The organism is Synechocystis sp. PCC 7339 (genome assembly GCF_019924095.1).
Taxonomy (GTDB): domain Bacteria; phylum Cyanobacteriota; class Cyanobacteriia; order Cyanobacteriales; family Microcystaceae; genus Synechocystis.
Genome location: NZ_CP063659.1, coordinates 2932222 through 3393594 on the forward strand (window position 1 = coordinate 2932222; position 461373 = coordinate 3393594).

The window sequence follows — 461373 nt, forward strand, 5'->3', positions numbered from 1 at the left end:
CGGACTGTCTTGCAATAAATTAGCCAAGGTATTTAGATTTGCTGTGGGGGAAGCCACATTATCTAAAACCGAAGCATCGATGCCCATTTCCAACTGCTCCGGAGAAAGTACCCCGGCATGGTTACTAAAAAATTGCCGTAAACAGCTCTTGATTTTTGATGGCACCGCCGCTAAAAACTCCAACTCCGTTTGCCCTACTCCAGGATGACTCACGTTGCCATGGCGATCCTGCCACTGCACTCCCCCGGCCGCCAAACCAGGCAAATATAGCCCTTCCTGTTGCACAAAAGGTACATCCCCAAAGGCCCGTTCCGCAATGCCCTGTACTCCTCTTTTCCCAACATGCTCCCCATTGGTCAATACATAAAAATGGTCAGCGAAGAGGGTGGTGGCCCGGACATAATCAGCATCAAGGCGACGGCTGAGGGGATTCTGCACTAGCTCCATGCAAACCCCATCCAGGTCTTGGATAATGAGTAAATTTTCAGTTTGGGCTAAGGTTTGACAAAAAGCTCCATGGTCGAGGGAGAAACGTTGTTGGTGTAATACCATTATTGATTTGATTAATTTTTCGCATCTTGACTGGACTATCAGCGGCGTAGGGGCAAAATAGGACTGTCTGTGCCCTGGCTTAACAACTCGTTGAAATCCGCCACTGGTAGAGGACGACTAAAAAGATAGCCTTGCAACTCGTCACACCTCATGTCCGCAATGGTATCGTATTCTGCCCAGGTTTCAACCCCTTCAGCCACTACCCGCAAATCCAGTTCGTGGGCCAGGTTGATAATCGAGGCGGTGATAGTTTTATTTTTGGCGTTTTTGTCAATGTGACGAACAAAGCTTTGATCTATTTTCAGAACGTCAAAGGGGAACTGTTGTAGATAACTCAGGGAAGAGTAACCAGTGCCAAAGTCGTCGATCGCCACGCTGAAGCCCTCGGCCCGGAGTTCATTTAACTGGTCAATAGAATCCTGGACATTTTTCACCAACAGGGTTTCCGTTAATTCCACTTCCAATTGTTGGGGACTAACATCATACTTTTGGGTGCCGAGCCGCAAAATGCAAATTAGATCTTCTCCATGGAATTGTTGGGCAGAAATATTGATCGCCACTTTCAGCGGATCCAGCCCTAGGTATTGCCATTGCTGGCACTGACGTAACGCTGTTTCAATCACCCATTCCCCCACCACGCTGATAAAGCCTGTTTTTTCGGCGATCGGGATGAAAATTCCTGGAGAAACAAAACCTTTACGGGGATGATGCCAACGGATGAGCGCTTCACAGCCGATCAAACAATGGTTGTGAATGGCTACTTTCGGTTGGTAAAAGAGACAAACTTGTCCGGTGTTTAAACCTACTTCCAAATCCCGCCAAATTTCTGCCTCATCGGGGGTTAGGGTCGGTGTGCCTGTGCTACTGGAGCGGCGACGCCTATCGCTGGACGAAAGGAGCAGATTTCTCTGGTAAAAGGCTGACAACTTGGCTTGTTTTTGCAAACGGCTATTAACCGCATTCAGCAAATCTTCTTGTTTAAAGGGCTTAATCAGATAATCATCCGCTCCGGAATTCATCCCCTTGCGAAAATCTTGCATAGTTCCCAGGGCCGTGAGAAAAATGAAGGGAATGGCCGCTGTTTTAGGGTCTTGCTGTAGAGCCGTAATCAAGCCGTGGCCGTCCATTTCCGGCATCATCACATCACAGATGATTAAATCGGGCATCACCTCCAGAGAGTTGAGTAGCCCCAAGGCCACAACCCCATTTTCCGCTTCTAGAATCCCGTAGTTTTCCAAACTCAGAGTCTCCCCAATCAACTCCCGGATAATACTTTCATCCTCGACAACTAAAATAGTACTCATAGGGATTAATCAATCAAATCTTTGTCGGGGGTGCCAGGGCAGTTTCTCAAGCTGGCTCTGACTGTCATCCTAGCCTAATTTCCCCGATTTCAAGACCAAATTAACTTGATTTTTCTCCTTTACTGTCCCTAGGTGCAGGTTGTCAGGTCAGGCTAAGATGGTGATAGTTACTACGACTACCTATCCTCCATTCATTTTCCCTCGGCGATCGCCCTGTCTAGACTTCCACTATGAGCGCAAGAACCTTATTTGATAAAGTTTGGGATCTCCACACCATCAGTGTTTTGCCATCGGGTCAAACCCAACTCTTCATCGGGTTGCACCTGATCCACGAAGTCACCAGTCCCCAGGCCTTTGCCATGCTGAAGGAGCGGGGGTTGCGGGTTATGTATCCAGAAAGAACAGTGGCCACAGTGGACCACATTGTACCAACGGAAAATCAACAACGGCCTTTTCAGGATTCCCTAGCCGAAGAAATGATGCAGGCTTTGGAGGTCAATACTAAGGCCCATAATATTCGCTTCCATCCCATTGGCTCCGGCAATCAAGGCATTGTCCACGTCATTGCCCCGGAACAGGGCCTAACTCAACCGGGTATGACCATTGCCTGTGGCGACTCCCACACTTCAACCCACGGAGCCTTCGGAGCGATCGCCTTTGGCATTGGCACTTCCCAAGTACGGGACGTGTTAGCGGCCCAGAGTTTGAGCTTAAACAAGTTAAAGGTGAGAAAAATTGAGGTTGACGGTGATTTGGCGCCTGGGGTCTACGCCAAGGATGTTATTCTCCACATTATCCGCAAATTGGGCGTTAAGGGTGGTGTGGGCTATGCCTACGAATATGCTGGGTCAACCTTTGCCAACCTGGACATGGAAGAACGCATGACCGTTTGCAATATGTCCATTGAGGGGGGAGCCCGCTGTGGTTATATCAACCCAGATGAAGTGACCTTTGCATACCTGAAGGGGCGGGAGTTTGCTCCCCAAGGGGAAGATTGGGACAAGGCCTTGCAATGGTGGCGCAGTATCGCTAGTGACCCCGATGCAGTGTATGACGATGTGGTTTCCTTCCGGGCAGAGGACATTGAGCCCACCGTTACCTGGGGTATCACCCCCGGCCAAGGCATTGGTATTAGTGAACCTGTTCCCACCCTCGACAGCCTCGACCCCGATGACCAGGCGATCGCCAGCGAAGCCTACAAATATATGCAATTCCAGCCGGGACAGCCACTAAAGGGTACCAAGGTTGATGTTTGTTTCATTGGTAGTTGCACCAACGGCCGTTTGAGTGACCTGGAAGAAGCAGCTAAAGTAGCCAAGGGACATCAGGTGGCGGCAGGGGTAAAAGCCTTTGTGGTACCTGGTTCCGAACGGGTGAAGCAACAGGCCGAAGCAGCGGGATTAGATCAAATTTTTCAAGCGGCGGGCTTTGAATGGCGGGAAGCAGGCTGTTCCATGTGTTTGGCCATGAACCCAGATAAACTCCAGGGCGATCAACTGAGTGCTTCTTCCTCCAACCGCAATTTTAAGGGGCGTCAGGGTTCTGCCTCTGGTCGCACCTTGTTAATGAGTCCAGCTATGGTGGCAGCGGCGGCCATTACGGGGCAAGTGTCAGATGTGCGGGAACTAGTCGGCTAAGTGGATTAGTTGATTGCCTACCCAGGTTTAATCTGTATCCAAATACTCCTGCTCTACCATGAATATATTCTGTTATAGAGCAGGCACTTCTTGAATTTCTTCTCCAGAAAAGTTACCAAACCTTTGCCAAGAAAGATTAATTTTTGTATTCGTGATTAATCAGCCCAAACCTATCGTTTTGAGACAGGGTTAAAGGTGCGACAGACATGGCTTTTTCAGACCACGTCTTTTGTCACAATTATCTTTACTCTACCAACTAGACTCATAAAAGAGCGATAGCTAAATTAAGAGATCAATCGGTCAATTTGCCTGGGTTGAGTAAATTAAAAGGATCTACTTGCCGTTTAAAAATTAATTGGGATTCTGGCAGGGGTTGTACTGAACCTCCGGCCAAACTGTAGGTGTGGGGATTGGCAATTCTGGCCCCTAGATTTTGGTGAGCCGTCATAATCTCTTCTAGGAGATCGCCGTTGGTAAATTTAACCAAAGGAAAACCAGCCAAACACATTACCCCTTGGATACGCATCATTTCAATGTGGAACATAATCTCATCTTGAAAGAGTTTTTCTAGGGTAAGAATTTGTTCTAAATCTTGATAGAAAAATACCTGGAGATAGGTGAGATTGGAATCCATGGCCCTAGCCAACAGGGTGGTGTGGTTCCAATTAAATTCAATTAAACTAACTTTTTTGCCAAGGGCTTGGGGATTTTGCTCAAAAATAATTTGCCCTTTATTTGCTTTGGCTAATTCCGTAAAAGCTAGCCAGTCTAAGGCGGAAACAATCACCATTACCCAGTGGTCACCGGGCCGATAATAATTTTTTAAACCACTGAAATATTGCGGAATGGGATGGCCTTGAATGGAAATTTCCTTGCTAACAATGCCGTCCTGGTTGGCTAAATTTTGGGCAAAGGCGATCGCCGCTGATAGATCTGCAAAACTGACAATGGCTTCCTGCCAGGGTAAAGCCGGGGCCAGGGGTAAAGTAATTTCAGTGATAATGCCATTGGTGCCATAGCCGTGGATGACCGGTTGGGCCGCTTCACCAGCTAAAACCAGACGCTGGGGTTCCGCCTCCATGGTTAATACCGTTAGGCTCTGGACATTGCCGGGGTCAAATAGGGTGCCATAGTTGACTGCGCCGATGCCGGTACTGCCGCCACTGACAAAGCCCCCCACCGTAGCTGTTTGATAGGTAGAAGGTAACAACCGCAATTCCCAGCCCATTTGTTTAGCCTGCTGTTCTAGCTTGCCTAACTTTACTCCCGGCTCCACCACCGCTCGCCCTGGTTCCAGGCTAATAATCCTTTGCATAGGGGACAAATCCAACACAATGCCCCCCTGGAGGGGAACACATTGACCATAATTGCCCGTGCCTGCCCCCCGTACTGTGAGGGGAATTTGATTTGCCACACAGCAACGGATCACGGCGATCGCCTCTGGTTCTGATCGAGCCAACACCACCAGGTCTGCCTGTTTACCATGTAACTGCTCCACCAAAATAGGGCTGAAATGGGCGTAATCGCTGGATAGTTTTTGTCTTTGTTGGGGGTCTTGGATCACCTCCAAGCCCTGGGCCGTCAACGATGTCGCAATTGCTGACCAATCCATTTTTGTGATCCTTTACTAACTGTGGATTTGTGGATTAGTCGCAGGCTCCCATATTGTTAATTTGCACCACTAACTGGTCAATGGCCCGCACGAGGTTATCTCCGGAGCGGCTCCAATCGTTGGCCAAAATGCTGAAAACAACAGTGCCGTGGGCCGGGGTGTTAGCATAACCGGACAGAGCCCGTACCCCCCGCAGGGTGCCTGTTTTGGCGAAAACATTATTATGGGCCGTGGTGGCTTTCATCCGTCGGGCTAAAGTACCGTCCTGACCAGCGATCGGCATGGAAGAAACGAACAAACTACTATTGCTGCTGCGGTACATGGCCTGGAGGGTATCCACTAGGGAACGGGGCGTAGCCGCATTATTGCGGGACAAACCAGAACCGTCCGCCACCCGAAAACCCTGGGGATTAACCCCCAATTCTGCCACCGCTGCTTTAACGGCCCCTGGTCCGCCGACGGTGTTGAGCAACAGTTCTGCATAGCTGTTGTTGGAGCGTTTATTGGTGGTCATTACCCAGTTGCGGAGGGGCTGGGAACGCACTGTGGCATTGGGACCCAACCGTTGTAGAGCCGCCGCTGTGGTGAAAATCTTCGCGTTGGAAGCGGGAATAAAGAACTTATTTTCGTTATGGCTATATAGCACCCGGCGATCATCCAGCCTTTCCACCAACACGCCCCAATTAGGCATGGCCTTGGCTCCCACAACACGCTGCACAATGGGCTCAAAAGTAGCAGGGCAAGCCCCTTGGTAAATAGGGGAACCGATATTACCAAATCCCCCCGTTGGCATTTCCACTTCGATGGGAACGGACTGCCTACCCTGAAAATAGTCAACGCTGGCAAAGGTTTCTGGCTGGTCGGCTAAGGCTGGGGTGATGCTTAACAAGGCAGCGCTGGTGGCAAGGGCGCCAACTTTTAACCAGGGAAAACAATTCTTGATCATGGGCTTCCAATAAAGTTCAGAACCGCGAACCATGGAGGCGCAGATTACTTCGGGTCTGACCTTGGTCTAACCGCACAGGTAGTGCTACCTTCCATCTCTAGGTTTGGGCTTTTTTGTGACGCACCATTTTTGATGCAGCAAAGTCAGGATTATACCACCATTACCGACAACCATTGGCAGGCGATCGACGAAACCATCGTTCAGGACGAAATGAAAACTTCTTGGGCTGACCCTACTGGGGGAAATATCAGGAAATATTCAGTAGATCTCCTAACGGCGCTGGCGGGAGATGATTTTTTCTACCATGGCTTGGCTTTCATGCACGAGGCTATGGCATGGCCCAGGGGTTTGGGTTAGGGTAGGCACCAGGTTACGGGCCTGGAGAGTCATGTGCAGTTGCAGTTCCGCCACGTAATCACTGATGGCTTCTTGGGGCTGGGGAAGATCTACCGGGGTCGCTGACACTGTCCTTTTTCCTCCTTGAGCAATGCTGTTAACTAAAAAATAACTGAAAAGTATCCAATCGAGGGACTTGGGATTCCTATAAAAACTACCATGGCATTAGCGGAGACGCACACTTCTGCAACAGTCTTTAACATTTAGCTGTCTGTGGCCCTGGGACGTTTCCCTTTGGATTGGGCCATAGGTGCCCTAGTTTACTTCGCCAATTCTCTTATCAATCAGTTATTCAGTTTTTCCATTTTTCCATGTCAGAGCTTCAAACCCTGATCCGTAGTATTCGCCAAGAAGCAGAACGGGAGCCTTTTCCCCTGGATTCTCCCATTTACCAACAGGCCAGCAAGGATGCCCTGGAGCCGATTTTGTTCGGAGGGAATCTGGGTAGTCAGCTTTGTTTTTTTGGTCGAGATCTGGGAGCAGATGAGGTACGCCAAGGTCAACCCTTGATCGGAGCGGCGGGCCGCTTAGTGAGGAAGGGCTTTTTTGAAGCTTGGCAGGGTCGGGCGCCCAAAGGTCAAGACGATCTACAAACTGTTTGCCAAAGGATTTTGCTCACCAATACAGTGCCCTATAAGCCCCCGGAGAATAAGGCCTATTCCGTTAAGGTAAAGGAGCGGTTTCGTCCTTTTGTGGAGCAATTATTGGTGTTCCATTGGCAAGGCAAACAAATTATCACCCTGGGAACGGAAGCTTTTAAATGGTTTGCACCCTATGCTGCTAAGGGACAGTTGGATGAATTTTTTCGGGGTGGCGATCGCTATGAATCGTCCTTAGATGTGTTGATCAAAGCCAGCACAGGGACGGGCAAAACTAGTCAAAAAATTGTTAAATTAATGCCTTTACCCCATCCTTCACCGTTAAATAAGCGGTACTACGGGCAGTTTCCCAAAATGTTGCAACGGCGCTTGGCAGAAATTGCTTTCTAGGTTTAGGTTGAGGGCGGTTACATTACTCCAGAATCCATCAAATTTACCTATGAAAGTTTTAATTATCGGTGCCACCGGAGAAACGGGCAAACGGGTTGTCCATACCCTAATTGATCGCCAAATTGCAGTGCGGGCTTTGGTGCGGAACTATGACAGTGCCAAGGCGGTGTTACCCCTAGGAACGGAAATTATGGTGGGGGATTTGCTGGAACCGGAAACCATCAAGGCAGCGATCGCCGGTTGCACTGCGGTGATTAGTGCGGCCGGAGCCAGGCCCAGCGTGGATTTAACTGGGCCGTTTAAAGTGGACTATTTAGGCACCCGTAACCTAGTGGATGTGGCCAAAGCCAGTGACATTGAACAGTTGGTGCTGGTATCTTCTCTCTGTGTATCCAATTTCTTCCATCCCCTCAACCTGTTTGGTCTGATTTTGGTATGGAAACAGTGGGGCGAAAATTACCTCCGTCAGAGCGGCGTGCCCTACACCATTGTGCGGCCAGGGGGACTAAAAAATGAGGATAACGACAACGCTATCGTCATGGCTGGGGCAGATACATTATTTGAAGGCAGTATTCCCAGGCAAAAAGTAGCAGAGGTTTGTGTGGAATCTCTCCTTTGTCCTAGTGCCAAAAATAAAATTGTTGAAATTATCAGTAAGCCCGATATCCCAGTGCAATCCTTTGAGGAATTATTTGCAGTGGTGGCATAATCTCAACTTTAAAAATCAGAACTCACGTAATTTTAGGCTTTCAGCAGGATGAGGGGAATTTGGCCTTTGCCAGTGCGGAAAATCGAGATAATCTTAAGGGGCTATTTTGGCGATCGCCCTAAAATTTTATGGTTTTCCCTTCCCCCAACGGTGGCTCTAATGACGGTAATTCCAATCTGGATGAATATGATGATATCACTGGGGCCCGACGGGAGGAAGCCCTACGCAAAGCCCGCAATTGGTTTGTAATCCTAGTGGTGGGAGGGCTAATCCTGGGGGTCTTGGTGGCCTTTGGCGTGGTGCAAGTGCTCAATAGCCTCGGTCTAACGGAAAAACCCGATGCCCCCCTCCGCATTCAGATAGAACAAAACAATCAAAACCAGCCCCAGCAATAAATATTGCCCAATCCGTCGGGAAAAATTTACCGGGAGGTAGTCATGACTCTAGGAGCGTCATTATACCGAGGATCCGCTACCCCAACAGCGGTCTCCACCAAGCTTCATTGTCCAAATACCATTGCACAGTCTGTCTTAACCCCTGTTCCACTGTTACCTTGGGCTCCCAGCCCAATTCCCGCTTAATTTTGCTGGCATCAATGGCGTAACGGCGATCGTGCCCTAGGCGATCGGTGACATAGCTAATCAATTGTCGGGCCGGCCTAACTGGTAAATGAGGAGCTAATTCGTCCATTAGGTCACATAAAAGTTCAACCAATTCAATATTTTTAACCTCATTGTTGCCGCCAATGTTATAGGTTTGTCCCGGCAAAGCTTTAGTTAAAACCAGGTCTAAAGCCTGGCAATGATCCTGGACGTAAAGCCAATCCCGCACATTTTGCCCATCTCCATACACCGGCAACTTTTCTCCGCGCAAAATGTTAAGACACATTAGGGGAATAAGCTTTTCGGGAAACTGATAGGGGCCGTAGTTATTAGAACAATTAGTAATTAAGGTGGGCAAGCCGTAGGTGTGAAAATAAGCCCGCACTAAATGGTCACTGCCGGCCTTGGAAGCGGAATAGGGACTATTGGGGGCGTAGGGGGTGGTTTCTGAAAAACCCGGTTCTTCAGGAGCTAAACTGCCATAAACTTCATCGGTGGAAACATGGAGAAAACGAAACTGGGTAGGTTTACTTTGATTTTGCCAATGTTCCCGAAAGGAGTCCAACAAGGTAAAAGTCCCCACCACATTGGTTTGCACAAAGGCCCCAGGGCCAAGGATGGAGCGGTCCACATGGGATTCCGCCGCAAAATGGGCGATGGTTTCAATCTTTTCTTCCTTCAACAATTTATCCAACAAATGGCGATCACCAATATCCCCCTGAACAAAACGGAAATTAGCTAATTTTTCCAAAGGGGCCAGGGTTGCTCGGTTACCAGCATAGGTAAGGGCGTCTAAAACGACAATGGGGCGATCGTCATAGGCTTGAACGCAATGGTAAACAAAATTAGCACCAATAAAACCGGCCCCACCGGTAATCAGAATGGGAGTTTTGGCCATAGGAAAGAACGATTAAAAACGCTTAAATCAAATGGGGACGCTGTCCAAAAGTCTTTGCAAAATTGCCTTGGGATCTTTACCGCTCGCAGGAATTAAACGGTGGGCCAAAACATGGGGAGCAACAAACTTTACATCATCATCAATGGCATAATCCCGTTCTTCCAAAAAGGCATAAGCTTGGGTGGCCCGTTGCAGAGCTGTAGTACCCCGCGGACTGACCCCCAAAGTTACATCTTTATCCGTTCGGGAAGCCCGCACTAAGCGCAGGAGATACTGTTGCAAATCCTCCGTCAGTTTCACCTGCCGCACCGTCTTTTGCAATGCCTCCACTTCCTCTAGGGAAATACAAGACTGTAAGTCCCCTACGGCGATCGCCTCTGGATTTTGTTGCCGCTGGAGCATTTTCAACTCCTCAGCTTCCGAGGGGTAACCCAAACTCAGGGAAAGGGCAAAACGATCCAACTGGGCTTCCGGTAGGGGAAAAGTGCCCTGGTACTCAATGGGATTTTGGGTAGCAATGACAAAAAAGGGATGGGGCACCAATCGGGTCTCACCATCTACCGTGACTTGTTTTTCTTCCATCACCTCCAACAAAGCTGCCTGGGTGCGGGGGGTAGCTCGGTTAATTTCATCGGCCAGGAGAATATTGGCAAAGGCCGGGCCAGGCAAAAACTCAAACTCACGACTGCTGGGATTCCAAATGTTAGTGCCAGTAATATCGGTAGGCAATAAGTCGGGGGTACACTGCACCCGCTGAAATTTACCGTTAATGGAACGGGCCAGGGACTTGGCCAAGAGGGTTTTGCCCACACCGGGCACATCTTCCAACAGAGCATGGCCTCCACTCAACAGGGCCACCAACACTAAACGAATGGCCTCATCCTTGCCCACAATAGTTTGACTAAGATTTTGGGTAAGGACAGAAATCTGTTCTCGCATAGGGGAAGCATAGCAGCGAAGGCTAGGGTGGTTTGGATAACAAATTAACAGCTTTTACTGTACCGTACCTGATGTGCCCAAGGTAACGGTGTATTTGTAAAGCCTGCTCACGGATAAATTTGGGAAATCTAGTAATCCCGACTCTGTTGCAAATTTAAAAATTGAGTAAATTCCGGTTTAAATAGCAGTTTAACTACGCCGGTAGGTCCATTTCTATGTTTAACAATTAACAATTCTGCTACCCCTGGATCTGGGGTGTCAGGATTATAATATTCATCTCGATAAATCATCATAATCAAATCTGCGTCTTGTTCGATACTGTTATGGACAATAATGTCATTGGCGACAAAGTTATGTGGTCCTGGCACAGTTAAATCAAAAACCTCTTCGACTCCAGCTTCGGTGATAGAGGTAATGGTATCCCAGTAAATATCACCCTGAGACAATTTGTTTACCTCAGCTAATTCTATTTTATTACTTGTATATTGAATTGCATGGCGAGGCAAAGTACAGCCATCACCAATCAAGTGCCCTAGTAGTCCCAGTTCTTCATCACTCATTAACTGTAAAGCATGACTTTCTAGTTTACGGGGCAGGGCAATATGCTCCTGTAAAGATAACTCATCTAATCTCTTCCAACCATCAATAGTTAAAAATTTATGATTTGCCGTTGCTTTAATAGTTCTACCTAGCCGAGTTTTCAAAATGTAAACTAGCTTTTTTCCAGTGCAAAATACACGACTAACTTTAGCTGATTCTAGTTTCATTGTCTGTTCATTAATTGCCCATACTTCAAAATTTTTTTGATCTACTAGATCTCTAATAGAGGCTCTTTTACCTGTAACTAAGTTAACTAAACTATCTCCACTAATACAACCACTTTCTCTCAAATCTGACATCATTGGTCGCTTATTAGTTCTCGATTCTACAGCTCGACTCAGCTGAGATAACGCAATTACCGGCGCATTAATTTCCCTAGCTAAACCTTTGAGGGAACGGGTAATTTTTGATAACTCCTGCACCCGATTATCACTGCCCCCCTCCATTAGTTGTAAATAATCAATTAAAACCATGCCCAAGGGACCTTTTTGCTCACTTTGCAGACGTCGCACTTGGGAACGCATTTGGGTCACGGAAATACTTGCCGTATCATCAATGTAGATGGGCAAACTAGAAAGGGTGCCCATGGCCGCCGTTAACGGTTCAAATTCTGCTTGGCTAAAATGCCCCGTCCGCAAACGATTACTATCAATTAAAGATTCACTGGCCAAAAGTCTTAATGCCAACTGTTCCTTAGACATTTCTAGGCTAAAAATAGCCACTGGCAAATTTTGATTTTTGGCAATATTTGCGGCAATTCCTAAGCCAAAAGCTGTATTGTGCACACAGATATCATTGGCAATGAAGTTATGGGTTTCTGGCACTGTCAAATCATAGACTTGTTTTAAGCCAACGGATTCAATGGAAACAATTTCATCCCAATAAATATCACCAGTCGCCAATTGCTGAAGGGGAACATTTGCCAGGGAGTTTGATAGCTTTAGTAAGCGACCTCTTGTCAAAGATCTTTTGCCTACATGAAGATTACTGCAATTAATAATGCCGGAACGTTTAGCTAAAGAAGACCAAGATTCATTTTCTTTAGCTAATTTTAATTGTTCCCAAACCTCTATAGGAATAAGATCACAGTTAGTTTGATGGTTTTTATTGATTAGTAAAGATTGAATAGCGATAAGTTGTTCTTCCTTATCAAAAATTCCAATTTGCTCAATAAAATTTTTAATTGAATAAGCATCAGTAATATCCAATTGCCAAGCATTTCTTAATTGATTATTATATTTAATTGCTTTTCTTTTGAGTTTTGCAATAATACTAAATCTCAAAAGAAGATGCTGAACTTGTCGAGCTAATTTTTCACTGACACTACAATAACCTAGCTGAATTTGCTGACTTTTAAGAATGCTAGCCCAACCGTCCGTGGCAAACAAGCGATTTAGAAATAGAGCCAGTAAAGATTTTTCCAATCGAAAAACTAGATCAGGAATAATTTTGGTATGGGCGGTTTTACCATCTACCCCCAGTTCTTCTAGCCAAATTTTTATACTACTAGCTCCATTTTTCATCAGTTCCGTTTCCTGAGCTCCTGGAGGCAACAATAGACTGGGCTCAACTCCTAAAGCTTGGCAAAGTAATTTGAATTTATTTTTCTCTGGAAAACAATAACCTTTTTTCCAATTATCAATGCTGGCAATGCTGACTTTTACTTTACTAGCTAATTCTTTGGTTTTTAAAGATTTAATTTTAATTATGTTATTAAGATTCTCACCAAAAATTTCTCTTTTCCGAGCGATTACTTTTACATTCTTAGAAATTCTTAAGGTTGGAGTGCGGGTGTTGTTAGAAGTTTCAACAGTAAGTTCAATACCTGGAAAATCCCTAGTTGCCTCCTCAAAATCTGCCCTAATTCTAGGGTTAATGTTAGTAAATCGAGGGCAGGATCCGGTAACATCTCCATCACCAATCAAATATGCCAATAATTTGACCTTACCAGAATTTAAAATTTTGTTGCCAAAACAAGGTAAATGACGGGGCACAGCAATTTTATCCCCTACTTTTAAATTGGCAAGGGTCTGCCAACCCATTATTGTTAGATAGGGATGGGCCAATGTAGTTTCCAGGGAACGCCCCAATCTTGTAGTGACACGAAAAACTGGTTTAATGCCATCGTCAATGAAGTCTGAAGGCTTAGTCCAATCGAGTTTCCAATCTTGGTTAAGGGTTAATAACTCTGCTTTCTTTTGCTTATAAATTTCGGCGATTGTACAAATACGTCCATTTGCTAAAACAATTTCTGCATTGGCCGCACAGCACTTACCCATTGACGGCCGACCAGCCAAGATAATTAAATCTGCCCGCTGTAATCCCCCTGTCATCGCATCGAGGTCATAGAACTGAGTTTCTACCCCCGGACTGGAAAGTTTTTCGTGTAATTTATCTAGTTCAATGAAAGTGTTAACTAAGGTTTCCGACAGGGGGACTAGTCCTGCCTGGGGACGGGATTGGGTCAATCGAAAGATTTTCTGTTCCGATTCGTCAAAAATTACTTCTAATTCTTTGCTGGTTTCGTAACCTAAATCAACTATGTCATGCCCCGCTGCAATCAATTGGCGGCGCAAATATTTATCCATTACTAGGACGGCAAAACGGTCAATGTTCGCCGCTGAAATGGTGCGATCTAACAATTGGGTTAATTTGATCATGCCCCCGATCGCCTCTAGGTGATGGTGGTCCTGGAGCCAACTACTGACGGACATTAAATCCGTGGGTTGACTTTGGCCATGGAGGCTGAGCATGGACTCATAGATCAAACGGTGGGCTTTGACATAGAAAGCATCCACTACTAGGAGGTCAATGATGCGACCGATCGCCTCTGGATCAAGCAGAATACCCCCGAGGATATATTCTTCAGCTTCAATGTTTTGGGGGGGCAGAGCGGGGTTAGCAACCATCAAATTGAGAGCAGTGGGGGCAATGGAATCTAGGCAATGTAGGAAGAAACCATGGCGGGTCGTCGTTCCGGAGTTCCATACCGACCGGCATAGAAGGCCAAAATTTCCTCAATAATTTGGCGATCGCCAGGGGAAAGATCATCCTGTAGAGTCAGCTCAAGGCCGCCCACCTGACTGTTGTAATAGTCAAATTGGGTAAAAGTGGGAGTTAGAAGGGTAGCGGTCACACCGGCAAGCTGTTGCACATGGGCCGCGATTTCCCGGTAAACGGCGAGGGGCAGTTGAGGAAAACAAATAACTTCGCTATGCAAGGCAGTGGCAACCAACAAAAACGTCTGATATGCCTATGATATACTCAACGGTCTTTTCTCTCTATCAGACCCTCCACCGACTGCCTAGGGAAAAGTTGACTTTCAACCCCAGTCAGGAAGTTTTGCCAAAATTCTCCTTTGCAAAGGAATTTCGATAGATTTTTCAATGGTAGGGCGCTTTTCCAAAGATTTTCTCAGACTAGGTTACAGACCCAGTTTTTTGATGACAGTCTTAACCATTACCATGGGACGTTGGCTCAATGAAAAATAGTGAAAAATTTGGCAAATTATATGAATTATTTAGGATTTGACCCTGGTAGGGATAAATGTGGAGTGGCGGTGATGACTGGCGATCGCCAGATTTTATATCACGAAACGATAGCAGCGCAGGAAGTATCCCAGCGGTTACCGGTCCTATGTGAGCAATATCAAGTAGGGCAAGTGGTAATGGGCAATCAAACCACCGCTAAACAATGGCAAAAAGAACTGCAAAGTTATCTGCCTCCAGCCATGGCCCTAGCGTTGGTGAACGAAAAAAATAGTACTGTGGAAGCTAGACAGAGATATTGGCAAATGTATCCCCCCCAAGGATTGGGACGTTTGGTGCCCTTGGGTTTAAGGACTCCCCCCCGCCCGGTGGATGATATTGTTGCTATTTTGTTGATTGAGCGTTATCTGGATTCAGATAGCGGCCGTTGCTAGGGGACAGATCTTTATGGATTGGTGGAAAAAACTGCGGCGCAATAGCCTAGCCCGTTGGGGTGCCATCCTGCTGTTGTTGTTTTATGTTCTTGTCATTGGAGCGGATATTTTTGCCCCCTACAATCCCTACAATGCCCAAGTGGATGGTTCCCTGTTGCCCCCTACCCAAATCCATTGGCGATCACCTGAGGGGCAATGGATCGGGCCCACCGTCTATCCCACCCGCCAGTTGCCCACGGATTTAGAAACGGGACTAAGACCCCTGGAAGTGGATTTCAGCCAACCCTCCCCAGTCCGCCTTTGGGTCAAAGGAGATGGTTACGTTTGGGGACAGATTAAATTACCCTTGCCGCCCAGTTTCACCCCAGTGGAAATTTTTCCAGGCATCCGAGGCGATCGCCATTTAATTGGCACCCTAGGGCCCGGTAAACTCAACCTGTTGGGTACAGATGAACAGGGAAGGGATCAATTTAGCCGTCTGCTGTTTGGTGGCCGCATCAGTTTATTCATTGGCCTGATTGGTATTACCATTTCCTTCCCCCTGGGTATGGTGGTGGGAGGCGTGGCTGGTTACTTTGGTGGTTGGCTGGATGTCGTTTTAATGCGCTTGGTGGAAGTGCTGATGACCATCCCCGGCATTTACCTCTTGGTGGCCCTAGCGGCGGTACTGCCCCCTGGTTTGAGCAGCGCCCAACGATTTTTGCTCATTGTAGTAATTACCTCTTTTATTAGTTGGTCTGGGTTGGCTAGGGTAATCCGAGGCCAAGTCCTTTCCCTCAAACAACAGGAATATGTCCAAGCGGCCAAAGCCATGGGGGCCGGGGCGGCAAGGATTATTGTGCGCCACATTCTGCCCCAAACCGCCAGTTACATTATCATTTCCGCCACCCTGGCAGTGCCTGGATTCATTGTGGCTGAATCGGTGCTGAGCTTGATCGGCCTGGGCATTCAACAACCAGATCCCAGTTGGGGCAATTTACTTTCCATTGCTACTAATGCTTCTATTCTGGTATTGCAACCTTGGTTGGTGTGGCCCCCGGCAGTACTAATTATTTTGACTGTGTTGGCCTTTAATCTATTGGGGGACGGGCTACGGGATGCCCTAGATCCCCGCAGTTTAGGGAAATAACCAGTTACAAACCGGCCCAACCAGAGGTGAGGGAGATTGACCAGTGCCAAGCTCGGCGGCGGGACATCGATGAAGCCCATCATCAAAGGAGCCAAGAACAGGATCTCATATAGATTTCATCTATCTGTATTATTGCCTGAAACAAAAATGAGTCCTAGAATATTCTCTATGGAAATCTGTTTTGAATAGACTAAAGACTATGATTAACCCATTTTTGGGGAATTAAATAATGGAAATAACTAACAAAATTAATTTTAGGAACCTGCAGGGGGACATTTTTGGCGGGGTAACAGCGGCGGTTATTGCTCTCCCCATGGCCCTAGCCTTCGGGATTGCTTCCGGAGCGGGGGCAACGGCCGGACTTTGGGGGGCGGTGATTGTCGGCTTCTTTGCGGCCTTATTTGGCGGCACCCCCACCTTGATTTCGGAACCCACCGGGCCCATGACTGTGGTACAAACGGCAGTTATTGCCAGTTTAGTGGCGGCGGATCCTGACAACGGCCTAGCCATGGCCTTCACCGTGGTGATGATGGCGGGGCTGTTCCAGATTGCTTTTGGTCTGCTTAAATTGGGCAAATACGTCACCATGATGCCCTACACGGTCATTTCCGGCTTTATGTCCGGCATTGGCATTATTTTGGTGATTTTACAGTTGGCCCCCTTCCTTGGCCAGGCCAGTCCCAAGGGGGGAGTGATCGGTACCCTCCAGGCCTTACCCAACCTAGTTAGCAATGTCAGACCAGTGGAGACTCTATTGGCACTGATGACGGTGGGCATTATTTGGTTTATGCCTTCCCGTTGGAAAAAATTTGCTCCGCCCCAATTGGTGGCTTTGGTGTTGGGCACCATTATTTCTATCATTTTATTTGGAGATCTAGATATCCGTCGCATTGGTGAGATTCAGGCCGGTTTGCCCGCTCTACAGCTACCAGTGTTTCAGGCTGATCAATTACAGAGAATGCTGATCGATGCCGCCGTTCTGGGGATGTTGGGCTGTATTGATGCTCTCCTGACTTCGGTGGTGGCTGATAGCTTGACCCGCACAGAACATAACTCCAATAAAGAATTAGTCGGCCAGGGCATCGGCAACGTAATGTCTGGTTTATTTGGTGGCTTGGGGGGAGCTGGGGCCACCATGGGGACGGTGGTGAATATTCAATCCGGGGGACGCACAGCCCTGTCTGGCTTGATCCGGGCAATGGTGTTATTGGTGGTCATTCTTGGGGCGGCTAAATTAGCGGCCACTATCCCCCTAGCCGTATTAGCAGGTATTGCTTTCAAAGTTGGGGTGGACATTATTGATTGGGGCTTCCTCAAACGAGCCCACCATGTCTCCATTAAAGGGGCATTGATCATGTATGCGGTCATTGCCCTGACAGTGTTGGTCGATTTGATCGCCGCAGTAGGTATTGGTGTATTTATTGCCAATATTCTCACCATTGAACGTATGAGTGCGTTGCAATCCAAATCGGTGAAAAGTATTAGCGACGCTGACGATAAAATTCTTCTTTCTGCCACTGAAAAACGTTGGTTAGATGAAGGCAATGGTAGGGTGTTGCTTTTCCAACTCAGTGGGCCGATGATTTTTGGGGTGGCTAAGGCGATCGCCAGGGAGCACAATGCCATTCAAGAATGTGACGCCATTGTTTTCGATGTCAATGATGTGCCCCATTTGGGAGTAACCGCTTCCCTGGCCCTGGAAAATGCCATTGAGGAGGCAGCGGAAAAAGGTCGGGCAGTTTACATTGTGGGAGCAACGGGCCAAACCAAACGACGCCTGGAAAAATTAGAAGTGTTCCGCTTTGTACCCGAAAGTAATTGCTATAACGACCGTTCTGAAGCTCTCAAGGATGCTGTCCTAGCTTTGGAACCTCATGAAAGTGAGGGCTCCTCTTCCAGTTCCTCCGTCCAGACCACATATTGATTTCTCCCCCGGCGTTTTGCTTTATACAGGGCTCGATCTGCTTGCTCAATGAGGGTCCTGGGGGAATTTTCCTTAGAAGGAAACTGGGTGCTGATGCCTAAGCTAATGGTGATTTGCCCACCGATGGGGGAAGCTGCATGGGCGATCGCCAATTGGGTAATGGCTCCACTAATCTTTTGAGTAACGAGAATAGCGCCATCAACATCCGTGTCCGGCAGAATGACTGCAAATTCTTCCCCCCCAAAACGGGCCACTAAATCCGCTGGGCGAACGGCGGCTTTTCTCGCAGTCTGGGCTACCTTAATTAGGCAGATATCTCCCTCCGGGTGACCATAGTAATCGTTGTAACTTTTAAAAAAATCTATATCAAATAAAAGTAAAGATATGGGGCCTCGATCCCTCGACAACCTACGCCATTCCTGTTTAATACGGACATTAAAGCAACGACGGTTAGCGATCTTTGTCAACCCATCGATATCTATTAATTGACTTAGTTTTTTATTAAATCTTTCCAGACGGACTTGAGCTTTTTGGAGAATTTGTTCAGCATTTTCTGCCCTTTCTTTTTCGGCAATTAGCAGATATTCTCTTTCCTTTTGTTCTGTGATGTCTCTAATATAACCATGCCAAATAGTACTTCCATCACTTTCTCGCTGAGGCGTAGCATAACCCAGTACCCAAATGATCCGCCCATTGGGAAGACAGACTCGATATTCGTAATACCAGGGGGTCAAATTTGCCGCTGATTTGTAAACTGATTCGAAAATGCCCTCCAAATCATCCGGATGGAGCACATTTAAAAGCACATCGGAATTTTCCTGCACTTCCTTGGGACTAACCCCGTAAATATCACGGATACCCTCACTGGCATAGGGAAAATGAAAAGTTCCATCCGGACGCATTCTAAATTGATAAATTACTCCGGGAATATGGCGGGCGACTTCCCGTAAACGCTGCTCTGATTCCAGTAGATCGGTAATATCGGCGGAAATTCCCAATAGGTATTTTGCCCGACCTAGTTCGTCTGCAATCGGAATTTTCTTGGTGTGTAAAATACGTATTCCCTGGTGGGCAGTTTGAATAGATTCCTGAGGCACATCTTGAACTTCCCCCGCCAATAAAGCCTTTTGGTCCTGTTGGGTAAACCATTCCGCTTGCTCTTGAGGAAATAGATCATAGTCACTTTTTCCTAATACCTCATCCTTGGTATAACCGATTAAATTTTCACCAGCTTTATTTAGTTCTAGATATTTTAGGGTTTTTGCATCTTTAACAAAGACTACATCGGGAATATTTTCCACGATGGAAGCAAGAAAGCTTTTAATTTTTTGCAACTCAATTTCTGCCTCTTTGCGTTGGGTAATGTCCTGGGATGTACCTAAAGTTTGCCAGACTTCACCTGATTTTGTCCGACTGAAAACTAGATCCCGACTCAGGAGCCATCGCCAGTTATTATTTGAGTCTTTAACTCGATACTCAATTTCAACTATTTCTCGATCTTTTAAATTCTTGCATTCTTTCACTGCGGTTAAAACTCGGGATAAATCCTCTGGATGGCAGATATTTGCAAACAAACTAGCGCCCATAGCTTGAATTTCTTCAGGAGAATAGCCCAAAAATTCAGCAACGGAACGATTGCTATAGGCATTACCTGGTTTAACGTGGTCATATATGTATAGAAGACTGGGGGTGGCTTCGGCGATGCTTTGAATAAATTTCTGACTTTGTCTTAATTCTAGTTGGGTTTCTTTAAGGGTCGAGATGTCCCGACCAACGGACTGAATTTCAATTAATTCATCCTTGTCATTGAAAATTCCCCGGTTAATCCATTGGGTGTAGCCCACTACGCCTCCCGCCCTTTGATCCTGATTTTCATTGATAAATTGTGGCTCTTCTGGAGTTAAGCCGGCTATTTTGTCTAGTACTATTTTTAAATCTTCTTTGCTAATAAAATCCAGCCATTGCAAACCGATTACCTGCGGTAAAGAAAGTCCTAAAGCTTGACAAAGGGGGTCATTGGCAAAAGTGATGGTAGTATCTGGTTGGGAGCGCAAAATAAAATCTGTTTGATTTTGTACTACTTGTTGATACAATTCCCTTGACTCCTGGAGTTCTTCCTTGTCCTGTTCTAGGGTTTGCTGCAGCTGCAGGGCCATGGCATTGATAGCGTTGGCTAGTTGTTGAATTTCTACAAAGGCCATTGGTTCAGATATTGGCCTGTGCCAACGACCTGCGGCCAGACTCTGACTTGCAGTGACTAGTTTCTTTAGCGGTTTGATAATCGACCAAGCAATGTAGAAGCTAGCGAGGGTAGGAATTAAGAAAATGACAATGCCCAAAATGAAGAAAAGAGGGACATTGTTGTTAAGTTGGTCAAAAAAATCCAATTGTGGCGCTAACAAGAGCAAGGCCCCCCCAGCCAGCAAAACTTGGAGTACTGAGGGAAAAATTAGTACCCAATGTAAATAAATTGGTCTTTTTGATGAAAAATCACCCAATGCTAGTCAAGAAAAATTTTATATCAATGTAAAGGTAAACATACTGAGGATTTAACAGTAGCCACTCACGGCCATGATAATTTGTTTTCTTGGTGATCGTCTGTTCGTGAGAGATCAATTAGCGGAAGTGATAGGCTCTAGGTTTTGGGAGCTTAGGAACTGGGCAGTTTTTCCGGTCAGAAACGATAGCTCAATAAAGATTAACCACGCCTAATTAAACAAGAATGCGGGGTAGGCGATGTTTGAAGCCGCAGAGAATTTCCCAGGAGATGGTGCCTAAAGTAGAGGCCCAATGGTCTGCTGTGATTTGACGATCGCCGTCTTGGCCGATGAGAGTAACCACTTCCCCCACTTGGGGGTTATCAACGCCCCGTAAATCTACCATCATTTGATCCATGGTGATGGCCCCAATTTGTCGCACTGGTTGGCCCCGCAGAAGTACTTTTAATTGATTGGAAAGATTACGGGGGACACCATCCGCATAGCCAATGCCCACCACCCCCATGGGCATGGTTTCTTCACTGACAAATTGGTGACCGTAACTAACGCCAGTACCGGGGGGAATGGTTCTGATCTGGGTGATTTTAGCCCGTACCGTTAATACAGGCTTTAAATCTAGGCGATCGCCTAAATGGAGAGCGGGATACAGACCATACAAACCTAAACCTACCCGGACCATGTCGTAGTGCCAAGCGGGGCCATGGAGGGTGGCCGCAGAGTTGGCTAAATGTAATTTGGGTATGGGTAAATGGGCTTGGCGTAAACTGGCGATCGCCGTGGTAAAACGTTGCTGTTGCTGGAGCATGGTGGTGTTGTTGGGGTCGTCCGCCGTGGCCAGATGGGAATATAAACTGGCTAGCTGTAGTTGAGGTAAAGATTGCACCAAACCAACAAAGCTCACCGCTTGGGGCCAAGGGGTACCGAGCCGAGTCATACCCGTATCTAACTTGAGATGTACTGGTAAAACCTTGCCCAACTTAGCCAAAATATCGTTAAACAGTTGGGCCTGTTCCGGGGAACAGAGGGTAGGTTGCAGTTGCCAATGGGCAATGGCTTCAATTTCTTCTGGGCTATTAATACCCCCCAGGATCAAAATGGGGGCAGTGATGCCCGCTTCCCTCAGTTCGATGCCCTCTCCTAAAGTGGCGATCGCCAACCAATCGGCCCCGGCCTGTAACGCAGTTTGGGCCACTCGAATTGCTCCATGGCCATAGGCATCAGCTTTGACCACCGCCATCAAATTGGTTTTCGGCCCCACATACTGCCGGAACTGCTGGACGTTATGCACCAACGCCGCCTGGTCAATCTCCACCCAAGCCCGCTGACGAATCAATTCCGCCAAACGGTAGCCGGATAACGTTGACGAAACCCTAGAACTTTGTTCCGGGGAAGATTTAACGTCTCGACTCAAGACCATAAAGTTTACTCCTCTGCACCCAAATTCCCCAAGGGGATACGCCTAGGATAGGGGCAAAGTTGGAAAAGTTCCAGTTCCCCAGGATAGAAATTGGTTTACCCCAACCACAATTTCTGTGGCGAATGAATTTCACGGGTAAAGAAAAATGCAGCAACCACAAAAGCTACTGCATTTCCCTGTATTTTCTACCCGGAGGTAGAACGACGAATAATCGCCGTTTGAATAACCGGTCTAGAATTCACAGAATTATTCTTACCCTTGGATCAATAACAGCTATACTGACAGAGGATTAACCATGGGACTCAACTCTATTCTAACGAAACGGTGGATTTTCGGCAAATTCGACAACAGGAACTAAGGAAAGCCCTGTCATATTGAAGACTGGTTTCCTACCGTATTTCCAACAAAGAGAGTCACGCTGATATATTTGGGAATTATCTCTGGAATATTGCGTTGAGTGAGTGCTTTTATCCACTGCTACAAAGCTATGAAATAACTTTAAGAAACCACTTTGACCATGCAATTTATTGTCTTTATGGTGAAGATTGGCTTCTTCCAACTACAAAAGCCCATTCATTTCTTTGTGATAAAGATAGGGAAAAAATTCAAAAGATCATCCAACGCCAAGGTAGAGAACTAAGGCATAATCAAATTCTTAGCTCTTTGACTCTGGGATTCTGGACAGCATTGTCCTACAGGGAATATGAACATAAGCAAAAACTTTATCCTGTCCTGTTTAAAAACAAAGACTTTATGCCCCAGTTACCCAGATCTTGGAGATATAGAGAAAAATTGTCCAAGGAATTGGGAAATATCAATCAATTCAGGAACAAAATATTCCATCATGAACCAATTTGTAATAACTCCAAAATTAAGCAACAACACGACAGAATTCTTGAAGTAATTGGCTGGATGAGTCCAATAGTAGCGGAAATTACAAGAAACCTATCTCGGTTTGATGGAGTTCAAAAAAATAGAGATAGGTATCTACAAATAGCTAGGGAACTACTAAAAGAGGAAAAATAGGGCCCAAAACGAAAAGATTTTCTCGACCCTAATTCACAGACATTGGAGTGTATTTAATTTTCTACGGAAAAAACTAAATTTCTTTGTTGACGAAAGGTAACAAAGCTACCAAACGGGAGCGCTTCACCGCAGTAGTTAAATCCCGTTGTTGTTTAGCGGTCAAACCAGTGATGCGCCGGGGGAGAATCTTGCCTCGTTCAGTGATGAATTTACGCAATAATTCCGTGTCTTTATAATCAATCGGTTGATTGGGGGGTAGGGGAGAAAGGCGTTTACGGTAGTAGTTCATGGAGATTAGCGAAAATAACTTGATAGGGTGCTAGTTTGGGCATCTCGGTTACAAAGCGGATACCGAACTAAAGAAAATAATCACAGACCAGGGAAATTATTTGGTTTCCTTGTGGATGGTGTGTTTGTTGCAATGGGTGCAGAATTTTTTCAGTTCCAACCGGGCGGTGGTGTTACGACGATTTTTCATCGTGGTGTAACGATTAACGCCATTAGAACGTTTGTCGGGGTTACTGCGGCACTCGGTGCATTCTAGGGTGATGACGAGGCGTGCCCCCTTACCTTTTTTAGCCATAACTGTTGCAGGAAGGAATACGGTAATTTATACGCAAACTCTGATTATTGCACAAATTAGTCTTGTGGCAAAATCCGCCCCCTGGTCATTAGTCGTCAATCTGCGGCGGGGGTAAAGCCGAACACTTCGCCGTAGAAAGCAAGTTCTGACTCCAGGGCTTTTTTAATGTTGGCGGCGATGCGGAAGCCATGTTGTTCTTCGGGAAAAGCCACATATTCCACCTTAATGCCCTTGGCTTTGAGGGCTGCCACCATCATTTCCGTTTGGTTGGGGGGCACCACCCTATCCTCTAAACCTTGGAAGAAAATCACTGGGCAAGTAAGTTGATTCGCATGGTTTACTGGCGATCGCCGTTCGTATAGATCTTCTCTTTCCGGATAGGGACCAATGAGACCATCTAGATAACGGGCCTCAAATTTGTGGGTATCGGTGGCCAGAGCAGTCAGATCACTGACCCCGTAATAGCTAGCCCCAGCTTTAAAAGTATTGTGGAAAGTTAGGGCCGCCAGAGTAGTATAACCCCCCGCACTACCGCCAGAAATGGCCAGTTGCTCCCCATCAACTAGACCTTGGTCTGCTAGGTAACGGGCCGCATTGACACAATCCGCCACATCGACAATGCCCCACTGCCCATTCAATCGTTGACGATAATCCCGGCCATAGCCCGTACTGCCTCCGTAATTGACATCCACATAGGCAAAACCTCGACTAGTCCAATACTGAATTTTTAAACTTAGGGAATTGCCGGCCGCGGCGGTGGGGCCACCATGGCTTTTGACCAATAGGGGAGGAAGGGCATCGGAAGGGCCTTGGAAATCACCGTTGGTGGGGGGGTAATACCAGGCGTGGGCGATTTGTCCATCATTACTGGAAAAATTGATTGCTTGGGGCCGGGCCAGGTAGGCCGGGTCAAGGTCAAAATCGCTGGCTACTTTGAGAATTTCCGTTTCCTGGGCTTCCACAGCCAGGGCAACTACCGCCGAGGGGGTGGTGGGGCCACTGCCGATGAACCAGACGGTTTTGCCGTCACTGCATAGGGAAGAGTAGTTGCTGTAGGGCAGTCCCAAAATGCTTAACTGTTTACGGGAGGGTTTCAGTTTGCCCAACTGCCAAGCACCATCCTGGGTGAAGGTACAAATAATGGTGTCAACATCAACAAAGGTATAACTCCGCAGACCGAATACCCAATGGGGATAGGCAAATTCCGCATCGAGGGGAAAAACGTTATCCACTTCCCCTTTGTGATAGCGATACAAATTCCACCAATCGGATCGATCGCCAACAAAATATAAACTGCCGTCGGGGCACCATTGGGGTTCATGGATGGATTCATTACCTGCCTGCCCAGCAGTGATTTTAAGATTACTGAGGTTGCCTGCTTGGTCAATGTCGGCCAACCACAGTTGGGTCGCATCCCAGGGCATATTCGGGTGGTCCCAGGTAATCCAAGCCAATTTTTGCCCGTCAGGACTGAGGCGGGGGGAAGAATAAAAATCATGGCCCGTGGCGATCGCCGTTACTTCTCCGTTTTCTAGACTAATGGCGGCGAGAAAATTTTCCGGTTCTTTTTCCTCTGCATTGTGACGTTCACCAACGGCAATTAACCTTTGTCTGGGTTGATCCAAGACAAAATCAGCAAAACGGCAGTCCGGTGTGTGGGTCAACTGTTGCGGTTCCTGCTCAACACTTTGGACGTAAACTTGTTGGTCGCTGAAATTACTGAAATAAACTACCCTATCTACCGTGACCAAAAAGGCTCCACCACCATATTCATGCACCCTGGTGCGGACATTAAAGGGGGCCGGGGTGACATCCCGCACAGTGCCATCGGGTCGGCGTTGCACCAAGACGTTGCGCCCTTTTTCCGCCGGTCTTGCTTCTAACCAAAAGACATCTTCGCCGCTGTTTTGCACCGCTCCCAAACCGATACTCCCCGCCAACAGAGCATCGGCCGTAATTGGCGATCGCCAGGAACCATAGTCAGAAGTCTTTGGGGTTTTCATAAATCGCAAGGAGAAGAGATGCGTATCTTAATACAAAAAAGTGAAGCTATTAAGATTTGGATGTGGCAATAAGAATAATACCACTCAAAAATACAAAACCACCTATGGTGTTTTGATTGTTTATTTTGTTGAAATTAGATGAACGACCAAATGTCGAACCAGCGGAGGTATTCATATTGACTCCAACTAAGGATATAGCTAAACCTGCTAACAATAAAATAGCCCCAAATGATTGTTGTTTTAACGAGTAGTCTGACTTGTCAGTGTTACCTTGGCTTTTTTTGATGAAATCTTCATACTCCTCAAAATTTATTCTAACAATTTTGTCAGAGTCCCATAGGTGAATAATAATTTCATTATTTACTTTTTTTGTCTTCCTAATATTGCTAGGTTTTGTTCCAATTATTTTAGACAAATGAACTCTACTAATAAACATTTTTTACGAAGGTTATAAATTACTTTGTTTTTCGAGTACGGTTAATGGTAATTTTGGCTTTGTGTAGAGATGTTTGCTAAGTTGATTTTCATTTCCCTTTCAGTATACAGAAATAGGCAACTGGGCGATCGTTTTAATTGACTTCATCGTGAGCTCCGATATCAATTAGAACTATTTCTTCCTGTAGCCTAGCTTCCGCACATAGTACACTTTTGTTTGAAATCGAGTACGACAGCAAGCCTATTTCAGGGTTTGCCTCTTCACTCCCAAGTAAGTCGTACAAGAAGACTGCTCTATATTTAGTGTTTTCATCTAAACTTCTTAACTATTGGTAGAGCCTGCGGAATGTAGGCTGTGGGGTTTTATGATTTTTCTCAAAGTTAAAAACGATACGACAATCGTATTCAATTTAAGCAACAGTTTCAGGCACTAACTTTTCCTGTTCTGTCCAGAACCATTTAATCGTTTTTGCCAAGCCTTGATCCAAGCTGGTTAGCTGCAAATCCGGCATGAGACCCTGGAGTTTTTTCACCCCTAAGCATTTAGACTTAGCCCCCACATAACGGCTGGTGTCAAATTCAATCAAATTGAAGTCGTAGCCCACTTCCTGGCAAATTAACTCCGCAAAACGACGAATGGTAAACTCTTCCCCGGCACCAATATTAACCAAATCATTATCCACAGTGGCCGCCAGTTCCAGGGCAATACGGGCAAAATCCTCCACAAAGACCAGTTCCCGCCGCTGATAACCATCTCCCCAGAGAGTAACCGTTTCGCCGTAGAGCTTACCCCGAATAATTTTGCGAATCAGGTCAAAAATGAAATGCATTTGCCGTCCGTCGGTGTGGTAGCCGGGGCCATATAATGTTGAAGGCACTAGGCAGAGATATTTCAGTCCATATTGTTTTTGTAATGCCAATGCTCCCGCATAGAGCATCCTTTTGGTCATGGCGTAGGTGAACAAACTATCAATGGGTAAACCGGTGAGGTAATATTCCTCCTCCAGAGGCAAATTGGGGTCATAGGCGCAACTGGTACCCATGAAAATCAACTTTGCCTGGGGTTGTTGGCCATGCCACCAATCTAGAACGTTAGTGTTTAATTTTTGGTTGATCAACCACTGTTCCCCCGGATGGAATAAACAAAAATCTCCGGCTTGAGTCCAGGCCGCCAGGTGATAAATTTGGTCGAAACTGCCCTTGGTAAACTGATGTAGGGAATTAGGTTGGGTCAGGTCGCAGTTGCGGGAATTGATTTTGGTTAATTCGTGGCCCTGGGCCTCGAGTTGATTGCAGAGGGTTGTGCCCAAAAAGCCTGTGCCGCCGGTGACCAAAATTTTCATTCGTTTACCTTTCTAGAATCTCAAAATTATTCTGTTTCACCATCATACAAGGGCAGGTGGAGATAGTTCTATTTTGATTTTTGCCAAGTAGTTGACACCAAAGTGAGGAAAAAATTAGAAGAAAAAAATATCATCCAAATTGTGCGCAAGAGCTTCAGGATTGATAACAAAATTTTGAAAATTATTGAAGTAATCACTACACAAAAATCATTTCAGTGGTTGATAAATTTCAGCATATAAGTTAGGAAAGAAAGGAAAAATATGGTGATTAAATCGGAAAAATTCTTTTTAGAGACAGGGTGAATCCCGGCAAAACTGCTTCCCCCGATAATGTGTCTGGATTTTGTAAAACTTCGACAGCTTGCCTGGGGCGATAAATTTCTACCCGTCTATTTTGGGGATCGATCAACCAACCTAATTTGGCACCATTTTCCATATATTCTTCCATCTTTTCCCGCAAGTCCTTGATGGTGTCAGTGGCAGAACTTAATTCCACTACGAAATCGGGACAAAGGGGAGCAAAAGTTTTTCTTTCTGCTGGGGTTAGGGCATCCCAACGTTGCCTAGCAACCCAGGAGGCATCTGGCGATCGATTAGCCCCATTGGGAAGTTTAAAGCCGGCGGAGGAATCGAAAATTTCACCCAGGTTTTCATTTGCTTCACTCCACACCCCAAGTTGAGTGATAATTCTCGCGTTACGATTACCAGATTCGCTACCAGTGGGAGGGTTCACAATCAAAGCTCCTGTGGCGGTACGTTCTAGTCTTAGATCCCGATTGGCGATCGCCAACTGGGCAAATTGCTCTGGGGTGACCTGGAGTGACACTTGGTCGGGAAGATTGAGGGAAACTAATTGTTGGCGATCTAGGGTTGGCACCATGACGATTAACCTAACAGGGGAAATCTGTTTCAATTTTAAAGTCCATATGCAGACAAAAGGGGCTAGGCAGAATTACCCCAAGATTAAATAAAGGTTAACAAAAACTAAATGGGCTATGATCTTCGCACTTCAATGGCATAGATTTGGGAGCAATGACCCATGGGGCAAAAAAATGAAGCAGTTATCTTAATCGGCGCTTTAGCCATTACTGGAATGGTGGTGGCGGGGGGCGGTTGGTGGCTATGGCAACGGTTCCAAGCTGGCGGTGAAAACCCAGGGCCGGTGGCGGGTGAACCGAGCAAATTACCTCCTCCCCCAGAATTGCAAGCCTCCGATGCGTTTCTCGCTCCAGCCCAAGTTCCAGCAGGCACCAAGGTGATAATTGATGGTTCCACCACCATGGTCAATATCAATGAGCCATTAAAAAATCAATTCCAGCAAACTTTCCCCGGCACAGTGGTGCAAACCGATGCCCAGGGCACCGATAAGGGCGTTGTTAGCCTAATTCTGGGCAAGGTGGATGTGGCGGCCAGTTCCCGCCCCCTCACTCCCCAGGAACAGTCCCAAGGCTTAGCGGCGGTGCCGGTGGCCAGTGACACGATCGCCGTTATGGTAGGCAGGGAAAATCCTTTCAACCAGGGTCTAACATTGGCCCAACTGCGGGATATTTTTACGGGAAAAATTAGCAATTGGTCTGAGGTGGGGGGACCCAAAAGTACCATTCAGGTGATCAATCGACCTTCTGAAAGCGGTACCCAACAAACCTTCGCCGCCCAAGTATTGCAAGGACAAGCTTTTGGTCAGGGCGCAAATTTTCAAACCATGCCCAGGGATGCCACCACACCGATCATTCGGGCTTTGGGTAGCAATGGTATCAGTTACGCCACCTATGGACAGGTAGAAAACCAGCAAACTGCCAAGATTGTCCCCATTGACAGCCTCAGCCCCAACCAGGAAAACTATCCCCTGCGACGGCAACTATTTTATTTCTACAAAACGCCCCCCTCACCCCAGGTGGAAGCATTTTTGGGTTTTGCCACCAGTCCCCAGGGCCAACAGGCGATCGCCAGCGTTGTTGAATAGGTTTAATTAGTTCATGTTGCGATACTTCACATCATCTTGATTTTCATATTCATACTGGTTGTCATTCTCATACTGATTGTCTTGTTCGTAATCTAGGCTATTGTCATTGACGGATTTTTCGTCGGTTAAATCCTGATAATCTTCCTGGTTCATATTTTCGTAATCTCTTTGATCGGCATCTTCATAACCAAAGGGATTATTCGGACTTTCCACTTCTCCAGCCTGGGCAGGGGCAAACACCAACGCCACAGCCCAAAAACTTAGTAGGGTTGCCAATAAAGCGACGGGCGATCGCCGGGGGTGAGCAGGAAAATTATTGACCATGACATTGATGTCCTATGAAGGGATGAAGATGAAGGTGACTAGATTTTGACGCAATCCTGCCATTTAACGGTGCCGCCTTCCTCCACTAGGGCGGTATTACCCTTAGACCAAACCGTCAGGGAACCATTACTGTACTTAGTGCCAGAGGCTGATTCTGCTTGGGGGAGCACCATTGTCCGCCCATCCGGTAGGGTAACTTCAATGGCAGGGCCTGCCACCATTTTAATCAACAGCGTTTCGGTCGGAGAGCAGTAGTAGGTCTGGGTTTCCTGGCCGTAGCTGGGCATCGCTAGGCCCAATCCACCGAAAATTAGGGCAACTAGGGCAACTTTAGCGGGGCGACCCAAAAGGGCAGAATAATAATTTTTCATAACCAATCGTGTCAATCACGCCTCCAAATACTGTGGCTGTTTTGACCAGCTAACCCGATTCTAGGCTCAGCAACTGCGTTCTTGGGGTGTCCACAGACCACTTCCCTAAACGGCTGACGTCCTGATAATTCAATATTTTTCGTCCTTTTCCAGCGCTTCAAAGGCGGTCAAGATTTCCTCCAGGGCGATCGCCATGTGGGTCCAGTGGGTACCTCCCTGGCAAAAAACGGTGTAGGGTTCCCGCAATGGGCCGTCAGCGGACAACTCGGAGGTACTGCCGTCAATAAATGTGCCCCCCGCCATCACCACCTCACTGGCGTAACCAGGCATGGCGGCCGGCACTGGCTGGAGATAGGAACTGATGGGGGAAGCCCCTTGGAGTGCCCGGCAAAAAGCAATTAATTTTTCTGGGCTGCCCAACTGAATCGCTTGGATTACATCCCGGCGGGGGGCCAGCGGGGCCGGGTTAACCGGGTAGCCCAATTGGTCAAACACATAGGCCAATAAATGATTACATTTCATCGCTTCCCCCACCATTTGGGGCGCAAGGAAAAGGCCTTGGTATAGGAGACGATTTTGGTCAAAAGTGGCTCCCCCTTCCAAACCAATGCCTGGAGCGGTCAATCTATAGGCCCCCGCTTCTACCCACTCGGCTTTCCCGACCAGATACCCCCCAGCGGTGACAATGGTGCCCCCAGGATTTTTGATCAAAGAGCCTGCCATCAAATCTGCCCCGATCGCCGTAGGTTCTTGTAATTCGATAAATTCCCCATAGCAGTTGTCCACAAAACAAAGGGTGTGGGGATTTTGGGCTTTGACAATTTTAATAATTCTGGCAATGTCGGCGATCGCCAAACTGGGGCGCCAACTGTAACCACAGGAACGTTGGATTAAAACTAAGCGAGTTTCTGGACGCACTGCCGTTTCCAGCCCTTGCCAATCCACTGTGCCGGCCGCCGCAAGGGGCAATTGACGATAAGAAATGTTAAAGTCAGCGAGGGAGCCTTGACAACTTCCCCTAAGACCAATCACTTCTTCGAGGGTGTCGTAGGGAGAGCCCACCGCCGACAGTAGTTCATCCCCTGGTCGCAAAATGCCGTACAACGCACAGGCGATCGCATGGGTTCCGGACACAAACTGTACCCGTACAGCGGCCGACTCTGCCCCCATCACTTGAGCAAAAACCCCATCCAGGGTATCTCTGCCCAGGTCATCGTGGCCATAACCACTCACCCCGGCAAAATGTTGTACCCCTACCCGATGGTGGCGAAAAGCCTCTATGACTTTGTACAGATTTTGCTTGACCTTTGTGTCGATTTCCGAAAAGATTGGGACTAGGTTTTCTTCTGCTTGTTTAAGGAAGCTGGAATATTTCATTAAGACATTATTTAACTTTTGAGCTTGTTTGGGAATTCCCCTTAAACTATCTTCCAATCTCTGAGATCATCACCGATTCGATTTTCTTTGCTGATTGGTAAATCCCGGCGATGTTAAACCCATTAAACATTGAATACCTATATTTAAGCAAACTTTTCCACAATAGTTTAATCGTTTTTAGCAAGCGCCAATTATTACGTTTTTTCGTTAGGTTTTTTTCATGACTGCTGCTCTTCCCAACGATTCCAAGCCTAAGCTAACTCCTGCTTGGACTGTGATCTTCTTTTTTACCTCCATTCACTTGGTGGCCTTGTTGGCTTTCCTCCCCCAGTTTTTTAGTTGGAAAGCAGTGGGGGTGGCTTTCTTACTCTATGTGATTACCGGCGGTGTTGGCATTACCCTGGGTTTCCACCGTTGCATTTCCCACCGTAGTTTTAACGTCCCTAAGTGGTTGGAATATGTTTTCGTAGTCTGTGGCACCCTAGCCTGTCAGGGGGGCGTATTCGAGTGGGTTGGTTTACACCGCATGCACCACAAATTTTCCGATACTAATCCCGATCCCCACGACTCCAATAAAGGGTTTTGGTGGAGCCACATGGGCTGGATGATGTTTGAAATTCCTGCCAAACAGGATATTCCCCGTTACACCAAAGATATTCAAGACGATAAATTTTATCAATTTTGCCAGAATAATTTAGTTCCTATTCAAGTGGTCCTGGGCTTAATTTTGTTTGCTTTAGGGGGCTGGCCCTTTGTTATTTGGGGCATTTTTGTCCGCCTCGTGTTTGTTTTCCACTTCACTTGGTTTGTCAATAGTGCTACCCATAAATTCGGCTACGTTAGCCACGAATCCAATGATTATTCCCGTAATTGTTGGTGGGTGGCTTTGTTAACTTTTGGGGAAGGCTGGCACAATAATCACCACGCTTACCAATACTCCGCTCGCCATGGTTTGCAGTGGTGGGAAGTGGATTTAACGTGGATGACCATCAAAGTCCTATCTTTCCTCGGCTTAGCTAAGGACATTAAGCTCCCCCCAGAAACGGCGTTGCCTAATAAAGCCTAGGCAATGATTTGACGGTGTTAAGCTATTTTTCAACCAGCGTCAAATTTTCCCCAAAACAATCATCTCCCTGTTGACTTAATTGAGGTTAAACAGGGATTTTTTATGGCCGTCAACCAAGGGGAAATATTAGTAATAAAAATACTCTTTGCGATGGCGTCGATGGTGCCAATTATTATTATCCCGACGCTCCCAACCATTCACCCGGCAGTTGACACAATTATTACCACCATTGATGATGGTTAATTCTTCCTTACCCCGATAATTGCGGTTGTAGTTGTAGCCTCTGTAGTAACCGTTGGGATAGGTATTATAGGTATTGCCGCGATTAGGCATAAAAATCGGCTGGCTAAAGCCTGGGGTGCCAATCCGATCGCCAGGGTTGTTGTTGTTGTTGTAATTGCCGTAACGATTATAGTTACGAAATTGGGCGTCGGCGCCGGGGGTAAAGCTGGTCAAAATACCAAGGGTGGCGATCGCCGTGAGTAGATAGTTGAGTTTCATGGTGTAAATCTCCGAGTAAGGGGTTATGGCTGGAATCCCATCAAGGGTGTAATTTCTCTTGCTCCCCACTGCCAAACGAACTGCAATCAATACTGGCTTCCTTCTTCTATCCTAGGCCGCCCCCAGGGTAAACAGCAGAGGCAAAGAAATACAAAAAGTTACAAATTCGGGGAAAGGGCAAAAAATTTTGCGACAATCGTCAACGTTGGGCCCAGGGCCATTGACGACCAAGACGGAGAACCATGTCAGATACCATTGAATCCATCCTCCAGGAAGAGCGACTTTTTAATCCCCCCACGGAGTTTAGTGAACAGGCCTATGTGCGCAGTGGGCGGGAGTATGAGCAACTGTACAGCCGGGCGGCGAACAATCCAGAGAAGTTCTGGGGGGAACTGGCGGAGCAGGAATTGCATTGGTTTAAAAAATGGGACCGGGTGCTGGACTGGCAACCTCCCTTTGCCCGATGGTTTGTCGGTGGCCAGTTGAATATTTCCCATAACTGTTTAGACCGACATTTGCATAGTTGGCGGCGCAATAAGGCGGCCATTATCTGGGAGGGGGAACCGGGGGATTCCCGGGTAATTACCTATGGGGAACTGCATCGGGAAGTTTGTCAGTTTGCCAATGCCCTGAAAGGTTTGGGCGTACAAAAAGGAGATCGGGTGGCCATTTATTTACCCATGATCCCCGAAGCGGCGATCGCCATGTTGGCCTGTGCCCGTATCGGTGCGCCCCATAGCGTTGTGTTTGGTGGGTTTAGTGCGGAAGCCCTGCGGGATCGGTTAGTGGATGCTGAAGCGAAATTGGTCATCACTGCCGACGGCGGTTTTCGTAAAGATAAGGCGATCGCCCTCAAACAGGAAGTGGACAAGGCCCTGGAACACGGTGCCCCCAGCGTGGAAAACGTCATCGTGGTGCAAAGAACCAAAGCTGATGTGACCATGACGGCGGGGCGGGACCACTGGTGGCATGAACTCCAACCCCAACAATCGGCCCATTGCCCAGCGGAACCCATGGACAGTGAGGATATGCTGTTCATTCTCTACACTTCCGGCAGTACGGGTAAACCGAAGGGCGTGGTCCACACCACCGGAGGTTATAACCTTTACACCCACATGACCACCAAATGGATTTTTGACCTCAAAGACACGGACGTTTATTGGTGTACCGCCGACGTGGGCTGGATTACTGGGCACAGTTACATTGTTTACGGCCCCCTGTCCAACGGGGCTACCACGGTAATGTATGAAGGGGTGCCCCGTCCCTCCAATCCTGGGTGTTTTTGGGACGTGATTGAAAAATATGGGGTGAATATTTTCTACACTGCCCCCACCGCTATCCGTGCCTTTATTCGCATGGGGGAAGCTGTGCCCAACGCCAGGGATTTATCTTCCCTTCGTTTACTGGGCACCGTGGGAGAACCCATTAACCCGGAAGCCTGGATGTGGTATCACCGGGTCATTGGCGGCGGCAAATGTCCCATTGTAGATACCTGGTGGCAAACGGAAACCGGCGGCATTATGCTCACTCCTTTACCCGGAGCCATCCCTACCAAACCGGGCTCCTGCACTCGACCTTTTCCAGGCATTGTGGCGGACATCGTTGATCTAGATGGCAACCCCGTAGAGTCTGGTCAGGGTGGCTTTTTAGTGATCAAACAACCCTGGCCTAGTATGATTCGGGACGTGTACGGCGACACCGATCGTTTTCGCTCCACCTATTGGGAACATATCCAACCCCAGGGGGAACAACATTTTTACTTTGCCGGAGATGGAGCCCGCCGGGACAAGGATGGTTATTTTTGGGTGATGGGTCGGGTGGACGATGTCATCAACGTTTCTGGCCACCGTTTGGGCACCATGGAAATTGAATCCGCTTTGGTTTCCCATCCCCTAGTGGCGGAAGCGGCGGTGGTGGCCCGTCCCGATGAATTGACTGGGGAAGCCATTTTTGCCTTTGTTTCCCTAGATGGTAGCCAGGAACCCAACGATGACCTCAAAAAAGAATTAATCCAACATGTTACGGAGGAAATTGGGGCGATCGCCAGGCCGGCGGAAATCCGTTTCACTGATGTGTTGCCCAAAACCCGTTCCGGTAAAATTATGCGCCGTCTCTTGCGGAGTTTGGCCTCAGGGCAAGAAATTTCTGGGGATACTTCTACCTTGGAGGATCGTTCGGTGCTGGATAAATTACGGGAGGGCTAATTGGGAAATTAAGTTCACCGTCACTACTTTTTCTTCCGGTTTGGCGATGGTAACCTCCAGGTCTGGGCCGAAGAATTTAGCAATTTTTTCCTGCCTTTCTTGCCAAGTTTCTAGACTAATAAAGGGGGAGGTGAAGGTTAGGGTGAGCACGTATTTTCCTTCCCAGTCCTGTTCCAAAAGGCTAGTCAGTACTGGTCTTTCTTCATCGGTGGGGCTCAAACCTAGGCGCTCCAGGGATTCATCCAAGTGGGCTTCCTGCCCGTAACGATAACGGGTCACATCCTTACGAATTTGGTTTTGGGTGGGTGTGGCCAGTTGATTCCGTAAGGCGATGATTTTTTCCGGGGTCGGCTGACTAAACGGGATGGGTTTCAACTCCGCTGCCTTCAGGGCCAATCCCCCCAATACCAGGGGAATGCCATAGAAAAAACCAGCCAAATTGAGAGTGGCATAGTCCAGAGCATAGGCCACAAAACCTGTGACGGTGAGGATTCCCCCCACCGTTAAGCCCACCGCGGCCAAAGAAATTTTAGGAAGCATTTAAGTCGATACCCTTACCAAGGAAAAACAGCGGGCAAATTGTCCCACGGCAATAGTATCCAACAAAATTGAGATCCCTAGCCACTGGGATTAGCGATCGCCAGTCAGTCAATTTTGAGGCAGTGCTCGGAAATAAGACGAGGCTTTGGGGGGTGCTGTCTTGGTGGCCGCAACTTGCCAAGTTACCCAAATTATCTTGCCGGAGAATAGCTAGTAAGGGTTAAAACCGTTTTTGAAATTCCACTATGCCCCGGCTGTCGTCTTGGAAATTGCTGGAACCCCGGATCACAGTGCTGTCGTTAACCCGGTATTCTAAGCCCCACTGGGGTAGGCGATCGGAGTTGATGATTTTTTGCACCGAAACTCCCAATTGGGGGGTAAGGTCAATGCCTGCCTCTGCTGCAACCCCGATTTGATTGCCCTGGAGGCGATCGCCTTCGTTCATTAAGGGGGTGGAAAAAATGCGAAATTCACTTAGCCCCAGGGCCTCACCAATGCGTCCCTGGACTGGGCCCAACACTGCCGATCCAGCCAAATTAGCTAGCCCAACCGTGGTTTGGGTACTATCCTGACCAAGGGTACTGAGCACACCACCTCCCAACAGGGTAATGATTTCCTGGGACGATCGCCGGGGTGTACTGGTTAACTGGATATTTTGGTTGATTTCACTGGCGTAGCCATTGATGTGGGCTTGGATGCGCACCGTTTGCAGGCTGTCCTGGGTGGCACTGAAGGGTTCTGGCACCTCCGAGGAAAGAGGACTGCGGTTGGTGATGTTGCGGCTTGTTTCACTGACGGAACTGAGCAAATATAAATCTAGATAGGGGTCAAGACCCCGCTGGGGCAGAAAATAAACGCTGTTATTTTGGTTATTATCCAATCTTAATTGGCTGGCAAACAAATTCACCTGGCCTCCTTTGAGCTTAATTTCCCCCTCAGGACGCAAATTTTGCGGTGTACCATTCAGGGTCACTTGGCCGCCGGCAGCAAAATCAAGAAAGGGTAAATTTTGCACCCGGACATTTTCCGCCAACACTAAGTTTAAATTATTGAACCTCAGGCCCCGATGGGAAGGAGCACCAGAACCCAGAGCGGGCAGAGTTTGTCCTACGGAAATATTGCCATTGCCCAGGGCTAACTGACCTCCCACTTGGGGGGCGATCGCCGTGCCAGTAATTTGCACCAATCCCCCCAGGGCTCCTTGGTACAGATTGGGCACATCCACCGCCAAATTATTCAAGCTCAGTCGTAAACCTTGGTCTAGATTGGGTAAGGGATTTTGCAGGGGTAGACTGCCCACCATGGCTAAGCTGCCGCCACTGATTTGCCCGGTTAAATTGGTCACCTGGAGCGTATTTAAGTCCGCCACAATGTTGGCATTGACCTGGGTTAGGGGCTTATTCGGTAACATCTCAGCGGCGATCGCCCCATTTTGAATGGTGATTTCCCCTAGCCCCTGGAGTTGGTACAGAGTTTGATTATAGGGATCAAGGCGGCCCAACAAAGCTAAATCCACTTCCCCCTGACCGCTTAGCCAACTTAATTGCCCATGGCTGAAGAGGTTAATCAACTTCAGGCTGTCATTTTTTAACTTTAATGCCAGGGAAAAATGATTACTGTTGGGGGCTTGGCTGGCAAAGGGAAAGACATAGGGAACACTACCCTGTAGTTGCAACGGTTCCGTGAGGGAATTAACCAGACTTTGTAATTGAAAATCTAAACGACCGGCTTGGTAACTAAAATCTCCCTCGGTTTTTTCCAGGGCCAAGGGGCCAAAACGATTATCTTTAATCTGCACTTTGCCCTGAAACTGCGGATTCTGCCGGCTACCCTGGAGGCGAAAATCAGCAAATACATCTCCTTCTGGAGCGAGGTGGGCAGGGAAATGCAAAATTTTGGCCAAGGGGCCAAGGGGTAGTTGATGGAGTTGAATTTGTCCCTGTTGGCCCTGCGGTCCCAGTGACCCAGTGACCCGCAAAAATCGATCGCCACTGCGTAATTCTAGGGGAGCAAGGCTGAGATTATCCTCCTGCCAGCGCCCGGCCAATTGTAATTGCTCCAGGCCATGGTCCCCCCATTGCCACTGTTGACCCAACAAACTAAAGTCGGCCGCCAGGGGAGAGTCTCCCCGTTTCTCCACGGTGATTTTGCCTTGCAATTGTCCCCGCAGTTGCTCTAAATCTGGTAAAGAGTCCTGGTTTGTCTCCGTTGACGTCAAGCTAGTTTCACTCAGGGCCAGTTGCTTAAATTGAGTCGCTAGGTCATCCAGGGCATTGCCCACACTAACCAACGGCGGCAAATTTTCTTGGTCCAAATCTTGCCCCATGGCACCGTACAGATCCTTCGCTGTGCCGTAGGAGGGGGGCTGAAAACCCCGGCCAAAATCTTCCCAGGTGAACAGTTGCAGAGCCGTTAAAACATCTTCAATCCGGCTTTGACGGAAACTAATTTCCCCGCCCCACCGGGGTTGATCGCCTTGGAAATCAGCTTGTCCCTGAATCAAAACCGTACTCTGGCCATGGCGTAAACGACCACTGTCCACCGTTAACTGCCCCTGGCCGTAGCGGAAATTACCGGCCAAATTCTGGGCACTAAAATTGCCCCACCGGGGTTGCTGGATATTAACCCTAGTGGCGATCGCCGTTTTTTTGGCCAGGTCAAGTTGAAAATGCCCCGACAATTCCCCTCCCCAAGGTTGACTCTGGAGTTTTGCCAAGGAATCGGTTAAAGAGTTGTCCCCATGGGACACAAGGGTTAGAGCTAAGGGCAAACTATTTTGTAAAGCCTCCAGGGGTAAGGAACGGGCCGTTAAAGACCACTGGTTTGTTTGTTTTTGCCCCGCTAGTTGCCATGGCCCCCGCTCCCATAACACCGCTGTGGGTTGTTGCTTCGGGTCTAAACTGAGGCGAATTTGCTCCCCTTCTCCCTGGAGAGCTAATTGTATGCCTTCCAGATCTTTTTTTACCTCGCCGCTTAAATGGGGCACAAATTTGAACTTCCCTAACTGCAAACGATGCACCGCCAATTGTCCTTGCCATTGGGGTTGGGAGCCGGAGCCCGTCACCTGTCCCTTAAAATCTAAATTTCCCGCCCAGGGGGCCGCCTGGGGAGTGGAAATAATTTTGGCCAGGGGTAAACGATTTGCCTCCATCTGGAGGTCCATAGCTTTTATTCCCGCTTGAAAATCAAAACCTGGTTTAAGCTTGGCAATGGGAATTTGGATATTTCCCTGGGCATTTAAACCATTGCTACGGAGTTGGCTCAATTTAAGTTGGGAGCCCTGCCAGTCCAAGGCCACAGTGACGGGATCCGATAATAATTGCCACCCCTGGGAGCTGGTCAAATTTCCTTTTAAGTTTTTTAACTGAGCCGTTTCCCCAGTCCATTCCCCCGTTAGGTTTAATCGCCCCGCTACCTGTCCCGGTTGACTAATGCGTAAAGCCTGCCAATCTATACCCTCTGTACTCAGTTGGGCGCTGAAGTTTTCCTCCTCTACCCTGAATTGTTGAATGTCCACCGTTCCCTGGGGAGAGTGCCATTGCCCAGAACCAACCAAATTCCATTGGTGCATGGGTTGATCCAGGTGCCCTTGGCCAGTCCAGTTGCCAGTTAAAGTTCCTGACCAGGATCTATCCATACCAGGCAAGGTTGCCAAGGCAATATTTTTCGCCGCAAACACCCCTTGCCATTGTTTCCCCTGGAGTTGAAATTGGTCGATCGCCACAGCGCCCTGGGGTAAAGTCACTTGCCCTTGACCCTGTAATTGCAACGGCGACTGATATTTTTGATTTCCCTGGGCCCACACCTGGGCTTGGAGTTTACCCTGCTTCAAACTGTCTGGGATTGATGCTGTGTCTAAATTCCCTAGGGATAAATTTTGCAGTTGAAAATGGCCTTGCCATTGGCCCCCTTGGTAAACAAAGTCTTCGGTTTTAAGTAATCCCCCTGCTAAGGAAACATTGGCTTGGGCCTGGGCCTCCCAAGTACGAGGTTCGGATAGTTTTCCTGTGATTTGAGCTTGCCCTGATAGGGGTAACACTGAGGGCAATGGGGTGCTTAAATCCCCCTCTAACCAGGGTTTCACATCAACTTTATTTGCCTGAATTTGCAGTTGGAACGGTTGCCAATCCAAGTTATTCCCCTTCCTTCGGACTTGAATTTGCCCTGAGCCGCTTAAGTTGCCGCCGCTGCGAGGTAGGGCCTGAAAATTTTTCACCACCACCCGATCGCCTTCTAGGTCGAGGTGAGCTTGGAGATCCTGTAGGGCGAGGTTTTCAATCTGGAGGGGATTTTTGCCTGCCTTTTGCAGGTCAACTTTAATTTGCGGGTTTTCCAGCGGCCCCTGAATGGCTACCGTGGAACTTAATTGACCACTAATGGGGACAGTGGCGGGGGGAAACTGTAACCCCTGGAAAATTTTGTTGACTGCCAACGGTGCGGTGGCGATCGCCAGGTTGAAGCCATCTTGCCAATCTATGTAACCCTGGCTTTTGGCTTTAATCTCCCCCAATTGCCCTTGCACTTGTCCCAGTTGAATTTTACGACCTTGGAAAATCAGGGGGCCATTAATGGCGGTGAGGGGGCGGGCCAGTTGGGGCAATTTCAAACTAGCTTGGTGTAAATCCACTTCCCCATCCAGGGAAACTAGTTGTTGATCCTCAACGGCGATCGCCAGTTCACTATCCAGACTACCCCCTTGAAAATCCAGGGGCAGGGGCAAAATTTCCTTGAGGGGAGTGAGGGGTAAATGGCGACTTTTGACCTGGAGTTGCAGATTTTCCTGGGCTGCATCAATACGGCCCTGCAAATTTAGGTAACTACGGCGCTCCACCAGGGGTAATAGTTGACCTTGGAGGCGAAAGTGGAAAATATCTTGGCTCGATTCTTGCCAAAATTGGGCATTGTTTAACCGCAATTGAATGGGTTGATTGAAGGCTTGGCGAGCATTGCGACTAACCACAGTACCCCGACCCCGACGGACAATTAATTTTTCCAATTGGAAGGGAAAATCATCTGCCAGTTGCCCTATGGCGGTGTGCCACCACTGGCCCGATCGCCCCTGTTCAAAATAAGCCTGGGGTTCCATGGCGGTAATGGTCAACCCAAGATGTTCATCTTGGAGATATTGCCAGGGGTTATAGCTAATTTTTAAACCCTGGAGTTGCACCCAGTTGGGGTCGCTAGGGGTGGCCGGAATGCTAGTGGCACCAAATTCTAGATGGGTGAGGGAAACACTGGTCAATGGCCCCAATTCCACCGGGCGATTTAAAAAATGTTCCACCGCTTGCCCCACCAAGGGGGAGACGTTTCGCTGTACCCAATAATGGCCGTAGGTTGCGGTCCCGGCGATCGCCACCACTACACCACTGCCCAAGCCCACCACCATTGGCCAGGAAAAAAATGCCCTGGAATGCTTAGCCAACCGGGGCAACCCCAAGGGGGATTCAGACTTTTGGCGATCGGTGACCATAATTTCAGGTGCTATTTACTCCCCACAACCACCCTGCTAGGCTAACACTAGCCAACGAAACCCCGAGCAAACTAGATTAATCCCAGCACTACCACATACCCCAGGGAGACGGAATAGCACCTTGCCCTGGTTCCCCTGGCCCTGAGCTTTCCGCTGTTGAAATTGGCCGGAGAAAATTAACCAAGCCGGTGGCTCAACTAATGCCTAATGTCTCCAGGCATAAACGGCCCAGGGGCTAAATTTGCAAAATTCCCTCGGGCATCACCGTCAACAATTCCCGCCGTTGCAAACCCTCCCGATGACAGATGGCGTTGGCCGATAATAATCCACTGCTGATGGCCCGCTCCATCAAACCGCAGGGAAAGGGCATTTTCACCCAATCTCCAGCAAACAAAAGATTGGGCACCACAGTTTCCGTCTCCGGGCGATCGCCGTAGCTGTTGGGGGGAAACCCGGAGAAATTTTTTTGGTTGACCAATTCCCGATGTAGTAGGTTGGCAGTGGCTAGGGAGGGGACAATTTCGTACAATTCCCGCTCAAAGGTAGTTAGTAAATCCCCTTGGGTAGGAAACTCTTTCTCTTTGTAACAATAGGCATGTAACTCCACCACACTGCCCCCGGTGCGTTCTGCCCAGGCAATAAATTGATTTTGGATGCGGTGATAGAGGGTAATGCTATCGGTCAAACGATAACCGGACAGGGAGGCAAAATTGCTATGGGGCCATTCAAAATCTTGGTCAAACCAAAACCGGGCCACCGCAAAGGGATCCGCCACGGCTAATTGTTTCACTTGTTGCACCAATTGAAAACTAACATCTCCCCCCAGGCGATCGGCCAGGTTTTTCATGCCCACCACGTCCGCTGCTAGCACATAATAATCCGCCTTGAGGGTTTGCTCCGTTGGTTTGCCCTTGGTGCGGGAAACTAACTGTACTTCCTTGGCACTGCTCCCCGGTTTAACGGCAAACTTAGCTAAGTTACGCTTGGCTGGCCCCTGGATCACTTGACCATCGGCATCATACACAGCTCCATGACAAGGACAGATAAATTGGCCGTTTTCCTGTTTGGCAACGGTACAACCCTGGTGACTACAGGTGAGGGATAGAGCTTCTTTTCCTTCTGGCTTAGCCCAATAAACCCGATCGCCAGCGCCGTAATAAACATCCTCCCCTGGGCTTGCCTGGGAGAGCAACTCATTGCGGGGCACAGTAAAGGGCACATCGCTGACGGGATCATCCCCCTGCACATATTGGAGGGATTGGATTAAACCCTGGTCACAATTAATTGCACTGACGGTGGCTTCGGTGATGATTTTCCCCCCATGGGCTTTGATGGACTGCACCATGGGCATGACTAAACTGGTCACCATATCGTCCTTGGTACCGTTGAAAGCTAGGCCCTCAGGATTACCGAAAAAGTAAAAGTGGAAAAACTGCATCAACTCCCCCGCACTCAACACGTCGGGGGCATTCAAGCTAGATTTGGCAAAGGGGAGAAAATAAAGATCGTACAAACCCTGGGGAAATCCCTTTGCCACCCAATCACTGACGGTGATGCCATCCAGTTGGTCATAGCTTTTGGGAATTTGGAAACCCGTAATGGCCCGAAAAACTTGCCAATGGGAAGGCTTGGTTAAGTTAATGCCCCAACGCAACCGATTGGGAGAAGAAATGGTCAGATCAACAATATTCCAGGGAAAGGCGGAATGGCTCGGACGAAATACCTCCGGCTCATAGCCTTCCTTAAACACCAGGGAATAGAAATCTAGGGAACGAAAATTGTCGGCGATCGCCAACTCGTTAACAATGCCTTTGAGGTTGTAATACTGGGGAAAAAAGCCGTGGAAACCGTGTTCCATCTGAAAGGTTTCTTCCCCCACTTGGATGGGCCAGCCTGCTACCTTACCGCCCAAATTGGGTGATTTCTCCAACAGGGTAACCTTAAAGCCCCGCTTGCTCAGTTCATAGGCTGAAGCTAAACCAGCCAAACCGGCCCCCACCACCACCACGGACTTGGGTTGGGATAAATATTGCGGTAAATCTAGGCGATCGCTATGGTATCGAGCGGGTTGGGGCTTAGCTAAGCGGGAATAACCAATGGCCCCCCCCAGGGTACCCACCCCCAAAAGTTTGAGCGCAGTGCGACGGGAAACAACGGTGGAATTAGGATTGGGGGGTAATTCAGTCATGCAAAAGGCAGACGCTAAAAATCACAGCTACCGGAGCGGTAAATAGTTCAGCCCTGATTCTAATCGCTCTACCTCAAAACTTTCTACCCAAAACTTGAATTTAAATTCAGTCTTCGTCCTGGGGATTTTGATGATCTTCAGCGGAATCGGGATCCAGTTCCCAACGACGTTGATCCCTAGCCCCAAAGTTTCTCACCGTGGCCACCGGGCGACCGTCCACACTGGCAATGCCCATGGATTGCAGTAATCCTTCCGTCACATTCTGATCGGGGGTAGGATTGTCGCCGCCCACTGCTTCTTCCCCCACAACTTCTGCTTGATACCAATTGTCATCGGGATCACCACCGCTGAGGTTGCCATTGTCCAGGTGGGGCATTCTCATCAGTCTGACCACATGACCAAAACCCGTATCCCGGTCAATTAAGCCATCAAAAAAAATGTCATCATCCTCTGATCCCGTTAGATCTGAGAATAAAAATTGCTCAGAGGTATTCTGTTCAGAATCGAGATAATCGTCGCTACAATTGGCAAAATATTGATTGATATCCATTTTTATACCCCCTCTATTGCTAGAGATTTTTCTAAAAAATTAGGTTTTTAATCTATTATTATCGTAAATAAAAATGGGGATCATCGCAGTTTTCACAACAAACTCTTAACATTTGTCCCCCGCAAGAGTTACAATTTTTGCAGAAATTCTTAACAGTTATCATGGCCAATTCCCTGTCCGATGAGCAGTACAAAATTAAGATGCAAAAGCGCAAAGCTTTACAGGATGAGCGCATTGCGGCGGCCAAGGCGGAGAAGGGTCTGGTAATTGTTCACACTGGCAACGGCAAGGGCAAAACCACCGCCGCCCTAGGGATGGTGTTGCGGTCCCTGGGCCATGGTTATCAGGTGGCCATTATTCAATTCATCAAAGGGGCTTGGGAACCGGCGGAAAAGGCGGCCTTTGCTCCTTGGCAAGATCAATTAACTTTTTTAGCTCTAGGGGAAGGTTTTACATGGGAAACCCAAGACCGGCAGCGGGACCAGGCGATCGCCCATGCAGCATGGCAAAAGGCCCTGGAGTATATCCGCAATCCCGATTACCAACTGCTCCTATTAGATGAAGTAAATGTGGCGTTAAAGCTTGGCTATCTGGACGTAGAAACGGTACTGGCGGGCCTAGAAGAAAAGCCGGAATCTAATCACGTTATTTTGACGGGCCGGGGAGCGCCCCAGCCATTAATCGACCGGGCCGATTTGGTCACAGAAATGACCCTGGTCAAGCACCCCTTCCGAGAACAAAATGTTAAGGCCCAACCAGGGATTGAGTTTTAGAGATTGTTTTAAACGCCCCCGGTTCCCCCAAGTTTTGGGGTAAACGCAAAGTTCCCCGGAATTGCCAGCGCTTTAGCGGGGAGATTTAGGTCGCCAACTGAAACCCTGAAAACAAGCTTTTGGGCCATGGTTTCTGAAAACCATTTGGTCTCACTAACTCAATTCCTCGGTGGAACGGCTGAGCATGGTTTCTTCCACGTGCTTTTCCTGTTGCCGTTCTTCGGTTAACAACTCTCTGGCTTTCTCATCCAAATCTTCCGCTACGGTCAGTTCTGTTTCCGTCGCCCGAGCCACCATATTTTCCTGCAATTGACTTTCGTTCTGACGATCCTTGGCCAGCAATTCCCTGGCTTTATCTTGGGTGCTCATGGTTTTATTTCCGATGAAAAGAAGTTTGCTTTAGTTAACCGGTAACTTCCTATACTTTATCGAAAAACCGGGGAAGGCTGGGTAAGCAATCAGCCAAAAAGGGAATCAATTTTTTAACACTACCCGGGCCACTTCCACCCCAGGATAGTAACGGTTGAGAATTTGCTGATAGTTATAACCCTGGCGGGCCAAGTCGTAGGCGCCATACTGACTCATGCCCTTACCTTTGTGTACCCGGGCGACAATTTCGTCTGTGGACGCGTAGAGGGATTCCACCACTCCCCCGTTATGGCTCAACACCTGGCCCAGGGTGGCAGTAACGGCATTATGGGAAGGGCCCTGCTCACTACCGATGCCTTTGTACACTTGCCACCGTTGGGTGTCCCCCAGGTCAAACCATTGGCTGGCAGGCCGCACCATATGGACTAGGGCATAGGAACGGGCGGCGATCGCCTGGGCTTTGAGGGCTTCGGTGGGGGCGGTGGAATGCATTTCGCTGCCAACCACACTGGTTAGATAATGCTCCAAGTTGACATAGTTAACCGCCAAAACCTTATCTCCCCGGGGCACTAACAACACCCTTCCCCGGTACCAACGATCGCCTACGGCCAAATAGCCATTGGCGTCGGCCGTAAACCAGACTACGCCGGAAACCGAGCGACCGTTGATCAGCAGACTATTGCCCTGGGCGGTGACGTTAAGACTTTGTCCCGGACTGAGGCTCATCAGCCCTTGCCCTTGACGATTCTGTAGATATCCCTGGCTAGAAACGGCGATCGCCACGCTGGGCACATCCCGTTGAATACCCACCCGAATTTCTAACGGCGGGGGAGTGTAGTCCACCGGGGTAGCCAGGTTAGGAGGAGCCGCCGCGGTCTGGGGAGTAGTGGGCACTGGGGCTGGGCGAGCTGACGGGGACGGAGCACTGGGAGCACTATTTTGAACAGAGGAATTATTGCCGTTACTGGACTGCACAGTGGCACTGGGGGCATTATCTGTTGCCTCCGTGGTTGTCCCTGGAGAGCCTTTTCCCAGGTTTGCCGCTGTGATGGGGCGGGGACTCTTTAAGCCAGAAGCTGAATCCTGGGGAGGAGCGGGAATTTGACTCAGAGGCGGCAGGGTTTTAATTAGTTCTTCCCCGGCCATGTCGGCCATTACTTCGGTGCCATTATTCGTTTTGCCATTGGCGATCGCATTGGCGTCTTCACCATAGCCACTCCAGGCCAATAACAGCGGAATACTACCAATAGAAGCAAGGGGAATTAACATCAAGGCCCATTTACGGGAAACCCGCCAACGACTGGCGATCGCCGGTCGGGAAGAACGTTCAGAAGACTTGAGGGGTTTGAAGGAAGGGAAAGGAAAGGACGTTAATTTTTTCATGCCACCGGAAAAATTTTTCAAACCACACCCCGCTCCAGCACATTGGAAGCAAAACAACAAAACTTTGAATATTGTAGGCCGGTTTCCCCCAAAAGGCCGTTGGGGATCATTCAACCCTGGTAATGCCTTGCCTCCCCAAGGGCCATGCCATATCATTTGCTAAAGAGATTTTTTCATTCAACCACACCACATCCCTGCCGATAGCAGTTTACCGGGTATGACCAAGATTGAAACCAGAACTGAACCAATGGTGCTCAACATGGGGCCCCATCACCCTTCGATGCATGGGGTGTTACGTCTGATTGTGACCCTAGATGGGGAAGACGTGGTGGACTGTGAACCGGTGATTGGTTACTTGCACCGAGGCATGGAAAAAATTGCTGAGAGTCGTACCAACATTATGTATGTTCCCTACGTTAGTCGTTGGGACTACGCCGCCGGTATGTTCAACGAAGCCATCACTGTCAATGCTCCGGAAAAGCTAGCCGACATTGAAGTGCCCAAGCGGGCCCAGTATATCCGGGTGATTATGCTGGAACTGAACCGCATTGCCAACCATTTACTCTGGCTTGGTCCCTTTATGGCAGATGTGGGAGCCCAAACGCCGTTCTTTTATATTTTCCGGGAACGGGAAATGATCTATGACCTGTGGGAAGCCGCTTCTGGTATGCGGTTGATCAACAATAACTATTTCCGCGTCGGTGGGGTTGCTGTGGATCTACCCTACGGTTGGAATGACAAATGCGAGGACTTTTGTGACTACTTTTTGCCCAAGGTTGACGAGTACGAAAAATTAATTACCAACAACCCTATTTTCCGTCGCCGGGTAGAAGGGGTGGGCACTGTGACCAGGGAAGAAGCCATTAATTGGGGGTTATCGGGGCCCATGCTCCGGGGTTCCGGGGTGAAATGGGATCTGCGTAAGGTAGACCATTACGAATGCTACGACGAGCTTGATTGGGAAGTACAGTACGAAACCGCTGGGGATTGTTTTGCCCGTTACTTGGTGCGTATCCGGGAAATGCGGGAATCAGTCAAAATCATTCGTCAGGCCCTCAAAGCCATGCCCGGTGGCCCCTACGAAAATCTGGAAGCCAAGCGACTCCAGGAAGGCAAAAAGTCCGAGTGGAATGATTTCCAATACCAGTACATCGCCAAGAAAGTTGCCCCCACTTTCAAAATTCCGGCTGGCGAACACTACGTACGCTTGGAGAGCGGGAAGGGAGAGTTGGGCATTTTCATCCAAGGCAATGATGACGTGTTTCCGTGGCGTTGGAAAATCCGTTCTGCGGACTTCAACAACCTGCAAATTTTGCCCCACATTCTTAAGGGGGTAAAGGTGGCGGACATCATGGCAATCCTCGGTAGCATCGACATTATCATGGGATCGGTGGACCGCTAGATGGTGTTGCCCAGTTCTAATTAAGTTTCTCTACCTTTTTCCATGGCTAATAAGGTCGTTAAAGCGAAGCATCGCTCTAAATCCAATTTTGGTAATTTGGTCTTTAGTCCCCCAGCCCTATTCGTTGCGGTGGTGGCTTGTATAGGGGGCACGGCTTTTATTAGCTATAAATTGGGGGATGCGGCTCTGGAGGGAGTTGTGCAACCGCCCAGCAATCCCATAGAGCAGTTTATTATCCCGCCCACGGATGAGGAAAAGGCCAAAGATGGGTCGGATTCCGGTGCGGGGTTCAAACCAGTGAATATTCAACAGGTGGCCAAGGAAACTAGGGAATATATCAAAAAACAACAGAAAATGCCTAAGGGGGACGCTAACTCCACTAATGCTAACCAGGCAGATCCGGAGCAAGAAAAATCCCAGGCGGAGACGGATACGGAAAAAAAGTCCTAGATTCTAATGCTTCAGAGCCCCTAGTTAGTCAAGAAAATCAAGGGGTGTTGATGCGGGTAGAGAATGTTATTCACGATCGCCGTAGGCTCAAATTGGCGGTGAGTTTGCAGAACAATGGCACGGAAGAGGTGGAGTTTTTGTACAGTTTTTTGGAAGTCAGGGATCAGGATAATAATTTGTTGAGCTCCTTTGCCGATTCTTTTCCCTCTGCTTTACCCGGCGATCGCCAGGTTTATAACGGCACCATTGAACTATTCGGGCCGCTGCCGGATTCGGTGCGTAGTGTGTCAATTCGTTTAGCGAGCTATCCCGATGAAAAGATTAAATTGCAGATTGATGCCATTCCCATTCCTTAGCTCGACTTTATCCATTGGAATTATTCAGGAAACAGCAGCAGACTGATTGGTATGGTCATACGTAGGCGATCGCCAACTTAGAACGTTATGAATAATTGCGTAATTTCCTTCCCTGAAAGTAATTTTTTACCCCTATCATTACAATTTAATGCTCGCCTAGGGGAATATTTAACCCCGGAGAATTCGCCAATTTTATTCGGTTGTCGCACAGGATTATGTGGTACCTGTCTGGTGAAAGTCTTAGGAGAAGTCCCTGCTCCAGAGGCCGAAGAAAGGGAGCTGTTGGCTATTCTGGCCCCCGATAATGCCCAGGCTAGGTTGGCTTGTCAAATTAAATTAACAGGAAATATTGCGATTACAACCTATCAAAGCGATGAAATTTGAAAATTTTTGGTATGTGGTGGCAGAAAGTAGGCATTTAAAGCCCGGTCAAGTTTTGGCTCGGCAAATTTTGGGACAATGGTTAGCAATTTTTCGAAATCGGCATGGCATGGCGATCGCCTTGGAAGATCGTTGTGTCCATCGCCATAGTCGCCTTTCCTGCGGTTCTTTAAAGCAAGGAAATCTTCACTGTCCTTACCACGGTTGGATTTATGATCATCGAGGCCAAGTCATTGGTGTGCCAGCGGAAGGTCAGCAGTTTAAACCAAGGGAAAATTTGCAGACAAAATGTTATCAAACTATGGAACAGGAAGGCTTTATTTATGTCTGTTTAGGAAACCCTATTCAACCCCCTTTTGCTCTACCCCAGTATGGCGAAAAAGGTTGGCAGAGGATAAGGCTAATCCACCAATTTGCCAATAATGTAACTAACTGCGTTGAGAATTTCATTGACATTCCCCACACCGCTTCGGTGCATCCAGGTATTTTTCGCACCGCCCAACGGCAAGCTATACAAATGACTGTGCATCGCCATCAAGGACAAGTCAAAGCTGAGTACCATAACGAAAATAATAATTTGGGATGGTGGAGCAAATTTCTCAATTCCCAGGGCAATGAGATTAGTCATACTGATCGGTTTATGATGCCGAATATCACTTCTGTGGAATATAAATTTAATTCCCAACGCCATTTGTTTATTACTAGCCAATCGGTGCCCGAAACGGAACAATCTACCCTAGTTTATACAGACGTTGCTTTCAGTTATGGAATTTGGAATTTATTTGCCATTCCCTTGGTTTGGTGGACTGCGAAACGGATTATCGCCCAGGACTTAAAAATTCTTGCTATCCAACAGGAAGTAATCGCAAAATACGGCTCCAATTTTAATCACACCCCCGCCGATACCATCCATATTTTTGTAGAATCAATTCGCACGGCGATCGCCAAGGGGGAAGATCCGCGACAGTTGCCAGATAAAACTGTGGAGGTAACTTTCTCCGTTTGATGGGTGGGGAATTATGGATCGTTGGGCTTGGGGCGACGCATTCCTTTGCCCAGATAGGCAATGCAAAAAGTAGTCAGGGCCATCATGGTTAAATTGAAGTTCTGGGTGGTTCCCCAGAGGGTGAGGGGACAGAGAAGAAACACCGCCAAACTGAGATAAATTTTTACTCTGCCTGAACCGGACTTTTGTCTAATTTGCTTAGGTCTATTGCTAATCTTGGTAGAGAAAAATAATTGCTTCAACAGCCGGTAACTCTTCATAGTTTCTGTTGTATTGCTCGTGGAATTTATCTTTAAAATTCTGGTCACCCTAAGTCCAGAGACGGGTCTTGAAAACATCCCCCGGTTAAAAGGCAAACCTCAGCCAGAGTGTAACCAAAATGCAGATGGGTATGGAAGGGATAATTCTGAACTTTTATCCACTTTTCTAGGCCGGCAAAAGCATACAAACAACGTGGGCAACCTGGCCATGGGTATCTAAAATGGGGGAAAACCAAGCATCATAAAACCAAGTGCCATGGTCAACTCGTTCCAATTGCACACTGACGGACTCAATCACGTTGTTAGCGAGGGCATGGCTGATCAAACTTTTTAATTCATTAGCTTCTGGTAACAAATAATAAATTGATTTACCAATGCTTTTTTTTGGGTCAAGGCCAATTTGTGCCAAATATTTACCCCCACATTTTAGCAATACCCCCTGGTTGTCTAAAATGAAAATCACACTGGGAAACCATAAAATAGCCTGGTTTAAGAGGTCATCTTCCTGTTGGATTAGGGTCTCATTTTGCTTATTTTTGGTTTGAATGCGGGCATTGTTCAAGACTAGGGCAATTAACTCCGCCGTTTTTTCCATGGCGGTGGCACAGTCCGGGGTGAAATGGTCTGCTTGGGAATGCATCAGGGTCAAAATCCCTAACAATTCGTCCCCCCAAACAATGGGAACCCCTAGGGCCGACAGCGCATTGTAGGGTTCGTCGGGCAGTTTCAACCAACGGTAATCCTTAGTGGTGTCGTTAATTAACCCCGTTCTTTTATTTTCCCTGACCCAACCCGCCAGTCCTTTATCCAGCACTTGGCCAACAAGATTCTTTTTCTGATTTTGGTCGGTGGCTCCCCGGGCCAAAATACTCTCTGTGACCCGACCATCGCTATCTAGTAAAAAAAGACTACCCAACTGGGCCCCCGTTTGGTAAATGGAGGCTTCCATGGTTTTTTGCAACGTGGCCTTAACTAACATCCGCCCTGCCGAGACGTTGGTGAGGGAAATAAAGCCTTTAAGAATTTTATTTTGGATATCCAGGACGTTGTTACTGGCTTTGATGCTGGCCAATTCCCGCTCTAGGGCTTCGATTCTGGCTAGAGACTGATCTGGATTGGGATCGTAGATGCTCATACACGGAAGACGATGAAAATTGGCCTAGATGCTTTTATCCTAATCTTGTTGGGGGTTTTCCGGTTGTTAAAGGGAAGACTTTTCCTCGATCTGCTGGGTGAGTTGGCGTAAATTATGGCTATATTGACAGCATTCTACCCCTTGCCGACCAAAGTTTTGGCAGTTTCGGCAACATAGTTGGCGATCGCCAGGGAACCGCCGGGGGGGCCAATGCGTTCTTGTCCGTTCTGCTGACAGCGTTGTTGATAATGCTGGTCTGCCAAAATTTCCAGAGCTTTCTGACTAGCTTGATTGATTAAATTGGCTTCCTGGGGATTTTTGCCAATGGTGGTGACGGAACAGCCCAACAATCGCATTTGAGCTTCCGCAAAACCATAGGTAAATTGGGGGCCGTGACCAGGAATTTGTAACACTGGCTTACCCAAACCCACGGCCTGTTCCACCGCAGTACCAGCCATGCCTAACACTAAATCCGCCTGCTGTAAAATGTCGGCAAATTGCTGCCAGGAAAGATTAATGGTGCAGTTACCTCGTTCCAGGCGATCGCCGTGGTATTGCCAACCATGCTCCCTCGCCAGGGTTTGTAAATGCTCCACCGTAACTGCGGGCACGAGGGCGGCCCAAAAATCCACTACTTTTTCCTGGGCAATGGCTCCACAGAGGGGTAATAGTTGACCCAAATTATGTAGCGCTTCTGGCACCCGGCTACCGGGCAAAAGGGCAATGAGAGTGTTGCTTTGCCGTTGTAATGGCTGGCCCGTTGGTTGGAGAGCGTCCATGATCGGATAGCCCAAACAACGAATATTAATACCCCGTTGTCCCAAATCCGCCGCTGTTAAATGGTCTTTGGCGATCGCCCCGAGGCAATGGCGAGATTTTAAACACCAGGCCACAGTAAAGGGCAAGGGTAACCGGCCCTCGTAATAACTGGAATTAGCCACCAAAAAACTTAGGTAGGGCTTACCACTAAGACAGGCAAAAGCCAGGGGCACAATGTCGCCGATCGCCACAATGAGGTCAAATTGATGTTTTTGTTTGAGTAGGGCTTTAATTTGCTTAATGGTCAGGCCCACTAAACCACCAAGAAGGTCTCGCCACCAAGTCAGAAAGCCCGTGTAAATTAACCCCCCGGAGGGCAGAGGTTGGGTTGGGGCAATGATGCTAATCCCCCTCTGTTGATAAGCTTTGCCTTCCCCCACTAAGGGCAGAGCAAACAGAACAAATTCCGGCGATCGCCGTTGCAGGGCATCGATAATCAAGCCGGCGTTGAGGTCTTCTCCGTGGCCGTTGCTAATGAAAAGGATCTTCACTGGAGTATTTGGAACCGAGCCGCTTTAGTCATCTTTATCGTTGTCATCGTTGTCATCGTCGTCATCACCGCCGTCGTTATTGTCATCATCACCATTCTGGTTGTCATTGGTATCATTGTTTTCATTTCCAGTTCTGTTTTCTTGCTGTTCCATGTTCTGTTGATTTTGTCTATCTTCCTCTTCCCGATTGCTACCACCGCAACCGCTGACCACTAACAAACAACCCACAACAAGCAAAGACAAAAGTAAACCAGGTTTAAACATTGTTCTCAATTCCCTTAGATTGCAAAAAAAATGATCGTGGTTATCCTTAAGTAACAATAGTTACAGTCTGCGATTTTAACGTTTTTCCTGGCGTTGGCGGATAATGTTTTCCACCTGGGAGCCCAAATCCAGCAGGCGTAAATTTCCCCCATTGCCCTGCCACGTAGCAAACAAGCAGAGATAACGACCCATGGGGGCGATCGCCGTGATGGTTTCCCCTAGGGAAAAATTGCCAAATAAAAAACCTTCATAGTCCAACAACGCCACCTCCCCATAGCGATCGGCCAACAAATAGCCCCAGGGAAAAGGCTGAATGAATTGGGGTTGGACATTTAAAGCAATGTGATTAACTTTTAGGGGTTGCAGGCGAATCAAAATCCCAGTTTGAGGGGCATTATCAGCCAAGCCAAACAGATGGTTGCGGGAGTAGCGGTTAACCACCAATTGAGAGACTAAAAAAGAAAGGCGAAAGGCCGGAAATACAGACCCCCGCCGGTTAAAGAGGAAAAAAACAGTCTGGCGGCGACTCGAAGTTAATTGTGACTGCACCAACAGGCCATGGTTTTGATCTAGGGTGAGCAATTGGGAAGGACATCGAGTTGGCACCGCCGGGGCCATCGGTAGGCTAGGGTCAGTCCGCCATACCTGAAAGTAACCTTTAGCAGTGCTTTGATCGCCCACCACCACTGCTAGGGTTTTACCACCGGGGCCGAGGTTGGCTAACAGGTGATCTGCTTGCAAGGTGATGCAGGGTTTGGGTAAGCAAAGATTGCTAAACCGGGTTTCCCGCCATTGGTAAAATTGCCATTCTCTCGATTCGCCCCCCTGGATTAAGATGCTAATTTGATCTTGGTTAACCTCCAGACTAGCCATGGTTCCCGGCAACCCCAACGACCACCGGGGCAAGGGATGGTGATCGAAATTGCCGTCGCCATATTCCCATAGGTATAGTTCAGATCCATTGCCCAGATATAACCACAGTCCTGTCCTGGCTAGATGGCTCACGGGAAATAGTAAAGGAGTACTGTGTTTCGCTGTGGCCGTAAAAGCTAGCGGGGCCGGGGCAAGGTAATGGTAAAGATGGCCACTACCCTGGGGTAAATTCTGTTCCAATGCTTGTTTTTGAGCCGTCGCCAAAGCATTGGCCATGGCTGTGGCACTGGGAAACCGTCGTTGGGGTAATTTCTCCAAAGCTTGTTGGACAATGGAGCGAAGCAAGGGGGGAAATTCCGGCGGTAAAGTTAAGCGGGTATTGAGATGGGCCGCCTGCAACGCTTTAGGAAATCCCGAAAACGGGCGATCGCCGACAATGAGTTCGTACAGCAAAATGCCTACCGCATAGATGTCGGAAGCTATGGAAAACTTGCCGTAGAAGCGTTCCGGGGCCATATAGGCGGGGGAACCAGTATAACCTTTGCCGAAATTGGGATTACTTGTTTTTGCCGTCAGGCGAGCAATGCCAAAATCTGATACTTTCACCTGCCATCCCTCTCGCCCGGGAATTAACAGGATATTTTCCGGTTTGAGGTCACAGTGGACAATGTCATGCTGATGGGCCTGGGCCAAACCCAGTAACATCTGTCGTACTAGGTCTATTTTTCCTGCTACACATAGATCTCCATCCCCATCGATAATGTCCCGTAGAGTTCCCCCCTCACAGTAATCCATCACCAAATAGCGCCCCCCGGGATGGTATTCCAAGCCATGGCAAGCCACAATGTTGGGATGGCGCAGAGTCAGCAGATAGGACAGTTCCCGCAGAAATTTATTAGTGGGAAATACCCGGTGTTCCAAATCCTTGAGGGCAAACATTCTCCCCGTGAGCCGGTGGATAGCACAGTAAACCCGTCCGAACTGTCCCTGTCCAATTTGTCCAATAATTCTATATTGGGAGCGGGGAAACAGTGGCATAACCGCCACATTGGCAGTCTCGACCATAAAAAACACGCCTAGGACAGGGGGTGATTCTATCTTACCTTTGTCCCAGGCGATTATCGCTGTTGTTGTTGTCTTGGAGGCAATGGGAGAAATCCTAGCCGAGGGGCGGAAACAGGAGCCTTAACTGATACGAGCGGGAATTTCCCTTCCTCGCTTTAGCAGGGAGGAGTGGTTCACCCAAACAGGTTGGCCGCTGTGGTGTCACTTTCTTCCGCCAACAGGGGTTTAATTTCCCGGTCTGGATCGGCAATGTAAGCTTCATGGCCAACAGCATCCGTTGGGGTCATTACTGGGGGGGCTTCTAGCTCCAGGTCTGCCACTGGCCCTTCATAGTACTGCTTATGGAGAGCCCGGGCTATTTCATAGTTTTCCAAATCCCCTTGGTCAAAATAGAGCTTGTAGGCCTGACGTAGATCGTCCGTGGCTTGCTTGCGGTTATCTAGGCGGGCGTAGGCCATGCCCCGATGGTGGAAAGCCCCGGCCAAATCTCCCCTGAGGCGGATAGCTTCCGTACAGTCCCGCACCGCTTCGGTCCAATCTTCCAAACGGTAATGGCTCAAGCCCCTTTGGTAATAGGCCTCGGCATGGGGATAGCCAGCAATACTTTGGGTACAACCCTCCATGGTGCGCAACTCCGAAACCAAAGCAACTAGGTCTTGATGTTGGTGCTCTAGGCTTTCATTGGTCTGTGCGGCGGTTGCCTGGAAAGCTTGCAATTCCCCTTGGAGGGCAACGGACTGTTCCTGTAAAGTCTTGGTCAAATTTGCTTGGTTAGCGGCGATCGCCTGTTGCTGTTGACCCAGGGAAGTTTGAATATCCCCTTGGAATTTTTGTAGATATTCCTGCAGATGGGCTTGGTTTTGGTTCACCAACTGGACAACCTGGGCCGCTGTGGCCTGTTGATTGGCCAGTAAATGCTGTTCCAATTGCTTACGGTTAAACAAATGGAGTCCGACTCCGGCCGCCACTGGAATGACCCCAGCCGCTGGGTTAGCAGGCAAAACCACACTGGCGATCGCCCCACCAATTAAAGCCACCACCGACAAACCGTCCCAAATTCCGGATTTATAACCCGTAGTCGGGGCCCCATTTCCTTGGGAAGTTACCGTTTGTTCATTAACTTGATTTTCCATCATAATCCTGATTCCTTTGCCAACAATGGATAGAACACAGATTGCTAGAGCTCAGAAGGGCTCATCAACAGAGTTTGAACGTGCTGGGCATCCTACTGGAAGATGGGAGAACCCCGCTGGAGATTTAACCAAATAAAGCTTCCTCTTGGTGAGTAAGAATTTTGCAATTGGCGGTGGCATAGGCCGCACAGAGCAACACACAACCCGCCGCCAATTCCTCCGGCTTAAGGAAATCAGACCCCTTATCCGTATGCTCAATGGTTCCTGGTTCCCTCCAGCAATTGACCTGGACAGGCCACACAGGACGCCGCCCGACAGGGATAGGGCAAATCCAATCCTTGATCTTCTGCCGCTTCAAGAATCAACCCATCTGCCGCCACCTGAATGGTGACATCATTGCCTGTGGCCGGATTGACTAAATTAACGGAATAAAATGTGCCCATGAATGATCCAAACAATTAATTGAGGACTAGCCCATTAGCTACTGAGAATGGTGTGGTCCAGCTTCAGCGCTGGTAATACCATGGCTACTTCATCGGGTTCCAGAAACTCCTTAATGGTTTCCTGGATCACCTGATAGCTAATCTTGGCGTATTCAGTATAATTGTAAGCCCGCACAATGGTTTGATACCAAATTAACAAACCCTCCCGCAGGCGATCTAAATCCCCAAACAAAATGGCCGTAATTGAACAACGGAATATATTGGTCATGTCCCGCCGACAAATTTCCGTTACATCCCGATCGCCCATGTGGAAAGTATCCTGGGGTAGATTGCGCTTTTCCGCTTCCCAGCGGTGAATAATTTGTTCTTCGTTGTCCCGGACTTTTTCATAGGCACTAATACGGATTTCCGCCGTATCCAACAAATCCTGCAAAAACTGTAATTCTTGATCCGTGGCATAGCGGCCATCGGCATCAATGGTCAGACGAGTTAGGGATTTAAACATCAATCACATACCTCATAAAAATAAAGATCAAACCGCCCAGCGGGGCCAATGCCTACCCATCCACATCCTTGGCAATTTGGATTTTGGCTGCCTGTAACTGATCTGCTAATTGACTAATCATCGAACGGGTAATTAATTTCCCCTTTTCGACCAGGATGCCCCCATCCCGAGGATTCAAAATGTTTTCCTCTGCTCGACGGCCAATCAGTTCCTCGATGTCCTCGATTTCACTGACGTACATCCCAGCAGGTAATTCCACCACCACCCCTTCGTCCAACACCCGAGCCTGGCAGGCCAAGCGAGAATAACGATTATGGGTAGTAATCACCTCCAAGGTGCGCTGTTCCCGACGGTTGAGGGGGGAAAGACTTTCCATCCCGGCGGTGATGTAAACGTGACAAGTGGCACACATCCCTCGACCACCACACTCCCTCATAATCCGCAAATCCTGACTGAGTAATCCCGAGAGCAGATTATCGTTAGTCTGAATAGCGACTTTTAAATCAATGGGGTCGAGCTTAATGGTTTTAGCCACACAATCCTCCTTGGTGCTGTAGTACTGTCATTAACTCTGTTGGCGACAGAGCAATTCCATAATGGTGGCATGGTCATGGCCTTCTGTTAACCAAGCAGAAACTGGTTTCAGGCGCTCCTTTAGGCCAAGAATGAAAAGATTTTTTTCTGCCCCCAGGGACTCACAGACGATTTGCTCACAGTGGAGCTTCTCACCGGTTAGCTGAGAGAAAAAGGCGGCCAGTATGCCCGCTTCCAGGAAACCCATGGGGCTTTTGCCCTGGGGAGCACAGGCCACAAAGGGAGAATTAATCACCTCCGCCACAATGAAACCGTTTTGGTAGTATTTCAGGTCGATATCTACCAGGCCGTAACCGTGAGATTTCCAACATTGTTTAAACGTTTGCAGAAATTCCACCATGGCCATGGCCTGGATTGGCTTGCCATAGTATTCCTGCAGTTCGTCGGCAAAGCGCTTATAGAAAGCATTGCCCCAGGTTTTGCCGCAGGCGGTGAGGGCCACCCCAGCCCCAATGCCTAGTTCGGAATCTAGGGCAGTAAATAGACCTTTGATGAGGGTATCGGGCAGGGCAATCAGACGGGCTCCACTGCGATTTTCCAACAGGCCAAACTCGTTATCCCCTTGGAGATAAACGTCCGGGGCAAAGTAGTTCCCTTTGGGGGGTTGGGCATTAATCAGAGCATTTACGTCAATCATCGTTACTCTCCTAGGGTCATCAATTCTGCTTCTTCCTCGGGGGCGGACGCGGGGGCCTGGCCGAGGATGGTTTGGTCTGCCTGGGCTAAAAAGGGTTCTAGGAGGTGGTATTGGGGGGGATCCAACAGTGCCTTGAGTTGTTCTTTGAGCAATTCCGATACCCTGGTTTCCATCGCCACCATTTCATGGGCTTGTACCACTCCCTCCAACCACTCCAACAAACGGTATTGTAGGTATTCGGGATTACTCAGGAGCATGGCCATGGCTCCGTAGCGCAAAACGCTAATCCAATGCAGGAGAGCTTGCTGCAGTTGGTTCACCGGTGCATCGTTAAATTCCATTTCCAATCGGTCGGCGATCGCCTGGAAAATAACGGTTTCCCCATCCCGCAAGAGACGGTACGCATTTAACCGTTCTTGCATTAAATCTAAATTTTTGCGGAAGGAAATAATTTCCAGAGGATGGAGGTAATGGTCTTCGGCCCGATGAAAGAGCCGCTCAAAATCCTTTTGCATAGTTTTATGGACCCCTAAAATAAATCGGAAAGATCTTCCAAACCAATGGCCGGTTCTAGCTTGGTCACCGGCGCTTTTTGTTCTAATTGTTCTAGCTTGGTCACCGGCGCTTTTTGTTCTAATTGTTCTAGCTTGGTCGGGCTGGAATTGGCGATCGCCAATGGTTGAGACAATGGCCGACCTTGCCACTGGAAGCCCCGACAAAAATCCGCCACCGAAGCCGTTATGGAAAGCGGTTGGGGAGGCGCCTTGGGACGATGCAACGTTGGTAAGTTTTCCCCCCCAGGACGGGATTGTTGTCCAGTCCAATTTCCCTGGGAAAAGAAATCCGCCACTGATAGACAAACCAAAGAAGGTAAGTTATCTAGACTTTCCTCTGTCACCGAACACTCCAGCACCGGGGGAGAGCCTTGCCAGTTGTAACCCCGAAAAAAATCCCCCACTTTCATTTGGGCCCATTGGGCTGGATGGATCATTTGAGGTACTCCCCTTTAACTAGCTTGGTGGCAATGTCGTTGGCATTGGCCCCTTCGTTTTGCCAGAAGGTTGCCGCATCAATGCGGTCCTGTTTGCCAATTAGAAACTTGCAATAGGTTTCCCCCATGGCGTAGCACTGGATTTCAATGCAGTTGAGGGATTTTTTCACCAGGCGACTGAAGAATCCCGCCAAGAGGCCAGCGTAAATATGACAGACCGGTTTCCCCACATCCCCCAAAGTGCGAGCCACGGCGGAGTCGAAAATGTCCACAAACAGAAAACCGTTTTTTTGCTCACTGAGGTCAATGGCCCAGTTACCCCAACCTTGGGCAGTGAATGGCCACCACCAACCTTCCAGCACATAGTTGAGGTTGAGCTCGCTCAAAGAACTGGTGTAGCCAAATTCCGTTAAGAACCATTGGTTAAAAAACTCAGCATCGTAATGGCCCCATTCTTTCCCAATGTTATACATCACCACACTAGAAGCGTTGCCAACTTCCTCTTGTAAACCGTCAATTAAGCCAACAATAAAATCTTCGCTGGTAAGAACGTTACGGCAATTATTCCAGTCCACAATGGAACCAGAATTCATTTGAAAACAAAAGAAGTCCTCCACTTGATAGTGGTGGTGTTTGTTGGGATGAACCTTTCTTAAACTATGTTCCAATAAATTAGATCCTTTGACCTGGGCCGGAGTGTTTGATGTACTAATGGAGGTTAAAACCATGGACGACATCCCCTTGGGTATGGTAAAAAAATCAGTTTGGCTTGGCAGGCAACCTATCTATAGGTTAGCAAAGGATTCAGGATAAAACGGGTAAATGCTGTGAAAAATTAGAGCTTTTCCTGGGGCTGAGGTGTCGGTTGCCTTTGATAATCACCGACTGCCCGCCCTAAATGAGGAAAATTTGACTAATGACCCGCCAATGGCAGATCCGATTTGTGATCAGTACAAACCTCGATCAAAGACACTCTTGAAATCTCAACTAACCTTAATCTTTACATAGCTTTTGTAGGCGAGAGAAATCTCCGTTACAAAACGTTGTCAAAACAGTAAAACCAGCTAAACATTTCTCCATTAATTATTGTTAAGTTTGGCTTTTTTCTGTTGACAAAACTTCCTATTAATTTTCCATGGACTGACAAAATTCCAGGGAATGGGACTGGGCAGGTTGTTTCTCGGTGGCCAGGTAATCCCTTAACCAGCTACAACCCTGTTCCACTAGTTGACGGAGCCGCTCCTTTTCCGGAGTTACGGGCCAACTTTGCAGATCACCGTTTTGGGATACAGCCAATAGCCATTGCCCCTCTCGATTAAAGCCTAGCCCTAATAGAGAGCCTGACGTACTAGTAAATTCTCCCCGGAGGTTACCCTGTTGATCCCAAAGTCTGACCATGCCATCACTGGCGGCGGTGGCGATCCATTGGCTGTCAGGACTAATAGCAATCTGATCGATGGGTAGGGGGTCACTTTTTAGGGTATGCAACAGTTGTCCCTCCACGCTCCAAATTTTGGCGGTGCCTTCCCGGCCAGCACTTAATAGGTATTTACCGTTGGGGCTGTATTGCAATTGATTGAGGCGATCGCCGTGGGCCACAATGCTCCGAATCAGGGTGCCATCAAAATTCCAGAGGGTGAGATTACCCTGTTCATCTCCGGCGGCTAGTTGGGGTAAGGTCGGATGGAGGCTCACACTGCGGATGGGTTCTTTCCTTTGCATGGGGTTGCCCAGGGCCAGGGGCATGGGGCCATGCAATTCGATGGCATTGCCGGTGTTGTTATTGTTATCCCCTTGGGGGGGTTCCCACTGGTATGGTTATTTTTTGTGCCCTGCCAGAGTTGTACTTCTCCGCCACTGGTGGCCATGGCGATCGCCCATTGGGGGGATGTGGGAGGAGTGCGTAGGTCCACATCGTAAACACGGCCAATATCCGCCGTCCAGGCTTTGATTAATTCAGGCTTGGTCTGGAGTTGCCACAGTTGCCATTGCCGACCCCGTTGCCCCAGCAACCATTGGCCATCGACACTGAACTGGAGGCGATCGAGATTTTGACTAGTGTTTGGTAAGGTACGGCGGCTCTGATCTTCCGTATCGAACAAAATTAAAGGCTCATTTTCCATTGCCAACACAATAGTATTGGTAGTGGCATTTTCCGCTACGGCTCCAAGTACACCAGGCAAATTGAGGCTAACCAAATTGGGTTTTGGGGTCATGTCCCAGACCTTGACTAAATTATTTTCCGAGCCGATCGCCAATAGGGCTCCATTGGTGGCTAGGGCTAAACCAAAAATTGCCTCTGGGTAACCCTGGTACTTTTTCAGCATTTTGCCGCTGGTGGACCAGTGAATGATACTGCCATTACTGCTACTAGAAAATAACTGTTTACCATCGGGGGTAAAGACTACCCTGGTAACAAATTCATCGTGGCCCAATAGGGTGGCTTTAATTTCCCCCTGGGCAGTCCAAAGCCTCACCGTGCCATCGTCCGCCGCTACGGCCAGTAGGTTGCCATTGGGATGCCAATTAACCCCAAAAAAGGCCACTTCCGGCAAGCCAAACTGACGGATGAGCTTACCCTGCAAATCCCAGAGGCGAATTTGCCCATCCCGACAGACGCTGACTAGGGTTTGGCCATCGGGACTAAATTGGGCATCATCCACGGATTTTGTATGACCCTCCAACACGGCTAGGGTTTTACCCGATCGCCAATGCCAAATACGCACAGTGCGGTCTCGGGAGGTGGACGCAAGGATTTCCCCATCGGGGCTGAAGCTAACGCTGTAGACAGAATCCTGATGGCCCTTTAGGGTTTGGAGCAAATTACCGTCTAGGTCCCAAATTTTGACTGTTTGGTCTTGCCCTGCGGTGGCGAAAATTTTGCCATTGGGGGAGAAATCCACCCGGTATATACTGTCTGTGTGACCAGTGAACTCCCGTAAAAATTCCCCCTGGGGAGTCCAAAGGCGCACTGTCCCATCTCGAGAAGCGGAGGCAATCAAATTCTGATAGGGACTGATGGCAACACTGGTAACTCCGTCCCGATGCCCTGTCAAAACATTTTTTTCGACAATTTGGCTGAGAATTTGTTGCAAACTTACCAATGGACTGGTGGCGGGGTATTGACTGAGGGTTTCATTGGCTTTGACTAGGTGATGAAGTTGATTTCCTGCCTCCAAAGCGGTGACCAAACCAGGAATTTGATCAAAGGTGAATTGCCGTTGGGCGCTAGTGCCTAAGCGTTGCAGTTCTGTGCCTTGTTGACTCCGTTGTTGCTTGAGGGTGGCAAAGTAAGCCTGGCTTAAGGCGATCGCCGATCCCCCCAGGGACATCATCAGCACCACAATGCCGAAGCTGATCATCCGTTTAGCTTTGACATTGGCTTGGGTCAAAATTTGGTTGGCGGCCAGGGAGGCTTCCTGTTCCTGATTTTGGCTAGCGTTAAGGTAACGGTAATCCACTCCACTGAGATTTTTACTACTGGCCCAGGCCAAGGCTTCCCGCAGAGCTTCCCCCCGCAATAATCGGGAAGAGTCTTGGTAATTGGAATTGATCCAAGCCTGGAGGTTAGTGCTGTAGGGTCGGAGTTTATTGAGTTCTTTACAGACCCATTGGGCATTAAAAATTGCTTGGTAAATGGGATTATAGGGACGCAATTGCCCTTCCACTTTCACCACCAGACCCGTGAGCCGCAACACCGTTTGTTCGACGCTATCGTCCGCCGGAATGGCTCCTTTATGCAAAATTTCTTGGTACAGCCCCAACAGTTGTCCACTGCGGGCCTCGTCCTTCAAAAGGCGATCGCCAATGGTGCGAAAATGCACCGGTTCGTCATTGGATTCCCAGTGGTGAATAATTTTATCTTCGATTACCTGGGCAATGGCGCTGGGAATGGTGTCAGCTTGGTAATTTAGCTGCCTCCCTTGCAGAGCCTGGGCCACTAATTCGCACACCTTCTGGGTTAAAAAAGGTTGTCCCCCTGTCCAGACCAAAATTTCCCTAAGAATTGCCTGGGCGCTCACTTCATCCACCGCAAAACCAGCGCTGAGAGGGAGGGCTTCCGTTAGGGTAAACCCAGTCAGGGCAATGGCTTGGCCGATGTTAAAGGGCGTTTGAGTTTTGTTATCAATTAAGTCTGAGGGGGTAGCTACCCCAAATAGAGCAAAGCTGAGGCGATTATATTCGTGGTCATCAGCCCGTTGGTTATAGCAAAAACGAATATAGGAAAAAAAGTCATCCAGGGAAAATGGCAGGCTCAACACCTTATCAATTTCATCAATAAAAATGACAATTTGGCGATCGCCAATGGCCGTTAAAATTATCTGCTCAACAAATTCCCGTAACTTTTGAATGGGACTGAGTTGTTCCCGCTCCCGTAACCAGGGTTTAAGGGCCACTTTGCCCGCCAGGGATAAACCAAGGTAAAGCTGGGTAATAATGCCGTTATACCATTTCTGGGGATCAGCTTCGGTGCCCAAACTGGTGATGTCAATGGAAACGCACACCACCCCATCTTGCTGTAGTTGGTGCATAGTTCGTACCCGCAGGCTAGATTTGCCCATCTGCCGGCAGTTAAACACATAGCAAAACTCCCCCCTCCGCAACTGGGCCAACAATTCCCTGTCTGCCTCCCGTTGGCTATAACTGGGATGGTTAGCGGCCAAACTTCCTCCCACCTGGTAGGGACTCGATTGCAGTAAATTTAGGGACATGGAGGACATTATTATTGAGTTATGTCTTTGACTATTCCGCCAAAGGGAATTAACAGTTTGCAATAGTGCATGGACTCTTTTGAAGTGGCGATGGTTTCCGCCTCTGACCTTCATTATACGCAGATAGCAAATTACCTTAAAACTAAGACAAAACTTTATTTACAAGACTGCTATCAACATCTGAATTTGGCAATCAAATAAATAAAAAATTAGCCGCCGTAAATCTTAATTGACCTGACTTAAAGGGCAAGATTAGATCGCAAAAAAATTGGAAAAGATTTATTAAAAATTTTGATAACGCTTAGAGCCTATTTGTAAAGTCTTATTTTAGCCGGTTTAATCAGATTTTATTTTAACCCAGGATTCATATCAGTATGGTGGAAAATCAGTTCAGATCTTAATGAAAGCCATAGCATCAATGCCAAAGGTAAGCATAATGAAGATAAACCCAATTTAGCCGTCAAAACTCCACCGAAAATAGCACCGACACTAAATCCTAGCAATGCACTGCCAAATTTTATTAGTCTTGTGCGGCAAGCATCGAGATCCTGGCCAGATACCCTTGAGCGAAGGGTGCCATGTAGTCCACTAATTAATGCTAGGTCCATGGTGAATTGGGTCAAATTATTGGTCATAGCAGTCGTGGGGGCAATATGTCCGAGGGATTCCCGCATTAACGCATTTTGTATTCCCATGGAAAATACTCCTAGAGAACCAGTCAAAAACAACGGCAAATTATTAGCTGATTTGTGGTGGGCTGGAGCCAAAATAATTGCAGTTATGGTAAATAACAGTAAAACTAAAGTTTCCATACTAATTAAATGGCTTAGCTTTAGTTGATGGCGGCGAGCCAGCACAGTGGTAAGGGTAACGGCAAACATAAAAACGGGAATCACCGCAAGTCTGACCCACAGAGCTTGTCCACCCACGCCAATTATTTCCGTTGCTGCTATGACCAGATTGCCAGTAATGTGGGAAGTGAATAAACCATTCAGTCCCAAAAAGCTAGCTGCATCGACGAAACCGGCTACCCAACTGAACAAAACACCGACAATAAACCGTTCATTTGATAATAGTTTCATCGTCTATGGTTACATGACAAAGTTATGTTAGAGCTTGTTTTTAAAGTCTGATAACTGTGGTTAATCACCCCTCCATAACTTCCCTTGACAATGCTAGTTAGTCTCCCCCTAGCCCTACTGAATCAAGGGGAAGAAAACTTGGATAAGTCCCTCGTTTTAGTAAAGATTATTTACTGACAAGGAAACTTTTCAAATCCATTCTTCGCTTGACCATACTTGTAAAGTAACACCGAAATAATTCCCCCTGGATAAATCCTAATTTACGGCGTTAGAAGTTGGAAAACTAAATTGTAAAATTACATCGTTGTAATCCTGATCGCCGCCTCCGACGATATCTTCAAAGCCAAAAAGGTTACTACCAAGGCGGGACATTTGACTAATGCCACCGGGATTAGCCTCATTAAAAGAGAAAAGAGCAACGGGGCCAAGATTGGGATCATTACCGGGATTTTGATTAAGCACCTCTGCAATGGTGGCGTTGGGAATAATCACCATGCCATACATATTGTTGCCTAATAGATTAATGGTTTGTTTTGTTGTGCCAAAGAAACTATCCGGTGCAGTTAAACTTACTCCGGTGAGGGGATTCTGGGCCCGACTTAAAGCGGCCTGGAGGTAACCCATGTCACCTGGTTTGAGATCAATTTGGCGATCGCCGTTTACATCTAACCCTCCGGTTAAGCTATCAACTTGGTACAGGACAATGGCATTGTCATAGGCTCCAGCACGACTAATGGAGGCTTCCACGGTAACGGTTTGATTTAAAATTCCTGGTACAACCAAAGTTTTGGAGCTAATTTCAGCAGTGACGCCCCCAAAATTGAATTGATGATAACCCCGACTATCGGTTTCCACGGTGGGAGGAGTATTAATAGAAAAAGTTGTCTTTTCTCCCTGTTGGCTGTAGAGCATATAGTAGCGATTAGCCTCTAAATTAGAAGCACTCAAATCACCAAAGAACTGAGATTCCGTTTCAATTAATTCATTAATATTAGTGAAACTTTGTTGGGCTAAGTCACGGGTTAAAGCTTGGGGAGAGGCATCAACTGAATTATTGAAAATGATTTGTTTACTAGCTAAGGCAACCGCTTCATAGCCAGGATCATCGGGTTGCAAACCATTAATTAAACCATCGAGGCCGTCCACCGCAATCCAACCTATTTCATAGTTTTGATCAAGACTGTTAATCAACCTTAGTTGCACCTGGCCATCGGCATTGGTGGGAGCCCAAAAAACTCCATTATCGTTGGTAATTAAACCTGGAATTGTACGACCCAAATAACCTTTGGTTTCCACCAGGCCATTGCTTACGCCATCGGCATCGCCCCGATCGCCATCTAAAAGAGTAAACTTGACTCCATCAAGATTATTTTCACCATCTAGATAACTAAATTTAGCCCCAGTGACATTATCGAACATTAGAGATTCATAGCTTCCCGTGAGGGGGTTATAGCTAAAAAAGTCATTAAATTCCCCAATGCCACCGACATTTATTTCAGTTTGGCTGTGGCCGCCCTTAGTGGTGGTGGAAAAGTTGACTATGCCTCCCATCGAGTTATTTTCCAATTCCCCTGGCAAATAATTCCAACGGCGGATCTGGGAACCATTACCATCACCAACTAAGGAAAACTCTTGGCTCCAGTTCCCTAACCCTAACCCTTCGTCCAACAAAGAAACTAATAACCCAAATTGGCGATCGCCGGTATAAATACCATCATTGGGAATTTCGACTGTGACTGTCTTTTTAGTCTCCCCTGGCTTAAATACTAACTGTCCCGCCACTGGCAAATAGCGATTACCGGCTTTACCATCACCATCTTGGGTCAGATAACTCACTAAAACGTATTTGTCTAAATTGCCTGTTCGTTCAATGGTGAAATCAACCGCCCCGGTACGTTCTAAACCCTTGGGACTATTAACAAATAATTGCGTGGGAGCCGTGGGATCTGAAAACAGGGTCTGGGTTTGGGATTTGGGGGTTAAATCATTAAATGGGTTTAAACTAATATCTCCATTGGCAGTTGGCAAAATTGGCGCTGGACTATTGGTGCTTGGGGCTGTGTAAGTGGGGGCTTTGGCTTGGTTAACCAAAACCGTCGCCGCCGATAGGTCAGACGTGTATTGATAATATTTATCTCCATATTGATAGGTGGTTCCTGCGGCTTTGAAATCGGAACTCAACACGAGACTATCGACACTATCCATCAAGACAACAACGGTGTTGTTACTCGACAAGTTGGTAACGGTTAAAGCATTGAAGGTTAAGGTGTTAGCACCATAATCGAGAATACTAACCACTTCAAAATCCTGGAGCCTTACCCCTGGGGCCAGGGTGGTTAAATCCCAATCCTGTCCGTTATAGCCATGTAATTCCAACACATCTAACCCTGCCCCTCCATCTAGGCGACGGAAGTAGGTATCAGCGACGGAAACAAAGTCATCCCCTGGCCCCGCATAAACCACATCAAGACCGCCATTAGTATAAATTTGGTCATCACCTTGCCCGGCCACAAAGCTTTCCCCCGTCGGCGTGCCGACCATGACATCATTGCCGATGGTGCCGGTTTGATTAACCGTCTGATTAAAGTCACTGCCAAAGAGAACATAGCTTAGCTCATCGTTGTTACCGGGAGCCCCAATCATGAAGTCATCAAAGCCGTCTCCATTTACATCGCCCCCCCCACTAATCGAGGTTCCTGCTTCAGAATTTGGGAGTCCTTCAACAACAAAACCATAGGAACCGCTGAGACTATTGAGAGGAAAAGGAATATCTCGGATCGGAACCCAAATACTACTACCCCCCCGAAAACAACAAAAACACTGCCCTGATTATTATTGGAGTTAGAAGAGCTTACTAATAAATCATCAAAGCCATCGCCATTGACATCTCCAGCTTTTGCTAGTGTCGAAAGTTGAATAGAAGGATCGTCCTCCACAGCAAAAAACAAAGTTGGTTGTGATGAATTAGTCAATCCATTAGCATCACCATAATAAATCAAGACTGCTTGAGGATATTTGCCGCTAACCCCATCAACGTAATCATTGACAAGAACGGCTAAATCTTCAATTCCATCCCCATTAAAATCACCAATATTTTCTAGTTTTGTTATTCCATCTATATCAGAAATAGTGATTTCTACGTCTTCAGGGACAACCAGAAAGCTCTTTCCGCCAACACTCCAAATCAAATTATCTTGACCACTTCCATTAATATCAATGCCTGCAAAAGTTGCGGAAATCACTGACGGAATCTCCAGCTCAGTCGATGAACTTAGATTACTATTTGGATTACCTAAGTAAATAGCATAACTTTGGTTTGGCAAATCATCTAAAACCAGATCATCATAGCCGTCGCCGTTGTAATCGCCGATTGCAAATTGAGACTTAATATTACGCAAAGAAATATTAGATTGATTTAATTGTATTTGCCCTTCCGAACTTAAGCTTTGACTCCCTAACACTAAATAAAAGTTTTGATTACTGTCGATAACGGCAAAATCTTGTAAGCCATCGCCGTTATAGTCGCCAATACCAATCACGTCTTGAATGTCGGCATCTTGGACGGTGATGATTAGGTCATCACTGCCACTCGCTTCAGTTAACAGATCTTTGGTGCTATCCCCAAAAATAATCACCCCAGCATTGCTTCCCCCCGAAAATACATCGGCAAACCCATCCCCATTGACATCCCCCAACATTCGGACAATACTGCCGTTATTGGTGATCGAGCCAAGAGGAGGCAGGGAAGACTCTAAAACTTGGTAGCCTGAGTTGACGATAGAACCCACTAGGTAAAGTTGATTGTCAATAATCGCTGGAGGCGGAGCGTAGTTGCTAGTCCCTGGAATTTCGCTAGTCGTCCAATTTGTGCCATTAGTGGAAGTACTTAAATAAATAATTCGGGCTTCGTCTACACGACTTTGTGTGCTCGTCAAATATACGGTGCTGCCATCCGTGGTTAGTCCCGGAGTTTGTTGAGAGATAACGTCCGGTACAGAAGAGAGCGTCCACGATAAATTGTCTAGATCTGTACCATTGGTTGAGGTGATGTCAATGGTGTTACCAGGGGTGGTTTGGGTTCCTGTTTGATAGGCAAGATAAAGTGTGTCATTTAAAACTGTGGCGCTGACAGCATTGGCACTGGTTTGATTACCCCCAGTGAATGGTACGGCAAAGTCTGAAGACCAAGAATTACTCGCTTGGGGATTATCAGAATAGATATAGAGAATATTGTCGGCTTGATCATTAGAAGTAAAGAAAGTGAACAGCTTGTCTTGATAAACCACTAAGGTGGGAGCATTGCTGGAGGCTTGCCCAATGACATACTGCGGACTCCAGCTTTGTCCTCCATCTGTGCTGTAAAGAACATTCAGTTGGGGAGCTAAGCCTGTGTAGGCTAAATAGAGTACATCGTTATAGACGGCTAGGGATGGTGAAAGGTTAGTGGCATTGGCGATCGCCACGATTGCATCGCTCCAAGTTTTTCCGCCGTCTGAACTGCTCGTAAAATAGATATCTTGACTGCTTCCCTCTCCTTTGATTGCCATGTATAACGTTCCTTTATAGCTCACCAAGGATGGCATTAAATCAGTTCCTTGGTCGGGAATCGCCGGATTGACGACATTGAAAGTGCTAAAGCTATTGCCATCAATCGCAAAACCGTTGTCAGAGGAAATATTCGCTAATTTGATACTGCCATCGTCCTCCAAATAGGGTTGCCCATAAACTGCATAGGCTTGCTGGGCATTGGGAGCGGTTAATAGCAAGCTGTCAACTTTTCCATTGCTTCCTATCTTTCCGGTAATGTTTCCCAACCCAGTGGCCGCCGCTCCCGCCAGTTGATAGGGCAGACTACCATTCAGTAGAAAAGTTTTATCCTGACTGGTGACACCGAGGTTGAATAAGGTTCCAACAGCATCTAAATTTAAGGGGCCAAATAACAAATAACTTTGACCTGCCCCATTGCCGGCCTGGGGAGCAGTAATTAAAAAATCTTGATACCCATCCCCATTTAGATCACCGGGAGTGGTGATAACGGTGCCGGCCTGGCCGTTGGAGATCGAACCATTAATGATTAAATTACTGACTTCGTTTAATGCTTGCAGTGATGTGGTGGGGGCCGCTTTGTCGCCACTGATGGCATAGACCGCCCCCGCATTGGCATTAAGTCCTGTTGCTGAAATGGCTAAATCCTGACGTCCATCTCCATCCAGATCTCCAGAGGCGATCGCCGCTCCGGCTAGATAGTTGGTGGCAACTCCATTAGGGGCAGGAATAATTGGCCCAGTATAGGTTCCCCAGGGAGTTAATCCTTGGTTACTACTGGAAAAAACATGGACTGCCCCCACTGCAATTTGTGCTGAGTCCGAGTACAGCGATTGATTGCCGGAGGGTAGACCCCCTTTACCCTTCCATTGATTAGCAACGTTCACTTGGTATGCGGGCGCACCAATGAAAAGGTCATCGCTGGTAGTACTGTTGGTAAATGTGGTGGGATTCCCGGGCGAATAATGGGAAACCCCTAAAGTAAATCCCGCCCGCTCGCCCACCTGATTCAACGAAGTCCCTTGGTAAACTTGTGTGGATGATGTACTGCCGTTGTAAGCAATATAGACAGCCCCGCCGTTACCGACTCCAGGGGCACCGAAGGCAATGTCATTACGGGTGTATTTTGATTTTGAATCTCCATCGAAATTACCCACAACTACGGAAAATCCGGCTTGGGCAGAGGAAATTGCCGGGTTAATTACATAGCCCATGGCAGAAGTTAAATTACCAACATCCATGGTGCTTCCAGGGTTACCGGTTAAATAACTGCCATAAATGACATAAATTACGCCATCCCCACCATTGGCATTGGCATCCCCAATCACCAAATCGTCTATGCCATCACCATCAATATCCCCTGTGGCCAGGCTCACAGAGACACCACCGTTTATGACGCCACCATCAGCAATGCCTGTGATTAAAACTCCCCCCGGATTGCCTGACAAATCCGTTGTCGTTAGGGGATTACTCTCTATCCCGTTTAAAACACTGCCACCGGCAAGTAGGATCTGAATGGTGCCACTACTGACTAGATTACCGGCGCTGTCCGTATAACCCCGATTACCCACCGCCACATAGGCTAAACCGCCATCTGCTTTAAAGCCACTGGCCAGCTCAACGGCGATCGCCGAATTATTGGTATTAATGACAAAGCCGCTGTCAATATTGGCTAAGGATGCATCATTAGCTTCGGTTATGGTGGCAATACCCAACACCTTTGTCCCTAAATCATTGGTGCCCTGGGCAGGAACCGTCCCCCCTTGATTACGAATAGAGCTAACCTGGGGCGTAACGCTACCACCATCCTTGAAATAGACTGTCACCGTCGGCGTTGCGGAAAAGGTATTGCCGGTTTCATCAATAAACAAATTGAGGGTCTCTGTTTCCCCCATCACTCGATGGTTTAATCCCGAAAGGGCCGGGTTGAGACTATTGAGCAGAATCGTTCCATCAGCAAAGGTGAGTTGACCATTATTGGGGACGGTTTCGCCCAAAATAACCCCGATTTGGAAGCCACCAATGGCATTGCCATCACTATTTTGACCAACCCCCCACAAAAGATTTGTTCCGGGAACTGTAACTGCTATCCCTGTAATTTCTCGCCCTTGTTCGCCGGTCAGATTAATTTGGAAAATGCTATCGGCTTTACCATTGGGGAAAATTTCTGTGCCCGCTGGGGAACCCGTGGCCGCAACAATATCCCAAACCGGGAAATTGGCATCGCTCAAGATGGTGGGGGTAATGGTGGGAATCGGCTCAATCTGACTATTTAGCTGCCAACTATTGGCAGTAGGATTCCAAACACTGTAATAGGCCTCTGGTCCAGGCGGTACTGGATCAACATATTGAGCATTGAAACGATCGCCAATTTCGTTAGTACCTAAAGCTCCATCCAGAAATTGGTTGCCAGTGAATTCGGTGACGTTAGAGGCGGTTAAACCAGTACTACCAGGAACATAGGAAAGGACGGAATTATAAAAAGCGACTTCATCAACATAAACCGATCCCCCCTGGCCCACAACTGCTAGGGTGCCGGATTGGGGTAAATTGCTAAAATCGACATTGTCCAAACTCCCTACTAACTCACCATTTAGGTATAGGGAGAGAATATCTTGGGAACCGTCATAGGTGCCGACCACGTAGTACCAAGCATCGGTATCTAGGGGTTGGGTGGTAGCAATAGTTGAATTGCCAGTGTTGTCCAAACTGAACCTTAACTGCGTATCGTTGACGGTAACAAGAAAAACATTCGCCATGGACACCAAGTTGGGAATGGCGTTGATGCTCGGCAACTTAAACCAAAATTCCACCGAAAATCCCTGAATGGAAACCGGGATAGCTGTGTCAAGGGTTACCCCGCCGCCATTAAACAAGACCGCTGGGTTGGGATCGCCAGAATTGTTTGTGGTATCTTCTAATGCCCCAATTTGGTTGAGGGTAAAATTACCACTGTAGTTACCGTTAATGGTTGGCCCAGATTGCCCTTCATTAATTGCCGTTGTGCCACTCAGTTCCCCTAGGCGTAGATAAACGATGGGATCTTGCTCCACTACAAGATTGCTGTAAGAGGCTGGCTGGCTTTCTGTCCAAAAAATAGCGGGCTGACCATTAATAGTGCTGATATTCAGTTCCGTAAAGGCATTGGGGGAAATTTCCGAGAGGAGTGTTTGGGGCGTAGTCCAGGTGCTGCCGTTAAAGCTTGACCAGTAAATGGTGGTTGATGTGTCCCCATTACTCCCCTGTTGGGTATTTAACCAAGCGGCTAGCAACTCTCCATTGGGCCCTGCCCCCAAAGTCACTTTTTGATCTTGGCCAGTTTGCACTGTGGCGATCGGCTGCGCCAAACTCCACTGATTATTGGGACCTAAAACCGAATAGTAAATATCAGATTGGCTAACCGCCGTGTTAATCTTCTCTACCTGGTCACTGCTATAGATTTGTCCCGGTATTTGTTGAATAGTTAAATCATCGTTGTCAACCTGAACCCAAGCCAAAACATTAATTTGTTTAGTCTGCTTCGTGTTGGGATCGGTGTAGGTGTAGAGGGTGGAAGCTACATCAAAATTCAAGCCACTGGTACCGGGAATTGCGGTGATTTCCGAAATACCGCTATCCCCAAAGGGGGAAAAAGCTGTTTTGATTACCGTACCGGAATTGGTGGGAGTAGTGAGAATATTACTGGTGGAAAAAGAGGCAACAACTTGATTATTAGTCCCCTTTAATGGGTTATCAGGATCCGATGTGTAAGTTACTGAAACAATATTGCCTTGACCAATTTGAACGGAATTATCTAACGTCAGCACAACCGATGTTTCATTAATAATTGCCTGAACAACACCAACACCCTTGCCATTGATTAATACGCTAAAATCATCACTGGGGAGTTGATCATTTTCCGAAGTAAACGACAATTCTTGATCAAAGGCAATAACAACGGTTTGATTAGAGCCGTAGCCATTATAAGTATTACCATTAACGTCTAAATCTAATACGGTTGGTGCGCTGGTATTATTAATCAAGTCAACTGATAAATCAGTAAATTTCTCCAACCAAAATGTTGTTCCAGTTGGATCAATATAAACTAAATTGCTACTATTACTTCCGTCCGATGCCACCAAGTTATAGCTAACAGAAATGGTTGTTGCGTTACTTGAAATTGGCTGGGCCAAGGTTAAAACCAGGGTGTTACCTTCCACGTTTGGAAGTTTGTTCTGATTTAATGATTGAGTAACACCGTCAATGGTGATCACAAACTGATCCGCCTCAGGATTGGCATAATTTCCTTGATTGTTGGCTAAGTTTTCGCCAAAGGTCAGATAAATATTCGTGCCTTCTGCTAGGGCGGAAATGGGTAATAAATTGGGGGCATCGCTACTCCAACTGAGCAGAATATCTCCTTCACTGGTGAGGGCTAAGGCCGGAGAACTATCTTGGCTAAAGTCATTATCTATCTTGCTCAGAACCTGATTAATACTTCCTGCACTAATAAAGGTGTTGCTGACATCTCCTGCCGTTGTCGAAGGACTGGAATTACTAATGCTAAAGGAAGCAATATCTTGATTAACGGTACTTTGTAAATTACTGCTTCCTCCCTGGGTTTCAGTATATTTAACGGTATAAATTTCTCCCTGGGGAATTGTCTGGGATAAGGTTAGAATAACACTATTTTTATTAACGTAAATAGGTTGTTGTCCGTTTTGGTTAGGCGAAATTAAATTGATGGTGGTTCCATCGCTAGTAGTTATGACAAATTGGCTGGCATCCGGAACAACATTGATATCTAAAGGGGTATTAAAGGCGATGGTTATTTGTTGATTGGTATTAGTATAATTATTACCAGTGCCACTGGTGGGGTTATAGGTATAAACCAGGGTTTGGGCGGAATTATTAATAACTGTACTTTTTGTAAAGTCATTGAGCTGATTACCGCTGTAGCTCACGGTAATATTGTCCGTTAAGGGTTGATCATTCAAAGTGGCATAGGGAATTGAACGTTCTAAACGCAGAATAACTGCATTCCCTTGGACAATGACACCAAAAACTGGAATAGTTGAGACGCTCTTATCAGCATTAGTTACCTGAACGGTAAAGTCTTCAGGATTTAGACTTAAATCTGGGCTTAAGGGCGTGGCAAAGGGAATAGTTAGTAAAGATCCCTGAACACTGGGTTCTGTTTCGGAGGCCGATGGCGTTAATGAAGGATTGATGGTTAGAGTTTGAGACGAAGACTCTGGCCAAGTCCAGGTGGGAAAACCGCTGATTTTAGCATTGAGCAATCCCAGAGCCTGAACTTCGAGACTATAGGGAAGTCCGAGGGTAAAAGTATCTTTGGGAAAATCAGATGATCCTTTGATCAGGAACGTTCCATCTAGAAATATTCCCACCGAACCAGTTAATTTAAAAATAAATGGAATATCAACGATTACTTCAACCCCCCCTTCTATGGGGATGGCAATGAGCAATGATTCCAAAGATAGTGGGCCTTTGTCATCAATTGACTCAAAAGCAGAAATTAAATTGGAGAGAATGGCCTCAAGTGCAACAACTTGAGAAAACCCAGGCACAGCAGTTCCAAATGAATCGGCAATCAATAATCCTTTTTCATTTGAATTAGAATCAATAAAGGGAAATAAAATATTTCGATAGGTATCGGGATCTTTAGGTTTCAACTGCCACTGAAGGGCAACTCCGGCATCTAAAAAAGCATTAAGATTAAAAAGATTTATTTTATCTTTACCAAAATTTGCACCCACAATTGGGAAAGTAAAACCAAAAGATAGGGCGAATCCCCCCGTTTCAAGTTCGAGGGGGTACTGTCCGCTTGAACCTTGTGTATTGCCAAAACTATACAAAGAAGAAAAGACAATCGAAAAATCAAATTCATTGTTTTGCGCCTCTGTCGTCTTCTTTTGTTGCAATGAGGTTTTCTTTTTGGTAGCTTTAGCAAAGCTAACAGCCGCAACTGCATTGAGCAAGAGCTTACCATCGGTGGAGACACCGCCTCCAAATAGAGACCAGGTAGGGTTATCACCGCTTGATCCTTGTAAGGCAATATTGATTGATACCCCACTAAATCCATTTTCAACCGCCTTTTTCACCTTGGCATTTTCACTCTTGGCAATAATAAATTTCAATAGGCTGTCGCTAAAGCCACTTGATGCGTTCCAATTTAAGCCTTGTCCTTGAAAGGCTTTTTGCGCTAAAGCAATGGCTTCTCCATCACTTAAAACAGAGTAGGAAGCGGCAACGGGAGAATTTTGACCAGAATAGCCAGATACATTCCTTGGTAACGTTCCAGTGACTGAAGGAGGAGGAGAACTGGATGTCGTCGTTGTAAATTGACTACGATTGACCCGAAAGGATTGGTAGTATAAGTCCGTATCTTCCCGAATACCTTGGTTTTGGGCATTTTCGGTATTAACTTTTTGCCCCACCACAAAGACGGTGCCATCCTCGGTGGCGATCGCCCTAGGTTCCAAGTCTCCTACTTGGTCGGCGGTTAGGGCTTGGGGTTTATCCAACCATTGCGTTTTACCACTGGCATTGTATTGAGCCGCGCTGTAGAAAATATTGCTTTCATTCTCACTGCCTTGCTGATAAACTACCGCTAACCCCGGCAACCCAGTGCCGGAATCATCAACAAGTTTATCGTTGGCAATTAAATTTAAACTGACAACTTTTTGAGAGCCGACATTGGCGATCGCCGTTTCATTGATCCAGGTTGCGGAATTATCGTTGTAGGTGGCATGAAAGAGCGTCGAATCTTCTACCCAGACAATGTGGGTTACCCCCGCCGAGTCTGTAGTGATGGCAGAAAGGCGATTTGAGAAGTTAATAGACATAGGAGAAAAAGACGAAGTTAAACAGAATACTTGCCGAACACCACGCTGGTGTTTTGCGGCATTAATGGCTGAAAAACCTAAGCCCCCACCTGATTGGGTTGAAAACCCCGCTTAAGTAATAATTCAGTTTTTTAGTTTAAGTTTGCTCTCGTCTTGGCCAGGGTCTTAGATGGCGACATAAACTGCCCGAATCCCTAACATTGCGGAATTTAAAGGGAAATTGCCTAATTTTCAGACGCCGTTCCACCTGCCCAACAAGCAGAATCAAAAGCCGTTTTCGCCTAGCATAATTCTAGCACCAACACTTCAGGATAATTACCTAGGCTAATTCGCTGAGTTGGATTGTTTCTTTTTCTTCTGATATCTTTGCTTCAGGTTGATGCCAGCCAGGTGATTTCTTCCCCCGCCCGTAACGGCACCAGCCCAGATTCGGGAAAGGGCAATTCAGCGGGAATGCGCCAAGTTGTTTTGGTCAATGTAATTTGTTCTGTATTGCGGGGCAGTTGATAAAAGTCTGGACCATAAAAGCTGGCAAAGGCTTCCAGTTTATCCAGGGCATTAACACTCTCAAAAGCTTCGGCGTATAACTCCATGGCATGGAGGGCAGAATAGCAACCAGCACAACCACAGAAACTTTCTTTGCTATTACGGGCGTGGGGAGCACTATCGGTACCCAGAAAAAACTTGGGGTTACCAGATGTGGCCGCTTGTAGCAATGACAAACGATGTTCTTCTCGTTTCAAAATTGGCAGGCAATAAAAATGGGGACAAATACCACCTTGAAACAAAATATTACGGCTAAATAATAAATGTTGGGGCGTAATGGTAGCGGCAATATTATTGGTGGAAAAAACGAATTCTACCGCATCGCTGGTAGTGATATGTTCCAGCACAATCCGCAGTTGGGGAAATTTTTCTCTAAGGGGAATTAAATATTTTTCAATGAATACTTTTTCTCGGTCGAAAATATCAATATGGCTGTCCGTTACTTCGCCGTGGAGTAATAGAGGTAAGTCCACCCGTTCCATTGCTTCTAGCACTGCATCACAGCAACTGATATCCGTGACGCCAAAGTCAGAATTCGTGGTAGCTCCAGCGGGATAATATTTCACGGCTTTGACAAATTCGGATGCTTTAGCCGCAATAATTTCTTCGGGGCTAGTATTATCCGTCAAATAAAGAGTCATCAACGGTTCAAACTGCCCCCCCGCAGGTATGGCGGCGAGAATCCTTTCCCGATAGGCGGCCGCATCAGCCACGGAACGCACCGGAGGCTTTAAATTGGGCATGACGATCGCCCTGGCAAATTGACGGACAGTGTGGGGCAGAACCGCTTTTAGGGCCTCTCCATCCCGTAGGTGCAGGTGCCAGTCGTCGGGTCGAGTAATGGTAAGCTTTTCCATGGCTTAATCATAAGCTGGTTTAGGTTTAGTTAAAAGCCTTTTTCCCCTTCCTTAAACTTCAAGATTTAAGGGGCTTGGAGACGGCGATCGGGTAATTACTTCATACAGCACATCGGGGTCTAAATCTGCTCCATTGAGCCATTGAATAGTTCCAAGTTCCGAATTGATTTTGACTTGAGCAAAATATTCAAGGTCTTTAAGTGGCTCGAATACACCTGTAAATTCAATGTGTTTTTGAATGTCAACTATTCCATCTTGATTGTCTTCAAATCGTAAATAAAGCTTGTAGTTTTTGAGAGGGTTAACAGCGACAATATCTTGTAGCATGGCTTATTCCAATGGTTGAATTTTTCGTAAAGGTTGTTGTTGTTTGGCTAGCTCCCAGTTGCCCTGTAATTCTGCCTGATGAAGAGCACCCCACTCAACAACTAAAGCAAGAGCCTTTGGTGTTAATTTTCCTTAGATAAGACTCAGTTTTTCAATGCTAATTAAGGCTTTCTGATTACCGTAACGGACGTGAAAATGGGGAGGGTTATGATCGTTGTAATTAATAGTGATAATCATTCCGAAAAAACGACTTATTTCTCGCATAGAATCAGACCACTAATTGCTCACACCATCCTACACTCTCCAAAGTCTTGGAGATGGTCATCATCATCAGCGTTGATTATGATCATACCTTTGCACAATCCAGGGCCAGGGCGTTTACGTGTAACTGGCATTTGTGGAATAATTTTTGCTAGAGGAATGTTATTTTCGGTAATTATCAATTCCTCTCCTGGTTCTAAATTATGGATTAAATCGGCTAGGGTTGCTTGGGCTTCTTCGATGGTAATTGTTGCCATGGCGATATCCGAAAAGGAAATCTTTGATTTTTTATTTTAACTCGCTTTTTTTCTAGGCAACAGAATTTAACAAATGCTTAACTGTTACCTTAGGCGATCGCCTGCCCAGCATGATTCTGTAAATTCTTTTATACTCTAAATTGTTCTATCGAGTTGTGGGTAAGCAACTGTTATTGAAAATGGCTACTGAACTACTTTTTAATCTCAGCAATCTGTTTGTGTTGCCGTTTTGGGGCTTGATGATTCTACTGCCACGGTGGCAATGGACGGAAAAGGTGATGAAGTCCCTGGTCCCGATCGCCATTTTAGCTGCGGTTTATCTATTTTTATTTATCGGTTCCTTGGGTTCCGAATCGGCGGCGGCGTTGGCCAGTCCAGAGTTATCGGTTATTGCCCAAGCTTTTGCTGACGAAAAAATTATGGCTGTGGGTTGGGTCCACTATCTAGTGATGGATTTGTTTGTGGGTCGCTGGATTTATTGGCAGGGACGGGAAACTGGTGTTTGGACGGTACATTCCCTAGTTTTATGTCTATTCGCTGGGCCCATTGGTCTGCTGTCCCATCTGCTCACGGGGGGTATTACCAAACAGTGGGGCAAGGGGAATGACTCGACAACGGAAACGCCCCAAACGGAGATTGGCTAATCGCTTCAAGTAACAGATAGGGGTATTAAGTCTGCCCCTTTTTGCTACAAATTATTCCAAGTGATGATCAATATTAAGGTTGATTTCATCTCTTGTTAGATTACGCCATCCTTCAACAGAAACTGGATTTTCTGCGAGTCGATCCATTAAACGTTTTTTTCGTTTGGGTTTAACAATAACTTTTACTTCTAATTCTTCTTGAAGTTCTTGATCATATTCTTTTGAAATGTCGATCATTCCTTGACTGATTTTAGCCGTGAATTCAATAGCGTTCATTATTATTATTTCTGGATAAATTTATTTATTTAATGAGAATAATTTACGCTTAGTTTAACATAATTGACTCCATAAAAATATTTAGCGATTCCATTCAATATTTACTAAGTCGCTGAATTGATCACGCAAATCAAGTAATAGCTGGCTAGGATTTTTGTTGTCTAGGAATAAATTAAATTCGTCTACCTGTAGCTCGTCTCTAATCGCTAAAATGATTTCTTCAATCTGGTCAATTAAATCATCTGAATTTATATCCACTGTTTGATATTGACTATTGATTAATGCTTGAAGTTGAGGTTTAATTTCTGCAGGAATAGATTGGAGAAATCGCCTTTTGAAACGCTTTAGTAATTTTATTTCACTAGTAATTGAGTTTAAATTTTCAGTTTTGATTGAGAGGAAAAAAGATTGATTTGAGACTTGTCGATTTAGATATTGACGATCTGGTAATTGATCGGAAAATCTATAATTAAACCATCGCTTATGAAATTCTGAGTAATTGATTCTATTTGCAAAATAATCAACTATTTTAACGGGGAGATAATAATCACCATTAAAACTAAATGATTTTAATAACATCTCATCCATAAGTCTATAACTTATCAAATAGTCGTAGTATTTTGTTAAATCCACTATAAAATCAAAAATAGCCAAAAATATATTAATATTTGTCGTTTTTATCCCAATTTTAAATATATTTCCTGGAACTTCTCCATATTCTTTTTTGATTATTGACTGTCTTAATTTGTCATAATATAAATCCATAGAAAGTGTAGATTCAGGATTTTTATAACGGAAGTAGTCATATTCAAGTGTTTGGTTGATCAAATCATTGGCTGTATCACAAGAAAGTACATAATCCATCCAATTGATTATATTATCTAAGCATTGTAGAAAAGCATTTTCAATGTTAAAAGCATAACTTTGGTCTGAATCAAAATCAGTAATATTGTTTTCTATAATATTAATTAACAAGCCATTTTTCTCGACTATTGCATTATCCAAAAATAAGACTAGTCCACTAGATGAAAATAGATAGCTAGGATTATCGACAAATAAATCAATCACAAATTGATTATCAAGACTATTTTTATTTAGCCATACCCATTCATAATCGCCAACTAATTCAGTTATGTCTTTAGCTTCATTATTATCTTGAAAAATATTCTTGTTATTGTCTGTGAAAACAAAATTTAAACTATTTTTCAAAAAGCCTTTTATATTATTGGAATCTTCAAACTTAGTTACCTTAAGTTTATTCTTGTTTTGTTCATAGCATTGCCAAAATAAATCAGATCCATAATCACCCTCATACATTCGGCTTAAAATGTTAACAAAGCCTTCATAATTTTTAAACCCTAAATGTCTGTAATAGTCATCAATTGTATAGTTACGATCAGGAAAACGTGTTGAATAATGATTAACAATTTTTTGTGCTATGGTATTGTCAGGATTTTTATCTAAAATAATTGCAGCAAGATCAAATAAGCTACAATTAGGCACATTTTCCGACAAAAGTACCAATTTATCTTCTATTTTTTTGAGGAGCTTTGGATGTGAACAAGCTTTTATTTTATTCCTAAAATTTTGATTTTTGGGATACTCTATTAACTCTTGATTTTTTTGATCCCAATCTCCAAATGCGTAACTAATCGCACAGTCAAGAATTGTATCAACTATTTCACAATCATGAAACTCAGAAATGAGCTCAGTAGCAATTATTAATGCCCTTATTTGATAAATGTAGGCAGATTTTGGCTCATAATTAAAATAAACTAATTGATTGATTAATTTGTTTTTTTGATCATCATTCACACTAGGTAAACCAATCCAAAGTAAAGTAACTTCAATCCATTGTGATTCAAAAATCCTATAAACTCCTTTTTGTGGATTATCAGGAATATGATTCAGTAAAAATTCAGATTTATCTATTGCTAATGCTGCGAAATATTCTTGAAAGCTAGGATGAAAGAAAGCATAAATTTTTTGATAATTTTCCTTTGCTTTACCAATTTCATTTAGCCAACCTACATCTAGAGCTAGTTTAAATAAACCCTCGTCTGATTCTCCTAAAACTTCAGTTATTTGCGCTTCAGTCAAACGAAACCTAAAATCATCCCGGTCTAAAGCTTGTTTGGCTAATTCTCCTAAAGCTTTATTTAACTTCTTTCGTTGAGCTTTTGTAGTTTTGGGTTCCTCTTTCCAATCGTAATAAGCATCAACACATTCTTGGTAAAGTCCCGCTTTAGTATCAGGTAATTTACCTTGTCGTTTTTGCCATGAACGACAAATAAGCGTTAGTCGTAGGGGATTTTTGGCTAAATCACTAATTCTTTCTTTTCCTGGCTTGCCCAATTCATCAATTAAACCACCAGATAATTCGGGATTATCTAAAAACTTAACAATAAATAGATTACGTTGATCATCAAAAAAATCTAAATTGCGATAAACATCAAACTGATTTAAGGCTTGACGGTTACCATCCCAGACATTAATGCGACACGTTACTATGATTTTTGCTTGATCTATCCAACCTCGAATTTGATTATTAACCCAGGCTAAAGGATTTCCTGATAATCCCATTTCATCAATGCCATCAAGCAATAGCCAGACATTCCCCTGATTAAATATTTTGACTAACTTATCTTGAGCATCTTCGCTGGTGTCTCGTTGATTTAAAGTTTCTTTCAGCCATTTATTCAATAAATAATCTTCTAAGGAATAACCACGAAGATCAGCTAATGAAATCCAGATAACATAATTTTCTGATGATTGCTCCATAAGCCACATCGAAATTTGTCGTAAGCGAGTTGATTTACCAGATCCCGGTTCACCAATAATAGCTATTCTACGACCTGAGCTTTTCGGACTATTCCCTTGTAGCAAGACTTCAGTCAAAAATTGATCATTTTCAAATTCACGGGAAATTTCGTATTCATTCGCCCGATATAAAACTGATCCGTGTTCAGGCTTAACCTCTCCATGTCTTGATTTTTCTTTTCGTTCAATTAGTCCTAGTGGCACATATAGCTTTGCACTTTTTAAATTGCCACTTAAAAATATATTAGCTGTTGACTCTCGTATCTTTTTATCAAGCATTCTTTGAAAAGTAGAGGGATCTATGGTGATTGCTGAAGTGTTTAGTGAGGCCGCTTTGGAAACTGTCGATGTAGCCCATCCCTCGACTAAGTCCTCTGGCATCAATCCAAGAGTTGTTGCCAGAGCTTGAATAGTATTTCTTTGTGGGTGACGACCAAATTGTGGGTTGAAAAAATTTTTTACTGTATCAATACTTATCGTTCTTCCTGTCCTTTCCCATAATTCTTCATACATTTGCTCTTGAGTCGAGTAAGTGAACCCTTTCTCTCTCATGGTTTTTTCCAAAAGAAGTAATGCTTGGGGCTTAACGGGGAAACTGCGCTTGCGACTCTGTTTGGGTTTCTCGCTCATTTTTTTGTTAAAAATCCCGTATGCTTTTCAATCTACCAAGAGGTTCTGGGATCTGACCAGTGACGTTTAGTGAAAATAAGTGAAGTTAAGACTGCGCTTAAGTTCATTTAACAACACTGGTTTCTAGGCGTTGCAATATCTAATCTGGAATTGTCGAGGGCAGACAACTGAAGACCGAGAGGGCATACCCCCAAGACCCCTGAGAGAAGGTTCCCAACCTGGTGATGGGCCAGTCAAAGAAAAGCCATAACCACCATTAACCTGCCTGATTCCCAACTCCAATTTAACTCCTGACTTTAATCCTATGGGCAAACAATCCACTCTGAACCAACTAATCCAACAGGATGCCAACATCATCCCCAGTGAAACCATCACATCATTTAACTCCTACAAAGATGACAATCATCTCCAACGTCGCCAGCAACAACGGGCCATTAATACCGCCATGATTCAGGTTGCCCTAACCTATGGGCAGCAAGACTATAGCCACGGATCAGTGCGCTTCACCCTGACCGATCGCCTTCTTCGCCAAAGCCCTTACGCAAAAATGACTGATGCTTTGCGGGGATTGCGGGTAATCTGTCAGCCAACAATCACCAATACGCAAATTGTCACCGCTTACTGGCATCACCAAACCAAACAGCGGGCCCGCTAAATCCCATCATCAACTGTCAACTTTTATCCCAATTTTTTTACTTTACCAATTATGGTTCAATCCTTCCTTCCCCAAATCAAGCAACGCTTTCGTCCCTATGCCTGGGTTACAACCCTTGCCAAACTCATGGCTGAAGAAGATCCCTGCTTCTTCGCCGCTTGGCTAAAAACCCAGCATCAACTAACTTTGCCTCCCAGTGATTTCGACTGCACAATCCACGATCAGATGGTGATTGAACGGGCAGAATCTCTGCGTCAACAGGGATACGATGTCGCCATCGAAGAAGAAAATTCCCAAAAGGTAGTCGGCAAATCTTTTGACATTTGCATTGCTGGTCGTCCTGACATTGTTGCCTACAACGACGACGAAATTATTGTCGAAGATTGCAAAAGTGGGCGCAAACGACCCTTTCATTACTACCAAGTTCTGCTTTATATGATGTTGATTCCCCACGCCGATACCACGAAAGAAAAGTGCCAAGGACGGAAATTAAATGGCCGCTTAATTTACTCTGATTCTATTGAGGATGTTCCCCACTCCATGATTGATCAGGATTTTATCGGCGAACTCCATGCTATTCTTCAAATCTTGACTAGTAAGGATATTCCCAAGCCTAATGCCTCGGCGGCAAATTGCCGTTATTGCCCTTTGGCTGGTAATTATTGCTCTATCAAACGCTGTGATTAATAGCTTAAAACTGAAGGCGATTTGCTGTCTCGGATGGCGATCGCCTTGGGAAATTTCATTCCAAAGACTGACTACTTCTGGCTAAACAAGCAGAACCATAAGCCGCTTCCGACTGAACGGATTTCTGTACCGGCACCTGGAGCAAATTTTGCCGAATAGTTTGCCAAGTTAAATTCTGTGCTCCTCCCCCAGCAGTAAACACTTTTGTTAAGGTTGTTGCTCCCAACTTTTGTAACTTTTCATAACCCTGGGCTTCAATGCGGGCTAAACCTTCCAATAAACCTTGTAAAAATGCGACATCATCCCCTGGTCTGGGTTCCAATCGGGGTAATAAATTGGGGTCATTAATGGGAAACCTTTCCCCCGGTTGCAAAAGGGGATAGTAATCTAAATCACTAGTTTGATCGGGATTAATCTGGGCACTTAATGCAGTTAACTGTGCTGACGAAAAATAATGTTGCAATACCGCTCCCCCAGCATTGGAAGCTCCCCCTGTTAACCATAAATCGCCCAAACGATGGCTATAAATGCCGCTGGCTAAATCCGTTAGTGGTTTTTCACTTAGTAACTTCAGCACCAAAGTAGAACCCAAAGAAGTAACTGCTTCCCCCGGTTGCGTTGCGCCACTGGCCAGAAAAGCAGCAATGCTGTCCGTAGTACCGGCACAAACTAAACAATTTTTTGGGAATTTTTCTGCGTTGGCGATGCTGGAAGATAGGCAAGAAATTGCTTTACCGGGGGCAACTACTGGGGGTAAAAGGTCAAACCAAGGGGAGCTTTTTAACCAATCAGGATAGGTTAAATTTTCGGGGTCATAACCCAGCTTGAGGGCATTGTGATAGTCACTAACGGGTCTGCCACCATGGAGCAAACTTGCTAACCAATCCGCTTGATGGCAAAAGTAACGAGCTTGCTGAAATTCCGATTGTTGGGAGTACCAAAGCAATTTAGCCAGGCTAGAAGTAGCACTCTGTACTAAATGATCCGGCGGAGCTACTTCTGACAACAAATGTTTAACTTCCTTGCCCCGGTCATCGTTATACAAAAGAGGCTCCATTAAAACATTGCCCTGGCTATCCAACAACAAAACAGTGGAGGAAGTGCCATCAATGGCGATCGCCTGAATCTGGCTACTTAGTTCAACGGGAATTTGATCCAAAAGATGAAATAAACTTTCCCGCCAAATGCCGGCTAATTGCAGACTAGGAACTTGCTGGAACTGGATTTTGTTCTGCCAAATTAATTGTTTGTGCTGATCAATAATTGTCGCCCTGGCCCCGGATGTACCAAAGTCTAAACCAAGGAAAAATTTAGACTTCTCAACTTTCCCCATAGGACTGGCCCAACTGAAAGGCGATCGCCTTGGTCTGCATCATCTTAAAAATGTTGTAAAAACCATTGGCCCGACTGGGGGTCAAGCTAACCTGTAAACCCGTCGCTTCAATGAAATCCGGTGTTAACTCGACAATTTCCTGGGGGGTTAAACCGTTCAAACCTTGAATTAACAAAGCCACCAAACCTTTAACTAATTGGGCATCGGAATCCCCCTGGTAGATGACTTTGCCATCTTCGAGATCGGCGGTGATAAAAACCTGGGAAACACAGCCCTGCACCTTATTGGCGGGAATTTTCCCCTCCTCCGGCATCGGCTCTAGCTTTTTGCCGTACCACAGCAACTGCTCATAACGTTTTTTGGGGTCAGTGTGCCGTTGAAAGCGTTCGACAATCTTCGCGAGGTTAGGGGGTAGAGTAGCGTTGGCCATGGAAAAGTTAGGAAAAATAATTGAGAACCGGTTGGCAAAGTCTGATTCTGGCTCCCAGGTCAACCCACCAAAGCTCCGACAATAATGGGCGTTATCCAGCTTTCCTCCAGGGTTGGGGGAACCAAGAACCAGTCAAACCCACTCTGGGCTCGTATCCATTGTATCTATTGCTGAGCAAGGCTCGATCAAGCGGCTTCTCTCTCCCCTTTGATAGACAAAGAACAATTTTATTGACTATTAAATCCCCTCTTTTTTCCATGGCATAATCAGACTTAACCTTGAGCCGGGTTGATTAACTATGCATTTCTACACCCCAGAGTCTTGGCAACATTCCCATAACTTTGCCAACCAACACCAAAGCCACGCCGAGAAAAATACCAAAATTGTTATAGTGCTCACCGCTGTCACCATGGTGGCAGAAATCGTTGCGGGCACTGTGTTTGGCTCCATGGCCCTATTGGCAGACGGTTGGCACATGGCCACCCATGTTGCGGCCTTTGGTATCACTTTGTTCGCCTATCAGTATGCCCGTCGCCATGCCAGCAATCCCCAATATACCTATGGCACAGGGAAAGTTAGTGTCTTAGGAGGATTTGCCAGTGCAGTGGCCCTAGGGGTAGTTGCCTTTATGATGGCGTTTGAGTCCGTTGGTCGTTTTTTTCACCCCCATGGCATTCAATTTTCCGAGGCGATCGCCGTTGCCATTTTGGGACTATTGGTTAATCTTGCTAGCGCCTGGCTGTTACAAGATCATGACGACCATCACCACCATGCTCATGACCATGACCATGACCATGGCCATCAAGACCATAATCTCCGGGCAGCCTATTTCCATGTGTTGGCCGATGCCCTAACTTCTATCCTCGCCATCATTGCCCTAGTGGCCGGTAAATTTTGGGGCTGGATTTGGCTAGATGCGGCCATGGGGCTAGTGGGAGCGGCGGTGATTATCCGATGGGCCTATGGCTTAGTGAATGACACCAGTGCCATTCTCCTCGATGGTTCGGTGGACAAAAAAATTCAATTAGAAATTCTCACCGCTCTGGAAACTGATAGCGATAACCGCATCACGGATCTCCATGTTTGGTATCTCAATGAGAATTATCTGGCCGCCACCATTGCTTTGGTCACCCACTTTCCCCAAAGCCCGGAATACTATAAACAACAACTGAGCCATATTTCTTCTTTGGCCCATGTGATTGTGGAAGTGAATCCCTGTGCTGGGGAGCCTTGTTCAACCGAGGCATCTACCATTGGCACAACAGCATCTGGCCCACTGGCGCCATAAAGGTTAGGGCAAAAAGCGCTCTTAAACGGGTATACGTTACCCTAAGTCGGGTGTGCCTAATTTTGCTCCAACCAGTGACCATCTGCCCCGCCGCAGAAGATTGCGCCTTAGATGGTTTCCCCGTCTATGGTCAAATCCCAAAATTAGGTTAAATTTGCTTTCGCGGTAATGAATGTCACAAAACACTTCTCTATCCAGTTCCAGCGTCGATAACAAATCCAGTGTTGCCAAAACTGGATTGGGTACTTTTGGTGGGGTTTTTACCCCGTCGATTTTGACCATCCTCGGCGTGATCATGTATTTACGCTTTGGTTGGGTACTGGGCCAGGTGGGTCTATGGCAAACTTTGCTAATTGTGACCCTGTCCACCGCCATTACCTTTTTGACCGGACTGTCCATTGCGGCGATCGCCACCGATCAAGTGGTTAAGGCCGGGGGAGCTTACTACATGATTAGTCGTTCCCTGGGTATTGAAACCGGCGGTGCAGTGGGGGTTCCCCTGTATTTTGCCCAAGCTTTTTCCGTGGCTTTATACACCCTAGGCTTTGCGGAAAGTGTGGTGCGGGTGATGCCGGGTTGGAATTTGACGTTAGTGGCCGCCGTTACCACCGTCGGGGTGACCCTACTAGCTTTAAAATCTGCTCAGATTGCCATCCGGGCCCAATATGTAATCATGGCGGCGATCGCCGTATCGCTACTGTGTTTAGTGTTTGGCCATGCGGCGGGCCCCTATACAGGCACCGTAGAAGTTCAACCCCACAGTGCTGGATTTTGGGCCGTATTAGCGGTATTTTTTCCAGCGGTCACCGGCATCATGGCGGGGGTCAATATGTCGGGAGACTTGCGGGATCCCCAAAGATCCATTCCCTGGGGCACCTTAGCGGCGATTGTCACGGGGTACGGCATTTATTTAATCATTCCTGTCATTCTTTATTTCCGGGCTGATCCGATTACGTTATTGAACGATCCCTTAGTGATGCGGCGCATTGCCCTCTGGGGAGACAGTGTTTTACTGGGGGTTTGGGGCGCAACCCTCTCCAGTGCCATCGGTAGCATCATGGGGGCCCCCCGCATTCTCCAAGCCTTGGCCCGGGACAATATTCTTCCCTCTCCCCTACGGTGGTTAGGCCGGGGGGAAGGGGCAGAGGATGAACCCCGCCTAGGAACCCTATTTACGTTGGGCATTGCTTTGGCCGCCGTGGGCATTGGGGATTTGAATCTCTTGGCCCCCATTCTGACCATGTTTTTCTTGACCACTTACATGGTGTTAAATATTGCCGCCGGGGTGGAAGGTTTTTTGCAAAGTCCCTCTTTTCGCCCTAGTTTTAAAGTTCATTGGGGTTTTTCCCTGGCAGGAGCAGTGGGCTGTATTGGGGTCATGTTTTTGATTAATGTCACCGCCACCATTTTGGCCGCAGTGGTTGTCCTGGGAGTTTATTTATGGCTAGAACGGCAGGAATTGGCCTGCACCTGGGGGGATGTACGCCAAGGTATGTGGATGACCTTGGTGCGGAGTGGGCTGATGAATATGACCACCATCCCGGACCCCAAAAATTGGCGACCCCACCTGTTGGTATTTGCCGGTAATCATCTTAAACGCTGGCATTTAGTCGAACTAGCGGCGGCATTGACCCATAACCGGGGCTTGGTCTCAATTTTTAATATTTTGCCCCTTGATGTTAGCAATCCCCAACGACAAGATAACCTGACGGCGATCGCCCAGGAAGACCTAGACCAGGCTAATATCCAAGCTTTTTTTCGGGTGAAAACTGCCCCCGACCTCTATGAAGGTATGGAACAATTGGTGGAAACCTATGGCCTTGGCCCCCTGATTCCTAATACCGTACTAATTGGCCATCCCGATGAATTACAAATAGACCGCTATTGTCAATTTTTAACCTTCTGTCACCACAGTCAACGCAACGTTATCATTTTGCGGGATGGAACCAACCATCGGCGATCGGAAAAATTTCCCCTAGAAAGTGTCCTAGTACCCCCTGACAAACGTCACGCGCGCAAACGGATCGATGTCTGGTGGGGGGGACTACAGTCCAATGGTGGCTTAATGCTGATTTTGGCCTATCTCCTCCGCAATAGTTGGCAGTGGCACAACACAGAAATTTGCCTGAAGCTAGTCGTACCGGATCTCAACGCCATGCAATCAGCTCAGTCCAACTTGGTTGCCTTGGTTCAACGTTTACGCATCGGAGCCACACCTCAAATCATCAACGCTGAGGGTAAGCCCTTTGCCGACATTCTCTTGGCATCGTCCCAGGATGCAGACTTTGTTTTACTTGGGCTAGCCAGACCCGATGACCCAATGTTTGCTAATTCCTCTGATATTTCTTCCCCGGAGCGTTCCTATGCAAACTATTATCAACAACTCCATGGGCGTACCCAGCATCTTCCCCCTACTCTCTTTGTTCTCGCATCAGAGGATTTGAACTTTGCTCAGTTACTCGAAAAAACTTAAGTTCGATAGCTAAAATTTAGACTCTGTAGCTGGTGCAACGAAGACGATTTGATGATTGACTGCGCCATGAATGCCAATGCGGCGATCGTAGCCTCGAATATCAAAGACTTTCAAGACTAACCATCAAATATACACTCATCACTATTTCTCTCCATTTCTCTATTCTCGAATAGTCCATTATTCTAAAATCTGCCCATCCCAATTCATTCTTGATGTGCTTTAATCCATTGTGCGTTACTAGAGGTTTTGGACACTGCTAATCTTGCTTGGCGATCGGTGTAATTTTTGTCTCCCTGTTGGTTATTTGCTTGGTATCCAATGTGACAGCAGAGATCCTGGGAGGTAAACCCATTTATGCCGTGTTATTGGAGATAACTTTGGCAAAGTGGCAATGATCTCAATCTAAAGTCTTTTATTAGAGTAGTAATAATAAACGATATAAATTTGAGTAACACTACTTTTGCCCAAGACTACCATCCTCTTGATGCCATGAATCAGAGTCAATGTTTAAATCCCAATTGTCTGGCTATTAACCTCGCAAACCACCGATTTTGTCAAAAGTGCGGGCAAAAGCTTTGGCTTAAGGATCGCTACCAGGCATTGAAATTGATTGGCCAAGGGGGATTTGGCACAACTTTCTTGGCGGTAGATTTGGATAAGCCATCCCAGCCCCGTTGTGTAATTAAGCAGTTTTTTCCCCAGGGTCAGGAAACGGGTTCTCTGGGCAAGGCAGCGGAGTTATTCAAAGAGGAGGCAAAACGCCTGGACAATTTAGGTAACCATAACCAAATACCAGAATTATTCGCCTATTTTATTGCTGATGACCAACGCCAATATTTAGTGCAGGAATACGTAGAAGGGGAAAATTTAGCCCAAGAGCTGGAAAATCAGGGAGTTTTTAATGAAGCAAAAATCCAGGCATTGAAAGTATCTTTTCATATTACGATGGCCGTTATGCCCAAATAAATCTAGCTGGATAATTACAAAGCAATTTCTGTTAGGAATAAACCAAAAATATGTGGGATAACCAGGTATATAACCATCAGGTATTTCAGTTAAATTAATATCAGAATCTCCGACTTATCCTTGCCCATTAATTGATGCTATATTACCGTTTGTTGTAGTGTAAGTGTTTTATCATGTCACTAAAATATAATCTTCATTTGAATCATTTCTTTACAGATCACAACAGTATATCGCATCAATATCGCTAAAGCGAGATTCGTCAAAAGTTCTGGTATGAGCTAAAAACACACTATCATTATGAGCAAAACTATAAATATCATCTAAAATAGTATGTATATCACCAAACTTTAGACTTTCATCTCCAGCATAATAACCACAATTTATGATTTCATAAAAAGTTATTTTTACATTTCTTCTCATTATAAAAAACCTCCAAAAATGCTATGAGTTGTAATAGCACCAAAACTTGATGGAGTACATATAGGGATGTTGACACAAACAAGTTCGACCATAAAAGGCTGTAATGCTTAATTTTTAAATCTCTTGATGTACTTTATTTGACTGAAAACTGCTATCTTTTTTTACCAAATAGATTATAAGAATTAGTTTGATCGCCGATCTCGTAGTAGCGTAGCCCATCTTCAAAATATCCCTTCCAAAATCCCAATAATCAATAGAGGGATGGGATGGTGATCGCCAGTTGCGTTAGCCAAAGCAAGCGGTAACTTTCATAATGAGACAACGGCAATCTTCAGTGAAAGGACATTATGGGCTTACTCGTCAACGGCATTTGGCAGGATCAGTGGTACGATACCGAAAGTACAGGGGGCCGATTTGTGCGGCAAGACTCCCAATTTCGCCATTGGATTACCCTCGATGGATCGCCTGGCCCCACAGGTAATGCTGGTTTCAAAGCAGAAGCAGGACGCTATCATCTTTATGTTTCCCTAGCCTGTCCTTGGGCCCACCGTACCCTAATTTTCCGTAAATTAAAGGGATTGGATGGAATAATCGATGTTTCCATTGTCCATTGGTTGATGAAAGAAAAAGGATGGACGTTTGCCTCTGGCCCTGGGGTAGTGTCCGATCCATTATTTAATGCAGAGTATCTTTACCAAATCTATACCCAGGCAGATGCTCAATATAGTGGTCGGGTGACAGTGCCAATCCTGTGGGATAAAGAGACTCAGACCATTGTTAATAACGAATCGTCGGAAATTATCAGGATTTTTAACAGCGCCTTTGATGAGCTGGGGGCAAAGCCTGGGGATTATTATCCCGAAGCTCTCCGTGCCGAAATTGATGCCCTCAATGACCGGATTTATCACACTGTTAACAATGGCGTTTATAAATGTGGGTTTGCCACCACCCAAACCGCCTATGAAGAGGCGATCGCCCCGTTATTTGAAAGCTTGGATTGGTTAGAAGGAATTTTAAAGGGGCATCAATATTTAACAGGGGACGAAATTACGGAAGCAGATTGGCGTTTATTTACCACTTTGATTCGTTTTGATGTGGCCTATGTGGGGCATTTCAAATGCAACTTGCGGCGGATTCAGGACTATCCTAATCTGTGGCGTTATCTACGGGATTTATACCAGCAACCGGGCATCGCTGAGACGGTTAATTTTCAACATATCAAGGGCCATTACTACGAAAGTCATCTAACCATTAACCCCACAGGAATTGTCCCAATGGGGCCAGCGTTGAACCTATCGATCGCCTAAATACTGCCTGTGTCCCCAGACCAACCCCACCATCCCAATATTATTCCCAACATGCTCACTGCCATAGGGGCCTAGTATGCCCTTCTGGTATCAGTCGTAGGGTCGGAACGTGAACTGCGGCGGGCATAGGCGTTTGATCATCCAGAGAAAATCATCGCCATGGAAGTTTTACGGCAAGGGAGAGCTCTCCTTGTTAATTGTCATAGATATTGCTGACATTGGTGGGGCTGGGATTGGCAAAAAAGTTGCTATAGTGAATCTGATTAAAACGCCCTTTGCTGCTGTTTCAGCTTTTGAATAATGCGCATCCTAGCCCTTGTCCCCGGTGGAATCTCTGAGCAAATTCTGTTTTTCCCGACCCTTGCCACCCTCAAGGCGCAGTATCCCCAGGCGACGATTGACGTAATTGTGGAACCTAGGGCCAAGTCGGCCTACAGGGTATGCGCTCAGGTTAATGAGGTGTTGGCCTTCGACTATCGGGACCGTAATGGCCTAGCGGACTTTTTAAATTTGTTGGGCGTTATTCGTGACCGGGAGTACGAGGCAGTAGTAACGGTGGCCCGACAATGGACAATCGAGTTACTTCTTTGGCTGAATGGCATTCCCCAGCGGGTGGGTTATCAGGGCAGTGCAAGTTTCTTTTTGTCATCGACAGTCCCTTTTAAGCCGGATCAATATGTTCCTTTCCTTTTCCATGATTTGACCCAAGGCTTTGGTATCAATCGACCCTGTCCTCCTTTACAGATTACTCTGCCCAAGGCGGACATTGAGTGGATGGAAGCAACCCAGAAAAAGTTAGATCTGGGAAATGGGGGCTATGTGGTGCTTAATGGCGGGGCCATACGTCAACCGGACACGGGGGATTTTCCTTATCCCATTGCCCAGTGGCATGAAATCATCGAAGACATTAAGCAAAAACAACCGGGATTAAAAATTGTGCTGATCCCTCCAGCGGAGGATACGGGCTGGGTGCAGGCCATGCAGAATCACAATCCGGGGGCAATCGCCGTACGTCCAGGGGATGTGGGTAAAATGGCGGCTCTACTGGCGGGGGCTAACTTGGTGGTTTGCACGGAAGGAATTCCCATGCATTTGGCGATCGCCGTGGGAACTTACACCGTTGCGATTTTGGGTAAAACCCCGGCGGCCCGCATTATTCCCCCGAACCAAGAAAAATTCATTGGCTTACAGGTGCCCAGCGGCAAGGAAGCGGATGTGAAACCGGCCCTAGTATTGAAGAAAATTTGGCGCTAAACAACTAGTTTCGGAATATTTTAAGAAAACTTTAAAGAAGCATTAACGGCTACCATTGTCTCTTTCATTGATAGGATAGGTGAAAAGCTCGATAGCCTAATTTATTGGGACAGAGTCAATCTTCTTTAACCTTTTCTTAACTTTGGAAGAAATTTGTTATGACTAGCATTATGTTAAGAACTGTACAAACATACGGAGAAACGGTCAAAAAAAACTACAAGGCCGGGGAAGTAATTTTCCGGGAGGGGGCGATGGAGTTGTGTATGTTCGGGGTGTTGGAAGGGACGGTGGAGATGACATTGCAAGGCACGTTTATTGAAAATATTGAGGCTGGAGGAATTTTTGGCATAGGAGCCATTGTCCACAGTGATCATCAAAGGACTTCTACGGCGATCGCCAAAACCGATTGCGTGTTGGTGGCCATGGATCGGGAGCATTTTCTCTTTGCGGTGCAACAAACCCCCATGTTTGCCCTGGAAGTAATTCAGAGCTATTCAGACCGCTACCGGAGTCTCAAAGCAGTGTACGAAAAGGCGATCGCCGAATAAAACTAAGTCGATTTAGGTTGATAAAAGCCAGAGGACAGGACGGGGAAAATGCATTTGTCCAACTTCCTGCGGGAATACGGCCAATGATAGGCTAGAGAAAGAAATGTCAAGCCGTTCTGCGGGGCGGAATTCCCCCATCCTTCCTTTGATGAGCCACTCTGATTTACCTTTGGCCAACGCTGTCCCCCTCGACGAAATTCGCTACAACGACCAGGGATTGGTGCCGGCGATCGCCCAAGATTATTTGGACGGCACGGTGTTAATGTTGGCCTGGATGAACCAAGAAGCCCTGGCTAAAACCCTGGCCACGGGGCAGGTGTGGTATTGGAGTCGTTCCCGCCAAGAACTATGGCATAAGGGCGCTACTTCTGGCCACTTTCAAAAACTTTTGGGCATCCGCTACGACTGTGACAGCGACGCTTTATTGCTGACCATTGAGCAAAAAGGGGACATTGCCTGCCACACCGGGGAACGGAGTTGTTTCCATCAACTGGACGGGCATAAATCTGCTCCCCCAGCGGATATATTGACGGAATTGGCCCGGGTCATTGGTGATCGCCGGGACCATCCCACCCCCGAATCCTACACCTGTAAATTGTTGGCAGGGGGAGATAATAAAATCCTCAAAAAAATTGGCGAAGAAAGCGCGGAAGTGGTCATGGCCTGCAAGGATGACGATCCAGAGGCGATCGCTGGGGAAGTAGCTGATTTGTTCTACCACACTCTGGTGGCCCTGGCCCATCACAACGTTGATCTGCGGGCCGTTTATCGCAAACTTGGCGATCGTCGCCGTTAACGGTGCCCAGCCCAAGTCCTCCCAAAAAGCCGTGGTACCATTAAAAAGCCGTGGGAAGAACCAGAGCTTTTCCCGTCACTTTTTTTCCTCAACATTTCTCCGTTTTTAGCAACCAATATGTCCACCGTTGACCATGCTCCCCAGACCTCAGAAGCGATGGCCATTCCCAAACAGGGATTGCCGGTAACCATTATCACGGGCTTTTTAGGCAGTGGTAAAACCACTCTGTTGAACTATATTCTGAGCAATCAACAGGGACTTAAAACTGCCGTTTTGGTGAATGAATTTGGTGAAATTGGCATTGACAATGAACTAGTCATTGCCAGTGACGAAAACATGGTGGAACTAAGCAATGGTTGTGTCTGTTGCACCATTAACGAAGATTTAATTGAAGCGGTTTATAAAGTTCTGGAGCGGGAACAAAAAATTGATTATTTAGTGGTGGAAACCACCGGATTAGCGGATCCATTACCCGTAGCTTTGACCTTTTTGGGCACCGAACTGCGGGATATGACCAGACTGGATTCCATTGTCACCATGGTGGACTGTGAAAATTTCAGCTTAGATCTGTTCAACAGCCAGGCGGCCCAAAGTCAGATTACCTACGGGGACATTATTGTCATCAATAAAACCGACTTAGTGGATGAGGCGGAGGTGGATGCCCTGGAAGTGCGCCTGCGGGATCTAAAAACCGGGGCGAGAATTTTACGGAGCAAAAAAGCGGAAGTCCCCTTACCCCTTATTCTCAGTGTGGGTCTGTTTGAATCGGACAAGTATGCTCCTGAGGGCCACGACCACCAAGGCCATAGCCACGCCCATGACCACGACTGTGCCCCCGATTGTCAGGATCCCAGCCATGACCATAGCCATCACGGCCACGATCACCATGACCACGACCATGGGAAAAAATACAGCAGTGATCACTTAGAAATGGATGGTTTTACCTCCCTTTCTTTCCGCAGTGAACAACCATTTTCCATCCGGAAGTTCCAGTATTTTCTCGATAACCAATTGACCCCCAACATTTTCCGCGCTAAGGGAATTCTTTGGTTTAACGAAAGTCCGAAACGACATATTTTTCACCTCAGTGGCAAACGTTTTAGCCTCGAAGATGACCAATGGACCGGGGAAAAGTCCAATCAATTGGTGCTGATTGGCCAAAACCTAGACCACGACAAAATCCGCGAACAACTTAACCATTGTTTAAGTTTACCGGCGGAGAATAAGGGCAAAGGTTTTGGCAAGGGTTAACCACGACCCTAGAATGATTCTTCTATTTTGTGACCCTTGATCAATTTTTCTACCTACCGCCGCGTTTTAGGTCTATTTTGGCAAACGGCGATCGCCACTGAGTTGGAGTATCGCCTTAACTTTGTCATTGCCAGCGTGGGCAGTGTGGTGAATTTGGGGGGCAGTTTATTCAGCCTGTTCTTGTTTTATCGCACTGGTTATAGCTTTGCGGGCTGGAATTGGCAATCGGCCCTGGTGGTGCTGGGAATGTTTACGATTCTTCAGGGGTTGGCGGCCACCCTATTCATTCCCAACTTGAACCGCATTGTCCGTTACGTGGAGCAAGGCACCCTGGATTTTGTGCTGTTGAAACCAATCAGCAGTCAATTTTGGCTTTCCCTGCGGCAACTGTCTCCCTGGGGTGTACCGGATATTTGTTTTGGACTGGGGCTAATTATCTATGCGGGGGTGACTTTAAAACTCCAAGCCGGGGATTTACTGTTGGGGGCTATGCTCCTTGGGTTGGGGTGCATTATCCTCTACAGCATTTGGTTTATGTTGGGGGCCACTAGCATTTGGTTTGTCAAAATTTATAACGTCACTGAAGTGCTGAAGGGATTTCTCGAAGCTGGGCGTTATCCCATGGTGGCCTATCCCGCCATTTACAGGATCTTTTTTACTTTTGTTATTCCCATCGCCTTTTTGACCACTGTGCCCGCAGAGGCCATGTTGGGTCGCCTAGAACCGATTTGGCTATTGGCAACAACCGGATTGGCGATCGCCCTGTTGGCCCTTTCTCACTATTTTTGGCAGTTTGCCCTGCGGTTTTACACCAGTGCTTCCAGTTAATGCCCCTATGAGTTCAAATAAACTTATTGTGATGACTGACGGAGCAAAGTTTCAATTCCCCCGCAGAGGAGAAAACAAAACCTTTGCCCCGACCAGAACAATTACCACCACCCCTAAGGCAACCTAGGATTAAACCTAAAATTAGACTAGGGTTGTAGCTTGTTAGTCTGGTGATCAATGACATATTTAAGGAGCAATAAACCCCCGTAAATTGTCAGAATATACGCCGATGCCACTAACAATATCTTCAAAACCATAATGTCCCTCAAAAACATTAACTACTGTGATTAATTTGGTTGTCATGATCTGCCATCCCACCCAAGACCAACTCCGAGGGAAGCACATTTCTTTGGTCCCTGACCCGGGGGCAATGTTCCGAGGACTCCGTAATCCTTATCCCTTGCTCAACGCCCTGGAATCAATGTTATTTTTCTCTAGAATCTCCACTGTCCCGATCGCCAGGGGCGCAGATGTAGTACTAATAAGTACGATTCTGCACATAAAAACCGGGGATCAGACAAAACCTAGACCCTGGAGAGCTCTCTGTAATTGATTGCAAATCCTTACCCTTAGCCTAACACAGCCAGCCCGAGTCCGGGAATCTTTTTTTGCTCCGGCATCAACGCAAAAGTAGAACAAAATTCAGTCAAGGGCGGCGATCGCCCCAAAAACCCAGAATCGACATTTTTAGTTCACGAGAGGTTATCTTAAAATAAGCATCAAGATATGTAAACTTTCGTAAACACATCTGCCAAGTTTGGCCAGCCGATGATCTCCACTACCTCCCTGTTTGCCCCCGTTGACCAAGACCTCCGTTTGTTGACGGATAATCTCAAGCGGCTTGTCGGTGCTCGGCATCCTATTCTGGGGGCGGCGGCGGAACATTTATTTGAGGCTGGGGGCAAGCGGGTGCGGCCGGCGATCGTGTTGTTGGTATCCAGGGCAACCCTGTTGGACCAAGAATTAACGTCGCGCCATCGACGGCTGGCGGAAATTACCGAGATGATCCACACCGCTAGTCTGGTCCACGATGACGTGGTGGATGAAGCGGATCTGCGGCGTAACGTGCCCACGGTGAATAGTTTATTCGACAATCGGGTGGCGGTGCTGGCCGGTGATTTTCTCTTTGCCCAATCTTCTTGGTATTTGGCTAATTTGGATAATTTGGAAGTGGTGAAATTATTATCAGAGGTAATTCGGGATTTTGCGGAAGGGGAAATTCTCCAAAGTATTAATCGTTTTGACATCGATACTAACTTAGAAACTTATTTGGAAAAAAGCTATTTTAAAACCGCTTCCCTAATTGCCAACAGTGCCAAGGCGGCAGGGGTACTTAGTGATGCTCCCCGGGAAGTATGCGATCATCTTTACGAATATGGCAAGCATTTGGGCTTAGCGTTCCAGATTGTGGACGATATTTTAGATTTCACTTCCCCCACTGAAGTTTTGGGGAAACCGGCAGGGTCGGATTTAATTAGCGGCAACATCACGGCCCCGGCTTTATTTGCCATGGAAAAATATCCCCTACTTGGTAAATTAATTGAACGGGAATTTGCCCAGGCGGGGGATTTAGAGCAGGCTCTGACATTGGTGGAACAGGGCGACGGCATCCGGCGATCGAGGGAATTGGCCGCCAACCAAGCGCAACTGGCCCGGCAACATTTGAGTGTGTTGGAAATGTCCGCTCCGAGGGAATCCCTGTTGGAATTGGTGGACTATGTCCTTGGTCGTCTACATTAGGGCTTGCCCTTGGGGGAACTAATTTTCCCGTAAACTAGCCTATTCAATCAATTATTTAAGACTTTGGCAGTGCCAGCAACGATAGTTTTTCATAAACCCTATGGGGTTCTGTGCCAATTTACCGATAACTCCGACAATCCCCGGCCGACCCTGAAGGACTATATTAAATTGCCGGATTTGTATCCAGTGGGCAGGCTAGACCGGGACAGTGAGGGACTATTACTGCTGACTAGCAATGGCAAACTGCAGCATCGTTTGGCCCACCGGGAGTTTGCCCACCAACGTACCTACTTTGTCCAGGTGGAAGGAGCGCCAACGGCCGCAGATCTAGAACCCCTGCGGCGGGGCATAACCCTGGGGGATTACCGTACCCGACCGGCGATCGCCGAAATTATCGCGGAACCAGATTTTCCCCCTAGAAATCCCCCCATTCGTTACCGGGCCACTATTTCCACCAGTTGGTTGAGCATTACCTTAACGGAAGGTCGCAATCGTCAGGTGCGGCGGATGACGGCGGCAGTGGGCTTCCCTACCCTGCGACTGATACGGGTGCAAATGACAGTAACAGGCCGATCGCTCCAACGGGGTAAAGGTAAATCAGCGGCATCTTGGCACCTAGCCCTAGAAGATTTGAGTCCGGGACAATGGCGACCCCTGACCCCCTGGGAAGAAAATTTTTGTCAGCAACTTTTGGCCGGCCCATCCACCCCCACTCGGCCCAGGAAAACTGGCGATCGCCATTGAGGAGAACTATCTCCACCGCTGGGGCATTAAAATGGGGAATATAGCCAACCCCATATCCAGCTAAATATTCCGTTTATGTCCTATCTGATCGCCGTGGTGGCCAACCGTATTGCCGCCGAAGAAGCTTATACAGCCCTGGAACAGGCCGGATTTGCCCAAAAGAATTTGACCATCATTGGCACAGGTTATAAAACTGCTGACGAATTTGGCCTAGTAGACCCGAAAAAACAAGCTATCAAAAGGGCAAAGCTGATGGCCATTTGGTTAGTGCCCTTTGGTTTCGCCGCAGGTTACTGTTTTAACCTCATCACCGGTTTGAGCACTTTAGATTGGGCCGGAGACCCCGGTAACCACATTGTGGGAGGAATATTAGGGGCGATCGGTGGAGCCATGGGGAGCTTCTTTGTTGGCGGTGGCGTGGGCTTAAGCTTTGGTAGTGGGGATAGCCTGCCCTATCGCAATCTACTCCAAGCAGGGAAGTATTTGGTAGTGGTGGCCGGTGGTGAACTGCAAAAACAGCGGGCAACCAATTTACTCCGACCCCTTAATCCCGAATATCTCCAGGGCTATACCGCCCCCGATGAAGTGCTGGTGTAGAAAAAACCCAGAGAGTTGGTCTGACTAAGGCAAAGATCCGTTGGCATTCAATGCTGATGATGGAGCGCCAAGCCGTTGCAACTAGAGATTTATCCTCCCTAAGGGCAAGAGGTTCCCCAGAGTAACTCTTTTGCGGCCGAGGTAATAGTGCTCAAGATAAACGGTTCAACAGAAAGGATTACCAACCGTATTGAGACCAAACTGGATGACTGTAAAGGGATTCCGCTACCCTTACTCCCCGCAACTGATTTAACAGAGGTAAATGACCCTGGGGTGCTGATAAATCCCAGGTAAAGCCCTTCGGCCAGCGAGTCCAAACATTGCCGCTTTTCCAGCCAATTTTGGGCCAAAGCTTGGTGAATTCTTTGCCAGAAGCTAGCCACAGTCGTCGTTGCACCGAAAAGCCGAAATTACCGTTGGAGTGGAGCCACCAAAGGGCGTTGATGGTGTGGAGGTCTAGGGCAGGGAATTTTTCCACTTCGGTGAAATATAGCCATTGCCGTTGACTGGCTCCGGGCCCCGCTAGTTCACAGAGCTTGTCCCTGGTGATTTCATCAGCGCTTTCAAAATCTTGACGTCCTAGGGCCTCATGGAGCGGTTGATAGTCTATACCTTGGGCTGATTGTAATGGGAAAATGCCCGTGGGGTAATCCTGCTGAAGTTGGGCCGTAATGGCTTCCTGTCCTAAATCCCTGAGGGTCTGGTAGGTAGTTCCCACCACTAAGAGTGGTTTTTCTAGGGGGGTATTTTTGGCCAAATAATCGAGCAGTATTCCCTGGCCTTCTTCTCCCATTGCTGCCAAAGCGGCGATCGCCGTTAACTGTTTTTTTTCTGAAGCATCATGGAGTTGTTGGGAGAGTTCGGTCAAATTATCAGACATAGAAACAGCGGGATTAATCAGCCTTCAAACCCCATTATCCGCCATGATTGCGGCGAACACACCGCCAAAAAATTTTCGGCCAGGAAAAATGCCCCAAAAACTTTACCTAAACCTGGCAAAATTCCTGGGGCGCTTTTACTTCATTCACTCACAAACCAGATTGAGCTAACTCAAACCGGCTTCAGATATATCCAGCGGAGGATAGCCCTAGCGCACAGCGCCGGCATACTGTTCCACGGAGATGGGCTTCATGAAATAGAGTTTGATAAATTGCCAGCCGTTGGAAGCAAAGATGGGCAACTTGCGTAGAGCTTTAACTACTCCGGGGGCACCGGAAGCATCGATCGCCCTTAATTGCTCGTTATTGCTAACACAGGTTTCTAGGCGATCGTAAAATTCAGGATTGTTGACATCGAGAATAATGGGGAATACCCGCCCAGCGGTTTCGTTGGTTTTCTCAATGACTTCCTTATCGTAACTCCGGGCTTCCAAACCTAAACAGGCATAAAAATCAGCCCGTTGGGTATCGTTGAGATACATGGTGGCGAAGACAGAGAGCAGGAAGAAACGACACCAAAGCTTAGCTTTCCAATCGTTGAGGGTGTGGGGTTGGGCCCGCATAATCGCATCAAAGAAATCCCCGTGGCGATTTTCGTCCTGGCACCAGTTTTCAAAAAATTCAAAAATGGGATAGATGCAGTCGTTGGGATTCTTCTCCAAATGACGATAGATGGTGATGTAACGCCAGTAGCCAATTTTCTCGGAAAGATAGGTGGCGTAGAAAATAAACTTAGGTTTAAAGAAGGTATATTTACGGCTCTTGGTCAAAAAGCCCAAATCCAGGGACAGATTAAAGTCTGACATGGCTTTGTTGAGGAATCCAGCGTGGCGAGCCTCATCCCGAGACATGAGGTTAAAGCATTCCGCCAACAGGGGATTTTTATTTTTGAGGCGCCGGCCCAATTCTTTATAGAGCAGAAAGCCAGAAAATTCTGCGGTGCAGGAACGTTCCAGGAATTCCACAAACAATTGACGTTTTTCACCGTCGATGTGATCCCAAGACTTATCAAAGGACTCATTGCGAACAAAGTGATGGCGATTGTAGTCCACCCGAAATTCTTCAAGGATGGCCCGTAACTCGTCTTCGTTGGGAGAAATATCCATTTTTGCCACCTCGTCGAAGTCGGTGGTGTAAAAACGGGGGGTGAGGATGGTTTCCTTGGCCGGAGTCTTAACACCGGGACGGATTTCATCAAATCCAGGCTTTTCGAGGGTATTAACCATAGAGTTGTTTAAAATAGTTTCCTTAACAAAGTTTGCTCGCCATCAAACCAATGGGCAGACCGTGATCGTTAGTTTAACAAGGGTTGAAACGGGGTTTCTAGAAAGATGGGCCAACTGTTACAAACTGTTACGTGTTCTGCCCCAAAGGGGAACTTTTGCGGTAGTTAGCCCCGATTTTGTCGATACCAAGCAATGGTGTTTTTCAATCCTTCCCGCAGGGACACCTGGGCTTCAAAGCCAAATTCCGCTTTAGCCTTAGTGGTATCCAAACAACGGCGGGGTTGACCGTTGGGTTGGTCCGTTTGCCAAATGATTTCGCCATCAAATTCCATCAGTTCACAGATGAGTTCGGTTAAATCCTTGATGGAAATTTCAAAATTGGTGCCCAGGTTAACGGGGTCTGGTTTGTCGTAGGCTTGGGTGCCCATAACAATGCCCCGGGCGGCATCGGTGGAGTAAAGAAATTCCCTGGTGGGACTGCCATCGCCCCAGACGGGTAACTTTTTATCGCCCCTTTGCTGAGCTTCGTAAACCTTATGAATTAGGGCTGGAATCACGTGGGAACTGCGAGGGTCAAAATTATCCTCTGGGCCGTAAAGATTCACTGGTAATAGGTAAATGCCGTTAAAGCCATACTGCAAACGGTAGGATTCTAACTGTACTAACAAAGCTTTCTTGGCCACACCATAGGGGGCGTTGGTTTCTTCCGGGTAACCGTTCCACAAATCCTCTTCTTTGAAGGGGACGGGGGTAAATTTGGGATAGGCGCAGATGGTGCCCACGCAAACGAATTTTCTCACTCCGGCTTCATGGGCGGCGTGGATTAACTGCACCCCCATCATCAAGTTGTCGTAGAACAGTTCGGCGGGTTTTTCCCGGTTCAAGCCAATGCCCCCCACGTGGGCTGCCAAGTGAATAACAATGTCCTGATTTTTCACTGCCTGTTCACAGGCTGACGCTTGCCGCAAATCAAAATCCTTGGAGCGGGGAATGGTAATTTTTTGGCGATCGCCGCCGGCTGCAATTAGTTGGGCAACGACCTGTTTACCTAGAAAGCCGGCCCCACCGGTGACCAAAATACGCTGATTTTCTAAAGAAAGCATGGTTGGTTAAGGAAATATTGAGTTAAGGAAAGGGTTTACCTTGGTTTAGCCTGCTCCCTAAATGCCCACAAATTGGGGGATTTTTCCCTCTGTTCTCCCAAAATTTGGAGGCTAGGGAGAGTTGCTAAATACCTTTTTGGGGTAGCAGTTGGCATAGTCAACGAATATTAATCGACGGCATGGCCGTTCTGGTTCCGAATAAAGGCCATATCCTGGGTCATTAATTCCTTGATCCGATCCGACTGGTTGGGGGAAGTTAAACCGAGAACAGCTAAATCAGCCTGCACCATTAAATGCACCAGTTCGGTAAAAGTTACAGAGGGTTTCCATCCCAGTTGGGTAATGGCTTTAGTCGGATCACCAATCAATAGATCCACTTCGGCGGGGCGCAAATAGCGTTCATCAAAGGCGACATAGTCCTGCCAGTTGAGGTTAACGTAACCAAAGGCAATTTCTAAAAATTCCTTTACCTCATGGGTTTCCCCTGTGGCCACCACATAGTCATCGGGTTGTTCCTGTTGCAACATGGCCCACATGGCCCGCACATAATCCTTGGCGTAGCCCCAATCCCGTTTGGAATCGATATTGCCCAAATACAATTTCTTTTGGGTGCCGGCCACAATTCTGGCGATCGCCCTGGTAATTTTGCGGGTTACAAAGGTTTCTCCCCTGCGGGGGGACTCGTGGTTGAACAAAATGCCGTTACAGGCAAATAAATCATAGGATTCCCGATAGTTTACCGTTTGCCAATGGCCGTAAACCTTGGCACAGGCGTAGGGACTGCGGGGATAAAAAGGGGTGGTTTCCTTTTGGGGAATTTCCTGCACTTTGCCAAACATTTCCGAAGAACCGGCTTGGTAGAACCTCACCTGGATGCCGGTGCGTTGTTGGTAATCCCGAATCGCTTCCAAGAGACGTAGCGTTCCCATGGCCACCGAATCCACCGTATATTCCGGGGAATCAAAGCTCACCCGCACGTGGGACTGGGCTCCCAGATTGTAAATCTCCGTCGGTTTGACATCTTCTAAAATACGACGCAGGGTAGTGCCGTCGGTCAAATCACCATAATGGAGTCGGAGTTTTGCCTCAGGGTCATGGGGATCAACATAAAGATGATCGATGCGGTCGGTATTAAAGGTAGAAGTACGACGGATGATGCCATGGACTTGGTAGCCCTTTTCCAACAACAATTCACTCAGATAGGAGCCATCTTGCCCCGTGATGCCTGTCAGCAAAGCAACTTTAGACTTTGACATTAGTTAATTTTTCCCATTACCCCAAAATACATCCCCCTAAAAATATCAGAATCTTTGCCCAGATGCCGACCTTCTGGCGATCACTGTGGTGACCAATGATTCTGGCTTTGGCGTTCTGGCCCCCATTGGCCAAATGTTAATGGAGTACTGTGGCGGGAACCAGGGGCAATATGATGAAAAAAGTTTGGCAACGGGTCAACTAAATGCGGGGGTCTGAGCTCAGTCGCCGCTTCCAAATTAAAAAGATCATAATGGCTTCTTCCTCCACCTCCCTGACTATTCTTGAAAAACGCTCCCTCAAAATAGCCCGTTTCGGCAATGTGATCATGGCGATCGCCGGCATTTTAACGGCCTGGATGGCCAATGCCGATGCATTACTGGTGGATGGTTTATATTCTGGTATTAACTTTTTATCATCTCTGGTTGCTGCAAGGGTAGGGGAATCGGTCATGCGACCCTGGGATAAAACTCGGCCCTTTGGCTACTACGCCGACGAAGCCATTTATATTACATTTCGTTCGGTGATTTTGCTAGGCATCCTTGCCTTTGCCGTATTTTCAGCCATCACAAAGATCATTGCCTATGCCTCTGGCCATGAGTTTTCAGAGATCGTCCTCGGTCTAATCGTGATTTACTCGGTGGGGATGACAGTCATCTGTGGTGGGCTATATTACGTCCACCGTTACTATTGGCTCAAAACAGGCAAAAGAAGCGATATTCTCAAGACCGAACAGCAATCGGCATTAATTGATGGCATCATCAGTGCCGCAGTGGGTCTTGCCTTTGGGCTAGCGCCCCTGTTAAAAAACACTCCCCTGCACTTCATCCTACCGGTAATTGATTCGATCATTGTACTAGTACTAGTGGCTTTGATAATTAATCAACCCATCCGATCATTTTTAAATGCCTTAGCTGAAATTGCGGGAGAATCATCCTCCCCCAGGGTTATTGCCAGTATCCATGAAGCTGTATCTGAAGCTATTCCCGCAGCAATGGACTATACGTTAATCGACGTAGCTTCGTCAAAATTAGGAAGATTTCATGTGGTCATGATTTATCTGAATGTTCATCATCCTATCCAGAGTGAATTGGTAGATGAATTACGCCTCAGCATTAAGTCCGCCTGTGAGAAGCGCATTGGTTTGGTAGAAGTGGAAGTTGTTCTAACCGCCACGCCCCGTCTTTTGGCTAGATAACCATCCCAAGTTCTAGTCTGCCCCCTGAATCGACTTCTAACAGTGTGTTTTAAACGTCTAAAAATGCCCACTAATCCCCCTTGGTTCACCTTGGGAGGGGGTATATGGTCAAAAATCTCCCTTTTTAAGCCGAAGCTTTAGTGAGGAGATTCAGGAGCATTTTTTACCAACAATGCAACTTTTCAAACGCTTTCTAAGTTTTATCAATACTTTTGCGGCACAAAGAATTGTTCATTGAGGGGGGGACGAACATAACTATGGGGGGCGATCGTTCGAGGGGGTAGCTCCAGCGGCTCTGGAGTCATATCGACGTAGGGAATTTTAGCCAAAACATGGTTAATACAGTTAAGACGAGCCCGTTTTTTGTCGTCAGCTTCCACCGTGAACCAGGGAGCTTCCGGGATATTAGTGTGAGCAAACATATTATCTTTAGCCTGGGAATATTCTACCCAGCGGTCCCTTGACTCCAAATCCATGGGACTAAGTTTCCAGCGACGGGCAGGATCCGTGGTACGGGACTGAAAACGCCGTTCTTGCTCTTCATCGCTGACCGAAAACCAATACTTCAGTAAAATAATGCCAGAACGAACTAACATCCGTTCAAATTCCGGACATGTATGCATAAATTCTTGATACTGCGCCTCAGTGCAAAATCCCATCACCCGTTCTACACCAGCGCGATTGTACCAACTACGATCAAAACAAACAATTTCCCCCCCGGCGGGTAAATGGGGAACGTAACGCTGAAAATACCATTCTGTCTTTTCTCGGTCACTAGGGGTCCCCAAGGCAACAACCCTACAGCCCCGGGGATTTAAGGGTTCGGTGATGCGCTTAATTGTACCTCCTTTGCCAGCGGCGTCCCGTCCTTCAAACAAGATGACAATGCGAGTACCGGTGTGTTTCACCCAATACTGCATCTTCACCAATTCAAGTTGTAACCGAACTAGTTCATTTTCATACTCTTTCTTGGGCAGCTTGGAACTCCCTTCTCCCTCCGACAGACGGGGAACTTGATCAGTGGCTAAATTTTGTTTATCTTGCTTAGTTTTTTTAGATTTTTTTGCCATTCTAATTCCCGTAATTTCCTAAGTTTGTGGTCTATAAAGATTTACGAAAATCAATACAAACACTCAGCTATCCTCCTCTCCCGCATCTCAAGCAGAGGTGTCCCTACCAAATTTATTTTAGGGATAAATAATAATTGATTAGTATTTAATGCTACGAAACATCAAATTATTTGAGGATGTTTTGCCCTAGAAGCTGAACTTGAGCTACCAGAGAAAAGCATCACCTAATTAATTTCTTAGACAATGAAAAATTTACGAAACTTAATAGATAGAGGCATTAATGGATGGTGAAATTTAGTGGTCAGGAGCAAAAATTTCCCGCCAGTTAAATACCAAAAATAGCCGAGTCCGGCGGTGGAAAATACAATCTAGGTGATGTGGGAAAACTTGAGGGTGAACATGGATGGTGTTAGCCCTCCTTCCGTTGGATGAGGTTTTTCCGGTTTTTGCTGTCCCTACTTATCTAGCGGAAAATCCATCCTCGCGGACACAAACAAAAGAAAAACTCATTCCATTGATAAGTTTTGCCTATATTAATTTTCCGTTACAAAGCTTTACAAAAGCCCCAGTAATCCTTTAAAGTGTTAACAGTCAGTTCTAATCTGAACCTTGACAAATACATAAGGAATTATAACCAAATGACAACGACTCTCCAACAGCGCGAAAGCGCTTCCTTGTGGGAACAGTTTTGTCAGTGGGTAACATCTACCAACAACCGGATTTATGTCGGTTGGTTCGGTACTCTGATGATCCCCACCCTCTTAACTGCCACCACCTGCTTCATCATTGCCTTCATCGCCGCTCCTCCCGTTGACATCGACGGTATCCGTGAGCCCGTTGCTGGTTCTTTGCTCTACGGTAACAACATCATTTCTGGTGCTGTTGTACCTTCTTCCAACGCCATTGGTCTGCACTTCTACCCCATCTGGGAAGCTGCTTCCCTAGATGAGTGGTTGTACAACGGTGGTCCTTACCAGTTGGTAGTATTCCACTTCCTCATCGGCATTTTCTGCTACATGGGTCGTCAGTGGGAACTTTCCTACCGCTTGGGTATGCGTCCTTGGATTTGTGTGGCTTACTCTGCCCCCGTATCCGCTGCCACCGCTGTATTCTTGATTTACCCCATTGGTCAAGGCTCCTTCTCTGATGGTATGCCCTTGGGTATTTCTGGTACCTTCAACTTCATGATCGTGTTCCAAGCTGAGCACAACATCTTGATGCACCCCTTCCACATGTTAGGTGTGGCTGGTGTGTTCGGTGGTTCTTTGTTCTCCGCCATGCACGGTTCCTTGGTAACCTCCTCCTTGGTGCGTGAAACCACCGAAGTTGAATCCCAAAACTACGGTTACAAATTCGGCCAAGAAGAAGAAACCTACAACATCGTTGCCGCCCACGGCTACTTTGGTCGGTTGATCTTCCAATATGCTTCTTTCAACAACAGCCGTTCCTTGCACTTCTTCTTGGGTGCTTGGCCTGTTATCGGCATCTGGTTCACTGCGATGGGTGTAAGCACCATGGCGTTCAACCTGAACGGTTTCAACTTCAACCAGTCCATCTTGGATAGCCAAGGTCGGGTAATCGGCACCTGGGCTGATGTGTTGAACCGTGCCAACATCGGTTTTGAAGTAATGCACGAACGCAATGCCCACAACTTCCCCCTCGACTTAGCTTCTGGGGAGCAAGCTCCTGTGGCTTTGACCGCTCCTGCTATCAATGGTTAATTCCTTGGTGTAATGCCAATTGAATAATCAGCGAATTGCACTCTCCTTTCCGGGGGGTGCTTTTTGCTTGGTCAGCAATCAGGCGATCGCCAGGGAGTCTGGGGCAGTTACCATGGGAAAACGGATTAATCTTAAACAGAGGGATTATGGGGGAAGAACCTTTGCCGGGGGAAAAACAATTGGGCAAGAAATCAAAGAAAAAAAACACTGCCTGGAGCATTGAGCAAAGCGAGGCCCTGTACCGAGTCGAGGCTTGGGGAGCGCCCTATTTTGCCATCAACGCCGCCGGCAACGTGACAGTTTCCCCCAACGGCGATCGGGGCGGTTCCTTGGACTTACTTGAACTGGTGGAAGCCCTACGACAGAGAAAATTGGGGTTGCCCCTATTAATTCGTTTTTCTGATATTTTGGCCGATCGCCTAGAGCGTTTGAATAGTTGTTTTGCCAAGGCGATCGCCCGTTACAATTACCCCAATACCTATCAGGCGGTTTATCCGGTCAAATGCAACCAGCAACGGCATTTGGTGGAGGCCCTGGTGCGCTTTGGCCAAACGTCCCAATGTGGACTGGAAGCAGGTTCCAAGCCGGAATTGATGATTGCCCTGGCCACCCTGCCGCCTCCCTTAGACCGTCAGGATAAACATGCCAAACCCCTAATTATCTGCAATGGCTATAAAGACCAGGATTATCTAGAAACAGCCCTGTTGGCCAAGCGTTTGGGCCATCGTCCCATCATCATCATCGAACAACTGCGAGAACTGGAATGGGTACTACACATCTCCCAGCAGTTAAATATTAAACCCATGTTGGGGGTGCGGGCCCGGTTGAGTTGTCAGTCGTCCAAATCCTCGGAAACTTCCTCCAGCAAGGGCGATCGGGCCAAGCTAGGGCTGACCATGCCGGATATTGTGAAGATGATTCATCGGCTGGAGCAAAATAACTGCCTTGATTGCCTGAAAATGCTCCATTTCCATCTGGGAACCCAGGTTTCAGACATTGCCCTGATTAAAGAAGCCATGCGGGAAGCCAGCCAACTCTATGTGGAACTGGTCAAGTTGGGAGCAAAAATGCGCTACCTGAATGTGGGAGGCGGTTTGGCGGTGGACTATGACGGTTCCAAAACTAATTATCCCGCCTCGAAAAATTACAATATGCAAAACTATGCCAACGATATTGTGGCGGCCATTCAAGATGCCTGTGAGTTTGGGCACATTGCCCCTCCCATCCTCGTGAGCGAAAGTGGCCGGGCGATTATGGCCCACCAGTCGGTGCTAGTTTTTGATGTGCTGGGCAGTAACCACGCGGGCTTTAATGAACCCCATCCTCCTGACCAAAATGCCCATCCCCTGCTGAAAAACCTGTGGGAATGTTACGAAACTATCACAACGGCACAATACCAGGAGCAATACCATGATGCTCTGCAGTTAAAGGCGGAGGCCAGTAGTCTCTTTAACTTTGGCTATTTGAGTCTGACAGAACGGGGGCAAGCAGAACAAATTCACTGGGCTTGTTGCCGTAAAATTTTTGAAATCACCAGACAACTGGAGTATATTTCCGAAGATTTTCAAGCGCTGGATAAAATAATGACCGATATTTACTACGTTAACTTATCGGTTTTCCAGTCAGCACCGGAATCCTGGTCTTTGGATCAACTTTTTCCCATTTTGCCCATTCACCATCTCAATGAGAAACCTAGTCAAAGGGTGATCTTAGCCGATTTAACCTGTGACAGTGATGGTAAAATTGACCGTTTTATTGACCTGTGGGATGTCAAGTCCTACCTAGAAGTTCACCCCCTAGAAAATGATGACAATCCTTACTATTTAGGTATGTTTTTAGTCGGTGCTTACCAAGAAATTATGGGCAATTTACATAATTTATTTGGTGACATTAATGTGGTTCACATTGCTACCACTCCCCAGGGTTATCAGATTGAATCGGTGGTGCGGGGGGATACCATGACGGAGGTTTTGAGTTATGTTCAGTACGATTCCGATGATTTACTCGAAGGTCTGCGGCGTCATACAGAGTTAGCTTTGAGCAATGGACAAATTACCCTAGAGGAATCCCGGCGGTTGTTGGAAGATTATGAGCAAAGTTTACGACGCTACACCTATTTGAGTTGACCTAGTAGAAAAAAATAACGGTCTTGTTCTAGTCTCTGAAATGGACTGGAATGGTGGTGAAATTAGAGCAATCTCGCTTGCTGTCCCATCACAATTTGGTTTAAATTCGACTATTTTTATTTATTTTCATTACACTACACAATCAATTTGGTTGCCTACGACTCCAACAATTGTAAAAATTCTATCTCCGATAGTAACTTAACCCCCAAACTCTCCGCCTTGGCGGCCTTACTGCCGGGCTTATCCCCCAATAGAACATAATCGGTTTTGGCACTCACACTGCTAGTTACTTTACCGCCGCTCTGCTCAATTAATTCCTGAGCTTTTGTACGACTGAGATTGGGTAAAGTCCCTGTTAACACAAAAGTTTTGCCCCTTAACTTGCCGCTGTCAGTTCTAGTTTGATCAATGCCATGGTCTGCCAATATCAAGCCCAACTCCTGCAAATGCTGAATCAATTGTTGATTACCAGAGTTGCGGAACCAATTAACCACTGCTTCGGCAATTTCTGGGCCAATGCCATAGACTCCTTCCAGGTCAGGGATGCTGGCTTGGCTTAGTTTTTCCACGGTGGGAAACTGTTGGCTGAGTAATTTGGCATTTACCTGTCCCACATGGCGGATACCTAGACCAAATAAAATGCGGCTCCAGGGTTGGCTTTTGCTAACTTCAATGGCGGCAATCAATTTTTCGGCGGATTTTTGGGCAAAGCGTTCTAATGCCAATAATTGCTCTACCTGTAAATGGTACAAATCAGCGATGGAGTTGACTAAATGATTTTCCAAGAGCGTAATCACAACCTTTTCCCCCAAACCTTGAATATCCAACGCATTACGGCTAGCCCAATGGATTAAACTGCCTTGCAAAATAGCGGAGCAGGAACTATTAACACAACGGATGACGGCTTCTTCCAATGGTCTTACTAAAATTGAACCACAGGCGGGGCAACGGGAAGGAAAAACATAGGCAGTGGTGTTTTCCGGGCGCAATTCCGGCATTACCCGCACCACTTCGGGGATAATTTCCCCCGCTTTACGAATAATTACTGTGTCCCCCACTCGGATGTCCAATTCTTGGATGCGGTCTTGGTTATGCAGGGTAGCCCGTTGTACCGTTGTGCCCGCTAATTGTACTGGCTCCATCACGGCTAGGGGGGTAACTGCGCCGGTGCGACCGACATTGACTTCAATGGCTTTGACTACGGTGGGAGCTTCTTCGGCGGGGTATTTTAAGGCAATCGCCCAGCGGGGAAATTTTTGGGTAAAGCCCAACTCGCTTTGTAGTGGATACTGATTAATTTTCACCACTACCCCGTCAGTCATATAGGGTAAGCGCTGGCGGGTCCCTTCCCAGTCTTCAAAGTATTCCACCACTCCATCTAAATCTTCACAAAGCTGACAATGGGGATTAACCATAAAGCCAGCTTTTTTGAGATATTCCAAGGCCTGCCATTGACTTTGGATTTGGTCTTCTTGCCCTGGTAAATGGAGAGTGTAGGCAAAAAATTGTAAGCGTCTTTGGTGGACAATTTTGGAATCCAATTGGCGGAGGGTACCGGCGGCGGCGTTGCGGGGATTGGCAAATAAGCTTTCTCCTTGGGCTTCCCGCTCTTGATTGATGCGATTAAATTCCTCCAGAGGCAAAAAGGCTTCCCCTCGCACTTCCACCGTTGCAGGCGGATTATCTAAATTCAACTTCAGGGGAATGGAACGAATGGTTTTAATGTTCTGGCTAATTTCTTCCCCGGTGGTGCCGTCCCCCCTGGTGACTCCCCGCATCAACAAACCATTTTCATAGGTCAGGGCGATCGCCGAGCCGTCAATTTTTAGTTCACAGACGTATTCAGCTTTTTCAATGGTTGGGGTAATGCGTTGCCACCGTTCCTGCCACTGTTGTAATTCCTGGACGTTAAAGGCATTTTCCAGACTGTAAAGGGGAATATTGTGGGCAACGGCGGAGAATTGGCTAGCGGGCTGTTCCCCCACCCGTTGGGTTGGACTGTCGGGGGTAATGAGCTCCGGGTTTTCTGCCTCTAGTCTTTGTAGTTCCCGGTAAAGCTGGTCGTAAACGCTATCCTCCATAATCGGTGCATCTAGCACATAGTAGGCGTAGCTAGCTTTTTGGAGTTGTTGGCGCAGTTGCAAAAGGCGATCGGCGGTGGTCATAGCTTATGTCTATTGTCCAAAAGGCTTGCTCTAGCAGAAATTGGCCTCCTTCTAGAGGGTTACAGAAGAGATAATGGGACGATTTCCCAGGGACATGTTACGGGGTAAGCCTTTCACTCCAAGGGCGATTAACATAGAGACTGTAGCATTTGTGCAACCCAAGTAGAGGGCTGTTCCCATGACCGTTGCCACTTCTCCTTTAACTCTCAGTGAAAGTCAAAATTTTATCCTACCCGGTCGTCACAGTTGGGAAGATTTTAAGACGATTCAAGCGGTGATGGAACAGCGCTCAGGGCTGCGTATTACCTATTTTGACGGAGTAATTGAGTTCATGACCTTGGGAGGATACCACGAATCCATCAAAACCATAATCGGATTTTTGATTGAATATTATTTGTTCTCCCAGGGTATTGAATTTTTCCCAGCCGGTAGTGCAACCCGTGAATCAAGGGAGAAATCGGTATCGTTTGAGCCGGATGAATCCTATTACCTTGGCGAAAAAAAGGAACATCCTGATTTGGCAATTGAGGTGAATGTCACCAGTGGTACTCCGAAAAAGCTTGAAAAGTATCAACGGTTGGGTATTCAGGAAGTTTGGATGTGGCAGGATAAAAAGTTCTCCATTTACTCCCTAGAAGGCGAGCATTACCAGGAAGCCTCAACCAGCAAATTACTTCCAGGTTTAGATTTTGCGCTGCTAGAGGAATGCATATTGATGCCCTCCCGCCTGGAAGCAATCCAAAAGTTCACGGCTCAATCAAAATAAACGGCGATTGCCGTAGGCAAGGCTCTATTCCCATTGTCCTCTTTTATTGATAATCTTTCTTAGTAACTTTACTAAGTAAAGGACGGAGTCGGGCAATTAGGCTAATGCCCACCTAAGATACTTGCCCCTTCTCCAATGCATTATGCGATCGCCGTCATTTTTTCAGCTTAAATCCCCCGTTTATCTCTCCTTCGGTCTTATGTTGGGGGGGGCAGTTCTGTTGGGATGCCTAGTCGCAAGCATACTTCTAGGAGCCGCTGATATAGACCCAAAGACCGTCTGGCAAGCCATCTTCCAGTTTGACGGTTCCACTAACCATTTAATTATTCGCACGGTGCGCTTACCCAGGGCCATTTTGGCGATCGTGGTGGGAGCCTCCTTGGCTGTGGCCGGGGCCATTACCCAAGGTTTAACCCGCAATCCTTTGGCGGCCCCCGATATTCTGGGGGTTAATGTTGGCGCATCCTTAGCGGTGGTTTTGGCCACATTTATCGGTGGCGATCGTGGTAACCAATGGGAATTTGCTTTTGTTGGGGCGGCGATCGCCGCTATGGTTGTCTATGTCTTAGGAACTCTTGGTCGCAGTGGTCTCACCCCAATTAAATTGGTCATTGCGGGGGCGGCGCTATCCTATTTTTTAGGCTCCTTGACCACGGGTATTCTCTTGCTTAACCAACGTACCCTAGACGATATTCGCTTTTGGTTAGCTGGTTCCCTGGCGGGGCAAGATTGGGCTGGTTTGACGGCGGTTTTGCCCTACATTGTGGTCGGTTTAGCTAGTTCCCTCACCCTAGGACGGCAATTAACGCTACTGACCTTTGGGGAGGAAGTGGCCCGGGGATTAGGCCTAAGAACAGCCTGGGTAAAATTGGGAGCGGCAACGGTTTTGGTGTTACTGGCGGGCAGCGCTGTCGCCCTAGCGGGGCCCATTGGCTTTGTGGGTTTGATTGTGCCCCATGTTGTTCGTTTTGGGGTCGGGGCTGATTATCGATGGATTTTGCCCTACGCCATGGTGATGGGGGGGATTTTTCTTTCTGTAGCTGATATGGCCGCCCGGTTAGTTATCAGTCCTCAAGAATTACCGGTGGGCATTATGACGGCTTTGGTGGGGGCGCCTTTTTTTATTTATCTTGCCCGCTCCCAAATTAAATAATCGACCCCAATTGGGCCGACCCCACGGAGAATTCAAGGCCATTCAAGGCTAATTGATTGAATCGAATTTTATTAACTGTTTGTCCCATGCCTGCTCCTCGACCTTGGATTTTTGTCCGTTTCCGGTCTTTGCCCCTGCCCCTATCTTTTCGTCTGGGGCGCCATGTCCCTCTGGTAATCGGATTGCTTACTGCCCTGGCATTATTGCTATTTATCCTCAATATCAGTTGGGGAGAATATCCTGTCCCCCCCTTGGCGGTGCTGCAGGCGATATTTGGGCTATCTGCCGATGCTGACCATGAATTTGTGATCCGCACTCTGCGATTACCCCGGTCTTTAGCGGCGTTGTTGGTGGGTATGGGTTTGGCGATCGCCGGGGGCATTTTGCAAGGTATTACGCGTAATCCTTTGGCCGCCCCTGAAATTATTGGTGTTAATGCGGGGGCCAGTTTGGTGGCCGTTACCCTAATTGTTTTACTACCAGGTATTTCTCCTTTATTTCTGCCGGCGGCCGCTTTTGGTGGTGGGTTGGCGGTGGCGATCGCCATTTATGTTCTGGCCTGGAATCGGGGTAGTGCTCCCGTCCGGCTAATTTTGGTTGGTATTGGCCTGGCCGCCTTAGCTAGCTCCCTCACTAGTTTGATGATCACCTTTGGAGAAATTAATGCGGTCAGTCAAGCCCTAGTCTGGCTCACCGGCAGTGTCCATGGCCGGGGCTGGGAACATTTGTTACCCTTGCTGCCTTGGTTGGCCCTGTTTATTCCCCTCTCGTTGACATTAGCTCGGGAGTTGGACACCCTTAACCTAGGGGACAATCTCGCCCGAGGACTGGGTAGCCGAGTGGAGTTGGTGCGGGGTCTTTTGCTGATTTGTACCGTGGCCCTAGCGGGTTCCTGTGTGGCCACCGCCGGCAACGTTGGTTTTGTCGGCTTGATGGCTCCCCACCTGGCCCGTCATTTAGTGGGCCCTGCCCATGGAGGAATGATTCCCGTTGCGGCCCTCACCGGAGCTTGCATTACAGAACTGGCTGATTTAATCGGCAGAACCGTTTTTGCCCCCATTGAAATTCCCTGCGGAGTAATTACGGCGATCGTGGGCGCTCCCTATTTTCTCTGGCTCCTCTATCGCAATCGCCATCAATAGCTCTATTACCGCATTTACTTTTTTTGGGGTAACGCTTTTTCCCTGGTGAACCCCAATGTTCAGTTAACTAGAAGGCAAAATTCCCTACTATTCCTAATAATTCTTAATAATTAATAGCTGTTATAGTAACTTCTGTAAGGAAAAGGGGACCATCCAGCCTTGCAAACCAAGCATTTAAAATGAATTATTCGGCACAAAACCCCATTTTCCTGTCCCCCAGTCTCCTACAATAATCCCTAGCTTTATTAATAGTTAATCCTAATAACTATGTTGGATGTTACCATTCCCATTGCCCTCACCACCCGTAAGCTCAGCCTGGCCTACGACACTCACCTAATTATTCAAGGGCTCGACTTAGCAATTGGCCAGGGGGAAATCACCACACTGGTGGGACCAAATGGCTGTGGAAAATCCACTCTCTTACGGGGCATGGCACGGCTACTCAAACCTCAAGGTGGCACGGTGTATTTAGAGGGAGAGGAGATCGCCCATCTGCCCACCAAAGAATTGGCCAAACGTCTGGGTATTTTGCCCCAAAGCCCCCCCGCCCCGGAAGGATTAACTGTCAGGGAACTGGTGGCCCAGGGCCGTTATCCCCATCAAAACTGGCTACAACAATGGTCAAAGCAAGATGAATTGAAAGTCGAAGAGGCGATCGCCACCACCGATCTACACCAGTTTGCCAACCGCCCCCTTGATAGCCTTTCCGGAGGCCAACGCCAGAGAGCCTGGATTGCCATGGCCCTGGCCCAAGACACTGAAATTTTATTGTTAGACGAACCCACCACCTATCTCGATCTAGCCCATCAAATTGAAGTTTTAGATTTACTCCATTGGCTGAACCGGGAAGCAGGACGCACCATTGTGATGGTATTGCACGACCTCAATTTGGCCTGTCGCTATAGTCATCGCTTGATTGCCCTACGGAATGGAAAACTACTGGCCCAAGGACGACCCCAGGCGATCGTCACCGAAGAACTAGTACGACAAGTTTTTGGACTGGAGAGCTGCATCATCGCCGATCCCGTCACTGGCACCCCTCTGTGTGTACCCGTTAGCCGACACCTAAAATGAAAAGTAAACTAATAATTTTTACTTTCTGCCTGGTGCTATTTGGTTGTGCGAAAGAAGTACCCGCTGAATTTTCCCCTGGGGAAACCATTCAATCACACCTCACCCAGCGCACGATAGCCCACGCCATGGGGGTAACGGCCGTCCCCAATGAGCCACAGCGCATAGTGGTGTTGACCAATGAAGCAACAGATATGGCATTGGCCTTGGGAGTCACCCCGGTGGGGGCAGTTAAATCTTGGTCGGGGGATCCTTACTACGAATATTTAGCAAAGGATATGGTTGGAGTCCCCATCGTGGGAGATGAAATGCAGCCTGACCTAGAGAAAATTGTCGTCTTACAGCCAGACTTGATTATCGGCAGTCGGTTGCGCCAGGGACAAATTTATAATTCACTGAGTGCCATTGCCCCCACAGTTTTTTCAGAAACCATTGGTGAATCATGGCAAGATAACCTACGTCTTTATGGACAGGCCCTTAACAGAGACGCTGAAGCTGAGCAACTTTTAAACGACTGGGAAATCCGTGTAGCCCAAATACGCCAAAAACTTAGTGCTAGAGAGCTGAAGATTTCCCTCGTCCGATTCATGCCGAGGGGAGCCCGCATTTATTTACAAAATTCTTTCCCCGGTCAAATTTTGCAGGCAGTGGGGTTGCAACGGCCAGCTAGTCAAGCTCAAGACGGCTTTGCCGAAAATGTTTCCTTCGAGCAAATTCCGCAAATGGAAGCTGATGCGCTGTTCTACTTCATCTATACCGGAGAGAGCGAAAGTCAAACTCGCGGTAGTGTGACTAATCCTTGGTTAAGCCATCCCCTATGGCAACAGTTGGAGGTTGTCCAACAGGGTAAGGCTTACGCAGTTAACGATGTGGTTTGGACTATGGCAGGAGGCATTCAAGCCGCCCACCTGCTACTAGATGATTTGGAACGACATTTAGAGCCCTAGAACTTGTTTGGAAAGTTTTGCTCCGCCTCCTAAATTTCCTCACTAAAGCTCCGGCAATACTTGGGGGACTTTTACTCAGTTTCCCTCAAAATTTGGGGGGCCAGGGGGGCTTTTAAAACAGGCTCTTAGCATGGGTTGCCCCTCAAAATACTAAGGGGAAAGGAATTTACCACTCAAATGCATAGCCAATGCGGAGAAATCGTCCTCGGGCGGCAGCATAACTCAACTCGCTAGTCTGGAGTTGGGACACCACTGGAAAATAGTCAGTGTTGAAGAGGTTGGCAATACCGATTTCAAGCTTACCGGGACCAACATCGATTTTACTGATGTAATCCAGGGTGACGTAGCTGCTGACGGGGCTTTGACCAAAGATGTTGTCATTCGCAAACACGTCACGATTGCCGGAATAGAGGAGTTGTAACCGATTTTGCCAGCCGGGGGTGGTTTGATTCTGGACATAGGCTGTGAGCTTTACCGGCGCAATGCGAAAACCATCCAGGGGTGTATAGTTGCCCGTGTTGAGACGATCAATCTCCCCAGCGGATAAGCTAAATGTTCCTCCCAATTGCCAACTTTCTCCCACTTTGGCATCCATGGTGGCTTCTACACCATAAATTCGTTCTGGAGCTCGCAAAATTTCCCCTGGGGCGGTGAACGTGGTGCCCAAGTCAGAGGAGTTATAGAACCCGGCTAATGAAAACTGGAGATTATTCCAATTGCCCCGCACACCGACCTCATAGTTGTTGACCCGCTGGGCTTCCGGTTGCAGAGTGGCTAGGGAAAAGCCCGCAGGGGCATTACGAAGCACTAGGCCCACGTCGGCTAGGGAAAAACCTTGGGCAAAGCTGGCAAACAAACTGATGTTATCGGTGACATTCACTACTCCCCCCAGGTTAAAAAGCGTGGCATCGTAGCCTAAATCCCCTCCCTGTATTGTATTGCCCGCTAGAGTGGTGAAATCATCCACCGAGAGGCCCACCTGTTCGTGGCGGACGCCCCCCAGTAGGGTAAGCCAATCGTTGGCCCGCCAGTTTAATTGGACGAACAATCCCAGGCTGCCTTGGTTCAGGGATGGTACCCAAGTCCGTTTACCGGTGTTGCGGTAGGTTAGACCGCCACTGGCATCAAAAGTAATCGGATCAAAAATGTTTACTGGCTGAGCAGTGCTTTCGTTGTTATAGTCAGCTCCCCACAGTAGTCGCAGGTTTTTTTCTCCAGTGAAAGGGGTGTCCAGTTGCAACCTTCCCCCCCACTCGGTGGAGTCAATTTCGGACTGAAAAATGGCATTACCCAAGCTGACAAAGGATCGTCCATCAAAGGGGAAAAACCGAGTTAGATAATCACGATAGTAAATCTGTCCCTTAAGATTGCCATTGAGGACATTGCTGTGGGTGTAATCAAGACTGACCACCGTATTATTGCTAGTCTGGGGGGTATCAAGGTCTAGCCCTTCGATCGCCTGGGATCTCTGCCGGCCGGCGATTGCCGTAACGCTAGGATCAACGGTGAAATCAGTATTTTGGGTGGCTTGAAAATGATTAATGGTGAGTTGTAGGCGCTGTTCTTCAGTAATGTTAATGCCCAATTTACCTAAAATATTTAAACTATCTGTGTCCGATACTCCCCCCTGGCCATTGGGATCAGGGGGAATGCGATTGCCTAACGCATCAAAGAATGCCCCGACGGATTCATAGGATACGGTAAAGGCGTAGTCACTGTAGTCAAGGGTTCCCCCCACATATTGCTCCACTGTTCCCCCTAAACTGTCGGATAGGCTATCAAAATCAGTGTTAAGGGCTAGGCGGGTGCTGGCTAGGAATGGCTCAGGGGCAGGGCCACGGGTAATGATATTGATTACCCCTCCAGTGGCACCATCCCCATAGATTGCTGTTGGTGGTTTGGGGCACCCCATCGATCAACACCAACACGTTGCGGCCTCGTAATGGTTGCCCAAATTGACTAGCACTGCCGGTGCTGGGGGCTAAGCCTGGCACTAGCTGACCCAAAATATCCGCCAGGGAAGAGTACACCTGGGTCTGTTGTTCAATTTCTGCCCGTTGAATTACCGTCACTGACCGGGGAATATTGGCAATTTCCTCCTCTGTGCGGGTCGCAGAAACCACAATTTGCAGAGCTTCTACTTCGTCAACAGTGGCGGCGGTCTGGGCAATACCTGGGCGAACCACCAATTGCAACCCCTGTGGGCTGGACTTCACCTCGGCTTCGGGCGGCCCATCCACCCCTGTAATAGCTAACCGCACTTGATTGTCGGCCATTTGGGTAACACTGACAAAGGCAATGTCTGCCGTGAGGCTTACCTGCTCAAACCCCTGTTCCCCGGGCAAGACCAGCAAAGCATTGGGGATATCAATAATCAGAGCATTGCCCACAGTTTGAAAGTTCGGAGAGGCGATCGCCCCTCCCGCAGTCACCAAAATAATTTCGACCCCGGTCTCTGTTGGCTCTAGTCGAACTTCCTGTACTTGTACTAATGACGTCCCTTGATCCAGTTCCACTGTCGTAGACGGGGATGGCTCATTAGTCATTTCCTGAGCTCCCACCGGCATAGCCGCCACTTCTACCACCATTCCGAGGGCTATCATCCAGCCAAACTGCATCAATCTTGTTTGCATGTCACGTCCTCCTGTACGTCGATTCTTGTTGCAAATACTTCTTAATTAGCTAGGAGGAATTAGTGTAGGTAGTTGTAGGGGGCTTTGTCTATCCAAAAAACGGCCACAGTGATCCCAAAACGGACTTTTAGTTGAGAAAAATCCCTAAGCTCACGGGAAAAACCCTTTATTTGCTTAGCATCCATTGCTTAGGGCTTATACCAAACTGTTTGCGAAACGCTGCAGAAAAATGTCCTAAATGGGTATAACCGACGCTATTGGCAACTTCAGCGACGGTGTAATTGCCCTGACGGAGTAATTCTTTGGCCTGGTAAAGGCGCTGTTGCGTCAGATAACCAATCACAGATGTACCGAACAGTTCTCGAAAGCCACGGCGGAGAGTGCGATCACATAACCCTACTTGCTGTGCCAACTCCAAAACGGAGGGGGGGCTTTCCAAGTGAGTCATTAACCTGGTCCTCGCTTCGTAGACCCGCTCAATGGTTGTGGGTTTAAGGTTGCCGGTGTATGGGGAAGAATGGTGGTCAGCCATAATGCTATCCAGTTGAAGTGCCAAAAGTTCAAACACTTTGGCCTGGAGAAAAAACCTTCTTGTCACCCCGCGAAACGGACATTGGAGCATCTGCTGAGCCACTGTCCGCATTTCAGCAGTAATGGCGGGAAACCAAGCCATTTTCCAATCATCTTTTTTGAATAAAGCTTGGCTTAGAGATGAGGACTGACCAACTAAAAATTGCTCTAAAATTTCAGGCTCGAGGTGGACATTGATGCCCTCGAAGTGACCCAATTGACCATACTGTGCCACGTAACCAGGGGAAAGGCCACTCCCGGAGAAATAACCCCTCTTCGTCTCCAGAATTGGATAGGTCTCGCCATAATCGACTGTCCCTGACAATAGGATGGTGAACTGTACTAAATGCTTATGCACCGGTACCTTAAGGGCCCAGGGCTGGGTAAATTCCTTTTCGATCAAGTCCAACCAAACCCCAGGGGAAAGTTCCAAGCAACAGGTACGGCCATGGCCCAGACGGGCAGGTAGCCAGCGACTGGTTTCAAAACTATCAACTGGAGTGGCATGGTTATGCTCAGGCCCAACGGGAATTTGACAAATCTCATCATAGTCGGACTCGGAAAGCAGAAGGGTCATGGGCAGATGGGAAGCTGAATAAGCTGAAGTAGATTGAAAGAATTGATCAATCTATTAGTCTACCCTTAATGCAAATTATTCCTAAATATTTGATGAGTTTAACTTATTGAGCAAAGCCCTAACGGGCAAAATACCAGTGCAGTATATTTGTTGGAAAAATGTACTATGTCGATTGGGGCAACTTTGTGGATTATCTCAATAACGCTGAGGGTTCAATATCCCATAGGAGATAGTATTACTTGCTAATCATCCCCACGTTGATAAATCAATAGACCCCATAGCCCCAATAGAAATGCGATCACTCCACAGGTCACCATTAAGAACGCCATGCCGTTGCCTGGGGGAGGTCCAAAAATTTCATTGATAGGTAGGATTAGAAAGTTGCTTAAGTGAGTCAGCATTACCGATACCTGATTAGCTAGAATTCCTGCGGCCAATCCAGCTAAACTGCTGATGACAGTGCCAATCAAATAATCTGCAGCCAATACTCGGCCTTGTATTTCCAGTGCAACTTTCTCATACCAAATTGCTGTATATGAACTGGTGATTAAGGGATTTGGTAGTGATGCGCCAACGTTAGCTAGTAGCCAAAATTTGGGTTGGGCAATCAGTCCCATGGCTAATCGACTGAATCCATTGATTATAAAGCCAATAAAAATACCAGTTGTTCTTCTTTTGAAGCCTCCCCAAATACTACAAATAGTTCCTCCAACAATACCTCCCACTCCTCCAATGGCCACAATAATCCCTAAAATCTCAGTGTTTCCTCCAGTTTTGGCTAAAATCATGGGCTGGTAAATTACTTCAGTGATTCCTTCCATAAAGCTAAACAACGAAAAAATGATTAATATCTTTGATAAATTTGGATGGTTATAGATATATCTAAGTCCAAAAAACATATTGTCAACAAAATTTTCTTTCAGTTGTACAACAAATAAAATTTGGTTAGTGATTTTAGGAGATTTAATTCCGAATGCTATTGGTACAATCAAGATTGTTATAGCAGCGATCGTGAACGTTGTCATGTCAATTATTGTGATGCCAGTTAGCCCTATCACGGGAAACAAGATTCCAGCTAAAGCGGGGGCAACAATTCCGGCGCTATATACAGTAATTGCTCCCATACTACTAGCATGAGTATGATGTTCATGAGGAACAATTAAAGGGATCAGGGTAATATAACTAAGGGTTTGAATGTTACCAAAACAACCAATAATAGATGCAATCAGATATATATACTTAACATTAAGAATCTGTAAAAAAGCTAGAATTCCCGCAGAAAATGTACATAAAGCAGAGCCGATATCGCTAACAATTAGCAATTTTTTGTGAGAAAAATGATCAGTAAGGGTACCAGATAAAGGTGTAATGATAATTTGCGGGAGCTGATAAAAAACTAAAATCAAAGCCACTGACATAGCAGAATTTGTCTTTTGCCATATCCATATAGTCAGAGAAAAATAAGTCATACCGCTACCAATAGACGACAGAGCCTGTCCCAAGCAAAGAATGACAAAGGTCTTCATTTATTTTTGTAAATTAATTATTTATCAATTTCTTTTAAGTAGCTGACACTATACTGCTTGACAGAAATAAGCTCATCTCCTGAATTTCTAGCAGTCATCACTGACCCAGTGGTTTCAACTCTTGCAAAATAAGCTCCTTTAATTTTATCGGGAGAAATAAAATCAAACTGAACCTCTACCCAATTAGGATCAGGCTGATTATCATCCATATTCAATATCTGAGCTGATTTTTGGTAATTCAACCATTGCCAACCTCGCTCAATCCAAATTTCACGCTCAACAATCTGGGCAAATTTTGTTACTCCTGCCCAACCTCGATAAAATTTATAGAGTTGTTTAACTTGACCTTCTCGTCTTACCAGATTATCTAAAATTTCAGACTCAAGATGTCCCCAAACTTGCCCATTTGGAAAATCAATTAAAGTCGGAGCAAATTGATGCCCTCCAAAGTGGGAGCAACGCCATACCCTTAAATTTTTTGAAGCGTATTTTTGGCGCAATTGTTTATAAATAGAATAACCAAATCTGGAGCAAGCAATATCAATATTTCCATGGGTACACACCATCATATCTCGATCAACAACATCCGACAGTTTATAGTTACGAAAATTTTCTAACTCTGGAGGTTGATGACATAAATTTTTGATAAGATCCCACCTTTGATCATCAGGAATTAAATATTCTTCTTTTATAAAACTGGAAAACGACAAATTAAATTTTTGGTAGTGAATAATACGACTAAATTCTGATTGAGAATACTCGTGATCTGAGGCGATCGCCATTGGAGATACTTTAACTCCTTGATTAAAAAGTTGATGAAAAAGATCATGAATTGGTTTAAGAATAGGGTCATGGTGAAAGCGTTCCTCTGTCCAAGGTTGGGGGAGTTCCATAATTAACCAACGATCACTAGAATTTGCTGTGCCGATAGGATCTTCTCCATTGGATTTAGCAATAACGGAACAAAATTGACAATTAATCATGATTTCTGATGGGTTAAGAGTTGTTTTTTTAATTCATTGAGATAAAGTTCTGTACTAATGGAGCCAGGTAGACCAATGCATAAATAAGCAGGAACATAATAAACACGATCTGCTTGACTAGCTCCCATTGATTGGGTAATTGGATTTTTTAACCATTGTTGTTGGAGATTAGATAGTTGATATTCATTAAATTCCTGGGCATTTTTGAATTCGCTTGGTTCTTGAAAGTCGTAACCTAAAATAATAATTGAATCAGCGGCATTAAGCTGGGGTAAAACTTCTAAGGACAAAGGAATCCTTTGATTTGAAGAAGCTTCTGAAGGAGATATGGTAATCAAATTAAAACCTAATTCTTTAACTAAAGAACTACAAAGTCCTCTATTATTATTAATGAATAATTCTTGTAAATCCTGGGCATAAAGTAAAAGAATATCAGGATAATCTGTAATAGTTTTAGCCAACTCATCTTTGGCCTTAGCAATTTTTTTTGCAGTTTCTTCTAAAATTTTCTCAGCGCTTTCTTTACGATTAACTGCTTGGGCAATTTTTTTTAAGTTTTCGTTCGGTTCATTCCACGAAAACATTAGGATTGGAGCAAATCTAGAAAGAGTTTGGTAATGCTCTTGATTATCATCCAAACTCAAAATTAAATCAGGCTTTGTTTTAAAAATTGCTTCCATTGAAGGCATATAAGCAACTCCGACATTAGCAATAGATTGATTAATATATTTTCCTAAATAAGGGATTTGTTCGGTGGGACGATCATAATCCCTTTGATGGAAACCAATGTGATCTGCATAGGCGATTGGCTGAACGTTGAGAGCGAGCAGAGATTCTAGTAAATAGGGACCTAGCACAACAATTCTTTCCGGTTGTCCACAAATTTCAGTTTTCCCCATTTTATGTTCAATTATCCGGCAATCTTTTTTATTTGATTGTTGTAATGGTAAAGATTGATCTATGGTTGTATTACAAGAGATCAAGAGAGATGTCATGAATATCATGAAAGTGGAAAAATAATTTATCTTATGTTTTTTCATACGAAAATTTGATATGTAAGTATAAATAGCTGTTCTCTGTTTTTTACTGGGGCTGAAGACCAGCATATTCTTATGAGCTTCCTAAATCATTAAAAAATCAGCGAGTAACTCTTAATGATTTAAAATTGAACTGAAAATGAACCAATAATGGTAAATGGTTCACCGGGCTCAATTCCTGTTTGGAGACCACTGACTGCTCGGACGTAATTAGCATTGGTAAAATTCCTCAAGTTTAGGGCAACTCGATATTTATCTCGTTGGTAAAAAATCGCTGCATTCCCGATAATATAATCCCCCACTGTGTAGGTATTAGCTAAATCACCAAAACGATCGCCAACGTAATTAAAGCCAATTCCAAACGCTAGTCCTTGTAATGCTCCCGATTGAATTTCATAGGTCGTCCATAAATTCGCCATATTATAGGGAATACCAAATAGGCGGTTATCGACAAAATTAGGATCTGTATCCTCGGTGACTTTTGCATTGATATAAGAATAGTTACTAATAATTTTCCAGCCGGGTAAAATTTCTCCCACAATATCTAGTTCAATGCCTTGGCTTTGTTGTGTTCCAATGGTAGACAAAAATAGGGGATTAACTGGATCGCTAACCGCTACATTATTTTTATTAATATTAAAATAAGTTAAGGTTGTGAGAAGTTGTTGCTCAAACAGTTCCGCTTTAACGCCAATTTCAAAACCTTCTCCCCGTTCTGGTTCTAGGGGATTGCCACTGATATCTATTCCACTATTGGGGGTGAAAGACTGGGAATAGTTGCTAAAGAAGCTAATTTCCGGAATTGGACGATATAGTAGGCCTATCCTTGGTGTAACTGCACTATCTGTTTGTAGTGTATTTCCCCCTTGGTTAAAATCAGTTTGTAAATTATTTGTGTTTTGAGTGATAGTATCGTAACGAAGTCCTGCAACTAAAATTAGATTTTCTAATAAAGAAACTTGATCCTGTAGATAAATTCCCAAACGATTAGAACTGGTAAAAGTATCGCCAAAAAGAGGTAAATCAGAGCGATTAGGTTTGGGAATTGCATTATAATCGGGATCAAATACGTTAATTGACGTCGGACCACCAAAAAGCGTTAAAATACTCTCTTCAGACCAATTATAATCAATTCCAGCTAAGAGCTCATGTTTAACTGAGCCTGTAAAAAATTTACCGACAGCATTGGTATAGAAAGAATAGGAGCCCTGTTGTCCGTCCTGGTCAGCAAAGAAGCGGGTAACCGTTGGCCCATTCACAATAGTAGGAAGAGCAATGATGTTATAGTCATAGTTGTAGCTCATATAGCGAAAAGCATTGCGTAACTTCCAATTTTCATTGAAGCGATGCTCTAGATTATATCCAGCGCTAATAAAGTTTTTGTTAACAATATCACTGGGATCATTAATTACCCTCGAGCGGGGTACTGGTGCAACTCCATCTCCGAAGCTACTCAAGCCAAAGTCAGCGGGATTCGTGTCATTAATATATTCAACAGCTAAACTTAAATCTGTGTCGTCACTGATAGCATAGGTGACAATGGGAGCGTAGGCAAATCGTTCTAACGGTTGATTAAAGTCGCGAAAACTCGCTTCATTACTATAAACGCCGTTTAATCGATAACGTAAATTCCCACTGGGATTTAAACCACCTGAAATATCAAAACGGGGACGAACTAATCCTTGATTACCTAATTGCAATTCGACTTCAGCAAACGGTTCATCAAGTGGTTTTTTCGAGTTTAAATTAATTACACCTCCAGGTTCAATTTGGCCATATAAAATAGAAGAAGGACCTTTGAGTACTTCCACCTGTTGTAGGTGAGAAACTTCCGTAATCCCTTGAAACCCTCCATAAAGTCGAAAACCATCCCTTAAAATAGGAACTGTATTACTAAATTGATTGCCAAATCCTCGAATACCAAAGATGGTCTCTCTTCCCCCTGTGGTGCCACCAAAAGTCACACTGCTAACATTTGTCAATACATCTTTGAGGGCGATGGCTTGTTGGGAACGAATTACTTCTTCTGAAACAACCTGTGCAGAAAAAGGCGTATCCATAATGGGAGTATCAGTCCCCGTGGCAACCGAAGTGTTGGGAACGAAAAATTCTTGGGCTGCTTCTTCTTCTTGGGTAGCAACAATTTCGATTTCTTCTTCCGATTCCACCGTGTTAATTGGAGGTGTTAGGCTCAAAATTAAATTTTCGGATGATGGTATCACCTGAGCGGTCGGAACAGTACCATTGCCAGTTACGGTAATGCGTAGTGAATTTGAACTTGTCTGTATGGCGGTTATTTGACTAATTTGTTCACTGGGATTCTCAACTATAAAATTTTCCCCATCTGGTAGCTTTAAAACTGCGTCCAAAATATCGATGATGAGAATATTGTCCTCAGTAATAATTAAGGGTATTAACTGGGATTGATCGGCCGTTTTTAAAATTAATTCAATGCCAGTTTGTTTGTCTTTAAGTTCAATTTGGATAACTTCTTTAATTTGAGCTTGGGATATTTGCTGTTGCCAATTTTCTATCTTTACATTTTCCTTATATTCATTCTGCAACTCCTGATCTTCTAATTTTTCTTTTTCAGATAAATTACTTTCCCCTATTGATCCTAGGGCAACACCAGAATGTAAGGCCGTCAAACCAATCAAAACGGCGATCGAAGTCTGTTCCAAAATTTTGATCATTTTTTGTGCTCCCCACACTTACTGATAATTAATGGATATATTTTAGGGGAAAGCCAAAATGTATTTCTTTGTAGGACGGACTTTTTTCTTTGTGAAATGGACTTTTTAGATCATAATTTTTCTTCTGTCAGAATGAAGAAGTGCTTACTACTATTTGGAGGAAATTGTCTTTTGATGGGTTTTGGGACTAACTCCAAATTTTCGTCTAAATGCCATGCAAAAAGCTTCCGGATTGGTATATCCTACCCTTTGTGCTACCTGGGCTACGGACAAGTTATTATCTGCTAATAATTGCTGAGCCTGTTGCATGCGATAATTATACAGGTAACCAAATACGGTCGTGCCAAATAATTGACGAAAGCCTTGTTTTAGCTTACGCTCATTTAAGCTAACTTGTCGAGATAATTGTGCCAAATAAGGAGGATCAAGTACTTGTTTGACCAAGATTTCCTGTGCATATTTCACTCTTTCTAAATCGTCTTTTTTAATTGAGATGCTTTTTTTTCTGATTTAGTAGCATCCATACAATTAAATTGCCAGGTAAATAATTCTAAAGCCTTACTTTCTAAATAAATTTGTTTAATTATGCCTTGATAGGGACATTGATAAATTTGCTGTAATATCTCAGTGACTTTAAGTGTGTTTTTACCTAGTGATAAGTGGAACTTTAAATCACGATCGCCTGTGATTAATTGGTTAATTAAGCTAGGATCAGAGTTTTTACTTTGATAAAAACAACTGAAATAATCAACAGGAGCATAAACACTAATTAATTTTATTTCAGTATCACATGGCCATTGCTCGAGTTCTGATAAATTAGGTAAATGATAAAGATAATTTCTGCCCGCTAATTTTGTATATTTTGGCTCAATTTCTTTAGTTTTAAATGTTTCTACTACTGAATTTCCTGCAAGATAAAAGTGGGCAACTAGAGGAAAATTCTTCTCATGATTCCTTTTTAAGTACATAACTTCGGCAAGTTGTACCTGAATAATTTCAATTGTTAAGCCGTCCCTCAACTGGATAGATCGATTATACCCTTTACCTAATCTTTGCGGTAAATTTATTATGGTTTCATTATCTTGAAATTGTACGGTAAACTCATTAAAATTGACAATTTTTTTTGAGGCAACTGCCTGATTTGGTAAAATAATTGTGGTGTTGAGGTCGAATACATTAATATCTTCCATTGTTAATTTAGATATTTATAATACTTATTAAAAAAGATTTATATTTTGAATTATTGTATATTAAGGATTGGCGACAAATCTGAAACATGGTATTTTACTGGAGACAGAATCTTATTTTAAATTTTAATAGTTTGTTTTTAAAACTTTTTGACATTAAAATTTTATGTAGTTCGGTCTTATATTTAATTTGGTGAGGTCTAGTGAGGTAAAAAAATCCATTAAATTGTTCCGAAACAACTTGAAAATAATAATTAAAATCATCATTTTACTGTGTATGCCCAGATTTCGAATTGTGCTTGAGACGATAACTCCACCTCTAATGAACCGTAATATTCATGACAAAATACTTCAAATTCCTTTATGGCAAGATTAAATGCTTCATCTGGAAGGAGCCAGCATAATCCATAAGCGCGTGATCTGTAAAAATGGAATAGTTCTTGTACTTGATTGCTTACCGTCCATTCCTTGGCTATCCAGTAATTACACTGATACCCTTTATTTACTAAATATTCCTCTACATTAATTTCGTTGATTGTTTTAAGTGACTGTTGTAAGGTTTGCTGCTCTTGATATTTAGACAAGATAGTTTTGAAATGCTTCTCAAATTCCAGACGTGCGGGTGGAGTAACCCATTGAGCATTTAAATAAAAACCTTTTGGTTTCAGGACACGATCAATCTCATCCAAAAATATCCCTAAGTCGGAAACAGCATGAAGCATATGAACAGTTAGCACTACGTCAAAGCTTTTCTCAGGAAAAGATAGTTGTGAGGCATCTCCATAAATCAGTTTTAGATTCGGAGGAATGTGAGGCAACTTTTGACGAAACTGGTTAAGCATTTCCTGAGAAACATCAACACCAGTTACGGAGTAGCCACGTTTTACCAAAGGAAAAACATTGAGCCCAGTTCCTACACCAGGCTCAAGGAAAGTAGTTTTGGGGGTTGCCTTCACTAAAGCAAGAATAAAATCTGCAACCTCTTCAGCGATGGGCTCTGTCAGCCAGCGAGTTTGATCGTAAATATCGGCAATTTTGCTGTAATAAACTTTTTTTTTCATTTTTTAAAACCCTATTTTGGATAATCAGAAAATTTCACAGCTACCGACAACGAGACCAATGGTTGCAGTGAGTAAATTGAAGGGGTGGAGCACTAAAATTAGTATCTTCGCCGCAATCAATGAGGCATTACAAAATTTTTCCTTCGGACAGACTATAAGCCTCCAGAGAATTCGCCCCAAGGGACGGTGAATTCAACCCATTAGGCATTAAAATTTCACGCCGATTTTACCCATCACCGTAAAGGGCGCTCCTGGGTAGGTACTCAAGTCAAAACCATTAGATGCAGATAAATATTGGGAGTTAAACAGGTTTTCAATGTTTAATTGAAGTTCCCAGTTTTCCCGTCGGTAAAAGACAGCGGCATCGGTGCGGAAATAACTGGGCAAAACAAAAGTATTGTCCAGATCTCCTGCCCGTTGATCAACATAAAACAGTCCCAACCCAAATCCCAGACCTTGTAAATCCCCCGATTGAATTTCATAGGTTGTCCAGAGACTAAATTGATTGCTAGGAACATTGGCCAAAGTGTTGTCCACAATGTCGGTATTGTCTTGGCTAACAAAAGCATCAAGGTAGCTATAGCCGGTGACAATGTTCCAACCAGGAAGAATTTCTCCCCCTAGGTAAAGTTCAACACCTCGACTAGTTTGCTCCCCTGTTTGAATGGTAAATAATGGATTGGCAGGATCAATGGTAGGAACATTTTGTTTCCTAATATCAAATGCCGAGAAAGTCACACTTAACTTGTCGGTAATGTCTGCCTTAACTCCCACTTCAAACTGGCGACCGGTCTGGGGATCAAAGGTAGAGCCATCGGCGTTGAGGGAGGCGGCAAAAGAAGGATTAAAAGAGGTGGTGTAGGAGCCATAAAGGGAAACGCTGGGAATTGGTTGATAAATGATGCCGACCCGGGGCGTTAATTGGTCATCGGTTTGGTTAAATTCCTCCCTAGGTTCGGTGAGGGACTGGGTTGACCGATTTTGGGTGGCGGAATCGTAACGGAGTCCCACCAATAGCTTCAGGTTGTCGAATAAATCCATTTGATCCTGTAGATAAACCGCAAAGCGATTGACTTGATCATCACGGAAAAATTCTGGCGCGATGGGAAAAGGGGTATTGGTGTAAACCGGGTTGAAAACATTAATGGGGGCAAAGGAGTTACTGAATTGAAATTCTGGAGTCTCTGTATCGTTACGATACTCCAATCCAAACAACACCCGATGCTTAACTGGCCCTGTGTAGAATTCTCCTACCAATTCTGCATTAGTGAAAAAACGCTGATAATTTCCCCCAGCATAATATTCAAATCGATTCAATTCCCCCGTATCTTCGTCAAAAAAGTCAAAGAGGGGGCATAGCGTACGGGGGCGTAAGCCAAATATTGCATGGCATGGCGTAGCTTCAGATTTTCGTTAAAATCGTGGTTGAAAGTGTAGCCAATTAGGTATTGATCCTGCTCAAACTTACTAAATCGCTCTCCTAAAAATCGATTTGATGGCAAGTCTGCAATATTTGTTGCTGGAATACCTTCATCTAAGGTTTCCCGATTAGTTGTGTATTGTCCATAGATATTTAACTTCGTATCTGGACCAATATTCCAGGTTAAAGTGGGTGACACAACCCAGAGGTCACCGTAGACGAAATCGCGAAAACTGCTGGAGGTTTCATAGGAAACGTTGAGACGATAATTAACTGTATCAATGGCTTCCGGTAGCAGAGGACCGGATAAATCTACATCTAAACGATAGTCATTATAATTACCAAGGGACACAGCCGCATTGTAATAGGGCTCGTCCAAAGGCTTTTTGGAAATTAGGTTGATTGACCCACCGGGTTCCCCAGCACCAAACACAATGGAAGAGGGCCCTTTGAGCACTTCTATTTGTTCGATGTCGGTGGTGTTTAAGGGCCCTAAGGACTGATAGGGAATACCATCACGAAAAATACTGCCTTGAACGGGAAACCCACGGATTAGAAAACCGGGCCCGAAAACACTGGTGCCACGGCCACCATTAGGACTAACTCCCGGTACTGTTTGTAAGGCTGGTCCCAATTCGTTTACGTTTCGGTCTTGTAAGACCTGTTGGGGCACAACTTGAATGGACTGGGGGATATCCAGCAGGGGAGTGTCTAATCCTGTGGCAGTGGAGGCGCTGGGCACAAAGTAGCTAGATTCATCCTGTCCCTCCTGGGTGGCCACCACTTCAATTTCTGACTCTGGATTCTCAGGGGCAATCGCCGTGGAGGACGAAGTTAAGCTAAGCACTAAATTTTGGTCAACAGAACTCACTGTCACTTCAGGAAGATTATTATCAACGCCCGTCACCGTGATGCGGACTATATTGTTTTCCCCCTGGGTAATGGCGATCGCCGCAATTTGAGAGCTAGGATTTTCCTGGCTAAATTCTCCTCCAGGAATATCCAAGAGGGCATCGGTCAACTCAATGATGAGTAGATTCTCTTGGGGATAGATAAGGGGTTGGAGCGGGGTGGAGGAATTATTTTCCAGTTCTAATTCCAGGCTCTTTTCTGTGAGCTTTAGATTAACTCCAGTAACCAAAATGGAACCAACTTGAGCTTGTATTTTGGTTTGGGCTCCATAATTATTAAATTGTGCCAGCACAGGCAAGGGGGTTACTAACCCCGAACATAGGCAACATATAGTTAAACCCAGGCTGATTTTAGTATTCACAATCACTCCTCACCAAATAGTAAAAAATTATTGATTAAGCAATGCTTAATTTTTTTAGTTTTTGGGCGTAGCGGCGATCGCCAGGGAAACCCCCTCAATTTGCCGTACACCGTCCATAACTTGCACCACTAGGCCATGATTAACCTGCTCATCGGCTTTGATTACCACCAAACTATTGGCGTTATTTTTAGCCTTAGCCACGATATTTGTTTGCAAATCTTTTAGGGGTATTGCCTGGCCATCGAGAAACAGTTCACCAGTTTGCTTAACAGTTAAAATAAATTGCGGATTGGGTTTGTTTTCCGTGGTTTTGGCCGAAGGTAAATTGACTGATAAACCATCGGAGCGGCTGAGATACAAACTGGAAATGATGAAAAACGCCAGGATAGAAAAAATCACGTCAATCATTGGGATGATGTTGATTTCACCCTGGGCTTCGAATTCATCGGGAAGTCGCATACTCTTTTTCCTCCGGTTGGTCATGAAAGCGGCGATATACCAATTCGATTTGTCCCGTTTGCTCCTGTATGAGGGCAAATTGGCGCAGATATAAGGAACGGAACACGTTGGCAAATAACAGAGTTGCAATGGCCACCACCAAGCCCATCACTGTGGACACCAAAGCTTCACTAATCCCCCCGGTGACTCCCGATGTATTGGCGGCGGTGGTACTGCCCAAACTCATGGAAGAAAAAGAGCGCATCAACCCTAAAATCGTCCCCAACAAGCCTAAAAGAGGGGAAACGGTGATAATGGTCTGAAATAGGGTGTTAAATCGTTTCAAAAGGGGCAATTCTGCTTGGGTAGCACTTTCAAGAGCCAGGCGAAATTCCGTTGGTGTGGCCCCTTCCAAACACAGGGCTTCGAGAAAAATCCGCGCCATGGGTAAATCGGCATTTTGTTTCAGCTTGGCGATCGCCCCTGGAGGATTACTGCGATAAAGCTTGAGCACCTCATTGACCAGCCGATTTTGCCGTAATTGGATCTGACCCCAAAAATAGGCACGTTCGATAATCAGGGCCACAGCTAACAGGGAAAAACCGAGGAGGGGCACTGCCACTATGCCCCCGGCCATAAAAACTTCTACCAAAGCAATAACCTCTTAGGTTTACTCAACATAGTTAAGAGTAATTCTTAATTAACCCCCATGCATAGTCAGGACAGCAATTGATAATTATTTTCAATAAATTAACTAGATAGACAATAAGCTTTGCTTAAGTGTAAAGCAGGTTTCCAGGCATTAAGAGCCTAAAATCAGAGCTTTAGCAAAAAAATCTTGGAATAAGAGGGTGGGTGACGGTGTTTGACATCGCAACTAAGCGTCTATAATGCTGTAACTGCTAATAGTAATATTTCACATAATAAATGCGGTTAATCCGGGCTAGGGGCCACCATAACTGCCTTTTAATGCAACAATTCCATGTCAATCTCTACTTTCTGCCTGACTCAAAGATCCCAGCAGTACCAAAACAGCCAAAAGATCATCCTGGCGGGGGCGGCCTGTTCTTTGTTAATCCACGGGGCGATCGGGGCGTTCTGGAGATTTCCCCTGGACACCGATACCCCTGTCATAGAGCCCATTGAATTCATTGTGGTGGATCCTTCCCCGAATCCAGAAGTGACACCACCAACCCCAAAGGAGCAGAAAACTGAGCAGAAAAAAGCCGAACCTCGGTCTGATGTTTCCCCACCGCCGCCTGCCACTCCCTCCACTCTGGTAACTAAAGCCGTTTTACCGCCCCCCATTATTCCCCCCGTCCCACCAGTCAATTCCCCGCCCAGTCCGGTGGTAGAAAATCCAATTTCCTTGCCCAATCCATTGTCCCCAGCCCCCACCACCCCAGTGCCCAATACGGTTTTGCCCCCGGTGGAACAAGCCATTACCCCCTCCACTCCGAAGGTTAATCCTCTCCTCAATCCGGTGACGGAAAGCCCGGTTTCTTTAACTAAGCCGGCCCAGAGTGCCTTTCGTCTGCCCTTTTCTTCCGTCGATACTCCAGAGTTTGCCCCCATTCCTGAGCAAGCTCCGGCTGTTGCCCCCGCAATTCGCTCAGCTACGCCCAAAAGTTTGGCCAATTCCTCCGCCCAACAACCTTCGTTTGGTCAGACCAATGCCGCCCCCCCATCCCAAGGAAAGCCATCAGCTAATCAAGACTCATTCACGGCGATCGCCAATGCCAATGCAGTTAGCCAGGGTGGGGCACCGATCAAACCGGGTACAGCTACTAAGCCCATTACCAATGGTGGCGGTGGCTCTGCTCCAACCCTGGGCTCCAGTCAACCCAGAGCAGAACGGCCCGGTGGTGGCAATTCAGGGGCAAACGTCGGCCCCATTGCGGCCAATCCTGTTACTAGCAGTGCTCCCCCCAAACCGAAACCGAGCCCCAGTGCCCCCGCCAAGCCGGAACCATTGAAGTGCGTTAGCCAATGTAAACCCAGCTATCCCTCCATTCTCCAGGGGGAAGAAGGTAGCGCTACAGTATTAGTTTCGGTCAATGATAGTGGCAGTGTTACCAGCGTAACCATCACCAACGCCCACGGCAACAGTGAAGTCAACCGTCAGGCTTTATTGGCCGCCAGGAAAATGCAGTTTACGGCCCCGGTCAGTGGTCAGTCCAAATCAGTCCCTGTGGTGATTCATTTCACCGTTGCTGGTTCAGATTTTGATCGTCAGGCCCGGGAGCGCCGGCAACAGCAGGAAGAATTGCGTCAAGCTGCCCGCCGAGCTGAAGAAGAGAAGGCAAATCAAGCTCGCCAAAGACAGTTGGAAGAGGAGCGTCAAGCCCGCCAACGGCAATTGGAAAAAGAACGGGAAGAACGACTAAGACAATTCTCCGTAGAATCTGGCCCTAGCCCTGCGCCGGCCGTAAAAGTTTCCCCTCCTCCGAGTCCAGAACCAGCTCCCTCCAGCGCACCGAAGACCGAGCCCACAGTGGAGATAGAGAAATTGGAGCCCAGCCTAGAGCAGTTATCCGATTCTTAACTTCAACTCAATTAGGTAAACCTTGGCTGTGAAGTTTATTTAAAAGTTCAAAATTCTTCATTTCTGAATAATGTTTAAATTTGCTCAAATTATCTTAGTAACCGGCGGTATTCTTGGCTTAAGCTCCTTAGGTTATCAGTCCCTGGCAGGTAATTTAACTCTGCCGGATGGCTCCAAGTGTGAAGGACAGATCAGCAATGGCACCCTCAATGGCCAGGCAACCTGCCAATTTACCAATGGCGATCGCTATGAAGGTCAATTTGTTGAGGGGGAAAAAAAAGGTCAAGGAAAATATATTTTTGCTGATGGGGGCTATTTTGAAGGGGTTTTTGAAGATGATCAAATAGGTAGCAAAGGGGTAAGAGTTTATCCTAGTCAAGACCGTTACGAAGGAGAATTTGTTGATGGTCAACCCCATGGCCAAGGGGTTTATACCACAGCGGCGGGTCTGCGTTATGAGGGGGAATTTGTGGATGGTCAACCCATGGGCAAAGGTACGTTTATCTATGCCAATGGCGATCGGTGTTCCGGCACTGTTGTTCAAGGAGAATTGGACGGGCCAGGCAAGTGCGAGTATGACAATGGCGATCAATATGAAGGCACGTTAAAGAATGGCCAGCCCAATGGTGAAGGGGTTTTCCGTTTTGCCGCTGGAGGACAGTATGAAGGGGAATTTCGGAACGGGGAATTTTCTGGGCAAGGCACCCGTACTTTTGCCAATGGCAACCGCTTCCAGGGGCAATTTAAACAGGGGCTACCCTTTGGACAGGGACAATATAATTTTGCAGATGGGGCTAGCTATCAAGGGCAAATTCAAGACGGACAACCAACGGGGGAAGGCATCTATACCTTTGCCAATGGTAATCGTTACCAAGGTCAATTTATTGCTGGCAAGTTTGCAGGGGAAGGCGCATTTATTTTTGCCAATGGCGATCATTGTCAGGGGCAATTTAGCAATAACCAACTCCAAGGTATGGCCACCTGTGACTATGCCAATGGTGACACGTTTGAAGGGATTTTTGAACAGGGCAAAAAAAATGGCCAGGGTGTTTATTATTTTGCTGATGGTATCCGCCTAGAGGGGGTATGGAAGGATGATCAATATCAAGAGTAAGGTTTCTCCTAATTTTTTAAGTTTAGGAAAAGTCTATCCGCAATTTTACGGTCAAGAAACTGATTATTATTATCCCTGTTTTAGGGGCTCGCTCTGTTTTGATTTATGCTCCTTTCGCCCCAGTCTAATCGACAAGTTTTAATGACCTATCTAAGTCCCCAGTGGGGGCAGGTGGCGGCTTTGGCGATCGCCTTGGTGGGGAGCATTGTCCTACAGGTGCTTAATCCCCAGATTTTGCGCTATTTCATTGACACAGCCATGGCGGGAGGCCCCCAAATCATACTGGTGTGGCTAGCCGTGGGCTTTATGGCGATCGCCGTTGTGCGTCAAGGGTTGGAAATCATCGCCACCTATTTCAGCGAAACCGTTGCCTGGACTGCCACCAATAATCTCCGCTTGAACCTAGCCCGCCATACCCTCAACCTTGATCTAACTTTTCACAAAAGTCACAGTCCCGGCGAACTGGTGGAACGCATTGATGGAGATGTAGATGCCTTAGCCCGCTTTTTTTCTCAATTTGTACTGCAAGTGTTGGGCAATGGGTTGCTGGTGGTGGGAGTTCTGGCCGTGTTGTGGTTCGAGCAATGGCAGGCGGGGTTAGGTTTGAGTCTTTTTGCCCTACTGGCCCTGGGCATCCTCGGCCGGTTGCAATCCTTAGCGGTGGGGCCATGGCAAATTTACCGGGGCATTAGTGCTGATTTCTACGGTTTTATCACCGAATATTTAGCCGGTTTGGAAGATATCCGGAGCAATGGAGCGGTGGACTATGTCATGAATCGCTTTTATAGATTGATGAGAAACTGGCTGAGGGCTTTCCATCAAGCACGGCTGCAGAGCACCCTACTGTGGGGCAGTACCGTTGGTCTATTCACAATGGGCAATGCCATCGCCCTGGCCTTGGGGGCTTACCTGTGGAATTTTCAGGGCATTACCATTGGTACAGTCTATCTTCTATTTTACTATGCCAGCCTGCTTCAAGACCCCATTGAACGGATTCGGGAAGAACTAGAACAGTTTCAACAGGCCGTTGCCAGTCTTTACCGCATTCAAGACCTAATCCGCCAGTCTCCTTCACCCCGGTTGGATACATCCCAGGCTTTGCCATTGGGGCCACTTTCCGTCGAGGGCAAAAATGTCTGGTTTAGTTATCCAACCACAGCGGGTTTGAAGCCAACGGATGGAGGAGATGAATCATCTGACCACAGCCGGCATCATCACCATGAAGATGCTGATTACGTCCTCCAGGATTTAACCTGGCATCTACCCGCCGGCAAGGTACTTGGCTTGCTGGGGCACACCGGCAGTGGCAAAAGTACATTCGCTCGACTCTTGTTGAATTTTTATGCCATTCAACGGGGGCAAATTCAGCTTGGCGGTATCAACCTTGGGGAGATATCTCAGCGGGATTTACATCAGCGAGTCGGTTTTGTCACCCAAGACGTGCAACTGTTCCAAACTTCCATACGCAATAATCTGACATTTTTTAATTCCCACATCCCAGATCGATTGATTTTGCAAACCCTGAGGGATCTAGGACTGGAGCCTTGGTTGGCAACATTACCCTCCGGTTTGGATACGGAACTAGGCACGGATGGGGGAGGATTATCGGCGGGGCAAGCCCAATTGCTAGCCTTCGCACGGGTATTTCTCAAAGATCCTGGTCTAGTTATCCTGGATGAAGCTTCTTCTCGGCTTGATCCTTTGACAGAACAGTTAATTGAGGGGGCTATCAATCGATTACTAGAACATCGGACCGGAATCATCATTGCCCATCGCCTCAAGACGGTGGAACGGGCCGATCAAATTCTGATTCTAGACCGGGGCAAAATGCTGGAATACGGAGATCGCCTATCTTTGTTGGCTAATCCCCAGTCCCATTTTAGGCAATTGCTCAAATTTAGCTGAAATGAGGCGACAGGATTGACTTCACAAACATTGCAACAATTACGACACCGACTAATTTACCTGGCCATGGCCTTATCCATTGTGGCCCTAGTAATGGCCTGCCAAGGTCAACCCCTAGGGGGAACAGGACAAAAAGAAGCCGATTGTTCCGTGGCAAGCCAAGGGGAGGGACATAGTTGTGTACCCACGGAAATTAAGCGTCTCATTACCTTGGATGGGACCGTCTTTGAATATGCGATCGCCCTTGGCCTGGAGCCGATCGCCACGGTGCCCAGCAATTTTCAGGCCCAACTGCTAGCCCTAATGACCAATGCCCGAAATATTCAAAATATTGGCAAGGGGGAACAACCCAATTTAGAAGCAATTTTGGGAACAAATCCCGACTTGATTGTGGGGCTAGATTCCCACCAAAGTATTTACCCCCAACTTAGCCAGATTGCGCCGACGGTGCTGTTTCCTTTTGAACATAGTGGACAGTGGAAAGAGGTTTTTGCTTCCGTGGGCAATGCTCTCCACCGGCAGGCTGCGACCCAGTCAGCCTTGGCCGCCTATCAAGCTCGCTCGACGGATTTTCGCACTCAAATGGGCGATCGCCTTGATAATCTGCAAGTTTCCGTCATTCGCCTCTATCCCGATGGCATTAACTTATACCTGAAGGACTCATTTGCCGGTACAGTGCTGCAGGATGCGGGTTTAGCTCGTCCCCCTTCCCAGAATATTAGTGCGGTGGAAGCCCAACAAAAATTTGGTAATCCTATCCAAACCAGGATTAGCCGTGAAGTATTGGAGCAAGCTGACGGAGATGTGATTTTTCTTTGGACGGGGGAAAACACCCCCCAGGGCAATGAGGAAGCAAAAAAACGACTGCAACAACTACAGCAAGATCCCCTCTGGGGTCAACTGAGGGCCGTAAAGGCAGGCAAAGTGTACGAAGTACCAAGCTATTGGATTGGCAGTGGACCAATCGCCGCTAATGCCATCCTCGACGACCTATATAAATACCTTCTTGGAGAAAATTAACCCCATGGCAAAGCATATTTTAGTGGTTTGTAAAGCTTGTGGTGCTAAGGCAGAAAATGACAATTCTAATTCCCCAACAGACGGTATTTGTTTGCTAAATAAGCTTCAAGAATTACATCAAACATGGGTACGCAAAGATGAACTAAAAATTGAGACCACTTCCTGTTTATGTATTTGTGACAGACCCTGTGCGATCGCCTATGTGGGCAGTCATAAACCTACCTACCTTTTTGGGGATTTAGATCCAATCAATAGCGGTGAAGATCTAATTAGTGCCGCCGAACTTTACCTCGACAGTGAAGATGGTATGGTTCCAGCCTACGCACTTCCGGAAAAGTTACGCTCCCGCCGCATAGCCCGCATTCCCCCTGCACCCTAGCTGTATTCCCAAGTCTTTTTACCCACACTTTTTAACCCCTATGTCTTAACTTTTTTTGCTTCTATGCCACCTATTCATCAACTGCTTTGGCAGATGATCCGCTATGCCCAGAAACTTTATTGGTTGGATACCATATTGTGGCTATTTATCCTGGGAATACCCATAGTACCGGGACTGCTAATTCGTCAGTTTTTCGACACCTTAACCAGCCAAACCCAAATTAAGGAATCTCCCTGGGTCTGGATTGGCCTATTTTTAGCGGTGGGACTAGGCAGAATGGCGGCAATTTTTACTGGGCGGATCACAAAAACCCAACACCGCTTTTTGATGAGTGGATTGGTGCGCCACAACCTGTTCCAGGGATTATTGCATCGTCCTGGGGCAGAACTAGCCAGCGGAGCAGTGGACGGCCAGAAAGTTTCCCCTGGGGAAATGCTGAGCTATTTTCGCGATGATGCTCTACAAATTGAAGACACAGTGGTGGGCACGAATGAAATCCTTGCCGCTGGGGTGTTTGCGGTGGTTTCCGTGGCCCTACTGTTGAGCGTTAACAGGGAAATGACCTTATTGGTTTTTGTACCCCTATGCCTAATCACCGCCCTGGCCCACCAAGCTGAGCATCGCCTGAAACGGTATCGTCGGGCCAGTCGCCATGGAACCCAACAGGTGACCGGATTCATAGGGGAGATGTTTACCGCTGTGCAGTCCATTAAGGTGGCCAGGGCCGAAACTGAAATGTTGGAGGAATTAAGAAAAAGAGGCGATCGCCGTCGTCGTTTAATGGTGCGGGACCAGGTTTTTAATGCCATCCTCAATTCCGGCTTTGAAAATACTGTCAGCATTGGTACCGGACTAATTTTACTTTTAGGGGCCCAAAGTCTTGGTCCCCAGGGTAACTTCACTGTGGGAGATTTTGCCCTATTTGTCTATTATCTCGCTTTTGTTAGTGATTTTTTGGCATTTTTTGGGAGTTTTCTTGCTTCTGTGAAACAAAGTGAAGTCTCCTTTGAGCGCATGGCAGTTTTAATCAACGGTGGTGAATGCCCTTCTCCTAGCACAGTTAATCCCGCCTCCTTTCCCCTCACCTATGCCCATCCTCTCTATCTCAAACCCATTTTGGGCTCCCAACCGGCCTTACCTCCCCTCTCAGTCGCAGTCAAAACTGATCCTTTACAAGAACTAAGGGTAGAAGGATTGGTTTACCATTATCCAAGCAGTGACAATGGCATTGCTGATATCAGCTTTAGCTTACAACGGGGCAGTTTGACGGTAATTACCGGACGGGTAGGCACGGGTAAGACTACGTTAATTCGTACCCTACTAGGTTTACTGCCCAAACAATCAGGCAGAATTCTTTGGAATGGTTCGGAAATTGCAGAGCCAGCGACTTTTTTAATTCCGCCCCGGGCCGCCTACACTCCCCAAATTCCCCAATTATTCAGCACTTCTCTGCGGGAAAATTTGTTGTTGGGACTGGCCGATGATGTTTCATCAGAGCAATTAAACCAGGCGATCGCCACCGCTGTTTTTGAGCAAGATTTGGCTCTGATGCCCAGGGGCCTTGATACCCAATTGGGCACTAGGGGGGTTCGCCTTTCCGGTGGCCAGAAACAACGGGTCGCCGCGGCCAGGATGCTCGTTCGTCAACCGGAATTAATGGTATTTGATGATCTTTCTAGCGCCCTGGATCTAGAAACTGAACAAAAACTATGGCAACGTCTATTTAGTAATATTCACCAACGTCATTCTGCGGTTTATACCCCCACTTGTTTGGTGGTTTCCCATCGTCCATCGGTCATAGAGCAGGCTGATACCATCATTTTGCTAGAAGCTGGAAGGATTGTTTTTTCTGGCACTCCGGCTCAGTTTAATCAAGAAATGATGGGGAAAAATATTTTTTTTAGTCTCTATTTCTAAGAAGACTCAGCCAAGGCTATGACTTGGGCAATTCGCACTCTAATTAAGGATCTGGAGAATCACCACGAAAAGTCTTAGGAAGAATTATCTATAAGATTGCCATGGTAAACCAGCCTACGCAATTGTCTTGGTATTCTAAGCCCTGACGGATGTTTATTCTCAGTCTTTTTAATTAATTTTTCCCATAAGTTGTACATCTTATCATTTTGTTACTCTAAAGGACTTGCGTTACACTTTGCATAGGTCGTTTGCAATTTTGACTAATTCCCTGGCTGCGATTTCATATTGCGTCATTTCTCCACTCCCTTTACTTCTTAAATATCCCGATGGATTTTTCTCTGTAGGTAACAAAGGTCGATTTTGTATGATTTTCATAAATTGCTTTTGAGCTTTAAGACTTTTGTGGGCAATTGCATTTCTAATTTTATGATATTCTCCCATTACACGTATTTGATTTTCATTTAATTTAGTAAAGGAGTATCCATCATTTAAAAAAATCTCTGCTCTTTTTTTTGTATGATCATACGGTAGCCAATCAAGATAGTCTTTTCCACTTAAAACAACTAATTCTATCTCTTCTTGGGGAGAAATTTTAACTTTACGAATACTACTAATACTTTTACCTTCAATATAAATACTTCCTTTAATTAGCCCAAAGAATAAGTCTTCAATAAATTTCTCAAAATCTGTAAATAAATTCAAGAATAATCCATCGTAAATAAACAAAATATCAGTTTCTTTGATATTTTGAGAAACTAACAACTCTTCCATTTTACAACGAACAAGCTCTTTTGACCTCACTTTTTGCTTAAAATCATCTAATAATTTATTCGCTTTTCGAGGCATAGAAATCTAAAAATACATTTACAAAATTAGCCTTGCTTTGAATTAAATAATTTTATTAATTAAATATTCAAAAATTACCGTTCTCTCAGTAATTGATTGTCTTCGGGAATTTACTGCTTTAATAACTTTGGAATCAATTTCAATTTCATTTTTATTGTGCTGTAGCTCATTGCATACCTTCTTTATTTTTTGCACATTGTCTTGAGAAAGTTGCCGACATGAGCGAGTAATTTTAGGATAGTCATTTAATCCAAAAACAAGATGATAAATTAAGGCAAAAAAAACATATATTTTAGTTTGCTGAGAAAATATTGATGAAGGTAAAAAATCCTTAAAACCATCATTAATTATCCTCATTGTTAAATGAAAATTATTATATATTTCCCCTTTTTGGGGCAACACTGAATCGTATTTCTTATAAAAATTATCAATTTTTGATTTACTGCTAGATTCTAAATCCTTGGTAATCATCATAATTATAATCTCAGAAGTTAACTTAACCTCTTTCATTCGAGCAATGTCATCGTCATCATATACATTCCATCTCCTCCAATAATCGAGAGATTCTGTGGCTAAATTATACGCAAGTGTTTTAAAATCACCAAAATACTGAGAATTTCTTAATTCTTGGTCATTAAGCTTATAGTAAATAGAGTTCATTCTGCGAAATATTTCAATTACTTCTCTATCATCCATTCGTGGTGACAAAATATGGACACTAAATTCATAATCCAGAATAGTCTGTTTGATTTCATTGTCAAGGTTTTGAAATGATTTCCCTGCTATTTCTGGGTTATGATTTTTTTGCACCGTAAAATCATCATTTTTAGGATTATAATCATCCAACAAACTTGGTACCACAAAACTCAAAACAGTTCTCAGTCTTTGTTGTCCATCAACAACTTCACGGACTGCTTTTAATGTATCTAAATCTACGGGAAGATCTCTTAAAAAAATAATAGGAATGGGAAGATTTCTTACGATAGTGTCTATTAAGTAAGATTTTGCACCTGAACTCCAAACAGATCTTCTTTGAAATTTAGGAGACAGCACTAATGTTTTTTCTTTTTGCCAAGACACAAAATCCGCGATTTTAAAAAACGTCTTTTTATATTCAACAGTACTCATTTGATTCGTTCTTATAAAATGTATTACTTATGTTAATTAATTTTTTAAATTCTAACTGTTATTTCTATTTATATTGATCGGCTTATATTTATTGATCAACTTGAGGGTGGGGTAATGCGCCAACGTACCAGGAATTGGTCAATGCGTTGCAGGATTTGCCGATCTTCTTGAGGCAAGATTGCCTCCTCCGGGGGAGATTTTTGCAAAAAGCTAAACGCTTGGCGGACTTGTTCTCCATTGGTAGCCACTGGCGCTGAAAAGTGGCAGGGAATGAGGGTTTCCACGGGCCAGCTAGTAATTTTTTCTACCCATTGCCATACAGCTTCCGGTTCGCGGTTGAGAATTAGCTCTTGCAAAATGGGGGCTACTCGGACTTTGCCGCCGCCCCACAGGGTTTGAAAAGTGTTTTGCCAATCTTTCCGCCACCGAAATGGGTACAAACCAAAATAATTTTCCCGACGGCGATCTCGCAGAGATCCGCTATGCGGTGCGCCAACTTGTTTCGCTTCTTGCCACACCTGGTTCCAATTGGGGACTTCTAGGGTGCTGGCTTGGAAATAGAGGGCAAATAAACAAATGCGTTGCCATCCTTTAGCCCGATTAGCGAGATTATCTTCCAGGCGATCGCCAGCTTTATCCCTGGCATGGAACATTAGGGGGGTGGGGTCTAGTTCCAACACTGAGGGGGGATTTTCCGACAAAACCAACAGGGTATCCGTCACCAGCAAAGTATGACTAGACCAATGGAAAAAAGCCACCTCGCCAAATTTGCCCAGGCGTAAATCCAACGGCCCGAGGTAAGCGTAATCAAATTCCCCCGCAAAGGGAGTTTCGCTACTGTCAGCGGGCAAGATTTTAGTCCGATCGCCTGGAAATCCTAACCAAGTGAGGGGCAAATTAAGGGGAAAACTCCACTGTCCTGGGGCCACATACACCGTTGCTTCTGGACAATGGCGGGCTAGGGACGGTACATTGGCCTTATGTTCTAACCCAGAAATGGTGGGTAGGATAATATATTTAACTGGGCCATACTTGGCCGTTAGTTGCCCCAACAATTGCAAACATTCTTCCGTGGGAGCGATGGGGGCGTAAATTAGCAGTCCCCCCGTATTTAAGCGCACCACCGTCATGCGGATGGGTACTACCACATAAAAAATTCCCTGCACTTGCTCCAAAACCCAAATGGTGTCCGGCACCACTTCCCGCAACAAAGTTTGCCTTTGGCTGTAGGGATAAATGGGCACCAGATACCAGTAGGGCCAGGTCTGACTAGGACTGGATTGGGAAGATCGGGAAAAGGACTGCCGCATCGTCACCGAGGAGGATGAAAAATTGAAAAATTATTCAGATTTGGAAAAACCTAGGCCATTTTCAGCGCCGTAGCGCTCCATAAAGCGCATAAATCGGTCCCATTCCGGTTGGGAGTTGAGGATCACCGTAGCTTCGATCGCCGTGGGACGGCCATTGATAAATTTGCCCTTTACTTCTCTGGTGATAATTTCCCCTTCATCGTCGATTAAATACATGCCGGTAATATCATCGGTGCTTTCTTTCGCTAGAATTGTCGGTTCCAAGAAATAGAATTTTGCCATGCCGGACTGCCCATTTTTAGATTTACTGAGGCGCACCTCTGGGACAACGGTTTCTGCAACTCCCTTGGAAAATTGAATTTCAGCCATGTTTTTTTACCTTAATGACATTAATTTCGTTAACTCCCCATCATGGCATAGATCCCGGTAGTGGCCGAAAAAACACCCCCATGGGACTACTCGAAACCCAAGTTCACCACCTGCTCAAAGCCCAGCAGCGCCAACAAACCATTCCCCCCTGGCCCCATTCGTTGACCATGGGTCGTTTAGTTTCTAGGGCCCTACGACTACGGCGCTCGGCCCTGATCCAAACCGGTTGTTTGCCCCCCACCTACGGCCCTAGTTATTTATTGCCCTGCTTGCTCAGTGATCAGCCCGTTCGTTTAGTCACTACCCCCAAACGTAAGCGGGATTTGGAAACAGTTATTTTGCCGGCTTTGCACATGGCCCTACAAAGCAATGACCCCGATTTAGTCATCACCTGGCCAGACATTGTTACTCCGGATCAATGGTTACAGGAAAATTTAGGGTCATTACCCCATACGGCCCCCGCCTTAACGGCGATCGAACAGGTGGAACATTTAGAAGATTGGACAAGGGATTTTCTTTCCCATCACCTAGATTGGAACACCCTCCAACCCCTTTTTGCCCAAACCCCCCAGGGTCAAGACCAAGTTCTAACCCACTGGAGTCGACTCAGTCAGTCCCTCTTTGCTCGCCCCGTCAATCCCCATGGTTTTTATCCCCTTGATGGCGAAGAAATCCAGGACCTCAAACAAGCGGTGATAGAACAATTAGCCAACAGCCAGTTTAAAAATGGAGCTAAACAGCAAAATACCAACAAAATTCAGCAATTCTGGCAGTTTTGGCAAGAACAAACCGACAACCATCTCCTCTGGGCCGAAGTGGATCGACAGCAGGGCAAAATTAGTCTCCACGTCAGTCCAGTCAACGTACAACCCTGGCTACAACCAATTTGGCAAAGCTCCGATCAAGGTCGGGGAGATTGTGGTGATGGAGGCCAGGAAAGCCATCAAGCCGCCTTTGTGCTCATCGGCAGTTTTTTAGACGCTGAGAAAACCGCCCCCACCTATTGCAAAACTTTGGGTTTAGAAAATTTACTGTGCTTGAAATTTTCGCCCCACCGTCTGCAGGATGCCCTAACCATTTACCTACCCGATCGCCTACCTTTACCCAATACCCCAGCCTTCCAAACCACCCTACTAACGGAAATTGAACGTATTTTGACGGAAATCATCGCCGTGCAACCGGACAGCTTTGTGGTGATTTTGCTCGACGATCTACCGCTCAAAGCTCAACTGGGCAGCCAACTGGCGGCAAAATTAGGCTCTGGAGTTAAAGTGGAACCCACCCCCAGCTTTGCTCCTGGCATTTTAGTGGCAGGTTGGCAATACTGGTGCGCCCAAAGGGAACGGTTTCCCCCACCGGCCCTGCTGATTTTAGGCACTTTACCCATTCCCTCCCTGGAAAATCCCCTGGTGGCCAAACGAGTACAACACCACAAACGCCACCACCAAGACTGGTTCCGGGACTATTTACTGCCGGTGGCATTGAAAGATTTACAGCAGGCAGTGTTACCCCTCAGGGAGTCCGGGGGCTGGTTAGCCATCCTCGATGACCGGGTCAATTCCCGCAGTTATGGCCGGGAAGTGCTCAAAGCCCTAGCGCCCTACGGCAAAAGAAACTATTTTGATCCCCAGGATTTATCTCAGGTAACACCGACTCAGAAAAGAGATTAAATGAATTTCTCATGGGGAACCTGGTTTTCTGGACTAGTTTTTCCCTTGACACAAAGGCTTTTCCGCCAAATTGGCAAGACGATACCCAATGCCATGAACCGTTTCAATTAGATCTGCTGATAAACCAGCACTTTTCAATTTTTGCCGCAAACTCCGCACATGCACCTTAACCGTATCTTCCTCCGGGGGACTCTCCAACTTCCAAATGCTATCGATAATCATGCTCCGACTCAGAACCCGACGACCATTGCGGAGTAGCAGTTCGAGAATACTGTATTCCTTGCGGGTCAAGGGCAAAATCTCGTCATCGTAACTAACTTCATAGGTGCTTGGATCCAGCTTGATCGGTCCCCATTCCAAAATTGGTTGACACGTTGCACAACCCCGACGCAACAAAGCCCGCACCCTGGCGAATAATTCTCCTAAATCCACCGGCTTGATCACATAGTCATCGGCTCCGGCATCTAAACCGGTGATTTTATCGTTGATGGTATCCCTGGCTGTCATCATTAAAATTGGCATTAAATAACCGTGCGATCGCCATTTTTGGCAGAGTGCAATCCCGTCCAACTCCGGCAACATCACATCCAAAATAACCAGGTCATATTCCAGTCGGGCAGCATAGTCCCAGGCCAAGGAAGCGTCGGGGGCAATGTCAACAGTGTAAAGCTGATCGCTCAATGCCTCTGCCAGGGTTTCCGCCAGCGGCAAATCATCTTCCACTAAAAGAATTCTCATGGCCCATTGTGCTTTTCTCTATCAACCTCAGCTTACCTGAAGGGGTGAACGGGTCTGGGTTAATTCATGTTGCGAAATGTAACAGTTTCAAACAAATAAGCTAACTTTCCGATTTCTTTACGACTTTCTCCCCCTTTTCTTCTGCTTCACTTTGTTAGGATTGCATTTTTGATACCAACACATACCAGTCATTGGCTGGGCATTGATCAACTTTTAAGCTTAATAACTAACTTTATCTATGACACTGCCTTTAATTGCCTATTCCCCCGTTAGTCAGAATCAACGGGTTGCCAACTACGAAGTCTCTGGAGATGAACACGCCCATATTTTCACCACGGAGGACAGCCTTTCCCCCTCGGACATGGATAATCTGATTGCCGCGGCCTATCGTCAGGTATTCAATGAGCAACAAATGATTCAAAGTAATCGGCAGATTGCCTTGGAATCCCAATTAAAAAATCAGCAAATTACCGTAAGGGATTTTATCCGTGGTTTGGCTATTTCCGATAGCTTTCGTCGCCGTAATTTTGAAGCAAATAATAACTATCGTTTTGCACAAATGTGTATTCAACGATTATTGGGTCGAGATGTTTATAGTGAAGAAGAAAAAATTGCTTGGTCCATTGTGATTGCCACCAAGGGGTTACCCGGCTTCATCAATGAACTGGTCAATAGTGAGGAATATCTGGAAAACTTTGGCTATGACACCGTGCCCTATCAACGGCGGCGCATTCTGCCCCAACGAGTCAGTGGTGAGTTACCCTTTGCCCGCATGCCCCGTTACGGTGCTGATCATCGGGAAAAACTAGAGGCGATCGGTTACTTCTGTAATCAAGCTCCCCTAACCTACCGTTGGGAATGGCAAAAGCAACCCTATCCCGCTGGGGTTTATTTAGCCGGGAAAGTGGTTCTTTATGCCGGAGGAGCATTGGTGAGTTTGGGGGTAGTTGCCGTTGCCCTTAGTGCCTGGGGCATCATCGGACTGTAGTTTTTTCGATGTCACAGCAGAGCTTAGGGCTGAAAAAATTTATACCGATCAATCCCCCTCCATAGGGGGACTTAGGCAGTTTAACAGCCAGTAGTTTTTGCTAGGAATATTTCGGGGCTTAATTATCTGTTCTCTGGATTTAATGCTTCGAGACTTTGCAGACTTTGTATTTGAGACCAGAATTTAATGCTGAAACTAGCTGGTAAAAAATCATCTGCCCCGTCCCGCAAAAAAGCGAGGGCAAAGATTGGTATCCTAGAAATGGATCGGCAATGGTATCAATCAGTCAAGCGGTTTTTATGCCCAAATTTTGAAATTTCTGCCATCAACTTCCAGGATATTCTATTTAACCGCATTGACATTGGAGAATATCACTCTGTCCTAGTTGGTTGCGGTATTAGATATGAACCAATTGATATTTCAGCTACTTTAGATTTAATTACCATTATCAAAAACTTGTCTGCTAAACCGCCAGCCCTGCTCCTAATTACGGATTATGCCGACAGTCAGATCACGTTGCAAGCTCGCAGTTATCTGCCCCAAATTGATGGAGTTTTTGCCAAGGATCAGGATTTAGCTTTATTGTTGAAAATTATGAAAATTATTGTTAAACAAAAATTTAATTAAGGTTTTTCCTCTGGGATCCGCTTATATATGGGCAAATTTCTAATTCCGATCGAATTTGTTTTTCTAGCGATCGCCATTGCTTGTTATTTATGGCACCGACAAAACCAGCAACGCCGCAAGATTGAAATTAGCCTCAAGCAGCAAACCCAACGGGAACGATTTATTAATCAAATTACCCAACATATCCGTCAATCTTTGAACTTGGAAACGGTTTTAAATACCACCGTCGCTGAAGTCAAAACCCTGTTGCACGTTGATCGAGTTTTAATTTATCGCATTTGGCAAGATGGTACGGGCAGTGCCATTACCGAATCGGTGAATACAAATTACCCCAGTATTTTAGGGCGAACCTTTTCCGACGAAGTTTTTCCCGTTGAGTATCATCAAGCCTATACCAAAGGTAAAGTACGAGCCATTAATAACATCGACCAGGATGACGTAGAGGTTTGCCTAGCTGATTTCGTCAAACAGTTTGGTGTGCAATCAAAATTAGTAGTTCCCATTCTCCAACATGATCGTTCTACTTCTCCAGGCAATGAATCAGAATTTCCCTATCTTTGGGGCCTCCTAATTGCCCATCAATGTGCTTTTACCCGGATATGGCAACCCTGGGAAATTGAGTTAATGAAACAATTAGCCAACCAGGTGGCGATCGCCATTCAACAATCGGAATTATATGAGCAATTACAGCAATTCAATAAAGATTTAGAAAATCGAGTCGAAAAACGTACCCAGCAACTTGCCGCCACCAATCAATCCCTGATGGTAGAAATTAGCGAGCGACAAAAAACCGAGGCGGCCCTTCGCCACACCAATCACACCCTGCAATCTCTTATTGTTGCCTCCCCTAGGGGAATTTTTACCCTTAATTTAGCAGACCAAATTCAGATTTGGAATCCTGCGGCGGAACGGATTTTTGGTTGGAAAGAAACAGAAATTATTGCCCATCCAGAATTATTAACATCCGAAATTTTGGTAGAAGATTACCAGCAATTTAAACAGAGAATTTTATCAGGCATTGCTTCCCCTAGCCTAGAATTAAAATGCCAAAAAAAGGATGGTAGCTGGATTGAAATTGTCCTTTCTGCTGCTCCCCTATTAGATAGTGAAGAAAACATTGCAGGGTTAGTGGCGGTTGTGACTGACATTACCGAACAAAAACGGCAAGCAGAACAAATTCGTCTGTTACAATCCGTTGTGGTTCACACCAATGACGCGGTGGTGATCACGGAAGCAGAGCCCATCAATGATCCCGGGCCGAGAATTCTCTATGTTAATGAAGCATTTACTAAGATTACTGGTTATACCGCCGAAGAAATTCTAGGCAAAACCCCTCGAGTTTTACAGGGGCCAAAAACCAGTCGCACTGAATTAGATAAAGTACGGCAAGCCGTTAGTCAATGGCAATCCATTACCGTTGAAGTAATTAATTATCGTAAAGATGGTAGTGAATTTTGGGTAGAATTTAGCCTTGTACCTGTTGCCGATAAAACAGGTTTCTATACCCATTGGATTGCTGTGCAAAGGGATGTCACTGAACGGCGTCGCACAGAGGAAGTTCGCCTAGCCCTAGAACGGGAAAAGGAATTAAGTCGCTTAAAAACTCGTTTTTTCTCCATGGCTTCTCATGAATTTCGTACTCCTCTCAGTACGGCCTTAGCGGCGGCTCAATTACTGGAGAATTCTGAAGTAGCTTGGCTTGATCCCGAGAAGCGTAGCCGGAATTTGCACCGTATCCAAAATTCCGTTAAAAATATGGTTCAGCTTTTGGATGATATTTTAATTATTAACCGGGCGGAAGCAGGTAAATTAGAATTTAATCCTAGTTGGTTAGATTTGAAGTCACTGTTTCAGCAATTTATCGAAGAAATTCAATTAAGTGTCAGTGATCAATATTATTTCGACTTTATCTGTGGCGATCAAGATACTAAGGCGTTGGTGGATGAAAGATTAATGCGGTCTATCCTATCTAATTTATTATCTAATGCGATCAAATATTCCCCTGACGGAGGACAGATAAAAATCAATCTAGGCCTAGATTCGGAAAATATTATTTTTGAAGTGACGGACCAAGGTATTGGTATTGCACCAGAGGATCAAAAGCAAATTTTTGAACCCTTTCATCGGGGCAAAAATGTCAGAAATATTGCGGGAACAGGACTCGGTTTAATGGTTGCCAAGAAATGCGTCGATCTACATAGTGGCAGTATTTTACTAAAAAGCGCTGTCGACCAAGGAACGACGGTTACCATCCGTTTACAACGTTATAATCGTTTGCCCAGGGCTTAGGCGTAGAAACATGTCGCGGTAAGTCCCAAGCTCTAATTTTAGGTTCGGCGTGGGTATTTTACTTTCCATAGTTTATGACCGGCAGGGGATCTAACACCCTACAGCAAAACAGCCCATTCCAGTCCCCATGCTTTATGGAGGATAATCAACAGGAATCCCCCTCGCAACTCAGCAGTGATTCATAGGGAAAAATCAGTCCATCGGAGGCCATGGCACGGGCCGCGCATACACCAGTCTTAGACTAGTTGTAGCTGGGCGGTTTTCCGTTTTTTACGGCCACCTTTGGGGGCATCGGCCAAGCAATATTTGACCACATTGGCCAACTCTTCCAATTGGGCGATCGCCTCGGCCCCTTCTAATTTCATTAATTCCCGGTCATCCCGCATTTCTGTCCAGGTGATGCCGTAGTCGGATACCAAAAAGCGAATCAGATGATTTTCTCCCAAACTCACCATGAATGAAGCACTATTGAGTTGGTCGCCACAGGTGTAGCAAGAAGCAATATAGCCTCGATTTTCGAGCACAGTGGCCAGAGCCCTGAGACTCATGACTAAATCCTTCACGAAATCGCGGTGTTGCTGGGCAAGTCGAGTAAACACATTTCCTCCGAAAATAAGCTAGCTTTTAAAATCTTAATACTTTTTTAAGATTTTCACAGATGCCTTGTCCGGAAAGGCTAATTTAATACCGGTCTGGGAACCCCGGTCGGTCAGGCCATGACGGTTTTCCATCGGCCGGGCGACTGAAATAATTAATCAATTACAACGTCGGATCAGGAAGGGGAAAGCCTCTCCAGGAGCGGTTTATGGCCGCAAAAGAAAGTCACCAATCAGCCTGGGCTTTTCGCCAATCCTCCGTGATCTTAGCGTGGTTATCAAAATGGCGATCGCCTTTGTACAACTCTTAACCGAACCGAAATAATCCGGGTGGGGGATTTGCTTTTGTCCCATGGAGCTTTGCTGGCACCGGGAAGAGCGGGATTAAAGAATTTTAGAAAAAATTCATTATCTACGGTAAACGACGCAGGAAAAGGCTTTGGAGTTCTGCTTTAGGTCAACATTTGTTGAAAATTAGCTTTTTTTTAGGCTGGAGCCTTGACATTCCCCGATGGTGATTTATACTTGGGTCAGGTGTGAGGAAATTAGAAAAACATCTGGAGTCGAAACAAGGAAAGACGCCCCAGGTGTTTTTTTATGGCAATTTTTAGGGCGGTCCACAAATGAAGCAATGGCGCGGGCGGATAGTGTTAGGGGCGATCGCCGCTTTGGTGTTGGTTTTCCTGGCCATGCTATTCCGTCCCCAGGGCCCCTCCGACCGCATCCCAGACTATAAAATCAGCAGTCAGTTGCCGGTCAACCAGGTGGATTATTATCCCCTGCAACAGAATTTAGATGGGGCGTATTATCGGCCCTTGGGTGAGTGGTTGGGGCGGTTAATCCTGCCGACGGTGGAAGAAACTAAAGCCACTCCCGGGGACTGGGTTTGGCTGGAACTGTATCAGGCACCTTCTATCCAACAGGGACTAGTGGGACAAAAACTCCGCCTCACTTGGCAGAGCAATGCCGATTTGGAAAGATACTTAAAGCTAGTTACCACAGACGTAAACTTTACCCCCGCCGCCTTAAATAGTGAACGCCGGGGCAATCTGTTACCCAACCGTTTAAATGGGCGATCGCAAGTGGGGCCTTTGCAGTCCTTAGCTGGGGCCAGACCGGTGGATGATGTGCTAGTGCGTTTTCTCCGGGCCCAGGTGAATATTCCCGCCGGCAATCAAGCAGAAATTAAACTGGCCACCATGCCGGAAATGGTGACGGGCCGTTATCAAGCCCTAGTAAAAATTATTGGCCCTGACCCGAAAGCAGACCCCAACACCGTGCCCAAGGATTGTCCTGGGCCTCAGCCCTGTGCCACGGATTTAATGCTGGTTCAACATTACAACGCCATAAGTAAACAATTTGACGGCCCCCAGGAAACAATTCGCATTCCCCAACAGCCCCGCCTCAATGGCGATCGGTTTATGTCCACCCCCAGGGATTTGGCCAGTTCTCCCGTCGGTCAATTGGGTTGGTACCTTTATGGAGCCCAAGGTCAGGATGGCCTGTTCACGGTGCAATCCCTCCAGCCCCGTTCCTTGGTGCAATTGCAGCCTGATGAGCAAATTTTTCGCCTCGGCCCCGGTCGAGACTATATTAGTCACCAAAATTGGCACAATACTCCCGCTCGCAAAGGTACAGCCCAAAAGGTTTTACTTGATCCCCGCAGTGATTCCCCCGAGGTGGCCCTGGGCCAATGGCAAGAAGGCGATCGCCTGTTGGGAATGCATTTATTCGGCGGCATTGGGGGGAAATTGGGAGAAAAGACTATGCTGGGCACAGTGACGGGGCATTTTGCCTTTAGTTTGCCTGAAATTGTGCGGGACCCCTTTACCGACGAGTTGCAGTGGGAAATTCCCTATTACCAGGTCTATGCCCATAATCCCCAGGGCATCATTGCTGGCTCCCAAACCTGGGAAAACTATGCCGGTAATTTGCAGCGGGGCTGGATCCAAAGCCGTCCCTTTGCCGATGTGATGGTCAAACTAGACCTGTTACAGGATTACAACTTTGGCGAGGTGGTGCTTTCCCCCCTGGATGAGTTGCAAAAACAACTGCAAATTATGATGGCCCGCTACCGTACCGGGGATGGCACTGGTTATGCGGGGGTTAGCCCGGCGGCGTCCTGTGTGCAGGATTCTAACCAAGCCCTGTACTTAGCCATTGTGGGTTTGCAGGAAAAGGTGGAGAATAGCCCGGAAATTCTCAGTTGGTTGGCCCAGCACCCCAATTCCCCAGAAACCCAGCGCTTTCAAGGGCTACAAAAATTAGGCGATCGCCTGCTGACGATGTTAAAACCCAGGGGGATTACCAGGGAAGACTGGCAAAGCAATGCCGCTACCCTAGCCGGTTTAGACCCGGATAATCCCACCAATCAATATGATTTTATCCAGGACAATACCCTAGCCAATGCCCTGCTCAGTTGGCAGTCCATGTTACCCCGGGTTAACCAGGATATTCTCAACCAAATTTTCCTCGAACAGGGTGCCCAGCTTTGGTTTATGCGCCCCAATCAAGTGGGGGGAGCCATGCCGGAAATTTTGCCCCTGGCCCCCACCGGTATTTTTGGCGATGTGCCTGTGCTTTCTGCCCTAGCTCGCCGGATTTTGGGCGCCACGGTTATTTTGCCCAAGCCCCAGGATTGGCAATTCTTCGGCATCGCCGTTATTGTCTACGGGGTGATCGCCATTCCCCTGGGGGTTAAATTTGGCCTATTGCAATGGCAATGGTGGGGTCAATCCTTGGGGGGCAGTGTGAAATCAATCTTGGCCCTGTTTTTTCTGCCGGCCCTGGGGGAAGAATTGGTTTTTCGGGTCATGCTGTTGCCCTATCCCACTGAACTGAATTTATTTTGGCCGACTTTGGGGGCCATGGCCCTGAGTCTAGTGCTGTTCCCGATCTACCATCCCCTCAATGCCCTTCTGTTTTATCCCAGGGGAAGAAATTTGTTTTTCCAACCCATCTTCCTTACCCTTACTGGTCTATTGGGCATAGGAACCACGGCCCTCTATTGGCATAGCGGCTCCCTCTGGTTAATTACCATTTTCCATTGGTTGGTGGTGACGGTGTGGTTAATGGCCTTGGGGGGTTACGGCAAATTAGCCTATCCAGAAGCCAAAAGATGAAGAAATTCAACAATTCCGTTCCCTAGCCGGTAAACTCCTCCAATATGGAGGGGAAAAATTAGATTGTCCATTGCCCAGAGGTTTCCATGGCTCCCCAAGTGGATGTGTTGATAAATAAACAAATTTTGATCGAGCGGGCTCTGGTTTGTGTCACCACCCGCATCACCAAGGCGATCGCCGAACGGGGCCAAGGCACCATTGCCCTCTCGGGGGGCAGTACGCCTAAACCGCTATACGAAGCCCTGGCCCGCCAAGCCCTCCCCTGGGAAAAAATCCATGTGTTTTGGGGAGATGAACGCTATGTCCCCGCCGACCATCCCGACAGTAATCAACGCATGGCCCGCCTCGCTTGGTTAGACCAGGTGGATATTCCCGAAGCCAACATCCATCCCATGCCCACCACCGCCGCCGATCCGGAACAGGACGCCCAGACCTACGAAAATGAGTTGGCCACTTTTTTCCAGGTGGAAGCAGGACATTTTCCCGCCTTTGATTTGGTGCTACTTGGTTTGGGGGATGACGGCCACACCGCTTCCCTCTTTCCCCACACCCCCGCCCTCTCCGTTGGCGATCGCCTGATTACGGTGGGTAACAAGGACGGCCAACCCCGGTTAACCTTCACCATTCCCCTGATTAATCAAGCCCGTTCTGTGGTTTTTCTCGTAGCGGGGGCCAGTAAACAGCAAGCGTTAGCGGAAATCTTTGCCCCGGAAGCCGACCCCCAACAATATCCAGCCCGGTTTATTCAGCCCCAGGGGGAATTGCTCTGGCTCCTAGACCAAGCGGCCGGGGAAAATCTGCGTCCTTCTTGAGCCCCCCAGAACTTTGCCCATATCTCCCATATTCCCCTGTATCGAAATGTTACAATTTAGCTAGTCTTTTCCAGCTATTGGCCCCTTTTGCCTTATGGGTGAATCCACGAGAACCGGACAACTTGCCAGCCCTGACCATAGCCTCCGCTGGATCATTTTGGCCATGGTGGTGGGGGTTTTATTCACTGGGGGAATAATTTTTTACAGTCTCCGCTCCGGGGTAAACCAAGGGGAGGAAAACGCTTCCGGGGCCCTTGCTCCCGCAGCCCAGACCCCAGAAGACCAGCCCGTGGCCGCTCTGGGACGCATTGCCCCCCTAGGGGAAATTATCAAACTTTCCGCTTCTCCCGGTTCCTTTGGGGGAGCCAAAGTATCGAAGGTGTTGGTAAAGGAAGGGGATAAAGTTAAGGAAGGCCAGGTGGTGGCAGTGCTGGATTCCTACGAACAAAAGGCCGCCGCCGTAGTTTCCGCCCAGGAGTCGGTGCGGGTGGCCCAGGCTGATTTGGCAATCATAGAAGCCGGTGCTAAGCGGGGGCAAATTGCCGCCCAGGAATCCCAAGTCCGCAAAGCCCAGGCGGAGTTAGAACAGAATTTTGCTGTTAACCAGGCCGCCCTTGCCAATTTAGTTAAGCAATTGGAAGGGGAAAAAATAGAGCAACAGGCCACCATAGACCGTCTGCAGGCGGAGGTGAATCAAGCGGCCAACGATGACCGGCGTTATCGCAGTTTGGCTGAAAATGGGGCGATCGCCATGGCGGACTGGGAACAGCGACGCTTGAACTTAGAAACCAGTAACCAGAGGTTGCAGGAAGCTCGAGCCAGGTTAATGAAAACGGAAGCCACCCTGGAAGAGCGAATTCGAGAACAACAATCGATCCGGGATAAGGACGCCCAGACCATGTTGCTGGAAAGGGAATCAGCCAGGGCCACCCTCTCCCAAATTGCTGAAATTCGTCAGGTAGATGTGCAAAAAGCCCAGGCAGAATTAAACCTGGCTATGGCTCGCTTTCAGGAAGCCCGAGCCGAATTGGACACCGCTGTGGTCCGGGCTCCAGTGGATTCCCAGGTGTTAAAAATTTATTCCCGCCCAGGGGAAAAAGTCAGCGATACCAATGGCATTCTGGATTTGGGCATCACGTCCCAAATGATTGTGGTAGCGGAGGTGTACGAGAACGACATCGGCCGGGTAGAACTGGGGCAAACTGCCTGGGTACGCAGTGAAAATGACAGCTTTAGCGGCGAATTGGAAGGCAAAGTCACCGATATTGGCTTGAGAATTGGCAAAAATGATGTGCTGGACTCCGATCCCGCCGCCGACATTGATGCCAGGGTAGTGGAAGTGAAAATTGCCCTCAGCCCCGGGGCAAGCAAAAAGGTGGCTGGTTTGAGCAATGCCAAAGTGGTGGTGAAAATTGAACCCGACAGCGCTCCCCCCTCTCCCCCCAACTAAAAGTCCATCAACCTAAGATTTACCCATAAATCAACTTAATAGATGAAAATTCCCCTTGCTTGGCACCAGTTATTCCATGAAAGGATGCGACTCCTGGCGGCGATCGCCGGCATTGCCTTTGCCGATGTGTTGATTTTTATGCAACTGGGGTTCAAAAATGCCCTGTTTGACAGTGCCGTCCGGGTTCCTGAAAGTTTGCAAGGGGATTTATTCATCCTCAGCACCCAAACCGACACCTTTGTTAACCCCACCCCTTTTGCGTCCCGCCGTTTGTACCAAGCCATGGGCAATGAAGCGGTGAGCAGGGGCACTAGCCTTTACATTGACATCAACCGCTGGAAAAACCCGGAAACCAAAGCCAGCCGCCAGATTTACATTATGGGTTTTAACCCCGTCTCCAATCCCATTAATCTACCAGGGGTGGAGGAAAATTTAGACCTGATTAAGCGCCCCGATGTGTTCCTCTTTGACCGGGACTCTAGGGAAGAATTTGGCCCGGTACCCGCTTTGTTAGGAGCCGATGGCCCTGTTTTTACGGAAGTAGGTAATCGTCGCATCCAGGTACAGGGTTTATTCACCCTTGGTTCCTCCTTTGGGGCAGACGGTACCTTAATCACCAGCGACTTAAATTTCTTCCGTCTTTTTCCCAGCCGGGACCGCAGTTCCATTGATGTGGGCATTTTGCAAGTTAAACCGGGGCAAGATCCAGAGGTAGTGGCCGAACAAATCCGGCAGGAGTTGACCGGAGGCGATGTCCAGGTTTTCACCAAAGAAAAGTTGGTGCAATACGAATTAAATTATTGGCAAACCCGCACCACCATTGGTTTTGTCTTCGGCTTGGGCACCGCCATGGGCTTCATTGTGGGCACGGTGATTGTTTACCAAATTCTCTACACTGACGTTTCTGACCATTTGCCGGAGTATGCCACCCTCAAGGCCATTGGCTACGGCGATCGTTATCTGTTGGGGGTAGTGTTCCAAGAAGCCCTGTTGCTAGCAGTGATTGGCTTTTTGCCTAGCTTTGGTTTGGGGATTTTGCTCTATACCAATACGGCCCGGGCCACGGGTTTGCCCCTAATTATGACCACTGCTCGGGCTTTGACCGTACTGATTATGACCATTGCCATGTGTTGCATTTCCGGGGCGATCGCCGTGGGGCGCTTGCGGGCCGCAGATCCGGCGGATATTTTCTAACCTGTGTCCAGGGGTCAGCTTGTGCCAGTGGCAATTTTGCCTTAACATCTCTTCACAAAAATTTATAATTTGTCATAATAGCGGTGGACAGTCTTCTCACTAGGAAACATTGCTATGAAAACCGCCGCTAGAATTGTTGCTTTTACCGCTCTGACTGGATTTGCCCTGGGGGTACCCACCGTCGCCATGGCCGAAATGGCAACCACCGAAAAACCCGCCGTAGTCAGCCAAACCGCCATGGAAACCACCATGAACATTGTGGAAGTTGCCGCTGGTAACGAAACGTTCAGTATCCTTGTTGCGGCAGTGAAAGCGGCTGATTTAGTAGAAGCTTTATCCGCAGAGGGGCCCTTTACCGTTTTTGCCCCCACCAATGATGCTTTTGCCGCTTTGCCTGCTGGCACGGTAGAAAGTCTCTTGTTGCCCGAAAATAAGGATACATTGGTGAAAATTTTGACCTACCACGTAGTACCTGGCAAAATTACCGCTGCGGAAGTAACCTCTGGGGAAGTGGAATCTCTGGCGGGGGAAGCCCTCACCTTTAAAGTCAAAGATGGCAAAGTTAAAGTTAATAAAGCCACTGTGATTTCCGCCGATGTTGATGCCAGCAATGGTGTTATCCATGTGGTCGATCAGGTGATTTTGCCCCCTATGTAATTGATAGTCAGCAAATCTTTGCCAAGGTGGTAATTTATCCCTAAATTTTTGATAAATAGTAATTCTTAGCCAATTTCTTTCCATGGGGGAGTTAGGCGGCGGGCTACGAACCATCTCAATTTTCCCATCCATGAAGTGGGGTTCCAGTTTCTAGAAAGTTGGCCCCACTTTTTGCTTGCGTGCTACCTTTACAAGGGAAGTGCCCAGGGGCACGGTGAAAATTGTTCGGCAGTGGGATGGAAAACTGTGGCCATTAATGTGTCCGATTCAGCAACAACAGTCATTGTCGGTGGTGGTTTTGTGGGACTCTTCACCGCCCTGCATCTGCGCCATCACCAGCACGTCGGCCCCATTATTTTGGTGGAACCCCAGGAAAATTTTGTTTTCAAGCCCATGCTCTATGAGTTGCTCACGGAGGAACTACCGGAGTCAGTGGTGTGTCCCAGCTATGGGGAGTTGTTGGCCAATAGTGATGTTGAATTAGTGCAGGCCAGAGTAACCGATGTGCAGTTGGCAGAAAAGCGGTTAGTGCTCGATTCCGGCCAAGAACAGCATTATGACTATTTAGTGCTAGCAGTGGGGTCCGTGCAGGGTTATTTGGGGGCCAAGGGGGCCGAAGAACATGCCTTTGCTTTCCGTTCCCAAACCGAGGCGATCGCCCTGCGGGATCATCTTAAAGCCTGTTTAGAAAAGTCGTTAAGCACAGAAGATCAAGCAGAAAAAGAAAGATTACTGACGGTGGCAATCGTTGGAGCCGGCCCGGCGGGGGTGGAAATGGCGGCCACGCTGGCGGATTTGCTGCCCAGTTGGTACGTGCCCATGGGGGGAGATATCAATGACTTAAAAATTTACTTAGTGAATCATGCGCCGGGAATTCTAGCGGGGGACGCTAATAGTGGGCTCAAGCGCTGCGCCCTGGAGGAGTTACAAGCCAGAACTATTCCGGTAACGTTGAAGTTGGGGGTAGGGGTTAAAGGTGTTACCCCAGAAAGTTTGCAATTTGTGGAAACCGGAGAGGAAGAATTGCGCCATTTGGCCACTGGCACCACCATTTGGACAGCGGGCACAGCGGTTAATCCTCTGCTCAAAATTATCAAGGAGCAAATTCCCGCCGAGGAACTTGATCGCCATGGGCAACCCCTGGTGACCGGTACCCTACAATTGCCTAGTTTTGCCGAAGTATTTGCCGCTGGAGACTGTGTGACCGTCAAGGAAAATCCTAAACCAGCCCTGGCCCAGATTGCTTATCAACAGGGGGCGGCGATCGCCAAAAATTTGATGGCGGCGCAAAAAGGGAAACCGTTGGTTAGCCCAGATCCCCAACTGCGGGGCACCTTGATGAAGCTGGGTTTGAACAATGGCGTAGCCAATTTATTTGACCGGGTACGCATCCAAGGCAAGGCAGGGGATTTATTGCGGAACGCCACCTATCTGGAGCTATTGCCCACTCCTCTGCATAACTTCAAAGCCACCACCCAATGGCTAGCAGAAGAAACCGTCGACCGCTTCCATCGTCCCCACGCCCCCACAGCCCAGGAACTAAAATGGGCCGCCATGACCCCGGCCCAACGACAGGAATACCAGGGCATCAGGGCAATCGCCATCATTGCACCCCTGATTTTTATTGTCCTGTTGTACCTTGGATTCAAAACACCGGAAAGGGAAAGGCCTCCCTTTGTCCCCCAACCCAGCCCCGGCATAAATCGGTAAGGATGCTAACCCATGGCCAATTCCTTCTAATCAGTTAAATCTATCTTTCTAATCAGTTAAATCTATCTTTGAGCCAACTCAATTAACTTAACTAGACTGGCAACTACCAACTTCAGCCCCGATCCCAAACATTTTTGCGGAACCTGCCCATGTTCACCCTCAATGACCAAAATCTGCCCTATCCAGATACCCTCCATCCCATCATTGTTCACTTTGTCATTGGCATGGTTTTCTTTGCCTACATCAGTGAACTGGTGGGCTACCTCCAAAAAAAGCCCCGGTTCTTTGAAGTGGCTTGGTGGAATTGGCTCACAGCGGCGATCGCCATTTTTTTTGCGGTGATTTTCGGCGAATTTGAAGCGGCCCTGGCCATGCCCTACCCGGCGGCCCAACCAGCATTGGATTGGCATACGGTCAACGGTTGGTCATTGTCGGCCATTTTGGCAGGGTTAACGGCCTGGCGGGGGGTATTGAGAGTGCGAAACCCACTGAAAACTAGCCTGCCTTTCCTGATGCTGGCCACCGTATTTATGGTGTTAGTGTGTATTCAAATTTTCCTCGGCTCCCTGGTGGATTGGGTATATGGTCTGCATACCCTCCCCGTGGTTCAAGCCACCAAAGATGGCATTATTCCCTAGCTTTTAGATTGAAGTTCCACTCCCCATTTTATTTTTCACTGAGGAAACTGACCGCGCCATGAACCCTTCCCTGATTGACCAACTCAAAGAAATTGGCCTGCAGCTAGGCACCAATGGTCTGCCCTACCGATTTCCCATCCACCCCAATTTGGTTCATTTCAGTCTGGGGTTATTTATCATTGCCCTAATTTTTGATTTTGCAGGCGTATTTTTTCCCCTAGATAAAATCATTCTCAAAGGGTTTGCCATTCCCGCCCAACGCCAAAACTTCTTTGATGTGGGTTGGTACAATGCTGTGGCCGGTGCCTTCATTAGTTTTTTCACTGTGGCGGCGGGCTTTTTTGAAATTCTCTTGGCCCAACCTCCCACGGATCAGGTCAGTGATTGGGGCATTGGCGCTGGCACTACCATGTTGCTCCATGGCGTCGGGGGTATCTTGTTACTGGCGATGATGGTGGGCACAACCATTTGGCGGGGCTATCAACGATTTGTTTGGCGCACCAATTGCCGCAATGAAGTTAGTTTGACCTATCTCGGTTTTGCCCTTTTTCTCATGGCCTATATGGCCATCCATGGCACCCTGGGAGCCCAACTGGGGGCCGAGTTTGGTGTGCATAACACGGCAGCCCATATTCTCCGCATGGGGGAAAATCCCAACGTGGTACTTAATGAAGGGGGCATTGACCTTTAATTTTTTGTTAACCAAAAGGAGGTGCTCTGATCCCATTTGCTCAAGCTCAACCATCAAAACTATCCCACTGTTGTGATTGTCCAACCAAGCAAGGTCATGGCTAGTTCTAATTTTCATGCGCCATTGGCTAGATTTGGTTAAAGTCTGTTTATAAAGTTTTGTCTGCCACCGAAACCAACTGCAGTTCTGAGAGAATTTTTCCCAGTTTCTCTGGCAACTTAGAGCCCGTTTGTAAGGTCTTGTTTTGCCCCCTAAATCTCCTCACTAAAGCTCCGGTAATACTGGGGGGACTGGGGGACTTTGCCTCTGTTTCCCCCCAAATTTGGGGGGTCAGGGGGGCTTTTCAAACACGTTCTTAGAGGAACAGAAACCGGGGGACTATAACCAGTGTTTCAGCCTAATCAACCCCCAAATTGAGGTAAATGGTGCTGTTACTGATGGAGGTGGAGCCAGGCTCTTGATTAATGGTCAGGGATCGTAAATTTTTAAACAGAGGTTTGAGGGACAACTCTAATACCCTCAACACCGGCAATTGTTGGCTGAAAAATGGTTCTCCCCTTTGCCAATCGAGGTAAATGTAACTGTCGTCGGGCAGGGTGGACAATGCTTGTTGAAATTCCGGTTGATCGGCCAAGGAAGGACTGGTTTGGTCCAACACTTGGGACAAAGCTTCGAGAGAACTGGCCAAAATTACCCGATCGCCGACTCGGCAATGAACTCCCCTAACTTGGGTTTGTAGGCTGGTAACATTCCCCTTTGCCAGGGTTTGGAGACTAGTCCAAGCTAATACCCGTTGCCCCTGTAGATCCAAAGTTGATAATTGGTAACCAGCGGCGATCGCCAATTGATCTAGATGTTCCAAAGCTAAGTTAGTGGCGGCGGCATCCCCGTCCTGAGCAGCAAATACCCAATCACTTTGACTAGGATTAGTCTTGGGCAAAAAGATTAATTGATAATCGCTCTGCACCCAAGGAAAAATATCAGTGGTTAAATCCAAACCCAGGGGTTGTTGCCAATCATTAATTAACTTGGTTAATGCCTGTTGGATAGGACTATGGGGGGCTAAGCCAGTGGCCAACTGTTGCCATTGTCGAGCTAGGTTTTGCCCATTAATTACTAAGCTACTGCTGGGGGGAAGATTAACTAAATCAGTCGCGACGGAAGAGTTATTAGCTATTTCCGGCTCCGCCCCCCTACTCGGCACCCCCGTCAACGCAGTGTGAGCCACCAATCCTTGGGCCTGCAGAGATAAAGCCACCGTTAAGGTTTGCTCGATCGCCGTTTGGTCAGAATCCTTATCTATGGCCGGTCGTTGCCCAAGCCAGGCAGAAAGGGCGGGAAAATTAGCATAAACTATCCCCAACTTTGGTTCAGTCAAACTAGCTAAGGCCTGTTGGTAAGTTTCGGTTTGAGCCAAGCTGAGGGAAGGGGCTTGCAAACTATTCAACGCCTGGCGTAAAACCTGGGGATGATTGGCAAAGAGGACATAGTCCCCTACCACCGCACTGGCCAGTAAATTGCCGTTGGGCGCCGGACTAACGGGGTGTTTATAGGTAATTTTGACTCCCTGGTAACGGTCAAATACCAGATCCGTATCTCCGGCGATCGCCGCAGTAGCGTAGGACAGTTGCAAAAATTCCCGACTCAGTTCTGGATCTTGGCTGTGAACCACCAATAGATATCCCGGTTGAGCCCCATTGGCCCCATTGTGGTCGTAATCTAAATCCGTCACCGCTAGGGTAACTTCCTCCCCCAACCAGGGTTTCACTTCCTTGCGATAATCCAGCCCCGTTTTAGCCAACAAACTCTGCTCTAAATCCGCCAACTCCCCATGGGATCGACGCCGCCGCCCAGGATTAACTGCCAATTGGGTAAAGGCCTCCAGGCGATCAGGATTGACCAGCAAAGACACCACAATTGGTGATTGACCAGGAATTAACCCTGGGGCCATGGGGCCACGGTTCACCCCTCCCTGGGTCAAATTAAGGGGGCTATGGCCGAGCACCAGGACAGTGCCCCAGCCGGCTAAAGCCAATAAAAAGATTGCAACGGCGGCCAGTAGAACGAAAAAAGAACGGGGTTTCACAACGGACTGATACCCTCTTGCGACAATCCTTTCCCATTATCAGGGCTGTCGGCGGCCTTGCCCGATCTTTTTAGCTGTTTGGGCGGGAAAAGTTGCTGTATAAAACCAGTTACAAACAGTTATCCGGAATAGGTTCAGCAAAGTTAACCTCCCGTCCCTAGTCCGTAACCCAGGGTTTCCCCAGCAGTCATATCCATCGGCAACTGTGGGATTTAGTCGATAAAGATCAGACGCGAAACTAGTTTTTAGGCATAGGTTCAATAAGATCGAATATTTTTCTTTGGGCTTACTTTTGTTTTTTTTCAGCAAAATCCGCCGGTAAACGATCAATTTCAAAGTATTGGTGAAACTTGTCGGTGATCTCCAACCAATAGGATCTTCCTTCCGTTTGCTTTCTTTTACGGACAAAACCCGCTTCCACCAATTCCTGCACCTGTTGGTAGGCCCCACTGCCCCGCAGTTCAATCAATTCTGTTTGCAGTAGGGGGGATTTAATGGCGATCGCCGCCAGGGTACGGAGGCTAGCGGTGCTGAGGTCGGCGGGGACAAAATCCTGGATCAAATGTTGAAAGGCCGCCCGCAGTTGCAGGCTATAACCTTGATTAGTTTCCACAATTTCCAGGGCACTGTCCCGGTGGGCATAGTCCTCCATCAACTCCATCAGGGCATCTTCCACCAAAGACCTTTCCTGGCCACTAATGCTGACCAAATCGGCGATCGCCACCGGTTTAGCCTGGAGATAAAGGATTGCTTCAATGGTGGTGGCAAGGCGCATTTGGCAAGAAAATGTATTTGGGGGAGCAGAACATCAGCGGCCAATGAGTTTCATGGCTTGGCCAGGACATTGCTTCACCACTTCGGGGCGCAACTTTTGGCGTACATTGTCGGCATTCAACAAATCTCTACTACCCACCTCCGCAATCAAATAGGCTCTAGCCGCATCCCTAGCCACATCGGGGGATTTCCCTTCACTCAAAGCTTGGCAGATCAGTTTGGCGGCCGTTTGTAGCTGGGTTTGGGTCGGTTCCGTGGCCATGGCTGAAAAAGTGGGACTAAGGACGAGAGGAGCGACAAAAGTTAAACCAAGGGATGTCAATGCCCCAAGGCGAGATCGATTGCCCATAATAACCTCAGAATATAGTTGGCAAAAACTGTTCATCCGTAGCCTTTCAGCCCCTAACCAAATAGCCGCTGTAGACGCTTACGCACCCAGTTCATAATATTACTATCTTCTTCCTCCAAAGCGAGGAGACCCTTGGTGGCCAGTTCTTCTTTGCGGCGCATTAACTCCCCTTGATGCTCCCCCAAGGCATTGATAATGGCTTCACGGAAATCGGGGTTAGTTTGTAGCAACTGTTCAAATTGGGGAAATCGCACCACAAACAAGAGGCATTTTTCCTTGGCTTTGACCGAGGCGGTGCGCGGAATGCCCAACATCAGGGCTAACTCACCAAAGAAACTACCGGGTCCCAAACTGGCCAGCACCCGGCCTAACTTGTCGGTGTACACTTCCACCAGCCCGGAAATGACAATGTAAAAACCGTCGGCGGGATCCTGTTCCCGAAAGAGCACTTCCTCCGGTTTGAGGGATTGCAACTGCCCAATTTCCACCAACTGGCGAATTTCCAACTCGTTTAAACTGCCAAAGTAATCGCTGGACTTTAAGACCTGACTGAGGGAAATCATTGGCTCTTGTTTCCCCAGGTCGGAAGGAATGGGTAAATCTAAATCTGGCCGCAGATATTTGGCGATCGCCTCAGGATTTTTCAGCCACAGTTCCCGTTGGGGCCAGGGAATGCCAATACCATTACGCTTAAAGTAAAAACAGATGGTGTAGCGCAGGGCACTAAGAATTTCCGGGTGCTGGCCCATGTACCTTTCCTCAATCCAAACCCAGAGCTCAAATTCCAAGGCATTATCGCCAAAATTCTGGAAAATAACCTGGGCCGGGGGAGTTTTGACCACACAAGCTTGGCTATAGGCACACATCAACAGGGTTTCCGTCACCAACACCGGCTCTGTGCCGTAGGCTACCCCCACAGATACGGTCAAACGCACCGTTTCCGTTTCGTAGTGATAGTTAATCACCTGATTTTCGATTAGCAGGCTACTGGGTAAAATCACCTTGGAACCATCCTTGAGCCCCACCACCACCGCCCTGGTGGATACTTCTCGCACATAGCCCTGGACGTTTTGGAACCGGATGTAATCGCCAATTTTGACTTTCTGCTCCACCAGCAGGGTCACCCCACTGACAAAATTGCGGGTCACATTTTGCAGACCTAAACCAATCCCTAGCCCCAGGGTCCCCCCCACCACCGTCAAGGAAGACAGGTTAATGCCACTGGTTTGGAGCATGGCAATGAACAAAAAAGACCCCATGCCATAGCTCAACAAATTGGCCACAATGTAGCGGATACCTTGCTCATAGATAAAACGCCGCAGAATAATGCCCCGCAGAACTCGGTTCAGGTAATGGGTTAAAACGAATATGGCCAGGGCCGATAGGACCAACTGGAGCAAGTCCAAGAGGGAAAGTTGGGTGCGCCCAAAATTCAGAGTGGTGGCGTCGAGGGTATCAAAAATTTTGGCGAAAGCAATGGCAACAAAGGGCATGAAAATTCCATGAAAGTTGACAAAGGAGGGTTCCCATGGGGACAGTCAGAAATATTTGGCAAATTGACGACAAATCCGCTGGTTAGACCTAATTTTCCCGATTAATCTATCTCTGGATAGACGCGGAAAAGGACTTGAAAGTCGAAAGTAAAGGAAGGGATGGGCTGAAATTGGCCATAATTTAACTTGGTTAGCTAAATTACGGAACGAACAACCATTTCCTCTTGAAGGCTAACCATTGCTTCTAATAAATACCTAAGCGATCATTTCCCCTTCTCCTCTCCTTTCCCATCCACCCTAATCTATGGAAATTCAACTCATCAACATTGGCTTTGGCAATATTGTTTCTGGCAATCGGGTTGTTGCCATTGTCAGTCCGGAATCGGCCCCCATTAAAAGGATTATCAGCGATGCCAAGGAACGTAGTCAGTTAATTGATGCCACCTACGGCCGGCGCACCAGGGCTGTGATCATTATGGACTCTAATCAGGTAATTCTCTCGGCCATTCAACCGGAAACTGTGGCTAACCGCTTTGTGGTGGATAAGGATTTTAAAGAAAACGCGAAAAAGTAATCCACTTCAGCGGCTGACAATGCCCGACCATTGCACTTCTTTGGTGTGGGTACGGCGATAAGAGAAAAAAAGTTTTTCCATTTGGAAGGTGCAGTGGGGGGCCACCGCAATTTGTTCCGGAGCCAAGCCTAAATCCAACAGTTGCAATTGATTAATACGGCGCACATCGAGGCGACATTTTTCCGGTTCTCCATCGGGCAATACCGGCGGATTGGCCATGGTGGATAAATAATCCCATTGCTGTGCTTCTGTGGCTAATCTCTGCACCGCAGGCACGCTCTGACCCACTTCCAAGGCCACCCAGGGATCGACTTGGTACACCTCTCCGGCGATCGCCGGCCCAAGGGCAATGCGTAAATCCTTTAGCTCACTACCTAGGTGCAGAAATCGGTCGATGGTTTTGGGCACAATCCTGGCTTTAGTACCCCGCCAGCCCGCATGAACCGCCGCTACCCGTTTACTAGCCAAATCGCCGATCAACACCGGGGTACAGTCCGCACTGGCCACCCAGACCCCCTGGTGGGGAGCATCACTAATGATTCCATCCGCCGGGGGATGAACACTATCGGGAGCCGCGGGGGTTTGGCTAATTTCCGTCGCCGTTAGGGTCACGTCCCCATGCACCTGTTTGACTCGCAACGCTGTTCCTTGGGGATCAAGATAGTTGATTAGTACTTCGGGTAACTGGGGATGGAAGGCCCTAGTGAAAAAGCCATGGGACCAGGGAGCCAACAAAGCACAGGTAAGATAGGGTGAGCCATTGATGTTTTGCCATCCCCAGAGATTGTCCCCCATTGTCATCGGTCTAGCCAAAAAAATTGTGATGTTTGAGTGATTTTAATTTCGACGGCGGATGGGAAGTTGTGTAAATTTCCGCCCTAATTTGTTGGAGCAAAAGCCTATTTTTAGCGCCCGTAACCTAATTTCACCTGGTCATCCTAGCATGGCCTAAGTTTTCCGTAAATCCGTTGATCCCCCTAATTAAGTCGGGGGAAACGTAAATTGAGCAAAATTGATTGGATATAGTTCAAAAAGCTATTGGCTTGGCGGGCCTGGAGCCAAATTTTCCCCTGGCCGGTGAAGCGGCACAGTCGACCCTTACCGCCCCACACATCACCCCGCAGGCGATCGACAGCGAGCCCTTCCTGTTTGGTCATTTCGTAATCCAGGGTATCTTCAAACGCAACAATGTAATCAGGGTTATAGGCCAGCTTGCCATCCATGGAAATCTCCACCAAACCACCGTAGAGGCTAAACCACAAATCCCCCTGTCCGACTAAACGCAATAAAAAACTCTCGCTATCGTTATAAAAATGCTTCATGCTGGCGAAATTGGTGTCAATTTTCACCGTTGGTTGACAGGCAAGGAAGTTATCCGTCCGTAGATAAATTCCCTTTTCTATGGTTAGAAAGTGATGGCAAATATCCCCTGGCAAGGCCGGTGCTAATTGGAGATGACCAACGTTTTGTTCCGCCGTAAATTGGTCAAGGAATAGTGCATCCGTCCCCAGGGCTTTACGTAAGATATCCAACAGTCCTCCCCGTAATTTGTTAACAAAGAGAATATGGCGATCCATAGTGGTGACTACGTTAGCGTCGACGAAGACAATTTGACCGGGTTTCAGGGTCAACTCCAGGGTGGCGTACAGGGCATGGCCATTGATGGTGTAGGGAAGATTAAATTCATCATCCGTAGGACGCACCTGACTATCCGCCTCTGCTTCCCGGGGATGAGCAAAGAGGTGCTGGGTGTAATCCTCTTCCAAATCCTCCTCAGGATCAATCTGTTCCAAACTTTGTTCGAGCTTTTCTAGGGATTCTTCTTCCATCATGGCGGGGCGGTGGTGCTAATAGAGGTGGGGGCAAATTTTAGTCGCAGGGTAATGGCATTAACTGTCCTAGCCTTTAGGATGATTGATTAGCGCAGTTTGAAGTTTTCCGGTTTGAGCTGGCGACCCACTTCCTGGGCAAAACTCCGGGGACCATGGGTTTGGCAAAAAATCGTACCCGTGCCAGTAAATTCATAGAGAATTTCTTGCCTAGGAACCAAACGTTTGGACCATGGACGTAACTCCTGATATTGCTTGACCTTGAGACTATTATCAAAAGCCACCACATGGTCAGAGTTAACAATTTGTTTGCTATTCACTTCCAGGGAATACATGGCCCCAAAGGAACTGATTAACACATCTCCAACACCCACCAAACTTAGCCAGGAATAGGCTTCCTTTTTGGCGGCGGATTTATAGCCCATGAAAATGTCCACCTTGCCATCGGATGCTAGGTAGGAGCTCTGGCGCACAATTAATTTCCTGCCGCCCAGTTGGTAGTGCCCCAGGTTGCCTACTAGGGCAGGAGCTAGGTAAATTTCGCCGCCATTTTCCCCCGCTCGGTAATTGTTTAAGAACATGGTTTTAATTTGATTGCCCCGGCTGGTCTGTTTCCCTCCCCCATCGCTGGTGCGCCGCACGGAACTTTGCACCGTGATATCTTGACCCATGGCAATTAAAGAGCCATTCTGGGCCGCTAATTCTTCGTTGGCTTCCAGGATTACCCTGGCAATCGCCGTTTGGGGGGAATTGAGAAGTTTAATTTTCATAGGGCAGGCAGGGGAAAAATCAGCGCAGTCGGAGCCGGATAAAACGACCCAAACTGCTCAAACTGCGGGATTGCCAATAGATGTTTCCGGTGCCCTGTAAACGGGAACTAAGCCCCCGACCGGACTGCAGATCACCGATAATTCCCCTAGGGAAATTAACTTTGAGTTTGAGTTTGGGCTGAAACGCCAGTAAATGGGAATGTTCCACCACAAAACTCTGGGGGCACGACAATTGGTTGAGGGTGCCGTAACTACTAAGGAAGACGCGGCCCTTGCCCTGGAGTTTCAAACCGAACAAACCCTGTCCTGCCCACCAACTGGAGAAACCAAGCCAATGCACCCCCATATTGACGCCGTTGGTATGGGCGACATGTACTCCAGGACTGATGAATATGCCATTTTTAGGTAATTCTAGGCGAGTCAAATTTCCTGGTAGAGCTTTGCCTAAGGTAAAACTCAACGGTTGATCAGTGGGGTTGTGGATGACGTTGACCATTAGGTTTTCTTTGCCCAATAAAAACCTAGCCAGGGCCCTCAGCCAGCCTCCCCCACACAGCCGACTAATTATCAATCCCCCATCCATACTAATGAGGGAACCGGGGTTAATGTAGAGCCGTTCCTTGGGTTTGAGGGTAACGGCCAGCACCGAGTTGGGATAGTGGCGAATTTTGTAGAGCACGGCTCAGCGGGGGGAGAACAACAACAACGGAGCAACATTGATTCCATTTTGAACCAATTAGCCTCAATCTATACCAAACCAAGGCCAATTTGACGGGGCTTAAAACTCAAAGTTAGTAGTTTAGGGGAGCGCTGGAAAAGTGAGATTCTCCACAGAAAAATCTCGTTGCAATCCTCCATTTACTGAGGACTCTGTTTCTAAATTCTTCCCCCATCAGGGGCGGTGAAAGCGTTATGGAAGCATTAATGATCATTTTCGGACTTTTTCAACATACCCGGCTATGTCTCCAGAGATAGGTTGACCGTCGCCAGGGGACAATTCTGGGCATACACTAGGGAGCAGTGTGAAACGTGTGAGGATTGTGCCATGAATTCTTTCTGGGGGACTTGTCGTCAAAAGCATTGGTTAAATGGAAATTTACCCAAATCCTTGGGCAAAAAACGTCGGCGACGGCCGTTCATAGTTCTCCTCGCTTTGGTCCTAGCCAGTAGCGCCTTAACCATTGGTTTAGCTCCCAATAACCAGGCCACTGCCCAATATGCTCCGGTGGCGACCAGTTCCAGTAATCCCTGGCAGTACGCTTCTTTTCCAGTGGAAAATTTTCAGCAATATACTTCTGGGTTTGGTCCCCGCCGGGCCCCCACTGCTGGAGCTAGCACTTTCCACAATGGTTTGGACTTGGCCGCTCCCCTGGGAAGTTATATTCGCAATTGGTGGCATGGCACAGTGGTGGAAATGTCGGACCATACCGGTTGTGGCACTATGGTACGGATTCAATCCGGTGCTTGGCAGCATACTTACTGTCATTTAATGGGACGGGTGGAGGTCCACCAAGGCCAAAGGTATTTGGTCGATCGCCAGGGGGGCATTGTGCTCCAACAGGGGCAACAGGTGGTGGCAGGAATGCGCATTGGTCGGGTGGGGATGACGGGCCGCACGACGGGACCCCATCTACACTGGGAACTGCGCCATAACGGAGTTTTAGTGGATCCGGCCCTGGTGCTACAGGCCATGTACGGCGGGGCAACCTAGCCCAAATAGGCCAGAATGGTCAATGGCCCTGTTTTTCAGTTTTCTGCACCGATGACCCCAGACTCCCTCCAACAATTACTCACGGCGATCGCCAGTGGCCACACCAGTAGCCAAGAGGGTTTTGAGCAGCTTAAACATCTCAGCTTTGAGGCGATCGATGATTTTGCCAAAGTGGACCACCAAAGGCAACTACGAACGGGCTTTCCAGAGGTGGTGTGGGGCCCCGGTAAAACTCCAGAACAAATTGAGCAAATTCTCCAAGCCCTAGCGGCGCATAATCCAGTGGTGATGGTGACCAGGGTGGAGCCAGCGGTGGCGGATATTTTAGGAGAGCGCATCCCCCTGTTGCACTACTACGCCCAGGCCAAAATCTGCGCTTTGCTGCAAACCCCTTTACAACTTAAACATCCCGGCACCATTGGCATACTCAGTGCGGGCACCGCAGACTTACCCGTGGCAGAGGAAGCGGCCACCACAGCGAGTTTGTGCGGTTTCAAAGTGGAAAAACTCTGGGATGTGGGGGTGGCAGGCCTACACCGGTTGTTGAGCCATCGGGCCTTAATCCAGTCCATGGATGTGTTGATTGTGGTGGCGGGTATGGAGGGGGCCTTGCCCAGTGTGGTGGCGGGGTTAGTAGACTGTCCTGTGATTGGAGTCCCCACCAGCGTCGGCTATGGCACCAGTTTTGGTGGCGTGGCTCCCCTGTTAACCATGCTTAATTCCTGTGCGGTGGGGGTGGGGGTAGTCAATATTGATAACGGTTTCGGGGCGGCCATGTTGGCCGGACAAATTCTCCGCACCGGCGATCGCCTGAAATCAGCTTTGCCCCACAGTGGGCAGGTCCGCTAGGAGGGTTGTGACGCAATGACGAGCTTTGTCGTCTAATTTAGTCCAATCCACCTCCCCTTGGTCGTTGAACAATTGTTGGTCTATTTCCGCCGTGAAAACTTCATCCTCGTCCGGCAGCTGATCCCCAAAGGGCTGGGGCTGGTAATTGGCAAAACACACCTGAAAACATAAATCCCAAATGTTAACTCCGTAGGTTTGCCCCTCATTTTCGAGAATTAACCGATGTCCTGGTATGGGTTCCTCCACCTCCTCGTAGCGACTACGCCAGGGACAGCTTTCCAAGCCTTGCCGCAGATGATCAATGGTGCGGATCAGAGCTGGTTGCATGAGGCAATCGGCCTGTTCCCAGGCCTGGACTGTGGCAAATTCAGGTTTCATTGGTTCGATGGATTAAAATGCTTGGGGCTAGACCCTTCCCTGCCATGGTACCAATAGCTATATCCGGGTGGAATTACAACGGAATTGAAGGGGATTTCGTTGGACAGAAAGTTCCGTTTTCGGGAAAATTTCCTGGGAAAATCAACGGGTTCAACAACGTCTAAAGCCGCAAGGTCAAACCCACATAGGGGCCATTTAAATTCAGGGAAAAGTCAAAACCATTGTTGCCATTACCCTGCCCGTATTTCAAACTGTAGAATTGGTAGCCCAACTGGATAGCTACGTTTTCCCTTACATAGTAATCCATTCCTAAAATGGCTTTCCAGTTCCAATCCGCATCCCCCGATAGGTCAAAGCCGGATACATCTCCCCGGAGCCAAAGGGCCAAGGTATCCGTTAACTGCACCCCCAATTTTCCCCCCACCAAGGGATTAATCCAGGTACGGCTAGCGGTTTCGTTAATTTGGAATTGTCCCCCCAGGGAAATTAAAGAACTGTTGTAGTTGTAGTTAGTGGTCTGGTCCAGGGCGAGGCTGAGATTGATTAACCTGGCTCCGATGTAGGGTTCAAACCACCACTGGGGATAACTTCGGTTTTGGGACCCTGAACCGTAGACGGGACGAGCATTACCAAAATGGTAGCTGATGGCTAGATCAACGGTGGTTTCGCTGACGGATAAATCAGTGTTGGTATCAATGCTTAAATCCCGTTGCCCTGCCCCGTAAAGTTCAGCCTGAATGGCGGCAATTACCTCCTCTTCGTTAGCTAAAATTTGGTCTAATTTGGCTAAATCTTGTAATGTGTCGGCAAAATTTGCATTATTTTTGAGCGATTGTAACGTAGTCAATGCATTTTGCAGTTGCACCAGGTTTTCTTTAGCATTACTGTCTTGGAGGATTTGGATAATTTCCCCTAGGTGGGAATCCTTAATTTCCTCGAGATTGGCGATCGCCTCTCGTACTTGGCCTACCCTCTCCCTAGTTTCCGCCAATTTTTTCTGCAATGCTCCGAGATCTTCCCTGGAACGAAGATTGGCAATGCGGCTTTGAATTTCCGTCTGTAGGGTACGTACCGCCTCCAACCTATCCTGTGCTGTCTCCACCCGGTCAATGATATTTTCCAAAGTGGAATGGTTCTGATCGCCCTCAATTTGTTTTATTTTATCCAGTCCCCCCAGGGCAATTTTGGCCAAATCCCGACGGTCAATTTCTTCTAGGGGTAATGTGGCCAGCAATTGTCTAGTCTCTTCCCGGAGGTTTTGCAACTGGGAAGCAAAGGTTTGGATTTCCGTAACCCGTTGTTGCACTCTGTTCTCTAAACGATCAATGGAACCGATGGCACTGTCCCGAAAACCCTGGATAGTGCCCAGGGCGATCTGGAGTTGGGTTAACTTTTGTTCAATTTCCCGTTCACCAAGGTTACCCTCCTCCACCATTTTTTTTAGTTCATTAATTTGTTTTGCCCAAGCGCCAATGGCTTGCCGGTCAATATCATTACCTAGGGCTTGCAGTGTTTCAATTTTGGCCGAAGCTGAGGCGATCGCCGTCATCAAATCCTGGCGATCGGGAGCCGCATTACGCACCTCTTCAAACTCAGATTGAATTTGGGCGAGATTTTGGTTAATATCACTTTTTTTTTGCTGTAAAATTCCGGACTGATCGGCAAGAATACCATTAATTCCATTCAAACGATTATTTATATCTGTGTTGAGTAAATAATTGATTGGACTAAAAGATGCCAAACCAGGAAAATTGTCCCGCTGACTGGTGGAAGCTCCTTTTAAATTATAATAAAACCCATCTAAAATAATGCCCCAATTACCGTGCCAAGCTTCGACTCTGCCCCCAGCGTAAACTGTTAATCTCTCCAATATGTCCGCAGTCGTAAGGTGATAATCACCCTGAACTCCGCTAATTCTGGCTGATCCATAGGCGTTAATGGGCAGGACTGCACCAGGGGTAATAAAAACTTGCCAACCATCATTTTGGACTGTGTTAACTGTTGGGCTAGGGCTGAGCTGTTCACTATTCTCTGTGTCGGTCAATTGTTGGATAATGCTCTCCGGATAGGAGCTATTTTCTGGAGTTATGGCCGGCGAAAAAGTTGGCTCTTTCTCTTTTGTTGGCTCAGTTAAGGCTTGAGTAAAAGGCTGTTCTAAGTGTGCTACCTGGCTCCTTAAATCCTTTGTGCTTGAGGTGCTATAAGTCAAGTTATGGGAAGAATTGGCGGAAGTTTGCCATGGCTCTTGATCTACTTTAATCGTGCTAAAATCAGCAATATTTTCTACTACAAAGGGATCTAATTGAATTGAATTTTCCAATAGTAAGGCATCATTTAATTCTGCCTCAGCAGGGATAAAATTGTCAAAATTGAGAATTTCATTAGCTAAAACAGAGCAGGGAACTATTCCTGGCAAACTAAGCGTAGCGAAATAAAGTAGCCAGCGAAACACCTTCATATATTTTAATGATCCAAAATAGATCGAAAGGAATTAAAGTTAGTCTGAATAAATCAACTAAATGTAAGCCAATTTATCAACCAATGGCAAATTTTTTATCAGTCTTGCGGTCAAATATGTCTAGTGCGAATGTGACCAGTTTTATGTCTTTTAGTAGCACTTTTTACCATGGTAATTTTAATATAAGTTCCCCGAAAGTATATTCTAAAAGACGAAAAATGAGAATTAATTGTCACTGGGCATCTTATTAAGAGGGAAGATCAACAAAAATTCCTCGCTGTTACTGGAGCTCCAGTCGGTCGGTTTAAAAGCCGGACTAAAAGCTTATAAAAAGACCCTAAGTAACGCCTATTATAATTAAGTAAACACAAATTTTAGTAACTTAACTATTTTTTAAGATGAATAACCATTTCTCCCGATTGAAAAAACTTTCTGGCCCCGTTACATTTTTTTTGACTGTTGCCTGTTTAGTTTATTCAGGCGAGAGTGCCCGCGCCAACGGCAGCGCTCCTAACCCGTATATGGTGGCTCAAACTGGGGCCAGCCCATCGGTAACGGTGGAAAATCTCACTGGTTTTCAAGGAATTATTATCGCTCTCAACGTTACCCCTGACGGCAAATATTTAGCTGTGGCTACGGCGGATAATCAAATTACCTTGATTGATGTAGCTAACCAAGAGGTGGTTTATAGCCAAAGGAGTCCGGTCAATAATTTTGCCGATTTGGCCGTTAGTGCCGATGGTCAATGGTTGGCGATCGCCGCTGATAATAATGTTGATATACGCCGGGTGGAAGATGGCATGAGGGTTAAATCCCTGGCTGGGCACACAGAGAAGGTCAGTGGTGTCGCTTTTAGTCCTGATGGGGAAACCGTTGTGAGCGTTAGCGGTGGCGATCGCACCATTCGCATTTGGGAACGGGAATCAGGCAACCTGGTACAAACCTTAGCAGATAATCTTGGCCCTACTACCAGCGTTGTTTTTTCCCCCAACGGCGATCAATTCATCACCGGGGCGATCGGCCAGGACCGCACCATTAAGTTTTGGGATGCCAACACCTTTCAATTATTGGGTACCTCTCCCAAGCAGCCTGGTTTTATTAACGGCTTAGCGGTAACCCCCGATGGTAGAAAACTGGTGGGGGCAGTGCGGAATTTTGTCAAAGCCTGGGACTTAGCCGATGCCAAAGAATTATTCACCGTCAAAGGCCCCAGCTTAGAAATTAATACCATTGCCGTTTCCCCCAATAATCGCTGGGTAGCCACCGCCAATAAGGAAGGAACTATCATGATCTTCGATTTAGTCAACGGCAAACAGGTTAACACCTTGAGGGGCCACCAGGGCTGGGTTCTTTCTTTGGTATTTAGTCCCGACGGCAATACTCTCTACAGTGGTGCGGAGGATAAAATCGTTAAAATCTGGGACTTGAGTGCCATTGCCCGTTAGCTCGAGGGTTCACAAGGAATTAAGACCCCTGGGGATAAACCCGACCTTTCCAGCCCCCCCCCGGCCCTGCCAATGTTGCCAAGCAGAATCTAGGGTCATGAGGCTATATAACAGGGCAATTAACGGTAGGGTCAAACCCCAAAGCCGGGAGCGCCCATAGAATTTTAAGGTCGGGCCATAGGCGATCACCATTAGCACCCAGGTAAAAGCTCCCACTAGGGCCAGGGAGGTATTACCCCAAATTATTGCCGATACTAGGGCCACAGGGGCAGTTAAATAAACTAAAGCCATGCCCAGGAGGGTACCTAGTAACAGCAGGGGATTGTAATCCAGTTGGGTGTAGGCAGTGCGGCTGACCATCTGCCAAATGGTTTCTAGGCGATCGTAGGGCCGTAAGCTCCAATTTTCCCTAGTTAGCCCCAACCAAATGGGGAGTTTTTGGGTTTTTAACTTCTGGGCAAGGGTGCAATCATCAATTAGTGCTTCCTTGAGAGCTTCAATGCCACCAATGGTTTGTAAGGCTGACCGCTGCATGAGAATACAGCCCCCCGCCGCCGCGGCCGTTTTATGGTGGGGATTATTCACCAACGGGAAAGGATAGAGCTTTTGAAAGAAGAAAATAAAGGCTGGAATCAGCAATTTTTCCCAAGCACTCTCACAGCGCAACAGCACCATCAGGGATACCAGGGCTAAATTTTCCCGCTGGGCTTTTTCCACCAAGGTTTTAATGGTTTGCCGGCCATGGGCAATGTCCGCATCGGTGAGAAAAATGTACTCTGGCCAGGGTTCTGGACTTTGTTTGTCCGACTGCACCGTTTGCCAGCCCTGTTCCACTGCCCATAATTTTCCCGACCATCCAGGGGGTAGCGGTTGCCCGGACACCACTTCTAGGCGATCGCCATGGCCCAAATCGGTGGCGATGCGCTGGGCCACAGCTCCTGTGCCATCACTACTTTGGTCATCCACCAAAATAATTTTCAACAGGCCAGGATAATGCTGTTGCAATAAACTGGGCAAACTCTGACCCAAGACGTTGGCCTCATCCCGAGCTGGAATAATGGCTGCCACGGGGGGATACTCCTTTAACGACGATGAATGCTCAAAGTTTAAAACCTGATCACAGCGCCAAAAATTTCCCCAGCCCCCCAGCAAAAAGCACCAAATTAGGCCAGAGATTGCGGTAATTACGAAGACAAAGGTGACCATCTGTCCACCTATAAATTCTTTTCTAGATTAGGAGCAAAGGACAAGCTACAACTGCACACCTGGGCGGCATTGGGGTTAGTGAAGCGGAATCCTCCCCCCATTAAATCTTCGGCATAATCTAATTTGAGATTGTGGAGGTAACCTGCACTCTGGCTATCCACTAGCACCGTCACCCCGTCACTTTCATACTCTAAATCGTCAGCGGTAATTTCCGGTACAAAATCCATATGGTATAACCAACCGGCGCACCCTCCAGGCCTAACCGCGAGGCGAAAATGGTGGCGGGTTAGTTGGCGACTGTGTTGCAATCGTTTAATTTCCTGGGTGGCACTGGCAGTCAATTGCAGCATAAGCTAACGCAATGGCTCAAAAAAAATCGAGAAATTAGACATAAAGTTCCATCTGCCATACTACCAGGGCGATCGCCGACCTTGGATGAATTTTTTCGTCAACTACCGGAGAGTTACTCTAAGAAGTTAGAAAATTTCCGTGTTCAAGGCTTTTTTCAATGCCCCAATGCCCTGTTTGATGCGACGGGAAACTGTGATCACACTAACCCCCATCATTTCAGCGGCTTCCTTGTGGGTGAAGTCATGGAGAAAAACAAATTCCACAATGCGGCGGGTACGTTCTTCCAAACCGGCCAGAGCCTGTTGCAGGCGGATCTGATCCTCGGGGCTGAGTTGAAAACTACGGAATTCGTGGTGGGCTAAACAATCCCCCAGGTTAACTTGCCCGTCATCGTCGCCATTTACTTTGGTATCCAAACTCACTAGCTCACGATTTTGCAATGCCAGTTTGGTTTCCTGCCAGTCTGTCAGGGGCACCGCTAAAATTTGGGCAATTTCTTCATCGGTGGCGGCTCGGTCATATTTGAGGCGAAATTCTTGCTGGACGGCGATAGCCTGACGACCCAGATCCAACCAACGACGGGGAATGCGAACGCAGTTACTTTTATCCCGCAGAAAATGCTGGATTTCCCCCCGCACATAGGGAATGGCAAAGGAACTAAAGGCATTGCCCTTATTCATATCAAACCTTTCAATGGCCCGGATCAGTCCCAAACAACCCACCTGGGACAAATCTTCAAAACTTTCATTACACTGGGCTGTCCAATGGTATGCCTCCTTCCTCACCAGGCCCAGATTGACTTCCATAATCCGATTCCGCACGCCAACGTCGTGGGACTCTGTGTAGATTTTGAACAGTCTCAGAGTCTCAAGTTTAAGGCTTTCGCTAGTGGCATTGGTCATGGTTTTGGATTTAGACGACTCCAGTCAACTTTACCGATAGTTAGGCCTTGCCTGCATCAGCAAATATATGGAAAAAATAAATTTTTTTTGCCAATCGATGCCTCAGCAAATGACGTGGGAAATACGCTATGTCTGGGCTTGGGCATCATTCTCATCCGCACTCTGGCCGAGAAAATAGCTTGCCTGCAAATGGGCCAAAATGGAGAGATATGGCTAAGAACCCTATGCAATTATAAAACTAATCCAAAGTCTGAAGGCGAATATGGGGAAAAAGTCAACAATTCTTCAACTAAATCCTTAAGCATTGTTTAAGCATTTGCTGGGCTTGCTGTTGATAACCGCCCCCGAACAAATTGAAGTGGTTGAGGATGTGATAGAGATTGTAGAGGGTTTTCCGTTGTTGATAACCAGGCTCCGGAGGACGAATTGCATGGTAACCCTGGTAAAATCCCGCCGGAAATCCACCAAATAATTCCGTCATAGCAATATCCACTTCTCCATCGCCGTAGTAGCAGGCCGGGTCGAGAATGACCGGTTCCCCTGTGGTTAAAATTGCGCCATTGCCAGACCACAAATCGCCATGGACTAAAGCCGGTGTTGGTTGGTGATCGCCTAGTAATTCCTTAACTTTGGGCACCACCACTGTTGGATAGGGAAAATTACCTCCCCGCTGTCGAGCTAGGGCCAGTTGATGGCCGAGGCGATGCTCCGCAAAAAAGTCGGCCCAATTATCGATCCAAGGATTGGGCTGGGGAGTGGCCCCGATGGTGTTATCAGTCTGCCAGCCAAATTGGGTGCTCCCCCCCGCTTGATGCAATGCCGCCAAATTTTGCCCCATGCGGTACCAACTGTCACGGTTGCTTTGGCCAAACTCTAGCCATTCCAACACCAGGTAACTGTGGCCAGCGGAACTACCATGGCAAATGGGACGGGGAACCCTAATGGTATGGGTGGCGGCCATGGCCTCCAAGCCAAGGGCTTCCGCTTGAAACATTGGCCACTGCTGGGCTTGGTTAAGTTTGACAAAATATTTCTGCTCCCCATCCATGAGGCAATAGCCCTGGTTAATACAACCACCACTTACTGATCGCCGTTCCTGAACACTGAAGGGCTGGCCGGTGGTCTGACTGATTTGTTGGGCAATGGTTTGCCAGAAAGCAGGGGAATTCACAGGCACAATGGAAAAGAGGACAGGGGTAAGGGGTAGCAATGCCTAAGCTGGGTTAGGGGGAGTGGCCAAAAGAGGATCTAACTGACCGCGGCTGTCCAGGCTATAGAGTTGATCACAGCCACCAATGCCCTGGTCATTGACAAAAATCTGGGGCACACTGCGTCGTCCCTCTGCCCTTTCCGCCATGGCCTGTCTGGCCTGGTCATCGCCATCAATTTTGTATTCGATGAACTTAACTCCCTTCCACCACAGTAAAAGCTTGGCCCGGATGCAAAAGGGACAAGTTTGCCAAGTATATACTTCCACTTTGGCTTTGATACCATCCGCTTGGCGGCCATTGAGGAGGGGGAGCCAGTTGAACAAATTAGCCATGACGTCACCTGGAGATTGGAACTGGGAACTCTAAATGGGGACTGCAACGGGGTTACTTTTGTCCTTTCCCTCAAACATTACAGATCGGCCGGTGTCGCTTCAACCTGGCTATCGGCCCCGACCCAGACAATTTGCCCCACCGCCATGGCCTGGGCATAGGCATTTAATTCCTCTGGCGATCGCCCCCCTAAGTCTAATTCCACCCGGCGATTGGGGTATTGTTGGCGCAACTGTTGGGCATGGCGAAAGGCGGCCCCCTCGGCGGCATCATCCACTGGGCAAACTAGATAATCGATGGCGGCGGTGCTGGTGGGCAAAGTCCCCAATGCGAGCAAACATTGGTGCAACTCCTCAATGTTCAAAGAAAAGCCCGTACCGGGAAAGGATTGCCGTTGGGGATGGTATTGACTCAGTAACTGGTCATAACGACCCCCTTGCCCCAATACGTAACAGTTATCCGCTTGGCGACTCACCGCTTGGAACACCATCCCAGTGTAGTAATCAAACGGCTGGAGCCAACTCAGATCCAACACCAAATTGGAGGGCCCATCTCCACTGGCCGCTACCAAAGACAACAATGCCTGCAGGCGATCGACCCGGGCTAGGCATTCCCCCTGTACATTCAACTGACCGAGTCTGGCCAAAACTTCCTCCACCGTGCCCCGGAGGTCAAACAGTTGCAAGGCCAGGTTTTTGGCTTCGTCATCGGGATAGGGGAGTTGGGATAGTTCCACATAGTCCAAACGGGTGATGCAATCCCGGACAGCGGTTTGAAGAGTGGTGGGTAATTTGGCCAATAGACTTCTGGTCAGGCCAGCATCGCCCAAAATCAGTTGCCAATCAGTTAAGCCCAATTTGGTCAGGCAATCGGTCAACAGCAGAAGAATTTCCGCATCGGCTCGGACGCCCCCAGCAAAGAGCAATTCTATGCCCGCTTGAAAAAACTCCATTTGCTTGCCGTGGTAGCCTTCTGGAGGATTGCGAAAGACGTTGGCCCGGTAACACAATCTTTGGGGCTGATTGTCAGTCATGCGAGTCACCACCGCCCGGGCAATGGAAGCAGTCAATTCTGGCCGTAAACCCAACCGTCCTTCCCCCCGGTCCTGGAGTTGGATAACTTTATGGGCGGAAATTGCTCCCCCGGCCACAAGGGTATCCAGCCATTCCAAAGTGGAGGTAACAATGCGCTGATAGCCCCAGCGGTGAAAAGTTTGTTGCAGTTGGTCATTGATGCAGGCTTTTTGGGCAACTTCTAGGGGAAGTAAGTCCCTGGCTCCAGCGGGGGGATGGTGAATCATGGCAGCTTAGTTTCGGCGGGGGCAAATTTAAATATAATGTTTTCCCGCAACCCCAAGGAATATTTCCCCGGTTTTCCTTGGTTGGCAAAATTCTCAAAACCCTTACTTCCAGGTGATCAGGCGGATTTTTCCAGGTGATGGAGTAGGGCTTGGCGCATTACATCAACTGGTACGTCCCGTTGTAACCAAATTTTCAATGCCGCAGCCCCCTGTTGCACGAGCATTTCTGCTCCGTCGATAGTCACTAAGCCTCGCTCCTGGGCCTGTTGTAAAAACTTGGTGGGGCGGGGAGTGTAAATCAAGTCATAGGCGATCGCCGTGGGCGGTAATTTTTCCACCAGGCATTGATCTAGCGGGGATTGCTCGGGATGGGGAACCATGCCCACGGGGGTACTGTTAATCAATAAAGTTGCTTGGGGGATAACCTCGGATAACTCTTCCCAGGGCAGGACTTGCAAAGCTTGTTTGATTTCCTGATCTGTCCAACTGTCGGCAAACTGGGCCAGCTTTTCTGGACTGCGACCCACCACAATAATTTCTGGACAACCCAATTGGATTAAACCCACCACCACTGCTCGGGCGGCCCCACCGTGACCGAGGACCACCGCCTTCCCCCCTGACCAATCTCGCTTTAACTCCAACAAAGGAGTCAAAAAACCCTCAACATCGGTATTGGTTCCCTGCCAACCATGGCCATCCCGCCAGAGAGTATTCACGGCTCCCACTTGCTGAGCGGTTTCAGTTATCTGGGTCAATAAAGCCATCACCGCCTGTTTATGGGGAATCGTCACGCTTAACCCCTGGACTCCACTGGCCCCCAAACCTTCAATGGCTACTGGCAAATCTGCCGGGGCAATGGGAAAGGCTGCATACACATAGTCACTGGAGATCGCCTGGAGAGCTGCATTGTGCATCACCGGGGACAGGGAATGGGCCACCGGATGACCAATCACACCGAGAAGCTTAGTTTTACCGGTAATGGGGAGCATGGGGGACAATTGTTAATTTAAATGGAGCCATGCTATATTACTAAATCGCTAGGACGTATAGCTCAGTTGGTTAGAGTACATCGTTGACATCGATGGGGTCACTGGTTCGAATCCAGTTACGTCCATAAATTTGCTCCCTGACAGGCTATTCCTGGTCAAAGGGAAACTTTCGTCTGCAATGGTTTACGGCCAACGAGAGCAATTGATCATTCTGTTTCCTCGGTCGGCATTGTCGGGCTAGGATAATTAGCTGGTAATTTTTCCAAGGAGTGGGGAAAAAATGGCTTCCTATGACATCACAATTATCGGCGGTGGCATTGTTGGCTTGGCCACGGGGTTATTTATTAGCCGTCGTTTTCCTCAATACAAATTATTGATTTTGGAGAAGGAAGCGGAGCCAGCCCACCACCAAACGGGGCACAATAGCGGCGTCATTCACTCTGGCATTTACTATAAACCTGGCAGTTTTAAGGCCCAATTCACCAAAGCTGGCAACCAAAGCATGGTGGAATTTTGCCAGGAACACGCCCTGCCCTACGAGGTTTGTGGCAAGGTCATTGTGGCGACCAAACCGGCGGAATTGCCCCTATTGGAAAACCTATTTAATCGGGGTCAAGCCAATGGCTTAAAGGTGAAAAAACTTAGCCCTGAACAGGTTGGGGAGTATGAGCCCCATGTGCGATGCTTAGGGGGGATTCATGTGTCCACTTCTGGCATTGTTAATTACAAACTGGTTTGTCAAAAATATGCAGAACTTATTCAAGCCCAGGGCGGAGAAATCAAGTTTAACCATCGGGTAAGTGGTATTGCAACCCAGGCTAATGGCCATAGTTTGGTCACTAACCAGGGGGATTTTTTTAGTCGTTTTCTGATCAATTGTGGCGGTCTCCAGAGCGATCGCCTGGCCAAGATGGCGGGGATCAAGCCTGATGCTAAAATCGTACCTTTTCGAGGGGAGTATTATGAGTTGAAGCAAGAGAAAAGATATTTAGTCAAAGGTTTAATTTACCCAGTCCCCAACCCGGCCTTTCCCTTTTTGGGGGTACATTTCACCCGCATGATTGATGGCAGTATCCACGCTGGGCCCAATGCGGTGCTGAGCTTGAAGCGGGAAGGTTATCGCAAAACGGATTTTGATTGGGGGGATTTCACTGAGGTGATGGCCTATGCTGGCTTTTGGAAGTTGGTGGGTAAACATTGGCAAGAAGGCCTACAGGAAATTATTCGCTCCTTTAGTAAGGCGGCCTTTGTGCAGAGTTTACAGGAATTAATTCCGGAAGTGACGGCGGACGACATTCTGCCCAATCCAGCGGGGGTGAGGGCCCAGGCGCTGAAAAATGATGGGGCTTTGGTAGAAGATTTTCTCATTGTCCCCGGCTCCAATTCCCTCCAGGTACTTAACGCTCCTTCTCCGGCGGCCACAGCTTCTTTGGAAATTGGCAAGGCGATCGCCTCCCAAGTGCCGACTCTTTTAAATCGTTGACATCAGCTTGTAATTTGAGAGGAAGTTGGTAGAGCCTTATTTACCCAAAGCAAAAAACGGGGGAAGAAAAAGGCTTTGAATTCCTACCCCACCGTTGGGTAGTCGAGCGTACCTTTGCTTGGTTTGGACGCTATTGTCGTTTAAGCAAGGATTATAAATATTTACTTACCACCAGTGAGACAATATTTTATGTGGCCATGGTCAACCTCATGCTCCAGAGGCTTGCCTAAAACTTTCCAAACACTTTTTAAGATCAAAAATTTACTGACAATGGCTATTGGAAAACTACGGATCTACAATGAAAACACTATCGGTCGCACAACAAATTACTAACCTCCGTCCAGCCCTGGGAATAGCGGCCCAGATCAATCGATGGTTCTTGGGGGCGGCTGTTTTGGGGGCGATCACCTCACTATTATTTTGGAATCTATTACCTTTAACATTTTCGCTTTTTTTTGTCATTGTCGGATTTTCCAGAAGAAAGCTAGGCTCTAATCTGATTGCAGCCATATCTGCTTTTGACGAGGAAGTTCCCTCACTGGGAGAGGTTTGCATTACCATTACTCGTTGGAATGCCGATAATCACTACCACGGAATTGTGCGGGAAACAGGTTATCCCAATTGGAAATATGAGTTTATTCCCCAGGGTTGGCGACCAGTACCGGGTACTTATCCTGCCAAGATATGGCGCACTGATATTGATGGCAGACCCATTCTTACCGTTGTCCAAGAAGGGATTATGATTCCCACCGGTGATGCTAGGGTCGAGTCGGGATCCATTGAGAATTAACCTAGAATTGACAGAGCAACATATTGGTGGTGCAAAAATAACCAGGAAATTGATTAAACGGCAGGCGATCGCCCAGGTTGGAATTAATTACTGTCAATTGGCGATCGGTTGGTACGTGGCTTAGAAACAAATACATTTTTTCATCACAGGAGCTAAACAATATGCAGACGAGCGATTACTTCGAGCTAATGGCCCAATACAACCAATGGATCAATGGGAAGATTTATGCAGTCTGCGCCGAAATTCCCGACGATATGCGAAAAAAAGATCTAGGTGCTTTTTTTAAGTCCATCGATGGAACCTTAAATCACATTTTGTACGGAGACAAAGCATGGCTGGGAAGATTTACCAAACAATCTTTGACATCAAAAAGCATTGGTCAGGAACTTTACCAAAACTTTGATGCGCTATGGGCCGAGAGAAGTGCAATGGACCAAGAAATTTTACACTGGTCCCAGAACTTATCATCCCCATGGTTAGAAACTCCTTTTGAATACACCAGCAACACAGACGGCAAAACCCGTATTATGCCCACCTGGGTGTTGGTCACCCATATGTTTAATCATCAAACTCACCACCGTGGCCAAGTGACCACCCTGATCAAGCAACTGGGCTATGAGCCTGGCATAGTGGACTTACCTTGGTTAGCCCACCTTGATGTAAACACTGGTAATGGGCTCTAATCGATAGCGACAACCACTGGGTAGAAAAGTACTTTTTATAGCACTAAATCAATTGGGGGCACAGCTCACGAAATGAATCAGGAAAAATTATTGGCCCTGATGATGGATTTACACCGGGATGGACCACGTCAGGGGCCAGGAAGCGAAGCAGAAACCATACGAGCCCTCGAACTAACTCGAATCGATACATTGGCAAAACTTCAGGTCGCTGACATCGGTTGCGGTACGGGGGCATCGACTTTGGTTTTAGCAAGTAAGCTGCAAAATGCACAAATTACCGCCATTGATATTTTTCCAGAATTTCTTGATGTTTTGTCGGCAAAAGCAAGGGCAATGGGTTACTCCGAAAAAATCGAGACGCTTACAGAATCAATTTACAACAACAAATCAACGGTGTAACAAGCGTTTGAATTCTGCTGAGTGTGCCAGGCTGAAACGGTAGCCGCTGTAAACGTTTGTAATGCCTATGACAGAGAGCGTTGGTCTTGGCCAACGGAAATTTGACCACTGTAAGCTGAGGAAAATATCAGTTGTCGTTTAAGTTAAAAACAGGGCAATATCTTTACAATATTAGTAAAATTGAATGCAATACCAAAAAGCAAACAGGATGAGTTGGGTTTACCTTAGTTGAAATTGGTCAAATAAAACTACATTGTTATTATCTCCATTGATGTCAAAATAATAGCTTTTGATCACTGCGTTATTATCACTAGTTTCCAGTACACTAAAGACGGTAATTTTATTATTAGCAATGTAAGGTAATGGTTCTTCTTGGGAATTAAGTAGAGGGGCAATGGTGGGAATAATTGGCGATAAACCATTGGGATTACCAACGGGGAAATCATTGCTGGGATCAGTAAAATCTGGCAGGGAACGGGGATTGTCGGCTAAATGGGCGCCATAACTATTGCCGACATTGGAAGTTTCTAAAAAATGCATCCCCCCAGGACTGACAAAACGATTCCAAAGATGGGAATGGCCATAAAAAACTAGCTGAACTCCGGCATTTTTTAGCAGAGGAACTAAGTATTTAATAATCTGATTTTCTCCTTTGGGATAATGATAACGGCGGTGAACCATGGTGCCATCGGGAGCATATTCTTCATAGGCTTGGGGATCGGTGTAGGGAGGGGTGACATTACCGCCTAAACTATGGGGAGGATGGTGGAACATAACAATTTTGTACTGAGCTTGTTGGAAGGCTTCCCCAGCTAATTCCTGCTGCAGCCATTCATACTGTCTACTGTCGGGGGTAATGGGCTCAAAAATATGCTGGCCATAGCCCCAATTTTCCGGCTCATGTAACTGTTGACTGCTTTCCTGGTAACGCCCCGGTGTGATTGAATTCTTTTGTGGTGCTCTCCAAACATTGGTGACCATTAAGGAAATGAGACGAATATGACCAAAAGTAACAGCATAGTACTGTTTTTGCGGCGCTGGGGTGGGGGGTAAGGAAAAAATTTCTTGATAGGTTTGGAAGTTAAAGGAATTATCCTCAATCCATTGGGCGGCTCGGCCTGGATCATATTCCTGCTCAGCAAAATCCTGCCGCTCAAAATATTCTTCTTCGGCGATCGCCTGGGGTCGAGCATCCTTAAACTGTAAATGCAATGCCTTGCTGGGGGAATAGCGGCCCATTACTTCATGGTTACCAATGCAGGGAAAGAGGGGAGTAGATTGCAACAACGACGCTCCTTGATAAATTTTGCCTCCCAGGGTGACCGAGGCCCGGCCCTGGAGAACTGGGAAAAAAGACCTACCCCGGCGGTCATCAAACCACTCCGAAGCCCGATCCGGCACATTGACCATATCTCCGGCATGGAATACCGCATCAAAGCCACTATAAACGGCGATCGCCTGTTGGATATTGGCCGCCACCATGGGCATTAACTGATGGTCGGAGGTGAGCAAAATTTTTAAGGGCTGATCCGCAGGGGGGCTGGGTTGGAGGGAAAAAATATCGCTCTGGTGTATGTGTTGGCGATCGGCACTGAAAACTTGATAGGGCAAAGTCTCCCCAGCTTTTAAACCCTTGATCACCGCTTGATGTCGCCAAATGGCCCTGGGGGAAAGCTTGTCATAGGTTTGGAAGGTGTAGGACCATTCATCTTCCCTGGTGCGGGTCAACTGTCGGCTGGAAGCCTCGGTGCGATGCTCCAGGTCTTTCCCCCACTGCACCCAATGGTTGTCCCCGGCAAATTCGGTAAACCAAATGACTTCAACGCTGTCAGGGGTGGGAAGTTGTAAAAAAGGATCACTCAACATAACCAGCAAATGCATTAATAACAAACTAGTGACAATCATCCCCTGGCCTCAGTTTTATTGCTCCGACAATGGCAAAATTAAACCACCCAGACATCCACTTTGGCTTTTGCTGTGAACATTTCCCGCACCATTATCAGCACGAGAATTGACTGCACAGACTATGGACAAGCCACAGCCACCATCATTAATTTAGCTAAAGCGGCGATCGCCAATTATGTGGTAGCGGCCAATGTCCATGTGGTAATGAGCGCCTATGGCAATAAAAGTTATCAAGAAATTATTAATCAAGCTGTGTTAGTCACCCCCGATGGTATGCCATTGGTGTGGGGATTAAAATTGCTCGGTTACCCACAGGCTACTAGAGTTTATGGCCCGAATTTGATGCTAACAATTTGTCAGCGAGCCGTGGACGAAAACCTTGGTATTTACCTCTACGGCGGTACCGAAGCTTGTTTAACTCAACTAAAAGTTAATCTAATTAAACGTTTTCCCACACTTGACATTGTTGGTGCTGATTCTCCTCCTTTTCGTCCCCTGGAACCGCAGGAGGAAGAAGTGGCCCTAGCAAAAATTAAGCGTTCGGGAGCCCATATTCTCTTTGTTGGTCTGGGCTGTCCTAAGCAGGAAATTTGGATGGCTAATCATTATCAAAAACTAAATCTGGTCATGGTGGGGGTGGGAGCTGCTTTTAATTTCCACAGTGGTTTGGTGTCCCAAGCTCCCCGCTGGTTAATGGCCCTAGGATTGGAATGGTTCTATCGTTTACTCATGGAACCGAAACGATTATGGCGCAGATATTTAATCAATAACCCCGCCTTTATTATTCTATTTACTTGGCAATGGTTCACCAAGAAAAAAACCTTATAAACTATTTTGCTCCTAATGTTTGAGCAGGAAAAAATAGATTAATTGGCCACAGGGTCGGTGGGGCTCATGCCATAGAAAGGTTGGGCCGCTGACCAGTGGGGTCGATCGCCAAGGAGCCAATGTTGCCAAGCAAGGATTAGCAGTTGGGGGGCGGTGATGCCAAGCTGGGGCGGAGTGCTATAGATCCGTTCCACCTGTTTATCGGCCATGAATTGTTGCCAATCGTCCGGTAACCAAAGGCGATCGCCGTCTAGGGTAATTAGTGTTTCTCCGACAACTTGATAGAGTGCCCCGTAAAGATAACCCCTGGTTGCGGGCATGGTGACAGCCAATAACTCGCCATCGTCACAGGCTTTAATCAAAGATTGAGCAAAACAAGCCAGGGTAGAAATGGCAAATAGGGGAATTTGTAATTGCTGGGCTAGGGTGCGGGCAGTGACCATACCAATGCGGACGCTGGTAAAGCTACCGGGGCCTTGGGCGACGGCCAGATAGGCCAATTCTGGCCATTGCTGGCTCGGCAAAAAATCCCCTAAACAATTGTGTAATTGATTGAGTAATTCCCGATCCAATGACCAAGTTTGCTGGGCTACCGGATTTTTTCCTCGTTGTAGAGCTAAACCTAGTTGGCCGGTGGCGGTGTGGAGGGCCAGACCTAAACTGTGATCGGTCAGGGAAAGGGGAGGCGGTACGGTCATTACCAATAGATTTAAGTATCGTTGCTTACTGCAACCTTTAGTTTATCGGGGATAGGATGGGGGCAAATGCATCGCTGTTATCTAATTTTCTGCCTCAATGTGGCGATCGCCGGGGGGCAAATGTGTATAAATGCTTACGTCAACCTGTAGAATCTCAGTTAAGATCTCGTTACAATCCATCCCATTGGTTTTGATTTTACCCGCCCGACCCTAGGACATCATCCCATGCAAACGATTTCCCCTGCGTCGACCCTTACCCAAACTCCCCGTTTTGACCATCCCCTAAAAGTGTTGGCCATGGGGGACAGTCTTGTCTACGGTTACGGAGATCCCATCGGTGGCGGTTGGGCGGAACGGCTAAGGCGGTTTTGGATGGAAGAAAATGGCCCCGTTCTCTATAACCTCGGTATCCGTGGCGATCGGGTAGCCCAAGTTAGTGAACGGTTGGAGCAAGAATTTCGCCTGCGTGGAGAAATCCGCAACAAAGTCCCCGATTTGCTCATTCTCTCTGTGGGGGTGAACGACTCCCCCCGGTTGGGTCGGCCCGATGGGCGTTGTTTCACCGATGAAATCCTCTTTCAAAAACAGGTGGAGCAATTATTGGATAGTGCCCGTCAACTCTGTCCGGTGCTTTTTGTCGGTATGGTGCCGGTCAACGAAGTTCGGATGCCTTTCCTCGACTGTTTTTATTTCAACCACTCTGATCAACGCCGTTTCAAAACCATCACCCAAAAGGCCTGTGGCGATCGCCAAATTCCCTACCTAGATATTTTTGAAATTTGGCAACAACGGGGCCAGGAATGGATTAACGATCATCTCATGGCCGACGGACTCCACCCCAACGTGGCAGGCTACAAGGCACTATTGGATGACATCCACCACTGGCAACCCCTCAAAGAGCTAACAACTAAGGTATCTCAACCTTAGGTCTAGTTATCGGCAACTTCAGCCAAATTTTCCTTGTCAGTTTTTTTCTAGGAATTCACCAAAAATCTGGGCTAGATGCTGAACCTGTGTTTCTAGCTCTTTTACCCTGTCTTCCAGGGATTGAGGCACAGGCAAACCCTTAATTTTGGGCAGCAAACTATCCCATCCTTTTGCTTTTATGCCATAGGTCTTATTGTAAACACTGTAAGTATTACGATAATTGCCGAAATGTTTGATCAAAAATTCCTTGCTAACTTTCTTTTCTTGATCTAAAAATTGCGGAGGTTTTCGATTAATAATTTCTTGCAAGCGCTCATAAAGAACAGCGGTAGCCCCCATAAGTTTGGCTGTATTTTTCGTGTCTTGTTGATCTATTGCGTCAAGTTGATCTAACAATTTACTAAATTTAGACATGGTTTTGGATTGAAAAATTAACTGCTTTAACCGGGGTCTCTGCCAATTGAAGACGGCTTTGTATCCATTTGAGGTTTATCAGGATCTGATTTAGGGGAGGTATCAATCAACCCCATATCGGGCGGCTCATCAAAAAAGACTGAATTGACAAATGTCCATAGTATATGAAATTTACCAAACCAACTTTTACTTTCTTTAACTTTCAATGCCGCTAATTCCACTTCTGTCTGAATGTTTTTTAAGTCAGCCTTAATTTTGTCTCTCTCGATGATCATTCTTTGTTTTTCCACAACAGAATTTTTCACTTCTAATTTTATTTGATCTAATTCTGCCTGTAGCCTATTTTTTTCCTCTTCTTGAATCTCTATCGAGTTGTTTAAATCGCTAATCTGACTTCTGTAACGACTATTCCAACTTTGAAGACTGCCCCTCGATCTACGAATTGACTTGAGAGAACTTACTGCTATTTGCAAATTTTCATCATCCGGATAAATTTTTGCAAGATCATAGAGTTCTTTAACTTTCTGTTCTATCTGATCCATAATTACCTCTAATTCAATTCGTTATTAATACCATTAACAACTCCATCAACTGGACGCACAATTGCCTCTCCTCCTAGAGAATCCGGTGAAAAAATGGCATCTATGGCCTCATTTAAACTTTCTGCCATGACAATTTGATTGCCATAAACTACCACAACCCGAGCGAGGGTGGGCAAACTATTTTTCTCAGCTTCCAGATAAATTGGTTCCACATATAGTAAAGATTCTTCAATGGGAATTACCAGCAAATTACCCTGAATAGCCCGAGAACCTCGGCGATTCCACAAACTAATCCGTTCCGAAATTACTGGATCTTGGTTCACCAAAGCTTCAATTTGTTCGGGGCCATAAACCAGTCTTTCCTTGGGTAAGGTGTAGAGCAACAATTTGCCATAATTTTGTTCATCACAGCGGGCAAAGAGTAGAGCAATCAGGTTATTGCGAGCGTTGGGAGTATAAACTTGGGAAAGAACAAATTCCTCTTCTTTGGCATCGATTCCCGCCAATTTCATAATCAGGTAATAGGGAGCAATGGGTTGTTGCTCATCCGCATAGGTTTCCTGGGGAATACGCCATTGATCTTCCCGGTTGTAAAATACATCAATATCCTCCATGTGATAGGTCAACAATCGCTCCGATTGGGTACTGAACATATCCACCGGATAACGAATATGACTTTTTAAAGTAGAGGGCATGGAACTAAAAGGTAAAAACAGTTCGGGAAATATTTTCTGCCAAGCTTTAATTAATGGATCTTGTTTATCGATGGTGAAAAAACGTACATCACCGTTGTAGGCATCCACCAAGATTTTGACCGAATTACGAATGTAGTTAAAGTTACGCCCCGGTTGGTTAGCATCCCCTTCCCCCGGATCGGAATAGGGATAGTAGTTGCTGGTGGTGTAGGCATCAATCAACCAATAAAGGGTGGAATGTTCTTCTCCTTTTACTTTGGCTGTTACTAAGTAAGGATCGCGGTCAAAGCGTAAAAAGGGTGCAATATGGCGGATACGATGGTTAATATTACGACGAAATAAAATTCTAGTATCAGGCTTAAAGTTTTCCGTGAACAGCATTTGCCAGTCCCGCAAATAAACGGCAAATAATAATTTTCTGAGGGGAGAATTCAAAAAAATGCCACCCCGACCGTCATAAAAGTTGTAAACGTTTTCCTCTCCACTGGGGAAATCCAGCTCAGGAATGGCGGTGTTGGTCATGATGTAGTTATCAGTAATCTCACCAAAATAAATGCGGGGCTTACCGATGGGAATACTGGTGCGGATCAGTTCACTGGAGGTGCGCAGAGCACCTTCGTTTTCGTCGGTGCCAATATCTTTGACAAAGTAATAGGGCAATCCCCCTTGATCCACTAGATTAACGGGGGAAAGGGTGAAGCCGTAGCCGTGGGTATAGACCAAATGTTTGTTCACCCAGGTTTGGGCCTTTTCTGGCACAGCAGTGTAGTCCAATTCCCTAGGGGCAATGAGCACCTGTTGTTTGGCGGTGCTGATGGTTTGGGTGTCGTCTTTTTGCACCCGGATGGTGTAGCGGTCTAGGTCAGCGTCAACAAATTTATAGTAAAGCCGAATTTGTTGTAGTTGCCGATTAGTTTTCAGCAGGGGGATGGGGTCCCAAAGGCGGATGTTGTCCAAGGTGAGTCGGTTGCTTTCGAGGCTAGCGGGGGTGAGTTGGCCACGGCCGCTGAGGGTGGTGGGCTGGATAATTTGTAGGTTAAAAGCTTCCCTGGTGGCGGCGATGTTGCGGGCCAGATAGGGCCTTTCCCTGGTGAGTTGATTGGGTTGCACCACCAACAGTTCGATCGCCCAACCGCCCAAATTTTGCAGTAGCAGAATTAAAAGGTAAACAGACATCGGCAACCAGAGGCCGATTAAGGGTAACTGTCCCCGTCGCTGGGGGGCACCAGTTCCTTTCCCCGAGGGCCAACCCTTAAGGCTCAACCACCCCGACCAAATGGCGATCGCCACGGTAAAAATTGCTAACCCGGTTTCCACGGGTAAACGCCAATGAACATCAGTGTAATTAGCTCCGTAGACTACCCCATGGTTAGCAAACAAATAACCATAACGCTTTAACCAATGCTCCACTGCTAGGGTGGCGGCCACTGCGGCGCCCAAAGCACTTAGATGTCTCAACTGGGCTGGGGAAAAGCCGGGAAATCGTCCCTCTGATAAGCTATTGCCGGATTTAAGAATAATTAAAGTTACCGCCAACAAACTAAAGAGGAATAGCCCCCGCCACCAACTCTCTAACAACTGCCAGAGGGGAATCTGGAAAATATAAAAGCTAATATCTCGGTGAAACTGGGGGTCAATGGCATTGAAGGATTGACTGTTAAAAGAAAGTAGCAATCGAAACCAGTTGCCCGATAGCAACAGTCCCCAAACCCCACTCAAAATAAAGACTAAACCCGGTAATAGCTTGGGACCCCGCAACACACCAATGAGGGCTAAAATCCCCGCCAAGGCTGTTGCTCCCAACTGGGCACGCCCATTGCTGAAATTGGTAAACAGCAAACGAAGCCGAAAGGGTTGGGGCACCGCTGGGGTGATATTGGGCAGAGTATAGTCCGGGGTCCACACTTGAATGGTGATGAAAACGTAATACATCACCAGGGCCACCAGAATTATTTGTAGGGCAATAATCAGGGGCAGTAGAACGGGTAATGGTAGGGGGCGGGAATGGGCTTTTGGCCCCACTGGTGGAGCGGGCACGGGTAAGTAACGGGAACCGATCGCCACGGGCACTGGTGCAGAGGCAGCTTGGGTGACGGCAAGGCTTTTCAGTTGGGCTTCCTCATGGGCCAGACGGTTGGCCACTTTGACCTGGAAAACAATAAAGGCCCAGGAAATAAAACCCGCCACCAACGTAATGCTCCCCTGCCAGCGCAACCGCTTCCAAAAGACGGACTGGAAGTTTAACTCCCGGAACCAGAGATTTTCCACATAGATGCGGGCAATGATCTCCAACCCCATCAAAGCAATGGCCAGGACGATCGCCACCTTGACCCACCCTTTCATGGCCCTAACTCCCTTGTTTAGCGGTGAACCATTGGGAAAGTTTTTTGATCCCCCAACTACTGATGGCACCCAAAATCAAAATACTAATGGCGGGATTGAACAGGGGTAGCCAGAGTTTTTGCCAGATTTGATAGCCCAAGGGAATACCGGTGGATTCCCCCACCACCGCAATGGCAAACCAGAAAAAGCCCAGCAACACCAGGAATACATCAGCAATCAAAATACGGTCTAGCCAGGTTAGTAGTAAAGTTTTCATAAAATTTGCATCCAATCCAGATAATCACGTCAGGGACTGATTTCTGCTGAGCGGTGGGACCGGAGCCCCCAATTGATACCCATGGCAGGTATTTGTTTCCCATCTTAATCCTTTGCTGGATGGCCTCCGTTAACGAACCGTTTGGCCCCAGGGAGTGGGCGATCGCCAAGCTGTTAACCCCTGGCTTGGTAAACCAACCATGACAGTCTAGGTTGGAAAAACTAATGTGTTGCTTAAACTTCCTTTGGAGAAACTAACCATGATGAATGCCATCAAACAAATTAGCTATTTTCTAGCCGGCGTGGTGCTGATGGAAATGACCCTTACAGCGGCGATCGCCAGGGCCGATGACCGGGATGTGACGGCCCAGGAAAGACAGAGAATTGTCCAAGTACTCAACGCCATGGGCTGTAATTCCTTTGATGATGCTGAGTACGAAATCGACAAAAAACGTTTTGAAATTGACGATGTCGTCTGTGCCGACGGGCGGGAATATGAAATTTATCTAGATACCAATTATCGAGTTATCAAGAAGGAATTGGAGGACTAACCCTAGTCAATCAGGAAAAAATTGGGCTTTTCAAAAACAAAACGGACTACATTTGTTTTAGAACCTGTTCGTCAAGTCCAATTCTGCTCCTTAAATTTTCTAATGCCTTAATGTCGGGGGACTTTAAGTTTTTCCCGTCAAATAGGGGGTAAGGAGGCTTGGCAAACACCACCTTAAATTTTTGACTTTCCTTAGCCGAAACCAGCATGGATCCCCTGATTGCTCCCCTTGCCTTCCTGCTTGCCATTGCCCTGGGCTCTGCTGTGGGTAGTTTTCTCAATGTGGTAGCCTATCGCTTACCAGAGGGTTTATCCCTGGTGCATCCCCCTTCCCGTTGTCCCCACTGTGGCCACCCACTCGGGCCAAAAGAAAATGTGCCAGTGGTGGGTTGGCTTTGGCTACGGGGTAAATGCCGTTGGTGCCAAGTCTCTATTTCCTCCCGCTATCCCCTGGTGGAGGCTGTTACGGGTTTATTATTTGCCCTGACCTGTTGGCGTTTTGGTTGGCAGTGGCAAATCCTCGGCTACTGGACATTAATTAGTTTTTTAATTGCCCTAACTTTAATCGACTGGGACACCATGACCCTGCCCAATAGTCTCACTAAACCAGGACTGGTGCTGGGGCTATTATTTCATTTACTGCTGGGTTGGCAGAGCGGCAATTGGATTATTCCCTTGGTGGAGGCGATCGCCTCGGCGGTATTGGGGCTATGGCTGTTTGATTTGATCCGCATGGGGGGGAGTCTGTTGCTCGGCAGGGAAGGCATGGGGGACGGCGACCCCAAATTAGCGGCCATGGTGGGAGCTTGGTTGGGCTGGCCATCATTACTTTTAACCACATTTATTGCCTGTCTATTCGGTTCCATCTATGGCGGTTTAAAGCTACTGCTGGGCACATTGCAACGACGACAGGGTTTTCCCTTCGGCCCCTTTTTGGCGATCGGTGCCCTCGTCAGTCTCTTTTGGGGTGAAAGATTGATTGCTAGCTACTTAAATTTTGTGACTCCACAATTTTGAGCTTTTGGGTGTGGTTACGGACTGTTATAAAGCTCCGGCAGCACTGGGGGAATTTGCCTTTGTTTCCCCCCCAAATTTGGTGGTCAAGGGGGCTTTTAAAACACGTTCTAAGAGACTTGGGCTGTACTCAAAGGACACAATTGCCGCCTGGCTGATTACTGCTGTGAAATCTGTGGATGCAAGGGCGATCAACGTTCTTGGCCACTCAAATTAACCCTTTAGTCTGCAAAAAAGCTTGCACCAGCTTTGTCACGTCGGTGTTGCCTTCATCCATTTGTAAATTGAGTTGTTGAATTTCTGTGGCGGTCAAGACTCCGGCTAATTCATTGATCGCTGGTCGGATTTGAGGATAGGTTTTGAGAATTTTGTCATTGAAAATAGGCACAGCATAATAGGGGGGAAAATAGTGTCTATTATCTGCCAAAACAACCAGCTTATTTTTGAAAATTTGCCCATCGGTGGAATTACCCGCCACCAAATCAACTTGGTTTGCCGTTAAGGCTGTATAAATTAAGCCTAAATCCATGGCGATCGGCGGTTTAGTAAATTTCAAATCATAGGTACGACTCAGACCAGGGTAGCCATCAGGACGGTTAAGAAACTCATAACCAAACCCTGCCTGCCATTCATTTTCTAAAGGCACTAAATCACTAATAGTTTTGAGACCATAGCGTTGGGCATCGGCGGGACGCACAATTAGCGCGAAAGTGTTTTCAAATCCCAAAGAAGGAAAAACGGTTAACTGAAATTTTTTGGCATAATCTCTTTTAACTGTCTCGTAAACTTGTTCTGCATTAGAAATAGGTTTTTGTTTCAAAATGACTGTGTAAGCGGTGCCTGTATATTCCACATAACCGGCGATCGCTCCGGACTTGACTGCTTCGTGGGCAATATTGGTGCCCCCCAAATTAAAACTGCGATTGACCGTCAAATTAGTTTTATTTTCAATTTGCTGGGCAAGCAGTTCTCCCAATACGTATTGCTCAGTAAAATTTTTCGCGCCAATGGTAATATCCGCCGGATTGCCAAACCAGAGAGCATGGATCAAAAATGATAATCCCAGAAATCCCCCTAAACCGACCGTTCCCCAGCGTAAATTGCGTTGCCAACGGGACAAGCGGGGGCCACGGCGGGAAAGTTGTTTTTCAAGTAAACCAATGCCCCAATCGGCGATCAAAGCAATCAATGCGGCCGGAATCGCCCCGGCTAAAATCAATTGGTTATTGACCAAGGAAATGCCTTGAAAAATAAACACTCCCAACCCTCCCCCACCGATCGCCGCCGCAATGGTGGCAACTCCCACACAAATCACCGTGGCAACCCGCAATCCCGCCAAAATGACCGTTAATGCCAAGGGTAATTCGATATAAATTAAGACCTGTCGAGGGGTCATGCCCAACGCGAAGGCCGCTTCTTTTAGTTCGGGATCAACGGATTTTAACCCCGTATACGTATTGCGAATCAAGGGTAACAGAGCATAGAGCACCAAGGCCACAATCGCCGGGGTGGGGCCAATACCACCCAATAATGGCACCGTAATCAAAAAACCAAACATGGCCAAACTAGGGATAGTCTGGGCCGCATTAGCAAAAATCAAAATCGGCTGGGCTAAGCGGGGCACTCGACTAATCACTACCCCCAACGGAATACCGATCAAAATTGCCACCGTCATGGCGATCGCCACTAGTTGAATATGTTCTTGGGTGTGGGTTAAGAGCTGGGGCCAGAGATTGGTCAATGAGGTCATTGGGTTAAAAAACGTGGAAAGTGAGCCTGACTTAACAACAACCGGCTAACTAAGCTGGCAACTTTTGGGGGGAATAACTACGTTTTATTGGCAATGCCTCCATAAAACTAGAGGGGAATCTCGGACACAGGAATGGCATTTATGACAGCAATTCTCACGATGGAATTTTGGGCTAAGTTGAGCTAACGCTATTGAGAATAGTGTCAATAATTATTTTCTATTTTAGGCTGTCCAATCGGACAAAACTGAGCTTAAAACTGGGACAAAATCAGCTTTGTTACTTGATCAACCTCAAGGTGTGCATTCACTGTCAGTAACTTTTTTTTCGCGTCGTAGTATTCCAACAGGGGAATGGTGTACTCGTGGAACCTGCCAATGCGATTGGTGACAACTTCGGGATGGTCATCAAACAAGGAACGGTTGAGGGAACGTTCCACCATTGTTGCTTCATCAATTTTTAGGTGCAGAGCCCAATCTAAGGGTTGTCCTAAATCTTCGAGTAAAAAGTCCAATTCTTCTGCCTGGAAAGCAGTGCGGGGATAACCTTCCACAATCCAGCCTTGACCTCCATCTTCCTGCCCTAACCTCTGTTGAATGAATTCGATCATTATCGGATCTGGTAACAAGTCCCCTTTTTCCACATAGGACTTGGCCTTGATGCCCAGGGGAGTGGCGCTAGTAATGGCATCACGCAAAATGCCCCCCATGGAAATCACCGACAAATTAAGCTGTTGGCTGAGGTTATTGGACTGGGTACTTTTCCCTGACCCTGGGCCACCGAGCAGAACTAATCGCATAATTAAAGGTCAAATTATTGATGGGTTGAAGACTGTTGATAGATGATGGATGGATAATTTGGTTGATTTTTCCCCCGCCGCTGCCGCTGAAGTTGGGGGTTTTCCCCGCCAAGGTTTAATTAATTTGACTCGTTGCCTCTAAATTAGCTCAATTGACTGGGTTTTCAATTTACACCATAGAACGCTGGGGCTTTTTGCTTTCATCGTCTCGGTATGCTGGTGCGCCATTAACCCTAAAGTAGTTTTTCCAAACCGTAAACTAAACCCTTCAGTTCTACCACTTTACGAATGCCCAAAAGCACCCCCGGCATATAACAGGCCCGGTCAGTGGTGTCGTGGCGGATGGTGTAGAGTTGCCCAGGGGAACCGAATAGGACTTCTTGGTGGGCAATTAGCCCTGGTAAACGAATGCTGTGGATGGGAATTTGCCCTGGCCCTAGTCCCCCTTTGGCTCCGGCAATGGTTTCCTTTTCCTCCACCGCCGCTGGGTTAAAGGTTTTGCCCATTTCCGCCAACATTTGGGCCGTTTTAATGGCAGTGCCACTGGGGGCATCAGCTTTCTGGTTATGGTGCAATTCAATAATTTCCACATGGTCAAAGTACTGACAAGCTTGCACGGCGGCCTGTTGCATCAATAGCACCCCGATGGCGAAGTTGGGAGCAATCAAACAGCCTGTACTGGCTTTTTCGGCAAAGTCCCCCAGGTCTTGGATTTGTTGATCGCTCAATCCGGTGGTGCCGACTACGGGCCTTACCCCATAGGCGATCGCCGAACGAACATTGTCATAAACGCCACTGGGATGGGTAAAATCCACCATCACCCCTTGGATTTTTTCTTGGGTGGCCAAAACCAACACACTCTGGAGATCAGCTAGGACAGGAACTTCCAATGGCCCAATGCCCACTATTTCACCAATGTCTTGGCCCTGGAGGGCTGAATTGTGGTCCACCGCTCCTACCAATTGGAGATCGGGGGCCTGGGCTACGGCTTTAATCACTTCCCGACCCATTTTTCCTGCCGCACCGTTTACCACCACAGGAATTAAATCTTGATTAGCTTGATTAGCCATAACTGCCCCAGCTTTACCCACAATTGATCACAATGATTAACTTCTCCATTGTTGGACAAGCGTTAACCGAGGGCAAGCACCGGCCAGCCTTAGGAGGGAAAAATGGAAATGGCAATCTGCTCTCGAATACGGTGGAGGTCTTCCCTAGCACGAAAATCTTCTAAGCGTTGGATAATCTGACCACGGTTGAACAGGATTAGGGTGGGGAGATTTTTCAGGCGGTAGGCGTTGGCCAAATGTAGGTTAACGTCGGCATTGACCTCCACACAGATAAGTTGTTCTCCCCATTCCCCATGGATGTGATTGAGTAGGGGTCTGACAAAGTGACACAGTCCACACCAGGGAGCCCCAAAGTAAACCAAAATCGGTTTTGGGCATTGAAGAACGAGATTATCAAAGTTGTCTTCGTTAATGGCTAGCATGGGCGTGTTTCTAGCGGACTGATCCCTTATTCCCCATGCTACAACCATTTTCGGCCCCAAAGGGAGGACTGAGCCCAACTGATCTCCCTGGTTTTGCTAGCTCAAGCGACGGGCGATCGCCGTGAAGTTGTCTGTGAACTACCTAGGTAATTCATTAAGAGTCAGTACAAACTAGGGGAAAAAGTTTGGGATGTTTGATGATGTCCAAGGTCAAATCTACGTCCAGATCAGGCCAATAAAAATGATTGGCAGTGGGCTCAGTGACGTTAAGAATGTGCTTTACCGAGGCGTCTTTAAACCAAGGAAAATCCTCGTAGGACAGAAATAGTTCATTATCCCCAGACAGCAACCAAATCCCATGGTTGGAAATATGGGTAACTTCAAGGTTAGTCATAGATATGAATCCTATTTTTATAAAAAATAATTCCGTCGTCTATCAATGACTAGGCTTTTAAAAAAATCGGTGATAATGAAATTGGAATGCAATAAATTTAACTAGAAAGCTTTAAGAAATTATTGTAGTGTTGTTCCAAAGCTTCAAAAGATGGTACAGCAGAAGTATCTTCAGGAAGTCTGATGAATATTCCATCGATTTCCTTATAACAAGTGTCTAAAAGATCTTGTGAAACAAAAACCTGTTTAGTTGTTGGATTAATCGAAATTAAATGAAGATCGAAGAGAGTATGAATATCTGCACGTAGTATTAAACCATTTGCAACATAGTTTGTCTGAGCACCCAAATAGGGAATTATGTGTGCGGCTTCTAATGCAGCCTCTGCATCACAACCTGTAATAGCACATCTTCTATCATAAGCCTCTAATAATTCGGAGCGAAATTTAGGTTGACCCTGACGTTGAACAATCTCTTTCATTGTTCGTTTTCTAGCATCTTTAATATTTTGTGGATCAAAATTTAACTCAGCTTCAATTTCTTCTCTATCAGCCAAAATCCAATGGTTTTTATCTAAATCATCAGAGATTTCTTTAGATTCAGTTACATTAAGAGAATCACTTAAGTTTTCGTTCTCATTCTGTTCTTCCTGTGAATACCATTCATAAAACTTTTCAAGCATTGTAGAAAATTTTGTTTCTCTCCCTTCCGCAATTGAAACGGATAAGTGTAATAGAGGATACAAGCCAACGAAGGCGATTTTGAGTGTCCCCAATCCTTCATTAAAATTGACGGGGAAATAATAAGGATCTACGAATAGAAGGGTATTTTTAATGGTTTTCTTGTTTAATAAATTAAATTTTTTCGTATTGATTAAATCATGAAAATCATTAGAATAGTCATAGTTGGGCAAGCTATAGCAAACCTCAATACTCGTTAGAATTTTATTCAGCAAATCAAAATTAGATTGCATTTCTACGTATATTTTCTCGGCGAAGGCCTTCTCTACCGAAAAAGAAAAGGGTGAAAAATTTATAGTTATACATGTCTCTTCTCCTGGATATATGTCAAAGCCAAGCATAGAAGGATGAATATAAATTGGCTTGCCGTTTGAATTTTTGATAGACAATGGTGAATCGTTTTTATCTCTTCTTTTACCCGAAATGCCAACACGAACGTTTTCTGCTCCTCTATTTTTTGTAGCATCTTGTCTATTGTTAGGACTAGAAATGCTTCCCATTCCTTCAAGAGGATCAATACCATATACGCTCGCTGCAAGCTCTAAGCTTTCTTTCCTCAATAGCTCTAATCGAGGAAAAAACTGACTCCTCATTGCAATAGCACGTTGTTTCACATCTTCAATGTTAAACACATGTAGATCATCCTGATCAAACTCTATTTCACTGACATGAGAAGGATTTATAATAGCCATTAGCTCAATTGTTTATTTATAGTGATTGACATAAATGACCGAATTCGATTTTTTCTTGAAAAGTTGACAATATTTCATATATTTATCATGGTGAACAGAAAAAATAAACTATCCCTCTTCCGTCAATCTAGGCAGAAGAAGAATAGAATGTATTCCATGAATTTAGCAAATACTTTAATCGATCTAGCTTATCAACCTTGTTGTAAAGTTTAGTTAACTCATCCAAAACATGGGCAAATGGAAATACTTTTAACCACTTTTTGATAAGATTTATTGCATTAAATACAGAGATCACTAATCGTAGGTTGTTTAGCCATTTTTTCCACCCTTCTTCTTTATCCCATTTTTCATGCTTTTGATGATACTTTGACGTTGAATTTAGAGTCGGATTAAAATTCTCATCATAAAAACAAATCATACAATATGCACACATCACTAATTCCCACCATTTTTGAATTTGCTCATAATGAGTTACCCTAAAATCTGCCCATCCTAATTCACTTTTGCATTGCTTAAATCCATATTCTATCCATGACCTTACCCCATATATTCTGCCAACTTCTTTATATTTAATATCTGGTATTCGAGTCATTACAAACCATCCTGCTTTTTCCTCCTCTTTTTCTGTTTCTGTTTTAATTTCCCAATATCTTATTGCGTTTTTTTTGCCATAAACTATTTCTCTGATATACCTATCTTCCTGTTTTCCATCCCATCTTATATGTTCAAACCTCCTCCACTTATTTGCCCTTACTTTAGCTTCCTTTGGAAGCCAGACCCCATGATTGCTCCGGATTCCCACTGCATATTCTATTTTTAATTCCTCTACGGCACTGATAAAATTGCTATGGCTTTCTCCATATAAGCTATCTGACACTACTCTTTTTATTTTAAAACCACTTTCTTCTAGTTCTTTTATTATCTCTACTGCTAATTCCGGCTTTGTTTTATACTTATCTCCCTCTTTTAATCTTTCTTTTGGTTTAAATACTTTTGATTCTAGAGGAAACGTTACTCCATTGCAGTAACCATAGGCATTTACTGACACTATACCGCTTTCTATTTTTCCTAAATTTCCAATATATTGTCTTTTTACATAATCTGTTGTTTTCCCTTTTTTGGGGTCTCCTGTTTCATCTATTATTACTATTATTTCTCTTCCTTCTAAAACTTCTAAGATAATATTTAATCTTCTTTTTTCTAATTCTTTTAATTCCCAAGGAGAATCTGTCATGAAATGCAGTAATCCCTGTTCATTTTTCAATCCTAGTGATGATGCTATTGCAGGTAAACTCTTTCTTTTTATATCACTTAATATTCCCACAATGATATATTTAAATGACTCATAAGACCTCACTTCTGGAAATATATCTTTATACAGTTCACTATATGTGTCTACACACTGTACTGTCTTTTTCGCCTCTCTTGTCTTTGTCATTCTCCCTCCGCGCTTTTCAGCCTTTTATCTCCATTTTAATTCCCTCAGTCTGACGGAAGAGGGCTATAGCAAATGACGAGATAGTTAGGACAGTTCTCTCAACGCTATATCCAATGCAGAAATCAGCGATTCTCCATTACTAACAAGTTGGGAAACATAACGTTTTAGTCTCGCCCAGAACTTCTCAATTTTGTTCAAGTCTGGTGAATATGGTGGTAAAAATATAACCTCACACCCAGCTTTTGCTACCAATGCCTTTATTCTTTCTTTCGGATGAAAGCTTGCATTATCCATGATTAGTATCTGACCTGGTATTAACTCTGGTAATAACATTTCTTCTATCCACGTGCATACTACTTGAGCGTTACAGTATCCTTCAAATATCATTGGAGCTATTGTTGTTCCATTCCACCAACAACTTATTATGCTGACTCTCTTGGTTCTATGTCCTAATTTGCTCGCCTTTAATCTCTCTGATTTATGACAGTACCCATAGGGGTAGTCTAGAGTGTCATCTAGACCGGCTTGATCCATATAAATCAGTTTTTCTGCCGCATATTGCTTGATTTCATCTTCAAATGCCTTTCTCTCTTCCTCTTCTATTTCCCTGTAAATATAAGTTTTTTTTTCTAGTAAACCCTATTTTCTTTAGAGCCTTACTTATTCTTATTCTACTTACAGGCTCTGGCCATTTTTCTGCCATTTGTTTTTGCGTTAAATGACCGTTCTCCTCCGCAAATTCTCTGAATTTATCCAAATCATCTATTTTCGGTCGTGGACCACGCTCATAATCTCTCTTCGCGGCTACACTTCCTGTTTCTTTCTTCTTTTTTATCCATAGGTCTAAGGTGTTGCGACTAATGTTCAGTGTTCGGCAGACATGGCTTTTCTTCTCTCCTTTTTCTACTGCACTTACCGCTTTCTCTCTTAGATCTACACTGTAGGGGGCTGGCATCGCTTTTTTCCTAACTCTTTCCATACATTATGTCCTAACCTTAGCAATCTTTGCTATAGGTTCTCAACAAAAGAGGATTGAGAAACATAAAGAGAGTTTTTCAAATGCTTTGAGCCTGGATAAATTAAGTCAAATAACTTTTGTACCACCAATCCTTCTAAAATATTGACTTCTAAAGCCTTAATCGATTAGAGATCGCCGTTTGCCAAGGTTCGGTTAGGGCGGAAACTGGTAAATCAATCAGAGGGTTATTTTGGCCATCTAAAAGGGTTAGATTGCCCTGTTCACTACCCACCACACCTAATTTTTGCCAGGGGAAAGATTGACTAGTTAAATAGGATTCCCAGTCGGACTGATTGGCCGGTGCCACTGCCACCACAATGCGACTGGCAGATTCTCCAAACAGTAAGTTATCCAATCTTTGCTCGGAATCAGATAGATTAATTTCTGCCCCCAACTGAGCGGCGATCGCCATTTCTGCTAGGGCTACCGATAAACCTCCTTCCGCACAATCGTGGGCTGCGTTTACCCATCCCTGGGCAATGCCATGACGACAGGCCTGTTGCACTGCTTTTTCCAGATCAAAATCGACGTGGGGTGGCTGACCAGCAACGGTGTGATGAACAACAGCCAAATATTCTGATCCCCCCAGGGTATTGCCGTCATTACTACCTAGCAAGTAAATGCCATCCCCCGAATTGCGCCAACCTTGGCCAACAACTTGATTGATATTTTCTACCCGTCCCACCATGCCAATGACCGGCGTCGGATAAATGGGTTGGGGTTTACCGTTGGAATCCAATGTTTCGTTATAAAGGCTGACATTGCCCCCGGTTACCGGCGTGTTCAACTGCCGACAGCCCTCTGCAATGCCCTCACAGGCTAGGGCCAGTTGCCAATAGCCCACCGGATTTTCAGGACTACCAAAGTTTAAATTGTCCGTTACCGCCAGGGGTTCTGCCCCCACACAACTTAGATTACGGGCCGCTTCTGCCACTGCCGCCTTGGCTCCTTCGAGGGGGTTGAGGTAAACGTAACGGGCATTACAATCCGTAGTGGCCGCCACCCCAATCACACATTCCTCGGGCTTGGCATCCAGGGGACGAACCCGCACCACTGCCGCATCGGCCCCACCGGGCACTATCACCGTGTTGTTTTGCACTTGATAGTCGTACTGACGGTACACCCAATACTTGGAAGCAATGGTGGGACTATCCAACAGGGTTAACAACACTTCATTCCAGCTTTGCTTTTGCCCTGCAATGTCAATCCCGGCGATCGCCGCCTTGGGTAAAGTATTTTCCTGCCACTGCCAAGCTCGTTGGGCATAGTCCGGGGCTTGGTCTAACAACTGATGATGGTAGATAGGAGTATTGTCCGCCAGGGCTGTGGCCGGAATTTCCGCCGCAATTTCCCCTTGGAAAAAGATCCGCACAATGGGGTCAGCAATTACTTGCCCTGCCACCACTGCCTGCAAACCCCAACGGTGAAAAATGTCGATTAATTCCTGTTCCCGCCCCGGTTGCGCCACAAATAACATCCGTTCCTGGGATTCAGATAGGAGATATTCGTAGGGCACCATGCCCGTTTCCCGCACCGGAATTTTGTCTAAATCCAGCTCAATGCCTACGCCTCCCTTGGCCGCCATTTCCGCCGTAGAACAGGTGATACCGGCTGCCCCCATGTCCTGGGCCGCCACCACTGCCCCACTTTTAAAGGCTTCCAAACAGGCTTCAATCAAGGATTTTTCTAAAAATGGATCCCCCACCTGCACCGCTGGACGATCGTCCATGGACTGATCCGTCAACTCAGCACTGGCAAAACTGGCTCCCCCCATGCCATCCCGCCCCGTGGTGGAACCGACATATAAAACTGGATTGCCTACCCCGGAAGCCCCAGCTTTGACAATTTCTTCCGTTTCCATCAAGCCCAAGGCCATGGCGTTGACTAAGGGATTGCCGGAATAGGCTGGATCAAAATAAATTTCTCCGCCCACGGTGGGTACGCCAACACAATTGCCGTAATGGCTAATGCCGTCCACTACCCCGGTGAAAATGCGCCGATTCCTAGCATCGTCCAAATTGCCAAAACGAAGGGAGTTTAAAATGGCGATCGGCCGGGCTCCCATGGTGAAAATGTCCCGTAGAATCCCCCCCACCCCGGTGGCTGCCCCCTGGAATGGTTCCACTGCAGAGGGATGGTTATGGGATTCGATTTTAAAAGCTAGTTGCAGGCCATCTCCCAGATCCACTACTCCGGCATTTTCCCCAGGGCCTACTAAAATTTGTTCTCCTTCGGTGGGAAAACTACTCAATAAGGGGCGGGAATTTTTATAACAACAATGTTCTGACCACATAACACCGAACATGCCAAGCTCAGCTTTGTTAGGATGACGGCCGAGCCGTTGCACAATATCCAGGTACTCATCGGGTTTTATACCTTCGGCGGCGATTTCGGCAGGGGTAAAGGGGGCGGTCATGGCAAGGAGAATAAAAGGGTCAGGGATTCCAGGCTCATTTTATCTGAGATTGCCCAAAAACAATCCGGTTAGATAGTTCAAGGTAGAATGTGCCTAGTGTCCAGCGGGCGTCACATTAGCCCCCCAGCCTAGACTGTATTACTTTTAAAACTGACTTTGATCATCCATGGCCGATTCTGCGCTACAGCCCCGTCAGCATCCCATTTCTCCCCCTAGTCACCCCAAGCAATTCCGGGCGATCGGTGTGGTATATGGGCGCTACTATGCCAGCGAGGAATCCAGTCAACGGGGAATATTGGTGACGGAAACCGGTGACATTGTGGAGTCAGTGTTATTAGGAAAAACTTTCAGTTTATTCAAACGCCATGTCAACTTGGAAGATCCCCATTTTTGGGTGGTTTATCCCCGACTGCGGGATAAGGATGATCACCTCCATTTTCAATTGGCGGGATTATGGGAACCGGAAAATCTTGGCCCTGGTCTGACCTCGGCCTCTGACCCTGCCTCGAACAGTTTACCTAGTCCAAAAGTAGATCACCCCTATTTTTCCATCCGCGGGGAAGTGGTATTTGTATCCCAGGCGAGGGAAAACATTGTGATGAAAATTCGCCAATCCCCCAAGTCCCCTAGTAAACGACCCTTGTTTTTTAAAGTAAAAATTAGTGGAATTTTGAAGGATACGGAAGGGGAAATTTGTCGCCGTCCCCTGCGGCGTTTTTGGGATATGGAAGCCACTCTGCAGGGCAATGAACTAGTTTTGGAAAAAGCCACTGACCTGGGGCCGATGCAACGACGGTCTAGCCCAGGCAAACCCGCCGGCAAGTCAACGCCTAAACCCAAGACCAGTACATCCAAGCCGGTTAAAAAATCAGCCACAGCTCCGCCAAAATCGCCCCCGGCTAAACGTCGTTTATTTTAGTGTTTTCAAAGCAAATGACGCATCCAGAAGTAACTGGCAATGGATTTGGCGTCAACCATTTCCCCTTTGGCGATCGCCGTTTCAAACTGGTCAAATGTCATTAATACCAGTTCAATATCTTCGTCTTCGTCCTGGGCCGGGGGATTGGGTAACTTTTCTAGGTCTGTGGCCAGATAAGCGTAAATAATTTCGTCGGAGTAGCCCGGAGCGAGGGGAAATTGACCAATGGTCTGCCAGGTGTGGCCCCGGTAACCAGCTTCTTCCTCCAATTCCCGCCTAATAGTTGCCGCTGGATTTTCCCCCACTTCCACGGTGCCCGCCGGAAATTCCAACAGCCGCCCCGCCAAAGCGAAACGATATTGCCGCACTAGCACCAATTGACCTTCGTTTGTAATAGGCACCACTAGGGCGCCTCCCGGGTGTTGGATTAGTTCCCAGTCTCCCACCACGCCGTTGGGCAATTGCCTCCGACTAACGTCAAAGTTAAATTTACGTCCTCGGTAAAAGAGTTTTTGCTGGAGCACTGGAGCAATTTCCAAAGGACGGGGGGATGAATCTGGGGCAATCATACTAAGCAAAAAAATATGTTTGAACGATGTGTCTAGGGAGTGGGATTGGATGAGTCTTCTGCTGGTGCTGGCTGGATAGGAGCTCCGTCCTGCACTCTCAATAGCCCCGCAGTGATAACCTTATCGCCCGGTGCCAACCCCGACAAAACTTGGTAATTACTGCCCTGGATACTGCCCAGGTCAACGGCTTTTTGTTGGGCTACTAAGCCCGGCTCCCCGGTTTGTTCATTTTCCTGTTCTTGCACTACGTAGACAAAGCTTTCCCCGCCAATGCGGGTGATGGCCACGGTGGGCACCACTAGCCCCGTGTCTTGCTCCCAGATGATGCGGGCTTGTACTAACTGACCGTTGAGCAGTTTTTGGTCTTGGTTGCTGAAGGTGGCCCTGGCTAATACACTCTGACCATCATTGTCCACATCGGGGGAGACAAAACTAATTTGCCCCCTGGCGATCGCCGTTTCTTGGCCATCGAGGATTTCCACGGTCAGGCCAGGGCGTAACCGGGGGGCTTGGGCGAGGGGCACGGCTAGATTTAAATCTAACTGCTGATTTTCAGTCAAATTAGTCAAATCATCATCGGCCTGGACGTAATCCCCCAATTTCACCGGAATATACCCCACTACCCCAGCAAAGGGAGCGGTAATTTCCGACTTACCTAGGCGGGCTTGCAAGGTTTTCACACTGGCCAGGGCCTGTCCCACCCGGGCCCGAGCTTGGGCAATGCTTTCGGGCCGTTCCCCCGCCCGTAAACGGTTTAAATTTTGCTGTTGGGCATCTACTTCCGCCGTTAACCTTTCCACATCGGAGCTGCGGGCTTGTTTGAGCTGTTGCAACCGCCGTTGGGCTGCTTCCACATCGGCGATCGCCTGCCGTTCTTCCTTCAGTTGTTGATCATAGGCATCGAGGGAAATAACCCCTTGGTCTCGCAGATTACGAAATCGGCGCACCCGCTCACTGGCTAGTTCCGCTGCCGCCTTGGTGGAATTCAATTGGGCTTGGGCCTGGGCAATTTCTTCCGGGCTAGAGCCTCCCTTGGCATTGGCTAAACGGGTTTGAGCTTGACGCAACTGGGCCGCCGCCGCCGCAATGTCTTCCTGACGACTGCCCGCTTCCAACTCCGCCAATTGGGCCCTTTCCGCCGCCAAATTAGCCTGGGCTTCCAACAATTGGGTTTGCAGAACATCGTTGTCAATGCGAAATAAAACCTGCCCCTGTTGTACCCGTTGCCCTTCCCTGACTAAAATTTCCTGAACCCGTCCATCAATTTCTGAATCAATTTCCATGCCCTTGGGCGCTTCCAACGTTCCCATCAACGTGGTGAAATCCCTAACCTCAGTGGGTTCTAACACCTGCCACTTCACAGGGGCTGGCGGCATTTGACCCATCATGGCCCCTCCGGGAGGGCCACCGGAACGGGACTGAAACCACCAATAACCACCGCCCCCCAACAAAAGTAAGGCCCCCATCACTAGCCAGAGCCGTTTGCCTGGTTTGGAAGCTTGGGGAATGGGCTGAAAGGACAAATTTTGTTTACCAATACTTTGTTCCTTTTCCGATTCCGGATGAGTTTCGTGCAGTACGGGGGGCTCAGTCATGGGTAAGGGGGGACTAAATGGGCTAATCTTTAAGAAAAGTTTACAAGGACACAGAACCCTAGGGTAGCGGATATTTCCCCCGGGGCGCTTCGTTCCTAGGGAGTATTTGCGGATTTTAAGGTTGTTGCTACTAAAAAGGGCGCTTAACATTGCCCCCCTTTGTTGCTCTCGCCTTAGTTTTTGCTTCCCTATCCCTCCCCCAAGGTTATTCAGAATTATTCACCTTCTTTATTGAGTAGTTGTTAAGCTCCATGGCCCCAGACCAAACCCAAGCAAAAGGACAATTGATTGTGCTAACGGGCCCTAGTGGGGTAGGCAAGGGGACGTTGGTGCAACTACTGCTGGAGCGGCATCCCCATTGGTTTTTGTCCATTTCCGCCACTACCCGAGCGCCAAGGGCCGGGGAGGAAGATGGGCGGTCCTACTATTTTTTAAGCAAGGAAGAGTTTCAAACTTGGATTGGGGAGGAAAAATTACTGGAATGGGCTGAGTATGCGGGCAACTATTACGGCACCCCCAGGCAACCGGTGGAAGCCCAGATCGCCCAGGGCAAAACTGTGTTGTTGGAAATTGAAGTACTGGGGGCCCGGCAAATTAAACAAACTTTTCCCTCTGCCCGACGAATTTTTATTTTGCCTCCCTCTGTGGAGGTGTTGGAAGAACGGTTACGGGGCCGGGGTTCCGACAGTGAAACGGCGATCGCCAAACGTTTAACCCAGGCCCAGCAGGAACTACAAGCGGCGGGGGAATTTGATCACCAACTGGTCAATGATGATTTGGAGCGAGCATTAAACCACTTAATTGGTCTAATTGGCGAAGGAAACCGCCCCCAGGATTAAAATACGGCCACTGCCACCCCAACCCTGTAAAATTGGTCTGATTTTATCGTTCAGGAGGCAGGAGGATTGGCTACTCGGGTCATTATTGTTCGCCACGGGCAGAGCACCTATAACGCAGAAAGACGGATTCAAGGTCGCAGTGATTTATCAGTGCTCACCGACAAAGGTAAGGCCGATGCCCAAAAAGTCGGTCAAACCCTTAGCTCCCTGACGATCGACAAAATCTATTGCAGTCCCCTACGCCGGGCCAAGGAAACCGGCCAGATCATCCAGGCCAGCTTTGCCCATCCCCCGGCATTGATCCCCAGCGAAAATTTATTGGAGGTCAATCTGCCCCTCTGGGAAAAAATGACTAAGGAGAATGTGGCCAATCAATATCCGGTGGAATACTGTCTTTGGCATGAAGCTCCCGATCAACTGGCCATGACGGTGGATGGGGCCGAGTATTACCCCGTTGCGGCCCTCTACGCCCAGGCCCAAAGGTTTTGGCAGGATGTGTTGGCCAATGCGGCCGGGCAAACCTTGTTGATTGTGGCCCACAACGGCATTAACCGTTGCCTATTAATGAGTGCCATTGGCATGCCCGCTTCCCATTACCAGCGCCTGCAACAGTCTAACTGCAACATTAACGTGTTGAACTTTAGCGGTGGCTGGGGCGATCCAGTGCAACTAGAATCCCTCAACCAAACGGCCCACATGGGAGTCCCCCTCCCCCCTCCCCGTAAGGAGAATAATCGCCTGCGGTTGCTGCTCATTCGCCATGGGGAAACCCAATGGAATCGGGAAGGACGTTTCCAGGGCATTCGGGATATTCCGTTGAACGAAAACGGTAAAAACCAAGCTCAAAAGGCAGCGGAGTTTCTCAAGGAGGTGACCATTAACCTGGGCATTAGCAGTCCCATGGCCCGGCCCAAGGAAACGGCGGAAATTATTCTGCAATATCATCCCGCTGTCGCCCTCGATTTACAACCAGAATTGGCGGAAATTTGCCATGGGCTATGGGAAGGGAAACTAGAAACGGAAATTGAAGCGGAATATCCCGGCTTATTGCAACAGTGGAAGGATGCCCCCGCCACAGTGCAAATGCCAGAAGGGGAAAATTTGCAACAGGTCTGGGACCGGGCGATCGCCTGTTGGCAGGATCGGGTCAAATTCTACAGTCAGGGAGATGGCTCCACCGTGGGCATTGTGGTAGCCCATGATGCCATTAACAAAGTCATTTTGGCTTATTTGTTGGGACTGTCCCCAGCCCATTTTTGGCAAGTTAAGCAGGGTAATGGCGGGGTGAGCGTCATTGATTATCCCCAGGGTTTGGATAAACCCCCGGTTATTCAAGCCATTAACTTAATGGGCCATTTGGGGACAGTGTTGGATCAGACCGCCGCCGGGGCCCTATAGACCTGTTGAATGGGCAGGTGATGCTCCCATTGGTTCCCTAACTACTTTTTGCCATGACTCACTTCGGCCTACTCTGTCCAGCGACAACGGGGCACCTCAACACCATGTTGCCCTTAGGCAAGGAGCTGCAACAGCGGGGCCATACCGTGACCATGTTTGGGGTGTTGGACGCCCAGGCTAAAACCCTAGCGGCCGGTCTGGATTTTCAGGCGATCGCCATAGGGGAATTTCCCTTGGGAGCCCAAATAGAGTTTATGGCCAGGTTGGGGAAACTCAGTGGGCTGAAGGCATTGCAATGCACTGTGGCCATGATCACCAAAAAAACAGAAGCCTTTTTTAAGGAAGCCCCTGAGGTGATAACCAAGGCTGGTGTGGAAGTTTTATTGGTCGATCAAGTTTCCCAGGAAGGGGGCACCATTGCCGATTACCTCGGCATTCCTTTTGTCACAATCTGTAGTGCTGTGGTGCTTAATCGTGAGCCCACTATCCCCCCCTGTGCCACCCCTTGGCCATACAATCCTAGCTGGTTGGGGCAACTGCGGAATCGCCTTGGCTATGCACTTTTGGATCGGGCCACCAAACCAATTACGGAATTGATTAATGATTATCGTCATCGCTGGAATTTACCCCGCCAATTCAGTCCCAATGATCGTTATTCCCCATTAGCGCAAATTAGTCAGCAACCGGCAGCATTTGAATTTCCTCGACAATGCTTACCAGCCCATTTCCATTTCACTGGCCCATTTCACAGCGCGGTGGGGCGAGATGTGCCCGATTTTTCCTGGGACAAACTCACCGATAAACCCCTAATTTATGCCTCCCTGGGTACGATTCAAAATCAGTTAATGGGCACCTTTAAAACCATTGCCGAAGCCTGCGTAGGCCTAGATGCCCAATTGGTTATTTCTCTGGGGGGAGCTGATTTGGAATCTATGCCCCTACTACCTGGTAATCCCCTTGTTGTTAATTACGCCCCCCAACTGGAACTTTTGCAAAGAACAGCTCTTACCATTACCCATGCCGGCCTCAACACCACATTGGAATGTCTCAATAACGCAGTGCCCATGGTGGCCATTCCCATTGCCAATGATCAACCAGCCGTGGCGGCCCGAATTGCCTGGGCTGGAGTGGGGGAATTTATTCCCTTAAGTAAATTGAATGTGGATAATCTGCGGACGGCCCTTGAAAAAGTTCTCACTGAAGATTCCTACAAAAGAAATGCTCTGCGGCTTCAACAAGCAATTAAAACTGCTGGAGGTGTTACCAAGGCGGCGGATATTATCGAACAGGTGACAGCGGGGGGGATTCGCTAAATTTCAACAATTCTGGCAGTGGAAAATCTTGCTCCTTGGTGGTGGAATAGTCGGGCAAGCGGTAGAAAAAAAGAGGAAAGTTCGTGGGTACGATGACGACGGACAATTTGGTGTGGGCGGAGGCTTAGGAAAACCATTTAAAGTTCCCCCAGGGGAGGTCATGCCCATCCAAACTATTTGCCCCAAATCATTTTGAGGGCAATAACCAACATCGCTCCGCCAAAAATACGCCCCAGCAATTCATTGGAAATGTTGGTGGCCACCCTGGCACCAAACAAACTACCAAGGACAAATCCCAGGCAAATTAGCACGGCTACTTTGATGTCCACGTCCCCCTTTTGGTAGTAGGTCCAGGCCGCCGCCAGACCGATGGGGGGCACCATGAGGGCGAGGGTAGTGCCCTGGGCTAAATGTTGGGTAAAACCAAAACCAAACACTAGCACTGGTACAATAACCAACCCGCCGCCGATGCCAATGAGGCCGCTGGCAAAGCCGGCCATTAAACCTAGGGCAATAAAACTGACAATGGTAAAAGTGTTGATGGCCATCGTTGCTGGATGAGATTAATTAGGAAATTTTTCGTTCCAGTGTATGGCCAATCTGGGTCTAGGTTTTGACAATCCCTGCAGTGGAAGCTTAAATGTGCTCTACAGGGTTTACATCGGGCTGATATTTTCCAGGGCCAAAAGAATGCGTTCCCCCACGATCGCCTCCGGTTCCTCGGCCACCAAAGACTGGAGAAAATTTTGTAAGGGTTGACGATAACTGGGCGCTTGTTGAGCTAAATTTTCCAAAGCGGCGATCGCCCCGTAGCGCACCACCCATTCGGGATCCTCACAAACTTGGACCAGGGTGTCGTAAATAGCTTTTTGTACTGTCTCTTGTTCTTCCTGGGGTAGGGATTGCCAGCGGAGAAAACCTAGTCCCTTGGCCGCCGCCCGCCGCACACTGAGGGCAAAATCCGTCAGGGCCGCTTCCTGCAACAAAGCCAATGCTCTCGGATCACCAATGCCGGCACAGGCTCTGGTGGCCCAGGCCCTAGCGCCATAATTGTAGCCATCCATATTGGCCAGCAAGTGGGCCATGGCCGCGTCCCCGATTTGGATCAGCCCATCCACCGCCGCCACCGCTGCCCCTGGATTGTTGTAACGCAACACCGTGGTCAATTGGGGTACTGCCAACGGCGATCGGGTGGCCGCCAGGGCTCGCACTGCCCCCACTAACTTGGCCGCCGAGTCTGCGGTTTCCACTGCTTGGATTAATTGTTCAATTTCCGGAGTTATGACGCTATTATCCTCCATGGTTTAGCCCCTGAAGCCTACGCTACCTATGCTACTGACAGTGAATCACCATAACATTGCTTCGGCCCTAACATCTCTGTAAATACCTGGCATTGAGGAGCGGGGGAATACGGGGGAATATTCCCAGCACCACCTCGTAGACAGGGAAGGAAGTTTCCCTCTCACCAAAGTTAAATTAAATTAATCGGCTAAATGCACCGCCGGGTCTAGTTCCTCCAAGATGGTGAATTGCACATGGTTGATGGCCAGTTCGCCAATGGAAACCACCTGTTTATTGACGGGAATACCCTGACTCAGTAGCTGCTCAAAGGGCACATCCTTGGCGGTTTCAGCGTGGTACCAAGCCAGACCCATAAAGAAACGGGTGGGGTACGGGCCACCATCATTGGTGTCGTCAGGATTAGATTCCATAGGCAACCAACCGATGCCGGGCAGATAAAATTCAAACCAAACATGGTTGAAGTCCGGTTCCATGGGCAAATTACGCTGGAGGGGATGGGGCGGACATTTGTAGCGGCCAGCGGTGCGACAGGCAATACCATTCAAACGGGCCAGGGCTAACAAGACCCCCACGTATTCCCCGCAGGAACCCACCCCCCGCCGTAGGGCTAAGTCAGGAGTATCAATGTGGGGTTTAATGCCGTAGGAAAGGCGGTCGTAGACGTAGTTCCGGATATTAAACATCTTACGAAGGATGTTGGTTTCCCGACCGATCGCCTCGGCCGCGGCCCGGATAATAATATCGGTTTCCATGCTCAGGTTATCGTTATCCACTAGGTAACGGTCAGCAAAGCCTTCAGGTAAGGCGGGAAGGTACTCGCAATCACTGGGTTTCAGTCGATATTTAATCCCCCATACTTCCATTTCTACCCGCCAGCCAAACACGGCTCGACTATCTAGATCAAGCTTGTCAAACTCGAACACAGCGACCTTTTGCCCGTTGACGTCATCAATGCGGCTAAAGGGTAAACCCACCGATTCGATTTTGCGAATTCTTTGCCGGGGAGTTTCCGCTGGCAGGGCCATGCGCCATTCCACCTGTTTTAAATCAACAGGGTCCAGGGGGGCCAGTTCCTCAACGTAGCGCATCTCCACCAAGTAACCGTTGGAAAAGGTACAACGCTTGTGGGTGTCGTTGTAGAAATAGAGGGGATGGATGAAGGTGGTTTCCCGATACATCAACTCGTGGTTGGGATCGGCGTTGGGGTTATCCCGGACGTAGGGTTCCTGTTGCACATAGGCCACATAGAGGGTTGCTTTTTCTCCAGCTTGATCGTTGTAAAAAGCCAGGCCAGTGGGGCTTTCAAAGGGAGTAATCAGGCTAAAATTAATTTCCCCGGTGGCCCGATCGAGGCAATAAACACTTTGTTCGGCACTGTCACAGACCCACAGTTCTTCCCCCCGCACGGTAATGTTTTCCACGCCGATGCCGGGACTGTAAAAAGTGGCCACTAGCTTGCGGGTGTCCCTGCCATACACCAAAATGTGGCCCCGCTTATGGCAGGTGATGTACACAGTGCTGCCCCAGATGGCTACCCCATTGACCGGGTCGTCAAACCAGGCAAATACCTCCGGCTTCAGGTCTTCCCCTTCCAGATTACAGGTGTAAACATACTGTCCTGAGCTAAACCATAGCTGCCCGTCGGCGATCGCCAGGCCAGTGGCTCCGATAAATTCCTGCCAGTACTGACCGTTGAGTAACTTAGTGTTGTTGGTGTAGGGATCGATTTCCAACAGGTAACCATTTTTGCTGTCCACAGCCAACAGACGATCTCCGTCGAAGACAATGCCATGGATGGAAACGGCGGCCACGGGACGAATGGTTTTTCCCACAAAAGTAGATAAATCGGGCACAGAATCGACAACCATAGACACTAGACGGCAGGACAGTTTAGGCAATTCTACAGCTTAACAAAGGCCTAGGTGGGGCAGATGCTCACCACGAACGTTCCCCTGCTACTGTTCCCAGGGGTCGTGCTACCATGCCTTTAGAATGGAAAAGAGGGCAACAAAAACCACTGCGAAACTGTCCTTTTGCCCTGGGAAAGTGCTTCTGTCTGGGCACAATGTTCAGAGAAATTTCCAAAAGGATTGAGACAATGGCTAATAGGATCGGTTCAATAAGTTTAGGTTTACTCACTGCCCTGGTGGGAGGGGAGGCCCTGGGGTCCCTGGTAATGGCAACCCCTTTGATGAGCCCCCCCCTGACGATCACCCAGAACAGCTCTGCCCCCTTGACGGTGGATGTGTTAAAAAACCTGAGCTACAACATTCCCGACCAAGGTACCTACCCCCTCAACAACGGTGTGTTTACCGGCGGAACTTTTAATCTCAATTTGATTAAGCCCATTGCCATTGGGGACGTTGACCAAGACGGCGACCAGGACGCGGCGGTGATTTTACGCTGGGGCAGTGCGGTGGGCCCGGAAGAATTGATTTACCTCGCCGTAGTGACCGATGGCCCCGACGGACCGATCGCCAATCCCAACACCTATTTCCTCGGCGATCGGGTGCGGGTACAAAGTTTAGTAATTAAAAATGGCCAAATCCGCCTCAACGTGTTGAAGCACCAGCAGGGAGACCCCCAATGTTGCCCCAGTGCCCTGGTTTCGGAAGCGTACCAGTTGAATAGTGGAGAGGGAACCCTTGAACCCATCACCCTCAACGAACAGCAACGACAGGAAATTCATATCCAGGATTTGCCTAGTCAGGAGTTACCCGGGGACCAAGACGAGCCTTTCCAACCCCCCGTAGATCAATTTCAAATTCAACTCTAGCCCTCCCATCACACCCTCCGGCAAATGGGGGAATCCATAGAGCAAATTTTCTACCCTTTCGTCTTTTTTCACTGATTGATTGTTGATTTTACTGACATTGTCCCCAACTTTCCCCTTTCCCCAGTTACAGCGGAGCTAAATCATGGAAGCCTTTTTTCTCTTCTTTCTCGTCTTCTTCGGATCGGCGATCGGTACTTCGGTCAAAATTGTTAATGAAAAAAATGAATTTCTAGTGGAACGGCTGGGAAGTTACAACAAAAAACTTACCCCAGGGCTGAATTTTACGGTTCCTATTTTGGATCGGGTCGTTTTTAAGCAAACCACCAGGGAAAAGGTCATCGACATTCCCCCCCAGTCCTGTATTACCAAAGACAATGTGGCCATCACCGCCGATGCTGTGGTCTATTGGCGCATTATCGATATGGAGAAAGCCTATTACAAGGTGGAAAATTTACAGTCCGCCATGGTGAACTTGGTGTTGACCCAAATCCGCTCTGAAATTGGCAAGCTTGAGTTGGATCAAACCTTCACTGCCCGGACGGAAATTAATGAATTACTACTGCGGGAACTGGATATTTCCACTGACCCTTGGGGGGTAAAAGTTACTAGGGTGGAATTACGAGACATTATGCCTTCTAAAGCAGTGTTGGATTCCATGGAACTGCAAATGACCGCAGAGAGAAAAAAACGGGCGGCTATTCTCACTTCCGAAGGTCAACGGGATTCTGCCATCAACTCCGCCCAGGGGGATGCCCAAGCTCGGGTGTTAGAAGCGGAGGCTAAGAAAAAAGCGGCTATCCTCAATGCAGAGGCGGAACAACAGAAAAAAGTGTTGGAAGCTAAGGCTACAGCGGAGGCCCTCAGTATCCTTACGGAAAAATTGGGTTCTGATAACCATGCCAGGGAAGCCCTGCAGTTTCTCCTGGCCCAGCAATACCTCAATATGGGTACGGCGATCGGCAGTAGCGACAGCAGTAAGGTAATGTTCCTCGATCCCCGCAACATCATTTCCACCTTGGAAGGGGTGCGGTCCATTGTGGGAGATGGTGCCCTGGATGAAGGATTAGAGGCGGCCTTGGATAAAGTGGATCGTCATCGGGCTGGGTAGGCAACTGGCCTGGAGGGCCGAGGCTTCTTGCTAAAGGCTACCATTTCAGGTTATATTCAGTTTAAATTTCTCGGGCATTAGGTTTATTTCTTTTGACAATGCCCGGGTTATTTTGAGAGGGACTCCAACCCCTCGAGGTCGATGTCCAATGTAATCATTGGCGTTGGTCCAGGGATAACCAGCAAAAGTTATGCCCCTGTAGTGAATCGCCGTAAGCAGCCCCCGATTCTTCTTTTCTAATCGTTACCGGTTGTCGTTCTTGCGGTGCAGAAAAACAGATAGTTTTTTCCGTCTTAAACTGCCTCCAATACTCTTGCCTATCTATTTCCCCCGTCCGTGCGATGGGCGGCTGTCCCCTGGGCGTTTCCCTGGGAATATCTACGACTTGCTCCAGCAATCTGACCGTAATCCATGCCCCCCAAAATTCCCTGTTCATACCCTATCAGGAAGCTGTGGTGGCAAAAAACGGTCACAACTATAGCAACGGGGATGACGGAAATAGTTTACTGGGCTAGAGGGTAGGTTGACCCTAGAGAGGAAAATATTTAGTTCACCCCATGTCCAACATTACAACATTTTTCTGTAGGCTACCTTGCCCCTGTCCACACCACTGGGACGGCTTTGGGTTGGCCTTTTGAGGAATATATTTATGCCAAAACAAATTGTCATTGCTGAAAAACATCAGGTTGCTGCTGTTTTTTGGAAGGATCAAATTCAAGAATTGGTGGTGTCCACGGGCAGCCAACAGGTGGGAGATATTTATTTAGGCTTAGTTGACAATATTCTGCCTAGCATTGACGCCGCTTTTATTAACATTGGGGACACCGAGAAAAATGGCTTTATCCACGTCAGTGACCTAGGCCCAGTTAGATTAAGACGCACCGCCGGTTCCATTTCGGAACTTTTAGCTCCCCAACAGAGGGTGTTGGTGCAGGTGATGAAGGAACCTACCGGGAACAAAGGACCCCGTCTGACTGGAAACATCAGTATGCCAGGGCGTTACATGGTGTTGATGCCCTATGGCCGCGGCGTTAATCTTTCCCGTCGCATTAACCGGGAGGAGGAACGTAGTCGTTTAAGGGCTTTGGCGGTGTTGATTAAGCCACCGGGCATGGGACTGCTGGTACGGACAGAAGCGGAAGATGTGCCGGAAGATGCGATTATCGAAGATTTAGAAAATCTGCAAAAGCAATGGGAATTGGTGCAACAACAGGCCATGACCCGTAGTGCCCCCATGCTCCTAGACCGGGATGATGATTTCATCAAACGAGTGCTGCGGGATATGTATTCTGACGAAGTGAATCGCATTGTGGTGGATACCCCGGCGGGGATGAAACAGATCAAACAACAGTTGATGAACTGGGATCAAGGTCGTTTGCCGGAGGGGGTTTTAATTGATTGTCACCGAGAATCCCTCAGTATTCTGGAGTATTTCCGGGTCAATGCCACTATTCGGGAGGCCCTCAAGCCCAGGGTGGATCTGCCTTCGGGGGGTTATGTAATCATTGAACCGACGGAAGCTTTGACGGTCATTGACGTTAACTCTGGTTCCTTTACCCATTCGGCTAATTCCCGGGAAACGGTGCTCTGGACTAACTATGAAGCGGCTACGGAAATTGCACGGCAGTTAAAACTGAGAAACATTGGCGGGGTGATCATTATCGATTTCATTGATATGGATTCCCATAAGGACCAGTTGCAACTTTTGGAGCATTTTAACCGTTGTTTGGAAACGGATAAGGCTCGGCCCCAGATTGCCCAGTTGACGGAGTTGGGGCTAGTGGAGTTGACCCGTAAGCGCCAGGGGCAGAATTTATATGAACTATTCGGGCAACCCTGTCCTGAGTGTGGTGGTTTAGGCCATTTGGTGGAACTCCCTGGAGAGAAGGGTTTTGTTTCCTTGGTTCCCACCGCGGTCAGCAGTAGCATTCCCCCCCGGTTGGTAGAAAAACCAATTCTCTCTCCCCCCACTGTCAAGGTTAGTGAGCCGCCGAAGAAGGAAGAAGCAAAAATATCTAGCCCCCTAGACTTACTTTTCCATCCTAATTATCAAGAGCAAGGCGATCGGGATAATAACCGTCGTCGTCGCCGTCGTCGAGGCTCGGATTTTTCTGAAAAGGAAAATACTAAGTCCGTGGGGGTTGCCCGCAGTAAGAGTACTAACCCCAGCCCTACCAAGGAAAAGGCCAGTGGCACTGCGCCTCCCCGCCGTGAGCGGCCGTCCCGTAGAGTGGAAAAAACTTTGGTTCCGGTGGATGTCACTATGACAACTTTGGAACAGGACATTTATGCCCGCATGGGAATTTCTCCTCTGGTCAAAACGGAATACGCCGATCAGGATCCCCGCTCCTTTGTGGTCTCGGTGGTTACTGCGGGTACGACGGCCCCGGAGGAAAACATTAATGGTAATGGCAGTCAGGTTAATACCATCATTACAGCGGTGGACAATGGCGATAATAGTCCCGATGACGCCTCCAGTGATGGACCGACGATTACATCTGAGGTCACAGCCCCAGTTATTGAGCAACCAGCGAACGCAACGGTAGCTCAGGAAAAAGTTGACTTGCCCCAACTTAATAATGAAGCTTCATCTGCTGCGGTGGCAGAGGTGTCTGCTCCCACGGAAACGAAAAAACGTCCTGGCAGAAGACGCCGGCGTTCTTCGGCGGAGTAGGTATTAGCTTGATTTACTCCCCCAGTTGTTACAACGATCGCCAATGGTGGCAAGAGAGCCAAGGACTATCCGGCGATCGCCTGGTGGCCGGGGTGGATGAAGTGGGGCGGGGAGCTTTATTTGGGCCAGTGGTGGCGGCGGCGGTGCTGGTTCCCATCGAAGCCATTAACCAATTACAGGCTTTGGGGGTGAAGGATAGTAAAAAACTGTCTCCCCAACGTCGTGTCCAGTTTGCCCAGGTATTGCCCCCCTATCTCCACAGCCACGGCATTAGCTTTGCCGATGTGCCCACCATTGACCGGATTAATATTCGTCAAGCTAGTCTATTGGCCATGGAGAGGGCGGTGCAAAAATTGCCTGTTATGCCGGCCTATGTGTTGGTAGATGGGCGAGACACTTTAACTTTACCCCACATTGCTTCTGCCCAAATGGCCATTACCGGCGGAGACGACAAATCCTTACTAATTGGGGCCGCCAGCATTTTAGCTAAGGTTTGGCGGGATAGTTTAATTACCCGTTTAGCAGAGCGTTTTCCCGGTTACGATCTGGCCAGTAATAAGGGTTACGGCACAGCGAAACATCGCCTAGGGTTAAGGCAGTATGGTACGACTCCTCTACACCGCCCGCTTTTTTGTCGCAAAATTATTGAAAACCTGGATTGAGTGGCCCGATTATTTGAGAAACTTTTGGCGCAGGGCCTGAATAATTTCCCCATTGGCTTTGGGAAAACGATACTCCCCCAAATCAGCGATCGCCACCCAGCGCACTTCTTCACAGGCAATGGTTTGGGGTTGCCCCGATAGATACTGACAAAGATGGACGTATAAAGTGAGCCGTACCTGGGGATAGCTATGGTCAATGGTAATCAGAGATTCCCCCACTGCCACTTCAATGGCAATTTCTTCTCGCACTTCCCGCGCAATACATTCGGCAGCGGTTTCCCCCGGCTCTAGTTTACCCCCAGGAAATTCCCATAGCCCGCCAAAGGATCCCCCCACCGGACGGCGATCGATCAATACCCGGCCCTGGTCATTGATAATTACCGCTACGCCAATTTGTTTATGGGGGAAAGAATGGGCCATGGGAAAAAACAGTATGAATAAAAACTTGGAGTAAATAACAAAGCAAATCCCCTAAGTTAGGATACCCAGGGGATCGGGATGATGTCAGTTGGTTAAGTTGGGCCAAACAATTGCAGTTCATTGATTTGTTATCAGGGGCCTTGGGGAGGTCAAACCCAAAATCAATTTAGGTCTGACCCCTATGGGCCATAGGCCAATTAGCCCTAAACCCCTACAAGCAAATTAACTTAACCCCGGCTGACGTTACGACGGGCTTCCGCCGCTTCATCGGGGTGGATACCCAAGCGGGTCAGGTTCAAGCGGCCTTTACTGTCAATTTCCCGTACTTTGACAATGACCTCGTCACCCACACCCACTTCGTCTTCCACCTTGCCGACCCGGCCTTCCGTTAGCTGGGAAATATGGATCATGCCTTCTTTTCCAGGTAGCACTTCCACAAACGCCCCAATGGGAATGATGCGGGTCACACGACCGAGGTACACTTCTCCTTCATTGAGTTTGCGGGTCATGTTGTAAATCATTTGCCGGGCCCGTTCTGCCCGTTCCCCCTCACTGGAGGCAATGGTGACGGTACCGTCGTCGGCAATATCGATCTTGCAACTAGTTTGTTCGGTGATGCCCTTAATGGTTTTACCACCGGGTCCAATGACCATGCCGATATGTTCGGGCTCAATTTTCAGGGTCAATAATCGGGGCGCAAAGGGGGACAACTCAGGACGGGGTTCCCGGATGGTGGCCAACATTTTATCGAGGATATGGAGCCGGGCGGGGAGAGCTTGCATGATGGCCTTGGATACGACTTCCATGCTCAGACCATCAATTTTCATATCCATTTGCAGGGCGGTGATGCCGGAATCAGTACCGGCCACTTTGAAGTCCATATCCCCAAGGAAATCTTCAATGCCTTGAATATCGGTGAGAATGCGGATTTCATCCCCTTCTTTGATTAAACCCATGGCGGCGCCACTGACGGGTTTTTTAATCGGTACTCCAGCATCCATGAGAGCGAGGGTGGAGCCACAGACGGAACCCATGGAGGTGGAACCGTTGGAAGAAAGAACTTCTGACACTACCCGCACCACATAGGGAAAGTCTTCCTGGGGAGGAAGTACGGGTATGATGGCCCGTTCCGCTAAAGCACCGTGGCCAATTTCCCGGCGGCCAGGGGAGCGCATGGGGCGGGCCTCACCCACAGAGTAGGGGGGGAAGTTGTAGTGGTGGAGGTAGCGTTTTTCGTCCTCGGGATGGAGGTCGTCCGCTAAATCCTGGGCATCCCCAGGGGAACCAAGGGTGGCGAGGGATAGTACCTGGGTTAAACCCCGGTTAAATAAACCACTGCCATGGACTCGACGGGGCAAAAAGCCAACCTCACAGCTAATGGGGCGTACCTGTTCGAGTTTGCGGCCGTCTACCCGCACCCCTTCTTCGACAATTTGTTTACGCATTAACTTTTTGGTCAATGCTTTGTAGAGATTGCCTACTAGTTTGGGGTCTTCTTCCACACTTTGTTTGACGGGATCGGTTTCCGGCAATTCGGCGATCGCCCCTTCCACTTCACTAGCTTTAATTTCATCGAGGGCGGCGTCCCTACCATCTTTGCCCAGGTCAAATTGACCAAGTACAGTGATAATTTTTTTGGCGGCTTTACTTTCGATGAACTGTTCCACCGTGGTATTGACCAAGGGAGGTTCAGAGGTGGCCAGGGTGATGCTCAGGTCTGTCATCAATTCCTGCTGCGCGTTGATCAGATCCTGTACTGCTTCATAGCCGAAATCAATCGCTTCGATAATGTCCTGTTCTGGTAACTGGTTCGCCCCAGCTTCTACCATGACAATACCGGCGGGGGTACCGGCCACCACCAAATCTAAATCACCGTTATAGACCTCTCTATAAGTGGGGTTAATAATGAAATCATCCCCCACTAGACCTACCCGCACAGCGGCCATGGGACCTTTGAAGGGAATTTTGGCTAGAATGACCGCCACTGAAGCCCCTGTAACAGCCAAAACATCGGGGGGCACTTCCTCGTCCATGGAAAGGGTGGTAGCAACTATTTGTAGTTCATCCCTGAGCCAATGGGGGAATAGGGGACGTAAAGGACGGTCAATGAGGCGGCTAATTAATGTGGCCTTTTCTGGGGGTCGGCCTTCCCGCCGCAAAAAACCGCCCGGAATACGACCTGCGGCATAGAGTCGTCCTTCGTAGTCCACCGTTAGGGGTAGAAAATCAATGCCATCCCTTCCTTTAGCTCTGGTCGCCGTGACCAACACCGCTGTATCGCCGGATTGAATGAGGACTGAACCTCCTGCTTGCGGGGCTAGGGTTCCCATTTTGAGTCTTATATCCCGTCCGTCGAAGGATATGGACTTGTCAAACTCTTGCATTTAACGTGTTTTCCTTATGTGCTATGACGTTTCTTCTTCTCAGCAGATCCTAACACCATTGACGAACCCTGGGCCGACCAAACGGTGATCGCCGGGGAAGACTGGTGAATCGGTTATCAGTCAGTTATCAGTTAACAATTACCAATTAAGGGGGAGGGTGGCTAATGAACCCCAGCGGCTGGCGGGAAAAAAGCGAAATAGGGCATGGCCGATGATGTTTTGTTGGGGTAAAAATCCCCATACATGGGAATCATTACTGTTGTTGCGGTTGTCCCCCATGACAAACACCTGACCTTCTGGCACCTGCACGGCTGGCAAATTATATTGGGGCGGCTCCAAAATATATTTTTCTTTCAGGGGTTGTCCATCCCGGTAGACAATGCCGTTGTTCACCGCCACCGTTTGCCCAGGCATGGCAATGACCCTTTTGATAAAGGCTTGATTGCCGTCGTAACCCTGCACTTGCAACAATTCCGGCGGATGGAACACGATGATGTCCCCCACCTGGGGAGGATGGAAATGGTAGGAAATTTTCTCCACCACCAGGCGATCGCCTTGTTCGAGGGTGGGCAACATGGAGTCGGAGGGAATGTAGCGGGGTTCTGCCACAAAGAAACGCAATAGCAGGGCCAACAGCAGGGCCACAAAGAGCAGGGGAATATTTTCCTTGATGAATTGCCAACGGGAAGAGGCGGGGGAATTTTGCATAAAAGGGAATCGAACGGGAAACGGTCCTGGGGGGAGATTGCTAGGGCTGGATAGATAGGCAAACCCTGACAGCCAGGGCAAACCTCGGTAAGCAAAGGTCACAGATCAAGCATAATCGAGGAGAGACTGCGTACCCAAACGCCGCCTGAGATTGTCGATTTTCGCTTTTCAACCTTTTTTCGATTGCCCTATGGTTAGCCTTACCCCCAATCCGAGTTATAGTGTCAGCCTCCTGTTGGAATTACCCAACCATGCCGGCACCTTGGCCAGTGTTACCCAGGCGATCGCCGATGCGGGGGGAAGTTTTGGGCAAATTTCCTTGATTGAAAGTAATCTCAAGCTCACCCGCCGGGAAATTTCCGTAGATGCCTCTAGCAGTGAGCATGCGGAAAAAATTATTGGAGCGGTTAAGGCTCTGGATAATGTCAAATTACTGAAGGTATCCGACCGCACCTTTGATTTGCATCGCCAGGGAAAAATTAGCGTCGTTAGTCGCATTCCCCTCACTTCCCAGTCGGACTTGGCCATGGCCTATACCCCGGGGGTGGGGCGCATTTGCCGGGCGATCGCCGAAGATCCGGATAAGGTTTATTCCCTGACCATCAAAAGTAACACGGTGGCGGTGGTGACCGATGGCAGTGCGGTGTTGGGTTTGGGCAATCTTGGTCCCGAAGCGGCGTTGCCAGTGATGGAAGGGAAAGCCATGCTGTTCAAGGAGTTTGCCCAACTAGATGCGTTTCCCATCTGTTTGGACACCCAGGATACGGAGGAAATTATCCGCACCGTTAAGGCGATCGCCCCGGTATTTGGGGGGGTTAATTTGGAAGATATTGCCGCCCCCCGCTGTTTTGAAATCGAAGCCCGCCTGAAAAAAGAATTGAATATTCCTGTTTTCCACGATGATCAGCACGGCACCGCCATTGTTACCCTGGCCGCCTTGTTAAATGCGCTGAAATTTGTCGGTAAGGCCATGGCCAAGGTGCGTATTGTCATCAATGGGGCTGGGGCCGCCGGGTTGGCGATCGCCGAATTATTGCAGGAATCCGGAGCCGAAAATATTTGGATCTGTGACTCCAAGGGCATTGTGGGTAAACATCGCACCGATTTAAATAGCAAAAAACAGGGCTTTGCAGTGGAAGCGGAAGGTAGTCTGGCCGATGCCATGGCCGGGGCCGATGTCTTCTTAGGGGTGAGTGCGCCGGGGGTAGTGACCAGGGAAATGGTGCAATCCATGGCCAAAGACCCGATTGTGTTTGCCATGGCCAATCCCATCCCGGAAATTCAACCAGAATTAATTCAGGAAGATGCGGCGGTCATTGCCACGGGGCGCAGTGATTACCCCAACCAAATTAACAATGTGCTCGCTTTTCCGGGGGTTTTCCGCGGAGCCATTGACTGTCGGGCTAGCATCATCACCACCAGCATGTGCATCGAAGCGGCCAAGGCGATCGCCTCTTTGGTCCACGGCAACACCCTAGATAGTGAACATATTATTCCTTCGGTTTTTGACCATCGAGTTGCCACCACCGTGGCCAGTGCGGTGCAGTTGGCCGCCCGCAGTGAGGGGGTAGCGGCCCGATAATGCCCCTGGGGTAAACCAGTCACTGCCATTACTAAGCGTTGGGATAAGATTCAGCGCCAAAAATTGAACATCCCCAAGCCGGCAAAAAAGAGGATAACCACACCAATTAACAGGAATAGACTGGGCACCCGCCTGAGTTTTTCCACGGATTGGTCGCTGAGTAAATGGGCTTTCAGGCACCACTGTCCTTCTTGTTCTGTCAGTTCACCGAAGACGAAAATAGGATCGTTAGTACGCCAAAATAGTTCGGTGACGGTGAGGGAGCGTCGCACCCCCAACCAGTTCTCAGGGTTAATGCCATTGTTCTGCAAAAACTCCACCATCTGGGGATGATTACTCTGCCAAAGCAAGTTTTGTTGGTATTGATGTTTAGGTCCCTGGTGACCCCCCAGGTCATGGATCTGCTTCAGCACAGTGTCCGGTTGCTGCTCAACTAGAAAGGAACGGCGATCGCCCCGGCGTAGAATGGCAAAATTTTCCACTCCGTAGGAACCATGGTCGAGGCGGCTAATGCTGTTTTTACCCTGTTTTTCGGTGACGATAACCCGCCAGCGGAGGCAAACTTCCTGAGCAATGGGAGACCGTAAAATGGTTCCTGAACTATACATTCCTTCCACATAGACCTTTTGACCTGATCGCCCCCTTTTACCGGGAGGCAGTGGTTGGTATTGAGCTAGAGCTTGGAGATAACTCCAACCCATGCGGTGAAAGAGGACGAAACCTATGGCCAGGATAATTAGCTGAAAAACGATCGCCATGGCCTATCACCGAGAATATTTCCGGTTAACCTAAGCTGAAAAATTTTGGCAGTTCCCAAAGGCATAGCTTGTTAGACCAATTTTTTCTATAGCGGTGATCAAACAGAGCACCATGAGTCCCGTTCCCGGATAAAAAGCAAGAGCCTCGCTACCGAAACTAATCTGGAACGGTTAACCCCTTACTGGCCAGCCATTCCCCGTTGTAAAGGCGGGATTGGTAACGGGCTCCTCCGTCACAAAGCACGGTAACAATGGTGTGCCCAGGCCCTAGCTTTTTGGCCAATTGGTAGGCCGCCCCCACATTAATACCCACAGAGCCGCCCATGAAAAGGCCATCCCGCCGGAGAAGTTGGTACACCACCCGCAATGCTTCCGGGTCATCGATTTGTACCGCATCGTCAATGGGCACATTTTCCATGTTGGCGGTGATGCGACTGTTGCCAATGCCTTCAGTGATGGAATTGCCGCTGGGGTTAATTTCCCCGGTTTTAACGAAGCTATACAGGCCACTGCCCATGGGGTCCGCCACTACGCACTGCACGGCCTCAGACTGTTCTTTGAGGTAGAGGGCTACCCCTGCATAGGTTCCCCCAGTGCCCGTAGCTGCTACCCAGGCAGACACATTGCCGTCCGTCTGTTGCCAAATTTCCGGGCCTGTACTGTTGTAGTGGGCTTGACGATTGGCCAAATTATCAAACTGATTGGCCCAAATAGCGTTATCCAATTCTGCGGCAATACGCCCGGAGAGTTTGACGTAATTATTGGGGTCTCGATAGGGCACCGCTGGCACTGTCCTGACTTCTGCCCCCAGGGTGCGGAGCAAATCAATTTTTTCCTGGGATTGGGTATCGGGAATGACGATTAAACATTTATAGCCTTTGGCATTACAAATATGGGCCAAACCAATGCCCGTATTACCTGCTGTGCCTTCCACCACGGTGCCGCCTGGTTTAAGCTGGCCTTGCTTTTCCGCCGTTTCAATAATGCCCAGGGCCGCCCGGTCTTTGACAGAGCCACCGGGGTTGAGGAATTCCGCTTTGCCTAAAATTTCACAGCCGGTTTCGTCACTGAAACTGTTGAGGCGAATCAAGGGGGTGTGGCCAATGGAGTCCACAAAGCCATGCTTAATATCCATGCTGAATTGAGGTAGGGCGGGCAATCTGGGGTTAAAACCCTGTTAGGTTATCCTACCCCAGGGAGAATTTTCGCGGAATTGGTTGATCTGATTCAGTGCCCAATTTCAGTGATCAATAATTTGAATGCCATGGCCGATGGTGTGAGTTAACCAAAAATCCACATCGGGGTCGTTTAATTTTTCCTTGGCGATCGCCAACACCCGTTCTGCCTCTATTTGATCTTGACAGAGGGTAAACACGCTGGGGCCAGAGCCGGACATCATGGTGCCCAATCCCCCTGCGGACTGTAATGCTTGCCGTAACTGGGCCACAGCCTCATGGGCCGGTAAAACAACTTTTTCTAAATCATTGTGGATATGGCTGGCAATTTGTCCTGGATTACGATGCTGAATACCCTGGAGGAGGGGCCCTGCATGGATGGTTTTGCGGCGGGCCCGTTGGGATTGGTCATCGTTTAAGTAATTTTTCCCGAACTGTTGGCGATAGGTTTGGTAAGCCCAGGGGGTGGAAACTTCCAGGGAACGGTGTTTGGCCAGCACCACCCAGAAGCAATCCCCGTCCGGTAAGGGATCGATGATTTCCCCCCGTCCCGTGGCGATCGCCGTGCCGCCCCCAATGCAAAAGGGAATATCGGAACCCAGTTGGGCCGCTAACTGTTCCAATTCTGGCCTGGTTAAGCCTAAATTCCAGAGCAGGTCTAAACCTACTAACACCGCCGCCCCATCGGCCGAACCTCCTGCTAGGCCCGCCGCCATGGGAATGTGTTTGGTCAGGGTGATATCTACGCCGCCATACTGACTATGGGCCTGGCGAAAATGGTTAATCATCAACTGGGCCGCCCGGTAGGCCAAATTGGTGGCATCGTTGGCCAGGGGACTGTCCCCACAACTGAGGCGGATGTCATCGGTACCGTTGGCCCGCACGGTAATTTCATCCCCCAGGGCAATGCTCTGTAACACCATCACCAATTCATGGAATCCGTCGGGGCGATCGCCAAGAATTTCGAGGAAAAGATTAATTTTGGCCGGGGCATGGAGGGTGTAGGAATGCATTAGGTTGGGGGTAAAAAAGTCGGCAACAAGTTAGTTAACTCTAACCATTGTTCTAGGCTCAAGTCTTCCGCCCGGGCAGTGCTCGGCAAAGCTAACTGTTCTAATACAGTAGTTAACTGTTCCGGGGCAATTAATCCCTTGAGGTTATTGCGTAACATTTTACGGCGATTGGCGAATCCTAAGCGGAGGAGTTGATCCAGTAAACGACGATCTCGTAGAGATCCGCTACGCGGTGCGCCTGGTAGTTGCTCCACAGGATAGGGAGTTAAGCGAATAACAGCGGAATCCACTTTGGGCGGCGGGGTAAAGGCTTTGGGGGGTACATCCACAATCCAATCCACCCGGGCGAGGTATTGCATACGCACCGATAGGGCACCGTAGGCTTTAGTGCTGGGTTGGGCCGTTAACCGTTCCGCAATTTCTTTTTGTACCAATAAAACTATGGTTTGGAAACTAGGTAAACGGGGGTTTTGGATGGTGCCCAACAGTAGTTCTAAAATGGGACTGGTGATGTTGTAGGGAATGTTGGCCACTACCTTATTCGGAGAGGAAAACTGGGGAAAATCTTGTAATAAGCTGTTTAAATCTAGTTTTAAGACATCCCCTTCCAGGAGCAGAAAATTTTCCCTTTGCCCTAATTTTTTTCGTAATTTAAGACATAAATCTCGGTCTAGCTCCACCGCCACCACCGGGTTGCCCGTAGCCAATAATTGTTTGGTCAAAACCCCCATACCAGGGCCAATTTCCAGCAGGCGATCGCCTTGGGATCCGCTTTGCGGTGCGCCGGACTGAATATCTGCCGCTGCCACAATGGCCTGCAAAGTTGGTGGATGGTTCAGCCAATGTTGGCCAAAGCGTTTGCGGGGTCGAAAAGCCATAAAATTCTAATCAATGCTTGGTTTACTACCCTGCCGGGGCAATGCCAGAAGCCCATTGTACAATTCGTCCTATCCTCCACCGTCGTTTGGGGATTGATTTTAGCGAGGAAAAATTCCTCAATTATTTTGTTATGGCCTACCGTTTGGTCGTTGCCCCAGAGCAAATTACTGATGCCACGGTTATGCTGACTGCTCCCCAGCGGCATTATCTCCAGCGGGTGTTGCGACTACAAAGGGGCGATGGCTTCATGGTGTTGGACGGCGGCGGCGGAGTATGGCGGGCCCAATTAAATGATTTGGATGATGGCACGGCCCAATTATTAGAAGCGGTCAGTGAGCAGAATGAATTACCCCTAGCAGTGACTTTGGCGATCGCCTTACCCAAGGGTAGTGGGTTTGAGGAAATTATTCGCCCCTGTACGGAGTTGGGGGCCACAGCGTTTCAGCCTTTGTTGACGGAACGCACCCTATTAAAGCCCAGTAAAAATAAACTTGAGCGTTGGCAGCGCATTGTCACCGAAGCGGCGGAACAGTCGGAGCGGCAATGGTTACCCCCGGTGGCCCCTCCATTAACTTTTGCTGAATTTGTCGAAGAGGTTACGGGACCCGAAACCATAGCTTTGCTCTGTGTGACTCGTAGAAATAGCCCTATGCTTGGGGCATACTTGAAACAGAGTAGTTTGCCAGCCCGAATGGTGTTGGCCACTGGCCCGGAAGGGGGATGGACGGATCAGGAAATCGAACTGGCGATCGCCAAAGGGTTTCAGCCTGTATCCCTCGGTAAAAGGATTTTACGGGCGGTGACGGCCCCCACCGTAGCCCTAGCCCAGCTCTCTGCTCTGTTGGAAACCTAATATTTTTCGGCTCGTTTCCCTATGTATAAAGCTATTGCCAACGCCATTGACAGCCATGACCTGGCCACAGCGGAACAACTATTGGCAGCGATGGAGGGGGAAAGTTGGGAAAATCCTATGACGGCCTATTACCAAGCTCGCCTGGTGGAAGCCCAAGGGAATTTGGATGAGGCGGAGCAAAAATTTCGACAATTGTTGGTCATTAGTCACAGTCCCCAACTGGTGGCCAAAATTAGGGCGGGGCTGGGTCGCATCGATGCCCATCGTCAAGCAGAAGCAGCTCAATCCCTGGCGGAACAACAGGCGGCCATTGAGGAGGCTAAGGCAGATCCGGAGGCCCAGTCGGCGGGAATTTTTGTGCTGGAACCGGTGCCCCCTGGGGAAAAACAAGCCAAGGCAATACAGTTTGGCAAAATCATGGCCATGGACCCCTACACGGCTCGGCTCCAGTTACCCAGTCGGGCTTGGCGGCTCTATCGCACTGGGGCGATCGGAGAGTTGAACTATTACCATCAGCAATGTCAGGCGGCGGCCATTCCTAGCTTTTCTGTGGCTTTAGCTGACATTTTGGCCCTAAAAGTTTTCCCCGTTTTCCGCATTGAAAGTTTGTCCCCCGTGGTCACGGTTACCTATCGCATTAGTCGGGAGGAGGAGGGGACTTTTAGCTTTACTTGGCAAGATGTCAGCCAAACGGTGGAGGGTTTATTGCCCATTTTTGAGGAATGTGTGGATATAAATGTGCGGGGTAAAATCGAGCGCAAAACGGAAATTTTAGATTACGCCCACATTTGTGATTTACATTTACCGCAACACCAAACAATTCTGCGTTTTTGCGACCAAATTTACGAATTTAACCAGGGTATTAGTCTGGATGATGGTGACTCTAACCATGGGCAACGGGGTACGGCCCATCAACAATGGCAACAACTCAGCCAACTATGGCAAACAAATTTACCGGATAAGCCAACCTGGAAGGAGTTCAAGGCCTTTGCAGAAACGGCCCTAGATTTTCAGGAATTACTTAAATCCGTAGACCCCCACATTCCTTTTCTCCGCCGGGAAGATACCAATTGGGACAAAGCTTTCCATCTCTACAGCACCCTGGCCTTCTGCCGCGATCGCCGTTTGGATGGGTCTAATTAGCTCATGAGTACAATATTCTCAAGCTCACAGCGCTGCAAGATAGACTAAGCCAAGGTTTGACCAGACCGCCTTTGCGCCCATTGCCGCATGACTACAGGTATTATGACCTTGTAGTTTAAAAAAATTTAAGCAGATTTAGCAAAGTAGATCCACAATCTGGTACAATCTCGTCCTAAGCATACATACGAATTTTCAATTGGCATTTATTATCAAAGTAATCTGCTATTGAGGGAAAGTGCATGGTCACTGATGGCATCAGAAAGGAAATAGAGAGACTAGTTTCCCTGCATGGCTATGATGCCGGGCACCTAGAGCAGTTTGCGGAGTTTGTCCTTGCCCAGAAAAAGCCTAAAGCTAAAGCAAAAACGACTCCCAAGAAACCGAAGAAAGTCCCCGCCCTGAAGGTGGGCGAAGTTAAGGAAGCAGTCTATAAATACTTTGCTGTGTCCAGCACCCCAGAATTAAAAGAATCTGGTGAGTTCCAACTGGCAACACGAGACATGGAACTAAACTTAAGTAGAAAAGAATCTTGGGAAAGCTTATATCGAGATTTTATTGGTATTTTGCCTAACGAGGTAGGGGAAACAGGTAAAGATTGCATCAACGGCATAAATATATTTAAGTATTTCAAACCCTGGCAAGTATTTGGTCTAGATGGCACCACAGCAACAGAAGAACAGATCAAGAGTGCCTACCGACAACTATCCAAGGTTTATCATCCCGACAATCCTCAAACAGGGAATGCTAAAGTTTTCGACCGCATCAATCAAATGTATCGTTCCATCAATCCAAACACCTTCAAATAGAGAGGATCACTACTATGCCGATAAAATTTACTATTTCTGAAGAAGAATTAGCCAAAGCTCTTGATATTAGCCATCAAAAACTGTTGGACATTATTAAGTTTTTCGACTCAGATCCTGATGATGAATGGGATTTGGTGAAGGATAAAGACTATATCATTGTCAAGCCATCCTTCAAGATGAAGAAATTTTCTGATCAGGGAGCTCTCAAAATAGCTTATTATCTTGACGCTCACGGTAATCTTGGTATTATTTATCGTATTAAAGACTTTATTACTCAAAAATCCAATAAGCTAAAACATGCTCTAGCTCAAAGGATAATTCAAGATGAGTTTTCAGAACCTCAAGATAGAATTATTCAAGTTAACAGTAGAAATTTTATTCATAAACAGTGCTTGCGGCGCATTCTGGAGACTAATGGCCATACTATGAACAGGGCACTTGAGCATTTATCAAAAACTGATCCATTAGAAATTGATCGAGATTACGTCCAGCAGTCATTTTCTGATCCGAAAAAACAAAAACAAGGTGAACAACTTTGGTTTTCTGGTAAAGGTTGTTTTCTTGTCTCTCGTCAAATCAGTCATACTCTGAAAGATAAAGCAAGAAGGAGCAAATGCCATACTATTAGCGTCGAAATAGAAAAAGCTCTAAAAGCTCTTGATAATGATGCTAAAAATGCTGATAAAAAACTTACAAATGCTAAAAGTAAAACAAAAAAAAGAGATAAAATTTGCCAAGTAACTTTGGCTAGCCCCGACAGTATTAACAAAATATCCTTAGCTGCCCATCATCTTTACTCAGTTAATGGCTATCCTCATCTTGCTACAGTCCAAGAAAACCTAATCACCATTGATTCATTAATTCATCAAGAATTTCATAGTTGGATGGGGGGCTTTGATCAGCCCTGTACTGTACAGGATTTTATTGATTTTGTGGTTGAAAGATACCCAGAGCACGCCAGCGAAACCCTGATGAAAAGGCTTTATCAAGTCAAAAACATATTGAAGGTTGAGGTTGCCAAGTAGCTTGATTGCCAATCGGACGGAGGGTCAATGCGGAAGGCGATTGCCTGGGGATAAGATGGGGAGTGGTAATTTTGGGAGTTGCAGTTGAAAATCCCTTCCCATCTCTTCAAGAAAGAACAACTAGCGGTATCTGTGGGGTTAACCCTACTGCCTTTCAACGCTGTAGCGGGGTTACTGCCACTGCTGTTTGCGAGCCTGAGCCCGTGGTTTTTCCATGGCAAAAAATTAGCGAGCCTACCCCTGGCCAAAGTGTGGGCCGCCCTGACCCTGTGGTTTTTGTTGACCACCATCACCGCCCACGACCGAGGGGAAGCCCTGTTGGGACTGGCCAACTTTGTGCCCTACTTCATCGTTTTTCTGGCCTTCAGCCAGGTAATTTGCCAATTTAAGCAACTGAATAATTTGGCCTGGCTATTGACCGCCAACACCGTAGTGTTAATCATCTTTGGCTTTGGGCAAATCTATGGGGACTGGGCCACCCCCAATTGGTTAGCGGCGATCGGCACCAACCTAGTAGCCGGAGGCAGACCAGAAGGTCGGATGTCATCCTTATTAATGTATGCCAACCTATTTTCTGCTTGGTTATTGATGGTGTTTCCCCTCAGCCTGGGGCTATTAATCCAATGCATCCGCCGCTGGCATTTCACCGCCCCCAGTAACCGCCTTAATCCTCCTCCCCTGGTGTGGGCCCTGTTAGTAGCTTGCATCCTAGAGGCGATCGCCTTAGTGTTGACCGGTTCCCGCAGTGCTTGGGGCATTGGGTTACTAATTGGCATTGCCTACGCCATCTATTTAAGTTGGTACTGGTTAGTGGCCTTGGCCGGAGGAGCCACTGCCATGGTGTTATGGGCATCCTTTGGCCCCTTCGGCAAAGAACCATTGCGGCAGATAGTACCTAAGTATTTTTGGGGGAGATTGTCCGATGAACTTTACCCCGACCGCTACACCACGGCCCTACGGAGTACCCAATGGCAATTTAGCTGGGATATGTTCCTTGACCAACCCATTTTTGGCCAGGGCTTGAGGAATTTTACCCCCCTGTATCAAGCCGCCATGAACGTTTGGATTGGCCATCCCCATAACTTGGTGCTGATGCTGTTGGGGGAAACGGGCCTGATTGGTACTGGCTTGATGTTGGGAGCAGTGGGTTTCATTTTGGCCCAGGGGATGATGCTATTGATCAACCTTGGTCGTTGTCGTGGTTTTCGTCGTCAGTCCCAACATTTATTACTGCTGTCCTATGGCATTGCCTTTGCGGCCCTTTGTTTGTACAACCTATTCGATGTCACCATTTTTGATATGCGGAATAATGTGCTGGGCTGGATTTTCCTCGCGGCGATCGCCGGGGTGAGCCAACGCTATGGAGCAAAATTGGCCCAGGGTAATACGGCCCAGTTAGAAGTGCCTGGGTAAATGGCCGTTGCCCCAGGTTCTTGGGGTTGTGATCTACCATGGGGGGAGTGGCAACATGAAGTTCATTGCTAGATACCGGCAATGCTCCCTTAAGTTTGCCCCATCAACCCCATCCCCTCTCCATTGACCATGACCTCAACCACCCCAGAAATTGAAGCCCTCGCCGCCGACATTGGTGAACAGATTGCCATTGATGTGGCCAAGTGGAATCTATTTTTGGCGGAAGCCCATTTGCATATTCCTCTGGCGGAAAGGGTTTATCCCCTGTTGGAAAAGGATGAACTAAGCCGGGCCGGAGTAGAAAGCGCTCTGAAGGATTTGTCCGTGGCGATCGGTGGGGGCAAGGTAAACATTTCCCTACTGGATGCCCTATCTAGCACCATGGTGGACCGCTTGCTGACCCTGTTGGAAGAATATCAGAGTAAGAATTTTTAAAATTTTGCCGCCGTTAATGGTTGGCAAAAATCCCTAATTGCTCAGCGTTTTTGCCCTTGCCCGCAAACATTAGGCAAAATAGGCAAATTATTAAATTTCCATTCACCACCAAGCACAATTCCCATGGCTAGTATCCCCATCCAGAGCCAAGCTCGCACCGACTTAGAACCCAGCTTTGTCATTCCCCTCGTACTCCTGTTTGGGGCCATACCGGTTTTCTTTTTGCAGATGTGGATCGGCCTGGCGATCGCCGTGTTTGGTGTTTTTTTAATGGTGCAGACTGCCATCATCAAACTCAGCTTTACGGCCACTGCATTGGAAGTGTACCGTGGGAGCAAGTTAATTCGCTCTTTCCCTTACACAGAGTGGCAAAACTGGCGAATCTTTTGGGAACCCGCTCCCATTTTGTTTTATTTTAAAGAGGTCAAGAGCATCCATTTTTTGCCGATTATCTTTGACCCCGGCACCCTCAAGGCTTGTCTTGAACGCTATTGTCCCCTCCAGTCCCTACGTCCGGAATGACCCCAGAATTGAATCCTAATTTTCCCGAAGAAACCCCCTCCGATGCTTGGCTAACCCCAGCGGCTGTTGGCCAGGATGGTGATGCCCATGAACCGGAGCAAGATCGGGAAGGAGATGGGATAGTGGCAGAGGAACTTTCCCCCCCGGAGGAGTTGCCCCCGATGGATGCCATGGTGGCGGAAGTGGCAGAAATAGCCCCAGTGGTGGAAGCTCAATTGGAGGCCGAACCCCCAGCGTTGAGTGACTTAACCGCCCAAAAAACTGCCTTAGAAAAGGAAATTGCCGCTCTGCAACGGGAAAAAGCCCAGTGGTATGGCCAGCAGTTCCAGCAATTACAACGGGAAATGGCCCAGCTAGTGGAAGAAGGCACCAGGGAATTAGTGCAAAAAAGAGCAACCCTGGAAAAGGAAATTGAGAAGTTAGAACGGCGCCAGGAACGGATTCAACAGGAAATGCGTACCACCTTCGCTGGGGCTTCCCAGGAGTTGGCCATCCGGGTACAGGGCTTTAAGGATTATTTGGTGGGGAGTTTGCAGGATTTGGTTTCCGCCGCTGACCAGTTGGAGTTGGGAGTAGGGGACAGTTGGGAATCTTCCTCTACCCATGGGGATGCGATTATTGAAAATGCTGACACCACCCCGGTGGTGAGTTTTGCAGAGCAGGGTTTCAGTAGCCAAAAACGACAAATTCAAGCTTTATTGGAGCAGTACCGCACCCGCCCCGATTATTACGGTCCCCCTTGGCAACTGCGTCGCACCTTTGAGCCGATCCATGCAGAACGGATTGAAAATTGGTTCTTTACCCTGGGTGGCCGGGGCGCCATCCTTAGTTTAGATAGTCGTTTACAAAATATTTTGGTGGGTTCAGCGGCGATCGCCATTTTGAATCAACTCTACGGCGATCGTTGTCGGGCGTTAATTTTGGCAGCCACACCGGAACGCTTGGGGGAATGGCGACGGGGTTTACAGGATTGTTTGGGTATTTCCCGCAGTGATTTTGGCCCAGAGCGGGGCATTGTCCTGTTTGAATCTGCTAGTGCTCTGATTCAGCGGGCAGAAAGACTAGTCGGCGATCGCCAAATGCCCTTGGTCCTGGTGGATGAAACAGAGGAACAAATTGACCTGGCCCTGTTGCAATTTCCCCTTTTGCTGGCCTTTGCGCCTAGTTACCAAGCCGGGGGCAGTAACTATTTTTCCTAGTTTAGTCACAGTCAAATTAATCCAGTCAGTGCCCTAACCTTGGATGCCGATTAACTGGGGGCAAAGTTGGGCAAAAACCTCTTTAATGGTCCGGGCTGTCACTTCAATATCAGCCATGGTAGTTTCCCGACCAAAGGTGAGCCGAATACCAGCTAGGGCCTGCTGTTCTTGATATCCCATGGCTAACAGTACCGGACTGGGATTGAGTTTACCGGAATTACAGGCGGCCCCGGCACTAATGGCAATGCCTTCCCGGTTCAAAGCCCGCACTAATTGTTTCCCCGTCAGTCCGGCAGTGCAATAACGGCTCGATTGGACGACAAAGCTAACGTGATGGGGCAACCGATAAAGGCGATCACCAGTGGGGGTCAAAAATTCACAATCGGCCAGTAAATCAAAGCAACAGTCCCGCAGGGTTTGTAGCCTAGTCATTTCCTCGGCCAATTCCCCTTGGGCCAACTCGGCGGCCACCCCCAAACCAACAATGGCCGGCAGGGGAGGAGTTCCGGATCGTAAACCCTGTTCTTGGCCGCCTCCCATAAGCAGAGGGCCAATGGCCAGGTCGGGATGGATGTATAAAGCGCCAGCGCCTTGGATGCCGTAGAGTTTGTGGCTGGAGAGGGAGAGGAGATCCACCGGTAAATGTTTCACGTCCACTGGACAGCGCCCCGCCACCTGTACTGCATCGGTGTGGAAGGGAATATGTCGTTGTCGGGCAATGCGTCCCAATTCTTCAATGGGTTGGAGGGTGCCCACTTCACTTTGGCCATAGATGACGGAAATTAGCACCGTATTGCTTTGGATGGCCTCGGCTAATGCGGCCGGATTGACCCGACCCTGGGCATTTACCCCTAGGCGAGTTACTTGCCAACCTTGGTTTTCTAACCATCGCACCGGTGCGGCGATCGCCGAGTGTTCCACAGTGGAAATGATTACATGTTGGGGGCTGGGGTAATTGCGGGTGACCCCAAACAGAGCCAGATGGTTAGCTTCGGTGCCACCGGAGGTAAAAACGATGCTGTCGGCGTGGCCAGCGTTGAGCAATTGGGCCACTTGCAAACGAGCGGTTTCCAGGGCGAGGGCGGCCCGGTTCCCCCAATGGTGCAGACTAGCGGGATTGCCCCAACTTTGATCCAAAAAATTTTGCACTGCGGCCTTTACCTCTTGCCGGGGCGGAGTGGTGGCACTGTAATCGAGGTAAATTTTCATGGCACATTGATCAGGTAACGGATAACGCTCTTCCTATGGGATTAACCCCATTGTAATCTTCCCTACCCCTCCGGCGATCGCTTAAGCAATAATCATCATTACAAACTGGGCAAATTTTGGCTGATCATTGCCGATAAAATATGGCGAGACCTTTGTTATTGCCTGCTACCCCTCCATGAAACCAATCCACAGATACATCAGATTAATATTATCTAAGGATCAAGACTTACTATTTTTGTCGGTGTTACGTAGTTTTGAGAAGCTAGTTTCTAAGTTATTAGCCATTTGCCTGATGGTAGTGGTTTTTGTTGCTGTGTTCGACCTCTTTAAGGTGCTAGTTATCGAATTACGGGGGGAACCCTTTGGCTTTTTTAGTAGAACTTTAATCGAGATTTTTGGTTTATTTTTAAATATATTGATCGCCCTAGAATTATTGGAAAATATCACCGTTTATTTGAAGGATAATGTCATCCAGGTGGAACTGGTGATTGTGACGGCGATAATTGCCGTAGCCAGGAAAATTATTATTTTTGACTTCAGCAAATATGAAGGCTTAGATTTATTGGCTCTGGGCTTCGCGATTTTGTGTTTGGCGACGAGCTTTTGGATGATTAAAAGATTGAATGTTAATATTAAGCATTAACTTAGTACAAAGTTTGACAATTTTCCCACAGGGGCAAGGGTTTCAATTCCGACCAACTAATCCCCTTGGCGATCGCCAGTTGTAGTAAAGCCATACTTTCCCGGGCCCGTGGCCCAAACCAGTGGGCGCTGATAATCCGGTCATGGGAATCTAATGCCAATTTATACATTCCCCGTAGGTCACAGTGGTCGCTGTAGGGTTCAAAGCCCCGGACGATTTTCTGGGGGGCGGCGGGGTTGCCGATGCGATACCACAGAGGGGATAGGTCGATGGTAAAGGGCATTTGACCGTAGTTAATCGGGGTAGTATTCTTGCCCAAAAGCTGGTGAACCACATACTTGGCTTCTTGTTGGGCCATGGGGGCACAACGGTAGCCTTTTAACCAGTTACCACAGGCATAAATTTGCCCATGGGCGGTTTGCAAGTTTTGGTTCACCATCAGGTAAGAACCTTGCCCTTGGCTGCCATTGGGGTTTAGTTCCGGCAGATTGGCGAGTAGATCTCGGTACTGCGGCGATCGCTCCTTGGAATGGAAATTATCCACAGTGAGGTGATGACTAGCCCCCTCGTAACCATGGTTAAATTGGAGGCGATAAGTGCAATTACCTTGGTCATAGTGCCGGATAAAATTACTACAATTAAACCAAAATTCAATGCCTAAACTTGCCAAATAGGTTTGCAGAAGGGCCGCCATTTCCCGGTCTTCCCCCGGTAATAACTGACTATTGCGACTCAGGATGGTGACCCTATGACTCAGCTTGGTTAACTCCTGGGCTAAAACCAGATTTTCCGGCAAGGCCCCCACTATGGCCCACTGTTGGGGAGTGTCACTGAAGCGATTAAAGTTTTCCTCATCAACTTTGCCGCTGGTAAGTAAATAACTTTCCCCCTCTAACGTCCGCTCTTTGGTTTGATATAGCAATCCCGCTGGTGCTTGTAAAAAAGTCCCCTCTCCCACTACCATATCCACGGCCTGGGCCGCTAGTAAGCGTAACTGTTCCCAAAATTTTTCCTCCGCTAACTCCCCATCGCGATCGCCAGACCAACCCCGTTCCCAACCGTGGGTGACTAGGGCAATTCTGGCTGCGGGATATTGCTCGACGCAGCTATGGGCCGCCGCTAACCCCTCTGGACTGGCCCCGATAATCACTAACTGATACATAGTTGACCTTTAACTGGTAACAGGCGATCGCCCCCAGGGAATTGAAAGATGGAACCGTCCATCAACCTAGGGATTAATCACTGTTTCTAGTCCCAAATTTTGCAAACTCAAGGCCGCCTGTTGAGCGTTAAGGGGGTCGCTAAAACTACCAACTTGTAATAGCCGTTGCCCATTGAAGGTGGTAAAAAAGGCCCCCGGATAAGCGGCTTTAACCTGTTGTTCTTCTACTGGAGAGGTAACTAGGGCCATCACCCGGTAGGAACTGGCATTGGGGGTAAAGCTCAACGCACTTGGGTCCGGTACCGGATTGGGACTAGTGGGGGGCGGTGGCAGTAGTTGGGTTTGGCTAACCAATATAGGGGACTGCAGGGGCACAGCTTGGGCGGGGGCGATCGCCGAGAGACATAGGCAGGCACCAAGGACGGCGATCGGAGAACGGTAATTAATAACGATGGCCATGGGCAAACAATTAAAGGGGGGATAATTCTCTTTCCTGGCAATTCTACCCCTAGCCTTGCTCCGGTGTGGATTTAGTGGGCTGGAACCTTTACTGTCTGGGGGCTATCTTATACTAAGAATGTGATAATGGATGTTTCCGCATCCTTGACTTTCACCATAAACTAGGGGTAAATGTGGCTGAGTTTGTTAGGAAGCACCAGTAAGGATCAGAAAGCTTGCTCCTATACTTAATCTGAGGAAAAACAATGGATCATGCGGGTAGGTCGGTACCTTGGATTACGTTCTGTCAAATCATGCTAGAAATGAACTTCAGAAACCAGAAAGGTCAAATATTAAGAGGGAATGGATTGATCAGGTGCTAACTGACCCGGACTATTCCGACATAGACGAGAGGACAAATACTGTCCGAAAATGGAAACGTATCCCTGAGTGCGACAACAGAGCTTTAAGAGTGGTTTACAACCCAGATAAGCAACCACCTGTAGTTGTGACAGTCTTTTTTGACAGGAGATTTAAAAAATGAACAACATCGAATATGACCCCGAAGTTGATTCAGCCTACTTCCGGCTGGCAGATAAACCGGGTATTGACTCTGAAGAAATTGCAGACGGCATTATTGTGGACTATGACCAAGATAATAATGTGATCGCTGTAGAGCTTTTGGGAGTTAAGACGATAAACCCTAATGATTTTCAGAAACTAAAGCCTTTACTCTCGCAATCTGCCTTGGCACGACTTCAAGAATGGTTGCCCAAATTGGCGATCGCCTAATCTTCCTGACATTCCCCCAAATAAAAATCCCCGGCTTTGGCAAGGGTTGCGGTGGTTTAAGGGTGCTTGCCATTAGTCTTTGCTAAATCCGGTTAGGTGAGTCAGAATCGCATCCAACTTGCCATTTACTTCCGTCTGTAATGCTTTAATCTCAGCTTTGATAGCCTCCAGATCTTGCTCCTGTAAATCAAACGCTTCCCCTATCCAGCCAGTCGGGTCAAGGATGTTATCCAGTTGTTGATGCCCATCCTCTAGCTTGGTTAATCGCTTTTCTAAGCTGGCTACCTTGCGAAACAAATCATAAAACCTTGGACTGTCCATTTCAGCCATGGGTTACACTTCCTTTAAAGTTCAATTTTTTTGATTGGAAAGGGGGAGTTTGCGGCTTCTCCTTTTCTGCTTTTAGGGTAACGGATCAGAGTAAGTCCCACGACTGCCGTCGGATTACCGAGCTTTATTTGATGGTTAAAGAGCAAGAATAAAATAACAACTTCCCCCCTATGTTTCTCCCTTCCCCTGCCAATTTATCCGGGCTTAATCCAAACATTCTCGAAGAACTACTGCGGGATAAACGATCGCCCAATACCCGGAGGACCTATGCCAAAGCGTTAAAGGATTTTTTCCTCACCATGGCCGGGGAAGAACCATCTCCAGATGTCATTGCTTGGTTTTTGAGCTTGGATCACTTCGAGGCGATCGCCATGGTTTTACGCTATCGAGCGGAATTATTGGAAAGAGAATTGAAACCAGCCACCATTAACGTGCGATTGGCGGCAATTAAAAGCTTAGTGAACTATGCCCGCCGGGTAGGCAAATGCCAGTACACCCTAGAAGATGTGGAAGGTTTAAAGGCAGAAACCTATCGGGACACCACCGGAGTTAGCCCCACTTCCTTCAAGCAAATTACCGACCACATTGCCCCTGATTCCCTCAAAGGTAAGCGGGATTTAGCTATTCTGCGTTTGCTCTGGGACAATGCCCTCCGACGGGCGGAAGTTTGCGCTCTTAACCTAGGGGACTATCAACCAACGGAGCGCCAATTACTCATTAAAGGCAAAGGAAAATTAGGCAAACAGGCCATCACCCTCAGCGTTAAAGGCACTACTTTAATCAACCAATGGTTAACTGCCATTGGCCCCCGCCCTAAAAATGAGCCCCTATTTTGCACCCTCGACCGGGCAACTTTTGGCCATCGTCTCAGCGGCAACGCCATCTATAACATCGTCCGCACTAGTGCAGAATTAGCTGGTATCAATAAAGTTATGAGCCCCCATCGAGTGCGTCACAGTGCCATCACCGCCGCCCTAGAAGCTACCAATGGGGACACTCGTAAAGTGCAAAAACTAAGCCGCCACAGCAATTTAAATACCCTGATGATCTACGACGATAACCGTCACCAGCACCAAGCTCAAATTACTGATATTTTGGCAGATTTGCTTTAAATTTGTTGATTTACTGGAAAATTCTGGCAATTCTCTCAATTTTACTAGCCAAACTTTTCCATCATCGTTTTTGCCCGCTTATGATTGGCGATCACCTGACGAAATTCAGCTTTTTGCTTGGCCTGCTCCAGAATTGTAGCCCAGGCCTCCTTGTCTTCCAGATAGTGCTCAAATAAAGCCTCAAATAAAACTTCTCTGCTTAAACCTTCCTTGGCACAGAGCTTACTAATCCGCTCCATGAGCTTGCTCTCTAGGCGGATGGTGGTTTGTTTGGTGGAAAAATTTTTGCTGATTTTGCCCATGGGGTTTACAGTGCTAGAATTTAGCATTACTTTAACCTTAGCTTAATTGATTGCTGCAATTACTAGTTTCTCAGTTTAAAGTATTTTAGCAACTTTATTGTCTAGTAGTCGAGATACCTGGAATGCTAAATACCTAAACTTTATAACTCAAGAATTTATAGTTTAAAAGACTCTAGAAGCTAAAAAATATTTTGAAATTTATTGCCGTGACACGGGATAGGATGCAGTTATTTTCTGGGAGACGGGGTAAAAGGTGTTTTAGAGTGAGAGCAAAACTTGAAATTTTCCCCTATGATCAGATTTTCAGCAGCAGCCAAGTTCACCAATGCCAAAAATAGCCATTGTGGGGGCTGGGGTTGTGGGGGCTACCATTGCCTACGAACTAAGCCTCATGCCAGGGTTAACCATTGACCTGTTTGATGCCCAGGAGCCAGCCCAAGGAGCAACCGGAGCGGCCCTCGGTATTTTGATGGCGGTTATTAGTCAGAAAACCAAGGGCCGGGGTTGGCGCTTGCGGGAACAGAGTTTACAGAGATACCGCACCCTTTTACCCGAACTAGAAGCGGCTACAGGCAAAACCATTGCCGGCGATCGCCAAGGGTTAGTGAAAATCTTGCTGGAAGCGGATTGGCCCCGCTGGCAACAACTGCAAACTGTGCGTCAGAGTCAGGGCTATCCCCTGGAGTTATGGACGAAGGCGGAAGTTGAACAGAAACTATCAGGTTGGTCTTTGCGTTACGAGGCCATGGCAGGGGCAATCTATTCCCCCTGGGATTGGCAAATTCAGCCCCAAGCCCTCACCCAAAGGTTGATTGAAGCGGCTCAACAACAGGGAGTGCGTTGCCATTTCCAGCAAGCTGTTCATCCTCTGCCTCCGGCCACTGCTAGTGGAAATTGCCAGAGTCTGCAAGCTGGCCAAGATGACTTTCCGGTGGACTACGTTATCGTCACCGCTGGCCTGGGCAGTGATCCTTTGGTGACCAATAAAAATAGTAATGATCAACCATTACAGTTACAGCCAGTGATTGGCCAAGCCTTTCTACTGCAATTTGCCGACGCCGATAATCCACTCCACCATTCCCTTTGGCGATCGGTCTTGACCACAGAAGATATTCACCTCGTCCCCCTGGCTAATGGCCAATTTTGGTTGGGAGCCACCGTCGAATTTCCCACTGACTGTCCCAACGGAGAACCTAATACTGAACTAAGGGAAAACCTTTGGCAACAGGCGATCTCTTATTATCCATTTTTAGAACGGGCAGAAATCATTAATTATTGGAGTGGGAAACGTCCTCGACCAGTGGGGGAAAGTGCGCCGGTAATCCGCCCCCTCGATGGCTATGACAATGTTCTCTTGGCGACTGGCCATTACCGCAATGGTGTGCTCCTTGCCCCAGGCACAGCCCAGGAAGCAAAAACTTGGTTAAAAGCAAAACTAACCTAAAGATCGATAGATCGCTCAAAACCACGGACCGGAGAGAACTTGGGCATAAATTTTGCGTTTAAACTAGCGCCGCCAAAGAAGAAGCTAGCCCACCACCATCAACATGGATTGATATACCGCCAGATCGAACCAAAAGGTGGTACCTACCCCCACCTCACTGACCAAATGGATTTGGCTTTGGTGTTTGGCGATGATGTTTTTGACAATGGAAAGCCCCAACCCCGTACCTTCTAGAGTGTGGACCCGATTTTCCACCCGAAAGAAACGCTCAAAAATAGCCGCTTGATCCTCTGGGTCAATGCCGATGCCAGTGTCGGAAATTTCCACCCGTACTAGCCCTGGGCCATCTTCCGGCCGGAGGTTACTGCGGTGGAGGGCATAGGCCCGGACAATAATTTTCCCCCCAGCTTTAGTGAATTTAAAGGAATTGCCAATTAAATTGGTCATTACCTGCAGTAGTAGGTCGTAGTTGCCCAGGGCCAGGGGTAGATCCGGATCCAAGATTTTTTCTAACTGTAGTTGTTTGTCCTTAGCGTTGAGTTGGTAACTACGTAAACTTTGCTCAATTAATTGGTGCAGATCCACCGCATCCAACTGGTAAATTTTTGAGGATTCCAGCCGGGATAAATCCAACACATCGTTGACCAATCGGCTCAGGCGATCGGTTTCGTGGTTAGCGGTTTCTAGAAATTCTTTGCGCTCCACTTCACTCAAATCCTCCCCAAACTCACTCAAGGTTTCAATGAAGGATTTGATGTTGAATAGGGGAGTACGTAGTTCATGGGAAACATTACTGATGAACTGACTTTTGGCCTCATTTAATTCCACTTCCCTGGTAATGTCCTGCACCGTCATGACAATGCCCCGTAAATTTTCCCTATTTTGATCCAACACCTGGGTCAACATCAGACGAATGGTGCGGGGAAACGGCTGGGTGAGGCTAATGCGAAATTCTTCCGGGGCGTAGGTTTTATCCTGTTCCTCTTCTTCTTGGGGCCTATGGCCAGGTGCAAACAGCAGGCTTCCCTGATCAGCGGCCAATTCCCTCAGGGGTTGGGTCAGTTGGGCAGTAATTTCCGGTGGCAAATTTTCCAGTAAATTTTCGCCAATGATGGACTTATTTTCCCAGGCAAATAAACGACGAGCAGTAGGATTGACCAACAATAGTTCTAAGTTTGTATCTACCAACATGGCCCCATCGGCGATCGTGGAAACAAGGGTATCCAGTTTTGCTTTTTCCGCAGTTAACTCTTCAATGTTTTGGGCTTCATAACGCTCCAGCCTCTCCGCCATCTCGTTGAAGTTAACAATTAATTCCCCCAATTCCCCTCCGAAGGGCAGGGTAATTCTCTGCTTAAAGTTGCCGGCGGCGATGTTCTTTACCCCCAGCAATAATTCCTTAATCGGTTGGGTAATGGTGAGGGCATTGAATACAGCCCCGAGAATTACCATCACCCAGATAGAAATAAAAACAGCAATAGTCACATCCCTGGTTAAGTTGGAAGAGTTGACCGCAGCGGGGTTGGGGTTAATGCCGATCGCCAGAACTCCGAGGGACTTGCCCTGGTATTGCAGGGGAATGAAGACATCAGTGACATCGCCATTGGGGGTGTGGTGTTGCCGCACAAAGGGCTGGTCAAAGTTGTGGGGATCAATCTGGGGCAATTCGATGCGCCGCTCTAGGGTGAGGGAGTTTTGGACAGTTTCTTCGGAATAGGGAATGCCAAAAAAGATCTTGCCGGAGGGGTCAGCATAGATCATGTAGCGGAGATTAGAGGTATTTTCGTAAAAGCGACTGGAAAACCGGGCCACTTCCGTCAAATTTTTATCGGCAATCATCGGGGCAACATTGGCCGCCAACAACAAACCCACATCCCGGCCAAAACGAGTATCCACCAACTGAGCATCCTCTTGGATAGTATTCACCGCCCAAAAAGTTAGCCCACTCATCAATAGGGACACTACCAAGGTGGCCGCCGCCATCAACCGGGTTTGCAGGTTAAACTCAGACCACCATTTCTGCAGAAAAACCTGCAGGGTCTGTAAAATTGCCGTCGGATTGGACACAGAAGTCCCCATAATCTCCTTGCCAAAACTCCTATGATTCTATCTTGATTACACCAACCTACTAGGCGTTCTAACAGAGATCCCCTACCCGGTGCAGCGGGGGACAAAATTTGCTGAAATGTTACAGTTCTTGACAAAGCCAGATGGTAACCGTAGGTCAGTGGTAGGATTCCCTAAAATACCTTATGAAATTCCATTTTCATCCCTATGACAGAACTCTCTGGACAACCGCCTAAATTCGGTGGCAGCACTGGTGGACTTCTCTCCAAAGCCAACCGGGAAGAAAAGTATGCCATCACCTGGACCAGCGCCTCTGAACAAGTTTTTGAAATGCCCACCGGCGGCGCAGCCATCATGAATGAAGGGGAAAATCTCCTTTATCTGGCCCGTAAAGAACAATGTTTAGCCCTGGGGACCCAGCTACGGACAAAATTTAAACCCAAAATTCAAGACTACAAAATTTACCGTGTTTATCCCAGCGGTGAAGTTCAATACCTGCACCCTGCCGATGGCGTTTTCCCTGAAAAAGTCAACGAAGGTCGGGAAGCCCAAGGTACCAAAACCCGTCGCATTGGCCAAAATCCAGAACCTGTAACCATCAAGTTCTCCGGTAAAGCCCCCTACGAGGTTTAGTTCCTGGCGATATTTGCTTGCGGAACTTGCACAATTGGCAGAAGTTTAACTAACGGGCGAATTTGTTAAAGGCACCACTGAACCTTTGACAGTTCGCTCTTTCACTGTTGGCAAAGGTTTTATGATTTCCCCTGGGTTTTCTCACTTCACTGAACTCGCCCAACAGGGCAATTTTATTCCGGTGTATCAAGAATGGGTGGCGGATTTAGAAACACCAGTTTCAGCCTGGTATAAAGTTTGCTCCACCCAACCCTACAATTTTCTGTTGGAGTCGGTGGAAGGGGGAGAAAATATTGGCCGCTATAGCTTCCTTGGTTGTGACCCCATGTGGGTATTGGAAGCCAGGGGGACGGTAACCAATTTAGTTTGGCGGGATGGCCAGAAGCAGACATTTGAGGGTAATCCCCTAGATATTTTGTCCCAATGTTTGGAATCAATTCGCCCGGTGAATTTACCCCAGTTACCTCCAGGCATTGGTGGGTTGTTTGGGGTTTGGGGCTATGAGTTGATTCGCTGGATGGAACCCAGAGTTCCCGTTTATGAACCCCAGCCGCAAGACCTACCAGACGGCATTTGGATGCAGGTGGATCATCTGCTGATTTTTGACCAGGTAAAACGCAAAATTTGGGCGATCGCCTTTGCGGATCTACGGGGAGAGAACGTGGATCTTGAAGCCGCCTATCAAGCGGCCTGTCAACGGGTGACCAAATTGGTTCTGCAATTGCAACTGCCCCTGCCCCCCGATGCTACCCCTCTAGAGTTATTGAGCCCAGGACAGCTTCAGGGCAAAGAACTGCACTACGCTAGCAATACGGAACGGGGCAAATTTTTAGAGGAAGTGACCACTGCTAAGGATTACATCACTGCGGGGGATATTTTCCAGGTGGTGCTTTCCCAAAGACTTTCTACTATTTATCGGGATGATCCCTTTCAACTATATCGTTCCCTACGGCTGATTAACCCTTCCCCCTACATGGCCTATTACAACTTTGGCCATTGGCAAATTATTGGCTCCAGTCCGGAGGTCATGGTGAAGGCGGAGCGGCAACCGGACGGGAAACTCGTAGCTACGGTTAGGCCCATTGCGGGTACTAGACCCAGGGGCACAATCCCCCTAGAGGATGAACAGTTAGCGGAAGAATTGCTCAATGATCCCAAGGAAATTGCCGAACACGTCATGCTAGTAGACCTAGGGCGCAACGATTTAGGGCGTGTCTGTGTCCAGGGTTCCGTGATAGTGGATGAGCTCATGGTGATTGAACGCTACTCCCATGTCATGCACATTGTCAGTAACGTCATTGGGGAAATGGCTGCCGATAAAACAGCCTGGGATCTGTTGAAGGCCTGTTTTCCCGCTGGCACTGTCAGTGGTGCGCCCAAAATCCGGGCTATGGAAATTATTAATGAACTGGAACCGGAACGGCGGGGGCCCTACTCTGGGGTCTATGGTTATTACGATTTTGAAGGGCAATTAAACACGGCGATCGCCATTCGCACCATGGTGGTGCAGGAACAGGCGGATGGAACCCATCGGGTGTCGGTGCAGGCCGGAGCGGGCATTGTGGCGGATTCCGATCCCCAAAAGGAGTACGAAGAAACCCTCAATAAAGCCCGGGGCCTCTTGGAAGCCATTCGTGCCTTATCCTAGGTTTCTTCCATCACCCCTACCTGTAAAATGGGCCGTAGTTGCCGCCCCCGGCCATTGCCCAACACCGTTATTTAGTATCCAGTGACAGTATGGTTGCCCAACAAACACGAACCGACTTTGATTTAGCCCAATACTTACAAGTTAAAAAAGGCGTAGTCGAGGCAGCCCTAGACAGTTCCCTGGCGATCGCCCGCCCCGAAAAGATTTACGAAGCCATGCGCTACTCTCTCTTGGCGGGGGGGAAACGACTGCGCCCTATCCTATGCATTACGGCCTGTGAACTATGTGATGGCGATGAAGCCCTGGCTCTGCCCACGGCCTGTGCCCTGGAAATGATTCATACCATGTCCCTCATCCATGACGATTTGCCCTCCATGGATAATGACGATTTTCGCCGGGGGAAACCCACTAATCATAAGGTGTACGGGGAAGACATTGCCATTTTGGCCGGGGATGGACTGCTAGCATATGCGTTTGAGTATGTGGTCACCCATACACCCCAAGCCGATCCCCAAGCTTTACTCCAGGTTATTGCCCGTTTAGGTCGCACCGTGGGTGCTGCCGGTTTAGTGGGGGGTCAAGTCCTAGATCTCGAATCGGAGGGACGCACAGACATTACGCCGGAAACTTTAACTTTTATCCACACCCATAAAACCGGAGCGTTACTGGAAGCTTCCGTGCTCACTGGCGCGATTTTGGCGGGGGCCAGTGGAGAGCAACAACAGAGATTGGCTCACTATGCCCAAAATATTGGCTTGGCTTTTCAAGTGGTGGACGACATCCTCGACATCACCGCCACCCAGGAAGAATTGGGTAAAACCGCCGGTAAAGATGTCAAAGCCCAAAAGGCCACCTATCCCAGTCTGCTCGGTTTGGACGCTTCCCGGGCCCAGGCCCAAAGTTTGATTGACCAAGCCATTGCCGCCCTGGAACCCTTTGGCCCCTCCGCCCAGCCTCTCCAGGCGATCGCCGAATATATTGTTGCCCGAAAGTATTGATCCCTTGCTTTGGGCTAGTTTCTCGTTATGCTAGGGACAGTTTGCTCTGTTCAATGCATTAACTGAACTCACACTAGCCATGCTGGGAAATTTTCAACATAGTCAACTCCGCCTTGAAGTGGAAGCGGCGGCGCCGGTAATTCGGGACAGCTTAACCAAAATTCCCCAACTGCGCCAATGGTTAGCGCCCCTGCCCCTGGGGGAAGGTTTACCAGAACGTCTAATCCCCGGTGTTACCCTCCACACTGGCATTGGTTTAGCCACGCTAACCCAAACGGTGGATAGGGTGGGGGACGACCATTTGCGGCTCATACTTAGTGGAGCCATTGACGGTTTCCATGAATGGTACTGGGGCGATGGCTGGGTGCAATCCCGCTTGGAAGGCATTTCCCTGTTGCCCCTAAATTTGGGCCAGACGGTGAGTTTATTGAAGTTGCGGCAATTCGTCACCGGAGTTAAGGTCCAGTCTGTTTAAACTGAGGCTTTCTGTCCCCGGCTCACCAGCCAGAGTAAAAGGGATAGACCGGCAATGCCCATCACGCCAGAGAGGGGATTTTGATCAATGCCCGTTACCCAAGTCGGCACCCTATCGGTATAGCTGACCAATTGCCCCACATTGATAATGTAATAGGCCCACACCAATCCTCCATGGAGACCAATGCAGTGCCCCAGGCGATCGCCGTGGCGGCGTTTAGTGACCACCAAGCTCAAACCCAACAACACCAATGCAGGAAATTGGGGGAGGGTGCGGATTACTTCCCCCAGGGGCTTAAGAAAATGGAGCACAGCAAAAATAACGGCATTACTGCCCAGAGCAACTCCCCTGCTGTAACCCTGGTCCAACTCCTTCAGCAACCAGCCCCGAAAAAAGAGTTCTTCCGCCAGGGCCACCCCTAGCCCCGTCAGGCTTCCCTGCAAAATAATCACCCAGAGGCTATCGCCAGCGGGTTCCAGCACCGCCCAGCCCAATAAAGCCTGGATGATAAACAAGCCGGAGGTAAAACCAAAACCCAGCCCCAACCCCCGCAATAGCTCCAATCCTTGGCGGCGGTTCCAACCCAGGCCGTACTCCCCATAGGCCTTGAGGGACAGCGGCGTTTGGTAACACCAATGACTCCAAAAAATTAGCAGGACGAGGAAAATTAAAAATAAAATTCCCATCACCACAATGGAACGCAAATTTGCATCGGCGATCGCCAGGGATAGGGGCAGCAAAAACGGCAACCAAGCAAGGGCCAACAGTAAAATGAACACACCCATCCTCAATGGGGGAGCCAGCCGCGCCATGGCTTGGCCGTTCAACCTAAAATTAACGACGGATTTGGGCATGCGGGTCTTCCTGAATAAGCTCAATGGTTCGTTGCTAGGAACCCTTAATAAAGTCCTATTCTGCCCCTTAAATTAACCCATTAAAACCGGGACTTTTGGACAAAGTTAAATACTTAGGCAGACTTGATGCCCCGTCCCCGCTCCCAGTTTTTTCCGTTGCTCTCTCCATCCCCATTTGCACCATGGCCGCCAGTTTATCCCAACAGATTAACAATCCCGAACGTAGTTATTTTGAGCAAGCCCTCAAGCGGGTGGAGCAGGACGTACTCCGCATGGGAGCTTTGGTGGAGGAATCCTTCCGCATGAGCCATCAGGCCCTGTTTGAGAATAGATTGGAAACCCCCCTCAAAATTGCCGAATTGGAAAAGGAAATTGATCGCCTCTACCGCCATATTGAACAGGAATGCGCCAGTTTTCTCACCCTCCAGGCCCCCGTGGCCCAAGATTTACGCCTACTCAGCGCCATTATGCAATTGGTACGGGACTTGGAAAGAATTGGCGACTATGCCCAGGATTTGGGGGAAATTGCCATGAAGTTGACCCGTTACCCCCCCCATCCCTGTATGGACGAAATTGCCGCCATGGCCTGGCAAGCCCAACACATGTTAGACCAAAGCCTCGTTTGCCTGACCCAGCTAGACCCCAACGCCGGGGAAATTGTCAAAAAAATGGACGACGTGGTGGATGATGCCTACGATCGCCTTTATAAAACCCTCGCCTTCCAGAGGGATATCAAAGGCGTAGTGGAGCCAATTTTGCTCATGTCCCTGGTTATCCGCCACCTGGAAAGAATGGCCGACCATGCCACCAACATTGCCCAACGGGTTTCCTATATCGTCACAGGTAAACGGGAATGAGGCCCGGCGATCGATTGGGGACTGGGGAGATTCGGTCTGATGGCCACGAAGATTTGCTAAACTAGATGGAGAGTAGACACGCAACGGTGCGGTCTGCCCCAATCTTGGACTTTTTTCCAGAAGTGGGTGTCCCCCGCTTTTTTTATGCCCAATTGTATTCAATGACCCATCCCGTAATTCCCGACATTCTTGCATTAGCACAGCCCATTGCTGAGGATTTGGGGCTGGAGGTGACGGATGCGGTGTTCCAAACCAATAAACGTCCACCGGTGTTGCGGATTGATATCCGTAATCTCCAGCAGGATACTAGCCTAAATGACTGTGAAGCCTTTAGTCGGAGCTTTGACGCCCAATTGGAGGCAAGCAGTTTAATAGCCAGCGCCTACGTGTTGGAAGTTTCTAGCCCAGGCATTTCCCCCTACCTCGCCACGGAGCGAGATTTTATTGCCTTTAAAGGGTTTGAAGTAGTGGTTACCAGTGACAATCCCCACCAGGGTCAAAGTCAATGGCAGGGGAGTTTACAGGGGCGAGATGGAGAGGCGGTGTACTTGAGCATTAGGGGAAGAACCGTAGCTATTCCTCTGACAGCGGGATTAACGGTGCGGCTACCCCATTGATTGATTGACCTCAGAATCTAGCCAGTCTAGCTCTGGGGACGGCCTAGAGCCTTATCGCAAATATTTTGGAGGATTTTCCATGTCTCTTGTCAGTTTACCGGGGCTCCCGGCCATGATCAGTGAAATTAGTAAGCGCAATAATTTGCCCACCACGGCAGTGGAAGAAGCCCTACGGGAAGCTTTATTGAAGGGCTACGAACGTTTTCGGCGATCGCAGTTGATGGGGCACCAATTCCCCGAAGAATATTTCAATAACTTTGAGGTGGAACTAGACACGGAGGAAGAGGGCTTTCGGGTGCTTTCCACCAAGCGCATTGTGGAGGAAGTGGAAAATTCTGACCAACAAATTTCCCTCAAGGAAGTGCTAGAAGTGGCCCAGGAAGCCCAACTAGGGGACGAGGTGGTGTTGGATGTGACCCCGGAACAGAAAGATTTTGGGCGCATGGCCGCCATTCAAACTAAGCAGGTATTACTGCAAAAACTGCGGGATCAACAGCGGAAAATTATCCAAGAGGAATTCCAGGATCTGGAGGGGTCAGTGCTCAATGCCCGGGCCCTTCGATTTGAACGTCAATCGATCATTGTGGCGGTGCAGAGTAGTTTTGGCCAACCAGAAGTGGAAGCGGAATTGCCCAAGCGGGAGCAGTTACCCAACGATAATTACCGGGCTAATTCCACTTTCCGGGTGTATCTCAAACGGGTACGGGAAGGCTCCCAACGGGGCCCCCAATTGGTAGTCTCCCGGGCGGCGGCTGGTTTGGTGGTGGACCTTTTCAGTGTGGAAGTGCCGGAAATTGAAGAAGAGGTGGTGCGTATCGTGGCAGTGGCTCGGGAAGCCAAACCCCCTTCCCCTTCGGTGGGGCCCCGCACCAAAATTGCAGTGGATACCCTGGAGCGAGATGTGGACCCGGTGGGAGCTTGCATTGGCGCCCGGGGTTCCCGGATCCATGCGGTGGTCAATGAACTGCGGGGAGAAAAAATTGATGTGATCCGTTGGTCCCCAGACCCAGCTACCTACATTGCCCAGGCCCTCAGTCCAGCCCGGGTAGACCAGGTTTACCTCATCCATGCGGAGGAGCGCCATGCCCTGGTAATTGTGGCGGAGGATCAACTCAGCTTGGCGATCGGGAAGGAGGGGCAAAATGTCCGCTTGGCGGCCCGTTTAACTGGGTGGAAAATTGACATCAAAGACCCTGAAACCTATGCCCGGGATAAGGAGGCCATTGAACAATCTATTTTGGAACGGGCGGCGGCTTCGGCCCAGGCCAGGGCAGAACGGGAAGCCGCGGAACAGGAGGCCCAAGCTAAATTAGAAGCGGAAATGGCCGCCCTCCAAGCGGAAGAAGCAGAAGAGTTGGAGTCCACTACCGAGGCGATCGCCAGGGGGGAAGAAGAACTGGAGGAATCAGACCAAGACCAAGGGGCGGAGTTAGGGGAGGAAGAAGCGTTAAGCTAGGTAAGATTGACAATGACAGCTTTGCGCTAATTTGTCCTGACCATTTCTTGCCCATTCTTGCCCACCGTTGACCATGGCCCCCGGATACCGTCGTTGCCTCAGTTGCCGCAAAGTAGGCGATCGCCGACAATTTTGGCGAATTGTCAGAGTCTATCCATCCCGAACTGTACAATTAGATCACGGTATGGGGCGATCGGCTTATTTATGTCCGACCCATGACTGTCTGCGTAAGGCTCGCCACAAAAATCTGTTGGGGCGGGCCCTCCGAGCCCCAGTCCCCAGCCATCTCTTTGAGCAACTAGAAGCTCGTCTTCTCGCCACTCCCTGAGGCCCTGCCATAAACCCTCTCCCCATCCACCACCATGGATGCCTCTTGCCGAAACTTACCCAGCGGCAGTTATCGTTAGTTAGCATTAGGAGTAAGACCATCTACAATCTCGGCTTCACCTTATCAACTCCGCAAAGCGTTCCCGGGGACAATTCCCCTGGGAAGAGTTAGTGCTCTGTCTGTGCACCCAGTCTTTGCACTCACCTAAACCAATTTGTCACTTATTAAATTTATGGATCATTAGTCAGGGGGACAGTGGATGAACAACGCCAAAGTCAGAATTTATGACCTATCAAAAGAATTAAATCTGGAGAATCGAGATATTTTAGACATCTGCGAACGGCTCAACGTGGCCGCCAAAAGTCACAGCAGCACCATTAGTGAATCCGATGCGGAGCGCATCAAAGCGGCGGCCGAAAAATTCACCCCCCAGCAACCGAAGAAGCCTAGAGTGGCCGCTAAGCCAGAGTCGAAGGAGGATAAGTCAGATCCCAAACAACAGAAGATTTTAGCAATCCACCACAAACAGGAAAAATCCGGCGGTGCATTTCCGGCCCGCCCCACCCCTCCTCCCCGGCCAAAACTCCAAGCGCCGAAGGCTCCCACTCCGCCCCAGCCCCCCGTGGCCAAAGCTCCAGCCCCGAAGGTCCAGAAACAGGAAGATATTCCTAATGAGACCCCGAAGAGTGCTCCCCCTCCCCTGACTCCTCCCCCTGTACCCAGCCTACAAACGCCCCCCAGTAAGCCGGTTCTTCCCAGCTCCCCGGCGAAGAAAACTGCTGCGGCTCCCCGTTTAGCAGGGCCTCCCAGCCGCACTTCTAATCCCGGCAAGCCCGCTGCTCCAGCCAAGCCCAAAGCTAACCGCCCTGAAATTGTCAGTCTTAAGGACAACCGTGGTCAGAGTCGCTCCGCCAATAACGATAAAGAGGAAAAACTGGCGATCCCTGCTGGGGCCCCTAAGTCCAATAATGCCCCGGAGCCGCCCAAGCCCAAGGTAGAATTGCGCCGTCCCAAGCCCCCCCGGCCCGAAGAGGACGAGAATTTACCGGAATTGCTGGAATTTCCTCCCCTCAGTCGGGGTAAAGGGAGCGATGGGGATAACGATGGCGATGACGGTGATCTGCTCTCCACCGAAAAACCTAAGCCGAAGCTAAAACGTCCCACCCCTCCTCGCCTGGGTAAACCAGATCAATGGGAGGATGATGAAGACGAAAAAGCCAATAAAGCTAAGGCGGCCAACAAGGGCAAACGGCGGCCCAAAATGGACGACGATGACGATGACCTGGATATAGATGGGGATAATGGTCCCAAGCCCACCCTCGTCAGTCTTTCCATTGCCCGTCCTCCCAAACCAAAATCCTTGGCGGCTAAACCTAGCACCCCCACCGTGGCCAAGGTTAAGAAACCGACCCTCAAGTCCGAAGCCAGCAGTGGTAGCAGCAGCAGTTCCCGTAACCGTGGCGATCGCCGCGACCGGAAAGAAGTGGTGCAAAAACCAGAAGTGATCATGTTGGACCGGAGCTTAACTGTCCGGGATCTGGCGGATCTGTTAAAGGTTTCCGAAACGGACATCATCAAACGGCTCTTCCTCAAAGGGGTGGCGGTGCAAATTACCCAAACCCTGGACGAAGAAACCGCCCGCATGGTGGCCGAATCCTTTGAAGTGGCAGTGGAAACCCCCGAAAAAGTAGCCGCCGCTGCTAAAACCACAGAAATGCTCGACGAAGCAGATCTGGATAACCTGGTACGTCGTCCCCCCGTGGTTACCATCATGGGTCACGTAGACCACGGTAAAACTACCCTGTTGGACTCTATTCGGAAAACCAAGGTAGCCCAAGGGGAAGCAGGGGGCATTACCCAACACATTGGCGCTTACCACGTCGAAGTAGAGCACAACGACAAGAACGAACAGATTGTCTTCCTCGATACTCCTGGCCACGAAGCCTTTACCGCCATGCGGGCCCGGGGAGCTAAGGTTACGGACATTGCCATTCTGGTGGTGGCTGCCGATGACGGTGTGCAACCCCAAACCAAAGAGGCCATTAGCCATGCCAAGGCCGCTGGCGTGCCCTTAATTGTGGCCATCAACAAAGTCGATAAGCCCGAAGCCAATCCCGACCGGATTAAACAGGAGTTGTCCGAACTTGGTCTCCTGGCTGAGGAATGGGGCGGAGATACCATCATGGTGCCTGTCAGTGCCCTCAACGGCGATAACCTAGACGGCTTGCTAGAAATGATTCTGCTGGTGTCGGAAGTAGAAGAATTGGTGGCTAACCCCCAACGCCAAGCCAAAGGTACAGTAATCGAAGCTCACCTAGACCGCACCAGGGGCCCTGTGGCTACCCTCTTGATCCAAAATGGTACTCTCCGGGTTGGGGATGCCATTGTGGTGGGGGCTGTGTACGGCAAAATCCGAGCAATGATCGACGACCGGGGCGACAAGGTGGAAGAAGCCAGTCCTTCCTTCGCAGTGGAAATCCTTGGTCTGGGGGATGTGCCCGCCGCCGGGGATGAGTTTGAGGTCTTCACCAACGAAAAAGATGCCCGTCTCCAGGCCGAAGCTCGGGCCATGGAAGACCGTCAAACCCGTTTGCAACAGGCGATGTCTTCCCGCAAGGTGACCCTCAGCAGTATTTCTGCCCAGGCCCAGGAAGGGGAACTAAAGGAATTGAATATTATCCTCAAAGCGGACGTACAAGGTTCGGTGGGGGCGATTTTGGGTTCCTTGGAACAATTACCCCAAGGGGAAGTACAGATCCGCGTTCTGTTGGCATCCCCTGGCGAGGTAACGGAGACCGATGTGGATCTGGCTGCCGCCAGTGGAGCAATTATCATTGGCTTCAACACCACCCTGGCCAGTGGGGCCCGTCAAGCGGCCGACCAGGAAGGGGTGGACATTCGGGAATACGACATTATCTATAAGCTTCTGGATGACATCCAGGGGGCCATGGAGGGTCTATTGGATCCCGAAGAAATTGAGTCTTCCCTCGGAACGGCGGAAGTGCGGGCAGTCTTCCCTGTGGGTCGGGGCAACATTGCCGGTTGTTACGTCCAGTCGGGCAAAATTATTCGGAACCGTAACCTGCGGGTGCGTCGGGGTGACCAAGTGGTCTTTGAAGGCAACATCGATTCCCTCAAACGGATTAAGGAGGACGTGCGGGAAGTTAATGCCGGTTATGAATGCGGTATTGGCTGTAGCAAGTTCAACGATTGGAAAGAGGGAGACATCATCGAAGCCTATGAAATGACCATGAAGCGTCGCACATTGGCTACCTAGGATGTTGTTGCTCCAATTCAGCACTTCCCACTATTGCCGCAAAGCCAGGCTGGCTCTGGGTTATAAGGGAATTGTTTACCGAGTTAAAAATTTAACCCCCGGTATCCATGCCCTGCAACTTAAACCTAAGACCGGTGCCACTACGATGCCGGTTCTTTGTCCAGAACTCCCAGGGAAACCGGAATATATCAGTGATTCCAGCGAAATTTTCCGTTTTTTAGAGGAAATTTCCCCCGATCGCCGTTTATTTCCCCTGGATGCTGAACAAAGATTGAGGGCGCAATGGTTAGAAGATTGGTTGGATGAAAGCATTGGTACGGCAACCCGGTTTGTTTATTACGATTACCGAGCCGGGGCAGGCAAGGCCATTGATCCGTCCTTTGCCAGCCGGATCGTGATTCAAATTGTCCGCCGTCAGTACAGCATCAATGGCACCACCGTTGCCCTAGCCAAAAAACGATTAGCCCTAGCGTTCCAGGTGTTAGCTAGTTGGCAGGATCGGCCCTATCTTTGCGGTGACCAGTTGACCGTGGCCGATTTAACCGCCGCCGCTTTGCTCAGTCCCTTGGCACTGTTGCCGGCCTATCGTGAGTGCTTACCCTGGTTGTTCGAGCGCATTAGGTCAGTGCATTTAATTTGTGGAGAACCTTTACCACCGGGGCTAGATTGAGGAACGATGCCAGCCCATTGCCCCAGAGGGTTTTAACTCCCTCCTTTTTCCTTGCGGTTCTAGCCCAACTTCTTACCCCTAGCGAAGAAAAAAACATCCAACCATGGAGATCGGAATTGTTTCCCTTTTCCAAAGGTTTGCTAGCTTTAAAGGAAAGAGTCTGAACAATTTTTGGAATTGCCCGTGCCACAGTTGATACCTGTTCCCAACCTGTCCACCGATGTCCGCCTTGGCCAAACTTTTCCGTTAGGGGCAACGGTCTATGGCGATGGAGTTAATTTCTGCCTGTTTTCCAAACATGCGGAAAAGGTGACGCTATTGTTGTTCGATCGCCCTAATGATCCGGCCCCGGCCCGCACTATTGAGCTCCATCGAGGACAGAACCGGACTTTCTACTACTGGCATATTTTTGTGGCGGGTTTAAAGGCGGGGCAGGTTTATGCTTACCGTATTGATGGCCCCCACGAGCCAGAAAAGGGCCATCGTTTTGACCCAGATAAAGTTTTGCTCGATCCCTACGCCAAGGCGATCGCCGGTAAGGATATTTACGACCGCCAAGCGGCCATGGTTCCCGGAGATAACTGTGCCCAGGCCCTACGCAGTGTGGTGGTGGACACCAGTGTGTACGACTGGGAGGATGACCATGCTCCCCGCACGCCCTACGCCGCCAGCATTATCTACGAACTCCACGTGGGGGGCTTTACCCGCAACCCTAATTCCGGACTCAGTGAAAACAAACGGGGTACCTATGCCGGACTAATTGAAAAAATTCCCTATCTAAAGGAATTGGGTATTACAGCGGTAGAATTATTGCCGGTGCATTATTTCGACCCCGAAGACGCCCAACCGGGACTGACCAACTATTGGGGTTATAGCACCATCGGCTTTTTCGCTCCCCACCAGGGCTACAGTGCCGCCGATGATCCCCTGGAAGTGGTGGACGAATTTCGGGATATGGTCAAAGCCCTGCACAAAGAGGGCATAGAGGTAATTTTAGATGTGGTGTTTAACCATACGGCGGAGGGCAACGAAAATGGACCCACCCTTTCCTTCCGGGGCATTGATAACAAAACCTATTACATCCTGGATGAGGATAAAAATTTTTATAGTAACTACAGCGGTTGCGGCAACAGCGTCAAGGCCAATCACCCCGTGGTGGGGGGGTTAATCCTCGATTCCCTGCGTTACTGGGTATCGGAAATGCATGTGGATGGTTTCCGCTTTGACCTGGCTTCTGTGTTGGTGCGGGATACCAAAGGGGTGCCCCTCCATGGCAGTGAAATTGCCACCGCTAATATTATCTGGGCGATCGAATCCGATCCTATTTTGGCTGGCACCAAATTAATTGCCGAAGCCTGGGACGCGGCCGGTTTGTATAGCGTGGGGAAATTTGTGGAATTGGCAGACTGGTTTGCGGAATGGAATGGCCCCTTTCGAGATGATGTACGCCGTTTTGTCAAAGGGGACAATGGCACTGTACCCCTTTTAGCTAGCCGCCTACTGGGTAGCCCCGACATTTACTATCGCCAAGACACGGATATCAACCGCAGTATTAACTTTGTCACCTGCCATGACGGTTTCACCCTGGCAGATTTGGTTTCCTACAACGAAAAACACAACGAAGCCAACGGGGAAAATAATCGAGACGGCGCCAATGATAACTTTAGTTGGAACTGCGGTGTGGAAGGGGAAACCGACGATCCGAAAATCAATCAACTGCGACTGCGACAGATTAAAAATTTTCTCACCATTCTCTTTTTCTCCCAAGGCACGCCGATGTTACTGATGGGAGACCCAGTGGGGCGCACCCAAAAGGGCAACAATAACGGCTATTGCCAAGATAACGAGCTCAGTTGGTTCGACTGGAGCGGCGAAGAAACCCACAGCGACGAAACCCACTTTTTGCGGGGGATTATTGCCCTGACCCAAAAATTATCCCTCTTCCTTGAGGAAAGTTTATTGCCGGTGTTACATTTTGACCTGCCCCGCTTGCCCGATGAAAATCATGACTCCGAGGAGGATGCCCAGGATGGAGAAGAACCTGTTTATAAACCCCTCCCCCCGGTGGATGAAATGGCTCTGCGGCAAATGTATCTCAAGGCCACCAAGGATTTGCCTGGGCCCTGTGTGGTGTGGCAGGGGGTGAAACTGGCCCAGCCCGATTGGTCTTACACTTCCCACACCCTGGCGGCCACACTATTCTATCCAGCAGCCAAGGAAATTTTGCATCTAATTTTTAATGCCTATTGGGAGCCCATCAGTTTTGAGCTGCCTCCTTTGAATGATGGTATGGTGTGGCACCGACTGGTGGATACCTATCTGCCTACCCCGGCGGATTTTCAGGAACCGGAAATTGCTCCCCCCATTAAGAGCAATCTATATTGGGTTCAACCCCGCTCATCGGTGGTATTAATGGCAAAATAATGCCTCAATGGAGGTGTTTCTTGGGTTTTTGCCCAATTTCACTTTTGTCAGCTTACTAAAACAATGAAACTGATTAAGCAGATTTTGGCCTTTCTTTTGCTCTCTTTGGGGATGCCTTTAGGGCTTTACTGTGTGGTGGAAATATTTGATTCCACTAAGTCCCAGGAGGACCGGGATGGGGCCGCGGCGGCCCTGATGATTTTTGCTTTACCGATGAGTGCCATGGGGGGTGGGCTACTCTGGAGTGCAGTCCATGATGGCAGAAAGCAACGACAAAAAATAACCATGGAAGCCTCGGAGAACCTCAGAAAAATTTTCTTTCAAGTTCTGGAGGAGAACAAAAACACTATTACCGTCCTGGAATTTTGCAAGGCCGCAGAAATTGAAGGCAAGGAAGCCAAGGAATATTTAGACCAAAAGGCGATCGAGTTTAATGCCACATTTGAAGCTAGTGAGTCCGGCGGGATTGTCTATAAATTCCCTTAAATTTGAATTAAGTTCACTGAAGTTTCAGGCGGTTTAATGCTGTGGGAGAACTTCAATGTCATATAGTACCCACCTGATTTTGGTAAGATGGGGGACTGTTTTGCCCCCCATAATCATCCTCAAAATAGTTAGACATTATGCTTAGAGCTGGAATTGTTGGTCTGCCCAATGTGGGAAAATCTACCCTCTTTAACGCCCTGGTGGCCAATGCCAAGGCTGAAGCGGCCAACTTTCCCTTCTGCACCATCGAACCCAATGTGGGGGTGGTGTCTGTGCCGGACGATCGCCTGGGGAAATTGGCGGAGATTTCCCAATCGGTCAAGGTAGTTCCCACCCGAATGGAATTTGTCGATATTGCCGGTTTGGTGGCGGGGGCCAGTAAGGGGGAAGGATTAGGCAATCAATTCCTGGCCAATATCCGGGAAGTGGATGCCATTGTCCATGTGGTGCGCTGTTTTGATGACGATGACATTATCCATGTGGCGGGTTCTGTCGATCCGGTGCGGGATGTGGAAGTGATTGATCTAGAGTTGGTGCTGGCGGATTTAGCCCAGGTGGAAAAACGATTAGAACGCAGCCGCAAGCAAGCCCGGGGCAATAAGGACCTGTTGGAAGAAGTGGCCATCCTGGAAAAATTGGTCACTGCCCTCAATGAAGGCATCCCGGCTCGGCGGGTGGGGCTAACGGCGGAGGAACAGGAATTAATTAAATCCTTGGGTTTACTGACCCTCAAGCCGATTATCTATGCCACCAACGTCACTGAGGATGATTTGGCTAGTGGCAATGATTGGGTGGAACAGGTAAAGGCGATCGCCGCTAAGGATGAAGCGAAAGTGGTGGTGATTTCGGCCCAGGTGGAATCGGAACTGATCGAGTTGCGGGAGGAAGAACGACAGGACTTTTTGGCTAGCTTGGGGGTGACAGAAGGGGGATTAAAAGCCTTAATCCGAGCTACCTATGAACTGCTGGGGCTACGCACCTACCTCACCACGGGTCCCCAGGAAACCCGGGCTTGGACCATCATCAGCGGCATGAAAGCTCCTCAAGCAGCGGGGGTAATTCACACCGATTTTGAGCGGGGCTTTATCCGTGCAGAAACCGTGGCCTATGATGATCTAATTAACTGCGGCAGCATGCAGGGAGCTAAGGAAAAGGGCTTGGTACGCAGTGAAGGCAAAGAATATGTGGTGCAGGAAGGGGATGTGCTGCTCTTCCGCTTCAACGTCTAGGTTTTGAGCCCCACTTGGAATTAACCCCTGTTCTAAGTCTATCTCGGCCTAGGTCTCCGGGGGCAATTCCAACGGTAGGGGCCCCAGTAATCCTTTGCGGAAATCGTTCAGAAGTTGCACGGCGGCCCTTTCCCGATCGCCATTATGGCGGGCATCGGCTAGGGCAATTAAATACAAATCCCCATTCATGGTTTCCGGGGCAACTTGGTAACGGTGCGTCAACGCCGACCCCAGGGATAAATCCAGCAACAAATCCACCATGGCGATCGCCACCGCCTGATTTTCATAGGCCGCTTCACCAATATCTTCACAGATAGCTAATTTAAGGGCATTGGCCTGATTTTCCAGCTTGAGGGGAATCACCCCAGGGGAATCGAGCAATTCCAAACTATCGGAAATGCGAATCCACCGTAACTGCCTGGTTACCCCCGCTCGCCGGGCACTTTCCACCACCTTACGGCCCAAAAGTCGGTTAATTAATGCAGATTTACCTACGTTAGGGAAGCCCATGACCACCGCCCGCACCGGCCGCGGTTGCATACCCCGCCGCTTTCTCCTTTCATTAACGGCTTTACCTGCTTGCTGAGCCGCTTTGCTAATGGCCTTTACTCCGGTGCCTTGCTTCGCATTGGCGTAATACACCGTTTGATTTTGCTGGCGGAACCAGGTTAACCACTGCTCCTGTAATTCCGGTGTGATCATATCCACTCGGTTGAGAATAATTAATTTCGGCTTTTCTCCCACCCAGAGGGGCACATCGGGATGTTGGGATGCCAAGGGAATGCGGGCATCAATTACCTCCAGCACTACGTCAACTTTGTTTAACTGCTCCCGGAGTTGTCTTTCCGCTTTGGCAATATGCCCGGGATACCATTGGATTAAGGCCATGAGTTGTTCACTTTTTTACTGACGAGGGCTTCTGGGGGCCACGCTCCCACCCATAACAGCTTGCCACATCCCCGGTGGAAGTTACGCCGCCAAAGGCGATCGCCAGACCCCAAATCCCAGCCCAGAGCCATATTCAACCAGACTTAATATTTCTTAACATTTTTAGTTGCTATAAATTCTCATTTATGCCCCTATAATAATTCGGGAGTAAGTGCTAAAGATTCTCAACTATCTGACGATGGTTTGAGCTTAGCCCTAGGAAATTATTGGCGATCGCCGGTGTGAATGGAGGCAGAATGGTCTCGGGTGGACGGAGAACGCTTTATTGCCCACATCCATGGCGGTCTGCCAACCTAGGACTTTTGGCATTTATTGCTATTAATTATTAATTATCGTCTAAATTGAGGAGGTAATTCTGTGCAAACCTATGGCAAAGACACCGTTCAATATGAATGGTGGGCTGGCAATGCCCGTTTCGCTGATCAATCGGGGCTATTCATAGCAGCCCATGTGGCCCAGGCGGCCTTAACAGCATTTTGGGCCGGAGCCTTCACCCTGTTTGAAATTTCCCGCTTTGACCCCACCCAGGCCATGGGGGACCAGGGGTTAATCCTACTGCCCCATTTAGCTACCCTTGGTTGGGGCGTGGGCGATGGCGGACAAATTGTGGACACCTATCCCTACTTTGTCATCGGCAGTATCCACCTGATCGCCTCGGCCGTACTCGGGGCCGGAGCTTTATTTCATACCCTGCGGGCCCCCGCTGACCTAAGTACCCTCCAGGGCCAGGGCAAAAAATTCCATTTCACCTGGGAAAACCCCCAACAACTGGGGATAATTTTGGGTCATCATCTCCTGTTTCTGGGGGCCGGAGCTCTTCTGTTGGCGGGCAAAGCCATGTATTGGGGTGGCCTGTACGATGCCACAAGCCAAACTGTACGCCTAGTCAGCTCACCAACATTAGACCCTTTGGTTATCTATGGTTATCAAACCCATTTTGCCAGCATCAGTAGCCTGGAAGATCTGGTGGGGGGACATATTTTTGTTGGTTTTCTGCTCATTGGTGGAGGTATTTGGCACATTCTGGTGCCACCTCTCGGTTGGGCCAAAAAGGTTTTGCTCTTTTCTGGAGAAGCCATTTTATCCTACTCCCTGGGGGGCATTGCCCTAGCGGGATTTGTAGCGGCCTACTTCTGTGCCGTTAACACCCTGGCCTATCCGCCGGAATTTTATGGTCCGCCTTTGGCAATTAAATTGGGAATTTTTCCCTATTTTGCCGACACAGTGGAACTGCCCATGCATGCCCACACCAGCAGGGCTTGGTTAGCCAATGCTCACTTTTTCCTGGCCTTTTTCTTCCTCCAAGGTCATCTCTGGCACGCACTACGGGCTTTGGGTTTTGACTTCAAACGGGTCGAACAAGCCTTTGATTCCCTGCAAGCCTAGTTATTAGCCATTAGCTTTTCCTCTCTTAAGCAAGCATCGGGGTTTACTTTGCCTAGCCATGCCAGCTTTAAATTAAGACTCCATTGCTGGGTAATAGTAAACCTCTTTTATTCTTAATTCCCTTGCCTAAGTTAGTTAACGTATCTTTTCCCATTGCCTAAAAAATTATGGGTCATCCTCACACTTGTTTGTGCTGTTCCCACTGTCTTTTGCGGCATTTACATCAAGGAAATTTAGTTTGGTATTGCTGTCAGTGTCGCCAGATGCAGGCGATCGCCAACAATAGCACTAGCCCTCTTTCTTTCAACACCTCGGAACTGCTAAACCAAGCTCTACTTAACAGTTAACAGTTTCTCCGGATTATTTCTACAAAAAAATTAAGCTGACTAACTCTCCAGTAACCATGACAAAAATTGGACTTTTTTACGGTACTCAAACCGGCAACACCGAAACCATCGCTGAACTCATTCAAAAAGAAATGGGCGGTGACAGTGTAGTGGATATGATGGACATTTCCCAAGCTGATGTGGATGATTTTAAACAATATAATTGCCTCATTATTGGCTGTCCCACCTGGAATGTGGGGGAACTCCAGAGTGATTGGGAAGGCTTTTATGATCAACTAGATGAAATTGATTTTAATGGCAAAAAGGTAGCCTACTTCGGTGCGGGCGATCAGGTTGGTTATGCCGACAATTTTCAAGACGCCATGGGCATCTTAGAGAAAAAAATCAGTGGGTTAGGGGCAACTACAGTGGGATTTTGGCCTACCACTGGCTATGACTTTGATGATTCAAAAGCGATAAAAAATGGGCAATTTGTTGGCTTAGCCCTGGACGAAGACAATCAACCAGAGTTAACCGAAGGCAGGGTGAAGAAATGGGTTAGTGAAATTAAACCTATTTTGCAGTCCTAGAAACTTTAAAGTCAATTTATTATGGCCATCAATACCCCAATGTTTTATTGATTCCACCAATAATTAGTGTTGCTTGGACTTGTCTTAAAAATCTGATCGCTCGTCACAGCCATGTTGAGCTTGAGTCAATTTTAATCAACCAGTAAATAACCCTAAATCGACTAAGTTATTTTTTACTCCTCACCTCATCTAAATCATTGCCAACCTTTTATGTCTAGCCGGACTCCTACCATGACAAGCCAAAATATTCACCCCCAAAGCCCCATTATTTGGCTCAACTTTAGCCCTGCATTGAGGCGTTTTGATCGTCCTTTGTTACGTCAATTAAGCAAAAGTCAACCCATTTTACAATGGGATTATCATCAAACCGCCGACGAACCCAACTGTTTAACAGTAGGACTAGATTTAGTCGGCGAGTATCTAAAAAATTTTGACCAGCCAGTTCATTTAATTGGCCATAGCACCAGCGGTTTGTTGGCATTATTATATGCCCGTCAATGTCCCGAAAAAGTTCGTTCCCTCTCCCTGCTTTCCGTGGGGGTATATCCTGCCCTGGATTGGCAAGCCTATTATTACAGTCAATTTGATGCCATGCGCTACAGCCGTCATTTGCTCCTCGGTCAAATGGCCCACCATTTATTTAACTGCTGTTCCCTGCGTCAGACCCAAACCATTGTTAATATTTTGGAAAATGATCTATTGACTTCCATTTCTCCCCACAGTTTGTACAAACAATTAGTGATTTTACCTAATCATATTTCTGTCCCTCTCTTGGTGGCAGTGGGAGAAGCAGACGGCATTATCGACACCAGTTTATTCAATGGCTGGCAACGGTGGAAAAAACCTGGCGATCGCCTTTGGTTATGTCCTGAAGGAAAATACTTTTTTCAGTTTGAACATCCAGAAGTGACCGCATTTCAATTACAAAAATTTTGGCGATCGCTCCAAGGGCAGGAAGCCCCTTCTTCCACCTCTCTACTGGCCTAGGTTCAAGTACTCTAACCCTAGCTCAGCCTATTCTCTTGGTTACAACCAACGCACAGACTATAAAATATGAGGTGCCGACGGTTGTCAACTTCAGGAGTATTGTCCATGTCAGTCCAAAACCTGAGCAAAAAAGATGTAGCCGCCCTCACCGCCGAGGATGTGGCCCAATTGGCCCAACGGTTGGAAAATGATGATTACACCGACGCTTTTGAAGGGCTGAAGGATTGGCATCTCCTGCGGGCGATCGCCTTTCAGCGGGAAGACTTGGCGGAACCCTATCTTTACCTGCTGGACAATGAAACCTATGACGAAGCTTAGGGTTAGGGACCGATGGTGAAGGGGAAACGCATCCTAATTGGGGTGGGGGGCGGCATTGCCGCCTACAAAATTTGTGAAGTGGTGTCCCAACTATTCCAGCAGGGGGCAGAAGTAAGGGTAATTCTCACCGCTGAGGGCGAAAAGTTTGTCACGCCCCTGACCTTCACCACCCTGGCTCGCCATCCCGCCTACGGCGACGCAGATTTTTGGCAACCCATACATCACCGTCCCCTCCACATTGACCTAGGGGAATGGGCGGATATTTTCCTCATTGCTCCCCTCACTGCCCACACCCTGGCCAAACTAAGCCACGGTTTTGCCGATGATTTACTCAGCAATACGGTATTGGCTTCCCGCTGTCCGGTGCTATTAGCCCCCGCCATGAATACGGATATGTGGGAACAGGAGGCAGTGCAAAGGAATTTACAACAATTGCTGGGTGATCGCCGTTACCATTTGTTGGCGCCCAATGGGGGACTATTGGCCTGTGACCGGCGCGGGGTAGGACGTTTGGCGGAACCAGCACAAATTCTGCATCGACTGCAAGCATTATTGTTCACCGAGGGTCAGGAAGATTTACGGGGGAAAAGGATTTTGATCACCGCCGGTGGCACCCAGGAATATTTGGATGCAGTGCGGTTTATTGGTAATCCGTCCACCGGCAAAATGGGTTTGGCCCTAGCTCAATCGGCGGTTGATCGGGGGGCAACGGCGACTCTCATCCATGGCCCCATAGGGGATTTGCCCATACCCATGGGAATAACAAATATAGCAGTGGTTAACGCAGAGCAAATGCAAAAAGCCCTCCTCGAACAGGCTCCCTCCGCGGATTGGATTGTGATGGCCGCCGCTGTGGCCGATGTTAAACCAGCCCAAACGTTGACTGGCAAAATAGCTAAACGGGATTTACCCGAAAGCTTGCCTTTGGCTCCAGTGCCGGATTTGATCGCCCAGGTTGGTGAACAAAAACAGCCCCATCAATTACTGGTGGGTTTTGCTGCCCAAGCGGGAGATATTATTACCCCCGCCCAAGAAAAGTTGCAGAGGAAAAATCTAGATGTGATTATTGCCAATCCCATTGACCAACCCCAGGCCGGCTTTGGCACCGACAGTAATCAGGCTGTAATTATTGACCGCCAAGGCTCCAAAACGGCGATCGCCCCTTGTACAAAATTGGCCATGGCGCACCAGATTTGGCAATATTTGTTGGAAAGAGTGGGAAGTTGATTAATCCGCTCTAACTTTTCCTAACGGCATGGTGATCAATTTCCCTCAATTTCCCCTTAGCTTCCCTTAATGAGATGGTGATTAATCCCCCCTAGCCCCCCTCAATAATAAGGTGGGAAGTTTGAGTATCCAACCAATCTAGGGTGCGGTGGATGGCCCAATTTTCGTCGGGATCATTGTTTTCCCTCTGACAACGGGCATTGGCAATGTAGCCCACATGGCCGCCCTTGGGGGTTAACTGTACATCCACGGCGGCAAGTTGGTTTTGCAAGCTGGCCAATTCCCGCACTATGGCGGGATGGAACATGGGATCGTCGGCGGCGTAGAGCAATAGGGTTGGTCTAACAATTTTGCTCAACAGGGGCAAGGCGCTGCTGGCTTCGTAATAATCTTCCACAGAAGCAAATCCGAGGCGATCAATCACTAAATTGTGGTCAAAACCCCAAATGCTCTGGGCCCGTTCAATGGCTTGGGGGTCAAACTCCCCCGGATGGTGGCGATGTAACTGCCAGGCCAATTCCTTGAGGTTGTTGGCGATCGCCTTTTCTAAATACAGTCTCACCGGATGACTGGTTAAATAATTGAGGGAGCGCTGGGAATCAAGACTAGGGCAAATGGCTATGGCTCCCCCAATGTCCGTGGGCGAAAGACAAGCCAGCATTGCGTCATCGTTAGCCCAATCTGTCAGGGTTTGGCTCTTATACACCCCCCAGAGGGAAAGCTGACCCCCCAGGGAATAACCCCCAAACCAAAAGGGGCTCGGGTAGCCCAAAGCCTTAGCCTGGGCAGCCAAATAGACAAAATCCTCCCCTTCATACAAGCCATCGGAGGTGAGGGTAGGGGAGAGTTCCGCCGATTTGCCGTGGGCGCGCCAGTCAAACAAAATTACGCCATAGTTTCGTTCATAAACCCAGCGTCCCCATTGTCGCAAAAAGCCTTGATCTTCCAAAGATCCAGTAATGCCATAGGTGGCAATTAACGTTCCTTTGCCCAGGGGGGGAATAGGCGATCGCCATGTTTGTAGGGGCACGCCCTGGGAGCCGGTCATTACCTGGGCAATATATTCAGGTTCCCCGGTCTGGGCTGAGTTTAAGCAACGCTGATTGGCCACAAAGGCAGTGTAAATAGTCATGGCCAAGCCCGATGATAGATACCAAGGGGGGATAAACCGGGGTAACGCTTGACGTTTTTCGGACGGGGCCAACAGAGGCGATCGCATAAATTGATTTTAGAGGATGTCTGAGAAGGGTGTGGAGAATAAAAAAAGAGAGATTAGTCTGTAGCAGTTTCAATGTATGAGTTTGAATTTAGAGCGTTTTTTCCTACTGTATGTGAATGGGGGCTGCTATCACGGAGAGCATCTCGTTGGCTAGGTAATGGACAAGTTTGGCTTGATACTCGAGAAAGTATTTCGTCCCAGGGGGAGTCCAGGATTGACACCTTTACCCAGATGATGGGTTGTGGAGAGAACTGTTGGTTCGTTTCACTAGTTTCGCTGGTTGAGTCACGATTATGAACGGACTACGAAGAGTGCTAAAGAATCCTCCCCCTCGGGGCGGGGAGTGTCAATAATTCATCCTCTGCTAAGCCTATGCCGACATTGGTAAAAACTGTGGACGCATTCCTGCCGACCTTAAACTGGCCATAATTTTTGCCAGGTTAAGCTGGGGTAAGATCAACCTGATCGCCTATCCCCCTGCCATTGGCATCTTGCCCCCATGATCCAAGCTATGCCCTCTGCCCCCACCGTTAACTTTAAAGATCCTGGTTACTATTTTAATCGGGAATTAAGTTGGTTAGCCTTTAATCAACGGGTGCTCCATGAAGGTTTAGACGACCGAACTCCCCTGTTGGAACGGCTAAAATTTTTAGCGATTTTTTGCTCCAACCTGGATGAATTTTTTATGGTCAGGGTGGCGGGGCTCAAGCAACAGGTAGAGGCTAACGTAACTAAACTGACTGCGGATGGTCGTACCCCATCCCAACAGTTGAAGGAAATTAGCAAAAGTCTGCGGCCCTTGGTCTATCAGCAAAATCAGGTGTTTGAATATGTGCTCAAGGAAAAATTAGCGGAGGAAGGCATTTTCCTCAACGATTATGTCGACCTCAGTCAGGAGGAAAGGCATTATCTACACCGCTTTTACGATGATCATATTTTCCCGGTTTTAACTCCCCTGGCGGTGGACCCCAGCCATCCTTTTCCTTACATTTCTAACCTCAGTCTCAATTTGGGGGTAGTGGTACGAGACCCCGACAACGATGAGGAATTATTTGCCCGGGTGAAAGTGCCCCCCACTCTGCCGCGCTTTGTGGCCCTGCCGGAGGATGTGTGTCAGCCCGATCCCGATAAACCATGGCTCTGGACTGGTGTGCCCCTGGAGCAAGTCATTGCCCATAATCTAGAATCCCTTTTTCCCGGCATGATCATCCAGGAGTGTCATTTGTTTCGGGTGACCCGTAACGCAGATATTGCAGTGGAAGAAGATGAAGCTGACGATCTACTCCTGGCGATCGAGGAAGAATTACGGAAACGTAGGGTGGGTAAATCCGCCGTGCGCCTGGAAATTAATGCTTCGACTCCCAAAAATATACGCGATCGCCTGATGACGGACTTGGGGTTAGAGGAAATCGATGTTTATGACATTGACGGCTTGTTGGGGCTAAAGGATCTGTTTTTTTTCCTTTCTCTGCCTGCCCCCCATCTCAAGGATGAACCCTGGGCTTCCGTGATCCCTCCTCGTCTGAAAAATGTCTATGAATTGGTCGACGGAGATGAAAATGGCCGAGTCCAGCAGGAAGGGGTAGATATTTTTAGCCTGATTCGCCAGGGGGACATTTTAGTTCACCATCCCTATCAATCCTTCAGCGCTTCGGTGCAACAATTTATCACCCAGGCAGCCTACGATCCCCATGTATTGACCATTAAAATGACCCTGTACCGCACTTCGGGGGATTCTCCCATTGTTAACGCTCTCATTGCAGCGGCGGAAAATGGCAAACAGGTGGCGGTGTTGGTGGAACTAAAGGCCCGCTTTGACGAAGAAAATAACATTAACTGGGCCAGAAAATTAGAACAGTACGGTGTCCATGTGGTTTATGGATTGGTGGGTCTAAAAACCCACACTAAGACGGTACTAGTAGTGCGCCAAGAAGGCCCCGATATCCGTCGTTATGTTCACATTGGCACTGGTAATTACAATCCCAAAACTGCTAAGCTCTACACCGATTTGGGGTTGATTACGTGTCGTCCAGAATTGGGCAATGACCTGACCAATTTGTTTAATTTTCTGACTGGCTACTCCCGCCAAAAAGATTACCAAAAATTATTGGTGGCCCCGGTCAATATGCGGGAAAGAATGGTGGCCATGATTGAGCGGGAAGCAGACCATTGTCTAAATGGGGGCACCGGTCGCATTGTGGCCAAAATGAATTCCCTGGTGGATACCCAGATTATCCGTGCCCTCTATGCCGCTTCTCAAGCCGGTGTGCAGATTGATCTAATTGTGCGGGGCATTTGTTGCCTCCGACCAGGGGTAGAAAATGTTAGTGACAATATTCGGGTGATCAGTGTGATTGGTCGTCTGCTGGAGCATTCCCGCATTTTCTATTTCCACAATAGCGGTGAAGAGGAAATTTATATTGGCAGTGCTGATTGGATGAGTCGCAATCTAACTCGACGGGTCGAGGCCGTGGTGCCCGTGGAACAGCCGGATCTCAAACAGGAATTACAGTCCATTTTGGGCATTCTTTTGGCCGATAATCGCCAAGCTTGGGAGCTACAACAGGATGGCACCTATGTTCAGCGTCGTCCTGCCTCTCCAGAACAAAGCCAGAGCTCCCAGGCAATTTTCACGGCCCAGGCGATCGCCGAAAGTACGGAAGACCCAGAACTACGTTAGGGATGATTAATTGCTCTGAGCCGCCGGGATCCCTGAGGGGGTTTCTTTCTTAGCAGGGGGCTGGCTGGGGGTAGCTGGAGGGGTAATGCCCTTGTAATGCTGGTAAGCGGTGCGGGAAATATCTTGAATGAGTGAACGTCCGGCCACATCGTTATGGGGTCGGGTGGCCAACACTGCTCCCACATAGCGTTTACCGTTAGGCATATCCACTATGCCCGCATCCCCTAGAACTGTGCCAATGTCACCGGTTTTATGGGCAATTTGAGCTTCCGGTTCTAACCCCTGGGGTAAAAGGGTGCGGGTTTTGGTCTGTTGCATGATGTTCAATAGGCGATCGCGGGATTTGAGGGATAAGAATTCCCCTCCCTGCAGTTTGACCAGCAATAAAGCTAAATCCTGGGGACTGGTGGTGTTGGTACCTTCCAAATCTGGTAGGTAATTATTAATTTTCGTTTGGGGCATCTGCCACGTCTGCAAACGTTGATTGAGAAACTCCTTACCCCCCAGCCGTTTGATCAACATATTGGTGGCAGTGTTGTCACTAATGACAATCATTTTGGTCACCACCTCTAGGGCCGGATAGCTAGAGCGTTTGCCCACATCGTATTGCATGGTGCCAGCCTCCCCCACAATCACATCTTGCGTTAAAGGTAGTTCTTCATGGAGTTGGATTTTGCCCTGGTCCACTGCTTCAAAAAAGGCGATCGCCACGGGGATTTTAATGGTGCTGGCGGCGGGTAGCTTGGTTTCCCCCTTGGCATTTGCAAACTGGCCGTTATCTACATCGATGAAGTAGGAATAGGAATTGATCGCTGGAGCTTTGGAACTCCCCAGGACCGTTAACTTTTGCGTTAAAGCTTGGTCTTGTTGGATGGGCTTAACTTGATTGGGGGCAACACTGGGGGCTGTGGCCACAGTCGTTTCGTGGTTTTCGGCTGTTTCCGGTGTGGCCGTTGCTGGCATTCCCCGCAATTTATCGGTTTCCGTGGTGACCCAACCTGCAATGGAGGCTAGTACCTTTTGAGGATAAATAACCGGCTGGGCCCGATCTGGTTCTTTCCCAGTGGCCAAAGGAGCACTATCCTGATCCCCCCGGATAAATTTGGTGGGGCTAAAGGTGGTAATGGCCGTCCCGGCGATCGCCCCGATGCCAAGGCCGACAATGCCAAGGCGAACAGAAGTCAACAAACTCTTTTGCCACCAACTGAGGGGTTTACTTGGTTTACGGGGCCGGAGGCTGACATTTTTACCCTTGCCCACGGATTTAACTTCAGCAGCGCTGACAACCTTAAAGGGGTTAGCCTTAGTTTCCCCTGGCTTTGGGCTAGACTGTTCCTGATCCATTTCTATGGAGGCACCGGCCTGTCCCCCAACCTCCGCAATGGAGGGGGTGGATGTACCGGAGATAACCCGGAGATTACGGCGTTGGGCGCGGCGAGACTTAGGACGGCGGGGCATGGAAGTAATCATGGTGAGGCTGGGGGGCATTAACCCAAAGGAGGATCGGTCGTTAGGAGGGGAGCGGCCTTTCCATTAGTTCAACACTCTAAAACGAAGCACCCATGCAGGACAAGAACTTGGCAAAAGTTTATTGGCCAGGCCATCACAATCCCCCCCCTTGGTTGCTCGGGATGACTAATTTAAAGTTTAATTTGTTGCGTTAGCCAATCAATTTGTCCCAAAATTCCCCGCAATAGGGCCACTTCTTCGCTGTTTAGTGCGGCTCGCTGATAAATTCTGCGTAATTTCGCCATTTTGCTCGGGGCAGTATGGGGATATAAAACTTGGATATTGAGCAAAGTTGTCTCCAAGTGTTGGCAGTAACTATCCAATTGGGCGTTGGTGGCTAAGGGCATAATTGACCTATCCTCCAGGCGATCGCCTGGGACTTGATTGTCTGCCCCGATGGCCAGGTTAGCTTGGTACAGCTCATAGGTACAGACCATCACCGCTTGGGAAAGGTTCAAGGAAGGATATTGGGGATGGACGGGGATACGAACAAAACGGTGGGCTTGGTTGAGTTCTTCGTTACTGAGGCCACTGTCTTCTCGACCAAACACTAGGGCGCTTTTTAAATTTGGGGCCAGCAACCAAGGCAATGCTTGGCGGGGGGTTTCCATGGGAGATTGCAAAATTCGTTCCCGGGCACTGGTGGCAATGATGCGCTGGCGATCGCCTAGGGCTGTGGCTAAATCATCCACCACCCTCGCTTGGGCTAGGACCTCTTTGGCATGGACTGCCATGGTTTGGGCCTCAACACTCTGATAATCGCAACGGGGATTGACTAAAATTAATTCCCCTAAACCCATATTCTTCATGGCCCTGGCGATCGCCCCTAAATTTCTTTCTCCCTGGGGCTCCACCACCACAATGGCAATATTTTCCAAATTAGTATCCTCCAAAAGTTTTAAATTTGCGGGCGACAATGGTGGAAATTTTCAACACACTCTACAAATATTTATAAAATTGCGCCTCAACTCTTTGCCCGCTTGATTCATATTTGAGAAAAAGCGGAAAATTGTATTCATCCAGTCCTAAAACGGCTTTTCCTTCTGGTGGCGACTACCAAAAATATAGGTAAAGACAAAGGTAAATTCACAACCGATAAAAAATACTTGAAAAATCAAATAAATCCACAGTAACAATACCATTACATTGCCCACCACACCGTAGGCCTGCAAATTCTCTCCAATGCGAATGATGCCACTACCAACTGCATTTTGTAAGACCATCATGGCAGCAGCAGTCAAAATTGCTCCAGGAAAAATATCCCACCATTGCAGACGAGTCGGAGGTAAAACTTTAAACAACGTGATAATAACTGCGGTAATAACAAAATAGGAAATGCCAGTCTGGAGGGTAGTAATTAACGCCAAGCTATCAAAGGTAATCCAAGGAATGGATTGTTCAAACTCTCCTAAAACAGTCAGAATAATTTTGGCAGCCAGGTTAGCAAATATGGACAATAAAAACACCATCACAGTGCTTAACACCAGCAAGAAAGCCAGGATTTTATTTCTAATAAAATTAAAAGCATGTTGTTTAACCCCGGCATTTTCCTTGGGTCGATGAACCACAGCCCAGATTTTATTGACACTTTGATTAAGGGCATCAAAAATCCGGCTAGAGGTGAGTACCAAAATACCAAAGCCGATGATCCCAGCACTAAAGCTACTTTGATTAAGATTGGTCAATGCTTGCTGAAAAACCGTAAAAGGTTGTTCTGGCAAAATATTTTGGGCAAAGCTAATGAGTTGCAAGTAATAGTTTGATTCTGATCCCAACAACCTACCGGCAATACTCAACATGACGAGGCAGATAGGGAAAAGGGAAAATAGGGCATAGTAGGCTAGGGCGGCCCCCATGTCCATGCAGTTATCCTTTTGCCATTTCAGAAATGTTTGTAATATCAACTGACTGATGCGGGCTGGTAAAATCACAGTCCGAAAAAAGTTAATTAACCGCTTCAGTTGGGCGAAATTATTCCCCATCAATCAGATAAAAATGAAAAAATTACCAAGGTGGACCCAAATCGGTCTGATTTCCAGTCTCTCCCCAATGGGAAGATACACTGACCCAAACTGTATCGAAATCGCTCGAGTTGGAGGAAATTTTTAGACCGGATTTGGCCCACCTCTACCTAGGATAGTTAATTATCCTAGGTAGGGGAAAAACCCATGGTTACCGCTGGGCCACCACTTCCTTGTCCTTAGCAAGAAACTGCTCTAGGTCTTCGAGCATTTCCGCATCAACTTTGGTTTGCATGGGGCAGAATTTGGGCCCACACATGGAGCAAAATTCAGCGGTTTTGTAAATGTCTGCCGGTAGGGTTTCGTCGTGGTACTCCTTGGCCCGTTCCGGGTCTAGGGCTAACTCAAACTGGCGGTTCCAGTCAAAGTTATAGCGGGCTTTGGAAAGTTCGTCATCCCGGTCCCTGGCCCCTGGGCGATGGCGGGCAATGTCGGCGGCGTGAGCAGCAATTTTATAGGCAATTAAACCGTTGCGGACATCTTCGGCATTGGGTAAACCTAAGTGTTCTTTGGGGGTGACGTAACACAACATAGCAGTACCATGCCAACCGGCGATCGCCGCTCCGATGGCGGAGGTAATGTGGTCATAACCGGGAGCAATGTCCGTCACTAAGGGGCCCAGCACATAGAAAGGTGCTTCACTGCACTCTTCCATTTGCTTTTTGACGTTGAACTCGATCTGGTCGATGGGGACGTGGCCGGGGCCTTCCACCATCACCTGTACGTCATGCTCCCAAGCCCGTCGGGTTAACTGACCGAGGGTTTTTAGTTCAGACAATTGGGCATCATCGGAAGCGTCGTGGGTACAACCGGGGCGGAGGGAATCCCCCAAACTGAAGGAAACGTCATACTTTTTGAAGATTTCAATAATCTCGTCAAAGTGGGTGTAGAGGGGATTTTGCTTATGGTGATGCAACATCCATTTGGCAATAATGCCACCGCCGCGGGAAACGATGCCGGTAATGCGGGACTTCACCAAAGGTAAATATTCAATCAATAACCCCGCATGGATGGTCATGTAATCCACCCCCTGCTGGGCATGCTTTTCGATGATGTGGAGAAAATCGTCCGGGGTTAAATTTTCGATGCTACCGTGGACGCTCTCCAGGGCTTGGTAAATGGGTACGGTACCAATGGGGACGGGGGAAGCATTGATAATGGCTGTGCGAATCACATCTAAGTCACCGCCGCCGGTGGATAGATCCATTACCGTATCAGCGCCATACTTGACTGACAGCAGTAACTTTTCCACCTCCTCATCAATGTTGGAAGAGTTGGGGGAAGCACCAATGTTGGCGTTAACCTTACATTTGGAAGCAATGCCGATCGCCATCGGCTCCAGATTGGTGTGGTTGATGTTGGCGGGGATAATCATGCGACCCCGGGCCACTTCGTCTTTAATCAATTCAACGGGCAGATTCTCTCGCTTCGCCACATAATCCATTTCCTCGGTGATCACCCCTTTGCGGGCATAATGCATCTGGGAAACATTGGTTTGTCCCTGGCGCTTAGCAACCCAAGCAGTTCTCATACAAATTTCCTCGAATGGTGAGCTTCCCTCCGCTGGTATTACCCAGTCTCAGGTTCTAAGGGTTTTTCTCAGCCTAGCCATCTAGACACCCCTAGCTATGGCAAATTTTAGCATCATTTTTTGAGGGACTAGAAGGGAAAGCCCCGACCTAACCAACAAAAACAATAGATTACACAATGGCTGACGTAGTCACCCACTCCACTGCTCTTCACAAAAAGTCGGGCTTAGCAGTTTCTGCCAAAAATTGATCGATGGTATCTAGTAGTTGGTTTGGTTGAAACGGTTTGGTGAGGTAGCCACTGGCCCCTAGGGCCTGGGCTCGGTTACGGTGGAGGGGATTTTCCCTGGAAGTAAGCATAATCACGGTCAAGCTATGCCATACTCGGTGGGCCCGCACTAATTGCAGGAGGCTAAAGCCGTCCATATTAGGCATTTCGATGTCACACAGGGCTAAATCAATGCCTTGGTTCTGCCGGTTGAGCAAATCCCAGGCTTCTTTGCCGTCCCGACATTGGATCAAACGGAAAGTGCCTCCCAACACCCGTTGTAGAGTCCGCCGTACTGTGACAGAGTCGTCTATGACTAGAATCGTTGTCTGGCCAGTGCCAACGACGCTTGGGGCTTGGGTAAGGGTGGGTTCCATACGCCAAAGCACAGCAAAATTGTTGGGAATTAATACAGGCACCACATCCCCAGTTCCCAACACAGTGCAACCCGCCACATAGGAAGGAATAGGAGTGATGGCATCTAGGGCTTTTACAACTAGGGGCCGTTCATCGACAATTTGTTCCACCGTTAACAATGCTGGGCGATCGCCAAGATTGACCATGAGGCCAACTTTATGGGGTAAACCGGGGGAAGGGCTAAAACCCTGGGGATAAATTTGGGGCAACACCTCATCCAGGGGGCGAGCTTCCATAATTTGAGACTGCCATTCCACCCGGCCATTGGTAATAGGGTGATCATCCAGGGGCAAAATACGCAACACACTTTCGGAAGGAAACGCCAGTAACCGTTGCTGATAGCGAACCAACAGTAGGGGCACAATATTGAGGCTGAGGGGAATACGGATGAGAAAGCGGCTGCCCTGGCCCAGTTTAGTTTCCACCGTCAATGTTCCCCGCAGAGCTTCGATCATCTGCTTGACAATATCTAACCCCAGGCCTCGGCCGGACAGGCTGCTAACCTCCGCCGCGGTGGAAAATCCCGGCTGGAAAAGAAAATCTAGTATTTTGGCTTCGGCCATGTTCCCCAACTCTGCCTCCGTTAGCCAACCCAATTCCACTGCTTTGCGGGCAATTTTTTCTGGGTCAATGCCTCGGCCATCGTCCGTCACGGTGATTAAAACTTGGTTATTAGCTGTGCTGGCGCTGAGGGTAATGGTGCCCTGGGGGGATTTGCCCTGGGCTTGGCGTTCCGGCACAAATTCTAGGCCATGGTCAAAGGCGTTGCGAATTAAATGGGTTAGGGGGGTGCGTAACTGATCCAAAATAGCCACTTCGACCAGGGTATTTTTCCCTTCAACCACAAACTGTATTGGTTTTTTATGGCGATCGCCTAATTTTTCTAGAGGTTGGGCAAAGGATTGGGCCAGGCCTCGAAAGGGAACCAGACGGGATTGGGTCAACTCACTATCCAATTGATGGAGGGATTGACTCATTTGAATCAAGGTTTCCTGTAAATCCCGTTCCACTAAATCCACGTCTTCCTGGATTTCCTGCACCTGCACCATTAGTTCCTGAAACCTCTGCAGAATGCCGTGGACAGCGGTGTAACTATCCATTTCTAGGGCATCAAAATCCACTAACCCCGCTATGCCCAGACTATTTTGGCCGTCACTGCCACCCCCACCGTTGCCGGGGACGACTTTGGTTTGGTCACTAAAGGACAGTTCGTCATAGAGAGACTCCACCTGTTCTCGCATGGGGATTAACTGCTGTCCCCGTTTTTTCAAATTACGACTGGCCTGACGCAGTTGTTTGTCGTATTCCAATAACCTTTCCTGGTTGATGAGCAATTCGCTGACTGTGTTACTCAGTTTATTGAGGCGATCGAGGGGAATACGGAGAGTTTGGCGGCTAGTGGTCGGCTTAACTGCGGGGGCGGATGTGACAGGGGCCTGAACTGACGCGGTAATAGGTACTTTTTGTACTGGCTCTGCCTGGGCTATGGTCATAGGCGTTGGGGCTTCTACGACGGCCACTGGGGTTGGGGCAGACGGAGTCGGATCTACTGGGGGCGTTAATTCCCCTGCTAGAAACTGCGCCCTCAGGGATCTCAACGTGGAGATCGCCGGAGGGATAAAGCTGGGCAAATCCAAGGCAGGCTCGGCTAGTTGAGCCCGGAATTCCTTGGCGGTTTCCTCTAGCCATTCACAGCTAAGGGCCTGACCCAGGAGAGTACATTCCTCCAGCAAAAGACTAAAACTTTCCCGCAATTCCTCGGCGGTGCCGCCCCGTTCCAACCGGCGTTCCACCCGCTCTAAACAAGCCTCCAATTCCACCGAAAGGGAAGTCCGCACAAATTGAGACACATTGCCATTGACTGTTTCCCCCTGGTTAGGTTGGGGTTGACAGGTGGCCAAAAATTCTCCCAGGGCCAAGGCCAGTTCCGGTGGCTCGTCTGTATCCAGCAACTGGCCACTGTTAGCCAACTCCACCATGGCCTGGGTTTCTTCAATGGTCATGCCAATTAAACCCACTGCCACGGAGGTATCTTCCACCCTTCCCTGTTCCAAGGCCTCAAATAAATCCTCTAGGCGATGGCAAAGGGTCTGCAGGGGAGTGAGGGCCGACATGCCTGCTCCTCCCTTTAGGGAATGGGCCGCCCGTCCCATATCTTGGATTAACTTCTGGCGTTGCTGGGCATCTCCGGCAGAGTTCAACACCTGTTCCAAGGACTGGAAACCCACTGTCAACTGTTCTAAACATTCCGGCGCATCTTCCTCCAGAAAGGCCTGGCGAGCTTCGGCGGTAATGGCGGCGAGGGTGGCGGCATCAAACATACGTTGACCAAATGGAGAGTTAGGCGTTTGGACGAAGCATTAAAAAATTTTGATTATTCCACTTTGAATTTACCTGCGGCGGTTTGTAGTTCCACAGCGGTTTTAGCCAAGGACTGGAGGGATTGGGACACCTGCTGAGATTTATCGGAGGTGGATTTCGCCACACTGGCTACGTTCTGTACCGTTTCTGTCACCGTCTGGGAGGCCAACCGTTGGGACTCGGTGTTGCGAGAAATGGAGTCAAGTACCGTGTCAATTTCTTCACTAATCTGAGCTAGGTTTTGTAGCGTTTCCTTGGTTTTTTGCACCAGTTGGGTGCCGGTGACCACCTCGTTGGTGCTTTCTTCCATTAGTTGGCTCATTTGGGAAGTTTCTTCTTGGATGCTCAGAATTACCTGTTCGATTTCCTGGGCAGAAAGGGTGACCATTTCTGCTAGACGCCGTACCTCATCGGCAACAATCCGGAAGCCCTGACCGTTTTCCCCTGCCCGAGCGGCTTCAATGGAGGCGTTAAAAGCCAACAAGTTCGTTTTTTCGGAGATGCCGGAAATAATCCCGACAATTTTGGAAATTTCCAGGGAAGACTCCGCCAATCGTTTTGATTTTTTAGAAATTTCTGCTACCCGTCCCCGCACCTTATAGATACTGTCCACCGTTTGGTCCATGGTGTTTTGCCCCTGTTGGGCCGCTTCGTTACCCTGTTTGGCGATCGCCGCTGCCGTTTGGGTACTTTTAGCTACGGACTCAATGGATTGGGCCATTTCCGCCACCGAAGCCGTGGCCGATTCCAGAGCCCGGGCCTGCTCCAGGGCATTGTCAGACAAATTGGTGATTTCCTCACTATCTTCCTGGGCCTGGCCACTTACCTCCGTTGCTGTATCCACCACCTGTTTAACCAGTTTTCTCAACCCCGCCAAAGTAGCATTGAAGGCATCGGCGATCGCCCCCACTGCCCCGGCTTCCACCGAACTGCGCACAGTCAAATCCCCCCGGGAAGATTCTTCAATGTCCGTCAACAACCGCACCACTCCGTCTTGGAGTTCTTCTTTTTGGCGCCGTTGATTTTCCGCCTCCTGTTGCCGCTCTAGGGATGTTTCCTGTAGAGATTGGGTGGAAGCCTCAATTTGTTCTGCCATAGCGTTAAAAGTAACAGCTAGTTGTCCCACTTCGTCCTTGGATTCCACTTCTGCCCGCACACCGGTGTCCCCTTCCCCTAACTTCCGGGCTGTGGTCTGTAAGTTTTTCAGGGGTTTTGTCAATGTTTTTCCTAACCAATAGGCAATAATAGCCGCCACCAACAGGGCCACTGCCCCTACCCCAATTTGCAGTAGAAGAGTTCTTTCCAGCAGATCATTAAATTCAACTTCAGAGGTGCCCCGGACAATCAGAGCCAAGGGTTGACCCTTAATGTCCTTGATAACTTTAATCGCTACAGTTAAAGGCTCCCCTTCCACGGTAATTCTTCCCACCAAGGGAGTATCTGGGTTTTCTTGGGCCTTTTTCAGTAATTCTGAATCTGGGAAGGGAACATTTTCATAGGTTTTTGTGGCTTGACCACTGCCAGTTTTGAGGCTAGAGGTGGCCAATTGAATCTCCCCATTGGGGTCTATGTAATAAACCGCACTGTAACCACCATCAAAATCGTCCACTGTGTTTTTCACAATGACATCCTTGCCATTAACAACATCCCCAGCAATTAAAGTACCAATGTTTTTCTTTGATTGGGGATCCTGCACAGGGGTGACGGTATAGCGAATGAGGGCATTGTCCTGCTCCAGTGTTTCGATGCCGGGGGGCAATTCCTTTTCTAGTTCTTCTTTGCTGACAACGGTGCTGAATTTAATTTGTCCCGGATAACCCATCCGTAGAGTCACAAGATTGCTGGGGTCAAATATTTGTCCGTTCCGTTGGGCATTGGCACTGGCAATAATTCTTTGATCTTGACCGACGAGGGTAGCATATTCGATATTCCTCGATGCGACCTCATTTTTCAAAATGCCCCGCACCTGGGCCGCCAAAGGAGCAGGAATCGTTTGCCTTTCGCTATAGAGTCGAGCCGCTTGAATAATAGCAAGGTTATCGGATTGACCCCGAAAACCAAAACTCATCTGGTCAATTTTAATGTTGTAGTTACCCTCGGTAACAACCAATTCTGCCAGGGTTTGATTTTTGAGCTGGAATCTGCCTGAAGAAATGGCAATCATCATCCCGGTGCCCACCACTGCAACTACGGTTAGGGCACTGGAAACCAACAGGGCAGTGAATTGTTTAGCCGCAATGGGGAGGTTAGACCAGCGTTTTTGCAACGTCAGGTTAGACCGCTCTTCGTCTAGAGCTAAGTCATCGGTGGCGGCGGCGTATTTTAGGGTTCCTGTCCAGCCCGTGCCCTGGGAAACCCGCTCGGGGTCGGCCAGTTGGGCTTCAATGCCGGCGATCGCCTGGTCACAGGTAGCGTGAAAAATTCCCTCCTCATCCTTAATTTTCAAATCTTCGTAGGCTTGGAGGGCGTCGGCTAAAAATCCCCCTGCTTCTAGGGCACTGGCAAAGCTAATGTGGGCGACTAAATCATCGGGTCTGTCTTGAACCGTCTCCTGGAGCATGAGAATTTCCAGCGGATAGGCTTGTTTTTTCTCTTCTTCGGACAAGGGTTGGGGAATTGCCGAAACTTCCTCCACCGCTGGTAAATGGGGTTGAATTTCCGCTAAGGCCTTACTGATGGTTTCTCCATAAATGCCGTCACTGTCCAATTCCTGGGCCCGATGATAATACTGGGCCGCTTCCTCCCAAAAACCCTCTTGCTGTAAAGCACCGGCCAGCACAATCTGGGCAAACAGATCGTCTGGGGCCGCCATGGCCATTGCTTGCAATTCCAGAATCTCTTGGGAAAATTGGGGTTTAGTGGAGATACTAACCATGGCAATTAAAAGTAATTAAAAAACAACTAGGCAATGGGTCAGGGCAGTTTCAGGATCAACGATGAAAATTAAGGCTTTGTTAAGGGAGATCAAGTAAGGATAAGGTCAAGCAAAAATTTGCATAAAAATGTAGGTGAGCCCAATGCCTATCTCTCCAATGGATAAAGAGGTTTAATAAAACCACCACCCTGGAGCCAAGCAAAAATCTGATCCACATCCAAAATGAGAATGGTTTCCCCATCTTTGTTGCCTTCCCCCAATAAAAAAGGTTCCCGCAGGGGCTTAATTTCCCCCGGTTCAAAGCTGACAATCCCCTTCAACCCTTCGGCGATCGCCGCCACCTGAGCAGATTCCCCCACCAGCACCACCGCCTTAGTATTGTTCAAGGTACGGTAATTGAGGGGTTTAGCCGTGGCCGGGGACAATAGGCGGGGCAAATCCATTACCCAAAGCAGATTTCCCCGTTGATTACTCACCCCCAGTAACTCCGGTCTCACCCCAGGAATCAGGCAAAGGGAACTCAGGGAGAACGATAATACCTCCCTAGTTTTCGTCAAGGGAATAGCCACCGTCAGGGCCAAGCCTAAGTCAATCCAAAAATAGTCCTCTACCATAACCCCATCACCATAGTCAGCATTGGCAAATTTTAGGAAATATAGGGCTTAACAGTTTTCATTAACTCGATGGGGCTATAGGGCTTGATTAAGTAAGCATTGCCCCCCTGCCGCAGGGCCCAAAACCGGTCATAGTCCTCATTTTTAGTGGAGCAGAAAACAATGGGCACATCCTCCAGGGCTAATTCGCCGCGAATTTTGCGGCACAGATCATAACCACTAACATCCGGCATCACGATGTCCAGCATGATTAAGTCCGGCACCTTGTTTTTGTCTAGCCAATCCAGAGCCTCATCAGCATTGTTGCAAATGACCGTTTCTGTGCCCATGGATTTCAAAAGGCCCTGAACCAATAATTGGTCAGATTTGGTATCTTCCACAACTAAAACAGTTTTCACTGGTATCTCCCTAGACAATTCTTAACGGTAATAATCATAAACTAGTGACAGCAATCTTGGTGATTAATTTGAGTCTGGTTTAGGCATTAGATTTAAAATTTGACTCCATAATTCAACCTCTCCCCAGGCAGTTAGTGATATTAGTTAAACCGTCATGGGATTAACGGAAATAAAGCTCTGCACTGTTTCCACCAATTCCTGGGGCTGGAAGGGCTTGCAAATATAGCCAACAGAACCGTGCATTTTGGCCTTTACCCGGTCTAAAACCCCACTGCGGCCGGTCAACATCACAATGGGAATATGTTTGAGAGCCTCGGATTTATTGCAAATACTACACAGTTGATAGCCGTCAATGTCGGGCATATTGATGTCCATTAAAATCAGGGCCGGTTTGGCGTGCATCAAAGTGGTTAGGGCACTGGCGGCCTGTTTAATGTTGATCACCTTAAAGCCCGTGGCTTCGAGGGCAAAGCTCACCACCCTTTGAATAGAGGGGCTGTCATCCACGCAGGCAATGACAGGGCGATTATCTTCTTCCTGGGGTTCGTAGGGGCCCATGGAGATGATCCCTTGGTCCACTAGGGTTTTGAGAACGATCGCCACGTTCAGGGTGCTGGTGTTTAGGGATTCGGCAATTTCATACACACACATTTCCTGTGCCACCAATTCCGGCAGTTTTTGGTAGCGGTTCAGCAAGTCGCTGGTGATGTGCTCAAGCTTACACAGTCCAGGCAAAATTGCATCCACATTGTCGGCGATCGCCCGTTGAAAAGGAGAATTGAGCGCAGTACGGACCTTGAGCCAATGTTTAATCTCCTGGGTGGCAGGTTGCATCAACTGCTTGAAATCAAGATAGAGCAATAAACGATCCAAACCCACCGTTTCTTCAAACACACACACGGGCTGGGATAGGGAAAGAATTTGTACCAACGCTTCCTGGGTCAACTTGGCCAGAATGGAACGAATTTCTTGAAAGGAAAACTGTTGAGAATCCCACAACTCACAGAGGTACTGATAGTCGCTTGCAATGGGCTCTTCCAGACGAATATTTTTTGTGGGAATATACCGCTGAAAAAGGTAATTGAGTCTTTCCCGTTGTCCCTGGTCACTCCCGGCATAGTGAATGCGGCCATTGCCAAGATAAATGCGCCATTGAACATCAGGGTTAGCCCGACTATGGACAATGAGCTTACCCGAACTCTCATTAGCGATGAGACTCTGCAAAATCTGATAGAGGTTTGGATTTTCAGTAACCGGTGACGCTGAGGCTTCCATAACATTAGGGGGAGGCGGCGGGGAATAGGCCAGCTCCAATGGAGTCTGGTTCGTAGCCGGGGAAGAAGACAGGGGAGAATGCATAGGACAACAATGGCGGTTGGGCAAAAAAGTCCATCAAGGGTGAAGTAAAACCCGTCAATTATTATTAATTCTAAGTTAACTATTTTCTTAATCCTAAGTTAACTACTTTTTTATCGTGGGAACAACGGAAATCAACGAGTAGAGTTTAACTCCATACTCTCCCCAAAATCAAGCACTATCTAATCTGTACACTAGCCAGATATGCTTGATTGTTTTTGCATTCCAATCTATGCGAAACTTATTCCTTTGTTAGTATCTATTGCTACATTTGCCATGGCCAAATTCCCCTGTTTAACATAGAATTTGATTCCTTTTAGCTACGTACCTTTAATTACGTAAGTGGGAAGCAGACTTTGAATTGTCCCCAAAAAAGAGCACTTGTGAATTATTTTTTTTGTTTAATATTCCCCCGGTGTAATTACCACTTAAGAGCATCAGTCCTTAATTTTCCGGGGGGTGTTCCTTGCCCAGCTATGGAAATGAAAAAAATCCTGGAGTTTTAATTCGGTGTCAGCAAAAAAAGCCTTTTGCTCCATTCAACCATTCTAAAAATGACCCCCAGATTAATGAATTAGGCGAGGGGGCTTAACGGTTATTTTGAGTACTAAAAACCTTTGGTTTAGGCTTCGTTGGCCAGCAATTCCCGAAAACGAATTTCGTCCCGATGGGGATCGGCATTACTAACTTTCAAGCTCAGGCGATCGCCAGGGGAAATGGGGCGGTCAAACCGGTGGGGGAGTTCCAGTCCCAACTCTTCCAGGAGAATTAACCCCAGACCATCATCCTCCCGTAACCAACGGAGCATTACTCCCTGCCAGACCTCATTGATGTTGCGCCGCAGAAATTCCAAGCTCCAGTAGCGGTTAGTTTGCCGTTCTACCAGGGTGGCTTCCTTAGAAGAGGGCATAACGCTATATAAAATTTCCTGTACTTGTTCCCCAGAGAAGGGCAAAGGTTCCCCCCGCAGATAGGCCTTAATTTGAAAATGGGTAATCAAATCGGTGTAGCGACGGATAGGGGAAGTGGCTTGGGAATAGAGGTCTAACCCCAAACTGGCATGGCGACTGGGGGTAATACCTACCTCACTACGGGGCATACAACGGCGCACCGCACATTCCCGCACAGGGCCTGGCGGCAAAGATAATAACTCCTCATCGGAAGGCAATTCTGGTTGGGGTTGGCCCCGAAATGGCACCGGAATGCCATGCTCTTGGGAAAAACGGCCCGCCACCTCCCCGGCTAGGATCATCATTTCCGCCACCAGTTGCCGAGAAACAGAGGTTTCCTGGAGATATATTTGCACTTCTTCGTCAGCGTTGACCTTGATGATGGCTTCCGGCATTTTGATGGTGATGGCCCCCTGGGATTTACGCCATTGGGCCCGTTTTTTAGCCGCTTCTGCCAGTAGGGGCAATTCCGGTTCCCCTTGGATTTTCAGCACCAACATTTCGTCCACATCCTCATAGGTGAGGCGATAGGTCGGCTTTACCCAACTGGGGGCAATGGTAAAATCCCTCACCGCTCCGACTTCGTCTAAAATCACCCCAAAGCTGAGGGCTACGCACCGCTGGCTCTGGAGTAAGCTCATGGGCCCCGTGGCCAATGCCGGCGGAAACATGGAAATCATGCCCGTGGGGAGGTAAAGACTGGTGCTGCGCTTACGGGCTTCTAAATCTAGTTCGTCGTTGGGGGTCAACAGTCGGGTGGGGTCAGCCACATGGATCCAAAGCCGATGGCCGCCGTCCGCCAAGGTTTCCACGCTCAGGCCGTCATCAATTTCCGAAGTGCTTTCATCGTCAATGGTGTAGGTCTTCAAGCCGGTTAGATCGAGGCGTTCTTGGTCGGGGTCGGGGGGAGGATTGGTTAGGTAAGCATGGGCCACATCAGATACCTTGGCGGGGAATTGGTTGGGGTAAGCACTACGACGCAAAAAGAGATTTTCATGGCGTTGCCAGATGCCTAATTCTATCAGGAGGTTTTGGGTTTCGTCGGTGCGGCCGGGTTTACCAAGGCTTTGCAAAATATCCAAGGCCTGGCGATGGTTTTGGTCTGGGAAAAGGATGAATTTCTCCAGGGCCTCTAGCCGTAGGCGATCGCTCCCTTGCCAAGTTACGGTTTCTCCGGCTAGGACTTGGTTCACCCGGTCAATAAAGCCCTGTTGTTCCTCTTCTTTTTGGGCTTGCACCCGCATTTGGTGTTTAATTTCTTCGATTTGAACGCTGGGGCGGGGTTCGTAACGATCGCCTTTTTGTTTGAAGTAGAGCTTATCTTCCGCTAGCAGGGCATGGGCGGCATAGCATTGGCTGGGGTTCTGGCCAGAAAATAATAGTAGGGCTAAATCCGCCGGGGTAATGCTTTCCCCATCTTCCACTAACAATTCCCAGGCCACCTCCAAACTAGAAGGGTCGAGATAAGGTTCCACTTCCCCTAAAAAACTAGGCAAATCGTCGGTGGTATAGGGGCCGCCGGGAATTTCGTACTCCACCCGCTGGGGCTTTAGTTTATGGCTTTGCCCCTGTTGGTCGATGACCACCCAATCCTTTTTACCGTCCGGGCGATCGACCACCGCCAACCGCCGTTCTCCTTGATGTCGGAATTCAATTAGTTTGCCTTTTTCCACCGGAATGCCTTTGCCCTGTCACAATTACTCTCCCGTTATTTTGGCACAGGGGTTACTCCCCCTTGGATTTTTGGCTCCCTAATTGCTTTGATAATTGGGTTCATTACCCGGTTTCCACTTAATGTTGCAGCCAATGCTGGGTTTTTGTTCCGCCGGTACGGGGCTGCCGGCCAGCACTAAATCCATCGCCTGTCTTAGGTCTACCCCGGTCACGGGTAAACCATTACTGGGACGACTGTCGTCCAACTGGCCCCGGTAAGCTAATTTACCCTGGGCATTAAACAAAAAGAAGTCGGGGGTGCAGGCCGCTCGGTAGGCTTTGGTGATCGCCTGGGTTTCGTCGTATAGCACCGGGAAGCGATAGTCCCAATCCTGGGCCATTTTTTTCAAGCCGGAGGGGGCGTCATCGGGGTACTTTTCCGCATCGTTAGCGCTGATGGCCACCATGGCTAGGCCGGAGTTTTGGTAATCCTTGCCCAACTGACTCAACTGGGCTTGGATGTGTTTCACAAAGGGACAATGGCAACAGATGAACATGACCAATAGCCCCTTTTCTCCCATGGCTTCCCCTAGGGTTAGGGATTGGTCTGTGGTCACGTCCACAAGGGAAAAATCCGGCGCTTGGGTACCGAGGGCAAGCATGGTGGAGGGAGTCAAAACCATAGTTAAAGCAGTTCGTTACATTTTGCTAATTAAAGACCCAAGCTATCATGGGGATTGGAGTTTTTCCCCTCTGCTGGAATTTTTTTAGTTTAAAACGTCCATGAGTCATCGTCCCCGTTCCGATCGCCATTTTTTCTCCAGCCCTAGCCGCTTTTGGCACCGTTTGGGGATGGGTTTACTGGTAGCTGGCACCCTAGTTCTACCGGTATCCACCCTGGCCCAGGAAGGGGGAAATGGAAGCCAACCTAAGGTCAGTCCTAGTCCGGCCCAATCCCCTAGCTCCAGCAATGGAGGGGAAAGCCCCCGCTCTTTTTTGGGCTCCGGCTCCTCCCGTTCTGCTGAACCCAAAATGAACTATGGGCAGCTGATCGACGCCATCAAAGCCAATCAGGTGGCCAAAGTGGAAGTGGACACCAACCGCCGCCAGGCGATCGTCACGCTCAAGGATGCGCCCCCAGGCTCCAAACCCCAAACAGTGCAGTTGCTAGACAATAATCCAGAGTTGCTCAACCTCCTGCGGAGTCGTTCTGAAACCATCGATTTGGACATCAACCGCACCCCAGATAATTCCGCCCTGTATGGCCTGTTGACCAACTTACTGGTTGTCGCCATTTTGATCGGTTTGGTGGTGATGGTGGTGCGTCGATCCGCCAATGCGTCGGGGCAGGCCATGAGTTTTGGTAAATCCAAGGCTCGGTTCCAAATGGAAGCAAAAACTGGGGTGGGTTTTGACGATGTGGCCGGCATTGACGAAGCGAAGGAAGAGTTGCAGGAAGTGGTAACTTTCCTCAAGCAACCGGAAAAATTTACTGCCATCGGGGCCAAAATTCCCCGGGGTGTTCTACTCATCGGCCCTCCTGGTACAGGCAAAACTTTATTAGCCAAGGCGATCGCCGGGGAGGCGGGGGTGCCATTTTTCAGTATTTCCGGTTCGGAATTTGTGGAAATGTTTGTGGGGGTGGGAGCTTCCCGGGTGAGGGATTTGTTCAAAAAAGCGAAGGAAAATGCTCCCTGCTTAGTGTTTATTGATGAAATTGATGCGGTGGGTCGGCAACGGGGCGTGGGCTACGGCGGCGGCAACGATGAACGGGAACAGACCCTCAATCAATTGCTGACGGAAATGGATGGCTTTGAGGGCAACAGCGGCATTATTGTCATTGCGGCCACCAACCGACCCGATGTGTTGGATTTAGCCCTTTTGCGGCCGGGACGGTTTGATCGCCAGGTGACGGTGGATTATCCCGATGTGCAGGGCCGGGAATTAATTCTGGCAATCCATGCCCAAAATAAAAAACTCCATGAAGAGGTCCAGTTAGCGGCGATCGCCCGTAGAACCCCAGGCTTTACCGGGGCAGATTTAGCCAATGTGTTAAATGAAGCGGCCATTTTCACTGCTCGGCGGCGCAAGGATGCCATCACCATGGCGGAAGTCAACGATGCCATTGACCGGGTAGTGGCCGGTATGGAAGGGACTCCCTTGGTGGACAGTAAAAGCAAGCGGTTAATTGCCTACCACGAAGTCGGCCATGCCCTCATTGGCACCCTCTGTCCTGGCCATGATCCGGTGGAAAAAGTTACCCTCATCCCCCGGGGTCAAGCCCAAGGTTTAACCTGGTTCACCCCCGATGAAGACCAAAGCCTAATGACCCGCAACCAAATGATTGCCCGCATCGCCGGATTGTTGGGGGGCAGGGTAGCGGAAGAAGTTATTTTTGGCGACGATGAGGTAACCACTGGAGCCGGTAATGACATTGAAAAAATCACTTACCTAGCTCGGCAAATGGTGACGAAACTGGGCATGTCTTCCCTGGGCTTGGTGGCGCTGGAGGAAGAAGGCGATCGCAATTACAACGGTGGCGATTGGGGTAAACGATCAGAATATTCCGAAGATATTGCCGCCCGCATTGACCGGGAAATCCAAGCCATTGTCACCGCCGCCCACCAACGGGCCACCCGTATCATCGAAGAAAACCGCAATTTGATGGATTTATTGGTGGATGCCCTCATTGATCAAGAAACCATTGAAGGAGAACACTTCCGACAACTAGTGGAAAGTTATCAGAAGTCTCGGAAACAGCCTGCTTTAGCGGGTAAGTAGCCCCCCATCTGTGCAATGCCTGACCCCCATCTAATCTATTTCCAACCGAGAAAATCTGCCAATGGCGGCAAGTTTCTGGGCACATTACTATTGTTTAGTTTGCTCAGTATTGGTCTCGTCCAGGGTTGTACCTACACCGACCAAAGTTTATCCCCCCCAGGGCAAAACTCCGGCACCATTGCAAACCAACCCTCTTCCCCTAGTCCTTTAGCTTCCCCACCTGCCATGCTCCCCCAGGCGATCGCCGACAAAATTATCGCTGACCTTGCTCAACGTACCGGTGAACCAGCTAGTGCATTCCAAGTCCAGTCCTCGGAAAATAAAACCTGGCCTGACAGTTGCCTTGGTTTGGTTCAGGAAGGACAAATGTGCGCCCAAGTTATGACCCCAGGCTGGCAGGTGACGATACAATCAGGGCAAAAAAATTGGGTCTACCGCACCGATCAGAATGGTCGCACTATTTTGCTGGAATCCTAGCTCCCATCAGAGATTTTCTTTAACTCAGCCCACACTAATGATTTAACAAACCGAGGCTTAAGTCCCAAATAGTTGCGGAGATTTTTGGTGATCTACAGCAATGCTCCCAGCATCTGTCTTGGGCAGGATTTTTCCATAGGTTGCATGGAATTTAATCAATGGTAAGTGATTATACTCACAATTATTCCAGTGATTTTTGACGTTCATTCTGAACAGATAATGCTAACTTAATAGTTGAGAATTATTTGCAGTTTTGGGAAAACCATGACGTTATTGGATTTATCGGTGGGTCAGGTGGCTTTTGTGGAGAAAATTTTACTGGGAAACCATGGGGAGGGGTTAGTTAATCGCATGGAAGCAATGGGAATTATTCCTGATAAACCGATTCAATTGCTCCGTAAGGCCAGCTTGGGGGGCCACTCCACCTCCGCATTGGTAGTACCACCGAAGTGGCCATGCGTCGCAGTGAAGCCCAATTGGTGCAGATTACCTTAGGAGAGTAGGGCGGTTATGGTGAGTCATTGCCAACGGGGGTCGGTCCAGTCCAGTCGTCCTGATGTAAGAAAAAGGGTTACTTTTATTGGCCAGCCCAATACGGGGAAATCCACTTTCTTCAACCGGATCACCAAAGCTAATGCGGCGATCGCCAACTGGCCAGGGTTAACGGTGGACCTATTCCGGGCGGTGGTGCCGTTGCAAGGGGAACCCATTGAGTTTGTTGATCTACCGGGCATCTATGACCTCAATGGCTTTTCCGAAGACGAATGGGTAGTGCAACGCTTCCTGGCTGACTATGCTGTCAACTTAGTAGTGGTAGTGGTGAATGCGGCCCAAATTGACCGACAAATCCGTCTGCTCCTCCAGGTAAAAATCCTAGGCATTCCAGTGATTGCTCTTTTAAACCTGGCCGACGAAGCTAAGCGCTACGGAGTGCAAATTGATGTGGCTGCCCTCCAGGAAAGGCTTGGCTTGCCCCTGTATCCCATTAGCGCGAAATACGGTACCGGCTGTCCCCGGGCTATGGACGCCATTGGTCGTGTGGTGGCGCAGCAACCGGAAGCCTACCAAGTTCCCGATCTGGTTAATGTTCTTTCCGACCACCCCGTGGCGATCGCCGATGTGGAAACGGCCCTGGCCGGTGTGGTGCAGATGCCATCCCCCACTGCCCGCACCCTCACCAATGCCATTGACGGAGTGATGCTCCATCCCTTCTTTGGCCTACCCATCTTTTTCGCCTCCATGTTTGGTGTATTTTGGATGATTTGGAATGTGGGTTTGCCCAGTGCCGATCCAGTGGATGTGGTCACCGGTTGGCTGCAAAGCAATGTTTTAGAACCGTTATTTTCCCCCTTACCCACCATCCTGCAAGAACTACTCTTGGACGGTATTTGGACCGGTTTTGCTGCCCTGCTTTCCTTTGTTCCCTTGGTGGCCATATTTTTCATTGTCATGGGAATCCTAGAGGGCAGTGGTTACCTCTCTCGGGCTGCCTATCTAATGGATGCCCTTATGGGGCGATTGGGGCTAGATGGGCGGAGCTTCGTTTTGCAAATGATGGGCTTTGGCTGTAATGTCCCCGCCATTATGGGCACTAGGGTGATGCGTAGCCGAGGAATGCGACTCTTGGCCATGTTGGTCATTCCCTTTTCCCTCTGTTCTGCCCGCCTGCAGGTATTTGTTTTCATCCTGGCCGCTGTCATGCCCGGCACCCAAGGGGCGATCGCCCTATTTTTACTGTATTTAATGAGTTTTGTGGCCGCTTTCACTGTGGCCGCTGTTTTAAGTCGTTTTCGCTATTTCCAAGCTCGGGACCCCTTCGTATTAGAATTGCCTCCTTATCGGTTGCCCACCTTTCGACAAGTGCTTTTGCGAGTGTGGGGAGAAATGCGGGAGTTTGTTGCCAGTTTATCGATGTTTATGGTGATTGGTAGTAGCCTCATTTGGTTTTTAACCAGCTTCCCCCAAGGTAGTACGGGTTTAGACACCTTTGCTGGGCGTATCGGTAGTCTTTTCCAGCCGTTCATGAATCCCTTGGGCATCAATCCCTTTTTAACAATTTCTTTGATTTTTGGTTTTGTTGCCAAAGAAGTTCAAGTGGCAGCCCTAACTGTTATTTATGGCCTCAATAATTCCGACGCAGTCTCTGATCAAATCCACACCACAGTAACCTTTGCCCAGGGTTTTAGCTACTGTTTATTTAGTTTGATCTATATCCCTTGCCTCACTACCCTTGGAGCGATTTGGGGCGAAAGTAAATCCCTTGCCTACACCACCATGGCTGTGCTTATTCCCCTCATCACTGCTTGGTTATTTAGCTTTATTTTCTACCAAAGCTTTTCCTGGCTTGGTTGGGGAGTGTGAACATATGTTTTTGATTGAAACCTTTATCTCTCCCTGGGTAAAAAATTGCGCCAGTGGGGAGGAAGTAGGTCGTCAAAATAGGCTTCCACGGCCCGGTAGTGTTTTTGGTAAAGCACGCCAACGGCAATGATGGCTAGGCCCAGGGCAGAAAGAGCAAAGGGGAAGAGGAGGGAATCGGCAAAGACTTGGAACGCAAGATAACTGATGTAGCCGAACACACCAATGACGCCAAACACCATAAATAGTCGTCGTTTGAGGAGAATTGACAAAGTCATCAGACCTAAATTAATGAGGCAAAAAAGCAGTCGATACCATTCCGTATCCTGCCCGGTGGCCAGGAGGCTAAACCAAAAACTAATCAGTCCAAAAAGGTAGAGCCAAAAGCTGTAATCTCCCCGACTGCGTCGCCAGCGTAAATCTACCCCATAGGCGATCGCCAAACAAACAATGCCAAAGCCTAGGGTCAAGTGGGCTGCGGTGGTGAAACTGACTGTCTCTCCGTAAATAAGGGAGGGAATATCGATGGAGAGGAACCAGAGGCAAAAAGCGAGGGGAAAGGTGAGGAAGGGAAAGTGAATGAAGCGTAAAGCCAATAAACTGGCAATAATGGTGCCCATGGCCAGGGGAAAACGGCCGCTGATTAGCCAGGTGGGCAAATTGCGGTACACAGATGGATCTTCGAGGGAAATTAACCCAAAGCCCTGCTGCAGTCCGTAAATAGCCAAGGGGGTCATCCAAACGGCGATGGTAATTAGCAAACCGCCGGGGATGGGTAATTTTTGCTGAAAATAAAGCCATTGACCCACTAGGGTTAAACCCACTGCATACACCACCGCCACAGTAAATAAACCAAATCCCCCCAGGGCATCCCAAACAATAGTACCGAGGAAAACCATGGCCACAATGACAATCAGGGCACCAAAGTAAAAAGCGACGTTGGCAAAGTCGAATCGCAACGGTGGGGAATCACTATGTTCCCTTTCACCCTCCATGGCCGGGAGACCCTGATGTTCTGTCCAGGCTTGCCATAATTGTTCGGCTTGCTCTGCCGACAAATAGCCCTGTTCTACTGCCCAGGCTAGGTCTGTTTTGGTGATGTTCATGCCCCAGTTTTCCTCCATTGCTCTCCACTGAACTTTCACCGTAGCAGGCGATCGCCAGGGATAGGGGATGATAACGGGGCAATTCTAGAATTGGAAGAAATTAATGGTGAATTTATTGGTTAAGTTGTTTTTTTGCTCTCTGCCATAGGGTTTCCAATTCCTCCAGATTGTATTGATCCAACGGGCGATCAGCAAATTTTTCCATTAATTGGAGTCGTTGAATAAATCTCTGATTAGTGCCGTGGAGGGCGAGGGATGCATCTAAATTGTACCAACGGGCTAGGTTAATGAGAGTGAATAGTAAATCTCCCAATTCTGCCTGTTGATGTTCTTTGTTTTCCGTAGTTAAAGCCTGTTTAAATTCCGTTAATTCTTCGCTAAATTTAGCCCATACACCGTCGATGTCTGGCCATTCAAAACCCACCGCCGCCGCTTTCCGGGAAATTTTACTACTGGCCATCAAAGGGGGCAACGTACTGTTATGGCGTTCTAGTTTGGTGCTTAAAAATTGTGCTTGGTTGGGGTTTAAACCCTTTTCCTCTGCTTTAATTGCCTGCCAATTGGCTTTTACTTCCTCAGCATTACTAACTGTTACCTCGGCAAAAACGTGGGGATGGCGACGGATGAGTTTTGCGGTAATCCCCTCCGCCACTTGTTGCAAATTGAAGTGACCTAAGTCCTGGGCGACTTGGGCTTGGAGCACCACCTGGAGCAGTAAATCCCCCAACTCTTCGGCGATCGCCGTTTGGTCTTGGCTTTGCAGAGCGTGGACCACTTCGTAGGCTTCTTCCACCACGTAGGGAATTAAACTTTGTTGGGTTTGGGCTAAATCCCAGGGGCATCCCCCCTCTGGCGATCGCAGTTGAGCCACTACGGCAATTAATTTTTCCAGGGCTTGGAGAATGGGAGCAGTGGCATCCATAAAATTAGCAATTAATTAATCTGGCCAAGACAACGAAGAATGAGGTAAAACTTTGCGGTTAGTCGGTAAAGTTTTCAGCAATATTAACTTTCCCCGATTCAGTTGAGCAGTCTTAAGAGACACCGGGGTAAACTCGTCCCCGCCATTGTTTGGGAGTTTGGGAAGCAGAAATAATAATCCGGGCCACCGCCAACGGATCCGCCAGGGGAGAAAGCCAATAGCTCCAGGCTCCCTGCCCCGAAGGTCGGTAATAGGAAGGGTAAATTGCCCATAGCATAGCCGAACGGATTAGGAGTAAAAAGCCATTGACGGCGATCGCCAAGCGGAGAGTTAAAAAATCAAAGTTTTCTCCCCAGAGCATCAATAACAGGGAAAAAAGCAAAATAGGCAAACCCTGCACCAATAGCAGAAAAATCACCTCCGCCCATAGGCGGGCCGGCACCGTAGCATCCTTGAGATCCAGCGATCGCCCCCATTCTCGCCAGGTTTCCCCAATGCCTTCGTACATTCTCACCCGGATTAGGTTAGCGCCATCCAAAAAGCCCACCCGATAACCCCGTTGGGCCGCCGCCCTAGCTAAGGTCACATCATCACAAAAGGAACGGGCCGCCAGCTCGTAACCCTGCAAGGCCTCCAGCACCGATCGCCGACAGAGAAAACATTGACCATTGGCCATCACTGTTTCCGGAGCCTGTTGCCTCACCCCAGCGGACTCAAAGCGATAGAGCAAAGTCATCAACAAAGCTGGTTGCAGCCACCATTCCCCAGGCGATTGCAAAATAAATTGGGGCGACAGGGAAAGTATATCGTAACCCTCCTCTTGTGCCGCTTGCACCACACTGGCCACTAGTCCCGGTTGGGGTTGGGTATCAGCATCAATGCCCAAAATCCACTCGCTAGCAGCATCACTCTGCCTAAAACCATAGTTTAAGGCCCAGGGTCGCCCCACCCAGTTATCCGGCAAAGGATCATCGGTCAGCAGTTGCAAACGGGGATTATCTTTTTGCCTAGCTTGTACCACTGCCTGGGTGCCATCGGTGGAACGACTATCCACCACCAAAATTTCCCTTAACGGTGGCCCCTGTTGTGCTAAACCTACTAAACACGGAGTTACCCGGGCCGCCTCATTCAAGGTGGGTACTACTACTGAGACATTGCGAACCCCGTCTTCCGGCAGAAATACTGGTGTCAATGGCGATCGCCGCCGCGCTCCTTTAACCAAACGACTGAGCAAAATTAAACTAGCTACCCCCTGGGACACTAACAACCCCAGGCAAAGTATGGCAATGATCAGCATTATTTCCGGAAAGATTAATAGTTTTTCTACAACCGTCAGGCTGGAGAATCCCATGGGATATTGGTAAAGGGCCATTTAGGAATGGATAAAGACACCCTGGTGCCCTCCCCTAGCTCACTTTGGATCTCGATTCTGCCCCCATAGAAGGTTACCAATTTTCTGGCGATCGTCAAACCAATGCCAATGCCGGCAATATGCCCCACGTTGGAACCCCGCTGAAATGGCTCGAAAATTTTTTCCAAATCTGTTTTCGGGATGCCGATGCCATAATCTAAAACATCAAAAATTATTTCGTGGGGAGATTCTCGCAGATGAAAATCAATGGTGAAATTGGTGGGGGAATACTTAATCCCGTTAGTCAGTAAATGATTCAAAATTGGCGCTAGTAATACAGGATCAAATCTCACTATAACTTGCTCGCATTTTGTATTTGAATCTATGTCTAAGTGCGGATAAAAATTAATTTTGTATGGTGTATAGAGATATTCGATTTTATCAATTAATTCCTGACAAAAATCAATTAAGTCTCCATCGACCACCATGGGCTCTACTTCTTCGGTATTAAGGTTGATTGTGGTGATGTCATTAATTAATTCATCAATATATTTAACACTTTTGAGGATGGAATGTAGATATTGACCTTGTTTTTCCCTAGTGATTTTTTCCTGAAATTTTTCCATAATTGAAGCGGCACAGGCAATGGTTGTTAAGGGGGTACGAAACTGGTGAGAGATGGACGTAATGAATTGAGAACGCAGTTCATTTAGCTCCTTTTCCCGCTGCAAAGCCAAAGAGATGCTGTTTTCCATAGCCTTACGATCACCAATGTCCTGAATCATCACTACACAAAAATCAAGGTTACCATCTAGTCTACGATGGGCTTGTACTCCAAGATTTACGTGGATAAAATAGCCATTTTTATGGATATAACGTTTGTCAATTTCGTAACCATCTATTTCCCCTTTTAAGAGACGTTGATAATAGCTTAGATCTAAGTTTAAATCGTCAGGATGGGTTATTTCTGCCCAGCTTTTTGTTCTTAATTCTTCAAACGAATAGCCCACTATTTGGCAAAATTTTGAGTTGGCATCAATCCAAGTTTTATTGGTAGATACTATGGCTAAACCGATAATAGATTGCTCAAAATAAAGTCTTAACAATTGTTGTTGTTCACATACTTCTGCTGTTCTCAGCTTAACCCTCTCCTCAAGCTCTTGATTGATTTGCTCAATTTCATTCCTAGATCGGAGAATTTCTTGTTCATATTCAATTCGTTCAGTAATATCTTTTACATAGGATATAAAATATAGTGGTATGCCGTCGGAATCACGCACCAAAGAAGTGGAAACTTCTCCATAGATAATATGACCCTGACGGTGCATATATCTTTTTTCTAAAACGGCATGGTCTTGGTGCTCAGTAATAGCGTGTTGAATAAAAGATGGACTGGCTTTTTTATCTTCCGGTAATGCCAAATCATTAACTGTCATTTTTTCCATCTCTTGAGCACTATAACCAAACATTTCTCCCATCTTGTTATTAACTTTGACCAAATTTCCCTCTAGATCCACCATGCACATACCAACATTGGCATTTTCGAAAGCGAGGCGAAATTTTTGGTCACTTTGTTGCAGATAGTTATTTAATTGGTTTAATTGTTGTTCAGTCTGTTTTTCTGCTGTAACATCCAGAATGACTCCAAACCAGATGGTATCTTGGTTGGGCAACCTTTCCGGTTGAGACTTGGTGCGTAACCATTTCGATTTTCCTGAAGGGGTAATGATGCGCCATTCCAAACACAATGGTTCCAGGGTGGCTCGGCTGTAGGCCAGAGTTTGGCGGTAGTGGAGCCAGTCATCAGGATGGATCTGCCGCAGGAGTATCTCGGCATCGGCCAGCACGGCAGCGGCAGAGACTTCGTGCACAACCTCAATTTGGGAGCTGATATAGATAAAGGCAATGGAATCATCACTACGTTGCACAAAACCATACAACCAGCCCGGAATCACCCCAGCCACTTTTTGTAAAAACTCCTCTGATTCGGAACCGAGCAAAAAAGCGGACATAGTTTTAACGCCCAAATTCAAGGCAGAGTTTTTGAGTGGCAGAAACTGGTTGTTTCGAGGTAGTAAAAACTGTTTTAAATCTGGTTAAAGTATCCCCTAAAAAGTCTCAATTGTCCCTTAGTTGTGAAATACGGTTCTTTTTGAGGCTCTTTGGGGAGTAATTCACAATATTCTTCAGGTTAGCTGGGGCTGATGATGGGTTTTCAAGTCACACTCCTAAAAAAATCAATTTTTAGACCGAAAAATTTCCATATCTGAATTATATTCTTCCTCAAGTCTAATTGCTTAGCAAAGGTTAAAGCCAGATACTCTTTTTTGATTTACAAAACTTTATCTTCCACAGCCCAACGCCCTCAATGTTCAGCCCATCGGGATTTTAATAACTTAGTGTCTTCGCTCGCTTTCCTAGATTTTTGACTATAATTCTAGTTTGCCCAAATAAACTTCCAAATCTACCATCTCGGTAAAATCCAACAACGCTTCCCCAAATCTTCTAATTCGGCGATCGATAATCCCTGAATTTTTTCTACCTGAACTGCGGATAATTCACCTAAGCGACGTTTTAATAGACGCAGCACTAAGATCGAGGGTTGATTTCGACGACCCTTTTGAAGACCTTCTTGGAGTCTTTCTTGGATAATTTCTTGATAAAAGCGGGACTGGGTAATATCTATTTTCTTCAAGTCTAATATTTGCATGATGACTTCCTTCGTCAAATCGGGAAATTTATTGGCCAGTATAGCTTCGATTAAAGTTAGTCGACGTTGAAATTCAGCGTCCGTCTCTGCTTCATGCAAAATTCTTTTACCAACCGCCGCACTTGCCTGTCGATCCAGCACTAGCAACTGCAACAGAGCCAAATTTGCGCCCAACCCCTGCTGGTTTTGCAAATCACTAAGATACAATCTCGTTATCCGTCCCTCTAGCAAATCTTCATAGGGCAATGGTGGGCCAAGATCCTGTTCGCAATTTTGCAAAATTAACAGGCCCCGCCAAGTGTTTTGTACTTGATACTGCTCCAAATAGAGAAACACCTCGGCAAAATACCGCCCGTAGAAATTCCTATCAGTTTGCATTTGGGCTTCTGCAAACACCAACGGTATTTGGGGATTATCAGACAAAGGTTTAAACAATCCATCGAGACGAAATTCCCTTTCCTTAATCACCGGCGCACTATAGGCAAACTCCCAACTTTCTTCGAGGCCGGGGATCAATTCCGCCAGCATGCCAGGTTAGGACAAAAATAATTCGTAAAACCATTTATCTGTTTTCATACTCTTTTAATTTTCTTGCAATACCAAATTATCCCGATGGACTACCGTATCTGGCCCTACGTAACCTAACACTGTGGCGATCGCCTCGGAGTGGAGTCCTTTGATTTTTTCTAGCTCGTTGCAATTGTAATTAACCAACCCCCTTCCAAGTTCTTGCCCCTGGGGATCACAAATCACAACGGCATCGGTGGCACTGAATTCCCCTTCCATGGCAATGACCCCGATCGCCAACAGCGACTTGCCCCTGTTTTTAAGAGCTTGCACTGCCCCAGCGTCAATAACAATTTTTCCGGTGGGCACTAAACCATAAGCTATCCAACGTTTACGGGCATTGTCGGAGCGGGGTTGGGCTTCAAACTGAGTACCTAAGTCGGCTCCCTGGAGGATGGCTAGAATTTGCTCAGGCTTTTGGCCATGGGTGATGACGGTGCGGACCCCGGACCCCGTAGCAATGCGGGCGGCGGTAATTTTGGTGGCCATGCCGCCGGTCCCCCAGGCAGAACCGGTGCTATCGGTGCGGACTTGTAGTTGGGCCAATTCCGTGGCCTTGACCAGGGCAATAGGATAGGCTTGGGGATCTAAACGGGGATCGCTGGAATAAAGGCGGTCAACGTCAGTGAGCAAAAATAACCAATCCGCCTCCACCAAGCTGGCCACTAAAGCCGATAGGGTATCATTGTCGCCAAATTTCAGTTCATCGATCGCCACTGTGTCGTTTTCATTGACAATGGCGATTACCCCCAACTCAAACAGAGCTTGGAAAGTGTTGTAGACGTTGACATAGGCGGTGCGCTCAATTAATTCTCTCCTGGTGAGCAAAATTTGGGCAATGGGTTGCTGAAGACTACTAAAAAAGTCGTCATAGGTCCGCATTAATCTGCCCTGGCCCACCGCGGCGATCGCCTGTTTAAAGGCCATTTTTTTCGGTCTTTCCGTCAAACCCAAACGACTACATCCCACCCCCACTGCCCCGGAGGAGACTAGCACCACCCGGTGACCCTGGTTGATTAACTTGCACAAAGTTTCCACCAAAGCGGCAATGGTGGACAGGGCCAACTGCCCAGTTTCCGGGCGAGCTAGGCTAGAAGTACCAATTTTAATTACCAAAGTTTGGGGTTGCATTGCCATTTTTTGCCGTTTCTGGAGATGATTTTAATGATTTGAGTAATCTTTAAAAATATAAAAATTTAGGATAATACTAAATCTTAAAATGGTAAATAAATATTCTTAATTCCCTCGCCTGTCGGTTTTCCCCCTTCTCAAGAGGGTTGGGGGGGATGGATCTTGATCTATTGCTGGAATTTAATGAATTGGTATAACTGGTTCAAAAAATCCTTAAAAACTGCCATAAAAAAAGTGGGCCAAGCCCACCTTAAAACCATGATATTGTGTGGCGGCTAGCCCTCGATTACATGGAAGAACCTAAACCAGCATAGGCTCCGTAGAAAAATAAACCTAGGACACCAATGGCTCCAATGCCAGCCACTACACCCACCACCCACAAAGGGATTCTGCCTTCTGCGAACATACCATGCCTCCTAAATTGCGTATTAAAAAAGTTTAGTTAAAGAAATAGCTGGAGAATAAAATCCCCAACACAGCCACCAACAATAGACCCAGGTATAAAGAAGTACGATTCAATTCCACCGGTTGGCGGTTTGGGTTTGAATTTCTGTCCATGGAAAACTCCTAGCGTTGAATAAATTGCATCGCGGCGATCGCCCCGACAAAGAAGACAGAGGGCACCGCCAGGGTGTGAACCGCCAGCCAGCGCACCGTAAAAATGGGATAAGTAACCGGTTGATTAGGATTTTGGGTTGCCATTGTTAATTACCAACTAAAAAAGAACAATTAAATGTTTTATTGATTAAACTCTTGAATTTCCTGATTAATGTCGTAGCGTTCCTGGAGAATGGGCAACTCTTGACGGGTCTGGGTGAAATACTCATCGGGGCGGGGAGTGCCGAAAGCATCGTAGGCTAAGCCCGTGCTGACAAACAACCAACCAGCAATGAACAACATCGGAATAGTGATGCTGTGGATCACCCAGTAGCGAATGCTGGTGACAATATCGGAAAATGGACGCTCGCCGGTAGTCCCTGACATTTTGTGTTCTCCTTCAATTTTTCAAAACAACATTGACTGACAAATGCAAAGCAATTAGAGTCTAGTCTACTATTTGTGAGCCGCCTAGGGAACCATGGCCACCTCGGCGGTGGGGTTATATTTGAGCAAAATCCCGTCTTGTCCCAGCACAAATCCTTTTTCCGGACTGAGGAACACCACCCGATAAAGATTGGCGGGAATATCCTCCACCCCAGTATCCTTAGCCCAGGTTTGTCCGCCGTCCTGACTCATCAACAGGTTACCGCTGGCCCCCGCCACCCACACTTCTTCAGGGGTACGGAAGGACAGGTCGAGTAGGCCCCAACTACCCTTATCCTGGGGTGCAATCACATCACTCCATTCCTCCGCATCGGGATCGGTGCTGAACTGGAGTTGTCCCCCCCGGGCCAACAGCCATAGTTGACCGTCTTTGCCATAGCCCATGGTCTGCAAGCGTCGGGAAGAATTCCGATTATGGGGAGTCCATTCCGTTTGCCCCGGAACCCAGGTGGAATAAAAATTACCCCGGGCCGACACTGCCACATAACGGCCATCAGGCGATCGTTGAATGGTGCGAGCTACTCCTACGGCCCCCTCCACCAAAGCTTTCCAGTTTTTGCCCCCATTGGTAGTTTTATAGATGGCCCCCAAATCCGTAATCATTTCCGCCGTTTGGGGTCCCAGGGCAATAATGCTGTAGGGAGCGCCGGGCAATTTTTCGCTCAGGGGAATGCGGGCCCAGGTTTGACCACCATCGGTGGTGTGGAGCAGAATGGATGGTTTACCCGTGATCCACCCCTCGTCACCGGAGAAACTAACGGCGGAAAAACTAGCCTTTTCTTCCCCTAGGTCGATCAACTTCTGTTCCCAGGTGTCGCCGCCATCGGTGGTTTCAAAAATGGTTTCCTTCGTACCCACGAGCCAGCCGTGGCTTTGGTCTTCGGTGAAAGCAATGTCTGCAAAGGTGGAATCTGTTTCCAAGACAATCTCCTGCCAAGGATTAAAACCTAAGTCCGGCACATGGCTACAGCTAACGCAGAAAACAGCAATGACTGCCACTAGGACAAGTTGCTTTAGTTGCTCAAACTTCAAACTGGGGAATTTAAACGGCATTGTGAACAAAGATAATCAAGGAGTACAGCAAGGGCTCAGAGGGAAAATTTAAGCCTTATCCCATGCCGTAAAGGCTCAGGAAAAATAGGAAAATGACAAAAAGACTACCAAAAATCAGCAAATTCTTTTTGCCACTACTCATACGGTTAAAACCAAAACCGTAGTTAAGGTTCTCGGCAAAACCAGAGGGAGCATCGGTTTCCCCCGTGCTCATGAAGTAGTTACGGGGAGCACCACACACTGGACATTTCCAATTAAGGGGTAAGGCCTCAAAGGGAGTACCGGGGGAGATATTGGTCTTTTGATCCCCTTGGCTGGGAATGTAAACATAGCCGCAGGCCCGGCATTCATGGTTTGGGGATGCCAACTCCGCCAGGGTCTTTTCGGGGGGACGCTCACTCATGGCTACTACCGCAGGGAACTGGGGGGAAATCTTTAGTAATCTTTGTTAAAAATTATGACATCTTCGCTACCCTTTTCCCCAGCCTTGTCAATGTGGATTGATGATTGATTCATTGGATATTTTGTCCAGGCCATGACCGGAGTTTTCCCTCCTAACTTCCCTTCACCCAATGGGTTAAAGTGTGAGAAGTCTGAAAAAAGTTCCACAATCTAGCCATAGTTAGTCCCAATCCACCATGCACATCAGCGAACTGACCCACCCCAACCAGTTAAAGGGTTTATCTATCCGTGAGCTGGAGGAAGTCTCCCGGCAGATCCGAGAAAAGCATTTGCAAACTGTGGCCACCAGCGGTGGTCATCTGGGGCCAGGGTTGGGAGTGGTGGAACTGACAGTGGCGCTTTACTCCACTCTGGATTTGGACAAAGACCGGGTGATTTGGGATGTGGGGCACCAAGCCTATCCCCACAAAATGTTGACAGGACGCTACCACGATTTCCACACCCTGCGACAGAAGGAAGGGGTAGCTGGTTACCTCAAACGTTCTGAAAGTAAGTTTGACCATTTTGGGGCTGGGCACGCTTCCACTAGCATTTCCGCTGGTTTGGGCATGGCCTTAGCTCGGGATGCCAAAGGGGAAGACTTTAAAGTAGTTTCCATCATTGGCGACGGTGCTTTAACCGGGGGCATGGCCCTGGAAGCAATTAACCATGCGGGGCATTTACCCCATACCAGGTTGATGGTGGTGCTCAACGATAACGAAATGTCCATTTCCCCCAATGTGGGAGCCATTTCCCGTTACTTAAACAAGGTGCGCCTTAGCAGTCCGATGCAATTTTTGACGGACAATCTGGAGGAACAAATTAAGCATTTACCTTTCCTAGGCGATTCCCTCACCCCAGAAATGGAACGGGTTAAGGAGGGGATGAAGCGGCTAGTGGTGCCCAAGGTGGGGGCGGTGATTGAAGAGTTGGGCTTCAAATATTTTGGCCCCATTGATGGTCACAACTTGCAGGAATTAATCGATACATTTAAGCAGGCCGAAAAGGTTCCTGGCCCGGTATTTGTCCATGTTTCCACCACCAAGGGTAAGGGTTACGATCTAGCAGAGAAGGATCAGGTGGGTTACCACGCCCAAAGTCCCTTTAATCTCTCCACCGGTAAGGCCTATCCTTCCAGTAAGCCCAAGCCCCCCAGTTACTCCAAGGTTTTTGCCCATACGTTAACCACCTTGGCTAAAGATAACCCCAAAATTATGGGTATTACAGCGGCTATGGCGACGGGGACAGGGCTGGATAAACTCCAGGCCAAGCTACCCAAACAGTATGTGGATGTAGGCATTGCGGAACAACATGCTGTTACCTTGGCGGCGGGCATGGCCTGCGAGGGCATGCGTCCGGTGGTGGCTATCTATTCCACCTTTTTGCAACGGGGTTACGACCAGATTATCCACGATGTTTGCATTCAGAAATTACCGGTGTTTTTCTGCCTAGACCGGGCGGGCATTGTGGGGGCGGATGGCCCTACCCACCAAGGGATGTATGACATTGCCTATCTCCGCTGCATCCCCAATTTGGCGATCATGGCGCCCAAGGATGAAGCAGAGCTACAACAAATGTTGGTCACGGGGGTTAACTACACCGATGGGGCGATCGCCATGCGTTATCCCCGGGGTAATGGCATTGGAGTGCCCCTGATGGAGGAAGGTTGGGAACCGTTGGAAATCGGTAAGGCCGAGCTTCTCCGTTCCGGCGATGATGTGCTTCTGTTGGGCTACGGCTCCATGGTCTATCCGGCTTTACAAACGGCGGAATTGCTCCACGAACATGGCATCGAAGCGACGGTGGTTAATGCCCGCTTTGTGAAACCCTTGGATACGGAAATGATTTTGCCCTTGGCCCAGCGCATTGGTAAAGTGGTAACTATGGAAGAAGGCTGTTTGATGGGGGGCTTTGGTTCAGCGGTGGCGGAGGCTCTGATGGACAACAATATACTAGTGCCCTTGAAACGCCTAGGGGTACCCGACATACTCGTTGACCATGCCACTCCGGAGCAATCCACAGTGGGTCTTGGCCTGACCCCGGCCCAGATGGCGGCGGACATTATGGCGTCCCTGTTCAAAGTTGAATCACCCGTAGCTCCTGGGGTTAGCTAGGCAAGAGATGTTGCGACGAACTTGCTGAGGGGAGTCAATGGTTATTCCAACGTTTCCCTCAGTTTTTCTTTTCAGAGTTTCAATTTACCCCCTAAATCTCCTCACTAAAGCGACCGCAATACTGGGGGACTTTACTAGAGATTCAAGGGGCTTTTGAGTCATTTAGCCGAAGTTAAACTGATGACTTGACTAAGCAACCCGGACAGGTTGGGACACTAAGGCATCGGCCAAGCGACGGACTGCGGCCACCATGGCCACTTGGTCGTTCAATTGGTTAATGGCGGAACCAACCCCTACTCCACTGGCTCCAGCGGCGATCGCCATGGGAACGGTCACATCGGACAGGCCAGAGGCACATAGTACGGGCACAGTGACAGCTCGACTGATGGCATGGGCGGCGGCCAAAGTGGGGGCGGCTTTTTCAATCAGCCCTAAAACTCCGGGGTGATGGGGTTCGGCACTGGTGCCACCTTCGGTTTGAATAATGTCGGCTCCGGCGGCCACTAAGGCTTCAGCCAACTGTACCTGTTCATCTAAGGCTAAGATGTGGGGTACGGTGACAGAGAGCAAAGTATGAGGCAATAGTTGACGGGTAGCCTTGGTGAGGGCTAACACCTCTGGCCCTTCAAAACGGCGACCTTGGGCGTAAAAACTGTCAAAGTTACCAATTTCTACCAAGTCAGCCCCGGCGGCCACTGCTGCTGCTAACAATTCTGCTTCCACCGCTGACACACAGATGGGCAAATCAATGGCGTGGCGTACCTGTTGGATCAATTGGTGATCGGCGGCAATGTCCACAAAAGTAGCTCCCCCAGCCTGGGCGGCCTGGCCCACGGCTAAAACATTAGCACTATCGAAGTTATTTAAACCGCTAATTACCTTTAAGGCGGTACGATTTTCCAGGGCCTGGTGGAGTTGGGCAAGGTTTGCATTCATAGAATTACCAAAATGATTAATGCTGAATGGGAAGCCCCCCTAACCCTAACCATTTGGGTCAGGCCAGGAAGACTCTCTGCCCAATCATAACGATGGGCTGCTGCTATCCATCTTACGTCTAACCCCTGCTATGGTTAAGCAAATTTTATCTAAATCCTGGGTAGTGCCTCTGCTATTGGCCATGGTGTGGCTTGGCAGCAACGGACTCGATCGCCTCTGGTTGGCCATAGACCAGACGGTGCCGGCCTGGGACCAGAGTAATCACCTATCCTACGGCCTGGAATATTTGCAAGCTCTACGATCGCCGAACCTTTTTAGAGGGGAATGGTGGCGGAGTTTTTGGATGCTTTCCCCCAAATATCCCCCTTTGACCTACATAGTCAATGCTCCTTTCCAGGGGCTGGGTAGCCCAGGGAGTGATCTAGCTTTACTAAGTAATTGGCTCTGGAGTGGCATTTTAATTCTCTCCGTCTACGGCTTGGGGAAAAAACTTTTCAGCCGGGAAATTGGCCTGTGGGCAGTGGCCATCATGGTTTTGATTCCCCGTTTAATCCATAGTCGTTTGATTGTGTTGCTGGACAGTCCGCTCCTGGCTTTTACCCTCTTGAGCTTTACCTGTCTGACCTATTGGAAAGAGGCCAAAGGTCTCCGTGCTCAATGGCTCTGGGCGATCGCCGCTGGAGTTGCGTTAGGGCTGGGTTTGCTCTCCAAACAAAGTATTATTTTCTATCTCTTTTTCCCCCTGGTAGGCTTGGGATTGTGGACTCTTGGGAGCAAACAATGGCAACGGTTCGCCCAATTGCTAGTGGGTTTACTAGCAAGCATTCCCCTTTGGTATCCCTGGTATCGCACCAACTGGATTTATCTGTTTAGCACCGCCCAAAATTCCAATGCTATTCCCGCCACTTTGGAGGGAGACCCTCCCATTAATACCCTGGCCGCTTGGACGTACTACTGGCAGGATTTACCCAATGCCCTGTCCTGGGTCTGGTTAATACCGCCTTTGGTGGGGGTGATTTTGTCCCTGCTCAATCGTTTTCCTGCTTCGTTGCAGATACCTAGCTGGCGGGAAGCGAAACCGGGGTTGCTGTGGCTGGGATATTACTACGGTGGCACCTATTTAATCTGTTCTGCTATTCAGAATAAGGATGACCGCTATATTTTGCCCTATCTGCCTATTGTGGCTATTTTTCTCGCCTTCGGTCTAACCCGTTGGTGTGGCCGTTGGTTATGGGTGCGTTGGGGCACGTTGGCGATCGCCATTTTGGTCACCCTGGGTAACTTATTTCCCATTCCTGGCAGTAATGGCATTGTCCAAGTCCTAAACCCATCGGTATTATTCCGTCCCGATTTCGTTTTGCCTGCTCCCAACATGGACGTCATTACCACTGCCATAGAAACCACCCCGGCGCAAAGGATTAATTTGGGCGTTATTCCCAACACCCCGGCGGTCAATCCTAATACGCTCAATTATTATGGTGCGGCGGCGGATTTTCGGGCCTATGGTCGGGAATTGAGTCGTAACGGGGAAATTATTCAACAGGATCAGCAAAATTTCGACTGGTTCTTGACCAAAACCGGAGATAACTATTTAGCCGACCCCGTACAAGTGGAATTGGGGGAAACCATTGCCCAGAATGCCGATTTTGCCGCTGTGCAAGCCTGGCCTTTGCCCGATGGTGATGAGTTGAGCCTCTGGCATCGCCGCCAACCCAAGGTAGAAGTTAAACTTAGTCAAATTAATACCGAATTGCCCCAATTGACCAAAGTTGATTTACCGGCCAGCGCTCCCCCCGGTCAACCTGTGCCGATCACCTACCATTGGCAAGGCAACGGCGATCGCCTCAGTGAAGGCATTGTTTTGCTCACTTGGGAAAATACGGCTAACCCAGACCAGGTTTGGTTCCATGACCATGCCATCGGTTTGGGGGAATTGCTTCCTACCGACAATGGCCAAGGCGTTGAAGTAATTGAAAGGACAGCCATGGCGCCCCAGGCGGATCTACCTCCGGGGGATTACCGTTTAAAAGGGCAATGGCTAGATCCCAGCACTATGACGGCCCAACCCTTACCTTTACCGGAGATTACCCTGAATTTGGATGCCGATGCCCCGGCTTTGCCTGCACCACCATTGGATTTTGTCAGCCAACTGTACCATCTAGCGCAAAATTTACGGCAGGGTATTACTGGATTAGAACCGGTTTTTGCCCAGGTGGACCGCATTAATTTATACGATCCCCGCCACGATTATCTGCGTCAAGGGGATGCTAGTTGGACCTATCGCCTCAGCCAGAACCCCGTTGATCCCCTCAGTTTGACCTATGGCCAGGTTTTAGCCCGGGTGCTACAGGAAAATCCTCCCCAGGCGATCGCCGCTTTGCAGTCCTTAGTCAGACTGGATCCCAAAAATCCCTATGCCCATGCCTATTTAGCCTTTGTTTACCTCTATGACTGGCAGGGATACCAAGGCGAACAAGCCCTAAAACCCTCTCTGGCCCTGGCCCCGGATAATGCGGAAATCAATGGTCTCCAGGCGATCGCCCTATTCATGCAGGGAAAAATTTGGCCCGCTTGGCAAACAGTGCAAAATTCTGGCTTGCTTAATTAGTTAACTGTAGTGCTGACATTGGGCCACCCCTTCGGCCACTTCAGACAACAGTTCGTCCGCTAAGTCCAATAATTGGGCAATGCGGTCATTGGCAAGCTGATAATACATATAACGCCCCTGTTGCTCACGGATCACTAGGTCACAACAGCGTAAGCAGGCCAGATGGTTAGAAACATTTGATTGGGTCAGGCCAGTGCGCTCAACAATTTCGTTCACCGTTAACGCCCGAGCCCGGAGGACATGGAGAATGGCTAAGCGGGAAGAGTCGGACAGCCCCCGAAATAGTTTAGTTTTTAGGTCAGGGGTTTTGATGGCAGGCATAGGAATCCATTGAAGAGCCGATCTTCAACATATCATCAGCTTTTGCGATTGACATCCCTGCTAGGCAAATCAGAGGTGACAAGATTTTCGGCGGCTTCTGGCCTCAGCCATGGCCAGATTTTTGACCGATTATCTACCACAACGATTATCTAAACTAACCATTGCATAGGTTTACCGATTATTTGAACGTTTACTGCAAGCCATAATTTATCCCGGTCCCCATTCAGAAAAGGCGACTAATGCAATCCAACTTAGCTGAAATTTTGCTTAATTTTACGTCCCGATCTGCGGGGATTTCAGACCGTTGCCGTTAAAATTGGGGCTAGTGATTAATTGTGACCCTGATTAGTAATCTATGCCTCCCCGTTGGCCCCGTAAACCCGACCGTAATGATCCCGCCTTTCGCCGTTTAGACGATCGTATGAATTTTGCTGTCCATGTGGCAGTGTTTTTAGCGATTAATTCTGGCCTATGGTTTGTCCATAACTTGAACAAGGCCGATTGGTCTTGGTTGACGCCCCTTTCCGGCATCTGGCTGGGGGGTTTGCTTTTGCACCTGTTATACATTGCCGTTATTGCCGATTATTCCCCTGCCACTGGTAAGAGTTAAGGGCTTTGGCTAGACTGAACCAAATATTCCGGACTGTTAGTTTCTCAGCAATGGAATCTCAACTGCAATTCCCCATTTCCCCTAGCAAAATTCTGTCTGAAGACCTGTCCCTATAGTTTGACGCAACTGCTCGAATCCCTTCCCCTTGATTAACACTTGATTAACAAAGGAAATAGTCACCATGAGTTATCGGATGGACCGCCACAGCTACGCCCACACCTTTGGCCCCACAGTGGGGGATAAGGTGCGGCTGGCGGATACGGAATTGTTTATCGAAGTGGAACAGGACTACACTACCTATGGCGACGAGGTCAAATTTGGTGGCGGTAAGGTGGTGCGGGATGGCATGGGGCAATCCCCTTTAAGCCGAGCAGAAGGGGCAGTGGATGTGGTGATCACCAATGCTTTGATTTTGGATTGGTGGGGCATTGTCAAAGCTGATGTGGGCATTAAGAACGGCCGCATTTGTGCCATTGGCAAGGCGGGTAACCCCCATGTCCAAGACAATGTTTCTATCATTATTGGCCCCAGTACCGAGGCGATCGCCGGGGAAGGAATGATTTTAACGGCGGGGGGGATTGATGCCCATGTGCATTTTATTTGTCCCCAACAGATTGAAACGGCTTTAGCTTCGGGGGTTACCACCCTGCTTGGGGGAGGCACTGGGCCGGCGGCGGGCACCAAGGCCACTACTTGCACTCCTGGGGCTTGGAACATTCACCGCATGTTACAGGCGGCTGATGGTTTTCCCATTAACCTGGGCTTTTTGGGCAAGGGCAATGGCAGTCAACCGGCAGCCTTGGCAGAACAGATTAAGGCCGGGGCGATCGGGCTGAAACTCCATGAGGATTGGGGCACTACCCCAGCGGCGATCAACAACTGTTTGAGCGTGGCGGAAGATTACGACGTTCAGGTGGCTATCCACACCGACACCCTCAACGAAGCGGGGTTTGTGGAAACCACCATTGCCGCCCTCAAAAATCGAGTTATTCACACCTATCACACCGAAGGAGCCGGGGGAGGCCACGCACCGGACATTATCAAAATTTGCGGAGAATTGAACGTTCTCCCTTCCTCCACCAATCCCACCCGACCCTACACCATCAACACCCTGGAAGAACATCTAGACATGTTAATGGTGTGCCACCACCTGCACCGTAATATTCCCGAAGATGTGGCTTTTGCCGAGTCTCGGATCCGTCGAGAAACCATTGCGGCGGAGGATATTCTCCATGACCTGGGGGCTTTTAGCATCATTTCTTCCGATTCCCAAGCCATGGGCCGGGTAGGGGAAGTGATTTGTCGCACTTGGCAAACGGCCCACAAAATGAAAGTGCAACGGGGAGCCCTCGCCGGGGAAAGAGGAGACAATGATAATCTCAGGGCCAAACGCTATGTGGCTAAATACACTATCAATCCCGCTATTACCCACGGCATTTCCGAGGAGATCGGTTCAGTGGAAGTGGGCAAGTTAGCAGATCTCTGTCTCTGGAGTCCCGCTTTTTTTGGAGTTAAACCAGAATTAGTTATTAAAGGTGGCATGGTTGCCTACGCCCAAATGGGGGATGCCAATGCTAGTATTCCCACGCCTCAGCCAGTGCATATGCAGTCGATGTTTGCTAGTTATGGTGGGGCGATCGCCGCTACGAGTGTGACTTTTGTTTCCCAGAAGGCAGCGAAAAAAGATGTTGGCGAAAAATTAGGGCTGAGCAAGCCGGTGGTGGCGGTGAAAAATATTCGCCAGTTAACCAAACGGGATCTGAAACTGAATGATTATTTGCCCCATATTGAAGTAGATCCAGAAACCTACGAAGTGCGAGCCGACGGAGAATTACTCACCTGTGAGCCAGCATCAGTGCTGCCCATGGCCCAACGTTACTTCTTGTTTTAGTAACTTTTGGGCTTGCTTTTGGCCATGTAACAATCTGCTACCATGGACGTGAATTGCCTAATTTTGGACAATATTCTGTCAACATTTTCTAAACAAAGTGCCCTGGAACTATGGCTGTTGACCCCATCCCCCCCATCACATTGCCCCCCATCCAAGACCCTGTGCAAGAGGGAGATTGGTTACGTCAAGGATTACAACAATGGCTTAACCAAGAATTTATCCCCGAAGGAATTAATGCCACCATTGCGGAAAGGGCTGCCCAAATTTTTGTGCGTCAACGATTAGAAGGGGAAAATGATCTGGGCTCCTTGGTAATTGCCATTGTGACCGAAATGCAGGCTTTTGATTTTCGGGAAAGTTTTTTTAGTGAATTTGCAGTGGCCAATGCTGTTAGCGATTTAATCTTAGAAAGTTTAGGTTATGAAACCTGTTGTGGCCAATCTTAAATTGAACATAATTTTAGAGCTTTTGAGTATATTTTCTAAAATAATTTGCTGGGAAACTTAGTTAGAAGTTTTAATAAATTTTTCGTATTATTGGTGAGCAGGGTACGACGGTAGACATCAGCAGCTTTTTTAATTGCTTCTGCTTGGGTAGGGTAGGGATGAATGACGCTGGATAATTTGCTCAAACCAATTTTATTAACGATCACCGTGGTGATTTCCGAGATCATTTCCCCGGCGTGGGGAGCGACAATGGTGGCGCCCAAAATTTCATCGCTGTTAGCTATATGAATAATTTTTAAAAAGCCCTCCGTCTCTCCAGCGGCGATCGCCCGGTCAACTTGAGAGAAGGGAATTTTAATAGTTTTATAGCCTATGTCAAAAGCATCGGCGGTATTTTCATTTAGTCCTACGTGGGCAATTTCTGGGTCAGTGTAGGTTACCCAAGGCATGGTTAAATTACTTAATTTACTGCGTCCTAAACCGAAGGGAGAGAAGAGAGTATTTTTAATCACAATGCGAGCGGCGGCATCGGCGGCATGGGTGAATTTCCAGTCCATACAAATATCCCCGGCAGCATAAATTTGCGGGTTGGTAGTTTGCAAATAATCGTTGACTCTCACTCCTCGGCGATCAAATTTTACCCCTACAGCCTCTAAGTTTAATCCCTCCACATTAGGGGCTCGCCCTGCACCGACCAGAATTTCATCGACAATAACGGAACCTGATTCACTGTTATTACTGTAGTGTAAAACCTTGCCATTTTCTGTTAATTCTGCTCGTTCTAGCTGGACATTTAAAACTAATTGAACGCCATCTTTAAGTAAGGATTGTTGAACAATTTCTGCGGCTTCTGGATCTTCTTTATTTAATAAATGGTCACCTCGATGAAGCAAAGTCACCCTTGCTCCTAATCGTTGAAAGGCTTGGGCTAGCTCACAGCCAATGGGGCCACCGCCAATAACCGCCAGGCGATCGGGGCATTCCGTTAAAGAAAATACTGTTTCATTGGTTAAGAATCCCACTTCTTCAATGCCAGAAATGTTAGGTTTAACCGCCCTAGCTCCCGTGGCAATTACGGCTTTTTTGTAGTTAAGAATAGCTTCTCCCACTTCAATTTTATTGTTACGCAGAAAATGCCCTTGCCCAAGAAAGACATCAATACCTAAATCCTGAAATCTTTGGGCAGAATCATGATGGCTAATGCCCGCTCTAATTTGGCGCATTCTGGCCATGACAGCCGGAAAATCAACTTCAATATTGCCTGGTTTTTTAATGCCTAAATTAGCGGCGTTATTCATTGCCCCCACCACCCTCGCCGAGCTAATGAGAGCTTTAGACGGAACGCAACCAACATTGAGACAATCGCCTCCCATCAGATGCTTTTCAATTAGGGCGACTTTGAGCCCAAGACCTAAACCTGCCGCCCCGGCCGCCACTACTAAACCAGCGGTGCCTGCCCCAATGACCACTAGATCATATTGATCTTTGGGAGAAGGATTGATCCAATCAGGGGGATGAACATGGGCTAGTAATTGCCGGTTATATTCATCTCTGGGGACAATGTCAATAATAGAAATATTGGGATTATTCATAAAAATTAATTGTTTGATAAAAAATATTTAAAGTTAAATATCAGAATACTAAATTGGCAATTCAAAAAAAGCAAAAATTTAAAATTGTTGGCTGTACTAGCAAAAAATAACTAGATGATTATTATTAATAACTAGTAATCAATTTTTTATTCAACTACTTCCGATGTTAGAATTGCATCGTCTAAAGCTTTTTTGGCAACTTTAGTGACGTAAAAAGTAACAGCGACGGTGGCAATAAAGCCAATAATTCGAATTGCCCATTGCAAATTGGGATTGGCTTGGTTCGTTTCCGCTCCCACAGTAGCTAAGCTTCCAGCTAAAGAGCCAATGTAAACATACATAATAGTGCCGGGAATCATGCCAAGGGAACCAACGACATAATCCTTTAAGGAAACGCCGGTGATGCCATAACCGTAATTCAATAAATTAAAAGGAAAAACTGGAGAAAGTCTAGTTAAAATGACAATTTTTAGGCCTTCTCTACCCACCGCTTCATCAATAGCTTTGAATTTTTGATTGCCGGCAATTTTTTTCGCTACCCAACCCCGGGCTAAGTATCGTCCCACCAGGAATGCCCCCGTTGCTCCCAGGGTGGCTCCAACAAAAACATAGACTGAGCCGAGCACTACCCCGAACACAACTCCAGCACCTAAGGTTAAAATTGAACCCGGCAGAAAAGCTACCGTTGCCACCACATAAAGCAAAATAAAGGCGATCGCCCCGGCAGTACCTAAACCATCAATCCATTGCAGGGCAATGAGTAACCAATTTTGGGGATTAAAATCCCCGACACTGCTTTCCTGGGCTAGGGCAGGACTGGCAAAGAAAACCATTGCAATACTAAAGCTAGAGATGGCTAATGCCTCCAACAGGTGACTGAAGGCAAAAGCACAGATGGCCAAAAGTCCAAAACCTTGCCAGTGGTGGAGGTTAGACTGTTTTTTTAACAGATGGATCAACATAATTATAGTGATGTGAAAAGAGTGAATAGATAATGACAAAATCAGATCAAATTAAAGCTCCTCCACAGCTAGACCCGGCTCCAGCGGTACAACCATAGCAATAATTGGCAGTTTTAACATCTTGGATCAAATCTAAATTATCAGCCTTCAATAAATCCATGACAGTTAATTTTTGGTTAAGGGTGGATTTTGCGGGAATATTTTCCATTTGGTTAAAATCACAATCATAAACATTGCCAAGATAATCAATGGATAGTTCGTTACGACACATTAAACTATCAACTGTATCTGGATTGAAGTTCTGTTCTAAGAAGCCCAGATATTTTTGATGTAATTGATATTTTTCAAGATGAAATTTACTCCGACCAATGGGTAAATTGGTAATGGTTAGCAAATAATTAAAATCAATGTCGAAATGTTCTTTGAGGAACTTTTTGTAATCCTGCTCAAGGGCTTCCTGGGGAGGAGCAAGGGAAAACTTTTCTGAAGTTGGTAAGGGCGGATTATAAACTAGATCCAGAATTAAGCTTGATTCTTGGCCATAACCGAGTTTATTTAACCACTGGAGTGCTTGGATAGATTTTTCATAAACTCCATTACCCCGCATTTTATCCACATTATCTTCTAGGTAACAGGGTAAAGAAGCGACAACTCTGACTTGATGGCGGGCACAATACTCAGGAATATCCCTAAATCCTGTTTCAAAGTAGATGGTTAGGTTGGAACGAACAATCACCTCCTTTCCCGTCTCTCTGGCCGCTTCCACAATGGGCCTAAAGCCATGGAGCATTTCCGGTGCTCCCCCGGTGAGATCAACCACTTTTATTTGGGGGAATTTTTGGATAATGGCAATTAATTGCTGACAAATTTCTGGGGAAAGCTCTTCAGTGCGTTTCGGACTAGCATCCACGTGACAATGGCTACAGGCAAGGTTACAGCGTTTACCTAAGTTGATTTGGAGGGTGGAAATTTTTTGTTTGCTTAGGGGATTTTCTAACTTTTCAGCAAAGGGAGTAATTTTTGATTTTTGGAAAGAACACTCTAGTTGTTGAACCATGTTATCTAAATTGCTTAAACTATCTCAAAAATGTTGATTATCGAATACTACTTAGAGGATGTTTAAAAAGTCTCCTGTTCCTCCACTTCTGGAAAGAATGGTCTTAAATTCCCCCAATTTTGGGGGATTTAGGGGGCAGATTCGCAGTTTTCAAAACCTCTCTTAGATTAACCCTAGCAACAACCACCGCCGTCATAATGCCAGGTGGAATCTGTAACCAGAATTTTGTCGGGATAGGTAGAGCCTAATTTCAACGCTGTTTTATCGCACACCGCACTGGGGACTCCCTGTTGCAAAATATGGCCAGCTTGGTCATCAAATAGAGGTTCTGAACCAGCATAAATAGCAGTCTTGCCGGTAAAAATACAGGCCCCATCATCGGGGATAGGCACTTTAAAAGAAACGGAATCAAGACTTTCTAACAATAAATTTTGCTCTAGCTGATAGGTAACAGAATCAAGTAAACGGTACGGACGACGGGCCCGAATTTCAATTTGCCCAAAGCCTACATCAATCAAATGCTGAGTGTACTCTTCATAGGTTAATGCCCCCGATAAACACATGGCCCGGAGTCGTTCATCCTGGCGCAAATGTTCGGGAACGGGGCGGGTGGCAATGGGGTCACTCATTATTAAACGACCATGGGGTTTTAAAACCCGATAGGTTTCCTGCAAAGCCCGGTGTAAATCCGCTGGTTCAAAAATGTTAAAAAGACAATTCTGGGCCACTACATCCACGGAATTATCCGGCACGGGTAAGGCAAAGGCATCCCCCGCCCGAACTTCCACAAAATCAGTTTTGAACCAAGAATTTTGCTGAGAGGCTAACTTTAAATTCCTCAGGGCAGCGATCCGCATGGCCGGCACCGGGTCCACCGCAATCACCCCTCCAGGGCGACGGCAAAAATAGGAAAATTGCAATGCTTCCAGGCCACCGCCTACCCCCACATAAAGCACTCTTGATTCCCCAGCTAACTCGTTGGGATGCACTGTTGTACCACAACCATAATTCATTTCCTGCATGGGCACAGGAATGGTCAATTCCGGCAGGGTAAGGGGGTTATTTTGCACACAACAGAGCCCCACTTCTGGAGTTTGTGCTACTTCTGCGTAAAAATCGGCCGTGGTTTGTAGGTAGGTCATCGTTGATTTTGACTTTGATAAACTAATGATTACGTTGGGATTGGCGACTTACTTTTTTGATTCTAGATTGGATAGACTTTGTTGAAAAACTTTGTCTGACCATTGTTTGAGATAAATAATCAAAAATACCGTTGCTCCAAGACCACATAAGCGCATAGACCACTGTATTATTTGGGTTTGGTTATTGAGATTATCGCCAATAGTTGTTAAACCTGTAGCCAATGAACCAATATAAGTGTACGCAATTGTGGCGGGAATCATGGCGAGGGAACCAAGAATATAATCTTTGAGGGAAACATCAGTTACACCAAAACCATAGTTAAGTAAATTGAACGGAAAAATGGGGGAAAGGCGAGTTAAAATAACAATTTTCCAACCATCTTTTTTAACGGCGGCGTTGAGTAACTTAAATTTTGGGTATTTTGTCATTTTTTTCTGCACCCAATTTCTGGAGAAATGGCGACCAATTAAAAAAGCAATAGTTGCTCCAATCATGGCGGCGATTGTTGTGTAAATAGTGCCCCACCACCACCCAAATAAACAGCCTCCTTTCATGGTCAACAGGGAGCCGGGTAGAAGTAAAATTGTGGCTAAGTTGTAGGCAGCAATATAAATTGAAGGAGCCCACCAGCCTAGGTTTTTTACTTTGGCTAGTAATATGTTTAAAGCCATCCCTAGATTAAAATGGTGAATGGTAAAAACCAATCCACAAATCAACAAAAAGATAATTATTAATTTTGGAGATAGCTTCAAAACCAAAACTCCTTTAACGACCTATGTTTACGGACTAATGGTAAATTCTACAACATTTTTTTACTTCGCTTTAGGGAAATTACCCATCAACTGGGTAAAAGTAACTTCTCCCGTTTTGCCAGGCATTTGACCGTGGGTCTTCTTGTCGGCATGGAAGGCCACTGCTAACATTTGATAGTTATTGTTTGTAGGAACGGTAATTGTTACTGAACCATTGCCATTGGCATCAGCTTTAAATTCATTGCTAGGCACGGCTCCGGCGGGGCCCACATCCATACCAATGGGCTTCTTGTTAACCCACCAGAGAGTATAAAGACCGTTGGGAACGAGGCCACTGGCATTAACAGTTACTCGATAATTACCACCACTAGAGGCGGTGCTGGAAACTTGAGCTTTAGCTTTCAGCCATTGATCTTTATTAATGCCCTGGGGAGTACCATCGTTAGCATTGACAGTTAAGCTAACACTGGCTTGGGCAATAAGTACAGGTTGGTTAGAAATTGGCAAAAAAAGTGTCTGATGGGAAAGGTTTTCTGCTTTTACTTGGGAAACTACAGCGGCGGAAAGAATGGCTATAGAGAGACTACCTAAGATTAAAAGATTCATGATTTATTATCTATTGGGGAAAATCAACAAGCTCCTGGAAATTGAATAGTAATGATGCAATTCAACCCATCCGAGCCTTCACTTATAGATACGAAGCAGAGGGTAAAAAGGATTTGCTTTCAGAAAAATAATTTAGATTTTAGATTCCAGATAAGCCAGTTATTAACTCTACCGTCCTCGTAAACTCGGGCACATTCCCTAAGCAGGAGTAGGATGGGAGGGGTCTTTCTTAAATTGGATGGATCTAATTGAGACTCTGGCTAGATTTGCCCCACCATTACCGTTCGACCAGTTCCTCCCAAGTCAGGTTGACTAGATTCAATGGTTACTAAAAGCTGGGTGCTGGTCATCATTACATCATCCAAAGGTAGTTCCTTGATGACACGCCCTTGGGCATCGGGTAGAAATTGGCCACAATCAATTTTCTCACCGTTACGAATTGCCCAGAGATAGTATATTTGCCCTTTGGATAAGGGAGGAAGATTGTATAACATCATGGTGACCTGTTCATTTTTGGGCATAACTACCACTGCTCCATTGGCTTGGGGGGCGTTATCCGTACCGCTCAGGTTCACCAAATGGTTATAGCCCGAAGATTGATCAATAATTTTTGCTAAATTATTTTGGTTTTCTAGCACAGCAATTCTTTGTTGGAGGCGATAGTTACTAAATCCCAGAACGCTAATGATAGATAAAGCTACGGCACCGATCGCCAAGGTTTTAAGATTGAGTTGGGTAATAAATTTTTCCGGTCGCCAAACAGGGACAATTTTGGGACTGACAGGGATCGTTTTCGTTTCTGCTAGTTGTAAAATTCTCTCTTTTAAATCCGCTGGGGGAGAACTGTCAGGCAGGGATAGGGCTAACAGGGCCAGGGTTTCCTGCAAACTATTAATTTCTGCCTGTAGTTCAGGCTGATCTAAAAGCATTTGTTGAACTGCTTCCGCCTGGGCCGGAGTCACCTCACCTAAAACGTAATCTGCCAGTAGTTCCTGTGTTTGCTCTGGGTTAATCATGGTCATCACTCTTCTACTAAATTATTAAGAATCTTTCTGAGCTTGAGGAGGGCATTGCGTTTATGGGTTTTGACACTGCCGAGGGGAATTTGCAATCCGGCCGAAATTTCCGACTGGCTCAGTCCGTCAAAGTAGGCCATTTCCAGCACTGTTTTTTGTTTTTCCGGCAATTCGGCGATCGCCTGGCGCACCCGATCCGACATTTCGCTCAAAGCCAATTTATCCATCAGATCCCTTCTATCCTCCGAAGTTTGATTGCGACCCCAGCGTTCCTGCATTCGCCACTGGGCCTGACTGCGACGATGGCGATCGATAGCGCGGGAACGGGTCAAGGTGCTAAAAAAAGCCAGGAGGGAGCCCCTTTGGGGGTTATAGGTAGGATGGTGCCAAAGGTTAAGGAAAACTTCTTGGGTTAGATCTTCCGCCTCCTGGGCATTGGTCAACATTCTTAGACATAGGCGGTAAACCACTTCACCGTAACGGTCATAAAGCACTGCTAAGGCCTGGGAATTTCCCTCCTTCAAAGCGGCATAAACCTCTGTATCTGTCTGTTGTGACAACATCCCTTTGAATACTCGCTAGATTAGCTAGATGGCAAAGTTGGAACAAAGCCAGTTTCCCCTGCTGTAAAGACTACGAAGGGAAACGCTAAAAGGATTTAGCAATAATTATTGTTGACGCTGACGACTAGTCCACTGTCCATGAATATTGACGCAATAGGGGACGAAATAGGTCAAACCAGCAAAAAACCAAAGTTTTTGGGTCATTTTGTTTCTCACTATCCCCTCTCTGTGGTTGATGAGTAGAAGGATGGAGCCCACGACTAGGGAGACTTTGATGGCACTGGCATCATTTCTCGATTAACCAAACAGCAAAAGTAGGATTTGAGAACAGAACTTGTTTGGCTAAATTTTGAATCCATGGGATTTTTTTGCAAAAGCGAGAATATCTTAGTTAATTTGAATTGATATTTCTGCATGGCCTGATTTATAGCGGCTTTCAGACATATGAGGCAAAATTAAACCCTTTTAAATCAAGCATTACAGAGTTTTACGTCTTAATTCACTAGAGCGAAAGTGGCATTAGGAGTCAAATGTTCTATGTCTTCTGGGGTTTCGGTTACTTCAGCGTAAAAATCAGCGGTAGTTTGTAGATAGGTCATGATGAATTTTAATATTTAGAAACTTAATAATTAAGCTAGAATTAGTGACTTACTCTTTTTATTCTAGATTGAATAGATTTTAATAAAAAAATCTCTAACCATTGTTTAAAATGGATAGTAGAAAATAAATTTGCCTCCAGATTATAGCGCTGTGGAGAAATATTGGTCAACCAAGAAAAATAATAATAATTCCAATTGTTACATTAATAACTGTATAAATTTTGACTAATTATTCACAAAATCAAAAATATTTTTTCTGACTTTATTTATTCCAAACTTATCCCTTGCAGTGTTTTTCAATGATAGTGAAAGCCTGCCACAAATGAAGAGACACTTAAATGGAAACCTCTTTGGGAGCGACGATGACCCGATTTCTACCCGCTTGTTTGGCATCATACAAAGCTTTATCTGCTATTTGTATGATTTCTTGTCCCGTTTCACCGTGATCGGGATAACAAGCAACCCCAAAAGAGGCGGTGATACTATTCACAATCTTTCCGCTGTATTCTATTTTCATTTCGGCGATCGCCTGGCGTAAAAATTCCGCTTTTTGGGAGGCCTCTTGCAGAGTAGTATCAGGCAAAATTATAGTTATCTCTTCGCCCCCATAGCGACAGGCCACATCGGAAGTCCGGATATTATTTTTCAGTAGGGTACCAATGGAAGCCAAGATAAGATCGCCAGCTTTGTGACCAAGGGAATCGTTAAAGTGCTTAAAGTGATCGACGTCAATCATCAAAATACCGACTGAATGGCGATGACGTTTGGCCCTGGCCAGTTCCTGGGTTAGGCATTGTTCCAGATAACGACGGTTGAAAAGTTTAGTTAGTGGGTCCCGCAGACTCTGTTCTTCCAGTTGTTCCCGTAACTTCAAATTGGCGATCGCCAGGCCAAGCTGTTCCGCTACTGTTTTTGCCAATTGTCGCCGTATGTCGGGCAAAACTTCCTCTTTGAAAGTAGAAAGGAAAAGTAAACCGAGGGTTTCCCCCTGGGCAATGAGCGGAATACACAAACTTGCCAACGGTAAGTGTTGGTCATTAACATGATTGCAAAACAAGGCATGTTGCGCCTGGTTTACCCCATGGGACCGCCCCCGTCGCAAAGCCCAACAATCTAGGGGGGTGAACACATCATCGGAGCACAACGGATTGCCCCAAAAGGTGACCCGCTCTAGATAATTATGCTGGGGAGACAGGATAAAAATTCCCCCGTGGCAATCGGGAAATAGGGGTTGAGCCAGAGCCGAAATTACTCCACACGCATCTTTGACTGTAAAACAAGACTGGAGATAGTCGGTAATTCCCGAAAGTATTAACATCTCAGCATTACGCTGTTTTAATTCATCGAGGCGCTCCTCTAGGGCTTGATTAACTTTTCGGAGTTCCTCCTCAAATTGTTTACGGCGGGTAATGTCCACATCCACCCCGATAACACGGAGGGGCACATTGTTTTGATCTCGAATTACAATGGCCTGACTTGCTGCCCAACGGAGACTTCCATCCGGTTTGATAAAGCGGAACTCCAAATCATAGGGTTGATTGTTATGGATACTCTGCTCCAGAGCTTCCAAGACAGGGCCTCGATCATCGGGATGCATCATTTGTGCAACTTTTTCTAGGTCCCCATCAAAGGTTCCCGGCTTAAGGCCCATCATTTGCTCCAGGCTTTCCGACCACACAATGCCATTAGTTAAAAGATCCAAATCCCAATAGCCCATATTGGCCGCATTAAACGCTAATTTCAAACGCTCTTCATTTTCCTGGAGATATTGGGTGCGCTCTAAAATACGCTGTTCCAACTGGGCATTTAGTTCCGCCAACTTTGCTTCCGTTACTTGGTACTGATGCAGGGTTTCCTGCTGTTCGGTCATATCCACCACTATACAGACCGTATATTTAAGCTTCACATCTATGCTGGCAACGCCGACCAGCACGGGAATGCGACTGCCATCCTTGCGGCAGTATTCCTTTTGCCAAGGCTCTGGGGTTTCGTGATTCTGCAAGCGGGCAATAATTTCTTGCTCCTTTTGGTTGTATTCAGGGGGGTTAACTCATCCCAGCGCACCAGCCCACTATCTAATTCTTGTCTACTGAAACCGATCATTTTTAGAAAACGGTCATTGGCATCGAGAATTTGTCTTTGATTGGAGGCAAAAAACATCCCGACAATATTGGACTCAAACAAATTCCTAAAGCGGGCTTCGCTTTCCCTCGAGGCTATTTCGGCGATTTTACGATCACTGATGTCCATGGCCACTCCCTGCAATCCCCTTATCTCTCCCTGATCGTCGATAACTGCTTCGATTCTGGCCCATACCCACCCTGTGGAAAAGTCAGCGCGCCTTACCGCATACTCTATGGTCTGGGTTTTTCCAGTGGTAATGGCCGTATCAACGATACTCTGGTGCAGTTCTCTAAATTCGGGCTGAATGCTCTGGACTAACCAGTCATAACTGGGGGCAAACTGATGGGGCTCCAGGCCAAACAATTGATAGATTTCCGCTGACCAGGTGATCTCACCGGAGGCAATATCAAACCGCCAAAAGCCCAATTTAGCAATACGTTGAATGTCCGCTAAATCTGTCCTCAACCCTTCTATTTCCCGGAGTAATTGAGCTTTGGTTTCGTGGCGATCGCTCATGGTTTTGCCTGGCCGAGCCTCTTTGACTGATTTGAATCAACTGGTGTAGCCATTATTTCCCATAATTTTCTCTTCTGGATATTAAAAATTTAGGCTGGCAATCATTCCAGAGGTAAAGGTTTTTGATTCTTAACCATCCACTCTTAATACTGATAACACTGGCTACATTTTACCCCCCCCTACCCATGGGATTGAATCAGCGGGGAAAGAAGGGGCCGTATTCATGGTTTGACTTTCGTTGACAAAATAAACATTGTTCCCTAACCTAGGGCTTTTTCCACCTCCGCAATCCGCAAAACAGTTTTCAGCACCGAATCGGGATTCAAACTGATGGAATCAATGCCCAATTCCACTAAAAATTCCGCAAACTCAGGATAATCCGAGGGCGCTTGACCACAAATTCCAATCTTGCGACCGTTGGCCTTAGCGGTTTCAATGGCCATTTTGACCATGCGTTTAACCCCTTCATTGCGTTCATCAAATAAATGGGCGACGAGGGAAGAATCCCGGTCTAGGCCTAGGGTTAATTGGGTTAAATCGTTGGAACCAATGGAGAACCCATCAAATACTTGGCTAAATTCATCGGCCAAAATAACGTTACTGGGCAGTTCACACATCACGTAAATTTCTAGGCCATTTTCCCCTTGCTTTAAGCCATGTTTAGCCATTTCCGCAATGACTTTACGGCCTTCGTCGGGGGTACGACAGAAAGGAATCATGGGAATGACATTAGTTAAACCCATATCATCCCGGATTCGTTTTAGAGCTTGGCATTCCAATGCGTAGGCTTCCCGGTAATTGGGATCGTAGTAACGGGAGGCCCCCCGCCAGCCGATCATGGGGTTTTCTTCCTTCGGTTCAAATTGGCGACCACCAAGCAGATTGGCGTACTCATTAGATTTAAAGTCGGACATTCGCACCACCACCGGTTTGGGATAGAATGCCGCCGCAATCATGGCAATGCCATGGGCTAATTTATCTACAAAAAATTGGGGGCGATCGCCAGCATAGAGCTTGGTTAACTCGGCAATGTCCGCTTTGGCCACGGGGTCTTCCAACTCGTCAAATTTCATCAGGGCGAGGGGATGAGCCTTAATGTGATTAGCAATGATAAATTCCAACCGGGCTAGACCCACACCATCGACGGGATAACTGGCAAAACCGAAGGCCTGTTCCGGATTACCCACATTCATCAAAATTTGAGTTTTGGTGCGGGGAATATTGTCCAGTTTAGTTTCATAAATTTCATATTCTAAAATGCCGCTGTAAACAGTGCCCGCATCCCCTTCCGAACAACATACAGTTACTTCCTGGCCAGTTTTAATGCTATCGGTGGCATCCCCACAACCGACGATCGCCGGAATCCCCATTTCCCGAGCAATGATGGCGGCATGACAGGTTTTGCCTCCCTGGTTAGTAACAATCGCCGAAGCCTGTTTCATAATCGGTTCCCAATCCGGGTCGGTACGATTGGTGATCAAGACCTCGCCGGGACGAAACTGATTAATTTCAGAAACATTGCGAATTACCTGAGCTTTGCCCTGACCAATGGCCGCCCCCACACTGCGCCCTGTGGCTAAAACTTGGCTGTGATCTTTTAACTCGTAGGTTTTAATTACATTGGCGGATTTTTGTGACTGCACTGTTTCCGGTCGGGCTTGAACAATGAATAATTCCCCCGTTTGTCCATCCTTAGCCCACTCAATGTCCATGGGAGTATAAACCCCCCGCACCCCAGAATAGTGGTCTTCGATGATGCAAGCCCAACGGGCTAACTGGAGAATTTCTTCGTCATTAATGCAATATTTTTCCCGCTCTGGCTTCCCTACTTCCACATTTTTAGTTAGTTTAGAACCACCTACGTCGTAGATCATTTTAATAGCTTTACTGCCCAGACGTTTTTCCAGAATTGGCTTAAAACCTTCCTTCAAAGTAGGTTTAAAAACAAAATATTCATCCGGATTAACTGCTCCTTGCACCACATTTTCTCCCAACCCGTAGGCGGCGGTAATTAGAGCGGCATTTTTAAAACCCGTTTCCGTATCGATGGAAAACATCACCCCAGAAGTAGCCAGATCAGAGCGCACCATTTTTTGTACACCGACTGATAAAGCAACGGCAAAATGGTCAAAGCCATTGTGATGGCGATAGGAAATGGCCCGGTCAGTGAACAGGGAAGCAAAGCATTTATGGCAGGATTCTAAAACACAGGAAAGACTGTGGACATTGAGGTATGTTTCTTGTTGCCCCGCAAAACTAGCCTCCGGCAAATCTTCCGCTGTAGCACTGGAGCGCACCGCCACATCCACCCCGGTACAATCAACCTTGCAACCATAGCGGTCGCACATGGCACCATAGGCTTCGGCGATCGCCGTTTGTAGGTTTTGGGGAAAGGGAGTGTCCAATATTAATTGCCGGGCTAGATGACCCCTCTCCTGCAAATTGACCATGTTATTCACGTCCAAGTCGGCGAAGAAATTCCGCAGTTTTTGCTCTAGGCCAGCCTCTTGGATAAAATAGCGGTAAGCATAGGCAGTGGTGGCAAAACCAGAGGGAACATTTACTCCCTTACTGGTCAACTGTTGAATCATTTCCCCCAGGGAAGAATTCTTACCCCCCACCAAACCAACGTCGTGGGTGCCCACCTCTTCAAACCAGAGGATTAAAGCAGTTTCTTTATGGGCCACAGAGGTTTTTTCGACGACTGAACTTACCATATCCATTTACCCCTAATCGATACCTTCAGTTTATCGAGGCTGATATAATAAACTTTATTTTGTTGGTAATTATTTATAAATTGATAGGTTTCTTAAATATAGTGTTAATTAATTATTAAAAAATCATTGTAAGATCAAAATCTACGGTAAACTGATAATAGTTGCCTGTTTGTGGTCATTGATTTTAGCTTTTCTACGTCAGAGTTGGCTTTCAATTCCAGTGAGAAGGCGATCGCCAAAGGTATTTGAGACAGTTTAAGGTTTTGATCAGATTACGTTAAATGAAACAAGCTTGGAATTGATTGATGGCCTGATCCAGTACCAAGGGATCCGTATTGGCGTGGTGGATTTTAAAACAAAGAGGAATAAATAACCGCTCATTGTGCTGATAGCGTTGCCCGAAGTAAAGCCAGGGTTGCCCTTGGATTGTTTCTCGACGATAGTGCACGCTCAAACCAGTAAATCTCAAGTTGGGCAAGTTACCAAAAATACAAGCTAAACAGAAGGTATTATACTCAGCTCTCTCGTAGTTTCCTTCCCGAATTTGGGCTAATTTTTCACTATAAAGTTCGCTAAACTCCTTGTAACTAAGTTGCACTACATTTTCCAGCAACATTTCCGAAAAGCGTTGTTTGCCCCCGATCGCCACGCTGACCATGGCCGGCGGATTATCGAGCACGTACCATTGTTGGCCATCATAGCGGAGCCGAAATTCCCAATGGTTTTGCAAACACTGCATCCAATGCCAAAGGAGAAAGGCAAAAAAACTGCCTCTGCCGTTCTTCTGTCGCTGGTAAAACCCATAGGCATTGGTCACATCCAACTGCACAGTCAAGTCAATATAGGGAATTTGCAATAGGCGATCGTCGGTAAAAAAATCTAAAGACCAATCGAGATAACCTTCCCTTTTCTCTGTAGTTAAAAGACGAGGTTGATAGCGAAGGGGAATTTCCATGTGCCTGGGGGATTTCGATTGCCATGGTGGATTTAATTCCTGAAAAAAGTCGGGTGCAACCTAATTCAACTGGAAGATAAACGTAACCAAATCCCCTTTGCCCAAAGAAAGGCTATCGCCGGGGCGGAGTAAATGGCGGTTACCGGGGGGGAGGGCGGTGTGATTGACGTAGGTGCCATTGGCACTACCCACGTCTTCTAGGAAATACTCATTACCTTCCAGACGGATATCGGCATGAACCCTAGACACCACATCGGAATTGGCAAAACCCGACACATCAATGTCTGGTGGCACTTTGTCGTTGGGTTTGCCCACGTGGATAACAGTCATGCCCACAGGAATTTCCAGCGTGGTTTGGGTCTGCACATGGACAAGGGAAGCCCCCTGGGATTGGAGTTGGGTACCCACGGGGAATGGGGCCGGCGTGGAGGAAACTTCGGGGATGGCCGGAATGGGTTCGCTATTTTCCGGAGCCACGGCGATCGGAGTGGGGGCTTCTTCCTCCTCCGGGGCAGTTACTGCTAATTGTTGGGGATCAATGGTCTGTCCGCAGTTGCCGCAAAAAGTGGCATCACTTTGCACGGGGCTACCACAATGAGGGCAAGGCATCAGAGTGGGCAAGGGCGTAAAGCAGGCCTCACACTGGATGGCCCCTTCTGGATTGGTATGGTTACAGGTGGGACAGACAGCCATAGATAATTAGGGATTAATGATTAGATGCCAATGCAAAGCATGGCAGGATTCTTTATCAATCCTAGCGAAAAAGTTGTATTTCCCTCCATTTCTGCTCCCGGTGAACAAAACCGCCACTATGGTCTGAATTGCCCCCTTGGGGAGAGGACGGTCGGGGAAAGTGAAATGCTAAGGTAAAGGGCGATCCTACGGTGAAATTCTAATTTTTTTTGATGAGTGACGACACCCCCCACCCTGAGTGGCAATTGGCTCCTCAGGAAAACTTTATCCGATTATCCTTAACCCTACCGACGGTGACGACGGCCCCCGACTCCCCCAGCCTGGTGTTTTCCCATCAACAATTGCAACAAAGTTTGGCCAATTATCTGCGTATTATGTCCGGGCGGTGGCAAGACCAGACCCTGGTGCGGTTGGCGGTGAATAATCAACTGCTGGACACCAGACAACTCCAGGCGATCGCCGCTGGACTGAAGGAACAGAACCTGACTTTGCAGTGGGTGGAAACCAACCGTCGTCAAACCGCAGTGGCCGCCGCCAGTGCCGGCCTTTCCGTGGATCAAACCATTGCCGACAAGCCTCTGGTAGACCCATCTGAGGTTCCCTCGCCCCCCAAACCGTTGGTGGTACGTCACACTCTCCGCTCTGGAGGGGAAATTCGCCACGGGGGAGATGTAGTCATTATCGGTGACGTTAACCCTGGCAGTAGCATTGTGGCCGACGGTGACATCCTTATTTGGGGCTGTTTGCGGGGTATGGCCCATGCCGGTGCCAAAGGCAATGACCAGGCTGTTATTATGATTCTGCGGTTGGCCGCCTGTCAGATCCGCATTGGCGATCGCCTAGCTAGGGTGGGGGCCGATGCCGTTGATCGTCGCGAGCCCGAAATCGCTTATATTACTTCAGAAGGTATCCGTCTGACCCCGGTGCGTCAGTTTCAGCGTTCTGCCCTTTTCTAAAATCTTTACCCCTTGCCCACTAACAGTTTCGAGTCCAAGTTATCACCGCACGTTATCAGCCAACTATGAATCGGATTATTGTTGTCACTTCGGGCAAAGGTGGAGTCGGAAAAACCACCACCACCGCCAATTTGGGAGCGGCCCTAGCTCGATTGGGAAAAAAGGTTGTCCTGATTGATGCGGACTTTGGCCTGCGAAATCTGGATTTATTGCTGGGGTTAGAACAACGCATTGTTTACACTGCCATCGACGTTTTAGCCGATGAATGTACCATCGATAAAGCCCTGGTAAAAGATAAACGTTTGCCCAATTTAGTCCTCCTCCCCGCTGCCCAAAACCGATCCAAGGATGCGATCAACGCCGAACAAATGCAGTCCCTGGTGGAACAACTCAAGGACAAATTTGACTACATCATCATCGACTGTCCCGCTGGCATTGAAGCTGGTTTTCGCAATGCGGTGGCTCCGGCCCAGGAGGCAATTATCGTCACTACTCCAGAAATGTCGGCGGTGCGAGATGCGGACCGGGTAATCGGTCTTTTGGAAGCGGAGGACATTGGCAAAATTAGTTTGATTGTCAACCGTCTGCGACCAGAAATGGTACAAATCAATCAAATGATTAGTGTGGAGGATATCTTAGACCTGCTAGCAGTACCCCTCATTGGTATTTTGCCAGACGATCAAAAAATTATTATTTCCACCAACAAAGGGGAACCTTTAGTGATGGAAGAAAAGCTATCCGTGCCGGGGCTAGCATTCCAAAATATTGCCCGCCGCCTAGAAGGCCAAGACATTCCCTTTCTGGATTTCATGGCCGCCCACAATAGCCTACTCAACCGTATCCGCCGTCGTCTCTTGGGGGGTTAATCCCATGGATTTGCCCTTTTTCCGTTATGACCCAACAGCCAGTGAGCGAAAACCAGCATGATTTTGGAATTGATTGAAAGGCTCTTTAGTCGGAGTGGCAAAAACAGCGGCGAAGATGCCCGTCGGCGGCTCAAACTGGTCATCGCCAATGATAGATCGGGACTCAGTCCAGAGATGATGGAAGAAATGCGACGGGAAATTGTGGAAGTGGTGAGTCGCTATGTGGAAATTGACCCTGGGGAGATGGAGTTTTCCTTGGAAAGTGACCAACGGATGACCGCTTTAATTGCAAATTTGCCGGTGCGTCGGGTGCGTCGAACCAAAGCCCGGTCAGAAGCCCAGGAATGATAGGGGTTAGTCTTGCTCAATATTGATGCCCTAACAGCGTTGACCAATTTACCCATTGCCACCCAGGTTATTATCCTTGGCACTGCCCATTGCTTATTGGGGCTCACCGCCCCGGCGATCGCCAACCAACGGCGGAAATTGCGACCCTTTCCAGCGGCGATCACCTTTAACCAAGAATCTAAGAAAACGAAGCTGTAATAATGCAAGACAGACTAGTGTAAGTATTGCCCGTATTCACCCATAATCCAGGACTAAAGACAAGTGTGCTACTGGAGCTCGCCACCACGCTCATACCACTAGAGAAGTTGACTGCTGGTCTACCGTCCACTGCCACTGTGACACTGGTGCATGTACCAGCAGCACTGGATCGATTTAAAGTTGCAACTTCAGAAGCGGCCCGGGTAAAAGCGGTAGTAGCCACCCGAAAGTTTCCCGAGCCTGAGCTTTCTGAACTTCTACCTGCCCCAAGACCATCACTGGCTAATTTATCAGAACGACTAGTGAGCCTTAGCTCCACAAGGTTTGGGTTGCTATTATCGACACAGGCAAAAAAACCTGCGCTCGGACTAGCTGGAAACTTATTAGTTCCGGAAGCACACGTTTCATTTCTCGCAGTTGCATTAGTAGTGATGGAATCTACAAGGATACTTTTTGTTCTTTTTGTTGTGTCTAGCTGTCCACTGGCACTTAATGGAGGCCCACAACGGTAAATAGAACTAGGCCCCAACCATGGATTGCCGGGGGGAGTTTTTGTGTAATAAACCACGTTTACTTGGGAGGAATTAATGGCTAATCCGATGACAAACTCTTCCCCACTACCCATCGCACAGCTTTCCACGCCAGAGCTAGTGTCAGTCGGTATAGCACCTGTATTAGTTGAAAGAAACGTAGATTGTCTAATTTCGTCGGTAATGAAATCTGCGGCTCTGGTGGTATTGAATACCAAATCACCAGAAACTTGGGAGTTAATATTGTCCCTCGTCATCATTACAACTGCGTATCCAATGCCACTAACCACGAAAAATGTCATTACAGAAGCGATCAATAGCTCTAATAGGGTAAAGCCCTTTGATTTCTTCGCAATTTTGACAAGTAAATACAAGTGAATTTTCATAGCTAGATCCCCTAAACATCCTTTTGACAATGGGTGGCACTAACGGTAGGAGGAGCTGCCACATAATTTCCACTTCTCATCATGCCAATCATATTTGACATTACTAGACAATAACGAATCCCACTCACATTGACCGACTCCACTACCATAGTCCCCAAATTAGTCGAGTTGCCTTTATAAGAAAAGCGAATATTAGGACTAGGGAAATTATGGTGGAAAGCTACATTTTCCAGTGGTACCTCCCGATAGGGCAAGCAGCCAGAGTATCTTGGGTCAGTATGGAGAATAATCTTGGGGGGATTACTACTGTGCGAAAGTTGCACTCGACACTCTTTCCCCATTTTAATTGCATTCCTTTGGGCTTGCTTTAAAGTTTGTTTGAGGGTGTCAAGCCCATTCCTTGCATCCATTCTAGCTTTCATTCCCATGAAAGATGGCATGGCCAAACTAGCCAAAATTCCGACTACTACTGCCACTGTGCCCATTTCTATCAACGTCCAACCCGATAACAAACCCCTAGATCGGGAAAACAACCTCAAGAAAATGGGTAATTTGCTTTGCCAAACCATAGGCCAAAACCTCCGACAAGATTGTTAGCCTTTAGTATATTTATAATCTCAGACAAAAAGTAGTAACCCAGCAAACATCTCAGTAATTCTTTACGAAACCGCAAGCTAGGTATCTATGGGGCGGGGGTACAGGTACTCCCCTGATAATAGCCAGAACGCATAATCCCGATGCCAGAAGAAACCACTAGACACCTTGGTTCTAGACTTGTAATTTCGTGGCGCAAAACAATCACATCATCATTACCCGCAGTGATATTGGTCGATGAGGGATTGCCCTTATAAGAGAACGTAATAGTCGTTGTGGTACTGGGCTGGGTAAAACTAATCCCAGTGTTAGTCTTAATCGTTACTGGGCTAGGGACACAACCAGTACTGCCTAAGCTAGCCTGGTTAACGGTTCTAGTTGAAGGATTGATGACGACAGTGCAACTAGACCCCCTTTTGATCGCGTTTCTTTGGGCTTCCTGAATTGCTCCCTGCACCTCGGCCATAGCGCTCCTGAGTTGGTTTCTGGCCTGCATCTTGCCAAAGCTGGGTAGAGCTAAGGATGCCAAAATGCTGACGATAACAGCAACCACTACCACCTCAATCAACGTCCATCCCCGGTGGGCAACCCTGGCGGGAGAGTTACAAAGGATTTTTAAAGGAAGCCTAGCACCATAACTTCTTGTCATCATTAACCATCCCCAACATAGATTATTTCTAAATCCGTCACCATCAATTTGCCTCGCCTACGGACAGGTAAGAGCGGCGGCCGGAAGAACTTCGGTGTAAAGACTGGCAAGAATACTTTTGTTTGTATCTGTAATTTCAATGTTCCTCACAATGTAGTTAAGCTGAAGAACATTGCCGGAAACGGTAGGAGTCCGAGTTAAACTTGCTGTTCTTCCCAAAATTGTTCGATTTGCTGGAGCGGGCAGACTCGCAAGACCATTGTTGTCGAGGTTGGCATCACCACTATTATTGGCATCACGAAAGGCTGTACCCACTCCAGTTGGGCATCCACTCTGATCTTTATAGCTGTCAGCTAAAGCCCTAACTCTTTCCAAATCTTCTTTGATCCAATAGCCAGCTTGGGCTTGTCTTTCTGCTTTAACCCGCATTACCGTTGCCATCACCATGGCATTGAGGGTTCCCGTCAGAAACAAAAAGGAAATCATCAAAGCAATCAGCACTTCAAACATGGTGAATCCCCGATCGCCATCGCCACTACGTTTGTTATCAGATGGTGGGGACTGACAAACCAAACTCCACAGCAAGGCACTGCGGGGTCGCAATGAGGGTGAAATAGCCTTGAACATAGCTGAACCTGACAAGGAATAAAAGCCGGGGGGGGGCATAACATGGCCCATAGCACCACTCTAACACCATTTATTATTGAGTGACCCAGGACACATTCAGCATAAACACGTATTGTTTTAAACTCTAACTAACCATCCTTGGGGAAAAATTCGGAGGCCGCTGCAGTTGTTGAGATAAATCTTTATCGTCTTCAACTGTTAGGCCAGCACAAAGGGCAGACCGAGGGGAAGATGATGCCCCCGGTGGAGCAAAATAGAGCCAACGACTGTAACTAGCTACATCTTCCACACTCTCAGCTCGGCCAGTTATCCATAGCAAAGGAATGCGTCGGGGTAGTTCATATTCGTTAGATTCTTCCATTTGCACCGCTGCCAAAGTTTCCAAAACTGATCGCCCACCGGTCACCAAGCCGGCCCCTGCTGTCCACAGCTTGACGTTCAATTGAGCCCGCACTGCATAGAAATACAGGGAAGCCGCCGCAATTACGGCCTGCTCAAAAAGTTCTGCTTGCCATAAAGCACCACTATCGAGACAAATGACCAACTCCTGGCCCCCCGTCACCACCTCTAATTCCCGCACCATAAACTGGTCAAATCGAGCACTACTACGCCAATGGATCAACCGGGTGGGATCACCAAAACGGTAGGCCCGCAAAGTTTTAGTCATTCCCTCCGTCGCCGCTTGATAATGGCGATCGCTGTATATCCGGTCCTGATCCTCTGCTCCAATGGCGTCCACCAAAGGACATTGCTGAAGCTTGAGTACCTGGGGATAAACAATAGCTTTGGCGGGAACAACCTGACTACGGCGACACCAAAACAAGCCTAAAGGGGCACCGGTGCGTAATTGCAAATTTTGCCAGTGGTACACTCCCCGTTTTTGGGTGGGCTGGAAATAGCTCCATTGGTAAAAATTCTTGGGCGGCACAAGTTCGATCGCCTTACCTTGAGGCCGTCCTAGTCCGGAGGGTAATAGATCCCACACCTGGAGTAAACTTTTGGCTTCCTTATGGTTATTGTGAAGCCGGAGGGTAATGGTCAAATCCTCCCCTGCACTCACTGGCTGGATAGGAAAACGTTCCAATTGCAACTGCCGGAGCGATCGCCTGGGAAGAATGGCGGCAATGATTAACAGAGCAAAACTAATGCCACTGATGACATAAAGCCAACCGGCCATGGAGTTAGTGGCCGCACCAAATAGACAAATGGCCAGTACCAGGAGCAACCAGCCAGCATAGGAAGGGGTCACCCAACGCCGCTCCAACCAATCAGCAAAATTTAATGATTTCATAGTCAACTCAACGGAACTCCATTCAAAAATCAATACTCCATCACCGAATATAGAACCCAAACTCAACAGAGAAATATCTGGTTAGTTATCAGTGTCTTCGTAGACAACTTTGCCATTTTTACGAACCCAACTTTCTGAGAAACTTACATGAGAAATTGCATTTCGACTTCGGTCAAGTTGGCGCTCTGTTTCTTCGACAAGTACTTTTGGTTCAAGTTCGTAGATAACCTTTGGTTTAATTTGGTTATTTTCGTAAAAGACGGCGTAATAAATTTTAGAATTTCGCCAAATACGATTGAGAGATTCTTGCCGTTTCTCATCAGGCTCTTTGAACATTCGGTCTAACTGTCCGGTTCCTCCTTCTTTACAAGAGAGATACTCATAAACGATTGATGGGTCATTAGGATTTCTTGCATCAGCATCCCGCTTTGTTGTAATCAACTCATTGCCCAGCAAGTCGGCAATAATCATTTCCTTTACTAGACCTGGCTGTAGAAGATTATTGATGCCGACAGTTTTTGCCAGTTCAGCAGCCTTGGCCACAAGTGCAACAATTCTTCGATAAACTTCACGCTCCATAGGAAAATTCAATTACTATTTGCCCTACGTCGAGGGATGCTAGGCGTTTTTCCGATGCTGCAACGAACTCTGGCTGTATCTCAAAGGCAATAAAATTTCGCTTGTTACGTTTGCAGACTACGGGGCATGTTCCCACACCAGCAAAAGGATCAAGAACGAGGTCTCCAACGGAAGAACTGGCCAATACGAGACGTTCGATTAATCTTTCGGGTTTCTGGATAGTATTTAATGCGTCCCGTGATACAAGCTCCCTGGATTTGTAAGTCAGTTGTTTGATGTCGCCCCAAACATCACCGGGATTTTTACCCTTCTCATTAAATTTAGTTTTCCCATACTGGCCATTTGTAACTGATGGCACATTTTCACAACGCCTTCTATGTTCTAACTCCACAAGTTGTGATACCCGGATATCATCGAGATTATAGCATTTTGCTTTTTTCCCTTTGATAAAGTAGGCAATAATATCGTAGTTATTGGTGTAATTTAAACGACCTTGGGCTAATCTACTGGGCTGATACCAAACAATCTTTGATTTCAGCGTTAGGTAAGGACGATAATCAATAAAATCTAAGCAATCAGGTTTGCCAAACAGATATAGTGCTCCACCTTCCTTGAGCTTGGGAGAAAATATTTTGATCAGGTTAAGGTTGAATTCTTGAATGGATGGTATTTTGTCCCACTCATTTTGAGTGACACCATAGGGGCCATCACAAATGATAAGGTCTATCGATTCATTTTCAATTTTGTGGAGCAGTTCAAAGGCATTGCCGCAGTGGATCTGATTTGCTCCTAGTGCCATGTTTGTTAGCTCCTGTGGATTGCTTTAACCTAATCAAAATAGAAAAGGGTGACCAGTTTTCTTTGCTCCTCTGCTTCCGCACAGGTCTGCAACAGGGTGTGACTCTCGTGGAAAGCAAAGCAAATCAACTGCTGACAACGGCTGACAATTTCTCGGTTACAAATGGTGCTCGCTTCCCCCAGGGAAAGGGTATCGTTTTCGCTATTTTCCACCAGATGAACTACCTGCCCCAACTGATTGCGGGATTCCCTCGGCTGGCGGTCTAAACTTTGGGGCAAAATTACCGTGAGCAAATTAGGATCGGCCCGCATGGCTCCCTTAATGACAGCGGAGTTGGTGCCCGTAGCACCGGATGTAACCAGGTGATTGCCCCCCAAAACCAAGGCATAGCTCATCATTTCGATCAACTGTTGGTGGGTTATCGGCACATGGCGAGATCCCAATAGGGCAATGCGTTTAGAACCAGTTTGCTGAATAGCGGCCAGTTCCTGCGCTAAGGTATCTAGGGTAGGGATATTAACAACTTGGCTCAAAGACGCTCTCTTCAAAGGCTGTGGTGACCGCTGTTATTGTAACAAACTGATTGCCGGATGGCGACGCGATCTCCAAATTTGCCCTAAAACTGTTTTAGAAATTCTCTCCCCATGGCTTGGTTTCCCCTTTGGCAACGGTGGCTTCAATGGTTACGGTCCCGACATTATGGCCGCACTGCCATCGATAGCCGTTATGCGATCGCCGAAGCCTGTGTGATTGGATTTGTCTCTGCTCTGGCGGCCTTGGTGATCAAAAGTGGAGTTAACTGGCTGGGGTCTAGCCGCTTAAGTTTGGCCGATACCTACGGGGCCATCTGGGTGTTGCCCTGCTTTGGTTTGGTATTTGGCGGTTTAGCGGGGACATTGATCGAACAATTTTCCCGGCCGGCGGGGGGCGGCGGTATTCCCCAGGTCAAGGCGGCCCTGGCCCGCTATCCCATTCCCCTTAATTGGCAAGTGGCTGTGGTGAAACTGGTGGGTACGGTGCTGGTGCTGGGGGGAGGTATGACCTTGGGACGGAGGGCCCCCACTGTGCATATTGGTGCGGCCTTGGCGGCCCAATTGAGTCGTTGGTTTCCCACTTCCCCCGAACATCGTCGGCAAATGATTGCAGCCGGGGCGGCGGCGGGCCTAGCGGCGGGTTTCACCACTCCCATTGCGGGGGTTTTGTTTGTGGTGGAGGAGTTGATGCGAGATGTGTCCAGCTTGACTTTAGAAACGGCGATCGTGGCTTCCTTTGTGGGGGCTGTAACTTCTTTGGTGTTTCAATCCAGCGACCTTAATTTGGCCCATAGCTTGAGCAACAGTCCAACGGTACATTTCACCATAGCGGAAATTCCCTTCTATCTATTGTTGGGGGTTTTGGCGGGCATTTTAGGCGTGTTGCTCAACCGCAGTATTCTTTTCCTACAAAATTGGCAAAGAAAACAAAACCTATCCTTAGCTATTCGCATTGGTGTAGTGGGGTTAATTTCCGGGGTGGCGATCGCCCTCTTGCCGAGCTTTTTTAGGGACAATGCGGGATTGAGGGAATTTGTCACCTCTGGGGAACTGAGTTGGCACCAGGTGATTTTGACCCTAGTGGCCCACTTTATTTTGACCATTTTGGCCTACAGCACCGATGCACCGGGGGGACTGTTTGCTCCAGCCTTGGTAATGGGCTCGGCCCTGGGCTATCTGGTGGGGGAATTTGGCAATCAATGGCAAGACCAGATTACCCAAACCACCTTTGCTTTGGCGGGAATGGGGGCGTTTTTTACTAGTGTGGTGCGGGTGCCGGTGACGGCGATCATCATTGTGTTTGAACTGACCGGCAACTTCAATGTGGTGTTGCCCCTCATGGTGGCCTGTGCCACATCCTATCTAGTGGCAGAAAGTCTATTTCCCCGTTCCCTCTATGACCATTTACTGGAAACCAAGGGGATCTTTTTAGCGGAGGAAAAACCAGACCACGATTTTTTGGCCGATATTCGGGCCCATCAGGTGATGAAGACCGATGTGGAAAGCTTGGAGCAGAGTTTAACCCTAGCCCAAGTGCTACCAATTATGTCCAATTCCCATCACCGGGGTTTTCCTGTGGTGCAGGGGGGAAAACTGGTGGGGGTATTTACCCAAACGGATTTGGCCAATGCGGCTCAGGAGTCGGTACATATTGTCCTGAAGCAAATCATGACCCCCAATCCGATCACAGTGGACCCGGAAGCGCCCCTCAGTGATGTGCTTTATTTGCTCAACCGCTATCAACTTTCCCGCTTGCCGGTGGTGGAAGGGGACAATAAATTGGTGGGTATTATCACCCGCACAGACATTATTCGCGAAGAGGTGAGTCAGTTGGGGGGACAAATTATCCATCCTCCCCATCCGGCTTACAGCGTGTACCAAACCCGATCGCCATTGGTGGGGGAAGGGCGAATTTTGTTACCGATCCGAGACCCCAACAGCGCCCTGGTATTATTCCAAATTGCGGCGGCGATCGCCAAAAAGCAAAACTACGAAATTGACTGTTTGCAGGTGGTGAAGGTATCCAAGGCCCAATCCCCTTCTGTACAAAGGGTGCAATGGCAGAGGCAACGGCAACTGATGCAAAAATTGGAACGCATTGCCCGGCACCAAGGGGTATTGCTCCACACGGAAATCAAACTAGCCTTTAGCGTTACCGACACCATCCTTGACACCATCAGAACCCGCCACAGCGACTTACTCATTCTAGAGTGGCAAGGGGAAATGCCCATTGGGGGACAAATTTTCGGTACCATCACCGATCGCCTCATCGACCAAGCCCCCTGCTCCTTGTTAATGGTCAAACAGGGCACCAATGGCCATGCCTATCCCCGTCACCTATCTCCCATGGCCCACTGGTTAATGCCGGTGGCGGGGGGGCCCAACATTGAGCAGATGCTAACCCTATTACCGGCGCTGTTTTCCCTCTACCCGGAGGAGAATAATCCCCAACTATTAATCTCTAAGGTCTATCTACCCAGGCAGTCCCAGCGCTACGACCCCTTTTATGACCTGAAAACCTTGGCGGAACGGTGGGCAGAACAATTACAGCGTCCGATTATTCCCATTCCAGTCTGCTCCACTTCCATTGCCGATGCCCTCAGTGACCTAGCGGAAATGCGTGAATGTGCGGCGATCGTGCTGGGGGCTAGTCGGGAAGGGCTATTGAAAAATGTCATCCACGGCAATCTACCCACTCAAATTGCCACCCAAACCAATACCACTGTGTTTATCTTCCGGGGGCCAGTGGATACTCCCCCGGCGATCGCCCCTCCTCTTGCAGACGAGTTGGCCGAGTAATTAGCAATAAAAATTACTGCGGTCTAAAACAACTTCTCCATGGTCCGGAACCCACGCAACCCAAGTAGTGGAGGAATCCTGACAAAGCAACTTCGCTTCATCAAAAGCATAATCTCCGGGGATCTCCAACAATTTCACCCAGGTGTCTCGGTTATACGTAATAATATGACAAAAAGCATGCCAACCCACAGCCATATCATTGACCGGCATCGAAGCCGTTACATTAAACAGGTTCATTTGCGGCGACATAAATCCTCTCCGTTTTACTAACCAGCAAAATCTGTCTAGAAAACCTTCCCAGCCCAACTTTTTCTAGGGATTGTTCGGTGGATAGGTATCCAACTCCTTCATCCAGTTCCCAAAAAGCCGGGGAACTTCAGGGGTAGACTCTAGATCCTACCAACTGCATTCCAAGACGAATCAGAAGTGAAAGGAATAATTTCTGTATCTATATTTACAAAATCATAGGGATAATCATTTGATTAGCCAAGTAAAATTAACAAATCTTGACACAAATGATAAGCTTTGTTGATGAATGCCCCTCGGTGCAGGGCTAACCCAATGGCCATATACTTGGAAGAGCTTCAAAGAACGTTTTTTGCTAATGATCACCGAATTAACTGACCTAAAAAGAAACCTAGAATTAATCTCGTCTCGCCTGGGGCAAACCCAGGACTATCTTTGACCTGCCGGGTTTAAAAGCCAAAGTTCACGACTTAGAACAATGCGCCGCCCAACCGGACTTTTGGGACAATACCGACCAAGCTCAACAGGTTCTCCAGAACTTAAATGACACCAAATCCCAGTTAGAGCAATGGCATACATGGCAACAGCAGTGGCAGGATAGCCAAGCCATTGTGGAGCTTTTAGAACTGGAAGATGATGAAGCTCTGTTAACGGAAGCAGAAACTACGCTGGAGCAACTGCAAAAAGAATTAGACCGCTGGGAACTACAACAATTACTATCTGGGCCCTACGATGCTAAGGGGGCCACTTTAACCATCAATGCCGGAGCCGGCGGTACCGATGCCCAGGACTGGGCTGAAATGTTGTTACGAATGTACACCCGTTGGAGCGAAAAACAGGGTTACAAAGTCCATTTGGCAGAAATTTCCGAGGGGGATGAAGCGGGTTTGAAATCCGTCACATTGGAAATTGAAGGACGCTACGCCTACGGTTACCTAAAATCCGAAAAGGGGACCCATCGCTTGGTGCGTATTTCCCCCTTTAATGCCAACGGTAAACGTCAGACTAGCTTTGCCGGAGTGGAAGTGATGCCTTTGTTGGGGGAAGAAGCGATTAATTTGGACATTCCCGATAAGGATTTGGATATTTCCACCTCCAGGGCCGGGGGTAAGGGAGGGCAAAATGTTAACAAAGTGGAAACCGCTGTCCGCATTGTTCACCTACCCACAGGTTTAGCTGTCCGTTGTACCCAAGAACGTTCTCAGTTACAAAACAAAGAAAAGGCCCTGGCTATCCTCAAAGCTAAGTTATTAATTGTCCTGGAAGAGCAACGGGCCCAGGCGATCGCCGAAATTCGAGGAGATATGGTGGAAGCGGCCTGGGGCACCCAAATTCGTAACTATGTTTTCCATCCCTACCAGTTGGTGAAGGATTTACGCACTAACCTGGAAACCACTGATGTCAGTGGCGTGATGGATGGGGAATTGTCCGATTTTATTGAGGCATACCTAAGACATAGCACCCGCTTGGATGGCTAATATTGCCATTAACCCTAATAATAATTGCCAGAGAAAAACTGTGCGGGAATACCATAAACTTTGGGTAATTTTGGCTGTGGTTAAAGGCTCAATGGCATCTCCTAATAAAGGTTTCTTTTTCAACACCCCTTGGTAATAGTTATCACCCCCCAGTTGCACTCCTAAAATGGCCGCATAAACTGCTTCGCTCCAACCAGAATTGGGACTGGGATCGAGGGGCCCATCCCGACGGGCCATGGCCAAGACTTGCTTGGTTTTTTTCGATAGTAACGCCAGCATTAATACGGTGAGGCGACAGGGTAACCAAGTTAAACAATCTTCCAGCCGAGCACTGAACCAGCCTAAATCCGTATAGGGCTCCCGTTTATAGCCCACCATGGAATCCAGCGTACTGACTGACTTATAGGCGATCGCCAAGGGCCAGGGGCCAATGAAAGGTAAAGCCAATCCCAGTAAAGCGTAGAACAAAGGCGCAGTGACTCCATCCACTGTATTTTCCGCCACACTTTCCACCGTGGCCCTTAAAATCTCCGTCTCCGATAGATTATCCGTATCCCTCCCCACGAAGAGGGCTAATTTTTGTCGCGCAGTGGGCAAATCCCCCATTTGTAAAGGTTCGATCACTGACCGCGCCGCCTGGGCTAAACTATGACCGGCAAAACAACTAGAAACCCCCACTATTTGTATAATTATGGCTAAAACAGGAGAGAATTTTTCAGCTAAGTTAATTATTAACCAAGGTAGAAAGCCACTGCCGATAATTATTTTTAATCCTAAAAAAATCCCCCATAAACGTCGAGTCGTTTGACCAGTAAAGTTTTTGATAATCCACTGACTGGTAAAATCAATTGTCCAGCCCATCAATTGCACTGGATGCAAACAAGACTTGGGATCCCCCAGGAGAAAATCTAACCAGGCAGATCCTGCGAGAATCAGCAAAGCATTAAGGGGAAAAAAATTGAGCTCTTCCGCCATTATTATTCACTTTTGCAAACTAAATTTGGTTGGTCATCCAAGAGGGCTTGATAAACACTGACCAAAAGGAGTTTAACATTATTATTTTGATCATTAACAGCGCTATTAAATAAAGCAGAAATAATTATTTCATTACAGGGAAAATAAAGATAAAAAGAACGATGACCAATGGTCTCCCCTTGATAAAACCAATACTGTCCCCAATCTTCGTGGTAACCCTGGACGACTCCTAGACCGAATCCTCTGGTTTCTGTGGCCGTTGTACCAGCAATAGGCTCACCGCTCGTAAGGGAAACTAATTGGGTTAACTTTTCTTTTTGCTCCGGGGTAAGTAATTGATCTTCGATAAATAAAGCCCTCACCCAATCGATAATATCCTGTGTATTGGCCACCAGACCCCCGGCGGCTCCAGCCCAGGAAAGATTGCTACTATCGAATGGTCTGCCTGTTAACTCAGGGTTAGTGTAAGGGTTAAAATTATTTCCCTCCACCATGCGAGCTAAAATTCCCGGAGGATAACTGGGAATGGGATAGAAAGTATTTTTTAGTTCCAACAGTTGCAAAAGTTTTTCATCAATTATCTCAGCATAACTTTGGCCATAAACCTTTTCTAAAATAAGACCACCTAGGGTGTAAGCAGTGTTGGTGTAGGCATAACCAATATTTAAGGGGGGAGCGGGCAAATTGGGCTGGGGATAAACCACATCCACCAATTCCTCGTCCCGCCAAATACGATCTGGACTGTACGCAAAGCCATAGTTAACAGTGGGGCTATCACTGTAGTTGGGTAACCCGGAAGTCATATTTAACAACTGGGTAATTGTTACCCTACTCCAGCGGTCATATTCTGGCAGGTAGGTGACAAAATTGTCAGATAGGGTAACCTTTCCTGCCCCCTCTGCTTGGAGGAGGAGAGCCGCAGTAAAAGATTTGGTTATACTGCCAATTTGAAACAGACTGTTGGCATCAATAGCGGGACTGTTGGGACTATGGCTTTTATGGCCCACTGAATAGGTCTTAGTTTCTCCATCCCCTACCTTAGTGGACAACTGAATAGCACTAAAAAATTCATCCTTTCCATAGGTTTGATAATGTTCATCCAAGATATTTTGCACCTTCTCATCCAGGGTTTCTCCCCAGGCATCCCCGGCGGGTAAACCAGAAAAAAATGCTAACGCACCGACCAGAAATAGAGATTTTTTCATAGCCTTCCTTGAGTTTTATGGGGATTTATTGCTGGGGAAGTTTATACTGCTCAACAATTTTTTGGGCGAAGGGGGGCACATGGTTAGCCAACTTTTCCGGATGGTTCCGCTTAACGTAAAGATAGTTGCGGGTGAAGTGGGAATCAATGGAAAAGCGGGCATACTCTAACCCCGTCGGGCCAATTTTATCAATTACCAAACCCATCATTTTCGCCACCCACATGGGTAATGTTACGGCTTTATCGTAGGCTGTAATGCCCTGTTGCACTGCCTGATGGCGATCGCCGCTGGAGTCCACCTGGCCAATGTGTAACTGGTCTTGCACCAGGTCTAGTATTTCCTGCCCTGTTTGATTGCGTACCACCAACCATTGCCAGCCAAAGGGAGCACCCATATAACCGACCACAAGATCCGCTAAGCCATTGACGTAATCGAAACAACTCATGCAGGAAGGGGCAAAAACTTCCTTTAATTGATTAGTTTTTAAACCAAAGAACGGCACTAATTCCGTCGAGCCATCTTCATGTTTGAAATGCACCCGGAAATCCTGCATAAATTCGTAATACACCACCGTATCGGGGGATTTGCTGGTGGTTTCCAAGAATTTCTGTAATCCCGCCCGGGACACGTTATCCACACAGGGAGTGCCCAGCACATAGAGTTTTTCTAAGCCCAGTTGTTTTTCCACCGCCCGCAGAGCTTGGATCTGGCAACCCACACCAATGACCAGCAAACGTTTCAAGCCCGACTTTTCCACCTCCTCCAACACGGACAAATTAGGGGACAGGGTCGGTTTATTGACTTTCGCCGCCAGCACTTCCGCCGGGGTTTTGGCAATCACCACCTGGGGCTGAAAACGATCCTCCGGGGTATTTTGCACACAGACCACCCCTTCCACCAAGCCTTTGTTCAACATCTCACAGCCAATGGTGCTGACAATGCCAGTCCACTGGGCTCCGGGGATGGGCTCCTGTTTGCGGGCCGTGATCATTTTTTCATGCACCCCGAAGTAAACCTCATCTTCCTTATTTAAATCCCGATGGCGGCCGTGGGTCTGCTCCTCCAGATGGTCAAATTGTTGATTAATGAAGGCACAAGCTTCTTTGACGTAGTGGATATAGTAGGTGTCGCAAAGACCGCAATCACTACAGAGTTCCTTGGCGGGACGGGGACTACCGGGTTTGAGACCTTTGGCTTTCTGGTGGGGGGCAGGAACGGTCATGGAAAAGTTGGAAATTTGCAAAAAGTTTTAGCATTGTCACTGTTTTCCACGGTAGCGCAAAACCTGGGGCCCACCCATTGGCAATGGAAATAGTTGGCCATGGTTGCCGACCGACATATTTTTGGCCAACCCAAAACAAACCAAATGGTTGATCAGGGAAACTTCCCTGCCTAGTGGTTGTTACCCAATGCTGAGGACAAATTTCTGCAAGTTTGCCCTTTCTTGATCCCCGATCGCCGCCGAAGCTTAGGTAAGTCCATTTAAAAACCCCTAAACCATCGGTTCCTCAAAATCATCATTCCACTCAAACCACTAGGTTTGTAAGGGGAGAACTGGCATTGGCTTGATTTTTAATCGGCATTCTGCCCGACAGATAGGCTAGCCTGCCCGCTTGGGTGGCCATCCCCATGGCCTGGGCCATCGCTACCGGATTGGCCGCCATGGCGATCGCACTGTTGATCAATACCGCATCGGCACCCATTTCCATGGCTTGGGCCGCTTCGCTGGGGGTGCCAATGCCGGCATCTACCACCACGGGAACTTTGGCATTTTCAATGATGATGGCAATGTTGGCCGTGTTGCGGATACCCTGTCCCGAACCAATGGGGGAACCGAGGGGCATCACAGTGGCACAGCCCACTTCCTCCAGACGTTTTGCTAACAAGGGGTCAGCGTTAATATAGGGCAATACGGCAAAACCTTCTTTGACCAACTGTTCCGCCGCTTCTAGGGTACCAATGGGGTCTGGTAATAGATATTGAGTGTCGGGAATGACTTCCAGTTTAATGAAATTATTGTCTTCCTGCCCCAACAGTTTGGCCATTTCTCGCCCCAACCGGGCGACCCGAATAGCTTCCTCCGTAGTCTGGCAACCGGCGGTGTTGGGTAACATCCAGATAGTGGACCAGTCAATGGCTTCCGCTAGTCCTTCGTGGCCTGGGGCATTGGTTTGTACACGGCGCACCGCTACCGTCACAATTTGGCAACCACTGCTAGCAACGCTGTCCTGCATGGTGGTCAAAGAAGGATATTTACCAGTGCCAGTCATGAGACGGGAGTGAAATTTGCGGCCGGCAATTTCTAACAGGTCTTCACTGTCTGCCAAATTTTCGGAAGCATGGGGCAGGGAAGGGTTAGCAACGGAGGGGAACACGGCAGTCATAGGGCGGCAGGGCAGTACAGAGGGATTGGGAGTTAAAAAACGTTGGGGGCTAAAAGCTTTGATGAGGGGGGGAATGTTCCGGTCTAGAATTAAATCGCTGATCAGACCGCCGGTGATGGGAGCTAGTAAAATGCCATTACGGTAATGCCCGATCGCCAAAATGAGATTATCACAGGGGCCATAGCCCAAGAAAGGTAATTCATCGGGGGTGCCGGGACGAAATCCCCACCAAAAATCCTCAATGGCCCAATCGGCTAGGGCCGGGAAAAGTCTGATAGCTCGGCTTAATAGGGTCTGAATACCCTGGGGCGTATTATGGGGCTCCCAGTCCACCCGCTCGGAGGTGGCCCCCACAATTAAGCGACCATCCTGCCGGGGCACCAGATAGGTTTGGGGTCCAAAAAGTACCCTTGGCAAAGGATAGGGTTGGTGAGTCGCCGCTGGCATCCGCAGGGCCATCATTTGACCTTTGACCGGGAATACCGGCAGGGGCAGTAATTCCTTGGCCCAGGAGCCGTTTGCTAAAACATAGGTATCTGCCTGAAAAGACCCCTGATCTGTCAATAGTGTCGTTACCTGGCCATGGCGCTGGGCGATCGCCTGGACGGTGACTCCTTCCTGGATGCGAACCCCAAGGGATTGGGCCGCTTGCCGTAGGACGCTGATTAGTTTGCGATTATCTACCTGACCGTCATCGGGATGCCACCAACCACCGATCACATCTTCCCCTAACCCCGGTTGGTAGTGGCGGATGGTTTCCTCGTCTAACCAAGGACTACTGCTGATACTAGGAACCTTGCCATGGGGCGCTTCGAATACAGGGGAGAGTATGCCACAGGGGTTATAACCCGTTTCCATCCCCGTCAATTGTTCCAGTTTTTCTACCCACTCTCCATAACGCCAGCGGGACGCTAAACAAAGTTCCAGCATCGGGCCTGGGGCAATTTGTTCTGCGTGGGGGGCCAACATCCCCGCCGCCGCGTGGCTCGCCGCCTGGGCAAAGTCTCGACTCAGCACCGTGACCTGTAACTGTCTCTGTTTTAATTTCAGTTCAACGGCGATCGCCAAACCGATGATGCCACCGCCGATAATGAGAACGTCACTGGTTGTTTGCATAACCTTAAAAAATCAACCCCTGAATGCTTAAACGCCATGGGTAAATCGGTGGGGGAAGTACCTAATTTCAGGTTAGCGGATTATCGAAAGCTGGGGGGCTTTTTCCCCATGGCCTTGGCAACCCGACGGCGATCGCCAATGTAGGATGGGGGAGTACTGACCAGAGCTGAGCATTCCCCTGCGCCATGGCCATCAAACGTTCCGGCAACCAAAATTCTTCCTCCAATATTAAATCTGATCTGCTTTCCCCGGAAGTCACGGCCCAGGAACGAAATGCTAACCCTAGCTTTGAACCCCCAGAGGCATCCCTACGGCCCCAAACCCTAGACGATTACGTCGGCCAACGGGATCTTAAGGAAGTGTTACGCATTGCCATCCAAGCGGCCCAGGGCCGACAAGAGGCGATCGACCATCTCCTGCTATACGGCCCACCAGGGTTGGGCAAAACCACATTAGCTCTAATTTTGGCGGAGGAAATGCAGGTACGGTGCAAAATCACTGCGGCTCCAGCATTAGAACGACCCCGGGACATCACAGGGATATTGTTAGCATTGCAACCGGGAGATATTTTATTTATCGACGAAATTCACCGTTTAAATCGCTTAACGGAGGAACTACTCTACCCCGCCATGGAAGATTTTCGCTTGGATATCACCATGGGCAAAGGGCAAAGTGCCAAAGTCCGTAGTTTAAATTTGGCCCGGTTTACCCTGGTGGGAGCCACCACCAAAGTCGGTTCCCTTACTTCCCCGTTGCGAGATCGATTTGGCCTAATTCAAAGACTAAGATTTTACGAGCTAGATGAATTGCAACAAATTATTCTCCGCACCGCCGGTTTATTAGCTGTGCCCATTTCTCCGACCGGGGCCCAGGCGATCGCCATGCGAGCTAGGGGTACTCCCCGCATTGCCAACCGTTTACTGAAAAGGGTGCGGGATTACGCCCAGGTAAAGCAACAGCCGGAAATTACCCCAGTCCTAGCTTCGGAAGCGTTGGATTTATACCAAGTAGATAAACGGGGTTTGGATTGGACCGACCGCTTAGTTTTGCAAACTTTAATTGAACAATTCCAGGGCGGCCCCACCGGTCTAGAGGCGATCGCCGCCGCCACGGGGGAAGATGCTAAAACCATCGAGGAAGTGTACGAACCCTACCTGCTCCAAATTGGTTACCTGGCCCGCACCAGCCGAGGCCGCATTGCCACTGCCGCCGCCTACGAACACCTAGGGTTAACCCCCCCCAATCCCCTGCTACCTTGGTAGAAAAGTTTAGGCGTAGTCAAAAAATTCGTTTATCCTATGTTCGATCCAACGGCAATTGTTGAGCAACAAACCAACGGCATTAACTACGACATCACCACCGAAGACTTGATTGCTAAGCTTCAACAATGGGATGGGCAATATGGTATTGAAATCAGTGAAGTGGCTTTTGATAGTCTCATAGTCCGCTTTCAGAACTTACCAACGGATTTGAAAGCCCTAGCTGGGGAAATTTATGAATTTTGTCCTGATGTTATTGACCAGGGATTTGGCTGTTTCGATGATGCCCTGCCGATGATGATCGCTTCTGGTCGGGAGCTTCCCCCAGAAACCCAACTGCTATTGACAGGGGTGGATTGGAACGATCCAGATTTTGGTCTGACCATATTGGAAAATTCCCTCCGCCAAGACCAGGCAGTTTTCCTTTGGTGGGACTAGAGCAAATATCCCATTTTCCCCTTTCTGATAACACCGATACAGAATGTTACAATGGGTTCTCGAACCATCGTCTCCGTCCTTGGTCAACATTGACAAAACGGCGATCGCCTGGCCGTCAAAATTTTCCCCTCGACTTCCCTCCGGTTCCCTACCCCAAGTCCCATGTTAAAAGCTCTCTTCGGTGATCCTAATACGCGTAAACTGAAAAAGTTTCAGCCCTACGTGGCGGAGGTCAACCTCTACGAAGAGGACATCGAAAACCTGTCTGATGACGAATTGAAGCATAAGACCGTCGAGTTTCGGGAGGCATTGGACAAGGCCCGCAGCGATGCGGAAACAGAAGAAATTTTAGATGAAATTTTGCCGGAGGCCTTTGCCGTTGTTAGGGAAGCGGGGAAACGGGTACTCGGTATGCGTCACTTTGACGTGCAACTGTTGGGGGGGATCATTCTCCACAAAGGGCAAATTGCGGAAATGAAAACCGGGGAAGGGAAAACCCTGGTGGCCACTTTGCCCTCCTATTTGAATGGTTTAACGGGGAAAGGGGTTCATGTGGTGACAGTGAATGACTACCTGGCCCGACGGGACGCGGAATGGATGGGACAAATCCATCGCTTTTTGGGCCTAACGGTGGGTTTGGTACAATCCGGTATGACCCCAGAGGAAAGGAAAAAAAATTACGGTTGTGATATTACCTACACCACCAACAGTGAATTGGGGTTTGATTACCTGCGGGACAATATGTCCACGTCCATGATTGAGGTGGTACAACGCCCCTTTAACTTTTGCATTATTGACGAGGTCGACTCGATTTTAATTGATGAAGCCCGTACTCCCTTGATTATTTCTGGCCAAGTGGAACGGCCGACGGAGAAATATCTTCAAGCCTCGGAAATTGCCGCCCAGTTACTTCCGGAAGAACATTACGAAGTGGACGAAAAACAACGTAATGTCTTGATGAATGACGAAGGTTTTGAAAAGGCAGAACAATTATTAAAAACCAACGACCTATTTGATAAAAACGATCCCTGGGCCCACTATATTTTCAACGCTATCAAAGCGAAGGAATTATTCCTCAAGGATGTGAACTACATTGTCCGTAACGGGGAAGTGGTGATTGTCGATGAGTTTACCGGCCGGATTATGGTGGGTCGCCGCTGGAGTGATGGCCTACACCAGGCGATCGAAGCTAAAGAACGGGTGGAAATCCAAAAAGAAAGCCAGACGTTGGCTACCATTACCTATCAAAATTTCTTTTTGCTTTATCCCAAACTTTCCGGCATGACGGGGACAGCAAAAACGGAAGAAACGGAATTGGAAAAGGTTTATAACCTCCAGGTGACCATTACCCCCACCAACCGTCCTTCCAGCCGTCAGGATTGGCCCGATGTGGTCTATAAAAACGAGGAGGCGAAGTGGAAAGCAGTAGCCCTGGAGTGTGAAGAACTGCACCAACAAGGTCGCCCCATCCTGGTAGGTACTACTAGTGTGGAAAAATCCGAGGTTATTTCCCGGCTGTTGCAAGCTAGCGGCATTCACCATAATTTGCTCAATGCCCGGCCAGAAAATGTGGAACGGGAGTCGGAAATTGTCGCCCAAGCAGGACGAAAAGGAGCCGTTACCATTGCCACCAACATGGCTGGTCGGGGTACGGACATTATCCTGGGGGGTAATGCGGATTACATGGCCCGCCTCAAGGTGCGGGAATATTTGATGCCAAAAATTGTCCGCCCGGAAGATGATGAGTTGGGGGCCGGAGTAACAGGTTGGGTGAGCGGTCGAGAAAAACCCCAGGGCTTTGGTAATCAAAATGGCAAGAAAAAGGTCAAAACTTGGCAGGTGTCGCCGGATATTTATCCCACTACCATCAGCCAAGAAACGGAGGATCTGCTCAAAAAAGCAGTAAAGTTTGCGGTGGACCAGTACGGTCTGCAAAGTCTGACCGAATTAGAGGCGGAAGATAAATTGGCGATCGCCTCGGAGAAGGGCCCCACCGATGATACTGTCATTCTCAAATTGCGGGAAGTCTATAACCAAATTCGCCGGGAGTACGAAGTGCTGACTTCGGCGGAACATAAAGAAGTGATTGAGTTGGGGGGATTGCACGTTATTGGTACAGAACGCCACGAGTCCCGTCGAGTAGATAACCAACTGCGGGGGCGGGCTGGTCGTCAGGGGGATCCCGGTTCCACTCGCTTTTTCCTCAGCCTGGAAGATAACCTATTACGAATCTTCGGTGGCGATCGAGTAGCGGGACTGATGAACATGTTCCGGGTGGAAGAGGACATGCCCATTGAATCGAAAATGCTCACCGGATCCCTGGAGGGAGCCCAGAAGAAGGTGGAAACCTATTACTACGACATCCGTAAGCAGGTGTTTGAGTATGATGAAGTAATGAATAACCAGAGGAAGGCCATTTATGCAGAGCGGCGGCGGGTATTGGAGGGACTAGATCTGAAGGAACAGGTATTGGTCTACGCCGAAAAAACCATGGATGAAATCGTCGATGCCTACGTTAATCCGGAATTACCACCGGAGGAATGGGACGTGGAAAATATGCTCGATAAGGCTAAGCAATTTGTCTATCTGCTCGAAGACTTAACGGTGGAAGACTTGGGAGATATGACCGTATGGGAAATGAAAACCTTTTTCCATGAAGAAGTCCGCAAGGCCTATGATCTCAAGGAGAACCAGGTGGACAAAGTGCGCCCCGGTTTAATGCGGGAAGCGGAACGGTATTTCATCCTGCAACAGATTGATAATCTCTGGCGGGAACATCTCCAGTCCATGGAAGCCCTGCGGGAGTCCATTGGTTTGCGGGGTTATGGACAAAAAGATCCCCTGATTGAATATAAACAGGAGGGTTATGAAATGTTCCTGGAAATGATGATCGATATCCGCCGTAACGTGGTTTATTCCCTGTTCCAGTTCCAACCCCAGCAACAACCCCAAACCGTTTAACCCCAATGCTTACTCAGTTTTTTGGGAGGAGAGGGGATCGGGACCAACGCTATTTCCCCAGTTTGATTGGGTACCTAAATGGTTCTAGACCCGGTCATATCTTTGCCTGAAATTCACTGAGCATTGATTCCACTGCGTTCCTTGGGTTTACGCACCATTGTTCCCCCCGCAAATAACCCACATTCCCCCCTGGGCAAACCGCTTTCAGGGGCAGATTGTTGTCATCCAGATAGCGATAAATTTTTTCTACACTGGCTTGCTGGCGGGGCCAATGGAACGTTTTTGTCTGTCGTATTGCCCTTAAATGGCCTTCACCATTTGGTAGTAAATGGCGGCCAGTGAAAAGAATGCCGTCGTTCTCTCCCCAGTAATAACAACTGGCACCAGGGGAATAACCGGGAGTCCAGATGGCAGTGAAGGATGGGGCGATCGCCAATTGCTCCCGAAATCGACAAATTTTTACCCCTGGCAATAGGTAGGCTTCCTGTTCCTGCACCACCACCTGACAACCCAACTTTTCCTGAATTGTTTTTACTTTGGGACCATGGCCATCCCGATGAGTAAGACATAGCCAGCGTACCTGGCCTCGTTGCTTCAACCACTCCTCAATTTCTCCATGCCAAGCCGGACAATCAATTAGCACATTGCCCTCCCCGGTGGTTAATAAATAGGCGGTGCCTCCCAGCGTGTCCCGATTAGGCGCAAAACGATACAGATTCGGTAGAATTTGACAGGGTAATTTGGCGATCGCCATGGAAAAATAGGTTGCGTGTAGAAAAATAATGACGGAAAAATTTGGGGGCTAGAGCAAAATCTTGTCAGCAGACTGGGGATACTGATTAAGCCCAAGCCCAACTACTTTAACTGCTCAAGTTGTTTTTCCCTCATTTCACTGGGCTTTCTAATTTTTGGTTTAGGGGTCGCCCCTAATAATTTTTGATTAATTTGTTCCCTGGTGTTTTTGCTGTAGCTAGCCCAAGGATCTGGCAAAAACATATCACCGATGCTGATAAAAGCCAGGCCAGCAATCACGACCGGAATAGTAAGGGAGCGCAAAATTTTGAATAGATTGGCCATAACGCTATGCCTCCATAATCAAACATCGATTGAACTACCTGTGTTTCCATTGTAGGGTAGGGCACCATAGCGAAAGCTAGTAAAACCAACTCCAAGGCTGTCTAGTGTCTGCGGGCTTGGTTTAAACTGGATCAACATAGGGCAAACTTCTTAGTCCCCCTAAAGCGGACTTCTGTACAGACCCCCATTCGTTAACCCCCAGCGATTTTGAGAGGATAAGTAAGACATGGGATTATTTGACCGTCTAGGCCGCGTCGTCCGGGCTAACCTCAACGACCTCGTCAGTAAAGCTGAAGATCCAGAAAAAGTGCTGGAACAGGCCGTAATCGATATGCAAGAAGACCTGGTGCAACTCCGCCAGGCCGTTGCTCGCACGATCGCCGAGGAAAAACGAACAGAGCAACGTCTTCACCAGGACACCCAGGAAGCAAAAAAATGGGAAGAACGGGCAAAATTAGCCCTCACCAATGGGGAAGAGAATTTGGCCAGGGAAGCTCTGGCCCGCAAGAAAAGTCTGACGGATACGGCGGCGGCATACCAAACTCAGTTGGCCCAGCAAAAGGCCATGTCGGAAAACTTGCGGCGCAATCTGGCGGCCCTAGAAGCAAAAATTTCCGAAGCTAAAACCAAGAAAAATATGCTACAAGCCAGGGCTAAGGCGGCCAAGGCTAATGCTGAACTACAGCAAACTCTGGGAGGCATAGGTACCAGCAGTGCCACCGGTGCCTTTGAACGGATGGAAAACAAAGTGTTGGATATGGAAGCCACTTCCCAAGCCGCGGGGGAGTTGGCCGGCTTTGGCATCGAAAACCAGTTTGCCCAGTTGGAAGCTAGCAGCGGGGTAGAAGATGAGTTGGCCGCTCTCAAAGCGTCCATGTCCGGTGGTGCATTACCTGGAACTTCCGCCGCTACGCCCCAACTTGAAGCATCCCCGGTTGATTCTTCGGTGCCGGCCAATAATACTGGCCAAGATGATGCGGTGATTGACCAGGAATTGGACAATCTAAGGCGTCGATTAAACGATCTGTAGGTCGGGCATTGGGCCTATTCCCACGCCCATGTCATTACAGTTTGAGCAAAGGAAAAATTAACTGGGCGAAAAACTTTATTGGTAATTCGTCCGGTTTCTTTCATCTCGATCCCCAGCAAAATGGTGATCGATTGACTCCCAAAGGCGATCGCCGTTGAAGTTTTTCTTAGCAAATTTTTGAGGAGGTTAGCCTCGCTTGCGGAGCCTTGCCAGTGCATACAAGTTGACGACAAGGATAAAAAATCCCCACAAAGTTGAGGCTGGGGGGAAATTAAAGGCTAATTAAAATTTAAAGTAGCAATTCTAGTTACTGCAGTTAAATGGGCCAGGCTAAATCCCCACAGGTCACAACAATGGGGAATAGCTCAAACAATTCCGCTGGCTAAAGCTAGGTATAGGTAACAGGTAACTACCAGCTAGATTTGGTCACACCGGGCAGAAGGCCTTGGTGGGCCCATTCCCGCAGCACATTGCGGCAGAGACCAAAATCCCGGTAGTAGGAACGGGGACGGCCTGTGACTTGGCAACGGTTGCGACGACGGTTGGGGGCGCTATTGCGGGGTAAATCCTGCAATTTTTGGTGGACAGCTAATTTGTCTTCTAGGGTTTCAGCTTGACGGAATTCTTCTTTGAGCGCTTCCCGTTTAGCAGCATACTTTGCTACCAAGCGGCTACGACGCTTATCCCGCTCGATCATGGATTTTTTTGCCATCGGGGTTTAACTTTATTTCTTTAGTCTAAAATTGAGCAATCCCCATTCTATCACACTGCTTGGGGACAGGAAGAGTGAAAAAACAATGGAGCTAGACGAACACGGAGGGATTCGAACCCCCGACCCTCAGGACCGGAACCTGATGCTCTATCCACTGAGCTACGTGTCCAGGACAACTTTTGGTTTGTTTCCTTCCTTTAAGGAAAGAAATCACACCAGCTATCAGCGTAACATTTCCTGCACCGATTCGGAAGCCAACTGAGCCCCATTTTCCAACAACCAGGCTTGCCGACTAGGGGGGAGCCCTGGATTATCGCCAAAGTACAGGTTTTCCACCCTTGCCCCGCTGAAATTGACGTTTTGGAGAGTGGCTCCCCGCAAATTTGCGCCCCTTAGGTCTGTGCCGATTAAAGTTGCCACGGCTAAACTGCTTTTGCGGAAATCCGCTTGATGAAGGTTTGCTCCTTCAAGGTAGGCTCCACTCAGGTCTGCACCCCGAAAGTTAGTGCGGCGGAGATCGGCATTGCTCAAGTCGCTATCTGTAAGAATAGCTCCCCGGAAATTACCATCCATCAGTAAGCTGTTACTAAGGTCGATGCCGTTGAGGTTAGCGCCCACGAATTTGCCTCCGGCCAAGTCCCGTTGTGAGTCTAAGCCAACTAATTTTGCCAGGGCCAGGCAATCTAAATGGGGGGAATTGATTACCGATTGAAGGCGATCGCCAAGGTTAACGGTGTTTGCTTCGGTTACGATGCGATTATTTTCGACATTGTACAGAGGTTGCCAAATAATTTGGGGATCATCAGCATCGTCTGATTTGGTCAAGAGCCATTGGCCCCAACAAAGGGCCGGAGTTAGGTAATTTTCTGCCACAAACTTAGCCAACAGACGATCAGCAATGGCCAACTGGTTCGGACTCACATCCGGCGGCCAAAGACCCTGGGTTTCGGCGATCGCCACCTGGCGAGCTTCTGCTTTAACTTCTGCTTGGAGTCGAGCCCATTGTCCAGTCAGGGCGAGTTCAACATTTACGGCTTGGGGAGCAACGCTCTCTGAGGTAAAAATTGTCTCCCCCACATTGAAAAAATTTTGCCCATGGTTGGTGGTTGCCCCTTCAGCTTGGACGGATAAACCAATGCCCCGGAGCCAAAAACGTAGTTTTCCCCCCAATAGTGATAACCATTGGCCGTTAGGTTGGGGAGTTAAAGTCAAAGCCAGATGGCCCTTCTCCCCCTGGACATGCCAATGAAAATCCGCCCTTAAGGCCATGGCCGTGGCATGAGGATTGAAAATTTCAAGGGAGGAAAAGGTCGCCATAGTCACAGAAATTAGCTTTTTTCTCAAGTCTAGGTTAATCAGGGCAAAAAGTCCCCTGGACAGACCCTAGGGTCAAAACTGAACAGCTTGAGCTTTAACCAAACCTTTACTGGGGCTTAACCTTTAACCACACTGGGCGACCTTAATATACAAAAATGTTGATGGATGCCCGAAAGCTCCCTTCAACGGTTAATCAAAATCGACCACCCTGGGGGCGGAGAAGTAAAAATGTTTGATTTACGTCGATTGAGCCGGGGCATTGTCCCTATGGCTTTGCTCTTGTTGGGAATTTCTGCTTGTACACCATCCCAGACCAACCAACCGATCGCCATTGATGGTTCGAGTACGGTTTATCCCATTACCGAGGCGATCGTAAAAGACTATTCCGCAGGGAAAGAGGTCGCTGAGATTGATGTAAAATTTTCCGGTACTACCGGGGGGTTTCGGGCATTTTGCGAGGGCAAAACCGATATTGCCGATGCGTCTCGCCCCATTAATAAAGAAGAAATGAAATTATGCAACGAAAACCAAGTGAGGTATGTGGAGTTGCCCATTGCTTTCGATGCCATCACTGTGGTTGGTAATCCGAAAAATGATTGGCTTAAAAGTTTGACCGTCGAAGAACTAAAGCGCATTTGGGAGCCGGCCGCCGAAAAAACCTTGACCCGCTGGAACCAAGTCCGGCCTGAATTTCCTGACCAACCCATTAACCTGTATTCCCCCGGGGAAAATTCTGGCACCTTTGATTACTTTACCGAGGCGATCGTTGGTCAAGCTGGAGCGAGTCGTTTAGATAGCTTAAAAAGTGAAGACGATGAAATTTTGGTGCAGGGAGTTGTCCAAGACCTTTATTCCCTAGGCTATTTTGGTTTTGCCTACTACGAAGCTCGTATCGCTGACTTGAAAGCCATTGGGGTGGATGACGGTAAAGGGCCAGTGCTACCCTCCCGGGAAACGGTGGAAAAATCTGAGTATCAACCCCTATCCCGTCCTTTATTTATTTATGTCAATGCGACTAAAGCCCAAGAAAATCCAGCCCTACGGGAATTTGTCGATTTCTATCTAGCCAATGTCCCAACCACTGCCACCAAGGTCGGTTACATTCCCCTACCCCAGGAAGCCTACGATTTAGGAAAAATTAGTTTTAACAAAGGGGAAGTGGGCACAGTCTTCGACGGCAAGAGTGACCTGGACCTGACCATTGGCGAGTTGTTAAAGAAACAAGCCTCCTTTGAATGATAGGCAACTAGCAAGACTATCAAGGGGCAAGTATTAGGGATTCCAAACAAGAAAATCCGAATTCCCATAGGCCTTAACCTTGCCTTTACCATGGTCTGGCTTAATGACTGTATCATGAGCAACTGTTTAGCCAGATTATACAAATCCGCGTCGAGAACACATCAATGACTACTTTCAAGCAGATTAAAAAGTTGTCCAAGCATTTAGTGCCCACAGCTTCTGTCCTGGCACTAACCGTTGGTCTGGCGGCCTGTGGTGGCGGTGGTGGTGGCGACACAGCCCAAACCGGTGGTGGCGATTCTACTGCCGCAGATGCCTTTGCCAATAAAGTTTCCTTGACCGGTGCCGGTGCTAGTTTTCCTGCTCCCCTTTACCAAGGCTGGTTTGTTGCCCTCAATCAAGCTGTGCCTAACTTAGAAGTTAACTATCAGTCCGTGGGTAGTGGGGCTGGGGTTGAGCAATTCATGAGTAAGACCGTGGATTTTGGTGCCAGTGACGTGGCCATGAACGATGAAGAGATTGCCCAAGTGAATGGTGAAGTCATTATGTTACCCATGACCGCTGGGAGTGTGGTTATGGCCTATAACTTGCCTGGCGTCGAGGGCTTGAAACTATCCCAGGAAAATTTGGCTGGCATTATGCTAGGCAACATCACCACCTGGAATGACCCCAAACTGGTGGCTGATAACCCCGATCTAACCTTGCCCGATCGCCCGATCACGGTGGTGCATCGTTCCGATGGTAGCGGTACCACGGCCGTTTTCACCATGAACTTGGCCGCTATGAGTCCCGAATTCAAGGAGACCATTGGCGAAGGTAAAACCGTAGAGTGGCCCACAAGTAAAGGTAAATTCATCGGTGGTAAAGGCAATGAAGGGGTGACCGCTGGCATTCAACAGAATGAAGGGGCCATTGGTTACGTTGAGTACGGCTATGCCACCAACAATAACCTCACCATGGCTAGTTTGCAGAACAAGGATGGACAGTTCATTGTCCCGACCGATGCAAACGCTTCGGCTACATTGGCCGCAGTGGAACTGCCAGAAAACCTGCGGGAATTCATCACCAACCCGGCTGGGGCTGAATCCTATCCCATTGTTACCTATAGCTGGATGTTGATTTATCCCCAGTACGCCGATGCAGAAAAGGCCAAGGGCATAGAGGCAATGGTGGAGTTTGGCTTGAATGAAGGACAAACCATGGCCCCTGCTTTGGGCTATGTGCCCCTGCCGCAAAATGTACGAGAAAAAGTGGCCGCCGCCGCTGACAAGCTTTCTCCCGATTACACCATTACCCTCAAGTAATTTAATCTCAAATACTGGGCGGGGAGGCGATCGCCATTGTTGAGGCTGATCTTCCTTCCCATTTGCCTTTCCTATCTCCCCATTTCCCCATGACCACCGCGCCCTATTCCCGGACTGAGCCTCTGGCTTCCCGCTCCAATCTCGAAAAGAATTTGGAGAAGGCTTTTAAGTATCTCACTTTAGCCTTTGCTGTTAGTATTGGTCTCATTTTGGTGGCGATCGCCGCGTTAATTTTTTCCCAATCGGTGCCAGCCATTAAGGCTTTCGGGCTGGGCTTTGTCACCAATAATACTTGGAACCCGGTGACCAGCCAGTATGGAATCCTTGCCATTATGGTGGGCACATTGGTCAACTCCGGCTTAGCTTTACTGCTGGCCATTCCCCTAGGCATAGGGACAGCGTTGTTTTTGAGTGAGGACTTTATTCCCGCTAAAATCCGCACCGTTCTGACATTCATGGTGGAGTTGCTAGCGGCCATTCCCAGTGTAGTCTATGGGTTGTGGGGCATTTTTATCATTATTCCCCTGATTAAGCCGGTGGGAATGTGGTTGAACGAATATTTTGGTTGGATTCCTCTGTTTAGCACTAAACCTGCTGGCCCCGGTATGTTACCGGCCAGTATTGTTTTAGCCATTATGATTTTGCCCATTATCACGGCGATCGCCAGGGATTCTTTGGCTTCGTTACCGCCGGAATTACGACAGGCTTCCTTGGGATTAGGAGCTACCCGGTGGGAAACTATTTTTCGGGTGCTAATTCCCGCCGCGTTCTCCGGCATTGTGGGGGGCATTATGTTGGCCCTGGGGCGGGCCATGGGGGAAACCATGGCGGTGACCATGATCATTGGTAACTCCAATCGCCTTAGTTGGTCGTTGTTGAACCCAGCCAATACCATTGCTTCCCTGTTGGCCAACCAATTTGCCGAGGCTTCGGGAATGCAGGTTTCCGCATTGATGTATGCGGGTTTTGTGCTTATTATTCTGACTTTTATTGTCAATATTTTGGCCGAGCTAATTGTTAACAAAGTTAAGGCCAAGTATTAGTTTTGTTTCAAATTAAGTTGATTTTAACTAAAATTATTTTCCCTTAGCATTACGTTTTGCTTATTCTTCTAGGCCCTGGCCTACCAAACCCATGACCGCTGTTAATCTCAAAAAGAAAAAATCCGACCTGAGAACCCTCTTTGGTTACTCCATGACTGCCATATCGGGGGCCTGTTTGTTGGCCACGGTCATTCCCCTGTTCGCGGTGCTGATTTTTGTTGCCATTCAGGGTTTCCGTAGCATCAACTTAAACCTCTTTTTGAAACTGCCGCCAGCCCCTGGTTTAGGCGGTGGTGGGGTGGGCAATGCCATCATCGGGACTTTCATAGTGGTGGCGATCGCCACGGCAATTTCTGTGCCCATTGGGGTGTTGAGTGCGGTTTATCTTTCCGAATTCAGTGGTGATAACCAAATCGCGAGGGCTGTGCGTTTTGCCACCAACCTGTTGAGCGGTATTCCTTCCATCATTGCGGGGGTATTTGCCTACGGCGCTCTGGTTTCCTCCGGTTTATTTGGTTTTTCTGCCATTGCCGGTGGGGTTGCCTTGGCGGTGTTGATGTTGCCCACCATTATCCGCACCACGGACGAAGCCCTACAAATTGTGCCCCAGGAGATTCGCTGGGCGGCCCTAGGAGTAGGAGCTTATCGCTACCAGACAGTTTTGTTTGTGGTGTTGCCGGCGGCCCTCTCCTCGATCATTACCGGGGTAACGTTGGCGATCGCCAGGGCCGCTGGAGAAACGGCTCCGTTAATTTTTACTGCCCTATATTCAAATTTTTGGCCCCGGGGACTAAAAGAACCCATCGCCACCCTAGCTGTGTTGGTTTATAACTTTGCTTCGGTGCCCTACAAATCCCAACAGGAGCTAGCCTGGGCGGCTTCGTTATTGTTGGTATTTTTGGTGCTGATCACCAACATCACGGCACGGTTCTTTACTCGAAAGAAGGCTTATTAGATACTGATTAAATTAGGAATCCACCATGAATGAATCCCCGGCACAATTACTAACTGAAACTGTCCCCGTCTTTACTGCTCAGAATCTCGACGTTTATTACGGTAGCCACCGGGCTGTGCGGAATGTTTCTATGACCATTCCCAAGAATAAAATTACTGCTTTCATTGGCCCCTCCGGTTGCGGTAAAAGTACCATTCTGCGTTGCTTTAATCGTCTCAATGACCTGATTGAAAGTTTCCGATTAGAGGGCAAAGTTTGCTACCACAGCCAAGACCTCTATGCACCGGACATTGACGTGACAGCGGTGCGCAAGAACATTGGCATGGTGTTCCAAAAGCCCAACCCCTTTCCCAAAACTATTTTTGACAACGTGGTTTATGGCGCTAGGGTGAACGGCTACAAAGGCAATTTAGAAGAATTGGCGGAAGACTCCCTCCGGCGGGCGGCCCTCTGGGATGAGGTAAAGGATAAATTAAAGGCCAGTGGGTTTTCCCTTTCCGGTGGACAACAGCAACGACTCTGCATTGCCCGGGCGATCGCCATGCAACCGGAAGTGTTGTTAATGGATGAACCCTGCTCAGCGCTAGACCCCATTTCTACCCTGAAAGTGGAAGAGTTGATGAATGAGCTGAAGGAAAACTACACCATCATCATCGTTACCCACAATATGCAACAGGCTACCAGGGTGGCAGACTATACCGCTTTTTACAATGCTGAAGCCACGGAAAAGGGCAATAAAGTGGGCTACCTAGTGGAATTTGACCACACAGGGAAAGTGTTTGGCGATCCCCAAGAGCAGGAGACCAAAGATTATGTTAGTGGCCGCTTTGGTTAAACTGTTTGTTTCCCTTTTATTGGTAGATTTTGCCCCTATCGCAAGTCGGGCGCTTTACTCGGTCAAATTTTGAAAGCTTGTGGCTTTGGCACTTGCTCAAACCCCTCCGTTATTAGCAAACAATTATTTTTAAATTTTAAAGAGGACATTCGTTATGGTAGTTTCCGATGGCGTAGCCACCAAGGGGGTCTTAGAAGCCCAAGGCGTTAACGTTTACTATGGCTCCCACCTGGCAGTTAAAAACTGTAACATTGCCATTCCCGAAAGGCGGGTGGTGGCCTTCATTGGCCCCTCCGGTTGTGGTAAGAGCACCATGCTCCGTTGTTTTAACCGCATGAATGACCTAGTGGCGATCGCCAGGGTGGAAGGGCGCATTACCTATCATGGTGCGGATATTTATGCCCCCACAGTGGACCCAGTGGGTTTACGTTGTTCCATTGGCATGGTGTTCCAAAAAGCCAATCCTTTTCCCAAATCCATTTACGAAAACATTGCTTGGGGAGCAAAGCTCAACAACTTTCAAGGGGACATGGACGAACTGGTGGAAACTTCCCTGCGGCGGGCGGCCCTCTGGGATGAAGTGAAAGATAAATTAAAGGCCAGTGGCTTTTCCCTTTCCGGTGGTCAGCAACAACGCCTCTGTATTGCCCGGGCGATCGCCGTACAACCGGAGGTGATTTTGATGGATGAACCCTGTTCTGCCCTTGACCCCATTTCAACTCTGAAAATAGAAGGGTTAATGCACGAGCTTAAAGAGCAATTCACCATTGTGATTGTGACCCACAATATGCAACAGGCATCCCGAGTTTCAGACTACACCGCCTTTTTCAATGTGGAATCGGTGGACAGGGGAGCGAAGGTGGGTAGTTTGGTGGAGTATGGCCCCACGGAGGAAATTTTCCAAAATCCTTTGCAGGAGTCCACGCGGGATTATGTCAGTGGTCGTTTCGGTTAATTAAATCTAGTTGGTCAAATTAAATAAATCCAAAAGCTGGGTCAGACGTGTATAGAAAGTGAACCTTTTATTGAGGAACTTTCTGTGAAAACTACCCCGTCTTTTTTAACATCTACTTTGGCGATCGCCTTCCTTGGTGGTGTCCTCGGTGCGGCTTCGGTGAACCTTTCCTCTCCCCAGGTCAGCGTTGCCCAAATGATGCAGACCCAGGCCCCCAAACCCCTAGCACCCTCTCTCCAAGGTAAGCCAGTGGTCGTGGATATCTATGCCACTTGGTGCCCCGGTTGTCAGACCATTGCCCCTACCCTTAGCCAATTGAAGAAGCAGTACCAGGGAAAAGTAAACTTTGTGGTACTGGATGTCTCGGACAAAAACACAACAAAAATGGCCGAAACTAAAGCAAAGCAGTTGGGGCTCACGACCTTCTTTGATGCCAATAAGACCCAAACCGCCACCGTTGCCATCATTGACCCCGCCACGGGCATGGTCATTCAACAATTTCGCAAAAATGCCAATGCCGCAGACTACACCAAGGTAATTGATGGGGCAATCTCCAGAATGGCAAAAAAATAGTTGACGCCGGGAGCTTTCATCTCTAAATTCCCCCATTTCTTTTGGCACAATTTTGCCCATTTTCCGACCTGGGGCCACTTAAGCTTTGGCAACCTTAGGGGCCTCGTAAAAATATTTCCTCCGCACCGGGGGCAAAGGTGGTTTGGCCGGCCTCTGCTTTGCTCCTTGATAACCAAATTCTGGAATCGCCATGTTAAACCGTGCCCGTCGTTACTTTTCCCCCACGGCCCCCTGGGCGTTTTGTCTGATTTTATTCCTTGGGACTTTGTCCTTAGTTGTGCTCACCCGTCAATGGGGGCCCCTAACAGCTGGGTTGGATCATTTTATTGCCGCCGTTGAAAATCATTACCAGCAATGGTTTGACCAGCAAAATACCGGTAATCCCCTGGTATTGTTACCCCTGGCTTTTTTGGGAGGATTGCTGGCTAGTTTTTCCCCCTGTATTTTGGCTTTGTTGCCGGTGAATCTGAGCTATATTGGCACTCTCCAAGTCAATTCCCGCCGCCAAGCTCTGGCCAAAGCTAGTTTATTTGTCTTGGGTACGGTGATTGTACTCAGCTTATTTGGCTTGGTCTCCGCCTTTGCCACCGCCGTTATTGTGGACTTCAAGGGTTACGTCCATTTGGCGATCGGGGCCATTATTCTAGTCATGGGATTAAGTTTTGCTGGGCTAATCCACTTACCTTTACCCCGGACCCAAATTAGTTTGCCCGTGGCCGGGCCCCTAGGAGTGGGTATGACCTTTGCTTTAGTGAGTTCCCCCTGTGCCAGTCCGGTGTTATTTGCCGTGTTGGCCGCCGCTTCCACCACTGGTTCCCAGAGCTTAAGTGTGGTGACCATGGTTTTCTATGCTTTGGGTTACACCGCCGTTATTTTCCTGGCTAGCTTGTTTACTGGCCTGATCAAGCAAAGCCGAACTTTGCTAAAACACTCCCACTGGGTTACAAGACTTGGTAGTGGGTTGTTGATGTTGGCGGGGGGATATTATCTGCTGACGGGACTGGGTTGGTTTTTCTAGTATGCAAGTTGTGGTGCAAGAGCAAGATGACGGAGAAATTATGGCGGCGGCGCAACGGGGAGATTCCTTGGCCCTAGGAATCCTCTATAACCGCTATGGCGCAGTGGTTTATCGTTTGGCTTTGCGGATATTGCAACGCTCCCAGGATGCGGAGGATTTAACCCAGGAAATTTTCCTTGGCCTAGAAACCACCACTCGTTATGACCCCCAACGGGGAAATTTACTCAATTTTTTGCTGACCCTCACCCGTTCCCGCGCCCTGAACAGAATTCGCCAGGGTCAGAGTCGAGGGCGGCTTCTAAAAGCTTGTCAACACAACCATTTAACGAATGTTCCCAATTTACCGATGGAAAACGCTGCTTTGTCTGAGGTGTCCCAACGGGTAGCTTCTGCTTTGGAGACCTTACCCCCTAACCAACGGCAGGTGCTGGAACTGGCTTACTATGAAGGACTGAGTCAGTCGGAAATTACCCAAAAATTGGCCATTCCCCTCGGTACGGTTAAAAGTCGTTCTCGTCAGGGGTTATTAAAGCTGAAAAATTTATTACAGGATCTTGTGGAGTAAACCGATGGAATCCCTAAACCCGATCGCCGTGCAGGAATTGTTAGCGGGCTATGTGCTAGAAGATTTAACTCCGGCGGAGCAGGCCCAGGTGGAAGAGTTATTAAGCCAAAATCCGGCTTTAGTGCAGGAAGTTGAGCAACTGCGGGCTACCCTCAACCTTTTGCTCTTGGGACTATCTTCCGCCGACGTTCCCCCTCCCTTATTACTTTCCTCATCTCCCGTTAATCAGTTTTCTCCATCAGTAGTTAAACTCACCCCCAAGTTTCCCTGGGGAAAAATTGCTTTGGGCGGTTTACTTGCCACGGCGATCGCCGGTTTGGGCTGGCAAAATTATCGACTAAATCAACAGTTGGCCACCATTGAGCAAACCAATCAGACATTGCAACAGGTGCTTGACTCCCAGGGGGACCAACAACAAACCCAACAATTATCGACCTATCGCCAGGTGGTCAATCTTCTCCAGGAACCGAACCAAAACTTTTTGACTCTACGGGCTACCCAGGCCACATCCCAGGCAACGGGGAGTTTAATTGTGGGGGCGGAAAGCGCCTCTGCCCTACTGGTGCTAAAGGATGTCCCCCCGATTACGGATGGCAAGATTTACCAACTTTGGGCTGTGATCGATGGCCAAAAAGTGCCCTGTCGTTCCTTTCTACCCAATGCCCAAGGGGAAGTTTTGCTAGAGATTCCTTTTGAAAAATGGTTTTCCGCCTCGGAAGTGATAGTCACCGAGGAAAAAGAAGGCTCTGTCCGTCAACCCCAGGGGGAAATGGTTATCCAGGGTCGGCAAATGCCTTTCCAATCCTGAAGTAGGGACATTTTGCAGAGGTGAACTACCTACGCTGAACCAAAGACTACGGCGTGGGGCTTCTCGCTCGTAAGAGTTAAAGGAGAGATTTTGCTGCGACATCTCAACTTTTCAAACAAGTTTCAAAAAAGGAATTATAGTTAATGGCAACTTATATTGACTTTTGCCCCTGGTCTGAAGTGAAAATATAGAATCAAATCAATGGTTTCGATTATATTTTCAGAGTCCTACGCCACTAAAAATGGGGGAGCTTTTGCCTTATCCTGCTTAGAGACGACATCCAATGTAAATGTTTATGAACCCATTGCTCCCTCCCCTGTGGCCGATAATTGCCACCGCCGTAGAAACAGAGACGGAAATAGCTCCATTGGTATTGGCCGGGGTACTCCTCAGCCTGGTGGTGATCTATTTTGCCAGTAAGTTGGGCGGGGAGGTTTGTCTCCGACTCAATCTGCCGCCAGTGCTGGGAGAATTGGTGGGGGGCGTTTTGGTGGGGGTTTCTGCCCTGAAACTATTGTTATTTCCCGAAGGAGGTCTGGCTCCCGAAGATTCCCTGGTTATTCAACTGTTGATGGGGTCGGCGGATTTATCCCCAGAAGCAGCCGCATCGGTCTTCAGTGCCCAGAGTGAGGTAATCTCAGTCATTTCTGAGTTGGGGGTCATTATTCTCCTATTCGAAATTGGTTTGGAGTCTAACCTCAAGGAACTGATTCGGGTGGGGCCCCAGGCGGCGATCGTGGCAGTGGTGGGGGTAGTAACTCCCTTCAGTCTCGGCACCATTGGCCTGATGGTCATTTTTGGGGTAGCGGCCATTCCGGCAATTTTTGCGGGGGCGGCTTTGACGGCCACTAGCATTGGCATCACTGCTAAGGTATTGGCGGAGATTAATCGCCTCAGTTCCAATGAAGGACAGATCATTATTGGGGCGGCGGTATTGGACGATATCCTCGGCATTATTGTGCTGGCGGTGGTGGGTAGCCTGGTAAAAACTGGGGAAATCCAAATCAGCAATATTATCTACTTGATCCTCAGTGCCACCGGTTTTGTGGTGGGTTCAATTTTAATTGGTCGCCTGCTCAGTCCCTTCTATGTCAGCTTAGTCAACCGCATGAAAACCAGGGGTCAGTTGCTCTTGGTATCCATTTGCGTGGCATTCGTCCTTTCCTACATTGCCCAAATTGTCCAGTTAGAGGCAATTTTGGGTTCCTTTGCGGCGGGGTTAATCCTGGCGGAAACAGAAAAGCGGGAAGATTTGGAAGAGCAAATTTTGCCCCTGGCGGACTTTTTTGTGCCGGTATTTTTTGTCTGTGTGGGGGCCAAGACGGATGTCAGTGTGCTCAACCCCGCTGTGCCTGCTAACCGAGAGGGTTTGATTATTGCCGCCTTTTTAATTGTGGTGGCGATCGTGGGTAAGGTGGTTACTGGTTTTACCCTGTTTGGTAAGTCGGAATTGAACAAACTGGCGATCGGGGTAGGTATGATTCCCCGGGGAGAAGTTGGTCTAGTTTTTGCTGGGGTAGGGGCCGCCAGTGGAGCTTTGGATCCGGCAACCGATGCCGCCATTATTGTGATGGTCATTGTTACTACCTTTGTGGCTCCCCCTTGGCTACGGGCTGTGTTTGAAAGCGCCAAAAAGGAGGAAGCTCAGGAAAAGCCAGTTCCCACCCCAGAGTAATTAATCACAACCCAGATTTATCCTAGATTTATTTTTGTCCCCGAGGCTCCTCTGATAAGCTTTTCGGGGACTACCATTTTGGGGAGGAACCGTTGCTAGAATTATGGTTGATCGGTATAGCTAGACTAAGTTTAAATTCTTAAAGATTTTTGCCGATCGCCGTATGAATTAATGCAATCACCTTGGTAGCCATCTTAGTTAGTGGCATTGGCCAATCTCCGTACTAAGTGGAACCTTTGATCAAAATTAAGAATCGACACCATATTGCTGAGATCCAAATTTTAACTGAACCTATCAGAGCAAAACCGAATAATTTTAATATTCTATGAGAGTAAATTTATGAAAACCCTAATTACAGAAGAAGTTGTCGAACAATTAAGGTCCATGCCCCAGTATTTACAGTTGCAAGTGGTGGAATTCATTCAAAGGCTGAACAAAACACAAATTCAAGGAAAACCGGGACAAAAACTACTACACTTTGCTGGTTTTATTCCTGATTAGGATCTTAAGTTGATGCGTCAAGATATCAAACAAGATTGTGAACAAATTGATGTCGATGAATGGTAAGTCTTTGCTTGATACAAATATAATTATTGCTCTTTTTTTAAATGAGACAATAGCCAAAGAAAAGCTCGTTGCATCCAGTCAGATTTTTGTTCCAAGTATTGTCATTGGTGAACTATGTTACGGTGCCAGAAAATCTGGACGAGTCCAAGCCAATTTGAATAGCCCTCTTTCCTGAATCTCGGAAAGAATATTTTTCAGTACTACACAAAAAGTCTCACTGTGGAGACGTTTCAATGTTTTCAAAACTCGACAATCATGGGGGATAATATCTTGTTAAGTACACTACATAAAACCGTTGTTGCTAAAGGCTTTCGATGATTTCCAGCAAATCGGCTTGCCCAGTCTGACGCAAGAGGGGTAGAGTGAGGAAACTAATTGCCGATGGCACAATATTATCCTGTGACGCTGAAACAGCCTGGTAATATGGCAAAATTAAAAACGAATTAAAGCTCAAAGGTTGTCCATTGCCGGAGAATGATATTTAGATTGCCGCCCTTGGACTACAACACAATATGATTTTAGTGACAGGGGATGCTCATTTTCAGGCAATAGAAAATTTAGCAGTAGTGGAATGGTGAAAAAGTGCTGCGATAAAATTTTGACTTCTCAAAATAAAATTAAAGGATATTTAAGTTAGTCTTAACAGTTTAACTGTTAGATTCATCAATCTTGATAATCTTCAACAACAATTAGTTTCTGGTCGACGCCAGGTTCTAGCCGACCTGGAAAAATTGCAGGACGATCACCGGGGCCGCATCGGTTTAATCAGTATTTCTAATAATCTTGGAAAAATAACCTAACTCAAATGCTCTGGGTCGGAGCAATTTGGTATTATTGAACACAGTGCAGTATGACTACCAGACCACCAGTTAGGCATTAAAACCATGGGCGCATCTTTTCGGGCAGAACCATTTCTCTGGATTCATTTGGCGGGGATTGTGGTAGTGCCGTTGGCCCTCCTGACCATGATGCTGGGCTTAGCTCTGGGAGCCCCTTTTTCTGTTTATGGTGTGGAACTGATTTTCTTGATTGCGGTGGGCTGGTTGCCGGTAATGGTGATGCAATGGTTTAAGCCCTTTGAGATTTTCAGTTTGCTGATCATTGCCCTGCGCCCCGATAGTTTGAGGGAAGATCAACTGCGGATTTTAAGTTTGTTTAAACAGGGCCAACAACGGTGGATTACTTTGCTGGGGGGAATAATTGGCCTTGGTTTACTGTGGTTGGTTTACTACTATGCCCCGATCGCCTATCCTTGGGTAACGGATTTGCCCCAGATTCGTTTGGCGGGCCTTGGGCTAGGGACGATAGCCTATTTGATGGCCAATTTATTTTTGCAGGTGCCCCTGAGTGTGCTGGGGGTATTATCCACAAGCCAAGCCAATTTTGCTGAGGCCATTCCCCTGGAAGCGAATGAGATCAAACAACAGTTCACCATTCCCGGCATTAAGTTACGACAAATTCCTTTGGTGCCCAGAATTGAGTCCTGATGGGCAAGAATTTCCGTTCTCCGTTGGGTTAGAATCGGTAGCGGGCAATTTTCCCGGAATTAGGCCACGTTGGTCTTGACCATGGCCAAGGGAAAACTATTGTCCCCTGTTGATCAACCTGAGCAGCGGTAATCAGTATTTGATCCATCTCCATTAACAAGGCCTTTGCTAGGGCAGAATCACGAGACCCATATTTTTCCATGACTATTTCTTTGGAAGCCGATTTAAAATCCCTACAACAATCTGCCCAGGCGGCGATTAACGGTTGTGATGACCTCGATGGGTTGGATAAATTGCGGGTGCAATACTTGGGGAAAAAGGGGGAATTGTCCCTGATTCTCAAGGGCATGGGCAAACTTTCCGCGGAAGAAAGGCCTAAATTTGGGGCGATCGCCAATGAAGTGAAAGAAGCGCTCCAGTATGATTTGGAATCCCGCAAAACTAACCTACAAAATGCGGCGATCGAGGCCCAACTCGCGGCGGAAACCTTAGATGTGACCATGGCGGGCAGTTACCGTCCCCAGGGCCGTCGCCATCCCCTCAATAGCACCGTTGACCGGGTATTGGATATTTTTGTGGGCTTGGGCTACACCGTCGCCACGGGGCCCCAGGTGGAAACGGATTATTACAACTTTGAAGCATTAAATATCCCCGCTGACCACCCCGCCCGGGATATGCAGGACACCTTCTTTTTAAAAGATGGCCGCCTGCTCCGCACTCACACTTCTCCGGTGCAAATTCGCTATATGGAGAAGCACGATCCCCCCATCCGCATTGTCGCCCCCGGTCGAGTTTATCGTCGGGATACGGTGGATGCGACCCACTCTGCGGTATTCCATCAAGTGGAACTGCTGGCGATCAATAAAGGTTTATCTTTCACCCATTTGAAAGGAACCATCCAAGCGTTTATCAAACAAATGTTCGGAGAAGATTTACCGATCCGTTTCCGGGCTAGCTATTTTCCTTTTACCGAACCGTCGGCGGAAGTGGACGTGCAATGGCAAGGGAAATGGTTGGAGGTGATGGGCTGTGGCATGGTGGACCCCAACGTAATGGAAGCAGTGGGCTATGATCCAGAAATTTACACCGGCTTTGCGGCGGGCTTTGGGGTAGAAAGGTTTGCCATGGTGTTACACCAAATTGACGATATTCGTCGGCTCTATAACAGTGACTTACGCTTTCTGCGCCAGTTTTAAATCTGCTCAACTCTTAACGCTGGGGAGTATTTAGGGATGGGGGGATTGATCTCGGCCCAAATTCTACACAGGAATTAGTATCTTTGAGCACCATTCTGAGTAGTAGGGCCTGGATCACCAACAGGCCACAGACGGCGGCTAGCAACAAATACCAGTACTGCCAAACTAACTTACGTAACGTTTGGGCCACTGCGTCAGCAATGATTCTTTCTAGATGATCGCTGGTCAACTCTTTATGGACGATTTTTTCTAGCTGGCCATAGAATTTATCGCTGGTTTGGCGTACCGTTTCACTAACTTGATGGTTAATGGCCGCTTCTACTTTTTGCAAAGGATTTTCCATGGTTTCAGACGATTAAGGCCGCCAGCCTAAGTTAACGAAACTAGAGAAATGAATCAAGGTTACGGGGCCAGGAGAATGGTTCAATGGTCGGCCACGGGGAAGATGGGAGCCTGTTGACCGGATTAGTGCGCCAGGCGATCGCCGTCCAATAATTATCGTTCACAGTCTGATCTGCCTGATTCCCAAATAAACGCTGACTGGATAATTGCCACTGCTTCGTTTCATAGTTACTTGGTAAGCATTGATATTGATCTAAATTTTTGCTCGGCATAACTTGGTGCAAACCGCCGCTGATGCCCTGCCCCGTGGCTTTTAAAAATGCCTCCTTGGCTGTCCAAAGCTGGTAAAAAAGTTTAATTCTTTCCTCCGGCGGCAAATTTTCCAATTGCTCGGTTTCCTGCAGGGAAAAAAATCGTCTAGCTAATTTTAAGCCATGGGCTTTAGGGACCATGATTTGCAAATCAACCCCAATTTCCCCCTCTGTACTTAAACCAATCAAGCCATAATTACTACTATGGGCAACGTTAAACCATGGCGATCGCAGTTCTCTGCTGACCAACTCCGGCTTACCTTGGGGGCCATAGGTGAACTGTAATTGCTGGGGCAGACAATTAAGGTGACGGGCTAGCAGTATGCGTAACGCCAGGCGCATGGTCAAAAATCGCTGCTTATCTTGGGGCCGTTGGTAGCGTTCACCCCGGGCCATTTCTTCGGAACTTAATAGGGCTTGATAACCCGGAATTAAGGGGCGATCGGTGGGACAAAGCCAAATCTGGGGTTGGGGGAACACAGATCAGTTTAAACAGTGTTTTGAGCAATAAAAGAGTTTCGCTATTCTGCCACCTGCCCAAGTCCAGATAGAATGGGGAGCCGATCGCCAGTAACCTAAAGAAAGGAAAGGCAACGGGAGGAAAATTGTGACAGTTAAAATTGGTTTACTCGGTTTAGGTACCGTCGGCACCGGCACGGTGGAAATTTTGCAGGATCCCCAGGGCCGTAGTCCCCTGCTCAAAGCCATTGAGGTTAAAGCAGTGGGGGTGCGTTCCTTGGATAAACCCCGCCAAGTAAATTTGCCGCCGGAGGTATTAACCACCGACCTAGAAGCCATTGTCACCGATCCCAACATTGCCATTGTGGTGGAATTGATGGGAGGACTGGAACCCGCTCGATCATTGATCCTCCAGGCGATCGCCCACAAAAAACACATTGTCACCGCCAACAAAGCCGTCATTGCCCGCTATGGGGCGGAAATTTATGAAGCGGCCAATCAGCATGGTGTCTACGTTCTCCTAGAAGCGGCGGTGGGGGGGGGCATTCCCATCATTAAACCCCTAAAGCAATCCCTGGGAGGTAACCGCATTCAAAGCATTGTGGGCATTCTCAATGGCACCACCAACTACATTCTTTCCCGCATGACCAGCGAGGGGGCGGATTTCGACGAAGTGTTAGCGGCCGCTCAAAAGTTGGGCTATGCCGAAGCGGATCCCAGTGCCGACGTAGATGGGTTAGATGCGGCGGACAAAATTGCCATCCTTGCTTCCCTTGGTTTTGGCGGCAGGGTTAAGCGGGAAGATGTGGCCTGTGAAGGCATTAGATCCGTTAGTGCGGTGGACATTGCCTATGCTGATAAGTTGGGCTTTGTGATTAAACTTTTGGCCATTGCTAACGGTAATGCCGGCGAAAACTCGGAAGCGTTGCAACTGCGGGTCCATCCCACTTTGATTGCCAAGGATCATCCCCTAGCCAGCGTCAATGGGGTCTACAACGGCGTATTGGTCACCGGAGATCCGTTGGGGCAAGTGATGTTCTACGGCCGGGGAGCGGGAGCCGGCCCCACCGCCAGTGCCGTCGTGTCCGATGTGATTAACATTGTCGGCATCATTACCAGCAGTGACGAAAATCCTGCCCTTGATCCCCTGCTCAGTTGCACCCACCAACATTACTGCCAGGTGTCCCCCATTGAAGACCTCGTCACCCGTTTTTATTGTCGCTTCCTCTGTGCCGATGTACCGGGGGTGATTGGCCATCTCGGTATGGGGTTTGGCAACCATGGGGTTAGCTTGGAATCCCTAGTGCAAATTGGCTTTACCGACGGCTGTGCGGAAATTGTGGTGGTCACCCACGATGTGCGGGAGGGGAACTATCGGGCCGCCCTGGGGGAAATTAGCCAACTACAGGCGGTGAAGGAAATTCCCAGTGTCATCCGGGTGTTGTCCTAGGAGTGTATTTAAAACGTACTCCTATCCCAAATTTGGGGAAATGTAATCAAAATTCTCCAGTATGGCCAGAGTTTTAGTGGGTCATTTTGTCAGGCGAACACAAACTCTGTCAACATCAACAGGCTCTTAAGCTGAGCAAAATTTATTTATTTCTGGGGAGTGTCTTGAGATGGCTAATTTAAAACGAATTTTTATCACCGGGATCAGTGGTTGCATTGGCCACTATTTAGCGGATGAATTAATCCAAGGCACAGACCACGAACTGTTCCTACTGGTGAGAAATCCAGACAAGTTGCAATTTGACCCCCAGTTGCGGAGCAATATCCATTTAATCCCCGGCGATATGGGCAATATTGAAGCCCACAAGGATCTGCTGCAAACCATGGACTGCGCCATTCTCATTGCCACCAGTTGGGGCGATCGCCAGGAGACCTACAACATCAACGTGGTCAAAACCCTAACTTTGATCAATTTGCTCAACCCGGAACGGTGCGAACAGGTAATTTACTTTTCCACCGCCAGCATCCTTGATCGCCAGGGGCAACCATTACCGGAAGCGGGCAGTTTGGGCACCGACTATATCCGTACTAAGTATCTCTGTCATCAGGCTTTGGAATCCCACAATGATTCTCCACCGGAAGTCTCCCCCATTGCCGAAGCCATGGCCAACAAGATCACAGTGGCTTATCCCACCCTGGTCTTTGGCGGTGAACCAGGTAAACCCTATTCCCACCTTTCCGGCGGATTGGGAGAAATTTTGCGTTGGTTACCCCTGATCCGTTGGTTCCGGGCCGATGGAAGCTTCCACTTCATCCACAGTAGGGATATAGCTAGGGTAGTGGCCTATTACGTGGATCATCCCCCCCAGAAGAGAATTGATGTAGTGTTAGGTAATGCTCCCCTCACTGCCACGGAGGGTATCCGCCAGGTTTGCCAGTATCATCGCCAGAAAATCTATTTTCAAATTCCCCTTTCGCTCACCCTGGCCAATATTTTCATCAAGCTATTTCGCATTCAAATGGCGGACTGGGATAGGTTTTGCCTCGATTATCGCCATTTCACCTATCCCGATCCCGTTGCTCCAGCCCAATTAGGCTTGCCGGCCCATTGCCAAACCATTACCGAATTGATGGCCGTTAGCCCAAAATCAAATGGTCGCCATTAGCCGCGGGCGTAGTCATCCTGAAAACGGATAATGTCGTCTTCCCCTAGATATTCCCCGTTTTGCACTTCAATTAGCACTAATTTAATTACCCCAGGGTTTTCCAGACGATGGGCAGTGCATTGGGGAACATAGGTGGACTGATTCGGTTCCAAGAGTTCTTCTTTATCTCCACAAACGATACGGGCGGTGCCGGAGACCACAATCCAATGCTCACTGCGGTGATGGTGCATTTGCAGGCTGAGACGATGCCCTGGATTGACCTCGATGCGTTTGATTTTGTAACCGTTGCCCTCCTCCAAAGTAGTAAAAGAGCCCCATGGCCTAGTTTCCGTTAACAAATGACTGGGGGGAGTAGCAGCTTGGGACAGGGATGGGGTGGATAGGGAAGTGGCAACCATTAATCTTTTTCCTCAACAACAATTAACCGCATCGAAAATTTTTTCTAACCCAGGCTAACACAACGGCTTAGTTAGGTTTTAGGTTCCCATGAGGACAGCACAAATCAACGTCAAAAATTTGTTGACCCCAACCCACTTGAATCCTCGACAACGTCGGTAAATAACCTATACTCACATGTTATTGCTGTTACTCCTCCTCTTTGACCCCTAGTTGCTCCCTAGTTGCTCCGTAGCCCAAGTTTGCCAAAACTGGTAGTTTAATTTGCCCAAGGGCGATCGCCGTAGAGTCGAAACGGGCAACCAATGCTTCGGACATTTCGGTTTACTTAACTGGGCTTTGACACACTGTTTCAGGGTGGAAACATCATTCCCCGGACTAGGGTTAGGTACATAGACTGCTACTAACATATCTCCCCAATGGCGATCGCCAACTCCGACTATGACCACATCTTGGACTAAATTTTGTTCCAGCAAAAAAGCTTCTATGGCCTCTGGATCAATATTTTCTCCGCCACTGATCAGACGCCGACCCTGACGACCGGTGATGTGTAGGTAACCGTTGTGGCAATAACCCAAATCCCCGGTGGTGAAAGTTTCCTCCTTCTGGCCTGTCCCTTGGGGTACGTAACCTTTGAACAAAGCATCGGATTGAATATTAATCACACCAACAGTACCGGGTTCAACTACTTCCCCTTTGGGGTTACTAATAGTCAGACGAACGTGAGGTAACAACCTACCGACCCCCGTTTGGCCTGCTAAAAATTCCCCTGGGGTGAGGGTAGCAATTTGGGCGGCGGTTTCCGTCATGCCATAGGTGGGGGCCAGGTTCAGGCCCGCCGTTTTTGCTTTGGTTAAGAGTGCGGGCCAGGCTGGGGCTCCCCCTAAAAAAATGAGCCGGAAATTTTTTAACCAAGTACCATGGCGATCGAGCAAGTATTCTAACTGGGTGGGCACCAGAGAAATGACATAATTCGGGGGTAAAGGAGGGGAGGATTGTTTCACTAAGCCATAATCCAGGGGGCTAAAATCACCTCCGGTTAAGGCTGATCGCCACCATTGCATAAAGCCCCCCACATGGTAGAGAGGGAGCAAACACAAACTGTTAATTTGCCCATTGCTGTGTAATAGGGGGGCAAGAAACTGCCTTAAACCGCCCACTGCCACAGTCAAGGTCTGGGGACTATGGAGAGCAAAACGAATTGTGCCTGAAGAGCCGCCGGTGGCAAAACCAATTAATGGTTCTGACCTTTTCGGATCTGGTCGATTTTCTGGGGTGATGGTCTCGTGGTGAACGGAAGTTACTGCCAAATCACTGTTGGTGAAGTTTAACCATTGTTGTTGCCAAATTGATGATCCCCAGAGGCGATCGGGATGCAAAAACTGGGCTACTTGTTGCCATTCCCGTTGTTGCCATTGGTGATTAGCAATGAATAATGCTCCCCGGCCAACTCGTAAAAAAGCCACCACTGCCGCCCAAACCTTAGCTGACTCTGTTTCCGCTAGTAAAACCTGGGGATCGGATAATTCCCCTAGGCTCTGTTGATATTCTTCCACCCATTCATGCCAACGGGGAGACAGTTCTTGCCCTAAAGTCACCAAACCCCTCTGGAGAGAAGCTTCTAGGGCCGAGGCAATGGTTTCGGGATAACTTAGCCAAGACGGCGTATTAATCTCCATAGGAGCTTAGGCGATAAATTTCTGCTGGCCAGACCAACGGCCATTGGGAAGATAAACTCCTCCATACTGCTCAATTTTTCCAAGATCCATGCGGTAGAGCCACGCTTCCGTCATCACCTGATCCTGGGGGCCAAATACCTTAGCCCAGCAACGGTCATATACGTTCTCTCGGGGCGATCGCCCAGGGTGGTAATCTTCCAAACTATCTAGGTATTCCAGGGAAAACCCGGCGGGAAAGGTGAGGCAATAGCCCCAAACCCGGTCTTCTCCGATCGCCAGGGCCGGATAACCAAAATTTGCTAAGTGGTAGATTTGGCCAAGCACATAGCCCAGGGCAGGGGGCTCAATTTGTTGGTGGCAATAGGCTTGGTGATTACATTCCCCCGGCATGAGGGTGCCATAAACAAAAACCTTAATCTTCATATCCACCGGCAGTAAATTAGGGCTCGCCATACTCTTGGAGAAAGCTGAGAAAATCCGTCAGGGCTGATCTGGTATCTGGGTTAGGGGTAAGTTGATGCCGTATTTGCGAAATGAAGAATCGATTTTGGATTCTAGCGCGGCTAGCCGCTCGTTGTCTCTCTTGATCTGCTCGGTTTCTTTCTTGATCCGCTCGGTTTCTTTCTCGATCTGCTTTTTCTCGTTCCTCACTTGCAAGATCATCTCGTCTAGTTTCCCGTTCTCTTGCTTGAGCCGCTTGATATCGGCTTCGACTTCCAGCGTTCCACTCAAGGCCGAGATTAACCACCAGAGACGCTGTGCCCAAAGTGAAGGCCCAGAAGCTCCATTCGAGGATGGTGAGGGGGATGGGTTGGAAGGGGGTGGTGTCGATGTTGCCATAAAACCTCAGTAATGCCGCTACGGCATACAAAAATGTGGTTAGGGAGCGGGGTAATAGGGCCAAGAAGGTTGCCATGGCATCATTCTAGCCAATTTGAGCCGATAGTACTGACCGAGAGGTTGATAGTAACAATATTGATCTGTGCTGGAACATCTCAAAAACTAAACTCTTCTTTCATTGCCCCTCGAAAAATGTCTCCACTACCCCCGTTTGAATTTTTTCAATAGGCGATCGCCTAGCAAATCTACCTCTGGGACTTTGGCAAAGGCTACCCCGACTGCGAACACCACTAAGATAATGCTGGACATAGTGAACACTTCAAGAATATTTTCGACTAGGTTATCCACCCCCCAAATTTTTTCCCAGAGAATACTGCCCTGCCAACCCGCCACACTGGCGATCGCAGTAATTAAAGCCAGCTTACCCAGATCCATGGCCCATCCCCACAGATTCAGGCCAGCTAGACGGCGGTTCAGCATCCAAATAAAAATAGTCATGGAAAAAAGATTTACCCCCACCGTTGCCATGACAATGCCCACTGTGCCAAAGGGCTTATAAAAGAGGAAATCCAATAAACCATTCAGAAAAATATTAAACAGGCTCACCTTGAAAGGACTGTTGCCGTCCCCCAGGGCATAAAATACCCGCACCAATACATCTCGACCAAGGTAAAAAAACATGCCCAAACCGTAGGCGGCCAACACCGGAGCCACCTCCGCCGCTGCCTCTGCGTCAAAAGCCCCCCGTTCATAAATAACCTGAACAATGGGAATGGCTAGCCCTACTAAAATGGCTGTGAGGGGAAACATAGTCAGGGCACTTAACATGATTCCTTGGCGGATGCGGAGCCTTAATTCTGGCCAATCCTGGGGATCGGCTAAGCGGGAAAATACCGGCAGAAAGGGCACCAAAATCATATTGGAAATAATACCCAGGGGAGTGAGGGCAACAAAATTACCGTAGCGCATGGCCGCCGCCGCATTGGGAATAAAGGAAGCAAAAAATAGGTTGGTGGCAAAATTGATATACAACATCCCCGAAGACAGGGTGGCGGGAATCATGACCTGCAAAACTTCCTTTACCCCCGGCAGAGCAAAATTAAACCTCAGCCGCAATTTACCCATACCGGCTTTGGCCTGGGGCACAATCTGGGCCAACCATTGCAACACAGCTCCAGCGGTGGTTCCCCCTGCTAACAAGAGGGAACCCAACAACCAATAGGGTTCGGTGTTTAATTGCTCCCCCAACTGCCAGACTGCGGCCCCCAAGCCCACAATGACGGTAATACTGGAAAGTAAAGGGCTAATACTTGGTAAGAGGTACTGATCCGCCGCATTCAAGGTACCGAAGCCAATGCCAATTAACCCCGAAAGTAGGGCCATGGGGGCCATGATTTGCAACTGTTGCACCGCCATGCGTCTGGTTTCCGGTTCTAACCCCGGCGCCAGCAGGTCGATAAATATGCCCGCCCCCAGCACTAAAATAATTGTTACCCCAAGCAACACCCCACTAACCAAGGTGGTAACGGTTTCCACTAAGGGAGCCGCCTCTTCCCGGTCCCGTTTGGCTAGCACACTCACCAGGGCACTGTGGAATGGGCCATTAATACCGCCGAGCAGAATAAAGAGGAATCCGGGGATCACGTAGGCATAGGCGTAGGCCGTCACCACCGTCCCTACCCCAAAGGCGGCGGCGATGATCTGTTCACGCAATAAACCAAAAACCTTACTGATCAAGGTGGCGATCGCCACAATGCCAGCGATATTAGCCAAGGAACGGGACGATTTACCAGACGGAGACACAGGCTAGATTCCAATAGATCAAGGGGCCATTATGGGGGAAGAGCGGTGGCACGGCCTAATCTTTCCCCAATGAAGAGAGGGGGAGCCATGGCTCCATGAGCTCCTAGGCTTCCGACTGTATTGGTTTTAACTGGGCTTCTAACTGAGCTTCCAACATCGCTAATTTGCGTTTTAGAGTGGCATTTTCCTGCACCAGCCCCTGATTGCGCCGCAGTAAGTCCTGTTGTAAAGCAATCTGCTGTTCATTTCTCCGTTGGCGATCGCGCAGATCTCGTAACACGGCCATGGCGTACTGCAATGTGCCCTGATGATCAAAAATAGGCGTCCCTATGACTTCCAAGGGAATAATTTGTCCTCCCTGACGAATTTCCATGTCGTCCACCTGGTATGTTTCCCCTTGGAGGGCTTTGAGTAACGGTTGTTCGGTGAGGGGATAAAGTTGGTTGGTGCCGGTTTGGTAGGACTGGTAAATGTCGTTCAATTGGTCGATCGCCGCTTCGGGCCAGAGGCCTTTTCCCAGAAGATTAATGGCGGCTAGGTTGGCATAAACTGGTTTACCCTTGGCATCGACGACAAAAATACCGAGGGGAAAAGCATCGAAAAAAGTTTTAAACTCCATGTTGGGACTGAGAACGGCACTATCGTTAGCAGATAGCGAATAGGCAGTGCGGTTATTTTCTAGATTGAATTGATTGAGTTGGGTTAAGAAAAAATCTTATTTTCTTTTACCTCGGGACGATGCCCTAGGGGCCATGGCTTTTCGCTTTTTGGCCATAATTTCCTCCACAGTGGGACCAGGGTTCTCTGGCAAGACAATGGGGACAGTGAAATGGAACTGGGTGCCATGGTTTTTGCCATCGGAAGCGGCCCAGATTTCCCCCCCCCAACCGCTGACAATTTGTCGACAGATGGCTAGACCAATGCCGGTGCCCCCCCGACTGCGGCGTAAGGCTCCTTCTTCTTGGTAAAAACGATCAAATACGGTTTCCAGGCGGTTAGGCTCAATGCCCCGCCCTGTATCGGTGATGGTAACTTCCAATTGGGACGGATTCGGACGATCAACGGCGATGGAAATCTTACCATTGGTGGGGGTAAATTTGATGGCGTTATCCAAAAGCTTGGTCAACAATTCCACTAACCATTCCCCGTCTGCTTCCACCATGGGGGTTTCTCCGTTCACTTGATTGACAATGGCGGGCACTTCTTGGCCTCGATTGTGGGCCCGGATATGGCTTAAGGAAAGCTCCACACATTCCTCTAAGGAAATCGGCTCTGCGTTCCATTCCACCCGGCCACTTTCTAGCTGGGACAACGTGAGGAAATCCTGCACCAGTTTACGCATTCTCTCCGCATCCTCCAGGGCGGTGTTTAACATCACCTGCCGTAACTCCTGGGGCATATCTGGTTCCGTGGCCAGGCTTTCCAAACATACTTGAATGGTGGAAAGGGGAGTCCGCAGTTCGTGCCCTGTGATGGCCACCAGGTTAGAACGGGTGCGGTCTAGGGCCGCCAATTGCTCATTCAATTCCTGGAGGTTGGCATAGGATTCTGCCTGGATCAGTGCTACCCCAATTTGGGTGGCCACCCCTTCCACTAGGGTGAGGGCGTCGTTTTCCCATTCCGTGGGGGACGGGCCGCAGTGGTGGAATTCCATCATACCCAGCAGCCTTTCCCGATAAAAAATCGGTACTAACATCCAGGAAAGGATGGCACAGCTTTTCACTAGGTTTTTCACCTCTCCTGTGGAGGATGCCGGTTCCCCTAACCTTGGGTCTCGGTCAATGTTGTCGATGGCGATCGCCTCCTTGAGGGCCACCACCTGCTGAAAAAGGGGATTATCTTTGAGAGGCCAGGGATAGCCTTTGATAGAACCAACACCGCTACTGAGAAATTCATGGCTAATGGTCGCCACCGCATCGTCAGCGCTACAGCGGTAAATCACACAGCGACAAATGCCCAAGCCTTGCCCCAGTTTTTCCACCGCCACCTGCATAATTTCCTCTGGATCAAGGGAACGTCGCACCGCCGTTGTGATGGAGTTAAGTAGTCTCTCCCGCTCTTCTTTGTCCTGTAAATTGCGATTAGCTTTGATTAACTTATACTGCCCCGCCTGGAGATAGGTAATCAACCGTTGCACAAAGGGATCGGGGTTATCATCAATGCCCCGGGGGGGAACGGTACAGGAAGGCTGAAGCCAGGTTTGGGTCACTTGCTCGATTTTGGCTTGCAACTCTGGACGGTAGCCCAAAATCCGTTTTAACAACAGTTCGGCCGCCACCCGGCTTACCTGGCGATCGAAGGTCCAAATCCCTTCAAAACGGCGGTTACTATCCCATTTGTCCTGGGTGGGCCTTTCTCGACAAATTAAACAACTGGCATAACGATCGCCAATGACCACTAAATGCCATTCCTGGGCGAGGCTATCTTCCGGCGTGAAGGCAATGGTTTCATAAATGCCAGAGCTGTTTTTAAACTCTGTCTCCGGGGCGGAGAGCACATAAACCTGGTTGCTCTTATCGGCAATACGGCGATAGCGATGGGCTTCTTGACGATAAAACCTTTCCCGCTGAAAAGCCGCAATAATCAGGGGATTGCCCGCTGTACTTTCCGCTAATACCTGATCTTCCATGGCGTGGGACAGAGCCGTAAGGGAAGACTTGAAATAGGTTTGGGCCCGCAGACTCGGTAAGGACTGCAATAGCTCTGTGAGGACAGACGGGGAGTTGCTCATCGCTCCTGAAAAAAGGGGAGGAAGAATGGCGGGAAACTAACTCCTAGAATACCAGCCACCGAGGCAATGAGGCGTAAACTGTCCCACCCCGGTACGTCAGGATGGGTTGGTTTTGACCCAGGGCAGAAAAAAATCCCCCGAACATTAAACCCGGAGGACAGGGGCAGGAAAAAGGGGCTGGGGTGGTCTGGAGACACTAACCGCCAAAAATTTGCTCCTTTAGTGCACCAAACTCGGAAGCCAACTCTTGGCGTTTTTCGGCCTTCCAAAGGTAACGCCAGATAAACCAAGCGGTATAGCCCATGCCGATCAACTGTAAAGTTGGTGCCAATAAAGGAATATCATTAATGGCATCGAGCACAGCAATCAGAATTTTGACGCTGATAATGCCTAACAGGATTATGCCCAGGGAAATGAGGGGTTGTTTGTTGTCCTCGAAAAATTCCCCGGTCATTTCAGGAATTTTACCCAGCACTTCCCACACCGGTTGTAGCCATTCCTGCCAAGCCTGGTCGGTGATTGGGGACTTTTTGGGATTGGGAGTAGTGATTGGTCCTACGTCGGTTTTAACCCCAGCAGTTGCTGTCTTTTGTTCTTCCATCTTCAACCAGTCCTTTATTATTCGGATTGAATGTTTACGGCCCACAGCCCCCCATATTGGGACACTGTTTAGCTTCTGCCCATATTATCGGAAAATTGCTTTTTACACCCTGTCTTGGGCCAGGGCTTTTCCACTTTGGCCAATGGGAAGCGCAAAGCAGTGGTGGAAACCCCTAGGCTCAGTAAAGAGGACCTCGGGTGGTATAAATCCTGCTTTTTGACTAATTTCTGCCATGGTAGCCACTAATTCGGGGAAATCGCACTCGTTTATATGGGTAGCGATCGCCTGGAGTTGGTCGGGAGCAAGGGCAAGCCATTGGCTTTGGGCCCGGTCTAAATAGGCTTGGATATATTGCTGTCGGTCTTGGTAGGGCTGACGGAAAACGTCATAGATGAGTAGATATCCCCCGGGGCGGAGTAGGGAAAAGCAATGGGCAAAAAATTGCTCTTTTTCCTCTAACAGCAAATGGTGCAAGGAAAAACCGGCGTGGATGAGGTCAAAGGTAGCTTGGGCGGTTTGGTTTGCGTGGTTTAAATAGGTCAAAAAATCCGTCTCCCTGAGCTCTACCTGGGGAAAAGCGGCCAAATTTTGCTCAGCCAAGGCTAGGGCATTGGGGGATAAATCCACCCCCGTATAGGAATTAATTTTACTGCCCATCAAGGTTTTGGCGATCGCCTGGGCATCCCCACAGCCAAGGTCCAACAAATCAAACGGGCGATCAAACTGTTGTTTAATCAAGGCCTCCACCGCCTGCTGAATTTGCTGATGGGCCATGTAATTGTGCTCAATTAACTGCTGATAGGTTTGCCATTGCTGAAAAAATTGTTTGGTTTGTTCAGTGGGTCTGGGGGAATTGGCCATGGGGAAGAAAACGGGGTAAATGGTCAGCTAATGGCGGGAAAACCACTGTCCCTGGAGGCTAAACGGGCTTTACCGGCGGCGGCCCACTCCTGCAAAAATTGGATTTGTTCCTTGGCAGTGCGGGCCAGGGGCACCACCTGGCTAGCGGCAGAAAGAATATCATCAGTGGTAAATTCCCGATTCTGGCTAAAGCCGATATGCATTGCTTCCACCAAAATTTGCTCAATTTCTGCCCCGGAGAAGTCTGGAGTTTCGTAGGCCAGGCGGGGGATGTCGTAATCGCTCATTTTATGGGGGCGCAGGCGGTGGAGATGGACGGCGAAAATGGCCTCCCTTTCCGTTTTATTGGGCAGTCCCACAAAGAAAATTTCGTCAAAGCGGCCTTTCCGCAAAAGTTCCGGCGGCAGACTCTGGACATTGTTAGCGGTGGCCACCACAAAGACGGGGGAAGTTTTTTCCGCTAGCCAGGTGATAAACGCTCCAAACACTCTGCTGGTGGTGCCCCCATCCCCTCGACTGTCCATGCCCCCAAAGGCTTTATCAATTTCGTCAATCCAAAACACACAGGGGGCCAAAGCTTCAGCAAGGTTGATCATTTGCCGGGTGCGGGCTTCCGATTCCCCCACCAAGCCACCAAACAGCCGCCCCACATCCAACCTCAACAGGGGGAGATGCCAATGGTGGGCGATCGCCTTAGCGGTGAGGGATTTCCCCGTGCCTTGGATGCCGGCCAAAAGTAAACCCCGGGGATAGGGCAGACCGTAACGCCGAGCCTGTTCACTGAAGGCTCCCCCCCGCCGGAGCAACCAGTCCTTAAGATTATCCAGACCCCCAATGTCGCTGATGCGTTCACTAGCGGGATAAAAATCAAGGATTTGGGTTTGGCGGATGGATTGACGTTTTTCCTCCAACATTAACTCCACATCGTCCGCTCCTAGCTGGCCATGGTCTGCGAGGCAACGGGCCAGCACCCGCCGGATTCTTTCCATGGATAAACCTTGGGCCGCTCGGCTCCACTCGTCTCGCAAAGCTGGTTCTAGGGTCTGGCCCAAACCACTGAGTAATCGTTCAATTTCCCCTTGAATTTCAGGGCCGCTGGGCAGGGGAAAGTCCACCACTGTAATAATTTCTGCCAACTCATTGGGGATATAGATCTGGGGCGCAACAATGACAAGATTTTTGGCTTCAGCTTTGAGACGACGGGCTAGATTCCTTAATTTGCGGGAAATGGAAACGTCGTCTAAAAAACGATTAAAATCCCGCAGAACAAAAATGCCATTACTGCTGGCGGGCAATTTTTCAATAAATTCTAGGGCTTGGAGGGGATTACGGCGTCCCACATTGGCCCCATTGGGATTGCCCTGGTAGCCCTCCACAAAGTCCCAATAGTAAACCGAGCGATGGCCCAACTTCTCCGCACTGGTGGCGATCGCCATTTCCAATCGTTCTTCTTCCTGGGTGGGAATGTAGAGCAAGGGGTAACAGGCCCGCAGTAACAATTCAAATTCTTCACTAAAAGTCATGGGCAAATAACTAGTCTGGTGGAAAAAACTGGTCGTGGTAGGGGCAACGATCACAATTATGCCGGTGGGGCAGGGGGGTACGATTTCGGTGCCAAGCGGCTAACCCTTGACGAAATTGCTGGAGCAAATCGGTCAACTCCCGTTCAGTGGCCCGGTGCTGAGCTTCGTTATAGGCGATGGTATAGTGCTGGATTTTGTCCGGTGACTGCACAAACCAATAGGTCATGGATAATTGTTCCGGTGCATAGGCGCTCGTTGCCGCTAATACGTACAGGTAAAGCTTAGTCTGCCAATGGTGGTGAAGTTTTTCCGGTTTGGGGGGCTGGGGATAGGTTTTCCAATCAAAAATCTGCCCCTGCTCTGGGGTGAGCACCAACAGGTCATAGACCACTGTCAATAAAACGTCGTCCCTGGCTAAGGTTCGTTGATGTTCAGCTTGCCTTTGGCTCGGGGGGAGGTAGAGCGCCGGCACTGTGGCAATTAAATTTTTTAGGGAACCTAATAGATTTACTTCCTGGGGGTCGAGGTTGGAGGTCGCTAAGGTTTCCAAAGGTAAACCCAAAGTCCATTGTTGAACCAGTTGGTGGAAATTTTGCCCCCATTCCGTTTTAGCCTGGCGCTGGGGTTCGAGTAAACTGCCCAACTGTTCCCAATAACGCCGTTGAAATTGGGGCGGACAAATACTTAACAATTGCAGATGGCCTTGGCTGAGGGAAAAATAGGGAGCAGTCATGGGCTTGGCTGGGCGGCAAGGGCGATCGCCAGGGAAAAGAGGCGATGTTCTTGGACTTGAATACGTTGATGGAGAGTCTCCCTCGTGTCATCGGGCAAAATCGGTACCACTGCCTGGGCCACAATGGGACCACTGTCCACCGTTGCTTCGGCGTAATGTACTGTGCAACCACTCACTTTTACCCCCGCCGCCAGGGCCTGTTCCACGGCCCGCACACCCCGAAAATTGGGCAATAAACTAGGGTGAATATTCAACACCCGCTGGCTAAAAGCATCCAACAATACTGGGGTCACAATTCGCATCCAACCGGCCATGATCACCCATTCCACCCCTGCTTGGCGAAAATGCTCCACAATGTCTTCATCCAGGGCTTCTCGACTGGCATAGTCTCGATGGTTGAGTAATCGGTGGGGCACTCCATAGTCCATGGCCCGTTGTTTTACGCCGGCATCGGGGTTGTTATAAATCACCAGCTTCACTGCGGCATTTAAATTTCCTTCCTTAATGGCCCTGGCGATCGCCGCAAAATTACTGCCACTGCCGGAGGCCATCACCCCCAGGGATAAACAGCGGGGTTGGGGAATATCTTCTAAAGCAATGGGGGGAGAAATAAAACTCAAGTTATCCGACAGATCTGGCATAGCCGACATAGGTTAAAAATCAGGGGCTTGGGGCCCGGGGCAATCCTGCCCTCAACGGGCTAACTTTGACATCCGATGGCGATAGAATGGGGAGCGATGTCTTTATAAAATGAGGTTAACGCGATATGACCCCTTCTTTAGCAAACTTTCTCTGGAGCCTGGTGTTGGGTGCTGCCATTGTACTGATCCCCGCCACCATTGGGTTAATTTTCATCAGCCAAAAAGACAAAATCAGCCGCTCCTAGGTTCTTCCTGGGAGAAGTTAGATCGTGAAAACCTCCAGTCGGCCATAGTTTCCGAAGCTGGAGGCTCATTTCTAGTAGATTTATGTTGGTTCGTTGTGCCCGGGGCGATCGCCTAGGTTTAAGCTCAGGGCAAGGGAGCAAAGCAAAAATTCCCACCGGAAAATTAATCTAAGTAACCCATCAGAGTGTTGGGATCATCAATCTCGTTGGAAGCCACTGGCCGATTGCCAGCGGTAATTTCGCTGATGTGGAGATGGCTCAGGGCGATGGGACGGTTACCAGAAACGGTCATGGTACTGCTCACTTCCATCGTGCTGGCCCCCACAGGTCTGGTGGCTCCCATGGAACCATAGGTACTCACTACATGGAGCTTGCTGGCTTCAATGGGGCGATTAGTGGGCATGCCCTTGGGGGTAGGTAGTAGATCAAGACCACCGACATGCTTGGGCTTCACCAAGGCGGACTCATCTTTGCTGGAACCGGCTCTGGGACGACGACCCCGGTTAGGGGTGCTGGTTTTGCTGGCGGTTTCTTCGTTGGGGGTGGTGTTGGGCCCCTGCTGTTCCTCAGTCATGCTGTTTATCTCCTTAATATAAATATTCGATTAATCGATTAACAATAAACCAGTGTGCGAGACATACAGGCCACCCACCGTGTTTTGTTAGCATTACTCTGCTTGTTTTCAAAGATACACCGCTGAATGGCCAGCCAAGATAGATATCTTTAATCAGCCCCATTATCCCAGACTATAGCCCCTTTGCCGCTATGACTTCTGACCTGTTTTCCCTCCATGCGCCCTTCCGTCCCACCGGGGATCAACCCACGGCGATCGCCAGTTTGCTTGATTCTTTGCAGGGGCAACACAAGTTCCAGACCCTACTGGGGGCAACGGGCACAGGGAAAACCTTCACCATGGCTTCGGTGATTGCAGAGTTGGGAAGACCCACATTAGTATTGGCCCACAATAAAACCTTGGCGGCCCAATTATGTAATGAACTACGGCAATTTTTTCCCGAAAATGCAGTGGAATACTTTATTAGTTACTACGACTATTACCAGCCGGAAGCCTACATTCCCGTCACGGACACCTACATTGAAAAAACGGCCTCCATCAACGATGAAATTGATATGTTGCGCCACTCGGCCACCCGCTCCCTGTTTGAACGGCGGGACGTCATTGTGGTGGCCTCCATCAGTTGTATTTACGGTCTAGGTATTCCCAGTCAATATCTGAAGGCGGCGGTGCCCCTCCAAGTGGGCGCAGAATATGATCCTCGGTTGGTGATTAGGGATTTAGTCAATGTGCAATATAGCCGCAATGACATTGAGTTACAACGGGGGCGATTTCGCCTCAAAGGAGATGTATTAGAAATTGTGCCGGCCTACGAAGACCGGGTGATTCGCATTGAATTTTTTGGTGATGAAGTGGAAGCTCTACGGTTAATTGATCCCGTCAGCGGCGGAATTTTGCAAAGTTTAGACCAAATTAGTATTTATCCCGCCCGTCACTTTGTTACCCCAGAAGAAACCCTGGAAAAAGCCTGTCAGCAAATTCAAACAGAAATGGAGCAACAGGTAGCTTTTCTAGAAAAAAATAATCTTTTAGTGGAAGCCCAACGGCTCAGTCAACGCACCCGCTATGACCTGGAAATGTTGCGGGAAGTGGGCTATTGCAACGGAGTAGAAAACTATTCCCGCTATCTGGCCGATCGCCAGGCGGGGGAACCACCGGAATGCTTAGTGGATTATTTTCCCGACGATTGGCTGTTAGTAATTGATGAATCCCATGTGACTATTCCCCAATTGCGGGGTATGTATAACGGTGATCAAGCCAGAAAAAAAGTCTTAATTGATCATGGTTTTCGTCTGCCCAGTGCGGCGGATAATCGTCCTTTAAAAGCAGAAGAATTTTGGCAAAAAGTTAAACAATGTGTGTTTGTTTCTGCCACTCCGGGGGTTTGGGAAATAGAGCAATCAGAAGCCAGGGTGATTGAGCAGGTAATTCGTCCCACGGGGGTTCTCGATCCGGAAATTTTTGTCCGTCCCACCACCGGGCAAGTGGATGATTTATATGCCGAAATTCAAACTAGGGTATCCTTGAAGGAACGGGTTTTAATCACTACTTTAACCAAGCGCATGGCGGAGGATTTAACGGAATATTTTTCCGAACGGGGAGTAAAAGTTCAATATCTCCATTCCGAAATTCAATCTATTCAACGGATTGAAATTTTACAAGCTTTACGGGACGGAGAATTTCATGTGTTAATTGGGGTAAATTTACTGCGGGAAGGGCTAGATTTACCGGAAGTTTCCCTGGTGGCCATTATGGATGCGGACAAGGAAGGCTTTTTACGAGCAGAACGCTCTTTGATTCAAACTATTGGCCGGGCCGCCCGTCATATTCGGGGGCAAGCGATTTTATACGCCGATAATTTTACCGATAGTATGCAAAAGGCGATCGCCGAAACGGAAAGGAGGAGAAAAATTCAGCAAGAATATAATGAAAAACATGGCATTATCCCCCAACCGATTAATAAACGGGCTAACAATGCCATTTTGCAATTCCTTGATATTTCCCGCCGTTTAAACAGTCAACAGTTGGAGGAAGTATATGAACAGGCCCAGGATTTACCCCTAGAAAAAATCCCCGATTTAATTCAACAATTGGAAGAGAAAATGCAGGAAGCCGCTAAAAAACAAGAATTCGAAGTGGCCGCTACCTACCGAGACCGCATTCAACATTTGCGAGATCGCCTTTTGGGACACAAAAGTTAAATTGCTACTGCTCAACGCCTTACGGCATCAATGGTTTGGACACCGCGATCCAAAATTTTTTTTCCCTTTCAGCAATGATTGGTCTATAAGCACTCGGCTATAATTTACTCCAAACCCCTTGAAACAAATGAGTTGCACGATCACCTTATGCAAATCACTATTAACCTAGACGATTCCCTCCTTAACAAGGCTTTTCGACTTACCCATCTTTCGACTAAGGAAGAACTGCTTAACCTTGCCCTAGAAGAATTTGTGCGATCACGCCGCAAGAAAAACCTGCTCGATCTCGCAGGGCAAATTCAGTTTGCCGAGGATTTCGACCACAAAGACCTGCGCCAGACTCGTCATGCTACTGATTGATACTTCTGTGTGGATCAGTGTCTTCCGCGACCGCACACGCCAAGTCCGTCAACAACTCGAAACACTAATTGGCGATCGTGGTGTTTTTCTAGCACGTTTCACTCAGCTTGAACTGCTTCAGGGGAGTTTGAATGAAAAAGAGTGGATGCTTCTTTCCACCTATCTTGAAATTCAGGACTACGTGGAACTGACAAATGATTCCTGGCAAAAGGCAGCGCGAATTTTCTATGATTTGCGTCGTCAGGGGCTAACGGTTCGCAGTCCAATTGATTGCTGTATCGCTCAAGTTGCTTTGGAGAATGATTTACTGTTGGTTCACAATGATCGCGATTTTGAGACGATTGCCCAGGTGCGTTTACTCCAACACTTCCCATTTCAGTCTTGATGTTTTTGTCAGGCGATCGGTTTCTTCCAAAATCTCCTATTCCCATAACTATGCTCTGTTAATATTCGGAAAATTCATAATTTCGTGCTCAACGCCTTACGGCATCAATGGTTTAGGCACCAAGGGGGATTAGTACCGGGGAAGAACTATCGCGTCTAGTGCTCAACGCCTTACGGCATCAATGGTTTGGACACGGCCGCACCGCTGGCCTTTTTGTAACTAACTCCAGTGTGCTCAACGCCTTACGGCATCAATGGTTTGGACACGGCTTGGTTACTGAACTTCCCCCCGCCTTACTTGAGGGTGCTCAACGCCTTACGGCATCAATGGTTTGGACACCTGTAGCGGCTTGCCGGGGAGCATCGTAGCTATTGTGCTCAACGCCTTACGGCATCAATGGTTTAGGCACGCAAAAGTCGCCATTTTAGGAATCAAAACACTAGCGTGCTCAACGCCTTACGGCATCAATGGTTTAGGCACTACATTTGGATCGCAGGCCAGCTCGGGCCGGCTGACGTGCTCAACGCCTTACGGCATCAATGGTTTAGGCACCATCATCCTATTATTTATTAGGATTGAAGAGTCGTGTGCTCAACGCCTTACGGCATCAATGGTTTAGGCACAGTCCCCGCCCCCAGGGCCGCTAGGGGGAACCAGTGTGCTCAACGCCTTACGGCATCAATGGTTTAGGCACACCAGCGGTCAAATTGGTTTTTGTCGTTGGCTTCGTGCTCAACGCCTTACGGCATCAATGGTTTAGGCACTTGGGAGCACTATTAATAGACCCTAGCGCCTTTCAAAAGTGCTCAACGCCTTACGGCATCAATGGTTTAGGCACACGGATCCAGCGGTCAAATTGGTTTGCGTCAACGCCTTTGTGCTCAACGCCTTACGGCATCAATGGTTTAGGCACACCAGCGGTCAAATTGGTTTTTGTCGTTGGCTTCGTGCTCAACGCCTTACGGCATCAATGGTTTAGGCACTTGGGAGCACTATTAATAGACCCTAGCGCCTTTCAAAAGTGCTCAACGCCTTACGGCATCAATGGTTTAGGCACACGGATCCAGCGGTCAAATTGGTTTGCGTCAACGCCTTTGTGCTCAACGCCTTACGGCATCAATGGTTTAGGCACGGCGACTTTCAAAAAGATTAGCATGCGTACCTTCTACAAGGATTTTACAAGGTGCTCAACAACTCAAATTTCAAAAAAGACAAGTCAAGGAAAATAGAGTAGAAGAGGTTTGCACAATTTAGACAGGACAAGGGATACAGCGTTTACAAGGATCTAACTGATAGAGGAAAGACCTCAATGGATTATCAGATAAGGCATTGGGACTGCTTAAACAGAGTTGGTGAGAAAACAAAGACCGATCCTTGCGCTTAGTCAAATGACCCGAAAGCCACCCCCTTCTAGTATCCAAGTATTTTGGCGATTATATTTTGGTAAATCCTTGACACATTGAGCTGACAGCCTAATTAAAATTAGGTCATCATCCAGAGTCAGAATCTTTTCCAACTCCCAGCGCAACTTTTCACGCATTCGTTGACTAAGCCAACAGCGAAAAATTGAGTATTGTAGGCGATCGCCATACCCCTCAAGTAGTTTGTAAGCTTTACGCCAGCGTTTAGGACAACGGATGTCATAACAAATTAAATACCAATTTTTGAGTTCTGCCATAATTCCCCCTAGCGTAAAATCAAACGACCAAAGAGACCGGCTTCCCCCGACCATTCTTTTTCGAGTAGACGCACTTCCAACTCAAATAAACGGCGGTAGGTTAGGGAATAGCCTGTGGCAGGATGTTTCCACTTTTCTGACTTACGGGCCTCATAGATTTCAATAAACTTACGTCGTCCCGATTCAGATAGCCAAACCTGTTGGCCTCGAATATCAAAATCTTCCGACTCATGCCATTGACCCCGATTCAGAGAACTAATAATTGTCATATCAACTAATGGCACTCGAAATACTTCCATCAAATCCAAAGCCAAGGGCGGCGCTTGGGTTCGTGGCTGATGGTAGAAACCAAAAGCAGGTTCAAGTCCCACCGTCAAAATGGCATTCATCACATCCTTAATCAGTAACGAATAGCCAAAACTGAGTAGAGCGTTGAATCGATCCTTGGGAGGGCGACGATTACGACCCGCAAAACGAAGATTTTCAGAAACATCTTCTGTGAGAAGTTCAGGTAAAGCGGCAAAATATAATGCGGCAATGTTGCCTTCATACCCTAATAAAGACGCTAAAGATTCAGAATTTTGAACAAGACGCACAACCGCCTTAATTTGGTCGATTGCTTGTTCCACTATTGGAAGCGATTCTTGCCGATTACGCTTGCCTCGCATCAAAAATTTTCGTTGACTTTCACCGCGACAATAAACTAATTTTTTTGCCAAACTGAGAGTAAAATCTGGCTGAGTTAACGCCTGATATTGATGAATACGTCTTTGAATACTACCTTGACGAGTATCTAAACTACCCACATAACGCCCTCCCCCAGAAATGAAGTGGATACCAACATCTTTGTAAGAAAGAAAATGCAGAGCTTGGGTAGAAAGCTGGGAAAAGCTATGAAGTACCACCTGACTAACTTGTTGCACCGATAATTTTTCAATTGGTTGATCGCGCCGTGTAATTTTGAGTTGTTCCCCGGTACGACCAACACGGGTTCCCGGTTCCAAAATATGAATAACTTCGCGCTCATTATCCTGGGGAAATAACCGGGTCGGATGCCATTCTTTATTATGAGCAAGACGGGCTTCCTCCGGTAAACACACCGCTGCCAGAGAACAACGGGTACAAAGATGTTCGTTGTTGGTTACGGCTGGACGATAGGGCGATCGCCGCAGAGCTTTAGCTTCTTGAATGGCCGTCTCTACCGAACATTTTGCTGCTTGGTCAAAGGGAATATGAACTAAAACATTGTCCGCATGGTAACGAATTCGCCCCTCAGCTACAGTGATGCCTAACGACACCTCTAAAAGGTAACAGTAAGCCAAAATCTGTAGGCGATCACTTTCCCAGGCTTGGGGCTGCTTATTTTCATCCCGGTAACAACGTCCCCGTTTATGCTCATAGGGAATCGTTTCCCCATTGCGAGTTTTGAGGGCATCTACCCGACCCCGTAGACCCAATAGTTCATCTTCCAGGTAAAGATCTAACCATTCTTCATTCTCTTTATTGTCAATCTCTTCATGTAAGCGCCGACCAGCAAAGACAGCGGCATCTTGAGTGTAGAGTTCCTCTACTTCTTCTAGATAAAAAAGACGAGGACAATAAGCATAAGCATGAAGAGAACAAACTCGGAGGGTATCTTCCGTAATTTGTTGAGTTTCTTGTGGTTTTAATGTGTACATAAGAGTAAGTAAAATTCGATTACTTACATTCTATAAAAAGACCCCTGCAAAAATCTTTCAGGGGTGAAAATAAATACGAGAAATTTTAGGTGATTCTGCTACCCATCAAAACCATGCGTGAGTATCTAAAACAATCATCGTTCTGCATCCCAATTTTCATCGATAAGACTCAAAACATCGTTTTCATAGACAATACTATTTTTAAGGGGATTGTTGGTTGACCAATCAGCTTGATTTGGAGAAGTGGATACTTTTTGCTTAAGAGCAACCATAACGCCATGTAAAATATTGATCGTTAGACCATCAACAGAATCTAATTCAGCTTTAAATTGTTCACGACTAATCATTTTGATACCTGGCAATTGTGCAGTATTTTAGTGATGTTTAAAAAGGTATAGCTAAAACTAACCTTATTTTAATGATTAGCTTTAATCGTGATCCAAGCCGCATCACGAAATTCTTGCATTTTCTCCAGAGTAAACCGCTGGAATGTCCCCTGAGTTGTTTTTCGATCAATCCAAACCGGCAAACCAATGAGACCACGATTATCTTTCATCAGCCATCTAATATCGCCATCTTCTGGTCGATAGGGACGAATTCCATTCACCATTGCCCAGGATTCCCCGAGGGACAGGCCCCCAAAACGGGTAATTTCTTCCGGTGTAGAGACGGCGATCGCCACCCGGTCGGCTAGAGTAATTTTAGATTTCTCGCCTGAAGAATCAACTTTGAGAGCGACCTTCAAATCAGTGAGTAATTCCTGATGATTTGGCTTGGAAAATTTACTACTCGGATAACTTCCCAAGCGTTGTTTACTAAACTTGTGGTGACGTTGCTTACGAACAATTCTTGAAATAGGTGGAGGATCACCAATCAAGCCAATGGCGATCTTTACGCCCAAATGGGCAGTTAAATTTTCTTCCCCAACTAAAGATAGGAGAAAACCATAAACCGTGGAAGGGGGCGGATAAAGATATGTTTCTTTATAATCCCTGGCAAAACTCCGAGGAAAACTTGTGCAGGGACAATCCAGATAAAAGAGATTAATCATAAACTTCTCGACGATGGGCAACTTTTACAATTAAGATGACCAATTCGTTATCTTGAACTTTGTAGATAATGCGATAATCACCAACACGAACGCGAAAAAGTCCATTGCCATTTTTTAATTTTTTAGTATCAGTAGGATAAGGATTAATAGCTAAGTTATCAATTTTTTGAACTATCCGAGCCTGAATGTCCTTCGGGAGTTTAGAGAATGACTTTTGAGCTGATTTCAGGACTTCAATACGATAGGGATTCATTGATAACCTAGCTCCTGCTTAACAACCTCCCAGGGGATTGTTTTCGCATTATCGGGATCTGATTCCGCTAGGATTGCATCATGAATATCTCTTAAGTCTTCTAGCTCTTCAGCATCAATAATAGCCAGTTGTCCTTGAATGATTTTTTCAAGAAAGTCATCAAGGGAAAGGTTACGTTGCTTAGCCAAATCCAATAACTGATCCCAGGTGTGATGAGCGATTTGAATACTGGTCATAGAATTAACTCCTGATTATTAATTAGATTTTAGGGAACTACGATGGAGAGATGCTTTTTCGCTTCGGCGATCGCCGACTTAACTCCTCCCTGTACGGTAACACCGAGCTTTTTAAGTTGGTCACTGTAGGGCGTTTGCACGATTTCCCCGCCCACAATTAATTCTGACGCAGGAATATCACCCACTTCAACTAAGCGAACTAATTTAGCACAACCAATAGAATCTCCTACCCGTTCAAAACAGCCCATAATCCAGGGACTCGGATCTTCTGTAACCCGCAAAACAATGGATTCTGGCCGAAATTCATAGAGAAAACGGGAATGATTACCCCCCACATGGCGAATAGCGGCGATCGCCTCCAATAAATACTCAGCCCGTTCGATCTTTTTCAGGTGGGAAGGGGTAACAGCCAACGTATATTGATAGGCAGTACAGTGAACCTCTGTTTGATGGATAGAAGTCTTATTTTTTTCGCCACCTTTAGAACCAAACGCAATATCGCCCCAATAGGGATCAAGACTAATAGCTCGGCTAATTTCCAAAGCTCCCCGGCGCTTGGTGGTTGCATCTTTATTATCTGAACCTTTTTTGGCATCCATATAACCAAATAGATCATCATCAATGTACTGCTCGGCATTGAAGACTTCGGTTTTAAATTCATACCTATCGGCATCTGGATCAAAACTGCGATTCGTTGTGTCCCCATGATGCTGCTGGAAATATTCCCGATAAGCCCAGCGGATAGCTTCAGCACTCACTGTTGTGTACTGGTCAATACCACGGGTGATTTTTTGGAGTGTTGACAGGGTACTCCCATCTCCTTCACCCCGATTATTGGCGGCAACAGCAGTGGGGGTCACGATATTGGCAAAAAGATGCTGGGTCATGGTCCGTTAAATCCTTAAAAATTGAGTGGTTATTTAATGAAAAAAGCCTAGGCAAGCTCTAGTTCAAGACCGCTTTCAGATTCGGTATCTGGGATAGCCTGATCCAGAATTTCTTCAGGAACTTCCGTTTCCCCCTGCTTGTTTTTGCCCTCATAGGTGGCGATCGCCAGTAGTGCTAGATCACGAGCTTGTTTCCAGTGGCGATCGCGGTGTAGCCATTGGTAAATTTCAGGGCCAGCACCACGGGCCGCTTTATTGGGATTCCGACTGAGAAAATCCACTACTGCACCAGCAAATTCAAGTTGTGTGTTGGGGCGTTGCAAAAGATAGATTATCTTTTTAGTAACTTGTGGGTAATCTAATTTACGTCCTTGTTTATTTGCTTGTTCAATTTGTCCGTGTAAATAAGTGCTAAATCCTCCTTTAATCGCATCAAAAAAAGTCTGTTCAAGCGGGTCAAGATAATTGGTCATTTGAGTTAATCCTTTACGTTCATAAATTTCATTGGTTTTACGGAATGAAAAAAAGCCCTCATACCAGCGTTTATTGACAATTAAGTTATCCGCAATCCACGGCAAGACTTTGGAAGCGGCTAACCAAGTTTTCTCCCCATCTTTGTCTTGAGTTTTACGGACAACAGCAGGAAATAATTGCCAAGCATTTTGATATAGCTCCAACACTTGATCAGTGACATGAACTCGATAAACCTCCTGTTTTAAATAAGATTGATTGCCATCCCAGGGTTGCTTGCCTAGGCGATAAACCTCACAGTAGTTCACACGAAACTCTTGGGAGTCTTCAATGAGTTTCTCCTGTAAAAGAAATCGTAAGGCAGATTCTCCAGCACCATTGGCTCGAAACTCTCCATAGGGAGTCAGTTTTTGTGCGGTCTTACCTCGAGCAACTTTACGACGGTTAACCCAGGCGGGCAAATTCATAACGGCAGGAATAACTAACGCGGATAAATAACCCGGCAATTGGTAGTATTGACAGGCAATGGGAAGAAATAATAAAGCCAAGTAATTTTCAGGTGATTCTTTATAAGCTCCGTTACTAAAATCTTCAATAAGGCCGGGTAAATGATGACTTTTTAAGGGAATTTCTTTTTTAAAATTACCTCTGGTATTAAATGCCTCTTTAAAATCTCCAGTGTAATAACAACTTAAAACGGGTCGGTAATTATCTAAGCGAACTTCTGGCTGATTCTCATCTATCTTAAAACTCTTTGATTGAGTATTTGAATCAAATTTACGTTGTTTCTGATATTGCAAAAATGTTGAAGTCAATCCATTGGTGAAAATGTATAAACTCTGTTCATCTAATTTTAGAAAGGGTATGGCAATAAAACCATCCTTGATTTGATAAGTTTGTGACATTAGCCACTGAATAGCTTCTTTATCGGTACATTCCCAACTGAGTCGCACTTCATCGTCGGTGACTTCCCACTGTAAGGGAGCATCTTTTTCGTCAAGGCCAGATAACGCTAATGCTAAACCGGCAACGCCAGCCCGATGGGGTAATAAACTATTGGGATTAAAGAGAGAAAGAATCATTGTTGTCATTACTATTTACCTCCTCGTTGTTTGGCACCAATTTCTTCGGTGTAAGACCAAATATCCGTTGGAGCGATGGGATAAAATTTGTACTTTTCTTTAGGCTTCCATTTATTCATTGGAATGGGGACGGTATATTTGGGAATGTCTTTAGCAGGCAAAGTTTTAATGGTCGGCAAATCTTGCTCTAGAAGCACTGTGATGTTGTGTCCTGCCTGCCGCAACGAAGCGGGATAAGTTCGCCAATGACCATCCAACCAAACCAAATCCAAGTCATCGTCAATAGCCTTTGGTTCTGGGGTAAACTCCTCTAGCCATTGAGCAAGCTGAGCTTGATTGACCTCTCCCGTAAAACTTTCAAGCATTGCCTTTCCTTCGGCTAACGTAGCGGAACTGTAAGGAAACCCCTCTTTTTCATCGGGATAGAACAGGGCATCAAGGGCATGACCACAATACCTTCGATTTAAACGTCCTAAGCGTTGTATTAACCCCGCTGGGTCGGCAATCTGAGAAACCAATAGGGTGGCAGATAAATCTAATGACATTTCTGCCACTTGGGTACAGATAGCAATGATGGGTTTTTTCTGGTCGGGTTTAAACGCATCTACCACGGCACGATGATGCCTAACCCGATCCTGATAGCGATAGCGACTGTGATAGAGCAAGGCTTCTAACCCTCGCCTTTTCGTTTCTTCATAAACGGCGATCGCCGTATTAACCTGATTGCAAACCCAGAGCACTTTTCCACCCTCTTTTAATTCCTGCTCCACCCGTTCCCAATTCGCTTCTTCTTTCAGTTCAAATCGATAACGAGCTTGGGTTTCAATTTCTTTTGGCCCTTCAATAATTTGAATGGGTTCACCCACTGCATCTTCAATCGCTGTTTTTTGCCAGGGCAAGATGGATGCTGACATCAATAAAACTGGTGCTTTAACCACTGTTAAGAAACGCAGTAGCGTCCAAAAAAGTTTGGCATCGTAGCAATGAATTTCATCAAAAACAAAGGCCGCGTTGGCGATCGCCGGAAAACAGTAGAGCGGACGACGATTACATTGAAATAAACCGAGTACAGTGTCCACTGTGCAAACCACTGACTCTGCTCCCCAGGCCCGGAAGGATTCAAGTTTGATAGCCACTTCTGACCCTGAATCCAGTTCCTCTTCTTCGCCAGTTTTCATCATCTCCAAATCGACTTGATAGCGAGAATGAAATAATTCTGCCTCTATCTTTCCATGAACGTAATCAATAAAACCTTCGGTACTGGTTCCCGTGGTGGGATAACAGAAAAAGAGTTTCCGACCGATGGCATGGGTTTTAGCCCAGTTATAAGCTCCTAACGTTTTTCCTGTTCCGCATCCTGCTCTGGCGATCGCTACTCGACTTTTGATGTTACCTAGATTTTCTTGAAAGGGTCTTAGGGAATGACCCGCTAAACGTTCCTTAATCACTCGGTCTAGTTTATTTTTATCGAGTGTGGTTGTAACTTCCTCTTTAAGCCATTGCTCATAGGTTGGTTGCTTACCATCTTTCTTTGGTAACGTCACATTTGGAAATGCTGAAGCCGAACAATCTCCTGCGACTAAAAGTGCTTTAATGACTGCACAGAGAACTGGATCAATAGGCTGTTCTTCTAGGGCTTCCTTAATTTTCTGGCGTTTTTGTTTGATATCCGTCACTGTCCAACTTTGAGACGGAGTTATTGAAAGTTTAAGCTTTTCAGGCAAACCTTTTAGGATTTTGACACCATACTTCAGTAAACTTTTGAAAGTTGGATGTAAAAAATAAAGCGACATTTCTACATCACCACTTTGCTTAATTTCACCAAAATTATCAGTACATTTCCCACCGTTGCCTCCCAATTTAAGATGATGACCACCGGCCGCAACCAAGGCCGTATAAAAATCACCATCAGCCTGTTGTAACCAGTCTCGAAATTCCCAAGCTAGAAGAACAGAAACCACTTCATGGCGTAACATTTGATGCTGATTTAGCTCTCGTTGGGGAGAGGTTCCAGGTATTTTTGAGCGCACCATGCCTTGAAAATGGTCGTTTGCTTTACCCCAATCATGCAGATATGCCGCGAGTTTTGCCGTATTTCTCAAATAATCTAAATCACAGGTCAAGCCAAACTGTTGCAGTAGGCGATCGCCGAGTATATCGACTAAAGCGGTGACAGCATTAACGACATCAGCAGTATGACCAACCAAACTATAAGACCCTTTCCAGTGTCCTGGCTCATAGGATTTAGCCAATAAGCAATCAGGTTTTAATTTAGGTAACATTTTCGATCCCCTCCTTTTTTGGGTAGAACCAACCACATCCAAAGTGACCTCGACCGCCTAGCCCTAAACATTGCAATTTGACAGAATCCTCATCACTTAAACCTTCCACTGTGACCCCAAAACCCATAACGTGCTTGCCATGAATTCGGAGAGATCGCCGGGCTAGATTACCGTCAACACTACTTTCAATAAAGGGTTGACCCTGAATGTTTAGCCTTTCTAAACCTTTTTGACAGGATTCAAGAAAATATTGCGGTGCAGTGTGGTTATTCCATTCTTCTAACTTAATCACCACTAGGCGAGAGGTTAAAACAGACTGAGATTGAACAATCGTTAAACGAGGCTGAATCAATCGAATCAAATTGCCCTGTATATCTAGCACTTGATTTTGAAGAGCGCGATACCAAGTTTGAGCTTGTTCTGCAGGGCAACGCAACTGAAAGCGAGAATGACGATTTAGATAGATCATTCCTTGTTTATCGCCAATACCAGGAATGCTAGAAATTAAAATCTCTGGGGAAATTTCTATTTCTTGAGCTTGGCAAATTTGCTTAATTGCTGAGTAAAGAGCGTAGCCATGATCTGCTCGAAGTATTTTACCTCTCAGCAAAAATTGAAGCTCTAAAAAATTCATCATTCAAAAACTCCTGTTTCATTTTGTCGGGCCATTGCCTCAGTCTCTTCCTGAAGCAATTTGACCAGTTCTGGTGGAGACTTGGCCAAAGCATCCTTGCCGTAACCTAACACCCAACGCTTCACTTCCTGAAGTCCTCCCACTTCCAGATACAACGTTAAAGACCCGTCGGGATACTCATCAATCCTTTGGGAAGGATGCCACTCCCGCTCTCGGATAAAAGGTGCAGACTTCGCAGAAAATAGAATTGTTATTTTATGGAGGCGATCGCCCTTTTCTACTTGAAACGCATTCTTACTGTATTTTTTCCAATCAAAGTTAGGGTCAGGTTCAAAGAATTCATCGAGGATTCGATATTCTCGGATGCGGTCTAAACGGAATTCCCGAAATGCTTGGCGATTATGACAAAAAGCAACTAAATAGGGATTACTGCCCCGATAAATATCCAAATAATAGGGGTCAACAATACGTTCCGATTCTTCATTCCTGCCTGCGGTGTAATAGCGCATCCATAATGACCGTGACGACCTCCAAGCCTCATGTAAGACCTGATAAATATCCGGGTCAAGATTTAACAATCCTGCCCCTGACCGAAAGTGAATCCGCTCGTCGACTAATCGTTCTAAATCCACCCAAACCTTTTCCGGTAAACGGGCTGCTAACTGTTTAATAGATGATTGCAATTCCGCTTCATAAGCAGACCCAGAATAAGCTTCTAATGCCCTTGCTCCCAACGTTAAAGCAAATAATTCCCCTTGGGTTAAGGGAATTGTTGGTAAACGCCAAGTACTATCCGAATAGTAGTAACCTTTAGACTGATTAAATTCAATAGGAGCATTAAATCTATCTCTTAAAAAAGCAAAGTTGAGACGAATCGTTCTTTCCGCTACACTTAACTTTTCAGCGATTACTTTTGCTGTATATCGAATAGGTGAGCGAATATATTCATCAATTGCTAGTAGTCGTTCAAGCTGTCGAGGGGAAAGTACATTTTGAGCCGTCATTGATTAGTCATCTCAACTCATTACTTACAGCCTAAAATACGGCCCCTGCAAAAAACCTTCAGGGTATAAAAATATTATTTTTTTCTTCTCGTCAACTCGGCCAATCATTTTTCAATTAGACTAAATCGTTTTGCTGAAGGTCGTTTCCCATTGTCGTCAACAGAGACCTTTATCTGTGAACTGCCACAGCGCCGGGGGTTAAAACTTGCCCTGATTCCATTCTCCCTTCTAATTCTGGCCCTGGAGCAACGGGCCAAACCGTGGTGCAATCCACCTGCTCAACTAATTGGGTGACGGTTTTTCCTGACCGAGGATCAACCCAGTCCGGCGCTATTTCTGCCAGGGGAACTAGCACAAACGGTCTGAATTGCATCTGGGGATGGGGAATGGTTAGTGTGGCCTGATCTAGTTGGCGATCGCCGTAGAAAATTAAATCCAAATCTAGGGTGCGGGGTCCCCATTTTTCCAAACGAATGCGGCCAAATTTTTGCTCGATGGTCAACAACGTTTGCAATAACTCCGGGGGAGACAAACTGACCCGTAACGTCACACAGCCATTGATATAGTCCGGTTGCGGTGGACCAAAAGCCTGGCTACGATACCAACTAGAGCAGCGCTCCACTTCAATACCGGGCACTAAAGCTAATTCGGCGATCGCCCCTTGGAGATTCTCCAACACTGGGCCGATGTTGCCCCCCAAACCCACTACTACCCCATGACATGGTTGCGGAAAATCTGTAGGGGAAACAGGAGCCATAAAAATGGGGACAAATAATCCATTCCATCCTACCAAAAACTTTTAACCCCAAACCCCTGGAGACCATTGGCAACTTTCTAAATTTGTCTGGTTTATCACAGGGTTTAAACGGATCGTTACTTCGGGCGCCACATTGGGGAACAACAATGGTTAGCATCAACCATTTTTAAAATGTACTCACTGCTAAGATGGCGATGAATTATTGCAAAACTTTACAAAACTCTGACCACGCCTATGGGTTACCGACTTGCCACCATCAAGCGTCTGATTCTGCTTTGCCTTTTGTCCCTCACCCTAACGGTGCTCCTTCCCCCTGCTACGGCGCAAATAGTTTTTTCTCCGGGGGGAACAGATAGCGGTCAAAATACCTCCAGTACGCCCTGGTGGGACACCAATAAAGCAAGACGTTGTGGCCGGCTCTGGTGCAGTGACGTGTTTTTGCGGGGTAGTTCCCAGGTCACCTTCACTGTGGGTTTAATTCCTAACCCCGAGGAAAGTTCCCAAGCAGCCGCCCAGGCGATCGAAAATCGGGCTAAGCAAGTGGAATCTATTTTTAATTCCATTTATTCTCGGTTAATTAGCTTGAATACAGTGGAAATTCCTCAGAAGGACGTACAATTTCTCCGTTCCAAGGTTTTTGACCTGAGGGAATCTCGCCTTGGTTATCATTCCAGTCCGGACAGCTTGGAGGAAACGGCCCCGCCCTCCCCAGACTCCACCCCGGCCGCCCCCCAAGTTAAGCAAGACGACCAGGAAAACAGTTCCGTTGAGCGGAGAACCCCTACTACTTCTTTCCGTAAAGCTCCCCAGAGTGCCATCCGGATTATTTCTTCCCCGGCCCCAAATTTGGCCAATGTGGCCGCCGATGAAATCCATCCTCTCACCCCCAATGTGGAAGTAGGTATTCAAAATAATGAGACAGTGATTTTTGTGCCCAGTCAGCCCGCCCTTGGCCTCGCCCAGCAAACCATTGTTACGGTCAACCAAGCCGATGAAATTATTAATGGTAAGCCCATTAATTTACTGGCTCATGAGTGGCGTGACAGAATACAAAGTAGTTTTGACAAGGCTTTATGGGGCCACGAACTTGACCGCCAACATCCCTGGGATCGCTATTACATCAGTGGTGCTTTTATGGTGGTGGCCCTGGCGATCGTTACGGTTATGGGCTTAATTAGATCTTTTTTCCACCGTCGGAACCGCTATCTACGCCAAGAGTTGAAAATTTTAGCCCAGTCCATCACCAAAGACATTGAGGCAGAAAGTGCTGAATCCTTGCGCTTAGCTAGCCAAGAAGCGTCCGAGTCCCCAGAATCAAGCCCCGATCGCCAAAGGGAAGCAGGGCAAAATGGCCATGAACCACCATCTAAGGAGCGCAGTTTTCCTGGGTATATGCCCCTAGCCAACCAATTTAGACATCGGGTTAACCATGCCTGGCAAAATATCGGCGATTTAGCCAGTTTTAATTTACGGCGGCAAACCATCCTCAAACAACGCCGTAACTTTGCCTTATTGGTGTGTTGGATTTTATTATGGCTCCAGATTTCTTGCCTTTTTATTGTGGTAGCTTTCATCGTTTATGTTTTTCCTTCCACTCGACCCTTTACCTTATTATTTATTGGTCAAGCTATGTATTTTCCCCTGCTTTGGATCGGGGTGACTTTAATTGATAAGATATGCGGTATTTTTGTGGATGGTTTTCTCAATAATTGGGCTAAAGAACAGCAATCCTATAACGAACATTCTAATCGTTATACTCTCAGGGTTATGACCTATTCTCCAGCCATCAAGGGGGGAATTTCAGTGCTGATGACCATTTTTGGTATCTTGGGCACTATTTGGTTATTTGGAATTAATCCTTTGGTATTAGCTAGTTTTGGCGGAGTTGCCTTTGTGCTAGCTTTTCTAGGGCGCAACGTGGTGGAAGATATGCTCAATGGCACCCTCATTCTTTGGACAGACCGCTATGCCATCGGTGACGTGGTGCAAATTGGGGATGTTTTTGGTTTGGTGGAAAATATGAACATTTACATAACCCAGTTGCGGGGCCCCGAAGGCCGTTTGAGCACCATTCCCAACGGTAAAATTTCCGTAGTCCAAAATTTGACTAAGGATTGGTCCAGGGCGGAATTTATTGTGGAAATTGACCAGTCTAGTAATGTGGATAAGGCCCTTAATTTAATTCGGGTCGTTTCTGAACAAATGCGCGAAGATCCACTCTGGCAAGAGAAGATCTTGGAACCGGCGGCCATTTTGGGGGTGGATGACATTGCCTCTAAGGGGATTCGGCTCCAGGTGTGGATTAAAACCCAAGCAGGGCAGCATTGGCCCGTGGGCAGAGAATTTCGCCTCAGGATGAAAAAGGCTTTTGAGTTGGCCGGTATTGCTCTGGGAGCTCCCCAGCAAAGGATTATGTATCATCATCAGGGTCAAAAAAGTAATAACAGCAACGGTAAAACCGATGGTTCCACTAAGGCGATCGCCTTGGGGCCCAATTTTCCCCAGGAATATAATTAGCCTTTAGACTGACCGATATAGGCCACTGTCCTTCCTCCCCGAAGCCCATGAGTGACACCGTCCAACCCATTATCGAATTCCGTGGTGTGAGCCAGAGCTTTGGCCGTAAAGTTATCCTCGACGATGTGGACCTAAAAATTTACCCAGGGGAAGCGGTGGGGGTAATTGGGCCATCGGGGACGGGCAAATCAACTATTTTACGCATTGTGGCTGGCTTGCTCACCCCCGACAGTGGCGAGGTCGTTGTCCATGGTCACCGCCGTCAACGTTCCATTGAAGAAGGGGAAAAAGCTCTAGGGGTGGGTTTAGTGTTTCAGCAGTCGGCCCTGTTTGACTCCCTCACTGTGGCAGAAAATGTGGGTTTCACCCTCTACCGAGATTCAGACCTACGGCCGAGGGAAATTAGGGCCATTGTGGAAGAAAATTTGGAGTTGGTGGGCTTGCCGGGCATTGGTGATCGGTTTCCGGCAGAATTATCCGGCGGCATGCGTAAACGGGTCAGTTTGGCCCGGGCAATCGTAATTAATCCTGAACAACATCAGCAATATAAAAACATTTTGCTTTACGATGAACCCACCGCTGGGTTAGACCCGGTGGCATCCACTAGGATTGAAGGTTTAATTCGCCACCTCCTCAGCCAGGATCATGTTTGTTGTTGTTACCTAATTGTTACCCACCAATTCAGCACCATTGAACACACCACAGACCGGATTATCTTTCTTTACGATGGCAAAATTCAGTGGGATGGTTCTACGGCGGACGCATACCAATCTGATCACCCTTTATTGAAGCAATTTTTCTCCGGCAGCATCGACGGCCCCATTAGTTAATTGTTTTTTTAATTAAATTGTGACTTGAGCTTAATATAATTAAATTCAAATCAGCTTTGGTAGAGGGTTAATAAATTTTAAATTAACACTATAACAACCCATTAATTTTCCCTTAATTTTGTCAGTTTTATGCCATCGCTATCAGTTCAATTTAGCCTTGATGAACGTCATCCCCACCATATTGCTGAGGTAATTGAAACTAGCACCACCGGCTTTTTAGCCCAATGTTTGGAACCGGAGGAATTAACCTTTCCCATCATGCCGGCCTTTGGTAGTTGGGTAAAAGCCACAGATGAAGATTCGGGCAATACCATTTTTGCGGTGGTTAGTTACGCCACCACCATGCCCATCGACTCCATTCACCGGGCCAGGGCCCTAGGTCTTTCCCTGGGGGAACTGCGGGAACAACAGCCCCAAATTTTTGCCATGTTAACCACGGAATTTCAAGCGGCGATCGTGGGTTTCCAAAACCAGGAGTCCGCCCCCAATGGCCGGGGTCCCATCCCCAGTAGGGTGTTTCACTATTTACCGCCCCGCCCGCCCCAAATTCACCAGGCGGTGTTCCAGTGCGATCGCCAAGAAGTGGTGCAGTTTACTGATTCCCCCGATTTCCTACGTATTCTTTTACAAATTACCGATGCCCCCGTTGATGCTCTGATTGCGGCTGCTCTAAGGGAAATTTATCTACTTCGCCAAGGCGATCGGGCCTGGCTAGTAACTGTTGGACGTCACCTCAGTTTGCTCCTCAAAGATGACTACGATCGCCTGCGCCATATCCTTGGTCAAGTCCATTTTTAGGGACAGTGGTGGTTCCATTTCAGAGTAGCGGCACCAAAAATTATGCGAATTTTATCTAATGTTAATCTGACAGGACTATTGATTGTCCTCCTTGCCGCTATTTTCTTTTGTTTTCATAACGTCATTGTCCGAATTCTATATTCCCAGCAAAATATTTTAGGTATTTGGCAAGTGGGCGGTTTTGTGACCCCTACCCTGAGCCATTCTTTTCTCCTCCTATTGTTAAGAATGCTTTGGGTAGTACCGCTCATGGCCTTAATTTCCCAGCGCCTCTATGGCAATACGTGGCGAGAAATTAATCAACTAAAACAACCTTCCCATCGCTCAATAGTTTGGGAGGCTATGGGCTGCGGATTTTTAATGTTTCTCTACCTAGTTTTGCTCTATGTTTCCATTAGCTACATTCCCACTGGCATCGCCATCACCCTATTTTTTACCTACCCGATCTTTACAGCGCTATTGGCATGGCGGCTATTTAACGATGTACCCAGTTTATTGCGTTGGCTGGTGATTGGTTTAACGTTAATAGGCACATTTTTAACCATTCCCTATGCCTACGGTGGGGAGCAAAAAACATTGGCGATCGGCATTGGCACTGGCATTGCTTCCGGCATTGTTTATGCTGGCTATACGGTATTTGCCCAAAGGAGCTTTCAAAGACTCCATCCAGTCCCCTTCACCTGGATCAGTTTTGCCACCACCTTGATTTTTTCCGTACTGTGCTTAATCATTTGGCGTCCCAACGAAGGTAATTTACCCTGGTTAGCCATTGCCATTGGCTCCCTGTTGTCGGCTTTATTCACCTTGGCTGGCCATGTGCTTAACAACTGGGGCATCCATTTAATCGGTGCCAGTCGAGCGGCCATTATTGGGGCAACTAATCCCGCTTTAACAGTGGTGCTGGCAGGATTAGCTATTCAAGAAAGCCTCACCAATATTCAAATTCTAGGGGTATGTCTGGTTACTTTCAGCATTGCCTTGCTTAATTATGAGAAAGCTACCCCCGGTGCAGAGAAAAAGCCATTCAAATAGCTAGAAAAAAAGAGCAGGATTTACCTTTCCCGCTCCAGTTGCAAATTTTCAGTTGTATATTTTTTCTACATTTAATTACCTAAATCAGGAAAAAATTTTAAACCCCGAAGGATTTACCGCAACCGCAGGTTTGATTGGCATTGGGATTAGTAAACTGGAAACCACCACCAATGAGGGCGTTACTATAATCCAACATCAAACCATAGAGATATAGCAAACTTTTCCGGTCACAGATAATCTGAAAACCTTCATAGTCGAACACTTCGTCATGTTCCGTAGCTCGATTGGGTTCCTCAAAATCCATCATATAGGACATGCCAGAACAGCCCCCTTGACGTACCCCCACCCGCAAACAAAGGTCTTTGCCCTGTTGTTCTTTCAAGGCTAGGAGGTGTTTGAGGGCCGCATCAGAAAGTTGAATGCCCTTAGCTTGGGTCGCAGTGGCTTGGCTCATGGTTAGGCTTGAACTCCTATGCAAAAGTTAGAGGAAAATTAAAAGTAAATTCAATGGCTTTAGTTTCCATCTTAGCGACAACGGGGGAGACTGTGGGCAAAAATTCCCTATGGCAACAATTGGGTCTTGGCTAAATTTTTTCTTTTCTCGTCAACGGATAGGGGGTTAGCTGTGCAACTTTCCCATTTTTCTTGGTCAACGGGGGACTGCGGTTTGCTCCACAATGGCAGTGATCACATCATCAATGCCAATGCCATCAAGCTGAGCTTCCGGTCGTAGGATTAAACGATGGCGTAATAGGGGCAGAGCAACGGTTTTGAGATTATCGGGCAGTAAATATTCCTGCCCATTCAGCCAAGCATCGGCCTTCGCGGCTTGCAACCAACGGAGGCAGGCCCTCGGGGAAGCTCCAATTAAAACATCGGGGTGATGGCGGGTTTTTTCCACCAGGGCCAAGAGGTAATCCAACAGTTTTTCATCCACGGTAATATCCTCCACCGATCGCCGGCTGGCCAAAATTTCTTCTACGCTGGCAATGGCGGTTAACTCCTCCAAGTCTTGCCGTTGAGCATGGAAACCCTGCTGGAAATTGACCAACATTTGTTTAGTTGCGGCCTGGGGAGGATAGTCCACCACTAGCTTAAATAAAAAGCGGTCTAGTTGGGCTTCTGGTAGGGGATAGGTACCTTCAAACTCCAAGGGGTTTTGGGTGGCCACTACCCAGAATAGGGCAGGTAGGGCATGGGTCTGGCCATCGAGGGTCACTTGCCGTTCTTCCATGGCTTCCAGCAGGGCGGACTGGGTTTTGGGGGGAGTGCGGTTAATTTCATCTGCTAGCAAAATTTCCGTAAACACAGGACCCTGTTTAAGGCTGAAGGCCTGCTGGTTGAAATCGAATACGTTTACCCCCACCATGTCGGAGGGCAACATATCCGGAGTCAGTTGTACCCGTCTAAATTGGGATTGGATCGATTGGGCCAAAAGTTTTACCAACAGAGTTTTCCCCGTACCCGGCACCCCTTCTATGATCACATGGCCACCAGCCAACAAGGCCACCAGTAATTCTTGGATAAGATGGGGTTGGCCCACCAAAAATGTTTCCAAATGGCCACGGAGTTCGTTAAACAGGGGACGGGTCATAGGGTTTGGTCAAGGGGAGTAAAATCGGGCAATTGATAACAATGGCAGTTTTAGCAGATTTGATTGGCAAAGGCCCTAAAATTAAAGCCTAAAAACACCAAAATAAACGCAAAACATTAACTCAATCAGCCCCAATAATGGGCAGTCACTCCACCGCATTAGGTTTGAGGCCATTGCCCAATGGGTTTTAGCTAGAGGGGGGCAGTTGGGCTTGCAGTTGTTGCCATTGTTTTAACCATACTCGTAAGTCACTCTCATTTTTGGGCAATTTGTCTGGGTGGCTAAGGTTGGTTAGTAAGGCCGAAGTAGCTTCACTTTCTTTGGCCGTGGACAAGTTGCCTAATCGCCTCTGTAGGGAGGGACTTTCCGCCTGGAGCAATTGTTGCACCACAAATTGAGGCCGATCGCCTTTTTCCAAAACCTGGGCCAGGGCGTTGATATAGGCTTGGTTATTGTTGCTAGTCAGGCTAGGTGGTGCTTGGGGCTGGCCAAAACGTCGGTTCCCAAAAATGATTAAGAGGATCACAGCCACTAGGGATTGCAGAAAAATTAGCATTAGGGGAGTGTTTTGCAGATAGGCCCACACCGATTCCACCCCTTCCTTCTGGAGGGTTTCTGCGTCCTTATAGCCGTGTAAATATTCATCCACCCACAGGGGATTATTACCTTCAGTTAATAAAGATTGGAGCAGGGCAAAGTTGCCTGGGTCATCCTGGAAAGCATTGGCCGCCAAAAAGGGCGGTACCACCCAGATAATTTCTCCCTTGCCTTGCTGTTGCCGCCAAATTAAGGTGCCGTATTCGTCCGCTAATATTTTCCCTTCCTTTTGAGGCGATCGCCTTCTGCCCTGAATCCGTATTGGGCCCTGGTCGCTAGCTACGGTTTGATTAAAGGGGGCTTCAGTCAATTCGGCCCATCGTCCTAGGTAAACCAAACGATTACCACGGGTTACCCACTCCCACTCCTGGGGGGTGACGTTGCCTCCATCCCCATAGGGAGCAATGTTAGTGATCGGTCGGGGATCAATTCTTAGTAAAGTCACCGGGGTCGGTAGATTGGTGAGTTCGTCCCCTGGTTTACGCCACCGTTGTACGGGGTTTCCCCTTTGTTCCATCCATTGCCACCAAGCCCCATAGCCCCCTGGATTAGTACTATAGGTAGACCCTTGCAGATGCTCTGCCCGCCCGGTTCCCGTCCACAGTAATGCCCCCGCCGTCACCACGGCGATCGCCAGCAGAATAATCAAATTACGACGGGATTTAAATAACATTGGCAACGGCAGATCAAGACCCACAGATCATCAGGACATCAGAGAGCAAAACCTAGTTGGTGACAACAAAACGGTGGCCGAGGGAATTATCCACCATAGCTGGCAAAAAAATGTGGAAATTACTACCCTGTCCGGGGCGACTGTGGACAGTGATTTTGCCGCCCCAACGTTCCACTAGGCGATGGACAATGGTTAAACCTAACCCCGCCCCCTGGGTTTCCGAGGAAGTATTTTGTCCCCGGAAAAAACATTCAAATAAATGGGGGATGTCCGCTCTGGCAATGCCACAACCGTTATCATTCACCACAATTTCCACTTGAAATCCCTGGTGATAGGCTTTAATTTGCACCCTCCCCCCAGATTCAGTGAATTGTAGGGCATTTTCTAGTAATTTCTGCAGTATGGCTTGCAAATCTGCCCTAGAACAGGCCACTGGAGGACAGTTTTCCGCCGCAGTGGAGTTCAAGGTAATTGATTTTTCGGCAGCGATGGGCAGGTAAATACCGATTACCCCCATAATGCAATCGGCAATTGATACTGATTCCGGGGAGGGGGCAGTGCTATCAATTTCCAACAACGCCTGCAAACCATTGATCAAATCAGTTTGGCGATCGCAGTTTTGTCTAATTAAGTCTAAATATCGCTGACGGGCTTCCTTTTTTTGTTGAAAAGATTCCAACAATTGCAGTGCTGTTTTGGTATTGGTGAGGGGAATACCCAATTCCCGAATTAAATTAACCACAAAGGAGTTGGCGATCTCCGTATAATTTGGCTGCCTATTATCATTACTCGTAATTTTTTTGAGGGGTGGTCCCATCCCTTGCACCAGTTGGTTAACCAAATCCAAATCGGCGCTGGAGGCCAGCTTTTCCGGCGTGAACAAATCCATTGGCAAGTCGTCTGCCACCACCAATAACTGCTTTAATTGATTCAAAAAATGCTCAATCACCCGTGGAGAAAAGCTTTGTAGAATACTTACCACCTTAGGGTTTTTCGGAGATTCATTCAGCAAAATTAAGAAGTTAATTTCGGCGCTGAGAAAACAGAAAAAATTTTCCCCCTGCCAATGGGTATCAACTTCCAAAAGCAATGGGTTAACGGTTGTTTTTAGGTCCAACCTCAACCCTGCCACCGGCCCCGGCTCATCCACGGGACGACACCAATATAAGTGCTTCAAAAGCCCAGTTTGACTATAGTCGGTGATCGCCGTTTGCCAGGAGGATTGCCCGCTAAACTTACCCCAAACACGGCACTGAATCTGGTTGTCAGCCAAAATCAGACAAATACTTTTAAACCAATTAACTGCCGCCGCCATTCCCAACGTGTGCAGGGTATGGGGGGTTTGCCCCTGAACCAATCTGAACATGGATGGTGATCACTCCAATTTTTTGTGGCCATGGCCTTGGGAGAACCTAACCTAATTATGGCCACTAGGGGGATTTTTAAACCGATTTTGGGCTTCTTGGAAAGCATTTCGCATCACCGCTTGGATTTTTTGTGGATCTGGTTTCTTGCCTCCCATCAAATCCCCAAAATAGACACAGGCTCCTTCCCCCAAAGACCAGGTGTAGGCCGCCGCCCAAGATGCCGCCACCACGGAACCAAATCCCGGCACAAATTTGATCAGTTCTCGACCCACTGCCTGGGCCAAAAATCCCCCCGCAATGGCACTGACCACTCCCCCTGCCTGAGAAGGGGTTAACACTTGGCCATACAGTTTGCCCAGCAGTCCCACCAAGGAAACTTGGAGCACCGTCAACACCGGCATGGTCGCAAAGGGGAGGGGCACTGCGGCCAGGGTTGCCGCCATGACAGAAAAGGCCAAAATATACCGGCGGGCCACATCCCGGTAAATATTGCCCAGTCGCTTACCTGTTTCCCCATCCAACAGTTGATGGAGGGTTTGGGCTTCCGCTTTAGGTAATCTCTCCGCCAGGCGATCGCGCAGGGTCGTTAGACCATAGAACTCAGGGTTATAGCCATCTTCTTCCCTGGTAAAATCCACCATCACCGCTCCGTCAATCCAGGGGGCAAAATTGCTGGCAATGGCGGCAAAGGCCCGCTCTATTTCCGGTTGCTCGGGGGGATAGGGGGGATGGTCATTGCTGGGGTGGGGGTAAACTTCATGGAGACAGGTCACTACTAACAGGCAGGGAATTTGCGGATAGGCAGTTTTTAAATCCTCAATAATTTGCCGGAGGGTATCGGTGGCAAAATCGGTAATTTTGACAGTGAGCAGTAAAATTTTTGCCGCTGGATTAACATCATCCGGGGCGGCCAGTTCCGCTTTAAGTTCTTCAATTAAAGATTGGGTGTCGTGGCCCAAATCCCCCAAACCAACGGTGTCGGTGAAAATTAATAGGGGAAGTTCTGGGGAAGGATAGGCGTAGCGGGCCGTGTTTTGGGTATGGGGCTGGAAACCTTGACCCACAATCTCAGCCGAAGCTCCGGTTAATCCCCGCACCAGGGAGCTTTTCCCGGATTGGGGTTTACCGATCAGTAGGGCTTCCGTGGTGGGTAATTCCCGGCGCAATTGGGTCAAGATGTCGGCAATTTCGGCTTCATCCACCCAGAGGCGGTCCAGAAGCTTTTTTTTCCAATATTCCAGGGGAAGGAGATTTTGGAGATGGTGACGAGTACCTTGCCACCAGGTATGGATTGGCCAAGTTTGCTCTGATTGTTCGGACGGAGCTAGGGAGGGATTGGGATGGGTAATAATTTCCTGGTCAATTTCGTCTGGATTTTTGGCTTCGTTGACCTCGGGCTGGGGAGAATTGGGGGGAAGAACCATAGCCGCTGGGAAAAAACGCTAGACGGGATAGGGGCAACTGGTAGGCCTTGGATAATGATCAGAATCAGCCACCTAGGTGATCTTGGCAATTTTCTTTGGCGATCGCTAGGGGGATTGCCGTCCTTGCTGGGGGTCTAGACAAAAAACAAAAAACTAAGAATCGGTTGCGACAGCGTGATATGATCGCTTCTGGCTTAGGGTAGGTGGCCCTTGATTACCAAGGAAGACCGTTGCCCAAACTCCATTTCTCACCTTGCTAGTAGTCAGAGTGTGACACTGCCAACTCCATCGTCCGAGGGTCAAAATTTCCCCAGTGCCCCTGCCCCGAAGCTTATGGAAGCGGAAACGGTAGTGGATAACGGAATGGCTGACTTTTACCGGTTGCAACGGCAGTTGTTGACCTGGACCCTGGTGGCTACGGCGATAATTTTTATCTGTGTTGTCTGGGCCTATTCCCTCAATATAGCTTTAAATTATTTGCTCGGAGCACTGGCGGGGCTGATATATCTCAAGCTATTGGCAAAAGATGTGGAAAGGGTCGGATCTCAGTCTGGGAGGGCTGGGGTGAAAGGTTTAGCAGTTTTTGTTGGGCTGATCATCATTGCCACCCAAAGGGAAAGCCTCGAGGTTTTACCTGTTTTTCTGGGATTCCTAACCTATAAAGCTGCGATCATTTTCTATATGCTGCAAAGCGTGTTTACGCCCACAGCGGATTAGATGATGAGAGGTTGAAGAAAGGTCTGGGCTATGGACTGGCTTGGCCCCAGGGTAGTGTCTCCTAGTTTATGCAAGGGAGCCCTTCTTGGTTGCTAAGGTTTGTTGAGGGCCAACAGCTTTCCTCTTTACCCCGTCAATCTCACCGAATAACAATGTTAGCTGGTTTGAGTGTTTTAAATTTGTTTCCTCTAGCTGCCCTGGAAGTGGGTCAGCAGTGGTATTGGGAAATTGGGAACCTCAAATTACACGGGCAAACATTTGCAACCTCTTGGTTTGTCATTTTATTGCTGGTAATTGCTTCCCTCGCGGCTACGCGAAATGTGCAACGGGTTCCCAGCGGCATCCAAAACCTCATGGAATATGTGCTGGAGTTCCTCCGGGATCTGGCGCGGAACCAACTGGGGGAAAAGGAATACCGCCCTTGGCTACCGTTTATCGGCACATTGTTTCTGTTTATTTTTGTATCTAACTGGTCCGGGGCCCTATTACCTTGGAAGCTAATTCACATCCCCGACGGAGCAGAATTGGCGGCCCCCACCAACGATATCAATACAACTGTTGCCCTGGCGTTGCTTACCTCCTTGGCCTACTTCTATGCAGGTCTCAGTAAGAAAGGGTTGGGGTATTTCGCCAACTATGTGCAACCCATTCCCGTTCTTTTACCCATCAAGATTTTAGAAGACTTCACTAAGCCCCTTTCCCTGAGCTTCCGTTTATTTGGTAACATCCTTGCGGACGAGTTGGTGGTGGCAGTGCTTGTACTGCTTGTGCCTTTACTTGTACCTTTACCTCTGATGGCACTGGGTTTATTCACCAGTGCGATCCAGGCCTTGGTGTTTGCCACTTTAGCCGGAGCCTATATCCATGAGGCGATCGAGTCTGAAGGTGAGGAGCATTAGCCCTCCGGTGTAAGATATCTGCGGCCATGGTGGTTTAACCCCTTGCGGTTGACTTGCCCTGCCCGGTGCTTGCCTGGGCCAATGCTCACCCCAGGAGTTGTCCGTTTCCCCAGATCTGTTTTTAATCTGGCGGAAATTTACTCCGAAAATCCTAAACTTTACTGTCGTTTTGTTAGCTAAAAGGAAAAAAATTATGGATTCTACCGTTGCTGCCGCTTCTGTCATTGCCGCTGCCCTTGCTGTTGGTTTAGGGGCGATCGGCCCTGGTATTGGTCAAGGTAATGCCTCTGGCCAAGCCGTGTCCGGTATTGCTCGCCAACCCGAAGCTGAAGGCAAAATTCGGGGTACTTTGCTGTTGACCCTGGCATTCATGGAATCCTTGACAATTTACGGTCTGGTTATCGCCCTCGTATTGTTGTTCGCCAACCCCTTCGCGTAAGGACGGATTCGTAGCCCGAGACGTGAGTTGATCGCGTCTCCTCACCCCGCCAATCCGCTATTCGTTGGGTTTGTGGGGATTATTCCGCTAATCCCTGACCTAGTTTTTGTAAAACAATGTTTGATTTTGATGCCACCCTGCCCCTGATGGCATTGCAGTTCGTGGTTCTCGCGTTCCTGCTCAATGCCATTTTCTACAAGCCGATGAATAAGGTTTTGGATGAACGGGCTGATTACATTCGCACCAATGAAGAGGATGCCCGGGAGCGGTTAGCCAAGGCCAAGGCGATTACCCAGGAGTATGAGCAACAGATTACCGATGCCCGTCGGCAGTCCCAGGCTGTGATCGCTGATGCCCAAGCTGAAGCTAGGCGTTTGGCGGCGGAAAAAATTGCTGAGGCCCAACGGGAATCCCAACGGCAAAAGGAAACGGCGGCGCAGGAAATCGAGGCCCAACGGCAGTCGGCTCTGAGTTCTTTGGAACAGGAGGTGGCGGCCCTGAGTGATCAGATTTTGCACAAATTGTTAGGCCCTGAATTGATTAAATAAGTGCCCTATAGACTTAGTTGCCATTATGCTTAATACCTTGTTCATCCTAGCGGCCGAAGCCCATGCGGCGGGGGAAGGAGGGTTCGGAATCAACTTAGATTTTCTGGAAGCCAACCTCTTTAACCTGGCCATTTTGCTGGGAATTATTATTTACTATGCGCCGAAAACCTTGGGTAAAATCCTTGGCGATCGCCGTCAAAAAATTGCCGATGCCATTGAAGAGGCTGAAACTCGCCAACGCAAATCTGCCCAGATTTTAGCGGAGGAAGAGAAAAAATTGGCCCAAGCTAAGGCTGAGGCCGCCCGCATTGTCCAGGACGCGGGTCAAAGGGCAGAGGTGGCTAAACAGGAAATTGCAGCCCAGACGGAAACTGACCTACGCCGGATGCAAGAAACAGCGGCCCAGGATTTGGGTGCCGAGCAGGACCGGGTCATTGCGGAATTAAAGCGCCGCATCGCTGAACAGGCAGTGGCCAAGGCCGAAGCTGACCTGCGCGATCGCCTCAATGAAGATACCCAGGATCGGTTGATCGAACGCAGTATTGCCCAATTGGGAGGTCGTTAATGAAAAGCTCTATGTACAGCAGTAAAATCGCTGAACCCTATGCCCAGGCATTGATGGGACTGGCCCAACAGCAAAACCTAACGGAGGCTTTTGGTGAAGACCTGCGCTCCATTTTGGCTCTACTGAAGGAATCTCCGGATTTAGCCGCCGCCCTTTCTAGCCCGGTGGTCAAGGACGAAGATAAAAAATCTGTGCTGCGTTCTGTGATGGGAGAAGGGGGCAATGGCTACCTGATCAACTTCTTGATGTTGTTGGTGGATAAACGCCGGATCATTTTCCTCGAAGCCATTTGCGAGCAATACCTGGTCCTGTTGCGACAGTTCACCAATACAGTGTTAGCCGAAGTGACCTCCGCCCTCAAGCTCACCGATGCCCAAAAGGATCAGGTGAAAGAGAAAGTTAAACAACTTACCGGAGCCCAGTCGGTGGAATTGGTAACCAAAATCGATGGAGATATTCTGGGGGCATTGTCATCAAAGTCGGTTCCCAGGTGTTCGATTCCAGTTTACGGGGTCAACTCCGCCGGGTTGGTCTGAGTCTCGGGACCGCCCTCTAGCAGTTAGTTTGGTCGCCCAGCGACGCTTTATATTCACTTTTTCAACGGAAAATTAAGACTATGGTAAGCATTAGACCCGACGAGATTAGCAGTATCATCCGCCAGCAAATCGAGTCCTATGATCAGAGTGTGCAGGTGTCCAATGTAGGCACAGTGCTCCAAGTAGGGGATGGTACCGCCCGGATTTATGGTCTGGAACAGGTGATGTCCCAGGAGTTACTGGAGTTTGAAGACGGCACCATCGGCATTGCCCTCAACCTGGAAGAAGATAACGTCGGTGCAGTATTGATGGGAGATGGCATCAATATTCAAGAAGGCAGTACCGTTAAAACCACCGGCCAGATTGCCCAAATTCCCGTAGGGGATGCCATGGTGGGTCGGGTTGTGGATTCCCTCGGTCGTCCCATCGACGGTAAGGGTCCCATTACTTCCTCTGCTACCCGTTTGTTGGAATCTCCGGCCCCTGGGATTATTGAACGGAAATCCGTTTGTGAGCCCATGCAAACCGGCATTACCGCCATCGACGCCATGATTCCCATTGGTCGGGGTCAGCGGGAATTGATCATTGGGGACCGTAAAACTGGTAAAACGGCGATCGCCATTGACACCATCATTAACCAGAAGTCCGAAGACGTGGTTTGCGTTTACGTGGCGATCGGACAAAAGGCTTCCACCGTAGCCCAAATCATCGATACCCTGACCGACAAAGGGGCTATGGACTACACCATTGTGGTAGCTGCTAATGCCAACGACCCCGCCACTCTGCAATATTTGGCCCCCTACACCGGTGCCACCTTGGCGGAACACTTCATGTATCAAGGCAAGAGCACCTTGGTGATCTACGATGATTTGTCCAAGCAAGCCCAAGCCTACCGTCAGATGTCCCTGTTGATGCGTCGCCCCCCCGGTCGGGAAGCTTACCCCGGTGACGTGTTCTACATCCACTCCCGTTTGTTGGAGCGGGCCGCTAAATTGAGCGATGCCCTCGGTGGTGGTAGCATGACCGCCCTGCCGGTGATTGAAACCCAAGCTGGGGACGTATCTGCTTACATTCCCACCAACGTAATTTCTATTACGGACGGTCAAATTTTCCTTTCCACCGACCTGTTCAACGCTGGCTTCCGTCCCGCCATTAATGCTGGTATTTCCGTAAGTCGGGTAGGTTCCGCCGCCCAAACCAAAGCCATGAAAAAAGTGGCTGGTAAATTGAAGCTGGAATTGGCCCAGTTTGCCGAACTAGAAGCCTTTTCCCAATTTGCTTCTGATTTGGATGCCGCCACCCAAGCCCAACTGGCTCGGGGTCAACGGTTGCGTCAACTGCTGAAACAGCCGGAAAATTCCCCTCTGTCCGTGTGGGAACAGGTTGCCATCAGCTACGCCGGTTTGAATGGTTACATTGACAGCATTCCTGTGGAAAAAGTGACGGACTTTGCCCAAGGTCTGCGGGACTACCTTAAGGCTAACAAAGCCAAGTACGTGGAAATCATCGGTAGCACCAAAGCCCTCACCGAAGAAGCGGAAACTTTGTTGAAAGAAGGGATTAAAGAATTCACCCAAGGTTTTGCCGCCTAATCAATGCCCAAGTCGGTGAGTTGGGGGGAAGGGTCTGGGCCAAGCTCGACTTTTCCCCACCCCTGATTTTAGGGATCCACATTTAGGCTCCAGAACAATTAAAAAGATAAATTTAACGGGTGTAACGTCCTATGCCTAACCTCAAAGCGATTCGTGACCGGATTCAGTCGGTCAAAAATACTAAAAAAATTACTGAAGCTATGCGCCTAGTGGCGGCGGCCAAAGTACGTCGGGCCCAGGAACAAGTACTTTCCACCAGGCCCTTTGCTGATGCCCTTGCCCAGGTGCTATACAATCTGCAAAATCGTCTTTCCTTTGCAGAAACAGAATTACCATTGTTTGAGCAACGGGAACCTAAAGCGGTGGCCCTCCTGGTGGTCACTGGCGATCGAGGGTTATGCGGTGGTTATAACGTCAACGCCATTAAGCGGGCAGAACAACGGGCTAAGGAATTAAAAAGCCAAGGCATTGCAGTCAAACTAGTGTTGGTGGGCAGTAAGGCCAAACAATATTTTGGTCGGCGGGACTACGATGTGGCCGCCAGCTACGCCAATCTAGAACAAATTCCCAACGCTTCAGAAGCGGCTCAGATCGCTGATTCTTTGGTGGCTTTGTTTGTTTCCGAGGCAGTGGATCGGGTGGAGCTAATTTACACTCGGTTTGTTTCTTTGATTAGCTCCCAGCCTGTGGTTCAAACCCTGTTTCCCCTCTCTCCCCAGGGACTGGAAGCCGCCGATGATGAGATTTTCCGGCTCATTACCAGGGGTGGAAAGTTCCAAGTGGAACGAGAAAAGGTTGCTACTTCGGTGGAAAGTTTTCCCCAGGATATGATTTTTGAGCAGGATCCAGTGCAAATTCTGGAAGCTCTGTTGCCCTTGTATAACACCAACCAGTTGTTGCGGGCTCTGCAGGAATCGGCGGCCAGTGAGTTGGCGGCTCGGATGACGGCCATGAGTAATGCCAGTGACAATGCTGGACAGTTAATTGGCACTCTGACCCTTTCCTACAACAAGGCTCGTCAGGCGGCCATTACCCAGGAATTGTTGGAAGTGGTAGCGGGGGCTAATTCCCTCTAACTCATTTTAGTGATCTTTTCATACGGCTCCTGCCCTTCGGGGTGGGGGCTTTTCCATTTCATGGTCTTGGTTTACTTCTAACGTTTTGGGTCTACCCATATCGAGGTTTGGGTAACAATCCAGTTGTTGCTCACCATTACTTGTTACTAAACTAAATGAGACAAGGACAGTTGCCCCTGTTTCCTTTGAAAGTATAGCTAACTGAAATAAGAGTGGGGCGGACGATATGTATAATGCCATATTATGAATAATGACTAAACTAATAAGCAACTTATGGCATACGATCTAGATTTACGGCTAAGAGTAATAAGTTTTCTAGAAGAAGGGAATGGTGTAACGAAGGCATCAAAAATATTCAAAGTAGGTAGAGAGACAATTTATAGATGGTTAAGCCGGAAAAATCTGGGACCAACGAAGGTAAAGAACCGGCGTCGGAAGATAGATATAAAAGAGCTAGAGAAAGATGTGATGAAAAATCCGGATATGCCGATGAAAGAGAGAGCAAAGAAATTCGGTGTAACTGCTAGCGCACTTTCATATAAATTTAAAGAAATGGGAATTACCAGAAAAAAAACAGCTACTATATAAAGAAAGAGATGAAGAAAAAAGAGCAGAATATCAAAAAATCCTGAAAGAGCTAATTCTAATTTATGGGGTTGCAAGCCTTGTATTCATAGATGAAGCTGGTTTTGAGGAGTTTGCCTCTTCAGTGTAAGGATGGTCAAAAAGAGGAGTAAGAGTATATGGAGAAAAGCAAGGAAAGAGAGAAAAAAAAGAAAGAAAAAGAAGAAAAAAAAGAGCTGATAGCACCGATGCTATTTACTGGAAGTTTAAATGCCGAAGGTTTTGAAAGATGGCTTGAATTATACTTGATACCTGCATTAACAATTCCATCGGTATTAATTATGGATAATGCGCCTATTCATAGAAAGACTAGGATTAAAAAAATAGTGGAAGAGGCAGGACATACAATTTTATTTTTACCTACCTACTCGCCAGATCTTAATGACATAGAGCATGATTTTAGTACATTGAAAAGAGCAAGAACATACGCCTCTCCAGATGTAAACATAGATGAAATCATTCGTAACTACTGTGTAGCATAGTGTCCTATAGTTAATTTAATTATCTATAAGTCCTTGTCCTTGGTGGGCGTAACCCTGCTTATCGCCAGTAGTTTCTACTGGAAACAAACGCAAAGGTAATCAAGCTAAGGCTGACCTAGACCTTTTGATTGTCTCTCCAGAAAAATCTGCTTAGGTATTGCTCGTGGAGAATGTCAACCTGAATTTAATTAGACCTTCTTTTCATTTGGCTAGTGCAAATGCAGTCACCTCTGCTAACGGATGGTCTGGACATATTTCTGCGAAGACCGGAGATTGAGGCTTCCCCTGCCTGGGAATTTATTCCCAGCAAAAGCCCATGCCCACCCCGTTCCACTCTCGCTTACAACGTAATCTGGTCAACCTCATTAATCGGCAAACGAGGGATTATGAAGCCATTCAAGAGTTGCGCTGTCTTGTGCCCCCCTTCTCCCCCGTTCCTGACATTGCCGTTGTGAACAGCGCTCGCCTGGGAGGCGAGGACGAACCATTGATAGGACCACCGGAATGGTTATTGAAATTCTTTCCCCTGATCAAAATATTCTCAATCTGCAGACTAAAATTCCGCATTGTCTAACCCAAGGAACTAAACTGACATAGCTAATTGATATTGACCGCCAACAAATTTGGGTTTGGCACCGGGAAACGTTGCCTTTAGTTTATCAAGGGCCAGATGTGGCGCCAACGCTGGACGATCTGTTGAACTTGACCGTTGATGATGTGATTTCCATGGCTCGACAACGATGAGTCTTTCGTCAGTCAATGTCACCTCAACCCTGGGCCGACTCTTTACTGATACTTGACCAAGCGGCGATCGCCTGTTGGTGAATTAACTGCCAAGGTTGGCCGGTAGCCTTAGCGAGGGCGGCACAATCGGCAAATTCGGGGTGGGCATTGAGAATAATTTTTGTACCGGCTTGATAACTGTAGGCCACTTTGATACGAATGGAACCATGGGCAATAACTACAGTTTGCCATTCCCGCTCCAGGGCATAGCGCTGTTGTTGGCGGACCCGGATACCAAGACTCGTGGTTTCCCGAAAGAGTAAATTGAGGCAGTGGTTTTGATTTTCGGGCGCACAGAGGACAGTGAGCAAGATGCCGGGGCGGGATTTTTTCATGGCGATCGCCTGGGTGAAAACATCGATCGCCCCCTGATGGAGCAAACTTTCCAGAAGATAACCCACGGCCTGGGGTTGGAGGTCATCCAATTGGGTTTCCAACACAGTGATAGTTTCCAGTTGCCCAAAGGGGATCTCCTTCGGCGTTTTGGCGGTCTGGGACTCCGTCCCGATCCAGAGTCGGAGGATATTGGCTGATGATAAATCTTTGCTTCCTGCCCCCAGTCCTACTTTTTGCAAATTGAACGGGGGTTTAGTGCCAAATTGATTGGCTAAAGTAACGGCAATCGCTGCTCCGGTGGGGGTTACCAATTCCCCCGTCAAACCATTGTCGTAGACTGGTACTTGGCGAGTTTCCCAGAGTCGCAACACCGCTGGCACTGGCACTGGCAAATCACCATGGGCCGCCCGCACCGTACCACTGCCCGTAGGTAAAGCAGACCAATAACATTTGTCAATGCCTAAATAATCCAGGCCTAGACAAGTACCCACAATATCAACAATGGCATCGGTGGCCCCCACTTCATGGAAATGCACTGCCTCCGGCTCTATGCCGTGTACTTCCCCTTCGGCGATCGCCAGTTGATGGAAAATGGCCAAACTCCAACGACTGACCCTAGCGGGTAAATTAGCTTTTTTGATTAATTGCTCTATTTCCGGTAAATGCCGTCCTTCATAGTGATGGCGATCGGAAGACTGGTCTGTTAAAAGCCGCACTTCCACCTTGGTAGCGGCCTGACCTTGTTTTTGCACCATACCCGCTGTCAAGCGATATTCATGACCCAAGCCGAGCAGGGCTAGTTTCTCGATCAGGTATTCTAGGGGAACCCCAGCCGACACCAAAGCCCCCAGGCACATATCACCGGAAATCCCCGTGGGACAGTCAAAATAAGCAATCAACCCCATAAACAATGGCCACCTTTTACAATCTTCATCCCGAAACCCCCCAACAGCGCACTATTGACATAATTTGCAAAAGCCTGCGCCAGGGGGCAATTATGCTTTACCCCACCGATACGGTCTATGCCATCGGTTGTGACCTCAACGATAAAAATGCTGTTCAGCGGGTGAGACAACTGAAGCAACTCTCCAATAATAAACCGTTAACGTTTCTCTGTTCGTCCCTGTCTAACATCGCTGAATATGCGGTGGTGGCGGACAATGCCTATCGCCTCATGCGCCGGTTGATCCCTGGGCCCTACACCTTCCTCCTCCCAGCCACGAAGCAAGTACCCAAGCTAGTGGTGGAGCCAAAGCGAAAAACCACCGGCATCCGGGTGCCCGATCGCCCCATTTGCCAGGAAATTCTACAAAATCTGGGTAACCCGATTATTTCCACCTCCGCTCACCTACCGGATCAAGACGAGTTTGTCATGACAGAAAAGGCGAAACTATTTGACCTGTTCGACAGATTGGTGGACATCATCATTGACGATGACCAGGAGCCTGGCTATCAAACTTCCAGCATTATTGATTTCACTGACAAAGAACCAAAGGTGGTGCGGGAAGGACTGGGTTGGGAAACTCTGCGAGATCTTTTCTAGTGTGGGATCTGATTAAAGTTGACTGGGTTCCAATAAACCTATGCCCAGGTCTTTGGCCGGCGGTAGGCCTAAGCTATGGCGATGTTGACGTAGCACAGTAATGGCCCGCTGATATTGGGGATCAACATCCGTGGCGATCAAGTCTGGATCGTTGCGAAACCGGAGCTTGGTATCGTTGGAAATGTCCAGATGGATATCGGGACTAATGCCTTTACGGTCAATGTCTGTACCACTGGGGGGGTAGTAGCGGGCAATGGTGACCGCCAAGCCTGAACCGTCGGACAAGGTGTTAACAGACTGCACCGTACCTTTCCCGTAGGTAGCAGTACCCACCACAGTGGCCCTTCCCTGTTCTTTTAATGCCCCCGCCAAAATTTCACTGGCACTGGCGGAACGTTCATTGACCAACACTACCAAGGGTAAATCCGTGAGGCTCCTGCCGTTGGCCGAAAAATGGCGATCGCCGCCCCGCCGGTCAATGGTACTAACAATCTCCCCCCGATTAAGCCAGAGGCGGGCAATGTCAATGCTAGAAAGCAACAAGCCCCCAGGGTTGCCCCGCAGGTCTAGGATGTAACCACTAATACGACTATTGTTCAGCTCCGTAATCGCCTTTTCCATTTGCTCAGCGGAATGGGAACTGAATTCGTCGAGGCGGATGTAACCTACTCGCAATTCCCCTTCTTCCTTAACGTTGTAGGTAACGGAATCAATTTCGATGTTTTCCCGTTTGAGGGTAACACTGAAAACACCGCTTTGGGGGCGAGAAAGTTGTAAGCTCAACTCACTGCCAATCTCCCCCTGGATCGCCTCCGTAGCCTGCTCTAAGGACATCAAGGCCGCCGGTTGGCCGTTAATGCGGACAATGCGATCGCCAGGACGGATACCTGCTTTCAAAGCCGGGGTGCCCCGCATCACATCCACCACCACCAGGTCACTACTGCGTTTATCCATCAACACCCGAATTCCCACACCGGAAGCTTCCCCCGCCGTCTGACTGCTGAGGATAGCAAATTCCTCCGGGGAAAGAAAGCGAGTATAGGGATCATTCAAATCTTTTAATATGCGCCCAATTTGTCGGTAGGCCTCAGCACTATCTTGATAATTGCGTCCCAATAATTCTTGGCGTTTCGATAACCAATTGGAATGGTTAAAGTCCTTATCGACAAACTGTTGATTAACTAACTGCCATACCTCATCCACCACTGCCTTAGGGCTATTGTCCAATAGGATAACGTTATCAGACACACCGGTATCCTTTTCCTTTGGAGTCGTTAATGGGGGACCGTCGGGGTTGATGACGTTGGGAGCGCTGAGGGCAGGCTTGAGGGTAGCCCCCAAACCCAAAGCAAATACTAGAGCGGCAACCAAGGGGCGAAGGCGAAGCAAATGGGGACTCATGGAAGGCAGGGTAGGGCAAAGGGAGGCAGACAAATAGTCAAGTCCGATGCAATGGGACACTGGGGCAGCGGAGGGTAGAATTTCTTGCCCAAAACGGAGGACTAAACCACTTAAGCCCAATCCTAGCAAGAAAAATCTAGTTCGTGGGCAAGATTAGGTCATCGAATCAAGCATCGTCCATTTACTCTCACCAATGGCTGGCTTCCTTGGTTTCCCTGGGGACACTGGATGGCGTTACAAACAAATCCCAGGCTAAGGTACTGCTCAAGGATGAATAACCACAGGGGTTTTCACCTCCGACCAGTTAAACAACCACTTGGCATGATCAACCGCTAGATTGATACAACCATGGCTAACGGGGGTACCGAAATTCCTATGCCAGTAAGCTCCATGAATTGCGTAGCCCCCACTGTAATATTGGGCATAGGGAACATCATCAATATCGTAATCTTGCCCTCTCATGCGATCAATACTTCGTTTACTTTGAATAGCAAATATGCCTGGAATTGTCGGGGTACCCTTCTTGCCCGTAGAAATAATTACGGCATAGACAGGCTTGCTTCCTTCCCAAGCAATCAAGCGCTGTGTCGAGAGATTGACTTCAATCCAATGTTCCCCAGATTTTTTCAGGATAGCCATTTTCTGATTGAGGGTATCTTGGTAGGTTTGGGCAACCACAACAGGAACAAAAAAATTAACTGCAACTACTTCCGTGGCAAGAATCCCCGCCACCACCAACCCACTCCCTCCCCATCGGACAAGGGAAGATAACATGGATGATAATCCTACTACTGATGCGTTATTACTCTTATTTTAAGCGATTTTTTCTAAAACCGCCCAGAAAGAACAAATCAACCATCGTTTGAGGCAGGCGATCGCCGGGACTAGTCCTATCTCTCTCCTTGAAAACAAACACTACGAACTTTTGCAAGTTAACTATATGGCGAGAGCAACGGGATAGACGAAGAGGAATGGGCTCCGCTGACATTAACCCAAGCATAGAGCCCCTTGATAGATTAGATTGACTGATTGACTAAAAGCTGAAATATAAGAATATCTAATTTTTTCATTTAGATATTGACATTTTACAGAATCCTATATCCACAGCACCATAGAAGACAGCAGCGAACTTGCTTGAAAATCCACAAAGTTTTCTATGGTTACCCTAATTGATTCTCCGACATCTGCTGCTGTCCAGCCCCGCTTAACACTCCAAACCGCGGACATCGCAGCCAATACCACAGCGATTCGTTGCCTTGACTGGGATCGGGATCGCTTTGATATTGAGTTTGAGTTGGACCATGGCACCACCTACAACTCGTTTTTGGTTCGAGGGGAAAAAACGGCCCTAATTGATACTTCCCATCGCAAGTTTGAGGCCGTTTATTTACAACAGTTGCAGGATCTAATTGACCTAAAAAGCCTCGACTATTTGATTGTTAATCACACAGAACCTGACCACAGTGGGCTGATTCCGGAACTCCTGGACCTGGCCCCCCAGGTGACAGTGGTTGGCTCCAAGGTGGCGATCCAATTCCTGGAAAAGCTGGTGCACCGGTCTTTTGAGTCACGGATTGTTAAAAGTGGTCACAGTCTAGATTTGGGGCAAGGCCATGAGTTGGAATTTATTTCAGCACCCAACTTGCACTGGCCCGATACGATTTTGACCTATGACGCTGGTACCCAGGTGCTCTACACCTGCGACGTTTTCGGCATGCATTATTGTGATGATTCACTTTTGGATCAAACACCAGAACGGCTTGAACCTGATTTTCAGTATTATTACAACTGCTTGATGGGGCCGAATGCCCGCTCAGTGTTGATGGCCTTGAAACGGATTGCGCCCTTGCAAGTTGATCTAGTGGCAACGGGCCATGGGCCACTATTGCAGCATCACATTTCCCATTGGATTGGACAATACGATGCCTGGAGTCAAAACCAGGTCAAGGCTCAGACTTTTGTGGTCCTCTTTTATATGGATGGGTATGGGGTGAGCCATCGCCTGGTGCGGGCCATTGCCGATGGCATTAGTAAAACCGGTGTGGCCATCGAGTTGGTCGATCTAAGTGTGGCGGATACCCAGGAAGTCCGCACCCTGGCCCAATGTGCGGCAGGCTTGGTACTTGGCATGCCTCCCCAATCTTCCACATCAACGAGCCTAGATCCTTTGCTGGGCACCATTTTAGCTGCGGTACATCCCAAACAGGTGATCGGCCTTTTTGAGACCGGAGGGGGACAGGATGAGCCCATTTATCCCCTCCGCAATCGGTTCCAGGAATTAGGTTTGCTGGAAGCCTTTGAGCCGATTTTGCTCAAGACGGAACCAACGGCGGCCACTGATCAGTTTTGCCGTGAGGCGGGCACCGACCTGGGCCAGTACCTCACCCAAAGTCAATCTCGACCGGCAGACACAGCCCTCGATCCAGAACTAAACCAGGCGATCGGTCGGCTCAGCACTGGACTGTATATTTTGACGGCCCAAAAGGGGGATGTACGGAGTGCCATGCTGGCTTCCTGGGTGATCCAAGGTAGTTTTGAACCCCTTGGCATTGTGATTGCAGTGGCCAAAGAACGGGCGATCGAATCATTGCTCCATCCCGGCGATACTTTTGTGCTTAATGTGCTGGAAGAGGACAACTATCAAAGCTTGATGCGGCATTTCCTGTTGCGTTTTCCCCCCGGGGCAGATCGGTTTGCTGGAATTAATACCTATCCGGCCCAGAACGGTTCTCCGATTTTATTGGAAACCCTAGCTTATCTGGAATGTGAGGTTACTTCCCGTCTTGATGGCAATGACCATTGGTTGATCTACAGCACCGTACAAACCGGGCGGATTGCCAAATTGAATGCACTGACTGCCACCCACCACCGCAAACTGGGCAACCACTACTAAATTCACCTTCTACCTGGGATTTTCTCATGCAACTCCTCTCAACCAATTCGGATTCGGACGCCAAGCCTACTCTCCTCTATTTCAGTCGCGCCGTTGTTGTTCGTCTACTGGAAACGGTACAGGACTTCATTGTGATTTCGCTTTGCGTTGGCCTGTTCAGTTTCATGGTGATGCAGTTAAGGGAAATGTTTGTGTCCCTTTTTCCCCCATTAGATTTTCCCCGGGTCACCGCCGACATTTTATTCCTGCTGATTTTAGTGGAGCTATTTCGGTTGCTGATTATTTATCTGCAGGAACACCGGGTTTCCATAGGAGTTGCAGTGGAAGTCTCAATTGTTTCAGTTTTACGGGAAATTATTGTGCGGGGCGTTCTAGAAGTGCCCTGGGAGCAAGTGCTGGCAGCTTGTTCGTTTCTGCTCATTCTTGGTGCCTTGCTCGTAGTAAGGGTTTGGTTACCCCCTACCTTTGAAGGGGTCGATCCTGAACGGGAAATCTCCCGCCGCCATCAAATCCTCAAGTCTGGTAAGGCTTCCTCCTCAATTTGATTATCTTGACCATCCTCACTCCATGTCATCTTTATCTGAGGTTAAACCTATGATTTCTTCAATTAGTGGTCCCCCACAAGCTTTGGATACTGGGTCAGATTTAATTTCCGTTGCTTCCCTGCCTCGGGATATTCAGGTTGCAGAGATTGCCCCCCAAACCCGAGTGTTACGGTCTCGCCTCTGGGATCGACTCAAATTTGAGGTGGAATATGGTCGCCGTCGGGGCACTACGTCTAATTCCTATCTGATTCAGGGCGATTACACGGCACTGATTGATCCCCCAGGAGAGTCATTTTGCGACCTGTATCTATCGGAATTGCCAAACCATTTAGATTTAGTCCAGCTTGACTACATAGTCACTAGCCATGTTAATCCCAATCGCATGGTTACCCTAGAGAAATTACTGCGCCGGGCACCAAAGGCCAAACTTGTTTGTTCTCGCCCCGCAGTGAAAGTGCTTAAGGCCACCTTTCCCGATTGGGAACAACGATTTCAAACCGTGCGGTCCCAGGAAATCCTCAATTTGGGCCAGGGCCATGTGCTCCAATTGATGACTGTGCCGACCCCCCGTTGGCCTGATGGTTTGTGTACCTACGATTTAGCTACCCAAATCCTTTTCAGTGACAAGTTGTTTGGCACCCATGTTTGTGGTGATGCAATTTTTGATGAGGACTGGCGACAATTAAGCGGCGATCGCCGTTTTTACTTTGATTGTTTGCACGCCCCCCAAATCAAACAGGTCGAAACGGCCCTGGATCAGTTTGATCCGTTAAGTCTGCAGATGATCGCTCCTGGCCATGGCCCCCTGGTTCGTTTTAGCCTCAGTCGTCTGTACGATGATTATCGCCAATGGTGTCAGCAACAACCCCGCCAGACCCTCAAAGTTGCATTGATCTATGCTTCCGCCTATGGCAATACCGCCACCATGGCCCAGGCGATCGCCAAAGGATTAATTAAAGCCGGTGTCGCCGTCGAAACAATTAACTGTGAAATCGCCGAAACAGACGAAATTGTCGATGCGATTCAAGCCTGTGATGGTTTTATCCTCGGTTCTCCTACCCTAGGGAGCCATGCCCCCGTACAAATCCAAACGGCATTGGGTATTGTTTTATCCTCCGCAACCAAAACCAAACTAGCTGGGGTCTTTGGCTCCTATGGCTGGAGTGGTGAAGCGATTGACTTGATCGAAACCAAATTAAAAGATGGGGGCTACCGCTTCGGCTTTGAAACGATTCGCATCCAATTCAGCCCTGATCCCGATACCCTACATGCTTGCACAACCTCTGGCGCAAATTTCGCCCGACAACTGCGTACACGCAAGCGGCAGAGGGTTGCCCGTCAGGCCACCACCGAAACCCAGGCTGACCGCACCCAGCAAGCAGTGGGACGTATTATCGGCTCCATTGGCGTGGTCACAACCCAGTTGAACGGCCGACATCAAGGTATTTTGACCTCCTGGGTTTCCCAAGCCAGCTTCACTCCCGCCGGCATTATGCTAACAATTCCAACCCAATGTGATGCCTACGGTCTAGCTCAGCAAAATACCACTTTTGTACTTAACCTCTTGCAAGAGGGACGGAGTGTGCGGCGTCATTTTGACCCCCAACCTCTTCCGGAAGATGAGGATAACCCCTTCACCGTGTTGGAACATTATTCGGCCCAGAATGGCTGCCTGATTTTAGCGGAAGCGTTGGCTTATCTTGAATGCCGAGTCCAATCCTGGTCAGATACCGGCGATCATGTTCTGATTTACGCAACGGTTCAGGCTGGACAGGTCCTACAATCCAACGGCATCACCGCCATGCGGCATCGTAAATCGGGGGGACAATATTAAAGCTGTAGTCTTGTGGATTAACTTCCAATGAGTCGGTGACTAAGGGCCTATTTTTTAAAAGAGTCTTAAAATTGCTGGAGCCCTTATGGGACGAGTATTGGGTCTATTTAATAGTTTGGTCACTCCAGACTCCGAAGTCCTCCTGATGGGCTGTGGGCCCATAGGATCAGCTCCCATTGTCCTTAGCTTAGGTTTCTAAATTTGGTTATCGACTTTATTAATGGCATCGACCACTCCAACTATGCAGAGTTAATTGGTTGGTGTAATAAAAATATTTAGCCAATTGGTTTTAGCGGCAAGCTTTCGCCTTAAATAAACTAGTGAATCTACTGAACTTTTTGTCGAATATGTTTCCATAGTTCCCCGCATACAGTGTTTCTTCGCTTGTTGAGCAACATTTAATTTTTTTATATTAAATGCATATTAAATATGCTGAATTTTAATATCAGTATCCAAAAGCAAATATTAAAAAGCTTTGATTCTCTAAATTCAGCTATCCGACAAGCAATGAACCCCTAACTGTTACCGCGAGGTTGACACCATGGACTCCCTATCCGATCCCCTGCAATCGTTTTTAGACTTGGAGTTTGGGCTGAGGTTTTTATGGCCAAAAGAGAACCGGGTAGCCACCGCTGAAATCGTTATGTCTCCCCTCTCCACCGCCCTGAGATCTTTTCTGAACTTGGGGTTTGTAGAGACTATTCTGGAACAGAATCAGAGCCAACTAGTCGCCGCCGATGTCGTTGCTTCTCCGATCACCATCTCCAATTGGAATGAAGGAAATTTTAGAAATTTTCTGGCTTGGATTGGGCCAATATTTCCCCTAGAATTGACAGTTGCGCTTATAAAGTTGTCTAATGAAAACTCTATTTTTCATTTAGTTCCATTGCCAGATGTTCAGCCATTTAATGAACCCAGTCCCCTCTTATCCGAAGAAAGTGGAATCAATGGTGAATTTGAGCTTGCCGCAATCTCTTTGTTCAATCGGGACGGATGGCTAGGAGAATCATCAAACCCATCCCACCTTTTGGCCAATTCCTCGGCTTCTTGCGCCTGTCCAGCCTGTGCGATGTTGATCACCGAAGCTCCGGTTGGTTACCAGGATGGCGCAGCGTCAATCCCGCCCGTATCCTTTGATAAAACCTTTAAACTCCACAGTAATCCTTTTGCCAACCACACAATCTATCTAGATTTTGATGGTTATTTTATTGCCAGTTCCCAGTGGGAAAACGGAGGAGCCCTCCAGCTTCAGCCTTACTACAGTGGAAACACATTTACCGATGCCAATAAAGAAGAAGTCCAGAAAATATGGCAACGGGTTGCAGAAGATTTCGCGCCCTTTAATGTCAACGTTACCACCGAAGAACCCAATACAGAAGATTTGAAAAAGTCAGGCAGTGGGGACCAACGGTGGGGAATTCGCGTTGCCATGACCAGTAATTTAAACCTTGTTACAGGAAAAGCCATTACCAATGCAGGAGGCGGAGGCACAGCCTACTACAACAGTTTCAACTGGGCTACAGATGAGGTGGCACTAGTTTTTAACCAAGGAGAATATGCCGGTGCGGAAACCGTTAGCCATGAAGTGGGACATACCCTCAATCTCCGCCATGACGGAGGTAGCTATGGTAGCAATTCTAGCTATTATGAGGGTCATGGTTCCGGCGCAACGAGCTGGGGCACGATTATGGGGGCACCTTTTATCAACGCCGATGAGAATGTTACCCAATGGAGCAAGGGTGAATACATAGGCGCTAACAATACAGAAGATGATCTCGCCATCATCACCAGCAATGGCTTTAGCTACCGAGTCGATGATTACGGCAACACCTTGGCTTCTGCCTTTGAGTTAACCAGTACCGATATTAGTATATTTGGGATTATTGAGCGCACAAGCGATATCGATTGGTTTAAGTTTGTCACTGGAGTCGGAAACGTTAATTTCAATATCAACAATGCCTCTCGCGCTTATATCGCTAATGGGGAAGGCACCTACACTACAGAATATTTGACTCCCCGTGGTCCGAATTTAGACATCTTCGCCAAATTGTTCGATGCCTCCGGTACCCTGCTTGTCCAAAATAATCCTTCAGATTTACTCACCGCAAGTCTGAACTATACGATTACAACGGCTGGTACCTATTATTTGTCAATTGACGGAGTCGGTGTTGGTAATCCTTTCGCCAATCCCCCCTCTGGATATACTGAATACGCCAGTCTCGGCCAGTATTTCATCACAGGAAGTTTTGTTCAGCCCACTGCCAGTCCCGCAATTCTTGTTTCACCAACATCGGGGTTGACGACAACGGAAGCAGGAGGACAGGCAAGCTTCACCGTAGTCCTGGCAACTCAGCCCTCCGCTAATGTCACCATTGGAGTTAGTAGTAGCAATACTAATGAGGGAACGGTCAATATAAACACCTTGACGTTCACAAGCGCGAACTGGAATGTTCCCCAAACTGTTACGATTACGGGGCTAGATGACAATGTGGACGATGATAACGTCCCCTACACCATTGTTCTAGCTCCCGCCAGCTCCACTGACCCCGGTTATAGTGGTCTAGATCCAACCAACGTAACCATTACCAATCAAGATAATGACACTGCTGGTGTTTGGATTAGCAGTCTCAGCGCCAATAACACCACTGAAGATGGGGGAACGGTGACCTTTACGGTCCGTCTCACCTCTAGACCGACCGCCAATGTTACTCTGCCCATTAGCTCTAGCGACACATCAGAAGGGATAGTTAATGCTTCTTCCCTTGTTTTTACCAGTGTTAATTGGAATACTCCCCAGATTGTAACGGTAACAGGTGTTAACGATGGGCAAAGTGATGGTAACGTGTCGTACTCCATTGTGACAGGTACGGTATCTAGCGCTGACAACAAGTACAACGGTTTGAATCCTGATGATATTGCCCTAGTTAATGACGATAACGAACCCATTCCAGTAACCATCTTCTCGGATAGTTTTGAAGTCTCGGAGTGGAATGGTCTATGGATCGAAGATAGTCAAAACGATTGGTTCCGCTCTACCCAAAGGGCCCGGGATGGTTCCCGTTCGGCAGAAGTGGATGGGACGGCGAATAACGCGACCCTAACTATTGCCCAACCCCTTAACCTCACTGCTTACAGCAATGCTACCCTCTCGTTCTCTTGGTTCATCGAAAGTAACTGGGATAGTGGCGAATACATTGCCCTTGATTTTTGGAATGGCAGTAGCTGGCAAGAGCAACAACGTTTAGCCGGCAATATCAGTCCGGAGAATGTTTGGCAGGATGTTTCCATCAATGTACCAATCTTAAGTAACTTCCAATTCCGCTTCCGGGCTACCGTCAGTAGTAGTACCGAAGACGGTAACGTCGATAAAGTTAAAATTACTGCCCTGCCTGCCGGGCAAAATACCCTTCCCCAAGCTTTTATTACTGGCAATACCTCGGTTAACGAAGGAACAATTTTAGTTTTGTCGGGGGCTAACTCCACCGATAGTGATGGCTCAATTACTCGCTATGACTGGGATTTTGACGGTGACGGTCAATATGACGATGCGACAGGCTCCAGTGTCAACTTCGTAACACCTAATAGTGGCATTGCTACCGTTGGATTACAAGTTACAGATAATCTTTGGGGTACAGCAAAGGCCAGCCAGAGCATTACCATCAACAACATTGCCCCGATCGCCAACGCGGGTATTTCGCAGACAGGTTTTATCAACGTTCCCTTTGTCCTCTCCGGTGTAAATTCCACCGATCCAGGGAATGACATTATGACCTATGCCTGGGATTTGGATGCCGATGGCCAGTACGATGATGGGACTGGTGTTGACACAATCTTTATTCCAACTCAGCCTGGCATCTATACCATTGGTCTTCAAGTTACCGATGCCGATGGCGCTTCCTCGACGGACACCACAACCATCACAGTTCAAGATAAGCCGTCGGAACATCTACTGTTCTACGACAGCTTTGAGATATCGGAATGGAATGGGAACTGGATTGAGGATAATCAGAATGATTGGTTTCGCTCTACCCAAAGGGCCCGAGATGGCTCTCGTTCAGCAGAGGTAGATGGACTAGCTAATAATGCTACTCTGACTATGGCTAAACCACTCAATTTAGCTAATTATAGTAGCGCTGTCCTCACCTTTTCCTGGTTCATTGAGGGAAATTGGGACTATGGCGAATACATTGCCCTAGACCTTTTTAACGGCAGTAACTGGACAGAGGTCAAACGTTTATCGGGTAATGTCGATCCGGAAAATAGTTGGCAAGATGTTTCCCTAGCTCTGCCTCTAAGTAATAGTTTCAATTTAAGGTTTCGGGCCACTGTTAGTAGTAGCCTTGAAGACGGCAACATTGATAATGTTCGCATTGTTGGACTAGGCAGTGGCACTGCGGCTTCAGCCTACGGTTTGAACCTGGAAACACCGGAGACACGGCTGTTTTCTCCCATGGACTCCTATGGGCAGGTCTTAGCAATGGGAGTGGATGGCCTATATCCCAGCTAAATAAATCTTTGGCTTTGCTCCGAATTAATGCTTGCCCACCCTTGCTGAAGTTAAATGAAGTGAACTAGTAAACTTCTTAACTCATCAGAATGTGGGCCGTTGTCCGTGCCATAGGCCAGCAATCAATACAATCCCATCTGATGTCGATGTTGGAAGCATAGTCTGCCACTGTTCTAAGTCGTTATCAGGAGTGCATTGCCGTGGCCAGCCAAATTCCATGGAGTGGGACAGATTTGTCACTGGGCAGAAGGAAAAAGCTAAACTGGAGGGCAATTTGATCATTTTCACTATCATTGGGGAATCTCCATGTGTGGCATTGTTGGTTACATCGGCACCCAAACGGCGGTAAATATCCTCATTGAAGGGCTAGAACGCTTGGAATACAGAGGTTATGACTCCGCTGGTATTGCTACGGTCACCGAAGAAAAAATTGAGTCGGTGCGGGCCAAGGGCAAACTGTTTAACCTCAAGGAGAAGCTAGAAAACCACAGCAACTTTTCCCGCCTTGGTATTGGGCACACCCGTTGGGCCACCCACGGTAAACCAGAGGAACATAACGCCCACCCCCACCTGGATAACCAGCAACGCATCGCCGTTGTGCAAAATGGCATCATTGAAAATTACCAAACCCTGAGGGATCAGTTAAAGGAAAAGGGTTATCAGTTTTATTCGGAAACTGACACTGAGGTCATTCCGATTTTAATCGCCGATATTCTCAAGGATTTGCCTGACGATGACCCAGACGAAGCCTTGCTGGAAGCCATTGGTAAGGCTGTACACCAGCTCGATGGGGCCTTTGCGATCGCCGTGTTGGATGCCCATTGCCCTGAACAGTTAATTGTGGCCCGACAGCAAGCCCCGTTAATTTTGGGATTTGGCCAGGGGGAATTTTTCTGTGCGTCCGATGTGACTGCCCTAGTGCCCCACACCAATACGGTACTGTCGTTGGAGAATGGGGAAATTGCCAGATTAACGCCCCTGGGGGTAGAAGTTTATGATTTCCAACTCAAAAGGCTGCGGAAACTGCCCCGTACCCTAGACTGGAGCGCTACCACCGTCGAAAAACAGGGCTTTCGGCACTTTATGCTCAAGGAAATTTACGAGCAACCGGCCGTTGTCCGCACTTGTTTGGCAACTTATCTAAATGAACAATGGCGGGCCGCCGACCATCCTAGCCATAGCCCTGTATTCCTGGGTTTAGACCCCCAGTTGACCAAAAATCTGCAACACATTCAAATTTTGGCCTGTGGCACCAGTTGGCATGCCGGGCTGGTGGGGAAATATTTACTCGAACAATTGGCCGGCATTCCCACCACAGTGCATTACGCTTCGGAATTTCGCTATGCTGCCCCTCCTCTAACGCCCCATACCCTCACCATTGGCGTAACTCAGTCGGGGGAAACGGCTGATACTTTGGCGGCATTAGAAATGGAAAAACAGCGGCGCCTCACTTTGGAAGACGACTATAAACCCCTAATTTTGGGGATTACCAACCGTCCCGAAAGTACCTTGGCCACTATGGTTAATGAAATTATCAATACCCATGCCGGCATTGAAATTGGGGTGGCGGCCACTAAAACCTTTGTAGCCCAAGTGTTAGCCTTTTATTTCCTAGCTTTGGACATCGCCTTTCAGCGGCACAGTCTGAGCCTGGAGGCCATAGAACACATTATGGTGGGTCTACGACAATTGCCCGCCCAGATTGAAACTATTTTGGAACAGCAGGGTAGTGCCATTGAAGCCCTAGCCCATGAATTTGCCGAAACCCAGGACTTTATTTTTCTTGGTCGGGGCATTAACTTTCCCATTGCCTTGGAAGGGGCCCTCAAGCTAAAGGAAATTAGCTATATCCATGCGGAAGGTTACCCGGCTGGGGAAATGAAACACGGCCCTATTGCCCTTTTGGATGCCAAAGTCCCAGTGGTGGCGATCGCTATGCCGGGGTCAGTCCATGACAAGGTAATTTCCAATGCCCAGGAAGCTAAAGCCAGGGATGCTAGGTTAATCGGGGTTACTCCAATGGACGACAACCAAGCCCGTTCCGTGTTTGATGATTTATTGCTGGTGCCCCACGTGGAAGAAATGCTTTCTCCGATTGTGGCGGTGATTCCCTTGCAACTTTTGGCCTATCACATTGCCGCCCGCCGAGGCTTAGACGTGGACCAACCCCGTAATTTGGCCAAGTCCGTCACCGTGGAGTAGGTCACAAACTCTAGGTGATTAGTTGATGTCAGCGGAGCTCTGCTCTCAGAAAAAAGCTGTGGAACAATGGCAGGTAAATTCATTTATGTTCACCGGTAAATCCGTGTCGCAACTTCAAAACATCCCCTATGACAAGCAAAAAATTTTCCTGGCAAAAAACAATTATTGCCTTACTCTTGACCCTAGGTTTATGGCTAGGATTGGCTGATTTGCCCAGCTATGCCCTTGGGGGAACTCAACCAGAGTTGGGCCGACCCGCGCCCCTGTTCACCCTGCCCAGCAACACTGGCGAAGGGGAAATTAATTTGGCTGATTACCGAGGTCAATGGGTAGTTTTATATTTTTATCCCCAAGACTTTACCCCCGGCTGTACCTTGGAAGCCCAGCGTTTCCAGCGGGATTTGACCAAATACCAAGCCCTCAATGCCCAGGTAATCGGGGTGAGTGTGGACGATTTGGATTCCCATGCAGCTTTTTGCGATGCAGAGGGGCTTAAGTTTCCCCTGTTGGCAGACTCCGATGGAGCGGTAATTAAAGCCTATGGCTCTTGGCTGAGTGGCATGGCCCTACGACATACCTACGTCATCGATCCCGATGGTATTTTGCGGGAAAGATTTCTGGGAGTGAGACCCGCCAACCACAGCGAAGAAGTTTTGGCCCGCCTGGCAGAATTGCAAGCCTAGGCGATCGCTATTTTTTTTCAACAAATTTCCAGGGTTTTAAAACTCAAGACTTTCCTTAGTCAGGACCGTTTGGCGGTCTTGACAGGCCAGGTAAACTGCCTCTAACAAAACTTCGGGGGGAGTATCGGCTAGGGGCACCGTGAGATGCAAGCGGTCTTGTATCTGTTGGGCTAGCCTTGCCTCTGTCTGTTGCCTGGCCTTGGGCAGCAAATCCCCCCGTCGGAGTAGATAATCCCGGATCACGAACCAGTGGTCTGCTGTAATTCTTTCTAACTCTGACGATTGGTTTAATTGGGCCGCTAAAGCTTTTGCCGCTTCCGGTTGTTGAAGCTGTAGGCGATCACCTCTTTGGTCTCGACTTTCTCGAATCACCAGGGTGTCAGCCAATAAATCTCCAATGCGTTTTTCTTGCCGGCCAAAAATGATCATCAGAGCGCCAATGTAGAGAAAATCATCAATGGGGCGAAACAGAGCCCGTAAACTAGCTTCCTGTAGCCCCACTGGTCGCCCATCTCCCCGGATTACACGAATTTTGGCCCGAAGTTTACCGGGGGTTTGTCCCTGCCATAGGGTTTCAAAAAAGACAAAATAGCCCACATAAACTGCAAAAATCAGAAAAATTTGGATTGCCGTCAACCACAGTTGCCAGTCGTCGGATACATAGAGGGAAAGATTGTAGGCCAGTACCGCCCAAATAATCAAAAGTACAAAGATAATGGTTCCCAGGCAGATATAGTCAATCAACACCGCATAAAGGCGATTGCCAATGCCGGCCAGAGTAAATTCCAATTCGACACTTTCGGGGGTTTCCACCTGGTAATGGTTGAACAGGGCCATGGTTTCTAGGTTGAATGGAAAGGAGGGGAGAAAATGGAGCAACGGCGGCTTAATGGCAGATTGATCGGGCAGTGCTGTCCCCGACACAAGCTTTAAAATTTTGCCCGATCGCCGTAAGATAAAGGCTGACAAAGCTCGTTTTTATCGGCGTATTTAACAAAAGACTATGGACATTTTGACATTAGGTTGGGTAAGCGTGTTGGTTCTGTTCACCTGGTCCATCAGCATGGTGGTGTGGGGTCGGAACGGCTTCTAGGGAAAACCTCAGATTTGCTGCCGTTTAAGAGCTTTTGATACCGTGGAAGCAACTCCTACTCCTGTTCTCAACACCCTTTTCTTAGCGGCCCTGGTGATGCTAGTGCTAGTCAGTGGGGGCATTCTCTACCTGACCACCTTGGAATGGCGCGATCGCCGTCGTCAGGACCGGGATAAGAAAATGAGCCGCTAAATTCATTTTGTCGAATTGGCGGACATAACCATTGTGATAGCCATGGGTTTTTCCCGTCTGTCGGTGATCGGGTTGTTTTTAGCCCTGGTTGCCGTAACTTTTTTACTAATTGCCAACTTTAACCAAAATCCAGACCCGGTTAGTCTGGCCAACGATGCCCCGGCCCAAAGCTCGTCCCCTGGGTTGGTTATAGTGGCGGCTGGTGATATTGCCTGTGCTCCAGAAGATCCGGGCTTTAATAACGGTTTAGGCACAGCAGAACGCTGCCAGATGGCTGCCACTGCTAATTTGGTTGCTAGTGCTAATCCCGATCTCGTTTTACCCCTGGGGGATAACCAGTACGAGCGGGGAGAATTGGCCAATTACCAAGATTCCTACCAACCCACCTGGGGAAAATTCGACATCATTAGTAAACCCGTCGCTGGAAACCACGAATATTACGGCCTTGATAAAAATGCCTCCGATTACTTCGATTATTTCGGCCCCGTAGCCGGCGATCGTCAAAAGGGTTATTACAGCTATGACCAAGGGGATTGGCATTTTATTGCCCTCAATTCCAACTGTGAATACATTGGCGGTTGCGAAATGGGATCAGCTCAACAGCAATGGCTCAAGCAAGATTTAGCCCAAAACAATAAAGCTTGTATCCTGGCCTATTGGCACCATCCCCGTTATTCTTCGGGTGTGCATGGTAACCAACCGCAAATGGGCGATCTGTGGCAGACTCTCTACGACGGTGGTGCGGAATTAGTGCTATCAGGCCATGACCATCTCTACGAAAGGTTTGCTCCCCAAAATACCCAGGGTGAATTGGATCGGGAAAAGGGGTTGAGGCAATTTGTAATTGGCACCGGCGGCAAAAGTCTTTATCCTTTCAAAACCGTGCGCCCCAACAGTGAAGTTCAGGCCATGGGGGTTTATGGAGTACTGAAAATGGAACTCCAACCCGACGGTTACCGCTGGCAATTTCTGGCCGCTAATACTGACGAATTTCAAGATCAGGGGGAAAGTCCCTGTCATTAGGTGATTTGATTGTCTTTCTACCGAATCAGGATACTGTCATCTGTCAGTTCACTATCATGGGCAAGAATAGGCGATCGCTGAAGGTTGACAGCCCACAGTAGCCAATCCTATGGATCGATGTTCCGGCTATAAGTACAACTAAAGTAACTTTTTAAAATCTTCAATGCTCATACCAGAACCTTTGACAATTGCTCCCATTGTATAGGCATTAATCGGGTTAGCTCGCGGAATAATGAGGATCTTGTCACCATCAGTCATAGTAATATGTTTTCCTTGTCTGATAATGCGAAATCCAACTTTTTCAAAAGCTTTAATTGCTCTAAGATGATTTACTCCCGAAAGACTAGGCATGATTTAATTCGATTTCAATATAACAGGACTCAATATCGTGATTCAGTTCCTCTAAAACTTCTAAATAGGACTTAATTGCATCTTGAATATTTGCCAAAGCTTCCTCTCTGGTTTCTCCCTGGGAAGCACAGCCTGGCAGACTAGGACACCAAACCGCATAACCTTCCTCACTTTCTTTAAGTTTGATTTGGTATTTCATAATTATTACCTAAAAATTATCATTGTTTAGTTTTTATTTGTTTGTTTAAAGCTAAATTATAATTAGTCTGCAAACTCATCCAAATAGGCTTTTTTAATTAAAATGACTTCCCACACTATTACAATCCCAACTCTGTCGCATTAACCCATTCCTCCCGTGAACTATGAATCGCTTGATGAACTGAATCCACATAGCCAGGAATAGAGTTAAGGTAAATTGTGTCTTGAATAGCGGCCCAATATTCTTTCAACAGTATAACCACCTCATTTTGGCTACCCTTAACCGTAATTGGCTGATGATCTTCAGCAATTTTGTTAATGAGATTATCAAAGTTTTGTTCTACTTCTGGCAATGATAAATACTCCATAGCCAATCCTGGTGTTAACGGTACATCCCCAATTATATGAGATGACATTAAGTCTAACAAGGTTGTGTTAGGCGTAGCCGTAAAGCACCACAGAGCTGGGTTTTAATGCGTCATGTACTTGCTAGCTAACGCACCCTAAACTGTGTTTCAGGCAGATCAGACGAAAGATTAGCGCAGGAGCATCCGGAGGAGAGTTTTCCCTGTAGTCCTTTATCTCCCATACTTGTCCATTAGAATCTTTGAAGAGTTTATAGTCAGCTGGCTCAACTCTTCTGTTCCCAAGTCTTAATCCGTTAATTTCCCAGTAGTAGATTAATGCATGGGCTTCACAACTATCATATTGTCCAGAATAAGTACGAAGAAGATCACATTTTAGTCGATAAACCTCGTTTGTCTTAAGAGTCATTTCCAGATTCTTTTCTTGATAATCTATGTAGAAATTATGTGGCTTCATAAAATTTAAGGTCAATGAATTAAAGGTTTTCCAGGTATAGGGAAGGAAGCTAAGGTCATACTTCTTACTACATAATCCAGTGACTGATCTCTGAAATACGTTAGTCGATCTGCTTTTAGTTTGTGATATAGCCATTTATTTCTGAGGATGCTGAAAACAAATCCACCCTTCTGTAATAACTCTAGGCTAAATTTAGAAAACTCCTGAGCTTATGTTGTCATCCGCAATGGACGAGAAAAAATCGACCCGCTTAACGGCGGAAAACCTAAAAAGAAAAAGGATAAAATAAATCTTGCCTTACGCCAGAACTAAACGAAAACCGAAGCCGGTGCCGTACTGCGTGCTACCACGCTGCATGTGTATACGGTTGGCGGAACGAAACTGTTTAGGAGATCTGCCCCCTGAACTGCCCCGGCATACTCGACCTCTCGTTTCATTATGGTTATCATTCCATGGACTTCCATCTGTTGGCGCTCCTTCATAATTTTCATGCCAGCCATCTTCACACCATTCCAACATATTGCCGTGCATATCGTGTATTCCCCAGGGGTTAGGCTTCTTTTTACCTACAGGAGAATAACTTAGATCGTTAATACTTGTAAGCCAAGCATATTTTTCTAAGACTTCTGCATTATCTCCAAAGGAATAGCGGGTTGTCGTTCTACCCCGGCAAGCGTATTCCCATTCCGCTTCACTGGGTAATCGGTAGGTTTTTCCTGTCAACTCATATAACCTTCGACAAAATTCTTTGCAATCGTCCCAACTCACTTCTTCCACTGGATTTTGGGGATCATTATCAAAATGAGAAGGGTTGGTGTCCATCACGGCCTGCCATTGGGCCTGAGTAACGGGATATTTTCCGATTGCAAAGCTGAGCACCGCCACTTCCTGTTGGGGAAATTCACTATCCCATGCATCTGGGTCACTTTTGTGAGATCCAATTAAAAATTTTCCGGCTGGCAAACCCACCATTTCCAGTTGAATTCCATTTGGCAGTTCTTCTGTAAATGGAGTTGGCTTTAAATAAACTGCCGGTTTAGCTGGTGGTAGAATTTTTTGGGTAACAGAAAGCGGTTGAGCAAAAATTTTAATCCCAGCGGCACCACCCACTGTAGCTAAACCCAAACCTGCTAATACTTTCCGTCTTGACCATTTTTGAGGAAGTTGCTTTGGTGGTGGCGACACCTTTGGTAAGCTAATTTTTGTCTTACTAGCAGAAGGATCGGTTACATTTGAGGCAGTTTGAGGCGCAACCAAAGCATTGCCTGGAAAAAGATCAAACTTTAAATCCCTCGCCCGATCGCACCAATAGCAATGGCCATAACTGGCACTGTAATGATGGCTATCCACCTTACCGCAGGAAACTATGTCATTTAAACTGAGCTCCAACACTTTGACCCAATCCCCCGCTGTGGGTCGTTTATGGGGAAATTGATGTCCGTCGTTAAAGCAATGCAAAAAACAAGCTTGTAACTGAGGATGGAGAATTTCCAATGGCATCGTCGTTTGACTCGGCAAAATTAAACTGTCGGACGAAAATGGCCATAGGCCCCGTCGAATTAATTCCGACTGCTCCGGCGGATCTCCTGACCCCTGCCACAATCCTCGAAACGGTGGCCCACCAAATAAAAGGTAATAAATTACCACGCCCAAGCGAAAGCGATCATGGACTTCCGTTTGATTTACCGAAGCAATATCCACCCCAATCAATTCCGCCGGGGTAAACCCTTCTGAACCCACTAAACAACGATAAATTTTATCGCTGTACGGGTCGGGAACTTGAAAAGAATCCGTATCAATGATGGTGGGCAAAGCTCGATTATTGACCAGAATATTTTCTAGCTTAATATCCCCCAACACATAGCCCTTGGCATGAATCGCTTGGATAATTCCCGCCACATTCCGGGCTACCACATGGAGAAAATACCAATCAACCTGTAGCTTTAATCTTCGCCTTAACTGTGGTGTACAAAGTTTTAATAAAGTTTGGGAACCCACCACCTCCGGCATCAAAAATCCCGCCGCTTCCCCAGCTTCATCTTCCAGAATCGAATAGGGCCAAGCAAAGGAAATATGGTTGAGATGGCTATTGGGATCACTGGGAGCTTGGATCACCATTAACTGCAACTTGGCAATGCGCTCATTGTGGCGATCGTGGTAGATTTTTGCCAAATAGCCCTTGAAGTCCGTCCGCCATACCTTTGCTTCACCACTGTGGGCTAATTCCTCCGTCAAGATAATGAGTTTGTTATTGCGTCGACAGAGATAAATAGGGGAAGAGACCATAACAAAATACTTATCAGTCAAGAAAATTTAAGAACGCCTTCACGAAGTACCACCATTTTACTGATTGCCAACCAGTGCATGACTGGGGTTAACCTTAAGTTATTATTAAGATAATTTTCTTTCTTTGACCAATGAGTTCTTCCGAAATCCAGTACGTTTCCGATGAAGCTGGCAGAGCCGTTGCTGTGCTGGTTCCCATTGACCTATGGCAGGAAATTCAATCCGAAAGGGAAACTGCTTATCTTCTGAAGAGCGAGAGCATGAAGAATCGCTTACTGGAAGCCAAGGGACGAAACACAGGGTTTAGTCTGGTGGAAGTTAATGAAAAACTTGGAATTTGACCCTAATGCCTTTGATGATCTGCAATGGTGGATTGAGCATGATCGCAAACAGGCCTTAAGGATTATGAAATTAATTAAAGAAATTCAGCGAGATCCTTTTACCGGATTGGGAAAACCAGAACCTTTAAAACATGAATTATCAGGCTGTTGGTCACGGAGAATTACCCAGGAGCACCGTTTAATTTATGAAGTTCAAAATGAAAAAATTCGCATTCTAGCTTGTCGTTATCATTACTGATTGTTTGTCCATAATGCCAACAATAAAGTTTTATCGTCGGTTGTGCGAGCATTCAAATCTTTCCGTTGTAAAAATTCTTTCAGATCTTCCTCTAATGGTTGCTCAGTTGTCTGTAAATACTGTTCTAACGGTTGAAAAAATGGCGGAAAAGGTTGCCAATCAGCATAATTAATTGCTACTTTTTCCACTCCATCGGTGGCGGCACAAATAAATTCTAAAGGTTCAGCTAAAACTCGAATTTGCATTTCCGCCGAAGCATTAGCAGAAGTAACGAAGGTGGTCTCGTTGATATACTCCCCCTTATCGGGTTGAAATAATAACTGGTATTTCTCACCCACAGGTTTAGCCAGAATAAAACCATCCCCAATTTGCATCGCCACTAACCATTTTGAAGTAGCAATAAACACCAATAAAGTGGTGGCAAGATCAGGAAATTCAACTTTAGACACTTGAGTTACGTGTTGTAATTCCTGTTGAACTTTTGTCAACAAAAGAGGAAAAAAAATTGCTCAAAAATAGCTGATAAAGTTTTTTCTGATCCTTCCTCTGCTAAGGTTTGATTTTCGGAATTTTGCTCATCAAAACCCCCGCTCACTAGATCAAGAACAAACTGAATCGCCGTTTCCACTGCCACCTTGGCCCCCAGGTCAGAATGCTTGGCACTGCCAGCTCCATCGGCTACTGCCCCAATTAAGATGTCTTTGCCCAGGGTTTGATAAGCTCCGTAATCCTGGCAAGGCAACCCTGTTTCGACATGAAAACTGCCGATCGCCGACTGACAAACCGTTCTCCACATTGTTAAATTCCCCCTAGGTGGTGATTTGTCCCCAACTAACTGGAGGTAAGGCAATGGACTCCCCAACTTTACTGCCGGATACCCGCTTCATTGAACTACTTAACCACTGGAATAGATCCCGAAAATCTAAGCCATTGAGTAATACCGGGGGATTATTGGAAATTTGCCTCAACTTTGCCATATCTGCCCCCTGTACGCCAACGGAGAAAAATAATAGGCGATTTGCCGCTTCTGCCTGTTGCACTCGCTGGGCCGCATTGAGCCATTGATCTGTGGGCGCACCGTCGGTAATCAAAAACACCCAAGGCCGGTAATATTGAATGCCATGGCTTTTGTACACCGCCTTACGATCCTCCACTAGATCCAATGCCAACTCAATGGCTTCTCCCATGGGAGTCAAATCTCCGGCTTCCAGAATGGGAGGACTAAATCGGTCAATTCCGACAAAGTCCTGCACTGTTTGCACCCCACCATTGCCAAAGGTCACTACGGCTGTTTCCACACTCAACATTGCTTGGGTATCGCGCAACACATCCTGCTGAAAGGTTTTAATGCCCTCATTCAAAGCCCTAATCGGCGCTCCTTGCATCGAGCCAGATGTGTCCAGTACCAGAACCACCGGACAGCGATTCTCCTGGTTTTCCATAAATTCAGCAACACCGATGGGCATAGCTTTGAGACCTCATTAGCTCCTTTAGTGAAATTGTATCTTATTCATACCTATAATACTAATTGATTTATTGATAGTCTTTATCCGTGCTTTTCTGAAATTTCCTCCAGGTTGCTAAGGCCGATCAATTTGATGAATGGGGAGTGATTATGCCATCATGGGGCTCCTTTGCCATTGGCCAAAACTAGGGAAGTACTAATAAATTCCATCACCTATTCTAATTCTCCTTTGCGGCAAACCTGCGCTAAGCTTATTCGTGAGCATTTCTCGGTTGTACCTATGGACTTTTCTAGTAACGTTGCAGCGCAACTCAATGCGGGGACAATTTTGCCGGAGGGCGTTGTTATTGTCACTCTCCTGCTTGTGCTAATTGTGGATTTGATTGGAGGACGAAAGGTAGCTTTGGCCCTGCCCTATCTGGCGATCGCCGGTTTATTAGTGTCGGTGGGTTTGCTAGTTACTTCCTGGTCCATGGCGGATCCCATCGGTTTTATCGGCGCTTTTAACGGGGATAACCTCAGCGTTATTTTCCGAGGCATCATTGCCTTGTCCACCGTTGTCACCATTTTGATGTCGGTGCGCTACGTCCAACAAACGGGGACTTCCTTGGCGGAATTCATTGCCATTTTGCTCACCGCCACCTTAGGGGGCATGTTCCTCTCGGCGGCCAACGAGTTGGTGATGATTTTCATCTCCCTGGAAATGCTCAGTATTTCCTCCTACCTAATGACCGGTTACATGAAACGGGACCCCCGTTCCAATGAAGCGGCGTTGAAATATTTGCTCATTGGTGCTTCTAGTTCTGCCATTTTTCTTTACGGTCTTTCCCTGCTCTACGGTTTGTCCGGCGGCGAAACCCAGTTGGTATTAATTGCGGAAAAGTTAGTCAATGCCGACAGTATGGGTCAATCCCTCGGTCTGGCGATCGCCCTAGTCTTTGTCATTGCCGGTATTGCCTTTAAAATTTCCGCTGTGCCCTTCCACCAATGGACCCCCGACGTTTACGAAGGTTCTCCCACCCCAGTGGTAGCTTTTCTTTCGGTGGGATCTAAGGCGGCTGGTTTTGCAGTGGCCATTCGGTTGTTGGTGACCGCCTTTGGTGGCATTACCGATGAATGGCACGTTATTTTCACAGCTCTGGCAGTGTTGAGCATGGTGCTGGGCAACGTGGTGGCCCTGGCCCAAACCAGCATGAAACGGATGTTGGCCTACTCTTCCATTGGTCAGGCGGGCTTTGTGATGATTGGCCTAGTGGCCGGCAGTGAAGATGGTTACGCCAGCATGGTGTTTTACCTTCTTATTTACCTGTTTATGAACCTGGGGGCGTTTAGTTGCATCATCCTCTTTACTCTCCGCACTGGCAGTGACCAAATTAGTGATTATGCCGGTCTCTACCACAAAGATCCTCTACTCACCCTAGGCTTGAGCATTTGTTTATTGTCCCTGGGTGGTATCCCCCCCCTTGCAGGCTTTTTCGGCAAAATTTACATCTTCTGGGCCGGTTGGCAGTCAGGATTGTACGGCTTAGTTCTCCTCGGCTTGGTCACAAGCGTTGTTTCCATCTACTACTACATTCGAGTGGTAAAAATGATGGTGGTGAAGGAACCTCAGGAAATGTCCGACGTAATCAAAAATTATCCGGCCATCAAATGGAATTTGCCTGGTATGCGTCCCCTACAGGTAGGCATTGTCGCTACCCTGGTGGCCACCTCCCTAGCCGGTATTCTTGCCAACCCCCTCTTTAACTTAGCCACCGACTCTGTGGTCAGCACCAAGATGTTGCAGACAGCCCTTCAGCAAACGGAAGACACTGCGGCGATCGCCATTTCCCATGATTTACCCTAGTAGGGGTAGCAGGAAATATTCCTTTGGCTTTGAAGGCAACAGCTAATGAGTGTGACCATAGAAACCGATTGAAAGGAGATCTTGGGGGAAATTAAGACTAAACTCGACGATCTCCAAAAACAGGTAACTTCCCTCAAGATTGATATGGCAACGGTTAAAACCGAGTTGTCTGCGGTCAACATGGAGATAGTTGCAGTCAAGGATGATGTTAAAAATGTCAAAGGGCGGGCTAAGAACGTGTTTGGAAAGTTTTATTCCGCCACCTAAAGCTCCGGCAATACTGGGGGACTTTTACTCAGTTTCCCCACAAATTTGGGGGTTCGGGAGGGCTTTTAAAACAGGCTCTAATGCTCAAATTTGAGCGTTGATTCTTGCCGTCATCGGAGCGATAATTACCACCTTGGTGCGTTTTGGCATTTTCCCTAATCCCTAGCAAAAAACGATCAGGCTTTTGGCCCGATCGCCTTTAATATTTTCCCAAAGGATAAAAGCTAGTCTATTCAGAACTAAGTCTTAAAGTACTCCCATATTTGCCAATCCCAGGATTACTCCAGCGCCGAGGATGTGGCCAAAGCTGGCAGTGCCCAGCACAGCCCCTAAACCAAATCCACCAAAGAAATTGGGGGAAGGCATGGGGGTGCCCACACTTTGTTGTTTGATAGTGAATTTACCAAAGGCGATCGCCAAAATGTTGCAAGCAATCATTACCCCAGCAACTTTGGGGCTCCAGGACAGGGTAGCGGGAACGGCGGTGGCCAATAAAAAGCTATGCATTGAGTTCTCCTTGATCGTAAACGATGATTTTAAGACTATTTTTAACGGCGATGGCATCCACCATTAGGCATTGGGCGACAATGGCGACCAAACCAACGTTAAAAGTTTTATCTTAAGGTTCACCTTTGCTTCCCAGGAAAATCTCGTTGCAATACTTAACAAAGCCTCCGGCCAATTGTCACATTTAGGTTCGTAAATGACTCTGACAAAACTGGTAGATCGGAGCAAGATCATTCACAGTCTGCCCTACTTTGTTCTCGGGTCGGGCAATTCTGATCAGAGTTACCCCCAAAGCTTGAGCTACCCTTTTTTTTACATCTTCTCCCCCTTGGGCACCGGAGGCTTTCGTGACCACCACTTGGATTTGCCATTGTTGCCATAGGGCGATTTCCAACGATTCAGCTACGGGGGGGCGTAGGGCAATTATTCGGTCGGAGGTAAATCCGGCGGCGATCGCCTGGGCTAGGGCTTGGGGATAGGGCAGAGTGCGGGCAAATAGAAGAGCTTGGCTATGCAGGGTACTGAAATGGCCCAACCAGCGGGCGCCCACGGTCAGTAACACCCTTTTACCCACTAGGTATGTTTGATAAGACCCGGTGGTTAAACTATCAACGTCGGGCACTTCCAGGGTGTTTTCTCCCAACGCCAGAGGCGGGCGCTCAAATCGGATATAGGGAATATGTCTTTCCTTGGCGATCGCCGTGACGGTGGCAGTAATTTGGGTCGCAAAAGGATGGGAAGCATCGACAATGACAGTAATGCCGTGGCGTTCTAGAAAGGCTGGTATTTCCTCCGGGCTTAAGGCTCCGACGTGAACTCTTAAACTAGGATGAATGGGATATAAGTGCCTGGCCTCCGGGGTCGTGACTGTCACCAGACAACCTATGCTCTGGGTAATGAGTTCCTCGGCGATCGTGCGACTATCCACCGTTCCGCCAATTAACCAAACGCTTGGTAGGTTATCCACCATGATTTGAGTACTTACAACTGGAATTTTTCGCCCAGATAATATTGCCGCACCAAAGGATTTTCCGATAACTCTCCCGCACTGCCGGAAGCCAAAATTTGCCCGTCCCGCATAATGTAACCCCGGTTGGTGATGGCTAGGGTTTCCCGCACATTGTGGTCGGTGATTAAAATACCCATATTTCGTTCCCGCAACTGGGCAATGATGGTCTGAATTTCCGCCACAGCAATGGGATCAACCCCCGCAAAGGGTTCATCCAACAATAAAAATTGTGGTCCTTCCACCCCGATCGCCAGGGCCCGGGCCAGCTCAGTGCGCCGTCGTTCTCCCCCGGAAATTTGCGAGCCTTGGGTGTTAGCTACCTTTTCCAAGCGAAATTCTGCCAATAGTTGCTCAAGCCGATGTTTTCTTAGGGGCGGTGACACCCCAGTTTGTTCTAAGGCAAGGAGAATATTATCCCGCACACTCAACTGACGAAAGACGCTGGCCTGCTGGGTAAGATAACCTAAGCCCAAATGGGCCCTCTGGTTAAGGGGTAAATTCGTGATGTCCCGCTGGTGGAGCCACACTCGACCCGTATTAGGTTTTACCAGTCCCGTAGCAATGTAAAAGGTAGTGGTTTTTCCGGCGCCGTTGGGGCCCAGCAAACCGACAATTTCCCCAGGGGCGACCTGGGCGTTGACCCGATTGACCACACAACGTTTGCCGTAGAGTTTATGGATATTTTCTAAAACTAAGGTCACGATCGCCGTTCTCGCTAAAAAGCCTGTCACCGAATGCCGTTAGTATCCCACAGCTAAGAACCCAGGGGAGGCAAATCCGGCAAAGTTTCACCAGGCAGGGGATTGGGGCCAGTGGGGGAAGGTCCGGCTGGATTTTGGGACTCCTCCACTAGATAAATCGATTCCACCTGTTGATTGGCTTCGGGGTTAGCAACGAAGCGCCCTTCATCCACCAAATAGGTCATGGTTTCCGCCCGCATACTGTTGCCATCCTGGAGCACATAGACGTTGCCGCTGAGTACTAACCGTCTCTCCTGGGAAAAATACTGGGCCTGGGCCGCCGTTGCTTGCAAATTGCGAGCAGGATAGTAAACTTGAACGTTACCACGGGCAGTTACCACTCCAGTTTGGGAGTTGGCCTCTTGGATGTCAGAGCGAACGGTCATGGGGCTAGAAGGGGCCGTTTGAGCCACCACCGAGGAACCGGTGTTAACAGGCAGTGAAGATAAGCTCCATAAGGAGGCCAAGGCGATCGCCAACCAGCCCCAATGGCAAGATAGCAAACGAGGGGGAAGAAAACTTTGAGGTAATACCACGGGCAAACGAATCATAATCGCTAACGGGCAGGCTATGAAAACAAGCAGGGGAAGATTGTCAACCCAATAAAGCTAGTGTAGCGAATTCGGGCAATCTCTTTGGGCCGCTGAGGTCAAAAATCCATCCTCCACCCTTGGGTTTTGGACGTTAACCCTGACTTTAGGTTTCCCCTGAGCCATAGCTCTGCAAGCTAGCTAACAATGCTGGCACTATTGTCGCCGGCCAACCCCCTTCCGCTTTACGCCCTTGGTGCAAAATAAACCTCAATCCGTAGGCGTGGGCGTAGCCCTCAATCTCCAGCCAAATTAACTCACTGCTCAGTTCACAACAAATTTTTTCCTCCTCCATTAACTCCTCGGCGATCGCCGTGACAGTCTCGGCCAACTCCCGACTTAAACGCTTAAAATCAGCAAATTCTGCCCTGGTCAACTCCAACGCCCAATCCTCTGAGCCGAGTAAAAAGGGAAAAGTCTCGGCATTGGGATCAAAACCCCAGCGCCAACCAGGACCTTCCTGAATGATTTTGATCTGCACTCTGTCCTGTTCCTATGGGCAAAGGATATACAAAGAAAAAAGAGAGTTAGTCGTAAGCCGGGTTCTGTTCCAGGATGCGAAGCACCCTAGGGGAGTTATCTATCTGGGAAATTTGTTACCAAATTCCTCAAGCGGTTCCACCAATCATGGGGCAGGAAAAAGACCAACCTTTGCCCCTCCGACCTTGCTTCCAACCGGGGTTTACCGAGCCAGTACCTCTCGATACTGCTGGTGCGCTCTTACCGCACCTTTGCACCCTTACCTTGACAGTTATCATTTACCAGGGGTTTAGACTGATCACTGTTTACTGAAAAGGCGGTATTTTTCTGTGGCACTATCCTCACGCTCGCGCGCACTGGGCGTTACCCAGCAAGTTTGGCCTTTGGGAAGCCCGGACTTTCCTCAGATTCCCTGTGACAGGAATCCGCAACTCCCGCCCTAACTCTCTTTTTCTAGTGTGCCATTGATTAGATCCATAGGCCGCTGTGGTTTCTGGTCCCCATTGGTTGAAACTTCATTGCCCCCTCCGTAGTCTTGGGAAATTGGTGCTAGGAGTTGACCAATGAAAAAATTTGCCTGTTTAGCTTTGTCCGTATTACTCAGTGGAGCCGTGGGCTTACCTAGTGGGGCCGGAGAAGTATTGGATCGCATTGAACAAACGGGGGTGATTAATGCTGGCACCAGAAAGGATGCGGTTCCCTTCGCCTATGTCAATGACCAGGGACAATGGGTGGGTTTTTCCATCGATATGCTGGAATTAATTCGCCGGGAAGCGGAAGCCAGACTAGGCAAGCCCATTAAACTAAATATGGTGGAAGCCACCGCCGATAACCGCTTTGACTTAATTAAAGATCAAACTATTGACTTAGAATGCGCTTCTTCCACTTTCACCTGGAATAGAACAGCAATGGTGGATTTTTCGGTGAGTTACTTTGCTGACGGCACCAAAATTATCACCGGGGTGGACAGTGATCTAGAATCCGCCGATTCCTTGGCAGGCCAGGCGATCGGGGTTATCGCCGACACCACCAATGAAAAAGCCATTATTAACTTCCAGCCCGGGGCGACTATCGTTGAAGTTGAAGACCAAGCTGATGGTATGGCCAAGCTCGAAGCTGGAGAAATCGAAGCCTTTGCCGGAGATGGCATTGTTTTGGCCGGATTGAAAAAAACTTCCGACAATCCCCAACAGTGGAAGGTGGTGCCGAATTTTCCTTATCAGTACGAAGCCTATGCCTGTTTATTGCCCAAAGATGATTCAGATTGGCGCAATTTGGTCAATTATACCCTGCTCAAATATATGGAGGGGGTAATCAGTGATCAGAGAACAGCGGTGGAGATCTATGAACGGTGGTTCGATGAAGAAACTGGCGTTGCTCCCTATCCCCGGGAAACAATTAACGATTATTATCAGGGCATTGTGGATAGCTTTGAGTGGATTCCCATTATCAGCTATTAGTAATTGTTAGCAAAGCTTGAAGTGGAGACGAGTTCCCTCTGGCTTTTATTGCTAGGAAAGTAAGTAGAAAAATTTTTCCTCGTCAACATCAATGGTGATTGGTGTTAACTTTGGGTGGCCATGACCATTGTGAAACATATTTGTAATTCTTTTAGCTGAGAAATGATCAAACTAAACCTTTCCTATGCATGATTTTTTTTTGAGGATCAGTAAACACCTATTAAAACCAGCTTTTGATCGTTTTAATTACGCATTACATCAGCCTGAAGTTGAACAAGAAAGGTTAAAAACTAAAATCATTCAGCGCTTAATTTATACCAGTTATGGTCAATCTTTGAGGATCAAAAAAGACTCGCCTTGGTTCGCTATTCCCATAGTTAATTATGAAGATTTTTACCCCTGGTTGAAACAGCAGCAAGCCTCGCCTACACAATCGATAATCACCAACGAAAAAATTCGATCTTGGCAACAAACTTCCGGCAGTTCTGGAGCAAGTAAACAAATTCCCTACACCCATGGTTTACTGACTGCGTTTACGTTTATGTTTGCAGTCTGGGCCTACGATTTACTCCATCATGGCCCAAGTTTTTGCACAGGTAAAACCTATGCTTGTATTTCTCCCACCCTTGGCGATCGCCCTGGGGGCATTGATGACACGGATTATTTGACGGGGCCTTTGCGTTGGCTTAGCGGTCATTTTTTAGTGCGGGTAGGTAATCATTTTCCCGACGGAGACACTTTTCGTTGGGCTTTAGCTTTAGCTTTATTGCAAAATCCAGACCTAGAAATTATTTCCCTTTGGAGTCCAACTTTTTTGACGGTGCAATTAATGTTTATAGCCCAGCATCGTCATGCCTTAATTACGACCCTTGGCGATCGCCTGGATGCTGCCAGACGGAAAGCGCTAGAAACGGAGCCGATTAACTGGTTAAAAATCTGGCCACAGTTAAAGCTGATTTCTTGTTGGGATCAACTATTTGCCAGGAACCAAGCCGGGGTTTTACAGGCTTATTTTCCCGGAATATTCATCCAAGGAAAAGGTCTATTAGCCACGGAAGCGCCCATTACCATTCCCCTAATCAAGGCTGGGGGATTTGTGCCTTTAGTAAACCAAATTGTGTTGGAATTTATGGCTGCTGATGGCACTATTGTTGATCTGGCCAACGTACAAACAGGGCAAATTTATCAATTAATTATCTCCACTCCAGGGGAACTATACCGTTATCGCCTCGGCGATCGTCTTCAGGTATCCCATTGGTACCTTAAAACGCCTTGCTTGGCCTTGGTGGGTAGGGGCGATCGGGTAAGTGACTTGGTGGGGGAGAAATTAACCGAAGAATTTGTGGCTGAAACTCTTAATAATCTTGGCTTAGTCAATAACACTGATCTTTGTTGCTTGGTGCCAGTGTCAGAGCCCCAACCCCATTACGCTCTATACCTATCTCATGGAGCAATGATGGCGATCGCCGGAGAGGAACAAACATTGGCCCAGCGGTTAGATCACAGCCTCCAACGTAGTTTTCATTACCGTCGGGCTCGGCAATTGGCTCAGTTAGCTCCCGTGCAAGTGAGGACAGATGGTTATCCCCATGGGTTAACCCAGGGACGTTGGGGAGATGAAAAAGGTTATTACCTCCGCATTCCCCCTTCTAACCATGTTTGAACAGCACTCCTGACCCCCCAAATTGGGGACAAACTAGATACAATTCCTTCCTGGCGATCGCCCCATCTTCCAAGCCCCTAGCCCTGATGGGGTAAAATTCAAGGGTTGGTTTCGTTGTAATTATCATTAGAGAAATACATGGGTGGACAGACGCTCGCAGAATCTTCCCAAATTTTGCGCCAAGAAGTATTGGGAGCCCGCCGCTTCAGCAACTTTTTTTGGGCTGGAATTTCTACCATTGGCGGTGTCGGTTTCCTGTTGGCCGGCCTTTCTAGCTACTTCGGCAAAAATCTTTTGATTGTTAGTGACACCACCGGACTGCAATTTATTCCCCAAGGTGTAGCTCTACTTTTCTACGGTGTGGCTGGCAGCACAGTGGCAGGTTATCTCTGGTTGACCATGGCTCTGAATGTGGGCAGTGGTTACAACGAATTCAATAAAAAATCGGGGCAGGTGACCATTTTCCGTTGGGGCTTCCCCGGCAAAAATCGCCGCATTGAATTGGTCAATAAAATTGCCGATGTCCAGGCAGTAAAAGCAGAAATTAAAGAAGGTGTTAACCCCAAACGTTCCCTGTACCTCAAGGTTAAACAACGACGAGATATTCCCCTCACCAGGGCTGGGCAACCCATTTCCCTTTCCCAGTTGGAAAATCAAGGGGCCGAGTTGGCCCGGTTTCTGGGAGTGCCCCTGGAGGGTTTGTAAGGGGGGGCTTCTAAATTGCCGCTCCCATACGGCCAGATCCCGCCATCAGGCCCGCCAAATCCAGGGCAGGAACCGGGGATGTCAAATTGGCTCCATTCCCCCTGGATGACAATCGAGGTGGACTAAGATCCCTAGCAAGGGACTATGGTTTAGCTAATTCAGAAAAAGATAATGGACGTCCCCATTAGCAATTACGGAGAACATATAGGAGATTAGATTTTATGCGGATTTTACCGAAAATTAGCCGAGCCATCTGGTTTGTGGGCATCTTTTTTGCCGTCAATATCTTGCTCACTGCCTGCAATCAGCCATCTGCCAATTCTTCAGCAGATCCCTCCCCCACAGAAACCAACAGCCCAGTGGCTCAGCTAGCCACAGACCAATACAAGGACTATAAACCCCGCTTAAATGGCAAAGCCACCGTGGAAATGATGGTTAACGGCCAGCCGATCATTATTGAAGTGGACGGAGAAAATGCGCCGATCACCGCCGGTAACTTCGTTGACCTAGTGGAGCAGGGCTTCTACAACGGCTTAACCTTCCACAGGGTAGTGGATGGCTTTGTGGCCCAGGGGGGAGACCCCAAAGGCGACGGCACGGGCGGTTATGTAGATAAAAACACCCAACGTCCCCGCAATATTCCTTTGGAAATTAAGATTGACCCGGCCGTGGAAAATGCTCCAGAAGCGCCTTTATATGGTCAACCGGTGGGACAACAGGGCGGCTACAGCAGTCCACCCGTAGTGCTTCCCCATAAAATCGGTGCTGTGGCCATGGCCCGCTCCCAAATGCCAGATTCCGCCTCTTCCCAGTTCTATTTCACCCTCTCCGATGAAACGGGATTTTTAGACGGTGATTATGCCGTGTTTGGTTACGTCACCCAGGGCATGGATGAGGTGCTGAAGATCAAACAGGGGGACAAAATCCAGTCCGCCAAGGTAATTGCAGGGCAAAATAATTTAGAAAAATAGATGGATAGTTCTCGTAAAATTTCCCCCTCGCCCAAACAGTTCCTGGAGTCGGAAGCCATTACCCCCTATGCTGATGCCGCTGTGGTGGTGGTGCCTATTCCCTATGAGGCAACTACTTCCTACCGTAAGGGCTGTCAGTATGGCCCTGAAGCAGTACTGGAAGCTTCGGACCAGTTGGAAGCCTACGATGAAGAGTTGAATACTTCCCCTTGCTATGATTTGGGCATTTACACCTGTGCTCCTTTGGCGAATAACAACGAGCACACCGCTTTAGCAGGGGACGCCATGGTAACCCAGGTTTGTGACGGCATTGTCCCCTTTGTGGAGGATGGTAAATTTGTGGTGGCGATCGGTGGGGAGCATGCCATTACTACTGGGGTGGTGCGGGCTATGCAGAAGGGAACGTCGGAGCCTTTCACGGTGGTGCAAATTGATGCCCACGGGGACATGCGGGACAAATTTGAAGGTTCCCAGCATAACCATGCCTGTGTGATGCGTCGGGTGTTGGAATTGGGTTTACCCACTCTCCCGATCGCCATCCGGGCCATTTGTCAGGAAGAGGCAGATTTGATCAGGGAAAAAAATATTCCTGTTTTTTGGGCTAGGGAAATGGCTGAAAATCCCGATTGGATTGACCAGGCGATCGCCAGTATTGCCACAGATAAAGTCTTTCTCACCATCGACATGGACGGTTTTGATCCAGGTTTTATGCCGGGGGTGGGTACTCCCGAACCGGGGGGATTAAACTGGTACGAAGGGTTAAATTTTTTCCGCCGTCTTTTTCAAACCAAGCAAGTGATTGGTTGTGACCTGATGGAGTTGGCCCCGGTGCCAGGGTCGGTGGTGTCAGAATTTTCCACGGCTAAGCTAGCCTATAAGTTGATAGGTTACTGGGGAGAGTCCCAAAGGAGAAAGCTTTAGTCTCTGGTTGCCCATTCCTAGTGAAACACCCTCCTTTTAAGTTGGGGAAAAGAGTGTAAAGGTTTCTGGATCTCTAAGGTACTGAAAGGGGAGATCGAAACTTTACCCATTGCCTCTGAACTCAACTGGGAGCAAGATTCCATCAATCCCCCCCCTTAGAACGTTTTTGAAAAGCCCCCCTGACCCCCCAAATTTGGGGAGAAACAGAGGTAAAATTCCCGGAGTAGTGAGAAGATTTAGGAGACGAAATCAGACTCTACAAACAGGCTCTTAGAACAACAAGGGCTTAAGGGTTTCCACCACTGATTTGGCTAAGCTCGGTAAATGGTAGCCCCCTTCCAATCCTAAAACCAGATAGGGAGAGATTTCCATTAGATAATGGGTCATCATGCCGTAATCCTCTGGGATTAGGTTCATATAGGCCAAAGGATCGGCTCGGTTAGCGTCATAACCAGCACTCACCAACAGTAAATCCGGTTTGGCTTGCCGTAAAAACGGTAAAATCTGGTTCTCAAAGGCCTCTTGGTAAACTTTGCCGTCGCCCCCTGGTTTGAGGGGAATATTGAGCACATTGTTATGTTTCCCCCGATCGCCTGCGGCTCCTGTGCCGGGATAGCAGGGAAATTGATGCAGGGAACAATAAAAAATTTGGGGGTTATTTTCCACCAGTGCTTCAGTGCCATTGCCGTGGTGCACATCCCAATCCACAATGGCTACCCGTTCTACCCCTGGTCTAGTCAGAGCATAATGGGCGGCGATCGCCACACTGTTGAGCAAGCAGAAACCCATACCTGTATTGCGAATGGCATGGTGACCGGGGGGACGGGCCAACACAAACACCGCCTCCCGTTGGTTTAAGGCATGGTCAACCCCATCCAACCAGGCCCGCACCCCTAAGCGAGCTAGATCATAACTCTGGGGAGAAACAGGAGTATCGACATCGAGGGAACCGCCCCCCTCCTCAGCTAATCTTGCCAATTTATTTAAATATTCTTGGCTATGGCAGCGGAGAATGTATGGATATAAATTCCACGTCACCGGGGAAGGCCTTTGCCAATGGAGATAATTCGCCCCCGGCATCTGCCGTAAAGCCGTGGCGATCGCCGTCAGTCGGGCCGGACATTCGGGGTGGGTGGGGCCAGTATCGTGGTGTAAAAACTCTGCGCTGTAGATAATAGCGACCATGGTAGGTGGAGGAGAGTGAAATTAAGTAAGGAAAGCGGAGCAAAAAGTTTGGCCAGCCCCTCGGCCATTGCCCCAGGGCCATGACCCACCAATGCTATTCTAGGTAGGGTATTGAGCCAAATTTAAGATCGAGGCAGTTTAGGCTATGCAAGTTAATAATCTCGGCTTTATAGCAAGTATTTTATTTGTGTTGGTGCCAACGGTTTTCCTGTTGATCCTGTTTATTCAAACCGGTAAACAGAGCGAAAGCTAAGCCTTGGTTAACCATTGTCAAGCAGAACAGAGTTAGGGGCGGAGTCTATCCGGCCCCCTTTTTTTGTCCAATGGATGGTTAAAACGTGGGTAAGTATTTCCCTCTCGGTGGGGATCAAATCCCTTCTTTGCGGGCCAATAACACCGGACAGGGAGCATTTACCCGGATATAGTCCGATAGGGAAGTGCCCAACAGTCTGTCTAAATCTGGCAAACTCTTGGCAATGGAGGGGCGGCGATCGGGGGAACCCAAAAGTATCAAATCAGCGTTGTAGTCCTCTGCCAATTCACATAATTTTTCCCCTGGCTTACCCCCTGTTACGGTGCAACGATAGGCAACACCCAAACGCTTAGCCTTGGCGATCGCCGGGGCCAGGACAGGATTTTCCTCAATTTCTTGGCGGGAAAGGGGCAACAAATCCGGTTTGAGGTCGGGATTCACCCGAGCGAGGATTAATTCCCCTTCTGGATAGTCCCGCAAAAGCTCCAGGGCTAGTTCCAAGGCATACTGCGCCGCCGCGGACTTATCTAGGGCCACCATGACCCGTTTAATGCGCTTAACGTAAATATCGTCCTTCACCAACAACATGGGGTGGTTGGTCAGTTGAAACACATACTGACTGACGGAATTTTCTAAAATGGCCTCCAACCGCTTCAAGCCCCGAGAACCCATAATAATTAGGTCCGCATCAATTTCATTGGCCACATCACACACCACCCCCTTGGGATCGCCTTGGCGCAACACGGTGGAAACCTTACTGGGTTCGATGGCCACGTCTTCTAACAAATCCGCCAGGATTTTACCGCCCTCGGCCCATTTTTCCGTGAATGCCTCCGTGGTAATTTGGGGTGGAACCACGTGCAAAATCGTGATCGATGCCTTTTGCACCGCCGGAAAATCCATCATGGCCTTGAGCATTTCTTGGGTTTGGCTGGTGCCAGAATCTGCGTATAAAATTTTGCTAAGCATGATAATTGAGTTCCTTGAATCGGTTCAGGGAGAGTCTCACCGTGCCATAGAGATTGATAACGGCAAGCCCTCCTCGGTTAAGCCTTATCCCTTCAGAATAAGGCCAATGCAAGCGCAGAAATTTAACGACTTGTTGCGGACTTTCTCAGTCTTGGTGGGCCATGGTTTTAGAGGACTTCTAACCCAATGCCCATATCAACAACTAGCCTGTCCCCCCAATTGACGGCGGGAGTGTGTCAAAATCTAGGGAAATTTGAGATTGTCGTTAGCCATTACCGACGAGTAAAAGCTATGAACGTGATTGTGGATTTATGTGTCGTGCCCCTAGGTGTGGGGGTTTCCGTGGGCCAGTATGTGGCCGCCTGTCAGAAAGTGTTGGCCGAAGCGGGACTGAAACATACCATGCATGCCTACGGCACCAACATTGAAGGGGA

425 protein-coding genes, 2 tRNA genes, 1 other RNA gene, 7 pseudogenes, 1 CRISPR repeat array and 1 riboswitch (2 of these 437 cut by a window edge) are annotated in these 461373 nt (G+C 47.9%); of the genes and pseudogenes, 191 read left to right on the forward strand and 244 right to left on the reverse strand.

What is annotated here, in order from left to right:
- Both stpA and IQE94_RS13890 read right to left on the reverse strand, forming a co-directional pair.
- Positions 1-552: the beginning of a glucosylglycerol 3-phosphatase gene (gene stpA / locus IQE94_RS13885; RefSeq protein WP_212720909.1), read on the reverse strand. Its footprint begins 717 nt before the window's first position; 552 of the gene's 1269 nt are visible here — the first part of the coding sequence; its start codon is at positions 550-552; its stop codon lies beyond the left edge, outside the window.
- A gap of 38 nt (positions 553-590) precedes the next feature.
- A complete protein-coding gene (locus IQE94_RS13890; protein ID WP_212720907.1) occupies positions 591-1856 on the reverse strand; it encodes an EAL domain-containing protein in 1266 nt (421 codons plus the stop codon).
- A gap of 230 nt (positions 1857-2086) precedes the next feature.
- Between IQE94_RS13890 and leuC the strand changes: the two genes are divergently transcribed.
- Positions 2087-3493 carry a 3-isopropylmalate dehydratase large subunit gene (leuC, locus tag IQE94_RS13895; protein WP_212720906.1) on the forward strand — a complete coding sequence of 469 codons (1407 nt, stop codon included), beginning with the start codon at positions 2087-2089 and terminating at the stop codon, positions 3491-3493.
- Between the two features lie 292 nt (positions 3494-3785).
- On the opposite strand, the gene IQE94_RS13900 is transcribed toward leuC, so the two are convergent.
- The 3 genes from IQE94_RS13900 to IQE94_RS13910 all read right to left on the reverse strand — a co-directional run bounded on the left by IQE94_RS13900 (position 3786) and on the right by IQE94_RS13910 (position 6516).
- The gene (locus IQE94_RS13900; protein ID WP_212720904.1) at positions 3786-5105 is read right to left on the reverse strand and encodes an FAD-binding oxidoreductase; all 1320 of its coding nucleotides are present in this window, start codon (positions 5103-5105) and stop codon (positions 3786-3788) included.
- A gap of 34 nt (positions 5106-5139) precedes the next feature.
- Positions 5140-6051: a D-alanyl-D-alanine carboxypeptidase/D-alanyl-D-alanine-endopeptidase gene (dacB, locus tag IQE94_RS13905; protein WP_223342156.1), complete on the reverse strand. Its 912-nt coding sequence runs from the start codon at positions 6049-6051 to the stop codon at positions 5140-5142.
- Positions 6052-6321: 270 nt separating this feature from the next.
- The gene (locus tag IQE94_RS13910; protein ID WP_194073690.1) at positions 6322-6516 is read right to left on the reverse strand and encodes a hypothetical protein; all 195 of its coding nucleotides are present in this window, start codon (positions 6514-6516) and stop codon (positions 6322-6324) included.
- Positions 6517-6758: 242 nt separating this feature from the next.
- Between IQE94_RS13910 and IQE94_RS13915 the strand changes: the two genes are divergently transcribed.
- The 3 genes from IQE94_RS13915 to IQE94_RS13925 all read left to right on the forward strand — a co-directional run bounded on the left by IQE94_RS13915 (position 6759) and on the right by IQE94_RS13925 (position 8540).
- Positions 6759-7436, forward strand: coding sequence for a uracil-DNA glycosylase family protein (locus IQE94_RS13915; protein ID WP_212720900.1), 678 nt, complete (start codon positions 6759-6761; stop codon positions 7434-7436).
- Positions 7437-7485: 49 nt separating this feature from the next.
- Entirely contained in the window at positions 7486-8145 is a 660-nt protein-coding gene (locus IQE94_RS13920) for an SDR family oxidoreductase (protein WP_212720898.1), read from the forward strand.
- Between the two features lie 128 nt (positions 8146-8273).
- On the forward strand, positions 8274-8540 hold the full coding sequence (locus IQE94_RS13925; RefSeq protein WP_212720897.1) for a hypothetical protein: 267 nt from the start codon (positions 8274-8276) through the stop codon (positions 8538-8540).
- 76 nt (positions 8541-8616) lie between these two features.
- Here the strand turns inward: IQE94_RS13925 and rfbB are convergent, their stop codons facing one another.
- The 4 genes from rfbB to IQE94_RS13945 all read right to left on the reverse strand — a co-directional run bounded on the left by rfbB (position 8617) and on the right by IQE94_RS13945 (position 14422).
- Positions 8617-9645, reverse strand: coding sequence for a dTDP-glucose 4,6-dehydratase (rfbB, locus tag IQE94_RS13930; RefSeq protein WP_212720896.1), 1029 nt, complete (start codon positions 9643-9645; stop codon positions 8617-8619).
- Positions 9646-9672: 27 nt separating this feature from the next.
- Positions 9673-10584: a MoxR family ATPase gene (locus tag IQE94_RS13935; protein ID WP_212720895.1), complete on the reverse strand. Its 912-nt coding sequence runs from the start codon at positions 10582-10584 to the stop codon at positions 9673-9675.
- Positions 10585-10712: 128 nt separating this feature from the next.
- Positions 10713-14093: a replicative DNA helicase gene (gene dnaB, locus IQE94_RS13940; protein WP_212720894.1), complete on the reverse strand. Its 3381-nt coding sequence runs from the start codon at positions 14091-14093 to the stop codon at positions 10713-10715.
- 29 nt (positions 14094-14122) lie between these two features.
- The gene (locus IQE94_RS13945; protein WP_223342157.1) at positions 14123-14422 is read right to left on the reverse strand and encodes a hypothetical protein; all 300 of its coding nucleotides are present in this window, start codon (positions 14420-14422) and stop codon (positions 14123-14125) included.
- A gap of 273 nt (positions 14423-14695) precedes the next feature.
- On the opposite strand from IQE94_RS13945, the gene IQE94_RS13950 reads away from it, so the two are divergent.
- The 3 genes from IQE94_RS13950 (at position 14696) to IQE94_RS13960 (ending at position 18159) form a co-directional block, all read left to right on the forward strand.
- Complete coding sequence (locus IQE94_RS13950) at positions 14696-15106, forward strand: pre-16S rRNA-processing nuclease YqgF (protein WP_212720893.1); 411 nt, start codon at positions 14696-14698, stop codon at positions 15104-15106.
- Positions 15107-15119: 13 nt separating this feature from the next.
- The gene (locus IQE94_RS13955; protein WP_212720892.1) at positions 15120-16235 is read left to right on the forward strand and encodes an ABC transporter permease; all 1116 of its coding nucleotides are present in this window, start codon (positions 15120-15122) and stop codon (positions 16233-16235) included.
- A 229-nt stretch (positions 16236-16464) separates the two neighbouring features.
- Positions 16465-18159 carry a SulP family inorganic anion transporter gene (locus tag IQE94_RS13960; protein WP_212720888.1) on the forward strand — a complete coding sequence of 565 codons (1695 nt, stop codon included), beginning with the start codon at positions 16465-16467 and terminating at the stop codon, positions 18157-18159.
- On the opposite strand, the gene IQE94_RS13965 is transcribed toward IQE94_RS13960, so the two are convergent.
- Together IQE94_RS13965 and alr are read right to left on the reverse strand one after the other, a co-directional pair.
- The gene (locus IQE94_RS13965) at positions 18108-20657 is read right to left on the reverse strand and encodes a PAS domain S-box protein (protein WP_223342158.1); all 2550 of its coding nucleotides are present in this window, start codon (positions 20655-20657) and stop codon (positions 18108-18110) included. The two genes, IQE94_RS13960 and IQE94_RS13965, sit on opposite strands and share 52 nt — an antisense overlap.
- A 214-nt stretch (positions 20658-20871) precedes the next feature.
- Positions 20872-22074 (reverse strand): alanine racemase, encoded by a 1203-nt coding sequence (alr, locus tag IQE94_RS13970; RefSeq protein ID WP_212720887.1) that lies wholly within the window; start codon positions 22072-22074, stop codon positions 20872-20874.
- Positions 22075-22527: 453 nt separating this feature from the next.
- Here alr and IQE94_RS13975 point away from each other — a divergent pair, with 453 nt between their 5' ends.
- Positions 22528-23100 (forward strand): hypothetical protein, encoded by a 573-nt coding sequence (locus tag IQE94_RS13975; RefSeq protein ID WP_223342159.1) that lies wholly within the window; start codon positions 22528-22530, stop codon positions 23098-23100.
- 73 nt (positions 23101-23173) lie between these two features.
- Here the strand turns inward: IQE94_RS13975 and rpsR are convergent, their stop codons facing one another.
- From rpsR to IQE94_RS14005, 6 genes are all read right to left on the reverse strand, one after another.
- A complete protein-coding gene (rpsR, locus tag IQE94_RS13980) occupies positions 23174-23389 on the reverse strand; it encodes a 30S ribosomal protein S18 (RefSeq protein WP_010873737.1) in 216 nt (71 codons plus the stop codon).
- A gap of 96 nt (positions 23390-23485) precedes the next feature.
- Positions 23486-23683 carry a 50S ribosomal protein L33 gene (gene rpmG, locus IQE94_RS13985; protein WP_010873736.1) on the reverse strand — a complete coding sequence of 66 codons (198 nt, stop codon included), beginning with the start codon at positions 23681-23683 and terminating at the stop codon, positions 23486-23488.
- A gap of 95 nt (positions 23684-23778) precedes the next feature.
- Entirely contained in the window at positions 23779-25686 is a 1908-nt protein-coding gene (locus IQE94_RS13990; RefSeq protein ID WP_223342160.1) for a S9 family peptidase, read from the reverse strand.
- A gap of 49 nt (positions 25687-25735) precedes the next feature.
- Positions 25736-26122, reverse strand: coding sequence for a hypothetical protein (locus tag IQE94_RS13995; protein ID WP_223342161.1), 387 nt, complete (start codon positions 26120-26122; stop codon positions 25736-25738).
- A gap of 409 nt (positions 26123-26531) precedes the next feature.
- Positions 26532-27464, reverse strand: a complete 933-nt coding sequence (locus IQE94_RS14000; protein WP_212720881.1) for an NAD-dependent epimerase/dehydratase family protein — start codon at positions 27462-27464, stop codon at positions 26532-26534.
- Positions 27465-27732: 268 nt separating this feature from the next.
- Positions 27733-28344, reverse strand: coding sequence for a Uma2 family endonuclease (locus tag IQE94_RS14005; RefSeq protein ID WP_223342162.1), 612 nt, complete (start codon positions 28342-28344; stop codon positions 27733-27735).
- 159 nt (positions 28345-28503) lie between these two features.
- On the opposite strand from IQE94_RS14005, the gene IQE94_RS14010 reads away from it, so the two are divergent.
- Complete coding sequence (locus IQE94_RS14010; RefSeq protein ID WP_223342163.1) at positions 28504-29427, forward strand: phosphate ABC transporter substrate-binding protein; 924 nt, start codon at positions 28504-28506, stop codon at positions 29425-29427.
- Between the two features lie 6 nt (positions 29428-29433).
- On the opposite strand, the gene IQE94_RS14015 is transcribed toward IQE94_RS14010, so the two are convergent.
- From IQE94_RS14015 to IQE94_RS14025, 3 genes are all read right to left on the reverse strand, one after another.
- The gene (locus tag IQE94_RS14015; RefSeq protein WP_223342164.1) at positions 29434-29751 is read right to left on the reverse strand and encodes a hypothetical protein; all 318 of its coding nucleotides are present in this window, start codon (positions 29749-29751) and stop codon (positions 29434-29436) included.
- Positions 29752-29789: 38 nt separating this feature from the next.
- Positions 29790-30122 carry an MliC family protein gene (locus IQE94_RS14020; RefSeq protein ID WP_212720875.1) on the reverse strand — a complete coding sequence of 111 codons (333 nt, stop codon included), beginning with the start codon at positions 30120-30122 and terminating at the stop codon, positions 29790-29792.
- Between the two features lie 129 nt (positions 30123-30251).
- Positions 30252-31499, reverse strand: coding sequence for a methionine gamma-lyase family protein (locus IQE94_RS14025; RefSeq protein ID WP_212720874.1), 1248 nt, complete (start codon positions 31497-31499; stop codon positions 30252-30254).
- Positions 31500-31719: 220 nt separating this feature from the next.
- Between IQE94_RS14025 and IQE94_RS14030 the strand changes: the two genes are divergently transcribed.
- Positions 31720-32565: an acyl-CoA desaturase gene (locus IQE94_RS14030; RefSeq protein ID WP_223342165.1), complete on the forward strand. Its 846-nt coding sequence runs from the start codon at positions 31720-31722 to the stop codon at positions 32563-32565.
- 126 nt (positions 32566-32691) lie between these two features.
- Here IQE94_RS14030 and IQE94_RS14035 read toward each other — a convergent pair whose 3' ends face one another.
- Complete coding sequence (locus IQE94_RS14035; protein ID WP_212720873.1) at positions 32692-33066, reverse strand: hypothetical protein; 375 nt, start codon at positions 33064-33066, stop codon at positions 32692-32694.
- A gap of 242 nt (positions 33067-33308) precedes the next feature.
- Here IQE94_RS14035 and acs point away from each other — a divergent pair, with 242 nt between their 5' ends.
- Positions 33309-35270 carry an acetate--CoA ligase gene (acs, locus tag IQE94_RS14040; protein ID WP_223342166.1) on the forward strand — a complete coding sequence of 654 codons (1962 nt, stop codon included), beginning with the start codon at positions 33309-33311 and terminating at the stop codon, positions 35268-35270.
- On the opposite strand, the gene IQE94_RS14045 is transcribed toward acs, so the two are convergent.
- The 4 genes from IQE94_RS14045 to IQE94_RS14060 all read right to left on the reverse strand — a co-directional run bounded on the left by IQE94_RS14045 (position 35256) and on the right by IQE94_RS14060 (position 44018).
- Positions 35256-35810 carry a DUF2854 domain-containing protein gene (locus IQE94_RS14045; protein ID WP_212720871.1) on the reverse strand — a complete coding sequence of 185 codons (555 nt, stop codon included), beginning with the start codon at positions 35808-35810 and terminating at the stop codon, positions 35256-35258. The two genes, acs and IQE94_RS14045, sit on opposite strands and share 15 nt — an antisense overlap.
- Before the next feature lie 220 nt (positions 35811-36030).
- Positions 36031-41280 carry a translocation/assembly module TamB domain-containing protein gene (locus IQE94_RS14050; protein ID WP_223342167.1) on the reverse strand — a complete coding sequence of 1750 codons (5250 nt, stop codon included), beginning with the start codon at positions 41278-41280 and terminating at the stop codon, positions 36031-36033.
- A 235-nt stretch (positions 41281-41515) separates the two neighbouring features.
- A complete protein-coding gene (locus tag IQE94_RS14055; RefSeq protein WP_223342168.1) occupies positions 41516-43468 on the reverse strand; it encodes an FAD-dependent oxidoreductase in 1953 nt (650 codons plus the stop codon).
- A gap of 106 nt (positions 43469-43574) precedes the next feature.
- On the reverse strand, positions 43575-44018 hold the full coding sequence (locus IQE94_RS14060) for a DUF6335 family protein (protein WP_223342169.1): 444 nt from the start codon (positions 44016-44018) through the stop codon (positions 43575-43577).
- A 161-nt stretch (positions 44019-44179) separates the two neighbouring features.
- Here IQE94_RS14060 and cobO point away from each other — a divergent pair, with 161 nt between their 5' ends.
- Complete coding sequence (cobO, locus tag IQE94_RS14065; protein ID WP_212720868.1) at positions 44180-44791, forward strand: cob(I)yrinic acid a,c-diamide adenosyltransferase; 612 nt, start codon at positions 44180-44182, stop codon at positions 44789-44791.
- A 153-nt stretch (positions 44792-44944) separates the two neighbouring features.
- Here cobO and IQE94_RS14070 read toward each other — a convergent pair whose 3' ends face one another.
- Positions 44945-45160 carry a hypothetical protein gene (locus tag IQE94_RS14070; protein WP_212720867.1) on the reverse strand — a complete coding sequence of 72 codons (216 nt, stop codon included), beginning with the start codon at positions 45158-45160 and terminating at the stop codon, positions 44945-44947.
- 105 nt (positions 45161-45265) lie between these two features.
- A complete protein-coding gene (locus IQE94_RS14075; protein ID WP_223342170.1) occupies positions 45266-46564 on the reverse strand; it encodes a SpoIID/LytB domain-containing protein in 1299 nt (432 codons plus the stop codon).
- A 196-nt stretch (positions 46565-46760) separates the two neighbouring features.
- Here IQE94_RS14075 and IQE94_RS14080 point away from each other — a divergent pair, with 196 nt between their 5' ends.
- From IQE94_RS14080 to IQE94_RS14100, 5 genes are all read left to right on the forward strand, one after another.
- Entirely contained in the window at positions 46761-47945 is a 1185-nt protein-coding gene (locus tag IQE94_RS14080; protein ID WP_010872566.1) for an NAD(P)H-quinone oxidoreductase subunit H, read from the forward strand.
- A 42-nt stretch (positions 47946-47987) separates the two neighbouring features.
- A complete protein-coding gene (locus tag IQE94_RS14085; RefSeq protein ID WP_212720865.1) occupies positions 47988-48395 on the forward strand; it encodes a hypothetical protein in 408 nt (135 codons plus the stop codon).
- 50 nt (positions 48396-48445) lie between these two features.
- Complete coding sequence (locus IQE94_RS14090; RefSeq protein ID WP_212720864.1) at positions 48446-48751, forward strand: hypothetical protein; 306 nt, start codon at positions 48446-48448, stop codon at positions 48749-48751.
- 87 nt (positions 48752-48838) lie between these two features.
- Positions 48839-49135: a 2Fe-2S iron-sulfur cluster-binding protein gene (locus IQE94_RS14095; RefSeq protein ID WP_212720863.1), complete on the forward strand. Its 297-nt coding sequence runs from the start codon at positions 48839-48841 to the stop codon at positions 49133-49135.
- A complete protein-coding gene (locus IQE94_RS14100; protein ID WP_212720859.1) occupies positions 49125-50138 on the forward strand; it encodes an aromatic ring-hydroxylating dioxygenase subunit alpha in 1014 nt (337 codons plus the stop codon). The genes IQE94_RS14095 and IQE94_RS14100 overlap by 11 nt, the downstream gene beginning before the upstream one ends.
- Before the next feature lie 11 nt (positions 50139-50149).
- On the opposite strand, the gene IQE94_RS14105 is transcribed toward IQE94_RS14100, so the two are convergent.
- The 21 genes and pseudogenes from IQE94_RS14105 to IQE94_RS14205 all read right to left on the reverse strand — a co-directional run bounded on the left by IQE94_RS14105 (position 50150) and on the right by IQE94_RS14205 (position 78780).
- A complete protein-coding gene (locus IQE94_RS14105; protein WP_212720856.1) occupies positions 50150-50398 on the reverse strand; it encodes a hypothetical protein in 249 nt (82 codons plus the stop codon).
- A 166-nt stretch (positions 50399-50564) separates the two neighbouring features.
- A complete protein-coding gene (locus IQE94_RS14110) occupies positions 50565-51533 on the reverse strand; it encodes a GAF domain-containing protein (protein ID WP_212720854.1) in 969 nt (322 codons plus the stop codon).
- A 134-nt stretch (positions 51534-51667) separates the two neighbouring features.
- Complete coding sequence (locus IQE94_RS14115; protein WP_212720852.1) at positions 51668-52843, reverse strand: lipid-A-disaccharide synthase-related protein; 1176 nt, start codon at positions 52841-52843, stop codon at positions 51668-51670.
- A gap of 24 nt (positions 52844-52867) precedes the next feature.
- A complete protein-coding gene (locus IQE94_RS14120) occupies positions 52868-53107 on the reverse strand; it encodes a hypothetical protein (RefSeq protein WP_212720850.1) in 240 nt (79 codons plus the stop codon).
- Positions 53108-53182: 75 nt separating this feature from the next.
- Entirely contained in the window at positions 53183-55045 is a 1863-nt protein-coding gene (locus IQE94_RS14125; protein ID WP_223342171.1) for a serine/threonine-protein kinase, read from the reverse strand.
- Positions 55046-55218: 173 nt separating this feature from the next.
- Positions 55219-56181, reverse strand: coding sequence for a tetratricopeptide repeat protein (locus IQE94_RS14130; RefSeq protein ID WP_223342172.1), 963 nt, complete (start codon positions 56179-56181; stop codon positions 55219-55221).
- Between the two features lie 251 nt (positions 56182-56432).
- Entirely contained in the window at positions 56433-56621 is a 189-nt protein-coding gene (locus IQE94_RS18770; protein ID WP_304650919.1) for a 2Fe-2S iron-sulfur cluster-binding protein, read from the reverse strand.
- 34 nt (positions 56622-56655) lie between these two features.
- Positions 56656-57126, reverse strand: a complete 471-nt coding sequence (locus IQE94_RS14140) for an allophycocyanin (protein WP_212720844.1) — start codon at positions 57124-57126, stop codon at positions 56656-56658.
- 52 nt (positions 57127-57178) lie between these two features.
- On the reverse strand, positions 57179-57661 hold the full coding sequence (locus IQE94_RS14145) for a 2Fe-2S iron-sulfur cluster-binding protein (protein ID WP_212720842.1): 483 nt from the start codon (positions 57659-57661) through the stop codon (positions 57179-57181).
- A 30-nt stretch (positions 57662-57691) separates the two neighbouring features.
- A complete protein-coding gene (locus IQE94_RS14150; RefSeq protein WP_212720838.1) occupies positions 57692-58357 on the reverse strand; it encodes a V4R domain-containing protein in 666 nt (221 codons plus the stop codon).
- A gap of 2 nt (positions 58358-58359) precedes the next feature.
- Complete coding sequence (locus IQE94_RS14155; protein WP_212720837.1) at positions 58360-58872, reverse strand: phycobilisome protein; 513 nt, start codon at positions 58870-58872, stop codon at positions 58360-58362.
- A gap of 14 nt (positions 58873-58886) precedes the next feature.
- Positions 58887-59348: a hypothetical protein gene (locus IQE94_RS14160; protein WP_223342173.1), complete on the reverse strand. Its 462-nt coding sequence runs from the start codon at positions 59346-59348 to the stop codon at positions 58887-58889.
- Complete coding sequence (locus IQE94_RS14165) at positions 59345-60133, reverse strand: V4R domain-containing protein (protein WP_190598640.1); 789 nt, start codon at positions 60131-60133, stop codon at positions 59345-59347. Before IQE94_RS14165 ends, IQE94_RS14160 begins: the two co-directional genes overlap by 4 nt.
- Before the next feature lie 340 nt (positions 60134-60473).
- Positions 60474-64069, reverse strand: a pseudogene (locus tag IQE94_RS14170) (AAA-like domain-containing protein).
- Between the two features lie 338 nt (positions 64070-64407).
- A complete protein-coding gene (locus IQE94_RS14175; protein WP_212720834.1) occupies positions 64408-65142 on the reverse strand; it encodes a YoaK family protein in 735 nt (244 codons plus the stop codon).
- Positions 65143-65397: 255 nt separating this feature from the next.
- Positions 65398-67785 (reverse strand): Calx-beta domain-containing protein, encoded by a 2388-nt coding sequence (locus tag IQE94_RS14180; RefSeq protein WP_255611303.1) that lies wholly within the window; start codon positions 67783-67785, stop codon positions 65398-65400.
- 23 nt (positions 67786-67808) lie between these two features.
- A complete protein-coding gene (locus IQE94_RS14185) occupies positions 67809-76532 on the reverse strand; it encodes a SwmB domain-containing protein (RefSeq protein ID WP_223342174.1) in 8724 nt (2907 codons plus the stop codon).
- 371 nt (positions 76533-76903) lie between these two features.
- Positions 76904-77935: a dihydroorotase gene (gene pyrC / locus IQE94_RS14190; RefSeq protein WP_212720830.1), complete on the reverse strand. Its 1032-nt coding sequence runs from the start codon at positions 77933-77935 to the stop codon at positions 76904-76906.
- Positions 77936-77986: 51 nt separating this feature from the next.
- Positions 77987-78262: a DUF2442 domain-containing protein gene (locus IQE94_RS14195; RefSeq protein WP_212720828.1), complete on the reverse strand. Its 276-nt coding sequence runs from the start codon at positions 78260-78262 to the stop codon at positions 77987-77989.
- A 132-nt stretch (positions 78263-78394) separates the two neighbouring features.
- On the reverse strand, positions 78395-78526 hold the full coding sequence (locus tag IQE94_RS14200) for a DUF4160 domain-containing protein (protein ID WP_223342175.1): 132 nt from the start codon (positions 78524-78526) through the stop codon (positions 78395-78397).
- Positions 78527-78546: 20 nt separating this feature from the next.
- Positions 78547-78780, reverse strand: coding sequence for a type II toxin-antitoxin system Phd/YefM family antitoxin (locus IQE94_RS14205; protein ID WP_212720826.1), 234 nt, complete (start codon positions 78778-78780; stop codon positions 78547-78549).
- Between the two features lie 179 nt (positions 78781-78959).
- Between IQE94_RS14205 and IQE94_RS14210 the strand changes: the two genes are divergently transcribed.
- Positions 78960-79424, forward strand: a complete 465-nt coding sequence (locus IQE94_RS14210) for an ABA4-like family protein (protein WP_212720824.1) — start codon at positions 78960-78962, stop codon at positions 79422-79424.
- A 51-nt stretch (positions 79425-79475) separates the two neighbouring features.
- Here IQE94_RS14210 and IQE94_RS14215 read toward each other — a convergent pair whose 3' ends face one another.
- On the reverse strand, positions 79476-79700 hold the full coding sequence (locus IQE94_RS14215) for a hypothetical protein (RefSeq protein ID WP_223342176.1): 225 nt from the start codon (positions 79698-79700) through the stop codon (positions 79476-79478).
- A gap of 81 nt (positions 79701-79781) precedes the next feature.
- Positions 79782-83150, reverse strand: coding sequence for an NACHT domain-containing NTPase (locus IQE94_RS14220; protein ID WP_223342177.1), 3369 nt, complete (start codon positions 83148-83150; stop codon positions 79782-79784).
- A 304-nt stretch (positions 83151-83454) separates the two neighbouring features.
- On the opposite strand from IQE94_RS14220, the gene IQE94_RS14225 reads away from it, so the two are divergent.
- Together IQE94_RS14225 and IQE94_RS14230 are read left to right on the forward strand one after the other, a co-directional pair.
- Positions 83455-83805, forward strand: a complete 351-nt coding sequence (locus IQE94_RS14225; RefSeq protein WP_212720814.1) for a DUF4258 domain-containing protein — start codon at positions 83455-83457, stop codon at positions 83803-83805.
- A gap of 51 nt (positions 83806-83856) precedes the next feature.
- The gene (locus IQE94_RS14230) at positions 83857-84492 is read left to right on the forward strand and encodes a Dna2/Cas4 domain-containing protein (protein WP_212720812.1); all 636 of its coding nucleotides are present in this window, start codon (positions 83857-83859) and stop codon (positions 84490-84492) included.
- Positions 84493-84547: 55 nt separating this feature from the next.
- Here the strand turns inward: IQE94_RS14230 and IQE94_RS14235 are convergent, their stop codons facing one another.
- Positions 84548-85825: an FGGY-family carbohydrate kinase gene (locus tag IQE94_RS14235; RefSeq protein ID WP_223342178.1), complete on the reverse strand. Its 1278-nt coding sequence runs from the start codon at positions 85823-85825 to the stop codon at positions 84548-84550.
- Entirely contained in the window at positions 85812-86255 is a 444-nt protein-coding gene (locus IQE94_RS14240; RefSeq protein WP_212720803.1) for a SufE family protein, read from the reverse strand. Before IQE94_RS14240 ends, IQE94_RS14235 begins: the two co-directional genes overlap by 14 nt.
- 298 nt (positions 86256-86553) lie before the next feature.
- Between IQE94_RS14240 and dmeF the strand changes: the two genes are divergently transcribed.
- Positions 86554-87543, forward strand: a complete 990-nt coding sequence (dmeF, locus tag IQE94_RS14245; protein WP_223342179.1) for a CDF family Co(II)/Ni(II) efflux transporter DmeF — start codon at positions 86554-86556, stop codon at positions 87541-87543.
- A gap of 172 nt (positions 87544-87715) precedes the next feature.
- Positions 87716-90016, forward strand: a complete 2301-nt coding sequence (locus IQE94_RS14250; RefSeq protein ID WP_212720799.1) for a Na-K-Cl cotransporter — start codon at positions 87716-87718, stop codon at positions 90014-90016.
- Between the two features lie 109 nt (positions 90017-90125).
- Here IQE94_RS14250 and IQE94_RS14255 read toward each other — a convergent pair.
- A pseudogene (locus tag IQE94_RS14255) lies at positions 90126-90242 on the reverse strand (IS701 family transposase); the annotation flags it as partial.
- A gap of 263 nt (positions 90243-90505) precedes the next feature.
- On the opposite strand from IQE94_RS14255, the gene IQE94_RS14260 reads away from it, so the two are divergent.
- Positions 90506-90982, forward strand: coding sequence for a 4-Cys prefix domain-containing protein (locus IQE94_RS14260; RefSeq protein ID WP_212720798.1), 477 nt, complete (start codon positions 90506-90508; stop codon positions 90980-90982).
- A 210-nt stretch (positions 90983-91192) separates the two neighbouring features.
- On the opposite strand, the gene IQE94_RS14265 is transcribed toward IQE94_RS14260, so the two are convergent.
- On the reverse strand, positions 91193-91402 hold the full coding sequence (locus IQE94_RS14265; RefSeq protein WP_223342180.1) for a hypothetical protein: 210 nt from the start codon (positions 91400-91402) through the stop codon (positions 91193-91195).
- A gap of 347 nt (positions 91403-91749) precedes the next feature.
- Here IQE94_RS14265 and IQE94_RS14270 point away from each other — a divergent pair, with 347 nt between their 5' ends.
- From IQE94_RS14270 to IQE94_RS14315, 10 genes are all read left to right on the forward strand, one after another.
- Positions 91750-92709: a glutathione S-transferase family protein gene (locus tag IQE94_RS14270; RefSeq protein ID WP_212720796.1), complete on the forward strand. Its 960-nt coding sequence runs from the start codon at positions 91750-91752 to the stop codon at positions 92707-92709.
- Between the two features lie 133 nt (positions 92710-92842).
- Complete coding sequence (locus IQE94_RS14275) at positions 92843-93010, forward strand: hypothetical protein (protein ID WP_212720795.1); 168 nt, start codon at positions 92843-92845, stop codon at positions 93008-93010.
- Positions 93010-93963, forward strand: coding sequence for a glycosyltransferase family 9 protein (locus IQE94_RS14280; RefSeq protein ID WP_212720794.1), 954 nt, complete (start codon positions 93010-93012; stop codon positions 93961-93963). The genes IQE94_RS14275 and IQE94_RS14280 overlap by 1 nt, the downstream gene beginning before the upstream one ends.
- A 158-nt stretch (positions 93964-94121) precedes the next feature.
- Positions 94122-94511 (forward strand): cyclic nucleotide-binding domain-containing protein, encoded by a 390-nt coding sequence (locus tag IQE94_RS14285; RefSeq protein ID WP_212720793.1) that lies wholly within the window; start codon positions 94122-94124, stop codon positions 94509-94511.
- Between the two features lie 148 nt (positions 94512-94659).
- Positions 94660-95307, forward strand: a complete 648-nt coding sequence (hisIE, locus tag IQE94_RS14290) for a bifunctional phosphoribosyl-AMP cyclohydrolase/phosphoribosyl-ATP diphosphatase HisIE (RefSeq protein ID WP_212722061.1) — start codon at positions 94660-94662, stop codon at positions 95305-95307.
- Positions 95308-95424: 117 nt separating this feature from the next.
- Positions 95425-96558 carry a GTP-binding protein gene (locus IQE94_RS14295; protein ID WP_212720792.1) on the forward strand — a complete coding sequence of 378 codons (1134 nt, stop codon included), beginning with the start codon at positions 95425-95427 and terminating at the stop codon, positions 96556-96558.
- A 135-nt stretch (positions 96559-96693) separates the two neighbouring features.
- Complete coding sequence (locus tag IQE94_RS14300; RefSeq protein WP_212722059.1) at positions 96694-97386, forward strand: ABC transporter permease; 693 nt, start codon at positions 96694-96696, stop codon at positions 97384-97386.
- Positions 97387-98154: 768 nt separating this feature from the next.
- On the forward strand, positions 98155-99126 hold the full coding sequence (sds, locus tag IQE94_RS14305) for a solanesyl diphosphate synthase (RefSeq protein WP_212720791.1): 972 nt from the start codon (positions 98155-98157) through the stop codon (positions 99124-99126).
- Between the two features lie 69 nt (positions 99127-99195).
- A complete protein-coding gene (locus IQE94_RS14310) occupies positions 99196-99870 on the forward strand; it encodes a pseudouridine synthase (protein ID WP_212720789.1) in 675 nt (224 codons plus the stop codon).
- Between the two features lie 75 nt (positions 99871-99945).
- Positions 99946-100467, forward strand: a complete 522-nt coding sequence (locus tag IQE94_RS14315) for a hypothetical protein (RefSeq protein WP_212720787.1) — start codon at positions 99946-99948, stop codon at positions 100465-100467.
- A gap of 178 nt (positions 100468-100645) precedes the next feature.
- Here IQE94_RS14315 and IQE94_RS14320 read toward each other — a convergent pair whose 3' ends face one another.
- The 4 genes from IQE94_RS14320 to gmd form a co-directional block, all read right to left on the reverse strand.
- A complete protein-coding gene (locus IQE94_RS14320; protein ID WP_212720785.1) occupies positions 100646-101347 on the reverse strand; it encodes a GUN4 domain-containing protein in 702 nt (233 codons plus the stop codon).
- Positions 101348-101554: 207 nt separating this feature from the next.
- Positions 101555-102631 (reverse strand): magnesium-protoporphyrin IX monomethyl ester (oxidative) cyclase, encoded by a 1077-nt coding sequence (acsF, locus tag IQE94_RS14325; protein ID WP_212720776.1) that lies wholly within the window; start codon positions 102629-102631, stop codon positions 101555-101557.
- Positions 102632-102795: 164 nt separating this feature from the next.
- The gene (locus tag IQE94_RS14330) at positions 102796-103734 is read right to left on the reverse strand and encodes a GDP-L-fucose synthase (RefSeq protein ID WP_212720772.1); all 939 of its coding nucleotides are present in this window, start codon (positions 103732-103734) and stop codon (positions 102796-102798) included.
- Between the two features lie 167 nt (positions 103735-103901).
- Entirely contained in the window at positions 103902-104990 is a 1089-nt protein-coding gene (gmd, locus tag IQE94_RS14335) for a GDP-mannose 4,6-dehydratase (RefSeq protein WP_212720771.1), read from the reverse strand.
- Positions 104991-105075: 85 nt separating this feature from the next.
- Here gmd and IQE94_RS18680 point away from each other — a divergent pair, with 85 nt between their 5' ends.
- Together IQE94_RS18680 and IQE94_RS14340 are read left to right on the forward strand one after the other, a co-directional pair.
- Positions 105076-105207 (forward strand): hypothetical protein, encoded by a 132-nt coding sequence (locus IQE94_RS18680; protein WP_255611305.1) that lies wholly within the window; start codon positions 105076-105078, stop codon positions 105205-105207.
- 34 nt (positions 105208-105241) lie between these two features.
- A complete protein-coding gene (locus tag IQE94_RS14340) occupies positions 105242-106186 on the forward strand; it encodes a cation transporter (RefSeq protein ID WP_212720766.1) in 945 nt (314 codons plus the stop codon).
- A 203-nt stretch (positions 106187-106389) separates the two neighbouring features.
- Here IQE94_RS14340 and ppk2 read toward each other — a convergent pair whose 3' ends face one another.
- Positions 106390-107256: a polyphosphate kinase 2 gene (ppk2, locus tag IQE94_RS14345; RefSeq protein ID WP_223342181.1), complete on the reverse strand. Its 867-nt coding sequence runs from the start codon at positions 107254-107256 to the stop codon at positions 106390-106392.
- A 638-nt stretch (positions 107257-107894) separates the two neighbouring features.
- On the opposite strand from ppk2, the gene psbA reads away from it, so the two are divergent.
- Both psbA and speA read left to right on the forward strand, forming a co-directional pair.
- Positions 107895-108977, forward strand: a complete 1083-nt coding sequence (gene psbA / locus IQE94_RS14350; RefSeq protein WP_028949231.1) for a photosystem II q(b) protein — start codon at positions 107895-107897, stop codon at positions 108975-108977.
- 146 nt (positions 108978-109123) lie between these two features.
- Positions 109124-111103 carry a biosynthetic arginine decarboxylase gene (speA, locus tag IQE94_RS14355; protein ID WP_212720765.1) on the forward strand — a complete coding sequence of 660 codons (1980 nt, stop codon included), beginning with the start codon at positions 109124-109126 and terminating at the stop codon, positions 111101-111103.
- A gap of 155 nt (positions 111104-111258) precedes the next feature.
- On the opposite strand, the gene ligA is transcribed toward speA, so the two are convergent.
- On the reverse strand, positions 111259-113268 hold the full coding sequence (ligA, locus tag IQE94_RS14360; RefSeq protein WP_212720761.1) for an NAD-dependent DNA ligase LigA: 2010 nt from the start codon (positions 113266-113268) through the stop codon (positions 111259-111261).
- A gap of 178 nt (positions 113269-113446) precedes the next feature.
- Here ligA and IQE94_RS14365 point away from each other — a divergent pair, with 178 nt between their 5' ends.
- The 5 genes from IQE94_RS14365 (at position 113447) to IQE94_RS14385 (ending at position 118347) form a co-directional block, all read left to right on the forward strand.
- A complete protein-coding gene (locus IQE94_RS14365) occupies positions 113447-114034 on the forward strand; it encodes a Uma2 family endonuclease (protein WP_212720760.1) in 588 nt (195 codons plus the stop codon).
- A 121-nt stretch (positions 114035-114155) separates the two neighbouring features.
- Positions 114156-115187, forward strand: coding sequence for an iron ABC transporter permease (locus IQE94_RS14370; RefSeq protein WP_212720758.1), 1032 nt, complete (start codon positions 114156-114158; stop codon positions 115185-115187).
- Between the two features lie 86 nt (positions 115188-115273).
- Positions 115274-116329 (forward strand): iron ABC transporter permease, encoded by a 1056-nt coding sequence (locus IQE94_RS14375; protein WP_212720756.1) that lies wholly within the window; start codon positions 115274-115276, stop codon positions 116327-116329.
- A 267-nt stretch (positions 116330-116596) separates the two neighbouring features.
- On the forward strand, positions 116597-117403 hold the full coding sequence (locus tag IQE94_RS14380; protein ID WP_212720754.1) for an ABC transporter ATP-binding protein: 807 nt from the start codon (positions 116597-116599) through the stop codon (positions 117401-117403).
- The gene (locus tag IQE94_RS14385; protein ID WP_223342182.1) at positions 117400-118347 is read left to right on the forward strand and encodes an ABC transporter substrate-binding protein; all 948 of its coding nucleotides are present in this window, start codon (positions 117400-117402) and stop codon (positions 118345-118347) included. The genes IQE94_RS14380 and IQE94_RS14385 overlap by 4 nt, the downstream gene beginning before the upstream one ends.
- Before the next feature lie 166 nt (positions 118348-118513).
- Here IQE94_RS14385 and IQE94_RS14390 read toward each other — a convergent pair whose 3' ends face one another.
- The 14 genes from IQE94_RS14390 to IQE94_RS14455 form a co-directional block, all read right to left on the reverse strand.
- Positions 118514-120259, reverse strand: a complete 1746-nt coding sequence (locus IQE94_RS14390) for a TonB-dependent receptor (RefSeq protein ID WP_223342183.1) — start codon at positions 120257-120259, stop codon at positions 118514-118516.
- Complete coding sequence (locus IQE94_RS14395; protein ID WP_223342184.1) at positions 120171-120980, reverse strand: AMIN domain-containing protein; 810 nt, start codon at positions 120978-120980, stop codon at positions 120171-120173. The genes IQE94_RS14390 and IQE94_RS14395 overlap by 89 nt, the downstream gene beginning before the upstream one ends.
- A gap of 166 nt (positions 120981-121146) precedes the next feature.
- Positions 121147-122127, reverse strand: coding sequence for a helix-turn-helix transcriptional regulator (locus IQE94_RS14400; protein ID WP_212720748.1), 981 nt, complete (start codon positions 122125-122127; stop codon positions 121147-121149).
- A 242-nt stretch (positions 122128-122369) separates the two neighbouring features.
- Complete coding sequence (locus IQE94_RS14405; RefSeq protein ID WP_212720746.1) at positions 122370-123653, reverse strand: MFS transporter; 1284 nt, start codon at positions 123651-123653, stop codon at positions 122370-122372.
- Positions 123654-123670: 17 nt separating this feature from the next.
- Positions 123671-124636 carry a sucrase ferredoxin gene (locus IQE94_RS14410; RefSeq protein ID WP_212720744.1) on the reverse strand — a complete coding sequence of 322 codons (966 nt, stop codon included), beginning with the start codon at positions 124634-124636 and terminating at the stop codon, positions 123671-123673.
- Positions 124633-125631, reverse strand: a complete 999-nt coding sequence (locus IQE94_RS14415; protein ID WP_223342185.1) for an iron-siderophore ABC transporter substrate-binding protein — start codon at positions 125629-125631, stop codon at positions 124633-124635. The genes IQE94_RS14410 and IQE94_RS14415 overlap by 4 nt, the downstream gene beginning before the upstream one ends.
- A 164-nt stretch (positions 125632-125795) precedes the next feature.
- Positions 125796-128366, reverse strand: coding sequence for a TonB-dependent siderophore receptor (locus tag IQE94_RS14420; protein WP_223342186.1), 2571 nt, complete (start codon positions 128364-128366; stop codon positions 125796-125798).
- 150 nt (positions 128367-128516) lie between these two features.
- Positions 128517-128831 carry a helix-turn-helix transcriptional regulator gene (locus IQE94_RS14425; protein ID WP_223342187.1) on the reverse strand — a complete coding sequence of 105 codons (315 nt, stop codon included), beginning with the start codon at positions 128829-128831 and terminating at the stop codon, positions 128517-128519.
- Positions 128832-128836: 5 nt separating this feature from the next.
- Positions 128837-129556 (reverse strand): hypothetical protein, encoded by a 720-nt coding sequence (locus IQE94_RS14430; RefSeq protein WP_223342188.1) that lies wholly within the window; start codon positions 129554-129556, stop codon positions 128837-128839.
- Between the two features lie 260 nt (positions 129557-129816).
- Positions 129817-130614, reverse strand: a complete 798-nt coding sequence (locus IQE94_RS14435; RefSeq protein WP_223342189.1) for a class I SAM-dependent methyltransferase — start codon at positions 130612-130614, stop codon at positions 129817-129819.
- Positions 130615-130821: 207 nt separating this feature from the next.
- Entirely contained in the window at positions 130822-131931 is a 1110-nt protein-coding gene (locus IQE94_RS14440) for a TonB-dependent siderophore receptor (protein WP_223342190.1), read from the reverse strand.
- Positions 131928-133238: a TonB-dependent receptor plug domain-containing protein gene (locus IQE94_RS14445; RefSeq protein ID WP_223342191.1), complete on the reverse strand. Its 1311-nt coding sequence runs from the start codon at positions 133236-133238 to the stop codon at positions 131928-131930. Before IQE94_RS14445 ends, IQE94_RS14440 begins: the two co-directional genes overlap by 4 nt.
- 123 nt (positions 133239-133361) lie before the next feature.
- Positions 133362-133790, reverse strand: coding sequence for a biopolymer transporter ExbD (locus IQE94_RS14450; RefSeq protein WP_212720734.1), 429 nt, complete (start codon positions 133788-133790; stop codon positions 133362-133364).
- Positions 133750-134382, reverse strand: coding sequence for a MotA/TolQ/ExbB proton channel family protein (locus tag IQE94_RS14455; RefSeq protein WP_194015123.1), 633 nt, complete (start codon positions 134380-134382; stop codon positions 133750-133752). The genes IQE94_RS14450 and IQE94_RS14455 overlap by 41 nt, the downstream gene beginning before the upstream one ends.
- Before the next feature lie 345 nt (positions 134383-134727).
- On the opposite strand from IQE94_RS14455, the gene IQE94_RS14460 reads away from it, so the two are divergent.
- The 6 genes from IQE94_RS14460 to IQE94_RS14485 all read left to right on the forward strand — a co-directional run bounded on the left by IQE94_RS14460 (position 134728) and on the right by IQE94_RS14485 (position 142625).
- Positions 134728-136290 carry an energy transducer TonB gene (locus IQE94_RS14460; RefSeq protein WP_212720732.1) on the forward strand — a complete coding sequence of 521 codons (1563 nt, stop codon included), beginning with the start codon at positions 134728-134730 and terminating at the stop codon, positions 136288-136290.
- A 70-nt stretch (positions 136291-136360) separates the two neighbouring features.
- Positions 136361-137404, forward strand: coding sequence for an MORN repeat-containing protein (locus tag IQE94_RS14465; protein ID WP_212720730.1), 1044 nt, complete (start codon positions 136361-136363; stop codon positions 137402-137404).
- A gap of 141 nt (positions 137405-137545) precedes the next feature.
- On the forward strand, positions 137546-139309 hold the full coding sequence (locus tag IQE94_RS14470) for an ABC transporter ATP-binding protein (RefSeq protein ID WP_223342193.1): 1764 nt from the start codon (positions 137546-137548) through the stop codon (positions 139307-139309).
- Positions 139310-139324: 15 nt separating this feature from the next.
- Positions 139325-140329 (forward strand): iron-siderophore ABC transporter substrate-binding protein, encoded by a 1005-nt coding sequence (locus IQE94_RS14475; RefSeq protein WP_223342194.1) that lies wholly within the window; start codon positions 139325-139327, stop codon positions 140327-140329.
- Positions 140330-140333: 4 nt separating this feature from the next.
- Positions 140334-140708, forward strand: coding sequence for a DUF1636 family protein (locus IQE94_RS14480; protein ID WP_223342195.1), 375 nt, complete (start codon positions 140334-140336; stop codon positions 140706-140708).
- A gap of 63 nt (positions 140709-140771) precedes the next feature.
- Positions 140772-142625, forward strand: coding sequence for an ABC transporter ATP-binding protein (locus IQE94_RS14485; protein ID WP_223342196.1), 1854 nt, complete (start codon positions 140772-140774; stop codon positions 142623-142625).
- Between the two features lie 228 nt (positions 142626-142853).
- Here IQE94_RS14485 and IQE94_RS14490 read toward each other — a convergent pair whose 3' ends face one another.
- The 4 genes from IQE94_RS14490 to psb28 form a co-directional block, all read right to left on the reverse strand.
- The gene (locus tag IQE94_RS14490) at positions 142854-143471 is read right to left on the reverse strand and encodes a hypothetical protein (protein WP_223342197.1); all 618 of its coding nucleotides are present in this window, start codon (positions 143469-143471) and stop codon (positions 142854-142856) included.
- A 42-nt stretch (positions 143472-143513) separates the two neighbouring features.
- Positions 143514-144599 carry a DUF262 domain-containing protein gene (locus IQE94_RS14495; RefSeq protein ID WP_212720725.1) on the reverse strand — a complete coding sequence of 362 codons (1086 nt, stop codon included), beginning with the start codon at positions 144597-144599 and terminating at the stop codon, positions 143514-143516.
- A gap of 95 nt (positions 144600-144694) precedes the next feature.
- Positions 144695-145915, reverse strand: a complete 1221-nt coding sequence (locus IQE94_RS14500; protein WP_212720724.1) for a DUF4336 domain-containing protein — start codon at positions 145913-145915, stop codon at positions 144695-144697.
- A gap of 24 nt (positions 145916-145939) precedes the next feature.
- Positions 145940-146278: a photosystem II reaction center protein Psb28 gene (gene psb28, locus IQE94_RS14505; protein ID WP_010871246.1), complete on the reverse strand. Its 339-nt coding sequence runs from the start codon at positions 146276-146278 to the stop codon at positions 145940-145942.
- 14 nt (positions 146279-146292) lie between these two features.
- On the opposite strand from psb28, the gene IQE94_RS14510 reads away from it, so the two are divergent.
- Positions 146293-147948, forward strand: coding sequence for an ATP-dependent DNA helicase (locus IQE94_RS14510; RefSeq protein WP_212720723.1), 1656 nt, complete (start codon positions 146293-146295; stop codon positions 147946-147948).
- Positions 147949-147981: 33 nt separating this feature from the next.
- Here IQE94_RS14510 and IQE94_RS14515 read toward each other — a convergent pair whose 3' ends face one another.
- Positions 147982-148686, reverse strand: coding sequence for a response regulator transcription factor (locus IQE94_RS14515; protein ID WP_194015056.1), 705 nt, complete (start codon positions 148684-148686; stop codon positions 147982-147984).
- 238 nt (positions 148687-148924) lie between these two features.
- On the opposite strand from IQE94_RS14515, the gene IQE94_RS14520 reads away from it, so the two are divergent.
- The 3 genes from IQE94_RS14520 to IQE94_RS14530 all read left to right on the forward strand — a co-directional run bounded on the left by IQE94_RS14520 (position 148925) and on the right by IQE94_RS14530 (position 152590).
- Positions 148925-149674, forward strand: a complete 750-nt coding sequence (locus tag IQE94_RS14520) for a phycobilisome rod-core linker polypeptide (RefSeq protein ID WP_212720721.1) — start codon at positions 148925-148927, stop codon at positions 149672-149674.
- A 186-nt stretch (positions 149675-149860) separates the two neighbouring features.
- Positions 149861-150301 (forward strand): hypothetical protein, encoded by a 441-nt coding sequence (locus tag IQE94_RS14525; protein WP_212720719.1) that lies wholly within the window; start codon positions 149861-149863, stop codon positions 150299-150301.
- A gap of 27 nt (positions 150302-150328) precedes the next feature.
- Positions 150329-152590, forward strand: coding sequence for a PAS domain S-box protein (locus tag IQE94_RS14530; RefSeq protein WP_223342198.1), 2262 nt, complete (start codon positions 150329-150331; stop codon positions 152588-152590).
- A 236-nt stretch (positions 152591-152826) separates the two neighbouring features.
- Here the strand turns inward: IQE94_RS14530 and IQE94_RS14535 are convergent, their stop codons facing one another.
- Positions 152827-153189 (reverse strand): DUF1815 family protein, encoded by a 363-nt coding sequence (locus tag IQE94_RS14535; RefSeq protein WP_010874211.1) that lies wholly within the window; start codon positions 153187-153189, stop codon positions 152827-152829.
- Positions 153190-153809: 620 nt separating this feature from the next.
- Here IQE94_RS14535 and IQE94_RS14540 point away from each other — a divergent pair.
- The 8 genes from IQE94_RS14540 to IQE94_RS14575 all read left to right on the forward strand — a co-directional run bounded on the left by IQE94_RS14540 (position 153810) and on the right by IQE94_RS14575 (position 163460).
- Positions 153810-156308 carry a type II CAAX prenyl endopeptidase Rce1 family protein gene (locus IQE94_RS14540; protein WP_212720717.1) on the forward strand — a complete coding sequence of 833 codons (2499 nt, stop codon included), beginning with the start codon at positions 153810-153812 and terminating at the stop codon, positions 156306-156308.
- An 86-nt stretch (positions 156309-156394) separates the two neighbouring features.
- Positions 156395-157120 carry a 6-phosphogluconolactonase gene (gene pgl / locus IQE94_RS14545; RefSeq protein ID WP_212720716.1) on the forward strand — a complete coding sequence of 242 codons (726 nt, stop codon included), beginning with the start codon at positions 156395-156397 and terminating at the stop codon, positions 157118-157120.
- A gap of 94 nt (positions 157121-157214) precedes the next feature.
- Positions 157215-158570, forward strand: a complete 1356-nt coding sequence (locus tag IQE94_RS14550) for an HlyD family efflux transporter periplasmic adaptor subunit (RefSeq protein WP_212720715.1) — start codon at positions 157215-157217, stop codon at positions 158568-158570.
- Between the two features lie 42 nt (positions 158571-158612).
- On the forward strand, positions 158613-159764 hold the full coding sequence (devC, locus tag IQE94_RS14555; RefSeq protein ID WP_223342199.1) for an ABC transporter permease DevC: 1152 nt from the start codon (positions 158613-158615) through the stop codon (positions 159762-159764).
- Positions 159765-159878: 114 nt separating this feature from the next.
- Positions 159879-160421: a fasciclin domain-containing protein gene (locus IQE94_RS14560; RefSeq protein ID WP_223342200.1), complete on the forward strand. Its 543-nt coding sequence runs from the start codon at positions 159879-159881 to the stop codon at positions 160419-160421.
- A gap of 246 nt (positions 160422-160667) precedes the next feature.
- Positions 160668-162131 (forward strand): NAD(P)/FAD-dependent oxidoreductase, encoded by a 1464-nt coding sequence (locus tag IQE94_RS14565; RefSeq protein ID WP_212722053.1) that lies wholly within the window; start codon positions 160668-160670, stop codon positions 162129-162131.
- Positions 162132-162280: 149 nt separating this feature from the next.
- Entirely contained in the window at positions 162281-162769 is a 489-nt protein-coding gene (locus IQE94_RS14570) for a DUF2231 domain-containing protein (protein ID WP_010874203.1), read from the forward strand.
- A gap of 58 nt (positions 162770-162827) precedes the next feature.
- Complete coding sequence (locus IQE94_RS14575) at positions 162828-163460, forward strand: DUF2231 domain-containing protein (RefSeq protein WP_212720705.1); 633 nt, start codon at positions 162828-162830, stop codon at positions 163458-163460.
- Between the two features lie 397 nt (positions 163461-163857).
- Here the strand turns inward: IQE94_RS14575 and IQE94_RS14580 are convergent, their stop codons facing one another.
- From IQE94_RS14580 to IQE94_RS14595, 4 genes are all read right to left on the reverse strand, one after another.
- On the reverse strand, positions 163858-165546 hold the full coding sequence (locus tag IQE94_RS14580; RefSeq protein ID WP_212720703.1) for a DUF3352 domain-containing protein: 1689 nt from the start codon (positions 165544-165546) through the stop codon (positions 163858-163860).
- Between the two features lie 286 nt (positions 165547-165832).
- A complete protein-coding gene (gene scpB, locus IQE94_RS14585) occupies positions 165833-166321 on the reverse strand; it encodes an SMC-Scp complex subunit ScpB (RefSeq protein ID WP_212720702.1) in 489 nt (162 codons plus the stop codon).
- 33 nt (positions 166322-166354) lie between these two features.
- Positions 166355-166669 (reverse strand): hypothetical protein, encoded by a 315-nt coding sequence (locus IQE94_RS14590; RefSeq protein WP_212720699.1) that lies wholly within the window; start codon positions 166667-166669, stop codon positions 166355-166357.
- Positions 166670-166722: 53 nt separating this feature from the next.
- Complete coding sequence (locus tag IQE94_RS14595; RefSeq protein WP_212720697.1) at positions 166723-168162, reverse strand: cyclic nucleotide-binding domain-containing protein; 1440 nt, start codon at positions 168160-168162, stop codon at positions 166723-166725.
- Positions 168163-168466: 304 nt separating this feature from the next.
- Between IQE94_RS14595 and remA the strand changes: the two genes are divergently transcribed.
- Complete coding sequence (gene remA, locus IQE94_RS14600) at positions 168467-168736, forward strand: extracellular matrix/biofilm regulator RemA (protein ID WP_010874197.1); 270 nt, start codon at positions 168467-168469, stop codon at positions 168734-168736.
- 6 nt (positions 168737-168742) lie between these two features.
- On the opposite strand, the gene pgeF is transcribed toward remA, so the two are convergent.
- The 4 genes from pgeF to IQE94_RS14620 form a co-directional block, all read right to left on the reverse strand.
- Positions 168743-169537, reverse strand: coding sequence for a peptidoglycan editing factor PgeF (pgeF, locus tag IQE94_RS14605; protein WP_223342201.1), 795 nt, complete (start codon positions 169535-169537; stop codon positions 168743-168745).
- Positions 169538-169713: 176 nt separating this feature from the next.
- Positions 169714-170568 carry a TIGR00266 family protein gene (locus IQE94_RS14610; protein WP_223342202.1) on the reverse strand — a complete coding sequence of 285 codons (855 nt, stop codon included), beginning with the start codon at positions 170566-170568 and terminating at the stop codon, positions 169714-169716.
- A gap of 86 nt (positions 170569-170654) precedes the next feature.
- Complete coding sequence (locus IQE94_RS14615) at positions 170655-171335, reverse strand: TIGR00266 family protein (RefSeq protein WP_223342203.1); 681 nt, start codon at positions 171333-171335, stop codon at positions 170655-170657.
- Between the two features lie 19 nt (positions 171336-171354).
- The gene (locus IQE94_RS14620) at positions 171355-172014 is read right to left on the reverse strand and encodes a TIGR00266 family protein (RefSeq protein ID WP_212720684.1); all 660 of its coding nucleotides are present in this window, start codon (positions 172012-172014) and stop codon (positions 171355-171357) included.
- Between the two features lie 366 nt (positions 172015-172380).
- On the opposite strand from IQE94_RS14620, the gene IQE94_RS14625 reads away from it, so the two are divergent.
- Both IQE94_RS14625 and larB read left to right on the forward strand, forming a co-directional pair.
- On the forward strand, positions 172381-173046 hold the full coding sequence (locus IQE94_RS14625; protein WP_212720682.1) for a M23 family metallopeptidase: 666 nt from the start codon (positions 172381-172383) through the stop codon (positions 173044-173046).
- A gap of 51 nt (positions 173047-173097) precedes the next feature.
- Positions 173098-173895 carry a nickel pincer cofactor biosynthesis protein LarB gene (gene larB / locus IQE94_RS14630; protein WP_212720680.1) on the forward strand — a complete coding sequence of 266 codons (798 nt, stop codon included), beginning with the start codon at positions 173098-173100 and terminating at the stop codon, positions 173893-173895.
- Here larB and IQE94_RS14635 read toward each other — a convergent pair.
- Complete coding sequence (locus tag IQE94_RS14635; protein WP_212720678.1) at positions 173863-174273, reverse strand: hypothetical protein; 411 nt, start codon at positions 174271-174273, stop codon at positions 173863-173865. The two genes, larB and IQE94_RS14635, sit on opposite strands and share 33 nt — an antisense overlap.
- Positions 174274-174433: 160 nt before the next feature.
- A complete protein-coding gene (locus tag IQE94_RS14640; protein ID WP_223342204.1) occupies positions 174434-176731 on the reverse strand; it encodes a hypothetical protein in 2298 nt (765 codons plus the stop codon).
- A 398-nt stretch (positions 176732-177129) separates the two neighbouring features.
- Between IQE94_RS14640 and IQE94_RS14645 the strand changes: the two genes are divergently transcribed.
- Positions 177130-178176, forward strand: coding sequence for a WD40 repeat domain-containing protein (locus IQE94_RS14645; protein WP_223342205.1), 1047 nt, complete (start codon positions 177130-177132; stop codon positions 178174-178176).
- 9 nt (positions 178177-178185) lie between these two features.
- Here IQE94_RS14645 and IQE94_RS14650 read toward each other — a convergent pair whose 3' ends face one another.
- From IQE94_RS14650 to IQE94_RS14680, 7 genes are all read right to left on the reverse strand, one after another.
- Complete coding sequence (locus IQE94_RS14650) at positions 178186-179382, reverse strand: glycosyltransferase (RefSeq protein ID WP_255611306.1); 1197 nt, start codon at positions 179380-179382, stop codon at positions 178186-178188.
- A gap of 8 nt (positions 179383-179390) precedes the next feature.
- Positions 179391-179732, reverse strand: coding sequence for an iron-sulfur cluster assembly accessory protein (locus tag IQE94_RS14655; protein ID WP_212720670.1), 342 nt, complete (start codon positions 179730-179732; stop codon positions 179391-179393).
- Positions 179733-179858: 126 nt separating this feature from the next.
- Positions 179859-180635, reverse strand: a complete 777-nt coding sequence (locus IQE94_RS14660) for an RNA polymerase sigma factor SigF (protein ID WP_223342206.1) — start codon at positions 180633-180635, stop codon at positions 179859-179861.
- A 289-nt stretch (positions 180636-180924) separates the two neighbouring features.
- Positions 180925-181812 (reverse strand): fructosamine kinase family protein, encoded by an 888-nt coding sequence (locus IQE94_RS14665; protein ID WP_223342207.1) that lies wholly within the window; start codon positions 181810-181812, stop codon positions 180925-180927.
- A gap of 36 nt (positions 181813-181848) precedes the next feature.
- Positions 181849-182178: a glutaredoxin 3 gene (gene grxC / locus IQE94_RS14670; protein WP_212720666.1), complete on the reverse strand. Its 330-nt coding sequence runs from the start codon at positions 182176-182178 to the stop codon at positions 181849-181851.
- Positions 182179-182255: 77 nt separating this feature from the next.
- Complete coding sequence (locus IQE94_RS14675; protein WP_212720665.1) at positions 182256-183476, reverse strand: ATP phosphoribosyltransferase regulatory subunit; 1221 nt, start codon at positions 183474-183476, stop codon at positions 182256-182258.
- Between the two features lie 116 nt (positions 183477-183592).
- Entirely contained in the window at positions 183593-184465 is an 873-nt protein-coding gene (locus tag IQE94_RS14680; RefSeq protein WP_223342208.1) for a shikimate dehydrogenase, read from the reverse strand.
- Positions 184466-184516: 51 nt separating this feature from the next.
- Between IQE94_RS14680 and IQE94_RS14685 the strand changes: the two genes are divergently transcribed.
- From IQE94_RS14685 to IQE94_RS14710, 6 genes and pseudogenes are all read left to right on the forward strand, one after another.
- Positions 184517-184590 (forward strand) — tRNA-Val (locus IQE94_RS14685).
- Between the two features lie 155 nt (positions 184591-184745).
- Entirely contained in the window at positions 184746-185948 is a 1203-nt protein-coding gene (lhgO, locus tag IQE94_RS14690) for an L-2-hydroxyglutarate oxidase (protein WP_223342209.1), read from the forward strand.
- 50 nt (positions 185949-185998) lie between these two features.
- Positions 185999-186178: pseudogene (locus tag IQE94_RS14695) on the forward strand (transposase); the annotation flags it as partial.
- A gap of 68 nt (positions 186179-186246) precedes the next feature.
- Positions 186247-186738, forward strand: coding sequence for a hypothetical protein (locus tag IQE94_RS14700; RefSeq protein WP_223342210.1), 492 nt, complete (start codon positions 186247-186249; stop codon positions 186736-186738).
- 161 nt (positions 186739-186899) lie between these two features.
- On the forward strand, positions 186900-187421 hold the full coding sequence (locus tag IQE94_RS14705; RefSeq protein ID WP_223342211.1) for a DinB family protein: 522 nt from the start codon (positions 186900-186902) through the stop codon (positions 187419-187421).
- Positions 187422-187493: 72 nt separating this feature from the next.
- Positions 187494-187820 carry a trans-aconitate 2-methyltransferase gene (locus IQE94_RS14710; protein WP_223342212.1) on the forward strand — a complete coding sequence of 109 codons (327 nt, stop codon included), beginning with the start codon at positions 187494-187496 and terminating at the stop codon, positions 187818-187820.
- Between the two features lie 219 nt (positions 187821-188039).
- Here IQE94_RS14710 and IQE94_RS14715 read toward each other — a convergent pair whose 3' ends face one another.
- Positions 188040-189725 carry a metallophosphoesterase family protein gene (locus IQE94_RS14715; protein WP_223342213.1) on the reverse strand — a complete coding sequence of 562 codons (1686 nt, stop codon included), beginning with the start codon at positions 189723-189725 and terminating at the stop codon, positions 188040-188042.
- A 72-nt stretch (positions 189726-189797) separates the two neighbouring features.
- Between IQE94_RS14715 and IQE94_RS14720 the strand changes: the two genes are divergently transcribed.
- Entirely contained in the window at positions 189798-190553 is a 756-nt protein-coding gene (locus IQE94_RS14720; RefSeq protein ID WP_223342214.1) for a WecB/TagA/CpsF family glycosyltransferase, read from the forward strand.
- A gap of 38 nt (positions 190554-190591) precedes the next feature.
- On the opposite strand, the gene tsaB is transcribed toward IQE94_RS14720, so the two are convergent.
- Complete coding sequence (gene tsaB, locus IQE94_RS14725; RefSeq protein ID WP_223342215.1) at positions 190592-191251, reverse strand: tRNA (adenosine(37)-N6)-threonylcarbamoyltransferase complex dimerization subunit type 1 TsaB; 660 nt, start codon at positions 191249-191251, stop codon at positions 190592-190594.
- A gap of 21 nt (positions 191252-191272) precedes the next feature.
- Between tsaB and IQE94_RS18685 the strand changes: the two genes are divergently transcribed.
- Positions 191273-191401, forward strand: coding sequence for a hypothetical protein (locus IQE94_RS18685; protein ID WP_255611307.1), 129 nt, complete (start codon positions 191273-191275; stop codon positions 191399-191401).
- A 75-nt stretch (positions 191402-191476) separates the two neighbouring features.
- On the forward strand, positions 191477-192178 hold the full coding sequence (locus IQE94_RS14730) for an SGNH/GDSL hydrolase family protein (RefSeq protein ID WP_223342216.1): 702 nt from the start codon (positions 191477-191479) through the stop codon (positions 192176-192178).
- A gap of 36 nt (positions 192179-192214) precedes the next feature.
- Here IQE94_RS14730 and IQE94_RS14735 read toward each other — a convergent pair whose 3' ends face one another.
- From IQE94_RS14735 to IQE94_RS14750, 4 genes are read right to left on the reverse strand one after another with little or no spacing between them, the layout of a single operon-like run.
- Positions 192215-192592: a hypothetical protein gene (locus IQE94_RS14735; RefSeq protein WP_223342217.1), complete on the reverse strand. Its 378-nt coding sequence runs from the start codon at positions 192590-192592 to the stop codon at positions 192215-192217.
- Between the two features lie 26 nt (positions 192593-192618).
- On the reverse strand, positions 192619-193134 hold the full coding sequence (locus IQE94_RS14740; RefSeq protein WP_212720650.1) for a hypothetical protein: 516 nt from the start codon (positions 193132-193134) through the stop codon (positions 192619-192621).
- 8 nt (positions 193135-193142) lie between these two features.
- Positions 193143-196241 (reverse strand): UPF0182 family protein, encoded by a 3099-nt coding sequence (locus tag IQE94_RS14745; RefSeq protein ID WP_223342218.1) that lies wholly within the window; start codon positions 196239-196241, stop codon positions 193143-193145.
- Positions 196177-196428 (reverse strand): hypothetical protein, encoded by a 252-nt coding sequence (locus IQE94_RS14750; RefSeq protein WP_190597233.1) that lies wholly within the window; start codon positions 196426-196428, stop codon positions 196177-196179. The genes IQE94_RS14745 and IQE94_RS14750 overlap by 65 nt, the downstream gene beginning before the upstream one ends.
- 259 nt (positions 196429-196687) lie before the next feature.
- Between IQE94_RS14750 and IQE94_RS14755 the strand changes: the two genes are divergently transcribed.
- Complete coding sequence (locus IQE94_RS14755) at positions 196688-196978, forward strand: PepSY domain-containing protein (RefSeq protein ID WP_223342219.1); 291 nt, start codon at positions 196688-196690, stop codon at positions 196976-196978.
- A gap of 206 nt (positions 196979-197184) precedes the next feature.
- Positions 197185-197994 carry an A24 family peptidase gene (locus IQE94_RS14760; RefSeq protein WP_223342220.1) on the forward strand — a complete coding sequence of 270 codons (810 nt, stop codon included), beginning with the start codon at positions 197185-197187 and terminating at the stop codon, positions 197992-197994.
- A gap of 205 nt (positions 197995-198199) precedes the next feature.
- Here the strand turns inward: IQE94_RS14760 and IQE94_RS14765 are convergent, their stop codons facing one another.
- The 10 genes from IQE94_RS14765 to purL all read right to left on the reverse strand — a co-directional run bounded on the left by IQE94_RS14765 (position 198200) and on the right by purL (position 208737).
- The gene (locus IQE94_RS14765; protein ID WP_223342221.1) at positions 198200-199741 is read right to left on the reverse strand and encodes a glycine betaine ABC transporter substrate-binding protein; all 1542 of its coding nucleotides are present in this window, start codon (positions 199739-199741) and stop codon (positions 198200-198202) included.
- Between the two features lie 251 nt (positions 199742-199992).
- The gene (locus IQE94_RS14770; protein WP_223342222.1) at positions 199993-200538 is read right to left on the reverse strand and encodes a nucleoside monophosphate kinase; all 546 of its coding nucleotides are present in this window, start codon (positions 200536-200538) and stop codon (positions 199993-199995) included.
- Between the two features lie 233 nt (positions 200539-200771).
- On the reverse strand, positions 200772-201608 hold the full coding sequence (gene dapB / locus IQE94_RS14775) for a 4-hydroxy-tetrahydrodipicolinate reductase (protein WP_212720637.1): 837 nt from the start codon (positions 201606-201608) through the stop codon (positions 200772-200774).
- Between the two features lie 89 nt (positions 201609-201697).
- Positions 201698-202030 (reverse strand): co-chaperone YbbN, encoded by a 333-nt coding sequence (locus tag IQE94_RS14780; RefSeq protein ID WP_223342223.1) that lies wholly within the window; start codon positions 202028-202030, stop codon positions 201698-201700.
- Positions 202031-202184: 154 nt separating this feature from the next.
- Positions 202185-202424, reverse strand: coding sequence for a DUF2442 domain-containing protein (locus IQE94_RS14785; RefSeq protein WP_212720634.1), 240 nt, complete (start codon positions 202422-202424; stop codon positions 202185-202187).
- A gap of 97 nt (positions 202425-202521) precedes the next feature.
- The gene (locus IQE94_RS14790; protein WP_223342224.1) at positions 202522-203853 is read right to left on the reverse strand and encodes an HNH endonuclease; all 1332 of its coding nucleotides are present in this window, start codon (positions 203851-203853) and stop codon (positions 202522-202524) included.
- Positions 203854-203980: 127 nt separating this feature from the next.
- Positions 203981-205291, reverse strand: a complete 1311-nt coding sequence (locus IQE94_RS14795) for an IS701 family transposase (RefSeq protein WP_223341782.1) — start codon at positions 205289-205291, stop codon at positions 203981-203983.
- A gap of 84 nt (positions 205292-205375) precedes the next feature.
- The gene (locus tag IQE94_RS14800) at positions 205376-205906 is read right to left on the reverse strand and encodes an IS630 family transposase (RefSeq protein ID WP_223343185.1); all 531 of its coding nucleotides are present in this window, start codon (positions 205904-205906) and stop codon (positions 205376-205378) included.
- Positions 205866-206270, reverse strand: a complete 405-nt coding sequence (locus IQE94_RS14805) for an IS630 transposase-related protein (RefSeq protein WP_223341982.1) — start codon at positions 206268-206270, stop codon at positions 205866-205868. Before IQE94_RS14805 ends, IQE94_RS14800 begins: the two co-directional genes overlap by 41 nt.
- Positions 206271-206418: 148 nt before the next feature.
- On the reverse strand, positions 206419-208737 hold the full coding sequence (purL, locus tag IQE94_RS14810) for a phosphoribosylformylglycinamidine synthase subunit PurL (RefSeq protein ID WP_370630544.1): 2319 nt from the start codon (positions 208735-208737) through the stop codon (positions 206419-206421).
- Between the two features lie 154 nt (positions 208738-208891).
- On the opposite strand from purL, the gene IQE94_RS14815 reads away from it, so the two are divergent.
- Positions 208892-209644 (forward strand): hypothetical protein, encoded by a 753-nt coding sequence (locus IQE94_RS14815; RefSeq protein WP_212720630.1) that lies wholly within the window; start codon positions 208892-208894, stop codon positions 209642-209644.
- Positions 209645-209649: 5 nt separating this feature from the next.
- On the opposite strand, the gene IQE94_RS14820 is transcribed toward IQE94_RS14815, so the two are convergent.
- The gene (locus IQE94_RS14820; RefSeq protein WP_212720629.1) at positions 209650-210213 is read right to left on the reverse strand and encodes an NUDIX hydrolase; all 564 of its coding nucleotides are present in this window, start codon (positions 210211-210213) and stop codon (positions 209650-209652) included.
- A 32-nt stretch (positions 210214-210245) separates the two neighbouring features.
- On the reverse strand, positions 210246-211808 hold the full coding sequence (locus tag IQE94_RS14825) for an efflux RND transporter periplasmic adaptor subunit (RefSeq protein ID WP_223342226.1): 1563 nt from the start codon (positions 211806-211808) through the stop codon (positions 210246-210248).
- 251 nt (positions 211809-212059) lie between these two features.
- On the opposite strand from IQE94_RS14825, the gene gmk reads away from it, so the two are divergent.
- From gmk to IQE94_RS14840, 3 genes are all read left to right on the forward strand, one after another.
- Positions 212060-212647, forward strand: coding sequence for a guanylate kinase (gene gmk, locus IQE94_RS14830; protein ID WP_223342227.1), 588 nt, complete (start codon positions 212060-212062; stop codon positions 212645-212647).
- Between the two features lie 66 nt (positions 212648-212713).
- Positions 212714-214045, forward strand: coding sequence for a histidine phosphatase family protein (locus IQE94_RS14835; RefSeq protein ID WP_223342228.1), 1332 nt, complete (start codon positions 212714-212716; stop codon positions 214043-214045).
- 53 nt (positions 214046-214098) lie between these two features.
- Positions 214099-215358, forward strand: coding sequence for a glycosyltransferase (locus IQE94_RS14840; RefSeq protein ID WP_223342229.1), 1260 nt, complete (start codon positions 214099-214101; stop codon positions 215356-215358).
- 173 nt (positions 215359-215531) lie between these two features.
- Here IQE94_RS14840 and IQE94_RS14845 read toward each other — a convergent pair whose 3' ends face one another.
- The 3 genes from IQE94_RS14845 to IQE94_RS14855 all read right to left on the reverse strand — a co-directional run bounded on the left by IQE94_RS14845 (position 215532) and on the right by IQE94_RS14855 (position 218534).
- A complete protein-coding gene (locus tag IQE94_RS14845) occupies positions 215532-215906 on the reverse strand; it encodes a sulfite exporter TauE/SafE family protein (RefSeq protein ID WP_190597327.1) in 375 nt (124 codons plus the stop codon).
- 108 nt (positions 215907-216014) lie between these two features.
- Positions 216015-216659, reverse strand: coding sequence for a HEAT repeat domain-containing protein (locus IQE94_RS14850; RefSeq protein WP_212720615.1), 645 nt, complete (start codon positions 216657-216659; stop codon positions 216015-216017).
- A 180-nt stretch (positions 216660-216839) separates the two neighbouring features.
- Entirely contained in the window at positions 216840-218534 is a 1695-nt protein-coding gene (locus IQE94_RS14855) for a transglutaminase domain-containing protein (protein ID WP_212720613.1), read from the reverse strand.
- 224 nt (positions 218535-218758) lie between these two features.
- Between IQE94_RS14855 and IQE94_RS14860 the strand changes: the two genes are divergently transcribed.
- Positions 218759-219436 carry a hypothetical protein gene (locus tag IQE94_RS14860; RefSeq protein WP_223342230.1) on the forward strand — a complete coding sequence of 226 codons (678 nt, stop codon included), beginning with the start codon at positions 218759-218761 and terminating at the stop codon, positions 219434-219436.
- Positions 219437-219578: 142 nt separating this feature from the next.
- Complete coding sequence (locus IQE94_RS14865) at positions 219579-220544, forward strand: SPFH domain-containing protein (protein ID WP_212720609.1); 966 nt, start codon at positions 219579-219581, stop codon at positions 220542-220544.
- 317 nt (positions 220545-220861) lie between these two features.
- On the opposite strand, the gene IQE94_RS14870 is transcribed toward IQE94_RS14865, so the two are convergent.
- Positions 220862-221017, reverse strand: a complete 156-nt coding sequence (locus IQE94_RS14870; RefSeq protein ID WP_212720604.1) for a hypothetical protein — start codon at positions 221015-221017, stop codon at positions 220862-220864.
- A 176-nt stretch (positions 221018-221193) separates the two neighbouring features.
- Here IQE94_RS14870 and IQE94_RS14875 point away from each other — a divergent pair, with 176 nt between their 5' ends.
- Together IQE94_RS14875 and IQE94_RS14880 are read left to right on the forward strand one after the other, a co-directional pair.
- On the forward strand, positions 221194-223218 hold the full coding sequence (locus IQE94_RS14875) for an Rne/Rng family ribonuclease (protein ID WP_223342231.1): 2025 nt from the start codon (positions 221194-221196) through the stop codon (positions 223216-223218).
- A gap of 83 nt (positions 223219-223301) precedes the next feature.
- Positions 223302-223880 (forward strand): ribonuclease HII, encoded by a 579-nt coding sequence (locus IQE94_RS14880; protein WP_212722040.1) that lies wholly within the window; start codon positions 223302-223304, stop codon positions 223878-223880.
- A 9-nt stretch (positions 223881-223889) separates the two neighbouring features.
- Here the strand turns inward: IQE94_RS14880 and mutT are convergent, their stop codons facing one another.
- From mutT to lepB, 3 genes are all read right to left on the reverse strand, one after another.
- Positions 223890-224300, reverse strand: a complete 411-nt coding sequence (gene mutT / locus IQE94_RS14885) for an 8-oxo-dGTP diphosphatase MutT (RefSeq protein ID WP_212720600.1) — start codon at positions 224298-224300, stop codon at positions 223890-223892.
- A gap of 227 nt (positions 224301-224527) precedes the next feature.
- Complete coding sequence (locus IQE94_RS14890; protein WP_212720599.1) at positions 224528-226684, reverse strand: polyribonucleotide nucleotidyltransferase; 2157 nt, start codon at positions 226682-226684, stop codon at positions 224528-224530.
- A 138-nt stretch (positions 226685-226822) separates the two neighbouring features.
- On the reverse strand, positions 226823-227392 hold the full coding sequence (lepB, locus tag IQE94_RS14895; RefSeq protein ID WP_212720598.1) for a signal peptidase I: 570 nt from the start codon (positions 227390-227392) through the stop codon (positions 226823-226825).
- Positions 227393-227582: 190 nt separating this feature from the next.
- On the opposite strand from lepB, the gene IQE94_RS14900 reads away from it, so the two are divergent.
- Entirely contained in the window at positions 227583-228974 is a 1392-nt protein-coding gene (locus IQE94_RS14900) for an NAD-dependent malic enzyme (protein ID WP_212720597.1), read from the forward strand.
- Positions 228975-229024: 50 nt separating this feature from the next.
- Here IQE94_RS14900 and IQE94_RS14905 read toward each other — a convergent pair whose 3' ends face one another.
- The 4 genes from IQE94_RS14905 to rsmA all read right to left on the reverse strand — a co-directional run bounded on the left by IQE94_RS14905 (position 229025) and on the right by rsmA (position 232798).
- A complete protein-coding gene (locus tag IQE94_RS14905) occupies positions 229025-229732 on the reverse strand; it encodes a hypothetical protein (RefSeq protein ID WP_212720596.1) in 708 nt (235 codons plus the stop codon).
- A 157-nt stretch (positions 229733-229889) separates the two neighbouring features.
- Positions 229890-230867: a cysteine synthase A gene (locus IQE94_RS14910; RefSeq protein WP_212722038.1), complete on the reverse strand. Its 978-nt coding sequence runs from the start codon at positions 230865-230867 to the stop codon at positions 229890-229892.
- Between the two features lie 105 nt (positions 230868-230972).
- Entirely contained in the window at positions 230973-231920 is a 948-nt protein-coding gene (gene ispE / locus IQE94_RS14915) for a 4-(cytidine 5'-diphospho)-2-C-methyl-D-erythritol kinase (RefSeq protein ID WP_223342232.1), read from the reverse strand.
- Complete coding sequence (gene rsmA / locus IQE94_RS14920; protein ID WP_212720588.1) at positions 231920-232798, reverse strand: 16S rRNA (adenine(1518)-N(6)/adenine(1519)-N(6))-dimethyltransferase RsmA; 879 nt, start codon at positions 232796-232798, stop codon at positions 231920-231922. Before rsmA ends, ispE begins: the two co-directional genes overlap by 1 nt.
- Between rsmA and IQE94_RS14925 the strand changes: the two are divergent.
- The 8 genes and pseudogenes from IQE94_RS14925 to IQE94_RS14960 all read left to right on the forward strand — a co-directional run bounded on the left by IQE94_RS14925 (position 232763) and on the right by IQE94_RS14960 (position 240195).
- A pseudogene (locus IQE94_RS14925) lies at positions 232763-233652 on the forward strand (16S rRNA (uracil(1498)-N(3))-methyltransferase). The gene rsmA and the pseudogene IQE94_RS14925 sit on opposite strands and share 36 nt — an antisense overlap.
- Before the next feature lie 21 nt (positions 233653-233673).
- Complete coding sequence (locus tag IQE94_RS14930) at positions 233674-234795, forward strand: hypothetical protein (RefSeq protein WP_212720586.1); 1122 nt, start codon at positions 233674-233676, stop codon at positions 234793-234795.
- 239 nt (positions 234796-235034) lie between these two features.
- The gene (locus IQE94_RS14935; RefSeq protein WP_212720585.1) at positions 235035-235601 is read left to right on the forward strand and encodes a J domain-containing protein; all 567 of its coding nucleotides are present in this window, start codon (positions 235035-235037) and stop codon (positions 235599-235601) included.
- 14 nt (positions 235602-235615) lie between these two features.
- On the forward strand, positions 235616-236626 hold the full coding sequence (locus IQE94_RS14940; RefSeq protein ID WP_212720583.1) for a hypothetical protein: 1011 nt from the start codon (positions 235616-235618) through the stop codon (positions 236624-236626).
- Between the two features lie 84 nt (positions 236627-236710).
- Positions 236711-238039: an O-antigen ligase gene (locus tag IQE94_RS14945; RefSeq protein ID WP_223342233.1), complete on the forward strand. Its 1329-nt coding sequence runs from the start codon at positions 236711-236713 to the stop codon at positions 238037-238039.
- 129 nt (positions 238040-238168) lie between these two features.
- Positions 238169-238474, forward strand: a complete 306-nt coding sequence (locus IQE94_RS14950) for a DUF3181 family protein (protein WP_223342234.1) — start codon at positions 238169-238171, stop codon at positions 238472-238474.
- 123 nt (positions 238475-238597) lie between these two features.
- On the forward strand, positions 238598-238996 hold the full coding sequence (locus IQE94_RS14955) for a DUF3119 family protein (protein ID WP_223342235.1): 399 nt from the start codon (positions 238598-238600) through the stop codon (positions 238994-238996).
- Positions 238993-240195, forward strand: a complete 1203-nt coding sequence (locus tag IQE94_RS14960; RefSeq protein ID WP_223342236.1) for a DUF3086 domain-containing protein — start codon at positions 238993-238995, stop codon at positions 240193-240195. The genes IQE94_RS14955 and IQE94_RS14960 overlap by 4 nt, the downstream gene beginning before the upstream one ends.
- Before the next feature lie 33 nt (positions 240196-240228).
- Here the strand turns inward: IQE94_RS14960 and IQE94_RS14965 are convergent, their stop codons facing one another.
- Positions 240229-241404 (reverse strand): cysteine desulfurase family protein, encoded by a 1176-nt coding sequence (locus tag IQE94_RS14965; RefSeq protein WP_223342237.1) that lies wholly within the window; start codon positions 241402-241404, stop codon positions 240229-240231.
- A gap of 175 nt (positions 241405-241579) precedes the next feature.
- Between IQE94_RS14965 and IQE94_RS14970 the strand changes: the two genes are divergently transcribed.
- Entirely contained in the window at positions 241580-242047 is a 468-nt protein-coding gene (locus IQE94_RS14970) for a phosphate-starvation-inducible PsiE family protein (protein ID WP_212720574.1), read from the forward strand.
- A gap of 1 nt (position 242048) precedes the next feature.
- Here IQE94_RS14970 and IQE94_RS14975 read toward each other — a convergent pair whose 3' ends face one another.
- Together IQE94_RS14975 and IQE94_RS14980 are read right to left on the reverse strand one after the other, a co-directional pair.
- Entirely contained in the window at positions 242049-243209 is a 1161-nt protein-coding gene (locus tag IQE94_RS14975; protein ID WP_212720573.1) for an FAD-dependent oxidoreductase, read from the reverse strand.
- 66 nt (positions 243210-243275) lie between these two features.
- Complete coding sequence (locus tag IQE94_RS14980) at positions 243276-243668, reverse strand: hypothetical protein (RefSeq protein ID WP_212720572.1); 393 nt, start codon at positions 243666-243668, stop codon at positions 243276-243278.
- Positions 243669-243939: 271 nt separating this feature from the next.
- Between IQE94_RS14980 and IQE94_RS14985 the strand changes: the two genes are divergently transcribed.
- Together IQE94_RS14985 and IQE94_RS14990 are read left to right on the forward strand one after the other, a co-directional pair.
- A complete protein-coding gene (locus IQE94_RS14985) occupies positions 243940-244191 on the forward strand; it encodes a DUF4258 domain-containing protein (protein ID WP_212720571.1) in 252 nt (83 codons plus the stop codon).
- On the forward strand, positions 244188-244439 hold the full coding sequence (locus IQE94_RS14990; protein ID WP_212720569.1) for a DUF2283 domain-containing protein: 252 nt from the start codon (positions 244188-244190) through the stop codon (positions 244437-244439). The genes IQE94_RS14985 and IQE94_RS14990 overlap by 4 nt, the downstream gene beginning before the upstream one ends.
- A gap of 72 nt (positions 244440-244511) precedes the next feature.
- Here IQE94_RS14990 and IQE94_RS14995 read toward each other — a convergent pair whose 3' ends face one another.
- On the reverse strand, positions 244512-244769 hold the full coding sequence (locus IQE94_RS14995; protein WP_212720567.1) for a hypothetical protein: 258 nt from the start codon (positions 244767-244769) through the stop codon (positions 244512-244514).
- 170 nt (positions 244770-244939) lie between these two features.
- Between IQE94_RS14995 and IQE94_RS15000 the strand changes: the two genes are divergently transcribed.
- Positions 244940-245881 carry a tyrosine-type recombinase/integrase gene (locus tag IQE94_RS15000; protein WP_212720565.1) on the forward strand — a complete coding sequence of 314 codons (942 nt, stop codon included), beginning with the start codon at positions 244940-244942 and terminating at the stop codon, positions 245879-245881.
- A gap of 44 nt (positions 245882-245925) precedes the next feature.
- Here the strand turns inward: IQE94_RS15000 and IQE94_RS15005 are convergent, their stop codons facing one another.
- Positions 245926-246183 (reverse strand): ribbon-helix-helix protein, CopG family, encoded by a 258-nt coding sequence (locus IQE94_RS15005; RefSeq protein ID WP_223342238.1) that lies wholly within the window; start codon positions 246181-246183, stop codon positions 245926-245928.
- Between the two features lie 325 nt (positions 246184-246508).
- On the opposite strand from IQE94_RS15005, the gene IQE94_RS15010 reads away from it, so the two are divergent.
- Complete coding sequence (locus IQE94_RS15010) at positions 246509-247627, forward strand: FAD-binding oxidoreductase (protein WP_223342239.1); 1119 nt, start codon at positions 246509-246511, stop codon at positions 247625-247627.
- Positions 247628-247711: 84 nt separating this feature from the next.
- On the opposite strand, the gene nblS is transcribed toward IQE94_RS15010, so the two are convergent.
- Positions 247712-249706, reverse strand: coding sequence for a two-component system sensor histidine kinase NblS (gene nblS, locus IQE94_RS15015; protein WP_223342240.1), 1995 nt, complete (start codon positions 249704-249706; stop codon positions 247712-247714).
- Positions 249707-249901: 195 nt separating this feature from the next.
- On the opposite strand from nblS, the gene IQE94_RS15020 reads away from it, so the two are divergent.
- The 4 genes from IQE94_RS15020 (at position 249902) to IQE94_RS15035 (ending at position 253448) form a co-directional block, all read left to right on the forward strand.
- On the forward strand, positions 249902-250327 hold the full coding sequence (locus tag IQE94_RS15020; RefSeq protein WP_010871317.1) for a photosystem I reaction center subunit II PsaD: 426 nt from the start codon (positions 249902-249904) through the stop codon (positions 250325-250327).
- A 121-nt stretch (positions 250328-250448) separates the two neighbouring features.
- Positions 250449-251975, forward strand: coding sequence for an anthranilate synthase component I (gene trpE / locus IQE94_RS15025; protein ID WP_223343233.1), 1527 nt, complete (start codon positions 250449-250451; stop codon positions 251973-251975).
- An 89-nt stretch (positions 251976-252064) separates the two neighbouring features.
- Positions 252065-252973, forward strand: coding sequence for a geranylgeranyl diphosphate synthase CrtE (gene crtE, locus IQE94_RS15030; protein WP_212720555.1), 909 nt, complete (start codon positions 252065-252067; stop codon positions 252971-252973).
- A 79-nt stretch (positions 252974-253052) separates the two neighbouring features.
- A complete protein-coding gene (locus IQE94_RS15035; protein WP_223342241.1) occupies positions 253053-253448 on the forward strand; it encodes a hypothetical protein in 396 nt (131 codons plus the stop codon).
- On the opposite strand, the gene IQE94_RS15040 is transcribed toward IQE94_RS15035, so the two are convergent.
- Entirely contained in the window at positions 253445-254302 is an 858-nt protein-coding gene (locus tag IQE94_RS15040) for a CPBP family intramembrane glutamic endopeptidase (RefSeq protein WP_212720552.1), read from the reverse strand. The genes IQE94_RS15035 and IQE94_RS15040 overlap by 4 nt on opposite strands.
- A gap of 182 nt (positions 254303-254484) precedes the next feature.
- Between IQE94_RS15040 and phoU the strand changes: the two genes are divergently transcribed.
- The 9 genes from phoU to ychF all read left to right on the forward strand — a co-directional run bounded on the left by phoU (position 254485) and on the right by ychF (position 265646).
- Positions 254485-255159 carry a phosphate signaling complex protein PhoU gene (gene phoU, locus IQE94_RS15045; RefSeq protein ID WP_212720550.1) on the forward strand — a complete coding sequence of 225 codons (675 nt, stop codon included), beginning with the start codon at positions 254485-254487 and terminating at the stop codon, positions 255157-255159.
- 161 nt (positions 255160-255320) lie between these two features.
- Positions 255321-255776: a ribosome maturation factor RimP gene (rimP, locus tag IQE94_RS15050; RefSeq protein WP_212720548.1), complete on the forward strand. Its 456-nt coding sequence runs from the start codon at positions 255321-255323 to the stop codon at positions 255774-255776.
- 79 nt (positions 255777-255855) lie between these two features.
- Positions 255856-257232: a transcription termination factor NusA gene (nusA, locus tag IQE94_RS15055; protein WP_223342242.1), complete on the forward strand. Its 1377-nt coding sequence runs from the start codon at positions 255856-255858 to the stop codon at positions 257230-257232.
- 73 nt (positions 257233-257305) lie between these two features.
- Positions 257306-257560, forward strand: coding sequence for a YlxR family protein (locus tag IQE94_RS15060; RefSeq protein WP_190597250.1), 255 nt, complete (start codon positions 257306-257308; stop codon positions 257558-257560).
- 259 nt (positions 257561-257819) lie between these two features.
- A complete protein-coding gene (infB, locus tag IQE94_RS15065) occupies positions 257820-260837 on the forward strand; it encodes a translation initiation factor IF-2 (RefSeq protein ID WP_223342243.1) in 3018 nt (1005 codons plus the stop codon).
- 1 nt (position 260838) lies between these two features.
- Positions 260839-261507, forward strand: coding sequence for a glutathione S-transferase family protein (locus IQE94_RS15070; protein ID WP_212720541.1), 669 nt, complete (start codon positions 260839-260841; stop codon positions 261505-261507).
- 183 nt (positions 261508-261690) lie between these two features.
- The gene (glgX, locus tag IQE94_RS15075) at positions 261691-263931 is read left to right on the forward strand and encodes a glycogen debranching protein GlgX (protein ID WP_212720540.1); all 2241 of its coding nucleotides are present in this window, start codon (positions 261691-261693) and stop codon (positions 263929-263931) included.
- A 63-nt stretch (positions 263932-263994) separates the two neighbouring features.
- Positions 263995-264417 carry a hypothetical protein gene (locus IQE94_RS15080; RefSeq protein ID WP_212720539.1) on the forward strand — a complete coding sequence of 141 codons (423 nt, stop codon included), beginning with the start codon at positions 263995-263997 and terminating at the stop codon, positions 264415-264417.
- Between the two features lie 137 nt (positions 264418-264554).
- Positions 264555-265646, forward strand: a complete 1092-nt coding sequence (gene ychF / locus IQE94_RS15085) for a redox-regulated ATPase YchF (protein WP_212720537.1) — start codon at positions 264555-264557, stop codon at positions 265644-265646.
- A 48-nt stretch (positions 265647-265694) separates the two neighbouring features.
- Here the strand turns inward: ychF and ylqF are convergent, their stop codons facing one another.
- On the reverse strand, positions 265695-266534 hold the full coding sequence (gene ylqF, locus IQE94_RS15090; RefSeq protein ID WP_223342244.1) for a ribosome biogenesis GTPase YlqF: 840 nt from the start codon (positions 266532-266534) through the stop codon (positions 265695-265697).
- A gap of 417 nt (positions 266535-266951) precedes the next feature.
- On the opposite strand from ylqF, the gene IQE94_RS15095 reads away from it, so the two are divergent.
- From IQE94_RS15095 to coaBC, 6 genes are all read left to right on the forward strand, one after another.
- A complete protein-coding gene (locus tag IQE94_RS15095) occupies positions 266952-267980 on the forward strand; it encodes a chlorophyll a/b binding light-harvesting protein (RefSeq protein WP_028946814.1) in 1029 nt (342 codons plus the stop codon).
- A gap of 167 nt (positions 267981-268147) precedes the next feature.
- Positions 268148-268327, forward strand: a complete 180-nt coding sequence (locus tag IQE94_RS15100) for a hypothetical protein (RefSeq protein ID WP_144428705.1) — start codon at positions 268148-268150, stop codon at positions 268325-268327.
- A 56-nt stretch (positions 268328-268383) separates the two neighbouring features.
- A complete protein-coding gene (gene fldA / locus IQE94_RS15105; protein WP_028946813.1) occupies positions 268384-268896 on the forward strand; it encodes a flavodoxin FldA in 513 nt (170 codons plus the stop codon).
- A 231-nt stretch (positions 268897-269127) separates the two neighbouring features.
- A complete protein-coding gene (locus tag IQE94_RS15110; RefSeq protein WP_212720528.1) occupies positions 269128-269883 on the forward strand; it encodes an alpha/beta fold hydrolase in 756 nt (251 codons plus the stop codon).
- 66 nt (positions 269884-269949) lie between these two features.
- Positions 269950-270201, forward strand: coding sequence for a DUF2555 domain-containing protein (locus IQE94_RS15115; protein WP_194016944.1), 252 nt, complete (start codon positions 269950-269952; stop codon positions 270199-270201).
- A gap of 12 nt (positions 270202-270213) precedes the next feature.
- A complete protein-coding gene (coaBC, locus tag IQE94_RS15120; protein ID WP_212720526.1) occupies positions 270214-271428 on the forward strand; it encodes a bifunctional phosphopantothenoylcysteine decarboxylase/phosphopantothenate--cysteine ligase CoaBC in 1215 nt (404 codons plus the stop codon).
- A 91-nt stretch (positions 271429-271519) separates the two neighbouring features.
- Here the strand turns inward: coaBC and IQE94_RS15125 are convergent, their stop codons facing one another.
- A complete protein-coding gene (locus tag IQE94_RS15125) occupies positions 271520-272647 on the reverse strand; it encodes a YheT family hydrolase (RefSeq protein WP_212720524.1) in 1128 nt (375 codons plus the stop codon).
- 499 nt (positions 272648-273146) lie between these two features.
- On the opposite strand from IQE94_RS15125, the gene ppk1 reads away from it, so the two are divergent.
- Complete coding sequence (ppk1, locus tag IQE94_RS15130; RefSeq protein ID WP_212720521.1) at positions 273147-275327, forward strand: polyphosphate kinase 1; 2181 nt, start codon at positions 273147-273149, stop codon at positions 275325-275327.
- A 6-nt stretch (positions 275328-275333) separates the two neighbouring features.
- Here the strand turns inward: ppk1 and IQE94_RS15135 are convergent, their stop codons facing one another.
- From IQE94_RS15135 to IQE94_RS15185, 11 genes are all read right to left on the reverse strand, one after another.
- Positions 275334-276797, reverse strand: a complete 1464-nt coding sequence (locus IQE94_RS15135; RefSeq protein WP_212720519.1) for a serine hydrolase — start codon at positions 276795-276797, stop codon at positions 275334-275336.
- A 170-nt stretch (positions 276798-276967) separates the two neighbouring features.
- Positions 276968-277714 (reverse strand): TrmJ/YjtD family RNA methyltransferase, encoded by a 747-nt coding sequence (locus IQE94_RS15140; protein WP_223342245.1) that lies wholly within the window; start codon positions 277712-277714, stop codon positions 276968-276970.
- Between the two features lie 147 nt (positions 277715-277861).
- On the reverse strand, positions 277862-278818 hold the full coding sequence (locus IQE94_RS15145; protein ID WP_223342246.1) for a YihY/virulence factor BrkB family protein: 957 nt from the start codon (positions 278816-278818) through the stop codon (positions 277862-277864).
- Positions 278819-279008: 190 nt separating this feature from the next.
- Complete coding sequence (thiC, locus tag IQE94_RS15150; RefSeq protein WP_190598694.1) at positions 279009-280388, reverse strand: phosphomethylpyrimidine synthase; 1380 nt, start codon at positions 280386-280388, stop codon at positions 279009-279011.
- Positions 280389-280395: 7 nt separating this feature from the next.
- Positions 280396-280491: riboswitch (TPP riboswitch) on the reverse strand.
- A 105-nt stretch (positions 280492-280596) separates the two neighbouring features.
- Positions 280597-283392, reverse strand: a complete 2796-nt coding sequence (locus tag IQE94_RS15155; protein ID WP_212720515.1) for a hybrid sensor histidine kinase/response regulator — start codon at positions 283390-283392, stop codon at positions 280597-280599.
- A 53-nt stretch (positions 283393-283445) separates the two neighbouring features.
- The gene (locus tag IQE94_RS15160; RefSeq protein ID WP_212720513.1) at positions 283446-286307 is read right to left on the reverse strand and encodes a methyl-accepting chemotaxis protein; all 2862 of its coding nucleotides are present in this window, start codon (positions 286305-286307) and stop codon (positions 283446-283448) included.
- A gap of 146 nt (positions 286308-286453) precedes the next feature.
- A complete protein-coding gene (locus tag IQE94_RS15165) occupies positions 286454-286921 on the reverse strand; it encodes a CheW domain-containing protein (protein WP_212720511.1) in 468 nt (155 codons plus the stop codon).
- Positions 286922-286953: 32 nt separating this feature from the next.
- Complete coding sequence (locus tag IQE94_RS15170) at positions 286954-287319, reverse strand: PleD family two-component system response regulator (RefSeq protein ID WP_190598658.1); 366 nt, start codon at positions 287317-287319, stop codon at positions 286954-286956.
- 144 nt (positions 287320-287463) lie between these two features.
- Positions 287464-288678, reverse strand: a complete 1215-nt coding sequence (locus IQE94_RS15175; protein ID WP_223342247.1) for a response regulator — start codon at positions 288676-288678, stop codon at positions 287464-287466.
- Between the two features lie 619 nt (positions 288679-289297).
- Positions 289298-291298: a ribonuclease catalytic domain-containing protein gene (locus tag IQE94_RS15180; protein WP_223342248.1), complete on the reverse strand. Its 2001-nt coding sequence runs from the start codon at positions 291296-291298 to the stop codon at positions 289298-289300.
- A gap of 78 nt (positions 291299-291376) precedes the next feature.
- Positions 291377-291961, reverse strand: coding sequence for a thioredoxin family protein (locus tag IQE94_RS15185; RefSeq protein WP_212720502.1), 585 nt, complete (start codon positions 291959-291961; stop codon positions 291377-291379).
- Between the two features lie 100 nt (positions 291962-292061).
- On the opposite strand from IQE94_RS15185, the gene ftsH1 reads away from it, so the two are divergent.
- From ftsH1 to feoB, 4 genes are all read left to right on the forward strand, one after another.
- A complete protein-coding gene (gene ftsH1, locus IQE94_RS15190) occupies positions 292062-294059 on the forward strand; it encodes an ATP-dependent zinc metalloprotease FtsH1 (protein ID WP_212720501.1) in 1998 nt (665 codons plus the stop codon).
- A 15-nt stretch (positions 294060-294074) separates the two neighbouring features.
- A complete protein-coding gene (locus tag IQE94_RS15195; protein WP_212720498.1) occupies positions 294075-294536 on the forward strand; it encodes a hypothetical protein in 462 nt (153 codons plus the stop codon).
- Positions 294537-294800: 264 nt separating this feature from the next.
- Entirely contained in the window at positions 294801-295031 is a 231-nt protein-coding gene (locus IQE94_RS15200; RefSeq protein ID WP_223342249.1) for a FeoA domain-containing protein, read from the forward strand.
- A 15-nt stretch (positions 295032-295046) separates the two neighbouring features.
- Complete coding sequence (gene feoB, locus IQE94_RS15205) at positions 295047-296897, forward strand: ferrous iron transport protein B (RefSeq protein ID WP_212720494.1); 1851 nt, start codon at positions 295047-295049, stop codon at positions 296895-296897.
- 23 nt (positions 296898-296920) lie between these two features.
- Here the strand turns inward: feoB and IQE94_RS15210 are convergent, their stop codons facing one another.
- The 12 genes from IQE94_RS15210 to IQE94_RS15265 all read right to left on the reverse strand — a co-directional run bounded on the left by IQE94_RS15210 (position 296921) and on the right by IQE94_RS15265 (position 307181).
- The gene (locus IQE94_RS15210; RefSeq protein ID WP_223342250.1) at positions 296921-298000 is read right to left on the reverse strand and encodes a DUF2157 domain-containing protein; all 1080 of its coding nucleotides are present in this window, start codon (positions 297998-298000) and stop codon (positions 296921-296923) included.
- Positions 298001-298112: 112 nt separating this feature from the next.
- Positions 298113-298922 carry a nucleoside triphosphate pyrophosphohydrolase gene (gene mazG, locus IQE94_RS15215; protein WP_212720490.1) on the reverse strand — a complete coding sequence of 270 codons (810 nt, stop codon included), beginning with the start codon at positions 298920-298922 and terminating at the stop codon, positions 298113-298115.
- Between the two features lie 112 nt (positions 298923-299034).
- Positions 299035-300219, reverse strand: coding sequence for a 2'-O-glycosyltransferase CruG (gene cruG / locus IQE94_RS15220; RefSeq protein WP_212720488.1), 1185 nt, complete (start codon positions 300217-300219; stop codon positions 299035-299037).
- 35 nt (positions 300220-300254) lie between these two features.
- A complete protein-coding gene (locus IQE94_RS15225) occupies positions 300255-302285 on the reverse strand; it encodes a PAS domain-containing sensor histidine kinase (protein WP_223342251.1) in 2031 nt (676 codons plus the stop codon).
- 452 nt (positions 302286-302737) lie between these two features.
- Positions 302738-303511: an Rpn family recombination-promoting nuclease/putative transposase gene (locus tag IQE94_RS15230; protein WP_223342252.1), complete on the reverse strand. Its 774-nt coding sequence runs from the start codon at positions 303509-303511 to the stop codon at positions 302738-302740.
- Positions 303512-303565: 54 nt separating this feature from the next.
- Positions 303566-304687: a glutamate 5-kinase gene (gene proB / locus IQE94_RS15235; protein WP_212720484.1), complete on the reverse strand. Its 1122-nt coding sequence runs from the start codon at positions 304685-304687 to the stop codon at positions 303566-303568.
- 280 nt (positions 304688-304967) lie between these two features.
- On the reverse strand, positions 304968-305087 hold the full coding sequence (locus IQE94_RS15240) for a photosystem II reaction center protein J (protein WP_010871724.1): 120 nt from the start codon (positions 305085-305087) through the stop codon (positions 304968-304970).
- A 32-nt stretch (positions 305088-305119) separates the two neighbouring features.
- Entirely contained in the window at positions 305120-305239 is a 120-nt protein-coding gene (locus IQE94_RS15245; RefSeq protein WP_010871723.1) for a photosystem II reaction center protein L, read from the reverse strand.
- Positions 305240-305248: 9 nt separating this feature from the next.
- The gene (psbF, locus tag IQE94_RS15250; RefSeq protein ID WP_010871722.1) at positions 305249-305383 is read right to left on the reverse strand and encodes a cytochrome b559 subunit beta; all 135 of its coding nucleotides are present in this window, start codon (positions 305381-305383) and stop codon (positions 305249-305251) included.
- 36 nt (positions 305384-305419) lie between these two features.
- Positions 305420-305665: a cytochrome b559 subunit alpha gene (gene psbE / locus IQE94_RS15255; protein ID WP_010871721.1), complete on the reverse strand. Its 246-nt coding sequence runs from the start codon at positions 305663-305665 to the stop codon at positions 305420-305422.
- Between the two features lie 84 nt (positions 305666-305749).
- On the reverse strand, positions 305750-306778 hold the full coding sequence (locus IQE94_RS15260) for a photosynthesis system II assembly factor Ycf48 (RefSeq protein WP_212720482.1): 1029 nt from the start codon (positions 306776-306778) through the stop codon (positions 305750-305752).
- 55 nt (positions 306779-306833) lie between these two features.
- On the reverse strand, positions 306834-307181 hold the full coding sequence (locus tag IQE94_RS15265; protein WP_028947675.1) for a rubredoxin: 348 nt from the start codon (positions 307179-307181) through the stop codon (positions 306834-306836).
- 235 nt (positions 307182-307416) lie between these two features.
- Here IQE94_RS15265 and dxs point away from each other — a divergent pair, with 235 nt between their 5' ends.
- On the forward strand, positions 307417-309333 hold the full coding sequence (gene dxs, locus IQE94_RS15270; protein ID WP_223342253.1) for a 1-deoxy-D-xylulose-5-phosphate synthase: 1917 nt from the start codon (positions 307417-307419) through the stop codon (positions 309331-309333).
- 189 nt (positions 309334-309522) lie between these two features.
- On the opposite strand, the gene IQE94_RS15275 is transcribed toward dxs, so the two are convergent.
- Positions 309523-310269: a DUF561 domain-containing protein gene (locus IQE94_RS15275; RefSeq protein WP_223342254.1), complete on the reverse strand. Its 747-nt coding sequence runs from the start codon at positions 310267-310269 to the stop codon at positions 309523-309525.
- A gap of 130 nt (positions 310270-310399) precedes the next feature.
- Between IQE94_RS15275 and IQE94_RS15280 the strand changes: the two genes are divergently transcribed.
- On the forward strand, positions 310400-312877 hold the full coding sequence (locus IQE94_RS15280; protein WP_223342255.1) for a phospholipid carrier-dependent glycosyltransferase: 2478 nt from the start codon (positions 310400-310402) through the stop codon (positions 312875-312877).
- Here the strand turns inward: IQE94_RS15280 and IQE94_RS15285 are convergent, their stop codons facing one another.
- The gene (locus tag IQE94_RS15285) at positions 312878-313198 is read right to left on the reverse strand and encodes a helix-turn-helix transcriptional regulator (protein WP_194015567.1); all 321 of its coding nucleotides are present in this window, start codon (positions 313196-313198) and stop codon (positions 312878-312880) included.
- A 355-nt stretch (positions 313199-313553) separates the two neighbouring features.
- On the opposite strand from IQE94_RS15285, the gene IQE94_RS15290 reads away from it, so the two are divergent.
- From IQE94_RS15290 to IQE94_RS15300, 3 genes are all read left to right on the forward strand, one after another.
- Positions 313554-313808, forward strand: coding sequence for a 2TM domain-containing protein (locus IQE94_RS15290; RefSeq protein ID WP_010871713.1), 255 nt, complete (start codon positions 313554-313556; stop codon positions 313806-313808).
- 181 nt (positions 313809-313989) lie between these two features.
- Positions 313990-315699 (forward strand): urease subunit alpha, encoded by a 1710-nt coding sequence (gene ureC, locus IQE94_RS15295; protein ID WP_212720459.1) that lies wholly within the window; start codon positions 313990-313992, stop codon positions 315697-315699.
- A gap of 110 nt (positions 315700-315809) precedes the next feature.
- Positions 315810-316145: a hypothetical protein gene (locus IQE94_RS15300; RefSeq protein ID WP_190598678.1), complete on the forward strand. Its 336-nt coding sequence runs from the start codon at positions 315810-315812 to the stop codon at positions 316143-316145.
- Positions 316146-316180: 35 nt separating this feature from the next.
- Here the strand turns inward: IQE94_RS15300 and IQE94_RS15305 are convergent, their stop codons facing one another.
- The 14 genes from IQE94_RS15305 to IQE94_RS15370 all read right to left on the reverse strand — a co-directional run bounded on the left by IQE94_RS15305 (position 316181) and on the right by IQE94_RS15370 (position 331440).
- Positions 316181-317737 carry a mercuric reductase gene (locus tag IQE94_RS15305; RefSeq protein ID WP_223342256.1) on the reverse strand — a complete coding sequence of 519 codons (1557 nt, stop codon included), beginning with the start codon at positions 317735-317737 and terminating at the stop codon, positions 316181-316183.
- A gap of 146 nt (positions 317738-317883) precedes the next feature.
- Positions 317884-318570: a TVP38/TMEM64 family protein gene (locus tag IQE94_RS15310; RefSeq protein WP_212722006.1), complete on the reverse strand. Its 687-nt coding sequence runs from the start codon at positions 318568-318570 to the stop codon at positions 317884-317886.
- 175 nt (positions 318571-318745) lie between these two features.
- Entirely contained in the window at positions 318746-319756 is a 1011-nt protein-coding gene (arsS, locus tag IQE94_RS15315) for an arsenosugar biosynthesis radical SAM (seleno)protein ArsS (RefSeq protein ID WP_223342257.1), read from the reverse strand.
- 173 nt (positions 319757-319929) lie between these two features.
- Entirely contained in the window at positions 319930-320898 is a 969-nt protein-coding gene (gene arsM, locus IQE94_RS15320; RefSeq protein ID WP_223342258.1) for an arsenosugar biosynthesis arsenite methyltransferase ArsM, read from the reverse strand.
- Positions 320899-320946: 48 nt separating this feature from the next.
- The gene (locus tag IQE94_RS15325) at positions 320947-321570 is read right to left on the reverse strand and encodes a TVP38/TMEM64 family protein (protein WP_212720451.1); all 624 of its coding nucleotides are present in this window, start codon (positions 321568-321570) and stop codon (positions 320947-320949) included.
- Positions 321571-321711: 141 nt separating this feature from the next.
- On the reverse strand, positions 321712-322257 hold the full coding sequence (locus tag IQE94_RS15330; protein WP_212720449.1) for a hypothetical protein: 546 nt from the start codon (positions 322255-322257) through the stop codon (positions 321712-321714).
- Positions 322258-322517: 260 nt separating this feature from the next.
- Positions 322518-323279 (reverse strand): anti-sigma factor domain-containing protein, encoded by a 762-nt coding sequence (locus IQE94_RS15335; RefSeq protein ID WP_223342259.1) that lies wholly within the window; start codon positions 323277-323279, stop codon positions 322518-322520.
- Positions 323279-323836, reverse strand: coding sequence for a sigma-70 family RNA polymerase sigma factor (locus IQE94_RS15340; protein WP_212720438.1), 558 nt, complete (start codon positions 323834-323836; stop codon positions 323279-323281). The genes IQE94_RS15335 and IQE94_RS15340 overlap by 1 nt, the downstream gene beginning before the upstream one ends.
- A gap of 105 nt (positions 323837-323941) precedes the next feature.
- On the reverse strand, positions 323942-324112 hold the full coding sequence (gene nrtS / locus IQE94_RS15345; RefSeq protein WP_212722003.1) for a nitrate/nitrite transporter NrtS: 171 nt from the start codon (positions 324110-324112) through the stop codon (positions 323942-323944).
- Between the two features lie 657 nt (positions 324113-324769).
- A complete protein-coding gene (locus IQE94_RS15350; RefSeq protein WP_223342260.1) occupies positions 324770-326437 on the reverse strand; it encodes a diguanylate cyclase in 1668 nt (555 codons plus the stop codon).
- Positions 326344-327075, reverse strand: coding sequence for a PAS domain-containing protein (locus IQE94_RS15355; RefSeq protein WP_223342261.1), 732 nt, complete (start codon positions 327073-327075; stop codon positions 326344-326346). The genes IQE94_RS15350 and IQE94_RS15355 overlap by 94 nt, the downstream gene beginning before the upstream one ends.
- Before the next feature lie 260 nt (positions 327076-327335).
- Entirely contained in the window at positions 327336-329792 is a 2457-nt protein-coding gene (gene ppsA / locus IQE94_RS15360; RefSeq protein ID WP_212720434.1) for a pyruvate, water dikinase, read from the reverse strand.
- 277 nt (positions 329793-330069) lie between these two features.
- Positions 330070-330747, reverse strand: coding sequence for a CatA-like O-acetyltransferase (locus IQE94_RS15365; protein WP_212720432.1), 678 nt, complete (start codon positions 330745-330747; stop codon positions 330070-330072).
- Positions 330748-330807: 60 nt separating this feature from the next.
- Complete coding sequence (locus tag IQE94_RS15370) at positions 330808-331440, reverse strand: FHA domain-containing protein (protein WP_212720423.1); 633 nt, start codon at positions 331438-331440, stop codon at positions 330808-330810.
- A 212-nt stretch (positions 331441-331652) separates the two neighbouring features.
- Between IQE94_RS15370 and minC the strand changes: the two genes are divergently transcribed.
- The 4 genes from minC to IQE94_RS15390 all read left to right on the forward strand — a co-directional run bounded on the left by minC (position 331653) and on the right by IQE94_RS15390 (position 333808).
- Complete coding sequence (gene minC, locus IQE94_RS15375; RefSeq protein WP_212720422.1) at positions 331653-332396, forward strand: septum site-determining protein MinC; 744 nt, start codon at positions 331653-331655, stop codon at positions 332394-332396.
- A 65-nt stretch (positions 332397-332461) separates the two neighbouring features.
- Positions 332462-333262: a septum site-determining protein MinD gene (gene minD, locus IQE94_RS15380; protein WP_190598688.1), complete on the forward strand. Its 801-nt coding sequence runs from the start codon at positions 332462-332464 to the stop codon at positions 333260-333262.
- A gap of 57 nt (positions 333263-333319) precedes the next feature.
- A complete protein-coding gene (minE, locus tag IQE94_RS15385; RefSeq protein WP_212720420.1) occupies positions 333320-333610 on the forward strand; it encodes a cell division topological specificity factor MinE in 291 nt (96 codons plus the stop codon).
- A 12-nt stretch (positions 333611-333622) separates the two neighbouring features.
- Positions 333623-333808: a hypothetical protein gene (locus tag IQE94_RS15390; protein WP_212720418.1), complete on the forward strand. Its 186-nt coding sequence runs from the start codon at positions 333623-333625 to the stop codon at positions 333806-333808.
- Here the strand turns inward: IQE94_RS15390 and IQE94_RS15395 are convergent.
- The 8 genes from IQE94_RS15395 to IQE94_RS15430 all read right to left on the reverse strand — a co-directional run bounded on the left by IQE94_RS15395 (position 333789) and on the right by IQE94_RS15430 (position 339796).
- Entirely contained in the window at positions 333789-334724 is a 936-nt protein-coding gene (locus IQE94_RS15395; RefSeq protein WP_212720410.1) for a PilW family protein, read from the reverse strand. The two genes, IQE94_RS15390 and IQE94_RS15395, sit on opposite strands and share 20 nt — an antisense overlap.
- An 11-nt stretch (positions 334725-334735) precedes the next feature.
- The gene (locus tag IQE94_RS15400; RefSeq protein WP_223342262.1) at positions 334736-335293 is read right to left on the reverse strand and encodes a Tfp pilus assembly protein FimT/FimU; all 558 of its coding nucleotides are present in this window, start codon (positions 335291-335293) and stop codon (positions 334736-334738) included.
- 113 nt (positions 335294-335406) lie between these two features.
- The gene (locus IQE94_RS15405; protein WP_212720406.1) at positions 335407-335970 is read right to left on the reverse strand and encodes a Tfp pilus assembly protein FimT/FimU; all 564 of its coding nucleotides are present in this window, start codon (positions 335968-335970) and stop codon (positions 335407-335409) included.
- A 54-nt stretch (positions 335971-336024) separates the two neighbouring features.
- Positions 336025-336594 carry a type II secretion system protein J gene (locus IQE94_RS15410; protein ID WP_223342263.1) on the reverse strand — a complete coding sequence of 190 codons (570 nt, stop codon included), beginning with the start codon at positions 336592-336594 and terminating at the stop codon, positions 336025-336027.
- 124 nt (positions 336595-336718) lie between these two features.
- Positions 336719-337885 carry a DUF58 domain-containing protein gene (locus IQE94_RS15415; RefSeq protein ID WP_223342264.1) on the reverse strand — a complete coding sequence of 389 codons (1167 nt, stop codon included), beginning with the start codon at positions 337883-337885 and terminating at the stop codon, positions 336719-336721.
- 81 nt (positions 337886-337966) lie between these two features.
- Positions 337967-338464, reverse strand: a complete 498-nt coding sequence (locus tag IQE94_RS15420; RefSeq protein WP_212720395.1) for a hypothetical protein — start codon at positions 338462-338464, stop codon at positions 337967-337969.
- Positions 338454-339263: a DNA methyltransferase gene (locus IQE94_RS15425; RefSeq protein WP_212720393.1), complete on the reverse strand. Its 810-nt coding sequence runs from the start codon at positions 339261-339263 to the stop codon at positions 338454-338456. The genes IQE94_RS15420 and IQE94_RS15425 overlap by 11 nt, the downstream gene beginning before the upstream one ends.
- A 29-nt stretch (positions 339264-339292) precedes the next feature.
- On the reverse strand, positions 339293-339796 hold the full coding sequence (locus IQE94_RS15430) for a DNA recombination-mediator protein A (RefSeq protein ID WP_212720391.1): 504 nt from the start codon (positions 339794-339796) through the stop codon (positions 339293-339295).
- Positions 339797-339907: 111 nt separating this feature from the next.
- On the opposite strand from IQE94_RS15430, the gene IQE94_RS15435 reads away from it, so the two are divergent.
- Positions 339908-342595 carry a chloride channel protein gene (locus tag IQE94_RS15435; protein WP_212720389.1) on the forward strand — a complete coding sequence of 896 codons (2688 nt, stop codon included), beginning with the start codon at positions 339908-339910 and terminating at the stop codon, positions 342593-342595.
- Here IQE94_RS15435 and IQE94_RS15440 read toward each other — a convergent pair whose 3' ends face one another.
- Positions 342596-342844, reverse strand: coding sequence for a hypothetical protein (locus IQE94_RS15440; protein WP_223342265.1), 249 nt, complete (start codon positions 342842-342844; stop codon positions 342596-342598).
- Positions 342845-343199: 355 nt separating this feature from the next.
- On the opposite strand from IQE94_RS15440, the gene prfB reads away from it, so the two are divergent.
- Positions 343200-344319, forward strand: a protein-coding gene (prfB, locus tag IQE94_RS15445; protein WP_370630481.1) for a peptide chain release factor 2 whose coding sequence is annotated in 2 segments (ribosomal slippage) — positions 343200-343277 and positions 343279-344319 — 1119 coding nt in all. Because the reading frame shifts where the segments join, the coding sequence is not laid out codon by codon here.
- On the opposite strand, the gene cbiB is transcribed toward prfB, so the two are convergent.
- From cbiB to thiO, 5 genes and pseudogenes are all read right to left on the reverse strand, one after another.
- Positions 344290-345297 carry an adenosylcobinamide-phosphate synthase CbiB gene (gene cbiB, locus IQE94_RS15450; protein WP_212721997.1) on the reverse strand — a complete coding sequence of 336 codons (1008 nt, stop codon included), beginning with the start codon at positions 345295-345297 and terminating at the stop codon, positions 344290-344292. The genes prfB and cbiB overlap by 30 nt on opposite strands.
- Positions 345297-346499: a serine hydrolase gene (locus IQE94_RS15455; RefSeq protein ID WP_212720385.1), complete on the reverse strand. Its 1203-nt coding sequence runs from the start codon at positions 346497-346499 to the stop codon at positions 345297-345299. The genes cbiB and IQE94_RS15455 overlap by 1 nt, the downstream gene beginning before the upstream one ends.
- 25 nt (positions 346500-346524) lie before the next feature.
- On the reverse strand, positions 346525-347721 hold the full coding sequence (locus IQE94_RS15460) for a Coenzyme F420 hydrogenase/dehydrogenase, beta subunit C-terminal domain (protein WP_223342266.1): 1197 nt from the start codon (positions 347719-347721) through the stop codon (positions 346525-346527).
- A gap of 304 nt (positions 347722-348025) precedes the next feature.
- The gene (locus IQE94_RS15465; protein WP_223343234.1) at positions 348026-348883 is read right to left on the reverse strand and encodes a thiazole synthase; all 858 of its coding nucleotides are present in this window, start codon (positions 348881-348883) and stop codon (positions 348026-348028) included.
- A gap of 90 nt (positions 348884-348973) precedes the next feature.
- A pseudogene (thiO, locus tag IQE94_RS15470) lies at positions 348974-349999 on the reverse strand (glycine oxidase ThiO); the annotation flags it as partial.
- Positions 350000-350184: 185 nt separating this feature from the next.
- Between thiO and ruvB the strand changes: the two are divergent.
- The 3 genes from ruvB (at position 350185) to secA (ending at position 354657) form a co-directional block, all read left to right on the forward strand.
- On the forward strand, positions 350185-351261 hold the full coding sequence (gene ruvB, locus IQE94_RS15475; RefSeq protein ID WP_212720373.1) for a Holliday junction branch migration DNA helicase RuvB: 1077 nt from the start codon (positions 350185-350187) through the stop codon (positions 351259-351261).
- 36 nt (positions 351262-351297) lie between these two features.
- Positions 351298-351696, forward strand: a complete 399-nt coding sequence (locus IQE94_RS15480) for a DUF4253 domain-containing protein (protein WP_212720371.1) — start codon at positions 351298-351300, stop codon at positions 351694-351696.
- A gap of 162 nt (positions 351697-351858) precedes the next feature.
- Positions 351859-354657 carry a preprotein translocase subunit SecA gene (gene secA / locus IQE94_RS15485; RefSeq protein WP_223342267.1) on the forward strand — a complete coding sequence of 933 codons (2799 nt, stop codon included), beginning with the start codon at positions 351859-351861 and terminating at the stop codon, positions 354655-354657.
- 94 nt (positions 354658-354751) lie between these two features.
- Here the strand turns inward: secA and IQE94_RS15490 are convergent, their stop codons facing one another.
- A complete protein-coding gene (locus tag IQE94_RS15490; protein ID WP_223342268.1) occupies positions 354752-355411 on the reverse strand; it encodes an MBL fold metallo-hydrolase in 660 nt (219 codons plus the stop codon).
- A 101-nt stretch (positions 355412-355512) separates the two neighbouring features.
- Complete coding sequence (locus IQE94_RS15495; RefSeq protein ID WP_212720365.1) at positions 355513-355734, reverse strand: hypothetical protein; 222 nt, start codon at positions 355732-355734, stop codon at positions 355513-355515.
- 226 nt (positions 355735-355960) lie between these two features.
- On the opposite strand from IQE94_RS15495, the gene IQE94_RS15500 reads away from it, so the two are divergent.
- Positions 355961-356764, forward strand: a complete 804-nt coding sequence (locus tag IQE94_RS15500) for a PspA/IM30 family protein (protein ID WP_212720363.1) — start codon at positions 355961-355963, stop codon at positions 356762-356764.
- A 409-nt stretch (positions 356765-357173) separates the two neighbouring features.
- On the opposite strand, the gene rpsN is transcribed toward IQE94_RS15500, so the two are convergent.
- The 3 genes from rpsN to IQE94_RS15515 all read right to left on the reverse strand — a co-directional run bounded on the left by rpsN (position 357174) and on the right by IQE94_RS15515 (position 358793).
- Entirely contained in the window at positions 357174-357476 is a 303-nt protein-coding gene (gene rpsN, locus IQE94_RS15505; RefSeq protein WP_010873571.1) for a 30S ribosomal protein S14, read from the reverse strand.
- 96 nt (positions 357477-357572) lie between these two features.
- A tRNA-Arg gene (locus tag IQE94_RS15510) sits at positions 357573-357645 on the reverse strand.
- 53 nt (positions 357646-357698) lie between these two features.
- Positions 357699-358793, reverse strand: coding sequence for a pentapeptide repeat-containing protein (locus tag IQE94_RS15515; protein WP_223342269.1), 1095 nt, complete (start codon positions 358791-358793; stop codon positions 357699-357701).
- A 228-nt stretch (positions 358794-359021) separates the two neighbouring features.
- Between IQE94_RS15515 and IQE94_RS15520 the strand changes: the two genes are divergently transcribed.
- From IQE94_RS15520 to pheS, 15 genes are all read left to right on the forward strand, one after another.
- A complete protein-coding gene (locus IQE94_RS15520; protein ID WP_212721991.1) occupies positions 359022-360032 on the forward strand; it encodes a PstS family phosphate ABC transporter substrate-binding protein in 1011 nt (336 codons plus the stop codon).
- Between the two features lie 164 nt (positions 360033-360196).
- Positions 360197-361336, forward strand: coding sequence for a phosphate ABC transporter substrate-binding protein PstS (gene pstS / locus IQE94_RS15525; RefSeq protein WP_212720359.1), 1140 nt, complete (start codon positions 360197-360199; stop codon positions 361334-361336).
- Positions 361337-361425: 89 nt separating this feature from the next.
- Positions 361426-362379 (forward strand): phosphate ABC transporter permease subunit PstC, encoded by a 954-nt coding sequence (gene pstC, locus IQE94_RS15530; RefSeq protein WP_212720351.1) that lies wholly within the window; start codon positions 361426-361428, stop codon positions 362377-362379.
- A 91-nt stretch (positions 362380-362470) separates the two neighbouring features.
- The gene (pstA, locus tag IQE94_RS15535) at positions 362471-363334 is read left to right on the forward strand and encodes a phosphate ABC transporter permease PstA (RefSeq protein ID WP_212720349.1); all 864 of its coding nucleotides are present in this window, start codon (positions 362471-362473) and stop codon (positions 363332-363334) included.
- Positions 363335-363359: 25 nt separating this feature from the next.
- Positions 363360-364169: a phosphate ABC transporter ATP-binding protein PstB gene (gene pstB / locus IQE94_RS15540; protein WP_212720347.1), complete on the forward strand. Its 810-nt coding sequence runs from the start codon at positions 363360-363362 to the stop codon at positions 364167-364169.
- Between the two features lie 154 nt (positions 364170-364323).
- Positions 364324-365124, forward strand: a complete 801-nt coding sequence (pstB, locus tag IQE94_RS15545) for a phosphate ABC transporter ATP-binding protein PstB (RefSeq protein ID WP_212720345.1) — start codon at positions 364324-364326, stop codon at positions 365122-365124.
- Between the two features lie 84 nt (positions 365125-365208).
- Positions 365209-365697: a thioredoxin domain-containing protein gene (locus IQE94_RS15550; protein ID WP_212720343.1), complete on the forward strand. Its 489-nt coding sequence runs from the start codon at positions 365209-365211 to the stop codon at positions 365695-365697.
- A 190-nt stretch (positions 365698-365887) separates the two neighbouring features.
- Positions 365888-366715 carry a cytochrome c biogenesis protein CcdA gene (locus tag IQE94_RS15555; protein ID WP_212720341.1) on the forward strand — a complete coding sequence of 276 codons (828 nt, stop codon included), beginning with the start codon at positions 365888-365890 and terminating at the stop codon, positions 366713-366715.
- A 1-nt stretch (position 366716) separates the two neighbouring features.
- Complete coding sequence (locus IQE94_RS15560; RefSeq protein ID WP_212720339.1) at positions 366717-367280, forward strand: sigma-70 family RNA polymerase sigma factor; 564 nt, start codon at positions 366717-366719, stop codon at positions 367278-367280.
- A 4-nt stretch (positions 367281-367284) separates the two neighbouring features.
- Positions 367285-368088, forward strand: a complete 804-nt coding sequence (locus tag IQE94_RS15565; RefSeq protein ID WP_223342270.1) for an anti-sigma factor — start codon at positions 367285-367287, stop codon at positions 368086-368088.
- Between the two features lie 289 nt (positions 368089-368377).
- Positions 368378-369763, forward strand: a complete 1386-nt coding sequence (locus tag IQE94_RS15570) for a cation:proton antiporter (protein ID WP_212720335.1) — start codon at positions 368378-368380, stop codon at positions 369761-369763.
- Between the two features lie 339 nt (positions 369764-370102).
- Positions 370103-370264 carry a hypothetical protein gene (locus IQE94_RS15575; RefSeq protein WP_223342271.1) on the forward strand — a complete coding sequence of 54 codons (162 nt, stop codon included), beginning with the start codon at positions 370103-370105 and terminating at the stop codon, positions 370262-370264.
- A 55-nt stretch (positions 370265-370319) separates the two neighbouring features.
- The gene (locus tag IQE94_RS18915; RefSeq protein ID WP_212720333.1) at positions 370320-370505 is read left to right on the forward strand and encodes a PIN domain-containing protein; all 186 of its coding nucleotides are present in this window, start codon (positions 370320-370322) and stop codon (positions 370503-370505) included.
- A 709-nt stretch (positions 370506-371214) separates the two neighbouring features.
- Positions 371215-371817 carry a low-complexity tail membrane protein gene (locus IQE94_RS15585; protein ID WP_212720331.1) on the forward strand — a complete coding sequence of 201 codons (603 nt, stop codon included), beginning with the start codon at positions 371215-371217 and terminating at the stop codon, positions 371815-371817.
- A gap of 200 nt (positions 371818-372017) precedes the next feature.
- Positions 372018-373013, forward strand: a complete 996-nt coding sequence (gene pheS / locus IQE94_RS15590; protein ID WP_212720329.1) for a phenylalanine--tRNA ligase subunit alpha — start codon at positions 372018-372020, stop codon at positions 373011-373013.
- 13 nt (positions 373014-373026) lie between these two features.
- Here the strand turns inward: pheS and IQE94_RS15595 are convergent, their stop codons facing one another.
- Positions 373027-373356 (reverse strand): hypothetical protein, encoded by a 330-nt coding sequence (locus IQE94_RS15595; protein ID WP_212720327.1) that lies wholly within the window; start codon positions 373354-373356, stop codon positions 373027-373029.
- A gap of 40 nt (positions 373357-373396) precedes the next feature.
- Positions 373397-374146 (reverse strand): 4'-phosphopantetheinyl transferase superfamily protein, encoded by a 750-nt coding sequence (locus IQE94_RS15600; RefSeq protein WP_212720325.1) that lies wholly within the window; start codon positions 374144-374146, stop codon positions 373397-373399.
- Positions 374147-374273: 127 nt separating this feature from the next.
- On the opposite strand from IQE94_RS15600, the gene IQE94_RS15605 reads away from it, so the two are divergent.
- Positions 374274-375575: a homoserine dehydrogenase gene (locus IQE94_RS15605; RefSeq protein ID WP_212720323.1), complete on the forward strand. Its 1302-nt coding sequence runs from the start codon at positions 374274-374276 to the stop codon at positions 375573-375575.
- A 169-nt stretch (positions 375576-375744) separates the two neighbouring features.
- Complete coding sequence (locus IQE94_RS15610; RefSeq protein ID WP_223342272.1) at positions 375745-376740, forward strand: NAD(P)-dependent oxidoreductase; 996 nt, start codon at positions 375745-375747, stop codon at positions 376738-376740.
- On the opposite strand, the gene IQE94_RS15615 is transcribed toward IQE94_RS15610, so the two are convergent.
- The 12 genes from IQE94_RS15615 to purN form a co-directional block, all read right to left on the reverse strand.
- Positions 376737-377138 carry a phosphomannose isomerase type II C-terminal cupin domain gene (locus IQE94_RS15615; protein WP_212720319.1) on the reverse strand — a complete coding sequence of 134 codons (402 nt, stop codon included), beginning with the start codon at positions 377136-377138 and terminating at the stop codon, positions 376737-376739. The two genes, IQE94_RS15610 and IQE94_RS15615, sit on opposite strands and share 4 nt — an antisense overlap.
- A gap of 207 nt (positions 377139-377345) precedes the next feature.
- Positions 377346-378815, reverse strand: a complete 1470-nt coding sequence (locus IQE94_RS15620) for a 2-succinylbenzoate--CoA ligase (RefSeq protein ID WP_212720317.1) — start codon at positions 378813-378815, stop codon at positions 377346-377348.
- 6 nt (positions 378816-378821) lie between these two features.
- Positions 378822-379268 (reverse strand): gamma-glutamylcyclotransferase, encoded by a 447-nt coding sequence (locus IQE94_RS15625; RefSeq protein ID WP_212720315.1) that lies wholly within the window; start codon positions 379266-379268, stop codon positions 378822-378824.
- Positions 379255-379731, reverse strand: a complete 477-nt coding sequence (locus tag IQE94_RS15630) for a hypothetical protein (RefSeq protein ID WP_212720313.1) — start codon at positions 379729-379731, stop codon at positions 379255-379257. The genes IQE94_RS15625 and IQE94_RS15630 overlap by 14 nt, the downstream gene beginning before the upstream one ends.
- Before the next feature lie 125 nt (positions 379732-379856).
- Positions 379857-381458, reverse strand: a complete 1602-nt coding sequence (gene murJ / locus IQE94_RS15635; RefSeq protein WP_223342273.1) for a murein biosynthesis integral membrane protein MurJ — start codon at positions 381456-381458, stop codon at positions 379857-379859.
- A 103-nt stretch (positions 381459-381561) separates the two neighbouring features.
- The gene (locus IQE94_RS15640) at positions 381562-382077 is read right to left on the reverse strand and encodes a PAS domain-containing protein (protein ID WP_212720309.1); all 516 of its coding nucleotides are present in this window, start codon (positions 382075-382077) and stop codon (positions 381562-381564) included.
- 96 nt (positions 382078-382173) lie between these two features.
- Positions 382174-384189 (reverse strand): DICT sensory domain-containing protein, encoded by a 2016-nt coding sequence (locus IQE94_RS15645; protein WP_223342274.1) that lies wholly within the window; start codon positions 384187-384189, stop codon positions 382174-382176.
- Between the two features lie 196 nt (positions 384190-384385).
- The gene (locus IQE94_RS15650) at positions 384386-384790 is read right to left on the reverse strand and encodes a CAAD domain-containing protein (RefSeq protein WP_223342275.1); all 405 of its coding nucleotides are present in this window, start codon (positions 384788-384790) and stop codon (positions 384386-384388) included.
- A 102-nt stretch (positions 384791-384892) separates the two neighbouring features.
- On the reverse strand, positions 384893-385651 hold the full coding sequence (locus IQE94_RS15655; RefSeq protein WP_212720298.1) for a trans-aconitate 2-methyltransferase: 759 nt from the start codon (positions 385649-385651) through the stop codon (positions 384893-384895).
- Positions 385652-385674: 23 nt separating this feature from the next.
- Positions 385675-387174, reverse strand: coding sequence for an AAA family ATPase (locus IQE94_RS15660; protein ID WP_212721989.1), 1500 nt, complete (start codon positions 387172-387174; stop codon positions 385675-385677).
- A gap of 10 nt (positions 387175-387184) precedes the next feature.
- Entirely contained in the window at positions 387185-387907 is a 723-nt protein-coding gene (locus tag IQE94_RS15665; protein WP_212720296.1) for a PD-(D/E)XK nuclease family protein, read from the reverse strand.
- Positions 387904-388557, reverse strand: coding sequence for a phosphoribosylglycinamide formyltransferase (purN, locus tag IQE94_RS15670; protein ID WP_212720294.1), 654 nt, complete (start codon positions 388555-388557; stop codon positions 387904-387906). The genes IQE94_RS15665 and purN overlap by 4 nt, the downstream gene beginning before the upstream one ends.
- A 116-nt stretch (positions 388558-388673) precedes the next feature.
- Between purN and psbX the strand changes: the two genes are divergently transcribed.
- A complete protein-coding gene (gene psbX, locus IQE94_RS15675; RefSeq protein WP_190598576.1) occupies positions 388674-388793 on the forward strand; it encodes a photosystem II reaction center X protein in 120 nt (39 codons plus the stop codon).
- 163 nt (positions 388794-388956) lie between these two features.
- Here the strand turns inward: psbX and IQE94_RS15680 are convergent, their stop codons facing one another.
- Positions 388957-389367: a hypothetical protein gene (locus IQE94_RS15680; RefSeq protein ID WP_223342276.1), complete on the reverse strand. Its 411-nt coding sequence runs from the start codon at positions 389365-389367 to the stop codon at positions 388957-388959.
- Between the two features lie 191 nt (positions 389368-389558).
- Here IQE94_RS15680 and uvrB point away from each other — a divergent pair, with 191 nt between their 5' ends.
- The 3 genes from uvrB to IQE94_RS15695 all read left to right on the forward strand — a co-directional run bounded on the left by uvrB (position 389559) and on the right by IQE94_RS15695 (position 392313).
- The gene (uvrB, locus tag IQE94_RS15685; protein ID WP_212720284.1) at positions 389559-391568 is read left to right on the forward strand and encodes an excinuclease ABC subunit UvrB; all 2010 of its coding nucleotides are present in this window, start codon (positions 389559-389561) and stop codon (positions 391566-391568) included.
- Positions 391569-391715: 147 nt separating this feature from the next.
- Positions 391716-391928, forward strand: a complete 213-nt coding sequence (locus tag IQE94_RS15690; protein ID WP_194016799.1) for a type II toxin-antitoxin system VapB family antitoxin — start codon at positions 391716-391718, stop codon at positions 391926-391928.
- Positions 391915-392313 carry a PIN domain nuclease gene (locus IQE94_RS15695; RefSeq protein WP_212720281.1) on the forward strand — a complete coding sequence of 133 codons (399 nt, stop codon included), beginning with the start codon at positions 391915-391917 and terminating at the stop codon, positions 392311-392313. Before IQE94_RS15690 ends, IQE94_RS15695 begins: the two co-directional genes overlap by 14 nt.
- Positions 392314-392397: 84 nt before the next feature.
- Positions 392398-393445: direct repeats of the CRISPR family, unit length 36 nt; unit sequence GTGCTCAACGCCTTACGGCATCAATGGTTTAGGCAC.
- Between the two features lie 252 nt (positions 393446-393697).
- Here the strand turns inward: IQE94_RS15695 and cas2 are convergent.
- The 12 genes from cas2 to folK all read right to left on the reverse strand — a co-directional run bounded on the left by cas2 (position 393698) and on the right by folK (position 404327).
- Entirely contained in the window at positions 393698-393991 is a 294-nt protein-coding gene (gene cas2 / locus IQE94_RS15700; RefSeq protein WP_212720271.1) for a CRISPR-associated endonuclease Cas2, read from the reverse strand.
- 8 nt (positions 393992-393999) lie between these two features.
- Entirely contained in the window at positions 394000-395670 is a 1671-nt protein-coding gene (gene cas1 / locus IQE94_RS15705; RefSeq protein ID WP_212720269.1) for a type I-MYXAN CRISPR-associated endonuclease Cas4/Cas1, read from the reverse strand.
- Positions 395671-395804: 134 nt separating this feature from the next.
- The gene (locus IQE94_RS15710) at positions 395805-396017 is read right to left on the reverse strand and encodes a hypothetical protein (RefSeq protein WP_212720267.1); all 213 of its coding nucleotides are present in this window, start codon (positions 396015-396017) and stop codon (positions 395805-395807) included.
- Between the two features lie 68 nt (positions 396018-396085).
- A complete protein-coding gene (gene cas5, locus IQE94_RS15715; protein ID WP_223342277.1) occupies positions 396086-396721 on the reverse strand; it encodes a CRISPR-associated protein Cas5 in 636 nt (211 codons plus the stop codon).
- On the reverse strand, positions 396714-396974 hold the full coding sequence (locus tag IQE94_RS15720; protein WP_212720263.1) for a type II toxin-antitoxin system RelE/ParE family toxin: 261 nt from the start codon (positions 396972-396974) through the stop codon (positions 396714-396716). Before IQE94_RS15720 ends, cas5 begins: the two co-directional genes overlap by 8 nt.
- Positions 396971-397210, reverse strand: a complete 240-nt coding sequence (locus IQE94_RS15725) for a hypothetical protein (protein WP_212720261.1) — start codon at positions 397208-397210, stop codon at positions 396971-396973. Before IQE94_RS15725 ends, IQE94_RS15720 begins: the two co-directional genes overlap by 4 nt.
- A gap of 29 nt (positions 397211-397239) precedes the next feature.
- Positions 397240-398097, reverse strand: a complete 858-nt coding sequence (cas7i, locus tag IQE94_RS15730) for a type I-B CRISPR-associated protein Cas7/Cst2/DevR (RefSeq protein ID WP_212720259.1) — start codon at positions 398095-398097, stop codon at positions 397240-397242.
- A 47-nt stretch (positions 398098-398144) separates the two neighbouring features.
- Entirely contained in the window at positions 398145-399659 is a 1515-nt protein-coding gene (gene cas8a1 / locus IQE94_RS15735; RefSeq protein ID WP_212720258.1) for a type I-MYXAN CRISPR-associated Cas8a1/Cmx1, read from the reverse strand.
- A gap of 2 nt (positions 399660-399661) precedes the next feature.
- Positions 399662-401932, reverse strand: a complete 2271-nt coding sequence (cas3, locus tag IQE94_RS15740) for a CRISPR-associated helicase Cas3' (RefSeq protein WP_212720256.1) — start codon at positions 401930-401932, stop codon at positions 399662-399664.
- On the reverse strand, positions 401922-402569 hold the full coding sequence (gene cas6 / locus IQE94_RS15745; protein WP_223342278.1) for a type I-MYXAN CRISPR-associated protein Cas6/Cmx6: 648 nt from the start codon (positions 402567-402569) through the stop codon (positions 401922-401924). The genes cas3 and cas6 overlap by 11 nt, the downstream gene beginning before the upstream one ends.
- Complete coding sequence (locus IQE94_RS15750) at positions 402566-403570, reverse strand: YafY family protein (RefSeq protein ID WP_223342279.1); 1005 nt, start codon at positions 403568-403570, stop codon at positions 402566-402568. Before IQE94_RS15750 ends, cas6 begins: the two co-directional genes overlap by 4 nt.
- Before the next feature lie 169 nt (positions 403571-403739).
- The gene (gene folK, locus IQE94_RS15755) at positions 403740-404327 is read right to left on the reverse strand and encodes a 2-amino-4-hydroxy-6-hydroxymethyldihydropteridine diphosphokinase (RefSeq protein ID WP_223342280.1); all 588 of its coding nucleotides are present in this window, start codon (positions 404325-404327) and stop codon (positions 403740-403742) included.
- A gap of 234 nt (positions 404328-404561) precedes the next feature.
- Between folK and IQE94_RS15760 the strand changes: the two genes are divergently transcribed.
- The 4 genes from IQE94_RS15760 (at position 404562) to IQE94_RS15775 (ending at position 409504) form a co-directional block, all read left to right on the forward strand.
- Positions 404562-406844 carry a mechanosensitive ion channel family protein gene (locus IQE94_RS15760; RefSeq protein ID WP_212720250.1) on the forward strand — a complete coding sequence of 761 codons (2283 nt, stop codon included), beginning with the start codon at positions 404562-404564 and terminating at the stop codon, positions 406842-406844.
- A gap of 47 nt (positions 406845-406891) precedes the next feature.
- Entirely contained in the window at positions 406892-407674 is a 783-nt protein-coding gene (locus tag IQE94_RS15765; protein WP_212720240.1) for an ABC transporter ATP-binding protein, read from the forward strand.
- Between the two features lie 129 nt (positions 407675-407803).
- Positions 407804-408472 (forward strand): HAS-barrel domain-containing protein, encoded by a 669-nt coding sequence (locus IQE94_RS15770; RefSeq protein ID WP_212720238.1) that lies wholly within the window; start codon positions 407804-407806, stop codon positions 408470-408472.
- A gap of 42 nt (positions 408473-408514) precedes the next feature.
- Positions 408515-409504, forward strand: a complete 990-nt coding sequence (locus tag IQE94_RS15775) for a DMT family transporter (protein ID WP_212720236.1) — start codon at positions 408515-408517, stop codon at positions 409502-409504.
- Between the two features lie 97 nt (positions 409505-409601).
- Here IQE94_RS15775 and IQE94_RS15780 read toward each other — a convergent pair whose 3' ends face one another.
- From IQE94_RS15780 to IQE94_RS15800, 5 genes are all read right to left on the reverse strand, one after another.
- The gene (locus IQE94_RS15780) at positions 409602-409958 is read right to left on the reverse strand and encodes an iron-sulfur cluster assembly accessory protein (RefSeq protein WP_010871376.1); all 357 of its coding nucleotides are present in this window, start codon (positions 409956-409958) and stop codon (positions 409602-409604) included.
- Between the two features lie 195 nt (positions 409959-410153).
- Positions 410154-411098 carry a MoxR family ATPase gene (locus IQE94_RS15785; RefSeq protein WP_212720234.1) on the reverse strand — a complete coding sequence of 315 codons (945 nt, stop codon included), beginning with the start codon at positions 411096-411098 and terminating at the stop codon, positions 410154-410156.
- A 187-nt stretch (positions 411099-411285) separates the two neighbouring features.
- Positions 411286-412368: a DUF4350 domain-containing protein gene (locus IQE94_RS15790; RefSeq protein ID WP_223342281.1), complete on the reverse strand. Its 1083-nt coding sequence runs from the start codon at positions 412366-412368 to the stop codon at positions 411286-411288.
- A 52-nt stretch (positions 412369-412420) separates the two neighbouring features.
- Entirely contained in the window at positions 412421-413734 is a 1314-nt protein-coding gene (locus IQE94_RS15795; RefSeq protein ID WP_223342282.1) for a HAMP domain-containing sensor histidine kinase, read from the reverse strand.
- Between the two features lie 51 nt (positions 413735-413785).
- The gene (locus IQE94_RS15800; protein ID WP_223342283.1) at positions 413786-415159 is read right to left on the reverse strand and encodes a YcjF family protein; all 1374 of its coding nucleotides are present in this window, start codon (positions 415157-415159) and stop codon (positions 413786-413788) included.
- Positions 415160-415522: 363 nt separating this feature from the next.
- On the opposite strand from IQE94_RS15800, the gene IQE94_RS15805 reads away from it, so the two are divergent.
- The 10 genes and pseudogenes from IQE94_RS15805 (at position 415523) to IQE94_RS18690 (ending at position 423211) form a co-directional block, all read left to right on the forward strand.
- Positions 415523-415876: an ATP synthase subunit I gene (locus IQE94_RS15805; protein WP_223342284.1), complete on the forward strand. Its 354-nt coding sequence runs from the start codon at positions 415523-415525 to the stop codon at positions 415874-415876.
- A 68-nt stretch (positions 415877-415944) separates the two neighbouring features.
- Positions 415945-416775, forward strand: coding sequence for a F0F1 ATP synthase subunit A (gene atpB / locus IQE94_RS15810; RefSeq protein WP_212720218.1), 831 nt, complete (start codon positions 415945-415947; stop codon positions 416773-416775).
- A 193-nt stretch (positions 416776-416968) separates the two neighbouring features.
- On the forward strand, positions 416969-417214 hold the full coding sequence (atpE, locus tag IQE94_RS15815) for an ATP synthase F0 subunit C (protein ID WP_010871369.1): 246 nt from the start codon (positions 416969-416971) through the stop codon (positions 417212-417214).
- A 116-nt stretch (positions 417215-417330) separates the two neighbouring features.
- Positions 417331-417762: a F0F1 ATP synthase subunit B' gene (locus tag IQE94_RS15820; RefSeq protein ID WP_190598590.1), complete on the forward strand. Its 432-nt coding sequence runs from the start codon at positions 417331-417333 to the stop codon at positions 417760-417762.
- A gap of 25 nt (positions 417763-417787) precedes the next feature.
- Positions 417788-418327, forward strand: coding sequence for a F0F1 ATP synthase subunit B (locus tag IQE94_RS15825; RefSeq protein ID WP_190598591.1), 540 nt, complete (start codon positions 417788-417790; stop codon positions 418325-418327).
- Positions 418327-418883, forward strand: a pseudogene (gene atpH / locus IQE94_RS15830) (ATP synthase F1 subunit delta). The gene IQE94_RS15825 and the pseudogene atpH overlap by 1 nt, the downstream one beginning before the upstream one ends.
- Positions 418884-418943: 60 nt before the next feature.
- Positions 418944-420455: a F0F1 ATP synthase subunit alpha gene (atpA, locus tag IQE94_RS15835; RefSeq protein WP_223342285.1), complete on the forward strand. Its 1512-nt coding sequence runs from the start codon at positions 418944-418946 to the stop codon at positions 420453-420455.
- A 131-nt stretch (positions 420456-420586) separates the two neighbouring features.
- Positions 420587-421531, forward strand: coding sequence for a F0F1 ATP synthase subunit gamma (locus tag IQE94_RS15840; RefSeq protein ID WP_212720204.1), 945 nt, complete (start codon positions 420587-420589; stop codon positions 421529-421531).
- Between the two features lie 273 nt (positions 421532-421804).
- Positions 421805-422637, forward strand: a pseudogene (locus tag IQE94_RS15845) (IS630 family transposase).
- A gap of 316 nt (positions 422638-422953) precedes the next feature.
- Positions 422954-423211, forward strand: a complete 258-nt coding sequence (locus IQE94_RS18690; RefSeq protein ID WP_249213995.1) for a Uma2 family endonuclease — start codon at positions 422954-422956, stop codon at positions 423209-423211.
- A gap of 193 nt (positions 423212-423404) precedes the next feature.
- Here IQE94_RS18690 and larC read toward each other — a convergent pair whose 3' ends face one another.
- Positions 423405-424661, reverse strand: coding sequence for a nickel pincer cofactor biosynthesis protein LarC (larC, locus tag IQE94_RS15855; protein WP_212720199.1), 1257 nt, complete (start codon positions 424659-424661; stop codon positions 423405-423407).
- 5 nt (positions 424662-424666) lie between these two features.
- Here larC and IQE94_RS15860 point away from each other — a divergent pair, with 5 nt between their 5' ends.
- Positions 424667-425299 carry an L-threonylcarbamoyladenylate synthase gene (locus IQE94_RS15860; protein WP_212720197.1) on the forward strand — a complete coding sequence of 211 codons (633 nt, stop codon included), beginning with the start codon at positions 424667-424669 and terminating at the stop codon, positions 425297-425299.
- Positions 425300-425311: 12 nt separating this feature from the next.
- On the opposite strand, the gene ctpB is transcribed toward IQE94_RS15860, so the two are convergent.
- Together ctpB and IQE94_RS15870 are read right to left on the reverse strand one after the other, a co-directional pair.
- On the reverse strand, positions 425312-426670 hold the full coding sequence (ctpB, locus tag IQE94_RS15865) for a carboxyl-terminal processing protease CtpB (protein WP_223342286.1): 1359 nt from the start codon (positions 426668-426670) through the stop codon (positions 425312-425314).
- A 294-nt stretch (positions 426671-426964) separates the two neighbouring features.
- The gene (locus IQE94_RS15870; protein WP_212720193.1) at positions 426965-427474 is read right to left on the reverse strand and encodes a L,D-transpeptidase; all 510 of its coding nucleotides are present in this window, start codon (positions 427472-427474) and stop codon (positions 426965-426967) included.
- A 382-nt stretch (positions 427475-427856) separates the two neighbouring features.
- Here IQE94_RS15870 and IQE94_RS15875 point away from each other — a divergent pair, with 382 nt between their 5' ends.
- The 6 genes from IQE94_RS15875 (at position 427857) to IQE94_RS15900 (ending at position 439364) form a co-directional block, all read left to right on the forward strand.
- Positions 427857-429593 (forward strand): diflavin flavoprotein, encoded by a 1737-nt coding sequence (locus IQE94_RS15875; RefSeq protein ID WP_212720191.1) that lies wholly within the window; start codon positions 427857-427859, stop codon positions 429591-429593.
- A 26-nt stretch (positions 429594-429619) separates the two neighbouring features.
- Positions 429620-430138: a phosphate-starvation-inducible PsiE family protein gene (locus IQE94_RS15880; protein WP_212720182.1), complete on the forward strand. Its 519-nt coding sequence runs from the start codon at positions 429620-429622 to the stop codon at positions 430136-430138.
- A gap of 49 nt (positions 430139-430187) precedes the next feature.
- Positions 430188-431972, forward strand: coding sequence for a diflavin flavoprotein (locus tag IQE94_RS15885; protein ID WP_223342287.1), 1785 nt, complete (start codon positions 430188-430190; stop codon positions 431970-431972).
- Between the two features lie 1069 nt (positions 431973-433041).
- On the forward strand, positions 433042-436479 hold the full coding sequence (locus IQE94_RS15890) for a PKD domain-containing protein (protein ID WP_212720178.1): 3438 nt from the start codon (positions 433042-433044) through the stop codon (positions 436477-436479).
- A 306-nt stretch (positions 436480-436785) separates the two neighbouring features.
- Entirely contained in the window at positions 436786-438681 is a 1896-nt protein-coding gene (glmS, locus tag IQE94_RS15895; RefSeq protein ID WP_212720168.1) for a glutamine--fructose-6-phosphate transaminase (isomerizing), read from the forward strand.
- A gap of 128 nt (positions 438682-438809) precedes the next feature.
- Entirely contained in the window at positions 438810-439364 is a 555-nt protein-coding gene (locus tag IQE94_RS15900; protein ID WP_212720166.1) for a peroxiredoxin, read from the forward strand.
- 36 nt (positions 439365-439400) lie between these two features.
- On the opposite strand, the gene IQE94_RS15905 is transcribed toward IQE94_RS15900, so the two are convergent.
- Positions 439401-440333, reverse strand: coding sequence for an RDD family protein (locus tag IQE94_RS15905; RefSeq protein ID WP_223342288.1), 933 nt, complete (start codon positions 440331-440333; stop codon positions 439401-439403).
- Between the two features lie 34 nt (positions 440334-440367).
- Between IQE94_RS15905 and petN the strand changes: the two genes are divergently transcribed.
- The 3 genes from petN to IQE94_RS15920 are packed head-to-tail and all read left to right on the forward strand — an operon-like array spanning position 440368 to position 441672.
- Positions 440368-440457, forward strand: coding sequence for a cytochrome b6-f complex subunit PetN (gene petN / locus IQE94_RS15910; protein WP_010871354.1), 90 nt, complete (start codon positions 440368-440370; stop codon positions 440455-440457).
- Positions 440458-440499: 42 nt separating this feature from the next.
- Positions 440500-440649, forward strand: coding sequence for a hypothetical protein (locus IQE94_RS15915; protein ID WP_212720164.1), 150 nt, complete (start codon positions 440500-440502; stop codon positions 440647-440649).
- Positions 440650-440691: 42 nt separating this feature from the next.
- Positions 440692-441672 carry a metallophosphoesterase gene (locus IQE94_RS15920; RefSeq protein WP_223342289.1) on the forward strand — a complete coding sequence of 327 codons (981 nt, stop codon included), beginning with the start codon at positions 440692-440694 and terminating at the stop codon, positions 441670-441672.
- 138 nt (positions 441673-441810) lie between these two features.
- Here IQE94_RS15920 and IQE94_RS15925 read toward each other — a convergent pair whose 3' ends face one another.
- The 4 genes from IQE94_RS15925 to IQE94_RS15940 all read right to left on the reverse strand — a co-directional run bounded on the left by IQE94_RS15925 (position 441811) and on the right by IQE94_RS15940 (position 445329).
- Complete coding sequence (locus IQE94_RS15925; RefSeq protein WP_212720158.1) at positions 441811-442023, reverse strand: type II toxin-antitoxin system HicA family toxin; 213 nt, start codon at positions 442021-442023, stop codon at positions 441811-441813.
- A complete protein-coding gene (locus IQE94_RS15930) occupies positions 442016-442222 on the reverse strand; it encodes a type II toxin-antitoxin system HicB family antitoxin (RefSeq protein WP_212720157.1) in 207 nt (68 codons plus the stop codon). Before IQE94_RS15930 ends, IQE94_RS15925 begins: the two co-directional genes overlap by 8 nt.
- 118 nt (positions 442223-442340) lie before the next feature.
- Positions 442341-442649, reverse strand: a complete 309-nt coding sequence (locus tag IQE94_RS15935) for a type II toxin-antitoxin system Phd/YefM family antitoxin (RefSeq protein ID WP_212720156.1) — start codon at positions 442647-442649, stop codon at positions 442341-442343.
- A gap of 691 nt (positions 442650-443340) precedes the next feature.
- Positions 443341-445329, reverse strand: a complete 1989-nt coding sequence (locus IQE94_RS15940) for an SUMF1/EgtB/PvdO family nonheme iron enzyme (RefSeq protein WP_223342290.1) — start codon at positions 445327-445329, stop codon at positions 443341-443343.
- A gap of 131 nt (positions 445330-445460) precedes the next feature.
- On the opposite strand from IQE94_RS15940, the gene IQE94_RS15945 reads away from it, so the two are divergent.
- A complete protein-coding gene (locus IQE94_RS15945) occupies positions 445461-445670 on the forward strand; it encodes a prevent-host-death protein (RefSeq protein WP_212720153.1) in 210 nt (69 codons plus the stop codon).
- Positions 445651-445908 carry a Txe/YoeB family addiction module toxin gene (locus IQE94_RS15950; protein WP_212720152.1) on the forward strand — a complete coding sequence of 86 codons (258 nt, stop codon included), beginning with the start codon at positions 445651-445653 and terminating at the stop codon, positions 445906-445908. The genes IQE94_RS15945 and IQE94_RS15950 overlap by 20 nt, the downstream gene beginning before the upstream one ends.
- On the opposite strand, the gene IQE94_RS18695 is transcribed toward IQE94_RS15950, so the two are convergent.
- Genes IQE94_RS18695 through IQE94_RS15960 form a run of 3 tightly spaced genes read right to left on the reverse strand, consistent with a single transcriptional unit; the run spans position 445902 to position 447374 of the window.
- Positions 445902-446399 (reverse strand): PP2C family serine/threonine-protein phosphatase, encoded by a 498-nt coding sequence (locus IQE94_RS18695; protein ID WP_370630484.1) that lies wholly within the window; start codon positions 446397-446399, stop codon positions 445902-445904. The genes IQE94_RS15950 and IQE94_RS18695 overlap by 7 nt on opposite strands.
- The gene (locus IQE94_RS18700; RefSeq protein WP_212720148.1) at positions 446393-446704 is read right to left on the reverse strand and encodes a protein phosphatase 2C domain-containing protein; all 312 of its coding nucleotides are present in this window, start codon (positions 446702-446704) and stop codon (positions 446393-446395) included. Before IQE94_RS18700 ends, IQE94_RS18695 begins: the two co-directional genes overlap by 7 nt.
- A 13-nt stretch (positions 446705-446717) precedes the next feature.
- A complete protein-coding gene (locus IQE94_RS15960; RefSeq protein WP_212720146.1) occupies positions 446718-447374 on the reverse strand; it encodes a VWA domain-containing protein in 657 nt (218 codons plus the stop codon).
- 279 nt (positions 447375-447653) lie between these two features.
- Between IQE94_RS15960 and IQE94_RS15965 the strand changes: the two genes are divergently transcribed.
- A complete protein-coding gene (locus IQE94_RS15965; RefSeq protein ID WP_212720144.1) occupies positions 447654-449219 on the forward strand; it encodes an NAD(P)H-quinone oxidoreductase subunit N in 1566 nt (521 codons plus the stop codon).
- A 513-nt stretch (positions 449220-449732) separates the two neighbouring features.
- Here IQE94_RS15965 and psaK read toward each other — a convergent pair.
- The 6 genes from psaK to rnpB all read right to left on the reverse strand — a co-directional run bounded on the left by psaK (position 449733) and on the right by rnpB (position 453260).
- A complete protein-coding gene (psaK, locus tag IQE94_RS15970) occupies positions 449733-449993 on the reverse strand; it encodes a photosystem I reaction center subunit PsaK (protein ID WP_194018271.1) in 261 nt (86 codons plus the stop codon).
- A gap of 184 nt (positions 449994-450177) precedes the next feature.
- Positions 450178-450963, reverse strand: a complete 786-nt coding sequence (gene cobK / locus IQE94_RS15975; protein ID WP_223342291.1) for a precorrin-6A reductase — start codon at positions 450961-450963, stop codon at positions 450178-450180.
- An 11-nt stretch (positions 450964-450974) separates the two neighbouring features.
- Complete coding sequence (gene lptB / locus IQE94_RS15980) at positions 450975-451733, reverse strand: LPS export ABC transporter ATP-binding protein (RefSeq protein ID WP_204250435.1); 759 nt, start codon at positions 451731-451733, stop codon at positions 450975-450977.
- A 23-nt stretch (positions 451734-451756) separates the two neighbouring features.
- On the reverse strand, positions 451757-452293 hold the full coding sequence (locus tag IQE94_RS15985) for an LptA/OstA family protein (RefSeq protein WP_223342292.1): 537 nt from the start codon (positions 452291-452293) through the stop codon (positions 451757-451759).
- A gap of 145 nt (positions 452294-452438) precedes the next feature.
- Positions 452439-452813: a DUF1818 family protein gene (locus IQE94_RS15990; RefSeq protein WP_212720138.1), complete on the reverse strand. Its 375-nt coding sequence runs from the start codon at positions 452811-452813 to the stop codon at positions 452439-452441.
- Between the two features lie 37 nt (positions 452814-452850).
- Positions 452851-453260, reverse strand: an RNA gene (gene rnpB / locus IQE94_RS15995) — RNase P RNA component class A.
- Between the two features lie 115 nt (positions 453261-453375).
- Here rnpB and IQE94_RS16000 point away from each other — a divergent pair.
- The 5 genes from IQE94_RS16000 to speB all read left to right on the forward strand — a co-directional run bounded on the left by IQE94_RS16000 (position 453376) and on the right by speB (position 458532).
- Complete coding sequence (locus tag IQE94_RS16000; RefSeq protein WP_212720136.1) at positions 453376-454272, forward strand: amino acid ABC transporter substrate-binding protein; 897 nt, start codon at positions 453376-453378, stop codon at positions 454270-454272.
- A 184-nt stretch (positions 454273-454456) separates the two neighbouring features.
- Positions 454457-455935 (forward strand): GH3 auxin-responsive promoter family protein, encoded by a 1479-nt coding sequence (locus IQE94_RS16005; protein WP_223342293.1) that lies wholly within the window; start codon positions 454457-454459, stop codon positions 455933-455935.
- Between the two features lie 138 nt (positions 455936-456073).
- Entirely contained in the window at positions 456074-456640 is a 567-nt protein-coding gene (locus tag IQE94_RS16010; protein ID WP_190598615.1) for a photosystem I assembly protein Ycf4, read from the forward strand.
- Between the two features lie 221 nt (positions 456641-456861).
- Positions 456862-457611, forward strand: coding sequence for a peptidylprolyl isomerase (locus tag IQE94_RS16015; protein WP_212720132.1), 750 nt, complete (start codon positions 456862-456864; stop codon positions 457609-457611).
- Positions 457612-458532 (forward strand): agmatinase, encoded by a 921-nt coding sequence (gene speB, locus IQE94_RS16020; protein ID WP_212720130.1) that lies wholly within the window; start codon positions 457612-457614, stop codon positions 458530-458532.
- A 270-nt stretch (positions 458533-458802) separates the two neighbouring features.
- Here the strand turns inward: speB and IQE94_RS16025 are convergent, their stop codons facing one another.
- Entirely contained in the window at positions 458803-459717 is a 915-nt protein-coding gene (locus IQE94_RS16025; RefSeq protein WP_212720121.1) for a histone deacetylase, read from the reverse strand.
- A gap of 145 nt (positions 459718-459862) precedes the next feature.
- Between IQE94_RS16025 and psbM the strand changes: the two genes are divergently transcribed.
- On the forward strand, positions 459863-459970 hold the full coding sequence (psbM, locus tag IQE94_RS16030; protein WP_010871338.1) for a photosystem II reaction center protein PsbM: 108 nt from the start codon (positions 459863-459865) through the stop codon (positions 459968-459970).
- Positions 459971-460084: 114 nt separating this feature from the next.
- On the opposite strand, the gene IQE94_RS16035 is transcribed toward psbM, so the two are convergent.
- Positions 460085-460939: a universal stress protein gene (locus IQE94_RS16035; protein WP_212720119.1), complete on the reverse strand. Its 855-nt coding sequence runs from the start codon at positions 460937-460939 to the stop codon at positions 460085-460087.
- 231 nt (positions 460940-461170) lie between these two features.
- Between IQE94_RS16035 and IQE94_RS16040 the strand changes: the two genes are divergently transcribed.
- Positions 461171-461373, forward strand: the 5' portion of a protein-coding gene (locus IQE94_RS16040) for an MTH1187 family thiamine-binding protein (RefSeq protein WP_010871336.1). Its footprint extends 163 nt past the window's final position; the window shows 203 of its 366 coding nt (coding positions 1-203); the start codon lies at positions 461171-461173; its stop codon lies beyond the right edge, outside the window.

Bases quoted from the DNA above. Each gene is read 5' to 3' on its own strand.
- IQE94_RS14480 (WP_223342195.1), top strand. From the start codon at position 140,334: ATGGCAAAGCATATTTTAGTGGTTTGTAAAGCTTGTGGTGCTAAGGCA.
- IQE94_RS15175 (WP_223342247.1), bottom strand. From the start codon at position 288,678: ATGCATTCTCCCCTGTCTTCTTCCCCGGCTACGAACCAGACTCCATTG.
- nblS (WP_223342240.1), bottom strand. From the start codon at position 249,706: ATGGGGACTTCTGTGTCCAATCCGACGGCAATTTTACAGACCCTGCAG.
- proB (WP_212720484.1), bottom strand. From the start codon at position 304,687: ATGGCAATGCAACCCCAAACTTTGGTAATTAAAATTGGTACTTCTAGC.
- IQE94_RS14015 (WP_223342164.1), bottom strand. From the start codon at position 29,751: ATGGTCAATAATTTTCCTGCTCACCCCCGGCGATCGCCCGTCGCTTTA.
- IQE94_RS15490 (WP_223342268.1), bottom strand. From the start codon at position 355,411: ATGGCGATCGCCAAATTACCCTGTCAAATTCTACCGAATCTGTATCGT.
- IQE94_RS15645 (WP_223342274.1), bottom strand. From the start codon at position 384,189: ATGAGCAACTCCCCGTCTGTCCTCACAGAGCTATTGCAGTCCTTACCG.
- IQE94_RS15230 (WP_223342252.1), bottom strand. From the start codon at position 303,511: ATGCTGGCGGAATTGATCCCCGGCCTCGAAGAAAGTTGGGAGTTTGCC.
- IQE94_RS15890 (WP_212720178.1), top strand. From the start codon at position 433,042: ATGTTGATCACCGAAGCTCCGGTTGGTTACCAGGATGGCGCAGCGTCA.
- IQE94_RS14975 (WP_212720573.1), bottom strand. From the start codon at position 243,209: ATGTATCAGTTAGTGATTATCGGGGCCAGTCCAGAGGGGTTAGCGGCG.
- IQE94_RS15060 (WP_190597250.1), top strand. From the start codon at position 257,306: ATGGCCCCCGGATACCGTCGTTGCCTCAGTTGCCGCAAAGTAGGCGAT.
- atpE (WP_010871369.1), top strand. From the start codon at position 416,969: ATGGATTCTACCGTTGCTGCCGCTTCTGTCATTGCCGCTGCCCTTGCT.
- IQE94_RS13920 (WP_212720898.1), top strand. From the start codon at position 7,486: ATGAAAGTTTTAATTATCGGTGCCACCGGAGAAACGGGCAAACGGGTT.
- acsF (WP_212720776.1), bottom strand. From the start codon at position 102,631: ATGGTTAATACCCTCGAAAAGCCTGGATTTGATGAAATCCGTCCCGGT.
- pheS (WP_212720329.1), top strand. From the start codon at position 372,018: ATGACTATTTCTTTGGAAGCCGATTTAAAATCCCTACAACAATCTGCC.
- dnaB (WP_212720894.1), bottom strand. From the start codon at position 14,093: ATGGTTGCTAACCCCGCTCTGCCCCCCCAAAACATTGAAGCTGAAGAA.
- IQE94_RS14005 (WP_223342162.1), bottom strand. From the start codon at position 28,344: ATGGTGCCAACCCTAGATCGCCAACAATTAGTTTCCCTCAATCTTCCC.
- pstA (WP_212720349.1), top strand. From the start codon at position 362,471: ATGACCGCTGTTAATCTCAAAAAGAAAAAATCCGACCTGAGAACCCTC.
- IQE94_RS15135 (WP_212720519.1), bottom strand. From the start codon at position 276,797: ATGATTACTTCCATGCCCCGCCGTCCTAAGTCTCGCCGCGCCCAACGC.
- IQE94_RS14960 (WP_223342236.1), top strand. From the start codon at position 238,993: ATGACCCCAGAATTGAATCCTAATTTTCCCGAAGAAACCCCCTCCGAT.
- IQE94_RS15770 (WP_212720238.1), top strand. From the start codon at position 407,804: ATGCCATCGCTATCAGTTCAATTTAGCCTTGATGAACGTCATCCCCAC.
- IQE94_RS14905 (WP_212720596.1), bottom strand. From the start codon at position 229,732: ATGGCGATCGTTTTTCAGCTAATTATCCTGGCCATAGGTTTCGTCCTC.
- IQE94_RS15660 (WP_212721989.1), bottom strand. From the start codon at position 387,174: ATGACTTTTAGTGAAGAATTTGAATTGTTACTGCGGGCCTGTTACCCC.
- IQE94_RS15900 (WP_212720166.1), top strand. From the start codon at position 438,810: ATGACAAGCAAAAAATTTTCCTGGCAAAAAACAATTATTGCCTTACTC.
- IQE94_RS18700 (WP_212720148.1), bottom strand. From the start codon at position 446,704: ATGTGGAGAACGGTTTGTCAGTCGGCGATCGGCAGTTTTCATGTCGAA.
- IQE94_RS15720 (WP_212720263.1), bottom strand. From the start codon at position 396,974: ATGAATCCCTATCGTATTGAAGTCCTGAAATCAGCTCAAAAGTCATTC.
- IQE94_RS14045 (WP_212720871.1), bottom strand. From the start codon at position 35,810: ATGCTTCCTAAAATTTCTTTGGCCGCGGTGGGCTTAACGGTGGGGGGA.
- IQE94_RS15200 (WP_223342249.1), top strand. From the start codon at position 294,801: ATGACGTTATTGGATTTATCGGTGGGTCAGGTGGCTTTTGTGGAGAAA.
- IQE94_RS14030 (WP_223342165.1), top strand. From the start codon at position 31,720: ATGACTGCTGCTCTTCCCAACGATTCCAAGCCTAAGCTAACTCCTGCT.
- IQE94_RS16005 (WP_223342293.1), top strand. From the start codon at position 454,457: ATGCATGATTTTTTTTTGAGGATCAGTAAACACCTATTAAAACCAGCT.
- IQE94_RS15750 (WP_223342279.1), bottom strand. From the start codon at position 403,570: ATGACGGCTCAAAATGTACTTTCCCCTCGACAGCTTGAACGACTACTA.
- IQE94_RS15080 (WP_212720539.1), top strand. From the start codon at position 263,995: ATGAAACTGATTAAGCAGATTTTGGCCTTTCTTTTGCTCTCTTTGGGG.
- ruvB (WP_212720373.1), top strand. From the start codon at position 350,185: ATGGCCATCAAACGTTCCGGCAACCAAAATTCTTCCTCCAATATTAAA.
- rpsN (WP_010873571.1), bottom strand. From the start codon at position 357,476: ATGGCAAAAAAATCCATGATCGAGCGGGATAAGCGTCGTAGCCGCTTG.
- IQE94_RS14780 (WP_223342223.1), bottom strand. From the start codon at position 202,030: ATGCTAGCCATTAACGAAGACAACTTTGATAATCTCGTTCTTCAATGC.
- IQE94_RS14700 (WP_223342210.1), top strand. From the start codon at position 186,247: ATGAAAACACTATCGGTCGCACAACAAATTACTAACCTCCGTCCAGCC.
- IQE94_RS14140 (WP_212720844.1), bottom strand. From the start codon at position 57,126: ATGTTTAAATCCCTAACTCGTCTGACCATTGATGCCGATGGCCGCTAT.
- IQE94_RS14105 (WP_212720856.1), bottom strand. From the start codon at position 50,398: ATGAAGAGTTACCGGCTGTTGAAGCAATTATTTTTCTCTACCAAGATT.
- IQE94_RS15960 (WP_212720146.1), bottom strand. From the start codon at position 447,374: ATGCCCATCGGTGTTGCTGAATTTATGGAAAACCAGGAGAATCGCTGT.
- IQE94_RS14710 (WP_223342212.1), top strand. From the start codon at position 187,494: ATGAATCAGGAAAAATTATTGGCCCTGATGATGGATTTACACCGGGAT.
- IQE94_RS15760 (WP_212720250.1), top strand. From the start codon at position 404,562: ATGGGTTACCGACTTGCCACCATCAAGCGTCTGATTCTGCTTTGCCTT.
- IQE94_RS13990 (WP_223342160.1), bottom strand. From the start codon at position 25,686: ATGAAAACCCCAAAGACTTCTGACTATGGTTCCTGGCGATCGCCAATT.
- IQE94_RS15805 (WP_223342284.1), top strand. From the start codon at position 415,523: ATGGCTGACTTTTACCGGTTGCAACGGCAGTTGTTGACCTGGACCCTG.
- IQE94_RS14235 (WP_223342178.1), bottom strand. From the start codon at position 85,825: ATGGGGAAAGTTGAGAAGTCTAAATTTTTCCTTGGTTTAGACTTTGGT.
- IQE94_RS15500 (WP_212720363.1), top strand. From the start codon at position 355,961: ATGGGATTATTTGACCGTCTAGGCCGCGTCGTCCGGGCTAACCTCAAC.
- IQE94_RS14575 (WP_212720705.1), top strand. From the start codon at position 162,828: ATGAACCCTTCCCTGATTGACCAACTCAAAGAAATTGGCCTGCAGCTA.
- IQE94_RS15695 (WP_212720281.1), top strand. From the start codon at position 391,915: ATGCTACTGATTGATACTTCTGTGTGGATCAGTGTCTTCCGCGACCGC.
- IQE94_RS14660 (WP_223342206.1), bottom strand. From the start codon at position 180,635: ATGACCAATGCCACTAGCGAAAGCCTTAAACTTGAGACTCTGAGACTG.
- IQE94_RS15405 (WP_212720406.1), bottom strand. From the start codon at position 335,970: ATGATGACAAGAAGTTATGGTGCTAGGCTTCCTTTAAAAATCCTTTGT.
- IQE94_RS14070 (WP_212720867.1), bottom strand. From the start codon at position 45,160: ATGAGCACCCAAGATAAAGCCAGGGAATTGCTGGCCAAGGATCGTCAG.
- IQE94_RS13890 (WP_212720907.1), bottom strand. From the start codon at position 1,856: ATGAGTACTATTTTAGTTGTCGAGGATGAAAGTATTATCCGGGAGTTG.
- ychF (WP_212720537.1), top strand. From the start codon at position 264,555: ATGCTTAGAGCTGGAATTGTTGGTCTGCCCAATGTGGGAAAATCTACC.
- IQE94_RS15575 (WP_223342271.1), top strand. From the start codon at position 370,103: ATGAAAACCCTAATTACAGAAGAAGTTGTCGAACAATTAAGGTCCATG.
- IQE94_RS14675 (WP_212720665.1), bottom strand. From the start codon at position 183,476: ATGATTCACCATCCCCCCGCTGGAGCCAGGGACTTACTTCCCCTAGAA.
- IQE94_RS15195 (WP_212720498.1), top strand. From the start codon at position 294,075: ATGCCTGACCCCCATCTAATCTATTTCCAACCGAGAAAATCTGCCAAT.
- phoU (WP_212720550.1), top strand. From the start codon at position 254,485: ATGGCCGCCAGTTTATCCCAACAGATTAACAATCCCGAACGTAGTTAT.
- IQE94_RS14785 (WP_212720634.1), bottom strand. From the start codon at position 202,424: ATGACTAACCTTGAAGTTACCCATATTTCCAACCATGGGATTTGGTTG.
- IQE94_RS14450 (WP_212720734.1), bottom strand. From the start codon at position 133,790: ATGACCAACCGGAGGAAAAAGAGTATGCGACTTCCCGATGAATTCGAA.
- IQE94_RS14085 (WP_212720865.1), top strand. From the start codon at position 47,988: ATGGCTAATAAGGTCGTTAAAGCGAAGCATCGCTCTAAATCCAATTTT.
- IQE94_RS14980 (WP_212720572.1), bottom strand. From the start codon at position 243,668: ATGGCCATCGTTATTAATTACCGTTCTCCGATCGCCGTCCTTGGTGCC.
- IQE94_RS14125 (WP_223342171.1), bottom strand. From the start codon at position 55,045: ATGGTCGAGACTGCCAATGTGGCGGTTATGCCACTGTTTCCCCGCTCC.
- lepB (WP_212720598.1), bottom strand. From the start codon at position 227,392: ATGCAAAATTCCCCCGCCTCTTCCCGTTGGCAATTCATCAAGGAAAAT.
- IQE94_RS14340 (WP_212720766.1), top strand. From the start codon at position 105,242: ATGGCTTCTTCCTCCACCTCCCTGACTATTCTTGAAAAACGCTCCCTC.
- rimP (WP_212720548.1), top strand. From the start codon at position 255,321: ATGACCCATCCCGTAATTCCCGACATTCTTGCATTAGCACAGCCCATT.
- IQE94_RS15520 (WP_212721991.1), top strand. From the start codon at position 359,022: ATGTTTGATTTACGTCGATTGAGCCGGGGCATTGTCCCTATGGCTTTG.
- IQE94_RS14410 (WP_212720744.1), bottom strand. From the start codon at position 124,636: ATGATTAATTGTCAATTTTGTTCCGTTATTGCTAAATCCAATGGAGAA.
- IQE94_RS16015 (WP_212720132.1), top strand. From the start codon at position 456,862: ATGCGGATTTTACCGAAAATTAGCCGAGCCATCTGGTTTGTGGGCATC.
- IQE94_RS15620 (WP_212720317.1), bottom strand. From the start codon at position 378,815: ATGGAGATTAATACGCCGTCTTGGCTAAGTTATCCCGAAACCATTGCC.
- nusA (WP_223342242.1), top strand. From the start codon at position 255,856: ATGTCTCTTGTCAGTTTACCGGGGCTCCCGGCCATGATCAGTGAAATT.
- IQE94_RS15690 (WP_194016799.1), top strand. From the start codon at position 391,716: ATGCAAATCACTATTAACCTAGACGATTCCCTCCTTAACAAGGCTTTT.
- IQE94_RS14230 (WP_212720812.1), top strand. From the start codon at position 83,857: ATGGTTCAATCCTTCCTTCCCCAAATCAAGCAACGCTTTCGTCCCTAT.
- IQE94_RS15240 (WP_010871724.1), bottom strand. From the start codon at position 305,087: ATGTTCGCAGAAGGCAGAATCCCTTTGTGGGTGGTGGGTGTAGTGGCT.
- IQE94_RS14010 (WP_223342163.1), top strand. From the start codon at position 28,504: ATGGGGCAAAAAAATGAAGCAGTTATCTTAATCGGCGCTTTAGCCATT.
- IQE94_RS14385 (WP_223342182.1), top strand. From the start codon at position 117,400: ATGAAAAGTAAACTAATAATTTTTACTTTCTGCCTGGTGCTATTTGGT.
- IQE94_RS14755 (WP_223342219.1), top strand. From the start codon at position 196,688: ATGATGAATGCCATCAAACAAATTAGCTATTTTCTAGCCGGCGTGGTG.
- IQE94_RS14270 (WP_212720796.1), top strand. From the start codon at position 91,750: ATGGGCTTACTCGTCAACGGCATTTGGCAGGATCAGTGGTACGATACC.
- IQE94_RS15880 (WP_212720182.1), top strand. From the start codon at position 429,620: ATGCAACTCCTCTCAACCAATTCGGATTCGGACGCCAAGCCTACTCTC.
- psbA (WP_028949231.1), top strand. From the start codon at position 107,895: ATGACAACGACTCTCCAACAGCGCGAAAGCGCTTCCTTGTGGGAACAG.
- IQE94_RS15655 (WP_212720298.1), bottom strand. From the start codon at position 385,651: ATGGCCAATTCCCCCAGACCCACTGAACAAACCAAACAATTTTTTCAG.
- ppk1 (WP_212720521.1), top strand. From the start codon at position 273,147: ATGATCCAAGCTATGCCCTCTGCCCCCACCGTTAACTTTAAAGATCCT.
- coaBC (WP_212720526.1), top strand. From the start codon at position 270,214: ATGGTGAAGGGGAAACGCATCCTAATTGGGGTGGGGGGCGGCATTGCC.
- acs (WP_223342166.1), top strand. From the start codon at position 33,309: ATGTCAGATACCATTGAATCCATCCTCCAGGAAGAGCGACTTTTTAAT.
- IQE94_RS14250 (WP_212720799.1), top strand. From the start codon at position 87,716: ATGTCACAAAACACTTCTCTATCCAGTTCCAGCGTCGATAACAAATCC.
- IQE94_RS14470 (WP_223342193.1), top strand. From the start codon at position 137,546: ATGACCTATCTAAGTCCCCAGTGGGGGCAGGTGGCGGCTTTGGCGATC.
- IQE94_RS14890 (WP_212720599.1), bottom strand. From the start codon at position 226,684: ATGCAAGAGTTTGACAAGTCCATATCCTTCGACGGACGGGATATAAGA.
- IQE94_RS14020 (WP_212720875.1), bottom strand. From the start codon at position 30,122: ATGAAAAATTATTATTCTGCCCTTTTGGGTCGCCCCGCTAAAGTTGCC.
- IQE94_RS15355 (WP_223342261.1), bottom strand. From the start codon at position 327,075: ATGAGCGATCGCCACGAAACCAAAGCTCAATTACTCCGGGAAATAGAA.
- IQE94_RS15665 (WP_212720296.1), bottom strand. From the start codon at position 387,907: ATGACTGCTCCCTATTTTTCCCTCAGCCAAGGCCATCTGCAATTGTTA.
- alr (WP_212720887.1), bottom strand. From the start codon at position 22,074: ATGGTCTTGAGTCGAGACGTTAAATCTTCCCCGGAACAAAGTTCTAGG.
- IQE94_RS15410 (WP_223342263.1), bottom strand. From the start codon at position 336,594: ATGTTCAAGGCTATTTCACCCTCATTGCGACCCCGCAGTGCCTTGCTG.
- IQE94_RS15625 (WP_212720315.1), bottom strand. From the start codon at position 379,268: ATGGCGAGCCCTAATTTACTGCCGGTGGATATGAAGATTAAGGTTTTT.
- IQE94_RS15565 (WP_223342270.1), top strand. From the start codon at position 367,285: ATGGAATCCCTAAACCCGATCGCCGTGCAGGAATTGTTAGCGGGCTAT.
- IQE94_RS14260 (WP_212720798.1), top strand. From the start codon at position 90,506: ATGAATCAGAGTCAATGTTTAAATCCCAATTGTCTGGCTATTAACCTC.
- IQE94_RS15435 (WP_212720389.1), top strand. From the start codon at position 339,908: ATGGCTTGGTTTCCCCTTTGGCAACGGTGGCTTCAATGGTTACGGTCC.
- IQE94_RS15495 (WP_212720365.1), bottom strand. From the start codon at position 355,734: ATGGCCAATCTATTCAAAATTTTGCGCTCCCTTACTATTCCGGTCGTG.
- cas7i (WP_212720259.1), bottom strand. From the start codon at position 398,097: ATGACCCAGCATCTTTTTGCCAATATCGTGACCCCCACTGCTGTTGCC.
- IQE94_RS14280 (WP_212720794.1), top strand. From the start codon at position 93,010: ATGCGCATCCTAGCCCTTGTCCCCGGTGGAATCTCTGAGCAAATTCTG.
- IQE94_RS14220 (WP_223342177.1), bottom strand. From the start codon at position 83,150: ATGAGCGAGAAACCCAAACAGAGTCGCAAGCGCAGTTTCCCCGTTAAG.
- larC (WP_212720199.1), bottom strand. From the start codon at position 424,661: ATGGGGTTGATTGCTTATTTTGACTGTCCCACGGGGATTTCCGGTGAT.
- IQE94_RS15400 (WP_223342262.1), bottom strand. From the start codon at position 335,293: ATGGTTTGGCAAAGCAAATTACCCATTTTCTTGAGGTTGTTTTCCCGA.
- IQE94_RS14850 (WP_212720615.1), bottom strand. From the start codon at position 216,659: ATGGAGGATAATAGCGTCATAACTCCGGAAATTGAACAATTAATCCAA.
- psbM (WP_010871338.1), top strand. From the start codon at position 459,863: ATGCAAGTTAATAATCTCGGCTTTATAGCAAGTATTTTATTTGTGTTG.
- IQE94_RS15125 (WP_212720524.1), bottom strand. From the start codon at position 272,647: ATGCGATCGCCTCTGTTGGCCCCGTCCGAAAAACGTCAAGCGTTACCC.
- IQE94_RS14995 (WP_212720567.1), bottom strand. From the start codon at position 244,769: ATGGCTGAAATGGACAGTCCAAGGTTTTATGATTTGTTTCGCAAGGTA.
- feoB (WP_212720494.1), top strand. From the start codon at position 295,047: ATGGTGAGTCATTGCCAACGGGGGTCGGTCCAGTCCAGTCGTCCTGAT.
- IQE94_RS14390 (WP_223342183.1), bottom strand. From the start codon at position 120,259: ATGGGGTGCCCCAAACCACCAACAGCAATCTATGGGGATGGTGCCACT.
- IQE94_RS14330 (WP_212720772.1), bottom strand. From the start codon at position 103,734: ATGCTTTCTTTAGAAAATCAGCGTATTTTGGTCACCGGTGGGGCCGGC.
- pstC (WP_212720351.1), top strand. From the start codon at position 361,426: ATGACCACCGCGCCCTATTCCCGGACTGAGCCTCTGGCTTCCCGCTCC.
- IQE94_RS13995 (WP_223342161.1), bottom strand. From the start codon at position 26,122: ATGTTTATTAGTAGAGTTCATTTGTCTAAAATAATTGGAACAAAACCT.
- IQE94_RS14805 (WP_223341982.1), bottom strand. From the start codon at position 206,270: ATGGAAAGAGTTAGGAAAAAAGCGATGCCAGCCCCCTACAGTGTAGAT.
- IQE94_RS15985 (WP_223342292.1), bottom strand. From the start codon at position 452,293: ATGATTCGTTTGCCCGTGGTATTACCTCAAAGTTTTCTTCCCCCTCGT.
- IQE94_RS14590 (WP_212720699.1), bottom strand. From the start codon at position 166,669: ATGGGCAATCGATCTCGCCTTGGGGCATTGACATCCCTTGGTTTAACT.
- IQE94_RS14415 (WP_223342185.1), bottom strand. From the start codon at position 125,631: ATGACATCTCTCTTGATCTCTTGTAATACAACCATAGATCAATCTTTA.
- tsaB (WP_223342215.1), bottom strand. From the start codon at position 191,251: ATGACCGTACCGCCTCCCCTTTCCCTGACCGATCACAGTTTAGGTCTG.
- uvrB (WP_212720284.1), top strand. From the start codon at position 389,559: ATGACTTCTGACCTGTTTTCCCTCCATGCGCCCTTCCGTCCCACCGGG.
- IQE94_RS14910 (WP_212722038.1), bottom strand. From the start codon at position 230,867: ATGGATATTAAGCATGGCTTTGTGGACTCCATTGGCCACACCCCCTTG.
- IQE94_RS14705 (WP_223342211.1), top strand. From the start codon at position 186,900: ATGCAGACGAGCGATTACTTCGAGCTAATGGCCCAATACAACCAATGG.
- larB (WP_212720680.1), top strand. From the start codon at position 173,098: ATGACCCCAGACTCCCTCCAACAATTACTCACGGCGATCGCCAGTGGC.
- IQE94_RS14285 (WP_212720793.1), top strand. From the start codon at position 94,122: ATGACTAGCATTATGTTAAGAACTGTACAAACATACGGAGAAACGGTC.
- IQE94_RS14730 (WP_223342216.1), top strand. From the start codon at position 191,477: ATGCAAACGATTTCCCCTGCGTCGACCCTTACCCAAACTCCCCGTTTT.
- IQE94_RS14540 (WP_212720717.1), top strand. From the start codon at position 153,810: ATGAAGCAATGGCGCGGGCGGATAGTGTTAGGGGCGATCGCCGCTTTG.
- IQE94_RS14060 (WP_223342169.1), bottom strand. From the start codon at position 44,018: ATGGATATCAATCAATATTTTGCCAATTGTAGCGACGATTATCTCGAT.
- IQE94_RS15925 (WP_212720158.1), bottom strand. From the start codon at position 442,023: ATGCCTAGTCTTTCGGGAGTAAATCATCTTAGAGCAATTAAAGCTTTT.
- IQE94_RS15680 (WP_223342276.1), bottom strand. From the start codon at position 389,367: ATGACTGAGGAACAGCAGGGGCCCAACACCACCCCCAACGAAGAAACC.
- IQE94_RS15305 (WP_223342256.1), bottom strand. From the start codon at position 317,737: ATGAATAATCCCAATATTTCTATTATTGACATTGTCCCCAGAGATGAA.
- IQE94_RS14465 (WP_212720730.1), top strand. From the start codon at position 136,361: ATGTTTAAATTTGCTCAAATTATCTTAGTAACCGGCGGTATTCTTGGC.
- IQE94_RS14375 (WP_212720756.1), top strand. From the start codon at position 115,274: ATGCCTGCTCCTCGACCTTGGATTTTTGTCCGTTTCCGGTCTTTGCCC.
- IQE94_RS15885 (WP_223342287.1), top strand. From the start codon at position 430,188: ATGATTTCTTCAATTAGTGGTCCCCCACAAGCTTTGGATACTGGGTCA.
- IQE94_RS14460 (WP_212720732.1), top strand. From the start codon at position 134,728: ATGTCAATCTCTACTTTCTGCCTGACTCAAAGATCCCAGCAGTACCAA.
- IQE94_RS14315 (WP_212720787.1), top strand. From the start codon at position 99,946: ATGTCCTATCTGATCGCCGTGGTGGCCAACCGTATTGCCGCCGAAGAA.
- purN (WP_212720294.1), bottom strand. From the start codon at position 388,557: ATGTCGGCTATGCCAGATCTGTCGGATAACTTGAGTTTTATTTCTCCC.
- IQE94_RS15585 (WP_212720331.1), top strand. From the start codon at position 371,215: ATGGGCGCATCTTTTCGGGCAGAACCATTTCTCTGGATTCATTTGGCG.
- IQE94_RS14380 (WP_212720754.1), top strand. From the start codon at position 116,597: ATGTTGGATGTTACCATTCCCATTGCCCTCACCACCCGTAAGCTCAGC.
- IQE94_RS14875 (WP_223342231.1), top strand. From the start codon at position 221,194: ATGCCAAAACAAATTGTCATTGCTGAAAAACATCAGGTTGCTGCTGTT.
- IQE94_RS14405 (WP_212720746.1), bottom strand. From the start codon at position 123,653: ATGAAGACCTTTGTCATTCTTTGCTTGGGACAGGCTCTGTCGTCTATT.
- IQE94_RS15640 (WP_212720309.1), bottom strand. From the start codon at position 382,077: ATGGAGTTTAAAACTTTTTTCGATGCTTTTCCCCTCGGTATTTTTGTC.
- IQE94_RS15420 (WP_212720395.1), bottom strand. From the start codon at position 338,464: ATGGAGCGTGAAGTTTATCGAAGAATTGTTGCACTTGTGGCCAAGGCT.
- trpE (WP_223343233.1), top strand. From the start codon at position 250,449: ATGATTTCCCCTGGGTTTTCTCACTTCACTGAACTCGCCCAACAGGGC.
- secA (WP_223342267.1), top strand. From the start codon at position 351,859: ATGTTAAAAGCTCTCTTCGGTGATCCTAATACGCGTAAACTGAAAAAG.
- IQE94_RS15325 (WP_212720451.1), bottom strand. From the start codon at position 321,570: ATGGCTTTAAACATATTACTAGCCAAAGTAAAAAACCTAGGCTGGTGG.
- IQE94_RS14050 (WP_223342167.1), bottom strand. From the start codon at position 41,280: ATGGTCACCGATCGCCAAAAGTCTGAATCCCCCTTGGGGTTGCCCCGG.
- IQE94_RS15795 (WP_223342282.1), bottom strand. From the start codon at position 413,734: ATGTTCAGATTGGTTCAGGGGCAAACCCCCCATACCCTGCACACGTTG.
- IQE94_RS14110 (WP_212720854.1), bottom strand. From the start codon at position 51,533: ATGAGCATCTACGATCCCAATCCAGATCAGTCTCTAGCCAGAATCGAA.
- IQE94_RS16000 (WP_212720136.1), top strand. From the start codon at position 453,376: ATGAAAAAATTTGCCTGTTTAGCTTTGTCCGTATTACTCAGTGGAGCC.
- IQE94_RS15010 (WP_223342239.1), top strand. From the start codon at position 246,509: ATGCCAAAAATAGCCATTGTGGGGGCTGGGGTTGTGGGGGCTACCATT.
- IQE94_RS14520 (WP_212720721.1), top strand. From the start codon at position 148,925: ATGACACTGCCTTTAATTGCCTATTCCCCCGTTAGTCAGAATCAACGG.
- IQE94_RS15465 (WP_223343234.1), bottom strand. From the start codon at position 348,883: ATGACTGCCGTGTTCCCCTCCGTTGCTAACCCTTCCCTGCCCCATGCT.
- IQE94_RS14820 (WP_212720629.1), bottom strand. From the start codon at position 210,213: ATGATTGCCCCAGATTCATCCCCCCGTCCTTTGGAAATTGCTCCAGTG.
- IQE94_RS14205 (WP_212720826.1), bottom strand. From the start codon at position 78,780: ATGGCAACAATTACCATCGAAGAAGCCCAAGCAACCCTAGCCGATTTA.
- IQE94_RS14155 (WP_212720837.1), bottom strand. From the start codon at position 58,872: ATGCAAAAGGATTTTGAGCGGCTCTTTCATCGGGCCGAAGACCATTAC.
- IQE94_RS14845 (WP_190597327.1), bottom strand. From the start codon at position 215,906: ATGGCCATCAACACTTTTACCATTGTCAGTTTTATTGCCCTAGGTTTA.
- IQE94_RS15160 (WP_212720513.1), bottom strand. From the start codon at position 286,307: ATGGTTAGTATCTCCACTAAACCCCAATTTTCCCAAGAGATTCTGGAA.
- cobO (WP_212720868.1), top strand. From the start codon at position 44,180: ATGGCCAATTCCCTGTCCGATGAGCAGTACAAAATTAAGATGCAAAAG.
- rsmA (WP_212720588.1), bottom strand. From the start codon at position 232,798: ATGGCTTTTCGACCCCGCAAACGCTTTGGCCAACATTGGCTGAACCAT.
- IQE94_RS13900 (WP_212720904.1), bottom strand. From the start codon at position 5,105: ATGGATTGGTCAGCAATTGCGACATCGTTGACGGCCCAGGGCTTGGAG.
- IQE94_RS15070 (WP_212720541.1), top strand. From the start codon at position 260,839: ATGTTGTTGCTCCAATTCAGCACTTCCCACTATTGCCGCAAAGCCAGG.
- cas6 (WP_223342278.1), bottom strand. From the start codon at position 402,569: ATGATGAATTTTTTAGAGCTTCAATTTTTGCTGAGAGGTAAAATACTT.
- rpmG (WP_010873736.1), bottom strand. From the start codon at position 23,683: ATGGCTAAAAAAGGTAAGGGGGCACGCCTCGTCATCACCCTAGAATGC.
- psaK (WP_194018271.1), bottom strand. From the start codon at position 449,993: ATGCATAGCTTTTTATTGGCCACCGCCGTTCCCGCTACCCTGTCCTGG.
- glmS (WP_212720168.1), top strand. From the start codon at position 436,786: ATGTGTGGCATTGTTGGTTACATCGGCACCCAAACGGCGGTAAATATC.
- ylqF (WP_223342244.1), bottom strand. From the start codon at position 266,534: ATGGCCTTAATCCAATGGTATCCCGGGCATATTGCCAAAGCGGAAAGA.
- IQE94_RS14490 (WP_223342197.1), bottom strand. From the start codon at position 143,471: ATGCCTCGAAAAGCGAATAAATTATTAGATGATTTTAAGCAAAAAGTG.
- IQE94_RS14750 (WP_190597233.1), bottom strand. From the start codon at position 196,428: ATGAAAACTTTACTACTAACCTGGCTAGACCGTATTTTGATTGCTGAT.
- speB (WP_212720130.1), top strand. From the start codon at position 457,612: ATGGATAGTTCTCGTAAAATTTCCCCCTCGCCCAAACAGTTCCTGGAG.
- atpA (WP_223342285.1), top strand. From the start codon at position 418,944: ATGGTAAGCATTAGACCCGACGAGATTAGCAGTATCATCCGCCAGCAA.
- cas2 (WP_212720271.1), bottom strand. From the start codon at position 393,991: ATGGCAGAACTCAAAAATTGGTATTTAATTTGTTATGACATCCGTTGT.
- IQE94_RS16035 (WP_212720119.1), bottom strand. From the start codon at position 460,939: ATGCTTAGCAAAATTTTATACGCAGATTCTGGCACCAGCCAAACCCAA.
- IQE94_RS15875 (WP_212720191.1), top strand. From the start codon at position 427,857: ATGGTTACCCTAATTGATTCTCCGACATCTGCTGCTGTCCAGCCCCGC.
- IQE94_RS15965 (WP_212720144.1), top strand. From the start codon at position 447,654: ATGGACTTTTCTAGTAACGTTGCAGCGCAACTCAATGCGGGGACAATT.
- minC (WP_212720422.1), top strand. From the start codon at position 331,653: ATGAGTGACGACACCCCCCACCCTGAGTGGCAATTGGCTCCTCAGGAA.
- IQE94_RS14840 (WP_223342229.1), top strand. From the start codon at position 214,099: ATGACTCACTTCGGCCTACTCTGTCCAGCGACAACGGGGCACCTCAAC.
- IQE94_RS13935 (WP_212720895.1), bottom strand. From the start codon at position 10,584: ATGCGAGAACAGATTTCTGTCCTTACCCAAAATCTTAGTCAAACTATT.
- IQE94_RS14815 (WP_212720630.1), top strand. From the start codon at position 208,892: ATGGCCGATTCTGCGCTACAGCCCCGTCAGCATCCCATTTCTCCCCCT.
- IQE94_RS14865 (WP_212720609.1), top strand. From the start codon at position 219,579: ATGGAAGCCTTTTTTCTCTTCTTTCTCGTCTTCTTCGGATCGGCGATC.
- IQE94_RS14185 (WP_223342174.1), bottom strand. From the start codon at position 76,532: ATGTCTATTAACTTCTCAAATCGCCTTTCTGCCATCACTACAGACTCG.
- IQE94_RS14365 (WP_212720760.1), top strand. From the start codon at position 113,447: ATGACCGTTGCCACTTCTCCTTTAACTCTCAGTGAAAGTCAAAATTTT.
- IQE94_RS14650 (WP_255611306.1), bottom strand. From the start codon at position 179,382: ATGGTCACCTTTGTCTTCGTAATTACCGCAATCTCTGGCCTAATTTGG.
- pstS (WP_212720359.1), top strand. From the start codon at position 360,197: ATGACTACTTTCAAGCAGATTAAAAAGTTGTCCAAGCATTTAGTGCCC.
- IQE94_RS14625 (WP_212720682.1), top strand. From the start codon at position 172,381: ATGAATTCTTTCTGGGGGACTTGTCGTCAAAAGCATTGGTTAAATGGA.
- IQE94_RS14515 (WP_194015056.1), bottom strand. From the start codon at position 148,686: ATGAGAATTCTTTTAGTGGAAGATGATTTGCCGCTGGCGGAAACCCTG.
- IQE94_RS15035 (WP_223342241.1), top strand. From the start codon at position 253,053: ATGCTGGGAAATTTTCAACATAGTCAACTCCGCCTTGAAGTGGAAGCG.
- IQE94_RS15115 (WP_194016944.1), top strand. From the start codon at position 269,950: ATGAGGTGCCGACGGTTGTCAACTTCAGGAGTATTGTCCATGTCAGTC.
- IQE94_RS15040 (WP_212720552.1), bottom strand. From the start codon at position 254,302: ATGCCCAAATCCGTCGTTAATTTTAGGTTGAACGGCCAAGCCATGGCG.
- gmd (WP_212720771.1), bottom strand. From the start codon at position 104,990: ATGTCAAAGTCTAAAGTTGCTTTGCTGACAGGCATCACGGGGCAAGAT.
- IQE94_RS14790 (WP_223342224.1), bottom strand. From the start codon at position 203,853: ATGGCTATTATAAATCCTTCTCATGTCAGTGAAATAGAGTTTGATCAG.
- IQE94_RS15155 (WP_212720515.1), bottom strand. From the start codon at position 283,392: ATGTTTGATGCCGCCACCCTCGCCGCCATTACCGCCGAAGCTCGCCAG.
- lhgO (WP_223342209.1), top strand. From the start codon at position 184,746: ATGGCTTCCTATGACATCACAATTATCGGCGGTGGCATTGTTGGCTTG.
- IQE94_RS15785 (WP_212720234.1), bottom strand. From the start codon at position 411,098: ATGACCCGTCCCCTGTTTAACGAACTCCGTGGCCATTTGGAAACATTT.
- cas8a1 (WP_212720258.1), bottom strand. From the start codon at position 399,659: ATGACAACAATGATTCTTTCTCTCTTTAATCCCAATAGTTTATTACCC.
- IQE94_RS14420 (WP_223342186.1), bottom strand. From the start codon at position 128,366: ATGATCAAAATTTTGGAACAGACTTCGATCGCCGTTTTGATTGGTTTG.
- cobK (WP_223342291.1), bottom strand. From the start codon at position 450,963: ATGGTGGATAACCTACCAAGCGTTTGGTTAATTGGCGGAACGGTGGAT.
- IQE94_RS15290 (WP_010871713.1), top strand. From the start codon at position 313,554: ATGCCTCCCCGTTGGCCCCGTAAACCCGACCGTAATGATCCCGCCTTT.
- IQE94_RS15940 (WP_223342290.1), bottom strand. From the start codon at position 445,329: ATGGTCTCTTCCCCTATTTATCTCTGTCGACGCAATAACAAACTCATT.
- IQE94_RS14735 (WP_223342217.1), bottom strand. From the start codon at position 192,592: ATGTCTAAATTTAGTAAATTGTTAGATCAACTTGACGCAATAGATCAA.
- devC (WP_223342199.1), top strand. From the start codon at position 158,613: ATGAAAATTCCCCTTGCTTGGCACCAGTTATTCCATGAAAGGATGCGA.
- IQE94_RS14100 (WP_212720859.1), top strand. From the start codon at position 49,125: ATGAAATTTGAAAATTTTTGGTATGTGGTGGCAGAAAGTAGGCATTTA.
- crtE (WP_212720555.1), top strand. From the start codon at position 252,065: ATGGTTGCCCAACAAACACGAACCGACTTTGATTTAGCCCAATACTTA.
- IQE94_RS14550 (WP_212720715.1), top strand. From the start codon at position 157,215: ATGGGTGAATCCACGAGAACCGGACAACTTGCCAGCCCTGACCATAGC.
- IQE94_RS14970 (WP_212720574.1), top strand. From the start codon at position 241,580: ATGAAACCAATCCACAGATACATCAGATTAATATTATCTAAGGATCAA.
- IQE94_RS15280 (WP_223342255.1), top strand. From the start codon at position 310,400: ATGGTTAAGCAAATTTTATCTAAATCCTGGGTAGTGCCTCTGCTATTG.
- IQE94_RS14225 (WP_212720814.1), top strand. From the start codon at position 83,455: ATGGGCAAACAATCCACTCTGAACCAACTAATCCAACAGGATGCCAAC.
- cas5 (WP_223342277.1), bottom strand. From the start codon at position 396,721: ATGATTAATCTCTTTTATCTGGATTGTCCCTGCACAAGTTTTCCTCGG.
- IQE94_RS14495 (WP_212720725.1), bottom strand. From the start codon at position 144,599: ATGAGTACTGTTGAATATAAAAAGACGTTTTTTAAAATCGCGGATTTT.
- IQE94_RS14595 (WP_212720697.1), bottom strand. From the start codon at position 168,162: ATGCCCTTTGTTGCCATTGCTTTCGCCAAAATTTTTGATACCCTCGAC.
- ppsA (WP_212720434.1), bottom strand. From the start codon at position 329,792: ATGGTAAGTTCAGTCGTCGAAAAAACCTCTGTGGCCCATAAAGAAACT.
- sds (WP_212720791.1), top strand. From the start codon at position 98,155: ATGATCTCCACTACCTCCCTGTTTGCCCCCGTTGACCAAGACCTCCGT.
- IQE94_RS14200 (WP_223342175.1), bottom strand. From the start codon at position 78,526: ATGCGAGAAATAAGTCGTTTTTTCGGAATGATTATCACTATTAATTAC.
- pyrC (WP_212720830.1), bottom strand. From the start codon at position 77,935: ATGGAAAAGCTTACCATTACTCGACCCGACGACTGGCACCTGCACCTA.
- IQE94_RS14320 (WP_212720785.1), bottom strand. From the start codon at position 101,347: ATGTCTGATAATTTGACCGAACTCTCCCAACAACTCCATGATGCTTCA.
- IQE94_RS15100 (WP_144428705.1), top strand. From the start codon at position 268,148: ATGGGTCATCCTCACACTTGTTTGTGCTGTTCCCACTGTCTTTTGCGG.
- IQE94_RS15225 (WP_223342251.1), bottom strand. From the start codon at position 302,285: ATGTCCGCTTTTTTGCTCGGTTCCGAATCAGAGGAGTTTTTACAAAAA.
- rpsR (WP_010873737.1), bottom strand. From the start codon at position 23,389: ATGAACTACTACCGTAAACGCCTTTCTCCCCTACCCCCCAATCAACCG.
- IQE94_RS15595 (WP_212720327.1), bottom strand. From the start codon at position 373,356: ATGGAAAATCCTTTGCAAAAAGTAGAAGCGGCCATTAACCATCAAGTT.
- IQE94_RS14080 (WP_010872566.1), top strand. From the start codon at position 46,761: ATGACCAAGATTGAAACCAGAACTGAACCAATGGTGCTCAACATGGGG.
- leuC (WP_212720906.1), top strand. From the start codon at position 2,087: ATGAGCGCAAGAACCTTATTTGATAAAGTTTGGGATCTCCACACCATC.
- IQE94_RS14090 (WP_212720864.1), top strand. From the start codon at position 48,446: ATGCGGGTAGAGAATGTTATTCACGATCGCCGTAGGCTCAAATTGGCG.
- IQE94_RS13960 (WP_212720888.1), top strand. From the start codon at position 16,465: ATGGAAATAACTAACAAAATTAATTTTAGGAACCTGCAGGGGGACATT.
- IQE94_RS15005 (WP_223342238.1), bottom strand. From the start codon at position 246,183: ATGGGCAAAATCAGCAAAAATTTTTCCACCAAACAAACCACCATCCGC.
- IQE94_RS14400 (WP_212720748.1), bottom strand. From the start codon at position 122,127: ATGACCCTTCTGCTTTCCGAGTCCGACTATGATGAGATTTGTCAAATT.
- IQE94_RS15860 (WP_212720197.1), top strand. From the start codon at position 424,667: ATGGCCACCTTTTACAATCTTCATCCCGAAACCCCCCAACAGCGCACT.
- cas3 (WP_212720256.1), bottom strand. From the start codon at position 401,932: ATGTTACCTAAATTAAAACCTGATTGCTTATTGGCTAAATCCTATGAG.
- IQE94_RS14760 (WP_223342220.1), top strand. From the start codon at position 197,185: ATGGATCCCCTGATTGCTCCCCTTGCCTTCCTGCTTGCCATTGCCCTG.
- psbF (WP_010871722.1), bottom strand. From the start codon at position 305,383: ATGGCAACCCAAAATCCTAATCAACCGGTTACTTATCCCATTTTTACG.
- IQE94_RS15930 (WP_212720157.1), bottom strand. From the start codon at position 442,222: ATGAAATACCAAATCAAACTTAAAGAAAGTGAGGAAGGTTATGCGGTT.
- IQE94_RS14990 (WP_212720569.1), top strand. From the start codon at position 244,188: ATGAACAACATCGAATATGACCCCGAAGTTGATTCAGCCTACTTCCGG.
- IQE94_RS14525 (WP_212720719.1), top strand. From the start codon at position 149,861: ATGCTGAAACTAGCTGGTAAAAAATCATCTGCCCCGTCCCGCAAAAAA.
- IQE94_RS14000 (WP_212720881.1), bottom strand. From the start codon at position 27,464: ATGAAAATTTTGGTCACCGGCGGCACAGGCTTTTTGGGCACAACCCTC.
- dacB (WP_223342156.1), bottom strand. From the start codon at position 6,051: ATGATCAAGAATTGTTTTCCCTGGTTAAAAGTTGGCGCCCTTGCCACC.
- remA (WP_010874197.1), top strand. From the start codon at position 168,467: ATGGAAATTCAACTCATCAACATTGGCTTTGGCAATATTGTTTCTGGC.
- mutT (WP_212720600.1), bottom strand. From the start codon at position 224,300: ATGGCCCATTCTTTCCCCCATAAACAAATTGGCGTAGCGGTAATTATC.
- IQE94_RS15630 (WP_212720313.1), bottom strand. From the start codon at position 379,731: ATGGCAACCTTCTTGGCCCTATTACCCCGCTCCCTAACCACATTTTTG.
- dmeF (WP_223342179.1), top strand. From the start codon at position 86,554: ATGCATTTCTACACCCCAGAGTCTTGGCAACATTCCCATAACTTTGCC.
- IQE94_RS15460 (WP_223342266.1), bottom strand. From the start codon at position 347,721: ATGACCGTTCCTGCCCCCCACCAGAAAGCCAAAGGTCTCAAACCCGGT.
- psbX (WP_190598576.1), top strand. From the start codon at position 388,674: ATGACCCCTTCTTTAGCAAACTTTCTCTGGAGCCTGGTGTTGGGTGCT.
- IQE94_RS14130 (WP_223342172.1), bottom strand. From the start codon at position 56,181: ATGATGGAAAATCAAGTTAATGAACAAACGGTAACTTCCCAAGGAAAT.
- IQE94_RS15335 (WP_223342259.1), bottom strand. From the start codon at position 323,279: ATGACCATGATTAACCCAGAGCAAACACAGGAACTACTGGCAGATTAC.
- dxs (WP_223342253.1), top strand. From the start codon at position 307,417: ATGCACATCAGCGAACTGACCCACCCCAACCAGTTAAAGGGTTTATCT.
- minE (WP_212720420.1), top strand. From the start codon at position 333,320: ATGATTTTGGAATTGATTGAAAGGCTCTTTAGTCGGAGTGGCAAAAAC.
- IQE94_RS15210 (WP_223342250.1), bottom strand. From the start codon at position 298,000: ATGAACATCACCAAAACAGACCTAGCCTGGGCAGTAGAACAGGGCTAT.
- dapB (WP_212720637.1), bottom strand. From the start codon at position 201,608: ATGGCTAATCAAGCTAATCAAGATTTAATTCCTGTGGTGGTAAACGGT.
- IQE94_RS14035 (WP_212720873.1), bottom strand. From the start codon at position 33,066: ATGAAACTCAACTATCTACTCACGGCGATCGCCACCCTTGGTATTTTG.
- IQE94_RS14265 (WP_223342180.1), bottom strand. From the start codon at position 91,402: ATGAGAAGAAATGTAAAAATAACTTTTTATGAAATCATAAATTGTGGT.
- IQE94_RS14610 (WP_223342202.1), bottom strand. From the start codon at position 170,568: ATGATGGAAGAAGAATCCCTAGAAAAGCTCGAACAAAGTTTGGAACAG.
- IQE94_RS14120 (WP_212720850.1), bottom strand. From the start codon at position 53,107: ATGTTTAAACCTGGTTTACTTTTGTCTTTGCTTGTTGTGGGTTGTTTG.
- IQE94_RS15110 (WP_212720528.1), top strand. From the start codon at position 269,128: ATGACAAGCCAAAATATTCACCCCCAAAGCCCCATTATTTGGCTCAAC.
- IQE94_RS14795 (WP_223341782.1), bottom strand. From the start codon at position 205,291: ATGACAAAGACAAGAGAGGCGAAAAAGACAGTACAGTGTGTAGACACA.
- ureC (WP_212720459.1), top strand. From the start codon at position 313,990: ATGAGTTATCGGATGGACCGCCACAGCTACGCCCACACCTTTGGCCCC.
- IQE94_RS14770 (WP_223342222.1), bottom strand. From the start codon at position 200,538: ATGCGATTAGTTCTGCTCGGTGGCCCAGGGTCAGGGAAAAGTACCCAG.
- IQE94_RS15765 (WP_212720240.1), top strand. From the start codon at position 406,892: ATGAGTGACACCGTCCAACCCATTATCGAATTCCGTGGTGTGAGCCAG.
- IQE94_RS15265 (WP_028947675.1), bottom strand. From the start codon at position 307,181: ATGAGTGAGCGTCCCCCCGAAAAGACCCTGGCGGAGTTGGCATCCCCA.
- IQE94_RS15340 (WP_212720438.1), bottom strand. From the start codon at position 323,836: ATGTTGTCACAACAGACAGATACAGAGGTTTATGCCGCTTTGAAGGAG.
- petN (WP_010871354.1), top strand. From the start codon at position 440,368: ATGGACATTTTGACATTAGGTTGGGTAAGCGTGTTGGTTCTGTTCACC.
- IQE94_RS14640 (WP_223342204.1), bottom strand. From the start codon at position 176,731: ATGAAGGTGTTTCGCTGGCTACTTTATTTCGCTACGCTTAGTTTGCCA.
- IQE94_RS15610 (WP_223342272.1), top strand. From the start codon at position 375,745: ATGGCTAATTTAAAACGAATTTTTATCACCGGGATCAGTGGTTGCATT.
- IQE94_RS14455 (WP_194015123.1), bottom strand. From the start codon at position 134,382: ATGGCCGGGGGCATAGTGGCAGTGCCCCTCCTCGGTTTTTCCCTGTTA.
- IQE94_RS14055 (WP_223342168.1), bottom strand. From the start codon at position 43,468: ATGACTGAATTACCCCCCAATCCTAATTCCACCGTTGTTTCCCGTCGC.
- IQE94_RS15145 (WP_223342246.1), bottom strand. From the start codon at position 278,818: ATGGGGAATAATTTCGCCCAACTGAAGCGGTTAATTAACTTTTTTCGG.
- ispE (WP_223342232.1), bottom strand. From the start codon at position 231,920: ATGCATTCCTACACCCTCCATGCCCCGGCCAAAATTAATCTTTTCCTC.
- IQE94_RS14530 (WP_223342198.1), top strand. From the start codon at position 150,329: ATGGGCAAATTTCTAATTCCGATCGAATTTGTTTTTCTAGCGATCGCC.
- psbE (WP_010871721.1), bottom strand. From the start codon at position 305,665: ATGTCAGGGACTACCGGCGAGCGTCCATTTTCCGATATTGTCACCAGC.
- IQE94_RS14860 (WP_223342230.1), top strand. From the start codon at position 218,759: ATGGCTAATAGGATCGGTTCAATAAGTTTAGGTTTACTCACTGCCCTG.
- IQE94_RS15285 (WP_194015567.1), bottom strand. From the start codon at position 313,198: ATGCCTGCCATCAAAACCCCTGACCTAAAAACTAAACTATTTCGGGGG.
- IQE94_RS13955 (WP_212720892.1), top strand. From the start codon at position 15,120: ATGGATTGGTGGAAAAAACTGCGGCGCAATAGCCTAGCCCGTTGGGGT.
- minD (WP_190598688.1), top strand. From the start codon at position 332,462: ATGAATCGGATTATTGTTGTCACTTCGGGCAAAGGTGGAGTCGGAAAA.
- psb28 (WP_010871246.1), bottom strand. From the start codon at position 146,278: ATGGCTGAAATTCAATTTTCCAAGGGAGTTGCAGAAACCGTTGTCCCA.
- IQE94_RS14295 (WP_212720792.1), top strand. From the start codon at position 95,425: ATGTCCACCGTTGACCATGCTCCCCAGACCTCAGAAGCGATGGCCATT.
- IQE94_RS14740 (WP_212720650.1), bottom strand. From the start codon at position 193,134: ATGGATCAGATAGAACAGAAAGTTAAAGAACTCTATGATCTTGCAAAA.
- atpB (WP_212720218.1), top strand. From the start codon at position 415,945: ATGCAAGGGAGCCCTTCTTGGTTGCTAAGGTTTGTTGAGGGCCAACAG.
- IQE94_RS14150 (WP_212720838.1), bottom strand. From the start codon at position 58,357: ATGATTGACGTAAATGCTCTGATTAATGCCCAACCCCCCAAAGGGAAC.
- pgeF (WP_223342201.1), bottom strand. From the start codon at position 169,537: ATGACAATGGGGGACAATCTCTGGGGATGGCAAAACATCAATGGCTCA.
- IQE94_RS15790 (WP_223342281.1), bottom strand. From the start codon at position 412,368: ATGTTATTTAAATCCCGTCGTAATTTGATTATTCTGCTGGCGATCGCC.
- IQE94_RS15515 (WP_223342269.1), bottom strand. From the start codon at position 358,793: ATGGCGACCTTTTCCTCCCTTGAAATTTTCAATCCTCATGCCACGGCC.
- IQE94_RS15245 (WP_010871723.1), bottom strand. From the start codon at position 305,239: ATGGACAGAAATTCAAACCCAAACCGCCAACCGGTGGAATTGAATCGT.
- scpB (WP_212720702.1), bottom strand. From the start codon at position 166,321: ATGCGCCTTGCCACCACCATTGAAGCAATCCTTTATCTCCAGGCTAAA.
- IQE94_RS14430 (WP_223342188.1), bottom strand. From the start codon at position 129,556: ATGGAAGATATTAATGTATTCGACCTCAACACCACAATTATTTTACCA.
- IQE94_RS15615 (WP_212720319.1), bottom strand. From the start codon at position 377,138: ATGGTTGCCACTTCCCTATCCACCCCATCCCTGTCCCAAGCTGCTACT.
- IQE94_RS14655 (WP_212720670.1), bottom strand. From the start codon at position 179,732: ATGCTGCAATTGACTGCCAGTGCCACCCAGGAAATTAAACGATTGCAA.
- IQE94_RS14930 (WP_212720586.1), top strand. From the start codon at position 233,674: ATGTATAAAGCTATTGCCAACGCCATTGACAGCCATGACCTGGCCACA.
- IQE94_RS14645 (WP_223342205.1), top strand. From the start codon at position 177,130: ATGAATAACCATTTCTCCCGATTGAAAAAACTTTCTGGCCCCGTTACA.
- IQE94_RS14210 (WP_212720824.1), top strand. From the start codon at position 78,960: ATGGCTACTGAACTACTTTTTAATCTCAGCAATCTGTTTGTGTTGCCG.
- IQE94_RS15825 (WP_190598591.1), top strand. From the start codon at position 417,788: ATGCTTAATACCTTGTTCATCCTAGCGGCCGAAGCCCATGCGGCGGGG.
- IQE94_RS15425 (WP_212720393.1), bottom strand. From the start codon at position 339,263: ATGGCACTAGGAGCAAATCAGATCCACTGCGGCAATGCCTTTGAACTG.
- IQE94_RS15950 (WP_212720152.1), top strand. From the start codon at position 445,651: ATGAAAAACTTGGAATTTGACCCTAATGCCTTTGATGATCTGCAATGG.
- IQE94_RS14195 (WP_212720828.1), bottom strand. From the start codon at position 78,262: ATGCTACAAGATATTGTCGCTGTTAACCCTCTCAAAAACTACAAGCTT.
- IQE94_RS15920 (WP_223342289.1), top strand. From the start codon at position 440,692: ATGGGTTTTTCCCGTCTGTCGGTGATCGGGTTGTTTTTAGCCCTGGTT.
- IQE94_RS15275 (WP_223342254.1), bottom strand. From the start codon at position 310,269: ATGAATGCAAACCTTGCCCAACTCCACCAGGCCCTGGAAAATCGTACC.
- IQE94_RS14485 (WP_223342196.1), top strand. From the start codon at position 140,772: ATGCCACCTATTCATCAACTGCTTTGGCAGATGATCCGCTATGCCCAG.
- IQE94_RS15570 (WP_212720335.1), top strand. From the start codon at position 368,378: ATGTTTATGAACCCATTGCTCCCTCCCCTGTGGCCGATAATTGCCACC.
- IQE94_RS14715 (WP_223342213.1), bottom strand. From the start codon at position 189,725: ATGATTGTCACTAGTTTGTTATTAATGCATTTGCTGGTTATGTTGAGT.
- pgl (WP_212720716.1), top strand. From the start codon at position 156,395: ATGGCTCCCCAAGTGGATGTGTTGATAAATAAACAAATTTTGATCGAG.
- IQE94_RS14160 (WP_223342173.1), bottom strand. From the start codon at position 59,348: ATGATCCATCCAGCCCAATGGGCCCAAATGAAAGTGGGGGATTTTTTT.
- IQE94_RS15555 (WP_212720341.1), top strand. From the start codon at position 365,888: ATGTTAAACCGTGCCCGTCGTTACTTTTCCCCCACGGCCCCCTGGGCG.
- IQE94_RS14025 (WP_212720874.1), bottom strand. From the start codon at position 31,499: ATGAAATATTCCAGCTTCCTTAAACAAGCAGAAGAAAACCTAGTCCCA.
- arsS (WP_223342257.1), bottom strand. From the start codon at position 319,756: ATGGTTCAACAACTAGAGTGTTCTTTCCAAAAATCAAAAATTACTCCC.
- folK (WP_223342280.1), bottom strand. From the start codon at position 404,327: ATGGCTCCTGTTTCCCCTACAGATTTTCCGCAACCATGTCATGGGGTA.
- IQE94_RS15800 (WP_223342283.1), bottom strand. From the start codon at position 415,159: ATGGTTCTTCCCCCCAATTCTCCCCAGCCCGAGGTCAACGAAGCCAAA.
- cruG (WP_212720488.1), bottom strand. From the start codon at position 300,219: ATGCTGATCATTGCCATACTTTGCCTGGGGTTGTTAGTGTCCCAGGGG.
- IQE94_RS15725 (WP_212720261.1), bottom strand. From the start codon at position 397,210: ATGACCAGTATTCAAATCGCTCATCACACCTGGGATCAGTTATTGGAT.
- IQE94_RS14615 (WP_223342203.1), bottom strand. From the start codon at position 171,335: ATGAAAATTAAACTTCTCAATTCCCCCCAAACGGCGATTGCCAGGGTA.
- IQE94_RS15185 (WP_212720502.1), bottom strand. From the start codon at position 291,961: ATGGTTTTGACTCCCTCCACCATGCTTGCCCTCGGTACCCAAGCGCCG.
- hisIE (WP_212722061.1), top strand. From the start codon at position 94,660: ATGAGCCACTCTGATTTACCTTTGGCCAACGCTGTCCCCCTCGACGAA.
- IQE94_RS14635 (WP_212720678.1), bottom strand. From the start codon at position 174,273: ATGAAACCTGAATTTGCCACAGTCCAGGCCTGGGAACAGGCCGATTGC.
- IQE94_RS15560 (WP_212720339.1), top strand. From the start codon at position 366,717: ATGCAAGTTGTGGTGCAAGAGCAAGATGACGGAGAAATTATGGCGGCG.
- IQE94_RS15945 (WP_212720153.1), top strand. From the start codon at position 445,461: ATGAGTTCTTCCGAAATCCAGTACGTTTCCGATGAAGCTGGCAGAGCC.
- IQE94_RS15480 (WP_212720371.1), top strand. From the start codon at position 351,298: ATGTTCGATCCAACGGCAATTGTTGAGCAACAAACCAACGGCATTAAC.
- IQE94_RS15020 (WP_010871317.1), top strand. From the start codon at position 249,902: ATGACAGAACTCTCTGGACAACCGCCTAAATTCGGTGGCAGCACTGGT.
- pstB (WP_212720347.1), top strand. From the start codon at position 363,360: ATGAATGAATCCCCGGCACAATTACTAACTGAAACTGTCCCCGTCTTT.
- IQE94_RS13950 (WP_212720893.1), top strand. From the start codon at position 14,696: ATGAATTATTTAGGATTTGACCCTGGTAGGGATAAATGTGGAGTGGCG.
- IQE94_RS15820 (WP_190598590.1), top strand. From the start codon at position 417,331: ATGTTTGATTTTGATGCCACCCTGCCCCTGATGGCATTGCAGTTCGTG.
- rfbB (WP_212720896.1), bottom strand. From the start codon at position 9,645: ATGGCCAAAACTCCCATTCTGATTACCGGTGGGGCCGGTTTTATTGGT.
- IQE94_RS15000 (WP_212720565.1), top strand. From the start codon at position 244,940: ATGTTTCTCCCTTCCCCTGCCAATTTATCCGGGCTTAATCCAAACATT.
- IQE94_RS15165 (WP_212720511.1), bottom strand. From the start codon at position 286,921: ATGGTAGAGGACTATTTTTGGATTGACTTAGGCTTGGCCCTGACGGTG.
- IQE94_RS15775 (WP_212720236.1), top strand. From the start codon at position 408,515: ATGCGAATTTTATCTAATGTTAATCTGACAGGACTATTGATTGTCCTC.
- IQE94_RS15300 (WP_190598678.1), top strand. From the start codon at position 315,810: ATGGCTGTTGACCCCATCCCCCCCATCACATTGCCCCCCATCCAAGAC.
- IQE94_RS14180 (WP_255611303.1), bottom strand. From the start codon at position 67,785: ATGATTGGGGCTCCCGGTAACAACGATGAGCTAAGCTATGTTCTCTTT.
- IQE94_RS15370 (WP_212720423.1), bottom strand. From the start codon at position 331,440: ATGGCTGTCTGTCCCACCTGTAACCATACCAATCCAGAAGGGGCCATC.
- thiC (WP_190598694.1), bottom strand. From the start codon at position 280,388: ATGAGAACTGCTTGGGTTGCTAAGCGCCAGGGACAAACCAATGTTTCC.
- IQE94_RS18915 (WP_212720333.1), top strand. From the start codon at position 370,320: ATGAATGGTAAGTCTTTGCTTGATACAAATATAATTATTGCTCTTTTT.
- IQE94_RS15330 (WP_212720449.1), bottom strand. From the start codon at position 322,257: ATGAATCTTTTAATCTTAGGTAGTCTCTCTATAGCCATTCTTTCCGCC.
- IQE94_RS14765 (WP_223342221.1), bottom strand. From the start codon at position 199,741: ATGACCTCATTGACCAATCTCTGGCCCCAGCTCTTAACCCACACCCAA.
- speA (WP_212720765.1), top strand. From the start codon at position 109,124: ATGGGGGAAGAACCTTTGCCGGGGGAAAAACAATTGGGCAAGAAATCA.
- pstB (WP_212720345.1), top strand. From the start codon at position 364,324: ATGGTAGTTTCCGATGGCGTAGCCACCAAGGGGGTCTTAGAAGCCCAA.
- IQE94_RS15395 (WP_212720410.1), bottom strand. From the start codon at position 334,724: ATGAAAATTCACTTGTATTTACTTGTCAAAATTGCGAAGAAATCAAAG.
- IQE94_RS14215 (WP_223342176.1), bottom strand. From the start codon at position 79,700: ATGAACGCTATTGAATTCACGGCTAAAATCAGTCAAGGAATGATCGAC.
- gmk (WP_223342227.1), top strand. From the start codon at position 212,060: ATGGCCCCAGACCAAACCCAAGCAAAAGGACAATTGATTGTGCTAACG.
- IQE94_RS14940 (WP_212720583.1), top strand. From the start codon at position 235,616: ATGCCGATAAAATTTACTATTTCTGAAGAAGAATTAGCCAAAGCTCTT.
- IQE94_RS14395 (WP_223342184.1), bottom strand. From the start codon at position 120,980: ATGCAAACAAGATTGATGCAGTTTGGCTGGATGATAGCCCTCGGAATG.
- IQE94_RS15455 (WP_212720385.1), bottom strand. From the start codon at position 346,499: ATGAAAAAATCTCTATTTCTGGTCGGTGCGTTAGCATTTTTTTCTGGT.
- ligA (WP_212720761.1), bottom strand. From the start codon at position 113,268: ATGACCACCGCCGATCGCCTTTTGCAACTGCGCCAACAACTCCAAAAA.
- IQE94_RS14435 (WP_223342189.1), bottom strand. From the start codon at position 130,614: ATGAAAAAAAAAGTTTATTACAGCAAAATTGCCGATATTTACGATCAA.
- IQE94_RS15260 (WP_212720482.1), bottom strand. From the start codon at position 306,778: ATGCCGTTTAAATTCCCCAGTTTGAAGTTTGAGCAACTAAAGCAACTT.
- grxC (WP_212720666.1), bottom strand. From the start codon at position 182,178: ATGGCTAATTTGTTCAACTGGCTCCCCCTCCTCAATGGCCGCCAAGCG.
- IQE94_RS14825 (WP_223342226.1), bottom strand. From the start codon at position 211,808: ATGACTGAGCCCCCCGTACTGCACGAAACTCATCCGGAATCGGAAAAG.
- arsM (WP_223342258.1), bottom strand. From the start codon at position 320,898: ATGACCTACCTACAAACCACGGCCGATTTTTACGCAGAAGTAGCACAA.
- IQE94_RS13925 (WP_212720897.1), top strand. From the start codon at position 8,274: ATGGTTTTCCCTTCCCCCAACGGTGGCTCTAATGACGGTAATTCCAAT.
- IQE94_RS14560 (WP_223342200.1), top strand. From the start codon at position 159,879: ATGAAAACCGCCGCTAGAATTGTTGCTTTTACCGCTCTGACTGGATTT.
- IQE94_RS16010 (WP_190598615.1), top strand. From the start codon at position 456,074: ATGGGTGGACAGACGCTCGCAGAATCTTCCCAAATTTTGCGCCAAGAA.
- ppk2 (WP_223342181.1), bottom strand. From the start codon at position 107,256: ATGGCAAAAAAATCTAAAAAAACTAAGCAAGATAAACAAAATTTAGCC.
- IQE94_RS14570 (WP_010874203.1), top strand. From the start codon at position 162,281: ATGTTCACCCTCAATGACCAAAATCTGCCCTATCCAGATACCCTCCAT.
- mazG (WP_212720490.1), bottom strand. From the start codon at position 298,922: ATGGATGCCACTGCTCCCATTCTCCAAGCCCTGGAAAAATTAATTGCC.
- IQE94_RS15415 (WP_223342264.1), bottom strand. From the start codon at position 337,885: ATGAAATCATTAAATTTTGCTGATTGGTTGGAGCGGCGTTGGGTGACC.
- IQE94_RS15780 (WP_010871376.1), bottom strand. From the start codon at position 409,958: ATGAGCCAAGCCACTGCGACCCAAGCTAAGGGCATTCAACTTTCTGAT.
- IQE94_RS15440 (WP_223342265.1), bottom strand. From the start codon at position 342,844: ATGTCGCCGCAAATGAACCTGTTTAATGTAACGGCTTCGATGCCGGTC.
- IQE94_RS16025 (WP_212720121.1), bottom strand. From the start codon at position 459,717: ATGGTCGCTATTATCTACAGCGCAGAGTTTTTACACCACGATACTGGC.
- IQE94_RS14510 (WP_212720723.1), top strand. From the start codon at position 146,293: ATGACATTAATTTCGTTAACTCCCCATCATGGCATAGATCCCGGTAGT.
- IQE94_RS14095 (WP_212720863.1), top strand. From the start codon at position 48,839: ATGAATAATTGCGTAATTTCCTTCCCTGAAAGTAATTTTTTACCCCTA.
- IQE94_RS14955 (WP_223342235.1), top strand. From the start codon at position 238,598: ATGGCTAGTATCCCCATCCAGAGCCAAGCTCGCACCGACTTAGAACCC.
- IQE94_RS14175 (WP_212720834.1), bottom strand. From the start codon at position 65,142: ATGAAACTATTATCAAATGAACGGTTTATTGTCGGTGTTTTGTTCAGT.
- IQE94_RS18770 (WP_304650919.1), bottom strand. From the start codon at position 56,621: ATGGGCACATTTTATTCCGTTAATTTAGTCAATCCGGCCACAGGCAAT.
- IQE94_RS15310 (WP_212722006.1), bottom strand. From the start codon at position 318,570: ATGGTTTTCTTTGCCAGTCCTGCCCTAGCCCAGGAAAGCAGTGTCGGG.
- IQE94_RS14680 (WP_223342208.1), bottom strand. From the start codon at position 184,465: ATGCTCCCCATTACCGGTAAAACTAAGCTTCTCGGTGTGATTGGTCAT.
- IQE94_RS15710 (WP_212720267.1), bottom strand. From the start codon at position 396,017: ATGATTAGTCGTGAACAATTTAAAGCTGAATTAGATTCTGTTGATGGT.
- IQE94_RS14965 (WP_223342237.1), bottom strand. From the start codon at position 241,404: ATGAAAATTTACCTCGATTACAGTGCCACCACTCCGCCCCGGCAAGAG.
- infB (WP_223342243.1), top strand. From the start codon at position 257,820: ATGAACAACGCCAAAGTCAGAATTTATGACCTATCAAAAGAATTAAAT.
- IQE94_RS14950 (WP_223342234.1), top strand. From the start codon at position 238,169: ATGACCTCAACCACCCCAGAAATTGAAGCCCTCGCCGCCGACATTGGT.
- IQE94_RS15840 (WP_212720204.1), top strand. From the start codon at position 420,587: ATGCCTAACCTCAAAGCGATTCGTGACCGGATTCAGTCGGTCAAAAAT.
- IQE94_RS14900 (WP_212720597.1), top strand. From the start codon at position 227,583: ATGGTTAGCCTTACCCCCAATCCGAGTTATAGTGTCAGCCTCCTGTTG.
- IQE94_RS13915 (WP_212720900.1), top strand. From the start codon at position 6,759: ATGTCAGAGCTTCAAACCCTGATCCGTAGTATTCGCCAAGAAGCAGAA.
- IQE94_RS15870 (WP_212720193.1), bottom strand. From the start codon at position 427,474: ATGTTATCTTCCCTTGTCCGATGGGGAGGGAGTGGGTTGGTGGTGGCG.
- ftsH1 (WP_212720501.1), top strand. From the start codon at position 292,062: ATGAGTCATCGTCCCCGTTCCGATCGCCATTTTTTCTCCAGCCCTAGC.
- IQE94_RS18690 (WP_249213995.1), top strand. From the start codon at position 422,954: ATGCCCACCCCGTTCCACTCTCGCTTACAACGTAATCTGGTCAACCTC.
- IQE94_RS14935 (WP_212720585.1), top strand. From the start codon at position 235,035: ATGGTCACTGATGGCATCAGAAAGGAAATAGAGAGACTAGTTTCCCTG.
- IQE94_RS15650 (WP_223342275.1), bottom strand. From the start codon at position 384,790: ATGGAAGAACAAAAGACAGCAACTGCTGGGGTTAAAACCGACGTAGGA.
- IQE94_RS14240 (WP_212720803.1), bottom strand. From the start codon at position 86,255: ATGGCCAACGCTACTCTACCCCCTAACCTCGCGAAGATTGTCGAACGC.
- cas1 (WP_212720269.1), bottom strand. From the start codon at position 395,670: ATGTACACATTAAAACCACAAGAAACTCAACAAATTACGGAAGATACC.
- IQE94_RS15365 (WP_212720432.1), bottom strand. From the start codon at position 330,747: ATGGAAATTCCCCTTCGCTATCAACCTCGTCTTTTAACTACAGAGAAA.
- fldA (WP_028946813.1), top strand. From the start codon at position 268,384: ATGACAAAAATTGGACTTTTTTACGGTACTCAAACCGGCAACACCGAA.